Source organism: Heliomarina baculiformis (genome assembly GCF_019966545.1).
Taxonomy (GTDB): domain Bacteria; phylum Pseudomonadota; class Alphaproteobacteria; order Rhodobacterales; family Rhodobacteraceae; genus Heliomarina; species Heliomarina baculiformis.
The window spans coordinates 286,815-746,788 of sequence record NZ_JAIMIC010000001.1; the positions used below are offsets into that span (position 1 = coordinate 286,815).

The 459,974-nt window shown below is 60.5% G+C and carries 434 protein-coding genes, 4 tRNA genes and 2 pseudogenes (2 of these 440 cut by a window edge); 174 read left to right on the forward strand and 266 right to left on the reverse strand.

Annotated features, from left to right (window positions below):
• The 20 genes from nuoH to MF268_RS01465 form a co-directional block, all read right to left on the reverse strand.
• Positions 1–45 carry the 5' portion of an NADH-quinone oxidoreductase subunit NuoH gene (gene nuoH, locus MF268_RS01370; RefSeq protein WP_088635182.1) on the reverse strand. The gene continues 996 nt to the left of window position 1, outside the view, so 45 of the gene's 1,041 nt are visible here — the first part of the coding sequence; its start codon is at positions 43–45; its stop codon lies off the left edge, out of view.
• Positions 46–51: 6 nt separating this feature from the next.
• Positions 52–438, reverse strand: coding sequence for a hypothetical protein (locus tag MF268_RS01375; protein WP_088635183.1), 387 nt, complete (start codon positions 436–438; stop codon positions 52–54).
• Positions 435–2,450 (reverse strand): NADH-quinone oxidoreductase subunit NuoG, encoded by a 2,016-nt coding sequence (gene nuoG, locus MF268_RS01380; RefSeq protein ID WP_238369116.1) that lies wholly within the window; start codon positions 2,448–2,450, stop codon positions 435–437. Before nuoG ends, MF268_RS01375 begins: the two co-directional genes overlap by 4 nt.
• Positions 2,451–2,453: 3 nt before the next feature.
• The gene (locus MF268_RS01385; protein ID WP_238369117.1) at positions 2,454–2,867 is read right to left on the reverse strand and encodes a DUF5333 domain-containing protein; all 414 of its coding nucleotides are present in this window, start codon (positions 2,865–2,867) and stop codon (positions 2,454–2,456) included.
• Positions 2,868–2,964: 97 nt separating this feature from the next.
• Complete coding sequence (locus MF268_RS01390) at positions 2,965–3,324, reverse strand: hypothetical protein (protein ID WP_238369118.1); 360 nt, start codon at positions 3,322–3,324, stop codon at positions 2,965–2,967.
• Positions 3,325–3,378: 54 nt separating this feature from the next.
• Complete coding sequence (locus MF268_RS01395) at positions 3,379–4,086, reverse strand: class I SAM-dependent methyltransferase (protein ID WP_238369119.1); 708 nt, start codon at positions 4,084–4,086, stop codon at positions 3,379–3,381.
• Between the two features lie 60 nt (positions 4,087–4,146).
• The gene (locus MF268_RS01400) at positions 4,147–4,542 is read right to left on the reverse strand and encodes a hypothetical protein (RefSeq protein ID WP_238369120.1); all 396 of its coding nucleotides are present in this window, start codon (positions 4,540–4,542) and stop codon (positions 4,147–4,149) included.
• A gap of 9 nt (positions 4,543–4,551) precedes the next feature.
• A complete protein-coding gene (nuoF, locus tag MF268_RS01405) occupies positions 4,552–5,847 on the reverse strand; it encodes an NADH-quinone oxidoreductase subunit NuoF (protein WP_238369121.1) in 1,296 nt (431 codons plus the stop codon).
• Between the two features lie 4 nt (positions 5,848–5,851).
• Positions 5,852–6,073 carry a DUF5337 domain-containing protein gene (locus MF268_RS01410; RefSeq protein WP_238369122.1) on the reverse strand — a complete coding sequence of 74 codons (222 nt, stop codon included), beginning with the start codon at positions 6,071–6,073 and terminating at the stop codon, positions 5,852–5,854.
• A 28-nt stretch (positions 6,074–6,101) separates the two neighbouring features.
• On the reverse strand, positions 6,102–7,343 hold the full coding sequence (locus MF268_RS01415; protein WP_238369123.1) for an NADH-quinone oxidoreductase subunit E: 1,242 nt from the start codon (positions 7,341–7,343) through the stop codon (positions 6,102–6,104).
• Positions 7,343–7,711, reverse strand: a complete 369-nt coding sequence (locus MF268_RS01420) for a hypothetical protein (protein WP_238369124.1) — start codon at positions 7,709–7,711, stop codon at positions 7,343–7,345. Before MF268_RS01420 ends, MF268_RS01415 begins: the two co-directional genes overlap by 1 nt.
• Positions 7,712–7,714: 3 nt before the next feature.
• The gene (locus MF268_RS01425; protein WP_238369125.1) at positions 7,715–8,929 is read right to left on the reverse strand and encodes an NADH-quinone oxidoreductase subunit D; all 1,215 of its coding nucleotides are present in this window, start codon (positions 8,927–8,929) and stop codon (positions 7,715–7,717) included.
• Positions 8,929–9,534, reverse strand: coding sequence for an NADH-quinone oxidoreductase subunit C (locus MF268_RS01430; RefSeq protein ID WP_238369126.1), 606 nt, complete (start codon positions 9,532–9,534; stop codon positions 8,929–8,931). The genes MF268_RS01425 and MF268_RS01430 overlap by 1 nt, the downstream gene beginning before the upstream one ends.
• On the reverse strand, positions 9,531–10,061 hold the full coding sequence (locus tag MF268_RS01435) for a NuoB/complex I 20 kDa subunit family protein (protein WP_088635266.1): 531 nt from the start codon (positions 10,059–10,061) through the stop codon (positions 9,531–9,533). The genes MF268_RS01430 and MF268_RS01435 overlap by 4 nt, the downstream gene beginning before the upstream one ends.
• A gap of 80 nt (positions 10,062–10,141) precedes the next feature.
• Positions 10,142–10,507, reverse strand: a complete 366-nt coding sequence (locus tag MF268_RS01440) for an NADH-quinone oxidoreductase subunit A (protein WP_238369127.1) — start codon at positions 10,505–10,507, stop codon at positions 10,142–10,144.
• Positions 10,508–10,708: 201 nt separating this feature from the next.
• Positions 10,709–11,494 carry a crotonase/enoyl-CoA hydratase family protein gene (locus tag MF268_RS01445; RefSeq protein ID WP_238369128.1) on the reverse strand — a complete coding sequence of 262 codons (786 nt, stop codon included), beginning with the start codon at positions 11,492–11,494 and terminating at the stop codon, positions 10,709–10,711.
• Positions 11,487–12,356: a hydroxymethylglutaryl-CoA lyase gene (locus MF268_RS01450; RefSeq protein ID WP_238369129.1), complete on the reverse strand. Its 870-nt coding sequence runs from the start codon at positions 12,354–12,356 to the stop codon at positions 11,487–11,489. The genes MF268_RS01445 and MF268_RS01450 overlap by 8 nt, the downstream gene beginning before the upstream one ends.
• 63 nt (positions 12,357–12,419) lie before the next feature.
• Positions 12,420–14,354, reverse strand: coding sequence for an acetyl/propionyl/methylcrotonyl-CoA carboxylase subunit alpha (locus MF268_RS01455; protein WP_238369130.1), 1,935 nt, complete (start codon positions 14,352–14,354; stop codon positions 12,420–12,422).
• 100 nt (positions 14,355–14,454) lie between these two features.
• Positions 14,455–16,059, reverse strand: a complete 1,605-nt coding sequence (locus MF268_RS01460; RefSeq protein ID WP_238369131.1) for a carboxyl transferase domain-containing protein — start codon at positions 16,057–16,059, stop codon at positions 14,455–14,457.
• Positions 16,060–16,139: 80 nt separating this feature from the next.
• Entirely contained in the window at positions 16,140–17,303 is a 1,164-nt protein-coding gene (locus MF268_RS01465) for an isovaleryl-CoA dehydrogenase (RefSeq protein ID WP_238369132.1), read from the reverse strand.
• Between the two features lie 129 nt (positions 17,304–17,432).
• Here MF268_RS01465 and MF268_RS01470 point away from each other — a divergent pair, with 129 nt between their 5' ends.
• Together MF268_RS01470 and MF268_RS01475 are read left to right on the forward strand one after the other, a co-directional pair.
• Positions 17,433–17,903: a pyridoxamine 5'-phosphate oxidase family protein gene (locus MF268_RS01470; protein ID WP_238369133.1), complete on the forward strand. Its 471-nt coding sequence runs from the start codon at positions 17,433–17,435 to the stop codon at positions 17,901–17,903.
• Positions 17,904–17,926: 23 nt separating this feature from the next.
• Positions 17,927–18,379, forward strand: coding sequence for a CreA family protein (locus MF268_RS01475; RefSeq protein WP_238369535.1), 453 nt, complete (start codon positions 17,927–17,929; stop codon positions 18,377–18,379).
• 4 nt (positions 18,380–18,383) lie between these two features.
• Here the strand turns inward: MF268_RS01475 and MF268_RS01480 are convergent, their stop codons facing one another.
• Together MF268_RS01480 and MF268_RS01485 are read right to left on the reverse strand one after the other, a co-directional pair.
• Entirely contained in the window at positions 18,384–19,583 is a 1,200-nt protein-coding gene (locus MF268_RS01480; protein ID WP_238369134.1) for a DegT/DnrJ/EryC1/StrS family aminotransferase, read from the reverse strand.
• 91 nt (positions 19,584–19,674) lie between these two features.
• Entirely contained in the window at positions 19,675–20,367 is a 693-nt protein-coding gene (locus MF268_RS01485; RefSeq protein WP_238369135.1) for an HAD-IA family hydrolase, read from the reverse strand.
• A 133-nt stretch (positions 20,368–20,500) separates the two neighbouring features.
• On the opposite strand from MF268_RS01485, the gene glmU reads away from it, so the two are divergent.
• From glmU to MF268_RS01500, 3 genes are read left to right on the forward strand one after another with little or no spacing between them, the layout of a single operon-like run.
• Positions 20,501–21,853 carry a bifunctional UDP-N-acetylglucosamine diphosphorylase/glucosamine-1-phosphate N-acetyltransferase GlmU gene (gene glmU, locus MF268_RS01490; protein WP_238369136.1) on the forward strand — a complete coding sequence of 451 codons (1,353 nt, stop codon included), beginning with the start codon at positions 20,501–20,503 and terminating at the stop codon, positions 21,851–21,853.
• Between the two features lie 4 nt (positions 21,854–21,857).
• Positions 21,858–23,681, forward strand: a complete 1,824-nt coding sequence (glmS, locus tag MF268_RS01495; protein ID WP_238369137.1) for a glutamine--fructose-6-phosphate transaminase (isomerizing) — start codon at positions 21,858–21,860, stop codon at positions 23,679–23,681.
• 3 nt (positions 23,682–23,684) lie between these two features.
• Complete coding sequence (locus MF268_RS01500) at positions 23,685–24,227, forward strand: pyridoxamine 5'-phosphate oxidase family protein (RefSeq protein WP_238369138.1); 543 nt, start codon at positions 23,685–23,687, stop codon at positions 24,225–24,227.
• Here the strand turns inward: MF268_RS01500 and MF268_RS01505 are convergent, their stop codons facing one another.
• From MF268_RS01505 to MF268_RS01515, 3 genes are read right to left on the reverse strand one after another with little or no spacing between them, the layout of a single operon-like run.
• The gene (locus MF268_RS01505) at positions 24,228–24,596 is read right to left on the reverse strand and encodes an RNA-binding S4 domain-containing protein (protein ID WP_238369139.1); all 369 of its coding nucleotides are present in this window, start codon (positions 24,594–24,596) and stop codon (positions 24,228–24,230) included.
• A gap of 5 nt (positions 24,597–24,601) precedes the next feature.
• Positions 24,602–27,541 (reverse strand): helicase-related protein, encoded by a 2,940-nt coding sequence (locus MF268_RS01510; RefSeq protein WP_238369140.1) that lies wholly within the window; start codon positions 27,539–27,541, stop codon positions 24,602–24,604.
• A gap of 36 nt (positions 27,542–27,577) precedes the next feature.
• Positions 27,578–28,147: a tetratricopeptide repeat protein gene (locus tag MF268_RS01515; RefSeq protein WP_238369141.1), complete on the reverse strand. Its 570-nt coding sequence runs from the start codon at positions 28,145–28,147 to the stop codon at positions 27,578–27,580.
• 75 nt (positions 28,148–28,222) lie between these two features.
• On the opposite strand from MF268_RS01515, the gene MF268_RS01520 reads away from it, so the two are divergent.
• The 6 genes from MF268_RS01520 (at position 28,223) to MF268_RS01545 (ending at position 34,516) form a co-directional block, all read left to right on the forward strand.
• On the forward strand, positions 28,223–28,513 hold the full coding sequence (locus MF268_RS01520; protein ID WP_238369142.1) for an SCP2 sterol-binding domain-containing protein: 291 nt from the start codon (positions 28,223–28,225) through the stop codon (positions 28,511–28,513).
• On the forward strand, positions 28,513–29,484 hold the full coding sequence (locus MF268_RS01525) for an alpha/beta hydrolase (protein WP_238369143.1): 972 nt from the start codon (positions 28,513–28,515) through the stop codon (positions 29,482–29,484). Before MF268_RS01520 ends, MF268_RS01525 begins: the two co-directional genes overlap by 1 nt.
• Before the next feature lie 44 nt (positions 29,485–29,528).
• A complete protein-coding gene (locus tag MF268_RS01530; protein ID WP_238369144.1) occupies positions 29,529–30,542 on the forward strand; it encodes a ligase-associated DNA damage response exonuclease in 1,014 nt (337 codons plus the stop codon).
• The gene (locus MF268_RS01535) at positions 30,539–32,128 is read left to right on the forward strand and encodes an ATP-dependent DNA ligase (protein ID WP_238369145.1); all 1,590 of its coding nucleotides are present in this window, start codon (positions 30,539–30,541) and stop codon (positions 32,126–32,128) included. The genes MF268_RS01530 and MF268_RS01535 overlap by 4 nt, the downstream gene beginning before the upstream one ends.
• Before the next feature lie 91 nt (positions 32,129–32,219).
• On the forward strand, positions 32,220–34,040 hold the full coding sequence (locus MF268_RS01540) for a M3 family oligoendopeptidase (protein ID WP_238369146.1): 1,821 nt from the start codon (positions 32,220–32,222) through the stop codon (positions 34,038–34,040).
• A 2-nt stretch (positions 34,041–34,042) separates the two neighbouring features.
• Entirely contained in the window at positions 34,043–34,516 is a 474-nt protein-coding gene (locus tag MF268_RS01545; RefSeq protein ID WP_238369147.1) for a GNAT family N-acetyltransferase, read from the forward strand.
• Here the strand turns inward: MF268_RS01545 and MF268_RS01550 are convergent.
• The gene (locus MF268_RS01550; RefSeq protein ID WP_238369148.1) at positions 34,513–34,782 is read right to left on the reverse strand and encodes a DksA/TraR family C4-type zinc finger protein; all 270 of its coding nucleotides are present in this window, start codon (positions 34,780–34,782) and stop codon (positions 34,513–34,515) included. The genes MF268_RS01545 and MF268_RS01550 overlap by 4 nt on opposite strands.
• A 55-nt stretch (positions 34,783–34,837) precedes the next feature.
• Positions 34,838–35,809 (reverse strand): Gfo/Idh/MocA family protein, encoded by a 972-nt coding sequence (locus MF268_RS01555; protein WP_238369149.1) that lies wholly within the window; start codon positions 35,807–35,809, stop codon positions 34,838–34,840.
• A 113-nt stretch (positions 35,810–35,922) separates the two neighbouring features.
• On the opposite strand from MF268_RS01555, the gene MF268_RS01560 reads away from it, so the two are divergent.
• Positions 35,923–37,104: a dipeptidase gene (locus MF268_RS01560; RefSeq protein ID WP_238369150.1), complete on the forward strand. Its 1,182-nt coding sequence runs from the start codon at positions 35,923–35,925 to the stop codon at positions 37,102–37,104.
• Positions 37,105–37,112: 8 nt separating this feature from the next.
• Here MF268_RS01560 and pssA read toward each other — a convergent pair whose 3' ends face one another.
• From pssA to MF268_RS01580, 4 genes are all read right to left on the reverse strand, one after another.
• Complete coding sequence (gene pssA / locus MF268_RS01565) at positions 37,113–37,889, reverse strand: CDP-diacylglycerol--serine O-phosphatidyltransferase (RefSeq protein WP_238369151.1); 777 nt, start codon at positions 37,887–37,889, stop codon at positions 37,113–37,115.
• A gap of 1 nt (position 37,890) precedes the next feature.
• The gene (locus MF268_RS01570) at positions 37,891–38,583 is read right to left on the reverse strand and encodes a phosphatidylserine decarboxylase (RefSeq protein ID WP_238369152.1); all 693 of its coding nucleotides are present in this window, start codon (positions 38,581–38,583) and stop codon (positions 37,891–37,893) included.
• Positions 38,584–38,718: 135 nt separating this feature from the next.
• Positions 38,719–39,615 (reverse strand): RNA polymerase sigma factor RpoH, encoded by an 897-nt coding sequence (gene rpoH / locus MF268_RS01575; protein ID WP_238369153.1) that lies wholly within the window; start codon positions 39,613–39,615, stop codon positions 38,719–38,721.
• A 171-nt stretch (positions 39,616–39,786) separates the two neighbouring features.
• Entirely contained in the window at positions 39,787–40,821 is a 1,035-nt protein-coding gene (locus tag MF268_RS01580) for an RluA family pseudouridine synthase (protein ID WP_238369154.1), read from the reverse strand.
• Between MF268_RS01580 and MF268_RS01585 the strand changes: the two genes are divergently transcribed.
• Positions 40,820–41,131 carry a DUF6476 family protein gene (locus tag MF268_RS01585; protein WP_238369155.1) on the forward strand — a complete coding sequence of 104 codons (312 nt, stop codon included), beginning with the start codon at positions 40,820–40,822 and terminating at the stop codon, positions 41,129–41,131. The genes MF268_RS01580 and MF268_RS01585 overlap by 2 nt on opposite strands.
• A gap of 30 nt (positions 41,132–41,161) precedes the next feature.
• On the opposite strand, the gene MF268_RS01590 is transcribed toward MF268_RS01585, so the two are convergent.
• Both MF268_RS01590 and MF268_RS01595 read right to left on the reverse strand, forming a co-directional pair.
• Positions 41,162–41,238 (reverse strand) — tRNA-His (locus tag MF268_RS01590).
• A 61-nt stretch (positions 41,239–41,299) separates the two neighbouring features.
• A complete protein-coding gene (locus MF268_RS01595) occupies positions 41,300–41,782 on the reverse strand; it encodes a GNAT family N-acetyltransferase (protein ID WP_238369156.1) in 483 nt (160 codons plus the stop codon).
• A gap of 80 nt (positions 41,783–41,862) precedes the next feature.
• Between MF268_RS01595 and MF268_RS01600 the strand changes: the two genes are divergently transcribed.
• The gene (locus MF268_RS01600; protein ID WP_238369157.1) at positions 41,863–42,051 is read left to right on the forward strand and encodes a DUF6324 family protein; all 189 of its coding nucleotides are present in this window, start codon (positions 41,863–41,865) and stop codon (positions 42,049–42,051) included.
• Here MF268_RS01600 and MF268_RS01605 read toward each other — a convergent pair.
• The 7 genes from MF268_RS01605 to MF268_RS01635 all read right to left on the reverse strand — a co-directional run bounded on the left by MF268_RS01605 (position 42,041) and on the right by MF268_RS01635 (position 46,811).
• Positions 42,041–42,505 (reverse strand): MmcB family DNA repair protein, encoded by a 465-nt coding sequence (locus MF268_RS01605; protein WP_238369158.1) that lies wholly within the window; start codon positions 42,503–42,505, stop codon positions 42,041–42,043. The two genes, MF268_RS01600 and MF268_RS01605, sit on opposite strands and share 11 nt — an antisense overlap.
• Positions 42,506–42,900: 395 nt before the next feature.
• Positions 42,901–43,212, reverse strand: coding sequence for a hypothetical protein (locus tag MF268_RS01610; RefSeq protein ID WP_238369159.1), 312 nt, complete (start codon positions 43,210–43,212; stop codon positions 42,901–42,903).
• Between the two features lie 157 nt (positions 43,213–43,369).
• Positions 43,370–43,849 carry a transcription antitermination factor NusB gene (gene nusB, locus MF268_RS01615; RefSeq protein ID WP_238369160.1) on the reverse strand — a complete coding sequence of 160 codons (480 nt, stop codon included), beginning with the start codon at positions 43,847–43,849 and terminating at the stop codon, positions 43,370–43,372.
• Complete coding sequence (locus MF268_RS01620; protein ID WP_238369161.1) at positions 43,846–44,397, reverse strand: 6,7-dimethyl-8-ribityllumazine synthase; 552 nt, start codon at positions 44,395–44,397, stop codon at positions 43,846–43,848. The genes nusB and MF268_RS01620 overlap by 4 nt, the downstream gene beginning before the upstream one ends.
• Before the next feature lies 1 nt (position 44,398).
• On the reverse strand, positions 44,399–45,520 hold the full coding sequence (ribB, locus tag MF268_RS01625; RefSeq protein WP_238369162.1) for a 3,4-dihydroxy-2-butanone-4-phosphate synthase: 1,122 nt from the start codon (positions 45,518–45,520) through the stop codon (positions 44,399–44,401).
• A gap of 125 nt (positions 45,521–45,645) precedes the next feature.
• A complete protein-coding gene (locus tag MF268_RS01630) occupies positions 45,646–46,218 on the reverse strand; it encodes a hypothetical protein (protein WP_238369163.1) in 573 nt (190 codons plus the stop codon).
• Positions 46,218–46,811: a riboflavin synthase gene (locus MF268_RS01635; protein WP_238369164.1), complete on the reverse strand. Its 594-nt coding sequence runs from the start codon at positions 46,809–46,811 to the stop codon at positions 46,218–46,220. The genes MF268_RS01630 and MF268_RS01635 overlap by 1 nt, the downstream gene beginning before the upstream one ends.
• A gap of 156 nt (positions 46,812–46,967) precedes the next feature.
• Between MF268_RS01635 and MF268_RS01640 the strand changes: the two genes are divergently transcribed.
• From MF268_RS01640 to MF268_RS01650, 3 genes are all read left to right on the forward strand, one after another.
• Positions 46,968–48,260: a capsule biosynthesis protein gene (locus MF268_RS01640; protein WP_238369165.1), complete on the forward strand. Its 1,293-nt coding sequence runs from the start codon at positions 46,968–46,970 to the stop codon at positions 48,258–48,260.
• Between the two features lie 94 nt (positions 48,261–48,354).
• Positions 48,355–49,485, forward strand: coding sequence for a polysaccharide biosynthesis/export family protein (locus tag MF268_RS01645; RefSeq protein WP_238369166.1), 1,131 nt, complete (start codon positions 48,355–48,357; stop codon positions 49,483–49,485).
• A 10-nt stretch (positions 49,486–49,495) separates the two neighbouring features.
• Complete coding sequence (locus MF268_RS01650; RefSeq protein WP_238369167.1) at positions 49,496–51,493, forward strand: capsular polysaccharide biosynthesis protein; 1,998 nt, start codon at positions 49,496–49,498, stop codon at positions 51,491–51,493.
• Here MF268_RS01650 and ribD read toward each other — a convergent pair.
• From ribD to MF268_RS01715, 13 genes are all read right to left on the reverse strand, one after another.
• Positions 51,490–52,590 carry a bifunctional diaminohydroxyphosphoribosylaminopyrimidine deaminase/5-amino-6-(5-phosphoribosylamino)uracil reductase RibD gene (gene ribD, locus MF268_RS01655; protein ID WP_337926773.1) on the reverse strand — a complete coding sequence of 367 codons (1,101 nt, stop codon included), beginning with the start codon at positions 52,588–52,590 and terminating at the stop codon, positions 51,490–51,492. The genes MF268_RS01650 and ribD overlap by 4 nt on opposite strands.
• Positions 52,587–53,054, reverse strand: a complete 468-nt coding sequence (gene nrdR / locus MF268_RS01660) for a transcriptional regulator NrdR (protein ID WP_088635235.1) — start codon at positions 53,052–53,054, stop codon at positions 52,587–52,589. Before nrdR ends, ribD begins: the two co-directional genes overlap by 4 nt.
• Positions 53,055–53,197: 143 nt before the next feature.
• Positions 53,198–53,617, reverse strand: coding sequence for a secondary thiamine-phosphate synthase enzyme YjbQ (locus MF268_RS01665; protein ID WP_238369537.1), 420 nt, complete (start codon positions 53,615–53,617; stop codon positions 53,198–53,200).
• 34 nt (positions 53,618–53,651) lie between these two features.
• Entirely contained in the window at positions 53,652–54,050 is a 399-nt protein-coding gene (locus MF268_RS01670) for a hypothetical protein (protein WP_238369168.1), read from the reverse strand.
• Between the two features lie 15 nt (positions 54,051–54,065).
• A complete protein-coding gene (locus MF268_RS01675; RefSeq protein ID WP_238369169.1) occupies positions 54,066–54,485 on the reverse strand; it encodes a hypothetical protein in 420 nt (139 codons plus the stop codon).
• Between the two features lie 212 nt (positions 54,486–54,697).
• Positions 54,698–56,689: an RNA polymerase sigma factor RpoD gene (gene rpoD, locus MF268_RS01680; protein WP_238369170.1), complete on the reverse strand. Its 1,992-nt coding sequence runs from the start codon at positions 56,687–56,689 to the stop codon at positions 54,698–54,700.
• Positions 56,690–56,820: 131 nt separating this feature from the next.
• Positions 56,821–58,770 (reverse strand): DNA primase, encoded by a 1,950-nt coding sequence (gene dnaG / locus MF268_RS01685; protein ID WP_238369171.1) that lies wholly within the window; start codon positions 58,768–58,770, stop codon positions 56,821–56,823.
• 36 nt (positions 58,771–58,806) lie between these two features.
• Positions 58,807–59,106: a hypothetical protein gene (locus tag MF268_RS01690; protein ID WP_238369172.1), complete on the reverse strand. Its 300-nt coding sequence runs from the start codon at positions 59,104–59,106 to the stop codon at positions 58,807–58,809.
• Between the two features lie 35 nt (positions 59,107–59,141).
• Positions 59,142–59,687: a sarcosine oxidase subunit gamma gene (locus MF268_RS01695; RefSeq protein ID WP_238369173.1), complete on the reverse strand. Its 546-nt coding sequence runs from the start codon at positions 59,685–59,687 to the stop codon at positions 59,142–59,144.
• Positions 59,680–62,613: a sarcosine oxidase subunit alpha family protein gene (locus MF268_RS01700; RefSeq protein WP_238369174.1), complete on the reverse strand. Its 2,934-nt coding sequence runs from the start codon at positions 62,611–62,613 to the stop codon at positions 59,680–59,682. Before MF268_RS01700 ends, MF268_RS01695 begins: the two co-directional genes overlap by 8 nt.
• Entirely contained in the window at positions 62,610–62,873 is a 264-nt protein-coding gene (locus tag MF268_RS01705; RefSeq protein ID WP_238369175.1) for a sarcosine oxidase subunit delta, read from the reverse strand. The genes MF268_RS01700 and MF268_RS01705 overlap by 4 nt, the downstream gene beginning before the upstream one ends.
• Positions 62,874–62,934: 61 nt before the next feature.
• Positions 62,935–64,188, reverse strand: coding sequence for a sarcosine oxidase subunit beta family protein (locus tag MF268_RS01710; protein ID WP_238369176.1), 1,254 nt, complete (start codon positions 64,186–64,188; stop codon positions 62,935–62,937).
• A gap of 207 nt (positions 64,189–64,395) precedes the next feature.
• Complete coding sequence (locus MF268_RS01715) at positions 64,396–65,829, reverse strand: Glu/Leu/Phe/Val family dehydrogenase (protein WP_238369177.1); 1,434 nt, start codon at positions 65,827–65,829, stop codon at positions 64,396–64,398.
• Positions 65,830–66,266: 437 nt separating this feature from the next.
• On the opposite strand from MF268_RS01715, the gene MF268_RS01720 reads away from it, so the two are divergent.
• From MF268_RS01720 to MF268_RS01730, 3 genes are read left to right on the forward strand one after another with little or no spacing between them, the layout of a single operon-like run.
• Entirely contained in the window at positions 66,267–67,748 is a 1,482-nt protein-coding gene (locus tag MF268_RS01720) for a TadE/TadG family type IV pilus assembly protein (protein WP_238369178.1), read from the forward strand.
• A complete protein-coding gene (locus MF268_RS01725; RefSeq protein ID WP_238369179.1) occupies positions 67,745–68,284 on the forward strand; it encodes a TadE/TadG family type IV pilus assembly protein in 540 nt (179 codons plus the stop codon). Before MF268_RS01720 ends, MF268_RS01725 begins: the two co-directional genes overlap by 4 nt.
• A gap of 3 nt (positions 68,285–68,287) precedes the next feature.
• Entirely contained in the window at positions 68,288–68,881 is a 594-nt protein-coding gene (locus MF268_RS01730) for a TadE/TadG family type IV pilus assembly protein (protein WP_238369180.1), read from the forward strand.
• A gap of 51 nt (positions 68,882–68,932) precedes the next feature.
• On the opposite strand, the gene MF268_RS01735 is transcribed toward MF268_RS01730, so the two are convergent.
• Entirely contained in the window at positions 68,933–69,403 is a 471-nt protein-coding gene (locus MF268_RS01735) for a hypothetical protein (RefSeq protein WP_238369181.1), read from the reverse strand.
• 58 nt (positions 69,404–69,461) lie between these two features.
• On the reverse strand, positions 69,462–70,418 hold the full coding sequence (locus MF268_RS01740) for an NAD(P)-dependent oxidoreductase (protein WP_238369182.1): 957 nt from the start codon (positions 70,416–70,418) through the stop codon (positions 69,462–69,464).
• A gap of 400 nt (positions 70,419–70,818) precedes the next feature.
• Here MF268_RS01740 and MF268_RS01745 point away from each other — a divergent pair, with 400 nt between their 5' ends.
• Together MF268_RS01745 and MF268_RS01750 are read left to right on the forward strand one after the other, a co-directional pair.
• A complete protein-coding gene (locus MF268_RS01745) occupies positions 70,819–71,385 on the forward strand; it encodes a Hint domain-containing protein (RefSeq protein WP_238369183.1) in 567 nt (188 codons plus the stop codon).
• A 106-nt stretch (positions 71,386–71,491) separates the two neighbouring features.
• A complete protein-coding gene (locus MF268_RS01750; protein WP_238369184.1) occupies positions 71,492–72,403 on the forward strand; it encodes a pirin family protein in 912 nt (303 codons plus the stop codon).
• Positions 72,404–72,447: 44 nt separating this feature from the next.
• Here MF268_RS01750 and MF268_RS01755 read toward each other — a convergent pair whose 3' ends face one another.
• Complete coding sequence (locus MF268_RS01755) at positions 72,448–73,038, reverse strand: TetR/AcrR family transcriptional regulator (protein WP_238369185.1); 591 nt, start codon at positions 73,036–73,038, stop codon at positions 72,448–72,450.
• A 106-nt stretch (positions 73,039–73,144) separates the two neighbouring features.
• Between MF268_RS01755 and MF268_RS01760 the strand changes: the two genes are divergently transcribed.
• The 5 genes from MF268_RS01760 (at position 73,145) to MF268_RS01780 (ending at position 77,847) form a co-directional block, all read left to right on the forward strand.
• Complete coding sequence (locus tag MF268_RS01760) at positions 73,145–73,453, forward strand: hypothetical protein (RefSeq protein WP_238369186.1); 309 nt, start codon at positions 73,145–73,147, stop codon at positions 73,451–73,453.
• A gap of 75 nt (positions 73,454–73,528) precedes the next feature.
• Complete coding sequence (locus MF268_RS01765; protein WP_238369187.1) at positions 73,529–74,815, forward strand: homoserine dehydrogenase; 1,287 nt, start codon at positions 73,529–73,531, stop codon at positions 74,813–74,815.
• A gap of 39 nt (positions 74,816–74,854) precedes the next feature.
• Entirely contained in the window at positions 74,855–75,820 is a 966-nt protein-coding gene (glpX, locus tag MF268_RS01770) for a class II fructose-bisphosphatase (RefSeq protein ID WP_238369188.1), read from the forward strand.
• A 111-nt stretch (positions 75,821–75,931) separates the two neighbouring features.
• Positions 75,932–77,683, forward strand: coding sequence for a single-stranded-DNA-specific exonuclease RecJ (gene recJ / locus MF268_RS01775; protein ID WP_238369189.1), 1,752 nt, complete (start codon positions 75,932–75,934; stop codon positions 77,681–77,683).
• A gap of 89 nt (positions 77,684–77,772) precedes the next feature.
• Positions 77,773–77,847: transfer RNA gene (locus tag MF268_RS01780), tRNA-Glu, on the forward strand.
• Here the strand turns inward: MF268_RS01780 and MF268_RS25450 are convergent.
• The 5 genes from MF268_RS25450 to MF268_RS01800 form a co-directional block, all read right to left on the reverse strand.
• The gene (locus MF268_RS25450; protein ID WP_420485409.1) at positions 77,807–79,372 is read right to left on the reverse strand and encodes a recombinase family protein; all 1,566 of its coding nucleotides are present in this window, start codon (positions 79,370–79,372) and stop codon (positions 77,807–77,809) included. The two genes, MF268_RS01780 and MF268_RS25450, sit on opposite strands and share 41 nt — an antisense overlap.
• A 15-nt stretch (positions 79,373–79,387) precedes the next feature.
• Positions 79,388–79,645 (reverse strand): hypothetical protein, encoded by a 258-nt coding sequence (locus tag MF268_RS01785; protein WP_238369190.1) that lies wholly within the window; start codon positions 79,643–79,645, stop codon positions 79,388–79,390.
• Between the two features lie 614 nt (positions 79,646–80,259).
• On the reverse strand, positions 80,260–80,661 hold the full coding sequence (locus tag MF268_RS01790) for a hypothetical protein (RefSeq protein WP_238369191.1): 402 nt from the start codon (positions 80,659–80,661) through the stop codon (positions 80,260–80,262).
• A 29-nt stretch (positions 80,662–80,690) separates the two neighbouring features.
• Positions 80,691–81,755 (reverse strand): nucleoside 2-deoxyribosyltransferase, encoded by a 1,065-nt coding sequence (locus MF268_RS01795; protein ID WP_238369192.1) that lies wholly within the window; start codon positions 81,753–81,755, stop codon positions 80,691–80,693.
• Positions 81,752–82,162, reverse strand: a complete 411-nt coding sequence (locus tag MF268_RS01800) for a hypothetical protein (RefSeq protein WP_238369193.1) — start codon at positions 82,160–82,162, stop codon at positions 81,752–81,754. The genes MF268_RS01795 and MF268_RS01800 overlap by 4 nt, the downstream gene beginning before the upstream one ends.
• 479 nt (positions 82,163–82,641) lie before the next feature.
• Here MF268_RS01800 and MF268_RS01805 point away from each other — a divergent pair, with 479 nt between their 5' ends.
• The gene (locus tag MF268_RS01805) at positions 82,642–83,487 is read left to right on the forward strand and encodes an HNH endonuclease (RefSeq protein WP_238369194.1); all 846 of its coding nucleotides are present in this window, start codon (positions 82,642–82,644) and stop codon (positions 83,485–83,487) included.
• Positions 83,488–83,975: 488 nt separating this feature from the next.
• Here MF268_RS01805 and MF268_RS01810 read toward each other — a convergent pair whose 3' ends face one another.
• The 4 genes from MF268_RS01810 to MF268_RS01825 all read right to left on the reverse strand — a co-directional run bounded on the left by MF268_RS01810 (position 83,976) and on the right by MF268_RS01825 (position 87,176).
• Positions 83,976–84,521 carry a hypothetical protein gene (locus tag MF268_RS01810; RefSeq protein ID WP_238369195.1) on the reverse strand — a complete coding sequence of 182 codons (546 nt, stop codon included), beginning with the start codon at positions 84,519–84,521 and terminating at the stop codon, positions 83,976–83,978.
• 504 nt (positions 84,522–85,025) lie between these two features.
• Positions 85,026–85,217: a hypothetical protein gene (locus MF268_RS01815; protein WP_238369196.1), complete on the reverse strand. Its 192-nt coding sequence runs from the start codon at positions 85,215–85,217 to the stop codon at positions 85,026–85,028.
• Positions 85,218–85,554: 337 nt separating this feature from the next.
• Positions 85,555–86,325, reverse strand: coding sequence for an SDR family NAD(P)-dependent oxidoreductase (locus MF268_RS01820; RefSeq protein WP_238369197.1), 771 nt, complete (start codon positions 86,323–86,325; stop codon positions 85,555–85,557).
• Between the two features lie 68 nt (positions 86,326–86,393).
• Positions 86,394–87,176 (reverse strand): GlxA family transcriptional regulator, encoded by a 783-nt coding sequence (locus tag MF268_RS01825; protein ID WP_238369198.1) that lies wholly within the window; start codon positions 87,174–87,176, stop codon positions 86,394–86,396.
• Between MF268_RS01825 and MF268_RS01830 the strand changes: the two genes are divergently transcribed.
• The 3 genes from MF268_RS01830 (at position 87,138) to MF268_RS01840 (ending at position 90,042) form a co-directional block, all read left to right on the forward strand.
• A complete protein-coding gene (locus MF268_RS01830) occupies positions 87,138–87,977 on the forward strand; it encodes a cysteine hydrolase family protein (protein WP_238369199.1) in 840 nt (279 codons plus the stop codon). The two genes, MF268_RS01825 and MF268_RS01830, sit on opposite strands and share 39 nt — an antisense overlap.
• Positions 87,978–87,992: 15 nt before the next feature.
• On the forward strand, positions 87,993–88,763 hold the full coding sequence (locus MF268_RS01835) for an MBL fold metallo-hydrolase (RefSeq protein WP_238369200.1): 771 nt from the start codon (positions 87,993–87,995) through the stop codon (positions 88,761–88,763).
• Positions 88,764–88,878: 115 nt separating this feature from the next.
• Positions 88,879–90,042, forward strand: a complete 1,164-nt coding sequence (locus tag MF268_RS01840) for an MFS transporter (protein ID WP_238369201.1) — start codon at positions 88,879–88,881, stop codon at positions 90,040–90,042.
• 628 nt (positions 90,043–90,670) lie between these two features.
• Here the strand turns inward: MF268_RS01840 and MF268_RS01845 are convergent.
• The 5 genes from MF268_RS01845 to MF268_RS01865 all read right to left on the reverse strand — a co-directional run bounded on the left by MF268_RS01845 (position 90,671) and on the right by MF268_RS01865 (position 96,547).
• A complete protein-coding gene (locus MF268_RS01845) occupies positions 90,671–91,963 on the reverse strand; it encodes a PQQ-dependent sugar dehydrogenase (protein WP_238369202.1) in 1,293 nt (430 codons plus the stop codon).
• A 266-nt stretch (positions 91,964–92,229) separates the two neighbouring features.
• Positions 92,230–93,591, reverse strand: coding sequence for a sensor histidine kinase (locus MF268_RS01850; protein ID WP_238369203.1), 1,362 nt, complete (start codon positions 93,589–93,591; stop codon positions 92,230–92,232).
• Entirely contained in the window at positions 93,588–94,244 is a 657-nt protein-coding gene (locus tag MF268_RS01855; RefSeq protein ID WP_238369204.1) for a response regulator transcription factor, read from the reverse strand. Before MF268_RS01855 ends, MF268_RS01850 begins: the two co-directional genes overlap by 4 nt.
• A gap of 120 nt (positions 94,245–94,364) precedes the next feature.
• On the reverse strand, positions 94,365–94,772 hold the full coding sequence (locus tag MF268_RS01860) for a diacylglycerol kinase (RefSeq protein ID WP_238369205.1): 408 nt from the start codon (positions 94,770–94,772) through the stop codon (positions 94,365–94,367).
• A complete protein-coding gene (locus MF268_RS01865) occupies positions 94,769–96,547 on the reverse strand; it encodes a phosphoethanolamine transferase (protein WP_238369206.1) in 1,779 nt (592 codons plus the stop codon). The genes MF268_RS01860 and MF268_RS01865 overlap by 4 nt, the downstream gene beginning before the upstream one ends.
• Here MF268_RS01865 and MF268_RS01870 point away from each other — a divergent pair.
• From MF268_RS01870 to ligD, 3 genes and pseudogenes are all read left to right on the forward strand, one after another.
• Positions 96,537–97,020, forward strand: a pseudogene (locus tag MF268_RS01870) (IS3 family transposase); the annotation flags it as partial. The gene MF268_RS01865 and the pseudogene MF268_RS01870 overlap by 11 nt on opposite strands.
• Positions 97,021–97,440: 420 nt before the next feature.
• Entirely contained in the window at positions 97,441–98,265 is an 825-nt protein-coding gene (ku, locus tag MF268_RS01875; protein ID WP_238369207.1) for a non-homologous end joining protein Ku, read from the forward strand.
• A 1-nt stretch (position 98,266) separates the two neighbouring features.
• Positions 98,267–100,732: a DNA ligase D gene (gene ligD, locus MF268_RS01880; protein ID WP_238369208.1), complete on the forward strand. Its 2,466-nt coding sequence runs from the start codon at positions 98,267–98,269 to the stop codon at positions 100,730–100,732.
• A gap of 490 nt (positions 100,733–101,222) precedes the next feature.
• Here the strand turns inward: ligD and MF268_RS25145 are convergent, their stop codons facing one another.
• From MF268_RS25145 to MF268_RS01895, 4 genes and pseudogenes are all read right to left on the reverse strand, one after another.
• Entirely contained in the window at positions 101,223–101,591 is a 369-nt protein-coding gene (locus MF268_RS25145) for an SDR family oxidoreductase (protein WP_337926776.1), read from the reverse strand.
• Positions 101,592–101,616: 25 nt separating this feature from the next.
• Positions 101,617–101,991, reverse strand: a pseudogene (locus MF268_RS25150) (SDR family NAD(P)-dependent oxidoreductase); the annotation flags it as partial.
• Positions 101,988–102,317, reverse strand: coding sequence for a nuclear transport factor 2 family protein (locus tag MF268_RS01890; RefSeq protein ID WP_238369209.1), 330 nt, complete (start codon positions 102,315–102,317; stop codon positions 101,988–101,990). The gene MF268_RS01890 and the pseudogene MF268_RS25150, both read right to left, overlap by 4 nt.
• 38 nt (positions 102,318–102,355) lie before the next feature.
• The gene (locus MF268_RS01895; RefSeq protein ID WP_238369210.1) at positions 102,356–102,544 is read right to left on the reverse strand and encodes a hypothetical protein; all 189 of its coding nucleotides are present in this window, start codon (positions 102,542–102,544) and stop codon (positions 102,356–102,358) included.
• Between the two features lie 358 nt (positions 102,545–102,902).
• On the opposite strand from MF268_RS01895, the gene MF268_RS01900 reads away from it, so the two are divergent.
• Together MF268_RS01900 and MF268_RS01905 are read left to right on the forward strand one after the other, a co-directional pair.
• Positions 102,903–103,796, forward strand: coding sequence for a LysR family transcriptional regulator (locus MF268_RS01900; protein WP_238369211.1), 894 nt, complete (start codon positions 102,903–102,905; stop codon positions 103,794–103,796).
• Between the two features lie 15 nt (positions 103,797–103,811).
• Positions 103,812–104,009, forward strand: a complete 198-nt coding sequence (locus MF268_RS01905) for a type 1 glutamine amidotransferase family protein (RefSeq protein WP_238369212.1) — start codon at positions 103,812–103,814, stop codon at positions 104,007–104,009.
• Between the two features lie 66 nt (positions 104,010–104,075).
• Here the strand turns inward: MF268_RS01905 and MF268_RS01910 are convergent, their stop codons facing one another.
• The gene (locus tag MF268_RS01910) at positions 104,076–104,837 is read right to left on the reverse strand and encodes an SDR family NAD(P)-dependent oxidoreductase (protein ID WP_238369213.1); all 762 of its coding nucleotides are present in this window, start codon (positions 104,835–104,837) and stop codon (positions 104,076–104,078) included.
• Between the two features lie 350 nt (positions 104,838–105,187).
• On the opposite strand from MF268_RS01910, the gene MF268_RS01915 reads away from it, so the two are divergent.
• The 12 genes from MF268_RS01915 to MF268_RS01970 all read left to right on the forward strand — a co-directional run bounded on the left by MF268_RS01915 (position 105,188) and on the right by MF268_RS01970 (position 118,493).
• A complete protein-coding gene (locus MF268_RS01915) occupies positions 105,188–106,213 on the forward strand; it encodes a TRAP transporter substrate-binding protein (protein WP_238369214.1) in 1,026 nt (341 codons plus the stop codon).
• Positions 106,214–106,292: 79 nt separating this feature from the next.
• A complete protein-coding gene (locus MF268_RS01920; protein ID WP_238369215.1) occupies positions 106,293–106,865 on the forward strand; it encodes a TRAP transporter small permease subunit in 573 nt (190 codons plus the stop codon).
• Entirely contained in the window at positions 106,862–108,175 is a 1,314-nt protein-coding gene (locus MF268_RS01925; RefSeq protein WP_238369216.1) for a TRAP transporter large permease, read from the forward strand. The genes MF268_RS01920 and MF268_RS01925 overlap by 4 nt, the downstream gene beginning before the upstream one ends.
• Positions 108,176–108,209: 34 nt before the next feature.
• Positions 108,210–108,929 carry a FadR/GntR family transcriptional regulator gene (locus tag MF268_RS01930; protein ID WP_238369217.1) on the forward strand — a complete coding sequence of 240 codons (720 nt, stop codon included), beginning with the start codon at positions 108,210–108,212 and terminating at the stop codon, positions 108,927–108,929.
• Between the two features lie 72 nt (positions 108,930–109,001).
• Positions 109,002–110,138 (forward strand): sugar ABC transporter substrate-binding protein, encoded by a 1,137-nt coding sequence (locus MF268_RS01935; protein ID WP_238369218.1) that lies wholly within the window; start codon positions 109,002–109,004, stop codon positions 110,136–110,138.
• 59 nt (positions 110,139–110,197) lie between these two features.
• Positions 110,198–111,709 (forward strand): sugar ABC transporter ATP-binding protein, encoded by a 1,512-nt coding sequence (locus MF268_RS01940; RefSeq protein ID WP_238369219.1) that lies wholly within the window; start codon positions 110,198–110,200, stop codon positions 111,707–111,709.
• The gene (locus tag MF268_RS01945) at positions 111,706–112,737 is read left to right on the forward strand and encodes an ABC transporter permease (protein ID WP_238369220.1); all 1,032 of its coding nucleotides are present in this window, start codon (positions 111,706–111,708) and stop codon (positions 112,735–112,737) included. Before MF268_RS01940 ends, MF268_RS01945 begins: the two co-directional genes overlap by 4 nt.
• Positions 112,734–113,690, forward strand: coding sequence for an ABC transporter permease (locus MF268_RS01950; protein WP_238369221.1), 957 nt, complete (start codon positions 112,734–112,736; stop codon positions 113,688–113,690). Before MF268_RS01945 ends, MF268_RS01950 begins: the two co-directional genes overlap by 4 nt.
• Positions 113,687–114,862 (forward strand): fumarylacetoacetate hydrolase family protein, encoded by a 1,176-nt coding sequence (locus MF268_RS01955; RefSeq protein ID WP_238369222.1) that lies wholly within the window; start codon positions 113,687–113,689, stop codon positions 114,860–114,862. The genes MF268_RS01950 and MF268_RS01955 overlap by 4 nt, the downstream gene beginning before the upstream one ends.
• Entirely contained in the window at positions 114,859–116,628 is a 1,770-nt protein-coding gene (locus MF268_RS01960) for an IlvD/Edd family dehydratase (RefSeq protein WP_238369223.1), read from the forward strand. The genes MF268_RS01955 and MF268_RS01960 overlap by 4 nt, the downstream gene beginning before the upstream one ends.
• A gap of 343 nt (positions 116,629–116,971) precedes the next feature.
• The gene (locus MF268_RS01965; protein ID WP_238369538.1) at positions 116,972–117,388 is read left to right on the forward strand and encodes a CopG family transcriptional regulator; all 417 of its coding nucleotides are present in this window, start codon (positions 116,972–116,974) and stop codon (positions 117,386–117,388) included.
• 25 nt (positions 117,389–117,413) lie between these two features.
• Positions 117,414–118,493 carry an extracellular catalytic domain type 1 short-chain-length polyhydroxyalkanoate depolymerase gene (locus MF268_RS01970; RefSeq protein WP_238369224.1) on the forward strand — a complete coding sequence of 360 codons (1,080 nt, stop codon included), beginning with the start codon at positions 117,414–117,416 and terminating at the stop codon, positions 118,491–118,493.
• A gap of 109 nt (positions 118,494–118,602) precedes the next feature.
• Here the strand turns inward: MF268_RS01970 and MF268_RS01975 are convergent, their stop codons facing one another.
• From MF268_RS01975 to MF268_RS02035, 13 genes are all read right to left on the reverse strand, one after another.
• Positions 118,603–119,814, reverse strand: coding sequence for a DUF3618 domain-containing protein (locus MF268_RS01975; protein ID WP_238369225.1), 1,212 nt, complete (start codon positions 119,812–119,814; stop codon positions 118,603–118,605).
• On the reverse strand, positions 119,804–120,202 hold the full coding sequence (locus tag MF268_RS01980; protein WP_238369226.1) for a phage holin family protein: 399 nt from the start codon (positions 120,200–120,202) through the stop codon (positions 119,804–119,806). Before MF268_RS01980 ends, MF268_RS01975 begins: the two co-directional genes overlap by 11 nt.
• Complete coding sequence (locus tag MF268_RS01985; protein WP_238369227.1) at positions 120,199–120,765, reverse strand: hypothetical protein; 567 nt, start codon at positions 120,763–120,765, stop codon at positions 120,199–120,201. The genes MF268_RS01980 and MF268_RS01985 overlap by 4 nt, the downstream gene beginning before the upstream one ends.
• Before the next feature lie 134 nt (positions 120,766–120,899).
• Positions 120,900–121,391, reverse strand: coding sequence for a YciE/YciF ferroxidase family protein (locus tag MF268_RS01990; RefSeq protein WP_238369228.1), 492 nt, complete (start codon positions 121,389–121,391; stop codon positions 120,900–120,902).
• Position 121,392: 1 nt separating this feature from the next.
• The gene (locus MF268_RS01995) at positions 121,393–122,439 is read right to left on the reverse strand and encodes a glycosyltransferase family 2 protein (protein ID WP_238369229.1); all 1,047 of its coding nucleotides are present in this window, start codon (positions 122,437–122,439) and stop codon (positions 121,393–121,395) included.
• Positions 122,436–123,005 (reverse strand): SAM-dependent methyltransferase, encoded by a 570-nt coding sequence (locus MF268_RS02000; RefSeq protein WP_238369230.1) that lies wholly within the window; start codon positions 123,003–123,005, stop codon positions 122,436–122,438. The genes MF268_RS01995 and MF268_RS02000 overlap by 4 nt, the downstream gene beginning before the upstream one ends.
• Entirely contained in the window at positions 123,002–123,685 is a 684-nt protein-coding gene (locus MF268_RS02005; protein WP_238369231.1) for a PIG-L deacetylase family protein, read from the reverse strand. Before MF268_RS02005 ends, MF268_RS02000 begins: the two co-directional genes overlap by 4 nt.
• Entirely contained in the window at positions 123,682–124,758 is a 1,077-nt protein-coding gene (locus tag MF268_RS02010; RefSeq protein WP_238369232.1) for an acyl-CoA dehydrogenase family protein, read from the reverse strand. Before MF268_RS02010 ends, MF268_RS02005 begins: the two co-directional genes overlap by 4 nt.
• A complete protein-coding gene (locus MF268_RS02015; RefSeq protein ID WP_238369233.1) occupies positions 124,755–125,804 on the reverse strand; it encodes a glycosyltransferase family 4 protein in 1,050 nt (349 codons plus the stop codon). Before MF268_RS02015 ends, MF268_RS02010 begins: the two co-directional genes overlap by 4 nt.
• Positions 125,801–126,778, reverse strand: coding sequence for a glycosyltransferase family 2 protein (locus MF268_RS02020; RefSeq protein ID WP_238369234.1), 978 nt, complete (start codon positions 126,776–126,778; stop codon positions 125,801–125,803). The genes MF268_RS02015 and MF268_RS02020 overlap by 4 nt, the downstream gene beginning before the upstream one ends.
• Positions 126,775–128,238 carry a glycosyltransferase family 2 protein gene (locus MF268_RS02025; RefSeq protein WP_273544853.1) on the reverse strand — a complete coding sequence of 488 codons (1,464 nt, stop codon included), beginning with the start codon at positions 128,236–128,238 and terminating at the stop codon, positions 126,775–126,777. The genes MF268_RS02020 and MF268_RS02025 overlap by 4 nt, the downstream gene beginning before the upstream one ends.
• Before the next feature lie 227 nt (positions 128,239–128,465).
• On the reverse strand, positions 128,466–129,203 hold the full coding sequence (locus MF268_RS02030; RefSeq protein ID WP_238369236.1) for a Crp/Fnr family transcriptional regulator: 738 nt from the start codon (positions 129,201–129,203) through the stop codon (positions 128,466–128,468).
• Between the two features lie 124 nt (positions 129,204–129,327).
• Entirely contained in the window at positions 129,328–130,368 is a 1,041-nt protein-coding gene (locus tag MF268_RS02035) for a YeiH family protein (protein WP_238369237.1), read from the reverse strand.
• 100 nt (positions 130,369–130,468) lie between these two features.
• On the opposite strand from MF268_RS02035, the gene MF268_RS02040 reads away from it, so the two are divergent.
• Positions 130,469–131,344, forward strand: coding sequence for a LysR family transcriptional regulator (locus tag MF268_RS02040; protein WP_238369238.1), 876 nt, complete (start codon positions 130,469–130,471; stop codon positions 131,342–131,344).
• A gap of 188 nt (positions 131,345–131,532) precedes the next feature.
• Positions 131,533–132,546, forward strand: coding sequence for a methyltransferase (locus MF268_RS02045; protein WP_238369239.1), 1,014 nt, complete (start codon positions 131,533–131,535; stop codon positions 132,544–132,546).
• Positions 132,547–132,585: 39 nt separating this feature from the next.
• On the opposite strand, the gene putA is transcribed toward MF268_RS02045, so the two are convergent.
• Positions 132,586–136,251 (reverse strand): bifunctional proline dehydrogenase/L-glutamate gamma-semialdehyde dehydrogenase PutA, encoded by a 3,666-nt coding sequence (putA, locus tag MF268_RS02050; RefSeq protein WP_238369240.1) that lies wholly within the window; start codon positions 136,249–136,251, stop codon positions 132,586–132,588.
• A 133-nt stretch (positions 136,252–136,384) separates the two neighbouring features.
• Positions 136,385–136,540 carry a hypothetical protein gene (locus MF268_RS02055; protein ID WP_238369241.1) on the reverse strand — a complete coding sequence of 52 codons (156 nt, stop codon included), beginning with the start codon at positions 136,538–136,540 and terminating at the stop codon, positions 136,385–136,387.
• 216 nt (positions 136,541–136,756) lie between these two features.
• Between MF268_RS02055 and MF268_RS02060 the strand changes: the two genes are divergently transcribed.
• Positions 136,757–137,620 (forward strand): rhodanese-like domain-containing protein, encoded by an 864-nt coding sequence (locus tag MF268_RS02060; RefSeq protein WP_238369242.1) that lies wholly within the window; start codon positions 136,757–136,759, stop codon positions 137,618–137,620.
• A gap of 4 nt (positions 137,621–137,624) precedes the next feature.
• Here MF268_RS02060 and MF268_RS02065 read toward each other — a convergent pair whose 3' ends face one another.
• On the reverse strand, positions 137,625–138,356 hold the full coding sequence (locus MF268_RS02065; RefSeq protein ID WP_238369243.1) for an FkbM family methyltransferase: 732 nt from the start codon (positions 138,354–138,356) through the stop codon (positions 137,625–137,627).
• Between the two features lie 90 nt (positions 138,357–138,446).
• On the opposite strand from MF268_RS02065, the gene MF268_RS02070 reads away from it, so the two are divergent.
• From MF268_RS02070 to MF268_RS02085, 4 genes are all read left to right on the forward strand, one after another.
• Complete coding sequence (locus tag MF268_RS02070; RefSeq protein ID WP_238369244.1) at positions 138,447–139,127, forward strand: DNA alkylation repair protein; 681 nt, start codon at positions 138,447–138,449, stop codon at positions 139,125–139,127.
• A 77-nt stretch (positions 139,128–139,204) separates the two neighbouring features.
• The gene (gene moaA / locus MF268_RS02075; protein WP_238369245.1) at positions 139,205–140,212 is read left to right on the forward strand and encodes a GTP 3',8-cyclase MoaA; all 1,008 of its coding nucleotides are present in this window, start codon (positions 139,205–139,207) and stop codon (positions 140,210–140,212) included.
• Positions 140,212–141,510, forward strand: coding sequence for a 3-deoxy-D-manno-octulosonic acid transferase (locus MF268_RS02080; RefSeq protein WP_238369246.1), 1,299 nt, complete (start codon positions 140,212–140,214; stop codon positions 141,508–141,510). Before moaA ends, MF268_RS02080 begins: the two co-directional genes overlap by 1 nt.
• A 1-nt stretch (position 141,511) precedes the next feature.
• The gene (locus MF268_RS02085; protein WP_238369247.1) at positions 141,512–142,552 is read left to right on the forward strand and encodes a glycosyltransferase family 4 protein; all 1,041 of its coding nucleotides are present in this window, start codon (positions 141,512–141,514) and stop codon (positions 142,550–142,552) included.
• Positions 142,553–142,651: 99 nt separating this feature from the next.
• Here MF268_RS02085 and MF268_RS02090 read toward each other — a convergent pair whose 3' ends face one another.
• From MF268_RS02090 to MF268_RS02110, 5 genes are all read right to left on the reverse strand, one after another.
• Entirely contained in the window at positions 142,652–143,815 is a 1,164-nt protein-coding gene (locus MF268_RS02090; RefSeq protein WP_238369248.1) for a M20 aminoacylase family protein, read from the reverse strand.
• Positions 143,816–143,841: 26 nt separating this feature from the next.
• Positions 143,842–145,005, reverse strand: a complete 1,164-nt coding sequence (locus tag MF268_RS02095; RefSeq protein WP_238369249.1) for a M20 aminoacylase family protein — start codon at positions 145,003–145,005, stop codon at positions 143,842–143,844.
• Positions 145,006–145,088: 83 nt separating this feature from the next.
• Positions 145,089–146,255: a M20 aminoacylase family protein gene (locus MF268_RS02100; protein ID WP_238369250.1), complete on the reverse strand. Its 1,167-nt coding sequence runs from the start codon at positions 146,253–146,255 to the stop codon at positions 145,089–145,091.
• Positions 146,256–146,260: 5 nt separating this feature from the next.
• Positions 146,261–147,427 carry an acetylornithine deacetylase gene (gene argE / locus MF268_RS02105; protein WP_238369251.1) on the reverse strand — a complete coding sequence of 389 codons (1,167 nt, stop codon included), beginning with the start codon at positions 147,425–147,427 and terminating at the stop codon, positions 146,261–146,263.
• Positions 147,428–147,479: 52 nt separating this feature from the next.
• The gene (locus MF268_RS02110; RefSeq protein ID WP_238369252.1) at positions 147,480–149,300 is read right to left on the reverse strand and encodes an ABC transporter ATP-binding protein; all 1,821 of its coding nucleotides are present in this window, start codon (positions 149,298–149,300) and stop codon (positions 147,480–147,482) included.
• 266 nt (positions 149,301–149,566) lie between these two features.
• Here MF268_RS02110 and MF268_RS02115 point away from each other — a divergent pair, with 266 nt between their 5' ends.
• The 4 genes from MF268_RS02115 (at position 149,567) to MF268_RS02130 (ending at position 154,528) form a co-directional block, all read left to right on the forward strand.
• A complete protein-coding gene (locus MF268_RS02115) occupies positions 149,567–151,270 on the forward strand; it encodes a peptide ABC transporter substrate-binding protein (RefSeq protein ID WP_238369253.1) in 1,704 nt (567 codons plus the stop codon).
• 129 nt (positions 151,271–151,399) lie between these two features.
• Positions 151,400–152,407, forward strand: coding sequence for an ABC transporter permease (locus tag MF268_RS02120; protein WP_238369254.1), 1,008 nt, complete (start codon positions 151,400–151,402; stop codon positions 152,405–152,407).
• Positions 152,400–153,371 carry an ABC transporter permease gene (locus MF268_RS02125; protein WP_238369255.1) on the forward strand — a complete coding sequence of 324 codons (972 nt, stop codon included), beginning with the start codon at positions 152,400–152,402 and terminating at the stop codon, positions 153,369–153,371. The genes MF268_RS02120 and MF268_RS02125 overlap by 8 nt, the downstream gene beginning before the upstream one ends.
• Before the next feature lie 119 nt (positions 153,372–153,490).
• Complete coding sequence (locus tag MF268_RS02130; protein WP_238369256.1) at positions 153,491–154,528, forward strand: YeeE/YedE family protein; 1,038 nt, start codon at positions 153,491–153,493, stop codon at positions 154,526–154,528.
• Here the strand turns inward: MF268_RS02130 and MF268_RS02135 are convergent.
• Both MF268_RS02135 and MF268_RS02140 read right to left on the reverse strand, forming a co-directional pair.
• Positions 154,500–155,780: a DUF3422 family protein gene (locus tag MF268_RS02135; RefSeq protein ID WP_238369257.1), complete on the reverse strand. Its 1,281-nt coding sequence runs from the start codon at positions 155,778–155,780 to the stop codon at positions 154,500–154,502. The genes MF268_RS02130 and MF268_RS02135 overlap by 29 nt on opposite strands.
• A gap of 119 nt (positions 155,781–155,899) precedes the next feature.
• Complete coding sequence (locus MF268_RS02140; RefSeq protein ID WP_238369258.1) at positions 155,900–156,484, reverse strand: TetR/AcrR family transcriptional regulator; 585 nt, start codon at positions 156,482–156,484, stop codon at positions 155,900–155,902.
• Positions 156,485–156,595: 111 nt separating this feature from the next.
• On the opposite strand from MF268_RS02140, the gene MF268_RS02145 reads away from it, so the two are divergent.
• Positions 156,596–157,060, forward strand: coding sequence for a (2Fe-2S)-binding protein (locus tag MF268_RS02145; RefSeq protein WP_238369259.1), 465 nt, complete (start codon positions 156,596–156,598; stop codon positions 157,058–157,060).
• Positions 157,061–157,063: 3 nt separating this feature from the next.
• Positions 157,064–159,304 carry a xanthine dehydrogenase family protein molybdopterin-binding subunit gene (locus MF268_RS02150; protein WP_238369260.1) on the forward strand — a complete coding sequence of 747 codons (2,241 nt, stop codon included), beginning with the start codon at positions 157,064–157,066 and terminating at the stop codon, positions 159,302–159,304.
• Between the two features lie 20 nt (positions 159,305–159,324).
• Here MF268_RS02150 and MF268_RS02155 read toward each other — a convergent pair whose 3' ends face one another.
• Positions 159,325–160,161, reverse strand: coding sequence for a GNAT family N-acetyltransferase (locus tag MF268_RS02155; RefSeq protein ID WP_238369261.1), 837 nt, complete (start codon positions 160,159–160,161; stop codon positions 159,325–159,327).
• Complete coding sequence (locus MF268_RS02160) at positions 160,158–160,844, reverse strand: GntR family transcriptional regulator (protein WP_238369262.1); 687 nt, start codon at positions 160,842–160,844, stop codon at positions 160,158–160,160. Before MF268_RS02160 ends, MF268_RS02155 begins: the two co-directional genes overlap by 4 nt.
• Before the next feature lie 239 nt (positions 160,845–161,083).
• Here MF268_RS02160 and MF268_RS02165 point away from each other — a divergent pair, with 239 nt between their 5' ends.
• From MF268_RS02165 to MF268_RS02185, 5 genes are all read left to right on the forward strand, one after another.
• Entirely contained in the window at positions 161,084–162,058 is a 975-nt protein-coding gene (locus MF268_RS02165) for an ABC transporter ATP-binding protein (RefSeq protein WP_238369263.1), read from the forward strand.
• A gap of 28 nt (positions 162,059–162,086) precedes the next feature.
• The gene (locus MF268_RS02170) at positions 162,087–163,352 is read left to right on the forward strand and encodes an ABC transporter substrate-binding protein (protein WP_238369264.1); all 1,266 of its coding nucleotides are present in this window, start codon (positions 162,087–162,089) and stop codon (positions 163,350–163,352) included.
• A 147-nt stretch (positions 163,353–163,499) separates the two neighbouring features.
• Positions 163,500–164,348 (forward strand): ABC transporter permease, encoded by an 849-nt coding sequence (locus MF268_RS02175; protein WP_238369539.1) that lies wholly within the window; start codon positions 163,500–163,502, stop codon positions 164,346–164,348.
• Positions 164,349–164,351: 3 nt separating this feature from the next.
• Entirely contained in the window at positions 164,352–165,188 is an 837-nt protein-coding gene (locus MF268_RS02180) for an ABC transporter permease (protein ID WP_238369265.1), read from the forward strand.
• Positions 165,188–165,844, forward strand: coding sequence for an aspartate/glutamate racemase family protein (locus tag MF268_RS02185; RefSeq protein ID WP_238369266.1), 657 nt, complete (start codon positions 165,188–165,190; stop codon positions 165,842–165,844). The genes MF268_RS02180 and MF268_RS02185 overlap by 1 nt, the downstream gene beginning before the upstream one ends.
• Positions 165,845–165,945: 101 nt before the next feature.
• Here the strand turns inward: MF268_RS02185 and MF268_RS02190 are convergent, their stop codons facing one another.
• The 4 genes from MF268_RS02190 to MF268_RS02205 form a co-directional block, all read right to left on the reverse strand.
• Positions 165,946–166,725 carry a gamma-glutamyl-gamma-aminobutyrate hydrolase family protein gene (locus MF268_RS02190; RefSeq protein ID WP_238369267.1) on the reverse strand — a complete coding sequence of 260 codons (780 nt, stop codon included), beginning with the start codon at positions 166,723–166,725 and terminating at the stop codon, positions 165,946–165,948.
• A 78-nt stretch (positions 166,726–166,803) separates the two neighbouring features.
• Positions 166,804–167,229, reverse strand: a complete 426-nt coding sequence (locus MF268_RS02195) for a GlcG/HbpS family heme-binding protein (RefSeq protein ID WP_238369268.1) — start codon at positions 167,227–167,229, stop codon at positions 166,804–166,806.
• Positions 167,230–167,261: 32 nt separating this feature from the next.
• Positions 167,262–169,415: a malate synthase G gene (locus MF268_RS02200; RefSeq protein WP_238369269.1), complete on the reverse strand. Its 2,154-nt coding sequence runs from the start codon at positions 169,413–169,415 to the stop codon at positions 167,262–167,264.
• 190 nt (positions 169,416–169,605) lie between these two features.
• Positions 169,606–169,839, reverse strand: coding sequence for a hypothetical protein (locus MF268_RS02205; RefSeq protein WP_238369270.1), 234 nt, complete (start codon positions 169,837–169,839; stop codon positions 169,606–169,608).
• Positions 169,840–169,980: 141 nt separating this feature from the next.
• Between MF268_RS02205 and pepN the strand changes: the two genes are divergently transcribed.
• The 8 genes from pepN (at position 169,981) to MF268_RS02245 (ending at position 180,174) form a co-directional block, all read left to right on the forward strand.
• Positions 169,981–172,533 (forward strand): aminopeptidase N, encoded by a 2,553-nt coding sequence (gene pepN, locus MF268_RS02210; protein WP_238369271.1) that lies wholly within the window; start codon positions 169,981–169,983, stop codon positions 172,531–172,533.
• Between the two features lie 3 nt (positions 172,534–172,536).
• On the forward strand, positions 172,537–173,277 hold the full coding sequence (locus MF268_RS02215) for an SDR family oxidoreductase (RefSeq protein ID WP_238369272.1): 741 nt from the start codon (positions 172,537–172,539) through the stop codon (positions 173,275–173,277).
• Positions 173,274–173,705 (forward strand): hypothetical protein, encoded by a 432-nt coding sequence (locus tag MF268_RS02220; protein WP_238369273.1) that lies wholly within the window; start codon positions 173,274–173,276, stop codon positions 173,703–173,705. The genes MF268_RS02215 and MF268_RS02220 overlap by 4 nt, the downstream gene beginning before the upstream one ends.
• A gap of 169 nt (positions 173,706–173,874) precedes the next feature.
• On the forward strand, positions 173,875–175,179 hold the full coding sequence (locus tag MF268_RS02225) for a hypothetical protein (protein WP_238369274.1): 1,305 nt from the start codon (positions 173,875–173,877) through the stop codon (positions 175,177–175,179).
• Between the two features lie 69 nt (positions 175,180–175,248).
• Positions 175,249–176,760 carry an Asp-tRNA(Asn)/Glu-tRNA(Gln) amidotransferase subunit GatB gene (gene gatB / locus MF268_RS02230; RefSeq protein WP_238369275.1) on the forward strand — a complete coding sequence of 504 codons (1,512 nt, stop codon included), beginning with the start codon at positions 175,249–175,251 and terminating at the stop codon, positions 176,758–176,760.
• 239 nt (positions 176,761–176,999) lie between these two features.
• Positions 177,000–179,129 (forward strand): tetratricopeptide repeat protein, encoded by a 2,130-nt coding sequence (locus MF268_RS02235; protein WP_238369276.1) that lies wholly within the window; start codon positions 177,000–177,002, stop codon positions 179,127–179,129.
• On the forward strand, positions 179,126–179,596 hold the full coding sequence (locus tag MF268_RS02240) for a thioesterase family protein (protein WP_238369277.1): 471 nt from the start codon (positions 179,126–179,128) through the stop codon (positions 179,594–179,596). The genes MF268_RS02235 and MF268_RS02240 overlap by 4 nt, the downstream gene beginning before the upstream one ends.
• A 62-nt stretch (positions 179,597–179,658) precedes the next feature.
• Positions 179,659–180,174 carry a DUF4177 domain-containing protein gene (locus MF268_RS02245; RefSeq protein ID WP_238369278.1) on the forward strand — a complete coding sequence of 172 codons (516 nt, stop codon included), beginning with the start codon at positions 179,659–179,661 and terminating at the stop codon, positions 180,172–180,174.
• A 204-nt stretch (positions 180,175–180,378) separates the two neighbouring features.
• On the opposite strand, the gene MF268_RS02250 is transcribed toward MF268_RS02245, so the two are convergent.
• Positions 180,379–180,636, reverse strand: a complete 258-nt coding sequence (locus tag MF268_RS02250) for a BolA family protein (protein WP_238369540.1) — start codon at positions 180,634–180,636, stop codon at positions 180,379–180,381.
• Positions 180,637–180,742: 106 nt separating this feature from the next.
• Between MF268_RS02250 and MF268_RS02255 the strand changes: the two genes are divergently transcribed.
• A complete protein-coding gene (locus MF268_RS02255) occupies positions 180,743–181,372 on the forward strand; it encodes a DnaJ domain-containing protein (protein ID WP_238369279.1) in 630 nt (209 codons plus the stop codon).
• Between the two features lie 85 nt (positions 181,373–181,457).
• Here the strand turns inward: MF268_RS02255 and MF268_RS02260 are convergent, their stop codons facing one another.
• The 3 genes from MF268_RS02260 to MF268_RS02270 all read right to left on the reverse strand — a co-directional run bounded on the left by MF268_RS02260 (position 181,458) and on the right by MF268_RS02270 (position 183,212).
• On the reverse strand, positions 181,458–182,309 hold the full coding sequence (locus MF268_RS02260) for an efflux RND transporter periplasmic adaptor subunit (protein WP_238369280.1): 852 nt from the start codon (positions 182,307–182,309) through the stop codon (positions 181,458–181,460).
• A gap of 117 nt (positions 182,310–182,426) precedes the next feature.
• A complete protein-coding gene (locus MF268_RS02265; RefSeq protein ID WP_238369281.1) occupies positions 182,427–182,753 on the reverse strand; it encodes a hypothetical protein in 327 nt (108 codons plus the stop codon).
• Between the two features lie 165 nt (positions 182,754–182,918).
• Positions 182,919–183,212, reverse strand: a complete 294-nt coding sequence (locus MF268_RS02270; RefSeq protein ID WP_238369282.1) for a DUF2218 domain-containing protein — start codon at positions 183,210–183,212, stop codon at positions 182,919–182,921.
• Positions 183,213–183,343: 131 nt separating this feature from the next.
• Between MF268_RS02270 and MF268_RS02275 the strand changes: the two genes are divergently transcribed.
• From MF268_RS02275 to MF268_RS02295, 5 genes are all read left to right on the forward strand, one after another.
• Positions 183,344–184,249 (forward strand): siderophore ABC transporter substrate-binding protein, encoded by a 906-nt coding sequence (locus MF268_RS02275; protein ID WP_238369283.1) that lies wholly within the window; start codon positions 183,344–183,346, stop codon positions 184,247–184,249.
• A 6-nt stretch (positions 184,250–184,255) separates the two neighbouring features.
• Positions 184,256–185,203: an ABC transporter permease gene (locus MF268_RS02280; RefSeq protein ID WP_238369284.1), complete on the forward strand. Its 948-nt coding sequence runs from the start codon at positions 184,256–184,258 to the stop codon at positions 185,201–185,203.
• Positions 185,196–186,161: an iron chelate uptake ABC transporter family permease subunit gene (locus MF268_RS02285; RefSeq protein ID WP_238369285.1), complete on the forward strand. Its 966-nt coding sequence runs from the start codon at positions 185,196–185,198 to the stop codon at positions 186,159–186,161. Before MF268_RS02280 ends, MF268_RS02285 begins: the two co-directional genes overlap by 8 nt.
• Positions 186,158–186,910, forward strand: coding sequence for an iron ABC transporter ATP-binding protein (locus tag MF268_RS02290; RefSeq protein ID WP_238369286.1), 753 nt, complete (start codon positions 186,158–186,160; stop codon positions 186,908–186,910). The genes MF268_RS02285 and MF268_RS02290 overlap by 4 nt, the downstream gene beginning before the upstream one ends.
• A gap of 317 nt (positions 186,911–187,227) precedes the next feature.
• Positions 187,228–187,764 (forward strand): hypothetical protein, encoded by a 537-nt coding sequence (locus MF268_RS02295; protein WP_238369287.1) that lies wholly within the window; start codon positions 187,228–187,230, stop codon positions 187,762–187,764.
• 97 nt (positions 187,765–187,861) lie between these two features.
• Here MF268_RS02295 and MF268_RS02300 read toward each other — a convergent pair whose 3' ends face one another.
• From MF268_RS02300 to MF268_RS02315, 4 genes are all read right to left on the reverse strand, one after another.
• Positions 187,862–187,960 carry a DUF2474 family protein gene (locus MF268_RS02300; RefSeq protein WP_088633316.1) on the reverse strand — a complete coding sequence of 33 codons (99 nt, stop codon included), beginning with the start codon at positions 187,958–187,960 and terminating at the stop codon, positions 187,862–187,864.
• Positions 187,960–188,991 (reverse strand): cytochrome d ubiquinol oxidase subunit II, encoded by a 1,032-nt coding sequence (gene cydB, locus MF268_RS02305; RefSeq protein ID WP_420485404.1) that lies wholly within the window; start codon positions 188,989–188,991, stop codon positions 187,960–187,962. Before cydB ends, MF268_RS02300 begins: the two co-directional genes overlap by 1 nt.
• A complete protein-coding gene (locus tag MF268_RS02310; RefSeq protein WP_238369288.1) occupies positions 188,988–190,406 on the reverse strand; it encodes a cytochrome ubiquinol oxidase subunit I in 1,419 nt (472 codons plus the stop codon). The genes cydB and MF268_RS02310 overlap by 4 nt, the downstream gene beginning before the upstream one ends.
• A 229-nt stretch (positions 190,407–190,635) precedes the next feature.
• Positions 190,636–191,199 (reverse strand): fasciclin domain-containing protein, encoded by a 564-nt coding sequence (locus tag MF268_RS02315; RefSeq protein ID WP_238369289.1) that lies wholly within the window; start codon positions 191,197–191,199, stop codon positions 190,636–190,638.
• 11 nt (positions 191,200–191,210) lie between these two features.
• On the opposite strand from MF268_RS02315, the gene MF268_RS02320 reads away from it, so the two are divergent.
• From MF268_RS02320 to MF268_RS02350, 7 genes are all read left to right on the forward strand, one after another.
• Positions 191,211–191,453: a hypothetical protein gene (locus MF268_RS02320; protein WP_238369290.1), complete on the forward strand. Its 243-nt coding sequence runs from the start codon at positions 191,211–191,213 to the stop codon at positions 191,451–191,453.
• A gap of 16 nt (positions 191,454–191,469) precedes the next feature.
• Entirely contained in the window at positions 191,470–192,456 is a 987-nt protein-coding gene (gene cobS, locus MF268_RS02325; RefSeq protein WP_238369291.1) for a cobaltochelatase subunit CobS, read from the forward strand.
• 134 nt (positions 192,457–192,590) lie between these two features.
• Positions 192,591–193,016, forward strand: coding sequence for a hypothetical protein (locus tag MF268_RS02330; protein WP_238369292.1), 426 nt, complete (start codon positions 192,591–192,593; stop codon positions 193,014–193,016).
• Between the two features lie 96 nt (positions 193,017–193,112).
• Positions 193,113–193,520, forward strand: coding sequence for a hypothetical protein (locus MF268_RS02335; RefSeq protein WP_238369293.1), 408 nt, complete (start codon positions 193,113–193,115; stop codon positions 193,518–193,520).
• Between the two features lie 93 nt (positions 193,521–193,613).
• A complete protein-coding gene (gene cobT, locus MF268_RS02340; protein WP_238369294.1) occupies positions 193,614–195,491 on the forward strand; it encodes a cobaltochelatase subunit CobT in 1,878 nt (625 codons plus the stop codon).
• 195 nt (positions 195,492–195,686) lie between these two features.
• Positions 195,687–197,477, forward strand: a complete 1,791-nt coding sequence (locus tag MF268_RS02345; RefSeq protein ID WP_238369295.1) for an aminopeptidase P family protein — start codon at positions 195,687–195,689, stop codon at positions 197,475–197,477.
• Between the two features lie 55 nt (positions 197,478–197,532).
• Positions 197,533–197,877 carry a DUF427 domain-containing protein gene (locus MF268_RS02350; protein WP_238369296.1) on the forward strand — a complete coding sequence of 115 codons (345 nt, stop codon included), beginning with the start codon at positions 197,533–197,535 and terminating at the stop codon, positions 197,875–197,877.
• Between the two features lie 7 nt (positions 197,878–197,884).
• Here MF268_RS02350 and MF268_RS02355 read toward each other — a convergent pair whose 3' ends face one another.
• The 16 genes from MF268_RS02355 to ftsW all read right to left on the reverse strand — a co-directional run bounded on the left by MF268_RS02355 (position 197,885) and on the right by ftsW (position 216,882).
• Positions 197,885–199,570: a chloride channel protein gene (locus MF268_RS02355; protein ID WP_238369297.1), complete on the reverse strand. Its 1,686-nt coding sequence runs from the start codon at positions 199,568–199,570 to the stop codon at positions 197,885–197,887.
• Between the two features lie 59 nt (positions 199,571–199,629).
• Positions 199,630–201,096, reverse strand: a complete 1,467-nt coding sequence (locus MF268_RS02360; RefSeq protein ID WP_238369298.1) for a pyridoxal phosphate-dependent decarboxylase family protein — start codon at positions 201,094–201,096, stop codon at positions 199,630–199,632.
• 6 nt (positions 201,097–201,102) lie between these two features.
• A complete protein-coding gene (recN, locus tag MF268_RS02365) occupies positions 201,103–202,752 on the reverse strand; it encodes a DNA repair protein RecN (protein WP_238369299.1) in 1,650 nt (549 codons plus the stop codon).
• A gap of 36 nt (positions 202,753–202,788) precedes the next feature.
• Positions 202,789–203,634 (reverse strand): outer membrane protein assembly factor BamD, encoded by an 846-nt coding sequence (locus tag MF268_RS02370; protein WP_238369300.1) that lies wholly within the window; start codon positions 203,632–203,634, stop codon positions 202,789–202,791.
• A gap of 131 nt (positions 203,635–203,765) precedes the next feature.
• Positions 203,766–204,686, reverse strand: a complete 921-nt coding sequence (gene lpxC, locus MF268_RS02375) for a UDP-3-O-acyl-N-acetylglucosamine deacetylase (RefSeq protein ID WP_238369301.1) — start codon at positions 204,684–204,686, stop codon at positions 203,766–203,768.
• A 217-nt stretch (positions 204,687–204,903) separates the two neighbouring features.
• A complete protein-coding gene (gene ftsZ / locus MF268_RS02380) occupies positions 204,904–206,532 on the reverse strand; it encodes a cell division protein FtsZ (protein WP_238369302.1) in 1,629 nt (542 codons plus the stop codon).
• A 422-nt stretch (positions 206,533–206,954) separates the two neighbouring features.
• Positions 206,955–208,289 carry a cell division protein FtsA gene (ftsA, locus tag MF268_RS02385; RefSeq protein WP_238369303.1) on the reverse strand — a complete coding sequence of 445 codons (1,335 nt, stop codon included), beginning with the start codon at positions 208,287–208,289 and terminating at the stop codon, positions 206,955–206,957.
• A 30-nt stretch (positions 208,290–208,319) separates the two neighbouring features.
• Positions 208,320–209,240: a cell division protein FtsQ/DivIB gene (locus MF268_RS02390; protein WP_238369304.1), complete on the reverse strand. Its 921-nt coding sequence runs from the start codon at positions 209,238–209,240 to the stop codon at positions 208,320–208,322.
• Positions 209,228–210,148: a D-alanine--D-alanine ligase gene (locus MF268_RS02395; RefSeq protein ID WP_238369305.1), complete on the reverse strand. Its 921-nt coding sequence runs from the start codon at positions 210,146–210,148 to the stop codon at positions 209,228–209,230. Before MF268_RS02395 ends, MF268_RS02390 begins: the two co-directional genes overlap by 13 nt.
• Positions 210,149–210,260: 112 nt before the next feature.
• Positions 210,261–211,184, reverse strand: a complete 924-nt coding sequence (gene murB, locus MF268_RS02400) for a UDP-N-acetylmuramate dehydrogenase (RefSeq protein WP_238369306.1) — start codon at positions 211,182–211,184, stop codon at positions 210,261–210,263.
• A gap of 246 nt (positions 211,185–211,430) precedes the next feature.
• Positions 211,431–212,516, reverse strand: coding sequence for a hypothetical protein (locus MF268_RS02405; protein WP_238369307.1), 1,086 nt, complete (start codon positions 212,514–212,516; stop codon positions 211,431–211,433).
• A 63-nt stretch (positions 212,517–212,579) separates the two neighbouring features.
• Positions 212,580–212,840, reverse strand: a complete 261-nt coding sequence (locus MF268_RS02410) for a DUF2484 family protein (protein WP_238369308.1) — start codon at positions 212,838–212,840, stop codon at positions 212,580–212,582.
• Complete coding sequence (locus MF268_RS02415) at positions 212,837–213,091, reverse strand: DUF2484 family protein (protein WP_238369309.1); 255 nt, start codon at positions 213,089–213,091, stop codon at positions 212,837–212,839. The genes MF268_RS02410 and MF268_RS02415 overlap by 4 nt, the downstream gene beginning before the upstream one ends.
• 94 nt (positions 213,092–213,185) lie before the next feature.
• A complete protein-coding gene (murC, locus tag MF268_RS02420; protein ID WP_238369542.1) occupies positions 213,186–214,586 on the reverse strand; it encodes a UDP-N-acetylmuramate--L-alanine ligase in 1,401 nt (466 codons plus the stop codon).
• 17 nt (positions 214,587–214,603) lie between these two features.
• Positions 214,604–215,719: an undecaprenyldiphospho-muramoylpentapeptide beta-N-acetylglucosaminyltransferase gene (murG, locus tag MF268_RS02425; RefSeq protein WP_238369310.1), complete on the reverse strand. Its 1,116-nt coding sequence runs from the start codon at positions 215,717–215,719 to the stop codon at positions 214,604–214,606.
• On the reverse strand, positions 215,716–216,882 hold the full coding sequence (ftsW, locus tag MF268_RS02430; protein ID WP_238369311.1) for a putative lipid II flippase FtsW: 1,167 nt from the start codon (positions 216,880–216,882) through the stop codon (positions 215,716–215,718). Before ftsW ends, murG begins: the two co-directional genes overlap by 4 nt.
• 132 nt (positions 216,883–217,014) lie before the next feature.
• Between ftsW and MF268_RS02435 the strand changes: the two genes are divergently transcribed.
• The gene (locus tag MF268_RS02435; RefSeq protein ID WP_238369312.1) at positions 217,015–218,205 is read left to right on the forward strand and encodes a BaiN/RdsA family NAD(P)/FAD-dependent oxidoreductase; all 1,191 of its coding nucleotides are present in this window, start codon (positions 217,015–217,017) and stop codon (positions 218,203–218,205) included.
• Here MF268_RS02435 and MF268_RS02440 read toward each other — a convergent pair.
• Complete coding sequence (locus MF268_RS02440; RefSeq protein WP_238369313.1) at positions 218,192–220,231, reverse strand: NADH:flavin oxidoreductase; 2,040 nt, start codon at positions 220,229–220,231, stop codon at positions 218,192–218,194. The genes MF268_RS02435 and MF268_RS02440 overlap by 14 nt on opposite strands.
• Positions 220,232–220,347: 116 nt before the next feature.
• Here MF268_RS02440 and MF268_RS02445 point away from each other — a divergent pair, with 116 nt between their 5' ends.
• From MF268_RS02445 to MF268_RS02455, 3 genes are all read left to right on the forward strand, one after another.
• Positions 220,348–220,992 (forward strand): TetR/AcrR family transcriptional regulator, encoded by a 645-nt coding sequence (locus tag MF268_RS02445; protein WP_238369543.1) that lies wholly within the window; start codon positions 220,348–220,350, stop codon positions 220,990–220,992.
• An 84-nt stretch (positions 220,993–221,076) separates the two neighbouring features.
• Positions 221,077–221,289 carry a hypervirulence associated TUDOR domain-containing protein gene (locus MF268_RS02450; RefSeq protein WP_238369314.1) on the forward strand — a complete coding sequence of 71 codons (213 nt, stop codon included), beginning with the start codon at positions 221,077–221,079 and terminating at the stop codon, positions 221,287–221,289.
• A 1-nt stretch (position 221,290) separates the two neighbouring features.
• Complete coding sequence (locus MF268_RS02455; protein WP_238369315.1) at positions 221,291–222,268, forward strand: DNA topoisomerase IB; 978 nt, start codon at positions 221,291–221,293, stop codon at positions 222,266–222,268.
• Here the strand turns inward: MF268_RS02455 and murD are convergent.
• The 8 genes from murD to mraZ all read right to left on the reverse strand — a co-directional run bounded on the left by murD (position 222,248) and on the right by mraZ (position 231,447).
• Positions 222,248–223,648, reverse strand: coding sequence for a UDP-N-acetylmuramoyl-L-alanine--D-glutamate ligase (gene murD / locus MF268_RS02460; RefSeq protein WP_238369316.1), 1,401 nt, complete (start codon positions 223,646–223,648; stop codon positions 222,248–222,250). The two genes, MF268_RS02455 and murD, sit on opposite strands and share 21 nt — an antisense overlap.
• Positions 223,649–223,756: 108 nt before the next feature.
• Positions 223,757–224,839, reverse strand: a complete 1,083-nt coding sequence (gene mraY, locus MF268_RS02465; protein WP_238369317.1) for a phospho-N-acetylmuramoyl-pentapeptide-transferase — start codon at positions 224,837–224,839, stop codon at positions 223,757–223,759.
• Between the two features lie 20 nt (positions 224,840–224,859).
• On the reverse strand, positions 224,860–226,299 hold the full coding sequence (locus tag MF268_RS02470) for a UDP-N-acetylmuramoyl-tripeptide--D-alanyl-D-alanine ligase (RefSeq protein WP_238369318.1): 1,440 nt from the start codon (positions 226,297–226,299) through the stop codon (positions 224,860–224,862).
• The gene (locus MF268_RS02475) at positions 226,296–227,789 is read right to left on the reverse strand and encodes a UDP-N-acetylmuramoyl-L-alanyl-D-glutamate--2,6-diaminopimelate ligase (protein WP_238369319.1); all 1,494 of its coding nucleotides are present in this window, start codon (positions 227,787–227,789) and stop codon (positions 226,296–226,298) included. Before MF268_RS02475 ends, MF268_RS02470 begins: the two co-directional genes overlap by 4 nt.
• 17 nt (positions 227,790–227,806) lie before the next feature.
• Complete coding sequence (locus MF268_RS02480) at positions 227,807–229,591, reverse strand: peptidoglycan D,D-transpeptidase FtsI family protein (RefSeq protein ID WP_238369320.1); 1,785 nt, start codon at positions 229,589–229,591, stop codon at positions 227,807–227,809.
• A complete protein-coding gene (gene ftsL / locus MF268_RS02485; protein ID WP_088633348.1) occupies positions 229,588–229,938 on the reverse strand; it encodes a cell division protein FtsL in 351 nt (116 codons plus the stop codon). The genes MF268_RS02480 and ftsL overlap by 4 nt, the downstream gene beginning before the upstream one ends.
• Positions 229,935–230,930, reverse strand: a complete 996-nt coding sequence (gene rsmH / locus MF268_RS02490) for a 16S rRNA (cytosine(1402)-N(4))-methyltransferase RsmH (protein ID WP_238369321.1) — start codon at positions 230,928–230,930, stop codon at positions 229,935–229,937. Before rsmH ends, ftsL begins: the two co-directional genes overlap by 4 nt.
• Positions 230,931–230,934: 4 nt before the next feature.
• Positions 230,935–231,447: a division/cell wall cluster transcriptional repressor MraZ gene (mraZ, locus tag MF268_RS02495; RefSeq protein WP_238369322.1), complete on the reverse strand. Its 513-nt coding sequence runs from the start codon at positions 231,445–231,447 to the stop codon at positions 230,935–230,937.
• Positions 231,448–233,312: 1,865 nt separating this feature from the next.
• On the opposite strand from mraZ, the gene MF268_RS02500 reads away from it, so the two are divergent.
• Positions 233,313–233,762 carry a hypothetical protein gene (locus MF268_RS02500; protein ID WP_238369323.1) on the forward strand — a complete coding sequence of 150 codons (450 nt, stop codon included), beginning with the start codon at positions 233,313–233,315 and terminating at the stop codon, positions 233,760–233,762.
• Positions 233,763–233,774: 12 nt separating this feature from the next.
• Entirely contained in the window at positions 233,775–238,262 is a 4,488-nt protein-coding gene (locus MF268_RS02505; RefSeq protein WP_238369324.1) for a WD40 repeat domain-containing serine/threonine protein kinase, read from the forward strand.
• Positions 238,263–238,271: 9 nt separating this feature from the next.
• On the opposite strand, the gene MF268_RS02510 is transcribed toward MF268_RS02505, so the two are convergent.
• From MF268_RS02510 to MF268_RS02520, 3 genes are read right to left on the reverse strand one after another with little or no spacing between them, the layout of a single operon-like run.
• On the reverse strand, positions 238,272–238,784 hold the full coding sequence (locus tag MF268_RS02510; protein ID WP_088633354.1) for an Lrp/AsnC family transcriptional regulator: 513 nt from the start codon (positions 238,782–238,784) through the stop codon (positions 238,272–238,274).
• Positions 238,781–239,641, reverse strand: coding sequence for a VOC family protein (locus MF268_RS02515; protein WP_238369325.1), 861 nt, complete (start codon positions 239,639–239,641; stop codon positions 238,781–238,783). The genes MF268_RS02510 and MF268_RS02515 overlap by 4 nt, the downstream gene beginning before the upstream one ends.
• Before the next feature lie 41 nt (positions 239,642–239,682).
• Entirely contained in the window at positions 239,683–240,393 is a 711-nt protein-coding gene (locus MF268_RS02520) for an SDR family oxidoreductase (protein WP_238369326.1), read from the reverse strand.
• A gap of 189 nt (positions 240,394–240,582) precedes the next feature.
• Here MF268_RS02520 and MF268_RS02525 point away from each other — a divergent pair, with 189 nt between their 5' ends.
• Genes MF268_RS02525 through MF268_RS02560 form a run of 8 tightly spaced genes read left to right on the forward strand, consistent with a single transcriptional unit; the run spans position 240,583 to position 250,372 of the window.
• Positions 240,583–242,172, forward strand: coding sequence for an ABC transporter substrate-binding protein (locus MF268_RS02525; RefSeq protein ID WP_238369327.1), 1,590 nt, complete (start codon positions 240,583–240,585; stop codon positions 242,170–242,172).
• A 58-nt stretch (positions 242,173–242,230) separates the two neighbouring features.
• Complete coding sequence (locus MF268_RS02530; RefSeq protein ID WP_238369328.1) at positions 242,231–243,220, forward strand: ABC transporter permease; 990 nt, start codon at positions 242,231–242,233, stop codon at positions 243,218–243,220.
• The gene (locus MF268_RS02535) at positions 243,217–244,092 is read left to right on the forward strand and encodes an ABC transporter permease (protein WP_238369329.1); all 876 of its coding nucleotides are present in this window, start codon (positions 243,217–243,219) and stop codon (positions 244,090–244,092) included. The genes MF268_RS02530 and MF268_RS02535 overlap by 4 nt, the downstream gene beginning before the upstream one ends.
• Positions 244,089–245,732 carry an ABC transporter ATP-binding protein gene (locus MF268_RS02540; protein WP_238369330.1) on the forward strand — a complete coding sequence of 548 codons (1,644 nt, stop codon included), beginning with the start codon at positions 244,089–244,091 and terminating at the stop codon, positions 245,730–245,732. The genes MF268_RS02535 and MF268_RS02540 overlap by 4 nt, the downstream gene beginning before the upstream one ends.
• A 9-nt stretch (positions 245,733–245,741) precedes the next feature.
• Positions 245,742–247,376 carry an aminotransferase class V-fold PLP-dependent enzyme gene (locus tag MF268_RS02545; RefSeq protein WP_238369331.1) on the forward strand — a complete coding sequence of 545 codons (1,635 nt, stop codon included), beginning with the start codon at positions 245,742–245,744 and terminating at the stop codon, positions 247,374–247,376.
• Positions 247,376–248,677, forward strand: coding sequence for an NAD(P)/FAD-dependent oxidoreductase (locus tag MF268_RS02550; RefSeq protein ID WP_238369332.1), 1,302 nt, complete (start codon positions 247,376–247,378; stop codon positions 248,675–248,677). The genes MF268_RS02545 and MF268_RS02550 overlap by 1 nt, the downstream gene beginning before the upstream one ends.
• Before the next feature lie 12 nt (positions 248,678–248,689).
• The gene (locus MF268_RS02555; protein ID WP_238369333.1) at positions 248,690–249,199 is read left to right on the forward strand and encodes an L-2-amino-thiazoline-4-carboxylic acid hydrolase; all 510 of its coding nucleotides are present in this window, start codon (positions 248,690–248,692) and stop codon (positions 249,197–249,199) included.
• 3 nt (positions 249,200–249,202) lie between these two features.
• On the forward strand, positions 249,203–250,372 hold the full coding sequence (locus MF268_RS02560; protein ID WP_238369334.1) for a M20 aminoacylase family protein: 1,170 nt from the start codon (positions 249,203–249,205) through the stop codon (positions 250,370–250,372).
• Positions 250,373–250,460: 88 nt separating this feature from the next.
• Here the strand turns inward: MF268_RS02560 and MF268_RS02565 are convergent, their stop codons facing one another.
• The 7 genes from MF268_RS02565 to MF268_RS02595 form a co-directional block, all read right to left on the reverse strand.
• Positions 250,461–251,210 carry an SDR family oxidoreductase gene (locus tag MF268_RS02565; protein ID WP_238369335.1) on the reverse strand — a complete coding sequence of 250 codons (750 nt, stop codon included), beginning with the start codon at positions 251,208–251,210 and terminating at the stop codon, positions 250,461–250,463.
• Positions 251,211–251,294: 84 nt separating this feature from the next.
• Positions 251,295–252,701, reverse strand: a complete 1,407-nt coding sequence (thrC, locus tag MF268_RS02570) for a threonine synthase (RefSeq protein ID WP_238369336.1) — start codon at positions 252,699–252,701, stop codon at positions 251,295–251,297.
• Positions 252,702–252,726: 25 nt separating this feature from the next.
• A complete protein-coding gene (locus MF268_RS02575; protein ID WP_238369337.1) occupies positions 252,727–254,598 on the reverse strand; it encodes an alpha/beta fold hydrolase in 1,872 nt (623 codons plus the stop codon).
• Position 254,599: 1 nt separating this feature from the next.
• Positions 254,600–255,487, reverse strand: coding sequence for a branched-chain amino acid ABC transporter permease (locus MF268_RS02580; RefSeq protein ID WP_238369338.1), 888 nt, complete (start codon positions 255,485–255,487; stop codon positions 254,600–254,602).
• On the reverse strand, positions 255,487–256,266 hold the full coding sequence (locus MF268_RS02585) for an ABC transporter ATP-binding protein (protein ID WP_238369339.1): 780 nt from the start codon (positions 256,264–256,266) through the stop codon (positions 255,487–255,489). Before MF268_RS02585 ends, MF268_RS02580 begins: the two co-directional genes overlap by 1 nt.
• Entirely contained in the window at positions 256,259–256,996 is a 738-nt protein-coding gene (locus MF268_RS02590) for an ABC transporter ATP-binding protein (protein ID WP_238369340.1), read from the reverse strand. The genes MF268_RS02585 and MF268_RS02590 overlap by 8 nt, the downstream gene beginning before the upstream one ends.
• A gap of 70 nt (positions 256,997–257,066) precedes the next feature.
• Entirely contained in the window at positions 257,067–258,299 is a 1,233-nt protein-coding gene (locus tag MF268_RS02595; RefSeq protein WP_238369341.1) for an ABC transporter substrate-binding protein, read from the reverse strand.
• A gap of 145 nt (positions 258,300–258,444) precedes the next feature.
• On the opposite strand from MF268_RS02595, the gene MF268_RS02600 reads away from it, so the two are divergent.
• Entirely contained in the window at positions 258,445–259,173 is a 729-nt protein-coding gene (locus MF268_RS02600) for a LuxR family transcriptional regulator (RefSeq protein ID WP_238369342.1), read from the forward strand.
• Between the two features lie 300 nt (positions 259,174–259,473).
• Here MF268_RS02600 and MF268_RS02605 read toward each other — a convergent pair whose 3' ends face one another.
• Positions 259,474–260,379, reverse strand: coding sequence for an NAD(P)H-binding protein (locus MF268_RS02605; RefSeq protein ID WP_238369343.1), 906 nt, complete (start codon positions 260,377–260,379; stop codon positions 259,474–259,476).
• Positions 260,372–260,818, reverse strand: coding sequence for a nuclear transport factor 2 family protein (locus MF268_RS02610; protein WP_238369344.1), 447 nt, complete (start codon positions 260,816–260,818; stop codon positions 260,372–260,374). The genes MF268_RS02605 and MF268_RS02610 overlap by 8 nt, the downstream gene beginning before the upstream one ends.
• Positions 260,819–260,874: 56 nt before the next feature.
• Between MF268_RS02610 and MF268_RS02615 the strand changes: the two genes are divergently transcribed.
• A complete protein-coding gene (locus tag MF268_RS02615; RefSeq protein WP_238369345.1) occupies positions 260,875–261,486 on the forward strand; it encodes a TetR-like C-terminal domain-containing protein in 612 nt (203 codons plus the stop codon).
• A gap of 189 nt (positions 261,487–261,675) precedes the next feature.
• Here the strand turns inward: MF268_RS02615 and MF268_RS02620 are convergent, their stop codons facing one another.
• Positions 261,676–262,149, reverse strand: coding sequence for an Lrp/AsnC family transcriptional regulator (locus MF268_RS02620; protein WP_238369346.1), 474 nt, complete (start codon positions 262,147–262,149; stop codon positions 261,676–261,678).
• A 129-nt stretch (positions 262,150–262,278) separates the two neighbouring features.
• Here MF268_RS02620 and MF268_RS02625 point away from each other — a divergent pair, with 129 nt between their 5' ends.
• Complete coding sequence (locus tag MF268_RS02625; RefSeq protein ID WP_238369347.1) at positions 262,279–262,686, forward strand: DUF2000 family protein; 408 nt, start codon at positions 262,279–262,281, stop codon at positions 262,684–262,686.
• A 290-nt stretch (positions 262,687–262,976) separates the two neighbouring features.
• Here the strand turns inward: MF268_RS02625 and MF268_RS25155 are convergent, their stop codons facing one another.
• The 3 genes from MF268_RS25155 to MF268_RS02635 form a co-directional block, all read right to left on the reverse strand.
• A complete protein-coding gene (locus tag MF268_RS25155) occupies positions 262,977–263,099 on the reverse strand; it encodes a hypothetical protein (RefSeq protein ID WP_273544855.1) in 123 nt (40 codons plus the stop codon).
• A gap of 83 nt (positions 263,100–263,182) precedes the next feature.
• Complete coding sequence (locus MF268_RS02630) at positions 263,183–263,602, reverse strand: VOC family protein (protein ID WP_238369348.1); 420 nt, start codon at positions 263,600–263,602, stop codon at positions 263,183–263,185.
• A gap of 142 nt (positions 263,603–263,744) precedes the next feature.
• Positions 263,745–264,608, reverse strand: coding sequence for an NAD(P)H-binding protein (locus tag MF268_RS02635; RefSeq protein ID WP_238369349.1), 864 nt, complete (start codon positions 264,606–264,608; stop codon positions 263,745–263,747).
• Positions 264,609–264,656: 48 nt separating this feature from the next.
• On the opposite strand from MF268_RS02635, the gene MF268_RS02640 reads away from it, so the two are divergent.
• Positions 264,657–265,628: a LysR family transcriptional regulator gene (locus tag MF268_RS02640; protein WP_238369350.1), complete on the forward strand. Its 972-nt coding sequence runs from the start codon at positions 264,657–264,659 to the stop codon at positions 265,626–265,628.
• 523 nt (positions 265,629–266,151) lie between these two features.
• Here MF268_RS02640 and MF268_RS02645 read toward each other — a convergent pair.
• Positions 266,152–266,239: transfer RNA gene (locus tag MF268_RS02645), tRNA-Ser, on the reverse strand.
• 268 nt (positions 266,240–266,507) lie between these two features.
• Between MF268_RS02645 and MF268_RS02650 the strand changes: the two genes are divergently transcribed.
• From MF268_RS02650 to MF268_RS02680, 7 genes are all read left to right on the forward strand, one after another.
• Complete coding sequence (locus tag MF268_RS02650; RefSeq protein ID WP_238369351.1) at positions 266,508–267,527, forward strand: SPOR domain-containing protein; 1,020 nt, start codon at positions 266,508–266,510, stop codon at positions 267,525–267,527.
• A 14-nt stretch (positions 267,528–267,541) separates the two neighbouring features.
• A complete protein-coding gene (locus MF268_RS02655) occupies positions 267,542–268,708 on the forward strand; it encodes a D-alanyl-D-alanine carboxypeptidase family protein (protein WP_238369352.1) in 1,167 nt (388 codons plus the stop codon).
• Complete coding sequence (tmk, locus tag MF268_RS02660) at positions 268,705–269,349, forward strand: dTMP kinase (RefSeq protein WP_238369353.1); 645 nt, start codon at positions 268,705–268,707, stop codon at positions 269,347–269,349. The genes MF268_RS02655 and tmk overlap by 4 nt, the downstream gene beginning before the upstream one ends.
• Positions 269,346–270,467 carry a DNA polymerase III subunit delta' gene (locus MF268_RS02665; RefSeq protein WP_238369354.1) on the forward strand — a complete coding sequence of 374 codons (1,122 nt, stop codon included), beginning with the start codon at positions 269,346–269,348 and terminating at the stop codon, positions 270,465–270,467. Before tmk ends, MF268_RS02665 begins: the two co-directional genes overlap by 4 nt.
• Before the next feature lie 63 nt (positions 270,468–270,530).
• On the forward strand, positions 270,531–271,337 hold the full coding sequence (locus MF268_RS02670; RefSeq protein WP_238369355.1) for a TatD family hydrolase: 807 nt from the start codon (positions 270,531–270,533) through the stop codon (positions 271,335–271,337).
• Complete coding sequence (locus tag MF268_RS02675; protein ID WP_238369356.1) at positions 271,337–272,134, forward strand: MBL fold metallo-hydrolase; 798 nt, start codon at positions 271,337–271,339, stop codon at positions 272,132–272,134. The genes MF268_RS02670 and MF268_RS02675 overlap by 1 nt, the downstream gene beginning before the upstream one ends.
• Positions 272,135–272,152: 18 nt before the next feature.
• On the forward strand, positions 272,153–273,091 hold the full coding sequence (locus MF268_RS02680) for an AEC family transporter (protein WP_238369357.1): 939 nt from the start codon (positions 272,153–272,155) through the stop codon (positions 273,089–273,091).
• Here the strand turns inward: MF268_RS02680 and MF268_RS02685 are convergent.
• From MF268_RS02685 to MF268_RS02695, 3 genes are all read right to left on the reverse strand, one after another.
• On the reverse strand, positions 273,088–273,498 hold the full coding sequence (locus MF268_RS02685) for an acyl-CoA thioesterase (RefSeq protein ID WP_238369358.1): 411 nt from the start codon (positions 273,496–273,498) through the stop codon (positions 273,088–273,090). The two genes, MF268_RS02680 and MF268_RS02685, sit on opposite strands and share 4 nt — an antisense overlap.
• Before the next feature lie 172 nt (positions 273,499–273,670).
• A complete protein-coding gene (locus MF268_RS02690) occupies positions 273,671–274,069 on the reverse strand; it encodes a RidA family protein (protein ID WP_238369359.1) in 399 nt (132 codons plus the stop codon).
• Between the two features lie 132 nt (positions 274,070–274,201).
• A complete protein-coding gene (locus MF268_RS02695) occupies positions 274,202–274,441 on the reverse strand; it encodes an Lrp/AsnC ligand binding domain-containing protein (RefSeq protein WP_238369360.1) in 240 nt (79 codons plus the stop codon).
• Positions 274,442–274,592: 151 nt separating this feature from the next.
• On the opposite strand from MF268_RS02695, the gene hisB reads away from it, so the two are divergent.
• Together hisB and hisH are read left to right on the forward strand one after the other, a co-directional pair.
• Complete coding sequence (hisB, locus tag MF268_RS02700; protein ID WP_238369361.1) at positions 274,593–275,180, forward strand: imidazoleglycerol-phosphate dehydratase HisB; 588 nt, start codon at positions 274,593–274,595, stop codon at positions 275,178–275,180.
• A gap of 116 nt (positions 275,181–275,296) precedes the next feature.
• Positions 275,297–275,935 carry an imidazole glycerol phosphate synthase subunit HisH gene (gene hisH, locus MF268_RS02705; RefSeq protein ID WP_238369362.1) on the forward strand — a complete coding sequence of 213 codons (639 nt, stop codon included), beginning with the start codon at positions 275,297–275,299 and terminating at the stop codon, positions 275,933–275,935.
• 28 nt (positions 275,936–275,963) lie between these two features.
• Here hisH and MF268_RS02710 read toward each other — a convergent pair whose 3' ends face one another.
• Positions 275,964–276,350: a DUF2147 domain-containing protein gene (locus tag MF268_RS02710; protein ID WP_238369363.1), complete on the reverse strand. Its 387-nt coding sequence runs from the start codon at positions 276,348–276,350 to the stop codon at positions 275,964–275,966.
• A 157-nt stretch (positions 276,351–276,507) separates the two neighbouring features.
• Between MF268_RS02710 and hisA the strand changes: the two genes are divergently transcribed.
• Positions 276,508–277,230, forward strand: coding sequence for a 1-(5-phosphoribosyl)-5-[(5-phosphoribosylamino)methylideneamino]imidazole-4-carboxamide isomerase (gene hisA, locus MF268_RS02715; protein WP_238369364.1), 723 nt, complete (start codon positions 276,508–276,510; stop codon positions 277,228–277,230).
• 23 nt (positions 277,231–277,253) lie between these two features.
• On the opposite strand, the gene MF268_RS02720 is transcribed toward hisA, so the two are convergent.
• Positions 277,254–277,625, reverse strand: coding sequence for a hypothetical protein (locus MF268_RS02720; RefSeq protein WP_238369365.1), 372 nt, complete (start codon positions 277,623–277,625; stop codon positions 277,254–277,256).
• Positions 277,626–277,766: 141 nt separating this feature from the next.
• Here MF268_RS02720 and hisF point away from each other — a divergent pair, with 141 nt between their 5' ends.
• Together hisF and MF268_RS02730 are read left to right on the forward strand one after the other, a co-directional pair.
• On the forward strand, positions 277,767–278,528 hold the full coding sequence (gene hisF, locus MF268_RS02725) for an imidazole glycerol phosphate synthase subunit HisF (RefSeq protein ID WP_238369366.1): 762 nt from the start codon (positions 277,767–277,769) through the stop codon (positions 278,526–278,528).
• Positions 278,525–278,860 (forward strand): phosphoribosyl-ATP diphosphatase, encoded by a 336-nt coding sequence (locus tag MF268_RS02730; protein WP_238369367.1) that lies wholly within the window; start codon positions 278,525–278,527, stop codon positions 278,858–278,860. Before hisF ends, MF268_RS02730 begins: the two co-directional genes overlap by 4 nt.
• 38 nt (positions 278,861–278,898) lie before the next feature.
• Here MF268_RS02730 and MF268_RS02735 read toward each other — a convergent pair whose 3' ends face one another.
• The 3 genes from MF268_RS02735 to rlmB all read right to left on the reverse strand — a co-directional run bounded on the left by MF268_RS02735 (position 278,899) and on the right by rlmB (position 280,928).
• Positions 278,899–279,369, reverse strand: coding sequence for a CoA-binding protein (locus MF268_RS02735; RefSeq protein WP_238369544.1), 471 nt, complete (start codon positions 279,367–279,369; stop codon positions 278,899–278,901).
• A 172-nt stretch (positions 279,370–279,541) separates the two neighbouring features.
• Entirely contained in the window at positions 279,542–279,985 is a 444-nt protein-coding gene (locus tag MF268_RS02740) for a YHS domain-containing (seleno)protein (protein ID WP_238369368.1), read from the reverse strand.
• A 172-nt stretch (positions 279,986–280,157) separates the two neighbouring features.
• Complete coding sequence (gene rlmB / locus MF268_RS02745) at positions 280,158–280,928, reverse strand: 23S rRNA (guanosine(2251)-2'-O)-methyltransferase RlmB (RefSeq protein ID WP_238369369.1); 771 nt, start codon at positions 280,926–280,928, stop codon at positions 280,158–280,160.
• Between the two features lie 124 nt (positions 280,929–281,052).
• Here rlmB and MF268_RS02750 point away from each other — a divergent pair.
• Positions 281,053–281,136, forward strand: a tRNA-Tyr gene (locus MF268_RS02750).
• Between the two features lie 172 nt (positions 281,137–281,308).
• Positions 281,309–282,184 carry a hypothetical protein gene (locus MF268_RS02755; RefSeq protein WP_238369370.1) on the forward strand — a complete coding sequence of 292 codons (876 nt, stop codon included), beginning with the start codon at positions 281,309–281,311 and terminating at the stop codon, positions 282,182–282,184.
• Positions 282,185–282,441: 257 nt separating this feature from the next.
• Here the strand turns inward: MF268_RS02755 and MF268_RS02760 are convergent, their stop codons facing one another.
• Entirely contained in the window at positions 282,442–282,693 is a 252-nt protein-coding gene (locus MF268_RS02760) for a DUF2312 domain-containing protein (RefSeq protein ID WP_088633413.1), read from the reverse strand.
• 258 nt (positions 282,694–282,951) lie between these two features.
• Between MF268_RS02760 and MF268_RS02765 the strand changes: the two genes are divergently transcribed.
• Positions 282,952–283,170 (forward strand): hypothetical protein, encoded by a 219-nt coding sequence (locus tag MF268_RS02765; RefSeq protein WP_088633580.1) that lies wholly within the window; start codon positions 282,952–282,954, stop codon positions 283,168–283,170.
• Positions 283,171–283,194: 24 nt separating this feature from the next.
• Here the strand turns inward: MF268_RS02765 and MF268_RS02770 are convergent, their stop codons facing one another.
• Entirely contained in the window at positions 283,195–283,410 is a 216-nt protein-coding gene (locus MF268_RS02770; protein WP_144389767.1) for a hypothetical protein, read from the reverse strand.
• A 286-nt stretch (positions 283,411–283,696) separates the two neighbouring features.
• On the opposite strand from MF268_RS02770, the gene MF268_RS02775 reads away from it, so the two are divergent.
• From MF268_RS02775 to MF268_RS02790, 4 genes are read left to right on the forward strand one after another with little or no spacing between them, the layout of a single operon-like run.
• A complete protein-coding gene (locus tag MF268_RS02775; protein ID WP_238369371.1) occupies positions 283,697–284,560 on the forward strand; it encodes an MBL fold metallo-hydrolase in 864 nt (287 codons plus the stop codon).
• A 25-nt stretch (positions 284,561–284,585) separates the two neighbouring features.
• A complete protein-coding gene (locus MF268_RS02780; RefSeq protein WP_238369372.1) occupies positions 284,586–285,011 on the forward strand; it encodes a YeeE/YedE family protein in 426 nt (141 codons plus the stop codon).
• Positions 285,011–285,442: a DUF6691 family protein gene (locus MF268_RS02785; protein ID WP_238369373.1), complete on the forward strand. Its 432-nt coding sequence runs from the start codon at positions 285,011–285,013 to the stop codon at positions 285,440–285,442. Before MF268_RS02780 ends, MF268_RS02785 begins: the two co-directional genes overlap by 1 nt.
• A gap of 11 nt (positions 285,443–285,453) precedes the next feature.
• Complete coding sequence (locus MF268_RS02790) at positions 285,454–285,885, forward strand: protein tyrosine phosphatase family protein (RefSeq protein WP_088633417.1); 432 nt, start codon at positions 285,454–285,456, stop codon at positions 285,883–285,885.
• A 6-nt stretch (positions 285,886–285,891) separates the two neighbouring features.
• Here the strand turns inward: MF268_RS02790 and MF268_RS02795 are convergent, their stop codons facing one another.
• The 5 genes from MF268_RS02795 to MF268_RS02815 form a co-directional block, all read right to left on the reverse strand.
• A complete protein-coding gene (locus tag MF268_RS02795; protein WP_238369374.1) occupies positions 285,892–287,148 on the reverse strand; it encodes a FliM/FliN family flagellar motor switch protein in 1,257 nt (418 codons plus the stop codon).
• A gap of 80 nt (positions 287,149–287,228) precedes the next feature.
• Complete coding sequence (locus MF268_RS02800) at positions 287,229–289,904, reverse strand: ATP-binding protein (RefSeq protein WP_238369375.1); 2,676 nt, start codon at positions 289,902–289,904, stop codon at positions 287,229–287,231.
• Positions 289,904–290,194 (reverse strand): hypothetical protein, encoded by a 291-nt coding sequence (locus MF268_RS02805; protein ID WP_238369376.1) that lies wholly within the window; start codon positions 290,192–290,194, stop codon positions 289,904–289,906. The genes MF268_RS02800 and MF268_RS02805 overlap by 1 nt, the downstream gene beginning before the upstream one ends.
• Positions 290,191–290,571, reverse strand: coding sequence for a response regulator transcription factor (locus MF268_RS02810; RefSeq protein WP_238369377.1), 381 nt, complete (start codon positions 290,569–290,571; stop codon positions 290,191–290,193). The genes MF268_RS02805 and MF268_RS02810 overlap by 4 nt, the downstream gene beginning before the upstream one ends.
• Before the next feature lie 97 nt (positions 290,572–290,668).
• Positions 290,669–291,976, reverse strand: coding sequence for a helix-turn-helix domain-containing protein (locus MF268_RS02815; RefSeq protein WP_238369378.1), 1,308 nt, complete (start codon positions 291,974–291,976; stop codon positions 290,669–290,671).
• Between the two features lie 230 nt (positions 291,977–292,206).
• Here MF268_RS02815 and MF268_RS02820 point away from each other — a divergent pair, with 230 nt between their 5' ends.
• The 9 genes from MF268_RS02820 (at position 292,207) to aat (ending at position 300,785) form a co-directional block, all read left to right on the forward strand.
• Positions 292,207–293,568: a substrate-binding protein gene (locus tag MF268_RS02820; protein ID WP_238369379.1), complete on the forward strand. Its 1,362-nt coding sequence runs from the start codon at positions 292,207–292,209 to the stop codon at positions 293,566–293,568.
• Positions 293,569–293,686: 118 nt separating this feature from the next.
• The gene (locus tag MF268_RS02825; RefSeq protein WP_238369380.1) at positions 293,687–294,718 is read left to right on the forward strand and encodes a branched-chain amino acid ABC transporter permease; all 1,032 of its coding nucleotides are present in this window, start codon (positions 293,687–293,689) and stop codon (positions 294,716–294,718) included.
• 4 nt (positions 294,719–294,722) lie between these two features.
• A complete protein-coding gene (locus tag MF268_RS02830; RefSeq protein ID WP_238369381.1) occupies positions 294,723–295,916 on the forward strand; it encodes a branched-chain amino acid ABC transporter permease in 1,194 nt (397 codons plus the stop codon).
• A 9-nt stretch (positions 295,917–295,925) separates the two neighbouring features.
• The gene (locus MF268_RS02835; RefSeq protein ID WP_238369382.1) at positions 295,926–296,681 is read left to right on the forward strand and encodes an ABC transporter ATP-binding protein; all 756 of its coding nucleotides are present in this window, start codon (positions 295,926–295,928) and stop codon (positions 296,679–296,681) included.
• Between the two features lie 12 nt (positions 296,682–296,693).
• On the forward strand, positions 296,694–297,449 hold the full coding sequence (locus tag MF268_RS02840) for an ABC transporter ATP-binding protein (RefSeq protein WP_238369383.1): 756 nt from the start codon (positions 296,694–296,696) through the stop codon (positions 297,447–297,449).
• A 153-nt stretch (positions 297,450–297,602) separates the two neighbouring features.
• Positions 297,603–297,839, forward strand: a complete 237-nt coding sequence (locus tag MF268_RS02845; protein WP_238369384.1) for a hypothetical protein — start codon at positions 297,603–297,605, stop codon at positions 297,837–297,839.
• 405 nt (positions 297,840–298,244) lie between these two features.
• A complete protein-coding gene (gene accB / locus MF268_RS02850; RefSeq protein ID WP_238369545.1) occupies positions 298,245–298,745 on the forward strand; it encodes an acetyl-CoA carboxylase biotin carboxyl carrier protein in 501 nt (166 codons plus the stop codon).
• 9 nt (positions 298,746–298,754) lie between these two features.
• Positions 298,755–300,107 (forward strand): acetyl-CoA carboxylase biotin carboxylase subunit, encoded by a 1,353-nt coding sequence (gene accC, locus MF268_RS02855; RefSeq protein ID WP_238369385.1) that lies wholly within the window; start codon positions 298,755–298,757, stop codon positions 300,105–300,107.
• Positions 300,108–300,152: 45 nt separating this feature from the next.
• The gene (gene aat / locus MF268_RS02860) at positions 300,153–300,785 is read left to right on the forward strand and encodes a leucyl/phenylalanyl-tRNA--protein transferase (protein WP_238369386.1); all 633 of its coding nucleotides are present in this window, start codon (positions 300,153–300,155) and stop codon (positions 300,783–300,785) included.
• Here the strand turns inward: aat and MF268_RS02865 are convergent.
• From MF268_RS02865 to MF268_RS02925, 13 genes are all read right to left on the reverse strand, one after another.
• A complete protein-coding gene (locus MF268_RS02865; protein ID WP_420485405.1) occupies positions 300,749–301,120 on the reverse strand; it encodes a DUF2155 domain-containing protein in 372 nt (123 codons plus the stop codon). The genes aat and MF268_RS02865 overlap by 37 nt on opposite strands.
• Positions 301,120–301,578: an outer membrane lipid asymmetry maintenance protein MlaD gene (mlaD, locus tag MF268_RS02870; RefSeq protein ID WP_238369387.1), complete on the reverse strand. Its 459-nt coding sequence runs from the start codon at positions 301,576–301,578 to the stop codon at positions 301,120–301,122. Before mlaD ends, MF268_RS02865 begins: the two co-directional genes overlap by 1 nt.
• A 19-nt stretch (positions 301,579–301,597) precedes the next feature.
• Complete coding sequence (locus tag MF268_RS02875) at positions 301,598–301,981, reverse strand: NADH:ubiquinone oxidoreductase subunit NDUFA12 (RefSeq protein WP_238369388.1); 384 nt, start codon at positions 301,979–301,981, stop codon at positions 301,598–301,600.
• Between the two features lie 168 nt (positions 301,982–302,149).
• Positions 302,150–302,518, reverse strand: coding sequence for a RidA family protein (locus tag MF268_RS02880; RefSeq protein ID WP_238369389.1), 369 nt, complete (start codon positions 302,516–302,518; stop codon positions 302,150–302,152).
• Between the two features lie 3 nt (positions 302,519–302,521).
• A complete protein-coding gene (gene clpX / locus MF268_RS02885; protein WP_238369390.1) occupies positions 302,522–303,790 on the reverse strand; it encodes an ATP-dependent Clp protease ATP-binding subunit ClpX in 1,269 nt (422 codons plus the stop codon).
• Between the two features lie 157 nt (positions 303,791–303,947).
• Complete coding sequence (locus tag MF268_RS02890) at positions 303,948–304,577, reverse strand: ATP-dependent Clp protease proteolytic subunit (RefSeq protein WP_238369391.1); 630 nt, start codon at positions 304,575–304,577, stop codon at positions 303,948–303,950.
• A 253-nt stretch (positions 304,578–304,830) separates the two neighbouring features.
• Positions 304,831–306,528 (reverse strand): thiosulfohydrolase SoxB, encoded by a 1,698-nt coding sequence (gene soxB, locus MF268_RS02895; RefSeq protein WP_238369392.1) that lies wholly within the window; start codon positions 306,526–306,528, stop codon positions 304,831–304,833.
• A 69-nt stretch (positions 306,529–306,597) separates the two neighbouring features.
• Positions 306,598–307,452, reverse strand: a complete 855-nt coding sequence (soxA, locus tag MF268_RS02900; RefSeq protein WP_238369393.1) for a sulfur oxidation c-type cytochrome SoxA — start codon at positions 307,450–307,452, stop codon at positions 306,598–306,600.
• Between the two features lie 30 nt (positions 307,453–307,482).
• Entirely contained in the window at positions 307,483–307,812 is a 330-nt protein-coding gene (soxZ, locus tag MF268_RS02905; protein ID WP_238369394.1) for a thiosulfate oxidation carrier complex protein SoxZ, read from the reverse strand.
• Between the two features lie 30 nt (positions 307,813–307,842).
• Positions 307,843–308,262 carry a thiosulfate oxidation carrier protein SoxY gene (soxY, locus tag MF268_RS02910; protein WP_238369395.1) on the reverse strand — a complete coding sequence of 140 codons (420 nt, stop codon included), beginning with the start codon at positions 308,260–308,262 and terminating at the stop codon, positions 307,843–307,845.
• A gap of 43 nt (positions 308,263–308,305) precedes the next feature.
• Entirely contained in the window at positions 308,306–308,785 is a 480-nt protein-coding gene (gene soxX / locus MF268_RS02915) for a sulfur oxidation c-type cytochrome SoxX (RefSeq protein ID WP_238369396.1), read from the reverse strand.
• Between the two features lie 54 nt (positions 308,786–308,839).
• Positions 308,840–309,418, reverse strand: a complete 579-nt coding sequence (locus tag MF268_RS02920; RefSeq protein WP_238369397.1) for a thioredoxin family protein — start codon at positions 309,416–309,418, stop codon at positions 308,840–308,842.
• Positions 309,419–309,439: 21 nt separating this feature from the next.
• Entirely contained in the window at positions 309,440–310,177 is a 738-nt protein-coding gene (locus tag MF268_RS02925) for a cytochrome c biogenesis CcdA family protein (protein WP_238369398.1), read from the reverse strand.
• 106 nt (positions 310,178–310,283) lie between these two features.
• On the opposite strand from MF268_RS02925, the gene MF268_RS02930 reads away from it, so the two are divergent.
• From MF268_RS02930 to MF268_RS02940, 3 genes are all read left to right on the forward strand, one after another.
• Positions 310,284–310,658 (forward strand): hypothetical protein, encoded by a 375-nt coding sequence (locus tag MF268_RS02930; protein ID WP_420485410.1) that lies wholly within the window; start codon positions 310,284–310,286, stop codon positions 310,656–310,658.
• On the forward strand, positions 310,655–311,155 hold the full coding sequence (locus tag MF268_RS02935; protein WP_238369400.1) for a GlcG/HbpS family heme-binding protein: 501 nt from the start codon (positions 310,655–310,657) through the stop codon (positions 311,153–311,155). The genes MF268_RS02930 and MF268_RS02935 overlap by 4 nt, the downstream gene beginning before the upstream one ends.
• A gap of 279 nt (positions 311,156–311,434) precedes the next feature.
• Positions 311,435–313,465: a PhoX family protein gene (locus MF268_RS02940; RefSeq protein ID WP_238369401.1), complete on the forward strand. Its 2,031-nt coding sequence runs from the start codon at positions 311,435–311,437 to the stop codon at positions 313,463–313,465.
• Positions 313,466–313,536: 71 nt separating this feature from the next.
• On the opposite strand, the gene MF268_RS02945 is transcribed toward MF268_RS02940, so the two are convergent.
• On the reverse strand, positions 313,537–314,601 hold the full coding sequence (locus tag MF268_RS02945; protein ID WP_238369402.1) for a zinc ABC transporter substrate-binding protein: 1,065 nt from the start codon (positions 314,599–314,601) through the stop codon (positions 313,537–313,539).
• 94 nt (positions 314,602–314,695) lie between these two features.
• Here MF268_RS02945 and MF268_RS02950 point away from each other — a divergent pair, with 94 nt between their 5' ends.
• The 3 genes from MF268_RS02950 to MF268_RS02960 are packed head-to-tail and all read left to right on the forward strand — an operon-like array spanning position 314,696 to position 316,763.
• Positions 314,696–315,175 (forward strand): transcriptional repressor, encoded by a 480-nt coding sequence (locus tag MF268_RS02950; protein ID WP_238369403.1) that lies wholly within the window; start codon positions 314,696–314,698, stop codon positions 315,173–315,175.
• Positions 315,172–315,972 (forward strand): ATP-binding cassette domain-containing protein, encoded by an 801-nt coding sequence (locus MF268_RS02955; protein WP_238369404.1) that lies wholly within the window; start codon positions 315,172–315,174, stop codon positions 315,970–315,972. Before MF268_RS02950 ends, MF268_RS02955 begins: the two co-directional genes overlap by 4 nt.
• Entirely contained in the window at positions 315,972–316,763 is a 792-nt protein-coding gene (locus tag MF268_RS02960; protein ID WP_238369405.1) for a metal ABC transporter permease, read from the forward strand. Before MF268_RS02955 ends, MF268_RS02960 begins: the two co-directional genes overlap by 1 nt.
• On the opposite strand, the gene MF268_RS02965 is transcribed toward MF268_RS02960, so the two are convergent.
• From MF268_RS02965 to MF268_RS03050, 18 genes are all read right to left on the reverse strand, one after another.
• Entirely contained in the window at positions 316,760–317,176 is a 417-nt protein-coding gene (locus tag MF268_RS02965) for a DUF2177 family protein (RefSeq protein WP_238369406.1), read from the reverse strand. The two genes, MF268_RS02960 and MF268_RS02965, sit on opposite strands and share 4 nt — an antisense overlap.
• Before the next feature lie 47 nt (positions 317,177–317,223).
• Positions 317,224–317,907, reverse strand: a complete 684-nt coding sequence (locus MF268_RS02970) for an endonuclease/exonuclease/phosphatase family protein (RefSeq protein ID WP_238369407.1) — start codon at positions 317,905–317,907, stop codon at positions 317,224–317,226.
• A 22-nt stretch (positions 317,908–317,929) separates the two neighbouring features.
• A complete protein-coding gene (gene cls / locus MF268_RS02975) occupies positions 317,930–319,345 on the reverse strand; it encodes a cardiolipin synthase (RefSeq protein ID WP_238369408.1) in 1,416 nt (471 codons plus the stop codon).
• Between the two features lie 88 nt (positions 319,346–319,433).
• Complete coding sequence (gene cysG, locus MF268_RS02980; RefSeq protein ID WP_238369409.1) at positions 319,434–320,846, reverse strand: siroheme synthase CysG; 1,413 nt, start codon at positions 320,844–320,846, stop codon at positions 319,434–319,436.
• A gap of 22 nt (positions 320,847–320,868) precedes the next feature.
• The gene (locus MF268_RS02985; RefSeq protein ID WP_238369410.1) at positions 320,869–323,475 is read right to left on the reverse strand and encodes a nitrate reductase; all 2,607 of its coding nucleotides are present in this window, start codon (positions 323,473–323,475) and stop codon (positions 320,869–320,871) included.
• The gene (gene nirD, locus MF268_RS02990; protein WP_238369411.1) at positions 323,472–323,807 is read right to left on the reverse strand and encodes a nitrite reductase small subunit NirD; all 336 of its coding nucleotides are present in this window, start codon (positions 323,805–323,807) and stop codon (positions 323,472–323,474) included. The genes MF268_RS02985 and nirD overlap by 4 nt, the downstream gene beginning before the upstream one ends.
• On the reverse strand, positions 323,804–326,242 hold the full coding sequence (gene nirB / locus MF268_RS02995; protein ID WP_238369412.1) for a nitrite reductase large subunit NirB: 2,439 nt from the start codon (positions 326,240–326,242) through the stop codon (positions 323,804–323,806). Before nirB ends, nirD begins: the two co-directional genes overlap by 4 nt.
• A 49-nt stretch (positions 326,243–326,291) precedes the next feature.
• Positions 326,292–326,696: a globin domain-containing protein gene (locus MF268_RS03000; RefSeq protein ID WP_238369413.1), complete on the reverse strand. Its 405-nt coding sequence runs from the start codon at positions 326,694–326,696 to the stop codon at positions 326,292–326,294.
• A 68-nt stretch (positions 326,697–326,764) separates the two neighbouring features.
• Positions 326,765–328,441 carry an ABC transporter ATP-binding protein gene (locus tag MF268_RS03005; RefSeq protein WP_238369414.1) on the reverse strand — a complete coding sequence of 559 codons (1,677 nt, stop codon included), beginning with the start codon at positions 328,439–328,441 and terminating at the stop codon, positions 326,765–326,767.
• Between the two features lie 5 nt (positions 328,442–328,446).
• Positions 328,447–329,529: an ABC transporter permease gene (locus MF268_RS03010; protein WP_238369415.1), complete on the reverse strand. Its 1,083-nt coding sequence runs from the start codon at positions 329,527–329,529 to the stop codon at positions 328,447–328,449.
• 87 nt (positions 329,530–329,616) lie between these two features.
• Complete coding sequence (locus MF268_RS03015) at positions 329,617–330,987, reverse strand: CmpA/NrtA family ABC transporter substrate-binding protein (RefSeq protein WP_238369416.1); 1,371 nt, start codon at positions 330,985–330,987, stop codon at positions 329,617–329,619.
• A gap of 251 nt (positions 330,988–331,238) precedes the next feature.
• Positions 331,239–332,402 carry a CmpA/NrtA family ABC transporter substrate-binding protein gene (locus tag MF268_RS03020; protein WP_238369417.1) on the reverse strand — a complete coding sequence of 388 codons (1,164 nt, stop codon included), beginning with the start codon at positions 332,400–332,402 and terminating at the stop codon, positions 331,239–331,241.
• Positions 332,399–332,983 carry an ANTAR domain-containing response regulator gene (locus MF268_RS03025; RefSeq protein WP_238369418.1) on the reverse strand — a complete coding sequence of 195 codons (585 nt, stop codon included), beginning with the start codon at positions 332,981–332,983 and terminating at the stop codon, positions 332,399–332,401. The genes MF268_RS03020 and MF268_RS03025 overlap by 4 nt, the downstream gene beginning before the upstream one ends.
• A 143-nt stretch (positions 332,984–333,126) precedes the next feature.
• Positions 333,127–333,696, reverse strand: a complete 570-nt coding sequence (locus MF268_RS03030; protein ID WP_238369419.1) for a PqiC family protein — start codon at positions 333,694–333,696, stop codon at positions 333,127–333,129.
• A gap of 4 nt (positions 333,697–333,700) precedes the next feature.
• Positions 333,701–335,788, reverse strand: coding sequence for an MlaD family protein (locus MF268_RS03035; protein WP_238369420.1), 2,088 nt, complete (start codon positions 335,786–335,788; stop codon positions 333,701–333,703).
• Positions 335,785–336,420, reverse strand: a complete 636-nt coding sequence (locus MF268_RS03040; RefSeq protein ID WP_238369547.1) for a paraquat-inducible protein A — start codon at positions 336,418–336,420, stop codon at positions 335,785–335,787. Before MF268_RS03040 ends, MF268_RS03035 begins: the two co-directional genes overlap by 4 nt.
• On the reverse strand, positions 336,387–337,019 hold the full coding sequence (locus tag MF268_RS03045; protein ID WP_238369421.1) for a paraquat-inducible protein A: 633 nt from the start codon (positions 337,017–337,019) through the stop codon (positions 336,387–336,389). Before MF268_RS03045 ends, MF268_RS03040 begins: the two co-directional genes overlap by 34 nt.
• Positions 337,020–337,133: 114 nt before the next feature.
• On the reverse strand, positions 337,134–337,751 hold the full coding sequence (locus MF268_RS03050; RefSeq protein WP_337926774.1) for an exopolysaccharide biosynthesis protein: 618 nt from the start codon (positions 337,749–337,751) through the stop codon (positions 337,134–337,136).
• 148 nt (positions 337,752–337,899) lie between these two features.
• Here MF268_RS03050 and MF268_RS03055 point away from each other — a divergent pair, with 148 nt between their 5' ends.
• On the forward strand, positions 337,900–340,203 hold the full coding sequence (locus MF268_RS03055) for a molybdopterin guanine dinucleotide-containing S/N-oxide reductase (RefSeq protein ID WP_238369423.1): 2,304 nt from the start codon (positions 337,900–337,902) through the stop codon (positions 340,201–340,203).
• A gap of 3 nt (positions 340,204–340,206) precedes the next feature.
• On the opposite strand, the gene MF268_RS03060 is transcribed toward MF268_RS03055, so the two are convergent.
• Complete coding sequence (locus MF268_RS03060; protein ID WP_238369424.1) at positions 340,207–341,574, reverse strand: sensor histidine kinase; 1,368 nt, start codon at positions 341,572–341,574, stop codon at positions 340,207–340,209.
• Positions 341,571–342,242: a winged helix-turn-helix domain-containing protein gene (locus MF268_RS03065; protein ID WP_238369548.1), complete on the reverse strand. Its 672-nt coding sequence runs from the start codon at positions 342,240–342,242 to the stop codon at positions 341,571–341,573. Before MF268_RS03065 ends, MF268_RS03060 begins: the two co-directional genes overlap by 4 nt.
• Positions 342,243–342,470: 228 nt before the next feature.
• On the opposite strand from MF268_RS03065, the gene MF268_RS03070 reads away from it, so the two are divergent.
• On the forward strand, positions 342,471–343,577 hold the full coding sequence (locus MF268_RS03070) for a Do family serine endopeptidase (RefSeq protein WP_238369425.1): 1,107 nt from the start codon (positions 342,471–342,473) through the stop codon (positions 343,575–343,577).
• 276 nt (positions 343,578–343,853) lie between these two features.
• On the opposite strand, the gene MF268_RS03075 is transcribed toward MF268_RS03070, so the two are convergent.
• The gene (locus MF268_RS03075) at positions 343,854–344,294 is read right to left on the reverse strand and encodes an Lrp/AsnC family transcriptional regulator (RefSeq protein WP_238369426.1); all 441 of its coding nucleotides are present in this window, start codon (positions 344,292–344,294) and stop codon (positions 343,854–343,856) included.
• 150 nt (positions 344,295–344,444) lie between these two features.
• Between MF268_RS03075 and MF268_RS03080 the strand changes: the two genes are divergently transcribed.
• The gene (locus MF268_RS03080) at positions 344,445–347,852 is read left to right on the forward strand and encodes an indolepyruvate ferredoxin oxidoreductase family protein (protein ID WP_238369427.1); all 3,408 of its coding nucleotides are present in this window, start codon (positions 344,445–344,447) and stop codon (positions 347,850–347,852) included.
• A 90-nt stretch (positions 347,853–347,942) separates the two neighbouring features.
• On the opposite strand, the gene MF268_RS03085 is transcribed toward MF268_RS03080, so the two are convergent.
• The 8 genes from MF268_RS03085 to MF268_RS03120 all read right to left on the reverse strand — a co-directional run bounded on the left by MF268_RS03085 (position 347,943) and on the right by MF268_RS03120 (position 355,920).
• Positions 347,943–348,416: a hypothetical protein gene (locus MF268_RS03085; RefSeq protein ID WP_238369428.1), complete on the reverse strand. Its 474-nt coding sequence runs from the start codon at positions 348,414–348,416 to the stop codon at positions 347,943–347,945.
• A 192-nt stretch (positions 348,417–348,608) separates the two neighbouring features.
• Complete coding sequence (locus MF268_RS03090) at positions 348,609–349,586, reverse strand: ornithine cyclodeaminase family protein (protein ID WP_238369429.1); 978 nt, start codon at positions 349,584–349,586, stop codon at positions 348,609–348,611.
• Complete coding sequence (locus MF268_RS03095) at positions 349,583–350,434, reverse strand: alpha/beta fold hydrolase (RefSeq protein ID WP_238369430.1); 852 nt, start codon at positions 350,432–350,434, stop codon at positions 349,583–349,585. The genes MF268_RS03090 and MF268_RS03095 overlap by 4 nt, the downstream gene beginning before the upstream one ends.
• A complete protein-coding gene (locus tag MF268_RS03100; RefSeq protein WP_238369431.1) occupies positions 350,431–351,882 on the reverse strand; it encodes a M81 family metallopeptidase in 1,452 nt (483 codons plus the stop codon). Before MF268_RS03100 ends, MF268_RS03095 begins: the two co-directional genes overlap by 4 nt.
• 3 nt (positions 351,883–351,885) lie before the next feature.
• Positions 351,886–352,440 (reverse strand): TRAP transporter small permease, encoded by a 555-nt coding sequence (locus MF268_RS03105; protein ID WP_238369432.1) that lies wholly within the window; start codon positions 352,438–352,440, stop codon positions 351,886–351,888.
• A 4-nt stretch (positions 352,441–352,444) separates the two neighbouring features.
• Positions 352,445–353,425 carry a TRAP transporter substrate-binding protein gene (locus MF268_RS03110; RefSeq protein WP_238369433.1) on the reverse strand — a complete coding sequence of 327 codons (981 nt, stop codon included), beginning with the start codon at positions 353,423–353,425 and terminating at the stop codon, positions 352,445–352,447.
• Between the two features lie 78 nt (positions 353,426–353,503).
• The gene (locus MF268_RS03115) at positions 353,504–354,790 is read right to left on the reverse strand and encodes a TRAP transporter large permease (protein WP_238369434.1); all 1,287 of its coding nucleotides are present in this window, start codon (positions 354,788–354,790) and stop codon (positions 353,504–353,506) included.
• Positions 354,787–355,920, reverse strand: a complete 1,134-nt coding sequence (locus tag MF268_RS03120) for an NAD(P)/FAD-dependent oxidoreductase (RefSeq protein ID WP_238369435.1) — start codon at positions 355,918–355,920, stop codon at positions 354,787–354,789. The genes MF268_RS03115 and MF268_RS03120 overlap by 4 nt, the downstream gene beginning before the upstream one ends.
• 129 nt (positions 355,921–356,049) lie before the next feature.
• On the opposite strand from MF268_RS03120, the gene MF268_RS03125 reads away from it, so the two are divergent.
• The gene (locus MF268_RS03125; RefSeq protein WP_238369436.1) at positions 356,050–356,643 is read left to right on the forward strand and encodes a helix-turn-helix domain-containing protein; all 594 of its coding nucleotides are present in this window, start codon (positions 356,050–356,052) and stop codon (positions 356,641–356,643) included.
• On the opposite strand, the gene cueR is transcribed toward MF268_RS03125, so the two are convergent.
• The 3 genes from cueR to MF268_RS03140 all read right to left on the reverse strand — a co-directional run bounded on the left by cueR (position 356,644) and on the right by MF268_RS03140 (position 361,345).
• Positions 356,644–357,042: a Cu(I)-responsive transcriptional regulator gene (gene cueR, locus MF268_RS03130; protein WP_238369437.1), complete on the reverse strand. Its 399-nt coding sequence runs from the start codon at positions 357,040–357,042 to the stop codon at positions 356,644–356,646.
• Positions 357,043–357,054: 12 nt separating this feature from the next.
• Positions 357,055–359,550, reverse strand: a complete 2,496-nt coding sequence (locus MF268_RS03135) for a heavy metal translocating P-type ATPase (protein WP_238369438.1) — start codon at positions 359,548–359,550, stop codon at positions 357,055–357,057.
• A 133-nt stretch (positions 359,551–359,683) separates the two neighbouring features.
• A complete protein-coding gene (locus tag MF268_RS03140) occupies positions 359,684–361,345 on the reverse strand; it encodes an amidohydrolase (RefSeq protein WP_238369439.1) in 1,662 nt (553 codons plus the stop codon).
• A 250-nt stretch (positions 361,346–361,595) separates the two neighbouring features.
• Between MF268_RS03140 and MF268_RS03145 the strand changes: the two genes are divergently transcribed.
• The 5 genes from MF268_RS03145 to MF268_RS03165 all read left to right on the forward strand — a co-directional run bounded on the left by MF268_RS03145 (position 361,596) and on the right by MF268_RS03165 (position 366,326).
• Positions 361,596–362,708 carry an ABC transporter ATP-binding protein gene (locus tag MF268_RS03145; RefSeq protein WP_420485406.1) on the forward strand — a complete coding sequence of 371 codons (1,113 nt, stop codon included), beginning with the start codon at positions 361,596–361,598 and terminating at the stop codon, positions 362,706–362,708.
• A 3-nt stretch (positions 362,709–362,711) separates the two neighbouring features.
• Positions 362,712–363,653: an ABC transporter permease gene (locus MF268_RS03150; RefSeq protein ID WP_238369440.1), complete on the forward strand. Its 942-nt coding sequence runs from the start codon at positions 362,712–362,714 to the stop codon at positions 363,651–363,653.
• Positions 363,646–364,518: an ABC transporter permease gene (locus MF268_RS03155; protein WP_238369441.1), complete on the forward strand. Its 873-nt coding sequence runs from the start codon at positions 363,646–363,648 to the stop codon at positions 364,516–364,518. Before MF268_RS03150 ends, MF268_RS03155 begins: the two co-directional genes overlap by 8 nt.
• A 71-nt stretch (positions 364,519–364,589) precedes the next feature.
• Positions 364,590–365,612, forward strand: coding sequence for an extracellular solute-binding protein (locus MF268_RS03160; RefSeq protein WP_238369442.1), 1,023 nt, complete (start codon positions 364,590–364,592; stop codon positions 365,610–365,612).
• Positions 365,613–365,687: 75 nt separating this feature from the next.
• The gene (locus tag MF268_RS03165) at positions 365,688–366,326 is read left to right on the forward strand and encodes a glutathione S-transferase family protein (RefSeq protein WP_238369443.1); all 639 of its coding nucleotides are present in this window, start codon (positions 365,688–365,690) and stop codon (positions 366,324–366,326) included.
• A gap of 4 nt (positions 366,327–366,330) precedes the next feature.
• Here MF268_RS03165 and MF268_RS03170 read toward each other — a convergent pair whose 3' ends face one another.
• From MF268_RS03170 to MF268_RS03180, 3 genes are all read right to left on the reverse strand, one after another.
• On the reverse strand, positions 366,331–367,110 hold the full coding sequence (locus tag MF268_RS03170; RefSeq protein ID WP_238369444.1) for a short-chain dehydrogenase/reductase: 780 nt from the start codon (positions 367,108–367,110) through the stop codon (positions 366,331–366,333).
• Positions 367,111–367,214: 104 nt separating this feature from the next.
• The gene (locus tag MF268_RS03175; RefSeq protein WP_238369445.1) at positions 367,215–368,042 is read right to left on the reverse strand and encodes a metallophosphoesterase family protein; all 828 of its coding nucleotides are present in this window, start codon (positions 368,040–368,042) and stop codon (positions 367,215–367,217) included.
• 15 nt (positions 368,043–368,057) lie between these two features.
• The gene (locus MF268_RS03180) at positions 368,058–368,969 is read right to left on the reverse strand and encodes a diacylglycerol/lipid kinase family protein (protein ID WP_238369446.1); all 912 of its coding nucleotides are present in this window, start codon (positions 368,967–368,969) and stop codon (positions 368,058–368,060) included.
• A 265-nt stretch (positions 368,970–369,234) separates the two neighbouring features.
• Between MF268_RS03180 and MF268_RS03185 the strand changes: the two genes are divergently transcribed.
• The 3 genes from MF268_RS03185 (at position 369,235) to MF268_RS03195 (ending at position 372,111) form a co-directional block, all read left to right on the forward strand.
• Positions 369,235–370,065 carry an IclR family transcriptional regulator gene (locus MF268_RS03185; protein WP_238369447.1) on the forward strand — a complete coding sequence of 277 codons (831 nt, stop codon included), beginning with the start codon at positions 369,235–369,237 and terminating at the stop codon, positions 370,063–370,065.
• A gap of 125 nt (positions 370,066–370,190) precedes the next feature.
• Positions 370,191–371,171, forward strand: a complete 981-nt coding sequence (locus MF268_RS03190; protein WP_238369448.1) for an NAD(P)H-dependent flavin oxidoreductase — start codon at positions 370,191–370,193, stop codon at positions 371,169–371,171.
• Between the two features lie 325 nt (positions 371,172–371,496).
• Entirely contained in the window at positions 371,497–372,111 is a 615-nt protein-coding gene (locus MF268_RS03195) for an outer membrane protein (protein ID WP_238369449.1), read from the forward strand.
• Positions 372,112–372,224: 113 nt separating this feature from the next.
• On the opposite strand, the gene MF268_RS03200 is transcribed toward MF268_RS03195, so the two are convergent.
• The gene (locus MF268_RS03200) at positions 372,225–373,886 is read right to left on the reverse strand and encodes an AMP-binding protein (RefSeq protein ID WP_238369450.1); all 1,662 of its coding nucleotides are present in this window, start codon (positions 373,884–373,886) and stop codon (positions 372,225–372,227) included.
• 204 nt (positions 373,887–374,090) lie between these two features.
• Between MF268_RS03200 and MF268_RS03205 the strand changes: the two genes are divergently transcribed.
• The gene (locus tag MF268_RS03205; RefSeq protein ID WP_238369451.1) at positions 374,091–375,173 is read left to right on the forward strand and encodes an AbrB family transcriptional regulator; all 1,083 of its coding nucleotides are present in this window, start codon (positions 374,091–374,093) and stop codon (positions 375,171–375,173) included.
• On the opposite strand, the gene MF268_RS03210 is transcribed toward MF268_RS03205, so the two are convergent.
• From MF268_RS03210 to phnG, 11 genes are all read right to left on the reverse strand, one after another.
• Positions 375,170–376,483 carry a TRAP transporter large permease gene (locus tag MF268_RS03210; RefSeq protein ID WP_238369452.1) on the reverse strand — a complete coding sequence of 438 codons (1,314 nt, stop codon included), beginning with the start codon at positions 376,481–376,483 and terminating at the stop codon, positions 375,170–375,172. The two genes, MF268_RS03205 and MF268_RS03210, sit on opposite strands and share 4 nt — an antisense overlap.
• A gap of 3 nt (positions 376,484–376,486) precedes the next feature.
• Entirely contained in the window at positions 376,487–377,035 is a 549-nt protein-coding gene (locus MF268_RS03215; RefSeq protein ID WP_238369453.1) for a TRAP transporter small permease subunit, read from the reverse strand.
• A gap of 135 nt (positions 377,036–377,170) precedes the next feature.
• Positions 377,171–378,214, reverse strand: a complete 1,044-nt coding sequence (dctP, locus tag MF268_RS03220; RefSeq protein ID WP_238369454.1) for a TRAP transporter substrate-binding protein DctP — start codon at positions 378,212–378,214, stop codon at positions 377,171–377,173.
• A 157-nt stretch (positions 378,215–378,371) separates the two neighbouring features.
• Positions 378,372–379,526 (reverse strand): alpha-D-ribose 1-methylphosphonate 5-triphosphate diphosphatase, encoded by a 1,155-nt coding sequence (locus MF268_RS03225; protein WP_238369455.1) that lies wholly within the window; start codon positions 379,524–379,526, stop codon positions 378,372–378,374.
• Positions 379,527–379,535: 9 nt separating this feature from the next.
• The gene (phnN, locus tag MF268_RS03230; RefSeq protein ID WP_238369456.1) at positions 379,536–380,078 is read right to left on the reverse strand and encodes a phosphonate metabolism protein/1,5-bisphosphokinase (PRPP-forming) PhnN; all 543 of its coding nucleotides are present in this window, start codon (positions 380,076–380,078) and stop codon (positions 379,536–379,538) included.
• Positions 380,078–380,758, reverse strand: a complete 681-nt coding sequence (gene phnL, locus MF268_RS03235) for a phosphonate C-P lyase system protein PhnL (RefSeq protein WP_238369457.1) — start codon at positions 380,756–380,758, stop codon at positions 380,078–380,080. The genes phnN and phnL overlap by 1 nt, the downstream gene beginning before the upstream one ends.
• Positions 380,759–380,826: 68 nt before the next feature.
• Positions 380,827–381,609 carry a phosphonate C-P lyase system protein PhnK gene (phnK, locus tag MF268_RS03240; protein ID WP_238369458.1) on the reverse strand — a complete coding sequence of 261 codons (783 nt, stop codon included), beginning with the start codon at positions 381,607–381,609 and terminating at the stop codon, positions 380,827–380,829.
• A complete protein-coding gene (locus MF268_RS03245; protein WP_238369459.1) occupies positions 381,606–382,502 on the reverse strand; it encodes an alpha-D-ribose 1-methylphosphonate 5-phosphate C-P-lyase PhnJ in 897 nt (298 codons plus the stop codon). The genes phnK and MF268_RS03245 overlap by 4 nt, the downstream gene beginning before the upstream one ends.
• A gap of 129 nt (positions 382,503–382,631) precedes the next feature.
• Positions 382,632–383,717: a carbon-phosphorus lyase complex subunit gene (locus MF268_RS03250; protein WP_238369460.1), complete on the reverse strand. Its 1,086-nt coding sequence runs from the start codon at positions 383,715–383,717 to the stop codon at positions 382,632–382,634.
• Positions 383,717–384,286, reverse strand: coding sequence for a phosphonate C-P lyase system protein PhnH (gene phnH / locus MF268_RS03255; protein WP_238369461.1), 570 nt, complete (start codon positions 384,284–384,286; stop codon positions 383,717–383,719). Before phnH ends, MF268_RS03250 begins: the two co-directional genes overlap by 1 nt.
• Positions 384,286–384,741 (reverse strand): phosphonate C-P lyase system protein PhnG, encoded by a 456-nt coding sequence (gene phnG, locus MF268_RS03260; protein ID WP_238369462.1) that lies wholly within the window; start codon positions 384,739–384,741, stop codon positions 384,286–384,288. The genes phnH and phnG overlap by 1 nt, the downstream gene beginning before the upstream one ends.
• A 103-nt stretch (positions 384,742–384,844) precedes the next feature.
• Between phnG and phnF the strand changes: the two genes are divergently transcribed.
• On the forward strand, positions 384,845–385,555 hold the full coding sequence (gene phnF, locus MF268_RS03265) for a phosphonate metabolism transcriptional regulator PhnF (protein ID WP_238369463.1): 711 nt from the start codon (positions 384,845–384,847) through the stop codon (positions 385,553–385,555).
• Here phnF and MF268_RS03270 read toward each other — a convergent pair.
• The 5 genes from MF268_RS03270 to phnC form a co-directional block, all read right to left on the reverse strand.
• A complete protein-coding gene (locus tag MF268_RS03270) occupies positions 385,552–386,166 on the reverse strand; it encodes an LbetaH domain-containing protein (RefSeq protein WP_238369464.1) in 615 nt (204 codons plus the stop codon). The two genes, phnF and MF268_RS03270, sit on opposite strands and share 4 nt — an antisense overlap.
• Positions 386,167–386,179: 13 nt before the next feature.
• Positions 386,180–387,487: a phosphonate ABC transporter, permease protein PhnE gene (phnE, locus tag MF268_RS03275; protein WP_238369465.1), complete on the reverse strand. Its 1,308-nt coding sequence runs from the start codon at positions 387,485–387,487 to the stop codon at positions 386,180–386,182.
• Complete coding sequence (phnE, locus tag MF268_RS03280; RefSeq protein WP_238369466.1) at positions 387,487–388,353, reverse strand: phosphonate ABC transporter, permease protein PhnE; 867 nt, start codon at positions 388,351–388,353, stop codon at positions 387,487–387,489. Before phnE (MF268_RS03280) ends, phnE (MF268_RS03275) begins: the two co-directional genes overlap by 1 nt.
• Before the next feature lie 69 nt (positions 388,354–388,422).
• Positions 388,423–389,325: a phosphonate ABC transporter substrate-binding protein gene (phnD, locus tag MF268_RS03285; protein WP_238369467.1), complete on the reverse strand. Its 903-nt coding sequence runs from the start codon at positions 389,323–389,325 to the stop codon at positions 388,423–388,425.
• A 59-nt stretch (positions 389,326–389,384) separates the two neighbouring features.
• On the reverse strand, positions 389,385–390,197 hold the full coding sequence (phnC, locus tag MF268_RS03290) for a phosphonate ABC transporter ATP-binding protein (protein ID WP_238369468.1): 813 nt from the start codon (positions 390,195–390,197) through the stop codon (positions 389,385–389,387).
• A gap of 268 nt (positions 390,198–390,465) precedes the next feature.
• Between phnC and MF268_RS03295 the strand changes: the two genes are divergently transcribed.
• Complete coding sequence (locus tag MF268_RS03295; protein ID WP_238369469.1) at positions 390,466–391,272, forward strand: HAD-IIB family hydrolase; 807 nt, start codon at positions 390,466–390,468, stop codon at positions 391,270–391,272.
• A complete protein-coding gene (locus MF268_RS03300; protein ID WP_238369470.1) occupies positions 391,265–392,488 on the forward strand; it encodes a glycosyltransferase family protein in 1,224 nt (407 codons plus the stop codon). Before MF268_RS03295 ends, MF268_RS03300 begins: the two co-directional genes overlap by 8 nt.
• A gap of 21 nt (positions 392,489–392,509) precedes the next feature.
• Here the strand turns inward: MF268_RS03300 and MF268_RS03305 are convergent, their stop codons facing one another.
• From MF268_RS03305 to MF268_RS03320, 4 genes are all read right to left on the reverse strand, one after another.
• Positions 392,510–393,133 carry a VPLPA-CTERM sorting domain-containing protein gene (locus tag MF268_RS03305; RefSeq protein WP_238369471.1) on the reverse strand — a complete coding sequence of 208 codons (624 nt, stop codon included), beginning with the start codon at positions 393,131–393,133 and terminating at the stop codon, positions 392,510–392,512.
• A gap of 167 nt (positions 393,134–393,300) precedes the next feature.
• Entirely contained in the window at positions 393,301–395,061 is a 1,761-nt protein-coding gene (locus MF268_RS03310) for a sugar phosphorylase (protein WP_238369550.1), read from the reverse strand.
• Between the two features lie 191 nt (positions 395,062–395,252).
• Entirely contained in the window at positions 395,253–396,215 is a 963-nt protein-coding gene (locus MF268_RS03315; RefSeq protein ID WP_238369472.1) for a hypothetical protein, read from the reverse strand.
• Positions 396,216–396,217: 2 nt separating this feature from the next.
• Positions 396,218–396,982, reverse strand: coding sequence for an SDR family NAD(P)-dependent oxidoreductase (locus MF268_RS03320; RefSeq protein WP_238369473.1), 765 nt, complete (start codon positions 396,980–396,982; stop codon positions 396,218–396,220).
• A 168-nt stretch (positions 396,983–397,150) separates the two neighbouring features.
• Between MF268_RS03320 and MF268_RS03325 the strand changes: the two genes are divergently transcribed.
• Positions 397,151–397,978 carry a bifunctional allantoicase/(S)-ureidoglycine aminohydrolase gene (locus MF268_RS03325; RefSeq protein WP_238369474.1) on the forward strand — a complete coding sequence of 276 codons (828 nt, stop codon included), beginning with the start codon at positions 397,151–397,153 and terminating at the stop codon, positions 397,976–397,978.
• A 109-nt stretch (positions 397,979–398,087) separates the two neighbouring features.
• Complete coding sequence (locus MF268_RS03330) at positions 398,088–399,071, forward strand: type I glyceraldehyde-3-phosphate dehydrogenase (protein WP_238369475.1); 984 nt, start codon at positions 398,088–398,090, stop codon at positions 399,069–399,071.
• Between the two features lie 34 nt (positions 399,072–399,105).
• On the opposite strand, the gene MF268_RS03335 is transcribed toward MF268_RS03330, so the two are convergent.
• Genes MF268_RS03335 through puuE form a run of 3 tightly spaced genes read right to left on the reverse strand, consistent with a single transcriptional unit; the run spans position 399,106 to position 402,505 of the window.
• Entirely contained in the window at positions 399,106–400,563 is a 1,458-nt protein-coding gene (locus tag MF268_RS03335) for a uracil-xanthine permease family protein (RefSeq protein WP_238369476.1), read from the reverse strand.
• A 53-nt stretch (positions 400,564–400,616) separates the two neighbouring features.
• Positions 400,617–401,099, reverse strand: coding sequence for an ureidoglycolate lyase (locus MF268_RS03340; RefSeq protein WP_238369477.1), 483 nt, complete (start codon positions 401,097–401,099; stop codon positions 400,617–400,619).
• Positions 401,096–402,505, reverse strand: a complete 1,410-nt coding sequence (gene puuE / locus MF268_RS03345) for an allantoinase PuuE (protein ID WP_238369478.1) — start codon at positions 402,503–402,505, stop codon at positions 401,096–401,098. Before puuE ends, MF268_RS03340 begins: the two co-directional genes overlap by 4 nt.
• A gap of 142 nt (positions 402,506–402,647) precedes the next feature.
• Here puuE and uraH point away from each other — a divergent pair, with 142 nt between their 5' ends.
• Entirely contained in the window at positions 402,648–403,001 is a 354-nt protein-coding gene (uraH, locus tag MF268_RS03350; protein ID WP_238369479.1) for a hydroxyisourate hydrolase, read from the forward strand.
• Here the strand turns inward: uraH and MF268_RS03355 are convergent.
• Positions 402,998–404,083, reverse strand: a complete 1,086-nt coding sequence (locus MF268_RS03355) for a histidine kinase dimerization/phosphoacceptor domain -containing protein (protein WP_238369480.1) — start codon at positions 404,081–404,083, stop codon at positions 402,998–403,000. The genes uraH and MF268_RS03355 overlap by 4 nt on opposite strands.
• A 74-nt stretch (positions 404,084–404,157) precedes the next feature.
• Positions 404,158–405,105 (reverse strand): LysR family transcriptional regulator, encoded by a 948-nt coding sequence (locus MF268_RS03360; protein ID WP_238369481.1) that lies wholly within the window; start codon positions 405,103–405,105, stop codon positions 404,158–404,160.
• Positions 405,106–405,310: 205 nt separating this feature from the next.
• On the opposite strand from MF268_RS03360, the gene MF268_RS03365 reads away from it, so the two are divergent.
• Genes MF268_RS03365 through MF268_RS03375 form a run of 3 tightly spaced genes read left to right on the forward strand, consistent with a single transcriptional unit; the run spans position 405,311 to position 413,583 of the window.
• A complete protein-coding gene (locus MF268_RS03365; protein ID WP_238369482.1) occupies positions 405,311–407,203 on the forward strand; it encodes an autotransporter assembly complex protein TamA in 1,893 nt (630 codons plus the stop codon).
• Complete coding sequence (locus tag MF268_RS03370) at positions 407,203–411,765, forward strand: translocation/assembly module TamB domain-containing protein (protein ID WP_238369483.1); 4,563 nt, start codon at positions 407,203–407,205, stop codon at positions 411,763–411,765. The genes MF268_RS03365 and MF268_RS03370 overlap by 1 nt, the downstream gene beginning before the upstream one ends.
• Before the next feature lie 33 nt (positions 411,766–411,798).
• Complete coding sequence (locus MF268_RS03375; RefSeq protein ID WP_238369484.1) at positions 411,799–413,583, forward strand: gamma-glutamyltransferase family protein; 1,785 nt, start codon at positions 411,799–411,801, stop codon at positions 413,581–413,583.
• Here MF268_RS03375 and MF268_RS03380 read toward each other — a convergent pair.
• The 4 genes from MF268_RS03380 to xylF form a co-directional block, all read right to left on the reverse strand.
• The gene (locus MF268_RS03380; RefSeq protein ID WP_238369485.1) at positions 413,565–414,533 is read right to left on the reverse strand and encodes a glucokinase; all 969 of its coding nucleotides are present in this window, start codon (positions 414,531–414,533) and stop codon (positions 413,565–413,567) included. The two genes, MF268_RS03375 and MF268_RS03380, sit on opposite strands and share 19 nt — an antisense overlap.
• An 8-nt stretch (positions 414,534–414,541) precedes the next feature.
• Entirely contained in the window at positions 414,542–415,315 is a 774-nt protein-coding gene (locus MF268_RS03385; RefSeq protein ID WP_238369486.1) for an ATP-binding cassette domain-containing protein, read from the reverse strand.
• Positions 415,315–416,613, reverse strand: a complete 1,299-nt coding sequence (locus MF268_RS03390; RefSeq protein WP_238369487.1) for a sugar ABC transporter permease — start codon at positions 416,611–416,613, stop codon at positions 415,315–415,317. The genes MF268_RS03385 and MF268_RS03390 overlap by 1 nt, the downstream gene beginning before the upstream one ends.
• 68 nt (positions 416,614–416,681) lie before the next feature.
• Positions 416,682–417,710, reverse strand: coding sequence for a D-xylose ABC transporter substrate-binding protein (gene xylF, locus MF268_RS03395; protein ID WP_420485407.1), 1,029 nt, complete (start codon positions 417,708–417,710; stop codon positions 416,682–416,684).
• Positions 417,711–417,904: 194 nt separating this feature from the next.
• Between xylF and MF268_RS03400 the strand changes: the two genes are divergently transcribed.
• Together MF268_RS03400 and MF268_RS03405 are read left to right on the forward strand one after the other, a co-directional pair.
• Positions 417,905–419,110 (forward strand): ROK family transcriptional regulator, encoded by a 1,206-nt coding sequence (locus MF268_RS03400; protein ID WP_238369488.1) that lies wholly within the window; start codon positions 417,905–417,907, stop codon positions 419,108–419,110.
• Complete coding sequence (locus tag MF268_RS03405) at positions 419,100–420,638, forward strand: CRTAC1 family protein (protein ID WP_238369489.1); 1,539 nt, start codon at positions 419,100–419,102, stop codon at positions 420,636–420,638. Before MF268_RS03400 ends, MF268_RS03405 begins: the two co-directional genes overlap by 11 nt.
• Here the strand turns inward: MF268_RS03405 and MF268_RS03410 are convergent.
• The 8 genes from MF268_RS03410 to MF268_RS03445 form a co-directional block, all read right to left on the reverse strand.
• The gene (locus MF268_RS03410; protein ID WP_238369490.1) at positions 420,621–421,916 is read right to left on the reverse strand and encodes a cytochrome-c peroxidase; all 1,296 of its coding nucleotides are present in this window, start codon (positions 421,914–421,916) and stop codon (positions 420,621–420,623) included. The genes MF268_RS03405 and MF268_RS03410 overlap by 18 nt on opposite strands.
• Positions 421,913–422,875, reverse strand: coding sequence for an aldose epimerase family protein (locus MF268_RS03415; protein WP_238369491.1), 963 nt, complete (start codon positions 422,873–422,875; stop codon positions 421,913–421,915). The genes MF268_RS03410 and MF268_RS03415 overlap by 4 nt, the downstream gene beginning before the upstream one ends.
• An 88-nt stretch (positions 422,876–422,963) precedes the next feature.
• Entirely contained in the window at positions 422,964–424,271 is a 1,308-nt protein-coding gene (gene xylA / locus MF268_RS03420; protein WP_238369492.1) for a xylose isomerase, read from the reverse strand.
• Positions 424,268–425,719 carry a xylulokinase gene (gene xylB / locus MF268_RS03425; protein ID WP_238369552.1) on the reverse strand — a complete coding sequence of 484 codons (1,452 nt, stop codon included), beginning with the start codon at positions 425,717–425,719 and terminating at the stop codon, positions 424,268–424,270. Before xylB ends, xylA begins: the two co-directional genes overlap by 4 nt.
• A 90-nt stretch (positions 425,720–425,809) precedes the next feature.
• The gene (locus MF268_RS03430; protein WP_238369493.1) at positions 425,810–426,835 is read right to left on the reverse strand and encodes a GumC domain-containing protein; all 1,026 of its coding nucleotides are present in this window, start codon (positions 426,833–426,835) and stop codon (positions 425,810–425,812) included.
• Positions 426,836–426,841: 6 nt separating this feature from the next.
• The gene (locus tag MF268_RS03435; RefSeq protein ID WP_238369494.1) at positions 426,842–427,762 is read right to left on the reverse strand and encodes a P-loop NTPase family protein; all 921 of its coding nucleotides are present in this window, start codon (positions 427,760–427,762) and stop codon (positions 426,842–426,844) included.
• A 667-nt stretch (positions 427,763–428,429) separates the two neighbouring features.
• Positions 428,430–429,434 carry a type I glyceraldehyde-3-phosphate dehydrogenase gene (gene gap / locus MF268_RS03440; protein ID WP_238369495.1) on the reverse strand — a complete coding sequence of 335 codons (1,005 nt, stop codon included), beginning with the start codon at positions 429,432–429,434 and terminating at the stop codon, positions 428,430–428,432.
• 126 nt (positions 429,435–429,560) lie between these two features.
• A complete protein-coding gene (locus tag MF268_RS03445) occupies positions 429,561–434,414 on the reverse strand; it encodes a calcium-binding protein (protein WP_238369496.1) in 4,854 nt (1,617 codons plus the stop codon).
• 368 nt (positions 434,415–434,782) lie between these two features.
• Here MF268_RS03445 and MF268_RS03450 point away from each other — a divergent pair, with 368 nt between their 5' ends.
• The 4 genes from MF268_RS03450 (at position 434,783) to MF268_RS03465 (ending at position 441,065) form a co-directional block, all read left to right on the forward strand.
• A complete protein-coding gene (locus MF268_RS03450) occupies positions 434,783–435,724 on the forward strand; it encodes a LysR substrate-binding domain-containing protein (RefSeq protein ID WP_238369497.1) in 942 nt (313 codons plus the stop codon).
• Between the two features lie 117 nt (positions 435,725–435,841).
• Positions 435,842–437,515, forward strand: a complete 1,674-nt coding sequence (locus MF268_RS03455) for a sulfatase-like hydrolase/transferase (protein ID WP_273544856.1) — start codon at positions 435,842–435,844, stop codon at positions 437,513–437,515.
• Positions 437,516–437,574: 59 nt separating this feature from the next.
• Complete coding sequence (locus tag MF268_RS03460; protein WP_238369499.1) at positions 437,575–438,627, forward strand: TAXI family TRAP transporter solute-binding subunit; 1,053 nt, start codon at positions 437,575–437,577, stop codon at positions 438,625–438,627.
• 65 nt (positions 438,628–438,692) lie between these two features.
• Complete coding sequence (locus MF268_RS03465) at positions 438,693–441,065, forward strand: TRAP transporter permease (protein WP_238369500.1); 2,373 nt, start codon at positions 438,693–438,695, stop codon at positions 441,063–441,065.
• On the opposite strand, the gene MF268_RS03470 is transcribed toward MF268_RS03465, so the two are convergent.
• The gene (locus tag MF268_RS03470; protein WP_238369501.1) at positions 441,066–442,223 is read right to left on the reverse strand and encodes a S8 family serine peptidase; all 1,158 of its coding nucleotides are present in this window, start codon (positions 442,221–442,223) and stop codon (positions 441,066–441,068) included.
• Positions 442,224–442,364: 141 nt separating this feature from the next.
• Here MF268_RS03470 and MF268_RS03475 point away from each other — a divergent pair, with 141 nt between their 5' ends.
• A complete protein-coding gene (locus tag MF268_RS03475; protein ID WP_238369502.1) occupies positions 442,365–442,958 on the forward strand; it encodes a hypothetical protein in 594 nt (197 codons plus the stop codon).
• A gap of 8 nt (positions 442,959–442,966) precedes the next feature.
• On the opposite strand, the gene MF268_RS03480 is transcribed toward MF268_RS03475, so the two are convergent.
• The 3 genes from MF268_RS03480 to MF268_RS03495 form a co-directional block, all read right to left on the reverse strand.
• Complete coding sequence (locus MF268_RS03480) at positions 442,967–443,506, reverse strand: RNA polymerase sigma factor (RefSeq protein ID WP_238369503.1); 540 nt, start codon at positions 443,504–443,506, stop codon at positions 442,967–442,969.
• A 131-nt stretch (positions 443,507–443,637) separates the two neighbouring features.
• Positions 443,638–445,278 (reverse strand): calcium-binding protein, encoded by a 1,641-nt coding sequence (locus MF268_RS25160; RefSeq protein ID WP_273544857.1) that lies wholly within the window; start codon positions 445,276–445,278, stop codon positions 443,638–443,640.
• A gap of 153 nt (positions 445,279–445,431) precedes the next feature.
• A complete protein-coding gene (locus tag MF268_RS03495; RefSeq protein WP_238369504.1) occupies positions 445,432–445,788 on the reverse strand; it encodes a COG4315 family predicted lipoprotein in 357 nt (118 codons plus the stop codon).
• Between the two features lie 358 nt (positions 445,789–446,146).
• On the opposite strand from MF268_RS03495, the gene MF268_RS03500 reads away from it, so the two are divergent.
• From MF268_RS03500 to MF268_RS03515, 4 genes are all read left to right on the forward strand, one after another.
• Positions 446,147–447,133, forward strand: coding sequence for a TRAP transporter substrate-binding protein (locus MF268_RS03500; protein WP_238369505.1), 987 nt, complete (start codon positions 446,147–446,149; stop codon positions 447,131–447,133).
• 63 nt (positions 447,134–447,196) lie between these two features.
• Entirely contained in the window at positions 447,197–447,715 is a 519-nt protein-coding gene (locus MF268_RS03505; RefSeq protein WP_238369506.1) for a TRAP transporter small permease, read from the forward strand.
• The gene (locus MF268_RS03510) at positions 447,708–448,991 is read left to right on the forward strand and encodes a TRAP transporter large permease (RefSeq protein ID WP_238369507.1); all 1,284 of its coding nucleotides are present in this window, start codon (positions 447,708–447,710) and stop codon (positions 448,989–448,991) included. Before MF268_RS03505 ends, MF268_RS03510 begins: the two co-directional genes overlap by 8 nt.
• Positions 448,992–449,278: 287 nt before the next feature.
• On the forward strand, positions 449,279–450,682 hold the full coding sequence (locus MF268_RS03515; protein ID WP_238369508.1) for a hypothetical protein: 1,404 nt from the start codon (positions 449,279–449,281) through the stop codon (positions 450,680–450,682).
• Between the two features lie 77 nt (positions 450,683–450,759).
• Here the strand turns inward: MF268_RS03515 and MF268_RS03520 are convergent, their stop codons facing one another.
• From MF268_RS03520 to MF268_RS03545, 6 genes are all read right to left on the reverse strand, one after another.
• On the reverse strand, positions 450,760–452,103 hold the full coding sequence (locus MF268_RS03520) for a TRAP transporter large permease (protein ID WP_238369509.1): 1,344 nt from the start codon (positions 452,101–452,103) through the stop codon (positions 450,760–450,762).
• A 12-nt stretch (positions 452,104–452,115) separates the two neighbouring features.
• The gene (locus MF268_RS03525; RefSeq protein WP_238369510.1) at positions 452,116–452,616 is read right to left on the reverse strand and encodes a TRAP transporter small permease; all 501 of its coding nucleotides are present in this window, start codon (positions 452,614–452,616) and stop codon (positions 452,116–452,118) included.
• 13 nt (positions 452,617–452,629) lie between these two features.
• Positions 452,630–453,661: a C4-dicarboxylate TRAP transporter substrate-binding protein gene (locus MF268_RS03530; RefSeq protein WP_238369511.1), complete on the reverse strand. Its 1,032-nt coding sequence runs from the start codon at positions 453,659–453,661 to the stop codon at positions 452,630–452,632.
• 53 nt (positions 453,662–453,714) lie between these two features.
• Positions 453,715–454,101: a hypothetical protein gene (locus MF268_RS03535; RefSeq protein WP_238369512.1), complete on the reverse strand. Its 387-nt coding sequence runs from the start codon at positions 454,099–454,101 to the stop codon at positions 453,715–453,717.
• Between the two features lie 61 nt (positions 454,102–454,162).
• The gene (locus tag MF268_RS03540; RefSeq protein WP_238369513.1) at positions 454,163–454,888 is read right to left on the reverse strand and encodes a class I SAM-dependent methyltransferase; all 726 of its coding nucleotides are present in this window, start codon (positions 454,886–454,888) and stop codon (positions 454,163–454,165) included.
• Positions 454,888–456,447 carry a hypothetical protein gene (locus MF268_RS03545; RefSeq protein WP_238369514.1) on the reverse strand — a complete coding sequence of 520 codons (1,560 nt, stop codon included), beginning with the start codon at positions 456,445–456,447 and terminating at the stop codon, positions 454,888–454,890. The genes MF268_RS03540 and MF268_RS03545 overlap by 1 nt, the downstream gene beginning before the upstream one ends.
• A 181-nt stretch (positions 456,448–456,628) precedes the next feature.
• On the opposite strand from MF268_RS03545, the gene MF268_RS03550 reads away from it, so the two are divergent.
• On the forward strand, positions 456,629–457,354 hold the full coding sequence (locus MF268_RS03550) for a GntR family transcriptional regulator (RefSeq protein ID WP_238369515.1): 726 nt from the start codon (positions 456,629–456,631) through the stop codon (positions 457,352–457,354).
• A gap of 423 nt (positions 457,355–457,777) precedes the next feature.
• Positions 457,778–459,974 carry the 5' portion of a cache domain-containing protein gene (locus tag MF268_RS03555; protein ID WP_238369516.1) on the forward strand. Its footprint extends 113 nt past the window's final position, so 2,197 of the gene's 2,310 nt are visible here — the first part of the coding sequence; its start codon is at positions 457,778–457,780; its stop codon lies beyond the right edge, outside the window.

Below are 459,974 nucleotides of genomic sequence, written 5' to 3' on the forward strand. Positions count from 1 at the left end.
CAGCAGCGCGATTCCCGTGCCCGTTGTCGTAAAGAATTCAGCCATAAGTCCTCACACCGTCGGTATCCCGTTTTCCGCACAGTTTTCGACCACGACTTCGGCGTCGATGGTTTCCAGTCCGCGCGGCAGCGATGGCGAGATGGTGTAAACAGCATCCGCCGCCCACACGCCACCCTTTTCCTGTACTTTTGTGCGCAAATGACGCGCAAATCCGTATCCGCGGATCAGCGCGTATTGCGCGGCGGCGCATTCCGCGTACCCCGCCACATCATTGTCGTTTCGGGCGCCCTTCATCACGACGCCGAACTGCACCAGATCACCGTCCAGAAGCCGCGTGTCGACACCACCATAGACGGGCCGGTAAGCCGATCCGCCCGACGTCGCCCCCGCATCGCAGCCGGTCAGGACCAGCGCCGATATGATCGCGGTGCGAATCATTCAGCGGCGATCTGCTGGGCGCGTGCTTTGACGCCTGCGGAGAGTTCCGCCATCAACGCGCTGGCCCGTGCGATCGGGTTGGTCAGGTAAAAATCGGTGATGGCAGGACGGAATGTCGCCTTGCCCAGTTCACCGGCCTCGAGCTTTTCAACTGCGTTTTCTGGTACTTCGTCCACCTTCGCGAGATGCGGTACTGCTTTGACAAGTTCCTGACGAAGCTGCGCAATACTGTCGAAAGGCAGCACTTCGCCGATCTCGCCGGAAAGCGCCCGCAGGATCGCCCAGTTTTCCTTGGCTTCACCCGGCGCGAATCCCGCGCGCTGCGCCAGCTGCGGACGACCTTCGGTATTCACGAAGAGGCCGGTTTCCTCGGTATAGGCCGCGCCCGGCAGGATGATGTCGGCGCGATGCGCGCCGCGGTCGCCGTGGCTGCCTTGGTAGATGACAAAAGCGCCTTCGGCGATGTCGACCTCATCCGCGCCAAGGTTATAGATGACCTCGGCCTCGGACACCTCGGCCATGCCGCCGTCGCAGGTAGCACCGATATCCATCGCCCCTACCCGGCTGGCTGCGGTGTGCAGGATGAGAAGACCGCTATTGGTTGCTTCGGCGATGCTTTGCGCCGCGGCAAGAACGGCCGCACCGTCTGCTTCTTGCAAAGCGCCCTGCCCGACGATGACCATCGAGGCTTTCTCCCGGATCTCGTCCGAGCCGCCCATGTCGACGACTTCCTGCAGCGCGGCGCGGTCGTTACCCATATGGGTGTAGTCAAACGTCAAATCCGCCGCATCGCCAACCAGAGCCACATTGGCGCCCCGGCTCCATGCCTTACGGATACGGGCGTTGAGCACCGGCGCTTCGACCGCCGGATTGGTGCCGATCAGCAGGATGCTTTCCGCCATGTCAATGTCTTCGACAGCAGCAGTGCCGACATATGCCCCCCGGTTTCCGGCGGGCAGTTTCGCCCCGTCGGTACGGCATTCGACAATGCCGCCCATGCCTTCGATCAGCTGCTTCAGCGCAAATGCGGGTTCAACAGAAACCAGATCGCCCACGATGCCGGCGACTTTCTTGCCCTTCATAGCGGCGGCAGCGGCGGTCAGCGCCTCGCCCCAGCCCGCTTTGCGCAGCTTGCCGTTTTCGCGGATATAGGGCGTGTCGAGACGCTGGCGGCGCAAACCGTCCCACACAAAGCGCGTCTTGTCGGAGATCCATTCCTCATTCACGCCGTCATGGTTGCGCGGCAGGATCCGCATGACTTCGCGACCCTTGGTATCCACGCGAATGTTCGAGCCGAGCGCGTCCATAACGTCGATGCTTTCGGTCTTGCTGAGCTCCCACGGACGGGCGGTGAACGCGTAGGGTTTCGACACCAGCGCTCCGACCGGGCAGAGGTCAATGATGTTGCCCTGCATGTTGGAATTCAGGGTCTCGCCCAGATAGGACGTAATCTCGGCATCTTCGCCGCGCCCTGTCTGGCCCATCTGGTGAATACCAGCGACCTCGGTTGTGAAGCGAACGCAGCGCGTACAAGAGATGCAGCGTGTCATGTGGGTTTCGACCAGAGGACCAAGATCCAGATCCGTCGAGGCACGCTTGGCTTCGCGGAAACGCGAGAAGTCCACGCCATAGGCCATCGCCTGATCCTGAAGATCGCATTCGCCGCCCTGGTCACAGATCGGGCAGTCGAGCGGGTGGTTGATCAGGAGAAACTCCATCACCCCTTCGCGGGCCTTCTTGACCATTGGCGAGTTCGTCTTGACCTGCGGCGCCTGCCCTTCGGGACCGGGGCGCAGATCGCGGACCTGCATCGCGCAGGAAGCGGCGGGTTTCGGCGGACCGCCCACGACCTCGACCAGACACATGCGGCAGTTACCGGCGATCGACAGGCGTTCGTGGTAGCAGAAACGCGGAATCTCGACCCCGACCTGCTCACAGGCCTGGATCAGGGTCATTGCCCCGTCGACTTCGATTTCGGTTCCGTCAATGTTGATCTTGCGGAGGTCAGACATGGTCTATTTCGCCCTCAGTAGCACACCAATCGCGCTGGATTTGGCAATTTCCGCACGCCCGAAGGTGCAGAAGGTTTCAGGTTTGTCATAGGATACGCCGTTCTGTGCGAGGAATTTCTCGCCCTTTGCGCGCATCCGGGCCTTTTCAGTATCGGATTCGACATAGGCCCTGATTTCTTCGTCGCTGTAGCCCAGATCGTTGGCTTGGGCCTTGATCTTGCGCAGCGTGTTCAGCGCGCGCAGCACACGCGGGCTGATGTCATCGCAGCGGTCGCGGATCGCATCGGCAATCGCCACGGCAAACAGCGTATTTTCGATCTCGGGCACATCGCGCAAAGCTGGACGCGCAGTGGCCGAAACCGGTAGCGCAACAGTACAGGCGAGCGCGGCGGCGATAACGGTATTGGCAAGTCTCATCGGGTCTTCCTTTCGTATGAAAGGCAAACAACGGACGAGAATCGTTCCGATAGGCAATAACAACCGCCTTGGATCCCGGTGATATGCAAATACCTGCTCACGGATTGCATTCTCCGGCTAATGTCAGCGTATCGTTCACAACCGGCAATTGCTGCAGGGGTCTGTCCGGTCCGGCGGACCAGATGATCCGCGATGTACCGTAGTTCGTGATGCAATAGCGGGTCGCCTCGAATTCGCCGGCCTCGATCGCTCCTTGCGGAGCGAGAGACATGTTCTTGACGGAAACGGTGAACCGCTGACGGTTATCGTCGACTTTACTCGCCTTGGTCTTGAAGTAGACCCCCTGGAACGCCAGCCGGGTTTCATCGTCCTGGGCACATGCGGACAGGGTCACGGCAAAGGCCGCTACAGCAAGACCACGGCCGGTCTGCCTGAAAATTTGAGGCAGTGTTTTCATAATCTTCCGCCTTGCACCGCGCTGTTGCGCTCCGGTCGTTTCGATTGCCTGCATCTACTTCACCCGCGAATGCACCGGGCGATGCACCTTTTCCTTTTCGATGACGACCATCGAGTCATGAATGTGAAAGCCCGCGAAAGCGCCCTCCAAGGCAGGGAACCGCAGGCCCTTGCGATGATACCAGTGGTGCATGTCATCCACCATGCGCCGTAGCAAGTTGAAAAAACTGGTTTTTGCCCGGTACCCGCCGCCGTACTTGGGAAAATAGGCGGTGTGAAGATCTTCGATCACATAAGCACCGCCGGGTGAGAGCCGGGGATAGAGGGCCATGAGCGAGGCCTCGATATGTTTCATCCGGTGGCTGCCGTCGTCGAGAATCAGATCGACGCCCCCCATTTCATCGACTACGTCGGACAAGAACTCGGGATCGGCTTGCGAACCGATCCGCACCTGCCCTGACTGTCCGTCGTAGCGAGCGCAATCAGGGTTGATGTCGATGCCGAAGATCTTGGCGTCTTTTCCGAAATATTTGCGCCAGAGCTGCAGCGAGCCGCCGTGATTGACGCCTATTTCGAGAAACCGGACCGCCGTGCCGCGAAACTTTGAGAAATACCGGTCGTAGAGCGGAATATAGTGATGCCACTTGTGGACGCTCGCGCCTTCGTTCGAGGCATAGATCTTGGCCAGATCGCCAGCATAGCCATATTTGTCGAGGATATCCCCGGCAATATCGCCATCTTCTTCAAAGCGGAATTTCCTCATCTCCCCAGAATCTCCGTTCTGCGGATGATCCGGTCAGCGCTTTGAGCCCCGAACACCATCTTAGCCCCGCTTGTACACGAGAACGCTGACAGGCGTCCGCCGTGCCGTTTCATCATCGAGCACGGTACAAGTGTTCAGCCTGCTGTAGCTGGTGCCGTATTTCGCGGCCAGCGACCGGCGTTTGACATCGGTTTCCAGCTCAGCCGCTTCCCGGACCTGCTGCGCGACCAGTTGGCCGTTCTTCACGCGTTCATTGGTGATCGCAGCAGCCAGAACCTCATCATAGGAATACGCGGGGCAGCGTCCGACCATTTCACGCGCGATTGTCCGCACGGCATAATGCTCCGGCGCAGACAGGGCCATCAGTTCGGCCGTGCGCGGGTCATTCAGATTGGCGCTGCCACCGCAACCTGCCAAGAGAACCAGCCCGACCGAAATGAAAAACTGCCTGCGCATGCCCTGCCCTTACTCTGCCGCGACAGCGCTGACGCGCCCGGTGCGTTTGTGTTTGATACGATCTTCGATCTCGTTACGGAAATGCCGGATCAAGCCCTGGATCGGCCAGGCTGCCGCATCGCCGAGCGCACAGATCGTATGACCCTCGACCTGCTTGGTCACGTCGAGCAGCATGTCGATTTCCTCGACCTCGGCATCGCCGGTTACCAGACGATCCATGACCCGCATCATCCAGCCGGTGCCTTCGCGGCAAGGCGTACACTGACCGCAGCTTTCATGTTTGAAGAACTTGGAAAGACGCCAGACGGCTTTGATCACGTCGGTGTTCTGATCCATGACGATCATGCAGCCGGTGCCAAAGGACGACTTGTTTTCGCGCATCCAGTCGAAATCCATGATCGCGTCTTCCAGCGCGTCCTTGGGAAGAACCGGGCAGGACGCACCACCGGGGATGATCGCCTTGAGGTTATCCCAGCCGCCGCGAATACCGCCGCCGTGTTTTTCGATCAGCTCGCGCACGGGAAGCGACATGGCTTCTTCGAATACACATGGATTGTTCACGTGACCGGTCAGCGCGAAGAGCTTGGTGCCCACGTTGTTAGGACGGCCAAAAGAGCTGAACCATTCCGGGCCACGACGCAGGATCGTGGGCACAACAGCAATGGATTCCACGTTGTTAACCGTGGTCGGGCAGCCGTAAAGCCCCGCACCCGCCGGGAACGGCGGCTTCATCCGCGGCATACCCTTTTTGCCTTCGAGGCTTTCGAGCAGCGCGGTTTCCTCGCCACAGATATAGGCCCCGGCCCCATGCGCCAGATACAGGTCGAAATCCCAGCCGGACTTGCAGGCGTTCTTGCCGATCAGACCCGCGTCATAGGCTTCGTCGATGGCCGCCTGAAGCGCCTCGCGCTCGCGGATATATTCACCGCGGATATAGATGTAAGAGGCATGCGCGCCCATCGCGAAAGAGGCAACCAGCGCCCCTTCGATCAGCGTGTGCGGGTCGTGGCGCATAATTTCGCGGTCTTTGCAGGTCGCCGGCTCCGATTCATCCGCGTTGATCACGAGATACGCCGGGCGACCGTCGCTTTCCTTGGGCATGAAAGACCACTTCAGACCGGTCGGGAAGCCCGCGCCGCCGCGTCCGCGCAAGCCGCTGTCCTTCATCTGCTGGATGATCCAGTCGCGACCCTTTTCAAGTATGCCCGCGGTGCCATCCCAGTGGCCCCGCGCCTGCGCGCCTTTCAGCGAGCGGTCATGCATCCCGTAGAGGTTGGTAAAGATCCGGTCCTGGTCTTTCAGCATCTCATTAGCCTTTATCATTCCGGCGTGTGCGCCAGAGATTGTACGTCTGCCAGAGCGCAAAACCGAACCCGGCCAGCGCCATGAGGTCGAACAGGGCTTGGGTCCGGTTGGACCAGCCAAGGATGGACCCGGCGAAATTGGCACAGATCCAGAGCACGCCAATCCCGGCGATCAGCAACGCAAGGCGCTGACCCGTTTTTGTCGTCGATCTGGTTTCCGTGCTCATTCTTGAATTGTGCCCTTACGCAGTTTTCTCAGTCTTCGTAGGTGCCATCTTCTTTGGCGCGGCGCGAGAATTCGGTCTCGCCACCACCCTGCAATTCCTTAGCCTGTGCAACCCAGTCATCGCGGGTCACGCGGCCTTTGAAACCCTGCAAGTTCTGATCGACCCAGGCGATTTCCTTGTCCGTCCAGTTAGCGATCTGGTCGAAATGGTAAAAGCCCATGGAATGCAGCAGGGCTTCGAGTTTCGGGCCGACGCCCTTGATCATTTTCAGATTGTCAGGCTGACCGTCACGTGCGGACTCGAGAGAAGCCGGACGATCCGCGTCATCGGCAACCTGCGTATCGGCTGGTTTCGCCTTGGCCGATTTCGATTGGGTCGCAGAGGCTTCTGATACATCCGTCTCTTTTGCGTCAGGTTCGGCCGATTTAGGCTTTCCCTTCTCGACCGCCTGCGCTTCCTGTTCGGTCACGCCGGTGGCATCTGCCGGCTCGCCTTCTGCCGGTCGGGGTTCATTCCGCGCGACAAGTTCCTCGTTTTCGGCAGCAGCGCCGCCATCCTTTGGATTGTCGCGCCATGGTGTCAGGAGCGGTACCTCGGTACCGTCGATCCGCTTGACCGTGTCGCCGATGTCCACGGCGAGTTGCACCGAGGCGTTATACTGGGTCCGACCGCTGTCATATTCAGTCAGCGTTACCAGCCCCGAAAGCGGTTCGGAGGCATAGCGGCCGTTCTGTGGGCCCGGCACCGGCACCTTGCCAGCCGCCAGTTCGTCGATGATCTCGCCAAGACGCTCGGCGGTCAGGTCCTCGTAATAATCCTTGCCAATCTGGGCCATGGGCGCGTTGGCACAGGACCCGAGGCACTCGACCTCTTCCCAGCTGAACTTGCCGTCATCCGACAGCATATGCGGCTTGGGCGCGATCTTTTCCTTGCAGACGGCCATTAGGTCTTCGGCACCGCAGATCATGCAGGACGTTGTGCCGCAGATCTGGATATTAGCAATGGAGCCAACCGGTTGAAGCTGGAACATGAAGTAGAAAGACGCCACTTCAAGCGCGCGGATATAGGCAAGGCCCAGCATTTCAGCGACATGCTCGATCGCCGGGCGGGTCAGCCAACCTTCTTGTTCCTGCGCGCGCCACAGTAGCGGGATGATCGCCGAAGCCTGACGGCCTTCGGGATACTTGGTCATCTGCGCTTCGGCCCATTTCTGGTTGGCCGGCGTGAAGGCGAAAGAGTCGGGTTGGTCAGGATGAAGACGACGAAGCATTAGAGAGCGGTTCCTGATGTAACCAGTGCAAGGATCGAGATGCCAAAGGCACCAAGGGCCAGCAGCCCGGTTATCGTGTGTTTGAAGTGCGGCAGATTGCGGCTGCGATAGATCCAGCCATCGTAGAGGCCCATAAAGGCGCAGACGGCAAAGAAAAATGCCGAGAACTTGGCGTTGTCCAATAGCAGGACGCCAAAAGCGAATAGGAACATGACGATATATCGACCGGTCATTACATTCGGCAATAGCTCTAACCGGTGCGTTGCACGTACCATGGCCGTTTCAGGATCGCGGATAAAGATGACCGCGTAATAGCCTGTAATGATGACCGTAATGGCCAGCGCGATATATGTGAGTTGCCCCATCATCGTTTAGCGGTCGACCTCGCCGAACACGATATCCATCGTGCCGATGATCGCCGCGACATCTGCAAGCTGGTGCCCGCCGGCAACGTGATCCATCGCCTGCAGATGCAGGAACCCGGGTGCACGCAGCTTGGCGCGGTACGGCTTGTTGGTACCATCGGCAACAAGGTAGACGCCGAATTCGCCTTTGGGGGCCTCAACCGCGCAGTAGACTTCGCCAGCCGGGACGTGGAAGCCTTCGGTATAAAGCTTGAAGTGATGAATCAGAGATTCCATCGAGGTCTTCATATCGGTCCGCGACGGGGGCGTAATCTTACCCCGCGCCAGGACATCGCCTGGCTCTTCGCGCAGCTTTGCGATGGCCTGCTGGATGATCTTTATCGACTGGCGCATCTCTTCCATACGGACGAGGTAACGATCATAGCAGTCGCCGTTCTTGCCGACCGGGATCTTGAAGTCGAATTCATCGTAGCATTCGTAGGGCTGCGAACGCCGCAGGTCCCAAGCGAGGCCCGAGCCGCGCACCATCACGCCGGAGAAGCCGTATTGCTGGATTTCTTCCTCGGTAACGATGCCGATGTCGACGTTACGCTGCTTGAAAATGCGGTTCTCGCTGAGCAACCCGTCAATATCGTCAAGCCGTTTTGGGAACCTGTGCGACCAGGCCTCGATATCGTCGATCAGATCGTCGGGAAGGTCCTGATGGACCCCGCCGGGACGGAAATACGCCGCGTGCAGACGCGCGCCACATGCCCGTTCGTAAAAGATCATCAGGTCTTCGCGTTCCTCAAACCCCCAGAGCGGCGGCGTCAGCGCCCCCACGTCCATCGCCTGCGTAGTCACGTTCAGCAGGTGGTTCAGAATGCGGCCGATCTCGGAGAAAAGCACGCGGATCAGCGAGGCGCGACGCGGAACCTGAACGCCGGTAAGCTTTTCGATGGCCAGACACCAGGCATGTTCCTGGTTCATCGGCGCCACGTAATCGAGCCGGTCGAAGTAAGGCAGGTTTTGCAGATAAGTCCGTGATTCCATCAGCTTTTCGGTGCCACGGTGCAGCAGGCCGATATGCGGGTCGCAGCGTTCGACGATTTCGCCGTCAAGCTCGAGCACAAGCCGAAGAACTCCGTGCGCCGCAGGGTGTTGTGGGCCGAAGTTGATGTTGAAATTGCGGATCTTCTGTTCGCCGGTCAGGGCGTCTTCGAAACCTTTGGAGCCGTCCATCACTTGGCCTCCGTTTTCTCATCGCCGGGCAGGATGTACTCGGCACCCTCCCATGGGCTCATGAAATCGAACTGGCGATATTCCTGCACCAGTGAGACAGGTTCGTATACGACCCGCTTCTGGGTCTCGTCATAGCGAACTTCGGTATATCCCGTAGTCGGGAAATCCTTGCGCAGCGGATGGCCCCGGAACCCGTAATCGGTCAGGATGCGGCGCAAATCCGGATGACCCGAGAAGATGATACCGAACATATCATAAACTTCGCGCTCGAACCAATCCGCAGAGGGGTGAACCTCGGTGATCGAGGGCACGAGATCTTCTTCGCGGATCGAAACACGCAGGCGGATACGGTGGTTCTGGTACATCGACAGGAAGTGATAGACGACGTCGAACCGCTTGGGGCGTTCCGGATAGTCGACACCGGTGATGTCCACCAGCGAACTGAAACGGCAAGTCGCGTCCGTTTTCAGGAACTCGACAAAGCCCTTGATGTTGGCCGGAGTCACATCGACGTTCAGTTCGCCATGGGTCACGTCCCAAGACAGAACACAATCCGGGCGTTTCAATTCGATATGTTCGCCCAGTTCCTTGAGTGCATCGCTCATCGTACGATTGTCCCCGTGCGGCGAATTTTCCGTTGCAGCTGCATCAACCCGTAAAGCAGGGCTTCGGCGGTCGGCGGGCAGCCCGGCACATAGATGTCGACGGGTACGATCCGGTCGCAGCCGCGCACGACGGAATAGGAATAGTGATAGTAACCACCACCGTTGGCGCAGGACCCCATCGAGATCACATAGCGCGGTTCGGGCATCTGGTCGTACACCTTGCGCAGGGCCGGTGCCATCTTGTTGGTCAGCGTGCCCGCCACGATCATGACGTCGGACTGACGCGGAGAGGCGCGTGGCGCGATACCAAAGCGTTCGGCGTCGTAGCGCGGCATCGAGGTGTGCATCATTTCGACCGCGCAGCAGGCGAGACCGAAGGTCATCCAGTGCAGCGAACCAGTCCGCGCCCAGTTGATCAGATCCTCGGTCGAGGTCAGGATAAAGCCCTTGTCCTGAAGATCCTTGTTGAGGCTCTGAACAGCGGTCTCGCCTTCGAATACGGGCGGCTGGTGCTGAACGTCCGCCATGTTGGATGGGCCGGATTTCACGCGCGGGGTCTGATCGCCCTGCCCCTGTGTCCGCGTGACGAGGGCGTCCTGATCGTTATCTACTGCCATTCCAGCGCCCCTTTCTTCCATTCATACGCAAAGCCGATGGTCAGCACGCCAAGGAATACCATCATCGACCAGAAACCGACCATGCTCACATCCTTGAACGACACGGCCCAGGGGAAGAGGAAAGCGATCTCAAGATCGAAAATGATGAAGAGAATCGAGACGAGGTAGAAACGCACGTCGAACTTCATCCGCGCATCGTCGAATGCGTTGAACCCGCATTCGTAGGCAGACACCTTTTCCGGGTCCGGGTTACGGACCGCCAGTACAGCCGCCGCGAGGATCAGGATTGCTCCGAGACCTATTGCGACAGCCAAAAACACCAGAATGGGGAGGTATTCCCGCAACATCTCTTCCACGAGTGGCTCCTTTTGCTACGCACCCCTGAAAGGTTGCGCCGTCAAGTGGCATGTTGACCTTGGCCTTGTGTATCCCTGTGTTCCGGGAGGGTCAACGGGGCCAGACCGCTCTTGATGCGGCTCATATCGCCGCAGAAGCGGAATATGTTCAAATGATTAACACTTTTTGCGCCGCATTGCGGCGAATGCGCGTCTTTACGGCTACGTCACGATCCACGGTGCCTTTTCCTTGCGGAAAAATGCGCCGACTCCCTCGACCGCTTCGGTGGTTTCCCATTGCCGGGCCAGCGCACGAATGGTGCGGTCGATGACCTCTTCGTCGATCGTCAGCCCGAAAGATCGGGCAAGCCGCTTGGATTCGGCCACGGCGCTTGGCGCACAAGATAGATACGGCACGACCTCGGCTTCGACGGCCTGTTCGAGATGATCAGGCGCGACGACTCGTGAGATCAGGCCAAGGCCGACCGCTTCGGTCGCGTCAAAGATACGTGCAGACATGAAGACACGACGCGCCATCGCCTCTCCCATTCGGGTGAGGCAATAGGGGCTGATCGTCGCCGGGATCAGGCCCAGGCGGGTTTCGGTAAAGCCGAGCTTGGCATGATCGACCGCGATTGCAACGTCGCAAACGCTTATCAGACCAAGCCCCCCACCAAAGGCGTTACCCTGAACGGCACCGATCACGGGCTGCGGCAGAGTGTTCATCGCAAAAAGCATATCAGCGAGTTTGCGCGCTTCGCGATAGCGGGTGTCGCCATCTGCCGCCATCTGTTCCTGCATCCATTTCAGGTCGCCACCAGCGCAGAAGGTGTTACCCGCTGCGGTGAGCACAACAACCCGGATCGCGGAATCGGCAGCGATGCTTGCGGCAGCCTCGGTCAGCTCTGCGATCATGCGGGCCGACATGGCATTGTGCTTTTCAGAGCGTTCCAGCGTCAGATGCGCGACGCCTCGGTCATCCGTCGTCAGTGAAATTTCTTCAAACATGCGCTTCCTGCTCTCCGCGCATGGAACGGGCCATCTGGGCAGCTTGGCTGATGACTTCCATGTCGAGACCGGTATCGTAACCGAGCCGCTCAAGATGCGTCGCGACAGCCTCGGTCGCGACATTGCCCGCCGCGCCCGGCGCATAGGGACAGCCGCCGAGCCCGCCAACGGCCGCGTCAAAGACCCTTACGCCAAGGGACAGGGCGGCGTCGATATTGGCGAGCGCGCGGCCGGAGGTGTCGTGGAAATGCCCGGCAAGGCGCCCGACCGGGATGACATCCCGCACTTTCAACAGCATGCGCGCGATACTGTCCGGCGTGGCCTTGCCCAGCGTGTCACCTAGGGAGATCTCGTAACAGCCCACCGCAAAAAGGCGATCCGCAACCGCCGCCACCTGCGACGGTGCGGTGGGACCGTCAAACGGGCAGTCTGTCACGCAGGATACATAACCCCGAACCGGGAGATCGATATGGCGAGCGGCCTCTAGGATCGGCGCAAAGCGATCGAGCGATTCTTCGATGCTGGCATTAATGTTGGCGCGGCTGAACCCCTCACTGGCCGAGGCGAAGACCGCTATTTCATCGGCTTTCGCGGTCAGAGCGTCCTCGTAGCCACGCATATTGGGCGTAAGAGCGGCATATCGCACGCCATCGGCACGCTTGATGCCCAGAAGAACCTCGCCACTGCCTGCCATCTGCGGCACCCACTTGGGGCTCACGAAACTGGCGCATTCGATGCGCTTGAAGCCGGCGTTGCTCAGACAATCGACGAGTTCGATTTTTTCCGAAACCGGAATTTCGCGTTTTTCGTTCTGCAGACCGTCGCGCGGACCGACCTCAAAGATTTCAACATATCCCGTCATGTCAGGTTCTCCCTCTCTGGGCCGGTAGGTCAGATTATCTCCGACCGCGCACCGCCATCTTGATCATTCAAACGCTTCCAGCCGGACCAGCGCTGCACCGCTGTCGACCTGATCGCCCGCCTTGGCCAGCACTTCTGCCACGACGCCATCGCGGGCGGCCAGCAATGAATGCTCCATTTTCATCGCTTCGAGAACCGCCAGCCGATCTCCTTCGCTGACAGAAGCACCTGTCTCTGCATAGATCGCCTTGACGAGTCCCGGCATCGGCGCTTCGATCAGATTGCCGTCGCCATGACTGCCTGCCACGCGATGAAACGGATCGACCGCTTCAAAAGCGAACCCGTGGCCATCAAACACCGTAACCGTCGATCCGGCAATGGCGAAATCCGGCATTGCCCGGTCGCCCACCAGCCACGTGCCCGAGATGCGTTCGGCGATCACTTTGGCACCATCCACGTCCCAGGCCTGACGGTTCTGCCCTTCGGCATCGACTTTCAGGGTCAGGATTTCTCCCTGCCCTAAAAGCCGGACCGTTTGCGACAAGGGTGACCATAGGGAAAAGCCCCTTTCCCAGCTTGAGTCGACCAGATTGGTTACCGCCATGGCTGCCACTACCGCGTGGCGCGGTTCGGGTTCAGGCGCAGAGACGAGTGCGTCGATGTCGCGGCCGATCAAACCGGTATCGACGTCGCCTTTGGCGAATCCCGCGTGCCCCGCGAGCGCGCCCAGAAAGGCGAGGTTGGTGACGGTTCCCCCGACCTTCGTGGTCTCAAGCGCACGGGAAAGGCGTTTCAGCGCGATAGCGCGGGTCGGCCCATGCACGATCACCTTGGCGATCATCGGATCGTACCAAGGGCTGATCACATCCCCTGCCCGCACGCCGCTGTCGGCGCGGGCATCCGTGGGGAATTCCAGATAGGTCAGCTCACCTGTTGCGGGCAGGAATCCTTTTGGGACGTCCTCGGCGTAGAGGCGGGCCTCGAAGGCGTGCCCGTCGATGGCGAGTTCATCCTGTTGTTTCGGGAGATCCTCTCCGGCGGCAACCCGCAACTGCCATTCCACAAGGTCCACGCCTGTAATCGCCTCCGTCACCGGGTGTTCGACCTGTAGGCGGGTATTCATCTCCATGAAATAAAAGCGGTCGCTGCGCAGCCCCTCGGAGGCATCGACAATAAATTCCACCGTGCCTGCGCCCTTGTAACCAATGGCTTCGGCCGCGCGCACGGCGGCCTCGCCCATGGCAGATCGCATTTCCTCGGTCATGCCTGGTGCCGGGGCCTCCTCGATGACTTTCTGGTGGCGGCGCTGCAGGGAACAGTCCCGTTCGAAGAGATGAACCGCGCGCTTGCCATCACCAAAGACCTGAACTTCGATATGCCGGGGCTTGGCGACAAATTTCTCTACCAGGACATCCGTGTTTCCGAAAGCGGTGCGGGCCTCACCACGGGCGCTTTCCAGAGCGGCGGCGAAATCGCCGGGCTTTTCAACCTGCCGCATGCCTTTACCGCCACCGCCAGCGACCGCCTTGATCAGAACCGGATAGCCAATTTCGTCGGCACGCTCAGAAAGAAAGGCGTCACCCTGATCTTTGCCATGATAGCCGGGCACGACCGGGACGCCGGCCTTTTCCATCAGCGCCTTTGCCGCGTCCTTGAGACCCATCGCACGGATCGCTTTCGCCGACGGGCCGATGAAAACCAGCCCCGCCGCTTCGACCGCTTCGACGAAATCGGGGTTTTCGGACAGAAACCCATAGCCGGGATGGATCGCCTGCGCACCGGTTTCCAGGGCCGCGCGAATGATCACCTCGGATTTGAGGTAGCTATCAGACGGAGCTGCGCCGCCGATGTGTACCGCGTGATCGGCCATCTGGACATGGCGCGAACCGGCGTCCGCGTCGGAATAGACCGCCACGCATCTGACGCCCATGCCACGTGCGGTCTCTATTACCCGGCAAGCGATTTCGCCGCGATTGGCAATCAGAATCGTGTCAAACATCGATCTTTCCTTCGAGGCTGCGGGACGGACCGGGGGCTGCCTGCCCCCGGACCCCCGAGAGTATTTCGTGCAAGAGGAAAAGGCGGATCATGAACCGGTCCTACATGCGGAAGACGCCGAAACGCGTCTCTTCGATCGGGGCATTAAGTGTGGCCGACAGAGAAAGCGCGAGGACGTCGCGCGTCTTGCGTGGGTCGATGATGCCATCGTCCCAGAGGCGCGCGCTGGCATAGAGAGGATGCGATTGCCGGGCAAACATCTTGAGCGTGGGGCGCTTGAATTCTGTCTCTTCTGCCTCGGACCACGTTCCGCCTGAGCGTTCGATGGAATCGCGCCTGACGGTTGCGAGGACTCCGGCCGCCTGTTCGCCGCCCATGACCGAGATGCGCGAGTTCGGCCAGGTCCAGAGGAAGCGCGGGTCATAGGCCCGGCCACACATGCCGTAATTGCCGGCACCGTAGGAGCCCCCGACGAGCATCGTAATCTTTGGGACTTTTGTCGTTGCAACGGCGGTCACGAGTTTGGCACCGTGACGAGCGATGCCTTCGGCTTCGTATTTGCGTCCGACCATGAAGCCGGTGATGTTCTGCAGGAAGATCAGCGGGATGCCGCGCTGGCTACAAAGTTCGACGAAATGCGCGCCCTTGGCAGCGCTTTCCGAGAACAGGACACCGTTATTGGCGATGATGCCGATCGGGCAGCCACGGAGGTGGGCGAAACCGCAGACGAGGGTTTCTCCGAACCGGGCCTTGAATTCGTCAAAGCGGGAGCCGTCGACGATCCGGGCAATCACCTCGCGGATGTCATAGGGCGTGCGCAGGTCCTTGGGCACCACACCGAGAATTTCGTCGGGATCAAAGGCGGGTTCTTCGGAGGGTTGCCAAGCGACGCTGCTGATCTGTTTTCGGTTCAGGCCGCCAACGGCGCGCCGGGCCAGCGCAAGGGCGTGGGTATCATCTTCGGCGAGGTAATCCGCGACGCCGGACAGTCGCGTATGGATATCGCCGCCACCAAGGTCTTCGGCAGTGACGACCTCGCCGATTGCGGCTTTTACCAGCGGGGGACCGGCAAGGAAGATCGTGCCCTGTTCCTTGACGATGATCGTGACGTCGGACATGGCCGGAACATAGGCACCGCCCGCCGTGCAGGAGCCCATGACAACAGCAATCTGCGGAATGCCCTTTGCGCTCATGTTCGCCTGGTTGAAGAAGATCCGTCCGAAATGCTCTCGGTCGGGAAATACCTCGTCCTGGTTTGGCAGGTTGGCGCCGCCGGAATCGACAAGGTAAACACAAGGCAGGCAATTTGTTTCCGCTATTTCCTGGGCCCGCAGGTGTTTTTTTACGGACATCGGGTAATAGGTGCCGCCCTTTACCGTCGCGTCATTACAGACAACCATGATATCGCGACCATGAATACGCCCGATGCCGGCAATCAAGCCTGCCGCAGGGGCCGCACCGTCATACATGCCATGCGCCGCCGTTGCCCCGATTTCGAGAAAGGGAGAGCCCGCATCGAGAAGGTTCGCGACCCTCTCGCGCGGTGGCATTTTACCCCTGCTGACATGACGCTCCCGCGCTTTTTCGCCGCCGCCTTCTGCCGCTTTGGCGGCAGCTTCCCGGATCTCGGCCAGCGCCTCCAGATGGGCCGAGACATTGGCCTTGAAGTCATCGGAGGCAGGAAGGGCTTTCGATTGCAGTTTCATGTGATCTCCAGATCGATCCGATCGCTGGCGTCATGGCGCCGCTGTTTCGAGGAGCCGGAAAAGCCGACGCCCATTGCCGTTCAGGCCATCGCCGACATGAGTTCCCGGCCAACAAGCATGCGCCGGATTTCCGACGTGCCCGCCCCGATTTCCATGAGCTTGGCATCCCGGAAGATACGGGCGACCGGCGCGTCGTTTAGGAACCCTGCGCCCCCAAGGGCCTGAACCGCCTGATGGGCCTGTTTCATTGCTTCCTCGGAGGCATAGAGACAACAGGCCGCCGCATCCTGTCGGGTGACATCGCCGCGGTCGCAGGCCTTGGCGACCTCGTAAACATAGGCGCGGGCGGAGTTCATCGCCGTGTACATATCGGCGATTTTGCCCTGCATCAGCTGAAAGTTTCCGATTGGCTGGCCGAATTGCTTGCGGTCGACCATGTAAGGCATGATCTCATCCATACAGGCTGCCATGATCCCGGTTCCGATACCGGCTAGAACGACGCGTTCGTAGTCAAGACCGGACATCAATACCTTTACGCCCTTGCCCTCTTCCCCGAGCACGTTTTCAAACGGAACTTCGCAATCGTCGAAGATCAGCTCGGCCGTGTTCGACCCACGCATGCCCAGCTTGTCGAAATGCGGCGAGGTCGAGAACCCCTTGAAGCTTTTTTCAACGAGGAAGGCGGTTATGCCTTTGGTCCCCGCATCCGGGACCGTCTTGGCATAAACGACCAGCGTATCCGCGTCGGGGCCGTTGGTGATCCAGTATTTATTGCCGTTCAACCTGTAATGATCGTTGCGTTTTTCTGCGTGGAGCTTCATCGACACCACGTCCGATCCGGCGCCGGCCTCGCTCATCGCGAGCGCCCCGACATGTTCGCCGGAAACGAGTTTTGGCAGGTATTTTTCTTTTTGCTCCTGCGAACCGTTCAGCTTGATCTGGTTGACGCAGAGATTCGAATGCGCGCCATAGGACAACGAGACAGACGCGCTGGCGCGTGCGACTTCTTCCACGGCGACGGTATGTGCCAAGTAGGACATGCCCGCGCCGCCGAATTCCTCGGGCACCGTCACGCCCAGCATGCCGAGTTCGCCCATTTCGCGCCACAGCTCGGAAGGGAAATTGTTCGACCGGTCGATTTCGGCGGCCATCGGCTTTACCCGATCCTGCGCCCAGCGGTGCACCATTTCGCGCAGCGCGTTCACGTCCTCGCCAAGATCGAATTGCATAGCTGCTGTGAACATACGCCGCCTCCCCGGTTTATTGAACACTCGTTCATATCCTACGCTTCCGGTTTCCGCCGGTCAAGCAGAAGGAACAAGAGTGCCGTGGCGGCGTTGTCAGGAAAGATCGAAAGCTGAAAGGAATGAATCATGGCAACGGATCTCAAAGCCGACTTCTGGAAACGGATCGATAATGTACAGGCAGGCCTTCTGACCGCTAGCGGAGAGCGCCCCGTTCCAATGGCGCCGCAAGCCGACCCGGACGACAACGCAATCTGGTTCATTACCGCTGCGGGCACGGACCCCGAGAAAGCCGCCCATGGCGGCGCCGAAGCCGCGTTTTATGTGGCCGATCCCAAAGCAGACATTTATGCGAACGTGGAAGGTCGGCTGGAGATATCGAACGACAGCGAAAAGCTGGACGAGGTATGGAACGCCTTTGCCGCCGCGTGGTTTGAAGATGGCCGTGAAGACGAGGATGTTCGCCTGATCAAGTTTACCCCGCACAAGGCAGAAGTCTGGCTGACGGAAAGCTCTGCCGCGTTCCTCTATGAAGTCGCAAAAGCGAATTTAACGGATGACACGCCGGACGGCGGCGACCATGGTCAAATCACGTTTTGATTGAAATGAAAGTCTGACCGATGATGAATATCCGCGCCGTTTTCGCCGCCTTGCTGATCTGTGCCGGGCCCGTCCGGGCTGAGGAGGTCGGAGAAGTCGGCGTGGATTGGGTTGGCAATGACATCATGATCGAAGCCATTGCCGACCCCAAGGTCGAGGGTGTGACCTGCCACATCGCTTATTTCGACCGCGGGCTGTTCGACCGACTGTCCAAGGGGAACTGGTTCGAGGATCCCTCCAACGCGTCTATTTCTTGCAGGCAGACCGGACCGATAAAGATCGGAGACATCGACCGCGACGAGGACGGTGAAGACGTTTTTCGAACGTCCCGCTCGATTATTCTGAAATCCTTGCGCGTCAAACGGATCTTTGACGAAAAGAACCAGACGCTGATTTACCTTGCCCACGCGGCTGAACTGACCGACGGCTCCGCCAAGCTGTCGATGTCGACTGTCCCGCTTTACAACTCGGACTGAGGGCTCAGGCCAGTTCCGACAGGAATACCGTGCTTACCTCTGACCGGATGATCCGAGCGATGAGCGCACAGTCTTCCTCGCTGAATGTCAGCGGTACGCGCATGTCGAGTATTGCGGACAGGACGCGATCACTCTCCGGCATAGGCGCTGAAGGTGCATATCGCCAGCTATCATAGCGCGAGGTGAACGCCTTCGGCTCAGACGCACCGAACCATTTCAGCTCGACACCGCGCTGAGCGCACCCCGAAACAACGTCTTCGACCTTTTCCGCAGGCCAGTCTGACAAAAGAAACTGGATCGAGGAGCCCACAAAATGTTCTTCCGGGGGACGCTCGACGACGGTAAGGCCCGGCGTTTCGCGCAGACCCGCCTCAATGGTCCTGTAGCGCTCGTTCCAGCGTTGGACCTGTGCGGGCAGCGCCGCCAGTTGCGGGCGCAGAAGCGCCGACCTAAGGTTATCCATCCGTCCGGAAACATTCGGCGTTTCGTACTTGATTTGCGCGAATACTTCGGGCGCGGGCGCCGCCAGATGGCGTTCGTAGAGCATGTAGGACCCGGACAGGATGATGGCACGCGCGGCCAGTTCTTCGTCATCGGTAACGAGGAACCCGCCCTCACCCGAATTTATGTGTTTATACGTCTGGCAGGAATATGCTGCGGCTAGGCCGTGACGCCCGGATGGAACGTCGCGCCAATGCGCCCCCATTGTATGAGCGCAATCTTCGATCACGACGATACCGTTTCCTTCGCAGATCGCCATCAGCCGGTCCATGTCACAGATATGGCCACGCATATGCGACAAAAGCAGGTAATCCCCCTGATCCGCCTTGGCCTCAAGGTCGGCAAGATCGATTGTAAGGCTCTCGGACACGCCAACGAATACCGGCACAGCCCCCAGCGAAGCGATCGCGCCGGGCACAGGCGCCAGCGTGAAGGTGTTTGTCAGCACCCTGTCGCCCGGCTTGACACCAGCCGCTCGGAGCGCGGTCGCCATGGCGTAGCCCCCCGAAGCAACGGCCACGCAATACTTGGCACCAGTGAATGCCGCGAACTCCTGCTCCAAAAGCGCTGTCTCGCCAAGCTCGCCATCGGCAACGTTGTATCGATGTAACCTCCCGCTTTGCATGATGCGGACGGCGGCCGCTATGGCCGCTTCGAGGATCGGTTCCTGCTGGGTAAAACTACCCCTGAAAATCTCTTTCATGCCTCTTTCTGCGCTTGGGCCAAACCTGCGTCAAGTGACCTTGCAGGGTTGGTCGGGAACCGCATCGCGAAGGCACGAATTTAGCTCACTTCTATGTCGTTGCTTGATCAGCATCCCCGTTGCGTCCGATCAAATTTCCTACCACGTCGGCAAGGTCGGCAAAGTCGTGGAGCAGCGCTTCGGGTTCCAGCGCAGCCATGTCATCGCCCGCCGGACCAAAGGTCACGAGAACCGAGGGGACCCCGGCGGCGCGCGCCGTATTCCGGTCCGTGTCGCTATCTCCGATCAGAACGCAAAGTGCCGGATCGCCCCCTGCCCGCCGTGCCGCTTCGCGCAGGGGCTCCGGATCGGGTTTGCGCACCGGCAGCGTGTCGGCACCGACCATCGAGGCGAATACATCACGCACACCTAAACTCTGCAACAGCTTCTCAGCCAGAGCTTCGGGCTTGTTCGTACAGATGCCGACCCCATACCCAAGTCTGCGCAGAGTTTCGACTGCATCCATCGCACCGGGATAAAGGGTTGTGTGGCTGGCGATGTCCTGATCATAGGCTTCCAGCAGGATCGGGTAATACTGATCGACCGTAGCCGCATCGAAAAGTGTAAGCCGGTCCAGCCCTTCGCTCAGCATACGGCGGCCGCCCCGCAAGGCAATCGCGGCATCCTTGACCGGATCAAGTATGTCTCCCAGCCCCATTTCGCGAAAACAATAATTGGCCGAGGCGATCAAATCGCGCGACGTATCGGCAAGCGTTCCATCAAGGTCGAAAATGACCGTCCGCATGAAATCCCCTTCTGTCGGCGTGAATCCGCCTCTCCCTGTTGCAACGTGCAACCTAGATTGATCCCGGCGCGGCTTGCGCCGCGCTAATCAGCGGATAAAACGGTCGGAATCGAAATACAAAGAGAAAACACCCATGGACACCGCACTTGTCATCCTGGCCGCCGGAAAAGGGACGCGGATGAACTCAGACTTGCCAAAAGTGCTGCATCCGATTGCACAGGCCCCGATGCTGGCCCATGCGATGCGCGCAGGGGCGGCGATTGACCCGGCGCGGACAGTCATCGTGGCGGGCCATGGCGCGGATCAGGTCCGCGCGGCGGTGGAAGAGATCGACGAAGAGGCGGTTGTGGTACTTCAGCATGAGCAGAATGGCACCGCACACGCGGTGGACCAGGCGCGCGACGCGCTGGCCGGGTTTTCCGGCGATATCATGGTTCTTTACGGCGATACGCCGTTCATCACGGCCCAGACGCTAGGCGCCATGACAGAGGCGCGCGAACATCATGACCTCGTCGTTCTGGGCTTTGACACCGCTGATATTACGGCCCGATACGGCAGGCTTATCCTCGATGATGAAACGCTCCTGAGGATCGTTGAATATAAGGATGCCACGGATCAAGAGCGCGCCATAAGCCTTTGCAATAGCGGCCTATTGGTTTGCAATTCGGATACCCTTTTCGAGCTGATCGCCGAAGTCGGCAATGAAAATGCCTCGGGAGAATACTACCTGACGGATGTTGTCGAACATGCGAACGTACGGGGCTTGAGCGTTACGGCTGTCAAATGTGATGAGGCAGAAACCCTTGGTGTGAATTCCCGCGCGGATCTGGCCGCCGCCGACGCGGTTTTCCAGACGCGGGCGCGTAATGCCTTGCTCGAAGATGGGGTAACCCTGCTTGCACCTGAAACGGTCTACCTTGCTTATGACACTGTCATCGGTCGCGACAGTGTTATCGAGCCGAATGTTGTCTTTGGCCCCGACGTGACAATCGAATCCGGCGTCACGATCCGCGCTTTCTCGCACCTCGAAGGTTGCCACGTCAGCCGTGGGGCAACCATAGGCCCGTTTGCACGGCTCCGCCCCGGCGCGGAACTTGCCGAGAACACTCACATCGGCAACTTTGTCGAAATCAAGCAGGCAAACATTGCCGAGGGCGCCAAGATCAACCATCTGAGCTATATCGGCGATGCCGATATAGGCGAGAAAACAAATATCGGCGCAGGTACGATCACCTGCAACTACGACGGCGTGATGAAGCATCGCACCGTAATCGGCGCGAACGCATTTATCGGTTCGGACACGATGCTGGTCGCACCAGTGACGCTGGGCGACGGTGCAATGACAGCGTCCGGTTCGGTCATAACAAAAGACGTCGAGGCAGAGGCAATGGCGGTCGCTCGCGCCCGTCAGGTGAATAAACCGGGATTTGCGCGTAAATTGTTCGAAATACTAAAGGCGCGTAAAGCTCAGCAGGGAAAAGGGTAAAAAAATGTGCGGAATTGTTGGCGTTCTCGGCAAGCACGAAGCCGCCCCGATCCTCGTGGAGGCCCTGAAACGCCTTGAATATCGAGGATATGACAGTGCCGGTATCGCCACGGTGAATGACGGTGTGCTTGACCGTCGCCGTGCTGTCGGAAAGCTCGTCAATCTGTCCGATCTTCTGGTTCACGAGCCGCTGACAGGTAAGTCCGGCATTGGTCACACCCGCTGGGCTACCCATGGCGCGCCAACAGTTACGAACGCCCACCCCCATCAGGCTGGCAAAGTCGCGGTTGTCCATAACGGCATCATCGAGAACTTTCGCGAATTACGCAGTGAACTGGCCGAAGCCGGGGTGAAATTCGTCACCGAAACGGACACCGAAACCGTCGCGCTACTTGCCGAGCAATATATGCGCAGCGGTGACAGTCCGACTGATGCCGTTTTCAAAACGCTTGACCGGCTGCAGGGTGCGTTTGCGCTCGCCTTTCTGTTCGAAGGTCAGGACGATCTTATCATCGCCGCGCGCAAAGGATCCCCGCTCGCTATTGGGCATGGTGACGGAGAGATGTTCGTGGGCTCGGACGCTATCGCTCTCTCGCCATTGACCGATCGGATCACCTATCTCGAAGAAGGTGACCGTGCCGTGGTGACCCGGAATTCGCTGCAAATCTACGACTTGAATGGCGCAGAGGTCGAACGCGACATTCAGGAAATCCAGATTGCTTCCGCCCGCATCGACAAGGCGGGGCACAAGCATTTCATGGCAAAGGAAATCTCTGAACAACCGCATGTTATCGCCGAAGCACTGGGGCACTATCTGCCCGCTGGCGGAGGATCGGTCGAACTGCCGGACCCCAGCATCGATTTTTCCAAGATCCAGCGGATGACGATGGTCGGCTGCGGTACAGCCTATTACGCCTGCCTCACGGCAAAGTATTGGTTCGAGCAACTCGCGCGCCTCCCCGTCGAGGTCGATATCGCCTCGGAATTCCGTTATCGCGAACCGCCGGTAACCGATGGCACGCTTGCTTTGTTTGTCAGCCAGTCCGGTGAAACCGCCGATACGCTCGCCGCGCTGCGTTACGTTTCCGGCAAGGCAGACAAAATCGTTTCGGTCGTCAACGTGCCGCAGAGTTCAATCGCGCGCGAAAGCGATCTCGTGCTGCCCATTCATGCTGGGGTGGAAATCGGCGTGGCCTCGACCAAGGCGTTCACCTGCCAGCTTACTGTTTTGTTGATGCTGGCACTGAAGGCCGCAGCAGACCGTGGGACGCTAAGCGAGGATGAACTGGCCGATCACGTGGCCGCTTTGCGCGGACTTCCCGCCGTGCTTGGCTCGGCGCTTGATGAAAGCGAAAACATCAGGCGCGCTGCGCAGCAATTGAGCGAAGCGCGTGATGTCCTGTTCCTCGGGCGCGGGCCGATGTACCCTCTTGCTTTGGAAGGCGCTCTGAAACTAAAGGAAATCAGCTACATCCACGCCGAAGCTTATGCCTCCGGAGAATTGAAACACGGCCCGATTGCGCTGATCGACAAGCATATGCCTGTCGTGGTCATGGCCCCTTGCGACGCGCTTTTCGACAAGACCGTTTCGAACATGCAGGAAGTCATGGCGCGCAAGGGACAGGTCGTGCTGATTTCCGACGGTGACGGTATTGCCGAAGCGAGCGATGGTGTTTGGCTGTCGATCAGGATGCCGAAAATTGCACCTGCACTTGCACCAATTCTCTATGCCATCCCGGCCCAATTGCTCGCCTATCACACGGCGGTGGCCAAAGGCACAGACGTGGACCAGCCCCGGAACCTGGCGAAATCCGTGACCGTAGAGTGAACGATGGCCAAGCAATTCCCTGCACTTACCGAAGATCATCGTAGATTCATCAAAGATCAGCACATGTTCTTTTCCGGTTCAGCCGGGCCGAGCGGACGAGTCAATATTTCGCCCAAGGGCACGGATTCATTACGCATCATGGGTAAGAACCGCATATTGTGGATGAACCTTACAGGGTCCGGCAATGAAACGGCGGGTCACCTCAAACAGGATCCGCGGAGGACGCTCATGTGGTGTTCCTTTACGGGCCGTCCCCTCATCCTTCGCTGCTATGGCACCGCAGAGACCTATCACCCAAGAGATGAAGGATGGGACAGCCGCGCCGCTGAATTTCCCGCCCACCGCAGTGCGCGACAAATCTACGACATGACCGTAGACATGGTGCAAACCTCTTGCGGTTATGCCGTGCCGTTCATGGATTTCGTACGGGACCGGGAAACCATGCAATCCTGGGTCGACGGAAAATCCGATGAAGACCTGCGCCAATACTGGCGCGACAAAAACACCAGAACGCTGGACGGGCACGAAACCGGTATCCCGGTTTGATCACTCACCACCCTCTTGCTTGAAAGCGTCCAGAGCGCGCCGATCTTTCTTGGTCGGCCTCTCCCCAACCCGTTCGACAGGCTTGGCTCGTTCCTCGGGTTCGGTAAGATCTTCGTAGAGTGTCTGGGCTTCGGGCGCTGGCCCGCGTCTGTTCCCAATTGCAACTACACGAACGACCCGGACGCGCGCTCCTTGAGTAAAGGTCAGCACATCTTCGGGAGAAACCACCTGCGATGCTTTAGTAACACGCGTGCCATTCAGCCTGAGATTGCCGCTGCCGACTTCCTTCGTCGCCAGCGACCTCGTTTTGAAAAATCGGGCATACCAGAGCCACTTATCAACGCGCAGTTTTTCCGACGCGTCGCTCATGGCGATTACTTCTTGTCCTTAAGCCCCATTAGAGCGGCGGCAAAAGGATTATCCGGGTCTATCTTCTTTTCGTTCTTCGGCGGACGGGCGGAGTAATTGCCACCGGACTGGGGTTTGCCTTTACCCTGCGGTTTCTTCCCGCGCGGCTTGCCTTTACCCTGCGGCGCCTTGCCTGCCCCTGCCCCTCTCGGGCCTTTGGAACGTGCGTTCTGATTGGGCGTCCGGCCCCAGGTGAAGGTAAAGTAGACTTCGGTTTCGGGACCGGCGATCTCTGCATCTGCCGCCGTTCCGGGCGCAACCTCGGTTTCTGACATCTCCGGAATTTCAGCCGGAACTTCGGGCTCTTCGGCCTTTTCCTCGGCGATCGGCGCAACGCCGTCTGCGGGAATGTCTGCGGTTTCTTCGACAATATCTGCCGGCGCCGGTGTTTCCGGTGCTTCGACGACGCCGCCAGCCGGCGCATCATCGCCGCGATCCATAACGGGCGTGTCTTCAGATACCGTTTCGTCTTCTGTTCCGGTGCCTGCGGGTGCTTCTACCGGATCCGGCATGACCTTATCAGCCGGTTTCACCTTTTCCCGCTCGCCCCGTTCTGCGCGGTAACCAAGACCACCCATGAGATCGGCGAACTGTTCCAGCGTCATGCCAGTAATCGACAGCATGTCGGGTTTCGCTTCAAAACCTGCGCGGCTGTTTTCAGCCCGCAGCATGTCGGCAAGACGTTCCAGCATATCGATCCGGATCGCCCGTTCGCCTGCTTCGCGGTAACCGCACATGGTATGATACCCTTCGGGCGCATCCTTGACCGCCGGCACGGTGACCAGCCCCGGTGGCGGCGCTTCGGGAAATTCCTGCAGGTTCTTCGCCAGCGACCAGAGGACAAGCCGAAGGCGTGTCGGCGCGGGTTTGAGCAGCAGCGGCATGAAAATAGTGAACTGACCAAACCGCATGCCGTGCTTGCGCAGCGCGGCCCGTGCATCCTGATCAAGGTCTTTCACTTCCTGCGCCACTTCGGACCGGGGCAGAATGCCGTAGGCTTCGACCATGCGGAACGCAAAGCCCCGTGCGAGGCCGTTCAGAGTTTCATCACGCTGGAGGTTCAGCAGCGGCTCGAACAGCGCAGCGATCTTGCGGTCAATGAAATGCTGAAGGCGGCGCTCGACCTTCTGGATGACTTCCGGTCCGGCAACGTCATCAACAAAGACTTCGATACGCGGCTTCAGAGGCTCAGATCCGGCGACCAGTTTGCCGATGGCACTGTCGCCCCACATAAGGCCACCCTGCTCGGTAAAGTCGATCTCGGTATCGGGGGCATTGTAAAACCGGTCAGCCCGCAGATGGAATTGCGGCGCAAGCGCCTGAAGCGACGCCGATTTCAGCGCCTTTTCTTCTGCACCTGCCGCGCCCTTGTCAGCACGGAAACGGAAACCCTCAAGACGTCCGACAAATTCGCCCTCGACGGTCACATCACCTTTTTCGTTCACCTCGGCCAAAAGGGCCTCCTTTTGTTTGAGCCGGCGCAGAAGTACAGACGTACGCCGGTCCACAAATCTTTGCGTCAAACGCTCATGCAGAGCATCCGACACCCTATCTTCTACAGCGCGTGTCTGAGCGCGCCAATGGCTTTCGTCCCGCGTCCAGCCTTTGCGTTGAGCCACATAAGTCCATGTGCGAATAAATGCCAGACGTTTGCTTAACGCATCGATATCCCCATCGGTTCGATCGATACGTTTGATTTGTCGCGCGATCCAATCATCAGGCACCTGACCGTTCTGATGCAGGTGGTTAAAGATGACCTCAAGCAAGGCGGCGTGTTCGGCATGGCTGATGCCACGGAAATCCGGGATACGGCAGACGTCCCAGAGCAGACGAACGGAGACGGCATCGCTGGCGCGGGCCGCGACCTCGGCGCTGGCAGACAAGGTACGCAGCGCTACCAGATCGTCCGCATCGCGCGCCTTGACGAGATTCTCGTTATCAGGCGAGGCTTCAAGCGACCGGATCAGCGCGTCGCAGGAGCCGAATTGTAGACCCGGGTTGCGCCAGTTTAGCTTTTTCAGAGGCGTGAAACGATGTTCCATGATCGCCTGCGCGACACCGTCATCTAGCGGACGCGCCTCGCCGGTGACGCCGAATGTCCCGTGCGACATGCCCCGCCCTGCCCGGCCCGCAATCTGCGCCAGTTCGTTCGGCGCCAGCGGGCGCATGCGGCGACCATCGAATTTGGTCAGCGAGGAAAATGCCACGTGATCGATATCAAGGTTCAGCCCCATCCCGATCGCATCCGTCGCGACGAGATAATCGACTTCGCCGTTTTGATACAGCGCGACCTGCGCGTTCCTCGTTCGCGGGCTAAGCGCCCCCATCACGACGGCGGCACCGCCTTTCTGACGACGGATCAGTTCGGCAATGGCGTAGACGTTGTCGACGGAGAACCCCACGATGGCACTGCGCGGCGGCATCCGGCTGACCTTTTTCGCGCCGGAATAGACCAGTTGAGACATGCGTTCACGCTGGACGAAACGTGCCTCGGGCACCAATTCGGCAATCGGCCCCCGCATTGTGTCCGACCCAAGGAAAAGGGTCTCATGCAGCCCCCGTGACCGCAGGAGACGGTCGGTAAAAACATGCCCCCGTTCGGGGTCGGCACATAGCTGAATTTCGTCGACCGCAAGGAAATCACACCCCATGCCTTCTGGCATAGCCTCGACCGTACAGACCCAATATTGCGTGCGCGGGGGGACGATACGCTCTTCGCCGGTGACAAGCGCCACGACAGACGGCCCGCGGATCGCCACGATACGGTCGTAAACCTCACGCGCAAGCAGGCGAAGCGGCAGTCCGATCACCCCGGTACGGTGGCCCAGCATACGTTCGATAGCGTAATGTGTCTTGCCGGTATTCGTGGGGCCAAGGACGGCCACGACCCGTGATGATCCTGTCACCATCTGCTTCCTGACATTGAAGTGAATGGATCGCTCTTAGAGAGACGTACCTTCGATACGTCCCTGTAACCGCTCCACCGCGGCAGCAACAGGTTCGCTGTGCGGATTTATCGCCAGGGCACGCACATAGGCATCATAGGCGCGCTGGGGGTAATCAAAGGTTTCCAACATTGCCCCCAATCCGTAGATCGCATCGTAGTTATTCGGGTTCAGCGCCAGCGCCCGTTCGATATCCGCCATGGCAGGCCCGAACAATTCCTTGGCAAAGTAGGCCGACGCACGCGCATGATACCCTTCGGCGAATTCCGGCGCATGATCGGTCAGGGCTGTCAGGTGTTCGATCGCCGCATCCACATCTTCCTGTTCCAGTGCTTCGCGACCACGCTTGAGCAGCAGATCCATCGCCGGAGAGCCGCTCTTGCTCCAGAGCGCCTGAAGCTGCCGGTCAAGGCGTTTTGCTTCGGTCGAATCGGCCTTTTTCAGCTCTTCGAGAAGCGCCGCTTCATCTGTTAAATCAGCGGTTTGACTACTCAAAGGTAAGGAATACATGACTAGAGCGAAAGCTGCCGCCACGGTACGTTTGAGATTGGGATGATGAATGCTCATAACAGGTCACAGTGTAACGTGGCGCGCGGCGAAGGCCAGAGACAAGCGTGTCAATTTTTCAACGAGAGGTAAAATATGAGCGAGTTTATGGAGCAGGCGACGGCGGAACTGAACGCCAAGATGGCGGCAGCTGATTTCGACGGCACTGCAAAACTGAATATTTCCGACATGGGCACCATCATGCTGGACGGCACTGGCGCACGGATCGGCGATGAAGAGGCCGACGTGACGCTGACTGCCGATTCCGACACATTCAAATCGATTTTCGAGGGCGACATGAACCCCACGAGCGCCTTCATGACCGGCAAACTGGCTGTCGATGGCGATATGGGCATGGCGATGAAACTGGCATCGGTGCTGGGCTGATGACACTTGCGCAGGCTCCCTTCTTTGCAGAACTCGCAGACGGTCCCGATGGCGGGGCCGCCTATTGGTGCACTGCCGAGGACGGGGTTCGCCTGCGCGTTGGCTATTGGCCGTGTGAAAATGCGCGGGGGACGGTTCTTTTGTTCCCCGGGCGCACGGAATTCGTCGAGAAATACGGACGTACCGCCGGTGAATTCGCCGAACGTGGTTATGCGACCCTCGCGATCGACTGGCGCGGTCAGGGAATGGCAGACCGGTTGATCGAAGATCGGCGTGTCGGCCATGTCATCGAATTCACCGACTACCAGCGCGATGTACGTGCAGCCCTGAAAGTTGCCGAGGCGCTGGGAGCGCCTAAAGGCTGGCATCTTCTTGGTCATTCGATGGGCGGTGCCATTGGCTTGCGCGCGGCGCTTGAGGGCCTGCCGGTCGAAACCTGCAGTTTCACCGGGCCGATGTGGGGCATCTATATGTCCACGCTTGTTCGTCCTTTCGGCTGGGCACTGCCGCGTATGGCAAACCTCGTCGGCATGGGGACCCGCCTGCCCCCCAGCACCCGCTATGAGAGCTATGTACTGGTCAATCAGTTCGAAGACAACGTGCTGACACGCGACAGCGAGACCTATGAATTCATGCGCAATCAGCTGGTCGACAAGCCGGAACTCGCACTTGGCGGACCAAGCATGATCTGGCTGCGCGAAGGTCTGGAAGAATGCAAATACCTTGCGCGGCAAGCTTCGCCCGATATGCCCTGTCTGACCTTCATCGGTGACAATGAACGTATCATCGACACGGTTGCCGTTCATGACCGGATGCGGCGGTGGCCGAACGGCACGCTGGATGTCGTCCCGAATGCCGAGCACGAGGTCCTGATGGAACGCCCCGAAACCCGCAAACGGATCATGGAGATGCTCCAGGCGCATTTCGACGGCGCATTCGATCACGGCCAGAACAAGGCGCACTGCGCCTAGATCTCCGGGATTGCTCTGCACATGCGGCGACCTAGGTTTGGCGCATGAGCAAGTCGCAAGTTCTTACTTTCACGGATCGCGGGATCTATTGCCCCGCCGGGGATTTCTATATCGATCCCTGGCGACCGGTTGACCGGGCGCTGATCACCCATGGTCACGCGGATCATGCGCGCGACGGTCACAACCGATACCTCGCCACGCAAGCCGCCGCCCCGATCCTGAAACATCGCCTCGGCGGCATTCGGCTCGAAACGATATGCTACGGGGAAACCCGCAACATTGACGGGGCCAAGGTATCTTTTCATCCCGCAGGTCACGTCCCGGGTTCAGCACAGATACGCGTCGAGGTGGACGGCGAGATCTGGGTCGTTTCTGGTGATTACAAGCTCGAACCCGACGGGCTGAGCGAGCCTTTTGAACCCGTCAAGTGCCACAGCTTTGTGACCGAAAGCACCTTTGGCCTGCCGATATTTCATTGGCAGGCGCAGGAAGAGGTCGCGGTTCAGATCAATGATTGGTGGCGCCACGCGATAGCCAACGGGATTACTCCGATGCTGGGCGCCTACTCCCTTGGCAAGGCACAACGCCTTTTGTCGCTGCTTGATTCGGACATAGGCCCTATTCTCAGCCACGGTGCGGTTGAAAACACCACGGCAATCCTGCGCGAACAGGGCTACACGCTACCCGACACGATTCTGGTCCAGCCCGACACGAAGGGCGCGGAATATCCCGACGCGCTTGTCATCGCGCCTCCCGGCGCACTTGGCAGCACATGGGCGCGGCGGTTTGGCAAGGTATCTACAGGATTTGCCAGCGGCTGGATGCAGATGCGCGGTGTGCGCCGTCGCCGTTCGGTGGACCGAGGCTTTGTCATCTCGGATCACGCCGACTGGGACGGGCTTAACCGCGCGGTGACCGAGACCGGCGCCGAGAATGTCTTTGTCACGCATGGCTACACAGACATCTTCGCGCGCTGGCTAAAGGATCGCGGCCTGAACGCAGGTATCGTCAGCACCGAATACGAAGGCGAAGCGGCAGAAGGCGCAGAGGCCGAATGAAACGCTTCGCAAGGCTATTCAGGGAAATAGACGGCAGCACCAAAACAACGGTGAAGGTGGCGGCCCTCGCATCCTATTTTCAGGAAGCTCCGGATGACGACAGGTTGTGGACGATAGCTCTCTTTTCCGGCCGCCGACCGAAGCGGGCGATCACGACCACCCGTCTCAGGGAGTGGGCTGCGGAAAAAGCGGGTTTACCGCTCTGGCTTCTCGAAGAATGTTACCCGGTGGTCGGGGATCTGGCGGAAACCATCGCGCTATTACTACCGGAACCGGATGCGGCGCTCGACCTCAGCCTGACGGAATGGATCAATAGGCTGCGCGATCTGGCGCAACAGCCCGAAGAAACGCGCAAAACCATCATTCTCGACGCCTGGGACAAGCTGGACACGACCGAGCGGTTTCTGTTCAATAAGCTGATAACTGGCGGTTTCCGCATTGGCGTCAGCCAGAAACTAATGACCCGCGCCCTGTCACAGGCAACCGGCAAACCCGAGCCCGAACTTGCGCATCGCCTCATGGGCAACTGGACCCCGGACGACACGAGCTGGCATGACCTGATCGAATCCGAAGACGGCTCGACCGACAACTCCCGGCCCTACCCGTTCTATCTTGCTTACGCACTGGAAGACGAGCCCGACGCGCTGGGATCGCCCGAGGACTGGCATGCGGAATGGAAGTGGGATGGCATTCGCGGCCAGCTGATCCTGCGCGGCGGCGAGCAATATCTATGGTCACGCGGCGAAGAACTGATCACCGACACCTTCCCCGAGTTTTCCCGCGCCAAGGATTTTGTGCCCGAAGGCACGGTATTGGACGGCGAAATTCTCGTCTGGAATGATGGACCCGAACCATTCAACGCCCTGCAGAAAAGGCTCGGTCGGAAATCGGTCTCGCGCAAAATGCTCAGTGAGTTACCCGTAGTGCTTTATGCCTACGATCTGATTGAATTCGCGGGCGAAGACATGCGCCAGCGGCCGCTTGAGGATCGCCGTGCGAAACTGGCCACGATCTTTGATCAGCTGCCGGAGGAAGCGCCCCTTCGCCTTTCCCCGCGACTGCCATTTGCCGCGTGGGACGAGCTTGGCGAAATCCGTGAAACGGCCCGGGACAACCGGGCCGAAGGCCTCATGCTCAAGCGCAACGACAGTCCCTATCTGGCTGGCCGTAAAAAAGGCGACTGGTGGAAATGGAAACTCGCCCCGCTGACCATCGACGCGGTGATGATCTATGCGCAATCGGGAAGCGGACGTCGGGCCAATCTTTTCACCGATTTCACCTTTGCGGTCTGGAACGGCGATGATCTCGTGCCGTTCACGAAAGCCTATTCCGGGCTGAGCGATGAAGAATTCCGCAAAATTACCGCCTGGGTCCGCAAGAATACGCAGGAGCGTTTCGGTCCCGTGCGACAGGTGACACCCGAGCATGTCTTTGAAATCGCTTTCGAAGGCATCCACGCCAGTCCGCGCCACAAGTCCGGCGTCGCATTGCGCTTTCCGCGTATCTCCCGATGGCGTCAGGACAAACCCCTGCAAGAAGCGAATACGCTCGATGACCTCAAGGAAATGCTTGCCATTTACGGTTAACCCTTTCCTTCTATTTAACCCCAAGCCACGCGCCATTGTTATCCGATCCGGTGGCGACTAGATGTTGGACGAACGATGAAAGAGGATTCAGATGTTTCAGCTGCCCTTCCCTGTCCGTGATGCAAATGCCGCCGGTGGTGACAAGAACCTTGGCGACCTGCCCGAATGGGATCTGACCGATCTTTACAGCGACGCCGACGCGCCGGAACTCAAGCGTGATCTCGACTGGCTCGAGCAGGCCTGCGCGTCTTTCGCGACGGATTACGAAGGCAAGCTGGCCGAACTGGATGCCAAGGGCATGCTCGACTGCGTGCTGCGCAATGAGCGTATCAACGCCGTGGCCGGTCGTGTCATGTCCTTTGCAGGTCTGCGCTATTACCAGCTCACGACCGACGCGAGCCGAGCCAAGTTCCTGTCGGACATGCAGGAAAAGATCACCAATTTCACGACGCCGCTGGTGTTCTTCACGCTCGAATTGAACCGTCTTGACGACGGTCACCTCGACAAGCTCTTTGCTGAAAATCAGGACCTCGCGCGCTACAAGCCGGTCTTTGACCGCATCCGCTCGATGAAGCCCTATCAGCTGAGCGACGAGCTGGAAAAATTCCTGCACGATCTCGGCGTGGTCGGCGATGCATGGGAGCGGCTCTTCGACGAAACCATCGCCGGTCTCGAATTCATGGTCGATGGCGAACCGCTTAACATCGAAGGCACCCTGAACCTGCTGACCGACCAGAACCGTGACAAGCGCGAAGCCGCCGCACGCGAGCTGGCCGATGTCTTTGCCGACAACATCAAGACCTTTGCCCGCCTCCACAACACGCAGGCCAAAGAAAAAGAGGTTCTGGACCGCTGGCGTGGCATGCCCACCCCGCAAACCGGTCGGCACCTCTCCAACCATGTCGAACCCGAGGTGGTCGAGGCGCTGCGCACTGCCGTGGTCAACGCCTATCCGAAACTCAGCCACCGCTATTACGAGCTGAAGCGTAAATGGCTGGGTCTCGACAAGATGCAGGTGTGGGACAGAAACGCCCCGCTGCCGATGCAGACCGAACGCACGGTGACGTGGAGCGAGGCCGAAGAAATGGTCATGTCCGCCTATAACGCTTTCGATCCGCGCATGGGCGAGATTGCCGAGCCGTTCTTTCGCAAGGGCTGGATCGATGCGGGTGTAAAACCCGGCAAAGCACCCGGGGCCTTTGCCCATCCGACCGTGACCGAGGTTCATCCCTACGTGATGCTGAACTACCTCGGCAAACCGCGAGATGTGATGACGCTGGCCCATGAACTGGGTCATGGCGTCCATCAGGTTCTGGCCGCTGGTCAGGGCGAGATGCTGTCTTCAACACCTCTGACGCTTGCAGAGACAGCTTCGGTCTTTGGTGAGATGCTGACCTTCCGTAAGATGCTGGACAACGCCAAGACGAATGCCGAGCGCAAGGTCATGCTGGCTGGCAAGGTCGAGGACATGATCAACACGGTCGTGCGCCAGATCGCCTTCTACGATTTCGAATGTAAACTGCATGACGCCCGCCGCAGCGGAGAACTGGTGCCCGAAGACATCAATGCCCTCTGGATGAGCGTGCAGGGTGAAAGCCTTGGGCCAGCGTTCGAGTTCATGGACGGCTACGAAACCTTCTGGTGCTACGTGCCGCATTTTGTCCACTCGCCGTTCTACGTCTATGCCTACGCCTTTGGCGACGGTCTCGTGAATGCGCTCTACTCTGTCTATGCGGAAGGCAACGAAGGCTTCGAAGAAAAGTATTTCGACATGCTTCGCGCGGGCGGCTCCAAGCATCATAAAGAGCTTCTAGCCCCCTTCGGTCTCGATGCCTCGGATCCGAAATTCTGGGACAAGGGACTCGACATGATCTCGGGCTTCATCGACGAACTGGAAGCGATGGAAGACTGAAAATGCAGATCTCGTTCGGCCCGATTGGGCCGGGCGACTATCACAAGGTCGCCCATATCGCGGTCGCACCGGAACAGGTGCGTTTTTCCGGCACGGTCGAAGACGCTTTTGCCTCGCCCAGCCCCACGCTTGATTTCTACGCCATCGAGCTCGATGGAAACCCGGTGGGGTTCTTCAAGATCGACCTCGATTACCGGCGCGAGCACGATTTTGCCCTACCGGGCGAACTGGGACTGCGCACGGTCATGCTTGAAACCGCTCAGCAGGGAAAAGGCGTTGCCAGCCAAAGTTTGCGTGCCCTGCCCGCGTTTCTGAAAAAGCACTATCCCGAGGCCACCAGTCTCGCCCTCACGGTCAATACGGCCAATGCGGGCGCGATCAGGTGCTACATCTCCAGCGGTTTTAGCGACACGGGTGAACTTTACCTCGGCGGTGATCAAGGACCGCAGCATGTCATGCGGTTGGCGCTGACCTAACGCAGCTGGCTGTCCTTGCTGCCGCGCCGATTGATACCGCCTCGCGCCTTGTAAGAGCCATCGCGTTCCTGCTGGCAGTCGATGCACAGCTTCACGCCCGGCAAAGCGATACGACGCTTTTCCGGGATGGGTTCTTCGCATTCGGCGCAATGGGTCAGGCTTTCGCCCGACGGCCCGCGCCGCGATTTCATCCGCGCCAGTTCGTCGTTGATAGAATCTTCGATCTGTTCGCTTACAGCGCCATCGCGCGCCCATCCGCCTGCCATGACCAATCCTCCTGAGAATTGAATGTAAGGCTGACCTTGGATCTTTCCAATACCGTCAGTCCGCACCGGCCTTGGCATACACGGCATCAATCAGCGATTGCGTTGCCTGCGCGTCTTCCAATGACCACGCAAAGGGTTTGCCTTCGGCCACCGATCGGCAAAAGGCCTCGACCTGTAGCACGTAGTGATTGACTCCCGGGAACCGTTCGACGGTAACAACCTTATCACCATGATGCAGTTCGACCTGAGCCTCGTCAAACACGCCCGCATTAAAAGGCGCGCTTAGCCGGATCACCCCCGCTTCGCCCACGAAACTCATCATCTGCGCCGGGTGCATCCGCATCGAATTCACCCAGCTTGCCGAGAATGTCTCAAACCGCGCTTCTACCCGCGCCAGCGTATCGACACCGTTCTCGTAATCGAGATCCGCGTGGGTGATCGTGGTGATTTCCTCACCTGTGGCGAACCTGGTGGATCCATAGGTATAGACGCCGATATCAGGTATCGCTCCACCGCCCGTTTCAGGCGTATTTCGGATGTTCCCGGGCTGATCGGCGTTGTTGTAGCTGAACAAGCCCTGCACATGCACCAGCTTGCCAATGGCTCCGTCCACAATCAGCGCTCTTGTGCGCTGCCACTGTGGATGATGCGCAATCATAAAAGCCTCGGTTGCGAGCAGCCCGGTCCGGTCACGCATCACAATCAGGGCATCAATTTCGGCCGCTTTCATCGCGACCGGTTTTTCACTCAACACGTGCTTGCCCGCCTGCAAAGCCTTCATGGTCCATTCGACATGGAGCGTGTTTGGCAAGGGAATATAGACCGCGTCGATGTCCGAGTCTTCAAGCAATTCCTCGTAAGACCGATGTATGCGCAGGTCCGGGAAATACGCCTGAAAAGCCGATGCCTTATCGCTGGATGACGTCGCCAGAGCGGTTAGACGCGCTCCTTTGGCCGAATGAATTGCCGGCGCCATCTGCGCCAGCGCGAAGGCCGATCCGCCAAGTATTCCCCAGTTCAATGCCATCGCAGCGCTCCATCATTTTACTTGCCGCATAGAGTGAAGCATTTCCCCCCGCGTAACCATTGCCTTTTTCCCAATTCCCAATAGCCTGAGAAAAAAGTTGGGGTGATGTTCGCATGCGCAGTGTTGGGAAATGGCTGGGAAGAATTCTCCTGGTTCTCGTGGTGGCAGTTATTGCGCTGCTCTACTTTGGTCCGGGATATGTCGAGCGGTCGCGAAACTCGGTCATCGAACACGATCCCTACCCGGTCAGCCCAGAGGCCCGCGCGCTTCACGACACTCTGATCGTCGGGGACTGGCACGCGGATAGCCTTTTGTGGAACCGCGACTTGCTTGCCCATGGCAGCTATGGGCAGGTCGATATCCCCCGCCTTCTCGAAGGCGGAGTCGCGATACAGGCTTTCACGGCCGTCACGAAAAGTCCCTCCGGTCAGAACTACGACAGCAACTCTGCCGAAGCTGCCGATAACATCACGCCCTTGGCGATTGCCCAGCTCTGGCCCATTCGGACTTGGGACAGCCTTTTGCAAAGGGCGCTGTACCAGGCTCAAAAGCTTCGCGAATTCGAAAACCGTGCACCGGACCTGCTGAAAATCATCCGCACGCGTAAAGACCTTGAAACGATGCTCGACCTGCGCGAACGCGGCGTCATCATGGTCGGCGGTATCTTGGGGATCGAGGGCGCTCATCCACTCGAAGGCAAGCTTGAGAACCTGGATGCCATTCAGGCGGCCGGCTACCGTATCGTCGGCCTTCAGCATTTCTTTGACAACGAATTGGGAGGCTCATTGCACGGCGAGAGCGATACTGGACTGACCGAATTCGGCCGCTCCGTCGTTGCCGAAGTTGAAAAGCGGAACATGATCCTCGACCTTGCGCATTCAAGCCCACAGGTTGCGCGCGATGTATTGGCAATCACCGACATGCCGCTTGTCGTCAGTCATTCGGGGATACACGGGTTTTGCCCGGCCAAGCGCAACTTTCCCGACGACCTGATGCAAGAGATCGCTGCAACCGGCGGCGTCATCGGCATGGGCTACTGGGCCGAAGTGGCCTGTGGCCGCATCGACCCGGCTGGTATCGCCGCGATGATCGTAAAAGCCATTGAAACCGTCGGCGAAGATCATGTCTCGCTTGGCTCCGATTTCGACGGTTCGGTCGAGACCGCTTTTGACACATCCGAACTGCCGGCCCTGACGAGTGCGCTGCTCGACGCCGGTTTGAACCAGACACAGATCGCCAAGGTCATGGGGGAAAACATGCTGCGCGTCCTGCGGGAACGACTTCCCGCAGAATAATTCGCCGCTCAGGTCTTGGTATCGTCTGTCTCAAGTGCCGGAGGACGAAACGCAAAACGCGCGAGCAGTGCAAGGTAGGCAAGCTCGGTCGCCAATACGACCAGCCAGGGCCAGGTAAAGAACGCCGCAACGAACGCGATCAGCGCTACCATCAGATAGGCCGCCTTGTCGCGGGAAATGCGAAACATCTTCAGCGATGGTGTCGGCACACGCGAAATCATCATCAGCCCGACCGCACAAAGCCAGAAGCCGGTGAACAGGGTAAGGCCCGTGCTCTTCATCTCGGGAAAGATACGCGACAGAACCAGCGGCATCAGAACAAGAAGCGCCCCGCCCGGCGCAGGCACTCCGGAAAAAGTCTTGCGCGGCGTGCCCGGCGCGGCTGCCCGGGACATCACGTTGTACCTAGCCAGACGCAGCGCACAGCAGATGCCAAAGATAAGAACAGCGATCCAGCCGACACTACGGCTCTCCTGCAGCGCCCAGAGATATAGCAACACCCCCGGTGCGACCCCGAAGTTCAGAAAATCCGCAAGGCTGTCCAGCTCGGCACCAATCGCGCTTTCGCTGCTCAAAAGCCTAGCCATCATACCGTCAAGACCGTCCAGCACGGCCGCCAGAACGATCAGCGACATCGACAGGACAACATCCCCGTCAAACGCCGCCCGCATGGATGTCATACCGGCACAGATCGCACCCAGCGTCATCAGGTTCGGCAGCAGATACAGCGGTCCGATGGCACGGTTCCTTTTGGCGGGTTTGTCGGTCAGATTCTCTTCGGTCAAACTATTCGCTCCGTGCCTGTCGCGCAGATTCATCGACAGTCAGATCGGCCAGAACCGTTTCTCCTGCCACCATGGTTTGCCCCAGCGCGACCAGCGGCGACACCCCTTCCGGCAGGTAAACGTCAAGACGCGAGCCGAACCGGATCAGACCGAAACGCTCACCGGTCTGAAGAAATTCGCCTTCGCTGACAAATGGTACGATCCGCCTTGCCACAAGCCCTGCGATCTGCACCACCGGCAAAACACGCCCGTCGTCGAGACGCAGCAACAGGCTGTTGCGTTCATTGTCTTCGCTGGCCTTATCCAGCGATGCATTCAGAAACTTGCCGGGCCTATAGGCCATTTTTTCGAGCGTCGAGGCAATCGGCGTACGGTTCACATGGCAGTTGAATACAGACATGAAAACGCTGACCCGCATCAAAGGCGTATCGTCGAGTCCAAGTTCCGCCGGCGGGACGGCCGGCTCGATCAACGAAACGATCCCATCGGCCGGTGAAACGATCAGGCCATCACGGACTGGCACGCTGCGGTTCGGGTCGCGGAAAAAATAGTAGCACCAGACCGTGAAACCAACGCCAATCCAGCCCAGCGGCTCCCACATTAGGAACAGCGCGAACGTGATCGCCGCGAAAATCGCCACGAAGCGTCGCCCTTCCGGGTGCATCGGCTTGATGAATGTTTCGTGCATTTTCACGGATGGTGTTCCTTTCCTTCGGGTGCCCCTAGCTACAGTTCACTTAGAACGGGATCAACGGATATCGATGTCACAATAAAGAAAGGGCCGGCGACATTGCCGCCAGCCCTTCCATAATTCGATTGATGCCTTGGCTTATGCCTTGGTCAACATGCCTTTTTCACGGGCAAGGTCGCGCATTTCCTTTTGCAGCTTTTCGAACGCCCGCACCTCGATCTGGCGAATGCGCTCACGACTCACACCATATTCAGCGGACAGATCTTCTAGCGTCACGTTTTCCTCGGCCAGACGGCGCTGAGTCAGAATGTCCTTCTCACGATCATTCAGAACACTCATCGCCTGAGCGAGCAGCTCACGGCGCGCGACGAGTTCATCGCGTTCCTCGTAATCCGTGGCTTGATTGGCGTCTTCGTCTTCAAGCCAGTCCTGCCACTCCATCGTGCCTTCGCCCTCAGAGCCGACAGTCGCGTTCAGCGACGCGTCGCCACCCGACATGCGCCGGTTCATCGAGATAACTTCATCCTCGGTCACGCCAAGATCGGTCGCGATCTGCTTTACGTTGTCGGGGTGCAGGTCACCCTCTTCAAGCGCGCCGATACGGGCCTTCGCCTTGCGAAGATTGAAGAAAAGCTTCTTCTGCGCCGAGGTTGTGCCCAGTTTCACAAGGCTCCACGACCGTAGGATGTATTCCTGTATCGATGCCCGGATCCACCACATCGCATAGGTTGCGAGACGGAAACCGCGTTCCGGGTCAAACCGTTTGACAGCCTGCATCAGACCAACATTGGCCTCGGAAATGACTTCGGCCTGGGGCAAGCCATAGCCGCGGTAGCCCATCGCGATTTTTGCCGCGAGCCGCAAGTGCGACGTCACCATCTTGTGCGCAGCCTCGGTGTCCTGCTCTTCGACCCAACGCTTGGCAAGCATGTACTCTTCTTCAGGCTCGAGAAGCGGAAACTTTCTTATTTCCTGCATGTACCGGTTCAGACCGCCTTCGGGGGTCGGGGCCGGGAGATTTGCATAATTAGCCATGAGATTAGTCCCCCTTGCTTATGTTTATTCTCTTAACATCCCATATGGGTGGCCCGCCTAGGCGGTTCAAGAGACAGGCAACATATGTACCTTAATTTCGGGTAAACACACCCGAAACTATGTGCTCTCACACACATGGGAAGTTCATTTCAGACCCGCACAATCCAGTGGTCATTTCTGCACAGTCTCTAGCTGCTCGATCAACTGCGCCATATCGTCGGGTAAGGACGCCTCAAAGCGTAACTCCTCACCCGATACCGGATGTGTAAAGCCAAGCACCGCCGCATGCAGCGCCTGTCTAGAAAACGCCTGTACCGCCGCTGCGGTTTCATCGCTCAGCGCGCCTTTGGGGAGTTTCCGCCGACCGCCATAAACCGGGTCGCCAACCAGCCCGTGCCCGGCATGGGCCATATGAACCCTGATTTGATGCGTCCGTCCTGTTTCAAGCCAGCACTCGATCCGCGCGATTACCGGCGGCGCTCCAAAGCGTTCGACAACGCGCGCCCGCGTCACCGCATGGCGTCCGCCCTGAAACAGGACCGCCTGTCGCTGTCTGTCCGTCTTGTGACGCGCCAGTTGCGTTGTCAGGCAAAGGATGTTTCCGGCTTCAAAGCGCGCGCCTTTGACCCCGCGCAGGCGCGGGTCGTTCGCGTCCGGCACGCCGTGACACAGGGCCTGGTAATATCTCTCAACACTGTGAGCTTCGAATTGCGCCGCAAGCCCGTGATGCGCCGCATCGGTCTTGGCAACGACGAGGAGGCCACTTGTTTCCTTGTCGATCCGGTGAACGATGCCCGGACGTTTGACCCCGCCAACCCCGGACAATTCTCCGCCGAAATGGTGCAGCAACGCATTCACAAGCGTACCCGAAGGCGTCCCGGGCGCCGGATGCACCACCATGCCCGCAGGTTTGTTCACGACAATCATGTCATCATCTTCATGGACCACATCCAGCGGAATATCTTCAGGACCGATGTGGCTTTCCTCCGCCTCTTCCAGCGAGATGGAAATTTCAGCCCCCTCCTCGACCCGCGCTTTCGCGTTCACCACGGCGACGCCGTCTACCTGCACAGATCCCTCTTCGATCAAACGCGCGATACGCGTACGCGACAGGGCTGCCTCGTCTGGCACATCCCGGGAAAGCGCCTTATCAAGGCGGGGTGGCGGGTTGTCCGCGATAACGAAGGTAATCTGACGGGTGGCCATGAGTGATCCTTTGAATACGGAATCCGAACCGGCCAACCTGCGCCTCTTGCGGGTGCTGGTCACGGTACTGACGACGGTAATGATTGGCGGGCTTTTAGTGATAGTCGCGCTGTTTGTCATCCGTTTCTCGGCCAGCGCTCCGGTTGTCCCTCAGTCGATCACCCTGCCCGATGGTGTAACCGCCGAATCCTTTACCATGACACCGTCTTGGTATGCCGTCGTCGTTGAGGGCGGCACGCGTATCCTGATCTTCAACCGCAGCAACGGTGAACTAGCACAAACAGTCAACGTAAACGTCACAGCCGACTGACCGAGTAAAGTACGCTTAGTATTTTGAGGATGGTACCGCCTCCCTGGCTTGAACAGGGGACCTCTGGATCCACAATCCAGCGCTCTAACCAACTGAGCTAAGGCGGCACTGAGGGGCGATGTACTCAAGCCGCAAATCGAATGCAAGTCCCCCAGCGCAAGTTCCTGTTCAAAGATCGGTACGCCAGTGCTGTTCCACAACGTCAACGCCAAAGGAGCGCGCCGGAACGCTCGATATCAGCATCCACCCATTGCGCCTGTATAACGCGCAAGCCGCGCGGTGGCTTTCATGGGTCCACAGCACCATTTCTCTGCACCCGATTTCACGCGCGAACCCCGTGCATTTCTCAAGAAGTCTTTGCGCAAGCCCGCTTCCCCGTACTTCTGGTGTCACGAGAAACAGGCGCAGCTTTGCCGTTTCCTCGCTGAGCGACACGCAAAAAATACTGCCGAGCCGTTCTCCGTCGCGCTCGGCTATCCAGCCCGACTCGCGGTCCGGGTTATGGGTCGCGACGAAATCCTCAAGTATTTCCGCAACCAGATCGCCAAAGCTGTCGTCAAAGCTTTCGTCGCGCGCGTAAAGCTCACGATGCTGCTGAACAAGCCACTCGGCGTCGGATGGCTCAAAGGATCGAATCACGACTGCGGACATGCCGGATGAAACACCCAAGACCGCTTGATTCTCAAGACAACGCGGGATAGCACCCTCGCTTATTCACGCGAGAGGGACTCATGGGTATCAACAGCGAACGCGACGTCGAGGCGAATCTTCAGATCGGACCGACGGACAAAGGCATGGTGCGCATTTTCGTCGAAGCACAGGGTGTCGAGATACCAATGGATTTCGAACCGGACGAAGCCGAGGAAATCGCAGAAGAGATCCGTGCAGCGGCCAAAGCCGCTCAGTCGATCAGGAAGTAAACCCGCCCGTTACGAATACCGGGTCACGCAGCGCCTGCAATCGCCGCGCGGCGTGGGTTGCAAATTTCTGAACGATAACCTTACGGCGGGCCGGTGCGACCTTATCTTCGGGCGCCATGCGGATGATCTCGGCATCGTAGGAGTCCGCGATGATCAGCCCCGTCTCGTCCGGAAGAAGGTCCGTCGGGAAATCCTGATCAACCGCCCAGAAATACCGGTCGCACCATTCCAGATATCCCTGCCACTTGAAATCCGACTGGAAATCAGCGCGCGATGATTTGCATTCGATGACCCAGATTTCACCTTTGGGCCCCAATCCGATCACATCGACGCGCAATCCACGTGCGGGTACGAATTCTTCGACGGAGACAAACCCGTGCCCGTGCAGGAACCGGGCAACGCCACGCGCCAAGAGCTGGCCGGGCTTGATATCGGAGGCGAGTAGATTGCTCATGCGCCAAACATGAACAATACGTGAACAAAATTCAAGTCCAAGCTCGGTTCAATATATGACACGAAGGAACAGCGGCGCGGGATACAGTTTTTTGACTGGCCCCTTGTCCCGCCCGTCGCGTCAGCCTATGTCAAGCGATGGCGGGCTCTGCCCTTCCCGTGAATGGTAGCATTCCGGTGGCCTTAAGCAAATCCGAGGGAACTGGCTCTGTTCGGATCCTGGTCCGTTTACCTGGTGCCCACCTGTATACACAGGTCCTCGGGAATCAAAGCCTAACGGTTGCGGTGGTCCCGCCACATCGCCTTTTCCAAGGCAGATCACCCGAGACGACTGAAAAACAAAAAAGGCGCGATCATCACATCGCGCCTTGTCCTATTTCTATATCGCTCAGGGTCTCAGAACGGCCGACGCTTGTCTTCGACCCGGACGGGAATGGCTACCTCATCCCTGCGCAGACGTAGGCGCATCCCGCCGCGCGGTTCGTTGTTTTCGCTCATCGACATCACGGCCCAGGCGAATTGCACGCCGGCAAAAACGATGCCATTCATGAACCACAAGAGGAAGAGAGCCAGCATACCATCCTGGGACCCAAAGATCAGCGACCGTAGGCTCTGCACATCGAATCCTAGCAGGAGAGCCACGAAACCGCCCGCGATAGCGAACCCGATGGCCGTATGACGCATGTAGAGTTTGACGAGTTCGGGCATGGCAGCCTCCTTTTTCGTAAAATCTTACCTGTCTTGATTACAACCTAATGCGTAGACGGTCCGAAAAAAGGGCAAAATTGTGAAAGCGGCAGAATGCCGCTGCGTTATTTGGATCGACGTGAACCCACTACCTCTCCGCTCCCACATTATCCCGGCTTTAGAAAGCCTCTGGCCGAGCCTCGCGCGCCATGTGGTCAAGAACCGCGTTGACGAATTTCGTTTCCTTGCCGTCGGGGAAAAAAGCGCCGGCGATCTGGACAAATTCAGAGATGACGACACGCGGCGGCGTCTTTGTCTGGGTGATCTCTGCACCGGCAGCCCGGAACAGCCCCCGCAATGTCGGATCGATGCGCCCAATCGGCCATTTGGCGACCAGCGCGCGATCGGTCATTTGGTCGATCAGCGCCTGGTTATTCACTGCATCCTCGACCAACTGCCTGAACAGGCCGATATCCCCATCCAGCATCTCTTCGCCCTCGTAAGTGGCGCCAAAACGGTGGTCGAGAAATTCGCGAATGACGGCTTTTGTCGTCATCCCCGAATGCTCCATCTGGAAAAGCGCCTGCACCGCATAGAAACGGGAAGCGGATTTCATCTTGCGTTTCTGATTGCCCGACAGGGTCTGGTTCGATGTCATGCGCTTTGGCTCCCGTCATTGCTGCCAGCGATGCGGTAGGATTCCGAGGACGGCTTGAAGCCCACGCCCTTCGACTGGCCCCGCCACTTACGGCTCAACGCGATCAGGTGCAATGCTGCCGCTGCGGCGCCACCACCCTTGTTTTGCTGTTCGGGATCGGCACGCACATCGGCCTGTTTCTTGTTTTCGACCGTCAGGATACCGTTGCCGATGCAGAGACCTTGCAGCCCCATCAGTTGCAAAGCCCGGCTCGAGTCATTGCAGACCGTATCGTAATGCGTAGTTTCGCCCCGGATGACACAGCCAAGCGCGACAAATCCGTCAAAGTTCGAGGTGCGATCGGCAATCGCGATTGCAGTCGGCACTTCCAGCGCGCCGGGCACTTCGATTAGCTCGCAACTCGCGCCAACCGCTTCGATTTCGGCTTTTGCCCCGGCGACAAGGTTGTCGGCGATGTCCCTGTAATAAGGCGCGACGACGATCAGAAGCTTTACCTGCTTGTCGAATTCAGGACGCGGCAGGATGTAATGTGTTTCTGTTCCGGCCATTTCAGCTCTCCGACATGATGGGGCGGGTGCCGATGATCGAAAGCCCGTAGGCATCCAATCCGACATACTTGGTTTGCGGGGAATCGGTCAACAGAACCAGCTCGTGCAGCCCCAGCTTGGACAGGATCTGTGCGCCAAGACCGGTCTGCTTGATCGTACGCGGCCCGTCATCCTCGCGGGCATAGAGAGTCTTGCGCGGTTCGCGGAAAAGGCAGACGACGCCCCGCCCCTCGCGCGCGATGATTTCCATCGCCCGTGGCACCTCATGCACCGAACGCGGACCGATGCCCAGAATGTCAGACGCTTCGTGCATCGCATGTGTACGGGTAATGACGGGCTCCGGCGTGGTGATATCGCCCTTGATCAACACCACGTGTTCGATGCCATGGATCTGGTCGGTATAAAGCCGCATATCCCATTCACCGCCGAATTCGGACTGAACCTTTTGTCGGCTGGTTTCGACCACGAGGTTGTCGTTGCGGCTACGAAAGGCGATCAGATCCGAGATCGTCCCGATCTTCAGGCCATGTTCGGCTGCAAAGCCGACAAGCTCAGGCAGCCGCGCCATCGTCCCGTCCGGGTTCATGATCTCGCAGATGACACCGGCGGGTTTCAGCCCGGCAAGGCGCGAGATATCGACAGCGGCCTCGGTATGACCGGCACGAACCAGCACCCCGCCCCTGCGCGCGCGAAGGGGAAAGATATGTCCCGGGGTCGCCAGCGACGCCATCGTATTCTGTTCATTGATCGCCGTGGCCACAGTTAGGGCGCGGTCGGCTGCGGAAATCCCTGTGCTGACACCTTCCCGCGCCTCGATGGACACCGTAAAGGGCGTTTCGTGACGCGAAGAGTTGTTGACCGCCATCATCGGCAATCCAAGGCTGTCGACACGCTCAGCGGTCATCGGCAGGCAGATCAAGCCGCGCCCGTGGGTCGCCATGAAATTGATCGCTGCCGCATCGGCAAACTCTGCGGCAATAACAAGGTCACCTTCATTCTCGCGATCTTCGTGATCAACCAGAATGAACATCCGCCCCTTGCGCGCCTCTTCGATGATCTCCTCGATCGGGCTGATCGAATCGCGAAGATTGGCTTCGACGGGACCGGGGGTTTCAAAACTCATGGCGCAGCCTTTCAGGACAGGGTGCGGCGCAGATAAACCAGCCCCGCAACGATTGCCAGACCTCAGCGGATGATATGCTGTGTTTCAATGCAGACCAAACCAAACGTAATTACACAGCCGCGATGCTATCCCGCGCGCTGGTCAAAGTATTGATCAGCAGAAACATACCCGCCAGCCTTGGCCGCTGCCGTCCAGCTGTCCTCAAGCGGCGCGTCGCCGATCACCAGCACCTGATTGCCCGGCAACCGCCGCGCCCGCATGAAACTCTGTAGCCGCGCCCGCATATCCGACCAGCTGTCGGTAAAGAGAGGTGCCGCTTCGGTCGCGTCGATGACCGGATTGGCGGCAAGCGCATCCTCGGGCCGGACCGGTCGATGCACGAGTGAAAGTTTCTGCGCCGACTTGATCGCTTCGAGCGCACGATTGCGATCTTCTGGCATCTTCGCCCCGTTCGCCATGATCCGCAGCGCGTTCGAAGAGAACAGCAGCCCCATGATGTCCTGCCCCGACGTCTGCCGGATCGACGCATAGGTCTTGTAATCGAGGCCGAGCTCTGCGGCGCGTTTGACCCGCATCCGCACAATCATCAGCGGGATGGTATTGGGCATCAGTTTCTGCTGAGCGCGCCGCCACTGATAGCTGCGCCACGTGTGACCCCGCTCCATTGCCGGACCGTTGTTGTGACCGATACCCGCCATCACTCCATCTCCTTCAGCCGCGCGACATAGCGCGCCAAGGTGTCGATCTCGAGGTTGATCGCGTCGCCGACAGCCACCTCGCCCCATGTCGTCACTTCCTTGGTATGAGGGATGAGATTGACGCCGAAATCGCAATCCGAAACCTCGTTCACGGTCAGCGACGTACCGTTCAACGCCACCGACCCTTTCGGCGCAATGAAACGCGCAAGCTCGCGCGGGGCGCGAAAGGTGAAACGCGTGCTGTCGCCTTCGTCCCGGATATCCAGCACTTCGGCGGTGCCGTCCACATGCCCCGACACCACGTGGCCGCCCAATTCATCACCGACCTTGAGTGCACGTTCGAGGTTGAGCCGTTTGCCGACCTTCCAGCCATTCTTGCCGATATTCGTCTTTGACACGGTCTCGGCACTGATCTGCACATCGTACCAGTCAGGTCCAAGATCAACCACCGTAAGGCAGACGCCATCGCTGGCGATCGATGCCCCCATGTCGATGCGGGAGGTATCGTAAGACGTCGAAATCCGCGCCCGCAGATCGCCCTGCTGATCCAGTTCCGCGACCGTTCCAATATCGGTGACGATACCCGTGAACATGCAAATTACTCCTTAATCTCTGTCCTTCATCACGTAACTACAGGACGCCAAGGCGGCAAGTCTGCATCTTGCCAGAATTTGCCGCAGCGGCCATAGTTTCTTTCAACGGGCACAATAAGTGTCGATAACGAAGAATAAGACGTGAGCAGTCATCAAATGCCAGGCACCAGCCCGCAGGACCGGGTCTTTCTCTTTCTGCAGGGACCCCATGGGCCATTCTTCGACAATCTTGCGCGAATGCTGGAATCCGCCGGCTGCGAAGTCTGGCGCATCGGTTTCAATACGGGTGACCGCGTATTCTGGTCTCGCCGCGACCGCTATATTCCGTTTGATGGCACACCTGATGAATGGGTTCAGGCATTTGCCAAACAAATCGAAGAACACGGCATTACCGATATCGTCCTCTACGGAGATACCCGCCCGATCCACGCTGTCGCCGTGACCGAGGCGAGACGCCGAGGCCTGAACGTGCATGTATTCGAGGAAGGGTACATGCGCCCCTACTGGGTCACCTATGAACGGGACGGCTCGAACGGCAACTCGCGGCTCATTGATATGGACGTGGCCGGGATGCGCGCTGCTCTCGACATGAGCGATATCGATAGCCCGCTGCCGCCGTCGCATTGGGGCGACATGCGCCAGCACGTATTCTACGGCGCTCTCTACCACTTCTTTGTCATGTTCATGAACCGCCGCTACCGTAACTTTGCGCCGCATCGCAGCTTGCCGGTATCTCAGGAATTCAAGCTATACCTGCAACGCCTTCTGCTCATGCCGCTTCACAGTCTGGACAGGCGCATTGCGACCCGGCGCATATGCAATGGCGGCTTCCCCTACCACCTCGCACTTTTGCAGCTGGAACATGACAGCTCGTTCCAGCAGCATTCACCTTTCTCCTCCATGACCGACTTCCTCGAAGAGATCTTCGAAGGTTTCGCGAGCGGCGCACCGCGACACCATCATCTTGTGATTAAAGCCCATCCACTCGAAGACGGCCGCCGCCCCCTCAGGAAAGAAACCGACAGGCTGGCCCGGAAACACGGACTCGCAGGGCGCATTCACTACGTGCGGGGCGGCAAGCTGGCCCGGCTTCTGAACGATGCGCGCAGCGCCGTCACCGTAAATTCCACCGCCGCACAGCAGGTGCTCTGGCGCGGGATTCCGCTCAAGGTTTTCGGACGCGCCGTATACGACAAGCCAGAGTTCGTCTCGAGCCAGCCCCTGCGCGATTTCTTTCGCGGTGCGGCGCGTCCCGATACCCGCGCCTATCGTGATTATCGCCGCTATCTTCTTGAAACCAGTCAGGTTCCCGGCGGTTTCTATTCTTCGCGCGGACGCCGTCAATTACTCCGGTTTGTGGTGGACATGATGCTTGCCGCCGAAGACCCTTACGACGCGTTGAAATCCGGCACAGCGGCCCCGCGGCAACAGTTGCAGGTCGTCAAATGAGCTTTCTCCTCTAGGTGCTGGATTTTTATACATGAATCCGGTATCCACTCGGCAAAAGACTGAGGCAGAAAAAACAGGTCGAGGAGACCGGGCAGTGGCACTCCTTAATAAACGATGGGCTGGACCCGTCGCCATTCTCGTTGTGTTGACGCTTCTGGCCGCTTGCGGCCTGCCTCAGGTCGGCCCGAACAAACGCCAGATTTTCGCGGGCTCCGTTCAGAAAGAGGGCGACGCGTTCATCGTCGCCGTCAATGACAGGGTGACGCGCGCCACCGCGGTCGTCCCTGCCCTTGGCTTTTCGCAATCCCTGATCAGCGCTGGCCAGTTGACATCCGACACCATCCGGCCCGGCGATGTGCTGGGTATGACGATCTGGGAAAACGTCGATGACGGCCTGATTGTCGGGCCCACGGGAAATTCCACCGCGCTCGAAGAGGTTCAGGTCGACAGTTCCGGTTTTATCTTCGTGCCTTACGCAGGCCGCGTGCGCGCTGCCGGGAATACGCCTAACCAACTTCGCGAAATCATCACCTCGAAACTCGAAGACCAGACGCCCGATCCGCAGGTCGAGGTGCGCCGGATGGCCGGTGACGGATCGACAGTTTCGCTTGTTGGCGCCGTTGGCGCGCAGGGCGTCTATCCCATCGAACGCCCGACAAGAACACTCAGCGCGATGCTCGCCAAAGCAGGCGGCGTCACGATCGAACCGGAAATTGCGCAGGTCAAACTGCTTCGCAACGGTCAGACTGGCACGATCTGGTTTCAGGATCTGTACAACAACCCGCAACTCGACGTCGCCTTGCGCGGCGGCGACCGCATTCTGGTTGAGGAAGACACGCGCTCTTTCACAGCCCTTGGTGCGACCAGCCAACAGGCCCGTGTGGGGTTTGAATCGCAGGATCTGTCCGCACTTGAAGCCATCGCACAGGTGGGCGGTCTGGTGCCAAGCGCATCCGATCCGACCGGCGTTTTCGTCTTTCGCAACGAACCGCCGGAAATCGCCAATCAGGTCCTGGGCCGTACCGATCTTCAAGGCGCGCAGCGCATCGTTTATGTCCTTGATCTTACCGAACCAAACGGGCTTTTCCTTGCCCGGGATTTCGTAATCCGCGATGCCGATACGCTCTATGTGACCGAAGCGCCCTATGCTCAGTGGAGCAAGACCATCACCCTGATCACAGGTGCCCTGACCCCCGTCGCCAACGTCGCGACCCTGACCGAATAAAGGTCGAGGCGTGGCCCGACGCCCCGCTGCCAGCAACAAACGGCTTTACGTCTACAACGGAGGATTCCTGGCTCAGAAACGGCTGCGGCGGATGCTGCATCTAGCCGGATATGACATTCGCATCGGCATGCCCTCTGATGGTGACATGATCGGTATCTGGGGCAACAGCCCAACAGCGTACCGCGGACTATCCATCGCAGAAAAAAAACAGGTACCTGTCCTAAGGGTCGAAGACGCGTTCCTGCGCTCTCTTCACCCCGGGCGCAGCGGCGACGCACCACTGGGCCTTCTCCTGGATCGGGCTGGCGTCCATTTCGATCCGAGTGTTCCCTCTGAACTTGAAGATATCCTTGCCAAGAACCCGCTCGACGATTCAGCGCTGCTCGACCGTGCCCGCGATGCAATGTCCCGCATTCAGGAAAGCCATCTGAGCAAATACAACGCCTTTGAACCGGACCAGCCGGTGCCACCGCCGGGTTACGTTCTGGTTGTCGACCAGACGCGCGGCGATGCTTCGGTGACGGCGAGCGGCGCGGATCGGGCCAATTTCATCGAAATGCTTGTCTTCGCGCAGGAAGAAAACCCCGGGGCGAAAATCCTGATCAAGATGCACCCCGAAACAGTTGCAGGCTACCGAGCTGGTTATTTCGATGAAACGGACGCCTCCGACAGCGTAACCCTGTTCACCGAAACCGTCAGCCCGTGGAACCTACTTCAGGGCGCGGTGGGCGTATACACGATGTCATCGCAGCTTGGGTTCGAGGCCATTCTCGCGGGGCACAAACCGCGCGTCTTTGGCCAACCGTTTTATGCGGGCTGGGGTTTGACACAGGACGAAAATCCTGTCCCTCGCCGTGAACGGCGTCTCACCCGGTCGCAGCTCTTCGCGGCAGCGATGATCCTTTACCCGATCTGGTACGACCCGTATCGCGACCGGCTCTGCGAAATCGAAAATGTGCTGGCGACGCTCGAGGCGCAATCGCGAGCATGGCGCGAGGATCATCGCGGCTGGGTCGCCAGCGGCATGCGCCTGTGGAAACGGAACCACCTGCAAAAGATGTTTGGCCGAGAGAAGCGTGTTGTATTCAGCGACGACATCCAGAACCGCCAGCCAGACGGGCGCCGACATATGGCATGGGCCAGCAAACTGTCAGAATCGACAGGCACGATCACCCGCGTCGAAGATGGTTTTCTGCGCTCGCGGGGTCTTGGGGCGGAGCTCGTGCCGCCGCTGTCCCTAATCACGGATGACAAGGGCATCTATTATGATCCCCGCCACCCTAGTCGGCTGGAAGAACTGATTGCCAAACGCAGCACCCTGACCGCCGCGCAGGAACGCCGCACGGAACGGCTGATTTCGTCCTTGGTTTCCCAAAAGCTCAGCAAATACAACCTCGGTGGCGGCCTCCCCGATCTTCCCGAAGGCCGACGCATCCTTGTGCCCGGGCAGGTCGAAGACGATGCCTCGATCCTGACAGGAGCCAGCGCGATACGTGACAACCTCAACTTGTTGCAGGAGGTTCGCGCAGCCGCCCCCGAGGCCATTCTCGTTTACAAGCCGCACCCCGATGTCGAAGCATCGCTACGCACGGGGGCGATAGAGGCCGGTCCTCTGGCTGATGTGATTGCAAGCAACGCGAATGCTGCCGCGCTCTTGGTCATGGTAGACGAAGTCTGGACCATGACCTCGCTTCTGGGGTTCGAAGCGCTCTTGCGGGGCCTGCCAGTCACCACCTTTGGCGCGCCCTTCTATGCAGGTTGGGGGCTGACACGGGATCTGGGCGAAACGCCCGACCGTCGACGCGCCCGGCCAAGCCTCAACGGTCTCGTCCACGCGGCCCTGATCGACTACCCAAGGTACCGGGACCCGGCAACCGGCTTGCCCTGCCCTGTCGAAGTGATCGTTGAACGCCTTGCGAGCGGCGCTGTACCGACGCCCGGACCATTCAACCGCACGGTTTCGAAACTTCAGGGGCTCTTTGCCAGCGCGTCGCCGTGGTGGCGCTAGGTCATCGCGCGCTGCCAGCGATGCATGACGTCGGGACCGACCGCGCGGGTTTCAAGCAGCTCGTACCGCGCCGCCTCCTCAAGCTTGTCCAGCCCAAGCGCGCCAAGCGCGGGCGTCCCCTCGGCGCCGATCGCGAGTCCGGCGGTAAAACCGATGAGTTCATCCACCATGTCCGCCGCCAGAAGAGAGGCTGACAAAGCCGCGCCCCCCTCACAGAAAACCCGTGTAAGTCCGGCTTCACCGAGCTTGCGTAGCATATCCGCAGCGTCGATCTGGGCACCATCCAAGGCACAGGGAATGAGCTTGGCTTTCATCCCCTCCCACGCCCGCATGCGCTCGGGGTCAACCCCTTCGCCATAGCAAAGCCACAGGGGAGTCTCGGCAGCCGTCCGCGCTAGGTTTCCCAGCAACGGCACATCCAGACGCCGCGACACGACGACCCGTACGGGCTGATGTTCGATCCCAAGATCGCGCACAGTCAGCGAAGGATCATCGGCGCGCGCCGTCCCTGCACCGACAAGAACAGCGTCATGCCGGGCGCGCATCGCATGAACCATCCGGCGCGCGGCTGGACCCGTTATCCACTTGCTCTGCCCCGTTGCAGTCGCAATGCGCCCGTCAAGGCTGCCTGCGAATTTGAGCGTCACAAAGGGGCGCGACACCTCGGTACGCAATAGAAACCCGGCGTGATCCCGATAGGCTTCTTCTGACATGACATCCGGCGTAACGTCGATCCCTGCGTCCCGAAGCTTGGCAAAACCACGCCCCGCGACCCGCGTGTCGCTGTCTTCAAACGGAGCCACAACGCGGGACACGCCCGCCGCGATCAGCGCATCCGCGCAGGGAGGCGTCTTGCCGTGATGCGCGCAGGGTTCGAGAGTGACATAGGCGGTGGCACCCTTTGCCGCCGCCCCCGCCTGACGCAGGGCTTCGGTTTCCGCATGCGGACGACCGCCCGGCTGCGTCCAGCCCCGACCGACGATCCGGCCACCGTTGACAATGACGCAACCGACCGCCGGATTGGGCCAGCAACGCCCCATGCCGCGCCGCCCCAGCGTCAGGGCCAGCGCCATGTATCTTTCGTCTTGTCGGCTCACTCTTCCGGCATCACCGGCGGGCGAAGTTCATGCACGAAGTCTTCAAAATCATCCGCCGCCTGGAAATTCTTGTAGACGCTTGCGAAACGCACATAGGCCACGGTATCGATCCGGGCGAGCGCTTCCATGACGATTTCACCAATCTTGCTCGACGGAATATCCGTTTCGCCCATGCTTTCCAGACGTCGTACGATGCCTGAAATCATCTGGTCGATACGCTCGGGTTCAATCGGGCGTTTCTGCATGGAAATCCGGATCGACCGTTCCAGCTTGTCGCGGTCGAAATCCTCGCGTTTGCCGGAGGACTTGATGACGACCAGATCGCGCAGTTGAACGCGTTCATAGGTGGTGAAACGCCCGCCACAGGCGGGGCAAAACCGCCGCCGTCTGATCGAAACATGGTCTTCCGCCGGACGGCTGTCTTTCACCTGAGTATCGATATTGCCGCAAAACGGACAACGCATGCCGGTCCCCTATTGTCTGCTTTTGGGGCCGCGCCCCCTATGCTCCACATCGACTATAGGGCGCAGGTCACGCATTGTGTAGTGCAATTTCTTCCCCACCATATCCTGTGGCGATCTTGCGACTTTTGGGCCAACAACGACCTCTAACCCCCGAGATGCGCGGCAACTTTCCGGTTATGCGGAGCATGGCGATGCTCAAAAAGATAGATGCCCTGCCAAGTTCCGAGCACCATCTTGCCGTCACGGACAGGAATGCTCAGAGAGATCGGCAGCATTGCCGCCTTGATATGGGCGGGCATATCGTCGGGGCCTTCATAGGTGTGGCGCAAGTATGACATCGACGGATCGCTGGATGGCGGCACCAGCCTGTGAAAAAACGCCGCCAGATCGTCGCAGACCACCGGATCGGCATTCTCCTGAATGAGCAGCGAACAGGAGGTATGACGCACGAATAGGGTCAGCAACCCGTCCTGCGCCCCCTGCCCCCTCAGCCATTCCGCGACCGGACGGGTGAACTCATAAAGCGCGGCACCGCGCGTTTCGATGGTGAATTCGGTCTGCATCATCGCGTCGCCGGATAGCCGCTAAAATTGCAGATCAAAATTCGAGGTTCTTGCGGTCATAACAATAGTTGCGCGCGAAGGACGCGTTCAGGTTATCGCCGACCTTTTTCATCGACAGGAAAATCCCGGTCTCGGCTTCCTCTCCCGACGGAAGCGACAGCGAGAACTGGACACTGGATTTCCGATCTGATGTTTGCGGCTCTCCCCTTCCCCGGGTAATGAAAATGCGGTCATTGTTCTGCGCGCCTAGCACGGTCAACGCATAATCCCCCGCCGCGCACCAATAGTCCGATCCGGCGGAGCCGGGCGCCCCGATAACTTCAAAAGATCCATCGGGAAGAGGGTTCACCGTCAGCCGGTTGTCCGCGACCCAGGCCATTGCCAGAGCGGGGAGAAGCGAAAGTGCGATCGCGCATGTGAGGGTTTTCTTCATTTGGTCGCTCCAGTCCTAGGGGTGCCAGATGCCCGGGTCTTCCGGCCCGTTGCCAAAGCAGTATTGCTGCGCCGATCCGGCTCTCATGTTGTCGCCTTCCGCTTTGACCGAGAGCGTATAGCCCGGCTGAGTGCTGAAACCTTCGGGAGGAGTAAGCGAGAACTGGACCGCCTTCTTGCCCGGCCGGTTCACACTGGGGCCGATGCCACGCCAGATATAGACGCGTTGGACGGCTTCGGTTCGCATCTCCCGATAGGCGTAATCACCTGCAGAACACCAGAAATCGGCAGCGCTCGAGGCGACATCGTTCACAACTTCGAACACACCTTCGGACACCGGCAGAACCTCTTGCCGATTGAATGATCGCCACGCCTGCCCGGCTTCGGGTATCAAAATGAGGGATGCGCAGGTCAGGGCAACCAGATGTCGGATCATCGTGAACCTCCTTTGGCGTCGCAGTCAGAACAACCTGAAAGGTAATGGGGTTTCAAGGCAAAGCAACATGATCTGCTTCACTTCTTTGGCAGCCACTTGCGGTTCACGACCATCCGGCACCAACGATTTAACCCACAGCGATAAAGCATTTCCAAAAGAAAACCGCGCCCCGTATGGATACCAGGGCGCGGTTTGCAGATCATTATTTTGACTTACTGGTCGAGGAAGGAGCGCAGCTTGCGCGACCGGCTCGGGTGCTTGAGCTTGCGCAGCGCCTTGGCCTCGATCTGACGGATCCGTTCGCGCGTGACGCTGAACTGCTGACCAACCTCTTCGAGCGTGTGGTCGGTGTTCATGCCGATGCCGAAACGCATCCGCAGAACCCGTTCCTCGCGCGGGGTAAGCGACGCCAGAACGCGGGTCGTCGTTTCCTTGAGGTTCTCCTGGATCGCGGAGTCGAGCGGCAAGACCGCGTTCTTGTCCTCGATGAAATCGCCCAACTGGCTGTCCTCCTCGTCGCCGATCGGCGTTTCGAGCGAGATCGGCTCCTTGGCGATCTTCATCACCTTGCGAACCTTTTCCAGCGGCATCTGCAGCTTTTCCGCCAGTTCTTCCGGCGTCGGCTCGCGTCCGATTTCATGCAGCATCTGGCGACCGGTGCGGACCAGTTTGTTGATCGTCTCGATCATGTGGACCGGGATACGGATAGTCCGTGCCTGGTCCGCGATAGAGCGGGTAATCGCCTGACGGATCCACCACGTCGCGTAGGTCGAGAACTTGTAGCCGCGGCGGTATTCGAACTTGTCCACGGCCTTCATCAGGCCGATGTTGCCTTCCTGAATAAGATCAAGGAACTGCAAGCCACGGTTCGTGTACTTTTTGGCAATCGAGATTACGAGGCGAAGGTTCGCCTCGACCATTTCCTTCTTGGCCTGACGGGCTTCTTTCTCGCCCTTCTGGACCTGCTGGACGATGCGGCGGAATTCGCTGATGTCGAGACCGACATACTGGCCAACCTGCGCCATGTCCGCACGAAGCTCTTCTACCTTGTCGGTCGAGCGTTCGATGAACATCTGCCAGCCGCGACCCGGCTTTTCAGCCATTTCGGCCATCCAGTTCGGATCAAGTTCGCGACCGCGATAGGCGTCCACGAATTCGCGACGGTTGATCCGCGCCTGATCCGCAAGCTTCACCATCGAACTGTCGATCGACATCACGCGGCGGTTGATGCCGTAGAGCTGGTCGATCAACGCTTCGATACGGTTGTTATGCAGGTGCAACCCGTTCACCAGTTCAACGATTTCGGACCGCAGCGACTGGTAAGTCGTCTCATCCGTAGCCGAGAATGTATCGTCTTCGTTCAGCGTGGCCGAGATCCGGCTGTCCTGCATTTCGGACAGCTGGGCATAATCGTTGGCGATGGTTTCGAGCGTCGCAAGGACCTGATCCTTCAGCGCGGCCTCCATCGCGGCCAGCGACATGTTGGCCTGATCGTCCTCGTCCTCATCGTCTTCCTTGGCGATGGGGTTGCCATCGGCGTCAAGCTCGGGGCCGGACTCATCCTTGTCTTCGCTCTTGGCGCTATCGCCTGATCCGGCCGCGACCAGCGGCTCTTCGACGTCGCCGTCTTCATCCAGCTGGTTGCCGAACGTGGTTTCAAGGTCGATCACATCGCGAAGCAGAATGTCCTCGCTCAGAAGTTCGTCACGCCAGATCGTGATAGCCTGAAAGGTCAGAGGACTTTCGCAAAGCCCTGCGATCATGGTGTTGCGACCGGCTTCGATACGCTTGGCGATGGCGATTTCGCCTTCGCGAGACAGCAATTCGACGCTGCCCATTTCGCGCAGGTACATGCGCACAGGATCGTCTGTACGATCCAGCTTCTCATTCGTGCCGGAAGACAGAGTGACCTCGCGGGCATCGCTTTGCGCGACGACCTCGGTCGATCCCTTGTTCTCTTCTTCTTCGGCCTCTTCGTCCTCGATGATGTTGATGCCCATTTCCGAGAGCATCGACATCACGTCTTCGATCTGTTCGGAGCTGACCTGATCGGGCGGCAGCACCTGGTTCAGCTGGTCATAGGTGATGTACCCCTTTTCCCGAGCCTCACCGATCATCTTCTTGACGGCGGCCTGGCTCATATCCAGGGAAATCTCGGCGTCCTGATCTTCGGTTTTGCTATCGTCGTTGTCTTTCGCGGCCATTCATTGCTCCTGCACGGTCTACGGCGACTCGGGTCATTCTCTGATTCGTTGTAGTGCGAATCAATAGCCTGATCTGGTGATTCGGCCACCCGTTTACCGAGTTTTCTTTTGTTTTTCCTTACAAACAAGCGCTACTGTTGCGATTTGGAGTAACCAATTTGCTCGAGAAGTGCCTCAAAGGCGCTGCGTTCGTCGCGACTGATTCGCGCTCCGTTGTCGCCCGTGTCGTATTCAGTCTTGTCCTGATGCTGCGATCGCATCGCCATGTTCTTCGCCTCTGCAGCCTGGCTCAGGCGCCAGGTCAAAGCCTCATCCGCGAAATGCGAAATGTCTTCGACGGCTTCTGCAATCTCTTCGTCCAATCCGCGTCGGGCACGTAGTTTTGCGAGCTCCTCATCAACTGTCATCTCAGCGAGTTCGACGTCGCCCGCCCTTCGTATCGCAGGATTGATTGCGACATGGCGAAGCGCAAAGAGGTTTTCAAGAGCCTCCTCGCCAATCCGCGCGATTAATTCGTCGCGCAGTTCCTGCGGTCTGGACGATCCCACCCGCAGGATCGCCTCTCGCAGATCGGCGTTCAGAGGGTCAGCGCATTCCATCATCTCGACCCCCGCCTCGAATTTCTGGATCACATGCGGCGTCGCGATCAGCGTGGCCAGAATGACGGTTTCGCGCAGGTGGATTTCGGCCTGCTCTCCCGATGCGACCAACGGCGAGCTGCGGGTCGTCAGCCGGGCGGTCGCGATCGGTTTGCGCCCCGGCACCCACGGCTTGCGCGGCCCGGCCTTTTCCTTGCGCGGGTTGAACAGTTCCCAGCGGAGGTTCTTAATTTCCTGTCCGTAATGCGCGCGGATCGACGGGTCGCGGATCAGCTTGATCTTTTCCCGCAGGACCTTGTCGAGCGCGGCCTTGCGTTCGGGACTGTCGAAAACACGCCCTTCGGTTTCGCGCTGCCACAACAGGCGCACCATCGGCATCGCCTCATCCAGAACGGCGCGCACCGCGTCCGGCCCCTTGGCGCGCAGCAGATCGTCCGGATCCTGCCCTTCGGGCATCAGCGCAAAGCGCAGCGACTGCCCGGCCTCAAGCAGCGGCAAGGCAAGGTCGATCAGGCGCATCGCAGCGCGCAGCCCTGCCGTATCGCCATCGAGCGCGATGATAGGTTCAGGCGAAATGCGCCACAACAACTGCAACTGGTTTTCGGTAATCGCGGTGCCCAGCGGCGCGACCGAAGCCCCGAACCCACCGGTGTCGAGCGCAATCACATCCATGTAGCCTTCGGCCACGATCAGCGGCTGGCCCTTACCTGCCGCTTCGCGCGCAGGGCCGTGATTGAAGAGGGTCCGGCCCTTGTCGAAAAGTTCGGTCTCAGGCGAGTTCAGGTATTTCGCGTTGTCGTCCGGGTCCATGGCGCGGCCCCCGAAGGCCACACAACGCCCGCGCGGGTCGCGGATCGGAAACATGATCCGGTTGCGGAACGTATCATAGGGTTTGCCGCCTTTGGACGACGGCTTGGCCAGCCCTGCTCCAAGGATCAGGTCCTCGGCGATGCCTTTGCCGCGCAGGTGATCCCAGAGCACCTGCCAGCCATTCGGCGCGAAACCGATTTCCCAGCGTTGCAGCGCCTCTTCCCCAAGACCGCGACCAGCAAGGTAATCGCGTGCCGGACCCGCGTTCCCGGTATTGAGCTGCAGCCGGAAGAACCGAACCGCTTCTTCCATGACCTCCGCCAGTTCGCTGCGGCGGTCCATCTTCTTCTGCGCCTGCGGATCGCGGGCAGGCATCGGCATGCCGACCTCGCGCGCGAGGATCTCGACCGCCTCCATGAAGCTGACGTTTTCCGTATCCTTGATGAACCCGATCGCGTCGCCCTTGGCGTGACAGCCAAAGCAGTAATAAAAGCCCTTGCGGTCATCGACGTGAAAACTTGCCGTCTTCTCGTGATGAAACGGGCAAGGAGACCACATGTCCCCCTTGCCCTGATTGGACTTGCGCGTATCCCACACGACTTTGCGCCCCACCACCTGCGAAAGGCTGGCGCGGCTGCGCAATTCGTCGAGGAACCCGGGTGGCAGACTCATGCTTTGCTATACCATGGTTACAGGCAGCAGGGTCGATTAGTTGGCGAGACAGACTTCTTTCCACGCCGCGCCAAGGTCTTCATTGCGCACGATGCGCATTTTTTTCTCATAGACCCAGGGCGTAATCAGCGGAATCGCCGCGTTGTAATTAGCGGGCCACGTCGGGTTGGTCTGGGCAATGGCGTCGGGCACTTCGCGCTCCTTGACGCGGTCAAGGCGCGCCTGCTGAATCGCGGCAACCACTTGTGACTGGTAGATGCAGCTCTGCTCCTTGCTATCCTCGGCCATGACTGGCGAGGCAAGAAGGGCAGCGGCAAGTACAAGACGGATATTCATTAGGTCACTCCGGAATCAGTTGAACGTTCGCTACCTTAGCCGCGCGCGCCGACGGCTTCCATCGCCCCTTTCAAATCGTGAACGAGTGTCTGTGCCATCGACCGGAAGACCATGATCTGAAAGCTGTCCGGCCCAAGCCTGGTGATCGACGCCATCATGTGCATCAAGTCCGTCCGGACAGTGGATTTTTCCGGAAAGGCGCTCAGCCGCATATCGACCGGCACCAGCCGCGCCAGAACATCCGCGGCCTTTGCACCCGACAGGCGAACCACCGCCCAGGCATCGCTTTGATCCGTCACGGCGGCAAGATCGGTCAGGTCAGCGTCAGGCGCTGCCCCCCGCAACAGGAATTGCCCCCGCCCGAACCAGAGAACCGATGTCTCGCCATCGATTTCCGCCCTGTTGACCGGCGGCAATGCAAGACCATGCGCCTTTTGCAAGGTGGCACCCACCGCCTCTTCCTTGCCCAAGAAAGGCATGATCACGGACATCGGCAGCATGTGGGTTTCTTCGATCCGCAAGTCCCCGACCGATACCGGCAACAAACCCGCACAGGGTGTTTTCGCGACAAGCTCAACCACGGACTCGACCTCCTTCCGGATCGAACACCACCGGTCCGGTCACTTCGCAAATACATTCGATGCCGCGCAGGTGATCCACCATCTTGATCTTTTCCCCGTGTCTTTCGGCGCCGTTTTTCAGAAAGCCCATTCCCATCATACGGCCCAGCGTCGGCGAATAGGCAACCGAAGTGACATAGCCCTGATCGTTCTCGCGCTTTGGCGCATCTTCGGCGCGGAACAGATGTGCCCCCGCCGTGACCTGCTTAACCTCGCCAACCGGTTTCAACCCGACAAGCTGCTCGCGGCCAAGATCGCACAGCCCCGGACGTTCGGACATGGTCTTGCCGATACAGTCCTTTTTGGCCGAAACCATCCGCCCCATCCCGATGTCAAAGGCCGTCGTGCGCCCGTGAATTTCCGCATGGGTGATAAAGCCCTTTTCAACCCGCAGCACGTTCAGCGCCTCCATTCCGTAGGCACCGCCGCCCATCTCCTCGGCACGTTTCACGAGTTCGCGGAACAGGCTGTCGCCATAGCGCGACGGAACCGCCAGTTCATAGGCATGCTCGCCCGAGAAAGAGATCCGGAAGAGCCGCGCGGCGATACCGCCCAGCGCGACAGGACCACAAGCCATGAAAGGCCAGTCTTCGTCTTTCAGAGGCGCGTCCAGCAACCCGTCGAGCAAGGCGCGCGATTTCGGCCCCGCCACGGCGAACTGCACCCATTGCTCGGTGACCGAGACAAATGCCACGTCAAGCTCGGGCCGAAGTCCCTGATGCAAGAATTCCAGATGACGCATGACCTCGCCGGCCGCCGCCGTCGTGGTGGTCATCAGGAAATGGTTTTCCCCCAGTCGCGCGGTCGTGCCATCGTCCATCACATGCCCGTCCTCGCGCAGCATCAGCCCATAGCGGGTCCGCCCGACTCTGAGCGTCGAGAACATGTTGCAATAGACGAAATCGAGGAATTTGGCCGCATCCGCGCCCTGAATATCGATCTTGCCAAGGGTCGAGACATCGCAGACGCCCACCGACTCGCGCACCATCCCGACTTCGCGATCACAGGATTCCCGCCATGTGCTTTCGCCCGCACGCGGGAAATAGCTCGGCCGATACCAAAGCCCCGCCTCGATCATCGGCGCACCCATTTCGACGCTGGCGGCATGGCTGGTGGTGAATCGCTGCGGCGCGAACCCCTTGCCCTGCGCCCCTGCCCCCATCGCGGCGATGGAAACCGGGCTGTAGGGCGGGCGGAACGTTGTCGTTCCCGTCTCGGGGATCGCACGACCCGTCACATCGGCGAGAACCGCAAGCGCCGCCACGTTGGAATTCTTGCCCTGATCGGTCGCCATGCCCTGCGTCGTGTAACGCTTCATATGTTCGACCGAGCGGAAGTTCTCCACCGCCGCCTGTTTCACGTCCTTGACGGTCACATCGTTCTGGAAATCGAGCCAGGCGCGCCCCTTGCCCGGCACTGCCCAGAGCGGCGCGATGCGATAGGCACCGTCCTCCGCCGCTGGCAGCGCGACATCGGCGGCTTTCACGCCGATCGCGTCCAGCGCGCGTTTTGCCGCCTCAACACCCTCGCGCAGGCAGCCAGTCGTCGAAAAAGCCCCGTTGCAAGCCCCCGCCACATGCATGCCCGGCACCGCATCCGGGCTGGGAACGAAACTCTGGATACTCTCCCGCCATGTCGGCCGCCCGTTCATATGGCAGGTCAGATGCACCGTCGGGTTCCAGCCGCCGGACATGGCAAGGCAATCGGTCTGAATACGATCCTCGCCTCCCACCGAGCGGATCGTGACATGCTCGAGCCCGGTCCGGCCGCCCGAATCCGATACCATCGCGCCTTTAAACATGCGCACGCCCGGCACGGTTTCAGCGTCGTGGCGGCTGTCGATCAGTGCCGCCACATGCACACCCGCCGCAAGCATATCGCGTACAGTCCGATGCCCATCGTCATTGTTGCAGAACACCGTGACACGCCGCCCCGCGCTCACGCCCCAGCGGTTTAGATAGGCCCGCACGGCGCCCGCTGTCATGATCCCCGGCCGGTCATTGTTGCGAAACGCGACCGGTCGTTCAAGAGATCCGGCAGCCAGCACCGACTGTTTCGCGACGATCCGCCAGAAGCATTCCAGCGGCAGCGCATCCCCGCGCCGCTTTCTGTGATGACCAACACGTTCCAGCGCCCCGAATGTGCCCTGATCATAGGCGCCCGTCACGGTGGTCCGCGTCATCAACCGCACATTGTCCATCGCCTCCAGCTCGGCAACGATGTCGCCCGCCCAGACATGGCCCGGCTTGCCGTCGATCTCCTCGACCTCGCCCAGCAGACGCCCGCCCATCTGGCTGTCTTCGTCGGCGAGGATCACATCGGCCCCGGCCCGGCCCGCTTCCAGCGCCGCCATCAACCCGGCAGGCCCCGCACCGATCACCAGAAGATCGCAAAAGGCAAAGGCCCGCTCATAGCGGTCGCCGTTGTTCTCAGCCGACAGGGCCCCAAGACCTGCCGCCCGCCGGATCACCGGCTCATAAAGCTTCTCCCAGAAGCTCTTCGGCCACATGAAGGTCTTGTAGTAGAACCCGGCCCCCAGAAAGGGCGAAACAAGATCGTTCACCCCCATAAGGTCAACGCCAAGGCTCGGCCACCGGTTCTGGCTCGTCGCCGAAAGCCCCGGATAGATCTCCTGAACCGTGGCCCGCACGTTCGGCTCCTGCGCCGCCCCGGACCCGACGGTTACCAGCGCATTCGGCTCCTCGCTCCCGGCCGTCAAAACACCGCGCGGACGGTGATACTTGAACGACCGCCCCATCAGGCGCACATCGTTGGCCAGCAGCGCCGAGGCCAGCGTATCGCCCTTAAACCCGCGATAGCGTGCCCCGTCGAACTGGAACGCGACTTCTTGATCGCGGTCGATCAATCCCTTGCCTTCAACCCTCATGACCTCGCCTCCGAAGCCAGTTCCACGCCGGAAATTTCATGGCTCACCGTATTACGCGTCACCACCAGCCAGCCGTTGCAGCCACTCTCATGATACCAAAGCTCCCGCGTCTCCCCGGCTGGGTTCTCACGCAGGTGCACATATTCGTCCCATGCCGCTTCGCCCGCATCCGGTGCCGGGCGTTCAAGCGCCACCGCTGCGCCCTTGTAATAAAACTCGCGCCGATCCCGTTCGCCACATACCGGACAGTTGATCCTCATCGCACAGGCCCCTGCTTCTTCTCGTCAAAAATACGGAAATTCCGCGCTCACGGCTCCCGGCTCAGTGCAGATTATGCTGCGCGCCGGTGCCTTCCTCGTCCATCAGCCCCACACCGCTCCGGAACCGGTCCAGCCGCAGCTTTGCCGCCGCCGGATGCGGTCGATCCGTCGCGATCAGATGGGCAAGACAATTGCCCGATCCCGGCACCGCCTTGAAACCGCCGTAACACCAGCCACAATCAAGGTAGAGTCCTTCGGTATCGGTCTTGTCGATGATCGGCGATCCATCGGGCGTCATGTCCATGATTCCGCCCCAGGACCGCAGCACCTTCGCCTTGCCGATCATCGGCATCAGCGTCATGCCCGCTTCCATCACATGTTCAACCAGCGGCAGGTTTCCCCGCGCCGCGTAGGACGCATACATGTCGAGATCGCCACCAAAGACCAGCCCGCCCTTGTCGGACTGGCTGATATAGAAATGCCCCATGCCAAAACTCACCACGTGATCGATCACCGGCTTCAGCCCTTCGGAAACGAAAGCCTGCAAAACATGGCTTTCGATCGGCAGCCGCATGCCCGCCATCGCCGCGACCTGCCCTGACCGCCCGGCGACGACGATCGCCACCTTTTTGGCGCGGATCGCCCCGCGCGAGGTCTGGACACCGCGCACCTTGCCGTTATCGATATCGATCCCCGTGACTTCGCAATTCTGGATCAGATCGACACCGCGCTGGTCCGCGCCCCGCGCATAGCCCCAGGCCACGGCATCGTGACGCGCCGTGCCGCCGCGCGGATGCAGCAATCCGCCAAAGACCGGAAAGCGCACATTGTCGAAATCGAGATAGGGCAGATGTTTGCGCACCCCTTCCCGGTCGAGAAGGATCGCATCGTCGCCCTGGTTGATCATCGCGTTGCCGCGCCGGGCAAAGGCATCGCGCTGCCCGTCCGAATGGAACAGGTTGATCAGCCCGCGCTGCGAATGCATCACGTTGTAGTTCAACTCTTCTTCGAGCCCTTCCCAGAGCTTGAGCGAATGCGAATAGAATTCGGAGTTGCCCGGCAGGAAATAGTTGGCCCGCACGATGGTCGTGTTCCGGCCCACATTACCGCCGCCAATATAGCCCTTTTCCAGCACCGCAATGTTTTTCAGCCCATGTTCGGCGGCAAGGTAATACGCCGTCGAAAGCCCATGTCCGCCGCCGCCGATGATCACGATGTCATATTCGGATTTCGGCTCAGGATCGCGCCAGTGAGGTTTCCACCCCTTGTTACCGGTCAGCCCCTCTTTCAGGACCTTCAGGCCGGAAAAACGCATGTCGTACTCCTTGATCGATCGCCGGCGATAGAACCAACTCACACGCCAAGTATCAATGCCTTGCTGTCGCTGCCCTCTGCCTTTTCGACAAATAATTGTCCACCTGCGACCGATAGAGGCGCCGATGGGTTTTCCCGCTATCTGGCCGGAGCCAGCCGGGCCGGGGCACGCCCTCCGACCCCGCACCACAGTACCTTTCCTAGCGCCTTAAAGGCCCTTGGCGCGATAGCTTGCCGCGACCTTGCCGATGCTCACGAGATAAGCCGCCGTGCGCAGATCTTGGACATCCTCCCGCGCATGCCAGACTTCGCGCATCGCCTGATAGGCAACGCGCATCGTATCATCCAAGCCTGAACGCACCAGTTCCAGTTCATCTGCACCGCGCAGGTACTTGGTCTTGAAATCCGGCGATAGGGTCCAGCCCAGTTCCTTGTCCTTGGAGAGCCTCTCGAGTTCCTCGACGATCAGTTGGTGACGGGCCTCTTCCTGACGCCGCCCCATACGACCAAAGCGAATGTGGCTGAGATTCTTGACCCATTCGAAATAGGACACCGTCACACCACCGGCGTTGGCATACATGTCGGGAATGATGACCACGCCCTTGTCGCGCAGGATATCGTCGCCACCCGCCGTGACCGGCCCGTTCGCGGCCTCGATAATCAGGGGTGCCTTGATTCTGTCGGCGTTTCCCATGTTGATCACCCCCTCCAGCGCAGCGGGAATGAGAATGTCGCATGCGGATTCAAGCACCTTGTTTCCCTGCTCAACATAGGAGCCGTCGCCATAGCCTTTCACGCCGCCATGGGTGGCGATCCAGGATCTGATTGCTTCGACATTCAAACCCTTTTCATCGACCAGAGCACCGTCGCGCTCAATAATGCCCGTTATCAGGGCGCCATCCTCCTCCGACAGGAACTTGGCCGCGTGATAGCCGACGTTACCAAGACCCTGCACGATGATGCGCTTGCCCCGCAATCCGCCACTCAGGCCGGTCTTTGCGACATCTTCGGGATGACGGAAGAACTCCTGAAGCGCATATTGCACGCCGCGCCCCGTGGCCTCGACCCGGCCCTGAATACCACCAGCATTGATGGGCTTGCCGGTGACACAGGCGCGCGCGTTGATATCGGTCGTATTCATCCGCGCATATTGGTCCGCAATCCATGCCATCTCGCGCTCGCCAGTACCCATGTCGGGCGCAGGCACGTTCTGGCTTGGATGGATCAGGTCCCGCTTGGCCAGCTCATAGGCGAAACGCCGGGTGATCAGTTCCAGCTCGTGTTCCTCGTATTCCCGAGGATCAATGCACAAGCCCCCCTTTGACCCGCCGAACGGCGCGTCCACCAGCGCGCATTTATAGGTCATCAGCGCAGCCAGCGCCTCGACCTCGTCCTGGTTCACGCCCAGCGAATAGCGGATGCCGCCCTTGACCGGTTCCATATGTTCGGAATGCACCGAGCGATACCCGGTAAAGGTATGGATCTGTCCCCGCAGCCGCACCCCGAAGCGGACCGTATAGGTTGCATTGCAAACACGGATCTTTTCCTCAAGCCCGGCGGGCAGCTTCATCAGGGCGACAGCCCTGTTGAACATGAGATCCACGCTCTCGCGAAAGCTCGGTTCCTTGGAATGCTGCAACATGGTGCCTCCCTTTCATTCTCCTCAGGGTCAAGTTGAGCCCAGATTTGGCAATCAAACAATGACGACTTAGTGAAAATCTGCCGAAATCCGGCAACGATTCGCTGATTTGCGGGCAAAGGGGTGGCCGGGCGACGCCCTCTTTCTGTCGCTGTTGCCGATCCAGAAACAGAGCGGGACCGACCGGCTGATCGTCGCAGCCCGGTCCGTAACCCCCCAGCTTTAGGCAGTCTTCCGCCCAAATTAGGCCATTATCGACCCGCAAAAAGGCTGGGACGGATTGCACCCAAACGACTTGAGCTGCCCGAGGTCGAAAGAGGTAAGTTATGATCACAAAAGATGACTCGAAAACTACCCTGAAGTTTCCGACGCCCGAAAATGCAAAGGGCAGACTGGCCCGCCGACTATGCCGTTTCAAACGGGATGAGAGCGGATCAATCATGATTCTGGCCGTATACATGCTGATCATGCTTTTCATGGTGGCAGGGATCGGCATCGACCTGATGCGATTTGAGCGTGACCGCTCCGCGCTTCAATATACCTTGGACCGCGCGGTTCTTGCCGCGGCCGACCTTGAGCAGACGCTGGATCCGACCGCCGTCGTCGAAGACTATTTCGCCAAATCGGGTTATGCCGAGTACCTGACGGGCGTCTATCCGAAAGAGGGCTTCGGCTACCGCTCGGTTTCCGCAACGGCTACGGCAGATGTCGCCACCCAGTTCATGCACATGACGGGGGTCGACTCGCTCTCTGCCGGCGCAAGAGGCACGGCGGAAGAACGTATCGGGGCCATCGAGATCTCGCTCGTCCTAGACCTCTCCGGCTCGATGAACCGCAACAACCGTCTGAACAACCTAAAAGTATCGGCAAAGCAATTCGTCACCACGCTGCTTGGCGGCGTTGACGAACATGGCGCCTCGTCCATTTCGATCATTCCCTACGCCACACAGGTCAACGTGGGTGAATCCCTGCTAAGCAAGTTCAACGTCTCGCAGGAACACAACTATTCCCACTGCGTGAACTTCATAGCCGAGCAGTTCAAGAAGGCGGATCTGCTGACCACGGACGCCCTTGAACGCACCGCGCATTTCGACCCCTTCACCTATAGCGAAACGCCGATTTCGATGCCGGTCTGCCCGGTTCGCCCCGGCACCGCGATCCTGCCGCTGAACAACAACCTTTCGGAACTGCACGCCTATATCGACAGCATGACCGCCCAGGGGAACACCTCGATCGACATGGGCATGAAGTGGGGCGCTGTGATGCTTGATCCGAGCATCCGTGAACCTGTCGCCGAGCTGATCGACGAAGGCGTGATCGTGAGCGAATTCGCAGGTCGGCCGCTGGCCTATAACAACGGCGAAGTGCTCAAGATCATCGTGCTGATCTCGGACGGTGAGAACACCGACCAGTATTACCTGAACCCGTCGCTGCGCACCGGTGACTCGGATGTCTGGTACAACGCGGATGCCAATCGCTACAGCACCTATCATTCCGAAGGTAACCCCAATTTTTACTGGCCGCATCGCAACAGATGGGAAGACCACCCTTATGGGGACGAGGAATGGGGCGACGCTGTCCGTCTGACCTATCCCGAACTGCTCAACCGTGCCTCGCTTTCCTACATTGCGAACAACATGTACGGCCACACCCACAGCGCTCCGGGCCGGTGGTTCTCGGCGGCCTATGCCAAGCGCGAAGCGTCGGCCAAGAACCAGTTCACCAAGCAGGTTTGCCGCGCCACCAAGGACCAGGGCGTGATCGTCTACACCATCGGTCTCGAAGCGCCCAAGGTCGGCCTCAAGACGCTCAAGGACTGTGCAAGCTCCGACAGTCATTTCTTTGAGGTTCAAGGCCTTGATATTGCTGATGCATTCTCGGCAATCGCGACCTCGATCCGCAAGCTGAGGTTGACCCAATGATCCGCTCCATCTCTGCCAAATTGGGCAAGTTCTGGCGCAAGGAAGACGGTCACGCCGTTGTCGAATTCGCGCTTACCTTCCCCGCCATGCTTGTCCTATTGCTCTCGGGTATCGAACTGGGCATGGTCTCTCTCCAGCACGCCATGCTGGAACGGGCGATGGACCAGACGGTGCGCGACATTCGCCTGAGTACTGGCACCGCGCCGCAGCATGACGAAATAAAGCGCCTGCTCTGCGAGCGCTCGGGTTTCATCTCGAACTGCAACAACAACATGCTGCTCGAAATGGTACAGCTCAATCCGCGCAACTGGACCGGTATCTCGGCCACGGCGAGTTGCACCGACCAGTCTGAAGAGGTTCAGCCGAAGGTCGAATTCAAGAATGACGCGCTGGAAAATGACCTCATGATCCTGCGTGCCTGTGTAAAGGTCGACCCGATTTTCCCGACGACCGGGCTTGGCAAAAACGTAGCCAAGGACGGTGCAGGTCAGTTCGCACTCGTTTCCATCTCTGCTTTCGTTCAGGAGCCCAACTAGGTCATGACACGTTCCATCCTGAAAGCCCGCGCCAAAGCATTTATTGACGATCAGTCCGGCAACATCACCGTTGAATTCGTCCTTGCCATGCCCATCCTATTCTGGGCGTTCATGGCCTGCTATGTCTTCTTCGACGGTTACCGTCAGAGTGCGGCCAACCTCAAGGCGGCCTACACGATCAGCGACCTCGTCTCGCGTGAGACCGAAGGCATCAACGACGCATATGTCGACAGCATGTCCAACGTTCTCCAGCTCATGACGCGCGAAAATGCCAAGGTCGACCTGCGCCTGTCGGTTATCCGCTGGGATGAAGAGGACAACCGCTATTACCTCGACTGGTCCGCGAACCGTGGCTTTGAAAGCGCCCTGACCAACGGGAACATCGCGGAGATCGAAAACCGGCTTCCGACGATGCCCGATAACGAACGGGTGATCCTTGTTGAGACCCACAACCGGTTCATGCCACTGTTCAATATCGGGCTTGGCGAAGTCAATCTCGACAACTTTGTCTTCACCCGCCCCCGCTTCGTTTCACAGCTCGTCTGGGAAACGCCCGACGACTATCTTGAAGACAACGCGACGGACGACCCGATTTAATACCTCAAATCAAGCTCATGATGACACCCGCGCCCATTGGTGCGGGTGTTGTCATTTCCGATCCGCGATCATCGCCGCAAGCAGATCGGCCATGACGCGGGACTGGTGTCCGGGCACTACGCCGCCAATCCCGATGCGGCGACCGAGGCACCACCAGAGGCCGGGTTGCCAGCGCCGCTGACCGGGCGATTTCAGCGTGATCAGAAAGCCGTTCGAAGGTTTGAACGCAAGGAACCCACGGTCGATTGCCTCGATTTGGTCGACCTTCGCTATGACTTCGCCTTCGCTGCTGCGCAGTTCGGTTTCCGTCAGTTCAAGGCTTTGACCGGTCGCGCGCTGCATCTTGCGCGCCGACCAGAACGCCGCCGCACCGATGACGATCAGGGCGAATTGCCATTTCGGCTCGGGCGGCGAGGCAAAGGCGACATAGATCGAGATCATGCCGATCAGGGATTGCATCAGCACCCCCATCCAGCGCCGTACCGGCGACGGTGTCACGACCGCGAGAATTTCCCCGTTCATCCAAGTCTCCTGCCCTGTATCGCCGCGCGTTTAGCCTGAATGGCGCGGAGCGAACAGGCTAATTCGCGGTGCCGCGACGGACCGTGACCTCGGCGCCCTGCTCTTCGGGTTCATCATCGACCATTTCCGCCGGAAAGCCGGGCGCGCGAATGTCGAGCGCGGTCGCGTCCTCGAGACGGCGGATGATGTTCGGCGACAGTTCACGAGGGCCGTAGCGGTCGATCCCGTCCTGAAAGATCGAGATGAGCAGGGGGTTGAGATCAAGCGGCACCCCTGCCCTGTCTGCCACCGACTGGAACAGGCCGATGTCCTTGGCGACAAGATCCATGGTGAAGGATATGTCGCGACTGCCGTTCAGGATCACCTGGCTTTCGGTTTCATGCACAAAGCTGGTGCCCGACGAGATCCGGATCGCCTCGTATGCGGTGGCGAGATCCATGCCTGCGCCCTTGGCGACCGTCAGCGCTTCGGCGCAGCTTACGAGGTTGGCCGTCGCAAGGTAATTGGTGATTACCTTGAGAATGCTGGCGCTGCCGAGCGCGCCGGTGTGCAGCACCCGCCGCCCCATGATTGTCAGAAGCGGTAGCACTCGGTCAAAGGGTTCTCGGTCGCAGCCCGCAAAGATCGAGATATTGCCGGTATCCGCCCTGTGGCAGCCGCCTGAGACAGGACAATCCACCGCCGCGCCGCCCTTTTCGATGACCAAGGCGCCAAGGCGGCGGATCTCGGCCTCATCCGTGGTGGACATTTCGAGCCATGTCTTGCCCTGCGTGACCTCGGGCAGCATTTCCGTCATCACGGCATCCGACGCCGCCGGGCTTGGCAGACAGGTGATGACCACGTCACTGTCGCGCATGATAGCTGCCGCGTTCGCCGCTGTCGTTGCGCCCTTTTCCACTGCCTTGTCGACCAGCGCAGGGTTCAAATCGAAAACGCTGACCTCTACCCCGTTCCTGATGAGGCTGCCTGAAAGCTTGCCCCCGACATTGCCCAACCCGATAAATCCGACCCGCATATTCCGTCTCCTGACCCTGTTTCACGGTTCAGCCTGCGGGGGGCTGTGCAGCGTTTCACCTCTGTTTGCGACTTTTCCTGTCAGCGAACTGAGAATTTTGTCGCTCCGCCCGTCTTATAACCGATCCCAAATTTGGCGGGATTAAGGCAGCGTCCGGTGCGATTGCCGACCAATAAATAAACCATCAAGCGCAATCAGCGATACTGTTTCTGAATACCTCATAAATAACTGGAAAATACGGCCAAATTTGCCATAATCCTCGCAACGAGAACGCTGGCCGCGTAAACAGAGAGCGTGAGTTTTTCACGAGTTTCTTTGTTAATGGCGCGCGGCGGGACGGACATTTACCGGACCCGCCGCACGGTCAGAAAATTTAAGCCGAAACCCTTTGGAGAGCGGTATGATTTCTGTGCACAACCTGTACACCCCCTGTACATCGGCCGAGCAAAATTCCATCCTCAATTCAGTCCTCGCACAGGTTTCGTCCGAAGAGAAAAACACACCCGAGACGCCGCCAGCCGCGAAACCCGTGCAATGGCGCCTGCCCGGTTTCGAGGGCAAATGCCGGGTTGCGACAAATTTTGGCGACCTTCCGATCGAGGCGCTGCGCAAGCGCGACATGGTCAGAACGCTGTCGGGGGCTTATCGCGAGGTGAAATGGGTCGATGCGATCCGGCTTGACGTGGAATTCCTTGAACGCCACCCCGAGGCCGCACCGGTTCAGCTGCAACCGAAATCGCTGGCCGGTGCCTTTCCGCGTGAAACGATGCTGGTGTCGCCCGGTCAGAGCATCTGTGCACCGCGAGACGGGGGCAGCAACAGCGTGATGCGGGCGGGCGATCTGCTGAGCCGTCCCAACATCATGCGCGCCCAGCGGGCCGAGGTGACTTATTACCGGTTCCACTGCGGTCAGAATGAGATCATCAGCATCGGCGGCGGGTGGTTCGCAACCGGTCCCGAAGACTGATCCTACCTGCGCGATTGCGCACAGACGGGGTGAAATCGCGCGGATTGATCTGCGCCATTGCAGCTATATCTTGGCGGCAACTGCACTCTTTGAGAGGTTGACCATCATGTCCCTGAGACCAACGCTAGAGACCCGCAAAGCCGTTCCGACCATGGAAGGCGCGGGTGTGAAACTGCACCGGGCCTTCGGTTTTCAGGACCCGTCCGAACTGGACCCGTTCCTGCTTTTCGACGACTTCCGGAATGAACGCCCCGAGGATTTCCTGCGCGGCTTTCCGTGGCACCCGCATCGCGGGATCGAAACCATCACCTATGTGCTGTCCGGCACGGTGGAACATGGCGATTCACTGGGCAACACCGGCACGCTTGGCGCGGGCGACGTTCAGTGGATGACCGCCGGGTCCGGCATCATGCATCAGGAGATGCCGCAGGGGAACGCACAAGGCCAGATGCACGGCTTCCAGCTTTGGGGAAACCTGCCGGCAGCGCAGAAGATGACTGCGCCGCGCTATCAGGACGTGAAGTCGAAAGAGATTCCCGAGGTCATTGACGATGACGGCACCGTGGTGCGCGTGGTCGTGGGTGAATTCTGGGGCAAGACCGGCCCGGTCGACGGTATCGCTGCCGATCCGCAGTATCTTGATATCTCGATCCCTGCCGGGGTGAAAAAGACATTCAAGATCGACACCTATCGCAGGGCCTTCGCCTATATTTTCGAAGGTGCTGCGGCTTTTGCGGATGCCTCCGATCCGTCGGGCGTCCTGCTTGAAAAGGAAGTCGCGGGCGAAGAGGTGAACATCCGCGACATGTCGGGCAACCGGACTTTGGTGCGGTTTGGCACCGGTGACGAAGTGACGGTTCAGGCCGGTGAGGAAGGCGTGCGCTTTCTGTTGATCTCGGGCGCACCCATTGCCGAACCGGTCGCTTGGCACGGGCCGATCGTGATGAACACGCGCGAAGAGCTGCGTCAGGCGATGGCAGAGCTGCGCAATGGTACGTTTATCCGGCCCGCACACTGATATGACCTGCCGCCGTGCCGGAATGATCCGGTGCGGCGGTTTGGCTACGCATGGCCCATCGCCTGCCGGACCATATTCCAGTAGATCGTTTCGACCTCTTCCAGCGAGAGGCGCCCGCTGTCCCGGTACCATGTGTTGATGCCGTTCAGCATGGCGATCACCGCAAGCGTTGCGATCTTGGTGTCGGGTATGCTGAAAATCCCTTCTTTCACGCCGGTGCGCAGGATGGTTTCAAGCTCCATCTCGTAAGTGCGGCGCAGATCCTCGATGGCGGCAAAGTTCTCTTCTGTCAGGTTGCGCAGCTCCATATAGGCGATGAAGACCGCCTCGGGTCGGGCGAGGTGGAACCGGATGTGGAAACGCACGAAATCCTCAAGCCGGTCGAGCGTATCGGCAGGCTTTTCCCGCGCGGCGCGAGTTTGCAGAAGCTCGCGCAGGTGCTCTTCCATCAGCGAAAACAGAAGCGTCTGCTTATCGGGGATGTAGTTGTATAGCGCGCCCGCCTGCACGCCGACCTCGCCTGCGATCTGGCGCATGGAGACGGCGGCAAACCCGTGTTGCGCAAAAAGGCTGAGCGCCGTCGTGCGGATACGGGGGCCGGTTATGTCGGAATGTGATCCCTGGGTGCGTGCCATGGCGCGACGATAACTGAACATTCGTTCAGAAAGAAGCCTCGCTTGCCTATTGCCGTAGAAAGGTTCAGAAAACGGGTGGTCACCAGTGAATATCAGGGCATGGCATATGCGATTTTCTATCCTTCGCAGGCGGGTCGGTATCCTGTTCCTGACGGGCCTTGCGCTGGCAGGCTGTATCAATGTGCCGGAACTGGGCGAGCGTAACCTTGGCGCACTGCAGGATGCGGATTACCCGGAACTTCGCCCACTGGGACCGCTGCTCGGCTCACAGACCGACCCGAGCGAACAATCGCAGGATCTGAGCAACGATCTTATGGCGCGACGCGCCTCGCTTGAGGCACGGGCGGCAAGTCTGCGTGGCGAAGTTCTGAGCCCCGAAGACCAAGAGCGTCTGAAACAGGGCGTCACCGAATAAACCAAAGCGCTGCCACGTTGCACCCTTACGCCGAACCGGCTAAGGCACGTCGAAACGTGGAAAAGAGGATGAAACATGACGACACCATTGCGCCTGGGTATTGCGGGATTGGGCACGGTTGGTGTTGGCGTGGTGCGGATCGTTCGGACGCATGCGGCGCTGCTGCAGGCGCGGACCGGACGCGACATCCAGATCACGGCCGTTTCGGCCCGCGACCAGTCGCGCGACCGGGGCATCAACCTTAACCATTACGCATGGGAGAGCGATCCCGTGGCGCTGGCCAAGCGTGACGATATCGACATCTATATCGAGTTGATGGGCGGCGCCGACGGCCCTGCGCTGGACTCGGTTCGCGCAGCGCTTGAGAGCGGCAAGGACGTGGTGACGGCGAACAAGGCGATGCTGGCGATGCATGGCTACGAGCTGGCGAAACTGGCCGAGGAAAAAGGTCGAATCATCCGTTTCGAAGCGGCGGTCGCGGGCGGTATCCCGGTGATCAAGGCGCTGAACGAAGGCCTTGCGGGGAACGAGATCACCCGCGTGATGGGCGTGATGAATGGCACCTGCAACTATATCCTGACCCGGATGGAAAGCGCCGGTCTGCCCTATGCGACCGTGTTTCAGGAGGCCAGCGATCTTGGCTATCTCGAAGCAGATCCGACGCTGGACGTGGGCGGGATCGACGCCGGGCACAAGCTGGCGCTCTTGTCGTCCATCGCCTTTGGCACCCGGCCCGATTTCAGCGGCATGGAGCTGGAGGGGATCGAGCGGATTTCAATCGACGACATCCGGCAGGCGGCGGACATGGGCTATCGCATCAAGCTTTTGGGCGTGGCGCAGCGCACGGGGCGCGGGCTGGAGCAGCGGATGCAGCCCTGTCTTGTGCCGATGGAATCGCCGCTGGGTCAGCTTGAGGGCGGCACCAACATGGTGGTCATCGAAGGCGATGCGGTCGAGCAGATCGTGCTGCGCGGCCCCGGCGCCGGTCAGGGACCGACGGCAAGCGCGGTGATGGGCGATGTCTGCGATCTGGCGCGCGGTTTCCGAATGCCGACCTTCGGGCGTCCCGCCGATATGCTTGACGAATTGCCCGCCGCCATGTCGAGTCTGCCCGCGCCTTATTACCTGCGCATGGGTCTGATCGACAAGCCCGGCGCGCTGGCCAAGATCGCGATGATCCTTGGCAATTCCGGCGTCTCTATCGACCGGATGCGGCAATACTCTCATTCCGCGACCTCGGCCCCGGTGCTGATCGTCACCCACAAGACGACACGCTCTGCCTTGGATGAGGCATTGGCAGCGATGGAAAGCACCGATGTCATCGCTTCGGCCCCTGTCGCGTTGCGGATTGAAAGCGTATAGAGATCAATAAGATGATGATTGCCCTTCAGGAGATTGCAAATGACCAGTAATGTCGAATTTCATGACCGCATGTTATCGCTGGGCCTTGCCCGTGTCGCGGAACAGGCGGCGCTGGCCTCGGCCTCGCTTGTCGGGCGCGGCGACGAGAAAGCCGCCGACCAGGCCGCGGTGAACGCGATGCGTGAGCAGTTGAACCTGCTGGACATCAATGGCGTGGTCGTGATCGGCGAAGGCGAGCGTGACGAAGCGCCGATGCTTTACATCGGCGAGGAAGTCGGCACCGGCAAGGGACCGGGCGTGGATATCGCGCTGGATCCGCTGGAAGGCACCACCCTTACCGCAAAGGACATGCCCAACGCGTTGACCGTAATCGCCATGGGTCCGCGCGGGTCGATGCTGCACGCACCGGACGTCTACATGGAGAAACTGGCCATCGGGCCGGGCTATCCGCAGGGGCTGGTCACGCTGGACATGCCGGTGGCAACCCGTATCTCGGCGCTGGCCACGGAAAAAGGCTGCGCACCCAAGGACATCACCGTCTGCATTCTCGAGCGTCCGCGCCACGAGGAGATGATCGCCGAGGTCCGCTCCACCGGGGCGTCGATCCGGCTGATCACCGACGGGGACGTCGCCGGTGTTATGCATTGCGCCGAAAGCGCGACCACAGGCATCGACATGTACATGGGCACCGGTGGCGCGCCCGAGGGCGTGCTGGCGGCCGCTGCGTTGAAGTGCATGGGCGGCCAGATTGAAGGCCGACTATTGTTCCGCAACGACGATGAGAAGGGCCGCGCGGAAAAGGCCGGGATCACCGATCTGAACCGCGTCTACAGCCGCGACGAGATGGTGACCGAAGACGTGATCTTTGCCGCGACCGGTGTGACCAGTGGCACGCTGTTGCCCGGTATCCGGCGCGAGCCCGGCTGGCTGACCACGACGACCCTGCTGATGCGTTCCAAAACCGGGTCGGTCCGGCGCATGGAATACCGCACCCCGGTCGAATAAACCGCGACGGGCACCGCCCGGGGGGCTGTCGGAGCCTCCGGCGGGGATATTTTGAAACCCAAAGAAGGGGGGCTCGATCCGGGCCCCTCCTGTTTTCGGGGAGAGGTTGTCTTGGCCTATCTTGGTGTCGAAACATCCCTGACCGGCCGCCGCTGGGTCGGGCCGACCATCGAGGTTGAACGCGCGGCGGAGGCGCTGGAACAGGCGACCGGCCTGCCGCGTCCGCTCTGCCAGGTGCTGGCGCGGCGCGGGGTGCCGGCCTCGGAAGCCGTTGGTTTCCTTGCACCGAAACTTCAGGATCTGCTGCCGGATCCTCATCTTTTCAAGGACATGGAAAAGGCGGCGGCGCGCTTCCTTGCGGCGGTCAACCGGCGCGAACGGATCGCGATCTTTGCGGACTATGACGTGGATGGGGGGTCTTCGGCGGCGCTACTGCTGGTCTGGCTGCGGGCCGTGGGGATCGAGGCGACGCTTTACGTGCCGGACCGGATCGACGAAGGCTATGGGCCGAATGTCGAGGCGATGCAAATGCTGGCCGCCGGTCATGACCTGATCGTCTGCGTCGATTGCGGGACCCTGTCACATGAGCCCATCGCGGCGGTCCAGGGCGCCGATGTCCTGGTGATCGATCACCACCTTGGGGGCGAGACGCTGCCCCCTGCCCTTGCCGTGGTAAACCCGAACCGTCAGGACGAAAGCGGGGACCTCGGCTATTTCTGCGCCGCCGGTGTCGTGTTCCTGCTGCTGGTCGAGGTGCGGCGGCAGATGCGGGCCGCCGGGTCGGGGACCGGACCGGACCTGATGGCGATGCTGGACCTGGTGGCGCTGGCGACGGTGGCGGATGTGGCACCGCTGATCGGAGCGAACCGGGCCTTGGTCCGGCAGGGGCTGACCGTGATGGCGCGGCGGCAGCGACCGGGGCTGGTGGCGCTGGCGGATGTCGCGCGTATGGATACGGCGCCGGGGACCTATCATCTTGGTTTCATGCTGGGGCCACGGGTTAACGCGGGCGGGCGCATCGGCAAGGCGGATCTTGGCGCGCGGCTGCTGGCCAGTGGCTCGGAGAGCGAAAGCCGCGCCCTTGCGGCGGAGCTGGATGCGCTGAACACTGAGCGGCGCGATATCGAGGCGAGTGTGCGGGCGGCGGCGATGGCGCAGGCGGAAGAGCGCGGACTGGATGCGCCGCTGGTCTGGGCGGCGGGCGAAGGCTGGCACCCCGGCGTGGTCGGGATCGTGGCCTCTCGGCTGAAGGAGGCGACCAACCGGCCTGCCATCGTCATCGGGCTGGAAGACGGAATCGGCAAGGGATCGGGACGCTCGGTCACCGGGGTCGATCTGGGCGCATCAATCCAGCGACTTGCCGCCGAAGACCTGCTGATCAAGGGCGGCGGGCACCGTATGGCGGCCGGTCTGACGGTGCGGGAAGACAGGCTGGAAGCGGCGATGGAGCGGCTGAGCGAGCTGCTGGCGAAACAGGGCGCGGGAGAGGCCGGGCCTTCCGATATCCGGCTTGACGGGATGGTGATGCCCGGTGCCGCGACACCGGCGCTGATTGAACATATCGAGCAGGCGGGCCCCTATGGCGCCTCGGCCCCTGCCCCGCGATTTGCCCTCCCGGATCTAAAGGTGCGCTTTGCCAAGCGGGTCGGCGAAAGTCACCTGAAGCTGTCGCTGAGCGACGGGATCAACGCGGGAATCGATGCCATAGCTTTTGGCGCGTTCGACAGCGCGCTCGGACCCCGGCTGACCGATCACGGCGGCGCGCGGTTCCATTTTGCGGGTCGTCTGGAGATCAATACATGGGGCGGACGCCAGCAGGTTCAGCTGCGTCTGGACGATGCGGCGGAGGCCGAAAACAAATAATCTGCGGAAGGTGAATTTTTCTCACTTTTCTCACCGATTTTGTCTTGCGCCTGTCTGCAGCTTTGCCTAATGAGGCGCTCACCAACAGTGGCCCGTTCGTCTATCGGTTAGGACGCCAGGTTTTCAACCTGGAAAGAGGGGTTCGATTCCCCTACGGGCTGCCACTTGACCCACGTCAGCTGAAAGAACCTTTAACACCTTGAATGGAAAGGTGGTTTTTGGGGTTCTAAACCCCGATCCTCTGCGGTAGGCAATTGGTGCTTGAAAAGTTAGCCTGATCAAAATGAGTTTCGTTTCAAGAGAACCATTCTGCCAATATTTCCAAGGACTTGACAAAAACTCCATTGCGAGTTCGAACACCTTTTCGAAAGCTTCGGTAGACTTCGGCGAAACTTCCACCAGTTTTTCCTTCAGCACGGCTTGCTGCTCTTGAAGGTCTGAAACTCGCTTCTCAAACGCCTTAATAACCTTACGGTTTTCGAGTTCGGAAAGCTGGTCGAGGCTATCGTCGATTCGATGCTCTAACTGTTTGATCGCGCTCTTGATTTCGGTTTCCTCGGCCTTTGATCGCTTGGCTCGTTCCTTCCACGCTCTTTCAAACAAAGCACGAAAAATCTTGATGGTCCTACTGTCCGGCACTAGGCGCTTAAGTATTTGCTCGAACTCCTCTTCCAACTTCGCCTTTGGAACGGCCTTTCCGTAATAAGCGCATGATTTCAAGCGGCACTGGTAATAAGCATATCTCTTCAAGGTGTGGCTTCGGGCCCAGTAGCCAGTAAGCTTCGTCCCGCACTCATCGCAGATGATAAAGCCCCGCAAGGGGAAGTCGCTGCTTATGTCCTTTCTAGCAGCCGCGTAGGACTGCTCCCTGAGCTTATCCCGTATCCGCAAATGAGTTTCATATGTGATAAGAGCTTCGTGCTCCCCGCGATGCCAAGGCACTTCCCATTCCGGCCTGCCAACGTAGCCAGCATACAGCGGATTCAACATCAGCGCCTTCACGTGGTCTTGCTTAAACTTTACTCCCTTACCCTTCCGAAATACCTGGGCTGCATTCAGAAAGCGTGTCACTTCAGCCTGCGATCTAAACCGACCGCTCGCAAATCCACACAATGCTTCGCGTACTATGGAAGCTTTGGGTTCATCGATCATCAAGACTTTTCCGTAACCTCGACGTCTCTCTGCCTTGTAGCCTTTCGGAGCATGAAAAGGCCAATATCCGTTCAACAATCGGCCTCTCATTCGATTGTGGGTCTGCTCGCTATTCTTTTGACGCTGATGCTGCGAAACCGAGGCAAGTAAGTTTTCCACCAAAATCGAATCCGAATCCTCCCCGAACTCGATTGAAGGACTTTCGAGTTCAGCACCAACTCCCTTTATACTAGCTCTTAGCGCCAGATGTGCCTCTAAACCACGCGCCAGCCGCGATATGTCATCAATTATTACAACCACTTGATTTTTCCGGTACTGCGTCAAGTACGTCAGCATGTTCCGCATACCCGGACGCTCCGATTTGCCACCTGAAATGTCATCGACGAAAACCGCTACGACTTCGTAGCTTTTCATTCTGGCGAACTCACGACACCTAACCTCTTGGCTCTTCAGCCCATGACCTTCGACGGTCTGCTTATGAGATGACACCCTGTTGTATATAACAGCCAACTTCGCATTTTTGGTATTTTCCGGCATCCGCACTTCTCCTTCCTACAAATGGTTCGGCAGGCGACACCTACTCGTCCTTGTCCAAAGCCGCTGATCAGAAGCTTTCTGGATTGGGTGGCTGCCGAACTCGAGATCAATTAAATTCATTGCCACGGCCCAAAGAGCGTGAAAAAACTCAGCATTCATTTCGTCATCAAGCCCAAAATCGCACGCCAGAGCCTTGCAAAAATTCAGGTCAATTTTCTCTTGGCTGTTCGTCCTCGCGCCATTTACAGGCCGAAACTGATCGTTTTTTTCCATGTATCAATGCTCCCATGCAGAGGAGAAAGCACTGCTCATTGATGCCCTTAGGGAATTAGTTTGAACCCAATGCGGTCGATTCGCAAGCATTTGTTTTAGAACACTTTTTTTGCCTTTAAGACGGTTTCAGGGTATCTTAACAGTACACCTTCTTGCTACATTCTCTCCGACACAGGGAATTGATAAAACCGTGCGGAGATAAATCAGGCCTTGTCCAAAAGACTAGTGGATGTCCGCAAACCGTGTTGGGCAACTACGTCCTTTCTGGCCGAGCGCGGCGAAGCTCCGCTTCAGAGCCCTATATTACAGTTTGCCGCAAATGCAGCATCTCGCAGGCGCAGCGGTTATCGGCAGTCATTTCCGACCTCAAACAGAAATTCGTCACCTACAGCGCGACCGGTCGAGAAGCGAAGGAACCCGACGAAGGCCGTAAAACTGTAAGAATTGCGTGGGGCCAGTGCAGAGCATTGACAACAACGGCCAGCCCCCTGTGTGATGCCGCAGATATCATCGCCTATGCCCGTCGGGTGGGCGCGAAAGCTGGCGAATGACTGGTCTAAAACTGCGGGCCGATAGATGCTGAGAAACGCCCCAGCCGCCACACGGCACGCAAATCACTTAATTGATATGACCGCTCGCCACTTTCCACGGTACTCATCCAGCATAGCATCTTCGACCTGAAGGTTCAAAGTAGCGAGACTAGCTTTCGCTACATTCACAATCCGATCAAATCTCTCGACGACCATCTGCTTTTCATCCTCGCGACCGGCTATGGCCTCGAAAATCAAAGCCTGTCCCGTGTCAACGCCCCCAGTTTGCGACAAAAACTCGGACAACAGTAAGCCTACCGTTTGATCCGCCAAGTCACCGAACAGCAAATCCGACACTAAATTTCTTTTATCTTTAGAACGCCTAGTGAAAAAACGCCCATCCTTAAGAAATGACCCCTGCCAAGAATAGGCGTCTTCGCGCAATCCAAGGCCAGAGCCCAAATATCTCCACTGAAAATCATTCACGATAGAGCAACCCCATTTCTTAAGTTTCTTTAGTAGCCATCAGGTCGGTCAAATGGCACATCGTTCATAAGCCTCGGGTTATCGTGCCACTGCCCTACCACTTCACTTAACCAAACGAATTGAAGACGACGCAGAGGGAACTTTATCGAACGCAGATCACCCTGAATCGCCATCCAAATTGATTCAACAAACTTTCGTGCCAACCGATCAGTAATTCTATCTCGTTCCTCTAAAGAGAAGTACCCTGCGCTTTTAATCTTTTTGTACTTGGAACTCAATGTTACAGTTAGAATCGTGGATGGTATATCGTAATAGAACTCATCCTTCTGAGAAACAAATTTTCTAACTCTCAAAGTCCTATTTAAAGAGTTTTCTGCCCCTTCATATTCATCGAACGACGTCGACAACGCCCTTACCTGACGATCAATATCAGCGTCAGTCACTTCGAACGTGTCTGGAATAATTATCTTGATATCACGAAAATCATCATCCGAGTCCCTGTCTGCTTCAAGGATATAACTCAAGAAGTTTCGGTAATAACCATCCGCAAGACCACGCATGAACTCAGAATCCGCAGGGAACGCTCCATAGTAGTCAGAGAGTATCGTTTCGCCAGAGACCTGCACGCCTCCCGCTCCAAATCCCAAGAACAAACTGAGGTACCTGTCCAGATGAGGGATCGCCCCTGCAGACATATCGTCCGCATCCACTGCAGGAATTAGAGTGGCGGCGTCGGTTTGGGGCATCAATGTCAGCTTAAAGTAATGACTTATTGATTCAATTGCACTAGTATCGGTCTTTTCGTCCTTAAACCTCAGATAAACGCAAGGAGTTCCTAGAGTATGGGCGAACGCGACCTCGTATACGACATTTGGATTAAAACCCGTCAAATCCGCGACAATCAGATCACAGGTGTCGATTTGGCCAAATATCCAGTCATTAAACCGATCAGCCGTTGGATTATCAACTGGGGTCGCAATTTGCACGTCGCCAGCGTATTCCGTTCGAGACACGTAAGACCGTATATAATCCCGAATCAGCTTGTATCGAGCCTCATCGTGTGGACCGACAACAAAAATCTTCAACTTCTTCATATTAAACCTTCCATCACCAAAAAAATTATGGATATCAACCCGACCATAACGCCGTATATCGCAAGCAGGGAAAACGAAAATGCGGCCTTCCAGAAACCAAATTGCCCAAGTATTGGAGCCACGTCCATTGAGTAGTCTACATCCAAATCTGAGGTGAGCCTCACTTTGTCATAGAGAGCCCTGAATCGCCTTTCAGTCATCAGGTAATAAGCATCTAGCAACCAAAAAGCTGTTATTGGAAGAGCGGCAGTTAGAACGAGAATTGAATCTTGTGCTTGCACGGCTAACGCCAAGATGCCGGTCACGACGGTCACACACCATCCACGAATAAGAAACGAGTTTTGAGCCATTCGACTGATAGTGACAGCTATCAAGTCCAAGTGTTTATGAAGTCTATGCTCGCTCATTTCCTACCCTTATGTTCTCGTGCCAAACTGGCACTATTAAATGGTCAAGTTGCCGGCAAGAAAGCAAAACCTCGAACTGTATAGTCGTGCATAGGAAAGACATACTTGTGACAACAGCACGAAGAAGTCTAGACTAAACTACCCGAATCGACTTGCTGAACGCAGCGGCGGTTTATGAATAGCACCTATTAAGGTAGTGAGATCGCTTCTTTCGATCACGTCTGCTTCGTCTGCTTATCAGTATTTCATACTGTGTGCAGCAGACGTCCGCTCTCCGCCCATGGGCAAGCCCCCTCGCAATCGCGGTACAGGTCGAGCCATTGCGGCGGACGGCAGGAAAGTCCCACATAACCGACCAACAGAATATGCGGACACCCCAAAGACTACAACGTGGCCACAACCAGCCTTGTATAACTGGAAGTATAGTCACACAGTTGTTTTCTAGGTTCTGTAAGTTTTCGACGATAGGTTGCCTTCAAATGGTAGACATTACACTTGGCCGAGCCGACGCATGTATTTATTGCGGCGACACTGGAGAAAATCGCAGCGCAGAGCACGTAATCGCCGCCAGTTTAGGTGGTCGTTTTGTAATCGAAGCAGCTTCATGCAAGACGTGTAGCGATCTCACTTCTTTGCTCGAACTTGGTGTCAGTAGGCGAACTTATCACTTGGCTCGCGCTTATTACAAACTACCTACGCGCCGCCCAAACAAATACCCAAAAACAGCCGAAGTGCGTGTGAAACTTGGCAAATACGGCCCGAAGAAAAAGCTTGAAGTTCCACTCGCTGAAGCCCCAATCAGTCTCGTTATCCCACAATACTTACGGAAAGAAAGCAAGGACGTTGCGGGCCCGGTTTGGTCATTGGCACAACTCAAAGGTGTTGTGGTTGATGAGGGAAACCTGCAGCAAAAGGTGCGTGCCATTCAGAAACGCCACAAGTGTCACGGCGTTAGTTTTCCATCTTTTCCGTTCAGAGTGGACGGCAACTTCGAGCGAACGCTTTGGAAGTCTGCTTATGGTTTTTTTTGGGTAACAAGTCGAGAAAGCCTAGAGTCTTCACAAGCACTAGATTTTATTTTCGGAAAGGCCGAACCCTACAAGAAGATAGATGGAGAGATATTGGTTCAAGATATTTTCTCCATAGACAAATCAAAGCCCTGCGGACACGTAGCCGCGGCTTCAATTTATACTTTGGATGAAGAAGAGCACTCTCACCTATATTGTGAGATGCACTTTTTTGAGATTTTGGGCCTACCGATCTACTGTTGCCGAATACCTAACGCCTCAGGCCAACCGTTGGAACGAATAGATTTCGCCCACTAGGGACCTACATCGTGGCTTCAGCACCCTTACGGAAAACATTGTTATAAAATATTTGAAATCAATGACTTAAATAAAAAGAGATCTGCATTTCCACTTCTTACGCCAAAGGCATGGAAACCATTCTTCGAAGTCGAACTTTGTCGAAGTGGAACTAAGCCGCTGACGGCATCGCTAAACCGGCTTCGAAAACTAGTTACCGAGGGTCAGCAGTGCAGTTGGCAACAGATATTGCAGCACGGAACTATGATTTTACTGGATATCATCTACTGGGTTTGCCTGCTTCAACAATTCCTCCCAACGTTGCATTTCTTCAAAAAGCGAGTTCGAACTTTTCCCCGACAGGCCTGCCACTTATCTCCTGAAAGCTTTATTTTGTTGGCGTCTTGGTCCAAATGTGGACTAGGAATTTCAGGCCATGGTCCACCTTTCATTTCAGCCATGCGCTTGAAAGCCGCCGTCGCGGCACCTCGGCGCGGGAGTTTCTTTGTTTAGTTGCTGGCTGCCTTTGGCTCGGTCCAACCGAACGAAGCCATCATTTCGTTTCCCATCGTACCAAGCTTTACCATAAGAGCAGTGAGATCTATCCGAATTTCATGGTTTGAACGCGCGGCAAACTTGTTTACGACCTCCCGTTTGCCTTTACCCACATCGATTGGGTTCCTCTCCTCATCCTTGGCGTCGATGCAAAGCCCGGTCGCAATGGTCCACTTGCGAACCCGGTTATCACGGCTATCAATTGAGTCGCTGGATGCGGACGGTTTCCCGAGCTCGGTGAGCAGGTAGGTGTCGCGTTCGTCGTGAAGAGCCAATTCCGTAGAAAGAATTTCACCCAAGGGAATCGAAACGACCGCCGAACCCTTTTTCGAAGGTTGCCATTCAAGGTAACGTTCGCCGTCGTGCAATGCCTCGTTGTTTGAGCCGAGGCGATGCATATCGCCAATCCGGCCGTGGCTGTCATAGGCCAGGCAAAACCAAAGCCGCGCCATCGTCCCTGGGCCGTGCCTTGCTAAGAATTTTTCAACGTCTTCCGCCAACCAAGGCTCCGCCCCGCCACCGGACACGTGGACGTTCTCCACCCCGAAGACAGGGCGGCCCTTGGGATAGCCTCGCTTAGCTCCCCATCGATAGACCGCGCGCAGCGCCTTGAGGCATGTGTCAGCGGCGGCCGTGAGGCCTCAGAAAGCATCTTGTATGTGAGTAGAAGCAACGTCCGAGAGATCTGCATCAAAGGCCCCAATGCGGACCCCGTCGGGATCAAGCGTCTCGCAAGCCTGCTTCAATCCAGTCCGACGGCTCGTCAGGGTGCCCTTAGATAAACTTCCAGCGATAACCTGATTTATTACCCATTTAAGGTGCTTATCACACAATTCATCGAGGACGCCCTTTTCAGTTTCTCGAGCTTCTTCGTCTTGAGCTTCTGATCGGCCCGCGCGGCATGGTAGTGCTCGTGGAAGCGGGGTTCTCCCGGCTCCACAGGGATCGGGATTTTTTATCTTGGAGGAGGCCTTTGAATTCGAATTTCATTGCCGTGTCTCTCCTCACTTCTTCGGTGCTTTCCAGCTTGCCGCCATGGGCACCGAGTTCGCAGCATTGTTCAATTGATCCGAGAGGAATTCCAGCCTGAGGCTACCGTCCGGCCGGACAACCATCGCGATAGGTGTGAGGCCAACGGCGGAGGCGGCGGCAATCGCGCTCTTAACGGAAGCTTGAGTAATATTTGGCGCGGGCATTCTGGTTCTCCTGACGAACAATCCGGAGGTCGACCCATATACAGGTATCAGGAGGCGATTTTGATCAGGGTTCGATATCTCGTCTTCTGGCACCTTTGTAAGAAACCTTGGGTCGGTTGCGACCGGTAACCAAGCACTTTGAGGCTTTTCTCGCACCGGCGACGGTCTGTACCGACACAGTAAAAAACCTGCCCACCATGGCGACCAATCGACATCTGCGGCCATTGGCCGGAAGGAACAACGCTGCTGCGCAGTTTCCCCTAACCGTCCGTTCGTGAGACCGCGCAGCGACATACGACAGCAGAACGTCGGCAGTGCGGACAAAGCTGCCCTTCAATCAGGAAAGGCTTAGCTGCGCCATTCGACCGCCATCGACTGTGAAAATCTGGCCGGTGATGAAACTTGCATCTGCTGAGGCAAGGAAGGCAACGAGTGCGGCCACCTCCTCCGGCGACCCCGTGCGCCGCAGTGGATGAATGCGCCCGATCTCTTTGCGAAAGGTTTCGGGGTCCGGCCTGCTATCAATCATGGTCTGGTTGAGATCCGTGTCGATCCATCCTGGGGCAATCGCGTTGCAGCGGATGCCTTCTTGGCGGTGATCTACGGCGACGGCGCGCGTAAGACCATGAAGTCCCGCCTTCGACGCACAATATGCAGCGTGACCGGGATTAGCGGCCAGCCCCTCAATGGAGCCAGTGTTGATGATGCTGCCCCGTGTTGTGCGCAGGTGCGGAAGCGCAGCCTTGATCATGAGGAAAGGGGCCGTCAGATTGACGAAAAGCGTTTTCTGCCAGTCTTCAAGCTTCATCTCCTCAGCGGTGGCTTCCTGCATCACGCCGGCATTATTGACAAGGATATCTAACCGGCCTGCAAGCTTAATGACCGCGTCCACGACGCTGGCCGGAGACTCCGGATCGGTGAAGTCGGCAGGGATGGATTCGAAATCGGAGGCTTCTCCCCGTTGTGCCGTAATCACGGAAGCTCCCTCTTTTTGTAGCCTCATAGCAATAGCGAGCCCCATTCCGGACCGCCCTCCAGTCACGAGTGCAACTTTGCCGACGAGCCGTCCGGGATAAGCATTTTCGGAGGGATCAGTATTTCCTGTCATCAGTCTCCTCATAGGGTTCACGTTCTCAGGAGATTGCCCGGTTTTCATCGAGGATAGCTTGAGCGGTCTCACGAATGGAACCGTTGCCGGTATTCTCCCGGCGTCAGTCCGACAATCCTGTGGAATATCTTGCGGAACGCCCCGGCATCGGAATAGCCAACCTCCCAAGAAACGCGCTCAACCGGCAGGAGGCCGAATTGCAACAGCTCCTGTGCCTTCGCCACCCGCAGCCGCTGCGCGTATTCCGTCGTGGTCAGGCCGGTCGCCTTCTGAAACCGGCGCAACAGCGTTCGCTCTTCCAGACCCGCCTCTGCCGCCAGCGTTGCAAGCCGCGCGTCCTTGCCCTCCTGCCGCTGCAGGAAGTGCTGGACCTTCAGGATCGCTGCGTCGCCATGACTTAGACGGGGCGAGAACCCGCTGTAATACCGCTGTTCCCGTCCCGGAGGGTCGACGAGCATCATCCGCGCCGTCGCGGCCATGACCACCGGGCCCAGGAACCGATCGACCAGCTTGAGTCCGAGATCCGTCCAGGACATCAGCCCCCCCGCCGAGAGGATGTCGCCACCATCGACGATCAGACGATCCGGGTCGAGATCCACATCCGGAAACCTCTCGCGGAAGGCATCGGCATAGGCCCAGTGCGTCGTGGCTGCGCGCCCGTCCAGCAGCCCCGTCTCGGCCAGCAGGAACGCGCCACCGCAGACCGAGGCCAGCACGGCTCCTTCGCCGTGGCGCTCCCGCAGCCAGCCAGCAATCGGCGCGGCGGCACCGGCGCTGATCGGCGGCTCCAGCGAGGGCGGCAGGATCAGGACATGGCAGGGATCATCGGCGGCCCCAGTCAAATCCTGCAATTTGTCTGCGCCTGCCTCGATCATTCTCACCCGAAGCACGGGCGCGCCTGCGTCGACAGCGGGCATCAGGCGTGCCGCGACATGAAAGAGGTCCTCCAGCCCCATGGCGGCCGATCGCTGCGCGCCGGGATAGAGGATAACACCGACCCTGATTTAGGCCATTTGTCGATATCAACCCTGTTTCTGTCGATTACGCCAATGGTGTGCAATCTGGGGATTCACCAAATTGGCGTCAAGTCAAACGTAGGAAGGAACCCCATGTTGAACCGCGCCATCATCGTCATCGACCTGCAGAACGAATACTGGCCCGGCGGCAACCTGCCGCTGGAAAATATCGATAGCGCGGCTGCCAACGCTGCCCGCGTCATCGCCCATGGCCGTCAGGCGGGCGACCTGATCGTCAATGTCCGCCACGAAATGCCCGGCGCACCGGTCTTCGTGCCCGGCTCGGATGGAGTGGAAATTCACGAGATCGTCGCCCCTGCTGAAGGTGAGCCTGTCATCACCAAGAACTTCCCCAATTCCTTCCGCGAAACCGGCCTGAAGGCCCTGCTGGACGAGAAGGGCATCGAGGAGGTCATCGTGGTTGGCGCCATGAGCCACATGTGCATCGACGCCACCGTCCGCGCCGCCAATGACTTCGGCTACACGACCACCACCATCCATGACGCCTGCGCCACCCGCGACCTGGAATTCAAAGGCGCCACTGTTCCGGCCGCCCACGTACACACCGCGATGATGTCCGCGCTGGCCTTCTTCTACGGCGAGGTCGTCTCGACCGACGCTTTCATCGCGCGCTGAGCCGGAGATACTTCCATGAAAATCCACCAGATCCGCAACGCCACCCTGATTGTTACCTTCGGCGGCAAGCGTTTCCTCGTCGATCCCTACTTGGCCGAAAAGGACGCCTACCCGGGCTTTGAAGGGACCGTGAACAGCGAGACCCGCAATCCGCGCGTCGCGCTCTCTACCGCGATGGAGACGATACTGGACTTTGATGCACTGATCCTGACGCACCTGCATCCCGACCACTTTGACGAGGCCGCCGTGAAGCTGCTGCCGCGCGACAAGCCGGTCTTCGTGCAGGATTATTCCGTTGCCGAGCTGATCAAGGCCATGGGCTTTATCGACGTGCGCCCGTTGGGTATCGAGACCCTCTTCGAAGGTATCACCCTGTCGCGCACCCGTGGCCAGCACGGCTCGGACCAGGCCTATGTCTATGGCGCCGAACTGCTGGGCAACGTGATGGGCGTGGTGTTCCGCGCCGAAGGCGAAAAGGCGCTCTACCTTGCCGGAGACACCGTCTGGAACCAGATGGTCGAGACCAACCTCAAGATGTTCAAGCCAGACGTGACCGTGCTGGCCGCCGGCGATGCGCAGGTGCCGGGGCTCGGCTCCATCATCATGGGCACAGCCGACGTCAAGACGGTCCATGACGCGGCCCCCGAGGCGCAGATCGTCGCCAGCCACATGGAAACCGTGAACCATTGCGTTTTGAGCCGCGCCGAACTCGCCTCCTTCGCCGAGGCAAACGGCATGACTGCGCGCCTGTCGATCCCGGCGGACAATGCAGTGCTGGAATTCTGATCTCGTAGGATTGGACCAAGCGGTGGACACCAAAAGAAACTTCGGTGCAGAAGCAGTGTATATCGCAAACGCTGCCGCTTGGGCCTTGTCACCCCGAATTGTCAGGAAGAAATACATGCCGCAAAGATGGCGAGCGCTTCTCATACTTACAGTTGCTCGGTTGAGCCTCGGGTTTCAGGTGCAGTCAATAGCGGCAGTAGGGCCAAGCCTTGAGTCCGATATCGGCCTGTCGCTTGGCGAGATCGGGATGCTAATCGGGCTTTATTACGCTCCAGGTCTCGTGCTCGCCTTTCCCTCGGGCCTTTTGGGGCAGCGGTTCAGCGACAAACGGGTAATCGTTCTCAGCCTCCTTGCCATGACCCTTGGCGCGACCGTTGCCTGTTTCGCCTGGGAGATTAACGGCCTTATTTTGGGAAGAGTATTGTCTGGCGCCGGAGCCGCCGCACTGAATGTAGTCATGACGAAGATGGTCACCGACTGGTTCGCGGATCGTTCAGATATCACTCTTGCCATGGCGGTCTTTATCAACTCGATGCCTGTAGGTATGGGGCTGGCAATGCTGTCGCTTTCGTGGATCGCGGAGGCGGAAAGCTGGAACGCCGCGCTTGGCATGGCGGCAGGGATTTCGCTGGCGGCATTGCTGCTTATCTGCTTTTCCTACCGAAAGCACCCGAACGACGGTCCTGCAGCGGCCAGCATCGGATGGATATCACGACGAGAAATCTTGATGGTCAGCCTTGCGGGAGCCGCTTGGGGGATCTTCAACGGCACGGTTTCCGTCATGACAGGCTTTGCCCCACTGTTCCTTGGATCACACGGACTGTCTGTCGAAGCCGCAGCGCTTTTGGTAGGCTTCTCTATATGGTTTTCTGCGGCATCCGTACAAGTGAGTGGTTTCCTGGCGCAGAAACGGACCCGGTGGGGGCTGCTTGTTGCCGTCGGGACACTGGGGTGGGCCGTGTGTCTACCTTTGCTCGACAATCCCGATCTGGCAATAGCGGGCCTTCTGGCGTCCGGCATGGTGATGGGACTGCCAGTGGCCGTGTTCCTGGTGCTGCCAAGCGTTGCACTGCGGCCGGAAAGCAGGGCCATCGGCATGGGGATCTTCCAGACCTGGCTCTACGTGGGGACCACCTTCATGCCGCCGGTCGCGGGGTGGATGCAGGCGGTCAGCGGATTTCAGGCCGCCCCGTTGACTTTTGCTGCCGTTATGATCGCATCCAACCTGCTATTCTATCGGCTATTCCTTGCCGTCTTGCGCAAGAGGCCAGCCCTCTAGCAAAAATTGACCACCCGCCTCGATGACCGCGCACCGGCATCTGTGTCGGCGGAGAAAACCTTACTTCCGGCCCAAAGCCCTCCCGAAGGGCGAAGAAACCGACGTCGCGTCCCGCAGCATCCTGCAGGTAGAACGAGACATCCTCGAGGTCTCCAAGCCACTTCCTATGCCACTCCATCTCATCGAAGGGCACTTTCGCATTTGGGTTCAGCAATGGGATTTCAGCGTCCGGCAGCATCGATGCCAATGGGGTCAGATCGCGGTCACGGTTTCTAACCAGAGTTAGGATCATAGGGTCTTCCTTCGGCTGGGCCCGACACAAACGCGTCGGGTCTTCATCAAGAAAGTCGACCGGCTGCCATAGATGCCCCATCAGGGTCAACCAATACACCGACGGCTCAAATCTGACTTTGGGCATCGCGCGCGTTTTCTGCAATTGCGGCCCGCGTAGTCAAGATTCGTTTTCATCGTAATTTCAGTATCACTTAATCTTGCAAATCGACGAACAGTTGTGCCGTACCATTCGAATATTGAATGGCGTGCATCTCGTACACTTGCGCTAGAAAATAAAACTTAGTGTGCCCACTTGGCGACTGGTGCCATCTTATGGCTGGCTTCCCGACCGAGCTCAATTGTCTCCGGAAACCCGCCAGACGATGTCACCGACATCATCCGCCATCAGGAGCGATTTCCCATCTGGTCCAACTGTCACGCCAACGGGTCGTCCGTAGGCCAATTTCTCATCCTCGGACAGAAAGCCAGAGAGGATATCCCGCGCCGGTCCACTCGGACGACCGTCTTTGAACGGCACGAATATCAGTTTGTAGCCGCTCAACTTTGAGCGGTTCCACGATCCATGTTGGCCGATCACCATACCGGAACCGAAGCCCGGCAACGTTCCTTCGGGCATCCAGCACAGGCCCAGCGATGCGGTGTGACCGCCAAGCGCATAGTCCGGCGTGATCGCCTTTGCGACCATTTCCGGATCCTGTGGAACGCGATCATCTACGGTCTTACCCCAATAGCAGTATGGCCAGCCGTAAAATCCGCCATCCTCGACGGAGGTCAGGTAGTCGGGCGGTGTTTCATCGCCAAGTCCGTCCCGTTCATTGACCACCGTCCAGAGTTTGCCGGATACCGGCTCCCACGCCATGCCGACGGCATTGCGCAAACCAGACGCAAAGATGCGCGCCTGTCCCGACACCACATCCAGTTCCCAGATGGCCGCGCGACCTTCCTCGGCCTCCATGCCATTATCGCCAATGTTGGAAAGCGAACCGACACCAGCATAGATTTTGCTGCCATCCGGAGAGACAATCAGGCTACGGGTCCAGTGTCCGTGCGGCTTAAACTCTACCAGTTTCTCTCCGTCCCCGGACAGTTTGGTGTCACCCGGCGTGTAATCGAAAACTTTAATCCCGTCGGTATTGCCAAGGTAAAATCGGTTTCCGACCAAGGCCATGCCGAAGGGTTGGTTCTGGTTCTCCACGAATACCTCGCGGATCTCCGCTGTGCCGTCCCCGTCAGCATCGCGCCAAAGGGTGACACGGTTTGCGCTTTCCCCAATTGCCTTGACCCGCCGCATTGTCGCTTGGGCCGCGTGGTCCATCAGCGTCTTTGGCGGCTCGGCCTGCTCCTTGGATTCCGCAATGAGCACATCGCCATTCGGAAGGACCTCGATCCACCGAGGGTGATCCAACCCGGCGGCAAAGGCATTGACCTTCAATCCGGGTGCGCAAGTTGGCAAGCGGCCATCTTTCCAACCTTCTGCAACGGGCATCTTCAGGGTCATGATGCCCTGTTTGCGCGCGTCCGGAATGTCTGGGTCGGAACCGAACGCCTGATGCGCGGGTAGCCCCCTACGGCGCACGTAGGCAATTGTGCCGCCCACCAATGCGGTTGCTTTTGCAATAAGTTCCATGTCCAAACCTCATTTCTCTCAGCAGACTATCGGAGCTCCTGAGCCAGCGATAGGACTTTCGACTTTTCCGCTTGCGACGCTATCGGAAGTTGAACTGGCAAAGTGGGCTTACAGTTAAAATTGGCCCAATATCCTTGGGCAAAACTGAGACTGATCCTGCAACGCGGAATGCTAAAAGCGGGCATACTTGGTCAGATTGCAAAAAAGAGGCCGATAGATGAATATCTGGTCGCATGAGTCAGGTGCATTTCAATCGGTAGCGAAGATCAGAACGGGTCGCCTACTGGAAAAGTCACAACTGCACTGAACCCGCGCGCTTTTCCAGGCACGGGGGAAGTAATTTCAAAAGTGCTGCCAGACTGCTTGCAAAGCCCTTGTACAATGGTAAGGCCGAGGCCAAATCCCTCGGATTTGGTAAGTCCACGCGAAAACCTTTGCTTAAGACTTTCCAGTTCGCTGGCGCTGAGAGGGGCGCAATCGTTGGAAACAATGAGAGTGCCCGTTTTGCTGGCATCGACAGTTAATTGTGGGCTGCCTTGCGCATGTTTAAGTGCGTTGTCAAAGAGGTTGTTAAGAATAATGCCAACGGCATCGGGATCGACTTTACTGTACCAGATCCCGCGGGGTGGAGAGACGACTAACATGTCGGGGGAAGGCATACGTGCGCGCAACTCACTCAGCAACAATGTGACAACAGGTGCAATATCACCGTAATCGCTATTGATCCCAAGCCCTGATTGGGCCCGCGACATTTGTAGCAACCGTTCAATCAGGCGCGTCAGTCGTTTAAGGCCGTTTTCGATCTCCAATGCGCTTTGTTTGGCTTTTGGGTCATCTAATATCGCCCGCAGACGTTGAACGTGAGAAATACTGATCGCTGCGGGCGTGCGAAGCTCATGCGCTGCATTCGTGGCAAATTCGCGCTCTGCCGCGATCGTGGCATCAAGCCGCGCCATCATCTTGTCGATTGTATCTATTGCGGGCTCAATCTCTGCAAACGCGTTTCTGCGGTCGACGGGAGAAAGGTCGTTGGCATCTTTCGTCGCGATCTCGGCGCTTAAACCGGCAATGACTTTCGCTGACCGATTGATCGCGAGATAGGCTGCCAGCGCAACGAAGGCCCCCAGCAGCAAGAAGCCTGCGATGACGCCGACGACGACATCTGTGATCGCTTCGTTTCTCTCTCCCATAGGGGTTGCGGCTACGACCTTAAACGGCGTGTTAGGCGCATTTACCACCACAATGCGGAAGCCTAATGCGGTGACTAACTGTTCTTCGCTTCGTGCGAAGAAAACGTCATCGTCAGCGCGCGGGGACTGCAGGATCACGTTGCCCGACCGGTCAACGAACCAGAACATCGTCAGTTCATCTTCAGGCAGCAGGCTGGGTTCAAAAAACAAGGGATCAATTCTGTTTCCCGCCGTTGAGGGATCAAGACTGTCGTTTTGCGCATTCAGAACCTGCAGAACCAAATATGCCTTGCTGGTCAGCGCGAAGTCTTGAAGTTCATCGTATTCTTCTTTGACCAAGGAATAGACGAGGACCACACCAAGCACAGCGGCGATTATGCCGGGCAACAACAGCGATGTAATAAGCGTGTTTAACAGGCTGGTTGGGCGTCGGCTCATGGAGACAGCATGTATCCGATACCGCGATGCGTAACGATCAGGTCTTTGCCCAGTTTGGCGCGCAGACGGCTGATATGCGCTTCAAGCGCGTTACTCTCCAGTTCCTCGCCGAATGCGTAAACCGCGGCTTCCAGGCTGGCTTTCGGCACGATCTTGGTTTTACGCCTAAACAGCGCTTCGAACACTGACCACTCTTTTGCGGTGAGACGGACGGGTTTTCCTGCACGTTCAATCCTGTGGTCCGAAATGCAAACGGTGAGGTCACGAAGGCGCACCGTCTGGGCAACCTCGTCGGCACTGCGGCGGCACACAGTATGAATGCGGGCCTTCACCTCGTCCAGATCGAACGGCTTTATCACGTAATCATCTGCACCGCGGTTCAACCCGTCGATCCGATCCGAGACTTTATCGCGTGCCGTGAGAATGATGATCGGCGTGCGAACATTCCGGTCGCGCAGCTTACTGAGAAAAGTGAGCCCATCGCCATCAGGTAAGTGCAGGTCCAGCAAAACGATATCATATTCCATGGTGCGGATGGCGCTTTGCGCCTCATCCAGTGTGGTGAACCATTCAACGATGTGGAAATCCGCTTCAAGGTGCTCTCGAAGCGGATGTGCAAGTGCGGCCTCATCTTCAATGAGCAATATGCGCATGGGCGGGAAGTGCCTTTTGGAGGTTTTTCAACGAGGTATAGTTGAAAAAAGTGCAGACGCCAGTTCTGAGCAATCCGCTAATCTCATACCTGAACAAATGGGCCGCAAGTTTAATCAACCTTATCCTCCCCCCGATGTCACTGCGCTAAAGACGACGCTGGCGATAAAAACACCGTTAGCGACGATCAGGCACATCGTTGCCAGTGACCCGAGATCCTTTGCATCACGGGCAAATTCTGCCCAATGGGGGGAAAGGTGGTCGACGATACATTCAATTGCCGTGTTCAGCGCCTCTGCTGCGATCAATGCGAGGAACAGAATAAGCAGGAGGTAGTAATCGCCGATAGTCGCCCCTGCAAGCGCCAGCACCAAAGTGCAAATCGGCAGGGCCAGCAAGATATGGCGAAACGCCGTTTCCTGCCGCAGACGGCGGAGGCCGCCGATGGAGTATCCTGCGGCGGCGAATAGATGTGCGGCGCCGTGAATGGTTTCGGGTTTGCAACGGGGATTGGGATATAGATCGGTCAATTCGAGGCTACTTTCTGATGGTTTCGGCAGGTTTCGAAAATATCAAGTTCGGGGTTTCGCATATCTGTTTCTATGTCCAGCATTCCCAGAAGAGAGTGGAACAGGTTGTCTTGTGACAGGGGCGCATCCGCCTTGGCAGACAGACAGGCGTCGTCTATGGCGAACTGCTGTTTGAATGTCGGCGACATCCAGAGAATCATGGGCACTTTGGTCTGGTACTCCGGTGCCATGAAATAGGGAGCCCCATGCAGGTATAGCCCGCTTTCCCCCAAGGATTCACCGTGGTCCGAGACATAGATCAGCGCCGTCGAAAGCTGGTGCTGCCTTGTCAAAAACTCAATCGTTTCGGCAAGGACGGTGTCGGTATAGGCGATGGTATTGTCGTAGGCATTTGTGATCTGGTCTGACGTACAATTTTTAAACTCGGCCGTGCGGCAGGCGGGCGCGAAACGTTCAGCTTCCTGCGGATAGCGAAGATAATAAGTCGGCCCATGGCTGCCGATCTGGTGCAAAACCAGAACGGTGTCCTGGGTGATCGTTTGGGCGAAATCACTTAACTGCTGTAGAAAGATGCCGTCCATGCATTCACCCGCCGGGCAAAATTCCGCGTTGTCCGTATTGGTAAGCGAACGTTGCGTGACACGGGCTGCGATACCTTTGTCGCCAGTGTTGTTGTCCCACCATTCGACATGCAGCCCGGCATGGTCGATGACGTCCAGCACGTTTTGGTGCGATATGCCTTTCTGGAAAGAGTAATCCTCGCGATTGAACTGCGAGAACATGCAAGGCAATGACGTCGCAGTCGCTGTTCCGCATGACGTCACATCGTGAAAGCTTGTGACAGGCAGTTGTGCCAGCCGAGGATTTGTGTCGACCGCGTAGCCGTTAAGGCTGAAATTCTGAGAGCGTGCCGTTTCGCCCGCGACGACGATAGTCAGCACCGGCTTTCGACCCGGTCCGTAGGACGCGCCTTTGACGGCATCTTCGCCAATAGCAGCAACGGTCACATTGGCCGAACGCATCATCATTTTAGCGTAACGGATCGCCCCGACGATCGGCATCCCGGGCTGGAAACTACTCATGTAATCTTTGCGTTCTCGAACAATGGAGGAATAGGTTTTTAGGTCTGTCATCAGCAAACCGGCGGCCAACGCCAGGCTAAGGGCAGTGGTCAAGATGGGCGTTGCGATGGTTCTAACGGCGCTGAACCGTTTGATCTTAACGCAAGCGACCACAACCGCGGGGAAAAGACCGAAAAGAATGACATGGCTGACAAGGTCGATCGTGAACAGGTGTTTTGATTCCGTGATCGTAGTGACCATCACGTTCTGGATCATGTCGCGATCAACAATCACCCCCAAGCTATCCATGTAATAGGATGTTATCGCACTGAGCAGGATCAAAAAGATCAGGAAGGGTTTGACCGTCCAAGGAAAAGTAAATGGCGCAGAAAGGGTGAGCATCAGAAAGAAGACCGCCGCTACAAACCCGGCAAAGGAGAACGGATGGCCTGAAAAAACATCAGCCCCGATAGACCAGAACGTTTCGTTGCAGGTCAGGAATATATAGGCCAAGGCGAGCACAGTCATCGCGACTGGGGACAACGGATAAAGGTTTATCGGCCGTCCGATGGAGCCCTTCAGTTTTTTGATAGGAAGCATTGTGGGGATTTTTCGCTGTTGTTTCAGCGGCACCCACCACGCCAACCTTACCGAAACCTTACGACCGCCCGTTGATTGAATTTTTTGGGGCGGGGCTCGAAGCGTAGCCGACATCACCTATATCCGAACGCAGCAAGGTTTCGCCTTTCTTGCTGTGGTCATCGATCTCTTCTCGCGTCGTGTCGTCGGCTGGTCAATGCAGATCCGACAGAAGACGGATGTGATGCTGCAACCGCTGCTGATGGCGACGTGGCGAAGAAGGCCCAAGGAAAAGGTTCTGATCCATTCGGAGCATTCCAGCCAATTCACCAGCATGGACTGGGCAGCGTTCCTGCGGGCACACAATCCGGAACACTCGATGAGCCGCCGCGGAAACTGCCATGACAACGCGGTTGCGGAGAGCTTCTTCAACCTGCTGAAGCGTGAGCGCATCAGGTGACAGACCTAACCGAACGCGCGAAGAAGCCAGGCAGGATGTGTTCGACTATATCGAGATTTTCTACAACCCGAAGCGCAAGCACGCCCGGAATGGAATGCCGTCGCCCGTCGACTTCGAGCGGCAGCAGAAACTTAGATACGAAGACGTCCAAGAAACGCGGGGCTATTCAGAGCGAATGCTTTGGAAGTCTGCTTGTGGTTTTTTCTGGGTGACAAGTCGAGACAGCCTAGAAGTTTCACAAGCACGCGATTTTGTTCTGGGAAACGCGGATTACTACAAGAGATATTAGTTCAAGATATCTTCTCCATATACAAATCGAAGCCTAGCGGCCAAGTAGCTGCGGTTTCAATCTATTCTTTGAATGAAGAATAGCACTCTCACCTGTACTGTGAGATGTACTTTCCCGCGATTTTGGACCTGCCGATCTACTGTTGCCGCATACTTAAAATCTCACGCCAACCGTTGGAACGAATAGACTTCACCCACCAGGAAGGCTCGGGCATGCACTGGAACGTATCGGCACCCGACCGCGTTGAATTTCGATTCATGTAAAACAAGGGAGAGCGGAATGGCATCGCGCGCAATCTGGAAGGGGCAATTGCGGTTGTCGCTGGTCTCAATTCCCATAGAAATTCATTCAGCCACCAAGAGGTCTTCTCGCGTGTCTTTCCGCCAGATACACGAACCCAGCGGAAAGCCCGTGAAATACGAAAAGTCGGTGCCCGGCATCGGACCCATAGACGCAAAGGATATCGTTAAGGGCTACGACACCGGCAATGACAAATACATGCTTATCGACCCTGAGGAACTGGACGAGATCAAGCTGGAAACAAAGAAAACTTTCGAACTGGTTCAGTTCGTCGACGCCTGTGAAATCTCTCCTCTTTATTTTGACAAGCCCTATTATGTTGTGCCGACCGACGATCTGGCGCAGGACGCCTACCGCGTCGTTCGCGATGCGCTGCGCTCGGCGGGCAAGGTGGGTTTGGGACAGTTCACCATGCGCGGCAAGGAGTACCTTGGAGCGATCAAGCCCTGCGGTGACGGGCTGCTTCTGGAGACGCTGCATTATGCGGACGAACTGCGCAAAGCCGATCCCTTGTTCGGGGAAATTGCGGATGAAAAGGTAGACAAGGAACTGCTGGAGGTCGCCACCACATTAATCGACCGCAAATCCGGCCCCTTCGATGCCTCGGCCTTTACGGATCATTACGCGGAGGCGCTGCATGAACTGATCGAGGCCAAGCGGAAGAACAAGAAGACGAAGAGCGTTTCGACGGCAGAAAATGATGAACCGTCCGGAGAGAACGTCGTGGATCTGATGGCCGCGCTCAAGGAGAGCGTCAAGAAGAGCAAGGCGTCGGGCAGGAGCACGCGCAAGAAAGCATCCTGACATGGTGCGCGCCGCCGATCCGCTCGCCGATTACAATGCCCGGCGCGATTTCAGCAAGACGAAAGAGCCTGCCGGGAAGAAAGGCGAGAGCCGCAGCGGTAAGTTGCGGTTTCTTGTACAAAAGCACGACGCCACACGGTTGCATTATGATTTCCGGCTGGAGTGGGAAGGTGTGCTGCTGAGCTGGGCCGTGACGCGGGGCCCCAGCGACGATCCGGGCGAAAAACGCCTTGCTGTGCGGACTGAAGACCACCCACTGGACTACGGCACATTCGAGGGGACGATCCCTGCCAAAAACTACGGTGCTGGAACCGTGATGATGTGGGACGAAGGCACTTGGCTGCCGGAGAACGACCCCAACAAGGGTCTTGAGGAAGGCAAGCTGGCTTTTACCTTGATGGGCGCGCGGATGAAGGGCAGCTGGACCTTGGTAAGGATGAAGACCAAGGGCGAAAATCGCGAAAACTGGCTGCTGATCAAGCACCGCGACTCCGTTGCCACTGATGAACCCGACCGGCTGACGGAAAGCTTCGACGTCTCTGTCTCCACGGGCCGTACGATGGAACAGATCGCCAGCGGCGCAAAGGCCAAATCCATCAAGAAGGCCGAGGTCACCACCCAGACCGGCAGGCGCCCGCGCTACCGCGCCCCCCAACTCGCGACACTGGTGTCGGAACCGCCCGAGGGCGATGACTGGATCTTTGAAACCAAATTCGACGGTTACCGTTGCCTCGCGGCTCTCGGCAAGGGCGGCCCCCGGCTCTGGACGCGAAACGGAAAGGACTGGACGGAACAGTTTCACGCGCTTCAAGGTGCCTTCGCCCCCCTGCCCTGCAAATCAGCCCTGATCGACGGCGAGGTGATGGCCCGCAACATTTCCGGCTCTGCGTTTTCCTCATTGCAGTCGGCGTTGAAAGGCGGAAGGCCACTGGTGTTCTTTGCCTTCGACCTGCTGTCGCTCGACGGCACCGAGCTGACGAAAGAGCCCCTTCTCGACCGCAAGGAAAAACTGGCCGCACTGTTGCAGCATCTGCCCGATGACGGCCCGCTGCGCATGAGCACGCATATCAAGGGTGGCGGTCAGAATCTCTTTGCGCGTGCCTGCAAGACCGGTGCGGAGGGTATCATCGCCAAGCGTGCAGAGGCCTTGTATTCCGGACGGCGCACGAAAGACTGGCTCAAGATCAAATGCACAAGGCGGCAGGAGTTCGTTGTGGGCGGCTATTCCCCATCCGACAAGAGGGGGCGGCCGTTTGCCTCGCTACTGGTGGGCGAGAACGGACCGGAAGGATTGCGTTACCGCGGGCGCGTGGGCACCGGCTTTAACGAGGCGGCATTCGACACGCTGACAGCGGCCTTCAGGATGCGCAAGACCAGTCCCTTCGCAGACGTCCCCGCCGACATCGCCGCCGAGGCGAAATGGGTCACGCCTGCCTTGGTGGCGGAAGTGGACTTTGCCGAATTCACCGCAGACGGGCATATCCGACACGGCAGCTACCTCGGCCTGCGCGACGACAAGGACGCAAAGGAGATCAGGATGGAAACGCCAAAGGGCAAACCCGAAAGCGCCGAGACCACCAAGGTTGCGGGCATTGTCATCAGCCACGCAGACCGCGTGATTTTTTCCAAGAAGGATATCACCAAGGGCGACGTAGCGCGTTATTACGACGCCGCCGGTAAACGGCTACTGGAGATCGCGGGCAAACGGCCCCTTTCGCTCTTGCGCCTGCCCGAGGGAATGGAGGGCGAGCAGTTTTTCCAGAAGCATGCCGGGAAAGGCATGCCGAAGGAACTGCACCGTATCGAGATCTCCGAAAGCGACGGCGAAATCGCCACCTACCTCGACGCCACCCGCGCCAGCGCCTTTGTCGCAGGGGCACAGATGGGCACGATCGAATACCACATCTGGGGCGCGCGCTCGGATCGGCTTGACCGACCAGACCGTCTGGTTTTCGACCTCGACCCCGACGAGGGGCTCGGCTGGCCACAGGTCCGTCGTGCTGCCTTCGACGTGGCGGACCGGCTGGACGCGCTCGGCCTTGCGTCCGTCCCGGTGGTCAGCGGCGGCAAGGGGGTGCATGTTTGCGTCTGCCTCAAGCGCCGGCAGGAATGGGAAACGGTCAAGCTGTTTGCCAAGACCTTGGCCCATATCATGGCGCAAGCAGAACCGGACCGTTTCACGGCAGGCATGTCCAAGGCAAAGCGCAAGGGACGCATCTTTATCGACTGGCTGCGCAACGAACGCGGATCGACGGCTATCGCACCCTACTCAATCAGAGCGCGACCAAATGCTAGCGTAGCGATCCCCGTGACTTGGGATGAGTTGAAAAGGCTGAGGGGCCCGGACACTTTCAGCCTGAAAGCGGCAACAGGACGGCTTGATGCGGACTGTCCTTATTTGAAACGCCTCAACGACCCGGAGTCCCTGACATCAGCAACCATCGATGCACTTTCAAATCTACAGTAGGATGGGTCTTTGCTTCAGCGGGAGACCCGATCAAACCTGCCGCCGGCAGTCATCGAAAGCATGAGTTAAAGCACTTTTCATTGGCTGTACCTCTGGACTCGAACGGTCCCTGTGCCATTGGGTCGAAGCAAGACAAAAGGCCGCGTTGGATCAGCTGTTCCCGGCCCTTTGCAGATCGTTGTGCCATGCGCAACGGATGAGCGGTTTCAGCCCAAAGAAACCGGAGGTCGCGGACTAGAAGTGTGACTTGACCGAGCACGCCGGGCAGGTCGTGGTGTTTTGCGACATTAAGCGATGCCGTCCAAGATATGCAGATATAGGATCTTGCCAGCGGTGACCGGTCGAGGCGGAAGCGTTCGCGAGGTCACAATACGCAGCTGATTGCATTGTGCCCCATGGCGGTCCGTTGCCATGCCATGGGGCACTAACCTCGTCCTCGGAAATCTCCATGTCTATGCGGGATCGACGAACTCTCACGCCGCATTAACGCCTAAGCTGTTGGCACGGTACCACCGTCGATCACGTACTCAGTACCCGTGATCGTGCCCGCACGATCCGAAGCGATAAAGGCAATGAGGTTCGCAATCTCTTCCGGCTTCGACGGACGCCCGATCGGTACACCGCCCAGCGAGTCCATGATCATCTGCTTTCCCTGTTCGACGTCCACCCGGTGCTCCGCCGCGAGGCGTTTTGCCAGTTGCACCGAGGATTCCGTTTCGATCCAGCCCGGAGAGACCCGCGCCACTCGGACTCCCATGGGCGACACCTGTTTCGACAGGCTCTTGCTGTAGGTCGAAAGCGCTGCCTTTGCGGCGGCGCGCTTCGGGCAGAGGCAGTTGGCTCTGGATCGAGGTGACATGGATCACCACCCCTGAACCAAGCGCCTCCATCTCCGGTAATAGCGCGCGGTCGAGCCGCACTGCCGGCATCAGGTTCAAATCGATCTCTTTCTGCCACTGGGCGTCATCAAGGGCGCGGTACCCGCCGGCCGGAGCCGAGGAGCCACCCAGCATATGCACGACCACGTCCACACCGCCGAGCCGGTCATGCACCGCCCGGGCCACTGCGGCGCAGCCCTCGGGGGTCATGAGATCGGCCGTAACGAACTGCGCCTCCGGCATCTCGGGCGGCTTGGTGCGGGCTGTGGTCAGCACCCGCGCGCCCAGGTCCTGGAAGAGCTTTACCGTGGCGGCTCCGGCACCGCGTGTGCCGGAGGTGATGAGCGCGCGTTTGCCCTCGAGCGTCACGAAAGGGCTCATGGCACGATCTCCAGTTCCGCGATCAGATCGTCCTTCAGTACAAAAAAGTACCGCAGGTCGACGGGGCTGCCGGGGAAGTCGCCGACGAGGTGACTGGTGACGACGATGCGCCCGCCTTCTTCGGCCAGCGAGAAGGGTTCAACCGTGTAGGTGTACTTGGTCGAGGTGGTCGTCCTCCACTGCCGGATCTCGTCTCGACCGGTATAGGTATTGCCCTCGTCCACGACGGTGGCGTCCGGGGTGAAGCATTCCGAGATGGCCCCGGCGTTGCCCTTCTTGTCCGCCTTGAAATAGGCGTCGATGACGTCGGGAAGGTCGATACTCATGGTCATTTCTCCTGTCTTGGCGGTCTGATTGGGGATGTTCAGGTGCGGGTGCCGATCTCGGCGTTCGAGTTCTTCGTGCGCGAAGGAATCTTTTCCGTGGGAACGGAGGTCAGCGCGGCCACGGCATCGACTTGCTTGGGTGCGGCCTGCTCACCCTGCCCACGGAAAGAGTTATCCAGCAGCAGGCGCAGCGAACGGTTGGTTTCCATCAGCAGGAAGGAGATCATGCAGTCCTGTTCGAGCGAGGTCGCCTCTGCCGTTACGACACGGACGTCCTTGAGACCGGCTCGGCCGTGGGTAATAATGTAGTTGTTGTCCTATCCGCGGGGCAGCAGCCGGGGATGGCGCATGGTGGCGGGCGCGCCACTGTCCTTGAATTTCCAACCGAACTTGGCGGAGATGTCGGGCGATGAGCGCGTCGAGGATACCATAGGCTTGGGCTGTCTGCTCAGTGCTGAAGAAGACCTGGTCGTACTGCATCTTTTAAACTCCATTACCGTTCTGCCTCCCAATCTACGGCTTTGACGCCATGCCGATAACCGGGATAAACTGAGATGTGGAATTGCGGATTTCGGGACAATCATCATGTACAAGCTGACGGATTTCGACGCGGTGCTGGCGATCGGGCGGCGGGGATCGTTCCGGGCGGCGGCGCTCGACCTTGGCATGTCGACCAGCGCCCTGAGCAACGCAATCGCCAAGCTAGAAGAGCAGCTCGGTGTGCGCCTGTTCAACCGCACGACGCGCAGCGTCTCGCTGACCGACGCCGGACGGCGCTTCGTCGAGCAGGTCAGCCCGGCGCTGCGGGACATTCATCAGGCGCTCGACACGGTACGCTCGCAGCAGGAAACTCCGCGCGGCACGCTGCGGATCAACACCTTCGCCACGGCAGGACGCGAGTTTCTCGCGCCGCTCGTGCTGGAGTACCTCCGGCGGTTTCCCGACGTCCGTGTCGATGTCGTCACCGAAGGCAACCTGGTCGATATTGTCGCGGAGGGTTTCGATTTCGGGGTGCGCAGCCAGCCGCTTGTTCCTTCCGACATGATCGCCATCTCGATCGGGCCGCCGCGCCGCTACGCAGTGGTAGGCAGCCCCGCCTATTTCGCGGGGCGGTCGGTACCGCAGGTGCCCTCGGATCTACTCGGCCATGCGTGCATCAGAACCCGCCTGCCGAACGGCGGCATGTTCCGCTGGCAGTTCTTATCCGAGACCGAGCCGGTGCAGGTAGACGTACTCGGCCCGATTACGCTGGACGAGGCCAGCCTTGCCCGGATTGCCGCGCTGGAGGGGGTCGGTATCGGCTACTTCATGGAATCCGACGTACGTGAGGATATCGAGGCGGGCCGGCTGGTGCGCGTACTGGAGGACTGGACCCCGCCGCTGTCGCCCCTGTGCCTCTATTACCCCAGTCGGCGCAACCCGCCTGCGGCCTTCAAGGTCTTCGTCGACCTGGCGCGCGAACTTTCCCGGGCGCGCTAATTTCTCTGGAAGAAAATGGCCGGAAACTTTGAAATTTTCCAACCTCTTCCGAAGAGCGCGCGCGTTGCGGCGGCCGGAAGCGCCTATCACGACGCAGGCCCCAAGGAGGCCTATGTGGACGGCAAGATGGTCTCGCACAAAGGCTGGACGGCGTTGGCGAGTTTCATGCGAGAATGCCTCAAGTTACTCGGGGCTGAGAGCCGCGACATCTGAAATGGCTCATCCAGATTAAGACGTTGGCCGCCGCAAGTGACCTCCGTTTCTTTCGCGGCAGTGTCGCTATGCGGCGCAGGAATATCCTCCGTCCACGGGCAGGCTGATGCCGGTGACAAAATCCGACGCGGAGGAGCACAGGAAGAGCGCGGCTCCGCCCAGGTCCGCCGGTCGGCCCCAACGTCCCGCTGGCGTGCGCGCCAGAACGCGCTCGTTCAGGTCCGATACCTGGTCGCGGGCCATGACCGTCATATCGGTATCGATCCAGCCGGGCAGGATCGCGTTGACTTGGATGTTGTTACTGGCCCAGGCGGTGGCCAGTGACATGGTCAGTTGTACAACGCCTCCCTTAGCCGCGGCGTAGGGCGCGGATTTGGGCGATCCGAAGAGGGACATGAGCGACCCGATATTCACGATCTTTCCGCCTCCGCTCTTCACCATCAGGGAATAGGCCGCCTTCGAGGCGATGAAGGCCGAGGTGAGATTGCTCGCAATCAGGCCATTCCACTCGGCGACCGAATAGTCCTGCGGCAGTTTACGGTCGTTCGTGCCGGCGTTGTTGATCAGGATGTCCAGCCTTCCGAAACCGTCGACGACGCCCGCCATGATCTTCGCGACGCTCTGCTCGTCTGTCATGTCGCCGTTGAACGCCATCGGGGTCGGGAAGCCTTCGCGGGCAAGAGTCGCAGATGCAGCGGCGTTTTTTTCGCCGTTTCGTCCGACAATCGCAATTGTCGCGCCCGCATCGGCGAGCGCCGCCGCCATGGCAAGACCAATGCCGCCATTGCCACCAGTGACCAGCGCCACCTTTCCGGAGAGTTTCATCATGATCGGTATCCTTCTTTCACGGGCGCTTCCCACTTCGGTCCAAGCCCAGATAATCTGGGTGACAAATACAGCGACACAACTAAAGAATCGCGACGCTTGCAGAATCATTTTGTCAGGCCAAAAGCTTCAATAATACCGCCTTTGTTCGGATACATCGGTCAATTATGCTATTTTTGTTGTGGAATCGCCTCTGATTAATAAGACAAAAGGCAAAAACTCCTCGTCCGGATACGAAAGTGAATATTGATATCTTTTTAACCATATGCCTTATTTGCCCAACCAAAGAGGCGCTGAGCCTCTCCCGGCCCGCTGGAGGAGATGGGCCGGGCATCGACCCTAGGGAGGACAACATGACTTTCGTAAACAGGCTTTCAGGACTGGCGGTTCTGACCGCTTCGGCGCTTATCCTAGCCGGAGCGGCCATGGCCGCCGACTACAACTGGACGTTCCAGACGTCGGAAACGGCAGGCGAACCGGGCTTCGTCAACAAGCAAAAATGGGCAGAAGAAGTCGGCAAGCTGTCCGGTGGCCGGATCGAGATCGAGATCCTGCCGATCGGCTCCGTCGTGCCCCATACCGACACGCTCGACGCGGTCGGCGCGGGTATCCTGCAGGGACACCTGACCGACCCCAGCTATTTCACGGGAAAGGACCCGGCCTTCGCGATGATGGGCAACCTCGTCGGCGCGTGGAGCGACCCGTTCGAACTGCTGGGCTTCATGGAGAGCGGCGGCGGCAATGAACTCTACTCCGAACTGGTCGAGCCCTATGGCGTCAAGTTCATCGGCGCGGCAGCAACCGAGCCCGAAGCCTTCGTTTCGCGCGTGCCAATCCGTACGGTAGAGGACCTGAAGGGCGTCAAGATGCGGGCGCCCGAAGGCATGGTCTACGAGATCTTCTCGAAGGCGGGTGCGGCACCCGTGTCGCTTCCGGGATCCGAGATCTTCTCGGCGCTCGACAAGGGTGTGGTGGACGCGGCGGATAACACCGTCTTCGCCACGAACCAGGCACTCGGAATGAACGACATCGCGCATTACCCGCTCTATCCCGGCTTCCACTCGCTACCGATGATCGACGTGTCGATGACCAAGTCGATCTGGGATGAGCTGCCCGAGGATCTGCAGGAAATCCTGACTGCCTCGGTCCAGCAGTTCAGCTTCAACCACATCTTCTCGGTCCGGCAGCTTGATGCTGCGGCGGTGGAGAAGGCCAAGGCGAACCCGGAGATCGAGATCATCAACTGGTCCGGCGACGAGCGCGCGAAGTTCCGTCGCATCGCGCAGGAGGAATGGCAGAACTGGGCGCCCAAAACCGAAATGACCCAGCGCTATTACGATGCGGTGACAAAATACCTTCAGGGCCGCAACCTGCTTTGATCCAAGCATAATCCAATAAAGCAGCGCCTGGCCGACTTGCGCCGGGCGCCGTTCTGACAGGCAGGGAGGCGGTCCGAACATGGCCGACGAGAGCGACATCATCAACAAGGTCGAGAACGAGGATTCGGAGATCCGCACGGGCCTCGACCGGGCGATCGCGGGGTCGTCTAAACTCTTTGCATGGGCGATCTTCATCGCCTTCCTGATCACGGTCATCGAGGTGGTCGCCCGCTATGTCTTTGACAGCCCGACCTTCTGGGCGCACGAGACAACGACCTTCCTGATCGCCGCGATCTTCCTGATCGGCGGCCCGGTGGCACTGGCGCGCGACAAGCACATCCGGGTGCGGATGTTCTACGACGCGATCGGGCCACGGCGGCGGCGCTCGCTGGACATCTTTAACTCTATCGTGGCGCTCGTCTTCTTCGCAGGCCTCGCCTATGCGAGCTGGATCATGGTCGGCAAATCATGGTTTACACCGACGGGAGCCATGCACCTCGAAGGTACGGGGACCTCGTGGAACCCTCCGACGCCGGCCCTTCTGAAGCTGCTGGTGCTCATCTGCGTGGTTGCTATGTTCGTCCAGACAGTGTTACACCTGATCGACGCGCTCCGACGCGACATCTCCTCTGTCACGCGCGGAGGCGAATGATGGGGCTGAGTTCTCTCGGGATCGAATACGGATCCTACCTTCTCGTCGCCGCGATCTTCGTTCTCCTTCTAACCGGCCAGCCGCTGGCATGGGTCACGGGGCTGGTCGCGCTTATCTTCACCTTCGGATGGTTCGGGCCCATGGCGCTGCCGCTGGTGACCGCCCGGATCTTCGGTTTCATCACCGAATACTCGCTCGTCGCCATCCCGATGTTCATCCTGATGGCCGCGCTCCTCGACCGCTCCGGCATCGCGCGCTCCCTCTTCAACGGGATGCGCATCCTTGCCGGCCGCCTACCGGGCGGCGTCGCGGTGCAGACCCTTATCGTGGCGATCCTGATGGCCGCCATGTCGGGCGTCATCGGCGGCGAGATCGTCCTTCTCGGCATCCTCGCCCTGCCCCAGATGCTTCGGCTGGGTTACGACCGGAACCTCTCCATCGGCGTGGTCTGCGCCGGGGGATCGCTCGGGACGATGATGCCGCCCTCGATCGTGCTGATCATCTACGGGCTAGTCGCCAATGCCTCCATCGCCGACCTCTTCATCGCGGCGATCACCCCTGCCTTGCTGCTGCTCGGATTCTACGTGGCCTACGTGCTGTTCCTCTGCTGGCGGAACCCGAATCTCGGCCCGCCGATGTCGCGCGAGGAGGCGGAAAAGGAATCCCTCCTGTCTGCTCTTCGTTCGGTGGCTGCGCCGCTCTTCATCGTCTTCGTCGTGCTCGGCTCGATCTATGGCGGCATCGCCTCGATCACCGAGGCTGCGGCCATGGGGGTCTCTGCTGTCATGATCATCGCGCTGATGCGGCGCGAGCTGACGGTGAAGATGATCCAAGAAAGCCTTGTCCACACGCTCGAGACCTGCGGGATGATCATCTGGATCGGGATCGCAGCCGCCGTGCTCGTGGGCGTCTACAACCTGATGGGCGGCAACCGGTTCGTGGCTCAATCGATCCTCGGCATCGAGGCGGCACCGGTGGTCATTATCATGGTGATGATGCTGATCCTGCTGGTGCTGGGCATGTTCCTCGACTGGATTGGTATCGCGCTTTTGACCCTGCCTATCTTCGTCCCGATCGTGGTCCAGCTCGGCTACGACCCGATCTGGTTCGGCATTCTCTTCGCGGTAAACATGCAGGTCTCCTACCTGACGCCACCCTTCGGCCCCGCCGCCTTCTATCTCAAAAGCGTGGCGCCCAAGGAGATCACGTTGAAGCACATTTACACGGCGCTCCTGCCCTTCATCGCGCTGCAATTGGTGGTTCTCGTGACCATCCTCTTATTCCCGCCAATCGCAACCTGGCTTATATGAAGGCCCTTTGACCATTCGACACGAGGCAAGACAGTTGGACTACACTTTCGAAGAAACCAGTCAGGGATCGGCCGTAGATCAGGTCGTGGCCCAGATACGGGAGCTGATCGAGACCGATGGGCTGACGGTCGGCGACAAGCTCCCGACCGAGCGCGAGCTCTGCGAACGTTTTGTCACCAGTCGCAATACCGTGCGCGAGGCGATGCGGATGTTGAAGGCCTACGGCATAGTCGACGTGCGGCCCAAGGTTGGTGCCACGATCATCGACGAACGGATGAACCGTGCGCTGGACATCTTCTCATTCAACGTGGCCGAGATCTCGCGCCGGACCTTTGACGATATCCAGGGGTTCCGCGAGTTGATCGAGACCGGCACCGCACTCGCCATCTTTGACGCTGTCACGCCGGAGGACCTCGCAGAACTGCGCGACCTCAACCGCCAGATGGTGCAGGCCCGCAGCGTCGTGGAAGCGTCGGAGTTCGATTACCGGTTCCATATCAAGCTGATCTCCCTGACAGGGAACCGGTCGATCCTCGATGTCTACGGTATCATGAAGCCGGTGATCCTGAGGATTATGCAGCGCGGCAAGACGCGGCGCATCATCGAGGGCGAAACCTACCGTGAGCACGAAGGCGTCCTGAACGCCATCGAGGAGGCGGACCACCTCGCCTACCAGTACCTCATGCGGACCCATCTCCGGAAAGGCCTCGCAACCTTTTCCGAACAGACTGGCATTCCGGAAAGCAGAACCTGACGAGCAGAACGAGCGAGAGCCGGCGGTCAGCCGGCCGGACAATGGAAATTTCAAACTCTCTGGGAGGAGAAAATGAAACTGAAGACGTTGTTTGCAACGCTGGTGACAGCGACGTTTCTGAGCGGGGGCGTGCTTTATGCCGGCCCCAATGTTGTTTCGGGCCCTGGCGCCGAGCCCGAGTGCTTCGCCCCTTGGGACAAGGACACGACCTACATGCAATGGTCCGCCAAGGAAGGCCCGTACAAGATCGCCGTGGTCAACGGCTTCGTGGGCAATACGTGGCGCATCCAGATGGTGAAGACGGCCAAGGCCTTCGCCGAGGACCCGAGCATCACGGACAAGATCTCGGCGTTTAAGGTCGTCTCGACCGGCACCGACGCGCCCGCGCAGCTCGGCGCCATCGAGGATTTCATCAACCAAGGCTATGACGCGATCATTACCATCGCCGTGGCGCCGACGGGCTTTGACCGGGTGATCCGCCTGGCCGACAAGAACGACGTCGTGCTTGTGCCCTTTGACAACGTGCTCGACACCGACGCGGTGATGCAGGTGAACGAGGACCAGCTTGCCATGGGCAAGAGATGGGGCGAGTTCATCCTGGGTGAGCTGGACGCCATGGGCGTCGACGGCGGCAAGCTGCTTGAGGTGCGCGGCCTAGCTGGCAATTCGGTGGACCGGGACCGCTCGCAAGCAATCAACGATGCCATCGCGGCGGATGACGGTGACTGGGAGGTGGTCACCGTGGTTGGCAACTGGGACGACGGAACGACGCAGAAAGTTGTGGCCGACGCCATCGCCGTGCACGGCCAGTTCGACGCGGTGATCGGCCAGGGCGGCTCCAACGGGATCGTGCAGGCGCTGAAAGACGCGGGTCACCCGTGGGTGCCTGTCGCAGGCGAGTCGGAGAACGGGTTCCGCAAGGCCATCGCGGAGTATTCCGACGAAGGGCTGAAAGGCATTTCCATCGGCCAGTCGCCGGGCCTCGTCGCTGTTGCGATGAAGGCGGCAGTCTCGGCGCTGGAGGGCAACGTGATGCCGCAGCTCATCTCAGTGCCGCTGCCGGTAGCCACCTACAAGGACCTTGAAGACGGCAAGAACTACTGGTCCGAATTGCCGGACAACTTCTTCACCGTGAACGAATTTCCGCCCTGTAATGTGAACATTTCGGGGCCGGATATCATGGCCGAGAGCGAAGCCGACACGAACTGAGACCAGGTGGGTGACCGGCTACCCGGTCACCCCGCTCCCTATCCTTCAGGATGCGCAGGATGCAAAGACCGATCGTCGAATTGTCTGATGTCTCAATCAGCTTTGCCGGGGTGAAGGCCCTGGAGGGCGTGGATTTCTCATGCCATGCCGGAACTACCCACGGGATTCTTGGCGAGAACGGCGCGGGGAAGTCAACGCTGATCAAAATCATCTCCGGCGTGCTCAAACCCGATTACGGAACCATCGCCCTGAACGGCAAGACAGTCAGCGTCTCCGGCCCCGCCGAAGCTGCGGATGCCGGTATCGTCTGTATGTTCCAGGAGCTTTCGCTGATCCCCGACCTCAGCGTCGCCGACAACATTTCCCTCCAGCGCCCGCCGCGGCGCCTGGGGCTGATCGACAAGCGCGCACAGATCGTCCGCGCGGAGAAGCTTCTGTCTCGCGTGCGCTGCGAGGATGTCGATCCGCGCGCCATGGTCCGCGACCTCTCGCTTTCGCGCCGGCAGATGATCGAGGTCGCCAAAGCGCTTGGTCGCGACCCCAAGGTGCTGATCCTTGACGAGGCGACCTCGGCTCTCACGCAAAGAGACGTCGAAACGATTTATGGATTGCTCGACGAGCTGCGTGATGACGGAGTCTGCAGCCTCTTCATTAGCCACCGAATGCACGAGATCGATGCCCTTTGCGACCGGCTCTCGGTTTTTCGCAACGGCCATCATGTCGAAACTTTTGCCAAGGGTGAACGCTCGGACGCCGAGATTGTACGCCTGATGATCGGGCGCGACGTCACCGCGAAATTCCCACCGAAGCCTGCCCCCAGAGAGCGCGCGCCGGTGGTTCAGCTCGACGATCTCCGCTGGCAGGACCGGCTCAAGGGCATCTCGCTCACCCTTGGCAGGGGAGAGATCCTCGGCATCGGCGGGCTCGACGGTCAGGGCCAGAAGGAACTGCTGCTGGCCCTCTTCGGCGTCCTGAAAGGGGTGGGCGGCACCGTGACGGTCGGGGAGAATAGCGGCCTTCCCCCCTCCCCCCATGCGGCCAAGACCGGCCGGAACCGGATCGCGCTCATCCCCGAGGACCGCAAGACCGAAGGCCTGATGCTTTCGCTCTCCATCGCCGACAACATCATCGCCGCCGCACTGGACAAGGTTTCCTCCGGGGCCGTCATCGACCGCGCGCGCCTCGATGCGGCGGTGCAAGATGGGATGGACCGGCTGAGGATCAAGGCGGGCTCAACCGAAGACGCGGTTAAAACGCTGTCGGGCGGGAACCAGCAGAAGGTCGTGCTGGCCAAGTGGCTGATGATCGCCCCTGACGTGATCCTGATGAACGACCCGACGCGCGGCATCGACGTGGGCACCAAGCAGGAGATTTTCCGCATGATGAGGGCGCTGGCGGACGAGGGTAAATCGATTCTCTTTTATTCGTCCGACTACGCCGAGCTGATCGGCTGCTCCGACCGTGTGATCGTGCTCTACGACGGCCAAGTGGTGAGCGAATTGACCGGGGATGCGATCACCGAAGAGGCCATCGTCGCGGCCTCGCTCAACATGCAGGGAGAGATGGCATGACTCGCTGGATCGGACAGAACCGGGGTTTCGCGGCCGCGCTGGCGCTCTTCCTGGCGCTCTACCTCTCCTATCACCTAATCCATCCCCGTGGTTTCTCGACCGCCGTTCTGGTCCAGAACTCGAACGAACTGGTGGCGATCGGCTTTGTCGCCATGGCCCAGACGGTGCCGGTGCTGCTTGGCGGGCTCGACCTGTCGGTCGGCGCGATCATGACACTGGCCGCCTGCGTGGCCTCTTGGCTGCTGGACGGGAGCCCGGTGCAGATCGCACTGGGCATGATCGCGACACTCGCGGTCGGTGCGGGTTTCGGCCTGATAAACGGTCTGATCGTGGTCTATGGCCGCCTTCAGCCGATCATCGCGACGCTCGCCACGGGGGCCATCGCCATCGGCCTCGCCCTGCTGATCCGCCCGAACCCCGGCGGCACTGTCGACGGCGACCTGAACTGGGCGCTGACCAATTCAATCTACGATTTCGCGGAAACCTACGGGATCGCAAACGGTGGCGAAGCCGCGTGGCTGCAACCGTTCATTAACATCCCTGTCCCGCTAATCCTCCTTTTCGGCACAGCCTGCCTTGTCTGGTTGCCCTTCAAGCGTACCGTCACGGGCCGCACCATCTATGCTGTCGGGTCCGCAGAGGGCGCGGCCTTCGCCTCGGGCTTGCCGATCGACCGGGCCCGGATCGCGGCCTTCACTCTCGCGGGCTTTTTCGCCGCTTGCGGCGGGCTCTACCTCGCAATCCAGACCTCGACCGGCAATGCCGACGTGGTGCAGGCGGGCGCCTATACGCTCAATTCCATTGCCGCGGTCGTCCTTGGCGGCACCGCACTGCTCGGCGGAACCGGCGGCGTGATCGCCTCGATCCTCGGAGCGATGATTCTGCGGGCAGTGTCCTTCTATTTCCGCATCCTCGACATCGACCCGCTTCTGCAACCGCTGATCGAAGGTATCGTGCTGCTGGCGGCTGTAAGCGCGGTGGCCTTCCGAACCTTCCGCGTGAAGAACCAGCTGGAGCTCTTCCGATGACAGCACTAACCCAGATCCGCCCCGCGGACCGCCCGATCCTGATCGCTTTCAGCTTCACGATACTGATCCTGCTGATCGGCACGGCCTACACCATGTCGACGACCGGCACGGTGCCGCTGTTGCAACCCTCTTACCTGATGCAGCAGTTGCAGATTGGCTCTTTCCTCGGGCTCTGCGCTGCGGGGATGATGCTTGTCATCCTGACAGGCCACATCGACCTCTCCGTCCCTTGGACGCTTACCTCCGCTGCAATGATCGCGACCTCGGTTGGCGGCCCCTGGGCGATCCCGGCCGGGCTCTCGGTGGGGCTTTGTGTCGGGCTGGTCAACGGGTTCGGCGTCTCGGTGCTGCGGGTGCCGGCGATGATCTTCACGCTCGGCCTCGACACGGTCCTCCGCGGACTGATGGTCGCCCGGACCGGCGGCTTCGCACCGCAGGACCAGGCCACTCCGGCGATGCTTTACCTCGCCAAGTCAAAGCTCATGGGCGTGCCGGTTGCGCTGTTCGTATGGATCGCGGTCTCCCTGCTTGTGACCTTCATCCTGACGCGTACGACCTTCGGACGTGCCCTCTATGCCATTGGTACCAATGAACGAGCGGCCTGGCTCTCGGGCATCCGTACGCGGGCCGTCGTAACCGGGGCCTTCGTCGGTTCGGGCCTCTGTGCGGCGTTGGCCGGCGTCCTTCTGGCGGGATATTCAGCCAAGGCGTACCAAGGGATGGGCAACAGCTTCCTCCTGCCCGCCATCGCAGCCGTGGTGCTGGGTGGAACGCATATTCTGGGCGGGCGTGGACGCTATGCAGGTACTTTCCTGGGCGTCGTGCTGATCGTCCTGCTAAATTCCGTGCTGTCGATCATGCAGATGCCCGAGGCATTGCGGCAGATCATTTACGGTACGGTCATCATCGGCATGCTGCTTATTTATGGGCGCGGAATGAGGGTTTCGGAATGACACAGAACAAGACACTGGCGCTGAGCGCGCACGAGATCCTGCCGAAGGAAGACGGGGCGCTGCTCGTTGGCCGAGTCTGGTCGAAGACAGCGAGCGGACCCTGCGTCGTGTTGGTGCGCGAAGGGGAGGTGCTGGACCTCACCCGTGCCGCCCCTACGATGGCGGACCTTCTGGAAATCGATGACCTCGTCGGGGTACTGGAAACCAACGGTCCCTCTCTCGGTCCGCTCGACGGTTTCCTGGATCAAGGCGACGGCAAGGGTAACGCCGGAGACCTGCTGGCCCCCTGCGACCTGCAGGCCGTCAAGGCGGCAGGCGTGACCTTCGCAGGCTCGATGATCGAACGCGTGATTGAGGAGCGCGCCAAGGGTGACCCGGCCCAGGCCCAGGCGATCCGCACGGAGCTGGCCGAAATTCTCGGTGGCAACCTTCGCGGTCTGGTCCCGGGCTCGGACAAGGCGGCCGAGGTGAAGGTCCATCTGCAGAAGGCCGGGCTATGGTCGCAATATCTCGAGGTGGGGATCGGCCCGGATGCCGAGATCTTCACCAAGGCACAGCCGATGTCGGCAGTGGGCTGCGGCGCCGAGATCGGTGTGCATCCCGGTTCGCACTGGAACAACCCGGAACCCGAGGTGGTGCTCGCGATCAACTCGCGCGGTGAAATCCGCGGTGCCACCTTGGGCAATGATGTGAATTTGCGCGATTTCGAAGGCCGCTCCGCTCTGCTGCTTGGCAAGGCCAAGGACAACAACGCCGCCGCCGCCATCGGCCCATTCATCCGGCTTTTCGACGGGCGTTTTACACTGGAAGACCTGAGTACCCTACGGGTCGGCCTGGAGATCACGGGGGACGACGGTTTTACACTTTCCGACCATTCCGACATGGCCCAGATCTCACGCCAACCTGCCGATCTCGCGGCGCAGCTTCTGAACGCGACGCACCAGTACCCGGACGGCGCGATGCTCTATCTCGGTACAATGTTCGCACCCACCAAAGATCGAGACGGGACAGGGATGGGCTTCACCCACAAGATGGGCGACGTGGTTTCTGTCTCGTCGCCCCAGCTCGGCCGCCTTGTCAATCGGGTCCGCCCCTGCGATGCCGTCGCAGCCTGGACCTTCGGCACGCGCGCCCTGATGGGCAACCTAACGGCACGGGGGATCTTGCAATGAGCAAACGCCGTCTGCGGAGCCAGGACTGGTTCGACAATCCTGACCATGCCGATTTGACAGCGCTCTATCTCGAGCGCTTCATGAATTACGGGATGACCCCCGAAGAGCTGGCCGAGGGCCGGCCGATCATCGGCATCGCACAATCGGGTAGCGACCTCTCGCCCTGCAACCGCCACCATATCGACCTGGCCAAGCGGGTGCGCGACGGCATCCGCGATGCCGGCGGCATTCCCATCGAATTCCCCACCCACCCGATCTTCGAGAACTGCCGCCGCCCTACGGCGGCGCTCGACCGCAACCTCGCCTATCTCGGGCTGGTCGAGCTGCTGCATGGCTATCCGATTGATGGGGTTGTACTGACCACCGGCTGCGACAAGACGACCCCCGCCGCGATCATGGCCGCGGCGACCGTCGATATCCCGGCCATCGTCCTGTCCGGCGGCGCGATGCTCGATTCCGTACATGAAGGGCGGCTGGCAGGCTCCGGCACCGTGATCTGGCAATCCCGCCGCCGCTATGCGGCGGGAGAAATCGACCGGTCGGAATTTCTGGAGGCCGCGCTCGACTCCGCGCCCTCAATCGGACATTGCAACACGATGGGCACGGCCTCTACAATGAATGCCCTCGCCGAGGCCATGGGCCTCTCGCTCACCGGCTGCGCGTCCATCCCGGCGGCCTACCGCGAACGCGGGCAGATGGCCTATCGTACCGGGAAGCGTGCGGTCGAGCTGGTGGAAGAGGACTTGCGCCCCTCGCAGATCCTCACCCGGGACGCGATGCTGAACGCCGTGCGGGTGAACGCGGCCATCGGGGGCTCGACCAACGCGCAGCCCCACCTCGCCGCAATCGCCGATGCCGCAGGCGTAGAGTTGAGCCAGGATGACTGGCAGACCTACGGCTACGATATCCCCCTGCTGGCCGACGTGCAGCCCGCCGGGCGCTTCCTGTCGGAACGCTTTCACCGCGCTGGCGGCGTGCCCGCGATCATGTGGGAATTGTCGGAGGCCGGGGTGCTTCAGACCGACTGCATGACCGTCACGGGCCGAAGCATCAGCGAGAACCTGAAGGACCGCGAGGCGAAGGACCGCGAAGTCATCCGCCCCTATGCCACGCCGTTGATGGAACGCGCGGGCTTTCGTGTCCTCACAGGCAACCTTTTCGATTTCGCGATCATGAAGACCTCTGTGATTTCCGAGGACTTCCGGCGCCGTTTCCTTTCGGACCCGGGCAACGAGAACTGCTTCGAAGGCCGCGCGGTAGTATTCGACGGGTCCGAGGACTACCACGTCCGGATCAACGACCCGGCGCTGAACATCGACGAACGCTCGATCCTTGTGATCCGAGGCGCCGGTCCGCTCGGCTGGCCCGGATCTGCGGAGGTGGTGAACATGCAGCCGCCCGACCGGCTGATCCGGGCGGGCATCAGGAGCCTGCCGACAATCGGCGACGGGCGGCAATCGGGCACCGCCGACAGCCCCTCAATCGTGCACGCCTCTCCGGAAAGCGCGGAAGGTGGCGGTCTCGCCTGGCTGCGAAGCGGGGACATGATCCGGATCGACCTGAATACCGGTCGATGCGACATGCTGGTCGACGAGGACGAGATCGCGCAGCGGCGGCGGAAGACGCCGCCAGCCATACCCGCCGCACAGACACCATGGCAGAAGATCTACCGGCGAGAGGCGACGCAGCTGAGTGAAGGAGCCACGTTGCGGTCGGCCAAAGGATTTCACCGCATAGGCATGAAGCCGCCGCGACACAATCATTGAGACGTGGCTCTGTGTCCTGAGCGGAAACTCTCACGCTAGGCAGCTCTCGAAGAGATTTTCCGGTTGGGTTACTTACCGGCAGAAGCGGTGCATCGCCGAGGCGACCGAGACGTGGGTCGCCTCGGCAAGGTTTAGATGGATGATATTGCTGCAAGTGTAATTTCCGATTCGGTCGTGCAACCGGTTACCCACAACTCTGAAATTCTGAAGCTCACGGCGCCTGCGCCGCATGGCGCGGCGCTTGCTGCCTATAAACGTCGCTGCGGGCGGATTTAATTGCACCGAGCACTTGCACCGCTCACAATATACGCCATATACCATCCATACAGATGGAGAATGGATGATGGGCAACGTCCGGCAGCTGCGTGACAAGACAGCGGAAAGCGAAAAGATCACTATAAACCTTGGATATGTGGATCTGGGGCGCATCGATCTTCTTGTGCAGGAAGGCTTCTACTCAAACAGAAGCGACCTTATCCGAACTGCCATCCGCAACCAGCTTGCGAGCCACGACGACCCCGTCACCAAAACCATCGAACGGCACAGTATGGAGCTGGGCCTGCGTGACTATACCCGGGCCGATCTGGAAGCGGTGCGGGACGCAGGCGAGATCCTGCATATCAAGGTTGTCGGGCTCGTCCGTATCGCGTCCGACGTTTCTGCTGAACTTGCCTTAGAGACCATCGGGTCGATCAACGTGCTCGGCGCGCTTCAGGCAAGCAATGACATCAAAAAAGCGCTTTCCGAGCGCATCACATAACCGAACTCATTTGAGGACCAAAGAAATGAACGACTTTACCGCCGGTGCCATGCGCCGGGCGACGGAATCCCTGCGCGTCAAGGGGATGTCCTCGGCCAACGATCTGGTGCAGCGTACGCTTGCCCAACACGGGCTGTCGGGCGTCCCTGCCCAGAAGACCGGAGGGTCAGTCTCTTCCCTGCCCGGCTTGGATAGCCTTATGTCCCAGTTCGGTCGGGGCAATGCGGAGGTAGATATTCCTCAGGGTGCTGAATTCCGGGAGGATGTGTTTTCCGGCAGCACCGGTTCGCGGCAGTACCGGACCTATGTGCCCTCCACTTTGGGAGAGAACCCGCCCGAAGGGATCATCTTGATGTTGCATGGATGCACGCAGACCGCCGAGGATTTTGCGATTGGCACCGGCATGAACGATCTTGCCGAGGCACATCGACTGATCGTGATCTACCCCCAGCAGTCCCGGGGCAGCAATGCGCAATCCTGCTGGAACTGGTTCAGCAAGGGCGATCAGAAACGCGACCGGGGAGAACCTGCGATCCTTGCGGGGATCACACGCGAGGCGGTCGTGAAATTCCGAGTTGATGAGAAGCGCGTTTTTGTCGCCGGATTGTCAGCCGGTGCGGCGATGGCAGTTATTCTGGGCATAACCTATCCGGATGTGTTTGCTGCCGTCGGCGCACATTCCGGCCTGCCCTACGGCGTTGCGAGCGACGTGTCATCCGCCTTTTCCGCAATGGCCGGGAATGCTGCCAACGCGCAGCCTCTACCTTCGCATGGCCCGGGGGTGCGCATGATCGTATTCCACGGCGGCGCGGATTCCACCGTACATCCCGGCAACGGCGATAAAATCATGCGCAACGCGATGGACGAAGGCCCGCGCGAAACGCTGGAGACTGAAGAACAGGGCACCATCGGCGGCAAGAGTTTCACGCGCAGAGTGATTTCGACTCTCGACGGATCGCCCACGTTCGAGCAATGGCGTGTCGATGGATTGGGACATGCGTGGTCAGGCGGGTATTCAGGCGGATCCTATACGGATCCCAAGGCGCCGAATGCCAGCGCCGAGATGGTTCGGTTCTTCCTTGCGGTCGATGGCTCGCAGGTCTGATAGGTGTCTCTTACGCGAGATCAGGGTCAGCTCTGACTTCCCTCGCTTCGGCAAGTCCGCAATAGCCCCCTGCCGCCGGTATCCGGCGGCAGGGATTTGATATCAGGGATCAGCTTTTGACGCTGCCCAGGTTCTGCTTTTCAGCCTCGGATTTTGCAGCATCGGTCACGCGGCTACCGGCTTCCTTGGCTTTTTCCGTAATCGCCTCGGCCGCAGAAGGGGCAGCGGCGTCGGATTTAACCTCGCGCGCGACCTTGAGCGCCTCGTTGGTCGCTGCATCGGCAACCTTGGCAACCTTTTGGCTTTCCTCGTGATATATGCGCTCTGCCTCTTCGAAGATATCATCCCGGGCCTTGCCGAAATAGTGGTCTTCGCTCTGGCTGCGCGGGAGGGCCGCTGCCACCGCCGCCCCTGCTGCAACCGCAAGCGCACCCGCGATCAGCGGATATTCGTCAAAAAGGTCTGCCGTTCTTTCGCGGCTGCGCTGGGTGTAATCCCCCATCCCGTGCCAGGCGTCGAGAGCCCTTTCACGCGCGGCGATGACCCGCTCTCGTGCTTCCTCGCTTAGGGCTTCCGTGCCTTGAGCAAGCCGGGTACGCATGTCGGATATGCCATCGGCTGTGGCACCGGCTGCCCGGTTCGCGCCGTCTGCCACGGATCGCGCTGCACCCGAGACGGCCGAAGCCGCCGCCGACGCGCCTGACGCGGCACCCGAAGCTGCACGCTGTCCACCTTCGCTTACAGCCGAAGCCGCACCGGACATCATGCCCTCTTTGTCATCCGAGGATCCGGCAGACGCGCGCGAGGACGCATCGCCAGAATAGTGCGTGGTTCCTTTTGCAAAGCCGGAGCTACCGTAGTCGCCCGGTTCTGTCGCCGCCCGGGCCCATGACGGCATATCGCCGGTGCCATAGGTACTTTCGGCCATACGGCGGTTATCGCCATAATCGCGCGGCTCACGCCGCGACATGAAGCGCTGTTCGCGCGCCTCTTTTCGCTGGCGTTCGAGATTTCGATCCTGCGGGATCGCATCATCACGCCGGTCATAGGACCCACCGCTCGCGATCGGGGATTTATCACCGAAGACCATCCAGGCGATGCCTATGCCGGTCAGCGCAAGCGCAACGGGATTGCGCTTGACCGCATCCGCGACGGAACGGCTGATCTCTCCGCCGTTTTCACGGAACTGGTCGCTGAACTGCCGGGCGATGGATTCGACCGAAAAACGGCCCTGAAGATCGTTGAGCGTATCGGCGAGGCCGCTGCGCTCACGCTCGATCTCGCGTTCGATTTCTGCGGGGCTTCTGGTATCACTTGTCATTGTAAACCTCCTTTACGGTCTGCGCATCGCGCTTGACGTTTTTTGCAGTCCTTGTGGGTGCCAGGCTGCTCATCTTGAGCTCATTGGTGCCCTTGTTCATGAAGAGGTAGGCCGCGATCCCGAAGGCGAGGCCCACAATCACGGCGGACCAGACACCGGGAATTCCAGCCTCGGTGAGCGCGCCGACCAGCGCTGCGCTGAGCACGTTCAAAGCAGTGATGGCGAGAACGACAGCCGCCGCAAGCATGCCAATGGCGACAGCAGCAGAGTTCATGTTTTCGCTGACTTCCGCGCGGGCCAGATCGACTTCACTGCGAACGAGCGAGCTCACGTGGGACAAAGCATCCCCAAGCAGGGTGCCTGCAGATTTTTGTGGATCGACGCTCATACTTTTTCTCCTTCGGTTGCGGACGGGTAGACCGGCCGGGGGTCGGTATTCTGCGCGGTCGTCATGCCGGCTTCAGGCCGAGGAGGTAGCCGGTTTCCCCGGGTCTGGCCGGTTTGATAGGCCGTGCCGGCAGGCTGCGAGCCATGCTCGCTTGCCTTGGCAAAGCGCGTGGCGACAAACCCAAGCAGGGCCGCGCCGCCAAGAAAGACGAGCGGATTGCGACGTGCGAAACCATTGAGGTCGCCGACCATTTCTCCCAGATCCTTATTGCGGATCGCTTCGGAGGCATCGGCGAGGCCATCAGCAATCTGGCTGAAGGTCCGCTCTTGCGGGGAACCGCTGCGCAGATCGTCTGCGGCAGCACGCAGGGCAGATGCCACATCCTTGACCTCGTCCGCCGCGCCTTCCTTGGCTTGGTTTGCGTAAGTCCCGGCCTCGGCGGTGATCTTTTCCTTGGCCTCCTGCGCCGTGGATTTCAGCGACTGCGCCGTATCGGATGCGACTTTCTCGGCGGTCTGCTTGGTATCCATGGCGCCGGGTTCATTTGTTTTGTCGATGGACATAATTGTTACTCCAAATAGAAAGGTTTATGGTTGGTTCGGGAGACACCGTCATAGCGGTGCGGTTGGTCCCTGTTTTGCGCGAGGCTGAGAACGTCGTGAGACTTACCAGACGAGAGGTCTCACGTCTGGCGCTCTCAATCGGCCATCGCGTCGACATTGCGGGACCGTTCCGCCAGTTCCGACATGTAGGAATCGGATTCGTAGATGTCGTCGAGCGCCTGATCGAGTTTGCTCGCGGCTTCGTTCTCGCCCAGCGCTTCGGCAAAGGCCTTGGTGGTGCCGAAACCCGCGATCCCGTAGTGGCACATGCGCTGGTATTGCGCGATGATCGCCACATCCAATGCTGCGCCCGAAAGGTCGCTGTCGATGGCATGTTTGTGCGCCTCTTTCACGAGGCCTTCCATGCCCTTGCAATGGTCTTTCTTCATCTCGCCGCCTATGTCGCTCAGCAGGCTTTTCAAAGTTTGGGTATGCTCGTCGATCCCGGACTTGGAGGCGCTGAGACGGTCGGACAGGGTGCTGTCCGAAGCTGCGTCGGCAAGCTTGGCGACAGTGTCGGCCATCTGGTTGTTCGCGGACCAGAGATCCTGCAGTTCTTCAATATAGAGATCTTTCAGAGTGGTCATGTCAGTACTCCTTGGTTACGTCATTGAGAGACGGATCTGGTGAAATCGGTGATTTGGGCGGCCAAATCGGCAGGGCGCCCGGCGAGGGCGGTGTCACCGGTGACGCCGCCTCTTTTCTGTTCGGCGCTGGCACAGGGCCGGTTGCCGGGCGCAACATTTCCTGCGTCAGCGTCTCGATATGGGCGGGCAATTCGTCTACGCGCAGCGGTGTCCACCCGGTCCCGTCGAAAGGCCAGGCAGGCAGCGCCGTTTGATTCACCGCAAGCCATTCGGCGGGGGGCAGACCTTCGTCTATGGTATAGGGTCGGCCCGAGGTTCTGTGCTGAAGCGCGTTGGCCATCCCGCCGGGCGCGCGTCCGTCCAGCCTGCAGGATACACGCACAATCACGTCGCTTGCGTGGCGCACTTTCAATCCGGCCGTCTTGGCGCGCCGAACGATATCTCGGTCTTCGCCGGTGCGCATTTCAGCAAACCCGCCGATGCGGCAATAGGCCGATTTCCGAAACGCGAGGCTTGCGCCCGAGGCTTCGCCGTGATGGGGCATTGGGTTGCAGTGATCGGGGGCGTGGCGGTCGACATACCTGAGAACCAGATCTCGGTAGGTGCCTTCCAATGTCCCGTATTCAGCGTTCATCCCTGAAAGAGCGGCCGGATTATCACCGAGAGGTATCGGGAAGCCGCAGACGACATCTGCAGTTTGAAGATGCCGGATGCTTTGTTCCAGCCAGTCTCCGGCGACGATGCTGTCGGCATCGCTCGTCAGGATGTATCGCAACGCGGGCATATGGGAGAGCGCATGGTCGGCACCGATCTTGCGGGCCGAGCCGACGCCGCCGTCGCCCGCCAGTCGGCAGTCAATCACCTTTACCGCAAAACGGGTATCGCCTGCGATCCGCGCGGTATCATCGGTCGAGTTATTGACGACAACGACGAGGCGGACACGGCCAGCCAATTGCGGGCCGAGGGCCGCGATACAATCGCCAATGCGATCCGCCTCGTTCCGCGCGGGGATAATGATCGCCGTGTCGTGCAGCGCAAACGAGGTCATGGCGCGATCTCCGACATGCCAACATCGATCCGGTAATCCGTTGTTTGACACCGATTGGTGAAGCGGAACGCCCCTCGACTGGCCTCGATAAAAATATCGAGCGCCTGCTGTCCGCTGAGCCTGTGGGCTGTATCGCCGAGATACGTGACGCATATGATCTCGGCTCGGGGCCAGTTGTCTGCGATCTGCGCCGCGAGGTCGACGATATCCGGTGCATCGAGGAAGTAGAGAAATTCCGAGAGAATGATGAGGTCAAATGGCCCATGCGGCAGGGCACATGGGTAATAGCCCTTGATGAAGTGAGCGTCCGGATTTTTCTCACGCGCCGCTTGCAAAGCTTTTTCGACGGCATCCATGCCGAGGTAGGCTGTGCAGAGTGGCGCGATGTACCGCGCAAGTTCCCCGTTGCCGCAGCCAATTTCCAGCGCCGCAGCATAGGACGACTGGCGGAGCGCATCGCGTGTCGCCTGAAATTTCTCCTGCTCATAAGCGCTTGTGGCAAAAGCCCAAGGATCGTCGCTAGTGGCGTAGATTTCATTAAGTCGGTTCAGGGAGACGGATGTCATTCTTGCCTCCAGTAAATTTCATCCTCGAGGATGAATTTCTCGACAAACTGGGGGTCCAGCTGAAAGCCGAGCGGATCATCATCCACGCATTGGCCCATCTGACTTGCATGGGAAAACACAGCCGCCCGCTTGGACGCACCGTGAAGACCGGGAGAAAAACGGATGGCGCTGCGCATCTCCACAACTTCATCGAAATGCGGATCGTCCCAGCGCGACCATACTGGATATCTGAATTGCAGGACGTCCGGGCACAGGGTGTCCACGTGCGCGGCGATAGCAGCGGTTGCCTTGTGGTCGGCATGGTGATCCTCGACTGCGGTGGCAAAGAGCGCCCCTGCCCCGGTCTGACGGATGATGGCGCAGATCCGGGCGGCGACGGTCAAATGATCGCAATCGCCGAGCGCCGCATCGGGCAGGCCGAGCCAGGTGAGGTCGGACGGCGATCCACCGAGCGCGACAAGCGCCTCTTCCATTTCGGCACGCCGTCGGTTTGCCAGACGTTCGCGCGTCCAGATCCGCGAGCCCGGGTGAGAGGCGGCGCCGTCTGTCATGCAGATCACATGCGCACCGGCGCCCCTGAAGGCATGGGCCAGCAGTGCCCCGCAGCCGAGGCTTTCATCGTCGGGATGAGGTGCCAGAACAACAATTTGGCCGGTGATATCTGCGATCAACTTACTCACAACATCATCTCCCACATGTCGGCTGAGGAGCGGAGGGAGACATCTGCAAATTGCATCAGCATGGCGTCGCGCGCGGCCTGCCGGAGGTAAACCGACAGGTCCCGCGCCTTGCGGTGGCTTTCCGAGTGCGGTTGGAAATGTCCCAGACCGACGCTTTGCTGGACCCCGGCGATGACTGAAAGGGCGATCTCCTCGGTCTTGATCCTTGCGGCAATTGCTTGCGCGACCTGCTGGGCATGGGACTGGAACGGGCCGGACGCGGCCTTGAGAACAAGGGACGTGCCCGAAAGGGTGCTCATCGCGAGCGCACCCAGTCTGATCTTTTGCGCCTCGGCCCCAAGCCTGTCCAAAGCGCGCAGCTCATCGGCGGCAGTGGCAAGCAACCCGATGGCGCCGCCGATCTGCAATGCTGCGATACGCCAGACACCACCCACGAAATGCGGCTCAACCGTGTAGTCGCCCGCGTTGCCGATCCAGCTGATATCCTCGGTGAGAATTCCGGAGAAATCATAGGTTCCGGAAATCGTCGCCCTCATACCCGGCATTTGCCAAGAGGATGGATCCGCGCGAGAAGCATCGCTTACGGCGATAAAGGCCATACGGGACTCTGACCCGGTGCGAACGGGCACCAACGCATGCGAGACTACGCCCAGGCCCGAGGCGAACTTCTTTCTGCCTGACAGGGTATCCGTTGCGTCATCCACGGCCACAGGATCGGTATCGTCGGCCCCCCAGACGCCGCAAAAACCCCCGGCGGCAACCAGTTGGCAGGCGCGGCGATAGGTTTGGGGCGTGCCGTAGGTGTCGATCAATTGAAGGGCGTTTACGTGCCCCTCCAACAGTCGACCCAACGAAAGGTTCGCCCCGCCGATACGCATGAGCAGCCGCGCAAGTTCTTGCGGGGTCAGACGTTCCACTCCGTTCAGCAAACCGTTCTGATGCAGGAGTGCGACGGAAGCGGCGATGCCGCCGCCGGTTTCGTCCTCTAGGCGGGCATTTTCTTCGATTTGGCTTAGCACCCTGTCCAAAGATTGGAATGCATCGTGCCTCCACGGCGTCGACATTGCAGTCATCGCATCGCCCCTTCCCGCATCGGCACGTCTTGCACCGAAAGCGACGACCAGAGGTAGTTTGTCCAGCACCGCGCAACCGAGTGCATTCGGAAAGCCTCCCTCCCCTCGATTTTGGGGAAGTTCGCCTGCCAGTTCTGGATCCGCGCGATGAGACCTTTGACATCGGTTCCGTCAATGCACTGCCCGGCACCGGCGACCTCGTCATTTGCGCCTAGACCGCGCTGCACCAGAACCGGCGTGCCGACGGCGTTGGCCTCGGCAATGACAAGACCGAAGGTTTCGGCAAAGCTTGTCTGCGGGTAGAACAGGCAGAGGGCGCGACGCATGTGACGCAGCAAGGTATTATGCGGCAGTTTGCCGAGGAAATGCACGTTGTCGGGCACCGCACCGCAGGGCCATTTCAGATAGCCGGGGTCCGCGACCATCAGCGTCAGCTCCGGCAGCTCGCGCCGCACTGCATCGAATATCTGCATGACCTCTGCCAGACCTTTGTGGGGCGAACTGGCAAACAAAAGACGGTTAGGGTCGCGCGGCGTGTTGTCCGGCGTCAGATCGTTCGAGATTGGATTATGGATATGAAGGATACGCGGTGTTGGGCCGCCCGCGAGAAATGCTCGCAAACTTGCGGCGTGACTTGCCGAGACGCAGATGACGTCTATGCCCGCCTTATGCAGGGCCGCGCCCATGCGCCGGTTGTGACGTCCGGGAACAACATGCAGCCAAAGCGCGATTGGCACATCGGGCATGGCCGCGCGCAACTTTACTGCCGCTTTCCACGAATTTATGACGATCACCATGTCAGGTTGCCCGGCTTTGCCCAGCCGGTTCATCGGAAGCATGCTGCCGGCCGTCGCGCGTTCGCATGAATGGCGTTCGGCCTGAAAATGGGTGATATCGAAACTCCCGTTCAGCGCGAGACTCGTCCGCAAGATTGTCGCCTCGGTCCCGCCGAGACCGCCTGCCATGAGATCGGAGGGCGCATAGGAACGCGGACTGGACGGATCCACGATCGCAATCTGGGGTCGGCTGTACGGGGACTGTTTCATTGTGCGGCGGTCTCATGTAGGGGCGCACCCTTGCAGGCGGCGTAGATACGAGAGAGTGTCTGGCGGGTTGCCGTGGTCTGGGGCAGATCGCGCAGCGCGAGGGACTGGGGATTGCTGACAAATGCAATTTCCAGATTCGCGAAATCGATAATCTCGGGGGCGATACGCCCCGAACGTCGCCATTCATCGACCCGCGCCCAGACCATCTGGCGATCAGCCTTGCGACGCGTGCTGACATAGCCCGATGCTTGCGATTGGGTCAGACTGTCGGTGGTCTCGATCTTCACCAGCAAAAGCTCGGGGATTACCCTAATAATTTCACCGTTCAGGATCAGACGGTTACGGAACTCGCGATCCTCCTCGATGCAATCGGCAAAGCCCCCGTTTCGTTGCAGTAATTCCTGCCTGAACAACCCCGAATTGATATGTGTCCATTCGCCGGGCACCTGCGACCCCATCTGCAGGTTCGGAAAGACATCGTCACAGAGCGAGAGGTCTTTGCGGATCGCCACGCGGCGCCCGTCGGGCAGGATCAGCTCGTGATGTACCAAGGCCGCAGCAACGCTAAGATCTTCCCCGGCCTGACGGCCTGCCATCTGCCAGTTCAGGCATTCGTCAGCCTTCATGTTCGGTTCGATGAGGGCGCGCACCTGCATCAAAATTTTGTCCCGGTGCGGAAGGTCATCTGAATCGTGGAAGGTTACGGCTTCTCCGTCCGTCAGCAGCAGCCCGGCGTTCTTGGCCCGGGCCGTCCCGCCGTTGCGTCCAAGACGGATGTAGCTAAAGCGGAGCTGGTCAAAATAACCTTCGCAAGCGGCGAAAGTGTCATCGGTGCTGCCATCGTCGATAACCGTAACGCGGGTATTCCACCAAGATTGCCCTAGCGCGGCATCGATGGCATGGCAGATTAAGTGCGCACGGTTAAACGTCGGGATAATGATATCGACACGGGGGGCGAATGGCGCGGATGTCATGCTGTCGCTCCGTTCACTTCGCAGGTCACAACAGACCGGTAATCACGCAACTGGCGACGGGTCAGCAAGGCGGCGGGTAACGGCAGGATCAGGGCAAGAACCGCGCAGAATACCAAGGGTCCCGCCGACCAGGCTGCGGAGAGCGCGAATGTCGCCGCGAGAGCCAAAAACAGTTGGGCAACTGGTTCATCACACAAAGGCGCAAGCAACTCGGTCGATTTGTTAGTGACATTAAAAGGCGTGCGTTTCGCAAGAACGGCATCCATCGTGGCCACGGCCGATACCGGCGCCAGCGCAAGACGGCAGGAGATCGCGCTGAGAATGACCTGGCGCGAGCGGTTGGCCACGGCACCCCGCCGCATGATGCGAGAACAGATTTCCAGAAGGCTGAGTAGGATGATGGCCGCCGACAGCATCAGGAGGGGTTGAGATACCAGATGCGTAAGCAATCCGATCAACAGGACGGTAGCTGGCAGGAAGGAAAGGTTTGCCCATGCGGTCAGTTGCGAGCAGATCGCGATACGCTGATGGCCGCGCAACGGTCCGCCGGGCAGGCAAAGATCCCGGGCATGGAGCATCAGCGTCGCGATATTGCCGCTCGCCCAGCGGTAGCGTTGATGTTCCAGGTCATTCAGCGACAAGGGCAGCAGGCCCTGCCCCACCACCGTGGCAATGAAACGCCCGATGTATCCGTTGCGGCACAGGCGCAGGCCAAGCTCGGCATCCTCGGTTGTGGTCGATCCCGACCAGCCGCCAGACGCAATCAGCGCTTGCCTTGAGAGAACCGAGAGCGTTCCGGTCAACAGCATAGCTTCCGCGCAGTCTGCGGTGGTGATATTCGTGCGGAAGTATTCCTCGAGCTCTGCGTCGACGCCGACGGCATTCTCGGTCGACATCCGGTAAGCCTGAGGAAACTGTATATAGTCCGCGCCCGAGGACGCGAGAGCCTCCCTCGCAAGGGACAGAAATTCGGGGAAGACACAGTAGTCGGCATCGACCGTGACGATATGCGTGGCATCAACCCTGCTGTGTTCAAGCGCGATGTTAAGGGCACCGGCCTTTGCGCCTGACACATTCTCGCGATGAAGAAAGGTGAACCCGTCGCCAAGCTTGGCGCAAAAGTTTTCGATCGGCTTCCAGAGCGCAGGATTCGAGGTGTTGTTGTCTATTACGATTACTTCGAACCGCTCACGCGGCCAATTCTGCGCGGCGAGCGCTCTCAGGGTCTGGATAACCATGTCCGGCGGCTCGTTGTATGTGGCGACATGGACTGAAAAAAAAGGATCCGCGCATTGGCCGAAGGTCGCGGCCGGGCGCTGACTCTGCCGCCACGCCGATATACGTATCGCTATGAGCGCAACCTGAGCGAGCAACAGAAAAGAACAGGCCGCGATCCCGACGAGAGGAAACCATACGAAAATTGTCGTCAGGGCAACACTTGCAATCAGGCAGCGGAACATTGTTCACCCCCAAGGTGTCAAACCATCGCGGAAATTCCGCGGTGTACCGAAAATATTGGAAACTTAAGGATCTGCTTCTTGATCCACGAATACAGAACAAAGTTGGGAGCTTTATAGTTCCCACAAATTTTGGTATTTATTTTAGTGACTTAAAAGAAAATCGAGCAAGTATAATTCAACTTTGAGAGCGCGGCATTAAACTGGTTATATCGACAGCGCGATTAAAGTTAATCTGGCGGAAACCAGCTTACGTCCATGTCGCAATAACGATCCTGAAAATCGGTCTGATCGATCAGATCGTCCTCTCGTAGCAGCCTGATTTCGTTCCCGTTTCTCTGGATGAGTGACTGGTCTTCCATCTTGAGAAGCGTTTTAGAGATATAGACGTTGGTCAACCCGAGGTAGTCAGCGATCTGGCTTTGGGTCAGCGGGAGACGGAATGTGTCCGTCATATCCTTGTTCGTGATCCGTAAACGCGCGGCGATGTCGAGCAACATGTACCCTACCCGTTCGACTGCGCTCATCCGGCCCATCGCCCGAAGCAGATCGATAAAAATCACATGATCGCGCAACGCCAGCGTCAGCAGCAAAGCGGACAGCTTTGGCGACGTTCGGAGGATGACGTCTAGAGCGGACTTGGGAAACGGGCAAAGCACAACATTCTCTGCCGTGCGCAGCGTCGTTGTAAGATGCTTGAGAGCGACGTCTGGAAATCCGATAACATCGCCGGGTTGATGCAGCTTGATGATCTGGCGTCTACCGTCAGGAAGATCCGTGTAACTGAACAGCCAACCGGTCTTGACCACGAACAGTTCCTTGTTCCGGTCGCCGCCTCGATAGACATCCGTACCGTTCTCGTACGACCGCTCGGATTTTTCTATTTCGGCGAGCAGTTCCTTGTCGTGTTCATGAATGTCTACGTAATGGCTGAGCTTTTTTACCAGGCAACTTGCTTCTTTGACCATGACTTCCCTCTTGCCCCGCAACACACTTGAACAGTGCGCTCATACGCAGGCATGAGACTATTGTAGCCGTCGCTGCCCCAAAACCAAGTCGGGCTGCCAAAGGGCGTTGTGCCGAGCGCTGAAATCAGAAGATCAAGAGCGTGAGAGAAAGCGCTGTAGCGGAAATGAATATCCACGCCGCCGCACCAAGCATCAAGGGACGCATCCCCTTGGCGCGGAGCTTGCGTATGTCAGTCTCGAGCCCCATCGCGGCCAGTGCCACGGTCAGCAAGAAGCCGGTCAGCGTGATCAACCAGTCATGAAGTGTGCCTGGCAGGGTGACGACGGAATTCAGCAGGACCATCGCGAGGAATCCGAACACGAACCACGGTGTCGGCGCTCGTCCGGTGCTGCCCTCGCCGTCCCGTGAGATGAATAGACCGATGGCAAGGATCAGCGGTGCGAGCAGGATAACGCGGCTCAGCTTGGCGACGGTGCCGGTCTGACCGGCGATTTCCCCGCCCTGAAAGGCGGCGGCGACGGCCTGCGCGACTTCGTGGATCGCAGCACCGGACCAGAGCCCGTAGCTTTCGCTGGAGAGGTGCAGCCCATTGCCGACAACCGGGAACAGCAGCATCGAGAGCGAGCCGAACACGGTGACGCAGGCAATGGCATAGGCGACGTCTTCGTCAGAGCCGCGGGTAACGGTATTAGTGGCGATCACGGCGGACGCGCCACAGACCGAAGTACCGGCGGCGATCAGTTCGGTCAGTTTGCGTTCGACGCCAAGAACGCGCCCCATCGCCTTGGTGAATAGAAACGTCCCGAGTAGTGTAGTCGCCACGATGGCGAAACCGCGCAGGCCGACCTCGCCCAACTGGGCCAGCGTAAGCTGAAGTCCCAGCAGGATGATTGCGCCGCGCAACAGTTTTTTCAGCGAAAAGGTGATGCCCGGTGCAACCGCAGGAATGGCGCCGAGCGTATTCCGCCACAGCATGCCCAGCACCATCGCCACGACGAGCGGGCTGAGACCCGGAATGTTCGAAAACCTCTGAACACCCGTTGCAATCGCCGCGATCACCACGGCAAGCGCCAGTCCCGGCGCGATGGCACCCGCAGCTTTCACAATCGCTTCTACGCGGTTCGGTTCATCGCCGGTCAGCCGGTCGAGGGTCTGGGTATTCATCTGCGTCTCCGTCTATTCGGAGCGGAATATCCACTTGACGCATCAATCAATCCAGCGAGTTATAATTGTAAAAACGTTCGATTTTACTTATTGATCAACTATGACCCTTGAACAGCTTCGCATCTTTCTGGCCGTGGCGGACCGTCTGCATGTGACCCGTGCGGCGGAGGCATTGAACCTTACGCAATCAGCAGTCAGCGCTTCGATCTCGGCACTGGAGAATCGGCACGATATCAAGCTCTTTGACCGCGTGGGGCGGCGCATCATCCTGACTGAGGCAGGTGATGCGCTGGTGCCCGAGGCACGCAGATTGCTGGCCCGCGCCGAGGCTGTCGAGATGGTTTTGGAGGATTTCGCCCAGAACACACGCGGCCGGTTGCGTCTATACGCGAGCCAGACGGTGGCCAATTACTGGCTGCCGCAACGTATGGTGACCCTGCACCGTCAGCATCCTGGGATTGAACTGGACTTGCGGGTGGGCAACACGGCGCAGGTCGCGCAATCGGTCGAGGATGGCGATGCCGATCTTGGGCTAATCGAAGGCGAGGTCACACAAGGGGAGTTGCACCGTCAGGTGGTGGCGCGGGATTCACTTGTGCTTGTCATGGCGCGCAGCCACCCATGGTCCGCGCTCCGCGAAATACCGGTGACGGATTACGCAACGCAATCATGGGTACTGCGGGAATCTGGATCTGGGACACGCTCGGAATTCGAAAAGGTGCTGGTCAAGGCGGGCCTGACCATCGCCGACTTGAAGATCTCTCTCGAACTGCCGTCGAACGAGGCGGTGCTCGCCGCTGTTGCGGCGGGGGAGTCGCTCAGCGTGATGTCGCGCCGGGCCGCCATAGCCTCGGGCAAGGCGACGCATATGGTTGATGTGCCGGGCGGCGAGAGACCATTTGCGGTGCTGACCCATCCTAAACGCTACCGGACGCGGGCCGTGAGTGCGATGATCGAGATATTGTCCGCACCTTAGCGCTGCGATGAATAGTTCGCCATGCTAAGAAATTGATATGCGCGCTGGAAAGTGTCGGGCAAAGACCGTCCATAAAAAGGGCGTTCCTGGTCGGGAAACTCTCAGAAATCAACTTTCTCTTGCTTAGCGGTTCACATTCCCCCCTGCGGCTGTAGGTTTATCTGCGCAATAGAATTCAAGGAATACAGATGACCCCAGTCACCAATGCCGACGAAATTTCCGAGATCGCTTTTGGGTTCATGGGATCAAAGGCTCTCTTTGCCGCGCTCGAGGTTGGCGTGTTCACGGCGTTAGAAAAATCGGGGGCTGCTGCGGCTGCGGAATTGTCAAAAGATCTCGACGTGCACATCGACCGGATGACGACGCTGCTTACCTCGCTGGTCGGGATCGGACTCATCACGGTTGACGAGGGCAAGTTTTCCAATGCCCCCGCAAGTTCGGCCTTTCTGGTGAAGGGCGCCAAGTATGACTTTGGCGACTACCTGCGCCTGCAGGTAGGACGTCAGATGTATGGCCTGCTCGATCAGATCGAAGGCGTGATTTCCGGCGACATGGATGAGGGCGACACCACGTCCTATGCGCAGTGGTTCTCCGACCCCGAAGAGGCTCGGCTTTATTCCGAAAGCCAACATGCAGGCTCGATGGGCCCGGCGCGGCAGATGGCCAAGGCGCTTGATCTCTCCGACGCCAAGTCGATGCTGGACGTGGGCGGCGGCACCGGAGCCTATTCGATCACATTCTGCAAAAACGCGCCGCATCTATCGTCGACTGTGCTCGATTTCCCGAACGTGGCCAAGCTTGGTCGTGATTTCGTGGAAAAGGCAGGGCTGTCCGACCAGGTTTCCTATGTCCAAGGCAATGCGCTTGAGGCCGAATGGCCAAAGGGGCAGGACATCGTACTGATGTCCTATCTGTTTTCCGGCGTGCCCGGCGATACGCACAAGCGCTTGATCAAACAGGCTTTTGACGTGCTGAACCCCGGCGGCACGCTGCTGATCCATGATTTTGTGGTGAACGAGGACCGCACCGGTCCCAAGCTGGCCGCGCTCTGGCAGTTGCAGCACACGGCGTTTACTCCCGAAGCACGCTCGCTTGACGATGGCTGGCTGAGCGAGGCGCTGAGCGAGGCCGGCTTCGAGGATGTCTCGGTCGGCACGATGATCCCTGAGATGACGATGCTGGCGACCGGGCACAAACCCTGATCGCCAAGATATCGGCCCGCCTTCCGGCAGGCCATTTCTTTATTCGGATTCGGCCAACAGGCTGGCATTTCCCCCTGCCGCTGTCGTGTCGACGCAGAGGTGGCGTTCGACCACGTAACGCTCCGGGCAAATGATCTGCGTTTCCAGCGGTATGATTGCCCCCGGTCGCTCGGCGAGCGCGATGCGCAAGCCCCGCGTCCAGTCCGAAGCACCGGCAGCGGCCACCGCCGCGATCTCCTTGAGTTCAGCCAGATCCCCTGCCCCGACTGTGCCGTCGAATGCGACAATCGGCACGCCCGCGTCCTTGAGCGCACGCGTCGCCTCGAGCGCGCCCCGCGCGGCCACGATGACGCCACAGCCTGCGCCCAGCGCCTGCACGGCCTGCGCCACGGCGATTTCTGCAGTTGGGCCAAGGCAAAGCACCGTGCCCTTGGCATACATGCGCAGCCGGTTGGTTTCGCCCGTCGGCCCGGGCAGTGTCTGCGGCGTCGTGTCGAAGGCCGCCGTTTCCGAGAGCGCCTTGCGGATGATACCGCTGCGACCGCTTAGCGCGTGGCGCAGAACCGAGACCCGGTCGGGACGGGCCGCCCAGTTGCGCGCGTCGAGCCCGTTGATCGCCTTTTGCACATCAGAAGTTTTGACAGGATCGGTATCGGGCGCGGCCAGTTCCTCGACCTTTGCCGTCCGGCGAAAGCGGGTAAGGTAAAGCGGACCGCCCGCTTTGGGGCCGGTGCCCGAAAGGCCCTCGCCGCCAAAGGGTTGCGAGCCGACAATCGCACCGATCTGGTTGCGGTTGACGTAGATGTTGCCGACGTTGAGGCGGTCTGTGATATGCTGCACCCGGTCGTCAATCCGCGTGTGCAGCCCGAAGGTCAGACCGTAACCACGCCCGTTGATCGCCGCGACGACATCGTCGATTTCACGCGATTTGAAGCTGGCGACATGCAGAACCGGTCCAAAAATCTCGCGTTCCAGATCGTCGATTCCGGAGACATCAACAACCGCGGGCGTCACGTAATTCCCCTTGGAAGGAATTTGTATTTTCTTCAGCACCTTGCCGGATTGCTCCTGTGCGGCGAGATAGTCCGAGATATCCGCCTGCGCCTCGCCATCGATGACCGGAGAGACATCGATATCGGTGCGCCAGGGATCGCCAATATGCAGTGCGTCCATCGCGCCGTAAAGCATGTGCAGCAGCCTTTCGCGTGCGTCCTCCTGCACGTAGAGCATACGCAGGGCGGAGCAGCGCTGACCCGCGGACTGGAAGGAAGAGATCAGGATGTCGCGCACCGCCTGTTCAGTCAGCGCGGTGGAATCCACGATCATCGCGTTAAGACCGCCGGTTTCCGCGATCAGCACCGCATTGGGACCGGCGTTTTCCGCCAGAACCTTGTGGATGATCTGCGCCACCTCGGTCGAGCCGGTAAAGCAGACACCGGCGATGTCGGGATCGCTCGTCAGCGGCGCGCCGACCGTCGGGCCATCCCCCGGCAACAGCTGAAGCGCCGCATCCGGGAGCCCTGCCTCGCGCATCATCTGGACGGCGCGGGTGGCAATGATCGGTGTCTGCTCGGCGGGTTTGGCCAGCACCGCATTGCCTGCCGCAAGCGCCGCCGCGATCTGCCCGGTAAAGATCGCTAGCGGGAAGTTCCAAGGGCTGATGCAGACGAAGACACCGCAGGCCTCGCCCGGTTCTTCCTGTTCCAGACGCTCGGCCTCATTCGCGTAATAGCGCAGGAAATCAACTGCTTCTCGGACTTCAGCGATACCATCGAGCAAGGTTTTGCCGGCTTCCCGGGTGGCGATTGCGCAAAGCTCGGCGATATTGTCCTCGTAGAGATCGGCGACCTTGCGTAGGATGTTTGCCCGCTCTTTCGCCGGACGCGCGGACCAGTCGCGATACCCGTCATGGGCCGATTTCAAGGCAGCACTGACTTCCTGAGCCGTAGCCTCCTGCACCTTACCAACCACACGGGCCGGATCGGCGGGAGAGACCGCGTCGCGAGGCGTACCTTGCGGCGTGGAGCTTCCTGCGAGCATCGGCGCCGCGTCCCATGTGGCGTCGGCCCATTTTTCCCGCTCTGCCAGAAGCGGCAGGATCGAGGCCGGTTCGTTGACCCGGTAGCCCCGCGAATTGGCGCGTTCCGGTGCAAAGAGGTCCCCCGGCAAGCGGATGTTCGGATTGGCGATCTTGCCGCCCAGCGCGAGAACCTCGCTGACCGGGTCCTGCGCGATTTCGCTGGCCGGAATGGTCGTATCGACGATCTGATTCACGAAGGAGGAGTTCGCGCCGTTTTCAAGCAGCCGCCGGACGAGATAGGCCAGCAGGTCGCGATGCGCCCCGACCGGCGCGTAGATCCGGCAGCGGGTGCCTTCGGATTCCTTGACGATGCCATGGAGGGATTCTCCCATGCCGTGAAGCCTTTGGAATTCAAAGCTTTGCTTGTCATTACCCGCCATGGCCACGACCGCAGCGCAGGTATGGGCGTTATGCGTCGCGAACTGCGGGTAGATGCGGTCGCGCTTGTCCATCAAAAGCTGGGCGCAGGCCATGTAGCTCACATCCGTGTTGACCTTGCGGGTATAGACAGGGAAGCCATTCACGCCGAGTTCCTGCGCCAGCTTGATTTCCGTGTCCCAATAGGCGCCCTTGACCAGACGGACCATGATCTTGCGATCCAGCCGTTCCGCGAGCGCATAAAGTGTTTCGATCACCGGCGCGGCGCGGCGGCCATAGGCCTGCACCACGACGCCGAACCCGTCCCAACCCGCAAGTTCCGGGTCATCCATCAGCGCCTCTATCACGTCCAACGAGAGATCTAGACGGTCCTGTTCCTCAGCGTCGATGTTGAAACCTATATTGGCGCGGGCGGCTTGCCGGACGAGGTCGCGGGCGCGCGGCACCAGTTCCTCTATTACCTGCGTTTTGTGGGTGGTTTCATAGCGCGGATGCAGCGCCGAGAGCTTCACCGAAATACCGGGGCTGGAGCGTACATCCCCGGTCGCCTGCTTGGCGATGGCCGCGATGGCCTTGGCATAGGCGGCATGATAGCGCTGTGCATCCTCGTCGGTGCGGGCGGCTTCGCCGAGCATGTCATAGGAATATGTATAGCCCTGCTTTTCCAGTTCGCGCGCGTTCTTCATGCCGGATTCGATGGTTTCGCCCAGCACGAACTGACGCCCGAGAATCTTCATCGACTGGCTGACCGCGGTACGCACCACCGGTTCGCCCATTCGCTTGACCAAACCGCGCAGGGCACGGGTCGGTCCCTTTGGGTCGTCCTCGAGCACCTTGCCGGTCAGCATCAGTGCCCATGTCGAGGCATTGACCAGCGATGACGACGAATGGCCAAGATGCGCCCCCCAGTTCGACGGTTCGATCTTGTCGTTGATTAGCTCGTCGATCGTATAGGCATCGGGCACCCGCAAGAGCGCTTCGGCCAGACACATGAGACCCACACCCTCTTCGGTCGAAAGACCGTATTCGGCGAGAAATGCTTCCATCATCGTGGGCGAGGTTTCGCGCCGCACCCGTTCGACATATTGCGCGCCTGCTTCGGCGATAGACTTGCGTTCCGCCTCAGAGAGGCGAATGCGCTGCAGCAGCCCCTCGATCGCGTCCGCTTCGCTGATCTTGTATTGTGCGCGGACGTTCTGGCGCGCGGCGTCGGCGCTGTTGGCAAGTTCGGCTTCAAATTTCGTCATATCTGTTCTCCTTCGGTCACGCGGGCGGCGCTTTGGCAGGGCCAAGCCCACGTTCGACGGGGATCGGATCGATGTCCCACCCCTCAACAATGCGATTTTCGGCCTGCTTCAGAAAGAGGCCTGTTGACTATTGTCAGATCAGAAGGACCGTCGGCGGCCTGTGACGCTTGAGACCGGGCAAAAACAGGGCGCCGGAGGGCGGCAGGAAAGCGCCCTGCGTCAGCAGAACCGCGCCCACCTCGCGAACGGTATTGCCGTCTGATGCCGGAAGGAACATCTGCATGCCCATCGTGAATCCGAATGCCTCAAGCCTGATGCGCATTAGACATGAGACAGGCGTTACTGCAAGTAAAGCTTTCGACGCGCGTGCTGGCACCTCCCGACAGAGGGGTCGTTTCCGCGTGCAACCAGCTGAGAATATTCAGAATTTGCATTTTAGCCGGTCTCGGGTAAGCTGCAGGCCGTATATTGGGCTCAAGCGTACAGGTTTGTCAGGAATTAAGTGATGACCAGAGTTGGCGGTATCGGTCTGGCGTTCTTGTTGCTGTCCATCGGCAGCGTGGCGCCGGCACAGGACTTGTTCGAGGGCGACACGCTGACCGGCGAAAGCGAGGACGCGGGAGAGCTGCTACCGCGCCCCCTACCGGAATTCGACGATCTCTTTACCGATGAGACAGAGTCCGGCTCCGACCCGCTGTTTCCTGTTCCCGAACCGGAAAGCGACGCTGTGGAGCTCCCATCGTTCCCCGGCAACAGCTTTTCCAACGGGCGGACCATTGTGACGGTCGCGCCGTCGCACCCGCCGATGATCATCGATCCGAAGCCCGCGCGCCCGCCGATCACCAATGCGCCGATGGTGCCGGGAAACCAGCTCTCCGAACGCCATATCGGCCCGAGGCTTTATGATTTCGAATTCCGGGATTACGGCATTCCAGTCATCCCTTACCTGTATCCGGGGCCGATGTTCGGGCCCACACCGCTGCGCGTTCCCGGTGCGGAGCTGATTGCGACGAACGATCTTTACGGCGCGCTGGGAGGCGGTCGTCCCGTTCTGCTGATCGACGTGCTGGGGGGCGAGCGTATCATTCCGGGTGCGCGGCGCGCACCGGGGCTGTCGGCCTCTGGCGATTTCGACGACCGGGTGCAGCGTCGGGCGCGACGCTGGCTGGACAGGGCGACCGGCGGGCATCGCGATCTGCCCATCGTCGTCTATTGCACCGATCCGGAATGCTGGCATGGCTATAACGCGGCGCTGCGCGTGGCTGCCGCAGGGTATCGCAATGTTCACTGGTATCGCGGCGGCTTGCGGGCGTGGGAAATGGCAGGGTTCAACACGGTGCGCGCCGATTATCGCGCACGCCAGAACTAGTAACCTAGCCGCCGGTCATGTCGCGCATGTAAAGCACGTCCCCGTGGCGAGGGACCTGAAAATACCTGTGGGAGGCCAGCCGGAAACCGTTCGCCACCATATGCGCGTCGATGTCTTCGAACTTTGCGCCGCCGTCGTAGATCGGCACGCGCGAAACCTCGCATTTGCACATGTCGAAAGCCTGCAGCCCGGCGCCAAGCCCCTGTAGCACCTCGAATTCGTGCCCCTGCACATCGACGACAAGCATGGTTTCTTTGAAGCCCGCAAGAACGATGCCATGCGCCTTGAGGATCTGGGGCAGCGATTGGGCGGCGATTTCGAGGACTTCGCCGCTTTCACCGGCCTCGGGAAAGCGCTGCGACAGAAGGTCGGTCGCCCGGTGAACCGAGGAAGAAGCGCCGTCGCCCTTGAAGCGGTGAAACTGCATGGGATTGCCCGGTTTCGCCGACACCAGCGCGCATTCGGTCAGATGCTGGGTCGTTCCGTCGCGCTTGGCCAATTCGGTGACGAGCCGCTTGTAGGTCTCGGGGTCCGCCTCGACCCAGAGTACGGTCCTGGCGCCGCAGCTTTCGTAAAAGCCTGCGTCTTCGCCCCAGTGCGCGCCCACGTGAACGATAAGATCGACCGGGGCGTTTCGCTGCATCAAAAGCTCGTATTTCGACGCCCGTAAGTATTTACGCCAAGCATCCGGAACCGCACGCTTCGCGGCGCGCTCGATCTTTTTGAGCCCCTGCATCCGTATCTCCAACTTCCTCGCAACTTTCTTACCAGCCTGCTTGCACAGGGAAAAGCCATGCCATAAGCCTTCGGCAGACCGGAGGCTGTCATGACTTTTTCGCAACTCGAAGAGCTGAAATCGCTGGCAAATCCGGACAAGGCGGCCGGTATGGCGTCGTATCACAAGGCGCGACGGACTTACCTTGGCATTTCCGTTCCCCAGATTACCGATCTGTCGAAGAAATGGCGTGCCGAGCTGGATGTCGAGGCGCGCGTCGCGCTCGCCGATGCTCTCTGGCAAAGCGATATTCACGAAGCCCGCATCGCTGCGGCCAAGCTGCTGACACAGGCCCGGCTGCGCCCGGATGAAGGCGCATGGGCGCTGATATGTTCCTGGGTGCCGGATTTCGATGCTTGGGCGATCGCCGATCACGCCTGCGATGCCGGACAGCGGCGTCTGCTGGTCGATCCATCGCGGATCGACACCGTCGAGGCATGGACGACCTCGGAAGCCATGTGGACCCGCCGCGCGTCGCTTGTCATCACCCTGCCCTGGACCAAGCAGAACAACCCCAAACCACAGGAACTAGAGGTGCGTGACCGGGTGCTGGGCTGGGCGGCTGCATATGTGGATGACCAGCAATGGTTCATCCAGAAAGCAATCGCATGGTGGCTGCGCGAGTTGTCCAAACACGACACGCCAAGGGTCATGGCCTTTCTCGACGCCCATGGTGACCGGTTAAAGCCCTTTGCCCGCAAGGAAGCCGGCAAATACTTGGCAAAACAGTAACCTTTCGGCAGACCATCAGAACCTGCCGACCAAGACGGCACTTGCCCGGACCCTTTACGGCGACTACCTATTGAAACATGAACGCTCCCTTGATTGATCCATTCGCCCGCGCGATCACCTATCTGCGCGTTTCGGTCACCGACCGATGTGATTTTCGCTGCGTCTATTGCATGTCCGAGAACATGACCTTTCTGCCCAAGAAAGAATTGCTGACGCTCGAAGAGCTGGACCGGATGTGTTCGACCTTTATCGGGCTTGGTGTCGAAAAGCTGCGGATCACGGGCGGCGAGCCTCTCGTGCGGCGCGGCATCATGACGTTTTTTAATTCCATGACGCGGCACCTCGAAAGCGGCGCGCTGAAAGAACTGACGCTGACCACCAATGGCTCGCAGCTGGAACGATTTGCAGATGATTTATACGCCGCCGGTGTGCGCAGGGTGAATATCTCGCTCGACACGCTGGATGAGGACAAGTTCGCCGCGATCACCCGCTGGGGCCGCCTGCCCCAGGTCATGCGCGGGATCGACGCGGCGCAACGCGCCGGACTGCGGGTCAAGATCAATGCAGTGGCGCTCAAGGGATTCAACGAGCCGGAGCTGCCACAGATCACCGAATGGTGCGCCGAGCGCGATATGGATCTGACATGGATCGAGGTCATGCCGATGGGCGATATCGGCAACGAGGATCGGCTGGACCAGTACTGGTCGCTCAAGGACGTCCGCGCGACCTATGCCGAGAATTACACCGTGACAGATCTCGCCGAACGTTCCGGTGGTCCGGCGCGCTACGTTCGGCTTGAGGAAACCGGGCAGAAAATCGGCTTCATTACCCCGCTCAGCCATAATTTCTGCGAAAGCTGCAACCGGGTGCGCCTGACCTGCACCGGCGAATTGTTCATGTGCCTCGGCCAGGAAGACAATGCCGATCTGCGCGCGCCGCTCAGGGCGCATCCTGACGACGATTCCGCGCTTGAACAGGCGATCCGGACGGCGATTTCGCACAAGCCCAAGGGCCATGATTTCGACTATTCCCGTCAACGGCTCGACGGTCAGATGTCTCGCCACATGAGCCACACGGGCGGCTGATGACCGCGCCTGCCGCATCGACGGCACTGTTCCGCATCTACCGTGGACTGACCCGCGCGGGACTGCCGCTTGCCTTTCGCAACGTGGCACGCAAACTGCGCGGCTTCGGCGTCGACGAAGACCGCATTGCCGAGCGGCTGGGCAAATCAACTGAGCAGCGACCGGAAGGTCCGCTGGTCTGGATCCATGCGGCCAGCGTCGGCGAAAGCCTCGCCGTCCTGACCCTGATCACACGACTTGCCGATCGCCTGCCCGCGCATCATTTCCTGATCACCTCGGGCACCGCTACTTCTGCCGAGTTGATATCCAAGCGGTTACCCCCACGCACGCGACACCAGTTCGCCCCGCTGGATTCCGAAGACCCGATCCGCCGGTTTCTCGGCCACTGGCGCCCCGACGCCGCGATCTTCGTCGAAAGTGAAATCTGGCCGCTGATGCTGGTGCGCACCCGCCAAAGCGGCGCCCGGCTTGCGCTCATCAACGCGCGGCTTTCCGAGAAATCCGTGCAGGGCTGGCAGAAGTTCCCCAAGACGGCAGCCTATGTGCTGCAACAGTTCGACCTGTTCCTGACGCAGAACCCGGAGAATTCAGCAAACCTGCGCGCGATGGGGGCCGCACCTGACCGAATCGAAACCGGGTTCAACCTCAAATCGACCTCGGCCCCGCTGCCGGTCGACGATGAGACGGTTTCCACCTTCCGCGAGGCTTTGGGTCAAAGGCCCGCATGGATCGCGAGTTCCACCCACCCCGGTGAAGAAGAAATCGTGCTGGCCGCACATCGCAAGCTACTGGAGCGGCACCCGGATCTCTGCCTGATCCTGATCCCCCGCCATCCCGAGCGCCGGGCAGAGGTCGGCCGGCTGATCGCCAACGCCGGAATGTCATGCGCCGGCCGGTCGCGCGGAGAATGGCCGCAACCGGACCAAGAGGTATATCTTGCCGACAGCCTCGGCGAGATGGGCACATGGTATGCAACAGCCCCGATTGTCTTCCTCGGCGGTTCTCTCTTGCCCATCGGCGGCCATAACCCCTACGAACCTGCCGATGCAGGCGCTGCCATTCTGACCGGTCCGCATATCGCGAATTTCGCTGAATCCTACGCACCGCTTTTCTCGCTCGGCGCTGCGCGACAGGTCGCCGATGCGGATGAACTCTCTCACGCCGTGGACCGCCTGCTCAGCAACGCCGGAGATCTGGACAAGACGCGAAAAGCCGCCGCCGGTTTCGCCAAGGGCCGGCAGTCGCGTCTCGACGAGGTTGCCGACACGGTTTGCACTGCTCTGAACTTGGCGCCCTGAGATGCCCGAACTCTTCGTCACCAATTTCAATCGTAACTATACCGGCGTCTCGGCCACGGCGGCAAATGTGATCCGCCAGCAGATGAAGAATCGCGATCTCGCGCTCGTCGGCTATCCGCTGCCCGGCTGCCCGGCGCCCATCTCGCTGACCGAGGCCCGTAAACTGTCGAGAAACACCGGCGACAAGCCCTTTGCGATCTGGCATGTCCGGCGCAATCCCGAGATGCGCGCCGGGATCTGGGCGCGAGACGTGCTGCGCCTGCCGATCCGGCTGGTTTTCACCTCCGCTGCCCAGCGTCGCCACTCCGCCTATCCGCGCTGGCTGATCTCCCGCATGGATTCGGTGATCGCGACAACCCCGAAAGCGGCTGAATTTGTGCCACATGTGCGCGCCACCGTCCCGCATGGCGTCGATACGGAACTGTTCCACCCGGCTGAAGATCGGGCAGCCGACTGGCGAAAAACCGGTTTTGCCGGGAAGGCGGGCATTGCTACTATCGGTCGTATCCGGCCCGAAAAAGGCACTGACCGTTTTGTAGACGCAATGCTTCGCCTGCTGCCCGGTCAGCCAGACCTCACCGCCCTCGTCTTGGGGCGGGCTACGCGCGAACATCAGACCTTTTTCGACAGGCTCAAGGACAAGGTCAACGCCGCCGGGCTCTCCGACCGCCTGTTATTCCCCGGCGAAATCGCGCCCGAAAACCTCCCCGCCCTGCTGCGCTCGCTCTCTCTTGTCATGCAACTACCGCGCTACGAAGGCTACGGAATGGCGCCCCTGGAAGGCATGGCAAGCGGCGTGCCCTTCATCGCATCCGACACCGGCTTCTACCGACAGTTCGCTACAGATGAGACCACCGGCATCGTCCTGCCCGACGAGGACTCAGAAAGCGCGGCGCAAACCGCAACCACCCTCCTCAACAACGCCAGCCAGTTGGAAAGCATGGGCCGGATCGCACGACGAATCGCTGTGGAAAAATACAGCGCGCGAGCGGAGGCCGAGGGCATCGAAGCCGTCTACAATACCGTCTGGCAACAAGCCTGACCCCCAGGGCGACACGCCCGCTCGCACCTGCTTTTCCTCTTGCCCAAAATACACCCGCCGGAGGCATCGCGCGCCAGCGCAATCCCCCCGACAGAATGATCAGGCAGCCGGCATGCGGTTTTCGACGATCTCCGCCCACCAGGAACACCCGGCCGGAATCGCTTCGTCGTTAAAATTATACTCCGGGTGGTGCACCGAAGCGGAATCGCCGTTGCCCACAAGGATATAGGCGCCGGGGCGTTCCTCGAGCATAAAGGCGAAATCCTCGCCCCCCATCACAAGCGCAGCATCGTCACAATTGCCCGAAACTTTCCGCGCCACATCGGCGGCGAATTCGGTCTGTTCCTCGGAATTGACCATCACCGGATAGCCACGGATGTAACGTACGTTGACCGTTCCGCCAAAGGTCGTCGCGATCCCTTCACAAATCTCCTTGATCCGGGTTTCGGCAATCTCGCGCATCTCCTTGCTCATGGTGCGCACGGTCCCTTTCAACTGCACCCGCTGCGGGATCACGTTGAATGCCTTGGATGAGGTCTCGAAAGACGTCACCGACACGACGACCTGATCCACCGGATCGGCATTGCGGCTGGCGATGGTCTGAAGCGCCAGAACCGCCTGCGCCGACATCACCGTTGTATCGACGGTCTCATGCGGCTTGGCCGCGTGACCACCGCGGCCCTCGAATTGGATGTCGAACTGATCGGTCGCCGCAAAGAATGCACCCGGGCGGATCGCAAAGCTGCCGACCGGCATCCCGGGCCAGTTATGCATACCATAGACTTCCTGAATGCCCCAGCGTTCCATCAAGCCGTCGTCGCACATTTCCTTGCCGCCGCCGCCGCCTTCTTCGGCGGGCTGAAAAATCACCACGACGGTGCCGTCGAAATTTCGCGTTTCGCTCAGGTATTTCGCCGCGCCCAACAGCATCGCTGTATGCCCGTCATGGCCGCAGGCATGCATGGCATTGGGCGTTTTCGAGGCATATTCAACGCCAGTCTGCTCATTGATCGGCAAGGCATCCATATCCGCGCGCAGACCGATCACCTTGCCTGACCCGTTGCTCTTGCCCTTGATGACACCGACAACGCCGGTGCGACCGATGCCGGTCACGACCTCGTCGCAGCCAAAAGCCTCGAGCCGCTCGGCAACCAGCGCGCTGGTGCGGTGGGTCTCGAACAGAATCTCGGGGTTTTCGTGCAGATCTCGTCGCCACGTTGTGATTTCATCCTGCAACTCGGCAAAACGGTTTTTGACTGGCATTTTCAGCTCCTGGACTTTCGGGTGTTTCAGACGACAGGCAGGCGTTTTTCGACCAGTTCGGCGAACCAGCTGCACCCTGCGAGAATCGTCTCGTCGTTAAAATTGTATTCCGGATGGTGCAGTCCTGCACTATCTCCATTTCCCACGAAAATGAAGGCCCCCGGGCGGGCGTTCAGCATATACGAAAAGTCTTCGCCGCCCATGATCAGGGGCGCCTCCTCGCATCCGCCCGAGACCGAGCGGGCGATCTCGGCGGCAAAGGCTGCCGGTTCATCCGCGTTGATCGTGATCGGCACATGGCGCAGATATCGGGTTTCGACCGTGCCGCCGAATGTCGCGGCGATACCACTGGCAACCTCGGCGATGCGCGTTTCGATCATGTCCTGCATCCCGGGGCTGTGGGTCCGCACGGTTCCACGCAAAGTCACCGATTGCGGGATCACGTTGAAAGCATGGCTTGAGGTATCGAACGCCGTCACCGACAAGACGCCCTGCGCGACCGGATCGGAATTGCGGCTGACGATGGTCTGCAGCGCCACGACGATCTGGCTCGCCATGATCACCGGGTCGATGGTCTCATCGGGATGGGCCGCGTGGCCGCCCCTGCCGATCACGTCGATAAAGAACTCGTCCGTCGCGGCCATCACCGGGCCCGGCCTGATGGCGAACTGGCCGATAGGCATACCAGGCATATTGTGCATCCCATAAACCTCGTCGATGCCGAAACGGTCCATCATGCCGTCATCTATCATCGCCTTGGCACCGCTGCCCAGCTCTTCGGCAGGCTGGAAGATGACCGCGACAGTACCGTCGAAATTCCGTGTCTCGGCCAGATAACGCGCAGCGCCCAGCAACATGGCCGTGTGCCCGTCATGGCCACAGGCATGCATGACGCCCTCGTTCTGCGACAGGTATTCGGCGCCGGATTGTTCAAGGATCGGTAGCGCATCCATGTCGCCGCGCAGTCCGATCACCTTGCCGCTGGTATCGCTGCGCCCCTTGATAAGCGCGACGACCCCGGTACCGCCCAGACCGGGAACAACCTCGTCGCAGCCGTACTCGGCCAGCTTTTCCGCCACCAGCGCGCTGGTGCGGTGGGTTTCAAAGCCAAGCTCGGGATGGGCGTGAATGTCACGGCGGATGGCCGTGATGTCGCCATGCATCTCGGCAAAGCGGTTCTTAATGGGCATTGTGGTACTCCGTTCTTCCGACCACAGGCGATACGCCGGAATTTACTCCGGCGTTGCTGTCGTGACCGATCATGGCTGCTGCCTCAGGCCGCAGGCAGCCGGTCTTCGACTAGTTCAGCGAACCATGAACAGCCCACCGGAATGATCTCGTCATTGAAGTTGTAGGCCGGGTGATGCACGTGTGCGCCGCCGCCATTGCCAAGGAAGATATAGGCACCGGGGCGCTTTTCGAGCATGAAGGAGAAGTCTTCGCCCGCCATGATCGGCGAGGTTTCCCGCTCGACTTTGCCGGTCACCTTTTCTGCGATACCGGCGGCGATCTCGGTCTGGTCCTCGTGGTTCACCGTCACCGGATAGCCGCGCTTATAATCGATATCGGCGGTGCAACCATAGGCCTCGGCGGTCGCGGCGATCAGCTTGGTCACCCGTTCCTGCGCCAGATCCCGAACGCCGTTGTCGAGCGTCCGCACGGTGCCGCGCAGCAGCACCGTGTGGGGCAGCACGTTAAAGCTCTCATTATCGCTGCGGAAGGTACAGACCGAAACCACGACCTGTTTCAGCGGATCGACATTACGCGAGGCGATGGACTGCAACGCGATCAGGCAATGCGCCGCGCCGAGATTCGCATCGATGGCTTCATGCGGGGCCGCCGCATGGCCGCCCTTGCCAGTGATGGTAACTTCGAATTCATCAGTCGAGGCCAGCAAGGGGCCGCTGCGGATATGAAACGTGCCTTCGGGGTTATTGGGCATGTTGTGCATGCCATAGACCTCCTGAATGCCCCATTTCTCCATCAACCCTTCGTCGCACATGATCTTGCCGCCGGCACCGCCCTCTTCGGCGGGTTGAAAGATCAGCACGACCTTGCCATCGAAATTCCGTGTCTCGCTCAGGTATTTGGCTGCACCCAGCAGCATCGCCGTGTGGCCGTCATGGCCGCAGGCATGCATCTTTCCCGGATGGGTCGAGGCATAGTCGAGGCCGGTCGCCTCCTCTATCGGCAGCGCGTCCATGTCGGCACGCAGCCCGATGACCCGACCCGATGTGTCGGATTTGCCTTCGATCACTGCCACAATGCCCGTCTCGGCGACGCCGGTGGTGATGTCGGTGATCCCCATTTCTCGCAGCCGTTCCTCGACAAAGGCAGAGGTCTTGGGCAAGTCGAACATCAACTCGGGGATCGTGTGCAGATGCCGACGCCAGCCGGTGATTTCAGCGTGCATCTCGGCAAGACGGTTCTTGATGGGCATTCCCGTTATCCTTCCTGCAATCGGGCCACCAGACGTTTCATAAAGTCGTGGCCGGCATTGAACTGCTCGATGGTGATGAATTCATTCGGCTGGTGCGCCTGCGCAATATCGCCCGGCCCGCAGATGACCGAGGAATAGCCCGCGTTCTGGAAATGCCCGGCCTCGGTGCCATAGCTGACCACATGGGTCGCATTGTCGCCTGTGATTGAGCGGACAAACTCTTCGGCCAAGCCATTTTCTTCTGGGCGTAGGCCCGGCACGTCGAACAGCGGCTCGAGCACCACCTCGGTTTCGGGCTGTTTCGCTTGCATCGCCGCTTCGACCTTGCGCACGTGGTCGATGAAATGCTGTTTCCAGACCGCCTTGTCCTCGTTTGGCAGGACGCGCATTTCGATGTCGAACCAGCAATCCTTGGCGGTGATGTTACGCGCGGTCCCGCCAGTAATGTTACCTACGTGAAGCGTGGTGAAAGGCGGGTGGAACATCGCGGCCTGATCGGTCGGCGGGGCGTCCTGATTAGCGGTGTTCGTGTCGTTCACCCAGTCGATGATCCGGGCGGCCTCCATGATCGCACTGACGCCATAGGGCAAAAGCGAGCTATGAACTTCGAAGCCTTTGACATGGACGGTAAACCCCTGCCCGCCCTTGTGACCGGTCACCGCCTGCATCATCGAAGGTTCCCCGACGATCACAGCGTTCCCTCGCGGCACCACGGGCTGCATCGCCTCGATCAGCGGGGTCGCACCAGTGCAGCCGACCTCTTCGTCATAGGACAGCGCGATTTGCAGCGGGCGTTTGACCCCCTGCCGATGCGCTTCGACCAGCGCCCAGATCGCCATTGCGTCAAAGCCCTTCATGTCGCAGGTGCCGCGTCCGAAATACTTGCCGTCCTTTTCAACCACCTCGAATGGATCGCTGTCCCAAGCCTGACCGTCGATGGGCACCACGTCGGTGTGGCCAGAGAGAATAACGGCCCCCTCTTCCCAAGGTCCCACATGCGCAAAGAGCGCGGCCTTGGGCTCGTCAGGATGCGGAAAGCGGTGGGCTTCGATGCCGTGGCTCGCGAGGTATTCTTCCACCCAATCGATCAGCGGCAGGTTGCTGTCGCGGCTGATCGTCGGGAATGAGATCAGCTTTTGCATCAGCTCGAATGGCGTCAGATGTTCGGGCATTTCGGTGTCTTTACTATTACGTTCCACCCCGGTGCGCGGGGAGGAAATGGGTTCAGTATCCGCTGTCTGTCGTCAGGACGAAATGCCCGGGTTCGACTTCGCGGTACTCGGACGGGGCCGGTACATAGTCAGTCGGATGAATCGGCGACGGGATCGGTTTGAAATTCAGATCCTTTTCCGTCTTGCGGCGGCGCGGGTCCGCGATTGGCACGGCTTTCATCAGCGCCTGCGTATAGGCGTGCTGTGGGTTCTCGAAGACCCGCGCACGGGGACCGAGTTCCACGATCCGCCCAAGGTACATGACGCCAACCTGGTGGCTGACCCTTTCGACCACCGCCATGTCATGGCTGATGAACAGGAAGGACAGGCCCAGATCGGCCTGAAGCTCCATCATCAGGTTCAACACCTGCGCCTGAACCGACACGTCCAGCGCCGACACGGCCTCGTCCGCGATGATCAGCTTGGGGTTCAGGGCCAATGCGCGCGCGATGGCGATCCGCTGGCGCTGACCGCCCGACATCTCGTGCGGATAGCGGCGCATGAAGCTGCGCGGCAATTCGACCCGGTCAAAGAGCTTGGCAACACGGTCATGAATCTCGGGTCCGCTGGCGATGTTATAGTTACGCATCGGTTCGGCGACCTGATCGATCAGCTGCATCTGAGGATTGAGCGAGGCAAAGGGATCCTGAAATATCATCTGCATATCAAGCCGGGCGCGGCGCAACTTGCCCTGATCGAGCCCCAGCACGTCGACCCCGTCGATATTGATTTCACCGCTCAACGGCTCGACAAGCCGCAAGATCGACCGCCCTGCCGTCGACTTGCCACAGCCGGATTCCCCCACGAGGCTAAGCGTCTGCCCCTTGTTGATCGTAAAGGACACGTCCTCGACAGCGTGCACGTTGGCCACCGTACGCCGAAGGATGCCACCCTTGACCGGGAACCGGGTGGTCAGGTTCCTGACCGTCAGCAGCGTCTTTTCCGTGCCGGGGATCGATTCGATCTTTTGATCGGCAACGCCCATCAGCTTCATCGGCTCGGGCGCCGGTTTGCCGCGCATCTCGCCCAGCTTGGGGACCGCGGCCAGCAGGGCCTTGGTATAATCGTGCTTGGGGTTTTCAAAGATCTCCTCGACGGTCCCTTCTTCGACTTTGTTGCCGCGGAACATTACAACGACGCGGTCGGCCATCTGGGCCACGACCGCCATGTCATGGGTTATGAACATCACCGCCGTACCGGTTTCCCGCTTGAGGCGGTCCATCAATGCGAGGATTTCCGCCTGAATCGTCACGTCGAGAGCGGTCGTCGGCTCATCGGCAATCAGCAGACGCGGACGGCAGGCCATTGCCATCGCGATCACGACCCGCTGGCGCATCCCGCCCGAAAGTTCATGGGGGTATTGCTTGAGACGGCGTTCCGGCTCGGGGATTCGCACTTCGCGCAGCAGTTCCAGCGCGCGGGCCTCGGCCTTCTTCTTGTCCATATCGCGGTGCACGCGCAGGCCTTCGGTCAGCTGCCGACCGACCGTGAAAACCGGGTTCAGCGCGGTCATCGGCTCCTGAAAGATCATGCCGATCTCATTGCCGCGAATATCCCGCATCAGATCCTGTTCGGTCTGTGCCAGATCGATGCTATCGCCTTCCTTACGATTAAAAATTAGGCGGCCGCCAGCAATTTTTCCGCCGCCAAATTCCACCAGCCGCATCAGCGAAAGCGAGGAAACCGACTTGCCCGAACCCGATTCGCCAACGATGCAAACGGTTTCGCCGGGATTTATCGAGAAAGAAACATTTTCAACGCCGACAACGGGACCATCCTTTGTCTGGAATTCCACCCTAAGCTCACTGATTTGCGCAATCGGCTGATCCAGCATCTTCGCCCCGTTGTTTTTGATCTTAGGAACGCTAAGGCGCGGCATTGGCAACTGTCAAACCCTCTCGCCGGGTGACCCAAGGCAAGGCTTGCAATTTTTTCAAACTCTGTTTCGATAGTTTGATATCCGAACGGGGGGCTGGGTAAAATTAGCGATCAAAGGATTGTTTGGTCGTTTTTCAATACATTAGGTCCCGATCGGAGCGTCTGTATCCGCAGGCTAAGCGGAAAAAACGAGGCACGTATGTGTCCAACAAGGAGTGTAAAATGAAAAGAAAAGCCCTTTTGTTAGGAGCAATTGCAAGCATGGGCTTGGCCCAGGGCGCAATTGCCGAACGGGGATCGGACGGCAACGTCAGCATTATCTATTGGCAGGCGCCGTCGATTTTGAACCCGTTCCTGTCGGGTGGCACCAAGGATGTCGAAGCTTCGAGCATCGTTATCGAACCGCTTGCGCGCTATGACGAAAAAGGCACGCTGACCCCTTGGCTGGTCGACGAGATTCCTACCGTTGAAAACGGCGGTGTGAGCGAAGACCTGACGACCATCACCTGGAAGATCACCCCTGGCATTACATGGTCCGACGGTACGCCCTTCACCTCGAAAGACGTGAAGTTCACCGCTGATTACTGCATGCACCCCGAAGGCGGCTGCGCGCAGGTCACGAAATTCGAAAATGTCGAATCCATCGAAGCCGTTGACGATCTGACCGTCAAAGTAACCTTCTCGGGCCCGACGCCATTCCCCTATGGCCCGTTCGTCGGTGGCGAAAGCCCGATCATTCAGGCGGCGCAATTCGCCGACTGCGTTGGCGCGAAAGCCCCAGAGTGCACCGAAGCGAACTTCAACCCGATCGGCACCGGCCCCTTCGTCGTTGACGAATTCCGCCCTAATGACGTGATCACGCTTTCGGCCAACCCGAATTTCCGTCATCCGGACAAGCCCGCCTTTGCAACCGTGACCTTCAAAGGTGGCGGCGATGCGACGGCAGCCGGTCGTGCGGTGATGGAAACCGGCGAATTCGATTATGCCTGGAACCTCCAGCTTGCGCCCGACGTCATCGCGCAGATGGAAGCAGGCGGTAAAGGCGTTCCGGTTGCAGGCTTTGGCCCGCTGATGGAGCGGATCATGCTGAACAACACGAACCCCGACCCGTCGCTCGGGCCGGATGAGCGTTCGGTGATCCGCCCGCACCCGTTCCTGTCGGACCCTGCCGTCTACAAGGCAATGTCGCTGGCAATCGACCGTCCGCTGCTGGTCGAAGTCGGTTACGGTCAGGCAGGCAAGGTGACCTGCAACTGGGTACCGGCACCAGAAGTCTATGCATCGACCACATTCGACTGCTCGACCCAGGACATCGAAGGCGCCAAGAAGATGCTGGATGATGCCGGAATCGTCGATACCGATGGCGACGGCGTTCGTGAAAAGGACGGTGTACCGCTCAAGATCCTCTACCAGACCTCGACCAACGCCGTCCGTCAGGACTTCCAGGCGCTGATCAAGCAGTGGTGGAGCGAGATCGGCATCGAATCCGAACTGCGCAACGTCAACTCCTCGGTCTTCTTCGGCGGTGACCCTGGTTCCCCGGATACCTTCCAGAAGTTCTATGCCGACGTTGAAATGTACGCCAACACCTTCAACGGCACCGATCCGCAGTCGTATCTGGGCAACGCGCTCTGCGACAAGGCCCCGACGCCCGCAAGCCAGTGGCAGGGCGAGAACATCTCGCGCTTCTGCAGCGAAGAATATGACGCGCTGCACAAGAAACTTTCGCAGACGGCAGGCACCGAGGCACGCGCCGAGATCGCCAAGAAGCTCAACGACATCGTGATCGAACAAGGCGGCATGATCCCGCTGGTTCACCGTGGTCGTCTTTCCGCACATGCCAACACACTTGGCGGTGTTGTCCTGAACGTCTGGGACAGCGAGCTTTGGAACGTTGCAGACTGGTATCGCGCAGAAGGCTCCTGATCGCCTGACGCGGGGGCCCCGGCGTTTCATGCGCCGGGGCCACACCCAATATACCGCTCATTTCGGCCCCTGATTTTTCACAGCAGCGGAAAACAGGCTGAAAACCTTACTCTCTCATAGGCGCCGTTGATGCTGACTTTCACCATACGACGTTTGGTACTGGCGATTCCGACTCTGCTGTTCATCAGCCTTGTCATCTTTCTCCTTCTCGAACTTGCACCGGGCGATCCGATGGCCCAGGTGCCCCTGACTGTCCCCCCCGAAGTAAAACAACAGATGCGCGAGGCGCTTGGCCTCGGTGAACCGATACCGGTTCGTTACTGGAAGTGGATCGTCCAGTTCTTCTGGATCGAACCGCAGGTTCTCATAGACAATGTCTTTGGCACCAACCTGACCGAAGGCAAACTCCGCGTGATCTCGTGGCAGACCCGCTCGCCGGTAATGGACATCGTGGTTCAGCGTATCCCTCAGACGCTCTGGGTCGTGGGCACCGCCTATGTGGTCGCCACGCTGATCGCCATTCCGATCGGCATCTATTCCGCCTATCGCCAGTATTCGTGGTTCGATCAGGCAGGGACATTCGTGTCGATGATCGGCTTTTCGGTGCCGCCGTTCTTCTCAGGTGTTCTGGTGATCGTGATCTTCTCGGTCCAGCTTGGCTGGTTCCCGTCGATCTATGACACGACCCATGTGGTGAACAGCTGGGAAAGCTTTGTCGAACAGCTCCGCCAGATGATCATGCCGGTGATGGTACTGGCGCTTCAGATCACCGCCCAGACCAGCCGCTTCATGCGTGCCTCGATGCTCGACAACCTCAATCAGGATTACGTACGCACCGCCCGCGCCAAGGGGCTTGGCGAATACGCGGTAGTGATGGTGCATGTGCTGCGCAACTCGATGATCCCGGTAGTCACCGTCATCGCGCTTGGCGTGCCTGCGATCTTTGGCGGCGCGATCATCACCGAGCAGGTGTTCAAGGTGAATGGGATCGGCCAGCTGCTGATCACCGCAATCCAGGCCAATGACCTGCCGATGGTGCAGACGCTGACCTTCATCTTTGCCGCGCTGATCGTGATCTTCAACCTGATTGCCGATGTACTCTACGGCATCCTTGACCCGAGGATCCGCTATGACTGATCGTGACCGTCTCGTACCTGACGAAGGCCTCACCCCGGCCTCCGAAGCCCTCCCCGGCGCCGCCGGTCCGCTCAAGATCGACAAGCCACCGCGCGGCCAGTGGGCCGATGTCTGGGACCAATTCAAGCATCACAAGGGCGCCATGGCGGGCGGGATCATCTTCCTCGTCATCGTGCTGACGGTGTTCCTCGGGCCGCTTTTCTGGACGCTTGATCCCACCCTTCCAAATATACGGGACCGTAACCAGGGCATGAGTCTCGCGCATCCCTTTGGCACTGACCAGCTGGGCCGCGACATGTTTGCCCGCATGATGGCGGGGGGGCGGACCTCCGTGGCGGTGGGCATTGCCGCCATGCTGCTGGCGCTCTTCCTCGGGTCTTTCGTCGGCGTGGTGGCCGGGTTCTTCAAAAAACTCGACAGCCCGCTGATGCGCCTGACCGACCTATTCCTTGCCCTTCCGCTCTTGCCGCTGCTGCTGGTCATGATGCTGCTGTTCCGCGAGCCGCTGAACGCGACCTTTGGAACGGAACAGGGGATATTCATCCTGATTGTCTGCGCCATCGGCGTGACCAGCTGGATGCCGACGGCGCGGATCGTGCGCGGCGATGTTCTGGCGTTGAAAGAGCGCGAGTTCGTGCTCGCAGCGCGCTCAATCGGGACGACCAATGCCAAGATGATCACGCGGCATATCCTGCCGAACGTGCTGTCGCCGATCATGGTTTCCGCTACGCTCGGCATCGCCAACGCGATCATCACGGAATCGGCCCTGTCCTTCCTTGGTCTCGGCTTTCCGCCCGACTTCCCCACCTGGGGCCGGCTACTGTTCGATGCGACCGACTATCTGCAGCAGTACCCGTCGCGGGTTTTCTGGCCGGGCATGGCGATCTCGCTCACCGTGCTGAGCGTCAACTATCTTGGCGACGGTCTGCGCGACGCGCTCGATCCGCGCATTCGCGGTCGCTGAAAATTGGCTGCGCCGCCGCATTCACCGGCGGCGCGGCCCCTCAATTACCGTCGCGCCCTTGATCATTGCCGGGTTCTGCGCCATCTGAGTGGCCCAACCCCGGATGCGTGAGCTGGCCAATGTTTGAATCTCTTGGTTTCGTCGAAACAACCTCCCGCGAGGCAAGCGTGTGGCTTGGTCTCATGGTGGGTTTTCTCTTTGGCATTCTGGCCGAACGCACCAAGTTCTGCTTTCGCCGCTCTTTGGTCGGCGAAGACCGCCGCGAGGCGATGGGTGTCTGGCTGATGGCGCTGGCCGTTGCCGTGCTTGGAACACAAGCAGCGGTTACCCTTGGCTGGATCAGCTTTGCTGAACATCGGTTTCTCTCGCCATCCCTCCCCGTTCTCGCCATTGCTCTGGGCGGGTTGTTTTTCGGTGCCGGCATGGTGCTGACGCGCGGCTGCATTTCGCGACTGACCGTTCTGACCGGCACGGGCAACCTGCGCGCCATTACCGTGATCCTCGTTTTTGCCATCACCGCCCATGCGACGCTAAAGGGCGTGCTGGCCCCGCTCCGCGTGGGTCTTGGCAGTGTAACATTTGAGCTGGGCGAGATCACATCGCTGGCCGTTCTGCCCGGTGGCGCTCTGCTTTGGGCCGGGTTGATTGCTGTCGTCTGCCTTTTCATCGCGCTCCGATCCGGCAACAGCCCGGTGATGCTTGGCCTCGCCGGGCTGCTTGGCCTGCTGGTTCCGCTGGCATGGGTCGGCACAGGGTTCATCCTGTTCGACGAATTCGAACCCATCGCGATGGAAAGCCTCTCCTTCACCTTACCCTCAGCTGAAACGCTGTTCTATGTGGTAGCCTCCAGCGCCATCTCGGCCAGCTTTGGCCCCGGCCTTGTCGGCGGTGTCCTGATCGGGGCCATCCTGTCGTCGGTTACCTTTGGCAGCTTTCGCTGGCAGAGCTTTGCCACGCCGCGCCAGACAGGCCGCTACCTGACGGGCGGCGCGATGATGGGCTTTGGCGGGGTTCTCGCCGGTGGCTGCACCCTTGGCGCTGGCCTCTCCGGCGTTCCGACGCTCAGCTTTGCGGCGATCCTCGCCATTCTCTCGATCGCGGTTGGGGGCCTGGCAACCAATGCGCTGCTCAGTCGAGCCGCGCCCGCACCCGCCTGACCATCCACCAGACCAGCAATACGACCGGAATCGTTAGCACCGCCGTCAGCATGGGCTTGCTGATCCCCGTCGCATTGGCCAGCGGATACAACGGATAGGACACCAGCGAGACGGCGTAATAGCTGATCGCCACCACCGACAGTCCCTCGACCGTATGCTGCAAGCGCAGCTGCAAATCGGCCCGCCTGTCCATGCTTGCCAACAGCGCCTGGTTCTGGGCACTGCGCTCCACATCGACCCGCGTGCGAAGCAAATCACCGGTGCGGATCGCCCGTTCCGACAGGGCCGAAATCCGGCGTTCGGTCGATTTGACTGTCCGCATCGCCGGCTCATACCGTCGCATCATGAATTCCTGAAAGGTCTGACGCCCGCGAAACCGGGTTTCGCGCAGCGACGCGATCCGCTGGTTCACTAGCGCCTCATAAGCCCCCGTGGCCCCGAACCGAAAAGAGGACGTGGCAGAAAGCGTCTCAACCTCGGCCGAGACCGACAACAGGCTGTGCAGGGTATTCTCCGGCTCGCTTCTTTCCTCTGTCATTGCCACCATAAGCTCCGTCAGGCGCTTTTCCATCTCGCCGATTTTCCCCGACAGGTGACGCGCCCGAGAAAACCCAAGCATCGACATCGACTTGTAGGTTTCGATCTCGCAAAGCCGCTGCACAATCCGACCGATGCGCCGATCGCCCGTTTCCGGGTCGACGAACAGCGCAAATCGCATATGGCCCGAGGGGTCGATCCGGAAGTCACCGGCAATCATGGCCGCGCGTTCCAGCACATATGATGCGGCGAGGCTTTCGGGAACGAACCAGTTGGTCAGCGACGCCTCTATCGCCCGCTCCTCCATCATCGGCATGATATGCATGTTGATCGAGGTGATCCGCTCACCCGGCGCATCGTCGAGCCAGTCCTTGGGAAAGACCGAGAAATCAACCGGATCAAAGGCCCGGTCGCGCGGACCGTCGACCAGAACCGAGTAGGTCACGAACTCGGTGTGCTGCTCCCACTTGAGAACGTGCCGCCCGATCTGGCCGGAATAATGGATCGCACCGGGCTGCGGATGCGCCACCCCGTGCCGGTCGAGGAGGTCGGTCAGATGGGCGAGGTCGGCCGCCCGGTCCCGCGCCACCGCATTTTCGCGCCGCTTGATCGCAAGAAACACCACCGAGGACGGCGCCGACATGATCGGAAAGGGCCGCGCGTGCAGCTCATTGGCCAGTTGATAGCGTAGAGGATGATCGTCGATGGGGGGCATCTTTGCGTCCTTTCCCTGCCACCTTATCCGAGGGCGATCAGAACGCAAACTTAATGTTTTATATCATGTAGTTAATGGAATACAACGGTATACATCGCCGGCGTGAGCGTTCCGCATACTCAACCCCTGCGTGTGAGCCCCGCCCCAAACAGGGCTGCCAGATTGGCAAGGCTCTGCTGGTACGCCGGGTAATCCATCGTCACCATCTTGAGCCCCTTGAGCGCGGCGGTGATCGTTGCGGCAACGCTTTCCGCTTCTGCGGAAAGCTGTACCCGTCCGGCCCGGTCTTCCTTGCGCAGCCATTCGGTATAAATTGATTTCAGCCGCGCTTCCCCGGCAAGGGCAACATCGTTTGATATCGACTTGCCCGATTCCAGCAACTCGCGACCGTGCGGCGAGGTCAGCATGTCTTTAACCAATTGCCCCCCCTGTGCAGCAAAGGCGGCGCTGATCCTTTCGGCGACGCTGCCTTCTTCGGCCAGCGCCGCTTCCAGTTCATGTGCCGTCACCTCATAGAAATGCTCGGTCAGCGAACGGAAGATGTCTTCCTTGTTGCGGTAATGCAGGTAAAGCGCCGGGCGCGACATACCCGCTGCCCGGGCAATATCGTCCATCGAGGTCTTCTTGTACCCATAGGTGGCAAAGGTATTCCATGCGCCAAGCAGGATGTTTGTTTGCCTTTGGTCTGTACCCGTTTCAGTCATGGGAAACTGCCTGACATTTTCGCCCACTTTTGTCAATTGACACCCTGACACTTATAGTCCATTTTGTCAAAAGCGAACGTATCGAAGCCAATGCAAAGGATACAAGCAGCCATGTCCACTTCTCTCAAGATCAACGGTAAGACACATGATGTCGACCTGCCAGAGGATGTTCCCCTGCTCTGGGTCCTGCGCGACGAAATCGGCCTGACCGGCACGAAATACGGCTGCGGCGTCGCGGCCTGCGGTGCCTGCACCGTGCACATCGGCGAAACCGCCGTACGCAGTTGTCAGGTCGCGCTCGGCGATGTCTGGGACGATGTCACCACCATCGAAGGTCTGGGCACGCCTGAAACAATGGCCGTGATCCAAGCCGCGTGGGTCGAAAATCAGGTCGCGCAATGCGGCTACTGCCAATCGGGTCAGATCATGCAGGCCGCCGCTCTTCTCACCGAGAATGACTCACCCTCGGATGAGGACATCGACCTTGCCATGCAGGGCAACCTCTGCCGCTGTGGCACCTATCCCCGCATCCGGGCGGCGATCCACACCGCCTCTGCCAAGATGAAGGAGGTCTAGCCTATGTCGCGCATCGGTAAAATCGCCCGCCGCTCCTTTCTCATCGGGTCTGTGGCTATCGTCGGCGGCGTCGCTTTCGGCGCCTACAAGATCAACCAGCCCGCGCCGAACCCGCTGAAACCCGAATCCGGCCAGACCGCGCTGAACCCGTTCATCCTGATCGATGCCCAGGGCGTCACCCTGATCGCCCCACGGGCCGAGATGGGCCAGGGCGTGCACACCACCTGGGCGGCGCTCATCGCGGAGGAATTGGACGTGGCGCTGGAAGACGTGCGCGTGCTTCACGGCCCGGCGGGCAAGGCCTATTACAACTCGGCAATGCTGGGCGAAGCCCTGCCCGGCAAGGGCTATGACACTTCGGCCTTCCTCCACAGCGTAGGCGGCGCGCTTGGCCGTATCGGCCGTCTGGTCGACCTCCAACTGACCGGTGGTTCAAGCTCCATGAAGGACGGGTTCGTGCGGATGCGTGAAACCGGTGCCGCCGCTCGTGAAACCCTGAAACAGGCCGCCGCGACCCGGCTTGGCCTGTCCCGCGATGAACTAAAGACCGAGAACGGCATTGTGATCGCTCCCGACGGCAGCCGCTTTACCTATAGTGAGCTGGCCGAAGACGCCGCCGGAATTACGCCCCCGGACGTGACCCTGCGTGACCCGAGCGAGTGGCGTTACCTCGGCAAATCGACGCCTCGCATCGATGTGGTCGGCAAATCAACCGGGACGGCGCAGTTCGGCATCGACACCCGCCTTCCGGGGATGAAATTCGCAGCCCTGCGCGCCAATCCACGCCTTGGCGGCGGCATGAAAGGGTTCGACGCCAGCGCCGCCGAAACCATGCCCGGTGTCGAAAAGGTCGTCGACCTCGGCGATGCCGTCGCTGTTGTCGCGAAGAACACGTGGCTCGCGCAGCAGGCGCTCGATATGGTCGAGATCGACTGGGAAGACGCGCCCTACCCGCCCGAGACCGATCAGCTCTTTGACGCCATCGCGCGCAGCTTTGACGAAAAACCCAACTCCGCCATGCGCGATGACGGCGATGCGGAAACTCTGCCCGACGGTGCCAACGAACTGACCGCTGAATACCGCGTGCCCTACCTTGCCCACGCCACGATGGAGCCGATGAACGCGACCGCATTGCATGATGGTATCGCGCTTGACGTCTGGTGCGGCAATCAGGACCCGATTTTTCAGCAGAAGAAATGCGCCGAACTGGCCGGGATCGAACAGGAAAACGTCCGCATCCACACAACCCTAATGGGCGGCGGCTTCGGACGCCGGGCCGAGCTCGACTTTGCCTCCTACGCGACGCTCCTTGCCACGCAGATGAAGGGCACGCCGGTTCAGCTCACATGGTCGCGTGAAGAAGACATGCGTCACGATTTCTATCGCCCCGGTGCCATCGGTCGTTTCCGCGGCGCGGTAAAGGATGGCCGCGCAGTGCTGCTTGACGGTCAGATCGCGGCGCAGTCGGTGATGGGCCAGTCGCTGAAGCGCTATGCGGGCATTTCGCCAATGGGACCGGACAAGGTGCATGTCGAGGGTGCATTCAACCAGCCCTATGGCATCCCGAACTACCGCATTCGCGGCTATCTGACCGATCTCGCCGTACCGGTCGGATCATGGCGCTCGGTCGGGAATTCGCACAACGCCTTTTTCCACGAAACCTTCATCGACGAACTGGCCCATGCCGCCGGTCGCGACCCGCTTGATTTCCGCATCGAGCTGGCACAGGGCGTGCACGCGCCGTCCGTCGGCTGCCTCGAAGCGGTGCGCGAAATGTCGGGCTGGACTGGCAAGACACCCGATGGGGTCGGACGTGGCGTCGCCTTTACCTATAGTTTCGGCACCCCCGTCGCCGAGGTCATCGAAGTCGTGGACGAAGACGGCACCATTCGCATCCGCAAAGCCTGGATCGCTTGTGATGTTGGCACCGCGCTTGATCCGTCGATCATCAAAGCACAGATGGAAAGCGGGCTGATCTACGGTCTCTCCGCCGCCTGCTTTGGTGAGATCACTTTTGCCGGTGGCGAGGTCGAACAGTTCAATTTTCCGGACTACGACGCGCTGCGCCTGCATAACACGCCGGAAATCGAAACCCGCATTCTGGAAACCAACCCCTATCTGGGCGGGGTCGGAGAACCGGGAACGCCCCCGTCGATGCCTGCGCTCGGGAATGCCTTGTTCGACCTTACAGGCAAACGGGCGCGCTCCCTGCCCCTGTCGAAGGAATTCGACCTTCTGGCCTGACACTCGGGCGGGTCTGAAGGTCAGCCCAGTTCCATTGTCGCAATAGCCTGCAGGCTGGCGCCGCTTTGCGGGGCCGTGCCGCGATACATGCGGGCCGTTTCGAATCCGGGTTCGAACCCCAGTTCGACAAGCAGGGCGGCGAATGCCGTACTCTGCGTCGGCAGATCGATGATGACACGTTCCCCGGGCACGGCCACCATCGCCGCGCGCGCAAGAGCAAGGCCGCGCGCCGCGTCAGGGGCGATGATCGGACCAAGCTTGACGCCGTCTCGGCATTTTCTCGCGGTAACAAAGCCGATGTTGCTGTCGCCTTCGCACAGTACAAGCGTTTTCCGAGAACGATCGGGCGCGCACCAGACCGTCAGAAAGGTGTCTCTTGCGTACCCGTTCGCCGCGAAGTCGAGCGCGGCGATTGCTTCGGCATCGTCGGTCCGGGCCGAGCGCACCAGTCTCGAGGCTCTGGCCGTCAACCGCCCCTCGTAGCGCGTCGTTGCACCGCTGCGCTGAAACCCGGACCGGGCATAATTCGCCTCTTGCGCCGCGACGCCATCAAGCCCGACAACACGCTCGCCTGCGTGTATCAGGGCATGTTCCCAGAGCGCGAAAGCGATCCCCTTGCCGCGATGCTCGGGCAAGCAGAGGTACAACCCAAGAAAGGCGAAATCATCCGAATGGTTCACCACTGAAAGCGCAGCGACGGGCCGCCCCTCTTTATCGGCAACAAAGAACCCGTCAGGGTCGGTCGCATAAAATGCTGTCGCATCGCCAAGACCGGGGTTCCAGCCCTCCGCCGCCGCCCAGTTCAATATCTCTGGCATTTCCTCGGCGAATGCGGTGCGCAGGAGGAAACCACTCATTTCGCAAGCGCCTCTTTCAGCGTGCCCGGTATGGAACTGCTGTTGCGCAGGTCCAGCGAGGTCACCAGATCGAGCAGGTGGTTTTTCATCAGCTCTTCGGCAAGTTCCGCGTCGCGATCCACAAAGGCTGAGATCAGCGCATGATGCGCCTGGCTTTCGCAGAGCGCGGCACGACGCTGCCAGTAAAGCGCGATGATCAACGAAGACCGCGACACCAGTTCCGAGATCATCGTTTCTATGGTGGACTGGTCCGCCATGCGGGCGATCTCGATGTGAAACCGTCCCGACAGATAAAGCGCGCGCCCGCTCTCTCCGGCATCCAGCGCCGCATGTTCAGCGTCGATATGCGCCTGAAGCGCGCGGATATTGTCATCGGTCATCCGTTTGCAGGCAGAATGCGCAGTCCGGGGTTCCAAAAGCGAGCGCGCCTCAAAGACCTCCCGCGCTTCACGCACGGTCGGCTGCGCAACAAAGGCGCCCCGGTTGCGCTTGTGCTGTACCAGATGGCGATGACCAAGGCTTTGCAGGGCAGCGCGTACAGTGGTCCGGCTGATGCCATAGACCTCGCCCAGTTCGTCCTCGCCCAGTTTCGTACCTGGCGGCAGACGGTGTTCGTGGATCGCCCGCTCTAGATCCGCCGCCACCGCATCGGCTGTTCCCGGCTTTGATTGCAACTCGTTCATAACAGTCTCCAGTCGAAGATGATTCTGCTCTCACCGCGAAATGAGGGCAACCGCAATAGCGGGAGCAAATGTCGCCATCATAATTGTATACAATAAAGTTTCAAATTTCGTGCACACGATAGGCGAGAACGGTGAATACTTGTGCAGGGGCGGATTCCGCCGCGGTTTCTGCGTAATTCTTCTGACCTCCCTGCCCGTGGCACGACAAGCTGAGCGCACATCGACCGTTGGAGGCGAACATGCGCACGGGATACGATCTTGAACTGGTGCACCTGACCAAACGCTACGGCGACACCGTGGCTGTGCGCGACATCAACCATGTCTTTTCGCCGGGCAGCTATGTCTGTCTGCTGGGGCCTTCGGGCTGCGGCAAATCCTCGACGCTCCGCATGATCGCCGGACATGAAAGCGTGAGCGAGGGGTCAATCGTGCTGGATGGGTCCGACGTCTCTGGCCTATCCCCCGCCCAGCGCGGCACCGCGATGATGTTTCAGAACTACGCACTTTTCCCGCATCTTTCGGTACGCGACAACGTGGCGTTTTCGCTGCGTATGAAAGGTGTCGACCGGGAAACCCGCCATAAAAAGGCCAATGATCTGCTGGATCTCGTGCAAATGTCGGCCTTTGGTGATCGACAGCCCGCGCAGCTTTCGGGCGGCCAGCAGCAGCGCGTGGCCCTTGCCCGCGCCCTGATCACCAAGCCCAAGGTGCTGCTTCTGGACGAACCGCTGTCGGCGCTTGACCCGTTCCTGCGCATCCAGATGCGGACCGAACTGAAAAAGCTCCAGCGCGAACTGGGCATCATCTTTATTCACGTTACCCATGGTCAGGACGAGGCGCTCGCCCTCGCCGACGAGGTCGTTGTGATGAACGATGCGGTCATCGAGCAGGCCGGCACTCCGCGCGACGTTTTCAACGCCCCGCGCACCGAATTCGTGGCCCGCTTCATGGGCGGTCACAACGTCATCTCGCTGAACGGCGGCAAGGTCGCGCTGCGGGCCGACGATGTCCGTATCGGCGAAACCGGGCTGTCGGCAACCGTCACGACGGTCGAATACCAGGGCGCGACGGTCTCGCTTCTGGCCCGGACCGAGGCCGGAGAAGAGGTATTTGCGATCCTTCCGGAAGAGTCCTTTTTCAAGGCACCAAAATCCCCGGGCGATGCGGTGACGCTTGCCTGGGACGAGCGGCGGCTGCACCGCCTCCAAGCATGATATTCAATCCAACAAGGGAAGTATGAAAATGTCCAAAATGAGATACAGCCGTCGCACGATCCTGAAAGGCGGCGTCGCGACCGCTGCCGCCACTGCCTTTCCCGCCCCAATGGTCTGGGCACAGGAAATCAAGGACGTCACCTTGCGCCAGTTCGGCACCGGCGTGTCCAACCTGAACGACGTGGCGCAAAAGGTGAAGGAAGACCTTGGTTTCACATTGGAAATGACCGCGCTCGATTCCGACAGCGTGACCCAGCGCGCGGCGACGCAGCCCGACAGTTTCGACATCGCCGACATCGAGTACTGGATCTGCAAGAAGGTCTGGCCGACCGGCAACCTGCAGGCAATGGATGTCAGCAAGATCAAGAATTACGACAAGATCGTCGGCATTTTCAAATCCGGCAAGCTGACGCCCGAAAGCGAGATCGCCCAGGGCACCGCGCCGCACACCGTGGGCTTCATCCCGGAACCGGGCGCCAAGACCTTTGCGGATGAACAGACGAACTGGATGACCCTCATCCCGACGATCTACAACGCCGACACGCTGGGCATCCGCCCCGACCTGATCGGCCGCCCCATCGATACATGGGCTGAACTGCTGAACCCGGAATTCAAGGGCAAGGCCTCGATCCTCGACATTTCGTCGATCGGGATCATGGACATGGCGATGGTCTGTGAAGCCATGGGTGAAATCCAGTATGGCGATAAGGGCAACATGACCCGCGAAGAGATCGACAAGACATTCGCGATCTTCACCGAGGCCAAGCAGAACGGTCAGTTCCGCGCCTTCTGGAAGACCTTTGACGAATCCGTGAACCTGATGGCAAGCGGCGAAGTCGTGATCCAGTCCATGTGGTCGCCCGCGATAACGGCGGTCAAGTCGCGTGGCATTCCCTGCGTCTACCAGCCGCTGAAAGAAGGCTACCGGAGCTGGGGCGGCGGTATCGGTCTGTCCTCGTCGCTTTCAGGGATCGAACTGGACGCGGCCTATGAATACATCAACTGGTATCTCTCGGGCTGGGTCGGCGGCTACCTGATGCGCCAGGGCTATTACTCGGCCGTGCCGGAAACCTCGAAAGATTTCATGAGCGAGAATGAGTGGGGCTACTGGTTCGAAGGCAAGGAAGCCACCGATATCATCACCTCCCCCACCGGCGACAAGCTGGCGGAAGCCGGCGAGACCCGCGACGGCGGTTCCTTCGAGGAACGCATGGGCGCCGTGGCCTGCTGGAATGCGGTGATGGACGAAAACCAGTACATGGTACGCAAGTGGAACGAATTCATCGCGGCGTGATCGTTTTGTAGAAAAAGCGGGGGGCTGTCGGCCCCCCGCACCCCCCGAGAGTATTTCATGCAAGAGGAAAAGGAGGCCCGTCGAATGACGGAAGTCGTGCGCGAAGTGACTTTGCCGGGACCGGTTGACGCCCCGCGCCGCAAGAGCATGGGTGCCGGCCTTATCGGCTGGCTACAGGCCATGCCGCTGGTGCTGGTGCTGGTTTTCTTTTTGCTGGCCCCCATCGTGATGATCGTCATCGTCAGTTTCTGGGGAGCGACGGAATTCTCGATCTACCCGGATTTCCAGCTCGACAATTACGCCTTCCTGTTCGGGTCGGACGTGACCTACCGGGTGTTTTTCGCCACGTTCAAATATGCCGCAATCACATGGGCGCTGACCCTGGCGATCGGTTTCACCGTGGCCTATTTCCTTGCCTTTCACGTGCGCAGCCAGTCGATGCAGATCGCCCTGTTCCTGCTCTGCACGATCCCGTTCTGGACCTCGAATATCATCCGGATGATTTCATGGATTCCGTTTCTCGGGCGTAATGGCATCGCCAACTCGACGTTGATCGAATGGGGGCTGATCGAGCAGCCGCTGGAATGGCTGCTGTATTCAGATTTTTCGGTTATCCTTGCCTTTGTGCATCTCTATACGCTGTTCATGGTGGTGCCGATCTTTAACACGACGATGCGGATCGACCCGGTCTTGCTGGAAGCGGCGCGCGACAACGGGGCGAGCGGGTTCCAGAGCCTCGTGCATGTGATCCTGCCACTGACCAAGCCCGGTATCATGATCGGCACGATTTTCGTGGTGACTCTGGTGATGGGCGATTTCATCACGGTGCGGTTCATGTCCGGTTCGCAACGGGCCAATGTGGGCCGGTTGATTTCCAACGATATCAGCTTGCTGCAGTACCCGTCGGCGGCGGCCACGGCGGTGATCCTGCTGATCACCGTGCTGATGGTGATCGGGATCCTGCTGCGCTTTGTGAATATCCGGAAGGAGCTTTAGGTCATGGAAAAGCGTCAGCTGAGTTTCTGGTTCCTTGCCGCGTTTTTCGTCCTTTTCGTTCTGTTTCTTTACGGGCCGACGATCACCATTGCGATCCTCAGCTTCCAGGGACCTCAGGGCGGACTGACGTTCCCGATGCGCGGGGTTTCGTTCCACTGGTTCCGCGACCTGTTCCAGGAACAGGCGGTGGGCGATATATGGGGGGCGTTCCGGCGCAGTCTTCTGCTTGGGCTGATGGTCATGGTGACGACGGTGGTCGTGTCGGTGATGGCAGGGCTGGCCTTTCGCAAACGTTTTTACGGCTCGGGGCTGCTGTTCTACGTCGCGATCACCTCGCTGGTGATCCCGTCGATCCTGATTTCGCTCGGGATCGGGCTGATCTTCAACCAGCTAGGGTTGCGCGTGCACTGGGCGACGAGCGGTTTCGGGGCCCAGTTGACATGGACCCTGCCCTTTGGGCTTTTGATCATGTTCGCGGTGTTCAACCGGTTCGACAAGAGTTTCGAGGAAGCGGCCCGGGATCAGGGCGCGACCGCCTGGCAGACGATCCGGCACGTGGTGCTGCCGATCATCGCGCCCTCGCTTATCGGGGTGGCACTGTTCGGGTTCACGCTGTCTTATGATGAATTCGCGCGGACGCTGCTGACGTCGGGGAGCTACAATACCCTGCCGCTGGAAGTTTTCGGCATGACCACAAACGTGACCTCACCGGTGATCTATGCGCTGGGGACGCTGACGACGCTGTTTTCCTTTGCCATCATCGGGATCTTTCTGATCAGCGCCTGGGTGATGGGCAAGCGGCGGGCGCGGTTTGGATCGGACGCGGGCAAGGGTGTCTGATGCGACTGGTGTTCATCAACCCCAATTCGACACAGGCCATGACAGATGCGGTCACTGCCGTGGCGCGCCGGGCTCTGCCGGAAGCGGATATCACCGGGCTGACCAATTGCGGCGCGCCGGAGGCCATCGAGGGGGCGGCCGATGGCGTGCTTGCGCTGCCCGGGGTTCTTTCACTTGTCCGGCAAGCGCGAGAGGCCGATGCAATCGTGATCGCCTGTTTCGATGACACGGGGCTGAGCGAGGCGCGCGATGTGTCGGACTGCCCGGTGCTCGGGATCGGACAGGCGAGTTATCTGATGGCGAAGATCATGGGCCGTCGGTTTTCCGTCGTCACTTCGGTGCCGGTGTCGCTGCCGGTGATCCGCGAGAATATCGAGCGATCGGGGTTCTCCGGCGATTGCGTCTCGATCCGCGCCAGCGGGCTGCCGGTGCTTGAGATTGACCGTGGGCGCGAGGAAACCCGCGCGCGCCTGGCCGAGGAAATCCTGCGCGCCCGCGATGAGGACGGTGCCGAGGCGGTGATACTCGGCTGTGCCGGGATGGCCCCTCTGCGCGCGGATCTCGCGGCGCGCACCGGCATGGTGCTGATCGACGGGGTCGCTGCTGCCGCCGTTTTGGCGCAGGCGGCACATCTGGCGGGACGGGTCGCGGGATAGGCTTGCGATCGAGCATTTAAATGGGGGCGCCTGCCCCCGACGCCCGGTTGGGCGTCTCCCCCGGAGTATTTGTCGCAAGAGGAAAAGAGTATCGGGCAGGCTCAGGCCGATTTCGGCAGGGGATGGCGGTGCTTAGACTCCGCCCAGGCCCGCGCGGCAGCGCCGAAGGCCGTGAAGAGCGGGCGCGAGACCGGGTCGTCCGCGGCGTTCCATTCCGGGTGCCATTGCACGGCGAGGGTGAATCCCGGCGCATCCTTGACATAGATCGCTTCGGGCGTGCCGTCGGGCGCATGGCCATCGATCACGATACGGGAACCGGCAGTCTTTATCCCCTGCCCGTGCAGTGTGTTCGTCATCACCTTGGGCGCGCCGAACAGCCGGTGGAAGGGGCCGTTTTCGGTCAGCGTGACCTCGTGCCGGAGGGCAAATTTTTCCTCGAGCGTGCCATCGGGCGGCATGCGGTGATTGCTGCGGCCCGGGAGTTCGCGGATTTCCGGGTAGAGCGTACCACCCATCGCGACGTTCACTTCCTGAAAGCCCCGACAGATGCCGAGAAAGGGCTGGCCGCGTTCAACGCAGGCCCGCACCAGCGGCAGCACGATCGCATCGCGGGCACGGTCGAAAGCGCCGTGCGCCTCGGTAGGCGGCTCGCCGTATTCCTCGGGGTGGACATTGGCACGGCCCCCAGTCAGGACGAAGCCGTCGCAGCTCTCCATCAGGTCCTCGACTGATACGAGGGCCGGGTCGGCAGGGATAAGCAAGGGCAATCCGTTTGCCACCCGTGCCACGGCAGTCGAGTTCATCTGGCCACCCGCGTGGACCGGGTACTGGTCGTTCAGGAGATGGACATTACCGATGATACCGATGACGGGACGGGACATAGCCTTGCCTGCTTGTGAGTTAGCCTTGCCTATGTATAGGGAGAGCACCGCCCTTGCAACAAGGGGGCGGTGCCGGGATCATGCCTCGCCGGTGAGCCCCGCCGCCTCGATGCCTGCCAATCCGGCAGCCGCATCGTTTTCCGAGGTATCTCCGGTTACGCCCAGCGCGCCGACGACGGCCCCTTTGCGGTCGCGCACCAGAAGGCCGCCCGGCACTGGCACCAGCTGACCGCCGAAGAGCCCGTTGACCGCGCCCATGAAATAGGCCTGCTGCTCGGCCCGGTCCCGCTGGGCAGTGCCCGCCATACCAAGCATCACCGAGCCATATGCCTTGCCATGGGCGATGGCGAAGCGGCCCGGCGACGCGCCGTCTTCGCGCTCGAAAGCGATGACATGGCCGCCCGCATCGAGAACCACCGCAGAGAGCGGTTTCATGTCATTGGCCTTTCCATGCTCGAGAGCTTTGCGGATCATGGTACGCGCCTTGCGCAGCGAGATGGTCATATCTTGTTCCTTCGGAAATTCTGTCAGCGGGTTCAGGCAGACGCCTTGAGCTCAAGGCGTCGCGCATGCAGAACCGGTTCGGTATAACCCGAGGGCTGGATGCGGCCCTTGAAAACCAGATCGCAGGCGGCCTGAAAGGCAATGCCGTCGAAATCGGGCGCCATCGGCTGATAAGCGGGATCGTCCGCGTTCTGACGGTCCACGACGACCGCCATTTTCTGCATTGCCTCCATCACGCGGGTCTTTTCGACCACGCCGTGATGCAGCCAGTTCGCCAGTGCCTGGCTGGAGATGCGGCAGGTGGCGCGGTCTTCCATCAGGCCCACATCATGGATGTCGGGCACCTTGGAGCAGCCGATGCCTTGATCGACCCAGCGCACAACGTAACCGAGGATGCCTTGCGCATTGTTCTCGATCTCCTCGCTGATCTGCTCGTCCGAAAGATTGCGCCCATGCATGACCGGAATGGTTAGCAGATCGGAAAGGCTGCCGCGTGCGCCACCTGCGCGCAGCTCATCCTGACGCGCCATCACATCGACCTTGTGGTAATGGGTGGCATGCAGGGTCGCCGCCGTTGGCGATGGCACCCATGCGCAGGTGGCACCGGATTTCGGGTGGCCGATTTTGGCATCCAGCATCTCGGCCATGCGGTCGGGCATCGCCCACATCCCCTTGCCGATCTGGGCCTTGCCCTGCAAACCGCAGGCGAGACCGATATCGACGTTGCGGTCCTCGTAAGAGGCGATCCATGGGGTGGATTTCATCTCGCCCTTGGGCAGCATCGGCCCGGCCTCCATGGAGGTATGAATCTCGTCCCCGGTACGGTCGAGGAAGCCGGTGTTGATAAAAGCCACCCGCTGGCGCGCAGCGCGGATACATTCCTTGAGATTGACCGAGGTACGGCGTTCCTCATCCATGATGCCGATCTTGACCGTATTGCGCGGCAGGCCAAGGATGTCTTCCACCAGATCAAAAATCTCGACGGAGAAGGCGACCTCTTCCGGCCCGTGCATCTTGGGTTTGACGACATAGACCGACCCCTTGGTGGAATTGCCACCGTCGCGCCCGAGATCATGCATAGCGATCATCACGGTGCAGAGCGCATCCATCAGACCTTCGCCAATTTCACGCCCTTCGCTGTCGATCACCGCCGGGTTGGTCATCAGGTGGCCGACATTGCGCACCAGCATCAGGGAGCGCCCCTTGAGGGTCAGGCTGTCACCGGTCGGGGAGGTGAAGCTCTTGTCGCTGGCCAGCTTGCGGGTGACCGTCTTGCCGCCCTTGTCAAAGCTTTCCTCAAGATCGCCTTTCATCAGGCCGAGCCAGTTGGCATAGGCCAGAACCTTGTCCTCGGCATCGACGCAGGCCACGGAATCCTCGCAGTCCATGATCGTCGAGACGGCAGATTCCAAGGAAATATCAGAGATATGCGCCTTGTCGGTCTTGCTGATCGGATGGTCGGCATCGATTTCGATGACGACATGCAGGCCGTTGTTGCTGAGCAGGACAGAGGTCGGCACATTAGCGTCGCCCGTATAGCCCGCGAATTGGCCGGTATCCTTCAGCGCCTGCGTCTTGTCGCCGGATGCGACCTGCAACTGACCGTCAACCACCGAGAGAGCGGTTATATCGGACCATGACCCATCGGCCAGCGGCACCGCATCGTCAAGAAAGCTCCGCCCCCAGGCGATGACCCTCTCGCCGCGCTCGGCATCGTATCCGCCGGCCTTGGGCAGATCGCCCAGCGCATCGGTGCCGTAGAGCGCGTCATAGAGCGACCCCCAGCGTGCATTCGCCGCGTTCAGCGCGAAACGTGCGTTAGTGATCGGCACCACCAACTGCGGTCCGGGGGTCGTGGCGATTTCCGGATCGGTATTCGTCGTTTCGATGGTGAAATCCTCGCCCTCTGGCAGCAGGTAGCCAATATCTCGCAGGAATGCCTCGTAAGCCTCGGCGTCATGTGGCGCGCCCTGATGTTCGACATGCCAGGCGTCGATCTTTTGCTGGATCACCTCGCGGGTTTGAAGCAGCTCGCGGTTTTTCGGTCCAAGCTCTGCCACCATGCGGGCCAGCCCGGTCCAGAACTGCTCGGCGGAAATGCCGGTTCCCGGCAGCGCCTTGGCTTCGATGAAGTCGACCAGTTCAGCCGCGACATTCAATCCCTGTCGGTTTTCACGTTGGGTCATATTCGTTGAATTCCTTCTGGCGTTTTACGGGGCGGCGGGGCCGTGATGTCGCCAATTAACGCGATAAGTTTCCTATAGGCAACAAGCTCGACCTTTGTCTGGCCAAGCAGCAGTTACAAACGGAACAAGAAAAACCCGGCGTCAGCGTGTAGGCTGAGCCGGGTTTTCCATGATTTCGGTATGTCAGATATCAGTCGTTTGCGGGTGCGGTTGTCGCATCGCCAGCCGGTGCGGTCTGCTCGACCGGTGCCGTCACCTGAGGATTGGTATCAGTGCCGACATCGTCACCGGGTTCCTCATCCCCGTAAAACACTAGCCAACCCACGGTCAGTACGGCCACAAAGACAAAACATAGCATGATGCCCCAAAGTGGGCCCCGGTGGTTGCGGGCTTGCTTTTCGACGTTCGTATTGGGAGCGGTCATGATTGCCTCCTGTCACTTACTCTGTCGCCGGGCAGATCAGCTGCGCCAGCACGGCAGGGCGCGTGCTTGCAGCACCTGCGTTACAGGAATAACTAACGGGACAGGAAACAGTTCCACTGATAACCCCACAGGGAGTTGGATATGAAAGACGCCGCGCCGACCACAGTGTATCTCGAGGATTACAAGCCTTTTGGCTACGTGGTCGACTCCGTGCATCTCACCTTTGACCTGGCGCCCAATGCCACCCGCGTCAAAAGCCGGATCGAATTTTCGCCCAACCCCGAGGCTGCCGACCGCCAGTTCTGGCTGGATGGCGAAAAGCTGAAGCTGATCAGTGCCAAGATCGACGGCAAAGACATCAGCCCGGTTTGCACCGCAGAGGGGCTAAGATGCGACGCGCCGGATGCGCCTTTTATCTGGGAGGCCGAGGTCGAAATCGACCCCGAAGGCAATACCGCGCTGGAAGGGCTTTACATGTCCAACGGCATGTATTGCACCCAGTGCGAGGCACAGGGATTTCGCAAGATTACCTATTACCCAGACCGCCCCGACGTGATGAGCGTCTTCACCGTGCGCATCAACGGCGACCTGCCCGTGCTACTTTCGAACGGCAATCCCGGCAAATCCGGCGACGGCTGGGCCGAATGGCATGATCCCTGGCCCAAGCCCGCCTACCTCTTCGCGCTGGTCGCGGGCGATCTGGTGGCCCATTCCGACAGCTTCACCACCATCGGCGGGCGCGACGTCGCGCTGAACCTCTACGTGCGTCCCGGGGACGAGGGAAAATGCGCCTTTGGTATGGAGGCTCTGAAGAAGTCGATGAAATGGGACGAGGATGTCTATGGCCGTGAATACGACCTCGATATATTCAACATCGTCGCCGTGGACGACTTCAACATGGGCGCGATGGAGAACAAGGGGCTGAACATCTTCAACTCTTCTGCCGTTCTTGCCAGCCCGGAAACCTCGACCGACATGAATTGTGAGCGGATCGAGGCAATCATCGCGCATGAGTATTTCCACAACTGGACCGGCAACCGCATCACCTGCCGCGACTGGTTCCAGCTTTGTCTCAAAGAAGGTCTGACGGTCTATCGCGACAGCCAGTTTACTTCGGACATGCGCTCGGCCCCGGTCAAACGGATCAGCGATACGATCGACCTGCGTGCGCGCCAGTTCCCCGAAGATAACGGCCCCCTCGCCCACCCGGTCCGGCCGGAGAGTTTTCAAGAAATCAACAACTTCTACACCGCGACCGTCTATGAGAAAGGCGCCGAGGTGATCGGCATGCTGAAACGGCTGGTGGGGGACGCCGCCTATGCCGAGGCGCTGGATCTCTACTTTGCGCGCCATGATGGACAGGCCTGCACCATCGAGGACTGGCTCAAGGTGTTCGAGGATGTGACAGGTCGCGATCTGACCCAGTTCAAGCGCTGGTATTCACAGGCAGGCACGCCGCGCGTCAAGGTGACCGAGCACTGGGAGAACGGTACATACCGACTGACCTTCACGCAATCGACCCCGGCCAGCGTGGCCAGCCCTGCACCGCAACCGCAGGTCATCCCGATTGCCGTTGGCCTGATCGGGCCGAATGGCGACGAGGTCGTGGAAACCACGCTTTTGGAGCTGACCGAGGAAACGCAGGCTTTTGAATTCAACGGCCTTGCTGCGAAACCGGTGCCCTCGATACTGCGCGGTTTTTCCTCGCCGGTGATCCTTGACCGCGAAACCACCACCGCTGAGCGCGCCTTTCTGCTGGCCCATGACACCGATCCGTTCAACCGTTGGGAAGCGGGCCGTACACTGGCGCTCGAGACGTTGAACGACATGACGCTTGGCGGGGCCGCGCCAAATGCGGCATATCTTGACGGGATCGTCGCCGTGACGCGGGACAGCAGCCTTGACCCGGCCTATCGCGCGCTGATGCTGGGCCTGCCCAGCCAGTCCGAGCTTGCCGCCGCGCAGGCCGAATCCGGCCGTACGCCCGACCCGATGGCGATCTGGAACGCCTGCGAAACACTGCGTCAGACTCTGGCAGAAAAGCTGCAGGACGATCTGCCGAGCCTGATGGAAGATATGCGCGTGGACGCCCCCTATCGCCCTGATGCCGAGCAATCCGGCAAGCGGTCGCTCGGCGGCGCGCTGCTTTCGCTGCTGACCCGGCTTGACGGGGGCAAGGAAGCCGCGCGTCAATATGCCGAAGCGGACAACATGACGCTGCAGCTTTCCGCCCTCTCCTGCCTCGTGCGGGCGGGCAAGGGAGAGGATGCGCTGCGCCAATTCTACGAACAATGGCAGGACGACCGTTTGGTGATCGACAAATGGTTCATGCTGCAGGTGCTGAACGCCGCGCCGGACCGCGCGGTCGGTGCTGCCAAGGCTTTGACACAGCACAAGGATTTCAACTGGAAGAATCCGAACCGGTTCCGGGCGACGCTGGGCGCGCTGACCGGCAACCATGCGGGCTTCCACGCCGCCGATGGCGCGGGCTATGCGCTGCTGGCGGACTGGCTGATCAAGCTTGACCCGGTCAACCCGCAGACCACGGCGCGCATGTGCACCGCGTTCCAGACATGGAAACGCTATGACGCAGAGCGGCAGGCGCAGATGCGCGCCGCGCTTGAACGTATTGCCGGCCAGCCCGACCTGTCGCGCGACACGACCGAGATGGTCTCGCGCATTCTGGGGGCCTGAGCCATGCGTCCAGTCTGTCTCATCACCGGGGCCAGCGGCGGGATCGGTGCCGCCAGCGCGCGGCTGGCCGCCGCGCGCGGCTATGATCTGGCGCTCAGCTACAATGGCAACAAGGCCACCGCCGAAGCGGTGGCTGCCGATGCCCGCAAGGCCGGATCGCGGGCCGAGATCTACCGGGCCGATGTGGCGAAACCCGAGGATATCGAGGCGCTTTTCACCGCAGTCGACCGCGATTTCGGCCGCATCGACGCGCTGGTGAACAATGCGGGCGTGGTCGATATGGCTGCCCGCGTAACGGACTTTACCCATGACCGTCTGCGCCGCATGTTCGACATCAACGTGATCGGCGCGATGCTGGCCGCGAAAGAGGCAGTGCTGCGTATGCAGGCGCAGGGGTCCGGCGGGTCCATCGTCAATATCTCCTCTGTTGCGGCACGGCTTGGGTCGGCCAATGAATTCGTCGATTACGCTGCTTCCAAGGCTGCCATCGACACCTTTACCAAGGGGCTGGCGAACGAGGTCGCGACCGGCGGCATCCGCGTCAACAGCCTGCGCCCCGGTCTGATCGAAACCGACATCCACGCCAAGGGCGGCGAACCCGACCGGGCCGAACGGCTGGCCGTGAATGTTCCGATGAAACGGGTCGGCACGGCGGAAGAGGTTGCCGACGCCGTGCTTTACCTGCTTTCCGATCAGGCCAGCTATGTGACCGGCGCCTTTCTGGACGTCTCTGGCGGTCGGTGAACGCGTCCTATCGCTTTACCCGCCACGGACGGTCGCGCAGGGCTCTTTTGGCGCTGGCCGCTGTCTATGGCGTGCTTGGCTTGCTGCTCATCGTCTTTGACGCCGCGCCTTGGCTGATCGGTGGTATCGCGCTGTTCACCCCGCCCGCGCTCTGGGATCTCTGGCGCAACCCCGCCGCCGGGATCATCCTGAGCGATGAAAATCTCGAATGGTTCTCCGGCAGGCTGGAGGGAAATGTCGACCTCGCCGAGATCGACCGAATCCGCATGGACACCCGTTGGGACCTATCGGTGCGCGTCACAATTCTGACACGAGATGGCAAATCACTACGGCTCCCGCAGGAGGCGTTGCCGCCCCATCGGCGGATGGCCGCCGAATTGACCCTGCGAAACGTGCAGATCGAACGGCATCATTTTACCGTATTTTGACATCGAATTTTAGTTAACCCCTTTCTTTTCATAGCGTTAACCAACTTTTGGCCTGCCATGCAAAAGGCCCAAAGGAACGCTGCAAACATCTTAGCTCTGCCATTTTTGCGCCTGAAATCACCTGCATAAACCGGGCCAAGTATCGTGTTACCTCGTGTTCGGATTACCCATGTTCAAGCTGTTACTGCCCTGGCTGGATCGCCTCTTTATCTCTGTCACCACGGCGTTCGAGTCGCTGTGGCTGACCTTCCGCTCCAAGCGATCCACGAACATGGCAGAGGATGAACCGGCTCCGATCTATGCCCTGCCCTCGCCCCGTTACGAAGAACATCTGACGATTCCGGTTCGCGACAAGGCGCCGGATGACACCGCGTGGCGGGCGGCACAGGAGCGTGGTCAGTTCCTTGCCCGGCAGGAACGCTGGGAAGATCTGGCGCGCGAAATGCGTCAGGCAGATGAAAAACGCGAATGCACGCCCGGCGGTGTCCCGATTGCCGAGCTTCTCGCCTTTGGTGCGCGCAGCGACGTGGTGTTGGCTGCCGAACATGCGCTGCGCGAGGAACGCGCCCCGCGCGACGGCGCCCTGATCGAAGGCATCAAAGGCCTCGAGATCGCCCGCCGCGAGTTGGGCAACGACCCGCATATGTCCGCGCTGGTGGCGCAGGCGCATCTGGACATTGGCTGGGCATGGCGCGGCGAAACCGGTCAGGACGAGATCGCGCCGCTGAACCGGAAACGCTGCCTTGCGCATTTCGAACGCGCAACAAAGCTGATGGCCCCGTTCAACGGGCTTGAACTGGACAGCCCCATGGTTGCCGCGACGCAATGTGCCCTGCTGGTCGGTCAGGCCGATGCGGGCGCTCGGGTCAGCGACGATTACGAAGACCTGATCGATCTCGACCCGAACAACCACCGCCACATGCGCGCCCTTGGCTGCCACCTGCTGCCGCGCTGGTTCGGCACCTATGACGAGCTTGAGCTTCAGGCGCGCCGCACCGCTGCCCGGACGCAGGATATCTGGGGGGCCGGCGGTTACACTTGGGTCTATTTCGATGCGATGGCGCTGGACGAGGTCGCCTGCGAGCAGGTCGATCTGGATTTCTTCATCGACGGGCTGCACGATATCATCGCGACCCATCCCGAGCAGGAAATGATCAATCTTCTGGCCGCCTTCTGCGCCGTGGCCATCCGGCAGGGTGAAGGCATCAGTGCCCTTGCCGACCAGAACCGCGCCGAAATTGCCGATTGCGCCAATTGGCTGATCCGCGACCACCTCACCGAAGTCCACCCGATGGTCTGGGCCCATGCGCTGACCGGGTTTGACAACAACCTGCGCGTCACCTCGGTCAACAGGTTTGCCGCGCGGGGCAAGCGGTTTGCGCTTCAAGCGATCGGCGAGCTTTTCTGCGAGGAAATAGGGCGCGGCGCGCATATCACCTTTACCCCGCAGGGCCCACGTTATGACGCGACCTGACGCCCCCTTGCTCTGACCCCGTGGCTGGCCTAGAACCCCTGCCAAGCAAGCGGACAAGAGGCCATTCAGATGCTGGACCTGACATACGAGACCCCCAAGCCCAAGGTGATCGCCGGGGCCAAGCACGACTGGGAACTGGTGATCGGCATGGAAGTCCATGCGCAGGTATCCTCCAAGGCGAAACTTTTCTCGGCCGCCTCGACCCAGTTTGGCGCCGAACCGAATTCGAACGTGGCCTTTGTCGACGCGGCGATGCCGGGCATGCTGCCGGTCATCAACGAATTCTGCGTCGAGCAGGCGGTGCGCACGGGTCTTGGCCTGAAAGCCGAGATCAACCTTGTAAGCGCCTTTGACCGCAAGAACTATTTCTACCCCGACCTGCCGCAGGGCTACCAGATTTCACAGCTTTACCATCCTATCGTCGGTGAAGGTGAAGTTCTGGTTGATATGGGGAACGGTATCGCCCGTCTTGTGCGGATCGAACGGATCCACCTTGAGCAGGATGCCGGGAAATCGATCCACGACATGGATCCGAACATGTCCTTTGTCGACCTGAACCGCACCGGTGTCGCGCTGATGGAGATCGTTTCGCGCCCCGATATCCGTGGCCCCGAAGAGGCAGCCGCCTACATCACCAAGCTGCGTCAGATTCTGCGCTACCTCGGCACCTGCGATGGCAACATGCAGAACGGCAACCTGCGGGCTGACGTGAACGTGTCGATCTGCCGCCCGGGCCAGTACGAGAAGTATCAGGAAACGCAGGACTTTTCACATCTCGGCACGCGCTGCGAGATCAAGAACATGAACTCCATGCGGTTCATTCAGGCGGCCATCGAATACGAGGCGCGCCGTCAGATCGCTATTGTCGAGGCCGGCGGCTCGGTCGATCAGGAAACCCGGCTCTACGACCCGGACAAGAACGAAACGCGGTCGATGCGTTCCAAGGAAGAAGCGCATGACTACCGCTATTTCCCCGACCCCGACCTGCTGCCGCTGGAAATCGAACAGGCTTGGGTGGACGATATCGCCAACACCCTGCCCGAGCTGCCCGACCAGAAAAAAGCACGATTCATCAATGACTTCGGCCTGGCCGACTATGACGCCAGCGTGCTGACCGCCGATCTGGAATCGGCTGGTTATTTCGAAAAGGTCGCGCAGGGCGGCGACGGCAAGCTGGCCGCGAACTGGGTTATCAATGAGCTCTTCGGTCGCCTCAAGAAGGACGGGCATGACATCACGACAAGCCCCATCGCGCCCGAGCGTCTGGCCAAGATCGTCGCGCTGATCTCCAAGGGCGATATCAGCGGCAAGATCGCCAAGGATGTGTTTGATATCGCTTACACTTCTGACCGCGATCCGGAAGAGATCGTCGAGACCGAAGGCCTGAAACAGGTGACCGATACCGGCGCTATCGAAGCCGCCGTGGACGAGGTGATCGCCGCCAATCCGGCGCAGGTCGAAAAGGCCAAGGCCAACCCGAAACTGGCGGGCTGGTTCGTCGGTCAGGTGATGAAAGCCACCGGCGGCAAGGCCAACCCCAAGGCCGTCAACGATCTGGTTTCGGCCAAGCTGGGGCTGTGATTTTCGGGGGGTGACATCTGTGCACCCCCTGTACACCCCCCGTGCATCAGCCGTCTGACATTCTCCGGACTCCTGACACTCCCCCCTCTCATGTTGTTAGGGGATGGAAAAGGTGTGTGAACGGGATGTTGCCCGGGCGACCGCTGCGCATTAGCGTCAGGGGTGGGACAGATGGGGCGGCGGGATGAGTCATGCAAAGGATATTGCGCAGCATTGCACGGCCATCGGCGTAGCAGCACATGCAGAAGATTGACCAACTGATACATGGCGCGAACATTCTGGTTTGCGCTCTTGGTGTCGCTCAGGCTGCAACCGCACTAGGTGCTGTAGGCGCAGGTATTTCAGCTACATTGTCGATGCGCGAAATCTCCAAACGACTTCCTAAGGAGGTCATACCTCTTCGCGATCAAATTGTTGAACTCATGCGAATGGAGATTGCTAATAGCCACCTGTCCAAAGCGGACCGACTACTGCTACCCCAAATGCTTGAAGCCAGCATCCCTGATCAACATGCTATTATGGCTGCTGGCCGAGAACGTGAGGCTATCATTGACGACATGGTCGAGCGCCTTACAGACCCGGCCCATGCCTCTTCATTGTTGCGGGACACGTATCGTCAGATGCTGCGGAAGCCTCTCGACTTGTTACTTGCGGACTCGGATCAGGCGCACCGGATGGCAGCAGCGTTTCAGACAGCGGTCATTGCGGAGCTTAATTCAATCTCGAAACGCGTCGAGCTACTTATAGAGCGAGCGAGCAAAAAGGATCGTGAACTCGAACTGACCGAGAAACTCTTTATTGGTCTTGCGCGCCGTACGGCCAGAGACGTCAGCGACATTGATGCCGCCTACGCGGAACTCGAAGCTCGGATCGAGGCGGCGATTGATCTGGAACGGCAAGCGGCCCTTCCCTCGAACGTCGATGAGCAAATTAGCATAGTTCTTAAACGCGTGGCCGACTTGAACGCCCAGGATCGGCTGGACGATGCCGATGAGGAAGTCGATCAGGCCCTCGCGGAGATAGCGCAGGAAGAGCAGCGCCTAGTCGCCATAAAAATGCGGATGCTGGACGTTTCGGTCGAGCAATCGCGTATGCGAGGCGACGCGGCTAAGACGACGCAAAGATTATTAGAAAAACTCGCCCTCGAGCATCCCGATTTTGGACAGCGGTTTGATGCCCTGCGATCTGTCTGGCAAGAATGGTACCAACGCGGGCGTGACAAAGGGTTGAACTTTGACCTCGAGGTATCGATCGAACTGGCGCGGACAAACGTGGAAAAGGCGACTTTCCCCGAACAAACTAGCACTGCCTTGAACGACCTCGGTGTTGCACAGACAACCCTCGGAGAACGCGAAACCGGCACGGAACGGCTCGTTCTGGCCATAAACAATCATCGCACCGCGTTGGAAAAATTCTCACGCAAACGGAATCCGCTCGCTTGGGCTAATACGCAAAACGAGCTTGGCAATTCATTGCGCATCCTTGGACAACGAGAGAGCAACAAAGGTAGCTTGGAGGAAGCTGTCACTCGCTTTAAGTTGGCACTAGAAGAATTGACCCAAGACAATAATCCGAGGGGCTGGGCATCCACTCAGAACAATCTTGGCAGTGCGCTGCAACATCTCGGGGAACGCGAAAGAGGCGGTGAGCGATTAGAACAGGCCATCACCGCCTATCGCGCCGCGCTAAATGTCTACAGCCTCAAAGCTGATCCGAATGCATGGGCCATGGTTCACTCCAACCTCGGCAATGCGCTCTCGACTCTTGGTGAACGTGAACGCAACACATTGCGGCTGGAAGAAGCGGTTGTTTCGTATCGGGCAGCTCTAATAGTTATGACCCGAGACAAAATGCCGATGGATTGGGCCGGGGCAACAAACAATCTCGGGGTGGCACTAAAGACCATTGGGCAGCTTCAGAAAGATGTAAAACTGTTGGAAGAGGCTGTGAACGTTTTCAAAAATGCGCTGGAGGAAAGAACCCGGGAGAAAGTTCCTTCGGAATGGGCTACGACGCAACACAACCTCGGCCATGCTTTCACTTTGCTTGGCAATTTACTGAACCATACGGGGCAGTCAGAAAAAGCCACCGAAACGCTGAACCTTGCCTTCGCCGCGCTTAACGCTGCGTTGGAAGTGCGCACCCAAAACAATTCGCCGTTCGATTGGGCCTCGAGCACGTCTTATCTTGGACTCGCCGAGATCATTTCCTTTAATCGAACTCACGATCCAGAGCATCTGGATCGGGCCGAGGCGCATGTGCGGGCGGCGCGGGAGATATTTGCAGAGGCCGGAGCAACACAGTATCTGGAGGTGGGCAACCGAAAACTCCAATACATCAACCACCTGCGAAACGGACCCTCTGCATGACCCCATTCAAATCCAGCTTTCTCACCGTCAAACCGGAATGGATCGATTATAACGGGCATCTCAACATGGCCTATTACTCGGTGCTGTTCGATCTGGGGGTGGATGATGTCTGGTCGGATTTCGGGCTAGGGCCGGGCTATCGCGAAGAGCGGGGGATGACGACCTTTCTGGCGGAGTTTCACATCCGCTATATCCGCGAGCTGCATGAGGGCGACCGGGTTTACAGCACGTTCCAGCTGCTCGCGCATGACGAAAAGCGCATCCATTCCTATCAGGAACTGTTCCACGAGGACGGGTGGCTGGCGGCGAGCGGAGAGTCGCTGCACCTGTCGATCGACCAGTCGGGGCCGAAGGTGGCGCCCTTCCCCGGCGACGTGCAGGAAAAGATCGCAAAGATGGCGCGGGATCATGCGGGCCTGCCGATGCCCGAGGGCGCGGGGCGCAAGGTGCAGCTCCGGCCGCGTTAGGCTCTTTAGCCCGGTGAGATTTGCGGTTAGGTTGCGCGCGTTATCAGCGTCAGGACGATTTAATGCCCATATACGAATACAAGGTGGTGCCGGCCCCCGACAAGGGAACCAAGGCCAAGGGGGTCAAGACAGCCGAGGGGCGGTTCGCGCTGTCGGTCGAGGCCGAGCTGAACCGGTTGGCGGCGGGCGGATGGGAATACCTGCGCGCGGAACTGCTTCCCAGCGAGGAACGCAGCGGGCTGACCGGATCGGTAACCAACTGGCGCAACGTGCTGGTGTTCCGCCGGGCCAAGGGCGGCGCGGCGGGCAATGCGTCGGGGGAGACGGTAGAGGAACGCGGCGCCTCGGCCTTTGCAGCGGCAGCGGCACCGGTGCCTGAGGCAAGCGTGCCCGTGGGACCTGCAAAGCGTGGTGGGTCGGAGGAAGACGAGGTTCCCTCGGCACGGCCCGTACCCTTTGGCGCGCCCGAGACGCTGGCGGAAGTAGAGGAAGATGCGGCCAAGGAATCGCCGCTGACGAGCATCGAGAAGGTCGTTCGCCGCAGCACGCCCGACGTCAAGAAAGACAAGTCGGAGTAAGCTTCGCGGGATGCTGTGCCGCAGGTCGTTGCGGTTTTTGCGGAAGCTGCTGCGTGCCTGAACCTTGGTCCAGAGGTTAAAAGAAACGGCCCCCGCTGCTTTTGACGGGGACTATTTTTTCCTCCGCTTAGTGCAGGGGCGTTGTTCAAATGTCTTCGGATGCCCGCGCAGCCCCCACGCGCACCGGGACGGTCGATACGGGGCTTAGGCGCCGATATCGAGCGACAGGGCGTGGATGCTGCTCACCAGTTCCGGACCAAGCGCCGCATGGACGGCGCGATGTTGCGCAATGCGGGACTGGCCCTTGAATGCCTCTGCCCGGATCATCACATTGAAGTGGCTCTCGCCCCCCTCACGAAAACCGGCATGCCCGCGATGACTCTCACTGTCATCGACCACTTCGAGAGCATCTGGTGAAAAGGCTGCCTCAAGACGGGTCCGGATTGTTTCAGTCACATTCATTTCACTCTTTTGCGGCAAAAAATTCGCCGCCCCCTCTTCTATCTGACGAGACATACTCTAAACTCCGGTCTCCGAGTCGAAAAGATGCGCCGGGAAGGAAAGCTCCATGACTAAACCTGATCCCTTCGGCTTCGACATGTCCGTGTCGTCGGCCAAGAAAAAGAACCCGCGTGGCCGTCGCGGCATGTCGGGCGCCTCCGAAACCTCGGTGCGCCAGTGCGAACATCCCGGCTGTACCGAGGCCGGCAAGTTCCGCGCCCCCAAGGCGCCCGACGTTCTGGACGACTACTTCTGGTTCTGCCAACAGCACGTGCGCGAATATAACCTCAAATGGAACTTCTTTGACGGAACCACCGAGGCGGAGATCAACGCGCAGCAGACAAAGGACAAGGTCTGGGAACGCGCGACCAAGCCGATCAGCGATCCGGAAGCCCGCGCCTGGGCGCGGTTGGGCATCGAGGACCCGCATCAGGTACTTGGCGCGAATGCGACGCAGAACCCGGGCAAGCGCGGCGGTGTCACCCAGCGCCGTTTGCCCCCCACCGAACGCCGCGCGGTCGAGATCCTCGAGGCGGGCGACAACTGGACCAAGGCCGAGGTGCGCAAGGCCTACAAGTCGCTGATCAAGGTGCTGCACCCGGATATGAACGGCGGCGACCGGTCGCAGGAGGAACAGCTGCAGCAGGTGGTCTGGGCATGGGATCAGATCAAGGTAAGCCGCAACTTCAAGGACTGATCTTTCGGGTCAGCCCCACCGTCGAACAGGCGCGCGCAGGGTACTGCGAGCGCCTTTTTCTTGGGCTCCCGCTTGGTCAACGCCTTTATTCATTGGCGATTGTCTCTGGCCGGGTGGCTTCGGGTCCCAGCGGGCGCAGGGAGACCTGCATGCCGGGGCGCAGCGTATGGGTCGGGTTTGCGACGATCGCCCAAGCGGTCAGGCTACGCGTTTCGCGGGAGACATCGGCAGAGAGATGGGTGGGTTCGGCAAGCGCGGGATGGTCCCAGCCCGGGGCCAGCTGCACGACCAGATCCACGGTGTCGGCATAGGAATCGATGCTGCTCAGATCGGTGACGCCAAGTTCCAACAGTCGCTGGGGATAGGGGATTTCATAAGCGATGCGCACCGGATCAAGCTGGACAATGGTGGCCAGCACCCCTTTCTGTCCGGTTTCCACGAAGCTGCCACGGCTGACGAAGGGTTTGCTGATGATCCCTGAGATCGGTGCGTGGACTTCGGTGCGGCGCATGTCGATCTGGGCGGCTTCGAGCCGGCTGTTGGCCTCGGTTGCGGCCGCCGAGGCAACCGAAAGGGCGACTTTGGATTTGAAATACCGCGTGTCGGATACGTTCCCGCGTTCCTTGAGGATGAGGTTGCGGTCATGTTCATTTTCCGCGTCTTCAAGGATGGCCTCGGCCTTTTGTGCTACAGCGCGGGCCGCGCGCAGACGCTGGGAGAATTCTGCCTTGTCGAAGGTGAACAGAAGCGCGCCTTCGGCGACCGTTTCGCCGGGTTCGAAATGTATCTCGGTCACGACGCCTTCGATCTGGGCGGACACATCCACCCGGTTCAGCGCCTCGACATAACCTGTGTAGAGGGGCTGCTCATCCGCCCATGCAGGAAGCGGGCATGCGAGCATGGCGAGGGAGACAAGGACACTGGCAGCTCTTTTCATGCGAGCCTCCGTCGGGGGACGGGTGACGATGCTTTGCCAACCGGAGCAGCAGGCCCCGGGATCGGGCATGACCTGCCGGTGTTCCGGTTGGCGGGTGTGGACGCAGCCGGGGTTGCGTCAGTTGGTACGCTCGGCGTTGCTGTTTCGAGTCGCCCCGCCCACACCGGTGATGCGCAGGTTGCGACCATTTTCGAGCAGAACGAAATCCGCCTTGGAGAGAGAGCCCTTCCAGCCGTCGTGGGTTCTTTCCATCGCGGTGGTTTCGTCGCTGTCGGCGATCCGGCTCCAGACCAGTTCCGTGCAATCGGCGTTGACGATAAAATCGCCGTAGATGCCGTGATCGCGGAACGAGTATTCGCCGCCCGCCCAAGGGCAGGAATCCTGTGCGAAAGCGGGGGCGGCGGAAAGGCCAAGGAGGAGCGGTACGAAAGTCAGATGTTTCATGAGATGTCCAGTGCAATCGATTCAAGAAAGGTATTGAAACGCTCTGACCATCGTATTCACCTTAAGGTTGTGTCAAGACACCTTAAGTTGAGAAATGTATTTGCGCTATAATCTGCGCCGCCAGAGCGGGCAAAGCACATGTCTTTGGAAAGGGTAATGAGCGGCTCAGGCCGTGGCCGGTGCTTCCCAGTTCAGGTCCGGAGTCTCGCGAAAGGCAAAGCGCGACAGGTGGTCGTCGATGATGAACTTTGCCCGTTCGAGACCCTCTTCATCCTGAGCCGTGACTGTCACCAAAAGCGCCTCGTCATCGGCCTGCATCGTTGCAGGACCGGGCGGAAGGGCCGCTTTTCCGTTGGTATCGTCGTATTCCACGCTGACCTTATGCGCGAAGTGCTTGCAAAGCTGTTTGAGGTACTTGGACGCATTGGGCGTTTCGAAACGTGCTGACGCGGAAAGCATGGTCACTCCGGTGAAATCCGATTCTTTCTGTAAGTTATTTTCTTGACCCTCCCGGCGCAAGCGCCTAACCGACAGTCAATCCGAACCCGGCGACGCTCTGCCGGTTCATGTTCCAGTCCGGAGGCCTGCCTATGATCCCCGCCCTGCTGCGTAACACTCTAGCCGCTCTGGCGCTGTGCGCACCGGCCTGCATGGCCGAGCCGATCACCGTGGAAACCGCCACCGGCCCCGTAGAACTGCCGCAGCGTCCCGAGCGCATTCTTGCGATGGACGTGCCAGCGATCGACACGTTGACGGCGCTGGGGGTGAAACCTGCCGGGATCGTCGCGCCGACACATATGGGCTACCTGTCGGATGTGGAAAATGAGCTGCCTGTGGTTGGGACGCTTTTCGAACCCGATTTCGAGAAGATCGCAGCGCTTGGACCGGATGCGATCATCCTTGGGACGCGGTCCATCGCGCAGGGCAAGAACCTGAGCAATTTCGGGCCGGTTCTGGACATGAGCATCGGTCTTGATGCGGTCGGCGACGGGCTGCAGCGGCTTGAGACCTATGGCAGGCTGACCGGCACCGAAGAAAAAGCCACCGAGATGGCCGGAATCCTGCGCGCCAAGACCGAAACCGCCCGCGCCCTTGTCGAGGGGCGAGGCACCGCGCTGATCGTCATGACCAACGGGCCGAAACTGTCGGTGTTCGGTGCCGAGAGCCGGTTCGGCTGGCTGCACAAGACGCTGGGCTGGCCCGAGGCCGCGGATGACATCGATACCTCGTCCCATGGCGAGGCGATCACGTTTGAATATATCGCCGACAAGAACCCCGATACACTGATCGTGATCGACCGCGGGCAGGCCATCGGCGGCGCGGTCGAAGGCGCGCGGTCGACGCTGGACAATGCGCTGATCCACGGCACGACCGCGTGGCAGAACGATCAGGTCATCTATCTCTCGCCGGGCGAGATTTATATCGCGGGTGGCGGGTATACCGCGCTGAACCGCACGCTCGATCAGTTGATCGCCGCGCTGGGACCTGACTCCTGATCTGATATGCCCGTAGTTTTCATCCTGCTGGCGCTGGCCGCGCTGGCCAGCCTTTCGCTGTTCGTCGGCGCCATCGACATGAGTCCGGCCGATCTCTGGCGCAACCCCGAGGCACTGCGGCTGATGCTGGTAAGCCGCCTGCCCCGGACAATGGCGGCGATGCTGGCGGGGGCCTCGCTGGCGGTGACCGGGCAGATCATGCAGGTGCTGGCGCGCAACCGTTTCGTTGAGCCGATGACCGCAGGGGCGGGTCAGAGCGCGGCGCTTGGCATTCTTGCCGCGACTCTCTTCGTGCCGGGCGCACCGGTCTGGATCAAGATGCTGATCGCCGCCGGGGCGACCCTGGTCGGGAGCGTCGGCCTGTTGCTGATGATCCGTCGCCTGCCACCGACGCAACCATTGCTCGTACCGCTGGTGGCGCTGGTTTACGGCGGGGTGATCGGCGCGGCGGTAACCTTTGTCGCCTACCAGGGCGATATGCTACAATTCGTGCAGATCTGGTTGACCGGAGAGCTTTCCGGCGTTCTGCAGGGCCGGTACGAGCTGCTCTGGATTGCCGGGGGCGTAGCGCTTGCGACGTGGTTCATCGCCGACCGGGTGACGGTACTGGCGCTGGGAGATGCGGCCGGCCGCGCGCTGGGGGTGAACGTGGCTGCGGTGACAGCGGCGGGGCTTGCCGCGATATCGCTGGTGACCGCGCTGACGGTGGTCACGCTCGGCGCGATCCCGTTCATCGGGCTGGTGGTGCCGAACCTCGTGTCGCGGCTGATCGGGGATAACCTGCGCGCCGGGCTGCCGCTGACGGCGAGCCTTGGGGCGCTTTTGGTGCTGGGCGCAGATATGCTGGGCCGGGTGGTTCGCATGCCCTATGAGATCCCCGCCTCGGCCATGACGGGCGTGATCGGCGCTGCCTTGTTCCTTGCCCTGATCCTGCGGGAGCCAAAAAATGGCTAGGGCGCAGATCTGGTTGGGCTTGTGCTTGCTGGTCTCGATCATTGGCTACCTTTTCCTCGACGCGGTGGGGTCATGGGCGTTCATCCTGACCTTTCGCGCCACCAAGCTGGCGGCTATGCTGCTGGTTGGTGTGTCGCTGGCGGTGGCGACGGTGCTGTTCCAGACAATCACGGCGAACCGTATCCTGACGCCATCGGTGATGGGGTTCGATGCGCTTTACGCCTTTGCGTTGAGCAGCATGGTCTTCACCCTAGGTGCGGCGGGTTATGACGCGATCCCGCAGCCGCTTTTGTTCGCCGCCAACCTGACGCTGATGTCGGGACTTGGGCTTTTGCTGTTCATGGCGCTGCTGGCCGGGGGGCGTGGCGATATCCTCAAGATGGTGTTGACGGGGATCGTGCTGGGCATCCTGATCCGGTCGGTCACCGGGTTTATCCAGCGGCTGATCGACCCGAGCGATTTCCAGACCGTGCAGGTCGCGAGTTTCGCGCGGTTCACCTTTGTGGAGCCGGTTCTGCTGGGCATGGCGGCGGCGGTGGTGATCCCGGCGCTGGTGCTGGCGTGGCGAATGAGGTTCCGGCTGGATGTACTGGCGCTGGGACCGGAGGCCGCCACCGGTCTGGGTGAAATGCCGAAGCGCGGGCAGAAACAGGCGCTGCTGTTGATCTGCCTGCTGGTCGGCGCGGCGACGGCGCTGTCGGGGCCGATGTCGTCGGGGTTTTCGGGGCCATCTAATTTCTTTGGCCTGATCGTCACCGCGCTTGCGCATCTTCTGATCAAGAGCGAGCGGCACGCGACCCTGCTGCCGGCGGCGGCGATGATCGCAGGGATCGTGCTGGTCGGTGGTCAGACGGTGATGGAGCGCGTGCTGCACCTTTCCACCCCCCTGCCCGTCGTGATCGAGTTGATCGGCGGCGCGCTGTTTCTATTCCTGCTGTTACGGAGACGGGCCGTATGATTTCGATCCGCAATGTAAGCCATGCCATTCACGGCTCGCCGATCCTGCATGACATATCGCTTGACCTGCCACGCGGCGGAGTGACCGCGCTGATCGGGCCGAACGGGGCCGGGAAATCGACTCTTTTGTCGCTGATTGCGCGGCTGGATAAATTGCAGGCGGGCGCGATCACTGTAGATGAGCTTGAAGTCGGCAAGGCCGCCGACCGGGTGCTCGCGCAGCATCTGGCAATCATGCCGCAAAGCCTGACCGTATCGGCGCGGCTGCGGGTGGGCGAACTGGTGATGATGGGCCGCTACCCGTGGCACCAGGGACGCCCCGGCGCGCAAGACCGCGAGATCATTACCGCCGCGCTGGAAAAATTCGCGCTGGAGCCTTTGCGGGATCGGTTTCTCGATGCGTTGTCGGGCGGGCAACGGCAGCGGGCGCTGGTGGCGATGGCCTATGCGCAGGGGACAGATTACCTGCTACTGGACGAACCGCTTAACAATCTTGATATCGCAGCGTCGCGCCACCTGATGGGATTGCTGCGCGAGATGGCGGAACGCGAAGGCAAGAGCATCGTGATCGTGTTGCATGACATCAACTATGCTGCCGCATTTGCCGACCGGATCGTGGTGATGAGTGGCGGGCGTATCGCGGCAGATGGCGCTCCGGACGAGATCGTGACCGATGGTCTGCTAAGGGAGGTCTTTGACACGAATGCCGAGGTGCGGCTGATCGACGGCAAGCCCGTGGTTCTGGTCTGAGGGATCGACGGTTGAACGTAGGCATCTCTGCGGATGGTGACGGGCTGGGTTGGTGCGAGGAATCGCGTTTATTGCGCTGGTTCCAGCCGCGCGGCGCTGAAAGCCGGCACCGATTTTCGACGATCTCAAACCGTTTGCACAACTTCAAGCACAGCCATTAACCACGCTTTAAGGACAAAAACCGGAATCCTGTCCAACTGATCCGGCAGCGGAATTTAGCCATCAAATTTACCCTAAAGCGATCACAGTTTCGCCCTGATCCTTATGCAGTGGAGCGGGGAAGAAGCCGTTAAGGTTAACTGTATAAGGGTTTTTACATGCTTCTGTCCGGACTATTCGGATCGTCGAATTCGACGCCTCCTGCGTCGAACAACAATAATGCGAATAACAATTTTTCCCCCAACACCGATGCCGAGACCGAGGAAACCTCGGCCGCTTCAGGCGGCACCCAGAACGAGTCCGCAACGCAGACGAGCAACGCCAACAGCGCGCAGGCCGTATCCGTGACCTCTTCGGAGACCGAGACCAGCAACGGCGGATCAGCGCAGGCATCGTCCGGAAACGGAAAACCTGCTGCGTCAACGACCAAGTCGGCAAGCGGCAATGCACAAGCGAAAGCTGCCGAAGACGCCAAGCCGGATGCGCTGGAGCTTGCCCGTCAGGCGGCGCAGCGGGTGGTGGACGAAGCCAGGACGCAGTCGCTTCTAAGCAATATCGCGCCCGTCGCTGCCTCGGCCGGAGAGTCGAGCAAATCTTATGCCGTATCCCTGCTGAGCCCGAGCGGCGTGGCAGAAGCCCAGATCAAATCGCCGACCCCAGCAAACGCCGAGCCCAAGTCGGCCAAGGCGAAATGATCTGAGATCCGTCACGCAGATAAAGCCAGTGCCCCGGCTGCCTCTGCTGACGAAACTGACCGGCGACTGTCCCCTCGGCAGTCGCCGGTTTCTTTGTTTACAGCAGCACCAGCCGGATCGCGTAGGCGACGACCCCGACGCAGGCGACACCGCCAAGCCAGAGCAGCAGGAACCAGCCGGTCCGTTTCCACCACATCAGTGATAGCCCTGTTCCGGGTCGAGCTTGCCGCGAAACACCCAGTAGGCAAAACCGGTATAGGCCAGGATCATCGGGATCAGGACGATTGCGCCAACCAGCATGAACCACTGGCTTTTCTCGGGGGCGGCGGCCTCCCACAGGGTCACGCTGGGCGGGATGATATGCGGCCAGATCGAGATACCGAGCCCGAGGAAGCAGAGACCGAACAGCGCCAGCGCCAGCACGAAAGGCAGCCAGTCGCGGCCATGGCCGATCAGGCTGCGTGCCAGCGCAATGGCGATGACGGCGACGGCGATGGGCACCGGTGCGGTAAAGATGATCTGCGGGAAAGTGAACCATTTCGCCCAGTAGATACCGATCAGGAAGGGCGTCGCGAGGCTGACCAGCACGATGAAACCAACGGTGACCAGCCCGAGGATCCGTGCCATGTTTCGCACCCGGTGCTGAATCTCGCCCTCGAGCTTGAGGTTCAGCCAGCAGGCCCCAAGAAAGGCATAGCCTGCCACCACGGCCAGACCGGTCAGGATGGTGAACGGGGTGAGCCAATCCCACCAACCGCCCGCATAGGCGCGGCCTTCGACCTCGATCCCCTGCAAAAGCGCGCCGAGGATGACGCCCTGCGCCATCGACGCGATGAAGGAACCGCCGATAAAGGCACCGTCCCAGAGTTTGCGCGAGAGACGGGTTTCCGTCCGCCAGCGAAATTCGAACGCCACGCCCCGAAAGATCAGCGCCAGCAGCATGGCAATGATCGGCGGATAGAGCGCAGGCAGGATGATCGCATAGGCCAGCGGAAAGGCCGCCATCAGCCCGCCGCCGCCCATGACCAGCCAGGTCTCGTTGCCGTCCCAGACCGGGGCGACCGAGTTCATCATCAGGTCGCGCTCCTTTTTCTCGCGAAAGAGCGGATAAAGGATGCCAAGCCCGAGGTCGAAGCCGTCAAGCACCACATAGATGTAGATCGCCAGCGCAAGGATCAGCGCCCAGACCACGGTGAGGTCGAAACTGATACCGAGGTTTTCCATCATTTCGCTCCTGTCCGGGGATCAGCGGTACCGGGCACGGTGCCCGCGGCGCGCATGGGGCCGACTTCCTGTTCGACGCCGGTTTCGCCCTGATGCGGCGGATGGGCCATCAGGCGCAGCAGGAAATAGACGCCCGAGCCGAAGACCGCGAAATAGACGAGGATAAAGGCGACCAGTGAAGTCGCGACGGCGGGTGCATCAAGCGGCGCGACGGAATCGGCCGTGCGCAGGATGTTGTAGACAGTGAAGGGCTGGCGCCCGACCTCGGTCGTGATCCAGCCAGCGGTGACGGCGATAAAGCCGGTCGGCCCCATCACCAGTGCGGCGCGGTGCAGCCATGTATCTGTATGCAGGATACCGCGCCAGCGCGAGATCAGCGACCAGACGCCGAGGCCCAGCATCGCAAAACCCAGCGCCACCATCACGCGGAAAGACCAGAAGACCACAGCGACGGGAGGCTGGTTTTCGCGCGGGATCGTATCGAGCCCGGCGAGCGGCGCGTTCAGGTCGTGCTTGAGGATCAGCGAGGATGCCTTGGGGATTTCGATGCTATAGCGCATTTCCTGCGCGTCCTGGTCGGGGATGCCAAAGAGGATCAGCGGCGCGCCATCCGGGTGGCTCTCAAAGTGCCCCTCCATCGCCATGACCTTGGCGGGCTGGTGTTCCAGCGTGTTCAGCCCGTGCTGGTCACCGATAAAGATTTGCAAAGGCGCGACCACCGCGACCATCCACATCGCCATGGAGAACATGATCCGCACGCCCCGGTTATGGCCGTGGCCGCGCAGGTAGTGCCAGCCCGCAACGCCGCCGACCACCAGCGCGGTGGTCAGGTAGGCGGCGGTCAGCGCGTGCGCCAGACGATAGGGGAAGGACGGATTGAAGATGATCGCCCACCAGTCCTCGGGCAGGAACTGGCCGTTTTCACCGATAATATGGCCCTGCGGTGTCTGCATCCACGAGTTCACGGAAAGGATCCACGTGGCCGAGATCGCCGTGCCGACGGCGACCATGAGGCAGGCGAACATGTGCAGGCCCGGGCCCACCCGGTCGCGGCCAAAGAGCATGATACCGAGGAAACCGGCCTCGAGGAAAAAGGCGGTCAGCACCTCGTAAGCCATGAGCGGGCCGATCACCGGCCCCGCCTTGTCGGAGAAGACCGACCAGTTGGTGCCGAACTGGTAGGACATCACGATGCCCGAGACGACGCCCATGGCAAAGGTAATGGCAAAGATCTTGATCCAGTAGCGGAAGAGCCTGAGGAACCGCTCGTTCCCGGTTTTGAGCCAGAGCGCGTTCAGTACCGCGAGGTACGAGGCAAGTCCGATCGTGAAGGCGGGAAAGATAAAGTGAAACGCGACCGTAAAGCCGAATTGAATGCGCGCGAGCAAAAGCGCGTCGAAGCCCAGAACATGCTCCATAAGGTACCCCTTTTTCCACCGCCTCCCTCTTAGATGAGAGTATAGGACGAAGGGGATGCGACCCAAGCGCATGCGACAATGCGCGCGGCAACCGGCGCTTGTCGGTTGACGGGCGAGGCCGACAAAGCGAAAGGCCGCCTGTCAAAGGCGACCTTTCTGTGCTGTCCGGATTCAGAGCTAAGGGGTACTTTCGCGATCCACCGGACAACAATACCGTCAAATGTCTTGCTTATTCCGCGGGCAAAAGCACCCGGTCGATCACGTGGATCACGCCGTTGGACTGGTCGACATCGGCAATCGTCACATTGGCCATGCGGCCACGTTCGTCCTCGATCATGATCTTGTCGCCCTCATAGCGGGCCTGAAGGGTGCAGCCGCCGACGGTCGGGACCGGGTGGACGCCGCCGTCATCGTCGATCATGCCCTTGATGGCGGTCGACATGGCATCGGCGGAAACCACGTGGCAGGCGAGGATCTTGGCAAGCTGGTCCTTGTGCTGCGGTTCAAGCAGGGTTTCGACGGTGCCGGCCTTGAGCATCGCAAATGCGTCATCGGTTGGGGCGAAAACGGTAAAAGGACCGGGACCGGACAGGGTTTCGACCAAACCGGCAGCCTTGACCGCCGCGACCAGCGTTTCGTGATCCGCGGAGTTCACGGCGTTTTCGACGATGTTCTTGTCCGCGTACATGGGCGCGCCGCCGACCATCGGATTTTCAGCGGCCTGGGCCGAGAGGCCAAGGATGGATACACCGGATACCAGCGCGGCGGTTGCAAGAGTTTTAATCGGTTTCATGAATTCCTCCAATGTTTGATCATGCGGCGTTTGCCGGAGATGCTGCTGATACGGAGGAATTCGGCGGAAAGTTTCAGGCGGCTGAAAATTCTTTGCAAAAAAAGAAAAATATCGTGCCGCTGCCGCCAAGCGACGGTCGAACCCGGCCACCGACGCCCGTAAAAAGGCGCATTTCCGCAGGCCTGCCCCCCCTTGCCCTTGCTGTTGATATGGTGCACGAACGCTTCGTTCGGCTTGGGTTGCCGGACAGATGAGACAAGGACTGATTTCATGGCCGACGGTGCAATCGATATCAATGCAAAGCCAACCGAGGATATTTCGGTAAAGGAAGTGTTCGGGATCGACACGAACATGATCGTCAAGGGCTTTGCCGATCGTACCGACCGCGTGCCGGAAATCGACTCGACCTATAAATTCGACCCGGAAACCACGCTGGCGATCCTCGCTGGTTTTTCCCATAACCGCCGCGTGATGGTTCAGGGGTACCACGGTACGGGTAAATCGACCCATATCGAACAGGTTGCCTCGCGTCTGAACTGGCCGACGGTTCGTGTGAACCTCGACAGCCACATCAGCCGGATCGACCTGATCGGCAAGGACGCGATCAAGCTGCGCGACGGCAAGCAGGTGACGGAATTCCACGAAGGCATCCTGCCTTGGGCGCTGCGCAACCCGACTGCCATCGTTTTTGACGAATACGACGCGGGCCGCGCCGACGTGATGTTCGTGATCCAGCGCGTTCTGGAACATGACGGCAAGCTGACCCTGCTGGATCAGAACGAGATCATCACCCCGAACAAGTATTTCCGCCTCTTCGCCACCTCGAACACGGTGGGTCTGGGCGATACGACGGGCCTGTACCACGGGACCCAGCAGATCAACCAGGCGCAGATGGACCGCTGGTCGCTTGTCGCGACGCTGAACTACCTGAGCCACGATGCCGAAGTCGCCATCGTCCTCAGCAAGGCGCCGCATTACAACAACGAGAAGGGCCGCAAGACGGTAAGCCAGATGGTGCATCTTGCCGACCTCACACGCGTGGCCTTTATGAACGGTGACCTTTCGACCGTGATGAGCCCGCGCACCGTGATTACATGGGCGCAGAACGCCGAGATCTTCCGCGATGTCGGCTATTCCTTCCGCCTGTCCTTCCTCAACAAATGCGACGAGTTGGAGCGCCAGACAGTGGCCGAGTTCTACCAGCGCTGCTTTGACGAGGAATTACCGGAAAGCGCGGCAAGCGTCAGCCTGGGCTAAGTTTCAAGGCCGGTTTCGACCGGCTCTTTTCTTTTGGGCCTGCCGGGTCGGTCCGTTCAATTTGAACCGTTCTTGAGGAAATTGCGCCCTACTTGCCGTTTGACCCAACGCGCTTTCGCGCGCAGTCTTTCGGTATGGGCTATATTTCGTTTTCGCGGGCCATGGTTCTTGCGCTGGGCCTGCCTGTCGTTGGTATTTGTGGCGCCCCGCCCGAACGGGACACGTCTCCTGATCTGCAATTCGCGTTCGCAACCTGTGTCGGGCGTTTCACCGCGCTGATGCAGCATCAATGGCTGACCGGTCCGCAGCGCTCGGATGAAACCAAGCGGCAGCAACGTCAGATGATCGCCTTGCTTGATGCGGTTACCCCGCCCGAAGACAAACGGCGCGCCATGTCGCAAAGAATCCAGTCCAAGCACGCCTTTACCAGCCTGTTGACCCGGATCAGGGTCAGCCGGGACCCGGCCTATACGAGATGGGCGCAGAACCGGGTGGAACGAGATATTGGTGCCTGCCGGGGGCTGTTGCTTGGGCCTTCCTCCCTGTCACAATCCGGCTGATCACTGGCGCGGCAGGAATATATCTACAAGAGATATTTTTGATATCTTTTGTATATACTTCATTGACCGGTAGGGTTTTTGTCATAGGCTTGTTACATGAACAGGCTTGCAACGTATCTCACTTACGGGTTGGCCCTTGCCGCGTTCACGGTTTCCGTGGCCAAGGCCCTCCCCTCTCAATCTGTCGAAAGAGCAGAGATTTTTGCGACGTGCTCGGGCCGCCTGTCGGCCCTTGCGACCAGACAACGGGCGATGAACGACCCTTCGGCACCGGAGATCGAGCGGCTCAGCGACCAGTTCAGCATGCTGCTTGATGCGACGCTGCCGGATGCGATCCAGCAGGGCGTCGAGGCCACGCAATCGGATCGCTGGCGCAACTCGGGCTGGAGCGAAATGGCGAACCTGCTGGCCGATGTGGACTATAGCGTCGACCAGCGCCGGGTGGACCGGGCCCGTAGCGTTCTGGAAACGCGGCTGGCCACCTGCCGGGCGCTTTTGCTTTAGGCAGGGTGCAGAATTTTCCCGCGGTCTCTATGGTCAAGGGCGGGGAATGGTCTTAGGTTGTTGCCCTGAAGAGCAGCGACCGAAGGCCCCGACATGGCGCAGAATTCCGACAACCCCGCCGATCCGTTCAAGAAGGCGCTGGCCGAGGCCACCAAGGTCATGGCCAACGACCCCGAGCTGAACGTCAGCTATTCCGTCGATCCATCGGGTCTGTCGGGCGATGCGATGCGCCTGCCGCAGGTCACCCGCCGGATGACCCGCGACGAGGTGTTGCTGGCGCGGGGCACGGCGGATTCGCTGGCGATGAACCGCAAGTATCATAACGGCCAGACCCATGCGCGCTATGCTCCGCCGGGTGACATGGCACGCGAGCTTTACGAGGCGATGGAGACTGCCCGCTGCGAGGCGATGGGCGCGCGGGACATGCCCGGGACCGCAGGCAATATCGACGTCAAGATCGGCCATGACGCTATGCGGCGCGGGTACGATCAGGTGACCTCGACCGCCGAGGCGCCGCTGGCGGCTGCTGCCGGTTACCTTGTGCGCAACCTCGCCACCGGGCGCGATCTGCCCAAGGGCGCGGATAACGTGATGGAGCTGTGGCGCGATCACATCGAAAAGCAGGTCGGCGGGCGCCTTGACGTCATCAACGAGGTTCTCAACGACCAGTCCGCTTTTGCCAAGTTCACCCGCGCGGTGATCAAGGATCTGGGCTATGGCGACCAGCTGGGCGACGACCCGGACGAGCTGGACGACAACCAGGAAGACCAGGCCGAAGAGGATCAGGAAGACGATCAGGAGCCGGAAAGCACCGGCGAGGACGAGAGCGACGATCAGGAAACCGCCGCCGATCCGGAACGCTCGCAGGACGAACAGCAGGACCAGGCGGATGCGCAGGTCAGCATGGACGACCTCGCCGATGAGGAAATGGGCGAGGATGCGGAAATGCCCGAAGGCGATGCGCCCTTCGAGCCGCCTGCCCCGCCGCCGGTCAGCGATGCCGATCCGAATTACAAGGTATACCTGTCGACCCATGATGAAGAAGTCGACGCCGAGGACCTTGCCGAACCGGCCGAGCTGGAGCGGCTTCGTGCCTATCTCGACCAGCAGCTCGACCCGCTGAAGGGCGCGGTGTCACGGCTGGCGAACAAGCTGCAGCGCCGTTTGCAGGCACAGCAGAACCGGAGCTGGGAGTTCGACCGAGAGGAAGGTATCCTTGACGCGGGGCGTCTGGCGCGGGTGGTGGCGAACCCGACGACTCCGCTGTCGTTCAAAGTCGAGAAGGACACCGAGTTCCGCGATACGGTGGTGACGCTACTTCTCGACAATTCCGGTTCGATGCGCGGGCGACCGATTTCCATCGCCGCGATCTGTGCCGACGTGCTGGCGCGGACGTTGGAACGCTGCAACGTAAAGGTCGAGATCCTTGGCTTTACCACGCGGGCGTGGAAGGGCGGACAGGCGCGCGAGGCATGGCTGAACGATGGCCGCCCGCAGCAACCGGGCCGTCTGAATGATCTGCGCCATATCGTCTACAAGGGGGCGGATGCGCCCTGGCGTCGCGCGCGGCCGAACCTTGGTCTGATGATGAAGGAAGGTCTGCTCAAGGAGAACATTGACGGGGAGGCGCTGGAATGGGCGCATCGCCGCATGCTGGCACGGCGCGAGCAGCGCAAGATCCTGATGGTGATTTCCGACGGTGCGCCGGTCGATGATTCGACCCTGTCGGTGAACCCGGCGAATTACCTGGAAAAACACCTGCGCGACGTGATCGCCATGGTCGAGAAACGCAAGATTGTGGAACTGCTGGCGATCGGCATCGGCCATGACGTGACGCGCTATTACGACCGCGCCGTGACGATCACCGATGTGGAGCAGCTGGCCGGGGCGATGACCGAGCAGCTGGCCGCGCTTTTCGACAGCGACCCGCGCGCGCGGGCGCGGGTGATGGGGATCAAAAAGGCGAGCTAGAGCTCGCCTTGCCTTCGGCGACCGTATTTGCACCGAGAAGAAGCAGCGGGGGTTTCGCCGGCGCGTCGTTTCGCGTGGTTGGGCGATATGATTGCATTCGCATTCAGGGCGTCGTGAATGCGGTGAAATCGCGCCTTGCGTCCCGGCCGGGTTCGCGATTGGGTACGGACGAATGACCCAAAGAAAGATCGGCCTATGTTTCAGACATTCGAGTTAACCGCACGACCCGAACAGGGCCCCCCGCGTCTGGCTGCGTTGCGGGATGCGATGGAGAGCGAGGGGCTCGACGGGTTTCTGGTGCCGCGTGCGGATGCGCATCAGGGTGAATATGTCGCCCCGCGCGATGCCCGTCTGGCCTGGCTTTCGGGGTTCACCGGCTCGGCCGGGTTCTGCGCGGCGTTGCGCAACGTCGCCGGGGTATTCATCGACGGGCGCTATCGCACGCAGGTCAAGGCGCAGGTGGCGAATGTGTTCACCCCGGTACCCTGGCCCGATGTGTCGCTGGTCGACTGGCTGAAGGAGCAGCTGCCGGAGGGTGGCAAGGTCGGCTTTGACCCCTGGCTGCATACTGTGGCGCAGGTCGAGGGCTGGCAGTCCGGGCTGAAGGGCAGCGGCATCGAGATGGTGCAGAGTGCCAACCTCGTCGACCGGATCTGGGAAGACCAGCCAGACCCGCCGATGAATCCGGTCAAGCTGCACCCGCTGGAATTTGCCGGGGAGAGCGCGGCGCGCAAATATGACCGACTGGGCAAGGATCTGGCGGAGGCCGGGCAGGATGCGGCGGCGATCACCTTGCCGGATTCGATCATGTGGCTGTTGAACATCCGCGGCTCGGACGTGGAGCGCAATCCCCTGGCGCATGGGTTCGCGGTGCTGCATGCAGATGGCATGGTCGACCTTTACATGGCCTCGGCCAAGCTGGGCGATGTGCGCGAGGAACTGGGCGATCGCGTGCGGCAACACGAGCCGGAGGCGTTTCTGGACGATCTGTCCCGGCTTGAAGGCAAGGTGCGGATCGACAAGGGCACGGCGCCGCAGATCGTGGCGGATGCGCTTGGCGACAGGGCGGTGGCGGGGGACGACCCTTGCGCCCTGCCCAAGGCGCGTAAGAACGAGGCCGAGATCGAGGGATCGGCGGCTGCGCATCTGCGCGATGCGGTGGCGATGGTCGAACTGCTGAGCTGGCTCGATGCGCAGGCGCCGGGCACTTTGACAGAGACCGACGTCGTGACGCAGCTTGAGACCTGCCGCCGCCGGGACAATGCGCTTCAGGACATCAGTTTCGAGACGATTTCCGGCACCGGTCCGAACGGCGCGATCATGCATTACCGCGTGACCGAAGAGACCGATGCGCGTCTTGAGGACGGGCATCTGCTGGTGCTGGACAGCGGCGGGCAATATCTGGACGGCACCACCGATATCACGCGCACCATCGCCATCGGCGAGCCGGGCGAAGAGGAACGCGCCGCCTTTACCCGGGTGTTGCAGGGGATGATCGGCATGTCGCGGCTGCGCTGGCCCAAGGGGCTGGCCGGGCGCGATATCGAAGCGATCGGACGCCTGCCGCTCTGGCTCGCGGGACAGGATTTCAACCACGGGCTTGGCCATGGAGTCGGCGCTTACCTGAGCGTTCACGAGGGCCCGCAACGGCTGAGCCGCGCCAGCACCATACCGCTGGAGCCGGGGATGATCCTGTCGAACGAGCCGGGCTATTACCGTGAGGGGGCCTTTGGCATAAGGATCGAGAACCTCCTCGTGGTACAGGAGGCCGAACCGCTGCCCGGCGGCGATCCGGAACGGGAATTCCTTGACTGGCGGACCCTGACCTTTGTGCCCATCGATCGCCGCCTGATTGCCATCGACATGCTGACGGCGGAAGAGCGGGCTTGGATCAACGCCTATCACCGGCAGGTGGCCGAAAAGATCGGCTCGCGTCTGGGCAAGGAGGCAAAACTGTGGTTGGATGCTGCGATTGCCCCGATCTGACACCTTGGTGTTACGTTCGGCGGGCAGGACGGACGGGTATTCGAGGAGGCATATCATGGCGGATCACATCACGATCGAAAAGGCAGCGGGCAAGTGGAGCGTGCGTTCGGGCGGGGCCGTGCTTGGTGAATCCGTGAATGCCCTGCGGCTGATCGAGAACGGCTATGACCCGGTGATCTATTTCCCGCGCGAAGATATCGCGATGGCTTTCCTTGATCGGTCGGACATGACCACCCATTGCCCGCACAAGGGCGATGCGACCTATTTTTCCATCGTGAACAAATCCTCGACGGTGCCGGACGCGGTCTGGAGCTATGAGACGCCAAAGGATGCCGTGTCGGACATCGGGGGCTATCTGGCCTTTTACGAGAGCGACATGGTGAAGGTCGAACAGCTCTGAGACCCGCTTAGCTGTGTTCCTCGGCGGCGGTGGCCGCGAGGGCGCGGTTATAGGCCTTGAGCGCGTCGATATGGAACAGCGCGCCGATCTGTTCCAGCTCTCCTTCCCTGTTGCGGGTCACGACCGGGAGAAAGGCGACCTCGGCACTGTCAAAAATCGGCATGGCAGCTTCTAGCGAGGCTGATCCTTCGACATAGAGATGTTCCTCGATCATCCGGGCGCAGGTGTCCGGATCAGGCGAGCGCCGGTCGCCCGTGGGGCGCATCACCGAACCGGCGCGGAGCTGTGCCAGCAGGTAGGCTTGCGGGCCGGCAGCAAGGTGGATGCCGCGCCGTTCGAGCTGGGTGAGGAAAAAAGACCTGTCGACGATGCGCGAGGCCAGCGCGGTCGACATGGAGACCGACACCATCACCGCCAGACCGATCTGCCAGTCGCCGGTCAGTTCGAACACGATGAGCGTGGTCGAGATAGGGGCGCCTAACACGGCAGCGGCCACCGCACCCATCCCGGCGAAGGCATAGAGCGTATGCGTGCCGGAGACATCCGGCAGGGTCGCCGTGGCGATCAGGCCAAAGGCGAGGCCGGTCAGCGCGCCGATCATCAGCGAGGGCGAGAAAATACCGCCGCCCATGCGCCCGCCGAATGTGATGGCAAGCGCCGCCGCCTTGAGCATCGCGTAGATGATGGCCTGATCCAGCAGCAGGCTGCCGGAGAGCGCCCGGTAGGTGGTTTCATAGCCGACGCCGATGATATGCGGGAACCAGATCGCCATCACGCCCAGAAGCGCGCCAGAGGCCGCCGGGCGGAGCCAGCGCGGCAGGCTGATGGCTGTCTGGATGCGGGTGCCCACGTCTTCGGCCCAGAACACGGAATGCATCACAAGAACAGCGACAAGGCCACAGATCAGCCCGAGGATCAGGAAGGCGGGCAGTTCCACATAGAATTGCAGAGCCCCGGGGGTGTTGAGTACGAATTCGGTCACATCGCCGAATTCGATCCGGTTGATGACCGTCCCGGCGACCGAGGCGATCACGATTGGCGCAAAGGCATGGACCGCGAAATGGCGCAGCACGACCTCGAGAGCGAAGAGCGCCCCGGCGATGGGGGCGTTGAAGCTGGCTGAAACGGCGGCGGCCACCGCGCAGCCCAAAAGGTCACGCCCGGTAATGCCGTCGGCATGGATATAGCGGCAGACATTCGTCGAAATCACGCCTGCCATGTGCACGACCGGACCTTCGCGTCCCGAGGAGCCGCCGGAACTGAGGGTGATGAGCGAGGCGAACATCGAGGCGACCCCTGCCCTGCGTTCCACCCGCCCGTCGCTGAGCGCGGCACCTTCGATCACGTCGGCCACGCTGCGCACCCGCCCGTCGGGGGTGAAAAAGTGCAGGATCAGTCCAACGACCAGCCCGCCCGCGATGGGCAGGCAGAGGATCCAGTACCACGGCAGGGAAGCGGCAAAGCTGTGCAGGAAGTGCACGTCTTCGGTCCCGTAAAGAGCCGCCTGCAAGCTGTTGATGCCCTTGCGGAAAAAAACGGCGGCGAAACCGGCGGCGATACCGATAGCAAGGGCGATGAACCAGAACTGGATCTGGCTTGGGCCGCGCCGTCTGAGAACCGTCCAGCCTGCCTGGCAGGTCTTGATGACCTGTAAGACCTGCTCGGATACGGGGTTGGGCTTGGGTGCTGCCATTACTGACTCTGGGACGGGTTACCCCCTCTCTAGAATACCCGCAGAGTGTGGGGAACCCGTTATTCCGGCTTGGCTACGCCGCTGTTACCTGAAAGCTCGGCGCCGAGGCGACGAACCTCACGGATCAGCAGGTCGAGATCGGCCCGGGTGGTGCGATGGTTGGTGATATTCACCCGGATCGCCCGCTTGCCATCAAGCGTCGTGGTCGAGGGCGCGGCGATGCCCTGAAGCTGAAGCTGGATCACGATTTCGTCGGTCAGCGCGTTCTGTTCGGACAGATCGCCCTTACCCGTGTACCTGAAACAGCAAATGTTCATCATGACCGGGGCGAGCAATTCGAGGTCGGATGCACCTGTAACCAGATCGCCGAGATAGGCCGCCTGCGCGCAGTTTTGCGAGATCATCTGGCCGAGTTTCTCGGTGCCATGCTCGGCCAGTTGCGCCCAGATCTTGAGCGCGCGGAAGCCACGCGACAATTCGGGGCCGTATTCCACCGGCCAAGGGTTGCCAGCGGCCAGCCCCCGCTCGGCCCCGACCAGATAGGCGGGGCGGTCGGAAAAGGCGCGGCGATGCGCTTCTTCCGAACGGAGAAGGACAAAACCGGCGTCATAAGTCACGTGCAGCCATTTGTGGAAATCAAAGGCAAGGCTGTCGGCGCGGGAAAGCCCCGCGAGCCGGGGGCGCACCGTGTCGGACAGGATGCCCGTCGCCCCGAATGCGCCGTCCACATGGAACCATATGTCTTCGGCGGCGGCGATATCGGCGAGCGCTTCAAGATCGTCCGTCGCGCCGAGATCAACGCTTCCGGCGGTGCCGATCAGCGCGAAAGGGATCAGACCAGCGGTCCGGTCGGTGGCGATGGCTTCGCGCAGGGCGTCGAGGTCGATCTGGTAATTCTTGGTGATCGGGATCTTGCGAAGGGCGTCGCTGCCCAGTCCAAGCACGTCAAAAGCCCGCGCGACGCAGGCGTGGGTCTGGGTCGAGGTATATCCAACCAGTCGGGCCGCGCCGATGCCCTGCGTCCGGCTGGCGAAATCGAGCGCTCGGTCGCGGGCGGCCTTCATCGCGATGATCGTCGCGACCGAGGTGCCCGACACAATCAGGCCACTGGAATCGGCGGGGAAGTCAAAAAGACCGCGCACCCAGTCGACCACCTGTTTTTCCACATGCATCGCGCCGTGGTCGCGCCCGCCGAGGTTGGCGTTCATCGCCACCGCCGCCATTTCCGCGATCACCTGCGATGGTGTGCCCGATCCGTGGACCCAACCGAAAAAGCGGGGATGCGTGTTGCCGACCCCGTAGGGGAGCAGATCGGTCATCTGACCGGCAACCGCGTCGCCTCCCCTGCCCTTTGTCGGCAGTTCGGCCTGAAAAGCCGCCTTCAGCGCGTCATCGGGGGCGCGCCAGACCGGGCCGTCGCGGGTGGTCTGCATGCGATCCAGCGCCGCGTCGAGCATGTCATGGGCCCGCTTGCGAAACGCCTCCCAGTCTTCGGGATCGAGCGACGTTTCATGCGGGTCGGTCATGCGGTCCTATCCTTGCAGCAATGCCTTGGCGGCGGCACGGGCTTCCTTGGTGATTGTGTCGCCCGCCAGCATGCGCGCGATTTCATCGACGCGGTCGGCTTTCGCGACCGGGATGACGGTGGAGAGGGTCACATCCTCGGCCACCTGTTTCATGACGCGCCAGTGATGCGCGCCACGGGCGGCGACCTGCGGCGAGTGGGTCACGACCAGCACCTGCCCCTTGTCAGCCAGCGCGGCGAGACGGCGGCCCACCGCGTCGGCGGTCGCGCCCCCGACGCCCCGGTCGATTTCGTCGAAGATCATCGTCACGCCCGCGTTGGTGCCGGTCAGGCAGACCTTGAGCGCAAGCAGGAAGCGGCTGAGTTCGCCGCCCGATGCGATCTTGTTGAGCGGACCGGAGGGCGCGCCTGGGTTGGTGGCGACGGTAAAGGCCACCGCGTCGGTCCCGTCTGGCCCGGCTTCGCCCGGGGTGATTTCGGTGGCAAAGACTGCGCGCTCCATCTTGAGCGGGGCAAGCTCGGCCATGATCGCTGTATCGAGCCGGCCGGCTGCTTCGCGCCGCGCGTTGGAAAGTTTCTGCGCGGCCTGTGCGTAATCGGCCTCGGCCTGTTTCAGGGCTTTCTTCTGCGTTGCGAGATCGGCATCGCCCGCATCGAGCGCGGCCAGTTTCGCCCGCAGCTTGTCACCGAATTCCGCCAGATCATCCGGTGCTTCGTTATGTTTGCGGGCAAGGGCGCGGATTGCGAACAGGCGTTCTTCGACCTGTTCCAGTTCGGTCGGGTCGAAATCGAGCGTTTCGAGACTGGCCTCGACGCCCGACTGCGCCTCGGAAAGTTCGATCATCGCGCGGTTCAACGCGGCAAGCGGGGCGTCCAGCGTGCCATTGGCATGTTCAGCGACCGCGTCGAGCCAGCGCAGCGCCTCGGAGAGCGCGGCTTCGGCCCCCTGTTCGCCCATCAGGGCATTTGCGCGGGTGATGTCGGTGCGGATCTTCTCGGCCGCCTGCATCTGGCGGCGGCGGGTGTCGAGATCACCGTCTTCGCCCGCCTCGGGTGACAGCGCGTCCAGTTCGGCCACCGCGTGACGGAGGAACTCCTCCTCCTCGCGCACGGCCTGAAGCGCGGCCTCGGTGTCGGCAACGACACGGCGCGCTTCGCGTGCGGCGGCCCATGCCTGACGGGTGGCGCGGCGTTCGTCTTCGACACCGGCGAATTCATCCAGCAGATCACGGTGGCCGCGGGGGTTCAACAGGCCACGGTCGTCGTGCTGACCGTGCAGTTCGACCAGCGTATCGGACAGACGTCGCAGAACCTCGCCCGAGACGCGACGGTCGTTGATCCACGCGGTCTTGCGCCCCTCTGAGGTGTTGACCCGGCGCAGGATCAACTCGTCCTCGACCGGCAGGCCGACATCATGCAGCACATGGCGTGCGGGATGCACCTTGGGCAATTCGAAGACGGCGGTCACCTCGCCCTGCTCCGCCCCTTGCCGGACAAGCTCGGCCCGGCCGCGCCAGCCCAGCACAAAGCCAAGACTGTCGAGCAGAATCGATTTACCCGCGCCGGTTTCACCGGTCAGGACGTTGAGACCCGGCTGGAAAGCGATTTCCAGATGGTCGATGATAAGGATGTCGCGGATATCAAGGGCGCGGAGCATGTAAGAGATCCATCGGGAGGGTCACGTTCCCCCGGTTCAGAGCCATTCGCCCTTGATCGACTGGCGATAGATACTGGCCAGCCAGTTGTCGCCACGCGCTGTCATCTCAAGCCCTCTGCCGGTCAGCAGACGATAGCTTGCCTCGTACCATTCGGTGGACTTGTAGTTATAGCCAAGAATGGCACCGGCGGTCTGTGCCTCGGCATCAAGACCAAGCGAGAGATAAGCCTCGACCAGACGGTGCAGCGCCTCGGCCGTATGCGTCGTGGTCTGGAAATCCTCGACAACCACGCGGAAACGGGTGATCGCAGCCGCATAGTGTTTACGCTTGAGATAGTAACGACCGACTTCCATTTCCTTGCCCGCGAGATGGTCGAAGGCGAGATCGAATTTCAGAACGGCGGCCGTGGCATATTCGCTGTCGGGATACTGCTCGATCACGCCGCGCAGGGCCTGCAGCGCCTGAAAGGTCAGCCCCTGATCGCGGCCAACTTCGTCGATCTGGTCGTAATAGCTGAGGGCGAGGAGATATTGCGCATAGGCGGCATCTTCCTCGGCGGGGTAGAAATCGAGGTAGCGCTGTGCGGCGGCACGGCTTTCGGCGTAGTTGCGGCCCTCATGCAACGCATAGGCCTGCATGATCAGCGCGCGTTCCGCCCAGCTTGAATAGGGGTAGAGGCGTTCGATTTCCGAGAAATAATAGGCCGCGTCACCTGTCCGGTTCTGCGAGAGTTCGTATTCGCCGCGTTCGTAGATCTGATCCGGTGTGAAGGCTTCCAGCGACCGTGTCCGATCTGCCGCCCCTCCGCCGCCGCATCCGGCCAGAAGCAGCGCCATGAGAACCGCGCCTGCTATTCCGGCCCGTGACCTGCCATACTTCATGCAAAACCACCCTTGTACTCACGACCGGCCCACCCGGTGCGGGTTGGGTCTAGCACATTAATTTCCCGTTCAAAACGGGTTATGGTCATCCTGCAGGGAGAGGTCAACACCATCTGCGCGACGGGGCGGCTTCAGGCGACGTTCGGGATCTCTGCCAGAACAAGCCCCTGCCCCGGCAAACGGGCAGATTGTTCTTCGTCACAGAGAACCGTGCGGACAGCGCCGGGCGTCTGGAAAAGCGCGCGCAGCAGCGTGTTGGTCAGCGAATGACCTGCACGTTCGCCAACATAGTGGCCAAAAATCGGACCGCCCGCGAGAGAGAGATCCCCGAGCGCGTCCAGCATCTTGTGACGCACGGCTTCGTCCTCGTAGCGGAAACCGCCCGGGCTGAGCACATCTTCGCCATCGACGACGACAGCGTTGTCGAGCGTGCCGCCGAGGGCCAGACCGTTCGCGTGCATCGCGTCCACATCGGCCTGACGGCAGAAGGTGCGGCTGTCGCAGAGTTCACGGGCAAAGGTGCCATTGTGCATGTCGAGCGTCTTGCTCTGACGGCCGATCGCGGCGTCGGCAAAGTCGATATGGAATTCGATTTCGAAATTGTCGCAAGGCAGCAGCGTCGCCTTGGCGCCATCCTTTTCGACGGTGACTTCCTTGAGGACCTGGAATGCCAGAACCGGCGCGGCAAGGCGGCGGACACCGCGGGCCATGATACCGCGCACGAAGGGAGCGGAGGAACCATCTAGGATCGGCACTTCGGGGCCGTCGATTTCGATCAGGGCGTTATGAATACCGCAGCCAGCCAGCGCGGCCATCACGTGCTCTACGGTGGAAACCGAAACACCGGATTCGTTAACCAGCTTGGTACATAGGGGAGATCGTTCTACCATGTCCCATAGGGCCGGGATCATGACGTTGCCTAGCTGGATGTCGGTGCGGCGGAACCAGATGCCGTGACCTGCGGATGCCGGACGCAGAACCATGCGAATGGTTTCACCGGTGTGCAGTCCCACACCTTCGAAGACTATCGATGTTTTCAACGTATTCTGCACAACAGACCTCGTGAGTGCTTTTTCTTGCCGGAGCTGCTGTCCGGGGTTGTACAATCAACTAAGTGCAGGGCCTGTTGGTCTCAACTCAATCTTTGCAACCGATTGAAACATCTCTGTAACAAACAGGCAAAACACCGCCATAAGTCTGCCAAGTAACTGATTAAAAAAGAAAAAGGCCGCCACATAGGCGACCTTTGATTTATTATATGTTACGAAATTAATTTGCCTGGCGACGCAGGAAAGCCGGAATTTCGATCCGTTCCTGATCATTGTCAGGCTCTTGTTCGGCCCGTGCGGCGGTTTCTCTCGTGTTCATCGAAGGCTGCTGACGCACCGGTTTGATGTTGCGTTCCGGCTGTTGCGGCGTGTCCCCGGCGTGACCGGTCATCCGGTTGATCAGGGAGTTGATACCAAAGCCCTTGCGCTCGGCAGCGGCGGCGACGCGCTCGTTCAGATCGGGTGTACGCTGAGGGGCCTGCTGGTCTGCGGCCGGGCGTTGCGCGGCGGCTGCGGCCTGAAGGCGCTGCAGCGCTTCCGGCGACGGGGTACCGGGGGCCGGTGCGCGGGGCGCGACGAAGGTGTCCGGCGTGCTGTCGTCTTCGTCCATCATGTCATTGCGCGGCTGGAAAGCCGGCATGGCGGGGCGATAGGCCGGCGGCGGCAGACCGTCGTCTTCCTGAGCGGCGACTTCCTGATGCACAGTCTCGGGCGCTTCGACCGGCGCGGGCGCTTCCACGGCACGGGGTGCTTCGAAGAGGGTCGGCTCTTCGACGACCTCGGCTGCGACCTGCGGCTCGGCTTCGACGGGCTCTTCGGTGCTGACGGTCTTTTTCAGCGGCTGCGACATAGAACGGCGCGGCACCGGAACCTCGGAAACCTCGGTCGCGTCGATGCCGGTGGCGACAACGCTGACGCGCATGATGCCTTCCATCGCGGTGTCCAGCGTGGAGCCGACGATGATGTTTGCGTCCGGATCCACCTCTTCGCGGATGCGGTTCGCGGCTTCGTCCAGTTCGAACAGGGTCAGGTCGTGGCTACCGGTGATGTTGATGAGAACACCCTTGGCCCCGCGTAGCGAGATTTCGTCGAGCAGCGGGTTAGCGATGGCCTTTTCGGCGGCCTGGATGGCGCGATCTTCGCCCTCGGCTTCGCCCGTACCCATCATCGCCTTGCCCATTTCGTCCATCACGGCGCGGACGTCGGCAAAGTCGAGGTTGATGAGACCCGGACGGACCATCAGGTCGGTCACGCCCTTGACGCCTTGGTAGAGCACATCATCGGCCATCGAGAAGGCCTCGGTGAAGGTGGTCTTTTCGTTGGCAAGGCGGAACAGGTTCTGGTTCGGGATGATGATCAGCGTGTCGACCATCTTTTGCAGCGCTTCGACGCCGTCTTCGGCCTGACGCATCCGCTTGGCACCTTCGAACTGGAAGGGCTTGGTCACGACACCAACGGTCAGCACGCCCAGTTCACGGGCGGCCTGAGCGATGATCGGCGCGGCCCCCGTTCCGGTGCCACCTCCCATACCAGCCGTGATGAAGCACATATGCGCCCCGGCGAGATGGTCGACGATTTCCTCGATGCTTTCTTCGGCAGCAGCGGCGCCAACGGTGGCACGTGCGCCTGCACCCAGACCTTCGGTGACCTTCACGCCCATCTGGATGCGGGCGGTCGCGGCGCTTTGCTGAAGCGCCTGCGCGTCGGTGTTAGCGACCACGAACTCGACCCCGTCGAGCTGCTTTTCGATCATGTTGTTGACGGCATTGCCTCCCGCGCCGCCCACACCAAAGACGGTAATACGGGGTTTCAGATCTTCCTGTCCGGGCATCGAGAGATTCAAAGTCATATCCTGTTTTCCGCCTGTCATTATCGGTTCAAATCGCGTGCCGCCTCTGCCGGACAGCTATATTTAGAAGAACAATATCGCGAAGCACCCCCGACGTCACCTCAAAAACGGTGAATCATACAAAATATGGGTTACCAGCCGGTTGAGCAGGCGGTATTTTGCCAACACTCCAAGATGTTGCGGGCTGTTACGCAAGCGCCACAACAGGATCAGCGACCCAGCGGGTGCAGATGAAGAATCAGAACACCGTCGCAACGGCGCAACCTATGGATGTCAGGATGACTGCTCGGCCAACCTATTGGTCTCTTTGGACCTTTCGATAAGACTAGCAGATCCCGTTAGGGCGGTCACTGTGATTCGACGGAAAACCGGGTTGTCAGGATGAAAAATTCCGCTTTTCCGCCCACGGCTTAACCCGGCTTTTACCAGTTATCGCGGAACCATTTCACGGCGCGCTTGATTGAGCGCCCGGCATAGCGGTCGACCGGAATCTCGAAATCCCACCATTCGTCCTGCGGATGGGCAGCAAAGAGCGCGAGCCCGACCGCCGAGGCGAACCCCGGCCCCGTGGCCGATTGCGGCAGGCCATGAACGCGAAGCGGACGGCCAAGCCGCACCTGCTGGCCAAGGATGCGGGTCGCTAGGCCATCCAGACCCGGCGTCTGGCTGCCGCCCCCGGTGAGGACGATCTGCTGGCTTGGCAAATGGCTGAAACCGGCCGCATCGAGGCGCGCGCGGACTTCTTCGAGGATCTCTTCGACCCGGGGGCGCATGATGCCGATCAGTTCGGCACGGCTGACACGGCGCCGGTCGTGTTCGTAGTCGCCGGTATCGCCTCCGATCTCGATCATCTCGCGGTCATCCATGCCGGTTGCGTGGACGCCGCCGTAAAAGGTCTTGATGCGCTCGGCATTCGCCATCGGCACGCCCAGCCCCATCGAGATATCCTGCGTAACATGATCGCCGCCCATACGCACGCAATCGGCGTAGATCATATGTTTCTTGAGGAAGATCGACACCGAGGTGGACCCGCCGCCCATATCGACACAGGCCGCACCCAGTTCTTGTTCGTCCTCGACCAGCGCCGAAATCCCAGCGACATAGGCAGAGTTGGCAATTCCCGCCAGTTCGAGGTCGCAGCGTTTGATGCAATGGACGAGGTTCTGGATCGCATCGCCATCCACCGTCAGCATATGCATGTCAACGGTCAACGACTGGCCCAGCTGGCCGCGCGGGTCGTTCAAACCGGTGCGGTTATCGAGCGCGAAATTTACTGGCTGGGCGTGCAGCACTTCCCGCCCTGCCCCGTACTCCGGCACGTCGCAGGCGGCGAGTACGCGGGCGACTTCGTTCTCGGTAACCACATTGCCTTCGAGTTCGACCTCGGCATCCAGACCGTAGGACCGCGGGTTGGCGCCCGAGAAACAGGCGATAACGTGATCGACGCGCAACTCAGCCATTTTCTGGGCGGCCTGAAGCGCCGTACGAATGGCGCGTTCGGTTTCCTGCATCGCGGTGATTTCGCCGAACTGCACCCCGCGCGAGCGTGTCGTCGCCGCCCCCACCACGCGGAATCCCGACTGCCCAGCGAGAGCGCCGATGGAATTGTCGTCCGACAGCTTGCTCGTCCCGTCGAACCGCAGGACCAGGCAGGCGATCTTAGAACTGCCGACGTCGAGAATCGCAATGACACCGCGTTGCAGTGCCTGCTGGCGCATCTGCCGCATCGCCCGTTGGGATTGGTAAAGATCAATCATCGAATACTGCCCGTCTCTTTTATTGGGGTCTTAATGCCCGCCTGTCTCTGCGATCCGCCGTTCACGTTCGCGCCCGTTAATTTCCCTGATATGCCACCAGTCCTTGACCGCCTCGGGTGTCATGCGCAGCGTGGGACGCGCACCGATGCGCATATCCACCACGGCCACGTCACGCGACAGCATGTCCTGTGCCTCGCTGAGCGCGATGACCCGTTGCAGTGCCGAAACCGGCTGTTGCGCGGGCAACATGATGGCCTGATCGCGGTCAAGCGCGACATCCCAGCGTCTTTCCCCGATCCGGACGATCCCGCGCATCCTATCGCCAAGCGGCTTAGCCGCCTGGAACAGGGACAGCGCCTCGGCCACGTTCTGGTTCGCGCCTTTGCCCAGGATCAGCGGCAGGTCGGGCCGCTCAGTACGGCTTGTCAGCGTGTTGATGAAGGTGCCGGTTTCATCCAGCAGAGCCAGCCCCTTGCGTGACCGCCAGATCACCACCGGCTGGCGTTCGACCACGTCCACCTGCAGCACGCCCCCCGGACGGATGCGCACGATGGCCGATTTCACCGGGTCCAGCCCGGCAATCGTGTCGCGCATGGTTTCAATGTCGAGATCGAAGGAAGAGATCGGGAAATCGATAGGGAAAACGGCGCGGATATCGTCAGCCAGCGCCGGCCCTGCCCCGTCAATGGCCATCAGTGAGACCATGAACTCGGGGCGTTCCTCGATGCTGGTGCGGATATCGGCGATGGTGGTCTGGATCGCGGCGCGGCGGTCCGCATCGGCCAGATAAGCGGAAACGATGGCAAAAACGAGCACGAAGGGGATGCCAACGCGCAGCGCCATGCGAATGCCGGGGGTCAGCATCCATCGCTGAATTCGGTAGCTGAGCCGCGAGGGTGCCGGGTCGCTGCGCTGGCGGCGAACCTGTTTCGGACGCATTATCTGTCGCATGAGGCATCCTCGACCAGCCAGCGGCAGAGCGCTCCGAAGGAATGGCCCGCGATTTCGGCCTGTTCGGGGCTGAGCGATGTCGGCGTCATGCCCGGCTGGGTATTCACTTCGAGCAAAATGAGACCTTCGGCACCCCGTGTTTCATCCCAGCGGAAATCGGTTCTAGAAACACCTCGGCACCCCAGCGCCTGATGCGCGCGCAGCGCGTAGTCGAGGCAGAGGTCAAAGATCTTCTGCGGGATCTCGGCAGGCACCACATGGCGCGACCCGCCCGGCTTGTACTTGGCATCGTAATCGTACCAGCCGTCGGTCAAAATATCGGTGACAGTCAGGGCCTGATCGCCCATCACCGTTGTCGTCATCTCGCGCCCCGGCGCATAGGTTTCAACCATCACCTGATCGGGAATGTGATCGTCGAGCTGCGGCGGACCGTTGGCGGCCTCGTGCACGAAATAGATCCCGACCGAGGAGCCTTCGCTGTTCGGCTTTACCACGTAGGGCGGCTCGATCACGTGCCGCTGCATCACGGCGGCCTTTTCCTCGATCACCGAATGGACGACTGGCAGGCCCGCATTGGCGAAAGCCGCCTTGGAGCGCTGCTTGTCCATCGCCAGCGCCGAAGCCAGCACGCCGGAATGGGTATAGGGAATGCGCAGCCACTCGAGTATGCCCTGCACGCAGCCGTCTTCGCCCCAGCGCCCGTGCAGCGCGTTGAAGACGACATCGGGGGCGACCTCGATCAGCCGCGCGGCTAGATCCGGCCCCGCGTCGATCTCGACGACCTCGTATCCTTCGCCCCTAAGTGCGGTAGCGCATTCGCGCCCCGAGGACAGGGACACCTCGCGCTCGGCCGAGTGTCCGCCCATCAATACCGCCACTTTCCGGGGTGTCCTGCTCGACTGACCCAACGTGAAGTGCCTCAATGTTCCGCGGGCCTATATTGACCCTTTCGGTTAGTTTCCTGCTGTGACGCGCCCGGATTTCTGCCTGATTTTATGGACGCGCCGAGGAAGGGAATGCTTACGGATCACCGATCCGCATGATTTCCCACTCTAGCGTTATGCCACTGGACTCGTAAACCTTTTTTCGCACGTCTTCGCCAAGTGATTCGAGATCCGCGGCTGTCGCGTTACCCGTGTTGATCAGGAAATTCGGGTGTTTTTCGCTCATCTGCGCCCCGCCAAGCCGGGCACCGCGCAGACCGGCGTCGTCGATGACCTTCCATGCCTTGAGTTCATGGCTATCATCCGCACGGCCCGTCGAGGAAAAACCGGCCGGGTTGCGAAAGGTTGACCCGGCAGAGCGATCCTTGGTGGGTTGCGAGGCATCACGGCGATCAAGCTGCTCCTGCATCAGCGCGTGTAGTTCTTCGGGTTCACCGGCCTCGCCCCTGAGCTTGGCCGATATCAGCACCGCGCCAGCCGGAAGGGTGGAATGGCGATAGCCAAAGGAGAAGTCCTCGGGCGCCAGGGTCACGATCTGCCCCTCACGGGTGATGGCCGTGGCCGAGACCAGAACATCCGCCATGTAGCGCCCGTAGCAGCCCGCGTTCATGCGCATCGCGCCGCCGATGGAGCCGGGGATGGTGCGAAGAAAGGTCAGATCCACACCCTGATCCGCCGCCTTGCGCGCCACATGCGCATCGAGCGCCGCCGCGCCTGCGGTGACGGTCTGCCCGTCGATCCCGATCCCGTTGAAGCCACGCCCCAGCCGGATCACCACGCCCCGCAAACCGCCGTCCCTCACGATCAGATTGGACCCGACGCCCATCGGGAATACCGGGATCGCGGGATCGAGCTGCGCGAGGAAGTCGGCCAGATCCTCGGCATCGGCGGGCTGGAACAGCCAGTCGACCGGCCCGCCGACGCGCAGCCATGTCAGGTCGGAGAGCGAACGGTTCGAGGTCAGGGTCCCTCGGGGGGCCGGCAGGTCGGGAGCGGACAAGGCGGATCTTTCACTTCGGATCGGTTGAGGCTTCCCTACAACGGATGGGCGCAGAATTGCCAGTGGGAGCTGTGCCATGTCTTGCCGTATGAGGCTGGTGTCGGAAGGGGCTCTGCCCCGCCGCCCTGCGGGCGACTCCCCGGGATATTTTGGACCCAAAGAAGGGCGGGCTAGCAAAGAAGCGTCATAGTCTGCATCAGACTTTGGCTTCTTCTGGAATGTTCGCTTAACACGCGCGATGCAGTTTCAGGATGCGAATTGCAACAGGCGTTCCACCCACGCCAGCAATCGCCTGTTGTTGAGAAAATGATCCAAGGCCAAGGTGCCGCCGCCTGCTCCAATCGCTTTGGCTCCGGCCACAATGGCTTGATCCAGAATTTTACTGGCGTATTGAGTAAGGGCCGAGAAACTTTGCCTGATGGCCAGACCTATCATTCGGAGACGGCGCATATCCGGCTTTGATTTCACAAGTTCCGTTTCCGCATCTTCAATCTGCTCCCAGATGAAAATAATCTCCCGGCGCATCGGTTTTGGCGCGTCGACTAGTCCGGGCGGCATGTTGTGCGAACGGGTTTTAGCATCCGCGAAACTGTACTTCGGCCTTTCATTCTCTTCACGCATGGCGCGGGCTTCATTCAATAGGTCGATCTGTTCTTGGAGGCGTCTGATTTCCTCGGAAACCGCCACTGGCCCCAAATCCCAAACTTTACTATCGATCCGCGCAATTTTCTGTTCTAGCGGCCAGTTCGCCGTGTTTCCAGCTAGGATGTCCTCGTACCATTGAATCCAGTAGGCCCAGATTTCTGGTTGCTCAGAGGCGCCTTTCTTTACCTCCCGCCAAACACACTGGAGAGGATTTTCGGCGTCATGCCATAGCGGCAGGCTCGCAAGCTTTGTCTCAGTTTGGGTTAATGCTAAACAATCAGATCGAACAAATTCAAAAATGGCGGCGATGGGTCTGGCGGCCTTGTCGGCCGCGGCGGCGGCTCTAGCGGCTGGAAAGGCGGCTCTGGCCAAGACTGCGTCGGCGGCGGATTTAGCGGCGGCAGCCGCGGGGGATCTAGCAGCGGCGGCGAAGAAGGCGTCGGCCGCGGGAAAGGCTATCTCGCGGATTGAATATTGACCCGTAATCCTCGAGATAGAAAAGCACCTCAACGCCGCCAGAGTTGCCAGATCATGTGTCTTCGCGGGCTCTGTCAGGCTCCACTCCCAGAACAGAGGTAAAACCCTTAGAGCTGCGCGCGTGGCGATCTGGATACATTCTTCTTTGGAACGGTCTTCCAGCCAATCTTTCAGGCTATCTCTGTCTTTAATATCCGCGATTTCCACCATTCCGCCCAGCTTTGATCGGCAGGGCTTTGATTTCAATCTTTATTCCGGCCGTCCAATCGGTTTTCAAACATCCGACGTCCCGTTCGCGCGGCTCCTGATCCAGCGGGTGAGGTAGATGACGGGCCAGCGCAGGACGCTCATCCCCATGACGAGGATCAGGAGGCCGATGAGCGGGCCGTTCTGCCAGGTGACATAACCGAGGATCGGGATGCCGATGACGATGAGCACATAGGCCGCGCGCCAGTGGTAATCGCGGCTGGGTAGCATGGCGATCAGGTTTGCCGCGAGTGCCCAGAGGGCCGCGAGGATCAGGGAGAGGCTCATTCCGGCACCCCGGTTTCCTGTCCGCGCCATTTGCACCAGAAATAGCGCAGCGGGTGGCGGAACATCGAGAGAAAGCCGGCAAGGGCGGCGATGCCCGCGAGCCACCCGAATTCGAGTGTGATTGCCCCGATCAGGACCGGTGCGGCGATCAGCAGCGCCAGACCGGGGATCATCTGAAGGCGCATCGGGAGGAGCGCGACGGCGGTGGCGGCAAAGACCCAGACGACGGCGAGCAGGATGACGGGGTTCATCGGTCGCACTCCCGCTGCCGAAGCCCCAGCAGCAAGCCGGGTGCGCGGGGCGCACAGCGCAAGATCTGGCGCGAGGGGGGGACCGCCCCCGGCACTAGGCTTCTTTCAGCCGCGCGGGGAGCGCATTGGCCCAGGTGCTGATCGTCCCTGCCCCAAGGCAGACCACCATGTCGCCGGGTTTCGCCTGTTCGCGAACCAGTCGCGTCAGATCTTCCTCGGAGACGATGGCGCGGGCGTGGCGATGGCCGTGGCGGATCAGGCCTGCCACGAGGTCGTCGCGCGAGGCGCCGGGGATCGGGTCTTCGCCTGCTGCGTACACCTCGGCGATGGCGACCACATCCGCCTCGTTGAAGCAGCTGCAGAAATCGTCAAACAGCGAGGAGAGGCGGGAGTAGCGGTGCGGCTGGTGCACGGCAATGACGCGGCCATCGGTCGCTTGGCGCGCGGCCTTCAGCACGGCGGCGATTTCCACCGGGTGGTGGCCGTAGTCGTCGATGATGGTAACGCCATCGACCTCACCCACGCGCGTAAAGCGGCGATTGACGCCTGAGAAAGCGGCCAGAGCGGCGCGGATTTCCTCGGCCTTCATGCCGAGATGGCGTGCCACGGCCACGGCTGAAAGCGCGTTGGAGACGTTGTGATCGCCGGGCATCGGCAGAGAGCAGCCCTCGATCACCATTTCATCGGCCTGAAGCGCGATGTCGAAATGAGCGACGCCATTTTCGTATTTCAGGTTTACCGCGCGCACATCGGCCTGCGCATTGAAACCGTAGGTGACGACGCGGCGGTCGGTGATCCGGCCGACGAGACGCTGAACCTCTTCGTGATCGGTGCAGCAGACCGCCAGACCGTAGAAGGGGATATTCGAGACGAAATCGTAGAACCCGTCGCGCAGGGCATCGAAACTGCCCCAGTGCTCCATGTGCTCGGGGTCGATATTAGTGACGATGGCGATGGTGGCGGGCAGACGGTTGAAGGTGCCGTCGGATTCATCGGCCTCTACGACCATCCATTCGCCCTCGCCCAGCCGCGCGTTCGAGTCATAAGCGTGGATGATGCCGCCGTTGACCACGGTCGGGTCGAAATTGCCCGCGTCGAGCAGGGTCGCTACCATGGTTGTCGTGGTGGTTTTACCGTGGGTTCCGGCCACGGCCACGTTGGACTTGAGCCGCATCAGCTCGGCCAGCATTTCAGCGCGGCGCACGACAGGCAGACCACGGCGGCGGGCCTCGTCCAGCTCGGCATTGCCGGTCTTGATTGCCGAAGAGATCACGACGACCTCAGCGTTTTCGAGGTTCTCGGCATTCTGGCCTTCGAAAATAGTGGCGCCAAGCTGTTCCAGACGCTGGGTGATCCTCGAGGCCTTCAGGTCCGAACCCTGTACGGTGTAGCCATGATCCAATAGCACTTCGGCGATGCCGGACATGCCGATGCCGCCGATGCCGACGAAATGAATCGGGCCGATATCGAGAGGGAGTTTGGTTGCAGCTTGCATGATCAGGCTTCCATCCATCATTTCAAAACCTTCCTTCCGGGCTCAGCGTTCGTAGCAAGGGCGTCGACAAGGGCGACAAGACGTTCCGTTGCATCCGGCGCGCCGACGGAAAGGGCGGCGTTGGCCATCTGCAACGAGGCGGCGGGGTTTTCAAGCAGACTCGTTATCTGCGCGGTAAGGGATTCCGCGTTGAGCAGGCGTTCGGGGATCAGGATCGCGGCGCCCGCATCCACCAGCCCGCGCGCATTGGCGGTCTGATGATCGCCGGCGGCAGCGGCAAAGGGAATCAGGATCGAGGGCCGGCCGATCACCGTTAGGTCCGCGATTGAAGACGCCCCCGCGCGCGAGATCACCAGCTGCGCCTCGGCCATGCGGCTGGGGATATCGTTGAAGAAGGTTTTGACGTCGGCGCGGATGTCGGCCTCGGCATAGGCCTCGGTGACCCGATCCACGTCTTCTGCGCGCGCCTGATGGCTAACGCGCAGGTTACGACGCATCTGCTCTGGCAGTCGGGTGATCGCCTCGGGCACCACGTCGGAGAGGATGCGTGCGCCTTGCGATCCGCCCATGACCAGCAGCGACATCGGGTAGTCGCCGGGCGGGATATAGCTGGCCCCTGCCCGGTCAAGCACGGCGCCGCGCACCGGGTTGCCCGTATGCACACCATGGGCCGTCGGTGGCAGCTTGGTCGGTTTGACGCCACAGGCCACATGGGCCACGCGCGAAGCGAAGACTTCGTTGACGCGACCCAGCACGCCATTCTGTTCATGGATCATGCGGGGCAGCTTCAACAGGGTCGCGGCGGCAAGCGCCGGGATGGACGGGTAGCCGCCAAAGCCCACGACAACCGCAGGCTTGTCACGAAACATCCGCCATGCCGAAGCGATGACGCCCGCAGCGATGCGCGGGGCGACCATGGCGCGTTGCATCGCCCCGCCGCGCGCGAAAGTGGCGCTGGCGACCTCGACGATCTCGGTCTCTTCGGGGAAGGCACCCGTGTAGCGCGCGCCACGAGCATCCGTCGACAGGCGCACGCGCCAGCCGCGTTTCAGCATGGCTTCGGCCAGCGCCTGCGCCGGGAACATGTGCCCGCCGGTGCCGCCTGCGGCGATAATCAGCAAGGGTTGGCTCATCTGCCGCGACCACGCAGGATATCGGCGATTTCGCCCTGCGGGCGCGAGCGGGTAAAGGCGAGCAGCATGCCGAGCGCGATGCCCCCGGCAATCAGGGATGAGCCGCCGTAACTGACGAAAGGAAGGGTCATCCCCTTTGCGGGCAAAAGACGGACGGCAACGCCCATGTTGATCATCGCCTGCACGCCAAAGATGCAGGCCAGCCCGGTGCCGGCCAGCCGGATGAACGGGTCACGCTCGCGCATCAACCGGAACAGCGAGCGGGTGACGATCAGCGCGTAGAGCGAAATGATCACCAGCACGAGGATCAGCCCGTATTCCTCGGCCGCCACGGCAATGATAAAGTCCGTGTGCGCATCGGGGAGCGACCATTTCACCTGCCCCTCTCCCACGCCTACGCCAAAGAGACCGCCTTCGCGGATCGCGTTGGTCGCGTAACCAAGCTGGGTGGTTGGGTCGAGATCGGGCGAAAGGAACCCGTCGATCCGCCGGGCAAAGTGTTCGGAATTGGAATAGGCGATGGTGCCGCCCAGCACCACGAGCCCCGCCATGCCGACCAGCAGAACCATCGGCGCGCCGGCCACGAAATACATCACACCCCAGCCGAACATCACCAAGCAGGCCTGTCCGAAATCGGGCTGCATCGCCAGCATCAGAACAATGGCCACGCAGAGCGAAAAGGACCAGAGCTTGCCCGGAGGGCCGTTGATTTCCTGGCTGGCGGCCAGCATCCATGCGGCGGCCACGATGAAGCCGGGTTTAAGAAATTCCGACGGCTGAACACTTGCAAATCCAAGGCTGTACCAGCGCATTGCGCCCTTGCCGAAATCGGTGCCCAAAAACGGCAGCAACGCCACCGCGACAAACGCGCCGAGGAAGCCGACCACCGCAAGGCGGCGCACCATAACCGGCGACATCATCGAGGTCAGCAGCATCACGATCAGCGCGAGACCGCCGAACATCGCCTGACGTTGTACGTAGTGGAAAGGTTCAAGCCCGTTGCGCGCGGCAAGCGGCGGAGAGGAAGCGAGCCCGAGAAGCAGCCCGATGACAAAAAGTCCAAGCACGCAGGACATCGACCATTTATCGAGCGTCCGCCACCATTTTGGAACAATTGGTTCGCCGCCCCGTTCAGGGACAGCGCCATACACCATCTCAGTCATGGTTCCCGCCGTTTATATCTGCCTCAATCCGCCCCTTTTCGGGGTCTCAACCTTAAGGCTACATCGAAAATTGCGATGCCGCCAGCCTCTTCCTCTTGCCATGCCTATGAAATCGCGCGACAGCGCGGACAGATGAGACGTGAAACGATCATAATCGGTGCAGGTGCCGCCGGGATGATGTGTGCCGCCCATGCCGGGCCGGAAACGCTGGTCGTCGACCATGCCCGAAATCCCGGCGAAAAGATCCGCATTTCCGGCGGCGGGCGCTGCAATTTCACAAATATGTACGCCGCGCCGGAAAACTTTCTGTCGCAGAACCCGCATTTCGCCAAATCTGCGCTGGCGCGCTATACCCAGTGGGATTTCGTCGATCTTGTTACGTGCCACGGGATCGCGTGGCATGAAAAGACGCTGGGGCAGTTGTTTTGCGACGGCAAGGCGACCCAGATCATCCGGATGCTGAGGGATGAGATGGAAAAGACCGGGGCCGAGCTGTGGCTGCACACGGCGATAATCTCGGTTCGTCATGGCACCGAGGGGTTCACGCTCGACCTCGACCGCGACGGAAAGCGCGTTTCTATCACCTGCCGCAACCTTGTTCTGGCCACCGGCGGCAAGTCGATCCCCAAGATGGGCGCATCCGGCCTCGCCTATGATATTGCACGACAATTCGGGCTGGACGTGACCGAGACCCGGCCGGGGCTTGTGCCGCTCACCTTTCCGCCGGAACGGTTCAGCGGCCTTGCGGGCGTCGCCCTCCCCGCGCGGCTGTCCAATGAGCGAGCCGGGTTTGACGAGGCGCTGTTGTTCACCCATCGCGGGCTTTCCGGGCCGTCGGTACTGCAGATTTCGTCCTACTGGCGCGAGGGCGAAGAGATCCGCGTCGATCTCGACCCCGAGGTCAAACTTTTCGACAGCCTGCGGGACACACGCCAGATTTCGGGGCGCAAAGCGCTGACAACCGAGCTTGCCCGTGCCCTGCCCGCCCGGCTTGTCGATCACCTTTCAGGGCTACTGGACTTGTCGGGAAACCTTGCCGACCAGTCCGACGCGGCGCTGCGCGGCATATGCGATGCCCTGCGCGACTGGCGCCTGACCCCGTCGGGCAGCGAAGGGTATCGCACCGCCGAGGTTACGCTGGGCGGCATCGACACGGATGGGCTTTCGTCAAAGACGATGGAGTCCAAATCCGTGCCTGGCCTTTACGCCATAGGTGAAGCGGTAGACGTAACCGGCTGGCTTGGCGGATATAATTTCCAATGGGCATGGTCCTCGGGCTATGCGGCGGGCACGGCGATCCGCGCCCGCGCTACAGCGTCCTGACCAGCCGCAGCGCATCGTAGATGGCCGCGTGGGTGTTGCGGGCTGCCACCGCATCCCCGATCCGGAAGAGCTGAAAGGCCGCGTCCGGCTGGCGTGACACTGCCTGAGGGGCTCCGGCGATCAGCGCGTCATAATCCACCTCGCCCAGGTTGCGCGAGGACTCGCGCAGGTCGAAATAAAGGTCTTCGAGCGGCGCGGTTCCATGGTTGACCACCACCTGATCCACCAGCCTGTCACGGGTCACATCGCTATAATCCGTGCCGATCGTGGCCTTTAACCCGTTGCCCTCACGTGCCACCGACTCGAGCTTCCATGTCACGGTAAAGGTCACGTCCAGCGGTTGCAGCGCCCGCATTGCCGGGGTCAGGGTCATGCCCATGACCTCGGGCGAAAACACCCGGTCGCGCGTCATGATCTCGACCTTGGCACCGGTCGAGGCGATTTTTTCTGCTGCCTGCAAGGCCGCCTGATCACCGGCGTCGTCATAGATAAGCACGTTCGACCCGGGCTGCACGTCGCCTGATAGGATGTCCCATGCGGAGACAACAAGGTCATTGCCCTGCGGCAGGATCTCGGTGTGGGCGATGCCGCCAGTCGCGACGATCACAACGTCGGGGCTTTCATCCATCACCGTGGCCGCATCCGCGAAACTGTTGAAACGAAAGGTGACGCCCAGCTTTTCGCATTCCTCAAAACGCCACTGGATCAGCTGGATCATCTCGGCCCGGCGCGGGGTCTGGGCGGTCAGGCGCACCTGTCCGCCGGGATCGTTGGCTGCCTCATGCAAGATCACCTCATGCCCGCGCAAGGCCGCCACACGGGCGGCTTCCAGCCCGGCCGGACCTGCCCCGACAATCACGAAACGGCGGGTTTTTTCCGCCTTTTCGATCTCATGCGGCTGTTCGAGTTCGCGCCCTGTCGACGGGTTGTGCAAACAAAGCGCCATGCCACCCTGGTAAATCCGGTCGAGGCAGTAATTCGCGCCGACGCAGGGGCGAATGCGGTCCTCCTCGCCGCGCATGATCTTGGACACGATATGCGGGTCGGCCATATGGGCGCGGGTCATGCCGACCATGTCGAGCTTGCCGCTGGCCACTGCATGCCGCGCCGTCGCCACATCCTGTATCTTTGCCGCGTGGAAGGTCGGAAACTTGGTTTCCGCGCGGATTTCGCCTGCGAAATCAAGGTGAGGCGCGCTGGCCATGCCCTGCACCGGAATCACGTTGGTCAGGGCGGCGTCGGTTTCGATATGGCCCCGGATCACGTTCAGGAAATCCACCATCCCGCTGTTCTTGAGACGCCGGGAAATCTCCATCCCTTCGGGCTTGGCAATGCCACCCGCGAGCATCTCGTCCCCGACATAGCGAATGCCGACGATGAATTCATCGCCGACCCGCTTGCGGATCGCGCGCAGCACGTCAAAAGAGAACCGCATCCGGTTATCAAGACTATCCGCGCCATAAGGCCCGTCGAGATCGTTGGTCAGCGGCGACCAGAATGAATCCATCAGGTGGCCATAGGATTCCAGCTCGATCCCGTCGAGACCTGCCGCCTGCATACGCTCGGCAGCATCGGCATAATCCTCGATGATCCGGGCGATGTCCCAGTCCTCGATCCGCTTGGGGAAGGCGCGGTGGGCCGGTTCACGCTCGGGACTGGCCGAAACCACGGGTAACCAGTCGCCCACGTCCCATCGGGTGCGCCGCCCCAGATGGGTTAGCTGGATCATCACCGCCGAGCCGTGATCGTGGCATTCATCGACCAGCTTTTTCATCCAGCCGACGACCTCATCCTTCCACGCGAGGATGTTGTTAAAGGCGGGCGGACTATCCCTTGCGACCGAGGCCGATCCGGCGGTCATCGTAAGCGCGACGCCTGCCTTTGCCCGCTCTGCGTGATAAGCGCGATAGCGATCCTTGGGCAAACCATCCTCGGGATAGGCAGGCTCGTGGCTCGTGATCATCAGCCGGTTTCTGAGGGTCAGGTGTTTCAACTGAAACGGCTGTAGGAGCGGATCGGCAGACATGGGCATCTCCTGTGGCGTTGCGCCGACGATTCCGAAAATGTTCATCTATGTCAAGTTTAAGTTCATCAGTGTTCATTTCTCTTGTCGCCGCCAGACGCGCTGGCTATGACTTGCCCATGCAGGATGCGGTTTCATCAGAGGATGCCAACAGCGGCTGGCGCGGTTCGCGCGAGGTCTGGATGGCCGCCGCCAAATCGGCTCTGCTGGAAAACGGGGTGGATGCGGTCAAGATCCAGCCGCTGGCGAGCACGCTCAAACTCTCCCGAACCAGCTTTTATTGGTTTTTCAAGGACCGGGCCGCTCTGCTCGACGCGCTGCTAGACGACTGGGACAGTTCGAATACCGGCGCCCTGACCGATGCCTGCAAGGCATATGCGGAAACCATTGCCGAGGCGGTCCTGAACGTTACGGCCGCTTTCATCGATGAAAACGCTTTCGACCCCCGGTTCGATTTCGCGATCCGAGGCTGGGCACATCGATCGGACAGGGTCAAGGCGCGGGTCGCTGTGGCGGACGAGGTGCGGCTTGCCGCGCTGCAGGCGATGTTCACGCGCTTTGGCTTTTCCGAGGCCGAGGCGGATGTGCGCGCGCGCACGATCTACCTCGTGCAGATCGGGTATATCTCACTGCAAACCCGCGAGGATCTGGCGACCCGGCTGGCGCGAGTGCCCGCCTATGTCAAAACCTTCTGCGGAGAAAACCCCTCCCCCGGCGAAATGGCGCGGTTCAGCGCAAGGCTGGGAGCGGCGGTATCGGCCTGACACGCTCACGTTCGCGTGGCCTCAGGGAACCCGGAATAAACTCCATACGTTCAGCGAGACATGAACAAAGGGGAGTTTGCCACCATGGGTTTCAAGGTCGATGACAAGGTTGAATGGGACTGGGGCCAAGGCACGGCCGAGGGTCGGGTCAAGGAAACCCATGAGAAAAAGATCACGCGCAAGATCAAGGGCAGCGAGATCACCCGCAATGGTTCTTCCGACGATCCGGCCATCGTGATCGAACAGGAGGATGGCGACGAGGTCCTGAAACTGGCCTCGGAACTGCGCCACAAATGAAATGAGTACCGAGCAAGCTGTCATTCCCAAGGGGTTGGTCTGGTATCCGGATGACCGCCCCGGCATCACCCGCAAGCGACACGGCCGAGGGTTCACCTACAAAGCCGCCGACGGTACGACCATCGCGCGCGGGGCGGAACGTGACAGGATATGCGCCCTCGCGGTGCCGCCTGCTTATGAGGACGTGTGGATTTCGCCACGTGTGAACGGGCACCTTCAGGCAACCGGTTACGACGCGCGCACCCGCAAGCAGTATCGCTATCACCCCAAATGGGGAGAGGCCCGATCCGCCGAGAAGTACGACTACCTGCCGCGTTTCGGTCGCGCCCTGCCTGCAATCCGCCGCCGCGTGAGCCGTGATCTGGCGCTTGAGGCGGGGGACGAACGGTTCGCGCTGGCAGCCGCCGTTCTGCTGATCGACCGGCTGTCGATGCGCGTCGGAAACGAGACCTACGCGCGCGAGAACGGTTCATACGGGGCGCTGACATTGAAGCGCCAACATCTCAAGCTGACCGACGGCGGGCTGAACCTCGTCTACACGGCCAAGGGCGGCAAAAAGGTGCGGCGCCGCCTGTCTGACCGCAAACTGCTGCGCGTCCTGAACGAGATCCGCGATCTGCCCGGCGCAGAATTGCTGAGCTGGACCGAAGAAGACGGCACCGTACGGACCTTGTCGTCCGGGGCGCTGAACGCCTATCTGGCCGAGGCGACGGAAGAACCCTTTACGGCCAAGACATTCCGCACATGGGCCGGCACGCTGGCCGCCTTTGAGGCCGCCGAATCCGGCTCATCGACGATCAAGGCGCTGAGCGAGGCGGCGGCAGAGCGGCTTGCCAACACGCCAACCGTCGCGCGCAACAGCTATATCCACCCGACGGTCATCGACCTTGCCGGGAAGGACATGCCAAAGCTGAAGAGCGCCGGGGTCCCGGGCCTGCGCGCCGCCGAGAACCGGTTGCTAAGCCTTATCGAGCGCTAAGACGCAGGCGGCGAAATCATCGCCGCGCTGCTCGAAATTATCGTATTGGTCAAAGCTCGCCGCCGCCGGGGCGAGCAATACCGTGTCACCTTCCTGTGCATCGGCGGCGGCGCGGGCAACCGCCGTGGCCATGTCGGTGCAGATCTCGGTCGGACAGGTCAATTGCAGGGCGAAGCCCTCGGCATCGCGCCCGATGACATAGGCCTTGGTGACAGCCCCGACGGAGTCCTTGAGCGCGGCGAGCCCCCCCTCTTTTTCCAAGCCTCCGCAAATCCAGCGAATGCTCTTGAACGCCGAAAGCGCCTTGGCCGCGCTATCAAGGTTCGTCGCCTTGCTGTCATTGACAAAGGTGACGCCATTGCGCGTGGCGATAACCTGGCTGCGATGGGGCAGCCCGGGATAGCTGTGCAGCGCGGTTTCTATGACGCGAGGCGCGAGACCAAGCGTGCGGGCCACCGCATAGGCGGCGCAGGCGTTCTGGTGGTTATGCGCGCCGGGAAGCCCCTTGATCTCGCGCAGATCGATGGAAGCGATCTGCTTGCCCTTGCGGTATTCCGACAGGAAGCCCTTGCGGGAAAACACCTGCCAGCCCGGCCCGGTCAGTTTCGAAGCGACCGAGATGCGGATAACTCGGTCATCCGACGGGGCTTCGGCCAATTGCCCGGCAAGGAAAAGGCCTTCGGGTTCATCGACACCGATCACCGCGCGATCAGGGCCGCCTTCGGCAAAGAGGCGGCGCTTGGCCGCGAAATAACCGCCCATGCCTGCGTGGCGATCAAGGTGATCGGGCGAGAGATTGGTGAAAACCGCCACATCCGGCGTCAGCGCCCGAGCCAGATCGGTCTGGTAGCTGGAAAGCTCGAGCACCACGACTTCGCCATCGATCGCCGGATCGAGATCGAGCACGCCGCGCCCGATATTCCCCGCGAGTTGGGTCGGACGGTTCACCGACGTCAGAATGTGATGGATCAGCGCAGACGTGGTGGATTTGCCGTTGGATCCGGTTACCGCCACGACACGGGGCGGCGTGTCGAAGCTTTCCCAGTCCTTGGTGGCAAAAGAACGGAAGAACAGGCCGATGTCATTGTCGACGGGCACGCCCGAAGTCAGCGCTGCCTCGACCACCGGATTTAGAGCGGGGTAGAGATGCGGGATGCCGGGCGAGACGATCAGCGCGGCGACGTCATCGAAGGCCCCCGTCTTGGAAAGATCTGTGCAAGTGAACCCTTCCTCTTCGGCACGGGCCCGCGCGGCGGGATTGTCATCCCAGCAAACCGGCGTGGCACCACCGGCGCGCAGAGCCCGCGCGGCAGAGAGACCGGATCGGCCGAGGCCAAGCACCGCGATTTTCTGGTTCTGGACACCTGTGACGGGGATCAAGACGCGTTCCTTTCCGGTCAGCGGGGCAATTGGGGCTCTGCCCCGCCGCGCGATGCGCGGCCCCCCGGGATATTTTCGACCCAAAGAAGCTGGGGCCGGGTCATGGCATCAGCGGACCTTGAGCGTGGCGAGGCCGATCATGGCAAGGATCAGGGCGATGATCCAGAAGCGGATGACAATGGTCGGCTCGGCCCAGCCCTTTTTTTCATAGTGGTGATGGATCGGCGCCATCAGGAAGACGCGCTTGCCGGTGCGTTTGAAATAGAGCACCTGGATGATCACCGAGAGAGCCTCTACCACGAAGAGGCCACCGACGATGGCCAGCACCAGTTCATGCTTGGTCGCCACTGCGATGGCCCCCAGCGCCCCGCCAAGGGCGAGGCTGCCGGTGTCGCCCATGAAGACGGCCGCCGGTGGCGCGTTGTACCAGAGGAAGCCGAGGCCGCCGCCGAACAACGCGGCGGTGAAGATCAGCAGTTCCCCCGTGCCGGGCACGTAATGCACGTCGAGATAGTCGGTGAAGTCGACCCGGCCCACCGCGTAGGCGATCACCCCGAGGGTTGAGGCGGCGATCATCACCGGCATGATCGCGAGCCCGTCGAGCCCGTCGGTCAGGTTGACCGCGTTGGCGGATCCGACGACGACGCAGACACAGAAGGGGATATAGAGATAGCCGAGGTTGATCAGCGTGTTCTTGAAGACCGGCAGGGCGAGCTGACCCTGCAATTCAACAGGATGGTTCTGCGCCGCCCACCATGAGGCGGCAATCGCGATCAGCATGCCCAGCACGAGGCGCAGCTTGCCCGGCACGCCGGAAGTATTCTGCTTGGAAACCTTGGCGTAATCATCGGCGAACCCGATGGCCGCATAGGCCAGCGTCACGAAGAGAACCAGCTGGACAAAGGCGTTGTCGAGCCTTGCCCAGAGCAGCGTCGATGTCGCCAGCGCGCCGACGATCAGCAGACCGCCCATGGTCGGGGTGCCAGCCTTGACGAAATGCCCCTCGGGGCCATCGTCGCGGATCGGCTGGCCCTTGCCTTGCGTGCGGCGCAGGACGGCGATCAGCGGGCGGCCAAAGATGAATCCGAAGATCAGCGCGGTGAGGAATGCGCCGCCGGCCCGGAAGGTTATGTACCGGAAGAGGTTGAAGAAATCGCCCCCGTCCGACAATGCGGTCAGCCAATAGAGCATTCAGACTGTTCCACTCATGATCATTCTTCCCTGTCGGATATCGGCTGCGCATGACCCATTTTGCGGATCGCGTCAACAATCACCGAGAGCTTCATCGACAGGGAGCCTTTGGCCAGCACGACATCGCCACTGTCGATCCTGTGGCGCAACCCCGGCTCCATCTCCGCACTTGTTTCTGCCCAGGCGCCGCGCTTGTTTTCGGGCAGCGCCGCGTGAAGATTCTGCATCAGTGGCCCGATGCAATGAACGCAGTCAATATGATCCATCGCTTCGAGGCTGGCCAGCCCGGCGTGGAGCGAGGCGGCATCCTCGCCCAGTTCCTTCATGTCACCGAGGAATGCGATGCGCCGCCCGATCTGGACCCGGCCTGTGCCGTCGCGCACCGGCGACGCCGCCAGCACGTCGAGCGCGGCGGCCATCGAGGTCGGGTTTGCGTTATAGGCATCGTCGAGCAGATCGATGGAAAGATCGGCTTCGATCGCGTCGAGATGGATGGTTTCGCGGGTGCCCCTGCCGCGATAGGGCTGCCAGCGCCCCAAGCTGAGCGTCGCCAGCGCGAGATCGGCACCAAGCGCTTCGCAGGACGCCAGTGCCCCAAGCGCATTCATTGCAAAGTGTTTGCCCGGGGTGTTCAGTTTGAACAGGATCGCATCACCCCGGTTCTGGGCCTGAACCACGGTGGCCTCGCCCGAAATCCGCACGTCTTTCAGGATAAAGTCCTGCCCGTTCCGACCAAAGGTCACGACACCTGCGCCGCATTCCGCTGCCTTGTCGGTGAGGATTGCGGCCGTGTCGATATCCGCGTTCAGGATTGCGACACCCTCGGGTTCTAGACCCTCGAGGATAGCGGCTTTTTCCTGAGCGATACCTTCGACATTGTCGAATGCTTCGAGATGGGCGGCGGCGACGGTGGTGATCATGGCCACATGCGGGCGCGCCATGCGCGCCAGCGGCGCTATCTCGCCGGGGTGGTTCATGCCGATCTCGATCACCGCATAGTCGGTGTCGGACGGCATCCGGGCCAGCGTCAACGGCACACCCCAGTGGTTGTTGTAACTCGCAACCGAGGCGTGTGTGCGGCCCTGATCCGAGAGCATTTCAAAGAGCATTTCCTTGGTCGAAGTCTTGCCCACGCTGCCGGTGACTGCAATTAGGCGCGCCCCGGTACGCGCGCGGCCCGCGCGGCCGAGTGCCTCGAGCCCGGCCTGCACGTCATCGACGATGAGGAGCGGTGCGTCGTCGGGCAGGCCGTCGGGCACATGGCTGACCAGTGCGGCCCCTGCCCCTTTCTCTAGGGCCTGCGCCACGAACTCGTGGCCGTCCCGCGCGGCGCTAAGGGCCACGAAGAGATCGCCGGGCGCAAGCGTGCGGGTGTCGATGGAGACACCACTGACTTGCCAGTCGCCCCGCGCCTTTCCGCCGGTGGCGGTTGCGGCCTCGTCTGCTGTCCAGAGGCTCATACCGGGCGGCCGTCCAGCGCGGCCACCGCGACGCTGGCCTGTTCTGTATCGTCAAAGGGCAAGATGTCGTCTCCTACGATCTGGCCGGTTTCATGGCCCTTGCCGGCGATCAGCAGCGCATCGCCCGGTTCGAGCATATCGACGCCGCGCAGAATCGCCTCGGCCCGGTCTGCGACCTCGGTCGCCTGCGGCGCCCCGTTCAGAACGGCGGCTCGGATCAGCGAGGGGTCTTCACTGCGCGGGTTGTCATCCGTGACGATGACGAGATCGGCATTTTCCGCCGCCGCGCGTCCCATTAGCGGGCGCTTTGCCGTGTCGCGGTCGCCGCCCGCGCCGATGATCGCAATGAGCCGACCCATCACGTGCGGGCGCATCGCGGAGAGTGCCGTGGCAATGGCATCCGGCGTATGAGCGAAATCGACAAAGACAGCCGCCCCGTTTTCACGGGTCGCGGCAAGCTGCATACGCCCCCGCACGGTGCGCAGGAAGGGCAACGTTTCAAAGACTTCTTCCGGATCATCGCCCGCCGCGATAGCCAGCCCGCAGGCGAGCAGCACGTTTTCCGCCTGAAAGCCGCCTATCAGACCAAGACGAACCTGATGCGGCCTCCCTTCCCAGGTAAAGCGGATGTTCTGCCCGGTGGCATCGAACTGCTGGTTCAAGAGGCTCAGATCGCCAATCGCGTGCCCTGTGGTGATGACCCGTTGGCCACGCGCGGCGGCGATGGCGCGCAATTCCACCCCGCGCGCATCGTCAAGGTTGATTACCGCGGTGCCGTCCTCGGGCAGAACGCGGCGGAACAATCCCGCCTTGGCGGCGAAATAATCATCAAAGCTCGCGTGGTAGTCGAGGTGGTCCTGCGAGAAATTGGTGAAGCCGGCCGCGACAAGGCTGACCCCGTCAAGGCGACGCTGCTCGAGCCCGTGGCTCGACGCCTCCATCGCCGCATGGGTCACGCCATGCGCGGCTGCCTCGGCCAGCGCGCGGTGAAGCGTGATCGGCTCGGGCGTGGTATGGGCCAGCGGCGCGCTCCATGCGCCCTCGACGCCGGTGGTGCCAAGGTTGATCGCGCTGTGACCAAGTTCGGTCCAGATCTGACGCAGGAAATTGGTGACAGAGGTCTTGCCGTTGGTGCCGGTCACTGCGACCGTCGTGGCCGGTTGTCCCCCGAACCAAAGCGCCGATGTGTAGGCCAGCGTCTGGCGTGGGTCCTCGGCCACAATCAATGCAGCTTCCGACGCGGCCAGTTCCTCGGCGGCGATCCGCGCGCCCACCGCGTCGGTCAGAATCGCATGGGCGCCCATGCGCAGTGCAAACTGGATGAATTCGCCCCCATGCACCTTGGTGCCCGGCAGTGCGGCAAAGAGATGGCCCTCTTTGACATCACGGCTGTCAACGGAAAGTCCTGTGATTTCAGGGTCTCGGCCGCCACGTGCCGCAAGGGCAAGCTGGCTCAGGCGCTTGGCAGGCCTTTGGTCCGTTTTGCCCATGTTCCTGCCCTCTCTGCCTAGTTCGAGGTCAGGGTTATACCAGCCGCCGCGCGGGGTTCAATATCCGGTCTGAGGCCAAGGAGCGGTGCCACGCGGGCGATCATCTCGGCCGCCACGGGAACCGCCGTCCAGCCTGCCGTTCGGCGCGGTTCGGAGCCCGAGTTTTCCGACGGTTCGTCCAGCGTCACAATCAGCACGTAACGCGGATCGTGCGCCGGGAACATGCTGGCAAAGGTTGCGATCACCTTGTCGTCGTAATAGCCGCCGCGCGGCTTGGGCTTGTCTGCCGTACCTGTTTTGCCCGCCACCGCATAGCCCGGCACATCGCCAAAGCTTGCCGTGCCTTCGGAAACCACCAGCCGCAGCATATTGCGCGAGGCGGCAGCGGTCTGGGGCGACATCACCTGCGGCCCTTCCTGTGGCATATCCTGACGCAGCAGCGTGGGCGCGACATAGCGGCCGCCATTCGCAATCGCCGCATAGGCCGAGGCAAGGTGCATCGGGCTGGCCGAAAGGCCGTGACCATAGGAAATCGTCATCGCGGAAAGCTCGGACCAGTTCTTGGGCAAGAGCGGGCTGGCCCCCGAAGCCTCGACAATCTCGAGCGGGGTCGGATCGAGAAAGCCGAGATGCGACAGGAACTCTCTCTGCCGATCCGCACCGATCTGCTGCGCGATGCGCGCCGTCCCGATGTTCGAAGATTTCACAATGATCTTTGTTACCGACAACTCCTTGCCGTAGTTATGAAAATCGCGAATGCGGAACTTACCCCAGCGCAGCGGGCCACGGGTGTCGATCACCGTTTCGGGGCCGACCAGCCCCAGGTCCATCGCCTGTGCAACGGCAAAGATCTTGAAGGTCGAACCCAGTTCATACACCCCCTGAACGGCGCGGTTGAACAGCGGGCTGACCGACGGGTCAAAGCCCGAAGTGGGCGGCGCGGGACGGTCGTTGGGGTCGAAATCCGGCAGGCTCACCAGCGAGATCACCTCGCCCGTATGCACGTCCATCAGGATCGAGGTCGCGCCACGCGCGTTCATCAGCTTCATGCCGCCATAAAGAACGCGCTCGGCCGCCGCCTGCACGGTCAGGTCTAGCGACAGTGTCAGCGGCTTGCCGCCATTGGCCGGATCGCGGAGGTAATTGTCGAACTGCTTTTCGACCCCGGCCACGCCGATCACCTCGGCCGCGTCGACGCCTTCCTTGCCGAATGAGGCCCCGCCCAGCACATGGGCCGCGAGCGAACCATTGGGATAAAGACGCATTTCGCGCGGGCCGAACAACAGCCCCGGATCGCCGATATCATGCACTGCCTGCTTTTGTTCGGGGCTGATTTTCTTCTTGATCCACACGAACTTGCGCTTGCCGGTGAAATCCTTGATCAGCCGGTCGCGATCCAGATCGGGAAAGATTTTGACCAGGCCCTCAGCGGCCGAAAGCGGATCGACCATAAACGGCGGCTGGGCATAGAGCGAATGCGTTTCGAAATTGGTTGCGAGGATGCGGCCTTCGCGGTCGACGATGTCGCCCCGTTGCGCCGCGATCGGCGTGCCGATGGCACTTGCCAATGGTTCCTCGGCCTCGGACACGGAAAGCAGACCCATTCGTCCGCCGATAACCGTAAAGGCGCAGAAAAAGAACATGCCAAGGACCAGCAGACGCCCCTCGGCCCGGCTGCGCGCCTTGTCCTGCATTTCGGCGTGACGGTGACGCAGGTTCTCACGCATGATCGCGTCCGGGTTTTCACCATTGGCGCGGGCGGAAAGGATGCGTGCAAGCGGGCGTAGGGGGGTGCGGATCATGGCTCCTGCTCTCCTGCCATGGTGGAGACATCAATCGGGTTGGTGATTGGCAACAGCGGCTCGGGCGGATAGCTGACCTCGTCCACGCGACCGAACTGGTCGGGGCGCAGGGGCAGCAGGCCGAGACGGTCGAAATTCAGCTCTGCTAACTCCAATAAGCGGTTCGGACGGTTGAGATAGGCCCACTCCGCGCGCAGCACGCTCAGACGCACCTGCGCGGCACCGATCTGGTGCTGAAGCCGCTGCGTATCCTTCAGGACCTGCTGTGTGGCGTAGTTCTCCCGGTAGGCCCAGAATGCCAGCGCAAAAACCAGCAGCACGGTAAAGACGTAGATCAGGCTTTTCATCTGCGGGCCTCCCTGAGTTGCGGCATCCCAAGTTCATTCGCGTCGATTTTCCCCGCCGGCGCATCGGTGCGCACCGCGACCCGCAGCTTGGCAGAGCGGGAACGCGGATTTTCGGCCAGTTCCTCATCGTCGGCCGCGATGGCCTTGCGACTGGTGAGCGTGAATTGCGGGGCATCTTCCTCGGCGGCGGGGGCATAGCGGTTGGCATTCCCTGTCTTGCCCGCGCGCGCGGTCAGAAAGCGTTTCACCATTCGATCCTCGACCGAATGAAAGGACACGACGGCAAGTTTGCCGCCCGGTTTCAACGCCCGCTCGGCGGCCATAAGGCCCTGATACAATTCGCCATATTCATCATTCACCGCGATGCGAAGCGCCTGAAAGCTGCGCGTTGCCGGGTGCGACTGGCCGGGCTTGGCGCGCGGCAGGCAGGATTCAATGAGCTTTGCGAGGCGAAGCGTCGCCGTGATCGGCTCTTCCTCGCGCGCTTTCACGATGGCGCGGGCAATGCGGCGGCTTGCGCGTTCCTCGCCGTAGCGAAACAGGATGTCGGCGATATCCTCTTCGGCCGCGCCGTTCACCAGATCGGCAGCGCTCGGGCCGTCCTGCGACATGCGCATGTCGAGCGGGCCGTCCTTCATGAAGGAAAAGCCCCGTTCAGCCTGATCGAGCTGCATCGAGGAGACGCCTAGATCGAGCACGATACCGTCAAGGTCGCTGGCATATTCATCCATGCGCGAAAACACACCGGGCTGCATCACCAGCCGGTCGCCATACTCGCCCGCCCAGCCCTGGGCCATTTCAAAGGCCAGCGGATCGCGGTCGACGCCGATCACCTTGTCGGCCCCGGCCTCGAGCAATCCGCGCGTATAGCCACCCGCCCCGAACGTGCCATCCAGCCAGACGCCTGTCACCGGCGCCACTGCGGCCAGCAAGGGGCGCAGCAGCACGGGAACGTGGGGTTTGTCAGGATCGTGAGCGTCGTCCTGAGTCATGGCGTCACCCTGCCTCTGGCGCGGCGGGGGCGGCGTCAAGATACATCATGATATCAAAGTCTTCGGGCATCTCGTCGAGAACCGCCTCGGCCTTGGCCTTGTCGGCCTCGTAATCCTCGGGCTTCCAGATCTGAAAGGTGTCGCCTGCGCCTGCAAAGACCGCCATGTCATCAAGACCGATCTTGTTGCGCAGCTTGGCGGGCAGCACCAGACGGCCGGTTTCGTCTACCGTCATCGGGTGGCTCTGGCGATGAAACAGGGTCTCCATCATCCGCCGGGGCACAGAGCCGCGCGGCAGGGCGTCGATCTTGGCATCGACTTCTTCGATGGCTTCCATCGTATAGCATTCAAGATAATTGCGGCGGTGATCGCCATAGACCACGACAAGCTGCGGGTTCTGACCCGACTGCCAGTCAGGATCACCGGCTTCGAGCACACGACGAAACAGGGCGGGGATGGACACCCTACCCTTCGTATCGACCTTGTGCTCGCTTTCGCCTCTGAACCTGCGGCTCACCTGCCCTGTCCTTTACACACGCTCCCGCGTCACATTCCGTTCCCCAGAAATGAGAAACGGCGGGTTGATCCGCTGCCACCGATCAACCCGCCGCCCTCGTCCCGCCTAGCGGGGGGTGTCCAGCTGCGCGCGCCACCTGGGGGGATGTCTGCTCGCCCGCGCGCCGGATCCTTTGGTCTGATGAAGGCGTATGGCCTGTATGAAACCTGCTTATTTTTAGCTTCGGGGTCGTTTGGTGCCCCTATGGGTGTTCGTCTTCATCCGATGACAAAGGGATGCCATGGGAATTCATGGAAATCAACAGTTTTGTTTGGGAAGTGAGACGCAAACAGCACCAACGAGGGGCAAAATTTGCCCTTGAAAACAAGAGATGCTGCTCTTTTGGCACAACATATAGTGGAAACGGAGCAGCAACACGGACTATTGTGTGGAAGAGAGCGAAGTGAAAATTTATCCCGTAATTTCCCAGATTTTTTCAGTTCTCACGTCGAAACGCCCGATGTTCGCAAATTGTTCCTGACCTGCAAAGAAATTTTCCAAAGAAAGGCCGCGAAAAATCCGGAGTGAAGAGAGCGGCATTCCACTTTGCCCAAGCATGTCCCATGGTTTCCCACGGCTCCATCCCATGATTTCCCAAGAGAGCGATCCTTTTCGTCCGCGCCCGCGCGAACGGTGATCTCCTCCGACAGAACCTCACGCGATCCATACGAAAACACTTTCAGGAATCACCCTTAAAGAAAAGAAAGTGATTCCCCTTTTTCGGAGAATTCGAATCGTCCCAGCGATTCCGGCAGATCGCCAGCTCAGAACCTTACCAAATGACTGACGTCACTCAACGCTACGTAAAGATGACTCATCTGCACAATTTTTACGCGCGTAAAGCCGCTTTGACCGGAATATCGGCACCTTCGAAACATCGCTAACAGTGTTGACCGGTCAACACTTAGCCTATCCATGCATTTGCTGCATGGCAGCATTGAAAAAGGGTGCGGTTGTGCAGGCGCAGCAATTTGCTAAATTGGTTTCAAGTTAAGGCGCTAGCAACAACGGCACCTTAAAAAGAAACAACGGATCAGGTCCTCCTCTCCTCCTCCCTGGAGGGTCTGTATTTAGCGGCGGCATCACTCTCCTCCCCGATGTCGCCGCCTTTTATAACCGGCCTTACGGCCAAAAGATGCACCTGCGACCGCTCCTCCCTGTGTCGTAGGTGATGCAAGAGAGCGGCGACATCATCCTCCTCCCCGATGTCGCCGCCTTTTGACCCCAGGTCTCCGGACCTGACCGGAATTCGTCTGTGGCCGCTCCTCCCTGTGCCGCAGATGATGCAAGAGCGCGGCGACATCATCCTCCTCCCCGATGTCGCCGCCTTTTGATCCCCCGGCAAACCCGGACCGAAATTAGGAATTCGTCTGTGACCGCTCCTCCCTGTGTCGCAGATGATGCAAGAGCGCGGCGACATCATCCTCCTCCCGATGTCGCCGCCTTTTTTTTGCGTCCAAGAATATACTTAGCCTTACATGGTCTATCGTTGGTTAGCATGCCGTTTTAGGCGTGATCTTCGCTAACAATCTGCCTGCTCCCTGCCCTTCCCGGCGGCACGATTGCAGGATCGTGGTGTACGCAAAATGGGCCAAAAACGCCGGGCACCTCCTGTGCACCATCTGTACACCCCCTGTACATCGCGGGTGCAGCCGCGAGCATGTTTCCCATACCGTCCCATTACCGGACATACCTTATGAAAAGCCGGTGCTTCAGCCCTGCGTGCTTGCAAGCCGCAATAAACTGGATGTTGAGCGCGTTTCACGCTAGAGTTGTTAACACCACACTCGCGGCACTTGTTCAGACCGATCAAGGATCGAAACAACATGAAGCGAAAGACCTTATTGGCCGTGGCGGCGATCATGGCCCTGCAATCAACCCTGACCATGCCGCGTGCGGCGCTTGCGCAAGAGGCAAATGCCTGCCCGGTGGATGGCTGCCTTGTCCAGATCACCTCGGTATCTGCGGAAGGTGACGAACTGGCGTTGACCTTCGAGGCGAATTTCGCCCCGGACATGTCGAAGAACCATATTCATGTCTGGTGGGGCGACCGTTTCACCGTACGTCAGGTCAGCAATAACGCCGAAACCGAATATGATCAAAAGCAGGGCGACTGGCACCCGACTGACGCCTATCCGGAATACGTGACGACCGGGGCCGCCTCGGTCAGCCAGCGTGCCGAGACCACGATGCTGTGCGTGTCGGCGGCGGATCGAAACCACGATATTCTCGACCCCGAAGCCTTTATGTGTGTCGACACCGCTGCCTTGTTCTGATCGCTCCTCGGAATGGAACTTCCGGAATACATCGGCAGGTATGTCGTCCGCCGGCAGATCGCGCGCGGCGGGTTTGCCGTGGTGGCGCTTGCCTGGGACGAAGAACTGGCGGCGGAAGTTGCAATCAAGATCCTTCACTACGATGACGAAGACCATGACGGGCTGAAGCAGCGTTTTGTCGAGGAAGCGCGGCTGTTGCGGCGCATCAAGTCTTACAGCCTTGTCAACGTTCACGACGTTGGAAGGCTTGGCGACGGACGACCCTATTTCGTCATGGATTATGCGGACCGTGGAACGCTGACCAACCGGGTTTCCGCGCGTCGGTTGGGCCATGAAGAGGCAACGCGCGGGCTGCCGCCGGATCAGGTTTTGCAGCTTGTCGACGCGCTGAGCGCGGGGCTGGCGGCGATCCACCGCGCCGGGGTGGTGCATCGCGATATCAAGCCGGACAACATCCTTTACCAGTCGATCGGTCCAAGGCCGCGCCCCTCGCCCGTCGGTTCCGAGGCGGAAACCATGGTTTTTTCCGAGCCGCCCCCTGCCTTTCAGGGTCAGGGCGAACGGGTAATCATCGGCGATCTCGGGATTGCGACCGACCTTCTGGGCCATGCGCCATCCTCTCTTATCATGGCGGGCACACCGGCCTATATGGCGCCCGAACAGTACGAAGCCGACGGCGGTGCGACCCCGGCGGCGGATGTCTATTCCGCGACTGCCGTACTTTGGCATGCGATATGCGGGGATCGACCGCCGGAACAATTGGATAGCGGAGACGAGCTGGCGGTGCTGCCCCCGGCCTGGCACGATTTCTTTCAGCGCGGCATGGCGGTAAACCCACAGGACAGGTTCGAGGATATCGACAGCTGGGGGCGCGCCGCGCATGACGCGCTGGCGTTGGTCGCGGCGCATAACCCGGTGGACCGGGGCGATTCGCGCGCGGGACACGCCGATCCGGCCACCAGCGCCGAATGCCCCTACCGGGGGCTCAGCGCGTTTCAGCCGGAAGATGCGAACCGGTTCTTTGGCCGCGAGGAGATCGTCGCCGACCTGATCGCCCGGTTGCAGGCGCAGCCCGTGCTGGTGGTTGGCGGACCGTCCGGCAGCGGCAAGAGCTCTCTTGTGCGGGCGGGGTTGATATCCTCGCTGCGACAGGGGGCCATTCCGGGGAGCGAGAACTGGCGGATCGAGCTGTTCACCCCGGGGCGGGATGCTCTGTCGGGCCTGTATTTCCGGCTGCGCGGTGACGATGGTGCGACGCGGGTGCGGCTGGAGGAATTCATCGCGCACCCCGGGCTTGCCCGCGAGGTGCTGACGGCCACGGCAAGCGAGCCGCTTTTGCTGGTCATCGACCAGTTCGAGGAGCTGTTCACGCTGAATACGCCAGAACAGGCCGCCGCCCTTGTCACGGCGCTGGCCGCGATCACCGAGCCGGTCGAGAACCCGGTGCGGGTGGTCATCACGATCCGGGCGGATTTCTACGAAATGTGCGCCACGATCCCGTGGCTGGCCGAGGCGGTAAGCCGCAATCAGGTGCTGGTCGGGCCGATGACCCCTGCCGATCTGCGCCGGGCGGTGCTCGAACCGGCGCGGCGGGCGGGCTATTATATAGAGCAGCATCTGGTCGATGCGATCGTAAATGACGCGGGCAGCGATGCGGGCGCCCTGCCCCTGCTGTCCCATGCGCTGGTCGAGACATGGATGCGGCGCATGGGATCGACACTGACCCTTGAAGGCTATCAGGCCAGCGGTGGCATGGCGGGTGCGGTGCGGCAGACGGCGGATGCGGTGTTCGACACGGTGTTCACGGATGAGGAACGGCGGGTGGCGAAACGGCTGCTGCTTGGGCTGGTAAGTCCCGGCGAAGGCGGGGCGGACACGCGGCGCATCGTGGCGCGGTCCGAACTGGAGAACGACGCCGACGCCGAGGTGCTTGACCGGGTGATCCGCCGTCTGACCGAAGCCCGCCTGCTGACGGTGGATGACGAGACGGTGCAGATCTCGCATGAGGCGCTGCTCCGGTCATGGCCAACACTGCGGCGCTGGATCGAGACCTCGCGCGCGGATCTGCGCACCCGGCTGCGGATCATCCAGTTGGCCGAGGACTGGATCGAGGGGGAGCGTGACCCGGAGCTGCTGCTACGGGGTGCGCGGCTTGACTATCTGCACGAATGGTTCGTGAAGAACCGCGACAAGACCGGCGCGCTGGAGTGCGAGTTCATCGGCGCGTCGGTCGCTCGGCGCGATGTGGAACACGCAGCGCAGACCCAGCGGCGGGCAAGACGCAGACGCTGGCAGGTTGCGTCGGTCAGCGGGCTGGCGTTGCTGGCGATCGGGGCGACGCTGGCCTCGATCATGGCCTATCAGCAATCGCTACAGGCCCGGCATAACGCCGAACTGGCCGAGGCGGCGAGCGAACAGGCGCAGGAGAGTTTCGCCAGCGCGCTTGGCGCGGCGGCCGCGGGCTATACGCAGGACGACCCGCTGCTGGCACTAAACCTGGCAGCGCAGTCGATCACCCGCTCGACCTCGCCACGAACGACTTTTGACGCGCGGGTGGCCTTGCTTCAGGCGCGGCAGGTGCTGGCAAAGGGCGCACCGGTGCCGCTGGGCGCGCCCGTCGCGGCGGGGGATGCGCTGGCCTTGTCGATGTCGCCGGACGGACGGTTCGTGGTGACCGGCGGACGCGACGGGACGATCCGGATTATCGATACACGCAGCCGCCGCCGCATCGGAACCATGTATGACGCGAGCATCGGCGGCATACAGGACATCCATTTCGCGCCGGACGGTCATTCGTTTGGCGCGGTCGGAGACCGGGGAAAGCTGATGGTCTGGCCCTTTGACGCGGGATTGGCAGGAACGCCCATCACCGTTGGGGAAACCAGCGATGTGCTCTGGCGGCTGGCTTTTGATCCTGTGTCAAAGGTGGTGGCGACCTCGGGCGAGGATGGCAATGTGCGGATCTGGCCGCTTGAGGGCGAAACGCTGGGCCAGAGCCGCGTGCTGGCGCGGCGCAGCGGCGGCGATTTCACCTCGGTCGCCTTTGGGCCACGCGGCGATATGGTGGCCGCCGGAAACGGTCTTGGCGAAATTCGCGCATGGTCTTACCCTTCAGGAAAGGAACTGTTTGCGCCGCTTGCCAGCCTGCATTCGAGCGATATCTGGGAGCTGGCCTTTAGCAGCGACGGCAACCTGCTGGCCACGGCAAGCAGCGATGGCAGCGCCTCGGTCGTTTTGCCCGATACCGGCAAACCCTGGGGTCATGCCTTTGAAAGCGAGGACAAGATCGGCGCGGTTGTCTTTCTGCCCGCTGATCGCGCACTGGTGGCGGGCGGGCCGGATGGCAAGCTGTATTTGCGCGACCTTGGATCGGGCGGGACGGAACTGCGCTCGCCCGCCGGGCATACGCGGCCGATCATCGATATCGCCATTTCACCGGAAGTGCCGATGGCCGCGACGCTGGGCATGGATCAGCAGATACGCCTGTGGCGGCTGGGACCGGTGCCGGCATTATCGAGCGATTTCACCGTAGCTTCGGGCGCAAAGGCGCGCGGCGTTGCGCTTGGCGCGGAGCGGCTTGCCTATGCGGATACCGCCGGGATCGTGACGACCGTTGGTCTGGACCGGAGAGCTTCTCCAATCGCCCGACCCATTCATGACAATCAGGTCTGGGCGCTGGCCTATGCACCGGAAGGCGCTCGGATCGCCAGTGCGGACCGCAACGGGCGGGTCGAGATTTGGGATGCCAATGTGGAGGCGGCGCGGATCAGCCTGCCCGCGCGGGAGGTGCCCGTCTGGTCGCTGACCTTTGATGCGGAAGGTGCCCGTTTGGCGGTAGCTTACGAGGATTCAGTTCGGATTTACGATGTCACCACCGGCGAGGTGACCGCCACATTCGAGCCGCCCGAAGGGGATGTGACCCGCGCGGCGCTGGACCGAGGCTTTCACCGGCTGGCGATGGCCACGACGAGTGGCAAGGCCTTTATCTGGGAGTTGGGCAGTGACAAACGGCCCCTGGCACTGGACGTGACGCCGAATATCGTCTGGTCGGTTTCCTTCAGCGCGGACGGGGCGACGCTGGCGACTGCCGACAGCGACGAAGTGATCGCGATCTGGTCGATGCCCGAGGGCATCCGCCGCGCGAATTTCAGCGGCCATGTGCGCGGGGCGACGGATGTGCTGCTGCTGGGCGACGGCTCGACGGTGGTGGCGAGCGACCGTGGCGGCGGGTTGCATTTCTGGGACCTGACCTATGACAAGGGGATCGGTCAGATCGCGGCAGCCCATGACGGAGCCATCTGGCGGCTTGCGGCCCATCCAGACGGGCGGCGGTTTGCCAGCGCGGGAGATGACGGGGTGGTGCGGCTTTGGGACCTGTTCAGCCTGCAAACGGCCTGCGATCTGAGCCGCGAGGCGCTTGGGTCGCAGCGGCGCGCACAGTACCTTGGCGGGCCGGACGCGCCGGACATGTGCCGCGACGACCATGGCAACAATCGCTGAAGCGCCGCGTCAGAGGTATTTCGTCGGGATCGCGGTGGTGAATTTAAGCTCTTCCATCGAGATCATCGAATTAATTTTACTGAACTCCAGCCGTTCGATCATCTTTTTATATACCATGTCATAGGTAGCGATGTCGGGCACCACCACCTTGAGAATGTAATCGACCGAACCGCTGAGCCGGTAGGCTTCGACAACCTCGGGGATTTCGTCCACGAGGTCGCAGAATTTCTTGAGCCATGACATTTCGTGGCGCGGGGTGCTGACGCCAATGAATACGGTCATCGGCACGTTGGCACGCTCCTGATCGACGAGAACCACGCGGCCCTTGATCAGACCCGCTTCCTCCATCCGCTTGATGCGACGCCAGCAGGGCGTCGCGGAAAGACCGACGGACTCGGCGATCGCGCTGATCACCGTGTCGCTGTCGTTCTGGAGGATGTCGAGAATCTGCTGGTCGATCTCGTCAAAGCTGAGACTCTCGACGGGTTTGCTCCCGGTTTTCCTGAGCTTGCCGTTGCTCATGCGGGGATGAACTCGAGGATGACGCCCGAGGTGTATTCCGGCGCGACGGCAAAGCCCGCATCGGTCGTTGAAACGGGAATCGAGGCGCTGGCCATGCAGGCACGGGCCGCGGCCATGTCCGATACCTTGACGCGCAGGCCGGTGAATGCGCCACGGGGCGTCTGGGCAAGGTCAATGGAAGGGTAGAGTTCCGCCATTTTCGCCTCGCTCATCACCATGAGCGGTGCTGAATCGCTGCCGGTGTCGACCGTATATATGTCGTCCTCTTCGGAGACGCTGCCCTCGGCCCAGAGCTTAGCGAAGCCATCGGCATCCTTTTTCGCATCGTCCGAGATCGCGAGGATTGCGCCCAGGCCGCAGGCGGTGTTGGGATGCACGAGCAGTTCGGGAATCCAAACGGTTTCGGGCGTCTTGTGCTGGCACATGAAGACCGAGCCAAGCGGCACGATATCGGCGTCGAACATGACGGTGGAGAAAGCCGCCGTGCCGGTGCCGCCATCGGGGAGCGGCACGGGGCGTTCAAAACTGCCGAGACCGTGGGTGCCAAGACCAAGCTCGGCAAGATCGCTGGCCGCGCCTTCGGCGGTGTCGATACGGCAGGCAACGGCGTGCAGCCCCTGCCCCTGTTCGGCCAGCGCCTTGCCGCGTTCCGCGTTGCCGGGCGTGGGCCGCAGAAGGCCGAGCAGTTCAAAGTAATCGTCGGGGAACATGATGGTGTAATTGGCCGAGCCCTTGGCCTCGGAATGCAGGCCGCGCGGCGAGAGGTTGAAACCAAGCGCCTCGTATTGCTCGGCGGCCTGATCGAGATCGTTCACCAGGACAAAGCAGTGATCGACGCCTTTGACGGGGTGGGACATGTAGGGCTCCTTGTTGCCGGTTCGTCCGGGTTAATGTGGGGTCAACGGCGCACCGGCGCCAGTACGATTTCGTGAACGGCGACCAAAGGGTTCATCCGGGCCACGTAGAGCGCGGTTTCGGCCATATCCTCGGGCTGGATCATCGCCTTCATGGTCGAGACGTCAAACCCGGGGCGGCGGGTGAGCAGCGGCGTCGCGACCTCTGCCGGGCAGAGTGCGGTGGAGCGGATTCCGTTCACGCCCTCCTGATCGTTCAGGCTGGCGGAGATATCCGAGAGCGCGTGTTTCGACGCGCCATAAGCAACGCCGCCATTGGCGGAGTGAAAGCGGCCAGCCCAGCTTGAGGTGTGGATCATGATGCCGTCCTTTTGGGCGCGCATGATCGGCAGGCAGGCGGCAATGACATTGAGCGCGCCGGTCACGTTCACGTCGAGCAGACGATCCCAACTTTCCCAGTCGAGGTCCGCCCAGCGCCGTTTGGGAATGTTCATACCGGCGTTGTTGCACAGGATCTGGATGCCCTCGCCCCAGTCAGAGACTTGCTGTGCGGCGGAGGCCATGCCGGCCCGGTCGGTCACATCGCCGGGTACGATCAGAGAAGGTGCCTCGTCCGGAAGAGAGGCGGCGACCTCTTCAAGAGATTCCCGGTTGCGTGCGGTCAGGGCAACGCGGTACCCGGCCCCGGCAAAGCCGCGCGCCAGCGCCGCGCCGATTCCGGAACCTGCACCCGTGATCCAAACAGTTTGCAGCATCAGCGTGCCTTTCATGTTGTCATTTGCTGAACATCTATACTATGTTTGATGAATATCATAGTATCACATTCTTATCTGGACTAAAAAGTTAGAATGTGAGTTGACGTAGTTGATGAGCTTCCACAAATTAGGCTTACCCCAGCGGAACCTTGCGATTCCGCAGGTAAGCAACCAACAGGGAACTTGGACATGAAGAAGCGACTATCACGTCTCGGCCTCGCCTTTGTTGGCGCTGCGGCGCTTGGAGCGCCCATCGCTACAAATGCGCAGGAGGTAAAAACCGGTGGCACCGCCATCATTCACATGATCTCGGAACAGCGCACGCTCAACCCTGCGCTGCGCGCGTCGACCGGCGTCTACAACATTTCGGGCAAGATCGTCGAACCGCTGATCGACAAGAGCTATGACGGCTATGAGCCTGTTTTGGCGACGGACTGGTCGAGCTCGGAAGACGGGCTGGCGATCACCGTCAACCTGCGCGAGGGCGTGAAATGGCACGACGGTGAGGATTTCACCTGCGAAGACGTGTCTTTCACCGCTATGAACATGTGGAAGGAACTGCTGAACTATTCCTCGGCGCTTCAGTCCAATCTTGAATCGGTCGACTGCCCCGATCCGCATACGGCCGTTTTCAACTATTCCAAGCCGATGCCGCTTGAGTTGTTCGTCGCGGCGATGCCCGACCTTGGCCACCCGATGCCCAAGCACCTTTACGAAGGCACCGATATCCTCAAGAACGAGCTGAACACAGCGCCCATCGGCACCGGCCCGTTCAAGTTCGTCGAATACGAGCGCGGTCAATACGTGATGGCGGTCAAGAACGAGGATTACTGGCGCGAGGGCTATCCCTATCTGGATCGCATCGTCTGGCGGTTCATCAAGGACAAATCCGCCGCTGCTGCCGCGCTGGAAGCGGGCGAAGTGCATGAGTCCGGGTTCATTGGCGTGTCGATGGCGGATGTTGAGCGTCTGTCGGAAGATGACCGTTTCGACGTCGGCACCAAGGGCTATGAGAATAACGTCGCCCACTCGACCGTCGAGTTCAACCATCGCAACCCGATCCTTGCCGATCTGAAGGTACGTCAGGCGATCTATCACGGGCTGGATATCGATTACGCGATCGACACGATCATGCGCGGCTTTGCCAAGCCCGGCCGTGGTCCGGTGCCGTCGGCGGGTGGTGCGAACTATACCGATGACGTCAAGACCTATGACTATGATCCTGAGCTGGCCAAGGAGATGCTGGACGAAGCCGGTTATCCGGTGAAGGATGACGGGTTCCGTTTCAAGCTGCGCCACCGTCCGGCACCCTGGGGCGAGTACACCCAGCTTTGGGCCGAGTATTTCGCGCAGGCGATGAAGGAAATCGACATCGACGTGGAGATCCTGACCAATGACGCGCCGGGCTTCCTGAACGGCGTCTATCGTGACCACGATTTCGACACGGCGAACGGCTGGCACCAATTCCGTTCGGACCCTGCGGTTTCGACGATGGTCTGGCTGCGGTCGGGTCAGCCCAACGGTACGCCCTGGACCAACCAGTTCGGCTGGCAGAGCGACGAGATGGATCAGATGATCGACGATGCGGCCTCCGAGCTTGACCCGGATAAGCGCGCCGAGATGTATCACGAGATCCAGAAGAAGGCGATGGAAGAGCTGCCGGTGATCTTTGCCATCGAGCATCCCTTTATCTCGGTTACCTCCAAGAAGCTGAAGAACCACCACAACACCCCGCGGTGGAATTCCTCGAGCTGGTACGACCTGTGGCTCGACGAGTGATCTGAAAATCGGGCGGGCCGGATGCGGCCTGCCCACCTCCTCTCTCGAAAGAAGATTGATGAAATTGGCCCTTCCCCCGATCCTGATCTATTCGCTGCGCCGTCTGGCGCAGGCCATACCGGTGATCATCCTGATCATGGTCGGCACCTTCCTTTTGCTTAAACTCGCGCCCGGCGACACGGTCGATGCGCTTGTCGGCGACATGGGCGGGGCGGATGCCCAGTTCATCGAACGGCTACGCGTGGAATACGGGCTGGATCAGCCGGTCTGGGTTCAGCTCTGGCGCTATATGGAAAAGCTGGCGACCTTTGATCTGGGCTGGTCTTTCGTTTACGAACAGCCGGTTGCCACCGTTCTGATGGACCGCCTGGGCACCACGCTCTTGCTGATGGCGACCTCGCTCAGCATCGCCTTTACGGTGGGTGTGGCGCTTGGCGCGATTGCCGCGCGGCGGGCCTATTCGCTGACCGACAACGTGATTTCGACGCTTGGTCTAATCTTTTATGCGACGCCGAGCTTTTTCCTGTCGCTGATGATGATGCTGCTGTTCTCGGTGAAACTCGGCTGGCTGCCGGTGGGCGGGATCAAGACCATCGCCGGGTTCTACACCGGATGGGACCATGTCTGGGACGTGGCCCTGCACCTGATCATGCCGACCGCCGCGCTGTCGCTGATCTACCTCTCCTTTTACCTGCGCCTGATGCGCTCGTCTGTACTGCAGGTGGCCGATCTTGATTTCGTACGTACCGCGCGGGCCAAGGGCGCGGGCGAGACGCGGCTGATGTTCCACCACATCATGCGCAATGCGCTGCTGCCGGTGGTCACCCTGTTCGGCCTGCAATTCTCGACGGTGCTGGGCGGTTCGGTGGTGGTTGAGACCATCTTTACCCTGCCCGGGCTTGGCCAGCTGGCCTATCAGTCCGTCATCCAACGCGACATGAACACGCTGATGGGGATCATCTTCCTCTGCTCGATCATCGTGGTCGTCGTGAATTTCCTGACCGACCTGCTTTACGCACGTCTCGACAGCCGGATCGAACTCGCATGACTGTTCTCGATACAGAACTCCGCCCGCCGGAACCTTCCCGCGGCATCGTTTTTTGGCGGCGCTACCGGCGCAACCGCGCGGCGCTGCTGGGGCTTTTCATCTTTGCCGTCGTCGTGCTGATGGCGCTGACCGCCGGGTTTGTCGATCCGGGCGATCCGCTGCGCCGGGCGGGTGATCCGCTGACCGCGCCTTTCGTGGACATGGCGACGCCGTTGGGGACCGACCAGCTTGGCCGCGATATCCTGTCGGGTCTGTTTTACGGTGCGCGGATCTCGCTTTTGGTGGGCGTGGTGGCGACGCTGGTGGCGATTGCCATCGGGGTGATCATCGGGGCGCTTGCCGGGTACTTTGGCGGTTGGGTCGATGACGTGCTGATGCGCGTGACCGAGGCGTTCCAGACCATCCCCAACTTTGTGCTGCTGCTGACGCTGGTCGCGATCCTTGGCTCCAAGATCGAGTGGATTACGCTGGCTATCGGAATTGTGAGCTGGACGGCCCCTGCCCGCATGGTCCGGGCCGAGTTCATGTCGCTGAGAAACCGCGAGTTCGTGGATGCGGCGCGGAACCTTGGCGTGTCCAATACCTCGCTGATCTTTCGCGAAATCCTGCCCAACGCACTGCCGCCGATCATCGTTTACGCGTCGGTTATCATGGCGCTCTCGATCCTGCTGGAAAGCGCGCTGGCTTTTCTTGGCCTTGGCGACCCGAACTATGCAAGCTGGGGCAACATGATCGGACAGGGCCGCGCCGTGCTGCGTACCGCGTGGTACTGCGCCGCCATTCCCGGGATCGCTATCGTTTTGACCGTGCTGTCATTCTCACTCCTCGGCGAAGGCCTGAACGACGCGCTTAACCCAAGGCAGAAGCAATGATCGAGCAATCCCCCATCCTCGAAATCCGCGACCTGAAGATCGCCCTGCCCGAAGGCTCCGACCGCCCCTTTGCGCTGGACGGGCTGAACCTGACCGTGAAACCGGGCGAGATCGTCTGCATGGTTGGTGAATCCGGGTCGGGTAAATCCCTGTCGGCCGGGGCGATCATGCGCCTGCTGCCGGAGCCGCATGTGCATGTGGCGGGCGGGTCGATCAACTTTCTGGGCGAGGATATCCTTGCCAAAACCGACCGCGAGATGAAGCAGATCCGGGGCAACCGGATTTCGATGATCTTTCAGGAACCGATGACGGCACTGAACCCGCAGAAGACCGTTGGCTGGCAGATCGACGAGGTGCTGAAGCTGCATATGGAAGGCAACCGGGCCGCGCGGCGCAAGCACGCCATCGAGATGCTGAACCGGGTGCATATTCCCGATCCGGAGTCGGCCTATAACGCCTATCCGCACCAGATTTCCGGCGGCCAGCGGCAGCGGGTAATGATCGCGATGGCGCTGTCGCTGTCACCCAAGCTGGTGATCGCGGACGAGCCGACCACCGCGCTGGACGTGACGACGCAGTTGCAGATCCTCAAGCTGATCCGCGAGTTGCAGCAAGAGGACGGCGCGGGCGTGCTGTTCATCACCCATGACTTCGGCGTCGTGGCCGAGATCGCCGATCATGTGATCGTGCTGAGGCAGGGCGAGGTTGTCGAACAGGGCGCGGCGGATCAGGTGCTGAACCATCCGCAGCACCCTTATACGCAGGCTCTGATCGCCTCGGTTCCCGATCTGGCACCGCCACCGCCGAAACCGGTGAGCACCCTGCCCGTCGTTCTGAAAGGCACCGGGCTGAAAAAGACCTTTGCTGCCAAGGGCGGATTGCTTTCGGGCAAGCGCAAGGCGGTGATCGCGGTGAAAGACCTGAGCTTTGAGCTGCATCAGGGCGAAACGCTGGGTGTCGTGGGTGAATCCGGGTCGGGCAAGACCACGGTGTCACGGCTGGTGACCCGACTGCTTGAGGCCGACGCGGGGGCTGTCGATGTGGACGGCAAGGACCTGCTGGCCTGTTCGCCCTCGGAGCTGCGGGGGATGCGCAAACATATCCAGATGGTGTTTCAGGACCCGATGGCCTCGCTCAACCCGCGCAAACGGGTGGTCGACCTGATCGCTCAGGGTCCTATCGTGCATGGTGAGGACCCGGAAAAGGCGCGTGCCCGGGCGCGGGAATTGCTTGAGCTGGTGGAACTCTCCCCCGCCGCCGCGAACCGGTTTCCGCATGAATTCTCGGGCGGTCAGCGCCAGCGGATCGGGATTGCCCGGGCGCTTGCGATGGAGCCCAAGGTGATTGTCGCGGATGAACCGGTTTCCGCGCTGGACGTAAGCGTGCAGGCGCAGGTTCTCAAACTGCTGGCCGATCTGCGCGACCGGATGAACCTGTCGCTGTTGTTCGTGACCCATGACCTGCGGGTCGCGGCGCAGCTGTGCGACTGTATCATCGTCATGCAAAAAGGCGAGATCGTCGAAGCGGGCGTGACCGCCGAGGTCTTTGCCGATCCGAAACACCCCTATACCCGCAACCTGCTTTCTTCGATTCCGGGGCGTCACTGGACGCCGCCGGTGCGCAACACCGATGCTGCCTGAGGTTTGAAAATGTCTATCCAGTTCAACGATATCCGCAGCGCCATCATTGGCGAGGGGTCGGTGATCCCCGGCCCCTTCGGGCCACGCTCGCTGCTTTATGCAGATTATGTCGCCTCGGGGCGGTCGCTGTCCTTTATCGAGGATGCGATCCGCCGCCACGTGCTGCCCTATTATGGGAACACCCATACCGAAACCTCTTTTACCGGGCGGCGCTCGACGCAGCTTCGGGAGCTGGCGCGGGAAAGTGTGCGCAAGGCAGTGGACGCGGACGCGGATCACGCGGTGATATTTGTCGGCTCGGGCGCGACCGGTGCCTCGGACAAGCTGATGCGGGCGCTTTCGTTGCGCGGTCTGGGGGCCGAAGCGGTGATATTCGTCGGTCCGTACGAACATCATTCCAACGATCTGCCGTGGCGCGAAAGTGGGGCGAAAGTGGTGCGTGTGCCGCTGAATGCAAAGGGCAGCATTTGCCTTGAGACGCTTGAGGCTGAACTGGCCGCGCATGAGGATGCGCCGGTCAAAGTTGGTGCCTTTTCGGCCGCGTCCAATGTGACGGGGGTGCGCACCGATCTGCGCGCCATCGCCAATCTGCTGCATCGGCACGGTGCCTATTGCGTGGCGGATTTTGCCGCTGCCGCACCCTATCTGCCTGTGCGGCTGGCAGAAACCGCGCCCGGTGCGGGCGACCGGATCGACGCCGCGTTTATCTCGCCCCATAAGTATCCGGGCGGTCCGGGGGCTTCGGGCATCCTGATCGCGGACCGGACCTTGCTCGACACCACGCGCCCCACGGTCGCGGGCGGCGGCACGGTGTCTTATGTGACGGCGACGGATCATAACTATGTTACCAACCCCGAGCGGCGCGAAGAGGCGGGCACACCCTCGATCGTGGAAAACATCCGCGCGGGGATGGTTTTGCAGCTCAAGCGCGACATGGACGAGGCCGAGGTTGAAAAGCGCGAAATGGCGCGGACGGCGCAGCTGAACAAAGCGCTGCGGGCGATACCGGGTGTCGAATTGCTTGGCCCCGAAGACGTGCCGCGGATCGGGATCTTTTCCTTCAACATCCGGGTGCGCGGCAAGCTGTTGCATCACAACTACGTGGTGGCCCTGTTGAACGATTTGTTCGGCATTCAGGCGCGCGGCGGTTGTTCCTGCGCGGGGCCTTATGGGCACGAGTTGCTGCATATCGATGAGATGACCACGCGACGGCACGAAGAGGCGGTGAGCCTTGGCCATTCCGCCTTTCGCCCGGGCTGGGCGCGGCTTGGGGTCAACTGGTTCTTTGCCGAGGAAGACGTGGATCGGATCGCTGCCGCGATCGGCTTTGTCGCGGAACACGGGCTGGCGATGCTGCCCTATTACCGGCTGGATGTGGGCAATGGTGTCTGGCGGGCGCAGCGTCCGATTGACGACGAAGGGCCGGCCTCACTGAGCGAGCTGTGGTCCGGCCCCTGCCCGGATGACACCGAGGCACCAGATTTCGAAACCTGTCTGGCCGAGGCCAAGGCGCTGGCCGCGAAGGGGTGCGAATTGTCCCTGCCCGGCTGCCCGGAACTGCTGGCCGATGAAGAGGCGCTGCGCTGGTTCTGGCTGCCGCATGAGATCGACCGCAACGTGGTTGCACCGGGAAAGGTCGCGTAATGGAAGCCGTGGAATTTCCCCCGTCGCTTTGGGCGGCAACTGCGCCTGAACGAAAACTTGCAGCGCCGCTGACCGGCAGTGCCGAGACCGACATCGCCATTATCGGCGGCGGTTTCACCGGGTTGTCGGCGGCGATTGAGGCCGCGCGTCAGGGCAAGAGCGTTGCCGTGCTTGAAGGCAAGGCCGTCGGCTGGGGCGCGTCGGGGCGCAACAACGGTCAGGTGATCCCGATCCTGACCTCGGCTGAACCGGACGCATGGGTCAAACGCTACGGCGCGGCAGGCGAACGCATGGTCGGGCTGATCGGCAATTCGGCCAATATCCTCTTTGACCTCGTCCGCGAGTTCGACATGCAGGCCGAGGCGGAACAGAGTGGCTGGTTCCAGCCCGCGCACAGCCCCGGTCGGGTCAAACTTTCGCAGATGCGGGTGGATGCGTGGCGGCGCTTCGGGTTTCCGGCCGAGCTGAAATCGGCAGAGGAAACCCGCGAGATACTGGGGACCGATTTCTGGTATGGCGGGATGTATAACCCGACCGGCGGGCATATAAATCCGCTGGCGCTGGCACGCGGCATGGCCAAGGCGGCCGAGGACTTGGGCGCGGTGATCCATGAACTGTCGCCCGTCACGAGCTACAAGCGCGAGGGGTCCCAATGGGTGATCCGCACGCCCGAAGGCACGCTGAAGGCGCGCGCGCTGATCCTGGCCACCAATGCCTATACCGGAGAGCTGATCCCGTCGCTGGCGCCGAGGCTGGCGAAATCGATCGTGCCGGTGCTGAGCTGGCAGATGTCGACGGAACCGCTTGGCGATAACCTGCGATCCAAGATCCTGCCGGGGCGGCAGGCGGTGTCGGATACGCGCGGCGATCTGCGGTTCTTCCGCTATGATGCGCGCAACCGGCTGATCACCGGCGGGGCGGTGATGGGCAGCTATGACATCGCCAACCGCGTGCGCCGCAAGGCCGCGCAGAGCCTTGCCGAAGCCTTTCCCGATCTGGGCGTGCCGGAGATGACCCATGTCTGGTCGGGTTATATCGGCATGAACTGGGACCGCTTCCCCCGCGTGCACCGGCTTGGCCCGGATGGCTGGGCGTGGATCGGCTGCAACGGGCGCGGCGTCGCACTTGGCACCGCGCTGGGTCGGGAACTTGCCCGCGCCGCGAGCGGCATAGACGAGAACGAACTGGCCCTGCCCGTGAGCGAGCCGAAACCCTTTCCGGTCCATACCGCCGTGCGGCGGCTGGCCCCAACCTATCTGGCCTGGCTGAAACGCAAGGACCTGAGCGAACCGAAATTGTGAGGACATGACCCAATGAGCGCGACAGAAACGATTCCCGAAGGCATGGAGATCAACGACCTTCCGATCCTGCTGCGCCGCAAGATCGAGGCGATGATCCTGAAACACGTGCTGGATGTCATCACCGAGCGTACCAGCCGCGAAGAAGGCGAAGCGGTGATCGGCGAGACCTGTTCTCGTTCGGCCATCGAGCAGGGGCAGCAACTGGCCGAGGCTTTGGGCCACGCGCCCGACCTGACCGATTTTGCCGAGATTCAGCCGAACTGGACCCGTGAAGACGCGCTGCGGATTGATATGCTGGAAGCCACCGAAGAAAAGATGGATTTCAACGTCACCCGCTGCCGGTATTCGGAAATGTACAAGGAGATGGGGCTGGGCGATATCGGCCACCTGCTGTCGTGCAACCGCGATGGCGACTTCTGCATCGGCTACAACCCGGACATCGAGCTGACGCGCACGCAGACCATCATGAAGGGCGCGAGCCACTGCGATTTCCGTTACCGCATGAAAAAGAAGGAAGCCTGAAGCATGGCCGTTGAAAACTGGGTTGCGAAAGAACTGGAATCCCTCACCGAATTCCGCCGCGACCTGCACCAGAACCCGGAACTTCTTTATGACGTGACGCGCACTGCCGCGACCGTGGCTGAGGCGCTACGTGCGGCTGGCGTGGACGAGGTGGTCGAAGGGATCGGGCGCACCGGCGTGGTGGGTGTGATCCACGGGCAGAGCAATACATCTGGCCGCACCATTGGCCTGCGCGCCGACATGGATGCGCTGCCGATCCACGAGGATACCGGCAAACCATGGGCCTCGAAGGTCGAGGGCAAGATGCATGCCTGCGGTCACGACGGCCATACCACGATGCTGCTGGGCGCGGCCCGTCAGCTGGTCGAAAGCCGTGCCTTTGACGGGACGGTCATCGTGATTTTCCAGCCCGCCGAAGAAGGTGGCGCAGGGGCCAAGGCGATGATCGATGACGGGTTGTTCACCCGCTGGCCCTGCAACGAAGTCTACGGGATGCACAACCGCCCCAACCTGCCGGTTGGCGAGTTCACCATCGCCTCGGGGCCGATCATGGGGTCGGTGGACGAGGTGCGGATTTCCATCGAGGGGCGTGGCGGCCACGCGGCGCGGCCCGACGAGACAATTGACCCGCTACCGATTGCCTCGGCGATCATTCAGGCGGTGCAGACGATCACCTCGCGGACGGTCGATCCGATGGACAACGCGGTGGTATCGCTCTGCACGATCCACGCGGGCAATGCGTTCAACGTGATCCCGCAGACGCTTGAGATCACCGGCACCGTGCGTACCCTCCGCGAGGAGGTGCGCAGCCATATCGAGGCGCAGCTGTCGGCGATTGTTCCGAATATCGCGGCAGGCTACGGGGCGACGGGAACGCTGGAGTATATCCGCATGTACCCGGTAACGGTGAACCATGAGCGCGAAACCATGCTGGCCGCTGCCGCCGCACAGGAAGTGGCGGGCGAGAGCAAGGTGTCGCTCGACATGCCGCCGGTCTTGGGGGGCGAGGATTTCTCCTTCATGCTCAACGAAGTGCCGGGGGCGATGATCAATGTCGGCAATGGCCCCTCGGCGGGGCTGCACCACCCGAAATACGATTTCAACGACGATGTGATTTCGTGGGGATGTTCCTACTGGACGACGCTTGTGCGACAGCGCCTGCCGCTGGGCTGAGAATGGCGAAAGGCCGGTCCCTGGGGGCCGGCCTTTTTCCTTGGTGTGCCCCGGCGCGAGCCTTTGGCGGCTTTCGTCGATCTGTGGACTAGACCTTGCTGATGGAATTACCGCCATCGGCCAGCATGGCGCTGCCGGTAACGAAAGAGGCGTGATCCGAAAGCAGGAACATGGCGGCCCGCGCGATTTCCTCAGGCTCGGCCATGCGCTTCAGCGCGTGGAGGCCTTTCACGAAATCATGAAACGCCTCGTCGTCGCCTGCCATTGGTGTACGGGTGCCGCCCGGCAGCAGGGCGTTGACGCGGATGTTTTCGGCGCCGTGTTCGGCGGCGAGCACCTGCGTCAGGCCGATCAGCCCGGCCTTGGCGGCGGCATAGGCGGCCATGCCCGGCAGGCCGACAGTGTGCCCGACGAAGGACGAGGTAAAGACGATGGCACCGCCACCCTGCGCCTGCAGGGCTGGGATCTGGGCTTTGGCCGCGTGGAAGGCGCTGGTCAGGTTGACCTCGATAACCTCGTTCCATGTCTCTTCGGTCATCGCGGGGACCGGCCCCATCTCGCCGACGACACCGGCGTTGTTGAAGGCCGCGTCGAGCCCGCCGAACTGCGAATGGGCGAGGTCTACGAGCTCGGCCGCGTAGCCCGCGGTGCGGACATCGCCGGGGAGGTAGGCTGCCCCGCCGCCTGAGGCGCAGATCTCCTTGGTGAGGGATTCGAGAAGATCGCCGCGACGCGCCGCGAGGACCAGGGAGGCGCCGTTGGCCGCGAAGAGCTTTGCTGCGGCCGCTCCGATGCCGCTGCTGGCGCCGGTAATTATGATGGTCTTGTCCGAGAGCATGTGCCGTTCTCCAGTTGTTCTGAACTAGCGGCATTCTGCGTCGCGGCGGCGAGAGCGACGATCCGATCCTTGCTGAAAGCCGATCTAGGCAGGTGTTGGCACCGCGCTGCTGTTGCGACGGATGAAACGGGCGAGCGTTTCCAGATCGTTGGGGAGTTTCGTGACCTGCTCGGGGAGCGTTTCGCGGTCCTGCTGGCCGGGAGGCAGCTTGGCCACCCTGCCTGTCGCCTGCTGCACCGTTTCGGAGAACTTGATCGGATGCGCGGTCGACAGGGTGATCATAGGGGTCAGCCCGTCGTTGAACTGCTCGGCGACATGCAGGGCGACGGCGGTATGGGGATCGCAGAGATAGCCGGTCTCGCTATAGCAAGAAAGGATGCGCGCCGATGCCTCGGCCTGCGTGGCGCGACCTGCGTCGAAGATTTTGCCAATGGTGTCGCGCAGCGCTTGCGGCAGTTCGTAGGCGTGGCCGTCGGCGAGATCAGCCATTAGCCGCGCAACCAGCGTGGCGTCGTGCCCGGAGGCCTCAAACAACAGACGCTCGAAGTTCGAGGAAATCTGGATATCCATCGAGGGCGTATTGGTCGCGACCACGTCGCGCAGCGCGTGATCGCCGGTGCTGAGCGTGCGGGTCAGGATATCGTTTTCGTTGTTTGCGATGACGAGGCGATCAACGGGCAGGCCCATCAGATGCGCGGCATAACCTGCGTAGATATCGCCGAAATTCCCGGTAGGCACACAGAAGCTGACCTTGCGATCCGGCGCTCCGAGAGCCGTCGCAGCGGTGAAGTAATAGACCACCTGCGCCATGATTCGGCCCCAGTTGATCGAGTTCACCGCCGAGAGATTAAACCCCTCGCGCAGGTCGGGGCGGGCAAAGAGCGCTTTCACGAGGTTCTGACAATCGTCAAAGCTCCCATCGAGCGCGATGGCGTGGCAGTTGGGGGCGTTCAGCGTGGTCATCTGGCGGCGCTGAAACTCTGAGACCTTGCCATGGGGATACATGAAGAACACATTGACACGTTTGCTTTCACGAAAGGCGGCAAGCGCCGCACCGCCGGTATCGCCGGAAGTGGCGCCGACGATGGTCAGACGCTCTCTGCGTTCCGCCAGCACGTGGTCGATAAGCCGCGCGAGAATCTGCATGGCAAGATCCTTGAAGGCGAGCGTGGGACCGTAGAACAGTTCGAGCAGCCAGTCGTTCGGGCCAAGCTGCACCAGCGGGGTCACCGCCGGATGGGTAAAACCGGCATAGGCGTCTTCGATCATCTGTTGCAGGTCGTCCCGCGCGATTTCGCCGCCGGTGAACTTTTCCATCACGGCAAGGGCGACCTCGGCATAGGGACGACCGCGAAAACCGGCGATTTCTTCGGGGGTGAAGCGCGGCCAAATGTCGGGGACGTAGAGACCGCCATCGCTGGCCAGCCCGGTCAAAAGGGCCTCTTTGAAGGTGAGATCGCGGGCTTTGCCACGGGTCGAGACGTATTTCATCGGTTTTCCCAATCGAGGCTGAGGGTCAGGCCTGCCGGGCCATGTCCAGCGAGCGGGCGTGTTCGAGGAAGGCAAAGAGCGCGAGATCGAAATGGTCTGGTTGGTTGAAGAACGGAGCGTGACGGCCGTTCGGGATGTCCTGCGGCGCGCCGCGCCAGATATTGCCGTACTTAAGCCGCGCGATGTAGTCGTGGTTGAGGAAGGGGTCGTCGCTGCCGTTCAGAATGGCGAAAGGGATCTTGCCTTCGGACAGGATGCGCATCTGCCGGGGCCAGTCGATCACGCCGAGACGCGACAGGGCGTAAACCCGAGCGCGGCCATCGGTGCGGCGCAGGTTACGGTGGAGAAAGGCGGATTCTTCCGAGATCGGGGCAGTCGCGCTATTGGCGTAGTTCGTGGCCTCGGTGCGCGAGAAATACTGCTTGCCCGAGAGAACGAGATGCGAGTCCGGGTTGTAGCCGCGTCCGAAGTCATCCGGCACCATGTTGAGCGGCGGTGTGCCCGATATGGCGAGCGCCGTAACCGTGACACTGTCGCGCGCGGTCAGTTCCATCGCGACATAGCCGCCAAGTGACCAGCCAAAGATAGAGACCTCGGAGACTCCGCAATCGGCAAGGACCTCTTCGGCAATCTCGGCATAGGCCGAGATGTTGTAGCTTTGCTCGGGGTCGGCATTCGCTGAAACACCGTGGCCCGGATAGTCAAAAGAGATGACGCGATAGCTGTCGGCAAAGCTGCGGAACTGCTTGTGAAACGCTTCTTTGCAGGCGGAGTTTCCGTGGAGCAGAAGCAGGGCCGGTTTGTCGGCATCCCCGGTATCGGCGACAGAGATCAGACCGTGGGACGTTTGCAACATGCGTTCCTGCGCACTGGTCATCGCCTCGCGCGTGGCGGTTTCGCGGCGGCGCAGGCGGGCTATGGCGGAGGAACGCAGGTTGTCCGCGACTTCTCGCAGTTCCTGCAAGGCCGCCCAGAGACCGCCGGGGTAAAAGACCACGACCAGCACGATGGCAAGCGCGATGACGATGTTCTGCCAGGCGCCGAACCCGGCCAGCCATTCCGAGAGGATCGAGACCGCAAAGGCGGCGACGACCGGTCCCCATATCGTGCCGGTGCCGCCGACAAGCAGTATCGACAGCAGGAGCGTCAGGAAGCCCATGCCGAAGGCATCGGGCGAGGCGACGCGCAGGTAGGCGGCATAAAACGCCCCGGCGATCCCGGTGAAGACCGCGCTGGCCATGAGGGTGAGCGCGCGGGTGCGCGCCTCGGATATGCCGCGGGCGATGGCGTAATACTTGTTGTCGCGTAGTGCGACGGCGGCGCGGCCCAGACGCGAACGGGTGACGTAGTAGAGAAAGGCCAGATTGGCAGCGAGCAGGCCCAGTCCGAGGAAGTAATAGCCTATGCGCCCGTCCTTGGAGAGGCGATAGTCGCCGATCTGAAGGGTCGGCAGCGTGACCATACCCGAGGTGCCGCCGGTCACGTCAGACCATGACACCACGACAAGATAGATGAGCTGACCGAAGGCGATGGTGACAAGGATGACGTAAACACCGTCGAGCCTCAGCACCGGGAGGGAGATCAGCAGCGCGACGAATGCTGCTGTGCCCCCGCCCGCGAGGATCGACAGCCAGGGCGAAAAACCGAGCGTCTTGGCGAGTATCGCGTAGGTATAGATCCCCACCGCGAAGAGCGCCACATGGGCAAAGTTGAACAGCCCGCCATAGCCGAGGCTGAGATCCCAGCTTGTCGCGACGATGGCAAAGACAAAGGCGAGGATCAGCACGTGGCGGAAGTAGGTGGCCTCGAAGACGAAGGGGAAGAGGACCAGGACCGCAAAGGCAAGGATCAGCGGCAAGAGGCCTTGGGTCTTGTGAATGGGGGGATCGTAGCGCATGTCAGAGGGTCCTTTGGTATTTGCCGAAAAGCCCTTCGGGCTTGATCAGCAAGACCACGATCATCGTGAAGAACAGAACGGCGGGCGCCCAGTAGAGGCCGACGAAATAGATCGAAAAGGCCTCGAGCAGGCCGATGATGAAGGCGGCGTAGATCGGGCTGGAAAAGCGCGCGACACCGCCGAATATCACCACGATCAGGGCCTTCATCAGGGGTTCGCTACCCATGGCCGGGTTCATGAAACGGATGGTGCCGATGAAGACGCCCGCCAGACCGGCAGTCACGGCAGAGAGGCCAAGGACCAGCGCGAAATACATCGGCACGTTCAGCCCGAGCAATTGCGCGGCTTCGCGGTTCTGCGAGACAGCCCGCATCGCACGGCCCGGACGGGAATAGCGCAGGAAGGCCCCTACCCCGACAAGGATCGCCAGCACCAGCACCAGCAGGATGATTTCGCTGAACGCGAGGTGAAAGCCGCCGATGGCCAGCTCGCCCTCGGCCATTTTCGGGATCTGCTTGGAGCGAGGGCCCCAGATCACCAGAAGCAGGTTTTCGAGGATGGCGGAGCCTGCAAGCGTGGTGATCACGGTGATCAGCACCACATCGGAACGGCGTTCGAACGGTTTCACGAGGGTGAGGTGGAGAAAGGCACCGATGGCGAACATCACCAGCGACGTGGCGATGATACCCAACGCCAGCGGCCAGCCAAAGGCGTCAGTTGCCGAGAATTGCCAAGCGACATAGGCGCCGAGCGCGATAAAGGCGCCGTGGGCGAAATTGAAGATGCCGAGGGTGGTCCAGACCAGCGACAGCCCGGTTGCCATCAGAGCATATAGAGCCCCGAGCACGATGCCGCCCTTGATGATCGAGAAGAGGGTTACAGGATCCATCAGTGTTGATCTCCGAAAAGGATGGCCATCAGACCGTCGTGGTCGGGCATTTCCTCGCGGCTCATGCGACCCGAGATGCGGCCGTGATCGAAGAGGTAAAGCGTGTCGATGATCTGCCCGAGGAAGGCGACGTCCTGATCGATCAGGATGATCGGCAGGCCGGTTTCCTTGACCGTGAGAATGGCCGCGCAAAGCTCGGCGCGGATTTTCGGCGAGAGGCCAAGGGTCGGCTCATCGAGGATCAGCAGGCGCGGTGCGGACATCAGCCCGGCGGCGACCGAGACCATCTGGCGTTCACCGCCCGACAGGAAGCGGATCTTGTGATCGTTGCGTTCAGCGAGGCGCGGGAAGAGCGATTGGACCTCGGTCAGTGACCAGCCCTTGCGGCCCCGCGCGGCGGTGGTCGAGATCGACAGGGTTTCGGCAACCGTCAGTTCGGGAAACAGAAGGTTGCCCTGCTGGACGTGGATCAGACCGGCGCGCGCCACCTGTTTCGGGTCCATCCGGCGGCGGGTGACGGCGTCGTAGTTGAAATTGCGCCATTTCCGGCTGCCGCGTTCGCCGGGGCGGTTGAGCCGCTGGCCGTCAAAGACGATCTCGCCGCTCCACGGGTCGATGAGACCGCTGAGCGTCTTGAGAAAGGTGGTCTTGCCGTGGCCGTTCGGCCCAAAAATACCGATGCTTTCGCCCTTGGCCACGGTGAGGCTGATGTTGCGGAAAATCTTGATCGGGTCATAGCCCGACGAAAGACCGCGAACGGACAGGATAGGATCACTCATGGCTGGCTCCGAGATAGGCGTCGACCACTTCTGCCTGTTTGATCACCTCGGCAGGCAGGCCGTTGGCGATCACCCTGCCCTGATCCAGCACGAGGAGCCGATCCGAGACCTCCATCAGCAGGGAGAGGACATGTTCGATGAGAACGACTGTAATGCCGGTGCCGCGAATGGTCAGGATGATCTCTTTCATTCGTTCGATTTCGGGGCCGGTGAGGCTTGACGCGGGTTCGTCCATCAAGAGAACACGGGGGCGAAGAGCGAGGGCGCTCGCGATCATGAGTTGCTTGCGGTAAAAAATCGGGACGGAATCCGCCGCCATATTCTGCATGGTCGAGGGGAAGCCCACGAGGGTCAGCACCTCATCGGCGCGGGCGAGTTGCTGTTCGAAGCTGAGTTTCGGCGCCTGGCTCTCGACCGCCACCAGCACGTTGTCGATGGCGCTGAGCGATCCGAACACGTTTTCCCGCTGAAAAGTGCGCGCGATGCCGGACAGCGAGATTTCGTGGGCACGGCGGTTATGCGCGGGTTTGCCATCGAGTTCGACGGTTCCGGCGGTCGGACCGAAGGGGACCTTGGTGATGATATTGAAGAGTGTGCTCTTGCCGCTGCCGTTGGGTCCGGCGACACCAAAGATCTGGCCCTGCATGACGTCAAAGCTGACATCGTCGACCGCTTTGAGACCGCCAAAACTCTTGGAGAGGCCGCGCGCCGACAGGATGGGTGTGTTCATGGGATTTTCCAGGCGAAATGACCTGCCGCGCGAATGGGACACGCGCGACAGGCCGGGGTCACGGAGGGAGTTATTCGGCGCTCATCCAGGGCGGCAGGCGGAATTCGCCATTCGCATAAGCGTCGGGTTTGATCATCGTCCGTTCGCCATCCCAGAGCTGCCAGAAGGTGACCGGGACGTGATCAACGTCCTGAAGCGCCACATGGGTTTCCGGATCGAATTCGATGTTGCCCGAGGCGGTCATCTTGTTCGTTTGCCCCAGCGCCTTGCCGATCGCGTCGTGGTCGGTCGGATCGCCGACCTTTTCAAGCGCGTCGAAATAGATGTTGGTCATCTCATAGAGGCCAACCCCGTAGGTGCCGGTCTCCATACCGAAGCGTGCCTTGTAGGCCGAGACCATTTCCTGACCATGGGGCCATTTCGGCGTGTCGAGATTGCCGCCGATGAGGTTGTAGATGACACCGTTGGCCTTGTCGCCGGTCAGTTCGAGGAATTCCGGCACAGACGGCGCATATTGCAGGAAGACCAGGCTGTCGCTGGGGTTTTCGAGGAACTGGTTCAGGAACAGCGCCGAGTTGCCCGGCAGATAATCCGTGTTCACAACGAGGTCGGGGTTGGTTTCGTTGACCTTGGCGAGGATGACCTTCCAGTCGTTGACCTCGCCAAAGGGTACGAGTTCATCCACGACGATATCCCATCCGCCCTCTTCAAAGCTGGTCTTCATGCCGTCGGAGATGGTTTTGGAATAGGGGTTGTCGGAGGAGATGATCGCAACGGTCTTGTCGTCGATGGTGATCTCGCCATCTTCGCCCAGCGCTTCGACCATCGGCAGGACATCGGTTTCATACCCGGTGAAGGACGCGGTGAAGGACCAGCAGCAATTGTAGTATTCCGGGTCCTGGGAGGTGATTGCCATGAACCCCGGGCTGGGGCCGGCCGCGATGTAGGGCATGTTTTCTTCGGCCATCAATTCGACTTCGAACATCGAGAGGCTTGCGTAGCCGGTCACGATGACCTCGACCCCGTCCGTACCCAGAAGACGTTCGACCGCGGAGGAGACGTTTGCAGCCGAGTGATCCTTGACGTCCGCGACTTCGATTTCAAAGGTGTGCCCGGCGACGCCGCCCTTGGCATTCGCTTCTTCGACGGCCCAGGTCACACCCCGGACGAATTCCTCGCCATCCGAGGCAGTGGCCCCGGTCAGCGGGGCAAGAACGCCGATTTTCACCACATCTGCCATAGCCGCACCGGCCAGCAGAGAGGCGGTGCTTGCGCTTGCAAGCAGCTGTACAATTCTTGTCATGTTTTTGTGCATCATTGCCTTTTCCCTGTAATTCAGTGCAGGCTGACGCAGAGCAGCACGCTTCTCAACTGGCAGATCTTGCAAAAACAGGGGGTGTTCTGTTCGCTTTTCGACGGGCGCAGCAGCATTCACGGGCAAGACTCCGATGGCCGCGACATTGGGACAGATCGAATTTTTCGACCGGGCGCAGGCAATGCCCTGGACCGAGATGGCGCGGGAAATCGACGCTTTCCTGGCGCGGGTCGGTCTTGATTTCTACAGCTTCCTGCCGGTCCGAAAAGGCGAATTTCCAAAGGGCGACGTGCTGCGCGGGTTGAAGACGAACTATGAGGACGACTGGGTTCAGCGCTATTGTGAGCGCAGCTACAACCAGGTCGATCCGGTCTGCGAGATGGCTGGTTCTGCCCGCAGCCCCTATCACTGGGGCACGGAGAGTTTCCTCGGCAATTTCGAGAAACGGCAGCGCCGCGTTTTCTACGAGGCGCGGGAATACGGCATCCGTTATGGGTTTTCGCTGCCGATCATCAGCGCGGATGGTGGCGTGGCGCTGGTATCGTTCAGTTCGGACAACCGCAGCACCCTGCGCGACGTGATCAAGACACAGGGCGCGATGCTGCACATGGCATCGCACCAGATCTGCGATAACCTCGTGCGTCCGCGCGAGCCGCGCGAAAGTGAGGCCAATCCGCTGTCGTCGCGCGAACGCGAGGCACTGGCATGGGTGGCACGTGGGATGACCAGCGAGGAACTGGCCGATCGCATGTTCCTGTCGGTTTCAGCGGTGAATTACCATCTTGGCAACGCGAGCCGCAAACTGAACGCGCGCAACCGGCATCACGCCGCGCTGCTGGCCCTTGCGGGCGGTTACATCTGAAGTTCCGTCAGATCGGAGGGAAGCCGAAGAGACCCTGCGGTTTTGTCACCAGCGCTTTGCGCCGGGTCTCCTCACCCAGCCAGCCGAGCACTGTGTCGGACAAGTGACTGTTGTCGGGGAATTCGGTGTCATGCCCGCCCGTGTCGCACACCAGTGGCGGACTTTGACCGGAGGGACGTATGGGACGCGCTTTGCAGCCAATCCGCGCCGCCAACCAACTGATCTTGGCCCCTCGAGGGTGACTAGCTCCAATCCTTGCAGCGCGGTCCGTCGCCGCCGAAGCCGCCGCTCGTTTAACCCTTAGCATCTGGTAAGATGGGCCGGTTCCCGACATTCACTGTCGCGCGCCTGAGCAACGGTGCTGTCTGAGTTCGCTGTCAGAGGAAAAGGGCAACCGATGACAGCGAAGCTTTTAAATGAGCCGGCCGCAGATCCAGTCAGCTGCAATACGCCATCCGTCGTGCGATCTTCGACACCTGTGCGGATCGTTTCGTCCAGAGACGCAAGCATGCGGGCGTAATCGTCCGGCAGACCCTGTGCCTCGAAACGGTCAGACAGCTCCGCGGTGGAGAGCGCGATGTGACGGATCGTCCGGCCCGTCACGTCTGACAGTATCCGGGCGGTATCCTCATAGCTCAGCGCCTCTGGGCCTGTAAGGATACGGTCATCGTTTAGCGGCTCGGCGGAGGTCAGGCAGGCCACGGCGGCGGCCGCGATGTCTTCGGCGTCGATGAAGCCTACGCGAGCCATGCCCGTGGCACTGTAGATTGCATTTTCCTCTCGGACCGTATGGGCGTGGGGCCCGTCCGAGAAATTCTGCATGAACCAGGATGGGCGCAGCACGGCCCATTCCGGGACAGTATCGGCCAGCCAGTCATGAACGCCACCCATCATCGGGCCGCCACGATCCAGCAGGGACGAACTGAGAAGTACGAACCGGCGCACCCCACGCTCGAGCGCTCTTTTGAGGATAGGACGCATGACATCGAGGTGGTCGGTGCGATCCGTCGGTGCCACGAGATAGACTGCAGAGCAGCCTTCGAACGCAGCCGCGGAGGCCGCATCCGCCCAGTCGAAGAAACGGTCCCGCGACCCTGTGGGTGTGCGGGTGCCAACGGCGAGTTCGGCTCCTATGGCCGCAAGACGCTCCACTACCCGCTGGCCTGTCTTACCCCTGCCGCCGATGACGAGAATGCGTTCACCCATTTGCCGTCTCCCCGGCATAGGCCATCGCAGCTGCCTGCGCGCCGCCGAGGGCGGACAGTGCAACCAGCGGGTTCCAGTAATCGCGATAGTGGCTGATGCGCCCGTCACGGAGGGTTACGACAGAAATATAGTCCTGGTCATAGGGCAGTCCGGTGGCAATGCCGGAGCCGTCGCAGGAGAATTCGATGATCATGGTGTCGTCCGATGGGTGAACCGCATGCAGCGTAAACTCACCCAGTCTCAGCATCGGCTGAAGCCGTGTCAGGTGATCAGCAAGGGCGGCCATGCCGTCCAGTCGTCGGGGAAGCCCCTCTGGGGCGTAGGGGAATTCAAAGACAACGTCCGGCGTGAAGAGGTCGGCAATGTCTTGGCTGGCTGTCAGGCGGGACCCGAGGGCACCGCGCAGAAGATCGGAAAAACTGTCAAACTTGTTGTTCATGGGAAAAGCTCCTATGGATGGAACGCTAGCGTATCGACCAAATAGGAGCTTAATGGATGAAACGCAACCGTTCCGACGAAAAATCCCGTCGTGCTCCGTCCGGGGCGGCCGTTCCGCGGGCCGAGTTGACAGAGGCGCTTTACCGCGCCTTCTTCGAAGAATGGGCTGAACGCGGCTTCGCCGCCCTCAGTCTTGAACGGGTTGCTGCACGTGCAGGCGCCGGAAAGGCAGCGATCTATCGACGGTTCTCATCGCGCGTGGCTTTCGCGGATGCGGCAATTTCGACGCTGGGCTTGCGGATCGCTCTGCCCGAGGCAGAGGGAACCACGTTGCAGGAGGACGTCCTCGCCTTGCTTATACTCACGCGCGCGGTGCTTCGGCATCCTCTGGTCCGCAGGATCCTACCGGATCTGCATGCCGAAGCCGCGCGATCGACCGAGATGCGCGCAATCAATGACCGGGTTGCGCAAGCAAGGCGCGAGCGGGCAGAGGATCTTCTGGACCGGTGGACGCACCGAGGCGAACTACCAAAAGACCTTGACCGGGACCTCGCGCTCGATCTGCTTGTCGCGCCGCTGTACTGGAGGATGGTCGTTCGTGGCCTTACACCGACCCAAGCGGAACTGGAGAGGCAGAGCCGCGCAATCGTCGCTGGCCTGACCGTCTGAGGAATGCCAGCCACGAAAAACGGAGGGGGGAGGAACTTCAGCTTGTAGGCAAGTTGGCTAAATCCGGATTTTCAGCGGTAAGGTGTGGCGCCCGTTCGCTTGGCCAAGCTGCCCGGCGCGCCTAGCCAACATAGACATTGGTCCAATGTCGACATTCAGTTTTTTGGAACCTGTTTCGCCTCTCACCAATCACGAATTCAATTGCAACAATGCAGAGAGATCCCGCTGCTCAGCGCCATCAAAAACAATCGATGTCTCAATTCGGTAGACCTCTTCACGTGACGAGAACTTCTCGACCACGACCCGGTGCAAATGCTTCGTATCCTGTGTAACCAATTCGACAATTGCATCGTATCTTCCGCTGATCATCCATGCTGAACGGACCTCGGGGAACTTCAGCACGTCCTGAAGGAAACTATCGAGGTTCGACTTCTCATGTTCTGACAACTGGATGAACAAGAACGCCTTCATGGAAAATCCTAGGTGGCCCAGGTCGATGTCAAGATGTGCGCCCGCGATAACTCCACTGTTGAAGAGCCGCTTGGTTCGTTCATGGACGCTGGATGGCGACAAGTCGACCGCATCAGCCAGCTCTTTGTTTGTTATCCGAGCATTCTTCGACAGGAGCGCGAGGATGCGTCGATCCGTTCGGTCAAATTCCAACTTCACCCCTTTTCACCGTAAATGCTTCGTTTGCAGGCAGGTAAACCTAACAGTATCCTGATGCCCAAGCTTAAAGCCAGATATAATTCGGCAAAGGCGTGAGGTATAAGAATAATGCAAGGAACCAAAATGTTTGAAACGAAGATTGCGATAGTCGTGCGTGATGATTTGCTGGACTGGCAAAAACTGAATGTCACTGCATTTCTGACGAGTGGCGTTCTCGGCGCGGACTCCGATCTTCTCGGCGAGCGTTATGAGGATGCGGATGGGCAGACGTATCGATCTTTGATCGTTCAGCCAATGATCGTGCTCGTGGCGGACGGAGCGGGGCTGAAAAAGATCCATTCGCGCGCACTGACCCGAGGTGTCGATATGTCGATCTATATCGAGGACATGTTCAAGACCGGCCATGACGCCGCCAATCGCGCCGCAGTTCGAGAATACGGAACGGATGAACTGAACCTCGTCGGGCTTGCCTTCCGGGAGGAGAGAAAGACAGTAGACAAGATAACCAAGGGTGCAAAGATGCACCCATGAAGATCCGCACGATGCGGTTTCAATCTGTTATTCGCGCCTCGTTGAAGAATGAGACATTTGGATTCGGATAGGATTTGCAGCGGCTCAGCGCGGCGGGCGCCAAGCAAGTCACGTTGGATGTCGCTTGCGTCCTGAAACGAACGGTCCGAGTTTGCACCGACGCTTTGGCGCGGCGTTTCGTAGTCGTTTCGCCATCGAATACGTTTGAAGTCGGGTGGAACGGCTTTGCCAGCTCGCCCCTGCCGCCATGACAATGAACGGCTTCGGAGCCTTTATTCGCGCCGCGAACCTCAATTACCTTGAACATGCTGTGGATCGTCCGGTTGGCGCATCGGGTCGTTATTCAACCGCCGGGGCGTCACCGCAAGGTTCGATCTGACATGCGCGACCCCCCGCGCGTCGATGATGGACATGCCGCATCCAGACCCATTGGTGCATTGGGTCGGCTGAGGTTTCGCCTTGGTCATATCGAGATCACACTTGAAAGATTCCCCCTTCATCCTTGCTCGAACAACTCCACAAGCATGCCCTCGTTGTCGCGGATGAAAGCGAAGCGCGATCCGCTGCCGTCTGGAACCTCGCGGGGCGGAGCGACGATCTCGACCTGCCGGCCTTGCAGATCATCCACCGCCACGTCGAGGTCGGCCACGCCAAGCGCGAGATGTCCTATCCCGCCGATGCGGAGGTTCGTTTCGGGCTGGCGCCGTTCATCCGACATCGGTGCGGCATCAGCGTTCTGAAAGAGTTCGATCCGGATGTCGCCGCGACCGATGAAGGCGGCCCGCACGCCGGGCCAGCCGTAGCTGGAGAGCAGCTCGAAACCGAGCGTCTCCCGGTACCAGGCGATGCTCGCGTCGAGGTCGCTCACGGTGGCGCCGACATGGTGAAGGCTGGAAAGGGCAATGTGTTGTGGCATATCTTTGATCTCCAATTGCGTTAGCGTGTCGGTCGTTGGAACTGGTGCCCGGGGCCTTTGGATGGGCCGAATGGATGGTCGTATCGAAAGCTCTCACCGAGGCTTCGTGCCCATTCCCGGCATGGGTCGCGCCATATCCATTTCAGATCGACGCTTTCGCCACAACGGTCCGCATCGGTACCGGGTGGCGGCCCAGAAGGCGGGCGAGCGTCGGGTCATTGCGATCAAATTCGCCAGCGCAGGCCGCGCGGAAATAACCCAGCATAATGGCGATTGCGGCATCTGGCACACCGTTCTGCCGCGCGCTGAGCTTCATCTCTTCTTCCGAGACCAACTCGCGCACGATGGTGCGGCCCGTCACCTCCGAGGCGAGCCGGGCGAGAGCCGCAAGGTCGAGTGTCTCGTTTCCGGTCAGCGGAGGCGTGATGCCATCGATCGTCTCCTCCCCTGCGAGCAACCAGGCATCGGCCTCGGCGAGGTCGTCATGGGTCGTCCAGGCGACGTTGCCATCCTCTGGGCCGGTGAGCGTTCCTTGCGCGAAACCGCGGGCGTTCATCCCAAGAGCACTCGACGCATAGAAACCGTGACGTAGTGCGGTCCATGCCAGGCCCGACTGGGCCAGCATCGCCTCGGTGGCCGCGTGATCGCGTCCGGGCGGAAAATGCGATGTCGGCGAGGCGGAGATCTGGCTCGTATAAAGTAGGCGTCCGACGCCGATTTCGCGCGCCACATCGATCGCCTTGCGATGCTGCGTGAGTGGATCGCCCCCGCTGGCCGCGGCGTTCGAGGAGACAAGCAGTACACGTTCCGCCCCCTCCCATGCGTGGCGCAGGCTGTCGGCGTCGTCGTAACTGCCGCGCCGCACGCGGATGCCGGTTGCCGCGAGATCGGCCACCTGCGCGGGGTCGCGGGTGCTGATGCGGATCCGATCGCTCGGCACCAACATTCTGAGGTGATCCAAGACCTTTCGGCCGAGCTGTCCGGTTGCGCCGGTCACGACAAGCATGGCTGTCTCCTTGATGCGAAGCACGAGGCCGGATGATACGGCGACGCCATGACAGGGATTTGGCTGTTCTTTGTGCCGGTGACTACTGGGCGATTATCGAATACGCTGTTCTCCATGAAGAACAGTGAATCTCTCGACGATCTTGCCATCTTCCACGCCGTTGTCCGCGAGGGAGGCTTCCGCGCCGCCTCCCGGCGGCTTGGTCTCGCCCCGTCAAAGGTCAGCAGCACGATCACGCGGATGGAAGCGGCGCTTGGCGTCCCCCTGTTGCGTCGTACAACGCGCAGCATGGCCACCACGGACGCCGGCCAAGCGCTGGCCGAACGGATCGGACCGCTTCTGGCCGGGCTCGATGCGGCCCGTGCCGAGGCGGCGGAGACCGCCAAGCTGGTGCGCGGGCGGCTCAAGCTGAACGTGCCGGGGGCTGTGATGCCCGACGTGCTGCCGCCGCTCCTCGCTGTGTTCCATGCCCGTCACCCGGAGGTGGAGGTCGAGATCGTGGTGGAGAACGGCATCGTCGACATCGTGGAAGCCGGCTGCGACGCCGGCATTCGCTACGACGAGGTGCTGGCGCAGGACATGGTGTCAATTCCGATCGGGCCGCGAAAGCAGCAGGTCGCGCTCGCGGCCTCGCCGAATTACCTCGCCGCGCATGGGACGCCCTCAACGCCTGAGGATCTGATAAAACACCAAGCGATCCGCTACCGCCTGCCGGGCGGCCCGCTCCTGCCCTGGCTGCTGGTGGAAGATGGCCGGACGATCACAATCGAGCCGATCCCGCGCCTGATTCTCGGCGTCAACGCGATCAACTCTGGCCTCAGTTTCGCGCGCGCTAATATCGGCATCATCGCAACCTTCCGGAACTGGTTGGAGGAGGATTTCGCGGCAGGCGCTCTCGTGCCGGTTCTTCCAGAAAGGTGGCCCGACCGCACAGGACCCCGCCTCTATTATCCAAGCCGCCACGCTCCGCGGCCCCTGCGTGCCTTCATCGAGGTATGCCAGGATCACCATGAGGGCTGAGCGACAGTAGAGGCGGACACCCTGCGATACCGGGATCATAGGTATCGAGAGCAGGTCCGTCGAGAAGGTAGAGTGCGAGCGGGTGTGAGCTCACCCGACTGTTCGACCAAACATATCTCTCAATCAATGCCGTGTCTGCCGTGTCCAGTTTGCAGCATGGGATCCTGTCGACAAGATCGTGCAGCGGTGGTCTGCATTGCCATACTCAGGAAAAGCACAGTGACGGCAATAGCGGCCTTCATCTCGGCGGAAAGATCTTGGCATATGAAAGTTCAAGCCTGCTAGTTTTTGTCATCCGCTTTTGACCAACGGTTCCGAAGGCTCTCCTCTCGGTTATTACATCCACAGCTTCGCTATCCGCTCGTTGCAAGTCCTTGCCTGTGTCGAACAGAATGACCTCATAGACGGTAGACTGCTAGAGCTGTGCTGCGAGGAACAGCAATCAATCGCCCTGAAATAGGCGGGTTTTTAAGGCGGGTAAACATTACAGAATTCCAAATTCACCTTTTATCTCAAGGTGGATTGGCGGAAGAGGTGGGATTCGAACCCACGGATGCTTTCACATCGCCGGTTTTCAAGACCGGTGCAATCGACCACTCTGCCACTCTTCCATTGCGACCTTGCAGGCGCAACCAGCACCGGTCCGAGATGATGGCAAGAGCCATACATCGTTCCGGTGCAGATGGCGGTTTATGCGCGAGACTACATTCAGGCAAGCAAAAAACCGGTAAATCTTATCCAGTTTGGATCAGGAGACTTTCAAAGATCGATTTTAGCCGATATGATTTTGGCAATCGGGGATCATTCACCCCCGGAGCAGCAGACCGGAAAACCGGCAGCAGGGCAAAAAAGCCCGAAATCAGGCAAAGGACTTCGATGATGAGCGAAGCAGCATTGGGCAGAAGGCGTGGTATCCGTCTGGCGGGCGCCCTACTTGCCACCGCCGCCCTCGGCGCGTGTTCCGAAGGTGACTCGCTGGCTTTCCTGCAACCAAAATCCGAAGGTGTCGAGGTTGCGCGCAACGAAACTTCGACCACAAAGCTGGTTGAAAGGGACGTAGAGGCGCCGGACGTATTCTCTACGACCGAAGCGGGGTTGTGGGACGGGCGACCATCGCTTGGCGGTGTCTGGGTGGCCCACCCGGATGTTTCGGAACCTGAACGTGTGATCATCCGCAATACCTCGAACGACAAGTTCGTCATCGGTGCTCTTTTCCGGCGAGAGCGGGATATCCCCGGGCCACGCCTTCAGGCAAGTTCGGATGCCGCCGCGGCGCTTGGGATGCTGGCGGGCGCGCCTGTACAACTGAACGTCACCGCCTTGCGCCGCGAAGAAGTTTCGCCAGAGCCCAGTGCAGCACCTGCAGCCGCCGCGCCGGTGGGCGATGAACCGGCTGATGCAGATGCCGAAATCGCAGATATCGCTATTGGCGACACCGCTGCACCGGTCGAAACCGAAGTTCTTGATACCACGACAGCAACGGCCGCTAACACAGAGCCACCGGCTCCGAAAAAAAGCTGGTTTGGAGCCGGGTTGTTTGGCAAGCGCAACAAGGACGTGGGCGAGCCCCTGAACGCGCTTGATCCGCAGCCCATTGCCGCCTCGGCCCCAAGCGTCGAGACCAAACCGCTGGCCAGCTCTTCGCCGCCACCCCAGAAGTCATCTCTGGACAAACCCTATGTGCAGATCGGCATTTTCAGCGTAGAAGAGAACGCAAATAACACTGCCGATCAGATGCGTAACAATGGCATTGTACCAACCGTGTTTGAACAATCCTCGAACGGCAAGGAATTCTGGCGGGTCGTCGTCGGCCCGGCGCAATCCAGTTCCGAACGCGCTTCCCTGCTGAAAAAGATCAAGGGAATTGGCTTTTCGGATGCCTATGCCGTGACCAACTGACAGGAGCCTTTTTGGTGACTATTGCTGCCCGTTTCGTTGCCGCGCCGCTCGCGCTCATTTTCTTTGCCCTGCCCGCCTACGCTTTTGATACCAAGGCGCGGGCTGCCTATGTTCTGGACCAGACCACGGGCACCATCCTTATGGACAAGAATGCGCACGAGCCCCTGCCGCCAGCCTCGATGTCAAAACTGATGACGCTTTACGTGGCTTTCGAGGCCATTCGCGACGGCAGGCTGACGCTTGACGAACGCCTCCCCGTGTCCAGCCACGCCATGAGCTACGGCGGCTCGACCATGTTCCTCGATACGCAGGATCAGGTCCGCGTCGAGGATCTGCTGCGCGGCATCATTGTGCTGTCCGGCAACGATGCGTGCGCCGTCATCGCCGAGGCACTTAGCCCGGATGGCACGGAACCGGGATTTGCCCGCTATATGACACAGCGCGCCGAACAGATGGGGCTTGAGAATTCGACCTTCATGAACTCGAACGGTTGGCCTCAGGCGGGTCACCGCATGTCGGTGCGCGACCTTGCGGTTCTCGCGCGGCATCTGATCGAAGATTTCCCGGAATTCTACCCGCTTTTTGCGGAAACGCAGTTTGAATTCGACGGGCGCGCGCCTTCGAATATCAACAACCGCAACCCGCTCCTGAACATGGGTATCGGCGCGGACGGGCTGAAAACCGGTCACACGAACGAAGCGGGCTATGGTCTTGTGGGATCGGCCAAGCAAGGCGACCGCCGTGTCATCTTTGTAATTTCAGGTCTCGACAGCGAGCGCGCCCGGGCAGAGGAGGCAGGCGCCATCGTTAACTGGTCGTTTCGCCAATTTGCCGAAAAAACCGTCGCCAAGGCCGGTGAACCAATCGCCGAAGCAGAAGTCTGGATGGGACGCGAGCAGACGGTAAGCCTTGTTGCTCCGGACGATCTGGAAATTTTGCTGCCCGTTCTTTCGTCGGGACCGCTTTCGGCGGAAGTGGTCTATCGCGGCCCGATCGAAGCACCGATCGAACAGGGCCAGCAATTGGCAGAGCTTGTCATTACGCCAGAGGAATTGCCCGAAGTTCGGCTGCCGCTGGTCGCCGAACACGCCGTGCCCTACGGCGGCTTTCTGGTTAAAGTCCGCACAGCGGCAGAGCTGTTGCTTGCGCGCTTTACTCAAGGACCGGCGGAACAGACGTGACGGACAAGCCTGCCGCGCGGAACACCGGCTGTTTCATCACATTCGAGGGGATTGACGGATCGGGCAAGTCCACGCAGGCACATTTGCTTGCCGAAACGCTGCGTGAGCAAGGCCTTACCGTTCGCCTGACTCGGGAACCGGGCGGATCGCCCGGAGCTGAGGAAATCCGCGCGCTTGTTCTTGAAGGCGATCCCGAACGCTGGTCGGCGGAATCGGAGATACTTTTGTTCACCGCCGCGCGACGCGATCATATCGAACGGACGATCCTCCCCGCCCTTGAGGCGGGAGAGATCGTGATTTGTGACCGTTTCGCGGACAGCACCCGTATGTATCAGGGTCTGTCCCGGGGTGACCTGCGCCAGATGGTCGATCAGCTTCACGAGCTGATGATCGGTCTGGAGCCAGACCTGACGTTGTTGATCGATATGGACCCCGAAACCGGTCTGGACCGTGCGCTTGCCCGCAAGGGCAGCGAGGAACGTTTCGAGGATTTCGGACCGGCTCTGCAACGCCGCATGCGGCAGGGATTCCTCGATCTCGCTCAGGAGTTCCCGGAAAGATTCCGGATCGTCGATGGGAACCAGAAGGTTGAAACCATAGCTGCACAGCTGGCCGGGATCGTGCTAAAGCACATCGCATGAGTGAAGAGAACGACCGACCGGATCAGGCGCCCGGTGCCCCCCATCCCCGCGATACCGCTCGTCTTATCGGGCAGGAACACGCCGAGAACGCGTTTCTCGAGGCCTTTGCCTCGGAAAGGCTTCACCATGGCTGGCTGATCACCGGTCCGAAAGGCGTTGGCAAAGCGACTCTTGCCTGGCGGATTGCCCGTTTCCTTCTGGGTACCCCAGACGTCGAGGCGGACGGCGGCATGTTCGGCGCGCCCCCTCCTCCGACGACCTTGGACATTTCGCCGGACCACCCGGTGTCGCACCGGATGGCCGCCTGGGCCGAGCCGGGCCTTGCCTGCATCACCCGATCCATCAACGAAGATACGAAAAAACTGCGCAACGAAATTGTGGTTGAAGACATCCGCAAACTCGGGAAGTTTTTTGGACTTTCCGCCGCCGACGGCGGGCGTCGTGTGGTGATTGTCGATAGCGCGGATGAGATGAACACAAGCGCCGCGAACGCCTTGCTGAAAATGCTCGAAGAGCCGCCGGCGCGCACGACACTTTTGCTTGTCTCGCATCAGCCGACGCGCCTGCTGCCGACCATCCGCTCCCGGTGCCGTATCCTCAGGCTGTCGCCTCTTGGCCCGGACGATATGGCCGCCGCGCTGGCCCAAACGGGCATCGAGCTGCCGCAGAACAACGATCATCTTGCCGCCCTAGCATCGGGATCGGTCGGAGCTGCCCTGCGCATCGCAGCCCTTGGAGGCATGGAGATGTACGCCGAGCTGGTCGGATTGCTGGCCAGCATGCCGCGCACTGATCGCGCGCGTGCCCTCGCTCTTGCAGAAGCAGCGGCCCAGAGAAACGCAACAGACAAGTTCGAACTGCTTTTGAACATGTTCGATATCCTGATGTCTCGTCTGGCGCGAACCGGAGCAACGGGCGAAGTTCCCCTGCCAGAAGCCTGCATCAACGAGTCCGAAACGCTTCGCTCGCTTGGTGGAAACGCTCAAAAAGGCCGCGCATGGGCGGAAGTTTCTGCCGAGATCACGGCGCGCACCCGGCATGGCAAGGCGGTGAACCTTGACCCCGCCTCTCTTGTCCTAGATACGGTCTTCAAGATGCAGGAGACCGCTTCCCGCTAGGGCCGTCTCATCGCAACGGCACGCGTCGCGCGACCAAAGCAAGCCAAGAAGACACCAAGGCGTATGACTCAGACACCAGAAATTACCGATAGCCATTGTCATATCGACTTTCCCGATTTTGAGAACCAGGTTGAGCAGATCATTGAAAATGCGGCCGACGCTGGCGTAACCCGCATGGTGACGATCTGCACACGGCTGAAAAACGAACCGAAAGTTCGCAAGCTTGCCGAGGATCATGCCCCCGTTTTCTATGCCGCCGGTACGCATCCAATGAGCGCGGCCGAGGAACCGCTGACCTCGGTGGAGGAACTGGTCAAATTGGCGCAGCATCCCAAGTTCGTTGGGATCGGCGAAACGGGTCTCGATTATCACTACACGGCCGAAAGCGCCGAGATCCAGAAGCAGTCCTTGCGCATTCACATTGCCGCAGCGCGGGAAACGCAGCTGCCGCTGATCATCCATTCGCGCGCGGCCGACGAGGATATGGCGCAGATCCTCACCGAAGAATACAAGGCCGGTGCTTACCCCTGTGTGATGCATTGCTTTTCTTCCGGGCGCGAACTGGCCAAAGCCGCAATCGATCTGGGGTTCTACCTGTCCATGTCAGGCATCGCGACCTTCCCGAAAAGCCAGGAGGTTCGCGACATCTTTGCGGCCGCGCCGGTGGACCGCATCCTTGTCGAAACGGACAGCCCCTATCTGGCGCCGAAGCCATTCAGAGGAAAGCGGAACGAACCTGCCTATACGGTGCACACGGCGAAGGTAGGCGCCGAGCTTTTCGGCATGGATTACCCGAGCTTTGCAGCGCAGACGCAGGAAAATTTTGATCGCCTCTTTGCCAAGGCCGCGAAATACAAGGACGCCGCCTGATGGGAGAAATGCGCTTTACCATCCTCGGGTGCGGCTCTTCCGGCGGGGTTCCAAGACTGGGTGGTCACTGGGGCGACTGCGATCCCACAAACCCCAAGAACACCCGGCGCAGATGTTCGATGCTGATCGAGCGGGACGGACCGGATGGAACGACCACGGTTCTGATCGACACAACTCCTGACCTGCGACAGCAACTCTTGGATGCGAAAATCGGCAAGCTCGACGCAGTCGTCTACACGCATTCCCATGCCGATCACGTGCACGGGATTGATGACCTTCGCATGATCGTCTTCAACATTCGCGCTCGACTTCCCGTCTGGGCGGATGGCGATACGCAGAACGCGCTGTTTTCCCGGTTTGGATATGCCTTCGTACAACCCGAAGGCTCACCCTATCCGCCGATCCTCGAGATGAAGACCATTGACGGCCCTTTCGAAATCGACGGACCCGGCGGCAAGATCGACCTCAGGCCGTTCCGCGTCGCCCACGGCTCTATCGATAGCCTTGGGTTCCGCATCGGCGATCTTGTCTATCTGCCGGATGTGGCAGAAATCTACGACGAATCCTGGAGCGCGCTGGAAGGGCTGGACTACTTCATCGTCGACGCGCTGCGGCGCGACCCGCATCCCACGCACTCTCATCTTGCGCGAACACTTGAATGGATCGAGCGCCTGTCCCCCGCAAATGCGGTCCTCACCAATATGCATATCGATCTCGACTACGAGACGGTGACGCGGGAAACACCATCGAACGTCAGTTGCGCCTATGACGGCATGACGATCCGCATTCCCGTATAAGATCAGGATCGAACCTTAATGTTCCAGAGCCTGATCGACGTCATCCTGCCTGTCTTTCTGGTGATCGGCGCAGGCTATGGATGTACCCGGGCCGGATACCTGAATGCGGAACATATCAACGGTCTGATGAAGTTCACGCAGGGTTTTGCCGTGCCCTGCCTGCTCTTCAATGCGATTTCGCATATCGATCTGGCTTCGGGCTTTGACCCGCGGCTGCTCGCGTCGTTTTACATCTCGGCAGCATTGTGTTTTTCAGTAGGCATCACCGGTGCGCGCCTGCTTTTCAAACGCGACTGGGAAGACTGCGTGGCGATCGGATTCGCCTGCCTGTTCTCGAACTCGGTCCTGCTTGGCCTGCCCATCACCGAGCGCGCATTTGGGCCCGAAGGATTAACCGGCAACTACGCGATCATCGCCTTCCATGCGCCGTTTTGCTACGGCCTTGGCATCACGGCTATGGAGCTGGTGCGGGCGCGCGGCAAATCCAGTGGCGCTTTTGTCGGAGCGGTCTTTTCGGCGATGTTCCGAAATGTGCTCGTGATCGGGATCGCGATGGGCTTCATCGTCAATATCTCTGGTTACACCATCCCGTCCGTCGTGGACGACGCGCTCGCGCTCATCATCCGCTCTGCCCTGCCCTGTGCGCTTTTCGCCCTTGGCGGTGTGCTTGTTCAGTACCGGCCCGAGGGCGATTTCCGTGCCATCGCTTTTGTGTGCACAATTTCCCTGATGTTGCACCCGGCCCTTGTCTGGGCCTTAGGGTCAGCCACGTCGCTCAAGCAGGACCTTTTCCGCTCGGCGATCATGAACTCCTCAATGGCACCCGGCTTCAACGCCTATATCTTCGCCAATATGTACGGTCGCGCCAAACGGGTCGTGGCTTCATCGGTTCTTATCGCCACGGGTACCTCGCTGGTCACCGTATGGTTCTGGCTGATTATGCTGGGGGCGCATTAGGACGCGGGATCGAGGAGCGCCCTCAGAGGTGCCATTTCGCCCGCCCTCATGCGGCCGTCTTTTTGGATGAACAGCCCGCGGATCTCGCTGCCGGATACCACAACCCTGTCACCCACCTTGCCCTCATACCCAAGCGTCAGGGTCTTGTCGCTCCACTTTTCGATGGACAGAACCAGAGACATCTCATCCCCCTCGACCGCCGGGGACGGGAAGTTAGCTTTGACGTCGATCAGGCCGATTCCCTTGGCGCCAAGCTCTGCACAGATCGCCTTGTGGCCCCCTGCCCGTTCGGCGAGAAAAGTATGAAAGCAGCGATCAAACCAGCGGAAATAATTCGGATAGAAGACAATCGCAGCCGGATCGCAATGACCGAAACTGATGCTGATCGGCAGTGTGAATTCGCCCAACTTGATGTCCTTCCGTTTTGCCACTGGTCACGATACGTCCGGTCCTACCCCAAGGCCAGTAAGTTTGAAAACCGAACAGCTGGCGTTTAGCGATTCCAAACGTTGGGTATGCGCGGTGTGTCCCAAAACACGGGACTAAACGAACCGCGCGTGCCTACCCGAAAGAGCAAAATCACTCAGGAAGAACGGCGGTCGCCTCTATTTCCACCAAAGCCTCGTCCTCGACAAGGGCAGCGACAACGACCATGGTCATTGCAGGGAAATGATACCCCATGACTTCACGGTAGGCACGTCCTACGTCAGCCTGCCGCTTCACGTATTCCTGCTTGTCCGTGACATACCATGTCAGCCGAGCGATATCTTCAACGGCTCCGCCTGCAGACGTAACCACATCGCGAATATTCAGCAGCGCCTGGCGCATCTGTCCGATGAAATCGGAGGTCTCGAACACCTGATCAGCGTTCCAGCCGATCTGACCGCCGACGAACAACACGCGACCTTCGGCGAGAATGCCATTTGCATAGCCTTTTGCCGGCTTCCATCCTTCGGGATGTACGGTGATCGCAGCCATTACGGAGTCTCCCTCATCATGCAGGGCGATTTTCCCCGTCTCATCGAGAAACTTCAAGCCTAAAATATATTTTCGGCAGAGTGACTTTCTCGGCGTGCTCTCATGCCACCCGGAAAAGCTTGTAGAAGTTGGTCAGAAAACCTTGAAGGTCATTGTCGTCAAAGACCTTTCGATGCCTTCGATATCAAGCAGATGGTCGTTGATGAACTTGCCGACATCAGCATCCGCAGGGATGTAGAGTTTCATCAGAAGATCGAAATCGCCGCTGGTCGAATAGAGTTCAGAGTGAATTTCACGCAGAGCGATGGCTTCGGCCACCTTGTAGGTTGTGCCCGGTTTGCAACGAATCTGAATGAAGACGCAGGTTGACATGACAAGGCCCCTATATTGGTTTTTCAGGCAACCTGACATGAGGAACTTGGACACGCAATCCCCGCCACGGGGGAGCTGAAGGAAATGCAGAAATCCATTGGATTGGCTCGGCACGCTCCCTATAAGTCCGCAACAGCCAAGGAAATTGACCATGCGACGCGCCGAAATCAGCAGAAAGACCGCAGAGACGGAAATCTCCGTGAAGATCAATCTTGACGGCACCGGTACCTATGACAACCGGACCGGCGTCGGGTTCTTCGATCACATGCTGGATCAGCTGGCGCGCCATTCGCTGATCGACATGGAAATCAGCGCCAAGGGTGATCTGCATATCGACGATCACCACACCGTCGAAGACACAGGAATCGCGCTTGGCCAAGCGTTGTCCGAGGCGCTGGGTAACAAGCGCGGCATTCGACGTTACGGGGAATGCCACTTGCCGATGGACGAGGCACTGGTGCGCTGTGCGCTCGACCTTTCGGGGCGTGCATATCTGAGCTGGGGGGTCGATATGCCGACACCCAAGATCGGTACTTTCGACACGGAGCTTGTCCGTGAGTTCTTTCAGGCATTTGCGGGGAATGGCGGCATAACCTTGCATGTTGACCGAATTCACGGCTTCAACAGCCACCATATTGCCGAAGCAGCCTTTAAATCGGTTGCCCGCGCCCTGCGACTTGCCGTCGAACAGGATCCGAGAAAATCCGACGCCGTGCCCTCGACCAAGGGCACTCTCTGAAACTTTTCCTGCCGAAAATCGCGCTGGCGCGCGATGCCTCCGGCGGGGATATTTTTTGACCCAAAGAAGGAGGCCGATCATCGAGAACGGCGCTCCTGTTGATCGGGAAAACTACGATGCTGACCGCGATAATCGACTATGAAAGTGGAAACCTGCATTCTGCGGAAAAGGCGTTTCAGCGTATGGCGCGCGAAGTGGATGCGGGTGATGTTATCGTAACGGACAAAGCCGACATCGTCGCCAAGGCAGATCGGATCGTTCTGCCCGGTGATGGTGCCTTTCCGGCCTGTGCGTCATCGCTGCGCGGACATTCCGGCGTGTTCGACGCGTTGGTGGAGGCTGTCGAGATCAAAGGCAGGCCGTTCCTTGGCATTTGCGTCGGCATGCAATTGATGGCCACCATCGGGCGCGAGTATGAAGAGACCAAGGGGCTGAACTGGATCGAAGGCGAGGTCATCAAGATCAAGCCGACGAACCCTGATTTGAAAGTGCCGCACATGGGGTGGAATGACCTGGTGATCGACGGGGAACACCCTATTTTCGACGGTATTTCGACTGGCGACCACGCATATTTCGTACATTCCTACCATTTTGTCGTCTGGGACAAGATGCAGCGCCTGGCTCATGTGGATTACGGTGGGGAGGTGACGGCCATCGTGGGGCGTGACACCATGTTGGGCATGCAGTTCCACCCAGAGAAAAGCCAGCAGACCGGATTGCGGTTCATTTCGAACTTCCTGCGCTGGCGCCCCTGACTTGGGGCACCAGTCGAAGAGGCGCGTCCTAATCAACCCGCTTCCATGTCTGTTTTGAGCAGATGAGACCGCCGGCGACACATCCGCGCAACGCTAGACTGTCGCCTTCAAGTGCCATTTTTCCGGTATAGATCTTGTCGTTGGAGGGCCGCCAGACCTTTCCGGCGTAGGTTCCATCGCCATTTGGGACCATGTCTATCACGACAGTTTTTCCAAGATTGGGAGAGGCATATTCTCCTTGCTCGTTGAAGGTCTTAACGAACACGCCGCAGATCGCAGCGCCGCAGGGGGCCATCTCGACGATCGCGTATGCGCCTGCATCGACTTCGGTCTGCCAACGGCCCTCGATCGGGTCGGCCAGAGCAACGCCGGTTCCCGCAAGGAAAGCGAACACGCCGGCAATCAAATGTTTCATTTTTCACTTCTCCCCTTTGCCGCAACATCTCTGAGCTTGGATCCGCGATCAAGTCAGAAGGTGCCACGGCGTTGCAATTCGTGAAGCGGTTGTGCATAGCACGCGGGCCTCGGTCTGCTTTGCGAGGTAACACGATCCGAACCTTCAGGAAGACTACATGATTCTCTATCCAGCGATTGATCTGAAAGATGGCGCAGCAGTTCGGCTTTTGCGCGGAGACATGGAAAAAGCGACGGTTTTCAATACCGATCCTGCGGCGCAGGCGCTCAGCTTTGTAGAGGCCGGGTGTCAGTGGCTACACCTCGTCGACCTGAATGGCGCCTTTGAAGGCAAGCCGGTCAATGCTGGCGCCGTGGAAGCAATTCTCAAGCGCTGTGACGTACCGGCGCAGCTTGGCGGTGGCATCCGGGACATGTCGACCATTGAAAACTGGATCGATTGCGGCCTCGCTCGTGTCATTCTTGGGACCGTTGCCGTCGAGGACCCTTCGCTGGTGAAACAGGCCGCCCGCGAATTCCCCGGTCAAGTGGCTGTGGGGATCGATGCCCGCAATGGCAAGGTCGCCACGCGCGGCTGGGCCGAAGAAACCGATGTGAGCGCCACGGAACTTGCGAGATCCTTTGAGGATGCGGGTGTTGCCGCGATCATTTATACCGACATCAACCGCGATGGCGCCATGCAAGGACCAAATGTGGAAACGACAATGGAACTGGCCAATGCGGTTTCCATCCCTGTCATCGCGTCCGGCGGCGTAAGCTCACTGGCGGATCTGAAAGCTCTTCGCGACTGCGGCGCGAAGCTCGACGGTGCCATCTCGGGAAGGGCCTTGTACGACGGTGCTCTCGACCTCGCGGAAGCCATCAAATTGCTTAACGAGTAAGCCTGCAATCCAGAATGATCCGGTCAAGCGGCCATCGGCAGATCGTCCTCGCCCTGCCGATAGGCCAGATTGAACCGGATCCAGACATCCCCTTTCTCGTCCGGCTCCATAGTGGCGACGATTGTGGGCACCAGGACAAAATCATGAGGCGTTCTGGCGAATCCCGACGGAGCGCCAGCGCGAAAAGCCATTTGAGCCGGCGCTGAAATTTCGGCTGGCGTTTCCGCATGATCTTCAGAAGCTTCTCCAACTATATAAGCTCCTGCGGCAACTACGGATTTATTCAACCGATCCATCGTTTCGGGTACTGAGCCTTTGGCGATGAACACCTCGAGTTCACAACTTTTCGGATTGGCCATGACGGCAAGAACAGTCTCAATCAGGTCGTTTTCCATGTTAGAACAAGCCTCGGATAGTTTCTTGATTGTTTTACTCTTCATGCTCAAAACGACTTGCCTGTGGATATCGTTCCAATGCAGGTGGTTGACATTGCCGTGACAGGACGGTCAACCAAGGCAAAACTCTGAAGGTATAGAATGCTCAAGACACGTATCATCCCCTGTCTCGATGTCGCCGACGGGCGGGTCGTGAAAGGTGTCAATTTTGTCGAATTGCGGGACGCCGGGGATCCGGTAGAATCCGCCAAGGCCTATGACGCGGCCGGGGCAGACGAGCTGTGTTTTCTCGACATTCACGCCACGCATGAAAACCGGGGAACGATGTTCGATGTGGTGCGCCGAACGGCCGAGGAGTGCTATATCCCGCTGACCGTAGGCGGTGGCGTCAGAACCCGTGAAGATGTCCGCGATCTGCTGTTGGCCGGCGCTGACAAGGTGTCTTTCAACTCGGCCGCAGTCGCGCGTCCGGAAGTCATTGCCGAGGCATCGGCCCACTTTGGCAGCCAGTGTATCGTCGTGGCCATCGACGCAAAGACCGTAGCGCCAGGCCGCTGGGAGATTTTCACCCATGGTGGACGTCGGCCCACTGGCATCGACGCCGTGGAATTCGCCCGCTTGGTGGAGGAAAAAGGCGCAGGTGAAATCCTTTTGACCTCCATGGACAGAGACGGCACACGTGCCGGATTTAACCTTCCCCTGACCAAGGCCATTTCAGACGCAGTTGACATCCCGGTCATCGCATCTGGCGGTGTTGGTACACTCGATCACCTCGTCGAAGGCGTCACACTAGGTGGCGCAAGCGCAGTTCTCGCGGCGTCCATTTTCCACTTCGGCGATTTTACAATTGCAGAGGCCAAAAGGCACATGGCCGATGCAGGCATACCGATGAGGCTGACATGAGCGTTCTGGAAGAACTTGGCGCGACAATATCTGAAAGGCGTAACGCCTCGCCGGATAGCAGTTGGACAGCGCGTTTGCTTGCAAGCGGCCCTGAAAAATGTGCCGAAAAGTTCGGAGAGGAGGCTGTAGAAGCCATTATCGAAGCAGTAAAGGGCGACAAAGCGCGCCTGACGGCAGAAGCGGCCGATGTTCTTTACCATCTGCTCGTCATGCTGGCTTCGCGGGATGTGACCCTTGAGGAAGTTCTGGCGGAACTGCAGCGTCGGCAATCGCAAAGTGGCATTTCCGAAAAGGCGTCCCGGGCTACGAAGGAGCCCGACCAAGAAAATTGAAATTTCTTGGGAAATTTCTGAACAGAAACTTCAAACCACTAAAGTTTGGATGAAATGATCCCGGTGGCAAAACCGCCCATGCGTAATTCGCCGAACAGCCGCTGGTACTCGATCTTGGGACAGCGATCCTGGATCACCTTCACACCCCGGTCTTCGGCTTTTTGCGCAGCATCCGGATTCGTAACCCCGATTTGCATCCAGATGGCTTTCAATGTCGGAAATTGGTCGAGGGCTTCGTCGACAATGGGCGGCACAGCTTCGGACCGGCGGAAGATGTCGACCATGTCTACGGGTCGATCAATGTCAGACAGGGATCTGATGACGGTCTTGCCAAACAGCGTCTCTCCCGCGTGCCCGGGGTTTACCGGGATAACGTCGTAGCCTTTGAGCGAGAGGTAGCGTGCCACGTAAAAGCTTGGACGCACCGGATTGGCCGAAACGCCGACAACGGCAATGACGCGCACACTCGTTAAAACGGATTTGAGAAATTCATCGCTGTAATCTGTCATGGTGAAATTGCTACCTCTATCCTTCGCAAGAAAAAAGCGCCCAAAGCGAACTTTGGGCGCGAGGTACGGAACGAGGGACAGTAAAATGATGCGCAGGAGTTCCGGCCTGCGATCAATGGACAAATAAGCAACATATTCGACAAAAAAAGACCGGATCGCGAAACTGTGAGAATCAACGCTTGTACAACGCAGGCCAGTTCAGGTTCGCCTTCTGGATATTGGCCTCCGTCTCCTGCGACCATTCCCGAAGAATACGTTCGTCATGCATGACGTAAAGCCGCCCGCCAACGATCTGCCAACTATGTGGGTCACCTGAAACCAGCAGGCCGCGAGAAACGCCATAGGCGCAATGCCCGCCATAACGCGGAGCATAGGCGCGTGGATTGGCTTCGAATTTTTGCAGATTTTCGGTGCTGGCAAAGTACCAGATCGCGCCTTTCCACATGATCTTCTTGTCCGAATGACCCCGCGTCGCTTCATGCCGGGTGAAATATGCGACCGTGTCATATCCCTGCAGCGCCACGCCATTGGGGGCATGGTACGCCGACTGCTCCGCCAGCCCGGGTCGAACCAGTCCAAACAGGATCACGGTGATCAGTATCGCAAGAACGCGCATGGGCTCTCCCTTTGGCTTTGGCTACAAGATGCTCTCTTGCGCGCGCGCTGGGAAGGTCGGTTACGCCGATGTGACCCTGGCACAAAGCTCTTGTGAACTTTGTTACACGGTCGAGCTTCGCCCAACTATCATGTGAAAGCCACTGCAGTCTTACGGCATCTGACCGCTCGCTTCAGTGCAGCGTGGCATAGAGCGCCACCGCAGCGGCATTGGAAACGTTGAGGGAACCGAACGCCCCGGCTGCGGGAATGCGGACAAGCATATCCACCGTTTCCTTTGTCTTTTGCCGCAACCCCGGCCCTTCCGCCCCAAGCACAAGCGCAACCGGCCTTTCCTTGTTGCCTGCGAGCGCCTCACCGACCGTGTGTTCCGCTTCGCCATCAAGACCGAGAACCAGATACCCGGCGCCCTGCAGTTCGATTATGGCGTCGGCGAGATTCCGCACTTTCAGATACGGCTGTCTCTCAAGGGCCCCGCTGGCCGTTTTGGCCAGAGCGCCCGTTTCCGGTGCAGAATGATGCCGCGTGCCGATCACGGCGCTGGCCCCTAGCACTTCCGCGCTTCTCAGAACTGCCCCGACGTTATGCGGGTCCGTTACCCGATCGAGAAGAATCAGCCGCGGCACCTCTGCGCCGATCGCCACATCCATCAGGCTGCCCCAGTTCAGCGGTTTCACTTCAAGTGCCGCCCCCTGATGCACGGAACCGGGATCTATCGGTGCGGAGAACTTCCGAGGGTCTGCCTGTTCCACGGTGACACCAGACTGGGCAATCGCATCCTCAAGCTTGTCCTGCGCGTTCTTGGTGACGATCAGGCGAAGCTTTTCCCGCTTGGGGTTCAGCAAGGCATCGCGCACCGCATGCAGACCGAACAGCCACACAGTGTCGGCCGCCGCCGCCTTTTTGGCCTGCTCCTTTTCGACCACCCACTTAGGTTTTTTCATAGCTATTCTCCCTGCGTTCCAGGCTTTTTTCAGGATACGTCATTTGGCCGGATTTTCCTGTTGACGCCTCTAGAGTGCGCTTGTAATCACGCCCCCACGTCGGAAGCAATGCGCATCCGACAGTGGGCGACAGGCCGCAAGGTGTGGCAGGGGACTGTAACTCCCTCGCGGAGACGCACGCCTGGTTCGATTCCAGGGTCGCCCACCATTTTCTCAGATATTCTAACCTTCAAAACAACACTGCCCCGCGGCAACCTGCTTATTTGCCACAGATAATTTCGGCAATTGGCAAAGACGCCGGAAATCAAAGTCAAAAATTGACGGGACCCCGACGGTTCAGTATCGCAAGCAGACCGCTATCGACAGTTCTGGAGGTGGTCATGAAGGTTATTCTTCACGCTGGCGCACATCACACGGACAGCGACCGGCTGCTCAAGTGCCTGTTGAAAAACAAGCAGGAGTTTTCCCGGAACGGAATCGCGGTGCCGGGTCCGGGCAAATATCGTACACTGATCAAGGAATCCTTCATCGCTCTGGATTCGGCCGCCCCTGCCGATGACGCGAGGGATGTGATTGTCGATGCCATCCTCGACGAAGAAAAAGCCGACCGCCTGATTCTATCCAATACACATTTCTTCGGATCACCCCGGTTCGCTCTGGGTGACGGCAAGCTCTACCCACTGGCCACCCGGAGACTGCGACAAGCCCAGCAGTTGTTTGCGGGGGACAGCCTTGAGTTGTTCCTGGCGATATGCAATCCTGCGACCTTTCTGCCAAACGTGATGAGCAACGCCTCCAAGCGACAGCAGCAGGATCTGCTTCTTAATAATCCGGCAAGAGAAATCCGGTGGAGCGATATGCTCACGCAGGTCCGCTCTATTCTCCCGGATCTTCAGATGACGGTCTGGTGTTACGAGGACTCGCCTTTTATCTGGTCCGAAATCCTTAAGAGCTTTGCAGGCTTGGCGACCGCCAAGAACCTGAAAGGCCGGTTCGATCTGCTGGATGACATCATGTCCGAAGCGGGACTCAAACGGCTTCGCGACTACCTTGCGTCCAAGCCCGAACTCACCGACCGCCAGATTACCAAGGTGATTGCTGCCTTCCTCGAAAAATACGCCATTCCGGAAGCCATCGAAGAAGAACTGGACCTGCCCGGCTGGACTGACGAGTTGGTCGATGAGTTGACGTTTCTATATGACCACGACGTCTCAAAGATCGCCCAGATTGACGGAATCCGTTTTCTCGCACCTTGATTTTCTTCTGCGCATGCTCGCGGCACGAATGAAAAGCCCCCGGGGCAAGAATACGCCCAGACATCCGCTTCGGCTGCCATATCAGACGGAATGAACAAGAAAGTTCACGACCAGTGATGGCAGGTCAAACCGTCACCGGCAGGCACAGCTCCCACTGGTTCACTAAAGAAACCTCTGCATAAGAAAAACGGGCCCCGTTTCCGAGACCCGTTGTCAGCGGTACGCGCCAAGGAAAACGCGCCCCGATGGCACAAGCCTTAGCTCATGCCCAGCGCTTCCTTGTACATCTCGATAACCGCCTCTTCTTCGGCGATATCATCCTTGTCGCGCTTTCTTAGCGCGATGATCTTACGGAGCGCCTTGACGTCGTAGCCACGACCTTTTGCCTCGGCGAAAACTTCCTTGATCTGCTCGGCAATATCTTTCTTTTCCTGCTCCAGACGTTCGGCGCGTTCCACGAACTGCCTTAATTCACCTGCGGTTACGGAATAGGTAGTATCTTCGCTCATGCTGGTCCTCTGCCTCTAAGGGTCCAATTTATTTCGGGCGTTCCCCACCCGCTGCGACTGTCGAATACGAAAGACTGCGCTTGGTGCCGCCCCTGTTCTCACCCGGACCTAAGAATATAGGCCCGCCGCATCGCCAATTTCACCGTTTCGGATACCGGCAGCGATGACGTTTCGCAAGTCAGGATCAGCAGTTGCGACAAGCTTGCGCCAAACGCCTCGATCCGCTAGGCGAACGCTGGATACATGAAGGAGTTCGTCATGTTTGAGATCATGATCTGGGGCGGTGCGGCTCTTTCGCTGGCAGGGTTGGCCGGACTGATCTGGTGTATCTTCCGGGTCGCACGCGCCCGCCGGGCGGGGCTCAGCGAAACCGAACTCCGCGCAGCCGTAGCAGCGGTTCTGCCCCTCAACCTCGGGGCACTATGTCTTTCCGTCATCGGTTTGATGCTTGTCGTGGTTGGCGTGATCCTGAGCTGATCACGCCGGGGCCGCTCAAGTTAATCAGAGCGGCATATTGTCAAAGCGGCTTTCAATCGCCTCGTCCAGCAGGACCGCATTGAGATTGCGAAGACGTGCCGGAACATGCTGTCCGCTACGATCGAGACGTTCCAGCACGCGGCTGAGCTGCGGCTGCAACTCAAGCCGTTTGGCCCCTCTTGATGCGACGATGGTCGCTTCCAGTTGCCGCGCGGTCTGAGATAGTTCCTGATCGGTCATGTCTTCCTCCCCTTTTAACATTTGCCTTGCCCCTCCTCCGGCAAACCTCATGTCTCATGCACTTTAGCATAGCCGTTTGAGATTTCTCGCCTTGATTTGTGACTCGCTGCACATCGGCGAAATCCCGGCTATAAGGCGATATACTACAAAGTGTTTACAGACGCTTAATCCGAACTCGCGAGGTGACGCCACCCCGCGTCAGCCGTTAAATTTTCACCACGCGCCGAATCATGGTTGAAACATATTCACAAAATAATATATGTTTGACGAAAGATGGAGATCGCTCATGAAACCTGACGTTACCGCCTTTTTTGACGAAGCAACAAACACAGTATCTTACGTGGTTCGCGACCCGAGTGGCAGCGCCTGTGCGATCATCGACAGCGTGCTCGATTTCGACAATGCGGCGGCCCGGACGGACACCAGCTCGGCTGACAAGATTATCGAATTCGTGCGCAGTAACGGTCTGTCGACTGAATGGATTCTCGAAAGCCATGTTCACGCCGACCACCTGTCCGCCGCCCCCTATCTCCAGGAAAAGCTCGGCGGCAAGATTGGTATCGGCGCCAACATCACCACGGTTCAGGAAACCTTTGGCAAGGTTTTCAACGAAGGCACCGAATTCCAGCGTGACGGTTCGCAATTCGACAAGCTGTTCGAAGATGGCGACAGTTTCCATATTGGCCAGATGCGGGGCGATGTGCTCCATACGCCCGGCCATACCCCCGCCTGCCTGACCTATGTGATCGGTGACGCCGCCTTTGTCGGCGATACCCTGTTCATGCCCGATTTCGGAACGGCGCGATGCGACTTTCCGGGCGGCTCTTCGGAAACGCTTTACAATTCGATCCAGAAGATCCTCGCTCTTCCGGATGAAACCCGGATCTTCGTGGGCCATGACTACAAGGCGCAGGGACGGGATCACTATGCCTGGGAAACCACGGTGGGTGAGCAGAAAGAGCTGAATATCCACATCGGGCATGGCCGCAAATTGGAAGATTTCAGGAAACTGCGCGACGACCGGGATGCGACGCTTGGCATGCCCCGCCTGATCCTGCCTTCGATTCAGGTCAACATGCGGGCGGGCAACATGCCAGAGCCCGAACCGAATGGCGACATCATGCTAAAACTGCCCCTGAACAAGCTTTGAGCGCGATAAACTGGAAAATGCGATCATGATTATGGACTGGATCTGGGGCCTTTTGGGCGGCCTGATGATAGGCGCTGCTGGCGCTGTTTACCTCTTGGGCAACGGCCGCATCATGGGTGCCAGCGGCATCATCGGCAGAATTGTCGATGCAAAGGGATCTCAGGCATTTGAGGCCGCCGCCTTTGTCGCGGCAATGATCGCAGTTCCCGCCGTGATCGCCCTGATCTGGCTTCCCGGGACTGAGACGCATCTCACGAGTGACTGGCTGATCATCGCCGTGGCCGGACTTCTGGTGGGACTCGGCACAAGAATCGCGAACGGGTGCACTTCCGGGCACGGCGTCTGCGGCATGTCGCGTCTCTCCCCCCGCGGCATCGTCGCCACCTTGGTGTTCATGGCCTCCGGCATCGTGAGCGTCGCCCTCTTCCGTCATGTTCTGGAGATCATCTGATGCGAATTTTTTTCGCAATACTCTCGGGCGGGCTGTTCGGTGCCGGCCTCTTGCTTTCCGGCATGACCAACACGAACAAGGTGCAGGGCTTTCTCGACCTGTTTGGCAACTGGGACCCCACGCTCGCCTTCGTGATGGGCGGCGCGATGATCCCTATGGCGATTGCATGGCAAATGACCAAATCCCGCACGCCGGTTATCGGCGGGTCTTTTCCGGAAATGCCTGCGGCAGAATTTGACCGTCGCCTGATCACCGGTTCCATTCTTTTCGGACTTGGCTGGGGTCTTGCGGGCCTGTGCCCCGGCCCGGCCATCGCTTCCCTCTCCTATGGCGGCACAGGCGGGTTCGTGTTTCTGGCAGCGATGCTGATCGGGATGCGTCTGGCCCCCACCGCGTCTCGGTATCTGGACAGCCGTTCTGCTGCAGCGTAAGGATCAACCTCATGGATGCACGTAAAATCACCGACCGCTATCACGTTTCCCCGCAGATCGATCCAGAGGATGCTCAGGCAATCGCGGACGCGGGGTACAGCACGATCATCTGCAACCGGCCGGATGGCGAAGTGCCTCCGTCGCATCAATCCGCTGCGGTAAAAGCGGCGGCCGAAGCGGCAGGGCTCAAGTTCGAGGTACTCGAACTGACCCACCAGACGATGACCCCCGAAAACGTGGCGCGGCAACGCGCCATGATCGAAGCATCGGAAGGTCCCGTTCTGGCCTATTGCGCGTCCGGGACCAGATGCTCGGTGATTTGGGCGCTCAGTCAGGCAGGCACCCGCCCGACGGACGAAATCCTGTCGGCGACGAGCAACGCTGGCTACCAGCTTGATCATCTGCGGCCCATGCTTGATCAGATCGCCCAGAGCAAGGCCTAGGCCAATCTAGGTCTCGGGGAATTTGATCTCGGGCAGACCGTCTTCCTCGTCCAGAGGCAGCCCCGCGAGCGCTGATATTTCGGCGGCGGCATCCTCGGTGCTCATATCGGGCAAATCCGCGTCATCATCGAAACCCGCCATTGGCGGAAAATCCATCTCTTCGGGTATTGGCGGCGGGCTGCCCGGCTCGGGCAGGTTCCCTATCGTCGGCATGTCGGGCATGGACGGCATCGCATCAGTTTCCGGCAGGTCCGCCAGACCGCCAAATCCGCCCTCTTCGACTCTGCCCGGAAAATCCGGCAGCGCCGGCATGTCCAGCGTTACCCCAAGATCGTCCCCACCGGCCATCAGGTTGTCGGTTTCAAAACCGGGACCCTCTTCGACATGGCGCAACTGCTGCTGTGACGGACAGTTGAGCCGGACAGCTTTCCACCCGCCGGCCTGCCCCAGATGAGCCGTCGCAACCTTTTTGCCTTCGATACTTAGCAATTCCACCGCTTCCATGCGCGGATCGACCAACGGAATGACATCGTCCGGCTTGAGCTCGTTCAGTTCCTTGAGCGAAAGTTTGAGGCGGGCGATCACCACCTTCAATTCTGCGGTCGCGGCTCCTACTGCGCGCTCCATCTTTGCCGACACGGCAGGTTCGGACGTTACGTCTTTCTGCACTGTTTCAACTTCGTCCGGCAGTATCAGGGTCATCGCGCCCTGGCGCACACCGGCAGCAAAGTCGAGCTGGAGTTCGAAAATGCGGAATTTTTCGGCATCAACGGCCAAGGTGAGGGAGCGGAGATTGGCTGTCATCGCGCCAAATCTAAAACCCTCCAGGCACTTTTTGTCGGGTTCAAAATCACAAAGATCTGCGGAACGCTTGATCAGCGCGTCTACCAGCGGTGCCATCATGGCCGCGTCGGTGCCGGTAAAGGGTCGCTCACCCGGATCCGCATCCGTCACCCTGCCCATGGTCTGTTGCTGGGTCAATGCGGCAAGACTGCTCCGGTCGACGCAGATGGCACCGGTCGCCCCCATCGGCCCGTCAAGAAGCAGCAACATGCGTTCTTCATCCACATGATCGCCAAGATGCTCCTGCGCGGCACGGGCCTGTGTCGCGCCGATGATGGCGATGGGCAACCCGAACTCATCCCGCGCCGCCCGCGCAAGCCCAAGCCGCAGGGCTCGTAAAGCGGTGCGCCCCTCAACCTTGGGATCGTCGCGACCTGCGGCCACTTTACGATGAATGACTGACTCCGGTGTGGCTGTCATTGCCTCCGACCTGCCGATTGCCGTTACCCCGCCACCGGGTCTAAGCAGGTATCGTTACCATTAACTTTACAACGCCCTCTTCATCCTTTGATTTCTCCCTTTGTCGGCAAAGTCACCCGAAAGCCTGCCCCCGACTGTCCCGCCAAATATACGACATCCCCGCCGAGGCGCTGCATGATCTCCCGGCAAATGGCGAGCCCTAAACCCGCGCCGCCCGCTTTCTCCGCACTCACCCGGGCGAATTTCTCAAATACCATCGCCTGCGCTTCGGTCGGGATGCCCGATCCGTTGTCAACCATGTCCACGACCACATTGTCCCCTGCCGTCCTTGCCGTGATCCTCAACTGCGGCTGACCGGCATCGCAGTATTTCAGGGCATTCGTGATGAGGTTGATGAAAACCTGCGCCAAACGGTCCAGATCCGAATAAAGCGGAATACGCTCAGACGCTTCATCGCGTATGACGTCAAGGCTGCCGTCCGCCCCGGCGAGGGCCGAAACGATGGAATGGTCGAGAACATCCTTCACGTTCCCCGGTCGCATATTAAGGCTGACCTGCCCGCTTTCCAGAACGCTGAGATCAAGCAGATCGTTCAGCAGCCGGGTCAGTCGCAGTGCTTCGTCATGGATGATCGTTGCGTATTTCCGTTTGTCCGCCTCGTCGAGATCGGACGCGTCTCGCAGAATTTCCGAAAAGGCCCTGATCGACGTCATCGGCGTGCGCAGCTCGTGGCTCACTTGGCTCAGGAATGTGTCCTTCTGAAGCGATATCTGCGTGAGCTTTTCATTCGCTTCTCTCAACTTTCGGGCTGTACGGCTCAACTCCTCGGACTGCGCTTCGAGCTGTGATGAATACTCAAGCATCTGCGCGGATTCATCCGCCACAGCCAGAAGATCCTGCACCGAGACCGAGCTTCCCCCGACAATCTGGCCGATCATCGCGTGGGCAGTTGCCGCACCGACCGATCCGGCCAGCTGTCGCTCAAGCCGTTCAAGAAATTCCGGGGTCGGTTCAGGTAGTTGCCCGTACTCCCCCTGAAGGGCAGCTTCGCGTTGAAACAGATCGCGCGCATCCTGTGTGCCCAGAATACGCTGTGTCATGACCATCAGATCCTCACTCTGCGCGACGGACCCGGTCCAGCCCCGGGGACCGGCAGAGTGTTCAAAGACGTTCACAAACTGTGCACCCTGAAGGCGCTCAACCGGGTTCGGGAAACTCGCGACCGACACTATGAAAAATGCCAGCGTGTTCAGCGTCAAGCTCCAGAGCACGCAATGCTCGATTGGATCCATTCCCGTAATCGAAAACAGCGCATGAGGCCGCAGGGCCGCGATGCCGAACAGCCCTTGCTCCATCACATGCTGCGGAATGAGCCCCGATCCGAGCCCCGGCAAGAGCAGAGAGAACATCCAGATGCCGAACCCGACGCTCAGCCCAGCAATAGCGCCAAGCCGGGTTGCACCGCGCCAGAACAGACCGCCCACCAATGCCGGCAATATCTGCGCGATCCCGGCAAAAGAAATCAGCCCGATCGACGCCAGTGCCGCGCCGCCGCCCGACATCTCGTAATAGGCAACGCCCAGCACCATGATCGCGCCAATGGAAATCCGGCGGGACAAGAGCACGATCTTGCGCACGTCGCCGGACTGGGACGCCTGCTGGGTCTGTGACGACAGCCAGATCGGCATGACGATCTGGTTCGACACCATCGTCGACAGCGCCATCGCCGCCACGATCACCATCGATGTGGCCGAAGAAAACCCGCCGAGGAAGGACAACATGGCAAGACCTTCCCTGCCCTGGCTCAGCGGAATGGTCAGCACAAACAGGTCCGGGTTAGACCCGGCCGGCATCAGCTCAAGCCCGATGGCCGCAATCGGTACGACAAAAAGGCTCATCAACAACAGGTAGAGCGGAAAAGCCCAAGCCGCCGTTCTCAGATGCCTTTCGTCATCGTTTTCGACCACCATGACCTGGAACATGCGCGGCAGGCAGACAAAGGCTGCCGCCGCGAGAAAGGTGATCGACGCCCAGCGCCCACCGTCCACCTGCCACCGGCCAATCTCCGAGGCATCGATGCGCGCCATGGTCGCCTCTATCCCGCCGGACACTTGCCAGACGACAAAAACACCGACCGCAAGCAGGGCCACCAGCTTGACCACCGCTTCGATGGCGATTGCCATGACGACGCCATGGTGGCGTTCATTTGCGTCCAGATTGCGCGTACCGAACAGGATTGCAAAAACCGCCAGTCCCGCAGCCACCCAGATGACGGTAGCCCCGACCCTGTCATCCGAGCCCGGATCAGCATCTGCAAAAATCGAAAACGACAGGGTAATTGATTGTAATTGAAGCGAAATATACGGCGTCACCCCGATCACGGCGAGGATCGTAACCCCAATGGCAAGCGTGTTTGACTTGCCATACCGTGACGACAAAAGGTCAGCGATGGACGTCACCCGGTGGCTACGCCCGATCCGGACCAATTTACGCAGCCCCCACCACCATCCGATCATCACCAACGTGGGACCAAGATAGATCGTGACGAATTCCAACCCGGACCGGGCGGCATATCCAACCGCTCCGTAAAACGTCCAGGCGGTACAATATATCGACAGCGACAGGGTGTAGATCAAGGGCGACCGCAGCCAAGTGCTGCGCCCGCGCGCGGCCAGCCGGTCGGCCACGAAGGCCACGAGAAAAAGCAGGATTACGTAGCAAAAGCAGACCGATAGCAGCAGGTTCAGCGATGCCATCAGTCGATCTCACGTTGGTCCGACTTCGCCCAGCTCCTTGTCACAAGACCAAACAGCGCGATGGCAAGGATCAAGCCGCCCCAGACGCCGAACAGGTAGAGTATCGCGCTCGAGGTCTGGACCTTTTCGCTCTCGTCCCCCACCGGCCAGAGCAACGGCACCATGAATAACCCGGCCCCGAATATCGGCATCAGCCGCGCGACTTCGCTTAGGCGGCGGCGGCGGTAGCTCTGCCGTTCGAGAAACAACGTCGGACCACGGGGTGTCTCGCCTCCCCGCCGCTCACTCATGAACGAGAAGCCTGCGCCACGAGATCGCGAACCGCCGTCAGGACTTCGGTATTCGAAAAGGGTTTTGTCATGAAACGACTGACCCCTGCCTTTTCAGCCATGTCCCGATCCCGCGATTGACCCCGCGCCGTCAGCATAAGCACAGGCAGACCGGCCAGTTCGACGATCTCGCGCAGGTCCCGCAGAATATCCATGCCGCTTCTGCCGGGCAGCATCATGTCAAGGATGACAAGATCAGGTTTGGCTTCTTGCACCACTTTTACAGCATCTGTTCCGTCGGAATGCGTGTTCACGTTCCATCCATCCCGCGTCAGCAGGAAACGTATCGCTTCGATGATGTTTGGCTCATCCTCGATCAGCAAAACTCTTCGGCTCATTGATCGTCACTCCTCCCCAAGTGCTGCGCAGATCTGCGCCGATCAAGCAATAAATTGCCGTTTTTCCTGCAACTCTAGGCAAGCTTCCTCGGGCTTGTCAAAAGTCTTGACGCAAAACCGAAGGTTCACGTCGCGCAATGCAGCGCTGTCTCGGGCAGACGCGGCATGTACTTCCCAGTCGAACCGTACCGCTTGCCGGCTCCTCATCGCCGGGCTTTGGCAAGATGAGCATGACAGAATGGTACAAGGGGTTTTCGGTCAGGTCCGGCGTGTTCACAGGCCAGGACTGGGCGTAGCAGGTAAATCCGGCTCCGCCTCTTCCTGCCTGAACCACATCGCGCCGCAAGGCGACCAAGGGGCGGTTCAGCGCAAGAAACAATGGCCAAAGCGGGCAAGGCACGCCGAAACGCGGCATGGCGAACCCTTCGACGTTCTTGCGCAGCAACATGCCGCCCGAGCTGTCACAAATCACCAGCCCCGCCCCCTGTGGCACAACCGTTTCGGGCATTGCAGCGATGCGCCGCAAGACTTCGGGTATGCCCGCCCCGAATTCACCCGCCAGTTGCGCCGGATCGGGTCCAAACTTTGCGCAGGCTTCGGAAAACGGCTCCAGCGGCAAGGCAAGCGCGTCCGAGCGGTATTGCCTCAGGAAATCCACCGCAATCCGTCGCGACGCGCGCGAGGCCAGTTCAGATCGCCCCTCGACCAATTCTTCCGGCGTCTTGAGCCCTTCCTCCAGTTCCGGAAAGTGATAGCCCTGTGCTGCACAGAACGCTTCGGCCTCTTCGCGGGGGATACTGCCGGGGTTCTCGCTCCGGTCGCTTTCATCCAGATAGGACACCAAGGTCTTGCTGCTTTCAGCAAGCCGCAGGCTGTCTTCGTTCAGGTTGCGGTGAAAACGGTCGCGCCATTTCGGCTCAAGATCGCCTGTTTCGGCAAGGATCGAGGCGGTCGAGCGGATCGACGCCGCGGTTGAGAGTACCTCGTGCAACGAAGCGGCAAGATCCGGGTCGTGGGACAACCGATCCGACAGGATATCAACGGTGCGCTCAAGCGAGGCAATCCTGCGGTGCGATTGTGCTAGAACCTGCGCCCAGCCCGGAAACCGGCCCGCGAATTCATCAACCCTTTCGGTTTCCGCCTGCACCTTGTCCGCATCCGCGGCCGCCTCGCGCAGGGTCGAGATCAGCGCCGCCTCCGCCCCTTCCGAGAGCATGGAGGGCTCGACCCCCAGTACATGGGCTATATTGACAAGTAGTTTGCCACCGATTCTGCGGCGGTTGTGTTCGATGAGATTGAGATATGAGGCCGAAATCCCGGCCTCTCGCGCCAGTTCGGCCTGACGCATCCCCGCGATCAGCCGCCGCTCGCGGATACGTCCGCCCGTCAGGGTGTCTCTTGCCACACTCGCTCCCCCGCTTTGTCAGGCAATTTCAAAGGGTTTCTGCATCGCAACATAATTAATTTTACAAGAAACGTACCGCCTATGTACATTTATTGACAAAATTATCTTTCGGAACAAGGGGTTTATTGCGAAGTTTTCGGAACTGTCCTCTTATTTGATTTGCACATACGTGCCTGTGTCGCGTTCGTTGAGGAGCGTCGCGATGCGTTTTTCGAAAAGGGAGGATATTCATGTCCAAATATGATGTCACACGTCGGGGCGTGCTGAGAACCGGCGCTATAGCCGGCGCTGGCTTTGCTCTGCCGACATACCTGCGCGCTCAGGAAAGCGGTTATTTGAACGCCCCTACGGGCAGCACGGTTACACTTGGTTTCAACGTACCCCAGACCGGCCCCTATGCCGACGAGGGCGCTGACGAACTGCGCGCCTTTGAACTGGCGGTCGAGCATCTCAACGGCGAAGGCGACGGCGGCATGCTGAATACCTTCAGCTCCAAGTCGCTCAGCGGCAGCGGCATCCTCGGCAAAAAAGTCGAATTCGTCACCGGCGATACGCAAACGAAATCGGACGCAGCCCGAGCATCCGCCAAGTCGATGATCGAAAAAGACGGTGCGATCATGATTTCCGGCGGCTCGTCTTCGGGTGTGGCCGTCGCGGTTCAGGGTCTCTGCCAAGAGGCAGGCGTCATCTTCATGGCTGGCCTGACCCACTCGAACGACACCACCGGCAAGGATAAGAAGGCCAACGGTTTCCGTCACTTCTTCAACGCTTACATGTCGGCCGCCGCGCTGGCGCCGGTTCTCAAGAACCTCTACGGCGACGACCGTCGCGCCTATCACCTGACGGCGGATTACACTTGGGGCTGGACCCAGCAGGAATCCATCGCGGCCGCGACCGAGGCAATGGGCTGGGAAACCGTCAACAACGTGCTGACACCGCTGGCTTCGACGGACTTCTCGTCCTACATCGCGCCGGTGCTGAACTCTGGCGCAGACGTGCTGGTTCTCAACCACTACGGCGGCAACATGGTCAACTCGCTCACCAACGCCGTCCAGTTCGGTCTGCGTGAAAAGCAGGCCAACGGCAAGAATTTCGAGATCGTCGTTCCGCTCTACTCCGAGCTCATGGCGAAAGGTGCCGGCAAGAACATCGCGGGCATCGTCGGCTCCCAGAACTGGGACTGGAAACTCGAAAACGAAATGGGCGACAAATACGCTGGCACCAACGCCTTCGTGAAGTCCTTTGGCGAGAAATACGGCTTCCCGCCGTCGCAGGCCGCCCAGACCTGCTATGCGCAGACGCTGCTCTACGCAGACGCAGCCGAGCGTGCAGGCACCTTCAATCCTTGCGCAATCGTGGAAGCGCTCGAGGGATACGAATTCGACGGCCTCGGCAACGGTCCGACCTCCTATCGTGCTGAAGACCACCAGTGCTTCAAGGACGTTGTTGTCGTGAAGGGTGCGGCCGATCCTGAGGACGAATTCAACCTCGTGGAAATCGTCGAAGTCACTCCGGTCGAGCAGGTCACCTACGAGCCCGATCACCCGATGTTCGCCGGCGGCGAACTCGGTCAGTGCAACCCCGGCGCATAAGAACCGGATCGCATTGTTCAGGGCGGGTTTCAGCCCGCCCTGACGCGCTGACTGGCGGGCTGTGCGCGAAAGCCGCCTTCCGCGCGATCAATGATAAGTAACCATTGGGGGCAACGTCATGGACGCCATCATCCTTCAACTACTCAACGGGTTGGACAAAGGGTCCGCCTATGCGCTGATTGCGCTTGGCCTGACCCTGATTTTCGGCACGTTGGGGGTCGTCAACTTCGCTCATGGCGCGATCTTCATGATCGGCGCATTCTGCGCCGTTACGCTGAGCAAACTCTTCAACCTCAGCCATAAGTCTTCTGAACCGTCGGGCACCGATTTCCTCGGCAACCCGAAATACGAAGACATCCTCTACGTGAAAGACTGGTTCGGCGAAAGTTTCGGCGCCTGGATGATCGACTGGTCAGTACCGCTGGCCGTCATCTTTGCGATTCCGATCATGGTCGGTCTTGGCTTTCTGATGGAGCGCGGACTTATCAAGCATTTTTACAAACGCCCCCACGCCGATCAGATCCTCGTGACCTTCGGTCTTGCCATCGTGCTTCAGGAGATCATCAAGTATTTCTACGGTGCCAACCCGATCCCGACAACCGCCCCCGAAGCATTTCGTGGCAGCTTCGATTTCGGCGTCCTGCTCGGGTTCGACCAGAACGCCATCATCTACCCCTACTGGCGACTGGTCTATTTCGGCTTCTCAGCCCTGATCATCGGCGCGGTCTTTGCCTTCCTGCAATTCACCACGTTTGGCATGGTTGTGCGCGCGGGCATGGCAGATCGTGAAACGGTCGGCCTGCTCGGCATCAACATCAACCGCCGCTTTACCATCATGTTCGGCATCGCCGCTGCTGTCGCAGGACTCGCGGGCGTCATGTACGCGCCGATCAACTCCCCCAACTATCACATGGGGATGGACTTCCTCGTGCTAAGCTTCGTTGTGGTCGTGGTCGGCGGCATGGGATCCCTGCCCGGTGCCGTGCTGGCGGGTTTCCTGCTTGGTATTCTCGAAAGCTTCGCCTCGATGAACGAGGTCAAGAACGTCCTGCCCGGCATCGACCAGATCATCATCTACCTCGTTGCCATCATTATCTTGCTGACACGTCCGCGTGGCCTGATGGGTCGCCGTGGCGTGATGGAGGAATAAGCCCATGCTCGGTCTCACCCCCAAGGATACGACGCTGCTGATCATCGTGGCCATCCTGACCTTGTTCGCACCGTTCATCCTGAACCCGTTTCCCACCGACAGCGCGATGGCACAGTTCAACGCGGGCTATCCCGACCTGATGCAGCGTTTCGTGATCTTCGGGATCTTTGCCATCGGCTTCAACATCCTCTTCGGCCTGACTGGCTATCTCAGCTTCGGTCACGCCGCCTTCCTCGGGGTCGGCAGCTATTCCGCCGTCTGGATGATGAAACTGCTGACCATGAACGTGATCCCCGCGATCGTCCTTTCGGTCATAGTCGCAGGCCTGTTCTCGGTCGTCATCGGCTATATCTCCCTGCGCCGTTCAGGCATCTACTTCTCGATCCTGACACTCGCCTTTGCGCAGATGTCCTATAACCTCGCCTACTCGGTGCTCACGCCGGTCACCAACGGTGAAACCGGCCTCCAGATCGCCCTCGACGATCCGCGCATCCTCGACGGCGCAAACGCGCCGCAATACCCGAACCTGTTCGGGACCGAGATGAACGACGCGGTGACCATGACCCTTGGTCCCTGGGCCTTTACCTTCTCGGTCGGTTACTACGTCTGCGCGATCATCATGATGCTGGCCTTCTATCTTTCGATCCGCATTTTCCGCTCGCCTTTCGGCATGATGCTGCGCGCGGTCAAATCCAACCAGCAGCGGATGAACTACACCGGCCTCAATACCCGCCCCTACACGCTGGCCGCCTTTGTCATCTCGGGCATGTACGCCGGTCTCGCCGGTGGGCTCATGGCCTCGATGGATCCGCTGGCAGGGGCTGAACGGATGCAATGGACGGCAAGTGGTGAAGTCGTGCTGATGACGATTCTCGGCGGTGCGGGCACCCTGATCGGTCCGGTCGTGGGCGCTGGTTTCATCAAGTATTTCGAGAACATCTTCTCGAAGATCAACGACTCCATCCTGCACCAATGGTTCTCTTTCATGCCGGAAGGGCTTGAAGATCTGCTCGTCTTCCTCGTCCACCCGTTCATTGGCAAGGGATGGCACCTGACGCTTGGTCTCTTGTTCATGCTGGTCGTGATCTTCCTGCCCGGCGGTCTTGTCGAAGGCGGTCAGCGCCTAAGCAAGATGTTCCGTCGCAAGGCCAAGACCTCGGACGAAAAGACCGACGGCAAAACCTCTCCCGCCGAATAGGAGCGCATCATGGGTATTCTTGAAATCAAGAACGTCAACAAGCGCTTCGGCGGTTTGCAGGCACTTGGCAATGTCAATCTCTCGGTCGCAGAAAACACGGTTCACGCGATCATCGGCCCGAACGGGGCAGGTAAATCGACCCTGCTCAACTGCCTCGTCGGCAAGCTGATCCCGGATACCGGGTCGGTCATGTTCGACGGACAGTCGGTGCTGGGCCGCGCCCCCTACGAGATCAACCAGATGGGGATCAGCCGCGTGTTCCAGACGCCCGAGATCTTTGGCGATCTGACGGTGATGGAAAATATGCTCATCCCCTGCTTTGCCAAACGCGACGGGTCGTTTGAGATGAACGCGCTGGCATCCATGTCAAAACAACGCGACATAATGGAAAAGGCCGAACAGATGCTGGTCGACATGAACATGGCCGACAAGCGGCACATGCACGCGGCTTCCATGTCGCGCGGCGACAAGCGTCGGCTTGAAATCGGCATGTGTCTCAGTCAGGAACCGCGCCTCCTCTTGCTCGACGAACCGACTGCGGGCATGGCGCGCGCAGACACCAACAACACCATCGACCTGCTCAAACAGATCAGTGCCGAACGCGACATTACCATCGCCATCATTGAACATGACATGCATGTGGTTTTCAGCCTCGCGCAGCGGATCACGGTTTTGGCGCAGGGCACACCGCTGGTCGAAGACACACCGGAAAAAATCAAGGGCCACCCCAAGGTACGCGAAGCTTACCTCGGCGAGAGCGCATAAGGAGAAGACCTCATGAACGTCAAACCGGACTTTTCCAAACACGCCAATCAGGCAGAAACCGCCCCCGCCTTCCTCTCGGTCTGGGACGTGCACGCCTATTACGGCGAGAGCTACATCGTCCAAGGCGTCAACTTCAACGTTCACGAAGGCGAGATCCTCGCTCTTCTGGGCCGGAACGGTGCAGGCAAGACATCAACGCTGCGGGCGATTGCCCGGCTTGGCGATCCTGAAATCAAAAAGGGCGAGATCTGGCTGGACCACCAGCCGCTGCACAGCATGTCCAGCTATCAGGCGGCCACTGCCGGACTAGGTCTCGTACCCGAGGATCGCCGGATCATCCCCGGCCTCACGGTCGAGGAAAACCTGCAATTAGCGCAGATTGCACCGCCGATCGGCTGGTCGATAGAACGGGTCTATGACCTGTTTCCCCGTCTCGGCGAACGTCGCCGACAGGAAGGTGTGACGCTTTCGGGCGGCGAACAACAGATGCTCGCAATCGCCCGGGCGCTTTGTCGCGACATCAAAGTCCTGCTTCTCGACGAACCCTACGAAGGTCTCGCCCCGGTGATCGTGGATGAAATCGAGAAAACCCTGATCACTATCAAGGAACTCGGCATCACCACGGTGATCGTCGAACAGAACGCCGTGCGGGCGCTGGAACTGGCTGACCGATCCGTTATCCTTGACACAGGCAGCGTCGTTTTCGACGGTTCCGCCGCCGAGGTTCTTCAGAACAAGGAACTGCGCGAGGAATATCTTGCCATCTGAATTTGGTCATTCCTGCAGTGGCAGCAGGTTCGATTAATAATCAAATCCATCTCATTTCGGCGTCCCTGGCGGGGCGCCATTTTCGTTTCGTTAACTCCCTGCGGTCAAAGTAACAAACGGGTGAGGGCTCCAAACCGATGATGGAGCAATGAAATGCAAATATCGTATGGCGTTCCTATCGTGGCCCCGCAGATTACGGGCCATCCCGCAGGCTTACCGGCTGACGCGCCACCGCCGGACACCGACAAGAAAGTGACTGAGGCTTCTGCCAAGTCAGAAAGCGACAGTGCCAGCTCGCGCGACACCTCCAGCGAGGAAAGCACGCCTCCAACCGCGATGCAGCGGAAAATCATGGAGATACTGGAACAGCAGGCCGAAGAACTCACCTAGCGAATCTTTTCTATTTCTCTGTCATATTGCGGCCGAATGGCGACCCGGGCGTCACCCGTTTCCTTTATCACGCGCACAGGAACGGTGCCCCGGGTAGAATACATTAACCACTTAAGACGCCCAGGCTGACACCCTTGGCCGTCACACGCATGTCTCGGATCTCGACCGGGACGAATGGTTAACACGCCCGCCCGCAAGGAAATTCTCGCCCGAACTGTCCCGACGCCACAGGCGCGAGCGGGCCTTTTCCGGCTGGAAACCCCCTGCCCTGAAATGCGCGAATTCATGGTTGCGCAAACTTATTCCGGGCCAAGGACGCTTTTCACCCCTTTGGTCATGCCCTATAAGCGGGCATCAGTGAAAGGCCCGCGCCAGACAGGCCGTGCAGAACCGGTCGAGGAAACCATGACAGAACAGAAACACGACTCGGACGTGGCGTTTATCAAAGCCCTCGCGGAATTGCTCCGTGAAAACGATCTGACCGAGCTACAAGTAAAACGCGAATACGGCGAAGACGATGCCCTGAACGTGCGCGTCAGCCGTATGCAACCGGCTCCCGCCGCCGTTGCCGCTCCTGCGCCGGCACCCATCGCGGCTCCGGCCAGTGCATCCGCTGCTGCACCGGCTGCAGCTCCTGCCGCCCCCGAAGCAAGCGAAGATCCCGCAAGCCATCCGGGCGCGGTAACCTCGCCCATGGTCGGTACGGTCTACATGCAGCCCGAACCCGGTGCGCCCGCATTCATCAGCGTCGGCGCAAGCGTTTCCGAAGGCGACACCCTGCTGATCGTCGAAGCCATGAAAACGATGAATCATATCCCCGCGCCCCGCGCCGGTACGATCAAGCGCATCCTCGTCGAGGACGGCGCCGCGATCGAATATGGAACCCCCCTTGTGATTATCGAATAAGGCATTCAGATGTTTGATAAAATCCTGATTGCCAACCGCGGAGAAATCGCCCTTCGCGTGGTACGTGCCGCCCGCGAAATGGGGATTGCCACCGTCGCGGTGCATTCGACCGCCGACAGCGACGCGATGCATGTGCGCATGGCCGATGAATCGATCTGCATCGGCCCCCCGCCCAGCCCGCAAAGTTATCTCTCGATCCCGGCGATCATGTCTGCCTGCGAAATCACGGGCGCCCAGGCGATCCACCCCGGCTATGGGTTTCTCTCCGAGAACGCCAATTTCGTGCAGATCGTCGAAGACCACGACATCGCTTTTATCGGCCCGACCGCCGAGCATATCCGCATCATGGGCGACAAGATCACCGCCAAGGACACGATGAAGGCGCTCGGCGTGCCTTGCGTACCCGGCAGTGAGGGCGGCGTTCCCGATCTTGCGACCGCCAAGAAGATCGGCGACGAAATCGGTTACCCGGTTATTATCAAGGCGACAGCCGGTGGCGGCGGCAAGGGCATGAAAGTGGCACAAAGCGCCGCTGACATGGAACGCGCTTTTCAGACCGCCCGCGCCGAAGGCAAATCGAACTTCGGCAATGACGAAGTTTACATCGAGAAATACCTGACGACACCGCGCCACATCGAAATTCAGGTTTTCGGCGACGGCAAGGGCAAGGCTGTGCACCTTGGCGAACGTGACTGTTCGCTGCAGCGTCGCCACCAAAAGGTTTTCGAAGAAGCCCCTGGTCCCACTATCACCGCCGAAGAACGCGCGCGCATCGGCAAGGTCTGCGCCGATGCGGTGGCCAAGATCAACTATGCCGGCGCGGGCACAATCGAATTCCTCTATGAGAACGGTGAATTCTACTTCATCGAAATGAATACCAGGCTTCAGGTCGAACACCCGGTGACCGAGGCGATCTTTGGGGTCGACCTTGTACGCGAACAGATCCGCGTGGCCGCCGGACTGCCGATGTCCTTCACGCAGGACGACCTCAAGATCAACGGCCATGCGATCGAAGTGCGTATCAACGCCGAGCGGCTTCCGAACTTTTCGCCCTGCCCGGGCAAGATCACCCAGTATCACTCGCCGGGTGGCCTTGGGGTCCGGATCGATTCAGCGCTCTACGATGGCTATTCGATCCCGCCCTATTACGATAGCCTGATCGGCAAGCTGATCGTGCATGGTCGTGACCGTCCCGAGGCGCTGGCCCGTCTGAACCGTGCCCTGTCCGAGCTTATCGTGGATGGCGTCGACACGACGATCCCGCTGTTCAATGCCCTTCTCGAGGACGCAGACATCCACAAGGGCAGCTACAACATCCACTGGCTGGAACATTGGCTGGAGACGAAACTCGCCGACGGGTAATCACGATATCACCCGTATTGGGCTGCATCTGGTACCTGTCCAACCATGAGACTGACTCCGGAACTCCTTCTTGAAGGCTATTCCATCGGTATCTTCCCCATGGCCGAGCATAGGGAAGATACCGACGTCTTCTGGGTCGACCCCAAACGTCGCGGCATCATCCCGCTTGACGGCTTCCGGATTTCCCGCTCGCTCGCACGCAAGATGCGCCGCACCCCTTTTCGGATCTCGACGGATGAGGATTTCGCCGGGGTGGTCGATGGCTGCGCGGATCGGGCTGAAACATGGATAAATGCCGACATCCGAGAGCAATATCTCACCCTTCACCGCAACAACAACGCGCATTCAGTTGAAGTATGGGAAGATCAGGAGCTTGTCGGAGGAGTCTACGGGGTGGTTCTTGGCTCAGCCTTCTTTGGCGAAAGCATGTTTTCCCGACGAACAGACGCATCAAAGATCGCGCTTGCCTATCTCGTGGACCGGTTGCGCGAGGGGGGGTTCACGCTGTTCGATACGCAGTTCAGCACCGCGCATCTTGCGTCGCTTGGCGGGCAGGAAATCAGCCGCGCCGCCTATCACCGGATGCTAAGAGACGCTGTGCGCCGCGAGGCGGATTTCACCGCCCCCCAAACTCCGTCCGCTCAGGACGTGATACAGCGCAATACCCAGATGTCGTAACGGCTGTGATCCAGCGCATTCAGCGCCGGCGCAGATGCAATCATCCAGCCCCGAAACGCGACGCTGGCTTTTTCGGGCTCGTGGATCGTCAGATAGGCATAGGCATCGCCGGTCGGGTTATCCGTCGGGTAACGACAATCAGAAAGCTCGACTTCCAACCCGAAAACGGCGCGACCGCCCCCGGAATAGATTTCGACATCGACCGTCTGGCCATTGACCTTGTCGAGCCCGCGCAGAACGGCCCCTTGCCCCGAGGTGACCTGAACCCGATCCTGAAGATGGGCCTCGCCCGGCAGCACAAATGCCAGAAGCGCAGCGGCGATAAGTCGGGTCACTATTCCGAGTCCCCTCCGCTGCCGGCAACGAACTGCACGAGCAGCGAGATCAGGCTTACAGCACCCTGAGTATCCTCAATTTCATCACCCGGCGCGAAATAGTCGAGCGAACCGCCCGGATTGATCTCGACGAAATTGCCGCCCAGCAGCCCCTCTGAGGCAACAATGGCCGCGCTGTCATCGGGGATTTCAATACCTTCCCGCACAGAGATGGTCGTCACGGCGCGGTAGGTCTGCGTATCCAGTTCGACGCCGGACACGGCTCCGATCTTCACCCCGGCAAGACGCACATCGGTTCCGACCGAAACGCCTTCGAGCGAACGGAACGAAGCGGTGAGATCATAGCCGGAAGTGGACGTGCCAAGACCGGTTGTCTGGGTCGCATAAAGCGCGAATGCGGCAGCAGCCGCGAGAACGACGCCGCCCGTCACGACTTCGGTGATGTTGTAGCTTGCCATGTTATGCTCCGTCAGGGCGTTATTCGGGGCTCCAGGCCTCGTAGTCCTTGCGCTCTACCGGGTTCATGCGGCGGATCGAACCAGCAGGCGCATAGGCCAGATCGGTGCCGGTCAGGTTTTCCTGGTGCGGCTTTTCCCAGACCTTGTGAACAAGGGGTTTATCGGTCGGTGGCTGCTTCCACGTCCGGTGCAGCCATCCATGCCAGTCCGGATCAACCCGGCTGGCTTCGATCTCACCATTGAAGATGACCCAGCGCTTGGTGTCGTCGACGTTACGGTAGAACACGTTCCCCTGCGAATCTTCGCCCACCTTGACGCCCTTGCGCCAGGTAAAGATCTGGGTGTTGAGTGTCTGTCCGTTCCACCAGGTCACGGCCCGCAGCAAAGTATTCAGGATTCCCATAGGCATCTCCGTAGGTCTTTCCGTGATATGGCTCAATTTACCGCCGAGGTCCAGAGAATAGCCCCGTTCCAGCCAAGAGGACGCACCCTGTGGCAAGGCTTGGCCCAAGCAAGGTAAGCAAACGTTAAAGCTTCTTCGCTGCTGTCGTTTTCGACTCGCAAAAGCAGCCTAGCTTTCCCCCGGCAAAAGTGCGGTCACCTCGATTTCGATCCGGTATTTCGGATCGATCAACCCGCATTCGATCATGGTCGCCACGGGCGGATTGTCTCCGAATACTTCGCGCAGCACGGGCCAGCAGGGTTCGAATTCTTCGCGATCCGGCAACATGTATGTAACACGCAGCACGTCGGCAAAAGAAGCACCCGCTTCGGCCAAGGCGCGCTCAATGATGTTCAGCGCATCGCGACACTGGGCAACGACGTCATCTCCCTGCCCCACCGTGCCCGCGACATGAACAAGGCCGCCAGCGACGACGGCCCTGCAATATCCGACTTTGGATTCAAATGCCCCGCCAGAATGTATCCGCCGGATGGACATTTCTTAACCCGCCGAGGCCGAGTCTTTCTCGGTATCCGCGTGGATCATCAAAGGTGCGGCGTCGGATGTGACGGCCTCTTCGTTGACAACCACCTCGGTCACGCTGTCGAGCCCGGGAAGGTCGAACATGGTATCGAGCAGGATGTCCTCGAGGATCGAGCGAAGCCCACGCGCGCCAGTCTTGCGTTCGATGGCACGCTTGGCGATGGCGGTCAGCGCATCGTCGGTAAAGGTCAGCTCGGTATCTTCCAGTTCGAAAAGACGCTGGTACTGCTTGACCAGAGCGTTCTTGGGCTGGGTCAGGATCGTGACAAGCGCATCTTCATCCAGATCTTCGAGCGTCGCGAGAACCGGCAGACGACCAACGAATTCCGGGATCAGGCCGAATTTGAGCAGATCTTCGGGTTCGAGGTCCTTGAACACTTCACCAACGCCACGGTCGTCATTATCACGCACATCGGCACCAAAGCCCATTGCGCTTCCTTTGCCACGCTGAGCGATGATCTTGTCCAGTCCGGCAAAGGCGCCGCCGCAGATGAACAGGATGTTCGTGGTGTCCACCTGCAGGAACTCCTGCTGCGGATGCTTGCGCCCGCCCTGCGGCGGAACGGAAGCCACGGTGCCTTCCATCAGCTTGAGCAACGCCTGCTGCACGCCCTCGCCCGAAACGTCGCGGGTGATCGAGGGGTTCTCGGACTTGCGGGTGATCTTGTCGACCTCGTCGATATAGACGATGCCGCGCTGCGCGCGTTCGACATTGTATTCGCTCGACTGAAGCAGCTTGAGAATGATGTTCTCGACATCTTCACCCACGTACCCGGCTTCGGTAAGCGTGGTTGCATCCGCCATGGTGAACGGCACGTCCAGAATCCGCGCCAGCGTCTGCGCCAGCAGGGTCTTGCCGCAGCCCGTCGGGCCAATCAGCAAAATGTTGGACTTTGCCAGCTCGATATCGCTGCCAGCTTTCTGGGCATGGTTCAGTCGCTTGTAGTGGTTGTGAACGGCCACGGAGAGCACCCGCTTGGCCGTCGCCTGACCGATCACGTAATCATCGAGAACATCGCAGATATCCTTCGGGGTCGGGACCCCGTCGGTGGACTTGAGCCCCGATGCCTTGGTTTCTTCGCGGATGATGTCCATGCAGAGTTCGACGCATTCATCACAGATGAACACGGTCGGACCCGCAATCAGCTTGCGCACCTCGTGCTGGCTTTTGCCGCAAAAACTACAGTAAAGTGTGTTCTTGCTGTCGCCGCCTGAATTCGTTGCCATACTATACCTTTCGGCTTCGATAGATCATCGTCGCGCCCCGAGTTCGGGACAGGTCCACCCACTTCGCATCCAGCTTAGGACAGCCAACCGGGCACCACAATCGCAAATTATGTCGCTCGCGGGCCGGTGTTTCCGAGTGCGTCAAAAAGCGACGATATTAACTTTTGGCCTCTGCGGCCTCTTCCCGGCTCTCCACGATCTCATCGATATGTCCCCATTCCTTGGCTTCTTCAGGGGACATGAAATTGTCGCGGTCGAGCGCCTTTTCCACTGCTTTCTTGGTCTGACCCGTATGCTTGACGTAGATGTCGTACAACCGATCCTTTAGTTTCTGTGTCTCGGCCGCGTGGATCATGATATCCGATGCCTGGCCCTGATAGCCGCCCGACGGCTGGTGCACCATGATACGGCTGTTGGGCAGCGAGAAGCGCATACCCGGCGCACCACCGGCAAGAAGAACGGATCCCATCGAGGCTGCCTGACCGATGCAAAGGGTTGAAACCTTTGGCTTAATGTATTGCATCGTATCGTAAATCGACAGGCCTGAGGTCACCACACCGCCCGGTGAGTTAATGTATAGGCTGATTTCCTTCGACGGGTTCTCTGCCTCGAGATGCAGCAGCTGCGCAACGACCAGATGGCTCATCCCGTCGTGGATAGGCCCGTTGATAAAGATGATCCGCTCCTTCAGCAGGCGCGAAAAAATATCATAGGCACGTTCGCCGCGGCTGGTCTGCTCAACCACCATCGGGACGAGGTTCATGTAGGTGTTAACGGGATCGAACATTTCGGTCTGCCTCTATTTATGGATCAAGCGGGAGGATACCCGACGAAGCGTCACACGAGTCTTATGCTCGCCCTGAGGGGCCTGCAAGGGGGCGCGCGTTTTCTGTTCTCCTGCGTTCGGATCAACGCATAGCTGTATGACTGCATGGTTAATTAGGTTCACGCAGAGGACACAATTATATTACTTACGCGAAATTGTGCCGCCTGAACGGTCGCAAGACGGGCCAATCGCGCAGAATCGCCCTCCTGTCGGTCTATCCGCCCGTGACTTTCACATTGTCCCTGTCAGCGACATGGACCGTACCTTGCCCGGCGATATGATTTTCGACCACATTCCAGATCGGTGGACCTTCGGTGCCCTCGTTCACGCTGGCCCATCCTGCGACCACATAGGATTTCTCCGGGTCGATCGCCTCACCGGTGCTCAACAGGGTGAGGTCGGAGATCCGCTCTCCCTGTGGTTTGGAAATATCGATGGCATAGGACAGCCCCCCGGTCCGCACCATGTCACCGCCCTGCTGGTAATACGGATCTGGGTTAAAGATGTTGTCGGCCACATCCTCGAGCACGACCTTCAGGAATTCGCCGGTCATCTCGCTGCGATAGGCCTCGGGATAGCTCATCGAGGTGACGTTCCAGATATCTTCCCGCGTGATGTCCTGCCCGGGGATCAGGCTTGGCCCCCAGCGTACGCCGGGGCTCAGCGCGATCTGGGCATCGCGCTCGGACAGAAGCGCGTCACAGATCAGATCGTCCCACGAGCCGTTGAAGTTGCCTCTCCGGTACAGCAGCGAGTCGGTTTGCCCGATCACTTCGCGCAACTCGGGTTCAAAAGGCGCACGCTGTTCATCGATCAGCCGCGCCATCTCTGGATCGGGCGTAACGACGTCGGAAAAGATAGGGATCAACTTGTGGCGAAATCCCATCATCTGGCCGTCGCGCACGTTGAGATCAACGCGGCTTACGAATTTCCCGTTAGAACCGGAGGCGATCAGGATGGTGTCGCCCACCAGCACCGGTTCGGGTAACGCATCATGAGTATGACCGGTCAGGATCACGTCGATCCCCTTCACGATGCCGGCCATTTTCTTGTCCACGTCAAAGCCGTTGTGCGACAGGCAAACCACAAGTCCCGCCCCTTGCGCCCGTACCTCGTCGACGATTTCCTGCATGTGTTCGTCACGAATGCCAAACGAATACTCGGGGAACATCCAGCCCGGATTGGCAATTGGCGTGTAAGGAAAGGCCTGCCCGATCACGGCAATCTTGATGCCGCCGCGCTCGAAAAATTCGTAAGGTTTGAACAGTTCGGCCGGTTCGTCCCATTCCGCATCGAAAATGTTCTGGCCCAGCGCCGCGAAAGGCAGGCCGCTGACCAGTTCCTGAATGCGGTCGCTGCCCAGCGTGAATTCCCAATGAAAGGTCATCGCGTCAGGCCGCAGGGCGTTCATCACGTTGACCATGTCCTGGCCCGCCGTGTGATGGCAGGTGTAGGACCCGTGCCAGGTATCGCCTCCGTCCAGCAGCAGGGCCTCGGGACGGTCGGCACGGATGCTGTTGGTTACGGTCGCCACCCGGTCCAGCCCCCCCATCCGGCCATAGCCTTTGGCCAGCGCGGTAAAGTCATCATAGGTCAGGGCGTAGTTCGAGGGGCTGCCATCCACGATACCGTAAAGCGCGCGAAAAGCGGCACCCGTCACATGCGGCACCTCGCCCCGGTTCGGGCCGACACCGATGTTCACCTCGGGTTCGCGGAAATAGATCGGCTTTAGCTGGGCATGGATATCGGTCACATGGATCAGCGTGACATTGCCGAAGCTGTCGAAATCCAGCAATTGATCCTGCGTCAGCGCCTGCTGCGCGGACAGCCGCGACCAGTTGCCAAAGCCCGAGCCGCCGATCAACGCCGAAGCAGCCATCGACGCCTGCAGGAAATCTCGTCGTGAAATCATAAAATTACTCCCGTCGCGCCCGCTCAGGGCGGCACAAAACCGCCCCGCCGCGTCACGACGGGGACGTGATCAGTTACGCACCGAAGGCGCTTCGACCGACAGACCGTTGCCGCGGCTCGCCACGTAAAGCTCGAGAGCGATGAACTCTTCGCTGCCGGGGTTGAAGGTCTCGGCCCGCGTGTCGCGCACGCAGCCCTTGAACCGCGCATGTGCCGTGTTCAGCTTGGTATTCTTGAGCCGATACACGGGGAAGCCGTTGACCTGCCCCTGGCTCAGATGGTCGGCACGGATCATGTTGCCATAATTATCTTCGTGGCAATTGGCGCAGCTCAGTTCCAACTGGCCAAAGCGCGTGTAGTACAGCTCTTTACCCTTGGCCCACATGGACTGGGCCGGCCCGTCAATGGCCACATCCACCGGCATCCCGCGCGACGGCACGCTGATCAGCGCCTCCATCGATGCCATCTTGCCGCTGGTATAGCCCCAGGGTTCGGCGCCCATCTGCTCGGTCCGGCAGGCGTTGATCTGCGTGACCAACGTGCGCACTTCGCCCGCTTCCTCGTTCCACTTGGGATAGACCGCCCGCACGCCCTTCATCGACTCCATCACGTCGCCATGACAGGAAGAGCAGGATTTTTCCGCCGAGCCTTCGACCTTGTCCCAGGCATCCATCGCCTGATCGACAAAGACAAAAGCCGGGTTGTCGAAATCGTCCATCTGAAGGGACTGGGTTTCATCGGTGCGAAATGTCCACCCCGAATAGATCGTATCTAGGCCTTCCAGATGCGACGGCGCGGCTGTCTCGGTGACCATCTCGATCTCGTCGTTGACCACCAGCTTGGCGTCTTCATCCGCCTTGGCAGGTGCACTCAGCGCGATCAAAAAAGACGATGCAATCGCCGTCAGTGGATAAATATTCTTCATCTTGCCCTCCCGCCGGACCGGTGAACCGGATCAGCCAATAGTGACGGATTTCTTCTCTTCGTAAACCGACCCGTCATCGTCGTACCACGTGAATACAAACTCGCCCGCTTCGGGCACTTTCGCCTCAAACTGGAAATATGGGTTGGTCGAGATCGCCGGTTCCATCGTCACGTCGATCACCGTCTCGCCGTTGAAGGTGCAGGTAAACCGGTTGATGATCGAGCGCGGAATGGTGTTGCCGTCATCGTCCTTGCGCTGACCGCTTTCCATCTTGTGGCTGATCAGGGTCTTGATCTCGATGACCTCGCCCGCCGAAACGCTCGAGGGAACCTTGACGCGGGGTTTTACACCGGATGCCATGATTTTATCCTTTCTACTGGGGTGCGCGGATCAACCGCCACAGCCGCCGATTGTAACTTTGATCAGCTTGGTCGACTGGGCAAAGCTGCCGTCTTCCAGCTTGGCCACGGCCACGACATTCTGCGTCTCTGCCAGACGGATCCGGGTCGAGGCCGCGCGGCTGCCAGCCAGCGGGCCAAAGGCGAATGCCGCAACCGGCGGTGTCGGGTTGCCCGTGGCATAGACCCGGATCTCGCTGGCGCCCGGGGCCGAAACCTCGATCGGCACGGTATTGCCGTTTTCGGCGATCTCGGGCGCGGTCAGCGTTACCCCGTCCTGCGCCAGATCGGCGCCACCGGTGAACTCGGCGATCATTTCATCGGCCGTCGCGGCAAAGCTCCGCAGCGGCAGCATGCTCAGAGCGGCGGCTCCTGCCCCGAGGGCGAGCGTTTCGCGTCGTGAGAATTCCATTTTGTGACTCCTTGCAAACAGGTGACCGGCGCTGGCGCGCGGTCTACTCATCCTTCATCGTCATGAGAAAGGCGACGACATCCTCGATCTCTTCCGCGCTCAGCATCGGCGGAAGCGGTTCCGATGCGGCCTTGCCGGTAAACTCATCCCCGGGCCGGATGTAGCCCGAGGTTTTGTAGAACGACGGCATCATCGATTCATAGAACATTTCCTTGGCATTGGCGACGATCCCGCGCAGCTGCGCCTCGCTCCAACGGCTGCCGGCACCGTCAAGCGACGGGCCGACCGTGCCCTGAAACGGCAGATCGGAAAGCGCCGAGACCTCGTGGCAGGCGATGCAATTGCCCGCGCCCTTGTTCATGATATCGGGCCCGTTGGCGGCGTTGCCAGGCGCACCGGTCAGGGACTTTTCGACGGCCCCGTCCTCAAAGACCACGTCGGCGGGGGCCACGACGCCATCGGCGGCGGCCATCGTTGCAATCAGGCCAAGTGCCGCTGCGGCGGCCAGGTTCAGCGTTTTCATTGGTGTCCCCTCAGTCGCATCAGGATCCGGCTGTTCTGCCTTGTGATCCATGTCTCAATCCGTGCGCCCATCGTCGCGCTCTTTGACGCGCCGCGCATGGTAGCGCTGGAAATCCTCTCCATCGTCAAGTTCATAACGTTTTTCGTTCACCCAAGTAAACATGTCGATCGTGGTGCCGGGCCCAAAGGCACCGGGCATCACCGCAACCGCCGCCTGCGCCGCTGTCTCGCCTTCGGGCACCTCTTCGGGCATGAACATGATGGTCGGCGTGAACATCACGTTCCAGCGCCGGGCCATGTCCTTCTCGCTCATCGCCTCGCCGTCGAAATCCGTCACTTCCGTTTCGCCGTGCAGGTTAAGCTGCACCACGAAGTAGTTCTCGCGGATATAGCTGTCGATCTCGGGTCTCGGGAAAACCTCGGTGTGCATCTTGGTGCAATAGATGCAGCCGCGCTGTTCGAAGAAAAGCACCAGTCGCTTGCCTTCTTCGTTTGCCTCGGCCAGATCCTCGCGCAGGTCCTTGAAGGTGTCGCGCATCCAGTCGGTCTTGTGCAGACCGTCATCGCCCATCTCGACCGCATGGGCCGGTGTCATCAGCAAAAGGGCAAGAGTGGCTGCAAGCAGATGTTTCATGTGGCTCCTCCTTCGCCGGGCCTATCCTAAGCTGAGAAAGCCCGGAAACCAACGGATCATTGCATCGGCGATCACGTTTACGCTCCCGGTCGCGATCAGCACGGCAAAGACGATCAGCATCACGCCCATGCCTTTTTCGACCCAAGCAAAGGCCGCGCGGTGGCGTTGCACCCAGGCAAGAAAGGGTTTCGCGAATAGGGCCGCCACCACGAAAGGTGCCGTCATTCCAATCCCATAGACCAAGAGCAGCAGCCCGCCGCGCCAGATATCACCCATGCCGCTGGCGATCATCAGGATCGAGGCCAGCGCCGGGCCGACGCAGGGCGTCCAGCCAAATCCAAAGGCCAGCCCCATCAGGTAGGCGCCGATCACCGTGCTGGGTTCCGCGCTACTCTCCAGCCGGGCCTCGCGGTAAAGAAGCGGCACGCGGATCACCCCGAGGAAATGCAGGCCAAAGACCACAAGAATCGCGGCTGCCACGTAGGAAAGCGGCGTAAGGTACTGGCCGAAAAGCGATCCCAGCGCTGTCGCTCCCATGCCCAAGAGCACGAAAACTGTCGTCACGCCAAGCGCGAACAGCACCGAGGACAGCAGAAGACGCCGCTGCGCCCCGGGCGCGATCTCTCCATCGCCGCGCAATTCGGCCATCGACAGCCCGCCCATGTAGGACAGGTAGAACGGCACCATCGGCAGCACGCAGGGCGTGAAAAAGCTGAGCAGACCCGCGAAAAGCGCGCCGAAATAGGATATGTCCAGCATTGCCCGCCTCTCCGCCCGGCATCGCAGGCAGCTTGAATTCATGAGCCTCCGGAAATATGTTTACCTGTCCGTCGACGCAAGCACCATCGGCGGGATGGAGGCCTTGATGCATGCACGGATAACCCGACTTGGGATCGCGATTGTCGCCCTCCTGACCTTTCCCTTTGCTGCCGTCGCGGCCGAGCTTGTCATGGTCGAGGAAAAAGGCTGTATCTGGTGCGCACGCTGGAACACCGAAATCGCGCCTGCCTATTCCAAAACCGACGAGGGCCGCTTTGCGCCGCTGCGCCGCGTGGACATCAACGACATGCCGGAAGATCTGGAAATCGACCGCCGTGTTGCCTTCACGCCGACCTTTCTGCTGGTGGAAGACGGCGAGGAACTGGCCCGTATAGAAGGCTATCCGGGTGCCGATTTCTTCTGGCCAATGCTGACGAAGATATTGACGCAAAATACTGAATTCGCAAGGGAAAAATCATGAGAACGCTTATCGCGGCGACGCTGGTCGCCCTTGGCCATGTCCCGTTTTCCGCAGCCGACGACAGCCCATTTATCAGCGAGGAAGTGCTGAAGCCCGAACTTGCGATCGAGATGGCCGAGGCGGCCATGAACACGTGCCGCGATCAGGGATACCAGGTGGGCGTGACGGTCGTGGACCGCTCGGGCATTCCGCAGGTTTTCCTGCGCGACCGCTTTGCCGGGCTTCATGTCTACGAAACCTCCCGCCGCAAGGCCTGGACCGCTGTCAGCTTTCGCACCTCGACCTCCGAACTCGCGGTAGCGACCGAGCCGGGTAAACCTTCGGCCGGGATACGTCAGTTGAGCGAGGCTCTGCCGCTAGGCGGCGGGCTGGTGGTGTACCAGGGCAATGGAAGCATCGTCGGCGGCATCGGTGTATCGGGCGCGCCGGGCCCCGAACTTGACGATGTCTGCGCGCAGGCCGGGATCGATGCGATCGCTGACCGGATCGCTTTCTGACGCGCCAAACCGCGGCGGAGTTTCCCCCAAAATCACCGAAAAAGCGATGCACAAGGCGTACACCCCCTGTACACCCCCTGTATGACATGCGTCAGACATTCCGGCTGAAAACGCGCCCAGCAACGCCGGAATGGCCTTTGGGCCTGCGTCACATTTCCGCCTGTCGGGGAGAGAAAACAGAGTTCATCATCATGGCGTTACCGACTGACGAACAGAATACTCCGGGGATTCTCTGCCCAACATGAGAGTCCAATCGCAGCCAAGTGACGGAGCCAGCGTATGGATCGCAAAACCTTTATCACAGACCCGAAATTCGGCAACAAAGCGGAAGCTTTCGAAGCCTATGATGACGTGCCCACCAACCCGAACCTGAGCCGCACCATCGGCGATGTCATCAACGCACGTTATGGCCGTCGCGATCTGCTGCGCGGAGCGCTGGCGGTTACCGCCACGACCGCGCTCTTTGGTACCTCGGCCATCGTCGCGCCGCGTCAGGCAGCCGCCAAACCGCATGGGTCACGCTATGATTTCGAAGAGCTGACATTGGGCAACGACGAACACCACCATATCGCCAAGGGCTACGATGCCGATGTGCTGCTGCGCTGGGGCGATCCGATCACCGCGGACGCGCCGGCCTTTGACGTGATGAACCAGAGCGCCGAGGCGCAGTTGAAGCAGTTCGGCTACAACAACGATTACGTGGGCTTTACCCCGCTGGACGAAGACGGCGCGCGCGGGTTGCTTTGCGTTAACCACGAATACACCAATGAGGAGGTTATGTTCCCCGGGATCGGACGGCAGGACAAGGTGGCCTATGCCGATATGACGAAAGAGTTGGTCGATATCGAGATGGCCGCTCATGGTGGCACGGTTGTCGAAATCGCGCGCGGCGGTGATGGCAAATGGGCGCTGGTGCGCGACAGTCGCTACAACCGCCGCATTACCCCGCTGAACACCGAAATGATGCTGGACGGTCCCGCTGCCGGGCACGCGCGGTTGCAGACCAACGATGACCCGACCGGCACGCGAGTCATAGGGACGCTCAACAACTGCGCGGGCGGCATGACGCCTTGGGGCACCTACCTGATGGCAGAAGAGAATTTCCACGGGTATTTCTGGACCGACAGGTTCGATGCCGCAGGCAATCTGGCGCTGGATGAAACCCTGCCGGAAGCCGCATCCTATGACCGCTATGGCGTTCCGGGCATGTGGTTCAACTGGGGACAGTATTACGACCGGTTCAACATCGACAAGGAACCAAACATGCCGAACAAGTTCGGCTGGGTGGTCGAGGTCGATCCGCGCGACCCCGACGCGATGCCTGTCAAGCACACGGCGCTGGGCCGGTTCCGCCACGAGGGCTGCGAAACCACCGTCTCTGCCGAAGGTCGGCTGGTTGTCTATTCCGGTGACGACAACCGGTTCGACTATATCTACAAATATGTCTCGACCGGCACCGTTTCGGACGACCCTGCCGCCAATTCCGCCCTGCTGAGCGATGGCGTGCTTTATGTCGCGCGGTTTGACGAGGATGGCAGCATCGTCTGGATACCGCTGGTTCATGGCAAGGGCCCGCTGACCGCCGAGAACGGGTTCAACGATCAGGGCGACGTACTAATCGACGCGCGCCGGGCGGGGGATGTTCTCGGCGCGACACCGATGGATCGCCCCGAGGATGTGCAGCCGCGCGGCGATGGCACTGCCTTTGTCATGCTGACGAATAATTCACGGCGCAAGGCCGGGCAGATCGACGCGGCGAACCCGCGCCGCAAGTCGCGCTTTGGTCATATCATCGAAATCAAGGAAGCGGGTGGCGACCATGCGGCCGAAAGCGGCACATGGTCGATCGTCGTCAAATGCGGTGATCCCACGCTGGCCGAGGTGGGCGCGGAATGGCACCCCGAGACCTCGGCGAATGGCTGGTTCGGCGGCCCCGACAATTGCGCCATCGATGCGGACGGGCGGCTTTGGATTGCGACCGATCAGGGAGACGACTGGGCGAAGACCGGCAAGTCGGACGGGCTTTACGCGCTTGAAACCGAAGGCGAGCAGCGCGGGCTGTCGCGGCTATTCTTCCGCTGCCCGGTGGGCGGCGAGATCTGCGGGCCGTACTTCACCGGCGATGGCGAGACGCTTTTCCTGTCGGTGCAGCACCCGGGCACCGACGGCACCAAAGATTTCAAAGGCTTCGAGCGGGAATCGACATTCGAGGACCCGGCCACCCGCTGGCCCGATTTCGACCCGAACATGCCGCCGCGCCCGTCGGTCGTTGTCGTGACCAGACAGGGCGGCGGCAAGATTGCGGTCTGACAGGCTGTGACGCATGCGAACAGGCCCCCGCGACTGGGGGCCTTTCTATTGCTGTAGGTGTGCGCCTCGGTTCAGGACTTGGCGCAGGACACGATGGTGTCGGCCATCTCTTCCAAAAGCTGCGGGTAAAGCGCTGGTCCCGGTTGCAGCGCGCTGCCAAGCGGATCGAGCGTCTTGATCTCGATCCCCTGCCCGTCCAGCATGGCGTCGAGCAGACGGGTGTCGAACTGCGGTTCGGCAAAGGCGCAGGACAGCCCGCCCGCCGTTACCCTTTCCCTAAACTGCGTGAGGCGTGCCGGACCGGGGTCGGCCGCATCGCCAAGGCTGACCGCGCCGGTCGAGTGGACGTCAAAGCGGTGTTCGAAATACTGGAAGGCATCGTGAAGCGTCACGAACTCGATTGATCCAAGGCTTTCAAGCTCGCCGGTCATGCGGCTTTCAAGCTCTTCAAGCGCCTTATCTGCACTGGCGGCATTGGTCGCGTAGGTGTCGGCATTATCGGGGTCAAGCTCGGCAAGTTCCGCAGCAATCGCAGCAAGCCAGGCGCGGGCAATTTCCGGATCGAGCCAGGCGTGCGGATCGGTGCCTTCGTGGTGGTGCCCGCCCTGTGCATGGTCGTGCTCGGCATGCTCATCGTGATTATGTTCTTCATGATCATGTTCATCGTGATCATGGTCAGCATGGTCGTGATCGTCATGGTCGTGATCTGCGTGATCGTGCCCGTCATGTTCATGCTCTTCGTGGTCATGGGCATCGTGCCCGTGATCCGCCTCACCCTCTGCACCTTCGAAGTGATCTCGGAACTCGAGCAATTCGAGCCCATCCACCTTCAGTAGGGCCAGTTCGCTGGCGCTGTCGGAAAGGGAGGCGAGCGGTTTCGACAGCCACGGCGTCAGCTCGGGCCCGACCCAGACAACGAGATCCGCGTTCTGAAGCGCCCGCGCCTGAGACGGACGCAGCGCGTAGGTATGCGGGGAAGCGCCCGGCGTCACGATCAGATCCGGCGTGCCCAGATCGCCCATGACCATTGCGACAAGCGAATGGACCGGAGCGATGTCGGTTGCGACCTGCGGCGTTTCGGCGATTGCCGGTGCGGCTGCAATGGCACATGCAAGCGCGAGCGGTTTGCGGATCATCCTGAGTCTCCTTATTCTACGACAGGACCGCTTGATAACCGTGATGTTATAACATATCAATACGTGAAATTGACCCGGAGAGGAGATTCCGACCATGAAGACCATCGGATTCGATTCACACAACCACGACGCCTGTATTTCCGACGCGCTTGGCATGGCGACGGATATCTGCGCGCAGCAAAAATTGCAGTTCACCCCGGTGCGCCGGCGGGTGCTTGAGATCCTGTTGCACGAACACCGGGCGATGGGCGCCTATGACATCCTCGAAGTGCTGTCCTCCGAAGGGTTGGGGTCACAGCCGCCGGTCGTTTACCGGGCGCTGGATTTCCTTGTGAAACATGGGCTTGCGCATCGCATCGAGGGCCTGAACGCCTATACCGCCTGCGCGCATCTGGATCACGAGCATGTCCCGGCCTTTCTGATCTGCCGGACCTGCAAGGCGGTGGCCGAGACCGATACGGGTATCGCACAGGGCCGGCTTGGACAGGCGGCGGCCAGCGCCGGGTTCACGATAGAAAAGGTCGTGGTCGAAGCGGAGGGCCTCTGCCCGAACTGCACCGGGGCCGCCGCATGAACGCTGCCGCATCGCCGGTAATCGAAGCGCAGCATGTCTCGATCCGGCTGGACGGGCGGATGGTGTTGCAGGATGTATCGGTGGCGATCCAGCCGGGCGAGATCGTAACGATTGTCGGGCCGAACGGATCGGGGAAGTCCTCGTTTCTCAAGGCCCTGATCGGGGCGGTGGCGCTTGAGCGCGGCGAAATCCGGCGCGCGCCGGGGCTGCGCATCGGCTATGTGCCGCAAAAGCTGGCGATTGATGCGAGCCTGCCGCTGACCGTGCTGCGTTTCCTTGCCCTGCCCCGCAATCCGGGCCGCGCGCGCCTGCAGGAAGCGCTGGAGGCGGCCGAGGTGGCGGATCTGGGCAACCGGCAGATGACCGACCTCTCGGGCGGGCAGTTGCAGCGCGTTCTGCTGGCCCGGGCGCTGCTTGAGCGGCCCCAGCTCTTGCTGTTGGACGAAGCGACGCAGGGGCTGGACCAGCCCGGTTCCGCCGCGTTCTACCAGCGGATCGCGGATGTCCGCGAGGAGCTGGGCTGTGCGGTGGTGATGGTAAGCCATGACCTGCACGTGGTCATGGCGGCATCCGACCGGGTGCTTTGCATGAACGGGCATATCTGTTGCCAGGGCGCGCCCGAGATCGTCGCCAGCGCGCCGGAATACCGGGCCCTGTTCGGCACCGGTACGCAAGGGGCGCTGGCGCTTTACCGCCACCAGCACAGTCACAGCCACGATCATGTCCACGAAAATGGGCATCACGGTCATGACCACCCGCATGATCACGACCATCACCACCACGAAAGCAAACGCTGATGCTGGACGATTTCCTTGTGCGCGCGGCGCTGGCCGGGCTGGGCGTCGCGATTGCCGCCGCGCCGCTGGGTTGTTTCGTGATCTGGCGACGGATGGCCTATTTCGGTGAGGCAACGGCCCATGCGGCGGTGCTTGGGGTGGCGCTGGCGCTGGCCCTGTCCCTGCCGCTTGTGCCGATGATCCTGCTGGCGGCGCTGGCGATGGCAAGCTGTGTGACGCTTTTGACCGGGCGCGGCTATGCGGTCGATACGGTGCTTGGCGTAACCGCCCATACCGCGCTGGCCGCCGGGCTGGTGGCGGTGTCGTTGCTGGCGGATGTTCGGCTTGACCTGATGTCATTCCTGTTCGGGGATATCCTTGCGGTGGGCCGGATGGACCTGCTGACCATCTGGGGCGGCGTTCTGATGGTTCTGGGGCTGACCTTCTGGCGCTGGTCGCCGCTTTTGATGGCGACGCTGAACCCCGACCTGGCGCGGGCCAGCGGGATCGACCCGCGACGCGAAGAGCTTGGCCTGACGCTGGCGCTGGCTCTGGTGGTGGCGGTGGCGATCAAGGTGGTTGGCGTTCTGCTGATCACCGCGCTGCTGGTGATCCCTGCGGCGGCAGCCCGTCCGCTTGTGCGCACGCCCGAAGCAATGGCCGTGGTGGCTGGCCTGATCGGGGCCTGTTCGGCGCTTGGCGGGCTTTGGGCGGCCTTCATTCTGGACGCCCCCACCGGCCCGAGCATCGTCTGCGCGGCGGCGGTGATCTTTTCCATCACCACCGTCTTTGGCGCGCTGACCCGGCGTTAGCCTGCCTGCGACGCGGTGATGGCTCGGGTGGCCAGCACGCCGATGGTTGCCGAAGTCCCTGTCAGCAAGGTGCCCCATGTCAGGTCTGTCGCGACCATACGCCAGCTCCACCCCTGCAGGGTCGCAAGGTTTGTAAATTCGTAGGTCCCGTAGCCAAGCGCGCCGATCAGCGCCGCTGAACCGAACACCCAGAGGAGCGGCTTGTCCTGCGTGATGCCGGGCCAGCTGACGAACCAGAGCAGGCAGGCCACGTAGAAGGCGTAAAACACGACGGCCGGTCCGAAACGCGGGCTGTCGAGCAGCATCTCGCCGATGTCACGTTCAAAAGTCGGCTTTACGATGTAGCGAAGCCCCAGCATATCGAGCCCGAGGAAGACGGCGAAGGTGATGATGTAAAGAATGATGACGGTCATGAATGGCTCCTGCTTTCAGAATGATACGCAGAGGCCGGGCTTGTGGTTCACTCTTTAACGGCATCAACCGTTTCGACCTGCGCCCAGACCGGCAGGTGATCCGAAGCAAGCCGCGCCGCACCGTCGCGCACGACGCCCATCTTCGCGATGCGGAGGGACGGACCATGGGCAAAGCGGTCGAGCCGGGCGATCGGTCGCGCGCTGTGAAAGCTGAAACCGGGAGAGACCACGTTCAGCCGCCCCTCCCACGGTTCGAAACCGGCGGAGCCGGACCATTCGTTGAAATCGCCTGCGACCAGCGCATGATCCCGGTGATCGCCAAGATGTTGCAGGATGGCGTTCATCTGCCGCTGGCGCCAGACGCGCAGCAGGCCGAGATGCGCGCCCACCAGCACGAGGCCCGCGACCGAGACCATCACCGCACCGCGCGGTTCCAGCCCCGGCAGCTCGAACTGCTCGGTCGCCTCGATGGGCAGGTCGCGTCGCACCAGCACCGCATTCCCGTGCCAGCCAAGACTTACATCCGTGCCAAGTTCGGCCACGATATAATCCGTCTCACGCTCGATCAGGTTGCGCGGCAGGGCCGAGGGGCGTGCGCCAAGGCGCAAATCGGCCTCTTGCAGGATCACCACGTCGCCTGCGATGTCGTTCAGCACCTGAAGAATGCGCGCCGGGCGGCGACGGCGGTCGCGCCCGATGGCCTTGCGAATGTTGTAACTGACGATCTTCATGCCTCTGACCTTGTGTTTGCGATCAGAGGATCGGGCTGAGCAGCCGCGCCATCGGCGCACCGATCCGGATATAGAGTTTCTGAGCGGAAAGGTTCTTTTCCAGCAGGTAGCTGTCTTGCATGTCATCCTCCAGCATCCGGGCCACATCCTGCGAGAACTCGGGAGAATGGACCAGAATCATGGATTCAAAATTAAGCCGGAAAGAGCGATTGTCGAAATTTGCGCTGCCGATTGCAGCAACATCGTCGTCGATAAGCACGACTTTCTGATGCAGGAAGCCCTTGGTGTAGCGATAGACCTTGACCCCGACGGCGCGGATTTCGTCGAAGAAGGAAAAGGCCGCGAGCCAAGTGAGATAGTGATCGGGCGTATTAGGCACCATGATCCGCACGTCGCAGCCGCGCAGCGCCGCCGCCTTGAGCGCCGAGAGGGAATCGATATCCGGCACGAAATAGGGCGACGCGATCCAGACCCGGCTTTGCGCGGCATTGATGGCCGAGAAATAGAACAATGCACCTGTGTCGATTTCGTCGCTGGGCCCCATCAGCAGGGTCAGCGCCTCGATATTGGCGGGTTCGGCCTCGGGTGCCCACATGAGATCGTCGGTGATGTGATCGCCCGAGGCCCAGTGCCAGTCCTCGGCATAGCCAAGCTGGAGCTGGCTGACGACAGGGCCGCGCAGGGCGAGATGGGTGTCGCGCCAGTGCCCGTAATGCGAATCTGCGCCGACATAAGTGTCCGACACGTTGTGGCCGCCGATGAATCCGATGCTGCCGTCGATCACCACGGTCTTGCGGTGATTGCGAAAATTGATGTGCCGACGCGAGCTGGGGCCGCGGTTCTCGCTGGGGTCGAGAAAACGCACACCGTTTTCGACCAACCTTTGCTGGTAGCTTCGGGGCAGCCCGTAGCTGCCGACCCCGTCGCAGATGACACGCACATTTACACCACGCTCGGCCGCTGCAATCAGCCGGTCGGCCAGCGCGTTGCCAAGATCGTCGTCGGCGATGGTATAGAATTGAATGAGGACATAGGTCTTAGCCGCGTCGATCGCGGCAAAGATCGCATTGAAGGTCTCTTCCCCGTCGATCAGCAGGCGCACGTCATTACCGGCGACCGCTGGCATGCGCACCAGCCGTTCAAACCGGAACAGCCGCGAGTCAGGGTTCGCTGAATCGGGCGAGACAGGTTCGGCCGAGAGGCGTTCGCTGATCAATCGGCGCGAGCGCCGGCGGGATTCGGTATAGGAATGCAGCTTGTGGTGGCCAAAGACCATATAGGCAGGCACGCCGAACCACGGGGCGGCCAACAGGAAGATCACCCATGCCACCGCGCCCTGAGGTGTCCGGGCCGAGCTGATCGCGCGCCAGACACAGAGGCCGACGATGATGACGGCGAGGACACCGAGAAAGGCGGACCAGATGACTGTCAGCGACAAAGTGCGGATCCATTCTTGCGCATGTCCTTTGCCTAGCGCGAAAAAAGCGGATCCGCCACCGGAAAGCGCGGGGGCGGTGCCGGGTCTGTCAGGCCACGACCGAGAGATCCGGTGCCGTCCGCATCGGCAAGGTGAGCCTTGCGTGCATAGCCGGACGATCCTGCGTCAGGAAGATGATGGCGGGGTTGGCCACATTCTCGCGCGTGATCGTGTCCGCCAGCCTATCGGCGCGGCAGGTCACGATCTGCTGGTTGGCGCGCTGCGCGTTGCTGACGATCCGGACCGCGACCGCATCGGCCAGACCGGCCTCTTCCAGTGTCGACTGGATTTCGGGCGCGGCCTGCACGCCCATATAGACGGCGACGGTGCTTCCCTGCCGGATATGGGAAAGCCAGTCGGCGCCTTCATCCCCCTCGCGCCGCCGCGCGGTGGTGAGGACGAGCGAATCCGTGCGTCCGCGTTCAGTGAGGAACCGACCCAGCGCCGCAGCGGCAGCACTGGCCGAGGTGACGCCGGGGACGATTTCATAGTCGATGCCGGCCACGCGCAGGGCGTCGGCCTCTTCAGCCCCGCGGGCAAACACACCGGGATCGCCGCATTTCAGGCGCACGACGCGCTTTCCCTGACGGGCGGCGGAGACCAGCACACTGTTGATACGGTCCTGCGGCCATGAATGGCAGCCCGGTGCCTTGCCTACATAAACACGTTCGGCATCGCGGCGGGCGAGTTCGAGTATTTCCGGGTCGATCAGACGGTCGTAGAAAATGATATCGGCCTCTTGCAGGCGTTTGACGCCGCGCAGGGTGATGAGGTCGCTCGTTCCCGGGCCTGCCCCGACCAGTGCCACCGGGGCTTTGCATTCGGTCGGGATCTCACCGGTTTCGATGGCGTGTTTGATCTTGACGGCGGCATGGGCTTCCTGTCCCCGGGCGTGGGTGCGGCGGACCTCGCCCCCGAAGACCCATGCCCAGAGATCGCGGCGCGCGCGAGGCGAGAGGCGCGTTGCCGCGAGGTCGCGGAGCCGGCCTGCAAGCGCCGCAAGATCTCCCAGACGGGGTTCGAGCATCTCCTCCAGCCGGGTCTTGATCTGGCGGGCCAGAACCGGTGCGGTACCTTCGGTGCCGATGGCAACAACCACCGGGTCGCGGTCGACGATGGAGGGGGTGATCGCCTCGCAGAGGTCCGGGCGGTCGACCACGTTGACCAGCACACCGGCCGCGCGGGCCAAAGCGTGCAGCGCGGCATCGGTTCCAGCGCATTCGGTGCAGATAAAGGCAAGCGCGGCGCCTCTGAAGCTGTGTTCGGTGATGGGGCTGGCATCCCATTCGACGCGGCCCGCGCGATGCAGGGCGCCGAGTTCTGGATCGAGCGCCGGAGCCAGAAGGCGAATGGTCGCCTCGGTCTTGAGAATCAGGCGGCATTTCTGCGCGGCCTGCTCACCGCCACCGGCAATCACGACCGTCCGGCCGTTCATGCGCAGGAACATCGGGAATGTCTTCATGTCGGCTTCCTTTCCGATGGGGCTATTCGGCCGCGAGCGGGGTTTTCGACGCGAGGATCAGCGCCGCGAGTTCGGGTTTGCAGGAGCCGCAATTGGTCCCTGCGCAGGTAATCTTGCCGAGGGTTTCGACGTCATGCGCCCCGGCGACGATGGCGTCGCGAAGCGTGTTGATGCCGACCGACATGCACGAACAGATAATCGCGCCGGGGTCAGGCATATCCGCCGAGGGACGCCCGGTAAGCGCCTGAAGCGGCGGCGTTTTCGTGCCGATCAGCTCAATGGCATGGGAGCGTGCCAGCGCCACCGGTTCGTCGCTCACAAAGAGCAGTGCCCGCAGGACGCCGGTTTCGCTGATCGCCACGCGGGTCTGGCCCGTGGCCGTATCGCGAAACTGACTGGCGGTCCCGCCGGTGATCCCGGTCACGGCGCGCAGCACGGATTCCGCGTCGTCCGAAATATCCGTGGTCCCTGCGAGTTCGGCGCGGAAGCCGGTGCGGGTCGGCGACGAAGCAAAATAGGCGAAACCGGGGATCAGGTCGGTATCGGCGGCGACAAAGGCGTACCATCTGGCGTCGAACCGCGCGACATCCACTCGCGCGCCCTTGAGTGCGGGCTGGCCCGAGACCGGATCGCAGACCGCGCCGACCGAGCTGTTGACCCATGCCGCCGAGCTGCGCTGCCGGGTCCAGTGCATCGGGGCAAAAATCTCGTTCCGGCGCACCTTGGGGGTGACAAGCGCGCGAAACAGGCCGCAGCCGCCGTTGGTGGCGCTGATCCGGATGATCTCGGCGGGTTTTACGCCGATCTGTGCCGCCTCTTTTGGGTGGATTTCGACAAAGGGTTCCGCCAGATGCGCGGCGAGTCGCGGCGATTTCCCGGTGCGGGTCATGGTGTGCCATTGATCGCGGATGCGCCCGGTGTTGAGGCGAAAACCGTCGCGGCTGTCAGGTTCGGGCGGAGTGATCGCCAGCATGCGGGCCTTACCGTCCGCGTGGTAGAATCCGCCTTTTGCAAAGAAACGCTCGGCCCCCTGCCCGTTTGCCGGGACCGGCCATTGCACGGGGGATAGCGTTTCGTAGCCTGCCTCGCCCAGCCCGGCGAGGCCGGTAAGGTCAAGGTCACGCCCAAAATGCGGGCCCAGCGCGGAAAGCCGGACGTATTCGTCAAAGATTTCGGCGGGGGACCGGTAGGCGAAAGCATCGGCCCAGCCCATGCGGGCAGCCACATCGCAAATGATCTGCCAGTCGGGGCGCGCCTGTCCCGGCACAGGCAGAAAGGCCCGCTGGCGCGAGATGCGGCGTTCGGAATTGGTAACCGTGCCGTCCTTTTCTCCCCAGCCAGCGGCAGGCAGCAGCACATCGGCCAGATCGCCGGTGTCGGTGCGTGCCATGATGTCGGTCACGACGGTAAAGGGCACGCGGGCGATGGCCCGCGCCACCCGGTCAGCATCAGGCAGGCTGACGGCCGGGTTGGTCGACATGATCCAGAGCGCCTTGATCTGCCCGCTTTCGCAGGCCTCAAACAGGTCGACCGCCTTGAGACCAGGTGTCGCGCAGATGGTCGGGCTGTTCCATGCCTGTTGCACGGCGGCGCGGTGATCCGGGTTTTCGATGTCGAGATGATTGGCGAGCATATTCGCCAGCCCGCCAACCTCGCGCCCGCCCATCGCGTTGGGCTGCCCGGTGACCGAGAACGGCCCCATGCCGGGACGGCCGATGCGGCCCGTCGCAAGGTGGCAGTTGATGATCGCGTTGACCTTGTCGGTGCCGCAGCCGGACTGGTTCACCCCTTGCGAAAAGATCGTGACGGTCTTTTCCGTACTAGCCCAGAGAGTATAGAATTCCGCGAGTTCGTCGGCGCCAAGGCCGGTGGCGGTGGTATCCGTGGCCCGGGCGGCGGCGAGGGCCGCATCGAAACCGGTCACATGGTCGGCGAGATAGGTGTGGTCTAGGTGGCCGGTCTTGGCGAGGTGGGCGAGCAACCCATTGAACAGGGCGGCGTCACCGTCAGGCGCGATTTGCAGGTGCAAGTCAGCGAGATCCGAGCTGGCCGTGCGGCGCGGATCGATATTGACGACGCGCATGTTGGGACGTGCTGCCTTGGCCGCCGAGATACGCTGGTGCAGGACCGGGTGGCACCAGGCGAGGTTGGAGCCGACCAGTACGATCAGATCGGCCTGTTCGAGATCTTCATAGGTGCCGGGGACGGTGTCCGTGCCAAAGGCGCGTTTGTGTCCGGCGACCGAAGAGGCCATGCAAAGTCTTGAATTCGTGTCGATATTCGCCGAGCCGATATAACCTTTCATCAGTTTGTTGGCGACGTAGTAATCCTCGGTCAGTAACTGGCCTGAGACATAGAAGGCAATCGAGTCCGGCCCGTAGGCGCGGATCGCGGCGCTGAACTGGTCTGCAACGAGGTCAAGCGCCGTATCCCAGCTTGTCTCCGTACCGGCGATGCGGGGGGCGAGAAGACGTCCTTTTAGATCAATCGTCTCGCCCAGCGCCGCGCCTTTGGAGCAGAGCCGGCCGAGATTGGCCGGATGTTCAGGGTCGCCCTTGATCGTGCCGTCGGGCGCGGCCAGCACCCCGCAGCCGACACCGCAATAGGGGCATGTGGTGCGCGTGCTCATGCCGCCGAACGGGCGCGCAAAAAGGCACCGTCCAGCAAAATGCGGCCGTTTTCGACGCGCGCGGGATAGGTGGTCACCTGCCCTTCGTCCGGGGCCTTGACCCGCCCGGTTTCAAGCGAGATGACCCAGTTGTGCAACGGACAGGTGACGGCGGCGCCGTGCACGATGCCCTCGGCCAGCGGGCCCTTCTTGTGCGGGCAGGTGTTGTCGAGCGCAAAGACCGAGTCATCGGCTGTGCGGAACACCGCAACGCAGCCCGCGCGGGTCTTGACCACCCTTGCACCGCGCCGGGGCACGTCGTTGAGCGGAGCAATATCGATCCAGTCGCTCATTCTGCGGCCTCCAGCGTAAGATTGGCAAGCGGTTGATAAGTTTCCGCTTTTGTCTGGGCATGTTCGGCCCACGGGTCGATCTGGTAGACGCTTTGCGAGACCCCGAAGCGTTCAACCAAAGCGGCACGTTCGGAAAGATCATCGACGATGCGTTCCTTGATCCAGTCGAGCCCGACCTTGGCGATGAACTTGTAGGGCCGGTCGAGATACTTGGCGTTCTCGCGGTAGAGCTGAACAAAGGCGATGGTGAGCGCCATCACCTCTTCCTCGGTTGCGACCTGCGCCAGCGGCTGGATTTCCTTGAGGTCCATGCCTGCCGCGCCGCCGACGCCGATCTGGTAGCCGCTGTCGACACAGACGATGCCGACATCCTTGCAGGTCGCCTCGGCGCAGTTCCGGGGGCAGCCCGAAACGCCCATCTTGACCTTGTGCGGTGTCCATGACCCCCAAAGCGCCTTTTCCAGCTTGATGCCAAGCCCGGTGCTGTCCTGCGTGCCAAATCGGCAGTGATCGGTGCCGACACAGGTTTTCACCGTGCGCAACCCCTTGGAATAGGCGTGGCCGGAGACCATGCCCGCCGCGTTCAGATCGGCCCACATGGCGGGCAGGTCCTCTCCCCTGACACCCAGAAGATCGATGCGCTGACCGCCGGTGACCTTGACGGTCGGCACGTTGTACTTGTCCGCCGCATCGGCGATGGCACGCAACTCGCGGGCGTTGGTGATGCCGCCCCACATGCGCGGCACAACCGAAAACGTGCCGTCCTTCTGGATGTTGGCGTGTTTGCGTTCATTGATGAACCGGCTTTGCGGATCGTCCTTGTATTCAATCGGCCAGTCCGCGAGCAGGTAATAGTTCAGCGCCGGGCGGCAGACATGGCAACCATCCACGGTTTTCCACGCGCATTCCTGCCAGACCGCGGCCATGGACTTCAGCGCTTGGCTCTTGATCATGCGGCGTACGTCCTCGTGGGTGAGATCGGTGCAGCCACAGATCGGCTGGGCCGTGGGCAGGACGAAATCGTCGCCCAGCGTCACGGCCAGCACCTGTTCGACGAGACCGGTGCAGGTGCCGCAAGAGTTGCTTGCCTTGGTGACCGCCCGGACCGCGCCAAGATCGGTCGCGCCGCCCTCGATCGCTTCGACGATCTTGCCCTTGCAGATGCCGTTGCAGCCGCAGATTTCCGCCTCAGGCGGTAAGGCTGCAACGGCCGCCAAAGGGTCCAGCGGGGCACCTCCCTGATAGGCGGGGCCAAAGATCACCGTTTCGCGCATCTCGGCGATATCCGTCTTGTCCCGGATCAGGCCGAAGAACCAGTTGCTGTCGGCCGTGTCGCCATACATGACCGCGCCGACGATGCGGTTTTCCTCGACTACGAGGCGGCGATAGACGCCCCGGCCGGGATCGCGGAACACGATGTCTTCGCGCCCCTCGCCTTCGGCGAAATCGCCCGCCGAGAAGAGATCGCAGCCGGTCACCTTGAGCTTGGTCGAAAGCTCTTTCTGCTCAAAGGCGGCGGCTTCGTTCAGCAGGGTGGCAGCGGCCACCTTGGCCTGATCGTAAAGCGGCGCGACGAGGCCGAAGATCGCGCCGTTGTGCTCAACGCATTCGCCAACGGCGAGGATATCTTTATCCGAGGTCACCATCTGGTCATCCACGTGTATGCCGCGGCCGACGGCCAGTCCGCTATCGGCGGCGAGCTTGGTGTTGGGACGGATGCCGACGGCCATGACCAGCAGGTCGCAGGGCAGTTCGGTGCCATCGTCGAGCAAGAGCGCGCGGACATGGCCGTTTTCGCCAAGGATCTCCTTGGAGTTTGCGCTACAGCGCACAGTGATGCCCTTGTCTACCAGCGCTTTGCGCAGCAGATAGCCCGCCGCCTCGTCAAGCTGGCGTTCCATGAGGTGACCCATGATATGAACCACGGTCACATCGGCACCCCGCGCGGCCATGCCGGCGGCAGCCTCGAGCCCAAGCAGCCCGCCGCCGATCACGACGACCTTGTTGCCGGAGGTCATGGACATCATGCGCTGGGTATCTTCGAGATCGCGATACGCGATCACGCCTTGCAGATCATGGCCCGGCAGCGGGATGATAAAGGGGTTGGAGCCGGTGCCAAAGACCAGCTTGTCATACGGCAGCACGTCGCCATTGGCGGCAGTGACGGTTTTCGCTGCGCGGTCGATATGATCGACACGCTCTCCGAGACGGCAGGTCACTCCATGCGCGGCATACCATGCGTCGTCATGGGTGACGATTTCCTCATAAGTCTTTTCACCGGAAAGCACCGGGCTGAGCATGATGCGGTTGTAGTTGCCGCGCGGCTCGGCGTTGAAAAGGGTGATGTCATAGGCATCGGGGTTGGTTTCGACCAAATGTTCGATCATCCGGCCCGAGGCCATCCCGGCGCCAATCACGATGAGTTTCTGTCTCATGCCGCACCTCCCAGCCCCAGAGAGCGACGGATGCGGATCGTATCAGCTACTAGGGCAGTTCCGCGACCATCAGATCCGAGATGTTCTGATAGGCCTTGGCCCAGGCATCGTGTTCCTTGCGCGTCATTTTCCCGGCGGATTGCTCCTCGAGCGCGTAGAGAAGTGCCGCGCCAACCACAGGCAGATGCACGGAAACCGCACCGTAGCCGACGTGCCGTCGCGCCATGCTGGCCACGGCCAGTTCCAGTTTGTCCGGCTGGTTCAGGTGCTTGACGATAAACGCCAGCGTATCCGCCAGTTTTTCCCGCTGCGCGCGCATATCCTCGGGAAAGAGATCCCGCACTTCGGGCGCCAGGTCGAAAAGCTTGTCGTAAAAGGATTTGGCGACGCTGTGCTTGACCGGGTAGACGCGCGCAAAATTCGCTTGCAAAGCCTTGATCTCGTCGGGGGTCATGTGCGCGCTCCAGCCGTGACGGCGCGAGCAAACACCCAAATTGTTGAGAAAGCGTTAGGGTCATCAACTTACTCCGCTGCAATCGAAGCCGGTTTCGGCTTTGGCTTGGCGCCATGTTCATATTCCTCAAGGAAATCGAGCACTTCCTTGCGGTAACGGTAGTAATCCGGGTGCGCGAGCAGGGCACTGCGGGTCCGGGGGCGCGGCAGATCGACATCGACGATCCGTCCGATGGTGGCCTGCGGGCCGTTGGTCATCATCACCACGCGGTCGGCCAGCAGGATCGCTTCGTCCACGTCATGGGTCACGCAGATCGCGGTGACCTTGGTGCGGGACCAGACCTCCATCAGCACCTCCTGCAGCTCCCAGCGGGTGAGGCTGTCGAGCATGCCGAAGGGTTCATCGAGTAGGAGCAGTTTCGGCGAGAGCGCAAAGGCCCGCGCGATGCCGACGCGCTGTTTCATACCATTCGACATCGAGGCCGCATTGGCGTCCATCGCATCACCCAGCCCCACCCGTTCGAGGTAGTATTCAACCACGTCCTGACGTTCAGCCTGGCTCGCCTTTGGATAGACCTTGTCCACGCCGATGGCGACGTTCTCCTTGGCGGTGAGCCATGGAAAAAGGTTCGGCGACTGGAAGACCACGGCGCGTTCGGGATCGGCGCCTTCGACATGTCGGCCATCAAGCTTGATCGCGCCTTTCGAGATCGCGTTCAGACCGGCGGCCATGGTCAGCACGGTGGACTTGCCGCAGCCGGAATGGCCGATCAGCGAGATGAATTCGCCGCGATTGACCTTGAGATCGAAATTCTCGACCACGGTGAGCGGTCCCTTGGGGGTCGGGTAGACCTTGTGAAGCTGCGAGAAGTCGACGAAGCGGTCTTCGATCAGACCTTCCTGCGCCTCTGCTACCGCCGCCGGAATTCCGTGTATCGGGGTGACATTCGGCAGTTGCCGCGTACCTTCGACCTTGGCCTCGATGCCCACGTCCATCAGGTATTTCGTGACCCGGGCGCGCAGCGCCTTGAAGGTGGCGTCGTCATTCATGTCATGACGGTCACGGGGGCGCGGGATTTTCACCTCGACCGGCTCGGCAAGCGTGCCATCGGGATTGAGCGGCACGATACGGTCGGCAAGCAAGATCGCCTCGTCCACGTCATTGGTGATCAGGATGCAGGTCTTCTTGTCCTGTTCCCAGATGTGCAGGATCTCGTCCGCGAGATTGGCGCGGGTCAGCGCATCAAGCGCCGAAAGCGGTTCGTCGAGCAGCAGAACCTCTGGGTTCATGGCCAGCGCCCGGGCCACCGCGACACGCTGGCGCATACCACCCGACAGTTCGGACGGGCGGCGGTGCATCGCGTGGCTGAGTCCGACCATCTGCACGTAATGGGCCACCTTGTCGGCGCGTTCTTTTTTCGAAAGCTTGGGAAACACCGCGTTGACCGCCAGAGCGACGTTGCCCGCCACCGTCAGCCAAGGCATCAGCGAGTAGCTTTGAAAGACTAGCCCGCGTTCCGGCCCCGGTTCGGCAATCGGCTTGCCCTTGAAGGTGACAGTTCCGCTATCGGGTTTTTGCAGGCCTGCGATCATGTTCATCAGGGTGGACTTTCCGGTGCCGGAAAACCCTAGGATTGCAAGGAATTCGCCCTCACGGACATCGAGGTTGATGTCGCGCAGAACTTCGACACGATTGGTGCCTTCGCCGAAGCCCTTGGAGACATTGTTGAAGCTGAGGATGCTCATACCGCTCACCGTTGCGCCGAATAAGTAAAGGCGGACTGGATCGCGTACATGACCCGGTCGAGCAGGAAGCCGATGATGCCGATGGTTAAGACGGCGACCATGATCTTAGCGAGCGACTGCGACGACCCGTTCTGGAATTCATCCCAGACGAATTTGCCAAGGCCGGGGTTCTGGGCGAGCATCTCGGCCGCGATGAGGACCATCCAGCCCACACCGAGCGACAGGCGCAGCCCGGTAAAGATAAGCGGCAGGGCCGAGGGCAGAACCAGCTTGGTGATCTTGGTCCAGGTGTTCATCTTGAGCACCTTGGAGACGTTGACCAGATCCTTGTCGATCGAGGCCACGCCCAGCGCGGTGTTGATCAGCGTCGGCCAGAGCGAGCAGAGCGTCACGGTGATGGCCGAGACCAGAAAGGATTTCGTGAACCAGCCGTCATTGGTGACATAGACCGCCGAGACGACCATCGTCACGATGGGCAGCCATGCCAGCGGCGAGACCGGCTTGAAAATCTGGATCAGCGGGTTGATGGCCGCGTTGGCGGTCGCGCTGAGACCAGCGAGGATGCCAAGCGGGATGGCGATGAGAGCGGCGATCAGGAAGCCGAAGAACACGGTTTTGATCGAGGTCCAGATCTGCTGATAATAGGTCGGGTTGCCGGTGTAGGTGCGGAACTTGACGCGATCTTCCTTGCCCGCCTCGATCAGGTTGGCGTTGCGTTCGTCCTGACGGGTGTAGAAAGCGGCCTCTTTCTTACGCTCCCGGATCGCGTCCTCGTTCAGGTTCACTGCCTGCTCCCAGACTTGGGCTGGGCCGGGAATGGCACCAAGCGAGGTTTGGACAGTGGGCGCGAGGGCCGACCATGCAGCGAGGAAAAGCACGATGGCCAGAAGCGGTACACCAAGCAGGCGCCAGACTTCGGCGGCCTGGGCCCGCGGGTTGTCACCGGCGGCGGCCTTGAGGATCGGCGTCATCCAGGAAAGACCAAGCACCTGGAACCAGGTATCGGCCTTGTTGATGCGGGTGAAGGTGCGGGCCCGGCGGGCCTCGCGTGCTTCGTCATGCAATGGTTGCGGGTCAATGGCGGTCATGGATCCAAGTCCTTGTGGGTCGGAGACAAGCGGGATTGGCGGGCTGGCGGTGGCCCCTGCATGATGCGCGCAGGGGCCGTGTCGGGCTTAGCCTTCGACCTGGTTGCCGACGACTTTCTGGTCGCCCTTCAGGCCGATCGGCAGGCTATCGAGATAGGCGTTGGGCTGACGACCGTCATAGGGGATACCATCGATCACGTCCTCGGCCGGGGTCGGTGCCTTGAAGCCATCGCTGTCCCAAGGGAAGTCGGCCTCGTCCGCGAGCCCTTCGTCTACCAGCATCCGAGCCGCTTCGAGATAGATCGCGGGCTTGTAGACGCTGGCGGCGGTGTCGAAATACCACTGGTCGGATTTCGCTTCGGAGATCTGGCCCCAGCGGCGCATCTGGGTGAGGTACCAGATCGCGTCCGAATAGAAGGGATAGGTCGCGTTGTAGCGGAAGAACACGTTGAAATCGGGGACTTCGCGCTTGTCGCCCTTTTCGTATTCAAAGGTGCCGGTCATCGAGTTCGCGATCACCTCTTCATCCGCGCCGACATATTCCGAGCGTGACAGGATCTCGACCGCTTCCTCGCGGTTGGCGTTGTCGTTTTCATCCAGCCAGATCGCGGCGCGGATCAGCGCCTTGGTCACGGCAAGTGCGGTCTGCGGGTTTTCCTCGACAAAGTCGGCGGACATGCCGAAGACCTTTTCGGGGTTGTTCTTCCAGAGTTCGTAATCGGTGATGACCGGCACGCCGATGCCCTTAAATATGGCCTGCTGGTTCCACGGCTCGCCCACGCAGTAGCCATAGATCGTGCCGGCCTCCATCGTGGCGGGCATCTGCGGCGGCGGCGTCACCGACAGCATCACGTCGGCGCCGATCTGGCCGGTAATGTTGTCATCCGAATAATAGCCGGGCTCCAGACCGCCCGCTGCCAGCCAGTAGCGGAGTTCGTAATTGTGGGTCGAAACCGGGAAAACCATGCCCATGTTGAAGGGCTTGCCCTGATCCTTGTAGCTTTCGACCACCGGCTTGAGCGCGGCGGCGGAGATCGGGTGCTGCGGGCGGCCATCTTCCATGGTCGGGACGTTCGGCTTCATCTGGTCCCAGATTTCGTTGGAAACGGTGATGCCGTTGCCATTCAGATCCATGGAAAACGGCGTTACGATATGCGCCTCGGTGCCATAACCGATGGTGGCGGCGAGCGGCTGACCGGCGAGCATATGCGCCCCGTCGAGCGTGCCGTCGATCACCCCGTCGAGAAGTACTTTCCAGTTGGCCTGAGCGACCAGCGTTACGAACAGCCCCTCGTCCTCGAAGTAGCCGTTTTCATAGGCCACGGCGAGCGGCGCCATGTCGGTCAATTTGATAAAGCCAAATGTGAGTTCGTCCTTTTCGACGTCCAGCATCTCGGCCGAGGCACTGCCCGCGATCACGAAGCTCGCTGCGACGGCCATTCCAAAAACGTTTTTCATGCGGATCATCCCATTGATAGAAAACAAAAAAAGCCGGACGATTTGATCACGCGCAGATGCGGTGAAATTCAAATCGAGCGGCTTTGCTCTTATTTTGGTGAGACCCCCATCATCGGGGGAAGGTCAGAAGCAGCGGTGCTTCGTTGAACTTAATTTGAAGAGTCCGGTTCAAAACGCAACAGGTTTTTGAGAAATCCGCAAAAAGGGTGCTGCGGCGCAGCTTTCTGCACGTTTTCTAGACAAAAAGTTGTTTAAAAGTCGAAAATCTGTCCATCGAAAAACGCATCTGCCGCCAGAATCATATGGCCGTGGCGCGAGGCGACGGCGGTGCGATTCCGCATTGCACCTTCTACTTTGGCCGACGCGCCGGGCAGGTCGACCCCTGCCCCGCCGAGGTGCTGGCGATAGAGATCGGGGCGGAAAACCGACTGGCCCTCGGCGATGGTTTGCTTCGGAACAAGCCCATGAATGCGGGCGATTTGGGCGGAGATCCACGCCGCCTGGCTGCGCCAGGGAAAGGTCGCGGCACCGCGCTGGAACTTGAGAAAACCGGGCACCGGTTGCGCGGGCGCGCCTGGTCGGGTCACGATATTGCCGGAGAGGGCGCGGTCGATGGCCTCGTGCGGCAGGTCGAGATGCTCGCTGCGCGACAGGATTTCGCAAGCCAGCGGCTGGTTGTCCGGCGTGTCGAGCCAGTCGGCAGCGCGATAGATCGCCCGCATCAGCCGCCCGGTCACCTCGGGGTTTTCCTCGACCCAATCGTGGCGCAGGCCCAGCACTTTTTCCGGCGAAACAGCCCAGATCGCACGGCCCGGCAGGATCAACTCTCCGGCACCGCGGTCGACGGCGACCGAGCCCCAGGGTTCGCCGACCACGAACATGTCGAGTTCCCCCTGCCCGACCTTGTCGGCCATCAGCGGTGGCGGGGTGGTGATGATCTCAAACTCGGGCACGCCGGTGTCGATGCCCGCGAACCAGTATTCGAACAGCAGCCGGTGCATCGAAAAGGGAAACGGCACGCCGACCCTAAGCGGTCCCGTAGCGGCGGACATCAAATGCGCGGCGGTGCCGAGCGGGTCCTGAAAGGCACCAGACCAGCCATTGGCCCGCATCCGCGCCGAAAGATCGGATGACACGCCGAAAACATCGCCATTGACCGACAACACCATCGGCGCATCGATCCGGCATTTCACGCCGCTGAGGCCCAGCGTCATGGCTATCGGCATGGGCGAGAGCATGTGCGCCGCATCCAGATGCCCAAGCGCCAGCAGATCGCGCAGCGCCGCCCATGAGGGCTGGCGCAGCAGGTTCAATTCAAGCCCTTCGTCCGAGGCGAATTTCAGCTCGCGCGCGATGATCAGCGGCGCTGAATCCACCAGTGGCACGTAGCCGCAATTCAGATGACGCTTGCTCATTCCAGCATGTCCGCCGCAGTGACCAGCGCCTCGGCCACGTCGATCAGCTTGCGGCCCTTGTCCATCGCCGTCTTGCGCAAGAGGTTGTAGGCGTCTTCCTCGTTCAGACCGCGCGCGCGCATCAGCACACCCTTGGCCCGGTCGATGGTCTTGCGGTCTGCCAGCGCCTGTTTCGCCGCGTCAAGTTCCGTGCGCATCTGGCTCATGACCTGAAAACGCGCGATGGCGGTCTTGAGCACCGGCTTGATCCGGTCGGCCTGCATGTTGCCCACCACATAGGCGCTGAGCCCGGCGGCCATCGCGGCCTTGGTCATGTCATCGTCGGATTGATCCACGAACATAGCCACCGGCCGCCGCTTTGCATCCGACGCGGCGCTGACCTGTTCCAGCAAGTCACGGCTGGGATTGGCAAGGTCGATGAGAACCAGATCGGGATCGGTTTCCGACAGGCCCTGGCTGAGCCCGCCGGTATTGGCCAGCACGGTGACATTGGCCCAGCCGCCTTCCCGCAATGCCTGCGAGATTTCCTCTGCGCGGGACGCATCCGGTTCTACGACCAGAATCTTGAGGTTCATGTTCATGGTATCGTTTTAGATGCCGCAGCGCGGCAAGAATAGCTGGCTCACACAGGGAATGCGCGGCCCGGGGCAGAAACCGGAACTGCATCGCAGCGCAAGCCGAATTTTTGAGCGAAACAGCAGCAGTTCATCAAAGCCAGCGCGGATCAGCCCCCCATGCGGCGCAGGATCTGCATGGACAGGGTTTGCAGGGCCCGACCGGTGGCATCGGCGATGGCGCCTGCCCCAGTGCCGCTGATCGGCTGGACGATGTCGAACCGGCTGATGCGCTCACGCACGACGAGATCGGGCGAGCCAATAGCGAATTGTCCGGTGAGCCGGAAAGTCCCGTCGATCTGGGCCACCATCTGTTCGACGCGGACCTCGACGCGGGCATGGGGCGGTTCGGTGAGCGGCCATGGTTCAGTCATCGCCGCCGCGTTCGACCCTGTATCGAGATTGCGCGCGAGCATCAGGGTAAAGCCGCGTACCGGGTTATCGGCCCAGATCGCGTTGGCGACGGGGCGCAGCGCGCCATCCTCGGATTGCACCATGATCTCGGCCGAAGACACGTAATCCGGCAACGTCACATCGCGCACCTCGATCGTCGAAAGCGGCACCCGCACCTGCTGCGTCGGGGCCGGTGTGTCGATCAGGTAGCGCCCCGATGTCGCGCCGCAGCCTGCTAGGACGGCGATGGCGGCTAGGGAGACGAGGCTTTTTCTGAAACGGGTCATCAGGTCACTTTCCGAACAAAAGGGAATTGGGGCTGCGCTCAATTTCGCGGGCGAGCGAATTGACGGTGCGCGCGGCGGCGCTGATTTCGCGCAGCATGGTCAGGGTTTCGCGGTTGAAATCCGACCGATCGCCATAGGCGGCGATCAGGCGTTCCGAGCGTGCCAGAAGCGCATCGAGCCGCTGGGTGAGTGCCGGCAGATCGGCAGTGGCTGTTTCCAGCGACTCTGCCGCCCCTTGTGCGGAGGCGAGCGCCGAATTGGCGTTTTCGACCGCACCGCCTTCGCGCAGGTCGGCAAGGATTGTGCGCACCTCATCAAGCGCGGCGCTGACCGAGCTGGGCAGATTGCGCGCCTGTTCCGTGTCGATCAGGCGGTCGGCACTGTCGAGAAAATCGGTGGCGGCATTCATGACCTCGTCGGCAGGAAGCCCCTGCACCTTGGCACTGAGCGCGCGCAGATCCTCGATCAGCAGTGGCAGGCTGTCCGAGGTGGCGGTGACGCTGGCCAGCGTGGCATCCGCGTTTTCCAGCGTCTGTACAAGCTGGGCAATCGCCCCCTGTCGGTTGATTTCTGCAACGGTGCTGCGCAGTTCTTCGATGGTGCCGCGCAGCTCGCCCGGGATCGCCTGCGTATCCTCGCCACCTATGAAATTACGCGCATCGCCCAAGAGCGCCGTGATCTGTTCCGGCACCGCGCGGGTGGCCTCATCGCTTGCGACCGCCTGAATACTGGCAAGGGTGTTGGTGGCCTGCGCAATCAGCTCTTCGATCTTGAGGCTGTTGACCCGCTTCATCACCCCTTCGAGGGTGGCGTTGATATCCTGGAAATCCGTCGGGACACTGGGGATTTTCGGAAAAGGCTCAGCGTCAAGATCCAGCGCCGCTTCCCCCACATCCTCGATTTCAACAAGTTCGACGATCAGCGATGAGGAAAGCAGGTTGGCCCGTTGCAAGCGGGCACGAACCCCGTTCGCGACGGCGGAACCGATAAAGTCATAAACGTCGTCGGCCGTAGCTTCGGCATCAAGCCCCATTAGCTGCGGATCGATCCGAAGCGTCACCATCTGCTGCACCTGAAGATCACGCCCGGTGTCGTTCATAAAGGCGGCGATGGTTTCGATTTCACCGATCTTGAGACCTTCGTAGAGCACCGATGCACCGGGGGCGAGGCCCGAGACCCCGTCCTCAAATACGGTCGACATGCGCACCGTGTTGGTCGAAACGCGGGCAAAAGCGTTTTCACGGGCCGTTGCCTCATCGGGGTAGAGTTCGTAATCCTGCCCGGGTTCAATCGCCTCGCCGCCCGAAAAGAAGGTGTTGAAGGCAATACCCCCGCTGATCAGTGCCGCAAAGCTGCCCACGTCGAGTTTCAGCCCATCGGCGCCGAAAGAGACCTGAAAACCGGAGGTGTCCCAGAAGCGGGTCGCGGTGGTCAGGTATCTGTCATGGGGCGACTCGATAAAGGCATCCACCGTCACCACCGAACCGTTCTCGCTAAGCTGCGGGCTTTCGGTGCGCCCGACCTGCACACCGCGATAGAAGACGGGCGATCCTGCGGACATGATGTTTCCATCCGCCGTGCGCAGGGTCACGCGGGTGCCTTTTTCGTTATTGTCGATCAAGGGGCGACTTTCGAGACCGGTGAACCGGGTCTGCTTTTCGCCGGGTGTACCGTCCCAGTTGCCCTCGATGTAAACGCCCGACAACACGGTCGACAGACCGCTGACCCCTTCGGCGGTGACTTCGGGGCGGACCACCCAGAATTGAGATTCGGCATCCATGAACGGAGCGACGGCCTTTTCGACCCGGGCCGAAACGATCACCTTCGACAGGTCGGAAGAGAAGTTGACCGCATCGACCGTGCCGATAACCACGTCGCGGTAACGCAGGGTGGTTTCACCCGCCGCGACGCCGGAGGCGTTTTCGAATTCGATATGAATCAGCTCGCCCTGATCGCTGTAGCTGCGCCAAGCGATGAAGAGCGTGACGGCAAGCGCTAGCAGAGGAAATAGCCAGACCATGGAAATATTCCGCCAAGGCGGCGGCTTGCCGTGGTTGACCTTCATCGTTGCGGGGCTTGGGGTATCGGTCATTCAGTTGCGGCCTCTTCCGCGTCCCATATCATTCTGGGGTCAAAGCTTTGGGCAGATAGCATGGTAAAGACAACCGACAAAGCGAAGGAGATCGCCGCGATGCCCGGATGGATGTTGGCGACAAAGTTGAACTGCACCAGCGAAGACAGGATAGCCACCACAAAGACGTCGATCATCGACCATCGGCCGATGAATTCGACCACTTCGTAAAGAACCTGGCGGCCATGGTCGGACATGGTCGCACGGTGGCGCACACTGTAGGCGAGATAGGCGATGGCGATAAACTTGCCGACCGGGATCATGATCGAGGCGAAGAACACAACCCCCGCAACGAAATAGGAATGATGGTCGATCAGTTCGATCACGCCGCCGAGGATCGTGTTCTTGTACTCCGTACCCAGCGTATTGGTGATGAGCATCGGGTAGAGGTTCGCCGGGAAATAGATGATCAACCCGGCAATCCACCACGCCCAGACCCGTTGCAGGCTGGTCGTGTCGCGGCTTGAAAGATGCGCACCGCAACGTTCGCAGCGCTCGACGCCCTGCAAATGCACACGACCGCAGCCGGTGCAGGCGACAAGCCCGGCCTGTCGGGCGGTCAGGAGCGGCGTTGGGTTTCCAGCGTTTTCCAAATCGTCAACTTGCACATGAATGTATCTTTGATGGTGGTCACCAGCACCAGCGCCACCAGCGCCCAGAAGGCAGGGCCAACCGAGACTGTCGCCATCCCGGCGATCTTGACCAGCGCTACGGCGACACCGACGATAAAGATCTCGGCCATGGACCATGGCCGCAGGGTCTGGGCGAGCCGAAAGGCGCGTGCCGCGTGGGGACGCGCCGGACGGTCGAATATCAACGGGCCAATGGCATAGATGATCGCCATGAGCCGCACCGCAGGTAGCACCACGACAAAAGCGGCGACCGCGAAGGTCAGCGGCAGCAGCATGCCGTCGGAAAAGGCCATGATCGCATCAAGCACCGAGCTGTGCTGTTCAAGCCCAGAGGCGCTCAGGTCGAGAAAGGGAAAGAAGACCACGGCGATCATAAGGATAAGCGCGGTCACCGCCAGTACCACGATCCGCGTCATCGCCCCGCCCTTCGGAGCCATAAGGATCTCGTTGCAGCGCATACACCTTGCGCGCGCACCTTCAGGCACGTCCTGCATGTGATGCAGCGTGTCACAGTTCGGGCAGGCAACAAGTTCGGACGGATCGAGCCGCGTCTCGGTCACGGGGTGTCTCTCATGCAGGCAGTTTATCCTTGGATCGAACCGGTTACCAGCCGACATAGGGCGCCGCCGCAGTTGGGAAAGCCGTCCTTCTCGATTGAGGGCACTGGGACCGATCTACATGACAACAAAGCACCCGATCGAACCGACTGTGCCGAGAAACACAAAAGCGAGAAGACAATAAAGGCCATCCCGAACCAGCAGGCCCAGTGCAAAGAGAACCACGGCCGAGCCAAGCAGCGAGGAACTGAACGGCACGAGTTCCAGCAGAGGCATCACCGCACCGCAAATAAGGCAGGCGGTTTCGGTTACCCAACGCGCGGGACGACGCACCAAAAGACGTAATCTCTTGCGTGAATGGCGGTCGAGAAAGGCAGCCGGCCGCTCCATTTTTTCGGTGGCCGTGCGCAACTTATCTGAAGGGATGCGCTGTTTCATCAGCCATTGTGGCAGCCACAGATGGTCCCGGTTGAACAGCATCTGGATCGAGACGATCGCGATCAGCAGGCCGCAAATACTCGAGAACAGCGGTATGCCGGAGAGCGGGGTAACCACCGCCAGCGCGGGCGCCATCAGCACCGGCACGAACGACGCTTCGCCCAGCGACTTTATCGCTTCCTGCAGCGATGTCTTTTCGCCCGTGGCCGCATTGCGCAGCGAATCCACGATATCGCTCACCGAACCTGGCCCAGTTGCCTCTGGCATCGCGCCTGTCTGATCAAAACTTGTTGACATGCGTAGATAACGCCGCCTTTTTCATCTGGTTCCCGTCGTATGCGGGGTATTCGGGCCGACGGCGTCAATTCCCGGCTGCGCCCCATTCAAGCTGTGCCGGTCCGATGATAGAGATGCTTAAAGCCGCCAGAATTCAAGGATCAAGAGCGTGAACGACCTGAAACGCGACCTGCTGACCACCAGCCATTGGGGCGCCTACCGTATCGACCGCGAGGGCGGGCGAGTCACCGGCTTGCGCGCTTTCGAGGAAGACAGCGATCCCTCGCCCATCGGGCAGGGAATCGTCGACGTGCTGGATGCGCCAACCCGGATTTCGCAGCCGATGATCCGGAAAAGCTGGCTAGAGGGCGGACCGGGCACTGCCGGAGACCAACGTGGCAAGGAAGCCTTTGTGCCGGTCAGCTGGGCCGAGGCAAGCCGTCTGGTCGCGGGAGAGCTTGACCGGGTGCGCCACGAACACGGCAATCAAGCGATCTATGCCGGATCCTATGGCTGGGCCAGCGCCGGACGGTTCCACCATGCGCAAAGCCAGATGAAACGCTTCCTGAACTGCATCGGTGGGTTCACCCGCTCGGTGAACACATACAGTTATGCCGCCGCCGAAGTGATTGTGCCGCATGTGCTGGGCAGCTTCTTTGACCATCCGGCCCGGACCACAAGCTGGGAGTCCATCGCCGAGAACTGCGAGCTGTTCGTGGCCTTTGGCGGCGTGCCGTTGAAGAACGGGCAGATCTCCCAAGGTGGTCTGGGCAATCACGTCCAGAAAGCTGGCGTTCTGAAAGCGCATGAGAACGGCGTTGCCTTCGTGAATATCTCGCCGCTGCGCTCGGACATAATGGAGGATGCGGACGCGGAGTGGCTGACGGCCCGCCCCTCGACCGATGCCGCGCTGATGCTGGGGCTTGCGGGTGTGCTGCTTGAGGAAGGCCTGCACGACGCGGGCTTCCTCGACCGCTACACGGTCGGGTTTAAGCAGCTTGCCGATTACCTGCGCGGCAAAGAGGACGGCATCGTCAAGAATGCCGACTGGGCTGCCGGTATCTGCGACCTGCCCGCTGACAAAATCCGAGAACTTGCCCGGAGGATGGCCGCGAAACGCACGATGATCTCGGTGAGCTGGTCGCTGACCCGACAGGATCACGGCGAACAACCCTATTGGGCGTCCATCGCGCTGGCGTCGATGCTGGGTCAGATGGGCCAGCCCGGCACCGGTATCGGTTTTGGCTATTCGGCGATGAACTATCTCGGCGCGACCCGGCGCGAGGTCGACTATGCTGCTTTGCCGCAGGGTCAGAACGGGGTGATTGATTTCATCCCCGTCGCACGGGTGACCGATATGCTGGAAAACCCCGGCGCAGCTTACGACTACAACGGCCAGCGCCGCACCTATCCGGATATCAAGCTGGTCTGGTGGTCGGGCGGCAACCCGTTCCACCACCATCAGGACCTGAACAGGATGCGGCGCGCCTGGGCGGGGCCAGACACCATCATCGCCAACGAATGGTGTTGGAACGCGCTGGCGAAACACGCAGATATCGTGCTGCCCTGCACCACAACGATGGAACGCTCGGACATCGCGCTGACTTCGCGAGATCCCTACCAGATGGTGATGGACCAAGTGATGGAACCGGTCGGACAGGCCCGCGACGATCACGACATCTTTCGCGGTATCGCGGCGGAGATGGGCGTCGAGGAGGCCTTTACCGAGAACCGCAACCCCGAGGAATGGCAGCGCTGGATCTACGACGTGTCGCGCCAGCAAGCAGCGCGCAGCGGGGTCGAGATGCCAAGCTGGGATACTTTCCAACGCGACGGCTGGTTCCGAGTCCCGCCGCCAGAAAAGCCAACGGTGATGATGGATGAATTTTACGCCGATCCCGAGGCGCATCCGCTGAAGACGCCCAGCGGCAAGATCGAACTGTTTTCTGATAGGATCGCCGGTTTCGCCTATGACGACTGCCCCGGCCACCCGGCGTGGATGGAGCCGCGCGAATGGCTGGGGGCCGCGCCCGAGGGAGCGTTGCACATGATTTCGAACCAGCCGCGCACCAAGCTGCATTCGCAGCTGGATCACGGCTCGGTCAGCCGCGCGGATCGTATCCAGGGGCGCGAGCCGCTGTTGATGAACCCCGAGGACGCGAAAGCGCGGGGGTTAAGCGACGGTCAGATCCTGCGGGTCTATAACGCGCGGGGCGCCTGCCTTGCGGGGCTACGGATCAGCGACGAGATCATGCCCGGTGTCATCCAAATCAGCACCGGCGCGTGGTACGACCCCGATGGGGATACCTGCCGTCATGGCAACCCGAATGCGGTGACGCTCGACAAGGGCACATCGCGCCTTGCGCAGGGGCCGACCGCGCATTCCTGCCTTGTCATGGTCGAAGCCTTCAACGGCCCCCTGCCCGAAACGCAGGCCCATAATCCACCGGAAATCCTGCCCGCGCGGCGGTGAGGCTCAGCTTTCCGCCGCGACCTGCGCGGGGAACCGGATCGACACGCAGAGGCCGGGCGCATTGTCAGACAGTTGCATGCTGGCCTCGTGCAGTTGCGCCACGACCGAGACAAAGCTGAGGCCAAGCCCGCTGCCCGGGGTGTTGCGGCTGCGGTCGAGGCGGTAGAGGCGCTGCACGACCTTTTCCGCCTCCGCCTCGGGGATACCGGGGCCGGTATCGGCCACGTCTAACACGACCTCACTGGCTTCTTGGCGCAATCGCACGGATATCTCAGAGCCTGCGGGCGTATGGCGGATCGCGTTTTCGATCAGGTTCGCCATGAGTTGCAGCAGCAGGTTCCGTTCTCCAAGGACCGGCGCGACGTTGGGTTCGCATTCGACCGTCAGCTTGTGGCCGCTGTCGCTGACCATCGGTTCGTAGAGTTCGACACAGGTTTCTACAAGCGCGCCCATATCGAGCCGGGAGAATTGCGATTTGGGTGAGCCGGATTCGATCTGGGCGATCTGCAGCAGCGCGTGAAAGATCGACACGATGCGTTCCAGTTCCTCATTCGCCGCATCGACCAGCGCGCGCGACTCGCCATCGAGATGCGGGTCGCGGGACAGGTCATCCAGATGCACGGCGACGCGCTGGATCGGCGTTTTCAGGTCATGCGCGATGTCCGAAGACACCTGCCGCAGCGAATTAACGGAGCTTTCCTGAGCCCGTGCCATCTGGTCGATCTTGGCACCGATTTCGGCAAGGTCGTCAGTCCACCCCTCGCCCGGCCGCACCCGCGCCGCAAGGTTACCAGAGGTCAGTTGATCGAGCGTGTTCCCGACCTGCTGGACATGCCGCGCCCCGCGCCGGGCAAGATAATAGCCACCGCTCAGCGCGATCAGAATGGTCGGAAGCAGGCTGAGCACGAGGATGTTGAAAAACACGCCACGCAGGGCTGTGATCTCGCTGCGCGATCGCGCCACCGTCAGCTGCCCGCCATAAAGACGGGTTGTCAGCGCGAGGTACTGGCCATGCAGCTGCGGGCTGTTTTCGTCAAAGGATACCACGTGATAGCCTTCGCTGTCGCGCTTGATCGCGGCGTTGCCAAAACGGCGTCGGGTTGGAGAAACATAGCTGAGGATCATGCGTTCGGGGTCGGTTTCTGCGGCCTCGGCCTGCACCAATCTGGCGAGCGCATTGGCGCTTGGCGCGGCGCGAAACCCGGCGAGGTCCTGCGTCAGATCAGCCCGCATCGCCTGTTCCATAGAACGCTGGGTGAAGACATAGCTGGCTCCAAGGCTCAGCAGGCTGACGGCGGCAAAAACAAGGACCAGCCCAAAGGCCAGCCGCAGCGGCATGGAACGCAGCAGGGAAGGTCTGCGCACGCTCATGCGTCGATCCGGTAACCCGCGCCACGCACGGTCTTGATCAGCTCGGTCTCGAATGGCTTGTCCACCTTGGCGCGCAACCGACTGATATGGGTTTCAACCACATTCGTGCCCGGATCGAAGCTGATGTCCCAGATCGCTTCGAGCAGCATGGTGCGCGTCTGCACCCGCCCCTTGCGGCGCAGCAGGTGCTCCAAAATGGCGAATTCGCGCGGCAGCAGGTCGATCTCTGTCCCGCTGCGGGTAACACGCCGCGAGATCAGATCCATTTCCAGATCCCCCGCCCGCAGGACGCTTTCCCGGTCGATGGATTGCGGTCGGCGCGACAGGGCAGCAACGCGCGCGGAGAGCTCCCCGAAAGCGAAGGGTTTGACGAGGTAATCGTCACCCCCCGCGTTCAGCCCCTCGATCCGGTCATCGACGCTGCCGAGCGAGGTCAGGAACAGGACCGGCGTCAGGTTGCCCGCGCCGCGCAGGGTCTTGACCAGCGTCATGCCGTCGATTTCGGGCAGCATTCGGTCGACGATCATCACGTCATAGGTACCCGAAGTCGCCTGTATCAGCCCCTCGCGCCCGTCTGCGACGAGATCCACGCTCGCCCCTTCCTCGCGCAGGCCGCGGGCGATGTATTCTCCGGTTGTCACGTCGTCTTCCACGACAAGCAGTTTCATCATCCACCTCGCAGTCCGGTCCCGCATCACGGGTGCCCGTGATCATCAGGTAGGCGCTGTCGCGCTTTCTATCCAGTCACATGCGCCGATCGGGTGCCCGTTTGGAAATTACAAATAGTCAATCCTGCCGGAAAATCCGCAGCTAACATATTTGTATAGTTCCGCGAAGATGGCTGTGAGGATCGGGGGCCAGATAGGGTGAAGAGTTTTTGAGGAACGGAGTATCCCATGATCACTACGAAAAGCACACGTCTGGCCGGGGTCGTCCTGAGCGCCGCGCTGGCCTCTACCAGCCTTGTCGCGGTATCGGCCCAGCCAGCCCTGGCCGTTCCGGCAGGCGGCTACGGCGATCTGGTCGAGCAGGTCTCTCCCAGCGTCGTCTTTATCGAGGTCACCGAAAAGGCCGGAGAAGCTACAACCCCGCAACTGCCCGAGAACATGCCCGAAGAGCTGCGCAAGCAATTCGAAAAGATGATGCCGCAAGGCGGCGAGCGCGCTCCGATGCACGGTGTCGGTTCCGGGTTCATCATTTCCAGCGACGGTCTGGTTGTCACCAATCACCACGTCGTCAGCGGCGCTGACAGCGTCAAGGTCAAACTATCGGACGGGCGCAGCCTGTCTGCCGAAGTGATCGGCAGCGATCCACTCACGGATGTCGCTCTGCTGCGGATCACCGCCGACGCGGATCTCCCCGCAGTTGCCTTTGGTGACTCGGATGAGATGCGCGTCGGTGACGAAGTCGTCGCGGTCGGGAACCCGTTCGGCCTTGGCGGCACCGTCACCTCGGGGATCATCTCGGCCAAATCGCGTAACATTAACGCGGGCCCCTACGATGACTTCATCCAGACCGATGCCGCGATCAACCGGGGCAACTCGGGCGGGCCGCTGTTCAACAACGATGGTGAGGTTATCGGCATGAATACCGCGATCTTCTCGCCCGATGGCGGGTCGGTAGGCATCGGTTTCGCCGTACCGTCCGACCTTGTACGCGACATCGTGGCCGACCTTGAAGACGACGGGAATATCACCCGCGGCTGGCTCGGTGTGCAGATCAAGCCGATGTCGCAAGAGATCGCTTCGGTGCTCGGCTACGACATGCCGAAAGGCGCCGTGATCGAAAAAATCAGCGATGACAGTCCTGCGGACAAGGGAGGGTTGAAAAACGGCGACATCATCCTTTCATTCAATGGCACGGACATCACCGAATTGCGCGACCTCACCCGCGCGGTGGCGGGAACCACGCCGGACCAGAAAGCCCAAGTTGTGGTCCTGCGCAAAGGCAAGGAAGTCACCGAAGAGGTGACGGTGGGCACGCTGGGAGAAGAGAACGCCTGAGCGAAACCATCGTAGCGTCCGACCCGGTATTACTCCATCGGGCCGGGCGCAAAATTCGGGGGTGATACCCGTACACCGTCTGTGCACCCCCTGTGCATCGGCGATACGACAAAAGTAACGAGTTTCTTAAGGGCCAGCCAAAGCGGGCTGTTAATTTCGGCGCAAAAATCGCAGCGACCTTGTCCCATTCCGTCCTGCGAGAAATTGACCGCTCCGTCCCGCCAGCCCTGTTAGAAGCAGGCCGCGCCTCCCCTCGGGGCGCGGCCTTTAACTTTTTCAGACCTTGAGTTCGCGCAGGATGACGTTGGTCTGGGCGCTGCTGACGGCAGGCAGGCGAAACAGCACCTCTTCGAGAAACGCGTTATAGGCGGTAATGTCGGCGCAACGCACGCGGATGTGGTAATCGGCCTGACCGGTGGTCGCGTAACATTCCTGAACCTCGCCGCGCTGAATAATCGCACGGTTGAAGGCGCGGACACCTTCGGGATCGTGGCGCACAAGCTGCACGTGGATGATCGCGTGAAAGCTTTCGCCCATCCGGCCGCGATCGAGCACCGCGCCGTAGCGGGTGATGATACCGGCCTCTTCGAACGCGCGGACACGGCGCCAGCAGGCCGAGGTGGACATGCCGAGTTTCTCGGCCAGTTCGGCGTTGGTCAGGCGGCTGTCCTGCTCCAGCAGTGCCAGCAGCTGACGGTCTTTGAGATCCAAGTTCATGCGAACTTCTATACCGAAAATTCCCCACTGATCGACAGGAAAAATCATAAACCGAGCAAAACCCGCAAATCCTGGCAGGAAATTCCATCCCCGACCGGGTATCATACCCTGATATGCGGGCGGGAGCACCCAGCCAAAGGAGGAGCCAGCATGTCCGAGCCACGCCCCACGTTTCGATCTTATCAACTGTCCGACCGCTATGACCTCGAGACCGGCCGCGTATTCCTCACCGGTACGCAGGCTCTGGTGCGGATCATGTTCGATCAGGCACGGCGCGACCGGGCGGCCGGGCTGAACACCGGCGGATTCGTTTCAGGCTATCGCGGCTCGCCACTGGGCGGTCTGGACCTTGAGATGTGGCGCGAGCGCAAGCGGCTCGAGACGGAAAAGATCACCTTCCTGCCTGCGGTGAACGAAGACCTTGGCGCGACGGCAGTACTCGGGGCGCAGCAGGCGCCGCTCAGCCCGGATTGCGAGGTCGATGGGCTGTTTTCCATGTGGTACGGCAAGGGGCCGGGCGTGGACCGCTCGGGCGACGCGCTGCGACACGGCAACGCCTATGGCTCGTCTCCCAAAGGCGGCGTGCTGGTGGTGGCGGGCGATGACCATGGTTGTGTGTCCTCGTCCATGCCGCACCAGTCGGACGTGGCATTCATGTCTTGGTTCATGCCGACGCTGAACCCGGCGAGCATCGAGGAATACCTGAGTTTTGGGGAATACGGCATTGCCCTGTCGCGCTATTCCGGCACATGGGTCGGGTTCAAGGCGATCTCGGAAACCGTGGAATCCGGGCGGTCTGTCGAAATACCCGCCGACCGGGAATTCACCCTGCCCGAGATCGACCTGCCGCCGGGGGGCCTGCATATCCGCGGCTCTGACCTGCCATCAGCCGAAATCGAAACCCGGATCGGCCACAAGCTGCGCGCGGTCGAGGCCTTTGTCGAGGCAAACCCGATTGACCACGCGATCTATGATCTGCCCGAGGCGCATTACGGGTTCGTCACCACCGGCAAGGGGCACCTCGACCTGATGGAGGCGCTGCGCCTATTGGGGCTGGACGAGAACGCCTGCCGCCGTCTGGGGATCGACATCTACAAGGTTGGCATGGTCTGGCCGCTGGCACGGCGCGATGCGCTGGCCTTTGTGAAGGGCAAGCAGGAAGTGCTGGTTGTCGAGGAAAAGCGCGGCATCATCGAAAGCCAGTTCAAGGAGTATTTCTATGACTGGCCGGGCGACAAGCCGCAGAAGATGGTCGGCAAGCACGATGCCGCCGCGACGCGCGACCTGATCCCGTGGACGGGCGAGCTGACCCCGCTGGCGCTGGTGCCGATTGTCGCCGAACGTCTTGATGCGTTCTTTCCGGATGAAAACCTGCCCGCCCGCGCCGCCGCGCTGACCGAGGAAAAGCCTCCGGTGCTGAACGTGTCCGGCGCGACGCGTACGCCCTACTTCTGCTCGGGCTGCCCGCATAACACCTCGACCAAGATGCCCGAGGGCAGCAGCGCGATGAGCGGGATCGGCTGTCACGTGATGGCAAGCTGGATGAACCGCTCGACCGGCGGTTTTGCGCAGATGGGCGGCGAAGGCGTGCCGGTGGCCGTCGCGCAAAAATTCAACGGAAACAAGCACGTGTTCCAGAACCTCGGTGAAGGGACATGGTATCACTCGGGCTCCATGGCGATCCGTCAGGCGGTCGCGACCAAGGCGAACATCACCTACAAGATCCTCTACAACGACGCCGTTGCGATGACGGGGGGACAGCCTGTCGATGGTCCGGTGAGCGTGGATGGTATCGCATGGAACGCGCGGGCCGAAGGCGTCGACCGGATCGCGCTGGTCAGTGATGCGATTGAAAAATTCACCAAGGGCGATTTCCCGCCGGGTACGTCTTTTCATAGCCGCGAAGACCTCGACACGGTCCAGCGCGAGCTTCGTGACATCAAGGGCGTGACGGTCCTGATTTACGAGCAGACCTGCGCCACGGAGAAACGCCGCCGGCGCAAGCGCGGCACGATGGAAGATCCGGACAAGTTCGTGATGATCAACGATCTGGTCTGCGAAGGCTGCGGCGATTGCTCGGTCCAGTCGAATTGTCTGAGCGTCGAGCCGGTGGAAACCGAATTCGGGCGCAAGCGGCAGATCAACCAGAACACCTGCAACAAGGATTTCTCTTGCGTGCAGGGCTTCTGCCCCAGTTTCGTGACTGTTTCGGGCGTGAAGCGGCGCAAGAAAAGCGGCGCGGATGTTGATCTGGCCGCCTTGCTGGCCGAGGTCGACGCCCCTTCCCTGCCCGCTCTGGACGAACCGTTCGATCTGCTGGTGACAGGCGTTGGCGGCACCGGGGTGGTGACGGTTGGCGCTCTGGTGACAATGGCCGCGCATCTTGAAGGGATGGGGTCGAGCGTGCTGGATTTCACCGGTTTCGCACAGAAATTCGGCACGGTGCTGAGCTATATCCGGCTGGGCCGCAGCCCCGATGATATTCATCAGGTGCGGATCGAAAACGCGGGCGCGGACGCGGTGATCGGCTGCGACGTGGTGGTGTCCTCGGCGCCCAAGGCCTCGGCCCATTACCGCCGGGGCAGCCGGATGGTGCTGAACACGGCGGCAATGCCTACGGGTGATCTGGTGTTGAACCGCGATGCGGACCTGAAGATCGGGCAGCGCGAAAAGGTGATCGCGGCGACCGTGGGAGAGGAGAACCTTTCGGCGCTGAACGCCAACCGTCTGGCGGAAAAGCTGATGGGCGACAGCGTGTTCGCGAACGTGATGATGCTGGGCTTTGCCTGGCAAAAGGGTCTGGTGCCGGTCAGCGAAGGCGCGTTGAAACAGGCGATCCTGCTGAACGGGGTGGCGGTGGAAAAGAACGCGCGCGCCTTTGATCTGGGCCGGGTGATGGCGGCCAACCCGGAGGCGCTTGAGCGAGACGAGGAAAAGCCCGTCGAGACGGTGGATGACCTGATCGCGCGGCGCGTCTCCTTCCTGACCGGCTATCAGAACGCGGCCTATGCAGAACGCTACCGGGCGCGGCTTGAGAAACTGCGCGTGGCGATGCCGGGCGACGAGGTTGCGCTGCGCGCGGCGGCGGTGTCGCTGTTCCGGCTGATGGCCTACAAGGACGAATACGAGGTCGCGCGGCTGATGACCGAGACCGGGTTCGAAGACCGTCTGGCGGCGGAATTCGAGGGTGACATGAAGGTCAGCTATCACATGGCGCCGCCCTTCCTGCCCTCGGCCCGCGACACGCGGGGTCGCCCGAAGAAAAAGAGCTTTGGCGGCTGGATGACCCCGCTTCTGCGCGGCCTCTCGGGGATGAAAAGCCTGCGCGGTACGGCGCTTGATCCGTTCGGCTATACGGCAGATCGCAAGCTGGACCGCGCGCTGATCGACTGGTTCGAGGGGGTGATGGCCTATGCCGCGCAGGCGGATGTGCCGGAAGAGGTCCGCCGCGAACTGCTCGCCGCGCCGCAGGAGATCCGTGGCTATGGCCCGGTGCGCGAGAAGGCCGCGGAAGAGGTGCAGGAGAAGGTGGCCGGGTTGATGGGGCGCACCGCGTAGCCTTGACTGGTAAGTGGCCTTTGGCAGGAGCAGCGAAGTCCCTGCCAAAGGCGAACTTCCCGTGCAAGTCGGCAGATCATCCGGCCACGGTCACTGCCGCTGCATCGCACGCTCTAAACTGCCTTTTCCAGTCAACACGCATCTGTGGCCGAGCAGTTTCGCGCTGTCCTCTGGAACAATCATTCCGCGGATTTTTGTTCCACGAACCCGCACGCGAATAACATTGCACTGATACTGCGGGATACCTTCGATACTCAAATCGGGACGGGCTTTTTCTGACACCCTCGCGGTGATCTGAAGCGCCTTTAAGGCTAAAACACGCATGTCCGCGTCCAGAGACAGCGGCAAGCAGGTCAATGCAGTGCCTTGTTTAGTCGCAACAACGAACGGCGCAAGGGTCTCTAGCTTTTTGCGATCCAGCCCGATGAGTTCGAGATAGATCGCAACGGATTTCGGGCAATCGGAACCTGCCTGCTCGGAGAGCACCTCTGCGCTAGCGTGTGCCTGCGCTGCGGACAAGAGAAACCAAACTGCGCACGGTATAAAAATCAAACGGCCGCGCAATTGATTTCTCCAAAGTTTTTTTGTCGCTCATCGCCAAGCTGACAAATGCTGGGCATGCACTGCAGGCAATATATTGATTACTCTACGTAAACCGTTGCATTCGCCGCTCGCTTTGAATGTAGGCAACCGATGGGAACAAATCACCGGGCCTGCGCACATCAAGCCCGGACACAATCTACCGAGATTTCGTCCTCAGAAATCCACGCTCTGCCCTGCTCCGGTGTCTTTCGCGCGGTCCAGAACGTGTTGCGCGGCGGCGAGGTCTTGGGCGGCGACGCCGAGGGAGCGGTAGGCAGTGAGCTGGTCCGCATCGGCGCGGCCTTTGATCTGGTTTTGCAGCAGCGCGCCGATTTCGCCTTTCAGCTGGTCGGCGCTGAACTTGCCAGCGGCGATCATCTCGACGACCTCGCCCGCTTGCGCGAGGGTCGAGGGCGTGTAATCCACCCAGATCGAGGCCTTGAGAACAAAGTCGTCGTCGACTTCCCGCATGGAGGGGATCGAGGAGCCGACGACGTTGACATGGCAGCCTTTCGGCAGCCAATCCGCATTCAGGATCGGGGTGGGCGACGCAGTGACCGTGCAGACGATATCAGCCTCGGCCACGGCGGCCTGCATGTCGTCACCGCTGGTAAAGGTGATGCTCGGGTATTTCGCCTTCGCCGCCTTGCAGAACGGGGCGGCTTTTTCGGCGGAGCGGCCTGCAACAGCGACCTGCGTGATCGGGCGCACGGCGCAGATCGCGTCGAGGTGATGTTCGGCCTGTTCGCCGTTGCCGAGGATGGCAAGACGGGTCGCATCCTCACGGGCGAGGGCGCGGGTGGCCACGCCGCTTGCGGCGGCGGTGCGGATCGCGGTCAGCAGGCTCGCGTCCATCATCGCCACGGGCGCGCCGGTTTCCGGTTCGAACAGCAGATAGGCGCCGCGATGCGAGGACAGACCCCGCGCCGGGTTGCCGGGAAACAGGCTGATGAGCTTGATGCCGAAACAGGCCGGATCATTCATCGCGCCGGGCATGATGCCCATCTTGTTATTGCCGCCGACCGGCATGATGGACCGTAGCGGCAGTTCCGCGCCACCATTGGAGACCGTGCGCATGGCACGGTCGACAACCTCGATCGCCTCGGTCATCGGTAGCAGTTTCGCCACCTCGTCATGGGAGAGAATGATCACAGGCTGCGCTCCTGTTCCTGTCCCCAGTCGGGGCCGGTTACGTCAAGGCCCATCACCTGTTCAAGCAGGGCGGTATAGGTGTCGGGCCGCGCGATATAGGGAAAATGGCCGCCCGAGAGATAGCGATAGGCGACGGAGGGCGAGAGCCGCGCGCGCACCCCGGCACGCATGTCCGGCGGGATCAGCGGATCGTCATCGGCCTCAATGGTCACGATGTCGCTGGCCGGAATGGCGGGCGGGGGCAGTTCCGGGCCGGTCTTTGTCGCGTTGAGACGGGCGCGAAGCTCGGCCTCGGGGATGCGGCCTCCGACCTCCATCATCAGAAGCTCAACCACGTCGGATTGCTCGGGATGCGCCTCGCGCCACTGGCCGAGACCATTGCCGAACCCGGCGCGGATATCTTCGATGGGGGCATTCATGAGGTCGAGCGCATAGGGCATGCGCGTCGAGATTCCGACAACCGTATCTAGCGTGTTCGCGGCGAGCAGTTTCGTCATCCGGTCGGGCGCGGCACCGGCCAGATACTGGGCAACATAGCCGCCGAGCGACGATCCGAGCACCGCCGCCTTGTCGATGTTCAAATGATCCATCAGCGAGACGAGATCGCCCGCCCAGTCGACAATGCCTCCGGTCGCAGGATAGGTGGCGGCGACAATGCGCAACCGGCCCTTGAGTGCCTCGATCTGTTGCCAGAACACGTCGCAGCGGCCTAGCGTGCCCGGGATCAACAGCAGGACAGGTCCCTGCCCCGCATCGATATAGCCCCATTCGCGCCCGTTCAGGGTGATCCGCTGTTCGGGATGTTCAGCGGCGAAGGCGTCGCGCGACTGGATAAGGGGGTTGCTCATGCAAAGGGCTCCTCGACAGCCGGCCAGTAATCGCGGGCGCGGCGGGTATAGGGTATATTGGCATAGTCCGGCGTGATCGCGCCGGGCGTGGCCACGGGTATGACCTTGGCCGCGATGGGGTTGAACCCGGCCTGATAGTGGTTCGAGGATTTCACACAGACATAACGGCGCTGCGAGAGGTCGATGCCCAGTTGCTCGAAGGCTTCGGGGTGGAAGGTCTGGCTGCGCACGTCATTCAGCACGATGTCGATGCCATTGTATTCCACCCAGACCGCATTGCCAATCGGCGCGGGCAGTTTGCCGAAACGCTGGGTGAGTCCCGAAGTGCATTTCCTGACCGTCACGGTGAGGTCGAGCGGGTCGCCGGACATGGGGCCGAACTTGCCGCCGATGCGCAGATCGAGTGTCGCGCCCTCACCCACTTCCTGACAGATGCGAACCGCACCGGGATCGTAGAACAGGCCGGTGGCAATCGACGTCATGCCGCGTTCGATCATCGCGCGGAGCAGGAAAGTGGCATCCGAGGGCGCACCGCCGCCGGCGTTGTCCGATACATCGGCCAGCACGATAGGGCCTTTCGGTGCAGCCTCGGCAATGTCGAGCGCGCGGTCGATATCGGGCGTGTCGATCCGCAGGCTTTCCCGCATGTCAAAGAGCTTTTGCCCCAGCTGCTGGGCGACGGTCGCCGCCTGATTGGTGTCGCCGTCGCAGATGGCCAGTGCACGGGCGCCAACTCGGGGGTGATCGCCCCAAGGAAAGCTATGGGCCAGCGATAGGGAGAGGATGCCATCCTTGCCCTCGCGTTCGCTCATCTCGTCGACGTAGGTGCGCATCGGGCCCGAGGGCGTCGGCATGGCGAGGATCATCTTGCAGTCGTAATCGCTCATGACCGGGTTGGTTTTGCCCTCGGCGGCGTCACGGGAAAGGCGGAACAGGTCCTCGGCGCGTTCCGGCACGTCCACGTGCGGGTATTCCTTGAAGGCCACCAGCAGCGTGGCTTTTTCCATCATCAGATCGGTGAGAAAGCAATGCGGGTCGAGCAGCCCGCCGATCACCGCATCGGGCGCGACTTCTCGCAGATGGGCGATCAGGTCGCCTTCGCAATCGTCATAGCCATCGGCGATCATCGCCCCGTGCAGGGCGAGCAGGATCACGTCGGCACCGCCTGCCTTTTTCAGATCCTCGACGATTTCATCGCGGAACCCTTCGTAAACGGATTTCACCGTCAGGCCGGAGGGCTGCGCATGAGCAGAGAGGCTTTCCACCACCTCCCAGCCCAGTTCCTCGGCCCGCTCGCGCCAGATGAACATCGGGCCGGTCCAGTAGTGCTGGACGTCCTGCGTCGCGTCGCCGTGATGGATCGAGCCTTCGACAAAGCTCGCCATGCCGGTCGGGATCGGGGAAAAGGAATTGGTCTCGGTGCTGAGACCGGCGATGAAGAGTTTCATGTCTTAAACCTTGGTTGCGGGGGTCGCCTGGACGGCGGGCGCGGCAGCCGTATCGGTCAGCCGCATAAGTGTAAGCGCGAGGCAGTGGATCACGATCAGAACGAAAGCGAGCGGCACGGCCATAGTGAACCAGATCATCGACACGTCGAGCATCTCGGCGCTTCGGTTCAGGGACCGGCCAAGGAAACCGCGCAACGGGTTCATGCGACCGTCGAAGATCGAAAACCAGATGACCGGGATCGCGAAGAGCAGCACGCCGACCATCCGGATCAGGGTGAGCACCACGCCGAAAGCGCCCGTCTTGAGCTGCATGTCGGGAAACAGCGTCGGGTCCGCCTTGGCGCGAAAGGCGCAGGACGCGCCGAGCATACCGGCCCAGACCATCGCCCGGCGGGCAAGTTCCTCGGTCCAGATCGGCGGGGAGTCGAGTACGTAGCGGGCAATGACCTGCCAGCCTGCGGCATAGATCATGACCAGCACAGCCAGGACCGCGCCCCAAAGCGCGATCCTGTTCAGGGCTGCGGACAGCCGGTCGAGGGAAAGGGCCAGCGTCCGCAACGGATTATTTACCCATCGCCTTTTCCCATTCAGCGATCTGCTCTTTGCTCAGCAGTTCGCTTTCATAGGCGGGGCCTGAGGCCGCGCGGAATTCTTCGCGTGCGGCCTGATCGAGGGTTTCGACCTGAACACCTGCTTCCTTGAGCTGGTCGATCACCTTGTCCTGCGTGCTCAGCCAATCGCGGTTGGCCTTGTTTGCAGCGGCGACAGCGTCATCGACGATGGCCCGGTCCTCGTCCGAGAGACCCTGATACCAGTCCTCGGAGGCAATCGCGATCCGCAGCGAGGGCGTGACAGCAGCGTCGGTGAAGAACTTGATGAAGTCGGTGTGGCCGAACAGGAGCGGCACGAAAGCGGGGTTCATGTAGCCATCGGCAACGCCGGTCTGCAGCGCGTTCGGCACTTCGGCCCAGCTGACGATGGTGCCATCCGCGCCCCATGCCTTGTAGAGGTCGATCTGGGATTCATCGAGGGCGCGCATCCGCAGGCCTTCCATGTCCGCGACCGATTTCACCGGCTTCTTGGTGTTGAAGATGCCCGATGACTGGCCGACCGTATCGACAGCCAGAACGCGGACGCCTTCGGGGGTTGTCGCCTCGTTGATCTTGGCGAGCATGCCGCCTTCTTCCAGGGCCTTGTCCACCTGTGCCATGTCTTCGAAGAAATAGGGCAGACGCAGGCCGTAGATGGTGTTGTCGATCGAGCCGACGATGTTCAGCGGGGACATGGAAACTTCGAGCAGGCCCTGGCTGATCTGGTCGAAGAGTTCGTCGTCGCCGCCCAGCGCGCCGCGCTGGTATTCTTCGGCCTCAAGCCCGTGTTCCTTGAGGTATTCGCCAAAGGTATGGGCCCAGACATAGCTGCCCGAACCCTCGAGATCCGGCGGGCTGTCGAGGGCGATCTTGATTTCGGCCTGCGATGCCTGAGCGGCAAAGGCCATCGCGGCGGCCATGACCGTGGTCTTTAGAAACGTGCGCTTTTTCATTGCGTTGAACTCCTCTGTTGATACGTTTTTCGCTTTGTTGATTTTATTATCGTGAGTGGTGAATTCGATTTATGATTTTTATCCTCCAGCCAAACCAAAGGCTTGCGGCAACCAGAGACTGATTTTCGGGAAGGCGATCAGCAGCCCGAGCACCAGCAGTTCGGCAAAGACAAAGGGCAAGGTGGCGCGGGCAAGCTTCCAGTAGTTCACGCCTGTGACGGTCGAGACCACCAGCAGGCAGCCACCCATCGGCGGCGAGATCAACCCGATGCAGAGATTGAAGCAGATGACGATGCCAAGGTGGACCGGATCGGCGCCCTGCGCCAGTGCGACGGGGGCAAGCAGTGGCACAAGCAGCGCCAGCGCGACGGGGATGTCCATCACCATGCCCGCGACGATGAAGATCAGGTTCATCAGCAGCAGATACCCCACCGGGCCGAGGCCGAGCGAGGTGACGGTGTCCGAAATCGCCTCTGGAATGCGTTCAAGCGCTCCGAGATGGCCCAGCGCCGAGACCGCGCTGATGATGATGAAGATCGAGCCCGAGAGCATCGCCGTGCGCTGCAGCCCCTCGACGATCGAGGCGCGGGTAAGGCCATCATAGAACCAGCCCGCGAAAAGCGCGACCACAACGGCAACGGCGGCGGCCTCGGTCGGGGTCATCCAGCCAAGCACGATGCCGCCAAGGATGATCACCGGCAGCGCGAGGGCGGGCAAGGATTTGATCAGCGTCGGCAGCAACGGCGGCATGTCCTCGCGCGCGACGCGGGGGTGATCATGTGCCGAGGCATAGCCCGCATTCATCACGATCAGCACGGCGGCGAGCAGCAGGCCCGGTATGATCCCGGCAAGGAACAGCGCGGTAACAGAAGTGCCCATCAGGGCGCCGTAAAAGATCAGGATGATGGAGGGCGGCACGATGGGGCCGATAATCGAGGATGCAGCGGTGACCGCGCTGGCATAGGTCAGCGAATAGCCCCGCTTGGTCATTTCCGGGACCAGCGTATTCGACAGCGCCGCCGCATCGGCAACGGCCGAGCCAGAAATACCGGCAAAGAAGACGCTGGTGAGGATGTTCACATGTCCCAGCCCGCCCCGCAGACGCCCGACCAGTGCCATGGAGAAATTGATCAGCGCGCTGGTGATGCCGCCCCGGTTCATCAGCTCTCCGGCAAGAATGAAGAGCGGCATGGACATAAGCGCGAAGACGTCGATCTTGGAGAAGATCTGCTGCGGCAGGATGGCGAGGTAGCGGGAATGATCGGTCGCGAAATAGGCCAGAACCGTGGCACCGCCGATCACATAGGCGATGGCCAGCCCCGAAGCGAGCAAGACGAGAGCAGCGACGGGGACAAGGGCGATCATGCGGCCATTCCTGCACGGGAGCGGGTGAGGCTCTGCTCGGTCACACCCTCGCGCGCGATGTCTTCGGGGATCGGCTGCCCCATCACAAGCGCGGCGGCGGTGCGGCCCAGCGCGGGGGCCGACTGGATGCCGTATCCGCCCTGCCCCGCGAGCCAGAAAAAGCCCGGGGCCGCCGGGTCGTAGCAGGCCATCGGGTCGCCATCGGGCAGGAAGCTGCGCAGCCCGGCCCATTTCGACTCGATACGGCGGATCTGCAGGTCAAAGGCGGTTTCGATACGGTCGATGCAAATGGCAACGTCCATTTCGTCCGGTTGCGCATCGCAGGGCGCCGAGGGCGTAGCATCGGCGGGCGAGATCAGAAGCTTGCCCGCATCGGGTTTGACATAAAATTCCTCGTCCACATCCACGGTCATCGGCCAGGGATCCGGGTTGATGCCCGAGGGCGCCGAGACGATCAGCGCGGTACGGCGTTTCGGCACCAGCCCCGCGGGGGAAATTCCGGCGAGCCTGGCGATTTCATCGGCCCATGCCCCGGCGGCATTCACGACGACGGGCGCGTGGAAGCTGCCCTTTGTGGTCGAAACCTCCCAGTCGGGACCGCCGGACAGGCCCAGCACCTCGGCACGGGTTTCGACGGTACCACCGGCGGCGCGAAAGGACTTGAGATAGTGTTGATGCAACCCGTTCACGTCAATGTCGGCCGCGCTCTTGTCCAGCAGGCCAGCGCTTGCATAGCCGGGACGGATCAGTGGCAGGGCATCGGCGACGGCCTGTGCGGACAGGCGGGAGACGGCATCGCCGAGTTCTTCCTGCATATGCGCAAGGCTGTCGCCCTGATCGTCGCGCGCGATAAAGATCACGTCGCGCGGGTGCAGCAGCGGATGGTCGAGAAAAGCGCTTTGCGGATCATGGAAGAACCGGGCCGAAGCGCGCGACAGGGCGCGGATCACAGGCGGGCCGTAAGTTTCGGTGAAGAGTGCGGCGGAGCGCCCAGTGGTATGGTATCCCGGCTGGCTTTCGCGTTCGAGCAGCAGCACCTTTTGATGTGGGGCAAGCTCGGCGGCCACGGAAGCCCCGGCAATACCGGCACCGATCACGATGCAATCAAATCGAGTCTCTGCCTGCGCCATCGGTCCCCCAGCGGATTTAGTTCGACTCGGAGGCTAGTACCCGTTTTCCAATTGGAAAAGAGTAAATTTTCTCATTGGAAAATCGCGCTTGGCGCGGCGGGCGTTCGGACTTATCATGTGTCCATGACAATGACCGCGCAACCTTCGAGCGATGCTCAGGAAATTGGCGAACGCGAAGCTTTTGGGCATCGCGCGCGGCAGCTCCGTATAGAAAAAGGCTGGACTTTGGCCGAACTGGCCGAGCGTTCGGGCCTTGCGATTTCGACGATTTCCAAGGCGGAACGGGGGGTTATCGCCCTGACCTATGACCGGCTGTCTTCGCTGGCCGCCGGCTTGGGGGTCGACATGTCGGCGTTCTTTTCCGATTCCGGCGAGAGCTTTGCCAAGGGCAGCTTTGCCGTTGCCCGAAAGGGCGAGTTCGAACGGCAGGAAACGACGCATTACGTCTATGAGATGCTGTTCCCCGAGGTCTGGAACAAGTCGATGCTGCCGATGATGGGCACGCTCAAGGCGCGCGAGCTGCACGAATTCGAGGAGTTTGTGCGCCATCCCGGTCAGGAATTCCTGACGGTGATGGAAGGTGCGGTGACGGTGCATCTGGAAGGGCGCGAGCCTGTGCGGCTAGAAGCCGGGGACAGCATCTATTTCGACAGCGCGCGTGGCCATCTTTATGCGTCGAACGGCGATGAGGATGCGCGCATTCTGGTGGTCTGCACCGCCTGATTACTTTGTCTCCGGCTCCGAGCCGAGCGATTCAAGGATGGGGCAATCGGGCCGGTCGTCACCCGCGCAGCATCGCACCAGATCGGACAGGGTATCGCGCATCTCGCGCAGGTTGGCGATTTTCGCGTCGATCTCGTCAAGATGGTGCTGGGCGATGTCCTTGACCTCGGCGCTGGTGCGGGTTTCGTCTTCGTATAGGTGCAGCAGGTTGCGGCAATCCTCGATAGAGAACCCCAAGCCACGCGCCCGGCCCAGAAAGGCCAGCTTGTGCAGGTCCTGTTCGCGGAAGGCGCGGTAGCCGTTCGGGTCACGCTGCGGACGGACGAGGCCGATATCCTCGTAATAGCGGATGGTTTTGGCCGGAAGGCCGGACCGGGCGGCGACGTCTCCGATATTCATGAGCTTTCTCCTTTATTCACCGGGAACCGGGATCATCCGGTCTGCCACACTCGTGTCGTCTTCTCGCAGCACCGGCTGAATGCGGTGCAGGCGCAGGGCGTTGCTCACCACGAAAACCGAGGACAGGGCCATCGCGCCCGAGGCGAGCATCGGCGAAAGCAGGCTGCCCCATACCGGGTAAAAGACGCCTGCGGCCACCGGGATCAGCGCCGCGTTATAGGCAAAGGCCCAGAACAGGTTCTGGCTGATATTGCGCATGGTCGACTGGCTGACTGTTACCGCGTTGACAAGACCGGCCAGGTCGCCGGACATCAGCACCACGTCCGCGGCTTCAATAGCAACATCCGTTCCGGTGCCGATGGCGAGGCCGGTATCCGCCTCGGCCAGCACTGGGGCGTCGTTGATCCCGTCGCCGACAAAGGCGACCGGCCCATGTTCCTCGCGCAGGGATTTCACAGCGGCGACCTTGGTTTCCGGGGTGGTTTCGCTGATGACCTCGTCGATGCCGAGCTGGTTGGCGATGGCGCGGGCGGTCATGGCGTTGTCGCCGGTGATCATCGCGATTTCAAAGCCTTTCGCGCGCAGCGCGTCGAGCGCGGCAGGCGTGCCGGGTTTGATCGGGTCAGAAACGCCGATGGCCGCGACTGCCCAGCCATCGATGGCAACAAAAAGCGGGGTCGCCCCGGCAGAGGCGAGTTTTGCCCCCTGCCCGGCCAGATCGCCGAGGTCGATCTTTTGCGCGCTCATGAAGCGGTCGGCACCGACGAGGACACGCTGGCCGTCGATCATGGACTCGGCACCCATACCGGTGTGGGACAGGAAGCTTGCGGGGTCGGGCAAGGTCAGGCCGCGGGACCTGGCCGCGCGCAGGATCGCGCCCGCAATCGGGTGCTCCGAGCGGGATTCGACGGCGGCCGCAAGGGCCAGCACCTTGTCTTCGTCCCAGCCCTGCACGGTGTGCAGCGTGGTCAGCTCTGGACGGCCCCGGGTCAGCGTGCCGGTCTTGTCGAGCGCAATCACGCGGGCCTCGCGCAGGGTTTGCAAGGCCTCACCCTTGCGGAACAAAACGCCGAGTTCGGCGGCGCGGCCAGTGCCGACCATGATCGAAGTCGGCGTCGCCAGACCCATCGCGCAGGGACAGGCGATGATCAGTACGGAAACAGCGGAGACCAGCGCGAGGTTAAGCGCGGGATCCGGACCGAAGAAGAACCAGACAGCAGCGGTGATCGCCGCGAGAGCCATCACGATGGGCACGAAGATGCCGGTGACCTTGTCGACAAGGCTCTGGATCGGCAGTTTCGCTCCTTGAGCGTTTTCCACCATCTGCACGATCCGGGCGAGGACAGTATCGGCACCGACCGCGCTGGCCCGGAAACTGAAAGCGCCGCTGCCATTCAGTGTGCCGCCAACCACATCGGAGCCGGCGGTCTTTTCCACCGGAACCGGTTCGCCGGTGATCATGCTTTCATCGACAAAGGAGCGGCCCTCGCTCACCGTGCCGTCGACCGCGATCCTTTCACCGGGACGCACGAGAATGAGGTCACCCTTGCGGAGCTCGGCGAGCGGGAGTTCGACCTGCGCGCCGTCGCGTTCGACAGTGGCGTGCTGCGGTTGCAGCCCGATCAGGCGTTCGACCGCTTCGCCGGTGCGGCCCTTGGCGCGGGCTTCGAGTGTACGGCCGAGCAGAATCAGGGTGACGATGACGGCGGCGGCCTCGAAATAGACGGCGCGCGTGCCCATGGGAAAAAGCTGAGGAGCAAAGAGCGCGAGGGTCGAATAGCCCCATGCAGCAGAGGTGCCGAGCGCGACAAGCGCGTTCATTTCCGGCGCGCCGCGTAGGAGAGCCGGTACGCCGTGGCGGAAAAAGCGCCGTCCCGGTCCGATCAGAACGGCGGTGGTCAGAACGAACTGGATGATCCAGCTGATGTCGCGGGCCGTGCCCTGCCCCAGCCAGTGGTGCAGCGCAGGGATGACATGCGGCCCCATGCCCAGAACGAAAACAGGCGCGGTGAGAATGGCCGCGATAAGGGTATCGCGGCGCAGATCGCGGTATTCATCCTGTTTCCTGTCAGTTTTGTGCGGCTGGTCCGGAGCGATGACAAATCCGGGATAGCCCGCGCCGGTGGCGGCGCTTGCCAGAGCTTCGGGGATTCCCGCGCTGTCGATATGGGTGACCTCGGCCTGCGCGGTCACGAGGTTGACCTTGGCCGACGTAACACCCGGCACAGCGGCCAGCGCCTTTTCGACCCGCCCGACGCAGGAGGCGCAGGACATGTTCGCAATCTCGAGCCGGGTTCGAGCCGTCGCCGCCGGGTATCCGGCCTTTTCCAGCGCTTCGGTGACGGGCGTCAGGCTGGCATTGTCATCCAGTTCAACATTCGCCCGCGCATTGGCAAGGTTAACCGAGGCACCGGTGACGCCCGGAGCGCTGCTGATGGCCTTTTCCGCCCGCCCCACGCAGGAGGCGCAACTCAGATTGCTGACCGGAAAAGAGATGGTGCGGGACATGGAACCCCCAGTGATTTGCCGTTACAGCAGGTCACATAAGGGTTCCAGCAACTGGAAGGTCAAGGGATGCCGGATAAATCAGTACGATTTTATCTGGCATCCCGTATTTCAAAGCGCAGCGGGCCGAGAGCGATCATGCCTCCCAAGTGATCTCGCCGCCGCAGAGCGTCAGCGCGGCGCGTGCGGTGCCGATCTGCTCGGCAGCAAGACTTTCGAGATCGGCGTCCATCACGACCACATCGGCGAGCATTCCGGGGGCAAGCTTGCCCAGACGGTGTTCATCGAATCCGGCGTAGGCCCCGCCCATCGTGTAATCGAACAGCGACTGCATCAGGTTAGAGGCATGGCTTGGGTGATCGGGATGCCATGGCTTGCGGGTGACAGCGGCCTGAACGCCGCGCATCGGGTCGATATCGGCGACAGGCCAGTCCGAGGCAAAGGCGATCGGCACGCCTTCGTCGCGCAGGTATTGGACCGGGAAAGACCACGGCCAGCGCTCTTTGCCGACCTTGCTGGTCCAGGGTTCCAGCGGGAAGTCGAGCGCGCCCGGCGGGTGTTGGGGTTGCATCGAGGCGATCACGCCGAGTTCGGCAAACCGGTGAAGATCGTCGGGATGCAGCACCTCGATATGTTCGATCCGGTGACGTGAGTCGCGTTTGCCGTTGGCCTTTTGCGCGGCCTCGTAACCGTCAAGCACCCGGCGCACCGCCGCGTCACCGATGGCGTGGACGGCGATTTGCAGCCCGTGCTTGTCGGCTTCGGTCGCGGCCTCGTTGAAACGCTCCACACTATGCAGCGGGTCGCCGCGCCAGCCGGGCTGATCCGCGTAATCCTCGACCATGACAGCGGTGCCACTGTCGATGACACCATCCATGAACATCTTGACGCGGCCCGAGCGCAGCCGGTCGCTTTTGTAATCCGCGGTCATCTGGCGCGCGGTTTCGAGCGAAGAAATGGGTTTGGAGGGCGTCAGGTGGAACGGAATTTCGGTCCGGCACAGCAGTTCGCCGCGCTTTTCCAGCGCATCCAGCAATTCTAGCTGGTAGATATTGCCATCCATATTGTGCAGCGAAGTGAACCCGTAGGAGGCGCAGTATTTCAGCCCTTCAAGCATCACGGCCTCATCCTCGGCCCGCTCGGCTGCCGTCACGTTTTCGGGTTCATCGCCGGTCAGGCCAAGATTTTCGCGCCCGCCCGACGTGCGCAGGACCATGACATGCCTGTAGGCCTCAAATTCGCGCAGCTCACCGGTGGCGGTGCCGTCGCTGCCCATCACGACCTCGTTGCCAAGGGGCACGTCTCGGCCATTGATCAGCCCGGCCTTTTCCATCGCGATGGTATTGGCGAAGGCGGTATGATGGTCGGCAGCGATCACGACCAGCGGGCGATCTGAAATGACTTGGTCCAGCTTTTGGCGGGTGATCGACTCTTTGTCGCCGAAAAGGGTATACATCGCCCCCTTGCAGATCAGCAGGCCTTCATCCGGGTTCGCCTTGGCAAAGGGCAACACTTTTTCGCGCAGCGCATCGAGACCTTGAACGCGGTCGAGCTGGCACAGACGCAGACCATATGCACCACTGAACAGATGCAGGTGCGCCTCGACCATGCCCGGCATGACCGTCTTGCCCTGCGCGTCGAAACGGCGGGTGTTCGGCCCGGCGAAAACCTCCATCTCGGCCTTTTCCCCGACGCCCAGAATAAGGGCACCGCCGAGCGCGATGGCATCGGCACGGGGTTTCGCGGGGTCCATCGTCAGGACTTTCGCGTTTTCTATTATGAGGCTGGCCTCGGTCATGTTCGGCTCCTTAATGTTTTCGCCGGAACGCTAGCACGCGATCTTTTCAATTGAGAAGCTGAAGCGCGTTTGAACGAGCGCACAAAAAAGCGCAGGCGCGGCGCCTGACTTTGGGGCAGGAGAAGAAAAGCCAAGTATATTGCTTGATCAATGAGGAAACAGGCGCTTAGATTTGATCAAAACCGGACGCAAAAATTTTGATCAAATTCGAAATCAAAGACGGTTCGGAACAACTGGGAGTATCAATATCGTGCCAGAAACCGCACTCAAGACCCGTCCCGCCACAACCGAATCGGAGACCGCCGTCGATGTGATCGGCATCTCGAAACTGTTCGGAAGCAATCAGGAAATCCGCGCGCTGGACGATGTGTCTGTTGCGATCCGCAAGAACGAGTTCTTTACGCTGCTGGGACCATCGGGCTGCGGAAAAACAACGCTGCTGCGGGTGATCGCCGGGTTCGAACCGCCCACGAGAGGGTCTCTGCACCTTGGCGGACGCGATATTTCGCGGCTTGCGCCGAACCAGCGCCCGATCAACACGGTGTTCCAGAATTACGCGCTGTTCCCGCATATGAGCGTGGCCAATAACATCGCTTTTGGCCTTGAGATGCTGGGCAAACCCAAGAATGACATCCGCGACAAGGTCACGGAAATGCTGCAGCTTGTGCGCATGGAAGAGCTCCGTTCGCGACGGACCTCGGAAATCTCCGGCGGTCAGCAACAGCGTGTGGCGCTGGCCCGGGCGCTGGCACCGCAGCCCGAAGTTCTGTTGCTTGACGAACCACTCAGCGCGCTTGATCTCAAGCTACGCAAGGAAATGCAGATCGAGCTGAAACGTCTTCAGAGCGAGACTGGCCTGACATTCATCTTCGTGACCCACGATCAGGAAGAAGCGCTGACCATGTCGGACCGGATCGCGGTGATGAACGCGGGCAAGATCCTTCAGGTCGGCTCGCCGCGCGAGATCTACGCCCATCCCTCGGAACGGTTCGTGGCGAATTTCATTGGCGAGTCGAACTTCCTCAACGCGCATCTGTCCGGCAATCGCGTCACGCTGGAAGCGGGCGGCGGAACCTATGAAGCCGTCGCGCCCGAAGGCGTGGCGGATGGCAAGGTCAGCGTGCTGGTACGCCCCGAACATGCAAGCGCCCGCCCTGGTGAGGCCGCAGGCGAAGAGCTGGCGGCGACGGTCGAAACGGTGGTGTACTCGGGCGACGCCACATCGCTGCACCTGCGGCTGAAGACCGGCGAGACGCTCAAGACCAAGATGCCTAACGGCCCCGAGCAGAGCACCGCCTTTGGCGAAGGCGACGCGGCGGCCGTGACCATCGCGCCCGGCGCCGTCACCATTCTGAAGGACTGAGCGATGAGCGATATGGCCCTCAACACACCGCCCGAACCCGGCGCGCTGGAACTGGAAGAAGCGCGGCAGGACAATCGCTCGCGCTGGCTCTTGGCGCTGCCCGCCCTTTTGATTATCGGCTGTTTCGCGACGCTGCCCCTGCTGGTGATGCTGGTCTACGCGTTTCTGACGCCCGGCGATTACGGCAACGTGGTCTGGAAATTCTCGACCGACGGCTGGGTTGCGGTGCTGCTGCAACGCGACATCTTTGACGACACGCTGATGTGGGCCGATGCGCATCTGTCGATTTTCTGGCGCAGTTTGCGGCTGTCGCTGATCACCACGGTTCTGACACTCGTCTTTGGCGTGCCGACCGCGTGGTTCATCGCCACACGTCCGCGCGAAAAACGACAGTTCTGGCTGTTTCTTGTCACTGTACCGTTCTGGACCAATCTGCTGGTGCGCACGATTGCCATTCAGGAATTGATCCGTTCCGAAGGGGTGATCAACCTGATCCTGCTGAAAATCGGAATCATCGACGAACCGATCCAGATGATGTTCACCGATTTCGCCATCGGGTTCGGCATGACCTATGTCTACCTGCCGCTGATGGTGCTGCCGGTCTATGCCGCCGTGGACAAGCTGGATTTCCGGCTGGTCGAGGCGGCGCATGATCTTTACGCCGGGCGCTGGACCGCGTTCCGCCGGGTAATCCTGCCGCTGATCAAGCCGGGGATCATCGCCGGATCGATCCTTGTCTTTATCCCCTGCCTTGGGGCCTATGTGACGCCGCGCGTGCTGGGCGGCGGCAAGAACCTGATGTTCGGCAACCTGATCGAGCTGCAATTCGGTGCGGGCCGCAACTGGCCGCTGGGCGCGGCGCTGTCGCTGACCCTGATGGCCATCGTGATGGTCGCCCTGATCTATTATGTGCGGGTAACCTCGCGGGAGCGCGAAGATGTCTGATACCACCCTGAGCGGCAGCAAGATCGAAACCGAAACCGTTGTCCCCGCCGCAAGCGGAAAGAAAGCGCCGAAGGGATATAGCGTCAGCACCCTGCCCGGTTTCTCGATCATCGCGATCTTTACCTTTTTCGCGCTTTATGCGCCGATCATGATCCTTGTGCTTTATTCCTTTAACGCAGGCACCTCGCTTGCGATCTGGGAAGGATTCTCGCTGCGCTGGTACGCGCAGGCGGCGGGCAATGAGCGGGTGATCGACGCGGCGATCCGGTCGCTGATCCTTGCCGGGTCGGCGGCGACGATTGCCAGCATCAGTGCGACCATGGCCGCGCTGGCGACCACGCGGACGCGGCGGTTCAAGGGGCGTACGATGATCTATGCGCTGATCAACCAGCCTCTGATGGTGCCCGAGATCGTGACCGCCGTGGCGCTGCTGATCGTTTTTGCCTGGATCAAGGTGATGACCGGTTACACCAGCCTGCTCTACCTGGTCGCCGCGCATACGGCGTTCTGCATCCCCTTTGCCTACTTGCCAATCCGGGCGCGTCTTGAAACGATGGATGACACGCTGGAGGTGGCCGCGCGCGATCTTTATGCCTCGCCCATGCAGGTTTTCCGCCGCGTGACGCTACCGCTGATGTGGCCGGGGATCATTGCCGGGTTCATGCTCGCCTTTGTGATTTCGCTCGATGACGTAGTGATTACAGAATTCGTGAAATCGGCCGGACAGGAAACCATTCCGACCTATATGCTGGGCCAGCTGCGCCGCGTGGTCACGCCCGAAGTCAACGCGATTTCGACCATCATCCTTGTGGCGGGTGCTGTTCTGGTATCGCTGTTTTTCTGGGTCAGCCGCGAACGCCGCTGACCTTTCCCCATACCGGCCGAAAAGAGCCGGGACATAACAAAAACAACCAACTCAACATGGAGTGTTACTTGATGAAAAAACTGTTTGCAGCCGCTTCCGTTCTGGCGCTGGGCGCGACCGGCGCCATTGCGCAGGAACTGAACATCTATAACTGGGGCAACTACACGAACCCCAAGTTGATCGAGAAATTCGAGGCTGAAACCGGCATCGACGTCACCATCACCGATTACGACAGCAACGACACCGCGCTGGCCAAGGTCAAGGCGGGCGGCCACGGTTTTGATATCGTCGTGCCCTCGGCCACCTATGTGCCGATCTGGGTTTCCGAAGGCCTGCTTGAAGAAACCCGCCCCGATCAGATGGAAAATTTTTCCAACATGGATCCGGTCTGGATCGACGTGCCGTGGGATGAAGGCCGTCACTATACCGTGCCATGGCAGTGGGGTACGACCGGCATCGCGGTCAACACCAAGTATTACGATGGCGACATCGATACCTCGGCGATCTTCATGGATCCGCCGGAAGAGCTGAAGGGCAAGATCAACGTTGTGCCGGAAATGGGCGACGTGATGGGCCTTGCGATCATGTATTACGGTGGCGAGCCCTGTACCAACGACAAGGAAATCCTCAAGCAGGTGCGTGACGGTCTGGTGGAAGCCAAGAAAAGCTGGCTTGGCATGGATTACGGCAACATCGAGAAATTCGCCAAGGAAGATGTCTGGGCCGGTGTGAACTGGAACGGGTCGACCTTCCGTATGCGTCTGGCGAATGAAAACATCGCCTATGGCTATCCGAAAGAGGGCTACGTCGTCTGGATGGACTCCGTCGCGGTTCTGAAGGACGCACAGAACATGGAAGAGGCCAAGACTTTCCAGAACTTTATCATGAAGCCGGAAAACGCCGCGCTGATTTCGGAATTCGCGCGTTATGCCAACGGCATCAAAGGATCTGAGGAATTCATGCCCGAGGACATGAAGACGGCGCGTGAGATCAACATCCCGGAAGAGTTGAAGGACAAAGGCACCTTCCTGCCGACCTGTGACCCCGACACGCAGGCGCTTTACACCCGCATCTGGACCGACTTGCAGAAGTAAAGTTCGAAGCGGAGGTTATGACGGCGGGCGGTCCTTGGGCCGCCCGTTTTGCTTGGGGTGAGTGGAGATAAGGTGATGCTGGAAGTCTGGGGGCGCAAGACATCGTCCAACGTGCAGGCGGTGATGTGGTGCATTGGCGAACTTGGCCTGCCTTATCGTCGTCATGACATCGGTCACCGGTTTGGTGGCACAGACACCGACGCCTTTGGCGCACTGAACCCGAACCGCACCGTGCCGGTCTTGCAGGACGGGACAGATCCGCCGTTGTGGGAAACCGGCGCGATCCTGCGTTATCTCGCCAATCGTTATGGCTCGGGCGAGTTCTGGCCCGAAGAGCCTATCGCGCGAACGGATGTGGATCGCTGGGCGGAATGGGCGAAAATCAATGTCGCGCTGGCGTTCACGGCGCCGGTTTTCTGGCGCGTGGTGCGCACGCCGGAAGCGGAGCGAGATCCGAAAGCGATCAGGGACGCTATCATGAGGCTCGAAAAGACACTGCGGATCGCCGATGCCAGGTTGGCCGAACAGGCGTTTCTGGTCGGGGATGACTTTACGCTGGCCGATATCCAATTCGGCCATGTGCTGTTTCGCTACTTTGACGTCGACATTGACCGGGCGGATATGCCCGGTCTTGCCGGATATTACGAAAGGCTATGTGCCCGGCCCGCGTTTCGGGAACATGTCATGGTGTCATATGAAGAACTGCGCCTTTGAGGCGCTACTTGGCCCAGCGTCCCCCGCCGTCGATATCGACAACCGTGCCAGAGAGGTAGTGCACCTGAGGCGAGGCCAGCATGACCGCGAGGGCTGCGACTTCTTCGGCTGACTTCGGGCGGCCAAAAGGGTAATTCGCTGGGTCGACAAGCTCTTCCCAGCGGTCCGGGTCACCCCATTTCTGATCTGCGGTCTGTTTCAGGCGGTCGATCATACGATCGGTCTTGGTGACTGCAGGGTTGATCCCGAAGACACGCACGTTATCCGCCGGGGTGGCCGCGCCGAGTGCGCTGGTGAACCCGATCAGCCCGGCATTTGCCGCCGCGCCGATGATATAGGACGGTCGCACCGCCCTGCCCCCCATGCCGATGATGTTGATAATCGTGCCGGACTTGCGGGCGCGCATCTGTTCGGAGAACAGCTTGCACAGGTGGACGTAGCCCCAGAACTTGAGATCCATACCCTCGCGCCAGTCATCCATCCCAAGCGCTTCGATCGGGCCGGATTTGATGGCCCCGGCATTGTTGACAAGAATATCGACGGCGGCGGCCTCGCCGAAAAGCGCAAGCCGGCCTGCGTCTTCGGACAGGTCGGCGGCAATAAAGCCCGCTTCGCTCCCGGTTTCGGCGCGGATCTGTTCCGCCGCCTTGGCAAGCGCGGGCTTGCTGCGCGACACCAACGTTACGCGCGCGCCTTCGCGGGCGAAGGCCATCGCCGTCGCGAAACCGATCCCTTTGGAGCCGCCCGTCACGAGAACGTGCTTTTCGGTAAGTTTAAGATCCATGTCTGTCCCGTTCTTTGCTGACCGGGTTCGTCCGGCAGGTCTAAGTCACGACGACCCTGCCAGCTTTGCGAGGGTGAGTGCAACGTGTCGTCGGCCCTGCCCTGTTAGTTCGCCACGGAATAGGTCTTGCCGCCGGTGCGTTGCCAGCCCGTTTCGCCAAGGGTGAAGTCGGTGGTCAGACGGTGCACGAAGCGTTCGGTCTCAGGCAGTGCGACCCAACGCTCTACCCGAAGGTCGCGGCCGTCAATGTCGAGAATGGCAAAATCATTGTCCTGATCGCGCAACCTTGTGGAAAGCCCCGTCCCGGCGTGGATCTGGAGAATATTGGAATGGCCCGAATTGGTCTTATAAGGTTCGGTCCACCACGAATGGAGATGGCCCGATAGCAGGATATGCGCCCCGCATTCGGACAGTTTTTCAAGAGCGTTCTCCGCGCCGATCATGCCATCCTTGGAGGATCCGGGCGGGTGGCGGAACGGGTGATGGGCGACGATCACGTTGATTCTATCCTCATCGCCATCGCCGAACACACGGCAGAGGCGACGGGTGGCGTGTCCGGTCATGCGACCGCGTTGCCAACTCCACCGCGTGACGGTGTTGAGTCCGAAGATTCCGACGTGGTCAGTTACGATCTGGGGTTCGAGATCCCGATCGATCCAGTGCCGGTAGCGCGAGAACGGCTTGAACATGCGCAGGAAAGGCCGGTGCAGGGGGATGTCATGATTACCCGGTACCACGATTATCGGCAGCTCGATCCTGTCGATAAAGGCGCGCGCGGCACGGAACTGGCTATGGCGCGCGCGCTGGGTCAGATCGCCCGAAAGAGCGACCACATCGGCTTTCGACCCGTTGATCGTGTCGATCAGCGGAGCAAGAAGCTCTGGCCGGTCCCGACCGAAATGAAGGTCGGAAAGATGCAGTATCCGTTTCATACCTACCAGTCTGGCTCAGGGTACGATCACGTTCAACGCGTCATGGAGAACACGCAGGCGGAATGGCGAGAGCATCCGCTCTTTTTCGCCATCGCGGGCGACAAGCCTGTGGGCTTGCAGCGTTTCTATCAGGATTTCCTCACCGCATATCAGGGTAAAGTCCCGATCCGCCTGAAGCGTGCGACGGGCCAGTTTGAATGCGAACTTGACCATTTCGAACCGCCCGCAGTCCTTTGCGAGATAGAGGGCAAACTGGCCGTTGCGGACGGCATCGGCACCTTCAAGGCGGAATTCTTCGAGCTGGTAGGCGCTGTTGGCCGCAAAGGCCAGCGGCGTCTTCATGCGGTAGACGGTGCCATCCACGGTCACGCGCATCGACTGCGGCTTGTTCACGGTCAGCAGCGCCTTGATGACGGACCAGTGCGCCGCGATCCGGCTTCGGCCCCAACGGCGGTACACATCTTCGCGCTGGTCAAGGATGGCCGGATAGGCGCCAAGACTTGCGTTGTTCAGAAAGACCCGGTCATTGATCGTGCCGACGTTCACGGCCTTACTCCGGCCGACTTCGATCAGGCGCAGGGCGTCTTCGAGTTCATCCGGAATATCGAGGCTACGGCTAAAGTAGTTGAATGTGCCTGACGGGATCACGCCCATGACCTTGTCCGTGCCAGCGAGTGCGCCCGCAACGGTAGAGATTGTGCCATCCCCGCCAGCCACGACCACCGTTTCAAAAGGGCCAGCAGCAACTCGCTGCGCGATCTCCTGAATATCCGAGCCCTTGCTGACCCGTTCGAACCGTGTCTTGCCGGGCTGACGCTTTAGCCATTCCTCGAGCTGGCCGACCTGCTCTGAGGCCTTCCCTTTGCCTGACTTGTCATTCGCGATCAGACAGATTGACGATTCCTTTTGCCGTGTGTCGTGGTACAAAAGCTTTACTCCGAAAATGCTCCGCGCCGGTTCTGCCGACAAGTCGATAGAGCGTTGCGATCACAACACGGCAGGGCCTTGACTGGTTCCGCCACAGCGCGATTTGCCAAACTCTGCTGGCATATGCGCTTTGTGCTGTTTATCGCTGTTTGACGGGATAAAATGGCGACGACCTGAGAAACGGGCAGCAAAATGGGGCGTTCGGCCTTTGCGCTGCGTCCGGTACGGGTCAAAACGCCGGGGCGGAACAGGCTGGGATCAAAGGTTGAGAAAACGCACGCATATCGAGGATGACACCCTGTCGGCAGAGGCCGGGCGGAACGAGCGGCAATTCATCACCTCGCTTTACCGGGGCCTCGAAGTCCTGCGGGCCTTTCGTGCCGATGACCGGTCAGGGCTTTCGAACGGCGATCTGGCCGAGCGGACAGGTCTGCCCAATTCCACGGTATCCCGGCTGACCTATACCCTGCTGCAAACCGGCTATCTGACATACGATGCCGAAACCGGGCGTTACCGCATGGGCGTCCCGGTGCTGAGCCTTGGATATGCCTGCCTGAGCGGGATGCCGATCAGGGAAGCCGCCCAAGGGTATATGCAGACTCTGGCCGACAGTTGCGGCGAAGGCGTGATGGTGGCGCTAGGCGGGCGCGACGCGCTTACGATGACCTATGTCGCCTGCGCGCGATCGCGCAGCGTGGTGTCGCTTCAGCTTGGGGTGGGATCGCGAATTTCGCTGGCGCGGTCCGCGATGGGACGCGCCTATCTTGCAGCCTGTTCCGAGGAGGAGCGGGCCGAGGCGCTGGAAGACCTTGAACGACACGCCGACCCGGATCTCTGGCCGTCGATCCGGGCGGGGATCGATGATGCCCGTGCCCAGATCGAGGATCGCGGTTTCTATGCGAACCTCGAAAAATGGCATACCGGTGTTAACGCCGTAGCCGTGCCCTTTCGCAGCCAAAGCGACGAGCCGCTGATGGCCTTTAACCTTGGCGGGCCTGCAAGCTTTCTGCCGCAGGACCGGCTCATCGGCGAATTCGGACCGCGGCTCGTGGCGCTGGCCGAAACCATGAGCCACAGAGTGCCAAGGGCACGATAAAGCTCTACCCGAGAGTTTGCCCCGAACGTTAGTGTCGGGCATTGCGGAACGGCGTTCCACTGAGTAGCTTGCCGTCAAATTGACGGCAGCGGTACACCCGGCCGTTCCAGGAGGAGAGATACAAGATGACCATGCCCGACGCCCTGAAACACCTGCGCCTGCCCGTAATCGGCGCACCGCTTTTCATCATTTCCAATCCGGATCTGGTGATCGCCCAGTGCAAGGCAGGTGTGGTCGGCTCTTTCCCTGCGCTGAATGCCCGCGAGAAGGAAGGCGAGCCGATCGAGCTGGAACGCTGGCTCGCGCGCATTACCGAAGAGCTTGACCGCTATAATCAGGCCAACCCGGACACCCCTGCCGCCCCCTTTGCCGTCAACCAGATCGTTCACCGGTCGAACACTCGGCTGGAGCGCGACGTCGAAATCTGCGCAAAGTTCAAGGTGCCGGTCTGGATCACCTCGCTTGGGGCGCAGGAATGGGTGAACGAGGCGGCGCATGGGGCGGGCGGCATCACCATGCATGATGTGATCAACAACAAGTTTGCCAAGAAGGCGATTGAAAAAGGCGCCGACGGTCTGATCGCGGTGGCAGCGGGCGCCGGTGGCCACGCCGGAGCGCTTTCGCCTTTTGCACTGGTGCAAGAAATCCGGTCGTGGTTCGACGGACCGTTGTTCCTTTCGGGGTCGATTGCGCGCGGCGACAGCATCCTTGCGGCGCAGGCGATGGGCGCGGATGGCGGCTATGTCGGTTCGGCCTTTATCGCGACCGAAGAAGCCAACGCGGTTGAAGGCTACAAGCAGATGGTTGTCGAGGGCAGTGCGAATGACATCGTCTATTCCGATCTCTTCACCGGCGTCTGGGGCAATTATCTAAAGCCTTCGATCTCGGCGGCGGGGATGGATCCGGAGAACCTTGAACGGTCCGACCCCTCGGCGATGAACTTTGGGGACGGCAGTGCCAAGCCGAAAAGCTGGAAGGAAATCTGGGGATCGGGACAAGGGATCGGCGCGGTCGACAAGGTCGTGCCGGCTGCCGAATTGATCACCCGGCTGAGCCGCGAATACGAGGCGGCAAAGGCCCGTTTGACCAATATAACGGCGGCCTGAGCGCCGGGCGAAAGGTCCGGAGCCACTCACATTTCCGTTCAGTCACGGTTAATTTACTGTAACCCCTGATCAAAAACGACGATCAGGGGTTAACTGTTTCAAAGACCTCGAAAATTGAATTTCAAGGGCTAGCGCTCAAATGTTTCAATTTATACGCGAATTTCAGCCTATCGATTCAACCTATCGGCCAGTTTCAGCCGGGGGTTAAAGACCGGGCTGGATTAGTCGTGTCTGAGTAACAAATTGTAAACCTAACGCCCCTTGGGAACCAATCCCCGAGCAGAGAGTTGGGCGTGTCCGGATGAAAAATACTAGGAGTAGATAAATGATCCGCACTTTTACGATTGCACTTCTTTGCAGCACCGCTGCATCAGCAGCGTTTGCCGGCAACGCTGATCCGGCACCGGCAGAACCGGTTGTGTACACCCCGCCGCCGGTTGTTAAACCGTTCTGGGAAGGTGGCTATGTCGGTGCACAGCTGGGTTATGCCTATGGTGAATTCGACCTTGGCGGCAGCTTTGACAACGACAGCGTCATCGGCGGTCTGACCGCAGGTTACCTGTGGAGCCTTGGCAACAACTGGTACCTCGGGCCGGAATTCCAGTACGACTGGGCCGACGTTTCGATCACCGACCCCGGCACCGGTCAGACGGCGTCCTTCGACAGCATGGCGCGCCTCAAGCTGATCGCCGGTTACGAGATGGGCAACGGCCTGCTCTACGGTTCGCTCGGTTATGCATATTCCGACTTTGACGGCGTCGGTAACTTCTTCAACGACAGCGGCGACAGCTATGTTGTTGGTCTAGGTTACGACTGGCGTGTCGGTGAGAACTGGACGGTCGGTGCAGAATACATGTACCACTCGTTCGACAGCATCGGTAACGGCGGCGGCGACGTGGACGTGAACACGCTCCACATCAAAACCTCGTACCGCTTCTGATCGGTTTTCCGGCAGGCCTCCCCGCTTTAATTACCTCGTAAGCGGGTGGGTCTGCCGGGACTTGCCGAAAGCAATCAAGGGCCGCCGCGCATTCGCGGGCGGCCCTTGTTGTATCATGCCACCGTCTCGAGCTCCCGCCGCAGCGCTTTGCGGTCGGGTTTGCCGACGGGCGTATGGGGCAGTTCATCGCGGAATTCGAGGTGGCGCGGGATTTCGTGACGCCCGAGCTTGTCCTTGAGGAATTCTTGCAGCTCTTCGAGCGCAAAGGGTTTGGCACCGTTGTTAAGCTGCACGAACACCTTGGCGCTTTCGCCGCGATAATCGTCCGGCACGCCTATGGCGATCGCTTCGGACACATCGGGATGCTGATGAACGGCGTTTTCGATCATCAGAGGGTAGACGTTGAAGCCGCCGGACAGGATCATGTCCTTCTTGCGGTCGACGAGGTAGAAATACCCGTCTTCGTCCATGTAGCCGATGTCGCCCGTAAGGAACCATCCGTTGGAGAAAGAGTCGGCGGTTTCCTTTGGTTTGCCCCAGTATTCGGCAGTGACGTTGGGTCCTTTCACCACCATTTCGCCGGTCATGTTCGGGCCGAGATCCTTGGTCGGATCTTCGACATCGACAATTTTCAGGTCGATCCCTGGCAGCGGCACCCCGATTGTGCCCAGTTTTTCGTCGGGCATGTCGCGCGGAACAGCGGTGCCGGCGGGCGAGGTTTCGGTCATGCCCCATCCGCCCAGCAGTTTCAGACCGGTCAGCTTCTTGATGCGGTTGTAGACTTCGACCGGCAGCGGCGCCCCACCCGATCCGACATATTCCAGTGAACTGAGATCGCGCTTTTCGATATCGGGAAGTTGCAGGATCGCGATCCATGTCGTCGGCACACCGCCGAAGGAAGCGATCCGCTTTTCCTCGATCTCCTTGACCGCCTGTGCCGCGTCATAGCGCAGGCGGAGATGGATGGTGCCGCCTTCATGTACGCGTTTCAAAAGCCCAACCGTCAGCCCCATAATGTGGAACAGCGGCGAATAGACGAGCGAGGATTTACCCGGCTCGGCGGAGCTGTCGTTCTTTGTGTTCTCGGAATAGATCTGAACCGCCGCGGTCAGGTTAGCGTGGGTAAGCACCGCTGCCTTGGGCACCCCTGTTGTGCCACCGGTATATTGCAGCAAGGCCATATCCTGCGGGGTCACGGGCACGGGATCATAGGCCGCATTCTCATGGCCGGCGAGAAATTCCTGTATGCCCATCGCGCCATCGAACACCGGGCAGTCGCGGCCCATGGCCGATACCGGATCGGGACACTGGACCAAAAGCGGGGTCTCGCCGCTGGCGAGCAGCGGCTTGAAATGGCTCGCCAGTTCCGGCGTGGTCAGCGTGACCGCGACCTTGGCACCGCTGTCCTTGAGCTTGTGTGCAATCTCGCGGTCGGCATCGAGCGGGCTGATATGGGTCACCGCCGCCCCAGCCGCGATGACGCCAAAGAAGAAAATCGGGTGCCAGGGGCAATTCGGCAGGTGCAATGCGACGCGGTCCCCCTTGCCCACGCCCTTGGCCTTGAGCGCCGAGGCCACCTGCCCCGCCAGACGGCGCATCTCGGCAAAGGTGTAGGATTTGCCGTAATATTCGATCAGGACGGTGTCGGCATAGGTGTCGAAAGCCCGGCTCATCATCTCGGTCCAGGTTGTCACTTCCGGCTGGAAGTTCGTGGACACGCCAGCCTCATAGTGTTTGTGCCAAGCGCGCTCGCCCGGCTGCGAAATATTACTCATGATTTCCTCCCGCGGTGCGGAATTATGTTTCGCACCTGCTGAGAGGCTAAAAGCTAGAATCGCTTCGGGCAAGCATCCTATTAAAGGAATTCCGACAAATTTCCGCCGGTTGGCCTACATCTGCCTGAGATTGCCCCACAGTGGCAGAATTCTTATGACTAGCAGGCCGCAAGTTGAGCGGCATCAAGAACGCGAGGCCGCAGTGTGACGGTAACGATTGCAGGCGAAGAGATCCACCTCAGGACAACACTGGTCTCCTTTCTGACCGGGATCGCCGGGGGTTTCGCGGCCAAAGAGATGGGATTTCCGCTGCCAATGTTGCTTGGCTCGGTTGTTGCGGTTGGCGCGATTTCGATTTTCGGATTCAAGGTGGGCGGTCATCCACCGCGCATTCCCTTCTGGCTGCGGCTGTTCTTTATCCCGATCATCGGTTTGTCGATTGGCGCGTCCTTTACGCCGGACATATTCGAGCAGACGCGCAGTTGGTGGCCGTCGCTGCTGGCGCTGGTGATCTATATACCGCTGGCGCATTTCGTCGGCTATCAGGGGTTTCGCCGTATCGGCAAGTTGTCGGGGACCACAGCCTATTATGCGGCGGTGCCCGGCGGGCTGATGGAATCCATCGCCATGGGCGAAGAGAATGGCGCGGATGTGCAGGTGCTGACGGCCCTGCAGTTCATGCGGCTGATCCTGACCGTGATGCTGGTGCCGCTGGCCTTCACCATCCTGAGCGGCGATGCGGTCGGCTCTGCCGCCGGCGCCGTCATTGGCGGGTCGCGTGGCGTGCTGGATGCGCCCGAGTTGTTCTGGCAGGCGATTGTCGGGCTTATCGGCTATTTCGGAGGGCGGCGGTTGCGCCTGCCCGCCTTTGTCATCACCGGGCCGGTTCTGGCCTCGGGCCTTGCACATCTAAGCGGGCTGCTAACCGCCGCGCCGCCCGGCTGGCTGATACAGGTCACGCAGCTTATTATCGGTGTGGCGCTGGGCACCCGGTTCGTCGGGATGCGGCCAAAGACCTTTGGCCGCGCCCTGTTGCTTGCGTTTCAGAACATGGTTTTCACCATGTGCCTTGCGATGCTTTTTGCCGTCGTGCTCCACGAGATCGTGGACGAGGATATCAATGCAGTCGTGTTGTCCTTTGCCCCAGGCGGTCTCGCCGAGATGTCGCTTGTCGCGCTCTCGCTGCACGTTTCGGTTCTGTTTGTCACCGCGCATCACGTGCTGCGCATCGTGCTGTCGGTCACGGTGGCCAAGACTTTTGCCCACCGTGTACCGCCTGACCGCTAGTTGTAGAAGTAATCCGGCAACCAGAGGGCAATGCCCGGGATCACGATGATCAGGAACAACCCGACCAGCGTCACGAGCACGTAGGGAATGACCGAGCGATAGATATCGCCCATAGTCACATCCGGTGGCGCCACCCCTTTCAGGTAGAAGAGGTTGAAGCCAAAGGGCGGCGTCATGTAGCCGACCTCCATCATGATGATGAAGAGGATACCGAACCAGACCGGGTCAAACCCGGCCGCCTGAACGACAGGCAGGAATACCGGCAGGGTGATCAGCATGATCCCGACCGGGTCCAGCACCATACCGAACAGGAACAGCACGAAGAGCATGAAGGCCAGCGCGCCCCATTTACCACCCGGAATAAACTCCATCAGGTGCTGGATCAGGCTCTGCGCCCCCAGCGCCGTATAGGCGGTCGAGAAGGCGTGTGCTGCAAACAGGATCCACATCACCAGCGCGGTCAGCTTCAGCGTGGAGATGGACGCCTCGTGGATGACTTTCCACGAAAGCTGGCGGTTGATCAAAGTCGCGACCATCGCACCGAAGACGCCGATGGCTGCCGCTTCGGTTGGCGTTGCGAAACCGCCGAAGATCGCGCCCAGAACGATCACCACGATCAGGATCGGCAGGATCACCGATTTCAGGGAGGCGAATTTCTGGCGCCAGTTCGCACGCTCTTCAGGTGGCAGCGAGGGCCCAAGCTCTGGCTGTATCCAGCAGCGGACGCCGATGTAGATCGACACAAGCACGAAGAGCAGGATGCCCGGACCGACGCCCGCCGCAAAGAGACGTCCGACGGAGACCTCGCTTAGCAGCGAGTAGAGAACCATAAGGATCGACGGCGGGATTAAAATACCCCAGCCGCCGCCCGCGTTGATCGCCCCGAGCGCCAGTTTCTTGTCATACCCACGTTCAAGCATCTTGGGCAGCGCGATGGTGCCCATGGTCACCACGGCGGCTCCCGAGATGCCGGACATGGCCGCGAAGATCACGCAGATCAGCACCGTACCGATGGCCAGACCGCCGCGCAGGCCGCCCCACCACTGGTGCATCATGTCGTATAGATCGTTCGCCACCCCCGATTTTTCCAGCAGGATTGCCATGTAGACAAACAGCGGGATGGCCATGAGCGTCGGGTTCGACATGGTCTCCCACATTTTCGAGGCCAGCAGGTAAAACCCGATGGTGCCCATTTCGAAATAGAGGAAGACAACCGAGATCCCGCCCAGCACAAAGGCGAGCGGCGTGCCCAGCAGGACAAAGAAAAGAAGGGAGCCGAAGAACAGCAGTGTAAGGATTTCAACGCTCATTTATTATACCTCGCCGCCGGTTTCGCTATCGGCCAGCTTGCCAAAGGTTTCTTCATCGACGGGCAAGCCCATCAACACGCGCACATCCGCCCAGAGACGGACAAAGCCCTGCAACAACAGCAGGATGGCGGCCACGGGGATCAGCGATTTCGTGGGCCAGAGCGGCGCTTTCCAGGTAGAGTTCGACCGTTCCATATCGGCAATTGCCTCGGAGGCGATGTCATAGCCCTGCCAGAGCAGCACCCCGACAAAAAGCAGGAACAGCGGCCACGTGATGATATCGATCAACGCCTTGCGCTTGGTCGAGAACGAGCCGTAGAGGATGTCGACGCTGACGTGTCCGCGTTCGGCCAGCAGGTAGCCGCCGCCGATGATCGCGTAGACGCCAAAGATCAGCGTTGCCAGTTCTGCGGTCCAGATGGCGGGCTGCCCCACCAGATAGCGCATCACCACATCCGCCAGTAGCAGTGCAAAGATGATCAGCACCGCCAGCGATACCCATTTGCCGATCAGCCTGTTGAACCGCGTTATACTCCGAGCAAGCGCCTGCATCGCCCTGCCTCCCCTTGGTCGTGAATGTCATGCCAGCTCTCCCGGCCCGGTGATCATACCGGCATTTCGGGGGATCGGCCAAAGAAACGGGGCGGCACGCTGCACCGCCCCATCCGAAGGAACTGTCAGATCCGTTTAGATGTAGCCGAAATCCGTCATCAGCTCGCGATAGATATCCGCGGCCTTGGCGGCGCGTTCGCCCTTTTCGGCCTCTTTAGCCATGATGTCCTTGGAGGCACCCGACAGCATTTCCAGCACGTCGTCCGGCAGGGTGATAACCTCGATACCATTCTCTTCGATACCAGACGCAAGCGCGATGGCTTCCTTGTGCTGGTATTCCTGCGAGCGCAGGAAGAAGCGGTTCTGCATCGTGTCGATCAGCGCGGTGCGCATATCGTCATCCAGCGAGTCCAGCTGATCCATGTTCACCGCGTAGGCATCCGTGGTCATGCCGAGACCCGGCTTGCAATGGAATTTGCAGACTTCCCAGAGCGACATGGACTTGGCACCGATCGCCGCGCCCCAGTGCGCGCCATCGACAACACCCGAGCTGAGCGCCTGATAGAGTTCGGAACCCGGCACATATTGCGGCGCGGCCCCGGCGGCGGCAAGGTAGTCGATCATCGTGCCCGACGACCGGATCTTGAGACCGCGGAAATCGTCGGCGGATTCGATGCGCTTGGAGACGACCATCTCGACCGGCAGCACCTTTTCCGCCATCAGCATGACGCCTTCTTTGTTCAGGTCTTCGTTGACCAGATCCTCGAGCCCGAGGTTCTTGATCGCATGCTGCAACTGCCAGCTTTCACGGAACGTGCCCGGAATGCCGTAAACAAAAGATGCGGCCTGTGCTTGGTCCTGGATATAGGACGGCGACAGCGTCGCCATCGGCACCACGCCCTTGCGCAGGATGTTGTAGATATCCGGCCCCTTGGCGAATTCACCAGCACCAAGCGGTTCGAGCTTGAACGCGCCGTCTGTGCGCTCTTCGAGCACGGTGGCCAGAACGCCAAGGCTGTCGGTGAACGAGCTGGACGCCTTGGGCCAGTGCGACTGAACGCGCCAGGTAACCTTGCCCTGTGCGATCCCCTTGCCGACGAGTGCCGGCGTGGCGATTGCGCCCAGTGCGGCCCCCCGCAACATGCTCCGGCGATTCAGCATTGATGATGAAGCGGTCATAATGTCCTCCCTTGGCTAACCGAGTGGAACTATTTTCCGCATTGCGAGAAATGTAAACACCGGTAACGCATTAGACCGCCCGAACCTGCATAAAAAATTCGTGCTTGGGCTGCCCGAGGTGGGCGATCGACGGGCTATTTCCGCAGTGCGGGACGCTTTAGCCGACCTGCCGCCCATGCGACCAGACTCCGCGCAGCGAAGCGACGCCTTCGACAGGCCTGACACGGACCAGATCCGCACGCAAGCCTTCGGCAATCCGCCCCCGGTCGGTCAGCCCGGTCGCGCGCGCCGGCGCCGAGGTGACGGTGGCCATCGCACGCGGCAGATCATCCCAGAGGTCTGCAAGTCGCAGAGCTGCGCTCATCAGTGCCGAGGGCACGTAGTCCGACGAGAAGATATCAAGCAGATCGAGCCGCGCCAGTTCTTCCGCCGCCACATTGCCGGAATGCGAGCCGCCGCGGATCAAGTTGGGCGCGCCCATCATGACGGCGATACCATTATCCTTGCAGGCCTGCGCCGCCTCGACGGTCGTCGGGAACTCGGCCAGCCGGATTCCGTGGGCCGCGCTGGTGGTGACGTGACCGGTGTCGGTGTCGTCATGGCTTGCCAGCACGGCCCCGAAACGCACCGCCGCCGCAACGGCCGCTGCCTCATGCGCCTCGCCCAGCCTTTCACGGGTGGCCACCTGATGCGCCACGTGTTCCTCGAACTGGTCATCGGAAAGCCCGTGCTTGCCGCAGACATAGGCCCGCAGTTTTTCCAGATCGCGGAACTGACGCTGCCCCGGCGTATGATCCATGATCGACACGATCCCGACCCGGTCATCGGCACCGAACTTGCCCAGCTCTTCGGTCAGGGTTTCCGAACAGACTTCGGCCCGCAGGTGGAGAAAGTGGCTGATACGCAGCAGGCCGCGCGCGCGCATGTCCAGCAACTCGCTGGCAAGCGGTCGCGCATATTCGCGATAGTTCGTTCGATTGTTCGACACGACCGAACCAACCCTCAGCGCATCGAAAACGGTCGTGATGCCGGTGCTGGCCAGTTCCCCGTCATGGGCGATGATCGCCGCCGCGTGGGGCCAGTCGACCTTGGGTCGGGGCTGGATATGCCGTTCGAGATTGTCCGTATGCAATTCGATCAGGCCGGGGATCAGCAGGTCGCCGTCGCAATCCACCGCCCCTGCCCGCGCACTGCGCCCGGTATCGACGGCGGTGATCATCCCGTCACCAAAACAGACCGTGCCGCGCACGACCTCGTTCTCAAGCACCAGATCCGCGTTGGTGAGGATCATCTCGCTGGTTTCATATCTCATCTGCATCATTCATGCCTTTACGGGTGACAGCAGCGCCAGAACCGCCGTGACGGCGTTTTCCAGCGGGCCGGAATTATCGATTTCCACAAGCGGCAGCGTGGCACTCAGGGGCATGGCGGCCCGTGCCAGTCGCTGGTCAATATCTTCGGGAGTTTCACGGCCACGCCCCGCGAGACGCTTGGCAAGAACCGCCGCATCCGCCGTGACATGCAACACCGTGAGACCGGGAATTTTCTGCGCGGCCTCCTCAAGAACCGCCCGCGAGGCATTGAACATCACGTCCCGCCCCCGCTGCGCCGCGGCCAGCTCGCTCACCGGAATGCCGTATTTCAACCCATGCGCCTGCCAGTGCAGAAGAAAGTCGCCCTGCGCCAAACGGCGGTCGAATTCCTGCGCCGTGACGGGCTCGAAATCTTCGCCGCCTGCATCCGCCCGCCGGGTAATGACGCGTCGCACAAGATGCAGATTCGGCTGCGACGCCAGCACAGCCGCCATCAGGCTGTCCTTGCCCACGCCGGAGGGGCCAACGACAGCAAAGACGCGCCCGGCCATTACGCGGCCCTTGGGGTGAAACGCGATACATCGATCTCGCGGTCGGCGACCCGGGCGCGGGCCTCCTCGTCGTGAAAGATACCGATAATCGCCGCACCCCGCGCCTTGGCCTCGTGGATCAGGTCCAGCACCGTCGCACGATTGGCGGCATCGAGGCTCGCGGTCGGCTCGTCGAGCAACATGGCCGGAAACACATGTGCAAATCCGCGCGCAATGTTCACCCGCTGCTGCTCGCCACCGGAAAAGGTGGTCGGCGACAGCTCCCACAGGGTTTCGGGTATCCGCAGCCGGTTCAACAATTCCCGCGCGCGCGCCTCTGCCGCAACGCGCTCCATGCCAACAGCCAGCATCGGTTCGGCCACCACGTTCAGCGTCGCGACCCGGGGAACCACCCGGAGAAACTGGCTCACATATCCCAGCGTCTCGCGCCGCAGTTTCAGGATCTCGCGAGGTTCAGCCGTCGCAACGTCGACATCGCCCACGATGATCGATCCGGATGCCGCAAGGTAATTGCCATAGATCATTCGCATCAGGGTCGATTTGCCCGCGCCCGACGATCCTGTCAGCGCCACGCATTCACCGGGTGCGACTTCCAGATCGGCCCCCGCCATCACCGGAATCACCGCTCCGCCCTGATTGTGCAGCGTGAATGTCTTCGCAACGTTTCTGACCGATATCATTTTCTTCTTGCTCCAAATACTCCGGGGGAGTCCGCGCCTCCGCGCGGACGGGGGCAGCGCCCCCTTTTTCAAACCTGCAGAACCGAACTGACCAAAAGCTGCGTATAGCCATGCTGCGGATCGTCCAGCACCTGGTCCGTCAGCCCAGCTTCCACCACATGCCCGGATTTCATCACCATCAGCCGGTCCGCCAGCAGGCGCACCACGGCCAGATCATGGGTCACGATGATCGCCGAAAGCCCCATCTCGCGTACAAGCCCACGCAGCAGGTCCAAAAGCCGCGCCTGCACGCTCACATCCAGTCCGCCGGTCGGCTCATCCATGAAAACCAGCCGCGGCCCGGTCACAAGGTTGCGCGCGATCTGCAAGCGCTGCTGCATACCGCCGGAAAATGCGCCGGGGCGATCGTCCACCCGGTCCTCGGCAATTTCCACGCGGTCGAGCCAGTCGATCGCCTGCTCGCGAATGTTCCCGTAGTGCCGCGCGCCCACGGCCATCAGCCGCTCACCCACATTGCCCCCGGCCGAGACACCCATGCGCAGCCCGTCGCGGGCGTTCTGATGGACAAAAGCCCAGTCGGTCCGCCCCAGCATACGCCGTTCGGGTTCCGACATTTTCAGCGTATCCTTCAAACCATCGGCGCGCGTGTTGAACAGGATCTCGCCTGCGTCCGGGGCAAGGTGTCCGGCCAGACAGTTCAGCAGGGTCGACTTGCCCGAGCCGGATTCGCCAACGATCCCGATCACCTCACCGGGATAGAGGTCGAAATTCACATCCGTACAGCCGATCCGCGCCCCATAGGTCTTGCGGATGTCGCGCACTTGCAAAAGCGGTGTAGCGGGCGTGCTCATTCTGCGGCCTCCGTGAATGGTGCGGATTGCGCGCCACGATGGCCTTCGGCCTGGCGCGTTGCGCAGTAGTCGGTGTCGGAGCAGACGAACATGCGCCCGCCCGCGTCATCCATGATCACCTCGTCGAGATAGGTGTTCTCGGCCCCGCACAGCGCACAGGGATGATCCGCCTTGGAGGGGTCAAACGGATGATCCTCGAAATCGAGACTGACGACCTTGGAATAAGGCGGCACCGCATAGATTCGTTGTTCGCGTCCGGCGCCGAACAATTGCAAGGCCGGGCTTTCCAGTCTCGGGTTGTCGAATTTCGGGATCGGGGACGGGTCCATGACATAGCGCCCCTCGACCTTGACCGGATAGGCATAGGCGGTTGCGATCTCGCCATGACGCGCGATGTCCTCGTAAAGCTTCACGTGCATCAGCCCGTATTCCTCAAGCCCGTGCATCTTGCGGGTCTCTGTCTCGCGCGGTTCCAGAAAGCGCAGGGGTTCCGGAATCGGCACCTGATAGACAAGGATCTGGTCCTCGGTCATCGGGGTTTCCGGAATCCGGTGGCGGGTCTGGATCACCGTGGCCTCGGTCGTGTGTTCCGTGGTCTCCACGCCCGCCGTACGCTCAAAGAACTTGCGGATCGAGACGGCGTTGGTCGTGTCATCCGCACCCTGATCGATCACCTTGAGCCGGTCCTCGGGCGTCAGACAGGCAGCTGTTACCTGAACACCACCTGTGCCCCATCCGTAGGGCATCGGCATCTCGCGGCTTGCAAAAGGCACCTGATAGCCGGGAATGGCCACGCCTTTGAGAATGGCCCGACGGATCATCCGCTTGGTCTGCTCGTCGAGATATGCAAAGTTATAGGCATCAGTTTCGACGCCCGGCCGCTCCTCAGTCATGGGTCGCGCTCCTTTTGAAAGGATATCCGATGGATCCGGTGAGTTTCTGTTCCGGTCTGGCCGTTGGCCTTGCGTTTCTTGGCGTGGCCTTTGTCGCCGGGCAGCGCAGCATCGGCAAAGAAAAATAGCTCATTCCGCCGCCTCCTTGTAACTCGCCTGCGCCTCGGCGCGCATCCGCCGCACCAGTTCCAGTTCCGACTGGAAATCGACGTAATGGGGCAGCTTGATGTGCTCAAGAAAACCCGTTGCCTGAATATTGTCCGAATGGGACAGTACAAATTCCTCGTCCTGTGCGGGTGCGCCGACATTGTCCTCGCCCAGTTCTTCCCAGCGCAGGGACCGGTCCACCAGCGCCATTGAAATCGCCTTGCGCTCGGTCTGGCCAAAGACCAGCCCGTAGCCGCGGGTGAATTGCGGCGGCTCGGTCTTGGATCCGGCGAACTGGTTGACCGTTTCGCATTCGGTCAGGTCGATTTCGCCGATCTCGACCGAGAAACCCAGCTCGGCGATCTCCATTTCGACCGGCACCTTGCCGATGCGCAACTCGCCCACGAAAGGGTGGTTGCGCCCGTATCCGCGCTGCGTCGAATAGGCCATGCCAAGCACAAAACCTTCGTCGCCCCTTGTCAGCGCCTGAAGCCGCAGCGCCCGGTTGGCGGGATATTCCATTGGCGCGCGGGTCATGTCGGGCGGAGTCTCGTCGCTGGGTGTCTCTTCCTGGATCAGCCCATCGCGATTAAGGAATTCCGTTATGCGCGGGGTTTCCTTGCGCTCGGCATCGACCTCTTGCGCACGCGGCGTTTCACCTTCGGCGGCCAGTTTGAAATCCAGCAGACGGTGCGTGTAGTCGAAGGTCGGCCCAAGCACCTGTCCGCCCGGGGCATCCTTGAACGTGGCAGAAACCCGGCGGTCGCAGATCATCGCGCCGGTATCGACCGGTTCGGAATGGCCGATGCGGGGCAGTGTGGTGCGATAGGCGCGGATCAGAAAAATCGCCTCGATCAGGTCGCCGCGCGACTGTTTGATCGCCAGCGCGGCGAGGTCGGGATCGTAAAGCGAGCCTTCGGCCATGACCCGGTTCACCGCTAGTTTCATCTGTTCACGGATCTGGGTCACCGAAAGTTCCGGCACGGCGGGATCACCGCGCCGTTCCTCGGCCAGCCATTCATGCGCGTTGTCGATGGCGCGCTCGCCCCCTTTGACGGCAACATACATCAGGCAGCCTCCACCTTGGTCGAGCGCGGCAGGGCGGCCAGCCGCTCCCCCGCGCAGAAATAGAAATCGAGCCCAAGGGGGAACAGGGCGCGGTTGGCGCGGAAAATTTCAACCTCGGGGAGCGAAAGCTGGGCCGTGGTTTCAATGCCCGGGCCGGAGAGGATGGCCCCATTGTTCGAGAGGTCCGGCATTTCGACGATCAGGGTGGCCGAACGGTCGGGATATTCGGCATTGCCAATCCGGAAACGCTCAAGCGGTGAAAGTGCGGCCCAGTCTCCAAGCGCGAATTGCGCCTCTTCCGCCTTGACCAGCGGCGCGCCGATGTGGAAAGCGCCCCAGTCGCGCATAGCCGGACTATCAACGCCCGGTGCGAGGTACAGCGGTGTTTCCGCATCGCAAAGCGTGAGCAAAAGAACAGCCGCAGCGGCAGAGACCGGCGCGGGTGCGGTTCCGCCGCTGACGGTTTCGATCTTGCCGGGCCGGGCCATCGCGTTCAATGCCGCGCGAAATCCGGCGGCGGAGTCGATTGGCGGGTTGGCAAACCCGCCGGTAAGCGCCTCTGTCTGCATCAGTCTTCTCCCCTGACCATGGTAAAGAAATCGACCTTGGTGGCGGCGGCTTTGGCTGCGCGGGTCGCGATCTGCGCCTCGCGTTCCGCTTCCAGCGGGTCGAGCACGCTGGCGCGCAAATCGGATGCGCGATCCGTCTGCATCATCGCATCGACCAGCGCTGCGCGCTGGGCGTGCGCCTTGTCGCGGCCCTGCACGTAGGCATGACCAACCTCGCCACTTTCCAGCCGCAAGGCACAGCGCGTCACTGTCATCTCGCCCAGATTGAAGGGCGCACCGGTGCCGCCCATGCGACCGCGTACCATGACGCCGCCCGCCTCGGGCACACGAAGCCAGGTGAAATCCGGCACGTCGCTGGCCTTGTCCATCAGGGCCGCAAGCCGCGCGGGGCTGGATTTGGCCAGAAGCCCCATCCACGCCTGACGCTCGGTTTTTTCTTGTTCAGCTTTCGCCATCTAGACACCTTGCAGATTTGTCTAAGAAACTATACAACTAGACAAATCATACGCTCTCCCCTTTGCCGGGGCAAGCCCGGTTAGATGAAGATTTGGTAACAAGATGACCCGAACACCCGTCTGGAAATCCATCGCCGCCGCTCTTGAGGCGGATATCGCCGCCGGGCACTACGGCGCGGGCGACAAGCTGCCAACCGAAGCAGCGCTGGCCAGCCGGTTTGGCGTCAACCGGCATACTGTCCGGCGCGCTCTCGGCGATATGAGCGAGCGCGGCATCCTGCGATCGCGCCGGGGCGCCGGCGTTTTCGTCGAAGCGCCGCCAACCGAATACCCGATTGGCAAGCGAGTGCGATTCCACCAAAGCATCCGCGCCACCGGGCGATTGCCACAACGTCGCGTGCTGCGGCTTGAGAGCAGGCCCGGCGATGCGGGCGAGACAAAGGCGCTTGAGCTTAACGCCGGGTCCATGGTGACCGTCTGCGAAGGGCTGTCGCTGGCGGGTGAGACGCCCATTGCGCATTTCATCTCGGTCTTTCCGCAGGATCGGCTTCCCGGCATGTTGCACACGCTGGAAGAGGTCACTTCGGTCACCGAAGCGCTGAAACTGAACGGTGTGGCAGATTACGTGCGGCGCGAAACGCGGGTCACGGCGGAAATGCCAAGCGCGACGCAGGCGCTGCATCTGCGGCTGCGCGAGAGCGATCCGCTGGTCAAGACGGTTGGCATCAACGAGGATATGGAAGGCAACCCCGTCGAATACGGGCAAACGTGGTTCGCGGGCGACAGGGTGACCCTGACCTTCAGCAACGACTAGGCGTCTTCATAGCGATCAAGGAATTCCTCGGCCTTGAGGCTGCGGAAATGGTCGAGCCGATCGCGCAAGGTCTGATGATCCCAGTCCCACCATGCCAGCGCGATCAGGCGCTCGGCGATTTCGGGCGGCTGGCGCAGGCGCAGCGGCTTGGCCGGAATGCCGGTCACGATGGTATAGGGTGCGACATCCTTGGTGACGATGGCTCCCGAGCTGACAACCGCGCCATGGCCGATGGTGATCTCTGGCTTGATCTGGGCGTTATGACCGATCCAGGTATCGTGCCCGATGACCGTCCGACGCGCGCGGCGATGCTCGAAAAACGCGGTATCGTCCTCGGCGTCTTCCCAGAGATCGGAGGAACGATACATGAAATGATGCAGGCTGGCCCGGTCGAGCGGATGATCGGTGGCCCCGATCCGCACGAAACTCGCGATATTGGCGAACTTGCCGATGGTTGCATTGGCGATGTCGCAGTAGCGGTCGCAATATGAATAGTCGCCGAATGTCGAATAGGCGACGCGACCGCCTTTCTTGACTTCGCAATACCGGCCGAATTCCGAGCCGGTGATATCGCAATCCGCCTCGATGCGGGGGGTATCCTTGCTGAGCATTTCCGTCCTGATCTTACTTGTCGCCCTGGATCAGCCGCTTGCGCAGCCAGCCCGACAGGCTGTCCATCGCCATGACCATAAGCACGACCAGCACGATGTAATAGGTGACTTCTTCCCAGTCCTTCTGGGTAATCATCGCCTGCGTCAGCAAAAGCCCGATACCGCCCCCGGTGATCGCGCCGATGATCGTCGCGCTGCGAGTGTTGGATTCGAAATAGTAGAGCACCTGGCTGAGCAGCACCGGCGTGACCTGCGGAATGACCCCAAAGCGATATCGCTGAAGCGTCGAGGCGCCGGTCGAAGAAATGCCCTCGATCTGTTTGTTATCCACGTTTTCCAGCGCTTCGGAGAACATCTTGCCAAAGCTTCCCGTGTCGGTGAGCAGGATGGCGAGCGAGCCCGTAAGCGGCCCGGGGCCCAACGCGCGGGACAGAAGAATCGTCCAGATCAACCCGTCAACGCCACGCAGGAAATCGAAAACCCGACGTGTGACAAAGCGCAGCGACCTGAGCGGTGCAAAGTTCTTGGCCGCGATGAAGGCGACAGGCAGGGCGACGATGGCCGCACCGAACGTACCGAGAAAGGCCATGAGAACGGTTTCGAACAGCGCCCAGGCCACATCGGAATGCCGCCACATGGCATTGTGCCAGAAATCCTGCCACGCACCAACAATGTTGGACCGGGCCGGATCGATCTGCGGGCCAAAGAAGATCTCTGAAACGCTGTGGCCATGATACGGACTGTCGAGCGTGAAAAAGAACAGCTCCCACCCGGTGAAATAGCGGAACACCTCGGTCCGGTTACGGGTCAGCGAGACGCGTCCGGCCTCCGTCGTAATGTTGAGCCTTGTGCGCGAGACAGAGATCCAGTCCGGCGCATTGTCACCAAGGTTCGTCACGATGTCGCGCCCGTCGACACGCGCTTCGATCAGGCCGAAACCCGGCACGTCATAGCTGAGCGCGTTTTCAGGCAGGAAGGTCACGACATGTCCATCGCCAAGGTCGATCACCTGCGCAGCGCCCCGCATTGCAACCCAGTCGGGTTCCTGACCGGGCGCATATTCGCCCTTGCGTTCACCTTCGATGGCGACAGTCACTTCGCCGCTGCGGTTGTCGCGAGAGACATGGGTCTTGTAGCTGACCATATCCGCGACAAGAGTGCGGGCGTTGTCGAGACGCGCGCGTTCGGCCAGTCCCGGCACGTCGAAGGCAAAGAAGACATAGACCAGATAGGCGATGATGACGGCGGGCAGCGCCAGCGCCATGAGCTTCTTGCGCTGGAACAGGTTGTCGGCGCGGGCGTAGAGGGCAGCGTCGGCCATCAATGTGCCTCCTGATGGATCAGGCGTTGACGGACGTAACCGGACAGCTGATCGAAGATGACGATAGTGAGGAAGAGAAGGATGAAGATCGCGGCGGCTTCGTCGAACTTGCCCTTGCCCCAGGACATGGCATTGCGCAGCTCGTAGCCGATGCCCCCTGCCCCGACAAAACCAAGAATCGCCGAGGCGCGGATGTTAATTTCAAAGCGCAGCAGCGCATAGCTGAAGTAGTTGGGCGACACCTGCGGCACCACGCCGAACCACATGCGCTGAAACCATGTGGCCCCGACGGAATGAAGCCCTTCGACCGGTTTCAGATCGGCGTTTTCGTTCACTTCGGAAAACAGCTTGCCCAGCGCGCCGGCGGTGTGAAAGGCGATGGCGATCATCGCGGGCACCGGCCCGCCGCCGAGGATAAAGATCAGCACCAGCGCAATGACGATTTCCGGCACTGCGCGCATGATGTCCATGACACGGCGAAACAGCGGAATGGCGCGCGGCCAGAGCGCCAGCCCCCGGGTCGAGAGCAGCGACAGGATGATCGCGAAAAGCGCCCCGATCAGCGTCGAGGCCGCCGCGATATTGATGGTTTCCAGCAGCGCCGGGAAGAATTTCACCAGATGCGCGGGCAAAAGGTGCAGCTTGGTCGAGGCATCCGCGACCACGTCGGCGGGAAAATCGAGAAGTTGCGGCAGACCGGCCCAGAAACCGCCCGCGTTGCGTTCATCCGCAAGCATGAACCCGGAAATCAGCATCAGCACGAAGACCGCCAGCATGATGCCGCCATAGAGTCGTTTTCGCTGGATCATCGCCACATAGCTGTCGCGGGGATGAGAATGGGCCGTGCTCTCGGTCAGGTTCGCCATACGGTGCTCGCAGAAATTGAAATGACCGGGCCCCGAGGGAGGCGCCCGGTCTGGAAAAAAGCCGTTTGCTTAGTTGCTCTTGGCTTTGCGTGCTTCGATGATCGACAGGTAGGCGTCGTGGGTGATGGGGTCAAAACCCAGCGACTCACCGGCAGCAACGCCATAGGCGCATTCCGGATCGGTTTCGTGCAGACCGTCAACCAGAGCGACCATCTTTTCCTTGACGTCAGCAGGCAGCGAGCTGCGCAGCACGACCGGGCCTTCCGGGATCGGCTTGGAGCGCCAGATTTCGACCAGATCATTCATGTCCACGAGACCGGCATCAACCGCCTTGCGCAGCGCGCCAGAGTTGTAGCCGTCTTCCCATGCGCCCTGACCATCGGCCCAGGTCACACCGCCGTCGACATCGCCATTGTTCACGGCAACGATGGTCTGCTCGTGACCGCCGGTGAACTTGACTTCGCCAAAGTAATCGCCGCTTTCCATCGAGGCACCGGTTTCGGCGGGGATTTCGATCGAGGGGATCAGGTAACCCGAGGTCGAGTTGGGATCGCCAAAGCCAAAGACCTTGCCCTTCATGTCTTCGAGCGAGGTGATGCCGCTGTCCTTACGGGCAAAACCGATGGAGTGATAGCCGTAGGAGCCGTCGAGGTTGATCTTGACGAGAACCGGCTCGACCACTTCGGGGTCAGACAGGTAAACAGCCGCGTAACCCGAAGCACCCAGCCATGCCATGTCGAGCGTGCCGCCGAGCAGGCCCTGGATCACGCCGTTATAGTCGGCGGGGGCGAAGAGTTTGGTGGGAACGCCCAGCGTTTCTTCGGCATAGGTGGCAAGGCATTCGTTCGAGGCCAGACGGTCCTGGGCGTTTTCGCCGCCCAGCAGACCGATGCGGAATTCGGTAATTTCCTGAGCTGCAACCGAGCCTGCAAGGGCGGTGGTCGCAAGCGCTGCTGCGATGAGTTTTTTCATAGGTCTTCTCCGTTGGTTACCGCCCCGTCCCGGGGTCGGATCAGTTGAAAGGGTAAGCGTCAGACCGCCACTTCCGCCGCGCGGATTTCGGGCGTGTGGTCGCGGATTTCGGTGGATGTGGCCGCTTCGGAAAAATCGGCGCCAGCACCATAGATGTCGCGCGCGACACCGGTGGTCAGCTGTTCGGGCGTGCCGTCGAAAACGATGCGGCCGTCGCGCATCCCGATAACCCGGTCACAATAGCGCCGCGCCGTATCCAGCGTATGAAGGTTGGCGATCACCATGCGGCCGTCCTCGTCATGGATGCGACGCAGGGATTCCATGACCACCTGTGCATTCATCGGGTCGAGCGAGGCGATAGGTTCGTCCGCAAGGATGATCTTGGGATCCTGCATGAGGGCGCGCGCAATGGCGACGCGCTGCTGCTGACCGCCGGAAAGCGCCTCGGCCCGCTTGGCCGCGTGATCGACGATGCCAAGCCGCTCGAGGATATCGATGGCGCGGTGGATGTCGTCGCGCGGGAACAGGTTGAACATCGAAGTGAAATTCGAACGCCGGTTCAGCGTGCCGTGCAGCACGTTTGACACCACGTCCATGCGCGGCACCAGATTGAACTGCTGGAAGATCATCGCGCATTCGGCCTGCCAGGCTCGCTTGGCCTTGCCGGTCAGCGAAAGGACATTGCGCCCCTCAAAGTTCAGCTCGCCCGAACTTGCATCTGTCAGCCGGTTCATCATGCGAAGGAAGGTGGACTTGCCTGCCCCGGAGCGTCCGATGATTCCCAGCATCATGGACCGGTCCACGGTAAAGGACGCTTCATCGACGGCGGTATTCGCCCCGAAGCGTTTGGTCAGTTTTTCGACAGACAGCATTCAGCACCCCATTCGTTCCGGCGCCACCGCTAGGGCGTTTGGGTCACTGCTTTGTGTCGGTTCTGCTAAAGTTTCGTGACATGGAGCGTCTAGCCTGTGGACAAGTCGGTGCAGCACGCGAGCGCGCCCAGAAAGAGGTCAGTTTCCGGCTTGCTGCTTGATAAAAGGCATTTTTGCAGATGCGCTCTTGGGAAGTGCCATGGCCTGCGCTAGGCTTTCCGGGAACGGCCCGGAAACAGGAACGGTGCCGCGCAGGAATGACAGAAATATGAAGCAACCTCTTCCGATTCTCGTCTTTACGGATCTGGACGGAACCTTGCTTGACCATCACGGCTACAGCTACGCCCCTGCCCTGCCCGCGCTTGACGCGATTGCCGCACTTTCCGGAGGCGTGGTGCTGGCGAGTTCGAAAACGGCCGCCGAAATCGCCCCGTTGCGCGACGAACTTGGCCTGTCGGGCTGGCCCGCCATCGTGGAGAACGGCGCAGGCTTGCTCGAAGCCGGAACCCATGCCGGAGACGACGCAGGGGATTATGCGGAGATAAGGTCGATCCTTGCCTCCTTGCCTCAAAACCTTCGATCCCCATTCCGCGGGTTCGGAGATATGAGCGCAAATGAAGTCTCCGACGCGACCGGCCTATCCGAAGCGCAAGCAGCCCTTGCGAGAGAGCGGCGCTATTCGGAACCGGGCATGTGGTCCGGATCCGAAGCAGATCGCGAAAGCTTCATCGCCGCCCTTTCCGATAAAGGCATTTCCGCCCGGATGGGCGGCCGGTTCCTGACCCTGTCGCTTGGCCACACGAAAGCCGACCGGATGGATGCCATCATCGACAGGTCCCGGCCCGCGCACAGCGTGGCGCTTGGTGACGCGCCAAACGATGTCGAAATGCTGGACCGGGCTGATTTCGGCTATATCGTCGCCAATCCCGATGCCGCACCCCTGCCTCGGCTCAAGGGCGAGGACGAAGGCCGCATCCGGCGCACCGAATTGCCGGGACCGGCAGGGTGGAATGCCGCGATCCTTGGTCTACTATCAGAACTGCAGTTGCTTACGGAGATCGGGCGACATGTCTGACTTTCATCAAAACGGCAATGTCGCCACGCTCCACAATCTGCGCACGCAATCGCTTGCGGAACTCAGCTATGAACTCGAGATTTTTTCCCAGTCCCGCAAAATCACCCTAATCCTGCCCTGCCTTTTCTCGGAACTTGAGGGCGAGGCGATGCCCCATATCCTGGAAGAGTTGAAGAAAGTCCCCTACCTGCACCGGATCATCATCGGGCTGGACCGGGCGGACGCCGCGCAATATCGCTATGCCTGCGAATTTTTCTCTGCCCTGCCTCAGAACCATATCGTACTTTGGAACGACAGCCCGCGCATGCGCGAACTCGAGCAGCGACTCGCGGACATCGGGCTTGCGCCGAATGAACCCGGCAAGGGCAAGAACGTCTGGAGCTGCCTTGGTTACCTGATTTCCTGTGCCGACAGTTCCGTCATGGCGATCCACGACTGCGATATCCTGACTTACACGAATGAAATGCTCGCGAGGCTGGTGTATCCGGTCGCCAATCCGACTTTTCCCTATCAGGTCGCCAAGGGATTCTATCCGCGCATCGGCGAAGGCAAGCTGAACGGGCGGGTCACACGGCTCTTGGTGAGCCCGCTCCTGATGGCGCTGAAACGGGTGATCGGGGATCGCGATTACCTCGATTACCTGCGCTCGTTCCGCTATCCGCTATCCGGGGAATTCGCGATGCGGACAGGAATCCTGCCAGATCTGCGCATTCCCTCAGACTGGGGGCTGGAAATCGGCATCCTGTCCGAAGCATGGCGCAACCTTGCGCCGCAGGCGGTCTGTCAGGTGGAGATCGCCGATGCCTATGATCACAAGCACCAGACGCTAAGCGAAGAAGACGCCTCGACCGGGCTGTCGCGCATGTCCACGGATATCTGCAAATCGATCTTTCGCAAGCTCGCGGCGGATGGAACGGTCTTTACCTTCCACGTCTTCCGCACGCTGAAGGCCACCTATTACCGCTGCGCGCTCGACCATCTGGATGCTTACTATAACGACGCCCAGATGAACGGGCTAAAGCTCGATCGCCACCGCGAGGAACAGACGATCGAACTCTTCGCGGAAAACCTGATGCGGGCGGGTCAGATTTTTCTGGAAAACCCGCATGAAACGCCGTTCATCTCTACGTGGAACCGGGTTCATTCGGCCGACCCGAGTTTCCTGCATGACCTGAAAGCGGCGGCAGCTGCGGATTTGGCCGAGTTCAGCACCTAAACGCTGCACCCGGCATTCTTCTTACTTGGCTTGGCGACGGCGGCGCGCACCCAGACCGATCAGCCCGGCAAGCCCCGCGATCATAAGGGGCGCCGTACCGGGAAGCGGGACAGCCGCCATGTCCGGCGTGTCGGGAACCACAATCGCTGAGTCATTCGCAGCGGTCAGGATATTATAGCCCAAGACGCCGTTGGTGCCGTAAAGCTGTAGGTAGAGGTCACCAGTAAAGGCATCGTCCAGCTCGAGCGTGAACGTCTGGTCGTTGCTCTGGTTGTAATAGTTGAAATCGACGGTCCCGAGGGTCTTGCCTTCCCACGCGCTATACTTGAGCGGCGTCGTCGACCACATGATCTTGCCGCCGGCGGAAAAGCTGTAGTCCTGCTTACCAAGCGTGCTGAAGGTGAGTTTGATTTCCTGAGCGCCGGACCCGAGGCCGGAAAACGCGAGGAAATCGTAATCGTTGGTGCCAGACCATGTGCCAGAAACCGAACCGGTGCCGGCCGCGATTGCGCTGAAGTTCCTCCAGTCACCGGAGAAATCGCCGCCCGCTACATCCGTTTCGGAAACGGTGCTGGCCGTTGCAGGGAGCATGGAGAAGGAAAGAAGTGCAGCTGAAACAAGGCTGCGGAAGAGTACGCGAGACATGGGGACCACTCGGAAACAGGTGTTGAGCACTTGCGCTAACGCACCCCGGAGGTTGAAGCAACCCAACCGTTCTTCGCGCTCTAAATCAGGAAACAATTCCGCTTTTTGCCCAGAATTGCCTTAGGAAAAAAACACAATACAGCCAGAACACGTTGCCCCGGCGCTGCTCAGTCACTGTCTTGGCGTCGATTCGTAATCCAGCGGCACTGATAGGGGGCCATGATGACCTGCTCGCTCAGCGGATCGATCACGTCGCCCGACAGGATATCGACCCAGTCCTCTCCATCGATCAGGTTGATGGACGCCGGGGATATCTCGACGGTCTCACCACTTGCATTATGCAGTGCAAAGATCGACTGGTCACGGTCAAGGCTCTGCCGCCAGAGGCCAAACAGCCGATCATCATCCAGTTTCAGCGTAAACTGCGTGGCGTTGGGATGAAAACCCGGCTGTTTCGCGCGCAGTTTCAGACGGTTCGACATAGCGGTCAGCACACGGGCCTGCGGCGAATCCGGCGCGTTGAGCAAGGCCAGCAGCGAAGGGTAGTCCCAGCGATGACGGTTGATTGCCCGGTTCATGCCGCGCCGCTCGACTTGTTCGTGATCGTTCGGCGTTGCCAGCAGAGAGTGGATGTAAAACGCCGGTATCCCCTCCATCGACATCACGATTGTCTGCGAGCATATGAACCTTTCGAAATGCAGATCGTCCGCGCCTTCAAAGGTCGAGGCGAGCGCGTCGTAAAAGGTAGTGTTCAACTCATAGGGAGATTGCCCGCCATCGGGCAGCGCGCGCATGGAGACAAGGCCGCCGTTGGCAACAACCGTATCGATCATGCGCTGTTTTTCATCCTCGGGCAGAACACCTTCGGCCGGGCGCATCCCAATCCCGTCATGGCTGGCAGTAAAGTTGAGATAGGCACAGCCAAGCTGGGCCGGGGGCATCGCGGTGGCCCATCGGTGCAGGTAGCGCGCGGTGCCCGACATCATCGCGTGAAGGATCAGCGGCGGCAGCGGGAAGTTGTAAACCGCATGCGCTTCGTTGCGATTGCCGAAATAGCTGAGGTTCTCCGTACGCGGCACGTTGGTTTCGGTCAGCAGAACCACCGGCTCGACCGTGAAATCACAGAGCAGCCGCAGCAGTCGGATGATCGCATGCGTCTGCGGCAGATGGATCGACGGTGTGCCTACCTCTTTCCAGATAAAGGCTACCGCATCCAGCCGGATGATCCGCACACCATTATCCAGATGCAGCCGGATGATGCGAAGAAATTCAAGCAGCACCTCCGGATTGCGGAAATCCACGTCGATCTGGTCATGGCTGAATGTGCACCAGACGTAGCGGGTGCCGTGTACCGTTTCGACCTCTTGCAAGAGCGGCGTCGTCCGCGGGCGGACCACGTCCGAGAGATCATCCTCGGGCGAGGCCTCGAAAAAGAACTTGTCATAGGGCGCGATGCCCTGCCGGTAGGAATTGAACCACGGCCCTTGGCTCGAGACATGGTTCAGAACCAGATCGGACATCAGGTGGAATTCGCTGCCGATCCGGTTGATATCGGCCCAGTCGCCAAGCTGCGGATTGACGCTCCTGAAATCGGTCACGGCAAAGCCGTCATCCGAAGTAAAGGGAAAGAACGGCAGGATGTGAACACCGTTAACGACGCCCTTCAGCCGGGTGCGCAGGAAGTCATAAAGCAGATCGAGCGGCTTGTGTTTCCCGTCCAGCAGCGAATTGCCATAGGTGATGAGCAGTGCATCTTTCTCGGACCAGAGATTGTTCCCCGGCGTGCGTGATCGTTTGCGCTGATGCGTACCCTCGGGCCAAAAGGCGGCTACCATCTGTCGCGCCAACATCACGGTGTCCTGATCGGGATAGATACTGTCGAGAAGACCCTTGATCTTCTGGTCGAAGGAATGCGGCGGGCTAATCATCAATCAGCGGGTCCGATCTGTTGAATGCCCTGCACCCCGGGTCGAAAAAGGGACGGGCCATTCGTTCAGCATAAAAATCCACGACTGGCGATCAATCACTCTCCCACGCAGTTGCGTCATTTTGCGTCACCGGCGCGTTAGCCTGATGTTTTTTCAATCGAAATCCGGACATTCACGCGTTTGCGCTGGGATCATGGTGCCAGAGCGAGATCCGACCCATCCCAGTAAAACAAGTATTCACAGGGCTTGCGCCCATCAGCGTTGCACTGTCCCATCGAACCACCGGTGATGATGCCGGTATTGCCATTGTTCAACGGGATCAGCTTTACGCCCAGCGCCAGCAGGTTCTTGGGCTGCCCGGTGGCCGGGTAGTCCGAGCTGATGAAGACGTCCGCCGAGCACATCGAGGCACCGCAGAAAGGCCGCGCCGGGGCGTTGACGCATTCAACCTCACGCCAGTCGAGCACCACGTCCTCGATGCCGTCGCCATCGATATCGCCACTGAGCAAGTAGTTCTCGCCCGTGGTAGCATCGCCGTTGCACCCCTCGACCATCGTTCCCTCGGCCACCCGGCGCATATCCACGCCACCATCTGACTGTTCCCGCGGCTCCGGGGGCGTGCCATCCCAGGATATACCGCTGCTTTCGAACATCGATTGGCAGTACCCGAGCAACTGGTCGTATCCGGTGGCAAAACCCGCTGCCGGTATAGGTTGACGGCCCTCGTTGGTGATGATTTCGAACCCGGGGCTTGCGGCCATGGATTGCAAAAGCGCGTCCTGCGCCGCGACCCGTGCCTCCCACGTCCCGAACAGCTCGTTCCAGATCAACTCGGGTATGCGGTAGCCCTGCGCCCCGGTGCTTATGATGACATCTTGCCGTTTGAATTCGCTTTGCGGCGCCGGAATATGTCCCATGCCGATGTAAAGTATCAGGGTGTTGGGCGCGGAGATATCAGGCTCCATATTCCCGGTTTCCTGTGGCGACAGGCCTCGTGGGGACCGTTCGCCGCAGACAAGGCTGATCTCGACCCCGGCGGGTGCGTTCAGGAAACCCGCAAAATAGGACCCATCATCACTTGTCTGCAATTGCCATCCCTGTGCGGCCAGCGCGCCAGGAAAAAGCAAGAGCAGTGAAATCAGCAGTCTCTTCATGTTCAATCCGCCGTCCATCCGCCGTCGATAAGCATCGAAGTTCCCGTCACCATGGCCGAAGCATCGCTCGCAAGGTAAAGCGCCGCACCCATGATATCCGACACTTCGCCCACCCGGCCAAGTTTGATCTTGTCCTCGATCCAGGCCACCTGTTCGGGGCGCGCAAAGGTCGGCGCGGTCAGCGGTGTGCGGATGAAGGTCGGCGCAATCGTATTCACGCGGATATCGTAGTCGGCCCACTCCAGCGCCATCGCCCGGACCATGCCTTCGAGACCCCATTTCGAAGCACAGTAAAGCGTGCGTTCGCGGCCACCCACGTGACCCATCTGGCTCGAGATATGGATGATCGAGCCCGGCTTGCCCGCGTCACGCAGCGCGGTCGCGCAGGTGGTCGAAAGAAAATAGGCCGCCCGCAGGTTCAACGAGATGACCCGGTCGAATTCCGCAGGCGAGGTGTCGAAAGCAAGACCCGGAAAGGTGGTCCCGGCGGCATTGACCACCACGTCAAAGACCTGCCCATCAAGCGCGGTTTCCATGGCATTTAGATCCGCCAGATCGAGCGGCAGCGCCTCAGCAGACCAGCCCCTTTGGGTCATCGCCTCGACGGTTTCGTTCAGCCGTTCAGCCCGGCGCGCGGCACAGACCACATGCGCCCCGGCATCGGCAAGCGCGACGGCACAGCCCTGCCCAATGCCCGAGGAAGCACCGGTGACAAGCGCGATCCTACCATCCATTCGTTGCGAGGGCGGCGTGGGCAGATCTGTCATGAAAGGGTTTTCCTGTTGCAATCACGCAATCTTTTGCCCAAGCCGCGTGACGTTGCAACCGAGCGTTGCCGCGATCTTCAAAAATACCGGACGAATGCTATCGGCGGCCCATGGCTTTCCTCGACGCGGCGTTTGGCGGATAAGGAAGCAGATCCGAAGGAGAGCATCATGACCGGCAGAACCTATTATGCACCTCAGGGCGGTCACCCCGGTCAGGAGCAGCTTCTGACCGACCGCGCGATGTTCACCGAAGCCTACGCGGTCATTCCCAAGGGCACCCTGCGCGATATCACCACCAGCCGGTTGCCGCACTGGGAGGACACCCGGCTTTGGGTGATCGCGCGCCCTTTAAGCGGTTTTGCCGAAACCTTTTCCCATTACGTGATGGAAGTCGCGCCGGGCGGGGGCAGTTCACGCCCCGAACCGAACAGGCAGGCCGAGGCGGTGCTGTTTGTCGTCGAAGGCAATATGCATCTGACGATTTCCGGTGACGAACATGCGATGGAGGCAGGCGGCTATGCCTTTCTGCCAGCAGGCGCGGACTGGAGTTTGCGCAATGCATCCCAAGCGCCGGTCCGGTTCCATTGGATCCGAAAGGCCTATGAGGCGGCCGAAGGTATCGAGCCACCCGAAGCCTTTGTCACCAGCGACGCGGCGGTGGACCCCATCGCCATGTCCGGCACCGAAGGGCGCTGGGCCACGACCCGGTTCGTGTCGCCCGAGGACATGCGGCACGACATGCATGTGACCATCGTGACGTTTCAGCCCGGCGGGGTCATTCCCTTTCCTGAAACACACGTGATGGAGCACGGTCTGTATGTTCTGGAAGGCAAGGCGGTCTACCGGCTCAACCAGGACTGGGTCGAGGTTGAGGCCGGCGACTACATGTGGCTGCGCGCCTTTTGCCCGCAGGCCTGCTATGCAGGCGGTCCGGGACCGTTTCGCTATCTTCTCTACAAGGACGTGAACCGGCACATGCGGTTTGGATCGCGCTGACGCGCGATGCCTCCGGCGGGGATATTTTTAAACCCAAAGAAGGGGATGGGCTCTGATAAGCGACAGGTTGCCCATTGAGGCCCGCCTCGCTTGGTGACATGAGAGGCGCATGCGTATCGCGATCAATGGATTCGGCCGTATCGGCCGCACGATTCTGCGCCAGGTTCTGAGCGAGCCGGCGCGCGGGATCGAGGTTGCGCGGATCAATGATATCGCCACGCCCGAGATGTGCGCCTACCTGTTCCAGTTTGACAGCACCTTTGGTCCTTATCCCGGGACCGTCGAGGCACGGGACGGCATGCTGATTGTGGACGGGCGCGGGATGACGCTGAGCCGGGCGGATAATCTGTCACAGATCGACCTGTCCGGTGTTGACGTGGTGCTTGAATGCACCGGCATTGCCCGGACATCGGATGTGGCGCGGCGCGGACTGGCCGCGGGCGCGCGGTCGGTGCTAATTTCCGGACCTTCTCCGGCAGCCGAGTTGACGCTGGTGCGCGGCGCCAATGACGCTTTGCTGGGGGACGAACGGGTTGTCTCCAACGCCTCCTGCACAACCAATGCGCTGGCGCCGCTGGTTCGGGTGCTGGATGAGATTGGCGGCGTCGAACGCGGTCATATGACGACCATCCACTGCTATACCAACAGCCAGCCGATGGTGGATGCGCCGCGCGACGACTTCGCACGTAGCCGTGGCGGCGCGCAGTCAATGGTGCCCACCACGAGCAGCGCCACGCACCTGATCGACGAGGTCCTGCCTGAACTTGAGGGGCGTCTTACGGGATCGGCCCTCCGCGTGCCGGTGGCGAGCGTGTCGGCCATCGATCTAGTGGTGCAACTGCGTGACGCGATGAGCGCAGATGGCTTCGATGAAGCCCTTCGTGAGGCTGTCACGGCTTCGCCGGTGCTTGGCTGGACTAATCAGCCGCTTGTCTCATCGGACCTGCGGGCGCGCCCCGAGTCGCTGGTGGTGGCCGGGCCGGAGACCCGTTTCGTTGACGGGCAGGCGCGGGTTTTTGGCTGGTATGACAACGAGTGGGGTTTTTCGGCCCGCATGCTTGACGTGGCGGCGATGATGGCCGCGCGGGGGTAGCAACGCGCGGGACCTTTTGCCCGGCGCGTTTGGCTTAGTTTTTCGAGAACCGACCGGTGGCCTGACCTGACATGCCGCCCGAAACTTCCTCGGTCGATTCCTCGTAGAGTTCTTCGGGCAGCAGCAGGTTCAGCACGATGGCAATCAGGGCAGCTGGCAGGATGCCCGACGCGCCGAGGATGCGCAGAGAATCCGGCAGGTGCTGCAGGGCGTTTGGCGCGCCGGGCGCAAGGTTCATCACCTCGAGCTGCAGCCCAAGCCCGACGGAGAGCGCCACGGCGAAGACCACCATGTTGCGTCGGTTCCAGTTTACATCCGACAGCATTGAGACACCCGAAGCCACCACCATCCCGAACATGACGATCACGCCACCGCCCAGAACTTCGATCGGGACGGTGCGGATCAGGCCGCCGACCTTGGGCACCAGCCCGCAGAAGATCAGGAAGAGCGCGCCGATGGTGACCACATGGCGGCTCATGACGCCGGTCATCGCGATCAGACCGACGTTCTGGGAAAAGGAAGTATTGGGCAAACCGCCAAAGACACCGGCAAGCGCACTGCCGATCCCATCGGCAAAGGTGGCACCACGGATTTCGCCATCGGTGGCTTCGCGCCCTGCCCCGCCCTTGGTGATGCCCGAGACGTCTCCGACGGTTTCCACGGCCGAGACAAAGGCCATCAGGCAGAAACCGATGACCGCGGCCAGCGAAAATTCGAAACCGTATTTCAGCGGCATGGGGAGCGCGAAGGCCGCGGCCCGCTGCCAGCTTGTCGCAATTCCATCGAATGTGATCATGCCGATGCCCAGCGCATAGAGATAGCCGACGATGATGCCCACAAGCACGGCTGACACAGACAGGATGCCGCGGGTAAAGAATTTCACCCCGAGCGTCACGAAGATCACGACCAGCGCGGCGGACCAGCTGCGCAGGCTGCCGTAACTTTCGGCGCCCGAAGCCTTGGCCGGCACACCGCCAGCCGCGTATTCGATGCCGACCTTGACCAGCGCAAGACCGATCATCGTGACAACCAGACCTGTCACCAGCGGCGGCAGGGCAAAGCGGATCTTGCCGATCACCGTGCCAAGCAGCGCATGGAACAGACCGCCAAGGATCACCCCGCCAAAAAGCGCGGCAAGACCGTCGACACCTTTACCCGCGACCAGCGGGATCATGATCGGAATGAAGGCAAAAGAGGTGCCCTGCACGATGGGCAGCGCCGCCCCGACCGGGCCTATGGTGATGGTCTGTAGCAGGGTCGCGACCCCGGCAAAGAGCATCGACATCTGGATCAGGTAAAGCAGCTCCGGGAAATCCGGCGAGTTCGAGCCGAAACCGAAACCGGCGGCACCGGCAACGATTATGGCCGGCGTGACGTTCGAGACGAACATTGCCAGCACATGCTGGATGCCAAGCGGCACGGCCTTATACAGCGCGGGCGTGTAGTTCGGATCGCGTAGCTGTTCTGCGGTCCCCAGAGAAGTATCAGCCATTTCATGTCCCTTTTGTTGGTTTGCCTGCCGCCTCTTGCCGGGCGGTCGCGGCTTCATTCGATCATGTACGGTTCCTCGAACCAGTGTTCTTCCAGATTGCTGCCGGGGCCGATCCGGTCGACCACGGCGAAAAGACCCGGCGCGTGCAGTGGCGTCAGCACGCCATGCCAGGTGCCCCGATGAAAATTGATCACCTGCCCCGGTTCGGTTCGAAACGCTTGCGGCTGGCCAGGCACGCCGCCCGCGTCCGGCGCGACCACCACCAGAAAGGAATGTTCGCTCATCGGGATGAAGGTCTGGCTACCATCCGGGTGACGTTCGACCATCTCGAGCTTCAGCGGCAGGGTTCGCGGCTCGGCCTTGAACAGGCTGAGCCCGGCTCTGCCATCGGAAAAATCAAACCGGGCGCGGTCATGGTAGCGGCCGCAAAGCCCCTGATTGATGATCTTGTCCGCGTCGCCTTTTGCCTCGATCAGGTCCCCGAAATCGGCAAACGCCCCGGCTTGCATCGGATTGATCGAAACGCTCCGGCTCATCGCAGCATGTCTCGCAGGCGGATTTCCGCGATGCGTTCGACCTGTTTGCAGGCGGTGGCCAGCTCCTCAGCGGGGGTATTATCGAGACGTTCGCGGAAGGCGGCCATGATGCTGGCCTTTGTATTGTCCCGCACCGCGATGATGAAGGGAAAGCCGAACTTGGCTGTATAGGCATCGTTCATCTCGGTGAAGGCGGCACGCTCTTCGTCAGTCAGTGCATCAAGGCCCGCCGAGGCCTGTTCCGCCGTGGATTCCACCGTCAACCGTTTGGCCGCGGCCAGTTTCCCGGCAAGATCGGGATGCGCCTTGAGCACGCCGAGGCGTTCTGCATCGCTTGCAACGCGAAAAACACGGGCCAGCGCGTTATGCACGCCGGTCGCGCTATCATGGGCCGGACCAAGCTCAAGCGCCCAAGCACGTTCTGCGATCCATGGCGAATGCTCGAAAACGCCGCCGTAGGTGGCAACGAACTGTTCCTTGTCCATCTGATGCGGACGGGTCTGCTCAACCGGGGGATGGGTCGCCGCCCAATGCTCGGCAATCTGCAGCCGCGTGGCAAACCAGACCTTTGAATGGCTCTTGGCATGTTCAAGAAACCGCGCCAGCGCGCGGATACGCCCCGGTCGCCCGACAAGACGGCAATGCAAGCCGATAGACATCATTTTCGGCTGGCCAGCCTCGCCTTCCTCGTAAAGCGTATCAAACGTATCGCGCAGATAGGCAAAGAACTGGTCGCCGGAATTGAAACCCTGCGGCGTCGCGAAACGCATGTCGTTGCAATCAAGCGTATAAGGCACGATCAGCTGGTCGCGATCCCCCACCTTCATCCAGTAGGGCAGATCATCATCATAGGTATCGGCCACGTAATCGAACTGACCCGTCTCAGATGCCAGCCGCACGGTGTTGATCGAAGTCCGCCCCGCGTACCAGCCGCGCGGGGCCTCGCCGGTGACCTCGGTGTGCAGACGGATCGCCTCGGCAATGGCCGCGCGTTCCTCGTCTTCGGGCATATCCTTGTGTTCGATCCATTTCAGCCCGTGGCTGGCGATCTCCCAACCCGAGGCCTGCATCGCTGCGACCTGTTCGGGCGCACGGGCCAGCGCCGTGGCCACGCCGTAAACGGTAATCGGCAAATCGCCCAAAAGACGGTGCAAACGCCAGAACCCGGCGCGTGCCCCGTATTCATAGATCGATTCCATATTCCAGTGACGCTGGCCGGGCCACTGCGCCGCACCGACGATCTCGGACAGGAAAGCTTCGGAGGCGGAATCCCCGTGGAGGATGTTGTTCTCGCCGCCTTCTTCGTAGTTTAAAACGATCTGCACGGCGATACGCGCGTCGCCGGGCCATTTCGGATCCGGCGGGGTTGCCCCATAGCCGATCATGTCACGTGGATATCTGTTCATAAGTCCCCTCGGGTATGGGCCGTTTCTAAGCCATTTTCCCGACTGCGGTTTCAAAAATGTGCAATAACACTGTCAAAAACTTCGCATTTGCACAAAGCTGCGACCTGCGTCACACAAAACCCGTGGCTCTGGAGGCAATCATTTGACCGGCTATCTGACAACCCATGTTCTCGACACCGCCCGTGGCTGCCCGGCGCAGGGAATCCGTATCGAACTTTACCGGATCAACGGCAACGATGCCGCGCATATCGCCACTGTTTCAACCAATGACGACGGGCGCACCGACACGCCGATCCTGCCGAAAAAGGATTTCGCCACCGGCACTTACGAGCTGCGTTTTCACGTGGGCGACTACCTGGACCAGCACCCGGTCAAGGATGGCACGCCACGCTTTCTCGACATGATCCCGATCCGCTTCGGCATGTCCGAAGCGGCGCATTACCACGTGCCGCTGCTGCTCTCCGCTTTTGGCTATTCGACCTATCGCGGCAGCTAAACCGGGAAGGTCAGTACAAGACTGCTGCCGTTTTCATCCAACGAGGACTCCAAGGTGCCGTCCAGTTGCGACGCAGCGGCTTCAAGAAGGCTTCGGCCCAGCCCGGAAACGCCGGACTCGTCTTTGACCCGCACCGCATTGCCAACCCCGTCATCACGGCATTCCAGTTGCAGGCCCCCGTCTGCCTGACGTGACAGGCGCACATGAATGACGCCCGCACGATCATCCGGAAAGCCATGTTTGACCGAATTCGCAATAGCTTCGCTGACGATCACGCCAAGCGACGCGGCCTTCTCGGCGTCGAACTCTACCGGTTCGGACGAGAGTTCAATTGTAACATTCGCAGGCACCGACAGACGCAGATGCCCGACGATCCGGTCGAGATAGCTATCCAGCGACATGAATTTATCAGAACTGGATACCTGCATTTCAGTATGAAGCGCGGAAATCGCCTGAAGCCGACGCTGGATCGCGTCGATCGCTTCGGTCGCAACCGGATCGGTGATCTGGCGCGCATAAAGCCGCATCACCGAAGAAACGGATTGCAGAGAATTCTTGAGGCGATGATCCATTTCCTTGCGCAGGACTTGCTGCTCCCGCAGCGCCTTGCGCAATTCCAGTTCCTTCATCGCCTGCCGCGCCAGCACCCGAAGAGTATCGCGCTGCATCTCGTCCAGCACACGCGGTTTTTCATCAAGCACGCAAAGTGTACCGACAGGGTGGCCGTCCGCCGTCACCAACGGCGCTCCCGCGTAGAAACGCATGGATCCCTCGCCGATACACAGCGGGTTCTGCGAGGTGCGCTCGTCGAGCCAGGTATCCTCGATCTCGATAACGCCGTCGTCATACATAACCCGCGAACAGATCGAGGAATTCAGATCCGTCTGGTCCTTGTCAAAGCCGGTCTTGGCCTTGAACCACTGGCGGTCCTCATCGACAAAGCTGACCAGCGACACCGGCGCTCCGCAGATGCGTGAAGCGAGCATAACCAGATCATCGAACTCAGCCTCGCGAGGGGTGTCCAGCACATCGAGGCTGCGCAAAGCCTCAAGCCGTTCAATTTCCGAGTTTGTAAAGTCCATTTTCCGATGCCCGTACCCAGTCGCCCTACGAATTCATATCTTCTAATCATTTAGGCTTAAAGCCTGCTTTCGCCCTATGACACAGAGGTTATAGAATGGTCCGTGACGCGTTTCTCGGCCTCTTTAACAATCTTTCCGATACGGTCCACCGTGTAATCCATGAACAGACGCGTCTTCGGGTCCTGATGGCGGCGATGCGTGTAAAGGCAGGCCATCTGCACCGGGGTCGGTGGTGTGTCGCCCCCCACCACGACCAGCGCGCCCGACAGCAGATGTTCGGCGATCTCGAACACCGGTTTCATGACTACGCCGCGCCCGTTCAGCGCCCAGTCGGTCAGCACGTCACCGTCATCGCATTCGCATCGTCCGGTAATCGCAAATTTCTGCGGCCCGTCCGGCGTCAGCAGCTTCCACTGAAATTCAGTCGCGCCGGGAAAGCGAAGGTTCAGGCATTCATGCCGGTCGCTGATAAGGTCCTGCCCCGTAGCGGGGTGGCCGCGTCGGTCGATGTATTCGGGCGACGCGCAAAGCACGCGCCGACAGTCCGCGATCTTGCGGATGCGCAGCGTGCTATCCGCCGGTTCTCCTAGAAAGAACGCAAGATCGAGACCTTCGGTGGTCAAATCGACAACCCGGTCACTCAGCCGCAACCGTATATCAATCTCGGGATAGCTATCGAGAAAAGGCCCGACCTGCGGCGCGATCAAACGCCTGCCCATGCCCAGCGGCGCCGCGACATAAAGCGATCCGCGCGGATTGTCGGTCAGGCTCATGACCTCGGCCTCGGCCTGTTCGACCTTTTCCAGAACGCCACAGGCCCCACCGTAAAAGGCTCGTCCCTGTTCCGTCGGGGTCAGGTTGCGCGTTGTCCGCTGGAACAGCCTGACGTTCAGGTGATTCTCCAGCTGCGAAATCCGCGCCGAGGTCACGGCGGGCGAAATCCGCAGATCGCGTCCGGCGGCGGACATGCTTCCCAGCTCATAGACCCGCACGAAGGTCCGGATGTTATCGAGGTATGACATCTTTTCGATATTTTTGAGAGTTTTCAGAACTACCCCGGATTAGCGAATAATATCGGCGGTGACCAGCTTTCGCTGCGTGTCACGATGCCGTGATCCTGCAACCCTGAATTCCGTGCTCTGCGATTAGGCGGCACGGACTCTCGTTTAAGTTGATTTCATCGGCTGGACGGCCTGTCAATCCGTGCTAACCTACCTTGAAGGTTTCATGCCCCTAGGTAATCTTGGGGTCGGCGACTGGTGGCCATGGAACAGGTTGGGTGGTGCATTGCATAAGAAAATTAACTTTCAGAATCCGGGTTTTATCCGTCGTTTTTCTGGATCAATCGGCTCTTTTGCCACGATCGCCGCCCTAAGCCTGCCCTTGCCGTTGCACGCACTCGAAACCGACTTTTCCGCGCCCGGCGCGCCCGACGAACTTGCCGAGGCGCTCGAGAACAGTTCCGCCGCGCTCTCGGCCGATGAAACCGGCCTGACCAGCCCGCAGGAAATCCTTGCCGCCGCGCTGGCCGACTATCGCACCATGGTTCAGATCCTATACGACAGTGGCTATTTCAGCCCCGAGGTCAGCATCCGCGTCGACGGGCGCGAAGCTGCCGACATCCCTCGTGTCACTGTACCCAAAAGCATCAACCGTGTTGAAATCCGCGTAAAAACCGGGCCGGAGTTCCGGTTTGGTAAGGCACGGGTCGCGCCTCTCGCCCCGGAGACCGAGCTGCCCGAGGATTTCGCGCCGGGCAAACCCGCCGGAACTGGCATCATCCGCGAAGCGACATACGAAGGGCGCGACGGCTGGCGCGACATTGGCTACGCCAAGACCGAAATCGGCAATCGGAGCATCGTCGCGAACCACCAGCGGTCGACGCTGGATGCTGATATCGAACTTATCCCCGGCCCCAAGCTGAGGTTTGGACAGCTCAGCGTTCGCGGCAACCAGCGCATGCGCGCCGAAGCGATCCAGCGTATCGCTGGCCTTCCCTGGGACGAAACCTACAGCCCCGACATGGTGCGCAAGGTCGGTGACCGGCTGCAGCGCACCGGCACCTTCAAATCCGTGCAGATCATCGAAGACGAAACACCCAATCCGGACGGCACGCTTGATTTCACCGCCGAGGTGACGGAACAGCCCCTGCGTCGCATTTCGCTGGGTGGCGAGATCCAGTCGACCACCGGCGTCGATCTGTCGGCGACCTGGATTCATCGTAACCTTTTCGGCGCGGCCGAGCGGCTGCGGCTCGAAGCCGAGATCCGCAACATCGGTGGCGACGAAGAGATCGACGGGCGTCTGGGTTTCCGGCTCGACAATCCGGCGCGGCTGGGGCCGGACAACAACCTCTTCTACCTCGGCTCTCTCGAACGGTTCGAACGCGAACATTACCGGCTCGACCAGTTCGAGCTTGGTGTCGGGGTTAGGCGCGTCTTTTCCGACGAGCTGGTCGCCGAAGCCACCCTGCTTGCCAGCGTTGGCCGGTCCAACGACGCCTACGGCGACGACCGGCAGTTCAACATGATCAAGCTGCCCTTCTGGGCCGAATACGACCGGCGCGACAACCCCACCGATGCCACTAGGGGCTATTACGTCAACGGCACCGTGACCCCGTTTGCGGGCTTTGGCGGCAGCACTTCGGGCATCGCTGCCAAGATCGACGGGCGAGCCTATTACAGCCTGACCGAAACCGGTTCAATCGTGCTGGCCGGGCGGCTGCAGCTTGGCAGCGTCGCGGGTGGCGCACCGGCGACGATCTCTCCCGACCTTTTGTTCTTTTCCGGCGGGTCGGGCACGGTTCGCGGCCAACCCTATGAATCGCTTGGCATTCCTGTCGGCAACGAAGTGGCGGGCGGACGCTCTTTCCTCAACGCCAGCGCCGAGGTGCGCGCCCGCGTTACGGCCAAAATATCTGTCGTCGGCTTTTTCGACTACGGCGCGGTCGACAGTTCAAGCTTCATCAGTAGCGATGCGTTTTCTCACTCCGGCGCGGGCCTCGGTGTCCGCTACGACCTTGGCGGCTTTGGCCCGATCCGGCTTGACCTCGCCCTGCCCGTCGACGGCCCGACAGATGACGGGCTGCAATTCTACATCGGCATAGGACAGGCATTCTGATGCGTATCTCCGCCCTCGCCCGCTCATTCCTGCTGCCCATTTGCCTGACATGGGCTCCGCTGCCCGTCGCTGCACAGGTCGAAAATACCGATACCGGCGGCTTCATCGACGGGCTCATCGAAAACGCTCTCTCCGGCGATAACCGCAGCGTGCAGGTCATTGGTCTGAACGGGGCGCTCAGCTCCACCGCGACCATCGAGCAGATCATCATCTCCGACGACGACGGCGTCTGGCTGACCCTGACCGGAGCTGAACTCGACTGGACCCGCTCCGCGCTTTTGCGCGGGCGGCTCTCGATCCAGAAGCTGTCGGCGGAAAGCATCGAGGTGACACGCCGCCCCGGACCCACGACCGCTGTGGATGAAGATCTGCCTACCGCTGAGGCGCAGCCGTTCCAGATCCCGGAACTGCCGGTCGCGGTAAACATCGAAAGCCTGCGCGTTGACCGCATCAGCCTCGCCGAACCTGTTGCCGGCACAGCGGCGGAACTGTCGGTCGAAGGCAATCTGACGCTGGCCGATGGCGCGCTCGATACCGATCTGGCCGTCAACCGGCTTGACCGCGATAATGACCGGATCACGCTTACCGCCGGTTTCGCCAATGAAACCAACGAGATCGTGCTCGACCTCGACATCTCCGAGGAAGAAAACGGCCTGATTTCCGGCCTGCTTGGAATTCCCGGCAGACCCTCGGTCGAACTGACCGCCGCCGGACGCGGCCCGGTCAGCGACTTTACCGCCGATCTCAGCCTAGCCACCGACGGCACCCAAAGAGTGACCGGTCAGGTAACCCTGAACGAAGCCAGCGGCGACGGCACCGCTTTCGGCGCGACGATAGAGGGCGACCTGACCCCGATGCTCGATCCGAAGTTCCACGAATTCTTCGGCGAAAACGCCCGTATCGCCGTGACGGGCGAAACCGGCGCCGACGGCAGCCTGAGCATCCCGCAGTTCTCTGTCGCATCCAGCGCACTCGACCTGAGCGGTGAATTCGGTCTCGCCCCCGGCGGCACCATCTCTCGCGTCATGTTGCAGGGTGAAATCGCCCCGGCGGAAGGCGCCACGGTAACCCTCCCGACCGGCGAACCGGCAACCAGCATCCAGCGCCTCGATATCGCGGGCGGCTTTGACGCGGACGAGGGCAATCAGTGGGATCTGGTGGCCCGTGTTGTCGGCCTCTCGCGCCCCGATGTCGAGATCGGCAATTTGACACTCACCGGCAGCGGTACCTTGGAACAGGGCGATGCAACATCGCTCTCCGGTGAGATCGATGCCCGCGCGCAAGAGCTTTTGTTTACCGATGGCAAGCTGCAACAGGCCGTAGGCGAGGCGATCCAGCTTGTCGGCCAGTTCGGTTGGCAATCCGGCGGTGCGCTCGACCTTACCGAGGTCACCCTCACCGGCACAGATTACAGCGCCCTCGTGACCACCCGGATCGACGGGTTGAACAGCGGCTTCCGGCTTGACGGCTCCGCCGAGGTCAATGCCGAGGATATGTCGCGCTTTTCCGGCCTTGCCGGTCGCTCCCTCGGCGGCGCGATATCCGCGCAGGTCGAAGGACAAGGCTCACCGCTTGGCGGATCGTTCGATGTCCGGCTCAGCGGCAATGCCCGCGATCTGGAAACCGGGATCGAACAGGCCGATGCGGTGATCGGCGGCGAAACCACCATCCTTCTGAATGCGGCCCGTGGTACTGACGGGATCACCCTGCGGGAATTCGAGCTGAACGGCGAAGCCCTGACCGCGAACGCAAATGGCAGCGTAAGCTCGACCAACAGCAGCTTTACCTTCGAGGCCGCGCTTGACGACCTTGGCCGTGTTCTGCCCGAAGCCCCCGGCCCTGTCACGCTGAACGGCGACGTCACCCACCAGAACCAGACGATTTCCGGGCAAGTCAGTCTCCGCGCCCCTCAAGATACCAGCCTCGATCTGGATGGCTCCTACACTGCCGACGGTGTCGTGGACACGACCTATCAGCTCGTCGTTGGCGAGTTGCAAGCCTTTATCCCGCAGATCCAGGGCTCGCTGAGCGCCGAGGGCGAAGCCGAGCGAAACGAACAGTCGAACTGGACAGTAACCAGCACAATGGGCGGCACGGCCGGTCTCGACAGCAGGCTCGAAGCCAGTTTCGATGAAACCACCGGCACTGCCGAGATCGATTTCAACGCAGGCTTGGAACGTCTTGAGCGGCTTGTGCCGCAACTCGTCGGCGATATCACCGCACGCGGTCAGGCCGAACGCACCGCCGCCCGCGAATGGCGCGTGACGGCCAATACCGGTGGTACGGTCGGGATCAACGGCGATTTCGACGGCACCTACGAGGAAGAAACCGGTATAGCCGACCTGAACTTTGATGCGGCCTTTGAACGGCTCGAACGGCTCGTTCCGCAACTTGTCGGTACCGTCACCGCGCGGGGCACCGCCAGTCGCTCGGAAGAGTCCGTGTGGCAGGCTTCGGTCGAAACCGGCGGTACGGCGGGCGTGCAAGGTCAGTTCGATGGTAGTTTCGATCAGGTTTCGGGCGCGGCTGAACTTGACCTTGACGCGGTATTCGAACGCCTCGAACGTTTCGTGCCGCAGCTTCAAGGCAACGTCTCGGCGCGTGGCCGGGTGGAACGATCCGAAGAACTGACATGGACCGCCAACCTTGAAACCGGCGGCAGCGCCGGGATCAGCGGCAATTTCGACGGCAGGTTCGAAGAGCCGACAGGCGCCGCATCGCTTGACCTCGACGCCAATTTCGAAAGACTGCAACGGCTGGTGCCGCAACTCCAAGGCAATATCTCGGCACGCGGCAATGTCGAAAGATCCGAAGACCTGACATGGACCGCCAGCCTTGAAACCGGCGGCAGCGCCGGGATCGGCGGCAGTTTCGACGGCAGTTTCGAGGAACCGACCGGTGTCGCCGCGCTCGATTTCGACGCGACATTTGAACGTCTGCAACGCTTTGTGCCCCAGCTTGCGGGCGATGTCTCGGCCCGTGGACAAGCCAGCCGGTCCGCCGAGCAGCGATGGAACGTCAATTTCATCACCGATGGCTCGGCGGGCATCGCGGCCACGTTAGACGGGGATTTCGACGAAACCAGCGGCGACGCTTCGGCAACCTTCGACGCGACCGTGGAACGCATCCAGCGGCTTGTGCCGGAATTCGCGGGCACCCTTACCGCCTCGGGGGAGGCCAGCAAATCCGGTAGCGTCTACAGCATCACCACCTCTGCATCCGGCCCCGGAGGCATCGTTGCGGATGTGGATGGCTCCTATGACCAGGCCAGCAACCAAGCCGATATCGATGCGACCGGGCAGGCCCAGCTTGGCCTCGCCAATGCGTTCATCAGCCCCAATTCCTTGCGCGGATTGCTTAGCTTCGACCTCTCGGTCAACGGCCCGCCAGCGGTTGAATCGGTCAGTGGCACGGTCAGCACCTCGGGTGCGACCGCCGTTGTCGCCTCGGTCGGCAAAACGCTCACCGGCATCGATACAACCGTGAACCTCTCAGGCGGCTCGGCCCAGATCTCCACCACAGGCGCGCTTAGCGACGGCGGCCAGTTCCGTGTCTCTGGGCCGGTCAGCCTCGCCGCGCCCTACAATGCCGGTATCGACATTCAGCTGCTCAACCTCATCATCAAGGACAACATCAGCTTTGAGACGGTGGCGAACGGGAACGTCAATATTAACGGCGCGCTGCTCGGTGGCGCCACTATCGGAGGGCAGATCAACTTTGGCGAAACCCGCATCAATATCGCGGCCGCTTCCGGGTCTGTCAGCGCGGCGCCGATCCCCGAAATCCGCCACGTCGGCGAAAGTAGCGCCCAACGCGCCACCCGCGCCCGCGCCGGCCTGATCAAAACCGGAAATGGCAGCTCGGGACCGGTCTATACCCTTGACCTCACGATGAACGCCCCGAACCGGATCTTCGTGCGAGGCCGAGGTCTGAACGCGGAACTGGGCGGTCAGGTGCTGGTGCGCGGAACCACCGCCAATGTCGTGCCATCGGGTGGCATTTCGTTGATCCGGGGGTATTTCGACATTCTCGGAAGGCGGCTGGAACTGGACGAAGGTCAGGTCCAGCTTGCCGGCTCGCTGGAACCGTTCCTGAATTTCGTCGCCTCCACCTCAACCTCCGAAGGCGAAGCCACGCTGACCATCAGCGGCCCCGCCAGCCAGCCCGCGATCGAGGTCACCTCCTCACCGGAACGCCCCACCGAAGAGGCGCTGGCGCTTTTGCTGTTCGGGGACAAGTTCGAAGATCTCTCGCCCCTTAAGATCGCGCAACTGGGCGCCCAACTGGCACAACTCGGCGGCGCGGGCGGCGGTCTGGTAAACTCAGTGCAAGAAGGGCTTGGCGTGGATTCATTCGATGTGGGTACCGATGACGACGGCAACGCACAGGTCGGCGTCGGCGGCTACATCTCTGACAACATCTACTCCGACGTCTCGGTGAATGCCAAAGGCGATACCGAAGTGAACCTGAACCTCGACATCACCGACAGCCTCACCGCCAAGGGTTCGGTCGACAGCGAGGGCGAAACCGGGCTGGGTCTGTTCTTTGAAAAGGACTACTGATCCAGAAATGCGCGGCAACGTCGAGAGTAAGTAATGGATTTCACCACCCGCCCCGAGATTACCGGCACCTTCGGCATGGCCACGTCGACCCACTGGATCGCCTCGGCTGTCGGTATGGCGATGCTGGAAAAAGGCGGCACCGCCATTGATGCAGCTGTCGCGATGGGTTTTGTGCTGAACGTGGTGGAACCGCATCTGAACGGGCCGCTGGGCGATCTGCCCGCCCTGATCTGGCCCGCGGGCGACGCCACACCAACGGTGATCTGCGGACAAGGGGTTGCGCCCGCCGGTGCCACAATTGCTCATTACCGCGCCGAAGGGCTCGATATGATCCCCGGCTCGGGCCTGCTGGCAACGGTCGTTCCCGGCGCTTTCGATGCATGGATGTTGATGCTGCGCGATCACGGCCACCTGTCACTTCGCGAGGTGCTCGAACCTGCGATCCACTACGCGCGTCAGGGCCATCCGGTTCTAGCGAGGGTCTCAGCAACCATCTCCGGCCTCAGCCAGTTCTTCCGCGAGGAATGGCCCACCAGCCACGCCACGTGGCTTCCCGGCGGCAAGGCTCCTGCCCCCGGCAACCTGTTCTGCAACCCGGATCTTGCCGCGACATGGGAACGGCTCGTATCCGAGGCTGAAAACACCTCCGGTCGCGAGGCACAGATCAACGCGGCGCGCCGTGTCTTCTCGCAGGGATTCATCGCCGAAACCATCGACGACTGGATGCGTGAGGCCTGCGTGATGGATGCCGCCGGTGGACGCCGCAAGGGAGTTCTGACCGGGCAGGATATGGCGAATTGGCAGGCCAGCTACGACACCCCGCTCAGCACCGATTACCACGGCTGGGAGGTCTTCAAGCCCGGCTATTGGACACAAGGCCCGTCGCTCCTGCAATCGCTGGCCACCCTGCGCGGCGTGGACCTTCAGACCGCGTCACCTGCCGAGTTCGTGCACCAGATCACCGAAGCGATGAAGCTGAGCTTTGCCGACCGTGAGGCCTATTACGGCGACAGCATGGACATGGGCACCGCCCGCGACGCGCTGCTCAGTGAGGATTACGCCGCCGCCCGCCGTGCCATGATCGGCGAACAGGCATCGCTCGATCAGCGCCCCGGTATCCTGTCCGGCTACGAAGAGTTGGCCAAGGCCGCAATCGCCCGCGCGGCGCGCAAGCCAGAGGTTCCCGCAGGCACCGGCGCGGGTGAGCCGACTATGGCGCATCTCTCGGAAAAACGTGGCGACACAGTGCATCTCGACGTGATCGACCGCTGGGGTAACATGGTTTCGGCCACGCCCTCGGGGGGCTGGCTGCAATCTTCTCCGGTGGTACCCGGCCTTGGCATGCCGCTCAACTCTCGCGCGCAGATGTTCTGGCTGGACAAAGGTCTGCCAACCTCGCTTGTGCCAGGCAAGCGCCCACGCACGACGCTGTCGCCCTCTATGGCGCGGGACCCGGAGGGTGGTCAGATCGCTTTTGGCACGCCCGGCGGCGATCAGCAGGATCAATGGCAACTCATCTTCCTGTTGCGGCTGGCGCACCAGACCGCCAACCTTCAGGAAGCCATCGACGCGCCGCTCTTCCACACCGCACATTTCACGGCCTCCTTCTACCCGCGCGTCGCGGAACCCGGCCACCTGATGATCGAGCCCGGTTTTGGCAATGACGTTCTCGACGATCTCGCGTCTCGCGGTCACCGGCTCGACATTGCCGCGCCATGGACCGTCGGTCGCCTGACCGCAGCCGCGCGCGATAAGGATGGAATGATGCGGGCGGGGGCAACGCCGCGCCTGATGCAGGCCTACGCGATCGGGCGCTGAGTGATCGCCAGCCCCAGCCGCGCCATTCCGGTCAGGGCCGCCGCATCATCGGTGATCAGACGCACCGGCACGCGGGCGACCAGCTCATCAAAGCGTCCCTCGAATGCCATCGCGTTCAGGAAAGTCTCGCGCGCTGGCGTCTCCAGCACGGCTCGCGAAACACTCCCGGCGATGTAAATTCCGTCAAGCGGCAGAAACTGGAACACCATCTGCCGCGCCAGCAGACCCAGCGCATGCGCCATCAGCTCTACCGTCTTGCCAGCAGACGCGTCGCCGTCCCCGGCCCGGTCCACGATCAACCGTGCATCGGGCCGAGAACCGCCAAGCGCCTCGTAAAGCTGTTCGAACCCGCGCCCGGAAAACAGATGTTCAACGGTCGGGAACCGGGCGACCTCGGCCCCGATCTGCTTTTCCAGCTCGAGGTAGATCTGCGCGGGCAGGCTAGCATGCCCCAGCTCGGCCTCTACGATGGTTTCCTCGCCATCCACCGTCTTGGCAAGACAGCCATTGAACCCGGTCCCCAGCCCGAAAACCAGCGCCTGACCGTTGCTTTCGCCGCCCTGTTCGCCCGGCCGGATCATCGACAACTGGCTCTCGCCAAGACCCGACAAGGCATGACCCAGCGCGACCAGATCGTTGATCAGCCGCACCCGTACTTCGTCGCCTGGCAGCACTTCCGCCATTTCGGCTGGCACGAATGTCCAGTCGCGATTGGTCAGCCGCGCGGTCCCCGAGGTGACAGGCCCCGCTACTGCGACGCAGCAGGTGTCGACCGTCGCAAGCGAATGGTCCGCGCAGAACCGGCGCAGCACATCGTTGAACGATCGGAATTCGTCGTTGGCATAGCGCGACTGGGCGTGAAACCCGCCCTTGTGGTCCACCAGCGCCAGTCGCGCATTCGTACCGCCCACGTCGGCGACGAGTATTCCGGGTAAAGGCGTTTCTTGCATCTTCAACTTCAGTCGGCAGCGACACCGGGTTTCTTGCCAAGGATGATCATGCCAAGCAGATCGTCATCTGTCACGTCATCCACATCCACCGTGCCCACCAACTGGCCGTTTTTCATCACGCTTGCCCGGTCGCACAGCTTCATCACGTCATGGATGTCATGGCTGATGAGGAAAATCCCGATGCCCTGCGCCTTGAGCTGTTCGATCAGTTCCGACACCATCTGCGTCTCATGCGGGCCAAGCGCCGCCGTCGGTTCATCCATGATCAGGATCTGCGCATCAAAATAGACGGCGCGCGCGATCGCCACCGACTGCCGCTGACCACCGGAAAGCGCCGAAACCGGATCGTTGAACTTTTTAAAGTTCGGGTTCAGCTTGGCCATGATCTTGCGTGTCTCGGCCTCCATCGCGTCATCGTCGACCAGCCCCAGCGGCGTAACCAGTTCACGCCCCAGAAACAGGTTCGACGCCGCGTCTAGGTTATCCGCCAGCGCCAGCGTCTGATAAATCGTTTCGATCTTCAAAGCGCGCGCATCGCGCGGATTCGTGATCGTCGCCTTTTTACCGCGCACATGGATCTCGCCAGAATCCGCCTGATAGGCACCCGAGAGGATCTTGATCAGCGTGGATTTACCGGCCCCGTTGTGGCCCAGTAGGCCAACGACCTCACCGGGGTACAGATCGACGCTGACGTGGTCGACCGCGTGCACACCCCCAAAGCTGATGCAGATGTCGCGCATTTCGACGAGCGGGGTCACGCCCTGTTTTTGCACCTGCGCCATCATGCGCCTCCTGTCCGTTTGCGATAGACGATGTCGATGAGCACCGCGAGAACCAGCACGCTGCCGACAACGATATTCTGAAGCGGCGCGTCGACGCCCACCATGGCCATGCCCGATTGCAACGACTGCATGATCAGCGCGCCAAGGATGGCACCATGGATCGTCCCGATCCCACCGGCCAGCGCGGTACCGCCAATGACGGCCGCCGCGATCACGCGTAGCTCGTCCAGCGTCCCGATGTCGTTGGAATGGTTCGTCAGACGGGCCGAGGCCACCACCGCCGACAGCGCACAAAGCGCCCCCATCAGCGCAAAGATCTTGACCGTCAGCCAGCGCGTATTGATACCGGAAAGCTCCGCCGCGTCCGGGTTGCCGCCCGTGGCAAAGACGTAGCGCCCGAACCGGGTCCGCCGCGCCACGATGGTCATCGCGATGGCCAGAAAGATCAGAAGCAACACGGAAATCGGGATGCCGTAGGATTGCGTATAACCCTCGGGCATCTCCAGACCGGCCCTCTCAAAGGTACGCTGCAATACGCGGGTCGGCACTTCATAGGCGTTCAGGATCGCGACAAAGCCAAGGATCGCGGCACCGATGATCGTGGCCAGCAGAAACTCGGCCCAGACCGGTTTCACCGGAAAGCCATGCTTCACCTTGTTGCGGCGCGCGGCATATAGCCCGTAAAGCGCGCCCAGCAGCGCCAGTCCGCCGACGATCCACGATCCCGTCGCGCCCAGCGTGCCGTTGATGCCGCCGAATTTCTGAAAGGTTTCGTCAAGCGGACCGATAGTCTTGCCGCTGGTGATATACCACGCGACGTTACGCCAGACGAGCAGCCCGCCCAGCGTCACGATAAAGGCCGGGATGGCAAGATAGCCGACGAGATAGCCGTGAAACGCGCCGATCACCAAGCCGGAAAGCAGCCCGACACCGATGGCGATCCAGGGGATCAGCGGGTGGCCGAACTCCAACCCCAGCGCATTAGGGAGCCACTCCGTCTGTGTCATCGCCATCACCGCCGAACAGGTCGCCAGCAGCGCGCCCACCGACAGGTCGATATGGCGGGTGACGATGATAAACACCATGCCGGTCGCCATGATCGCGACGCTCACGGTCTGGATCGTCAGGTTGAAAATGTTGCGCGGGGTCAGGAAACGCCCGTCGGTCAGCACATTGAAAACCAGACAGACGGCGATGAAGGCACCGATCATGCCCAGCAGGCGCAGGTCGATTTCCAGCGTATGAAAGATGTTCTTGCGCGCCGGAGCCCGGCCGCTGTTAGTGTCTGTCTGAGCCATGGGTCTGGTCCTGAGAAAAGAAATGGCCTCACCCCAGCTTACAGGGATGAGGCCGCATAGTACATTGATCAGTTACAGGGAGCGGGGCCGGCGCTGACACCCTGGCACAGCGCGTCCGTTTCGATCCAGCCCGCATCGACAACTGCTGTCAGGTTATCCTTGGTGATCGGCAGCGGCTCAAGGAACTGCGCCCAGAGCATGGTGCCACCCGGGGATTCCCATTCCTCAGCACCTTCGATCTCGCTCATCTCGGTGCCTTCGGCCATCGCAACGGCGATTTCAGCCGCCCGCTTGCCCAGCTCGCGCGCGTCTTTCCAGACGCTGACGGTCTGGGTGCCCTTGGCCACCCGGTTCAGCGCCGCGTGGTCGCCGTCCTGACCGGAAACCGGGATGCCGTCCATGCCCTGCGCCGTCAGAGCGGCAACCGCGCCGCCGGCGGTGCCGTCGTTCGAGGCGACGACCGCGTCGACCTGGTTGTCCTGAGCGGTCAGAATCTGCTCCATGTTACGCTGCGCATTCGCCGGAAGCCACGCATCGGTATAGGCCTCGCCCACGATGTTGATCTTGCCCGCATCGATGGCTTCCTGAAGCACTTCCTGCTGACCGCCACGAAGGAAATCCGCGTTCGGGTCAGTGGGCGAGCCCTTGATCATCACGTAATTGCCTTCGGGCATCTGCTCGAGCACCGCACGCGCCTGCATCCGACCGACTTCCACGTTGTCGAAGGTCAGGTAAAAGGCACGGTCATCCTCGATAAGACGGTCATAGCCGACAACCGGGATACCTTCGCGCGCCGCCGCAGCGACAGCCGGGCCAATTGCCTGCGAATCCTGCGCGAGGATAATCAGCGCATCCGCGCCCTGCGCGATCAGGCTTTCAACATCAGATAGCTGCTTGGACGACGAGCTTTGCGCGTCGGACGAGATATAGCCCGCCCCCGCCGCGTCGAGCGCGGACTTGATCGCTGCCTCATCCGTCTTCCAGCGCTCTTCCTGAAAGTTGGACCAGCTCACGCCGATGGTCAGGTCCTGAGCCAGCGCCGCAGTTCCGACAAATGCGCCGACCATGACGGCCGTCGCGGTTGCAAATAATTTCATGATCTCCCTCCAAATTGGTTACCCCCCGAGCCTGTTGCGATCCTCCGTCGGGGCGAGTCCGGAAATGTTGGTCCATTTTAATTTGAAAATCAAATTAAATCGTCTAAGCTTGCAAAAATTGCCGTCGGGTTATCGGATCATCCCCTGAGGAGAGGGGCCGAACCTACCTCAATTGCAACGGGAGGCAGCCTCGCATGGCAGTACAGCAAAGAGAATACGGACGCCGGAGGCTCCTGAACCAGATCCGCCGGTCCGGCCAGATCCCGCGCATCGAACTGGCCGACCTGACCGGGATCAGCCGGGCGACCGTCACGACCATCACGGCCGAGCTGCTGGAACACGGGCTGATCGAGGAAGTCGCCCGTGGCGAGGGCCTGCCTGACGCCCGGCGCGGCAGACCCCGTGTCGATCTCAAGATCCGAGGCGCCGCGCATCTGGTGGCGGGCATCAAGGTTTCTGACCGTCGGCTCTCGCTCGTGCTGCTGGATTTCGAAGGTAAACAGCTCGCCGAGCTGGAAACCGAGATGACGCGCAGCAAGAATTCCCCCGAGGGGTTGGCCGACGAACTCTGCGCGGCTCTCGCCCGGCTCGCGGAAAACGCCGGTCGAGACATCAGCGATATTTCAGGCGTCGGGGTCGGCATCGCCGGTATCGTCTCCGCAGAACAGGGGGTCGTCTACTGGTCCCCTGCCCTGTCCCAGCGCAACGTCACCTTCACCCGCGTCCTCAGCGAAAAGCTGAACCGTCCCACCTTTGTCGACAACGACGCCAATCTGGTTGCGGTGGCGGAAAAAAACTTTGGCCTCGGCCAGGCGCATTCCGATTTCATCGTCGTGACGATCGAGGCCGGTGTCGGTATGGGCCTGATCATCAACGGCAATCTCTACCGGGGCACGCGCGGCTGTGGCGCGGAGTTCGGCCATACCAAGGTGCATCTGGATGGTGCGCTCTGCCGCTGCGGCCAGCGCGGCTGTCTCGAGGCCTATGTCGCCGATTACGCCCTCCTGCGCGAAGCCCGCACACTCTCCGATCTCGACCCCGCCGTGAACGACGTGGCCCAGATCGAAAACCTGCTGAATGCCGCCCGTGTCGAAGACGGCCCCGAACGCCGCATCGTCGAACGGGCGGGCCGGATCTTTGCCCTCGGCCTTGCCAACCTCGTCAATATCTTCGACCCGGAACTGATCATCATGGCGGGAGAGCGGATGCAGTTCGATCACCTCTATGCCGAGAACGTGCTGCGAGAGATGCGCAAATCCATCGTGCAGGTCGACAAGACCCCGCCCGAGGTCGTCATACACAAATGGGGCAACCTGATGTGGGCGCGCGGTGCCGCCGCCTATGCGCTCGACAATATTTCGGAACTCGCACTTGAGGGGCTGGGCGAGAATGCGGCGTGACCTGACCCTCCTCGCCACGCTCCTCGCGCTGCCTGCGGAGGCCGAACCCCTGTTCCATCCCGTCGCCATCCCCGATCACGTCTACGGCGGCGGGTGGGAGCATTTCGTCGGCGGCGGCCTCGCGGTCTTCGACTGTTCCGGCGATGGCCTGCCAGAACTCTACGCCGCAGGCGGAGAAAACCCCGGCACGCTTCTGCGCAACACTTCCGACGCCAAGCAGATCGCCTTTCGCAAGGACACGCCCGACGCGCTGGCCCTTAGCCACGTCACTGGCGCCTACCCGCTGGACCTCGACAGCGACGGCATCCTCGACCTGATCCTTCTGCGCGCCGGCACAAACGCGATCATGAAAGGCGGTCCGGAGTGCAGCTTTTCCCCCTTCCCCGATCTCGGCATCGTCGAAGCGGACGACTGGACAACCGCCTTTTCCGCAACATGGGAGGGCAACAATAGCCTCCCCACCCTCGCCTTCGGCAATTACGTCGACCGCAAAGATCCAAACGGCCCGTTCCGCGCCTGCGATACCAGCTATCTCTACCGCCCTGACGGCGACACCTACACCGCGCCCATCCCGCTCGACCCCGGTTTCTGCACCCTGTCGATGCTCTTCTCCGACTGGGGCAATACCGGCCGCGCCGATCTGCGTGTCAGCAATGACCGGCATTACTATGTCTCCGGCGGGGCTGAGCAGATGTGGGCGATGGAAGACACCCCGCGCCTGCTGGGCGAGGACGACGGCTGGCAGACCCACCGGCTCTGGGGCATGGGCATCGCCGCGCGCGATATCGACCGCGACGGCGATCAGGAAGTATTCCTCACCTCCATGGGCGACCAGCGGTTGCAATTCCTGCGCGACGGCGCTTCCGGCCCGGATTTCACCGATGCGCCCTATGCCCTAGGGTCGACGGCAACCTCGCCCTATACCGGAGGTGACGGACGGCCCTCAACCGGCTGGCATGTCGCCTTTGGCGATGTGACCAATGACGGCAGGGATGACGTTTTCATCACCAAGGGCAATGTCGACCAGATGCCCGACAGCGCCTGGAAAGACCCCAACAACCTGCTGATCCAGAACTCCGATGGCAGTTTCACCGAAGCGGGCGAAAGCGCCGGCTTGCTTAGCCTGCACCGTGGACGCGGCGGCGCGCTTTCCGATCTGAACGGCGACGGTCTGCTCGACGTCGCTGTCATCAACCGTCGCGCGGCGATGGAGATCTGGCAGAACGTCTCGACCGAAACCGGCCACTGGCTCAGCGTCGACCTCCGCCAGCCCGCCCCCAATACCCGCGCCATCGGCGGCTGGATCGAACTGGATGACGGCACCACCCTGCAACGGCGCGAAATCACTTCCGGCGGCGGTCATGCAGGCGGCAGCGCCATTGCAGAGCATTTCGGTCTTGGCCCCGCGCCATCCGTCCGCCTGCGTGTGATCTGGCCCGATGGCACCGCCTCGGACTGGATCGAACAACCCGCCGACCAGCACCTGACCCTGACCCGTCAGGGCGACAGCCTATCGCTCAACAACTAACCCGCTTGGCACCGTCTTTGGTACCCCCAGCCGCCCGGCGATACTGGCCTCATCTGTCAGAGCGCCAAGAAACGCCAGCAACTGCCGTATCTCCGCGTCGCTCAGCTCTTGCGGCGCCAGCGTATTGGCGGCGGCAATCGCCTCGACCTCGGCGGCATCCGTCATGACCTCGTAATCCTCGACCTCAAGATCGGGCAAAACCACCTGCGCCGGATCATAGGATTTTAACGCCGCGACCGGATCAAGGTGATGGCGTACCACCGCCTCAAGCGTCGCATAGGCCCCGCTATGCCCATAGGGCGCGGTTGCCGTCACATTGCGCAGCGACGGGGTGCGGAACGCATAGGCATCCGCCGGATCGCCCGTCACCCGCATCCGCCCCACATCCCGCGCATGACGTTCAAACCGCGCCGCCTTGCCGGGGCCGATCTGCGGCATCGCGATCGCATGGAATTCATGATCTGTCTGGAATTGACCGGCATGACAGGTTGAACAGCCGGCCTCGCCATAGAACAGCGCCATCCCCGCCGCCGCATCGCCGGTCAGCTTGGCCTCGCCCAGCAGATGGCGATCAAAGGCACTGTCATCCGCGCGCCATTCAAAAACGATGAAATCCGCGATCACGTTGGCGATGTCGGCGAATGTCACGTCGCGTTCGCCAATAACCTTGTCAAAAGCCGCCCGATACGCCGGGATCGCCTCGACCCTATCGGCAAGGATCGACCACGCCCCGCCCTCGCCCGTCAGGATACCCTGCCGCACCGCCGCTGAAACATCGCTTTCGGAGTAATGCCCGGCCATCTCATCGGGCGAGAGCACCGGGAACATCGCTTGCGCCGCCAGCGCGGAATCGAACCCCTGCTCCATATCATCGCCAAGCGGCGTGCGGATTCCATCGGGCTGCGCGGCATCGTCCTCAAGCCGCCCGTCATGAAAGAAATGCGTGAACTCCGCCGCGCCAAGGTTGAACAGCGCGGGCGAATTGCGTGGCACCCGTTCCTCCGGCATGTTTTCTGGCGAAGCCCGTCGGTCCGGCCCAAGTCCTGTAGCCCCATCTCCCAGCCCCAGCGGCAACCCGTCCGACGTGGCAAAGCGTGGATGATGACAACTGGCGCAGGACACGCCCTTCCCGCCCGACAGGATCGGGTCGTAGAACAGCAACTGGCCAAGCGCGATCTCTTCCCGGCTGGCCGTCGAAAACTGCGCATCCGCCTTGGGCAGCGGCCCTGCACCCGCCGCCGTCGCAATCAGAACCGCCAAGGCCGCCAACCGTTTCATGTCTCCGACGCTATCCGAATGCGTGTACGCTGGCGATAGGGCTGCCCGGGGGCCGCCAGCGACAAGGGGAACCCGGCGTTCATTGCGTTCGGATAGCCATGTGGTTCCAGACACATCCCGCGCTCGCGACAGTGATCCGCCCCGTGCCGCGCGATCAACTTGCCGGAGGTATAGAATTGCAGGCAAGGTTGGTCACTGATCATTTCAAGCATCAGCCCGTTCGGCGCGCGCAGCCGCACCGGGTGGTCGGCCTGTGCGTCCAGCCCGGCAAATGTCATGTCCATCCCCTGACCCACCGGATCGATCTCGGCAATCCTCCGCTCCGCGCGGCAATCGAACGCCATGCCCGCGACACTGCGTACCTCGCCGCTTGTAACGAGATCCGGCCCAACCGGCAGGTACTCCGTTGCCGGAACGATCAGGCGGTGATCGCGGATCGTGCCCTCTCCGGCCAGATTGTAATAGGAATGCTGCGCAAGGCTCACCGGAGTCGGACGGTCCGCCTCGGCCATCATGTCATAACACAGCCAACCGTCTTCGAGCGAAATCACCACCGTCAGATCAAGCTGGCCGGGATAGCCCTGCTCACCATGCGGCGAGCGCAGCTTCAACTCTACCGCGCGCGCGCCATCCACCGACATGTCCCATTGCCGGGTATGCAGGCCCCGCGCGCCGCCATGCAGGTGATTTGGCGCCTCGTTCACGTCCAGCGCCCAGCGTGCGCCATCCATCTCGAACGCCGCGCCACCGATCCGGCCCGCCATCCGCCCGACAATAAAGCCAAGGAAATCAGGATTGTCGCGGTAACTTTCGGGGTCATCGAACCCAAGCACGACAGGCACGTCACGCCCCTGATGATGCACAAGCCACGACTGGGTCGCGCAGCCAAGATCAAGGACAGTGACAGATTGCCTGCCGTCTCTCAGCACGTGGCTTTCGACTTTTCTCTCTCCCCGCATCCCGATCTCCTCCTCCGGGCGGCCAGCCTTTCACGAAACGATGGCCGGGCAAGAAAAAGGGCTGGCGTCACCGCCAGCCCCAACCGTCTCAGACGAACCTGTTGACGTAGTTTTCCAGCTTTTCCTGACGACCCGAGCGCGGCTCGGGCGCGATGCCGCCCGCTTTGACCTTGTCGAAGATCGTACCGAGATCGCTGTCGAGCATCGCCTTGGCCTCATCCGAGCCCCAGCCCGCATAGCGTTCGTCCAGCGCCGCCTGCAAACCGCCGTCCTCGATCATCGCGGCCGCCGCCTTGAAGCCGCGCGCGCAGACATCCATCGCGCCGGCGTGACCCGCGATCAGGTCTTCGGCATCCAGCGACTGACGGCGCAGCTTGGCGTCAAAGTTCGTGCCGCCCGTGGTGAACCCGCCGCCCTTGAGCACGTGGTAATAGGCCAGCGCAACCTCGGGCACGTTGTTCGGAAACTGGTCGGTGTCCCAGCCCGACTGGTAGTCGTTCCGGTTCATGTCAATGGACCCCAGCAGGCCCTCCGAAACCGCCAGCGCCAGCTCGTGCTCGAACGAATGCCCGGCCAGAATGGCATGGCCCTGTTCGATGTTCAGCTTGACCTCGTTTTCCAGACCGTACTTGCGCAGGAACCCGGCACAGGTCGCCACGTCGTAATCGTACTGGTGCTTTGACGGCTCCTGCGGTTTCGGCTCCACAAGGATCTGACCCTCGAAACCGATCTTGTGCTTGTACTCGACCACCATGTTCAGGAAGCGGCCCATGTGGTCCAGCTCCTGGCTCAGGTCGGTGTTCAGCAGCGTCTCATACCCTTCGCGACCGCCCCAGAGCACATAGTTCTGACCGCCAAGCCGCTTGGTCGCGTCCATACAGGTTTTGACCGTGGCTGCCGCATAGGCGAATACGTCCGGATCGGGGTTGGTCGACGCACCCGACATCCAGCGCCGGTGCGAGAACATGTTGGCCGTCCCCCAGAGCAACCCTATCTTGCGGGTCGACATTTTCTCTTCGAAATAGTCGATGATCTCCTGAAAGCGGTCATAGCTCTCGGCAAAGCTGTCGCCTTCAGGGCGAATATCCACGTCGTGCCAGCAGAAGTAGGGCTGGCCGAGAATGTCGAACATATCAAAGGCGCAATCGGCCTTGATCTTGGCATTTGCCATCACGTCCTGAGGATACCAAGGGCGCTCGAATGTCTGCCCGCCGAACGGGTCGCCGCCTTCCCATGCAAAGGAATGCCAGTAGGCGACGGCAAAGCGCAGATGCTCTTCCATGCGCTTGCCCATGACCATTTCGTCCGGGTTGTAGTGGCGGAACGCAAGCGGGTTGTCGCTTTCGGGCCCCTCGAATTTGATCGGGGCAATATCGGCAAAAAACGGATGTGTCATGGCATGGCCTTCAGGGTTGGATAGGACTGTGCGAACGCTTCATAGGCGGCCTCATAGGCGCCCTGCAGATCCGCACGGGGTTCAATGGTTTGCGAGACCGGCGGTTTGGTCATCACTGTCTCGGGGGCGGCACCGGTGATGCCGCAAATGGCCAGCCGCGCCGCGCCCAGCGCCGCGCCGAACTCGCCGCGTTCGGGCAGATCGACCGGCATGTTCAGCACCGTGGCCAGCAGTTCAATCCAGTAGCGCGATTGCGCCCCGCCGCCGATGGCCAGTACGCGATCCAGCCGCGCCCCGGTGGATTTCAACGCTTCAAGGTTATCGCGCAGCGCAAAGCTCACGCCCTCCAGCACCGCCCGCGCCAGATCGCTGCGCTTGGTCCCGATCGAGAGGTTGATGAAAGAGCCGCGCACCGCGCTGTCATTATGCGGCGTCCGCTCGCCCGAGAGGTAGGGCAAAAAGCGGACCGCGCCGGGTTCGGTGATGGTATCGCCCAGCTCTGCGGTCAGCTCGGCGGGTTTCACACCCGTCACGCTTGCCAGCCAGTTCAGGCAATCCGTCGCCGCCAAAATCACGCCCATCTGGTACCACGTACCGGGGATGGCGTGACAGAACGTATGCACCGCGCTTTCCGGGCTGGGCGCGAACCCGTCCCGCGCCGCCAGCAACACGCCCGAGGTGCCGAGCGACACGAACCCGTCGCCCTCGCCCAGCGCCCCGACACCACAGGCCGAGGCCGCGTTATCGCCGCCACCCGCCACGACCTGCACATCCGCTGGCAACCCCAGCGCCTTGGCCAGTTCAGGGCGGATCGTGCCGACAATATCCGTGCCTTCGATCAAGTCGGGCATCTGGTCGGCCCGCATACCCGAGCCCTTCAGCAAGTCCTCGGACCAGGCCCGCGCGCCCACGTCCATCCATGACGTACCGGCGCTGTCCGACATGTCCGACGCCGCGCGCCCGGTCAGCCAGTAGGAAAGATAATCCTTGGGCAGCAGCACCTTGGCCACCTGCGCGAAAATCTCCGGCTCGTTCTCGGCCACCCACATCACCTTGGGCGCGGTAAAGCCGGGAAAGACGATATTGCCGCTGATCTTAGGGAAATCCGGGTTCGCATCCAGTTTCGCCGCCTGCGCATGGCTGCGCGTATCGTTCCACAGCATACAGGGCCGCAGCACCGCGCCCTCTGTATCCAGAAGCGTCGCGCCATGCATCTGCCCCGAAAGGCCGATACCGCGCAGCTGCGCCATCGCTTCGGGGGCCTGCGCGACCAGCGCGGCCAGCGCCTGCTCGCTCGCGGCGATCCAGTCTGCCGGATCCTGCTCGCTCCAGCCGGGATGCGGATGCGACACGCTCAAGCCCGCATCAGCCACCGCAACGGCGACCCCATCAGCATCTACCAATAACGCACGAACACCCGAAGTGCCCAGATCCAGACCGACAAACATCACGAAATTCTCCCTGTGGCGGGAACTCTTTCGCGATTTAATTCCGGTGTCAAATTAAAAAGAGTGAAGGCGGCGGGATTCCGACCTCTTTCACACTTGGCCTTCGCCGCTCCCCGGAGTTCCCTCCGCTGCTCTGGCCCCATGCACATTGGCCGCAAGCGCCCCACAAGGGACCGTGATGATGGGGGAAATCCCTGTCAGACGATACATCTGCCCGGCTGAGCGAAGCACCGGATGACGCCCTTCCGCGATCAACGCGACAATAAAGGCGAGAATCGTGCTGATCGCCCCGCCAATCGCGATACTCAGCCCGCGAATGTCCGTGACGGGCCGTTCCGGCCTCTGCGCCGGCTCCAGCACGACCAGCCGCTCCGACTGCCGCTGTACCTCAAGATCGACCCCGATCTGGGCCTGCCCCCGCCGCTGCGCTGCCAGCGCGAGCTCCTGCCGCAGCCGCTGCTGTTCACGCTCCAGTTCGCGAGTTTCCGCCCGGCTGGCTGTCGCCGAGACGGCCCATTGCGCCTCCATCGCGGCCAGCTCTGCACGCAGCGCAGTTTCAGCCTGCGTCAGGAAATGCAGCGTCGCGCGCGCCTCACCGATGCGCATGGCGACGCTCTGCCCGATCAGCCGGTGCGAAAATTCCTGCGCCATCAGCCGTGCCAGTTCCGGATGATCCATCCGAGCCTCGACAACCACCACCGCCGACGCGCCCGACGCGGCGGTCAGCCTGATGTCGACCCGCTCACGCAGACGCTCGGTCAGCGCCGACATCGAGGTTTCGTCATCTCTGGCGAATAACCCGTAGGCATTAATGATTTCCGCCAGTGAGGTTTCGCTTTGCACCTCGCGCGCAAGCTGCGGCACATGCCGGACCAAGGGCTCGCCCACCGTGGTCGCGGCCAGTTCCTGCGCCACTTTCGGCGGCACGATCTGCAACACCTCGCGCGCGTGATACACAGGTCTCTGCCCCAGCCCGAACCCGATAGAGAGCGCCAGCCCAAAGATCATCACCGCCAGCATCAGCACCCAGCGACGCGCAACCATGTCCAGCATGTCATCAAGCGTTGAAAGCTGCCCCAACACCCCGTCGCGCTCCCTGTCCCTATCGTTCAGCATTCACGATCACGCATAGGCTGGTGCGGGGCCGGTCTGGCGCGCGCGGTTGAGGATTACCCCAAGGATCCGGGCCTGCCCCTCAAGACGGCGTTCGCATTCGGCGATGTGCTGCGGCAGCGTCCGCGTACCATCCGCGACCAGCAGCACCCCGTCGACCTGCGGCAGAAAGGCCGAGAGATCGTCGCTTTCCAGAACCGGCGGCATGTCGCAGATCAGGACGTCCGGCGTCAGGTCATCCATCAGCTTTCCGATGGCCAGCGCGCAGTTTTCACCATGCAGCAGGTGCGATGCCTGCGGCGCCGGCCCCGCTGCCGCCGCGACGGCAAAGGCATCGTCGGCACGTTTCACATGCGCAATCGCACCGGATGCGCCGCTCAGAAATCCTTCCATATCCGTCCCCGGCATGCCCAGCGCAGCGGCCAGCCCGGGCCGGTAGAGGTTGAGATCAAGCAGGACCGTGCGGCTGCCCGGCACCCCGGACAGGCTCAACCCCAGTTGCAGGGCCGAGAAGGTCGCGCCGCAGCCCCGCGTCGGCGCGGCAATAGCGACCCGGTTCCAAGCATTGCTGCGCAGCGTTTTCAACAGGCTGGTGCGCAGGTGGTTGAACGACAGGCGCACCGGGTCGTTTTCGCTGGTGTTCCGCGCTTCATCCACGATGCGTCGCGTTACTGACGGCACGCCCGGCAGCCCGCGCCACGCATCCGCTTGCACAAGGCTTGAAGACAGGTGCGAAAAGGCCTGCATCAAGGGTTTTTCGTTTGATCCCTTACGGGATGCTCCCGCACCGCGCCCCGATCCCTCGATCAGGCGCAACTGAGCCTTGCCGCGCTTTGCGCCGAACAACCCGTGCGATTTCGGCTCGGGCAGGTCCCGATACAAACCGTCCAGACGGGAATCGACCCCGTCGCGGTCCTCGTCATCACTCATTTCAGCCCCTCTTCAAACCCGCGAACCCATCGCCCCGAATGCCTGGCGTCCGCTCAACAAGAATAATTTCGTTCAATTTCTTGCAACTCGACTGGCAATCGCTGCGCCGGGGGAAACAGGCGGCCAGCGGCGTCCGTCCGGCAATGCCAGACCGGCGATGGACCGGGCGGGATAAAAACTCATCCCCACCCATTCGGACGTCGAGACACCGATACCTGAAGAGGTACCAATAAACACACCTCGCCGTCCCTTACCCATATCCACCGCCAAACGCTCCTGACCGCCCGCCCAGACAATGCCTGGCACCCTGGCTGCCCCCAGACAGGTTTACTCGTTACTCTCACACATGGCGCAGGCCCAAAAACACGAACCCTTGCCGCGACAGACCGGCCCCGACCGCGAAACTAGGAAACACCGCATTTGGCAATTTGCATCACCACGCCCGGGTATCCGATCTGTCACGAATGACTTTACTCCCGCTGCTGCCGAGGACCGAATAAAACAGATTGTTTCCAAATGGCCTTTGTTGATTTCATTGGATTTTCCGATTTTCGACGGAACCAATCGCAATGTGTGGGCCGCATTGTTCACGAACAAGCAAAAACGGCGCCCCAATGGGACGCCGCTGAACCGGATCTAGCCCGGCTGATTCCGGTAGAATCGCCTGTCAGGCCGCGCGATGCATCGCCAGAGCCGTATCGAACATGCGGTTCGAAAAACCCCATTCATTGTCATACCAGCTAAGCACGCGCACCAGCCCGCCATCGCTCACGCTCGTCTGATCCGTGGCAAGGATCGAGGAATGCGGGTTGTGATTGAAATCCGACGAGACCAGCGGCAGGTCCGTGGTCGTCAGGATTCCTTTTAGAGGCCCGCTCTGCGCCGCCTCGCGTACTGCGCCGTTGATCGTCTCGACAGTCGCGGCCTTGCTCGGCACGAAACAAAGGTCGACGACCGATACATTCGGCGTCGGCACCCGGATCGCGGATCCATCGAGCTTGCCTTTCAGATGCGGCAGAACAAGGCCCACCGCCCGCGCCGCCCCGGTCGAAGTCGGGATCATGCTCAGCGCCGCCGCCCGTGCGCGGTAAAGATCCTTATGCGCTGTATCCAATGTCGGCTGATCACCGGTATAGGAATGGATCGTGGTCATATACCCGGTTTCGATCCCGAAAACGTCGTCCAGCACCTTGGCCACCGGCGCTAGGCAGTTCGTCGTACAGGAGGCATTCGACACGATGGTATCCGCCGCCGTCAGTGTGTCGTGGTTCACGCCGTAAACGATGGTCTTGTCCGCATCGCTTGCCGGGGCCGAACAGAGCACCTTGGCGCTGCCGTTCTCAAGATGCGCGCTGGCCTTTTCCTTGCTATTGAAAATGCCGGTGCATTCGAGCGCCACGTCGACGCCTTCCCACGGCAGATCAGCCGGGTTGCGATGTGCGGTGACGCGGATCGGGTGGCCATCGACAACCAGATGGTCGCCCTGCACCGAGACCTCGACATTCAGATGCCCATGCACTGAATCGAATTGAAGCAAATGTGCATTGGTCTCAATCGGCGCCAGATCGTTGATCGCAACAATCTCCACATCGTCACGCCCGGACTCGATCCAGGCGCGCAGGACGCAGCGGCCGATGCGTCCGAATCCGTTTATGGCAAGTTTCACGGACATTTAAACCTCCAGGCGTGTGTCTCTGCGTAAAGCGCCCTGATAGCGCTAACGACGCCATAGCACGAAGCTGTCCGGAAATCCAACCTGCCGTGCCCGCGAATTGTCGCAAGGGGCGAAATCGGCGACTTAAAGCAGATCGTCGATGGAAATCGCACCAGTGAAATCGGCAAGCTCGATGGTATCGCCGCCCCCGTATTCGATCAGCGTCGAACCTGACAGCGTGGTGATCCGCACCTCCCCGGCCGATACACCCAGCAGCTTTATCCGGTCCACGCCGCCCTCGAAATCATGGATCACGTCTTGCCCGTCGCGCTTGGCAAAGACGAACCGGTCCGGGCCGCCGTCACCGTAAAGATCATCGTTGCCGCGCCCACCGAGGATGACATCCCGGCCTCCGCCGCCGTGGATCTCGTCATCGCCGGATCCGCCGTCGATCCGGTCGCGCCCGCCACCGCCATTGATGCGGTCATCGCCGGCGTTGCCTTTCAGATCGTCCTTGCCGCCGTCACCGTCGATCCGGTCATTACCCTTGTCACCCTTGATCGTATCGCTTTGCTTGCCGCCCGCGATGGTATCGTCACCGCCGCCACCGCGCATGACATCAAGCCCCTTGCCACCATCCATCCGGTCATTGCCGCCGCCACCTTTCATGGTGTCATTGCCGCCGCCGCCGCTCATGTCGTCATTGCCACCGTTGCCGACCAGCGTATCCTTGCCCTTCTGTCCAAAGACCGTGTCCTTGCCGCCACCGCCGCGCAGCACATCGGCACCCTGACCACCGTCAAGCTCGTCCTTGTTGCCGCCACCTTTCATGACGTCGTTGCCACCTCCGCCGGTGAACATGTTGGCGTTGCGGTCCCCGATAAAGGTATCGTTCTGCGACCCACCCCAAAGACCCTCGATGCCCGTCACGTCGTCGCCGACCAGCAGCTTGATATCATTTTCGCCGGTACGCAGATTATAGGTCATCGCAACCGAACTGCTGGTCAGGTCGATCACATCCTGCTTGGAAACACGCCCATCGAAACGGTTCACCGCGTCGGTCAGGATGATGTTGGACCCGCTCGACCCGCCAATCACCTTTTCGATGCCCGAAAACGTCCCAACGGCGCCCTGATCGACCTTGACGAAATCGATCTGGAAATCGTCAAACTCGTCATCGTTGATACCCGGCAGCACCCGCGCCAGATCTTCAGCACCATTGGCAAAGCTCGCCTGCGCCTCGAGCACGTCCTGCGGAGTCATCGCAACGCCGCTGAACATCCGCGCTTCGGTGCCGTCGCTTTCCTCGATCCCGTCGCTGTCCTGATCCCGCTCAAGCCAGCGCGGCACCTCGTCGATAAAGGTCGCGTCATAGGTGCCGGTGCCGAAATCGATAGTCACGACACCGTCGACCGTCCCGAAGTCGAGCGTGTCGAAATCCGCCCCACCCAAAAGCGACTTGTTGCCAAGCCCCACAACGATGGTGTCATCCCCCGCCCCACCAGAGGCAAGATCGTTGCCCCGACCGGTGACCAGCACATCGTCCCCATCGTTGCCGTAAATCTCGTCGTCGCCGTCACCACCGGACAAGAGGTTGTTGCCACTGCCACCCTGAAGAATGTCATCCGCGCCGGTCCCGATCACGTTCTCGATGGATTTAAGCGTATCGCTCCCGAAGGCCCCCGTCGCCGTGCCCGCGCTCAGATTAACTTCGACGCCGGTGAACACATCGGCGATCAGCTCGCCCTCCATGCCACCCGGCCGCGCCCATGCGTATGAGGCCGTATCGCTACCACCGCCCCCATCGAGGTTGTCGTTGCCCGCGCCACCATGCAATAGGTCGTCGCCGTCACCGCCCTTCAACGCGTCATTGCCGGTGCCGCCATAGATCTTGTCGTTGCCGCCAGCCCCGTCCATATCATCTGCGCCGCCGCGCCCGATCAACTGCTCGTCACGCTCGCTGCCGGTGATCGCGTCATTGTAATCCGTCGCGATCACCTCTTCGAAATTCTCCAGAGTCATGCCCACCTGGTCGGAATTATTCGTCACGACGCCTTTGAAAGAGTTGACCGTCCCGGCCCCAAGATCGGCAACGATATAGGACTGGAAACTCGGATCGAAGGAAATCCGGTCATAACCACCTCCCCCGTCCGCATGGCCCCTGAACCGAAGGATCTGAAGGAAATCGCTATCCGCTCCCATGAAGGCACGGTTTTCTTTCGAGGAATCCCCAAAGATCGCGTAATCCTCCCCGGCCATGCCGCGGAAAACTCCGCCGCCCTTGCGGAAATTCCCCACATCATTGCCATCACCCGCCGATACATCGGCAAAGCCGTTTTCCCCGTCGAACCGATCATCCCCGCCCATCAGATCGAAATAGGCAGTCTGGCCTCCGCCCGGCGCGTAAATCGCATGGTCCGCGAAATTCCCAAGCGAGATGGTTTCGACACTGTAAGGCTTGATCGAGAAGAACGCGTTGCCCGTGTTTCGCAGGTCATCACCCTCGACCGAGGTGCTGAACGCCTTGAGCGTCAGCGCGATGGCGCTTTCCACCTTGTAGAACCAGCGCGCCTCGCCCACCGCGTCCAGCGACATGGTGTCAGAGCCGCCCCCGCCATAGACCTGAAGCGCGGTCGAGCCGCCCTCGACATTCTCCACGAGGATAAGGTCGTCATCGTCGCCGCCATAGATATTCTGCGTCCCGCCGGTATGGATCGTGTCATTGCCCCCGGCCCCGTGCAGCATCCGCGCGCCCGGATCGCCGTAAAGCACATCGTCCTCGTCCGAGCCCATGAACCCCTCGACCTCGACGGTGTAATCGCTCGTGATTTCCTTGCCCGCGTCATCGATCCGGATAATCCTGTGCTCGCCCGCGCGGATCTCCACCGGGCCGCTGTCCTCAATATCGCTCATGTAATCCTTGAGCGTCTGAAGGATGCGCGGGTCGTCACTCTGATCGCTGACGTCGAACTTGATGGTGTTGGAGCTGCTCGTGTAGGACACCACGTCATAGCCGTTCCCCCCAAGGTACAGATCGCTGACCCCGGCCTTTGCCGCGCTGCCCGAAATCATCACGTCGATATTGCCGCCGCCCGCCATGATCACGTCACGACCGGCGCCGCCGACGATGTAGTCGTCCTCGCCGCCCGCATCGATCATGTCATCTCCACCCCGGCCCGAGATCACGTCGATCCCGTCGCCGGTATAGATTGCGTTGGCGTCATCGTTGCCTTCGACCTCGTGATTCTGACCGGCGGTCACGATCACGTTCTCGATTGAGGTCAGCGTATCGTTCCCCTGCCCGAAAGCGGTGCCAGCCAGCAGGCTGACCACCATCTCGCGGTTTGCCCCCGCCAGCACCTGAAAGGTATCGCTGCCCGCGCCGCCATTGGCCTGGTCATCGCCAAGACCGGGCAGCAGCAGATCATCGCCATCGCCACCGTTCAACTGATCATCTTCGGTCGACCCGAAAATCTGGTCATCGCCACCGAACCCGTTCGCTACGTTCAACCCGTTGACCGGCGTGCCATCGGAATTGAGGAACATCAGATTGTCCTTGTCATCACCGTCCAAGGTCGACCCGCCGATAATCGCTTCCTTCAGCTGCTTGCCGGTAAAGGAAATGTCCGTGAAAACAACGTGATCCCCGTCATCCATCGCAACCAGTTCGTCCACGCCGGTGCTGTTTTCCGCATCCGAGGGCTTTACGTGGCTGACGATGATAGTGCCGCTGTCAGGATCACGCGACAGCTCGTATTCGGTGAAGCTCGCCGCGAAATAGAACATGTCATTGCCCGTGCCGCCGTTCAGAATGTCCGAACCGGCCCCGGCAATCAGGATGTCATTGCCGCCATGGCCGAATATCTCATCCCGGTCACCCAGCGCGTCGAGAATATCGTCGCCGTCATCGCCTTCCAGCAGATTTGCGACATCATTACCCCAACCCGTCGGACCCTTGTCGGGCGTGCCGACCACATCGCCGAAAAACGCGTTCTCGGCCACGTCGAGGAAGGGGATCGCCCCCAGCGCGTCTATCGCATATTCCAGCAGGAAGTCCTTCAACGGCTGGAGCAGGCTGTCCATCTTTTCCAGCAGGTCAAAGGACGGGATCAAGGCATCGAACAGCTCCTGCGCCTTGTCCAGCACCGTGTCGAGCTTCAGGGTCTCCATGATAAAATCGATGACCGGATCGACGATCAGCCCCACCAGCGCGTCGACCGCATTCAAGAGCGGCATGATCGGGTCGATCAGAACGGCCGCCGCATCCAGCGGTTTCTTGAGCACCTCCAGGGCCTTGTAGATCGCTTCCATGTCAATGAACTGGCCAAGGATCTTTTCAAAATTGATATCCTCGAAAATCGCGACAAAATCGTCGATCTCCGCCATCATGTCGTCGAATACGGTTTTCAGACCTGCGATCAGCTCATTGCGCGCCTGCAATTGTTTTTCGACCGCCGTGTTCAGCGCGGTGAACTCACCCTTCCACGCGACGTTGTCGGTAACCGTCGCAACCGCCAGCGCAACCTTGAAGTTATTCAGCGCCTCCATCGCGATTTCCACCTGCCGCGTCTGCAAGGTGATGCTGTCGCGGGCAGCCTTTACAACAACCGAGGCGTCTTTCAGGCCCGTCTCGACATTCTCGTAAAGCTTCTTGTTTCCGCCCGGCGTAAGGTCGGACGTATCTTCTTTCTCGCTGATCGCATCCATTTTCTTGTCGACTTCCTTGACCGGCTTTTCGACCCGGTCAAGAACGCGCTGCAAGGCCTTGGTCGGCGTTTTCAGCGGAGAGATAAATCCGACAACCGTCAGCACTTTGTCGATGTAATAGATTGAGTTCTTTGTGTATTCGACTGACTTCTCGGTCTTCTTGTAATGCCCCGCGACCGTCGATCCCACCGTCATACCGCGATCAAGGTATTTGGTTGCGGTCCCCAGCGTATCGAGCCTGTCCAGATGCGCGGCAGAGTTCTTCAGATAGAGATCAAGCTGGGTGCCCATGGTAATATTCCTCGATAAAATGCGCTAAAACCGCGACTGGAAATGCAGAAAATTGCGAATTCGATACAATTGGACGCCGGGAAAATTCACCATGGACCGCGACGATATTAGCCCCCTAATATTCCGACATGCGGCGGTCACAAACGACTTCGGCCCGGGCTCAAAAACCTCGCAGCATGCCGAAATATGGCGCCTGTTTAGAAGGCTAAGGGACAAGGGTCTGTGAAACGTATCACAGTCGCTCCGCATGCAAACAATTTTTTGCTCAAAACTGCTGAAATCCCGGCCTGCACGCCCGGTACGCTCTTGCAGAGGGGCCGAAAGGCTATAACGAAAAGACTGCCGCCCAGCCCCCGAAAGGCCCTCACATGACAACGAACCGAATAAGAATGCGCCACTTGCGCTGTTTCCTCGCGGTCGCGCAGCACGGCACAGTGACGGGCGCGGCCAATGCGCTCGCGACGGTTCAGCCGAGCGTCTCGCGCTCGATCCGCGAATTCGAGGATGAAATGGGCATGGTGCTTTTCGACCGTACCCCCACCGGACTATCCCTGAACGCCGCCGGCAAAACGCTCTTTGCCTATGTCGCCAACGGTATGAGCCAGCTTGACCGGGGCGTCGAAGCATTGCAGCAGCGCATGTCGGAAAAACGCGTCACCGCCTATGTGCTGCCCAATGTGGTGCGCGTGGTGATGCCCGGCGCGGTGCGCCGCTTCAAGGAACTTCACCCCGAGGTCGATCTGCGCTTTCTCCCGAACACCGGCGGGGGCTTGCAACAATATCTCGCCCGGGGTGACGTGGATTTCGGCTTTGGCCGGTTGCTGGCCGCCAAGCATATGGAGGGGATGCATTTCGAGCATCTCTTCTCTGAACCGCTCTGCTTTTTCGTGCGCGAAGGCCACCCGCTTGCCACCAGCAAATCCCTGACAATACAGGATATTGACCGGCATGAGGTCATCCTGCCCAACGCCGAAACCATCATCCGAGAGGAAATCGACCGCTTTATAATTGCCGAAGGAATCAGCCGCTTCAGCAACCTGATCGAGACGATTTCCTTCGAATTCGCCCGCGCCTATCTCGCTCAGAGCAATGCGATCGTCTTCCAGCCGCTCGGCGCAATGCGGCGCGAGCTGCACGACGGCAGCGTGGTCCGGCTCGACTTTGCGCGCGGTGAACTCGAAGGATCGGTCGGCATCACCACCCCGGCGGGCCGACAGCTTTCATCCCCTGCGCAGCTCCTGATCGCGTCGATCCGCGAAGAAGTTCGCGATCAACTGCATAACGAAACCGATATACCAAAAACCAAATGATTATTTCGCAAAAGCCCCTCCCTTCCGTAGATTGAACAGGGAATCGCAGCGGAGGGAGGACCGGCGCGTTCAACCATTGCCTATCGGGCAAGATGAACCGCGCCGGCGCAGAGCAGCTTGGCAAAAGCAAAAAACATACTTTTCATCATGTTCGATCAGCTCCGGTGGGATTACCTGAGCTGCTATGGCCATGAACATCTTCACACGCCCAATATCGACTGGCTGGCCTCACGCGGAGTGCGCTTTACCCGCGCCTATATCCAGTCGCCGATCTGCGGCAGCTCTCGCATGTCCACCTATACCGGGCGCTATGTGCACTCGCATGGCGCAAGCTGGAATGGCATCCCGCTGAAAGTCGGCGAGATGACGATGGGCGACCATCTGCGCAAGGCGGGCATGGATTGCTGGCTGGTCGGCAAGACCCATATGCGCGCGGACGAAGAAGGCATGGCAAGGCTTGGCCTCGCCCCCGACAGCATCATTGGCGCAAGGGTCGCGGAATGCGGTTTCGACGTCTTTGAACGCGACGATGGTATGTTGCCCGAGGGGCCCGACGGGTCATACGATCCCGACGGTGCAAAAGAGTACAACAAGTGGCTCACTGCCAAGGGCTATGAAAGCGACAACCCTTGGCATGACTTCGCGAATTCCGGGCTGGACGCGGATGGTAACGTGCTTTCGGGCTGGTTCCTGAAGAACTCCCCCGAACCCGCCAATATCGCCGAGGAGGACAGCGAAACCCCCTATCTCACCGGGCGCGGGATCGAATTCATGACCGATCGCGACAAGCCATGGTGCTGCCACCTGTCCTATATCAAACCGCACTGGCCCTATATCGTCCCCGAACCCTATGCGAGCATGTATGGCCCTGAACATATCCGCCCCGTCGTGCGCTCGGATGCGGAACGCCAAAATGCCCATCCGATCTTCAAGGCCTTCATGGACTCGAAAGTCGGCGAGACTTTTTCGCGGCAGGACGTGCGCGAGGCGGTGATCCCCGCCTACATGGGACTTATCAAGCAGGCCGACGATCAGATGGGTCGCTTGCTGGAATGGATGAAGCAATCCGGCCGCATGGAGGACACGATGATCGTGCTCACCTCGGATCATGGCGATTTCCTTGGCGATCACTGGATGGGAGAAAAGACCTTTTTCCATGACAGCTCGACCCGCGTGCCCCTGATCATCTACGACCCCTCTGATGAGGCAGATGCCACTCGCGGCACCACCTGCGATGCGCTGGTCGAATGTATCGACCTCGCTCCGACATTCGTCGATGTCACCGGCGAAAAACCAGCCATGCACATCCTCGAAGGCGAAAGCCTCCTGCCGATCCTGCACGGCACCAGCGATGACACGCTGCGCGATTACGTGATCTGCGAATACGATTTCTCGGCCACGCCCATCGCGCATCTGAACAATATCGGCGTGCGCGATGCGGTGATGTTCATGGTCGCCAACAAGAAATGGAAGCTCATCCATTTCGAAGGCGGCCATCGCCCAATGCTCTTCGACCTCGAAAAAGACCCCGATGAGCTGACCGATCTCGGCGACAGCGAGGATCATGCCGAGGTCATTGCCACCATGTATGATAAGCTCTTCGCGTGGACGCGCCGCCAGTCGCAGCGCACCACCCGCAGCGAAGAGCAGCTGATCGAAATGCGCACCAAGACGCGCCGACGCGGCGTGGTTATCGGCGTCTATGACGAAAATGACACCCCGCTGGAACTGACCACGAAATACCGGGGCCGCAAAGCGCCGGATATGAAGAGCGGGCCGAAAAGCCCATAGGACACGACACAAGACCGTGGGGAGCGGTCGTTGACGCCTATCTCATGAGGGAGGAAAAAATGACGAAACTGACCAGAGGGCTGGCCGCGCTTGGCCTGTCCGGCGTGCTCGCGGTCTCCGCCGCCCATGCCCAAAGCAACCTGACCGCCGAAACCTCAAGCCCGGGCAACAGCCCGCATGCCTCGATCCTGCACCTGGCCGAAGTCGCCAGCGCCGCCGGGATCGCGGATCTTCAGGTGCAGGACGGCCAGACGCTAACCAATTCGGTGCTGAACGTTGCCGAGGGACGCACCGACATTTCCGCCATGCCGCTGATCCTTGGCTTCCTGATGTCCAAGGGGCGCGGCCCCTATTCCAAACTGGGCGAGGCGGGGGCCGAAAAGGCCGCCAACCTGCGCGCGCTTTACCCCTACAACGCCGGGGCTTACGGGCTGATCGCATTGGAAAGCGAAGGCATCGACAGCTGGGACAAGCTCAAGGGCAAGAACGTCTGGAACGGCCCGCCGCGCGGCGCCGCGCTGGTCAACGCGCGGCAGGCGATCTTCTTGGCCGCCGGGCTCAAGGATGGCGAGGATTACACCGGCCATCAGGCGAACTGGGGGCAATTGCCGACCCTGCTGGTCGATGGCTCGATGGATGCGTTTGTCTTTCCGCTCACCTTCCCCTCGGCCCGCGCAGTCACGATGCAGGCGGCGGGGAACGTGGTGATGGTCTCCACGCCCAAGGATGTGTTCGAAAGCGACGCCTATCAAAAAATCTTCAACGCACCGGGCAACGTGCCAATCGTGATCGGCTGGGATGAGATGGGCTATGAGGATGGCAAGGGCATCCGCCTCCAGTCCGAGGACAACTCCTTTCGCGGGTTGGGCACGGCCTTTGCCGATGTCGTGCACAAGGACATGTCCGACGACATGGCCAAGGCGCTGACCGCCGAATACATCCGCACCATTCCGCAGTTGAAAGAAAAGACCGCCTACATGAAAAACGTCGGCGTCGGCATCCTTGATCCCAAGCTGTCCGGCTTTTGCGGCATCAACCCGGTCAAGTATCACCCCGGCGCAATCGCCGCATGGGAAGAGGCCGGCGTGACCGTGCCCGACTGCGCCAAGTAGGCATCAGCCCCCGACCGGGCGGCATCCCCGCCCGGCACATACCCGTTTCGGCAAGGAGCCCGCCCATGTCATCCGAGCTGCTTTCCCCCCGACGCACCGGCCTGCGCAAATTCGCCTTTCTGCTCGGGTTCCTGCTGGTGCTTACCGGGCTGCTGAACACAATGCCCGCCTTTCCCGGCCTTGACGGCTGGGTCACCGCCACCTTTGGCGATGGCGTGGCAATCCGGCGGTTTCCCTACGAATACCTCTTTCCCATCGTCTTCGTGGTGATGATGACCATCGTCGCCATCGAGAACTCTTTTGCCCGCAATTTCCGCGAAAATGGCAAGTCCGATGTACAGGTGGTGTACGGTTTGTGCATGGATGCTGCACTGGTGGTGACGGCTATTCTGGTCGCCCTCGCCTATCTCATCGAAATAGACTCGGTCTGCCTGATCGACCAGTTCACCGGCGAGCGCGCCGAGCTGATCGCCCGCGCACTCCAAGAGGAAATCGAGTTCGCCGAGACGATGGGCCTGCCGCCCCCGAACTCGGTCGACGATCCAAGCTGCATCAACACGCTGGGGATCTGGATCTTCCCGCTCATGGCCTGCGCCATCGGTGTCTTTCTGGGCTATAACGTCAAGGTCTGGGGCTTTCCGCTGGTGGCCGTGGCCATCCTGATTGCCAGCTATACGCTGATTACGGTTATGGTTTGGTATTTCCTCGGCGCGGACGACATCAACAAGTACCTCGTCACCAAGCTGGGCGGCGAGCCGCGCCAGCTGATCGACGGCCGCCCGAACATGCAGGACATCCTAGTGAACAATGCCCAAGGCCTGCTTGGCCGGTTCATGGGCATCCTGATGAACACGGTCTTTCCCTATATCGTGCTGGGCTCTCTCTTTGGCGTCTCCGCCGGGGGGCGGTCGCTGATCAAAATCGCCTTTCTCTGGACCCGTCGCCTGCGCGGCGGTCCCGCCCATGCGGCCATTGTCAGCTCGGCCCTCTTTGGCACCATCTCCGGCGGTCCGGTCGTGAACGTGCTCTCGACCGGCGTTCTCACCATTCCGATGATGCTGCGGCGCGGGTTCAATCGTACCTTTGCAGGCGGGATCGAGGCGGCGGCCTCATCCGGCGGGCAGATCATGCCGCCGGTGATGGGCGTCGCGGCCTTCGTGCTCTCGGCCATGACCATCGTGCCCTATCGGGAGGTTATCATCGCGGCCTCCCTCCCCGCCCTTGCCTATTTCGGCTGCCTGTTCCTGACGGTCGTATTTCAAGCGCGAAAACAAGGGATTGAAGCTGTGGGCGAGGCCACCGACGACATGCGCCTCACACGTGAAGACACCATTCACCTGCTGATGATCTTCCTGCCGATCATGCTGATCCTCGCCCTTCTCCTGACCCCGAAAGAGGCCGTGGGCTGCGGCCCCTTCTCGGCCCTCTGGGGCGTGACGAAGATCATCACCGAAAACGGCTGCCGGGCGGAAAACCTGCCTTGGCTGCTCGAGCTGATCCAGAATTCCGCAGGCGACGCGGGCTCGGCGGGATGGTGGGCCGCCGCCCTGCTTCTGATCCTGTTCTTTCTCGACCGCGAAATTCGCCGCGCGCCGGGTCAGATCGTCTCGGCGCTGGCCGACGCGGGTATCTTGGTCAGCCGCCTCTACCTGATGTTCCTTGCCGTCTCGGTGATCGACTTCTGCCTGAATTTCACCGGCCTTTCCAACTACATAGCGGTCGACATTCTTGGCTGGCTGCGCAGCTCCGGCGGCATCATCGGGGACAGCCCGCTGTTCCTGTTCGTCGCGCTTTTCGCGACGATGGTGATGGCGATCATCCTTGGCATGGGCATGCCCACTGTCCCCGCTTACATCAACGTGGCGCTGTTGATGGGGCCGATGCTGGTGGGGTTGGGCATCGCGGATTTCACCGCCAACATGTTCATCTTCTATTTTGCCGTGGCCTCGGCCATCACCCCGCCTGTTGCCGTCGCCGCCTTTGCCGCGTCATCCATCACCGGGGCGGATCCGCTGCGCACCGGTTTTGCGGCGGTTAAGGCCGGGGTGGTCATCTTTGTCATCCCCTTCATCTTTGCCTTCTACCCCGAGCTTTTGCTGATCGAGGCAGCGCAGCTCAACCCGATCTCGGGCGCGTCACGGTATCTCGACGGGCTCGACGGTCAGGTACATCCCGTTCACCTTGCATGGATATCGCTAAAGATCGCTATCGCGCTCTATCTGCTGGCCACCGTTCTCGCTCGGTTCGAGACGCGGGGGATCAGCCGGGGCGAGGCCCTTCTCCGCTTGGCTTTGGCCCTAATGGTGATCCAGAAAGACCCCTTGTTCAGCGGGGCTGGCATCGCTCTCACGCTTCTGGTTCTGGTCTGGCACCGCTGGAACGCGGCTGCGCCCGGACGCGGCGAGGAACATGGGGCGGTCAGCGCAAAAGAGGTCTGATCACATTTTCCGGCAGGCGCTTCCCGGCTGGGCCAGCCCCGTGCCAAACACCGGATCGGGGCCGGAAACCCCGAGATCACGCGCGCCGTCGCTGAGCCAGTCGCGTAGTTCGGCCGCATCCCCGAGCCCCGAGGCGACCGGGTCGGCGGCGATGATGGATGTCACGAAGGGCGCGGCAATCGAAGTGCCAGACAGGTACTTGCCCTCGCCCTGCGGCACAAAGACGTCGACACCCGGTGCCGCGATATCGATATGCCCGCCTTCGGGGGCCTTTTCATACGGTTTCAGCGCCGCATCGACCGCCGTTACCGCGATGGTCTGCTTGAACGCTGCCGGATAGCGCGGCGGCCCTTCACGCCCTGTATTGCCAGCGGCGGCGACAATAACCATCCCGCGCGTGGCGGCAGCCTGCAGAGCACGGTCGAGGATCTTGTTATAGGGACCAGCAAGGCTCACGTTCACAAGACGCACGTCATTGGAACGGAGCCAGTCGATGGCCCGAACCAGCGTATCAACACCGGCAGCGGGTGATTTCCCGTCCACCCGCCCGACGACCGACGCGTGGAAGATATTGGCGTCCGTCAATCGCCCCGGACCCCCAATCAGTTCAGCGATGGCGGTGCCGTGACCGCTGTCCCCGCCGTCACTCACGAATTGCTTGCGCGTGATATTCGCGAGGGCGAGCCCTGCCTCATCGGCGGCAATGTCGGTATCGATGATCCCGACCGGCACCTGCGCGGCGCAGCCCTGCTGCGGCCAGCCGATCAGCCCGTTTGCATATTCACGACCCGTCGGCAGTTCGGCGGGCGGCGGCGCCCGGTAGGCATGGTTGACGCCTGCCGTGACCCCCGGCTCGAGCGTTTCCATTTCTCCAATCGCCTCTTTGCCGGTGACACCTTCGGGCAGGCGAAAAACCAGCATTTCCTCACCGATGCCGGTCAGGTTTTCGCGGCTGAGCAGCTCATAGGCCGGAGTCGCCGCGATCAGGCGGTCCGCCGTTGCGGCGTCACCGGCCAGAACCACAAGGGTTGTCGTGTTGTAAAGATCTCCTGCATCCGCCGCGATGAATTCGGGCGCGGGAGGGTCTAGAACGAAGGTTTGCGCAATGACCGGGGCGGCCAGAAAAAGGGAGAAAGTAAAAAGGGAAGAACGGATCATATCTCAATCCTTTGCTGAAATCAGTGAAGCATTTCACATAATCGGAATTTTTTTGCCCTCGCAGATGAACCGATCTGGCCTATTATGCGACCAAGGAACAAGGGCGGCGGTTTCGCCCCTGCTCAGACAAGGACACAGCCAATGGCCACGCATCAGCCGAGACCCAGCGACGAAGACCTGCTCGACTATATTGCGGGGCGCAGCTCTGCGGAGCAGACGCAGGAAATCGAAGCGGCGGCCAAGGCGGATGATGAACTTGCGGCCGATATCGCCCTGATGCAGGCGGCCCGGCGTGTTCTTGGCGAGGCCACGCAGGAGAACGCGCCCGGCCCGCTGGGATGGGCACGGCTGGAACGCCAGATCGACGCCGAGGGCAAAACCGCGCCCATAGCGTCGACGCGCCCGGTCTGGCAGATCGCCGCGGCCAGTGCGGTGGCGGCGATTGCGCTGTGGCAGTTCGTGGCCGCGCCGCTGGTGATGCCGGGCGGCGACGCGCGATACGAAACCGCAACCGGAAACACGGCGGATGGCCCTGCCCTGACCGTGGCCTTTACCGCAAGCGCGACCGAGGCCCAGATTCGCGCCCTGCTCGTCGAGACCGGCGGCCAGATCATCAGCGGGCCCAGCGCGCTGGGGCTGTGGCGTATCGGGTTCGCGGATGAAGCCGCCCGTGATGCCGCGACCGAGCGGTTTTCGCAAAGCGCCGGGATCGTCGAGAGCACACAGGCAGACTGAGTTCGACCTCATGATGTTTCGCCTTTCGTAAGGCAGTGCATCAGGAGCTTTTTTGCGTGGTGGATACGGGTCTTGACGGTCCCGACCGGCACGCCTTCGACTTCGGCGGCCTCGGGATAGGTCAGGTCCTCGAAGAACGTCAGCCGAACCACAGATTTCTGCGCCGCCGTCAGCTTTTCCAGACAGGCACGCAGCCGCGCTGCATCGCTGGTCGCCTCGATTACCGCCAGCGCTGAGGGGGTTTCATCCGGCAAGGTATCATCCGGCGTTTCGCGCAGGGTCGTACGGGTCGACCGGCGGATCCGGTCCACCGCCTTGTTGCGCGCAATGCCATAGATCCAGGTCTTGACCGATGACTGGCCTTTGAAACGGTCGGCGCGGCGCCAGACCTCCATAAAGGCGTCCTGCATCACGTCCGACGCCTCGAACGCATCACCCAGCTTCATGCGGACAAAGTGATACAGCCCGGCCTGATGCCGTTCATAGAGGTCCTTCATTGCGATCCTGTCTCCGCGACCGATCCGCGCCACCAGGTCTACATCTGTCACCGGAATCTCCCGCAGGTCTGGGTTTCGCGTCACAAGCGCAACCACCCATTAACGAAAATGACCCCGTCGGCATAGCATGCCGGCGGGATCTGCGTCGCCCCGAAATCTTTGGGGCGACAGGGGGCTCTCTATCAGGCGAGGAAGCTGAAATCATCCGCGCCGAAATGATCGAGGCTCTGGTTTTCGAAGATCATCGTGCCGCTATCCAGTTCGAACACGACATCGTCGCCAACCTGACTCAGGTGTTCCTGAAGTTCCGCGAAGTTCGCCGCATCCCCGCCGATCTGGACGTTATCGACGCTTTGTTCGAAATCCGTGACGCGGTTGATACCCGCGCTGAAGACAAAGACATCTTCGCCTTCGCCACCGATCAGGGCATCTTCACCGCTGCCGCCGTTCAGGACGTCATTGCCTGAGCCGCCAACCAGACGGTCATTGGTGTTTCCGCCCGTGATGATGTCGTCGCCCTCGCCACCGTCGAGGTACAGCCTGGCCTTTTCCCACAGGTCCTCGGTTGCGGTGATGGTGTCGTTACCGGCACCGCCGTTGATCTCGATCTTTTCGGTCTTGGAGATATCGAGCGTGAACTGACCGAAATTGTTGCGGGCGAAGTCAAAGGACTTGCCATCACCGGAGAGCTCAAAAATATCGTCGATGCCCGAGCCGTTGACGACGGCGGTGTCCTTGCCACTACCACCGTTCATGATGTCCGAGCCGTCGCCGTTGTTCCAGATCATGGTGTCACGGCCACCGCCGCCCTTCATGACATCGGCACCCTTGAAGCCGACAAGAACGTCATTGCCGCCATTGCCTTTCAGCACGTCATTGCCATCGCCGCCGGTGATCTGATCATTCCCGGAGCCGCCAAAGAGTTTCAGGTCGATGAGGTCCTGAAGCCCTTCGCCGCCGGTGATGACGTCATCGCCACCCTGACCGCGCACTACCAGTTTTTCAGTGTTCGAGATATCGAGGGTGAACTGGCCGAAATTGGTACGTGCGAAATCAACCGTGCCGTCTTCGCCGGCCCTGATCTCAAAAACATCGCCACCGCCATCGGAACCGTTGACCACGGCTTTGTCCTTGCCATTGCCACCATCCATGATGTCCGAACCATCGCCGTTGTTCCAGACCATCGTGTCGCGACCGGCGCCGCCAAGCATGGTGTCATTGCCACGGAAGCCGACCAGAACGTCATTGCCGTCACCGCCATCAAGCACGTCGTCGCCGTCGCCGCCGATGATCCTGTCATTGCCTGCGCCGCCGTTCAATTCGAGCTTGATCAAATCGGCAAGGCCTTCGCCACCGGTGATGATGTCGTCTCCACCGCCGCCGTTGACTTTCATTACCTCGGTGGTGCCGATATCCAAAGAGAACGGCCCAAAGTTCACACGTTCAAAGCTGACGCGGCCGTCTTCGCCTGCGGTGATTTCGAATTCGTCGGCTGCGGTATCCGCCCCATTGGCTTCGGCGGTGTCATAGCCTTCGCCGCCTTCCATGATGTCGGAGCCGTCGCCATTGTTCCAGATCATCCGGTCATCGCCAGCGCCGCCTGCCATGGTGTCGTTGCCCCGGTCACCGATCAGGACATCATCGCCCTCTTCGCCAAGCAGCGTGTCTTCGCCTTCGCCGCCACTCAACTTGTCATCGCCGCCACCGGCCAGAACGAGGTCATCCCCTTCGAGCGCGTAGATGGCTTCGGGCAGTTCGTTGCCGAGGATCAGATCGTCACCGTCGGTGGCGCCTTCGGGATTTGTCACATTAAAATCGGTCATCTCTAAATCTCCATTTCGAGGCTGCACTACGCCTTTCTGACGTCGCTAATCCTCGGTCGTTTGGGTCAGACCTTTGGTTCAAAAAAACTTTGCCGGATGAAAATCATTTGCCTGAAAGAGCGGGCGCGCCGCGACATGGGCGCGCCCTGTCAATCACTTGACCACGTGCCAGACGCCGCCGACACCGTCGCCGGTCATGTCACCGGGCTTGGCATCGCCCGCCCATGTGTAAAGCGGCATACCCTTGTAGGCCCATTGGGCCGAGCCATCGCGGCGGTTGACGATGGTAAAGTCATCGCTGGCTTCTGACCCGTCCTTGGCGACAACCGGCGGCCAACTAGCGGCGCAACCGTCGTAGCAATTGCTGGTGCCGTTCGTATCCTTGTCGAAGGTATAGACGGTCATGCCGCTGTCATCGACAAGCACATCCGCTTCGGACATAGCCGGGGCCGCAAGAGAAGTCTGGGCGAGCAAAACGAAAAGCGCGCCCGAAGTGAAAACCTTGAACATTATTGAACTCCTAGATCACGTGACCGGTCCTCGACCGGTTTCTGGCATCTGCTGGCATCAAGGAGGTCTCATCCAATTTCGCCGTCCTACCGGATGCGGGGCGACTGATCTTTACCATGCGTTGTACCAAGCGTTGTCGCCCGCGTTGTAGTCGGCTCGCGCAAGCGTTGTTTTATTGATTGGCATGACACCGGAAAGCGTTCGGCGTGCCAATCCAATGCAATTCAAGAGCGCCCGATTGCACTGTCTCTTCTGCCTCTCGCAGAACTGATCGATCCCCTGAAATTACCGTTGATCGCCTCTTGGTTCTCCCCGCATGGTAGGACATAAGGGCAACGTGTTAACCGGAGGAGTACACATGAGTTTCTTCAAATTTCGGACCATCGCCCTGACAGCCGCCTTCGCTGGTATCGCGGGCACGGCTGCGTTTGCGCAGACCGAGGTCAAGATCGGCTATGCCCTGGCACCGACATCGCATTACGGCGTCGCGGCCCAGAAATGGCAGGAAGTCGTCGAAGCCGAAACAGATGGCAAATTCGCATTCCGCCACTTTCCCTCCTCGGGTCTGGGTGGCGAACGGGAAGTCGTCGAAGGCCTTCAGATCGGTACGGTCGAGGCAACGATCGTTTCGACGGGCACCCTGTCGAACTTTGTGCCTGAAACGGGCGTGACCGACATTCCCTTCCTGTTCCGCGATCTCGGCCACGCTCGCCGCGTTCTGGACGGCCCGATCGGGCAGGACATCCTGTCGAAATTCGACGATGCAGGACTGGTTGCGCTGGCATGGGGCGAACAGGGTTTCCGCCATATCACCAATAACCGCAACGCGATCCACACCCCCGAAGACGTCGCGGGCATGAAGCTGCGCACGATGGAAAACCCCGTCCACCTCGCCGCTTTCAACGCGCTTGGTGCCGCTCCGACCCCGATGGCATGGCCCGAAGTGATCAGCTCGCTTCAGCAGGGAACCATCGACGGACAGGAAAATCCGCTTTCGGTGATCGTTTCCGTCAAGCTGGACGAAGTGCAAAAGTATCTGACGCTCTCCGGTCACGTCTATTCGCCGGCGATGCTGCTCGTCTCCAAGCCGTTCTGGGAAGGACTGAGCGACGAGGACAAGGCAGCGTTTGAAAAAGGCGCAACCGAAGCGGTTGTCGCCATGCGCGCCTTTGTCGACGATGTCGAGCAAAGCGGTGTCGAAACGCTGAAAGAGCGTGGAATGGAAGTGAATGAGCTTTCCGCCGACGAAAAGGCTGCGTTCCGCGCATCAGTCGAGGAAGCCTATGAAGGGTATTACGACCAGTACGGCCAGGAGCTGATCGACAGCATCGCCGCTACCGAGTAATCGAGACGTCCCGAAGCGGACCGGTGTTTCCGACACCGGTCCGTCTTTTTCACGAGAGGGATCATGCATAGAGCTGAACGTGTTTTCGTGGCGGTGAATGCCACCGTGGTCATAGGTTGCCTTGCCGCGATGGCGCTGATCGTCGGCGCGAATATCGCCCTGCGCTACACCACGAACCATTCGCTTTCATGGTCCGACGAAGCCGCCCGCTACCTCATGATCTGGATGACGTTCCTTGGCGCCGGGCTGGCCCTTCGCACTGGCGGCCATGTCGCGATTTCGAACCTTCAGGATCTGGTAAGCTCCCGCAAGCAGATGATCCTGCGCAGCGTCATCCTTTTGATCCTGCTAGTCTTTTTCGCCTACATGGTACAGGTCGGCTGGGAATACATGCAGCGGAGCCAGTACCAGAAGACACCGGCGCTGCGGCTGTCATTTCAATACATTTATGCCGCGATGCCCGTCGGCTTTGCCCTCATGATCGTGCATCTTCTGCTGATGGCACGGGCTTTTATCACGGCTGGCACCTATCGCGGCATTGACGGAAGCGCGGATGCGCAGCCGGGGGCCGCCAATGGTTGAGATCCTCTTTATCGCCCTGTTCGGCCTCATGGTGCTGGGCGTTCCGGTCGCCTTTGCGATGGCCATTTCCGTCTTTCTGGCCCTGAGCCTTGGCAGCAGTTACCCGAACATCGTCGTGGTTAAAGAGATGTTCGCCGGGCTCGACAGCTTTCCGCTGCTTGCCGTCCCGTTCTTTATCCTCGCCGCCGAAATCATGACCGGCGGCGCGATCACTGCGACACTTCTGCGGTTTGCCTCGCAGTTTGTCGGCCACCTTCGCGGCGGGCTTGGCTATGCCAACGTAATCTCCTCGACCATGTTCGCCGGGATTTCCGGTTCTGCCCTTGCCGATGCGGCCGGTCCGGGCGCGATGATGGTCCGGATGATGGAAAAAGGCGGCTATGACAAATCCTATGCAGGTGCCCTGACCATTTCGAGCGCGGTCATCGGGCCGATCATCCCGCCCTCGATCGTGATGATCATCTACGCGCTGCAGGACGAAGAAGTCTCGGTCGGCTCGTTGTTCATGGCGGGCGTCATCCCGGGGCTACTGCTTGCCATCGGGAACCTTGCGGCGAACTGGTACGTCAGCCGCAAGCGCGACTACCGAAGCGTCGCCCCGCGCCCATCGGGCCGCGAGATGGTGAAAACAAGCATTATCGCCATGCCCGCGATTGGATTGATTGTTTTGATCATCGGCGGCATCCGTGGCGGTATCTTCACCCCGACCGAAGCCTCGGTGATCGCGGTGTTCTATGCCCTTTTCTGCGGGATGGTGATCTACCGGTCACTCCGGCTTCGCGACCTGCCCGCGATCATCCTGCGTGCCGCGCTTGTAAGCTGTGCCGTTCTCCTGATCCTTGGCGCGGCCCGTGCCTTTGCCTGGGTTCTGATCATCGAAGGTATTCCACAGTTCCTTGCCGAGACGATCATCAGCTGGGATCTGGCCCCGCTGGCATTTCTGCTGGCGGTCAACGTATTACTTCTAGCTTTTGGCCTGTTCATGGACCCCCTGCCCGGCGTGATGATCCTTGTCCCGATTCTTGCACCTATCAGCCATGCACTTGGCATCGCACCGGACCAGTTTGCCATCGTGGTCATCGTCAACCTTACGCTTGGGCTGATTACGCCCCCGGTTGGCAGCCTGATCTTTGTGGTATCCTCAACCGTCGGTTTGAAACCCTCGGTCCTCATCAAACAGATGCCGCCATTCTTCCTTGCCAATTTCATCGTCCTGATGATGCTTACCTTCCTTCCTGCCCTGTCGACATGGCTGCCCCGGATCAGCGGTTTCTAGGAATCGATTGCCTTGACCGGCACCTTCCCGCCGCTTGAGGGCGCGGATTGGCACAATTTAAGAGCAGTTGCGCTGTCGGCATTTGAGGGCCCGGCGAAAAATGCTGAAATCTGGGCGGCAAGCTGCTACGTATTGCAACGTAAGAGCGAATACCCCCTTCAAGACAATGACTTGCAGCCTGCTCATGACAATTCAGTACTAGTATCAAGACCAATTTTACGACCTGTTTCCGCAAAGCGGAAACCAATTAGACAAATAAGTGGCTTATCGAATTATGGAGTAAGAGCATGCGCCTGCGTCTCGACATTGCCGTATTATTCGCCGTTTCCGCAGCCGCCTTCATTGTTTATATCCAGATATGGAATTTTTCGACGACGGGCGCTGATACTCTTTCTCTTCTCGGTGTGCGCGAGGAATTGTCCGATCTGAAATCGCTGCTCTCTGCAAAGATACTCGCCACAACACCCGAATTCCTTGCGGGCCCCTATTGGCGGCCCCTTTCCAACGTTTTCTACTGGGTGGCCGGCAGTGTGCGAGAAACCTGGGGGCTCACTCCGATTTTCGTTTTCGGCTTCCTGATGCACTGCCTGTTCGTTCTGCTGGGCACGAGGCTATTGACGCGCCTTGTCCCCGAAATGCCTTGGCCGGTTTTCGCAAGCCTGATCTTTGTTCATCCGATAGCCGCTGACATACTGGTTGCTATTGCCCGCTATCAGGACATTCTCGGCGCTATTCTGGCCATTGCCGCCGGATGCATCCTTTTCACGAGACAACGCATATGGCTTGCAATCGTTCTCGCTGCCGGTGCGCCGTTCTTCAAGGAGCTCTACCTTGTTGCGCCGCTTGCCATCGCGGCGGCGATATTTGTCGACGACCTACTTGCACGCCGCCCGATCCGCTTTGCGTATGTCCTTGCCGGAATTGCGCTGGCGATGCTTGCGCTTTCCTTGCGCTTTGTCGCCGGGGTCGAGTTGCCGGGTGACGGGTCGATGGGCGGCACGCTTGGGTTTCCAGCAAAGAAACTAGCCAAGATGATCCTGGTGCTGTTTGTGCCGACACCCTATTCCTACGTTTCGGGCATCATCGCCATCTGCGCCTTCGCTGCCGCGATCTATGCCTATATCCGCAGGCGACCAAGCGCCGATAATCTGATCACGCCAACCGGCCGCCTTGCTGCGCTGTACCTCGGGTTTCTTTTCGTGGGCATGTTCGCTGTCATGATCATCGTCCAGCAACTGCCGTTGCGCTCGGCCTATCTGCTGATCATTCCCGCCATCTATCTCATAGCCTTGATGCTGAAATGGCTTTTTCCTACTTCGGCTGTACGGAATTCGATCACGATCGTGCTGGCATTCCTGTTTACCGCCAATTCCGCGTTCGTGCTTCATGACTGGAAAACATGCGACGATGTTTGGAAAGATCTCCGTTCGACAATCGAAAAGGCGGGGCCGGAACCGCTGAAGATCCAACGCACCAACATTTATTACGAGAGAGATTATCTTTCGACGGATCCGTCGTGTTTCATGCCCTATACGATAAACCCGCTGGAGCGGGATTATTCCAACGTAGACGTATCAAGCGATATGACCGGCCATGTGGAAATCAACGACGCGGTGGTTCAATGGGATCCGGAACAACGGTTGATCAGCTTTACCTCGCGGCAACGGCTTACTGCCAGTAGCACCGACTGAAATACATCCTCCATGACCACGAACCGGCGGTGTTTCCCGCCGGTCCTGAAACTTCGTCGTATCCCCCGAACGTTGGCCTACCCGAATGCCGATTGCGGCAACCAGAGCGACAGGGCGGGCACCAAGAGCAAGAGGATCAGCACCAGCAGGTCAAGCGTCAGAAAAGCCGCCGCGCCCTTGAAGACTTCGGAAAGGGTGACGGATCGTGGCGTCACGCTCTTGATGACAAAGATGTTCAGCCCGATAGGCGGTGTGATCAGACCGATCTCGAGCAGCTTGATGACGATCACGCCGAACCAGATCAAATCGACCCCGTAGTTCGACATGATCGGCACCGTGAAAGGCAGCGTCAGAACGAGGATACCGATTGAATCGAGGAACATGCCGATCACGAGGTAAAAAACCACAATGGCGATCATCACGAGGTAAAACGGCGGGTCGAGGCTCTCGAGCCAGTCGAGTGCCAGCGGGGTGATGCGGGTCAACGAAATGAACGCCGTGAACAGCTTGGCCGCAAGTGCCACCATGAAGATCATTGCCGTCTGGCGGACCGTCTCGGCCCCGGAGTCGATCAGCGCGCTCCAGTTCAGCTTTTTGCGCGCGAGGCCAATCAGAATTGCCACGACAAGGCTGACAGCTGCGGCTTCGGTCGGGGTGAATATGCCCCAGTAGATGCCGCCGACCACGATCAGGAATAAAACGCAGGCAGGCCAAAGCCCGCGGATCGCAGCCGCGCGGTCAACCACCTCGTCGAACTGCTGTCGCGGCGCGTGCTGCGGCTTAAGCATACACCAGATCAAGATCGTCAGTAGAAAGCCGACCAGCGACAGGAGACCGGGAATGACCCCCGCGAGGAAAAGTCCGTTTACGGACTGTTCGGTAAAGATCGCATAGATCACAAAAAGCAGGCTTGGCGGGATCAGCGAACCGAGCGTGCCTCCAGCGGCGACCGATCCCGCCGCGAGCCTCGGGTGATAGCCATATTGCAGCATTTCGGGCACCGCGATCCGGCCCATCGCAGCGGCGCAGGCGACGCTCGACCCGGTGATGGCCGAAAAGCCCGCACAGCCCGAGACCGACGCCATTGCAAGCCCGCCCGGAAGCTTCCTCAACAGGATGCGCAGCGACCGATAGAGGTCCGTCGTGATCTCGGCATGATAAGCGACATGGCCCAGACCGATGAACAGGGGGATCATGCTGAGCGGATAATTGTGCACGAAGGCGAATGTATTCGAACCGATCAATCGCAGGGCCGGACGCATGCCGCCCAACAGGTTCAGATCGCCGCCCGGTCGCCAGGAAAAGAACAACAGCAGCCCGGCGGCAGCACAGGCACCGATGGCATAGGCGATAGGCACCCGCAGGGCGAGCAGGATCAGAACGGCAGCCACGACGCAGCCGGCGAGTAGTGTCGGTTCCATTGGGACCTCCGGTCAGAAACTGCGGCGCAGATCGATAATGAACATTACGAGAAGTCGGATCAGAAACACCGCCATGCCGAAGAGAAACACGAAATGGCCAAGCCACATGGGAATGTTCAGAACACCGGAGTAATAGTCCTGGCTTGCCCAGGCGCCCAGAGCATCGCGATAAGCCGCATAGGACACCAGCGAAACGAAAGCTATCCCGACCAGCTGTTCCAGAACGGCAAGCCGATGCCGGCCGCGTTTTGCCATCCACTCTGTAAAGAGGTCGACGCTGATGTGATTGCGCGTAGCGGTCACCACACCCAGCGGCAGCAGGATAACCACCACCATCAGCTCTTTAACAAGCTGGATATCATCGGGGATGATTGCCCTTCCGATCCATCGGCTGATCACGTTGAGCGTAATCAGCGCCGCCATCAGAAAAAGCCCGACGACGGCTATCTGGCCCAATGCCCGCTCCGCGCGTGTTGGCGGAGCGGGGGCAAGCTCGTTCTCTGGTTGGGACACCAATTAGTCTCCCCTACTGCTTGGCTTTATAGTCTTCTATCAGCTTTTGGTATTCCGCCAAGAGAGCCTCACCGTCGCCACCATTCTCGCTGACGCGAGCGGTCCAGTCGTCGATGGATTGCGCGCTGGCCTCGTTCAGCCGGTCTCGATCTTCTTCCGAAAGCTCGGCGACGGTAATGCCCGCACCCTCGCCCCCTGACACCATCGACGCCAGCGCCTCTTCGTCGGTCTGCTCCATCTGTTCGGCGAGGTGATCGATGAAGTCACGCGAGAGCTTGTCAAAAACCTCTTTGTTCTCATCCGAAAAACCCGAATAGGTCATTTCGTTGATCGCGATGCCAAAGGACATGTTCTGGCCCCAGTCCAACGCCAGCACGTAAGGCGCGACCTCATACTGCCGATAGGCCTGCATGGCGTAGTAATAGTTCTGGTTACAGTCGAGCAGACCGGAATCCAGCGCCTGATACACATCTGCCTGGCTCATGCGGACGATTTCGGCGCCCAGCCGTTCAAGCGTATCGCCATATGGTCCTGACGCCCGGATCTTGAGACCGTTCAGATCGTCCAGCGTGTTGACCTCGGAGCGACAGATAAGCTGTACCGGCCCTGTCGTATAATTGGTGACATACTTGACGCCTGCCTTGCTGAACTCCTCGGCAATCATCTCGCTGTTTGAGAGGTCGTAAATGGCATTCAGACCGACCCACATATCGCTGTTTTCGACCGGCAGGTCACCAATGTTGTAAAGCTGCAATTCCTTGGGTGTGAAGAAGCCGATGATTGTGCCCAAGTCGGCCACACCATCCCCGACCCCAGAGAGCGTATCGCGCCCGCCAAGCAGGGAACCACCCCAGAAGAATTCTATCTTGAGGTCACCGTCGGTTCGTTTGTCCAATTCGGCGGCAAACCACTCGAGCGCTTCGGCGCGCGTTCCCCGGTTCGGTCCGTAATCGGAAAATCGAAGAACCGTTTCGGCACTGGCTGACACGCTGCCCGCTATCAAAAGTGCGGCAACAGCTGTTGTACGACTAAGTATGGAATTCATGATGCTCCTCCCAAGCATTTCGTTCTGCAATATTATGCATGCATAACTCACATTTACAAGCCGATAACTTGCGATTCATGCGGTATATTGCCAAGTTTTGCACGCAAAAGTGAGGGTAGCCGTCCTATGACGGCCAGCGCGGCCAGCACATGCATCGATGCCAGCATGGCCGCGAACTGCAGCGGCCAGAGCGTGGGGAACACGATGGCGGCCCAATACATCGCGACAAGTCCCGCCACGAATCCCGTGAGCCCTCGCAATGCGGTAGCGGCCTTAGGCGACGTACCCAGTTCCAGCAGCGAAGCGACCAACATGCCGCAGATCATGCCCGGGCAATCCGTCAATACGCGCAGGAAAAGCCCGATGTCGAAATGCGGGTCTGTTACGCAGAGCATTTCTTTGCCGCGAACCGCAAGATCGTAGGCGAACCCAAGGGCCATTGCCGCGGCGTGCGTCGGCACCGGCCAATATGCCAAAACCCTTGCCCGCGTCTTCACCATTTCAATTGCGCCGCAGCAGGTAATAAACAGACGGCTGGATCATGACGTGGCCACCATCAGCGGCCTCCATCCCCATTTCGTCGAACCGTTTTCGCGTTTCCTGACGAATGTCATCGCGCGCGGCCTGCTCGGCTCTTTTCTTGTCGACGTTCACGATTGCGGTGAGAAACGTATCGAAATCCGCAAAAACGCGCTGCAGCTCATACTCTCCTGACGCAATGCTTTCGAAAGGTGCCGGAGGATTATCCAGTCGCGCCTGAGCAGTGGTGCGAACCTCGGTTTCGTCCTCGATCAGCTTGATCACCTCGGTCATCATGCCGAAAGGACGCGGCTCAAAAGCAACCAGATGACCGCCGGGTCGCAGTACGCGGGCCGTTTCGCCGAGCATCGCCTCATGCACGTCGGCAGGCACATGATGAAAGCTGAAAACAAAGGAAACGAGGTCGAACGCGCCATCGTCGAACGGCAGGGACATGCCATCGCCAAGTGACAGCCGGGCCGGGTCGCAGCCTGCGGCGATAGCACGCTGTATGGTATCCCGATCAACCTCGAGACCATAGGCATCAGCGCCCTGCGTCAAGGCGAGACGCATGAAATCGCCCGTGCCGCAGCCGATATCCAGCAGGGTTTTCCCGGCTATCGGAAAATGGCTCTCCAGCTTTGCAAGATGCTGAGCAGCACCGGATGGCACCGCCCCTGCATTAGTGCTGCCTGTTGCGTCTTCCATCAGCCGCAACAGTTGCTTTTGAAACTGGCCGGCTGGACACCGCTGTGCCCGCAGCAACCGCCTGCCCAGAATTCGGCGCCCTTGCCGTGGCAGTATTTACCGTCGGCCTCGACCATCTCCATGAACCGCGGGTGGTCGTTGCGGCAGATATCGAGCTCATGCTTGACCCATGCAAGCGGGTCGGCCCCGTAGTCGTTCCAGTAGTCGCCCGGCATGTTGAGCCCCGGTACTGCAGGGTTCCAGGATTCATCCAGCCACAGGTCGGCATCGCCATATTGGGATGCCAGTTTGCGGATCTTGGGATCGTCCAGCGCAAGCAGACGCCCGTTCTCGATCAGCAGCTCGTTATCACCTTCCATTTCCAGATGGTAGGTCGGGAAATAGAGGTGCAGGTGCCAGTGCCCCACCGGCAGCCCCTGACGCGCCGCGTTGCGTTCGTCCATCGAAGAGATGATCGTGCCAAAGCCCATATGGATCACGCCGGACCGCACCCGCTCATAGAGGCAGTTCACGAAACCGGACGGGAAGTCCTTGCGCGGGCGGTGAATATGCGGGTTGGTGCCGATGGACGCCTCCCACCAATGCATCAGGCCCTTACCGTTGAACCCGGGATACTGGAGGTCTTCGGTCTGCGCCATGATTGCACGCAATTGATCTCCAAAGTCGCCACCTGCGTTGATCTGCGTGATCTTTGAATTCTCGACGATCAGCTGGGTCCAGTCGCAGGGCGCGATATGGTTGGTCGTGCCAGCAATGACGCCGCAGCCATCTTCCTTGCCCTTCAGATACATCCAAGGGCGACCGGTGATATGGCCCGGCAGATAGGTTGCTCCGAACTTCGGGTTCCCTTCCCACGTGCTGTTTACGAGGTCGGGGTTATACATCTCGCGGCGGCTGTCCCAGTAGCCATCATGGTTGGTGAATTCGATATCGGTGCCTTCGGGGTCGGTGATGCGTGCACGCTTCGAGGCGCGGATGCGATCCCATGTCCACTGATCCATCGCGTTAAGAACTTCGATCGGCATCGCATGGGCCGGAGAGGCAAGGATCTCAGGAGTGATAAAGGGCATGCGCTGAATTTTGACGAACTTGTCGGTCAGCACCGGACCGCCATACCCCATGAAAATCTTGTCGTATTCCTGCTTTCTGGACGCTTCTTCCCATTCGTCCATCCATTGGGCCAGTTCCTTGGTACGGAAGAGATAGTAATCAACCTCGTCCGCGCCGACCCACTCCTTGACCGGCCCGCGATCAATCTCGCCAATCGTGTATTTGACGCCGTATTTTTCAAGAATCTTCTTGCAGGCTTCGATCACCATCGGGCTGTGCCAGTTATCAACCCGCAGCAGCACACGCTCGCCCGGCTTGAGATCCCAGCAGGCGTTGAGACCGTGGTTATAAGGCCGCTTCGCCACATGCTCGAGATAGGGCAAGAGCTGGTCCGGATGGGTCACATCCACATAGGGCGGGCAACGCGGCGGGCGTGTTCCGGACAGCGGGGGTTGCCCGAAAGAAGGTGCAAGCGATTTGGCTTTTTCCGTGTTGGAGACGTAGTTCATGGCATCCTCTTCAGGCAAATATCATTTTTGCATGCATAATTGCGTTTTTGATTCAGATCAACCCACTCACATGGGGCAATTGCATGCAAATAAACGCCTCCCCAGTCCAATCCGCTCGACATTTGCTTTTGCCGCAAATAATCTCTCTTCGGAATATATACTTAGATGGACCAGCCACCGAATGAGCATCGCTCTCGAAGACGCAACCGAGGCCCTGCGGCACGAGGTCATGGAAGGCCGGTTCCCCCCGGGGAACAAATTGCGCGAAGTCACCGTGGCCAAGGCCCTTGGCGTGTCACGCACCATCGCGCGCCTCGCGATGAGCCAGCTTGAACACGAAGGCCTTCTAGTCCGGGAACCCAACCGGGGCTCCAGAGTGCGTGCATTTTCCATCGAACAGATCGCGGATGCGATCGAGGTCAGGGGCGAGCTTGAGGGCATGGCCGTTCGCCTCGCCGCTGAAAAGGGTCTCGACAAGGCGCTGAACGATCGGCTCGAAGCGTTGCTTGAAGAATCCGAAAGCCTGCTTGCCTCCGTCGTCGACGATGACGACAAGCGTGCCCGGTGGATCGGCATAAACGAGGAATTTCACGCGCTCCTGATCGGGGCCAGCGGGAATTGGGCTCTGGCGATTTCGATCCCGCAGGTTTCAGCCCTTCCGCTTGTGTCCTCCAGCATTATCATTTTCGACAGGAGGGACATCGGGCGCAGCCAGGAACAACTGAAAGCGGCCCATGAAGATCACAGGCGTATCCTTATGGCGGTGCAACTACGTCAGGGACACAGGGCCGAAGCGCAGATGCGCGAGCACGCATTCAAGAACGCGCAGAACAAAAGGTCGAACCTGACCGATCCCGAGGCGCTTTCATTGGTGAGATCGCTGCCAGGCGGACGTCTGATCGTCTGACGCCTGCCCTGAACAAAACATTTCCAACGCTGCTCTGGCGGCATCCGGTAGAGGCAACCGAAGCTCTCGGGGTCCCGCTTACGGCAAACTACCCCCCCAGAATAAATTGCAGCCGGGACGGGATGGGGGCCCGACACCGGCTACAAAACAAAAGAAATTGCTATGGGCGCGCACTCACAAACGCCACGGAAATAAATTTACTACAAACAACGTTCCACGCTTACACGCCAGGGATGGATGGGCAGACGCGGCGACGTAAGCAAACACTGGCATGAAACAATTGCATAGGAAATGCGTGTGATTGCCTGCGTAATATTGCCTATAAGCAATTGGCCCTGCCGCAGTTGCCTCACGCAGAATTTTGTGGAACTCAAATATAGCGGGTGAAGCATTGCTGGCCGGCATCCTGGGAGAAACACGGCCATGCGGAATTCACTTGGAGCCATGCTCGCCATTGGTCTGGCCGGGTTGCAGTTCATTGCGATCCTCGCCGTGGTGTTTTCCTCTTTCGTCACTTCGGAACGTGCATTGCTGGACCACGCACGTGATCTGCTCAGCGATATCGGCACCAATGCCATCGAACATTCGCGCGGATTTCTGAACCCGGCCCGCGGTGCGGCGGAACTTTCGGCGCGGCTGGCTCAGGATCGGGTGATCGCCAGCGACGTGCCGGAACAGCTTGAACGGCTGCTTTTTCAGCAATTGCAGCTCGCGCCGCAATTCGCCGGTCTCTATCACGGGACGGAAAACGGTGAATTCGTCTATGTGATGCGCAGTGAAGAGCCGGGACCATTTCGCACCAAGATCATTCGTACCGAGGGCGAGCAACGCACGACCGAACTGATCTGGCGGGACGACGATTTCAACGTCGTCGAACGCCGGTTGGACCCGGAAGACGTGTATGATCCCCGCACCCGCCCCTGGTACATATTGGCGCGGGAACAACTGACGACGATCTGGACCGACCCCTATATTTTCTTTTCCTCGCAGCGCCCCGGGATCACGCTTGCCTCGCCGGTACTGGAAGAAACCGGCAGCGTGCGCGGTATTGTCGGTGTCGACATCGAGATCAGCGACATTTCGGATTTTCTTGCGCGGCTTAGGATCGGCACGTCCGGACGCGCGCTGATCATTCACAGCAATGGCGACGTGATCGCGCATCCGGACAAGAACTTGCTTAAAACGCAGAACGCCGATGGCACCCTGCGTTTCGTCGATATCCAGAATTTCGAAGACCCCATCGCCCGCGCCGCATTTGGCTATTTGATGGAAGACGGCACGGTTTCGGTTGAAAAGGAAACGCTGTCGCAGTTCACCTATGGTGGCGAGACCTATGTTTCCGTCGTCATGCCACCGATCAATGACAACCTGTCATGGATCACGGCGGCCTATGCGCCCGAAAGCGATTTCACCTCCGTCATCAAGCATAACCGGCGCATGAACATCTGGATCGCGGCACTGGTTGCCGTCATCACCGGGTTGTGCGGACTTGGCCTTGCGAATTACATCTACAAGCCGGTTCGTGCCTTTGCGGTTCGATCCGCCCTCATATCACAGGGCGAACTCGACCCGGCCGAACCGCTTCCGAAGACATACCAAGAACTCGAAAATGCGAACCGCACGATGATGCAGCAGATTGCTGCACGGCGCGCGACCGAGATCGAATATGGCAAGACCTTCGATCTGACCTCGCGCGGAATGGCGCAGATCGACGCGGGCACGGGTCGGCTGGTGCGGGTCAATGAGAGGTTTTCCAAGATCACCGGTTACTCGGCAGACGCCTTGCGCGAAATGGCGTTTTCCGATCTCGTCCATCCGGACGATCCGCCGTTCCTCCTTTTTGATGCAGGACAGGGCAGCGTCCCCCATGAGATCAACTCGGAACTTCGCTGCCAGCGCAAAGACGGCGAAACGATCTGGATCGCCGTGAATGCCATCATGATCTTCAACCATGACGGAAAGCCCTTGCATTACGTCCTGACCATAGACGACATCACCCAGACGAAACAGACCGAGGAACAGATTGCCGAACTGAACCGGGAACTGTCCAACCTGTCCCGCGACAATACGATGGGTCAGGTTGCGGCCGGTCTCGCGCATGAGCTTAACCAGCCTCTCACCGCGATAACGCAGAATGCGGACAGTGCTCTTTTTGCCGTCGATCAGCTTGCTGGCTCGGACAGTGACTTGCACACGATGCTTGAGGAGATTGCAACCCAGTCCATGCGGGCGGGCGAGATCATCAAGGCGCTGCGGGCCTTTATCCGCCGCGACGAAGGTATCCGCAAACCGTTTGATCTTGCCGAACTGGTCCACCAGACGCGCCACCTTGTCATTGCCGAAGCCCGCGCGGCAAATGTCACAATCGACGCCGACATCGCCGAACTGCCTCTTGTCTACGCCAACCGGCTCCAGATTGCACAGGTTCTGGTGAACCTGATTCGCAACGCCATCGAAGCCATCAGTGACTGCCCGCGGCAAGAGCGCGTTGTTTCAGTAAGGGCTCATACTCAGGGATCTCAGGTGCTTGTCGTCGTTTCGGATACAGGCCCCGGTGTCGATCCGTCGATCAGCCTTTTCACCGACTTCGAAACGACCAAATCCACTGGCATGGGACTTG

Coding starts and splice junctions, on each gene's coding strand:
- MF268_RS02985 (WP_238369410.1), bottom strand. CDS start 323,475: ATGAGCACGCGCACCACATGCCCCTATTGCGGTGTCGGCTGCGGGGTG.
- MF268_RS02835 (WP_238369382.1), top strand. CDS start 295,926: ATGGGTATTCTTGAAATCAAGAACGTCAACAAGCGCTTCGGCGGTTTG.
- MF268_RS02810 (WP_238369377.1), bottom strand. CDS start 290,571: ATGAGCCGAAGAGTTTTGCTGATCGAGGATGAGCCAAACATCATCGAA.
- MF268_RS02315 (WP_238369289.1), bottom strand. CDS start 191,199: ATGAAACCGATTAAAACTCTTGCAACCGCCGCGCTGGTATCCGGTGTA.
- MF268_RS01620 (WP_238369161.1), bottom strand. CDS start 44,397: ATGGCCGGAACAGAAACACATTACATCCTGCCGCGTCCTGAATTCGAC.
- MF268_RS02320 (WP_238369290.1), top strand. CDS start 191,211: ATGTTTGATCATGCGGCGTTTGCCGGAGATGCTGCTGATACGGAGGAA.
- cobS (WP_238369291.1), top strand. CDS start 191,470: ATGGCCGACGGTGCAATCGATATCAATGCAAAGCCAACCGAGGATATT.
- MF268_RS02955 (WP_238369404.1), top strand. CDS start 315,172: ATGAACGCTGCCGCATCGCCGGTAATCGAAGCGCAGCATGTCTCGATC.
- MF268_RS02245 (WP_238369278.1), top strand. CDS start 179,659: ATGCCCATATACGAATACAAGGTGGTGCCGGCCCCCGACAAGGGAACC.
- MF268_RS02205 (WP_238369270.1), bottom strand. CDS start 169,839: ATGACCGCTCCCAATACGAACGTCGAAAAGCAAGCCCGCAACCACCGG.
- MF268_RS02145 (WP_238369259.1), top strand. CDS start 156,596: ATGTCCACTTCTCTCAAGATCAACGGTAAGACACATGATGTCGACCTG.
- MF268_RS02345 (WP_238369295.1), top strand. CDS start 195,687: ATGTTTCAGACATTCGAGTTAACCGCACGACCCGAACAGGGCCCCCCG.
- MF268_RS02630 (WP_238369348.1), bottom strand. CDS start 263,602: ATGCCACAACACATTGCCCTTTCCAGCCTTCACCATGTCGGCGCCACC.
- MF268_RS02010 (WP_238369232.1), bottom strand. CDS start 124,758: ATGACTGCAATGTCGACGCCGTGGAGGCACGATGCATTCCAATCTTTG.
- MF268_RS02840 (WP_238369383.1), top strand. CDS start 296,694: ATGAACGTCAAACCGGACTTTTCCAAACACGCCAATCAGGCAGAAACC.
- MF268_RS02550 (WP_238369332.1), top strand. CDS start 247,376: ATGGAAGCCGTGGAATTTCCCCCGTCGCTTTGGGCGGCAACTGCGCCT.
- MF268_RS02920 (WP_238369397.1), bottom strand. CDS start 309,418: ATGAAACATCTGCTTGCAGCCACTCTTGCCCTTTTGCTGATGACACCG.
- MF268_RS02820 (WP_238369379.1), top strand. CDS start 292,207: ATGTCCAAATATGATGTCACACGTCGGGGCGTGCTGAGAACCGGCGCT.
- MF268_RS02410 (WP_238369308.1), bottom strand. CDS start 212,840: ATGAGCCTCTCCCTGATCCTCGCGGCCCTCTGGGCACTCGCGGCAAAC.
- MF268_RS02515 (WP_238369325.1), bottom strand. CDS start 239,641: ATGTCCCACCCCGTCAAAGGCGTCGATCACTGCTTTGTCCTGGTGAAC.
- MF268_RS02040 (WP_238369238.1), top strand. CDS start 130,469: ATGACCCTTGAACAGCTTCGCATCTTTCTGGCCGTGGCGGACCGTCTG.
- MF268_RS03075 (WP_238369426.1), bottom strand. CDS start 344,294: ATGAACTTGGATCTCAAAGACCGTCAGCTGCTGGCACTGCTGGAGCAG.
- MF268_RS01710 (WP_238369176.1), bottom strand. CDS start 64,188: ATGCGTTTTTCCGGCCTGAAGGTCCTGAAAGAGGGGCTGACCGGTAAC.
- cysG (WP_238369409.1), bottom strand. CDS start 320,846: ATGAAGACATTCCCGATGTTCCTGCGCATGAACGGCCGGACGGTCGTG.
- MF268_RS03010 (WP_238369415.1), bottom strand. CDS start 329,529: ATGACCGCCATTGACCCGCAACCATTGCATGACGAAGCACGCGAGGCC.
- MF268_RS01905 (WP_238369212.1), top strand. CDS start 103,812: ATGGCCGGAAACTTTGAAATTTTCCAACCTCTTCCGAAGAGCGCGCGC.
- MF268_RS02475 (WP_238369319.1), bottom strand. CDS start 227,789: ATGGGCAAAACGGACCAAAGGCCTGCCAAGCGCCTGAGCCAGCTTGCC.
- MF268_RS01915 (WP_238369214.1), top strand. CDS start 105,188: ATGACTTTCGTAAACAGGCTTTCAGGACTGGCGGTTCTGACCGCTTCG.
- MF268_RS03175 (WP_238369445.1), bottom strand. CDS start 368,042: ATGAAACGGATACTGCATCTTTCCGACCTTCATTTCGGTCGGGACCGG.
- MF268_RS02270 (WP_238369282.1), bottom strand. CDS start 183,212: ATGCTTTCCGCGTCAGCACGTTTCGAAACGCCCAATGCGTCCAAGTAC.
- MF268_RS02200 (WP_238369269.1), bottom strand. CDS start 169,415: ATGACCCAACGTGAAAACCGACAGGGATTGAATGTCGCGGCTGAACTG.
- MF268_RS02000 (WP_238369230.1), bottom strand. CDS start 123,005: ATGACATCCGTCTCCCTGAACCGACTTAATGAAATCTACGCCACTAGC.
- MF268_RS01385 (WP_238369117.1), bottom strand. CDS start 2,867: ATGAGACTTGCCAATACCGTTATCGCCGCCGCGCTCGCCTGTACTGTT.
- MF268_RS03520 (WP_238369509.1), bottom strand. CDS start 452,103: ATGGAACCGACACTACTCGCCGGCTGCGTCGTGGCTGCCGTTCTGATC.
- MF268_RS03445 (WP_238369496.1), bottom strand. CDS start 434,414: ATGGGCACCCAGCTTGATCTCTATCTGAAGAACTCTGCCGCGCATCTG.
- rlmB (WP_238369369.1), bottom strand. CDS start 280,928: ATGAAAAAACCTAAGTGGGTGGTCGAAAAGGAGCAGGCCAAAAAGGCG.
- MF268_RS02735 (WP_238369544.1), bottom strand. CDS start 279,369: ATGACAGATTACAGCGATGAATTTCTCAAATCCGTTTTAACGAGTGTG.
- MF268_RS01720 (WP_238369178.1), top strand. CDS start 66,267: ATGATTCTGGCCGTATACATGCTGATCATGCTTTTCATGGTGGCAGGG.
- MF268_RS03060 (WP_238369424.1), bottom strand. CDS start 341,574: ATGAGCGTGCGCAGACCTTCCCTGCTGCGTTCCATGCCGCTGCGGCTG.
- MF268_RS03065 (WP_238369548.1), bottom strand. CDS start 342,242: ATGAAACTGCTTGTCGTGGAAGACGACGTGACAACCGGAGAATACATC.
- MF268_RS02125 (WP_238369255.1), top strand. CDS start 152,400: ATGACTGATCGTGACCGTCTCGTACCTGACGAAGGCCTCACCCCGGCC.
- MF268_RS01715 (WP_238369177.1), bottom strand. CDS start 65,829: ATGTTGCAGCATTCCAAGGAACCGAGCTTTCGCGAGAGCGTGGATCTC.
- MF268_RS02070 (WP_238369244.1), top strand. CDS start 138,447: ATGACTTTTTCGCAACTCGAAGAGCTGAAATCGCTGGCAAATCCGGAC.
- rpoD (WP_238369170.1), bottom strand. CDS start 56,689: ATGGCCGCGAAAGACAACGACGATAGCAAAACCGAAGATCAGGACGCC.
- MF268_RS01960 (WP_238369223.1), top strand. CDS start 114,859: ATGAGCAAACGCCGTCTGCGGAGCCAGGACTGGTTCGACAATCCTGAC.
- MF268_RS02555 (WP_238369333.1), top strand. CDS start 248,690: ATGAGCGCGACAGAAACGATTCCCGAAGGCATGGAGATCAACGACCTT.
- MF268_RS02335 (WP_238369293.1), top strand. CDS start 193,113: ATGAACAGGCTTGCAACGTATCTCACTTACGGGTTGGCCCTTGCCGCG.
- MF268_RS02580 (WP_238369338.1), bottom strand. CDS start 255,487: ATGGATCCTGTAACCCTCTTCTCGATCATCAAGGGCGGCATCGTGCTC.
- MF268_RS01630 (WP_238369163.1), bottom strand. CDS start 46,218: ATGGCGGGTATCGGTCACAACAACGGTCCGGCAATGGAGCGGGGTCAC.
- MF268_RS02100 (WP_238369250.1), bottom strand. CDS start 146,255: ATGCCCATCAAGAACCGTCTTGCCGAGATGCACGCTGAAATCACCGGC.
- MF268_RS02435 (WP_238369312.1), top strand. CDS start 217,015: ATGAGACGTGAAACGATCATAATCGGTGCAGGTGCCGCCGGGATGATG.
- MF268_RS01635 (WP_238369164.1), bottom strand. CDS start 46,811: ATGTTCACGGGTATCGTCACCGATATTGGAACGGTCGCGGAACTGGAT.
- MF268_RS01955 (WP_238369222.1), top strand. CDS start 113,687: ATGACACAGAACAAGACACTGGCGCTGAGCGCGCACGAGATCCTGCCG.
- MF268_RS03370 (WP_238369483.1), top strand. CDS start 407,203: ATGCGTATCTCCGCCCTCGCCCGCTCATTCCTGCTGCCCATTTGCCTG.
- MF268_RS02965 (WP_238369406.1), bottom strand. CDS start 317,176: ATGACCGTCATCATTCTTTACATCATCACCTTCGCCGTCTTCCTCGGG.
- MF268_RS01785 (WP_238369190.1), bottom strand. CDS start 79,645: ATGGAAAAAAACGATCAGTTTCGGCCTGTAAATGGCGCGAGGACGAAC.
- MF268_RS03015 (WP_238369416.1), bottom strand. CDS start 330,987: ATGAAAAACGTTTTTGGAATGGCCGTCGCAGCGAGCTTCGTGATCGCG.
- MF268_RS01550 (WP_238369148.1), bottom strand. CDS start 34,782: ATGGCAGGCGGATGGGCGCGCGATGGCGCTGTAAGCGAACAGATCGAA.
- MF268_RS02615 (WP_238369345.1), top strand. CDS start 260,875: ATGAAACGCAACCGTTCCGACGAAAAATCCCGTCGTGCTCCGTCCGGG.
- MF268_RS01525 (WP_238369143.1), top strand. CDS start 28,513: ATGACACTTGCGCAGGCTCCCTTCTTTGCAGAACTCGCAGACGGTCCC.
- MF268_RS01500 (WP_238369138.1), top strand. CDS start 23,685: ATGGCCAAGCAATTCCCTGCACTTACCGAAGATCATCGTAGATTCATC.
- MF268_RS02950 (WP_238369403.1), top strand. CDS start 314,696: ATGAAGACCATCGGATTCGATTCACACAACCACGACGCCTGTATTTCC.
- MF268_RS02930 (WP_420485410.1), top strand. CDS start 310,284: ATGCATGCACGGATAACCCGACTTGGGATCGCGATTGTCGCCCTCCTG.
- MF268_RS01950 (WP_238369221.1), top strand. CDS start 112,734: ATGACAGCACTAACCCAGATCCGCCCCGCGGACCGCCCGATCCTGATC.
- MF268_RS02160 (WP_238369262.1), bottom strand. CDS start 160,844: ATGAACGAGTTGCAATCAAAGCCGGGAACAGCCGATGCGGTGGCGGCG.
- MF268_RS03505 (WP_238369506.1), top strand. CDS start 447,197: ATGCATAGAGCTGAACGTGTTTTCGTGGCGGTGAATGCCACCGTGGTC.
- MF268_RS02765 (WP_088633580.1), top strand. CDS start 282,952: ATGTTTGAGATCATGATCTGGGGCGGTGCGGCTCTTTCGCTGGCAGGG.
- MF268_RS01415 (WP_238369123.1), bottom strand. CDS start 7,343: ATGCTTCGTCGTCTTCATCCTGACCAACCCGACTCTTTCGCCTTCACG.
- phnE (WP_238369465.1), bottom strand. CDS start 387,487: ATGGCCGACGCTGCCCTCTACGCCCGCGCCGACAACCTGTTCCAGCGC.
- MF268_RS03005 (WP_238369414.1), bottom strand. CDS start 328,441: ATGAGCATCCTCAGCTTCAACAATGTCTCCAAGGGCTTCGGCGAAGGC.
- MF268_RS01640 (WP_238369165.1), top strand. CDS start 46,968: ATGCCAGGCACCAGCCCGCAGGACCGGGTCTTTCTCTTTCTGCAGGGA.
- MF268_RS03355 (WP_238369480.1), bottom strand. CDS start 404,083: ATGGACTTTACAAACTCGGAAATTGAACGGCTTGAGGCTTTGCGCAGC.
- MF268_RS02875 (WP_238369388.1), bottom strand. CDS start 301,981: ATGGGAATCCTGAATACTTTGCTGCGGGCCGTGACCTGGTGGAACGGA.
- MF268_RS01805 (WP_238369194.1), top strand. CDS start 82,642: ATGGTAGACATTACACTTGGCCGAGCCGACGCATGTATTTATTGCGGC.
- mlaD (WP_238369387.1), bottom strand. CDS start 301,578: ATGGCAAGCTACAACATCACCGAAGTCGTGACGGGCGGCGTCGTTCTC.
- MF268_RS02755 (WP_238369370.1), top strand. CDS start 281,309: ATGAAGGTTATTCTTCACGCTGGCGCACATCACACGGACAGCGACCGG.
- MF268_RS02310 (WP_238369288.1), bottom strand. CDS start 190,406: ATGGAGCATGTTCTGGGCTTCGACGCGCTTTTGCTCGCGCGCATTCAA.
- MF268_RS03495 (WP_238369504.1), bottom strand. CDS start 445,788: ATGTTCAAGGTTTTCACTTCGGGCGCGCTTTTCGTTTTGCTCGCCCAG.
- nuoG (WP_238369116.1), bottom strand. CDS start 2,450: ATGTCTGACCTCCGCAAGATCAACATTGACGGAACCGAAATCGAAGTC.
- MF268_RS02530 (WP_238369328.1), top strand. CDS start 242,231: ATGAAATTGGCCCTTCCCCCGATCCTGATCTATTCGCTGCGCCGTCTG.
- MF268_RS01430 (WP_238369126.1), bottom strand. CDS start 9,534: ATGAGCGATGCACTCAAGGAACTGGGCGAACATATCGAATTGAAACGC.
- MF268_RS02350 (WP_238369296.1), top strand. CDS start 197,533: ATGGCGGATCACATCACGATCGAAAAGGCAGCGGGCAAGTGGAGCGTG.
- MF268_RS01395 (WP_238369119.1), bottom strand. CDS start 4,086: ATGAGGAAATTCCGCTTTGAAGAAGATGGCGATATTGCCGGGGATATC.
- MF268_RS25145 (WP_337926776.1), bottom strand. CDS start 101,591: ATGTCACCTCGATCCAGAGCCAACTGCCTCTGCCCGAAGCGCGCCGCC.
- accC (WP_238369385.1), top strand. CDS start 298,755: ATGTTTGATAAAATCCTGATTGCCAACCGCGGAGAAATCGCCCTTCGC.
- glmS (WP_238369137.1), top strand. CDS start 21,858: ATGTGCGGAATTGTTGGCGTTCTCGGCAAGCACGAAGCCGCCCCGATC.
- MF268_RS02415 (WP_238369309.1), bottom strand. CDS start 213,091: ATGAACCCCGTCATCCTGCTCGCCGTCGTCTGGGTCTTTGCCGCCACC.
- MF268_RS01820 (WP_238369197.1), bottom strand. CDS start 86,325: ATGACAGGAAATACTGATCCCTCCGAAAATGCTTATCCCGGACGGCTC.
- MF268_RS01995 (WP_238369229.1), bottom strand. CDS start 122,439: ATGACCTCGTTTGCGCTGCACGACACGGCGATCATTATCCCCGCGCGG.
- MF268_RS01700 (WP_238369174.1), bottom strand. CDS start 62,613: ATGAGGGTTGAAGGCAAGGGATTGATCGACCGCGATCAAGAAGTCGCG.
- puuE (WP_238369478.1), bottom strand. CDS start 402,505: ATGAACAGATATCCACGTGACATGATCGGCTATGGGGCAACCCCGCCG.
- phnL (WP_238369457.1), bottom strand. CDS start 380,758: ATGATATCGGTCAGAAACGTTGCGAAGACATTCACGCTGCACAATCAG.
- MF268_RS03095 (WP_238369430.1), bottom strand. CDS start 350,434: ATGAGCAACCCCCTTATCCAGTCGCGCGACGCCTTCGCCGCTGAACAT.
- MF268_RS03245 (WP_238369459.1), bottom strand. CDS start 382,502: ATGACTGAGGAGCGGCCGGGCGTCGAAACTGATGCCTATAACTTTGCA.
- dctP (WP_238369454.1), bottom strand. CDS start 378,214: ATGACCGCTTCATCATCAATGCTGAATCGCCGGAGCATGTTGCGGGGG.
- MF268_RS01925 (WP_238369216.1), top strand. CDS start 106,862: ATGATGGGGCTGAGTTCTCTCGGGATCGAATACGGATCCTACCTTCTC.
- nuoF (WP_238369121.1), bottom strand. CDS start 5,847: ATGCTGAAAGACCAGGACCGGATCTTTACCAACCTCTACGGGATGCAT.
- moaA (WP_238369245.1), top strand. CDS start 139,205: ATGAACGCTCCCTTGATTGATCCATTCGCCCGCGCGATCACCTATCTG.
- MF268_RS02800 (WP_238369375.1), bottom strand. CDS start 289,904: ATGGCATCGCTGAACCTGCTGCTATCGGTCTGCTTTTGCTACGTAATC.
- MF268_RS02265 (WP_238369281.1), bottom strand. CDS start 182,753: ATGAAACATCTGACTTTCGTACCGCTCCTCCTTGGCCTTTCCGCCGCC.
- MF268_RS01910 (WP_238369213.1), bottom strand. CDS start 104,837: ATGATGAAACTCTCCGGAAAGGTGGCGCTGGTCACTGGTGGCAATGGC.
- MF268_RS02790 (WP_088633417.1), top strand. CDS start 285,454: ATGGATGCACGTAAAATCACCGACCGCTATCACGTTTCCCCGCAGATC.
- clpX (WP_238369390.1), bottom strand. CDS start 303,790: ATGGCAACGAATTCAGGCGGCGACAGCAAGAACACACTTTACTGTAGT.
- MF268_RS02695 (WP_238369360.1), bottom strand. CDS start 274,441: ATGTCAACCTGCGTCTTCATTCAGATTCGTTGCAAACCGGGCACAACC.
- ku (WP_238369207.1), top strand. CDS start 97,441: ATGGCATCGCGCGCAATCTGGAAGGGGCAATTGCGGTTGTCGCTGGTC.
- MF268_RS01705 (WP_238369175.1), bottom strand. CDS start 62,873: ATGAGGATCAACTGTCCGGTATGTGGCGAACGGGATCGGCGCGAGTTT.
- MF268_RS01390 (WP_238369118.1), bottom strand. CDS start 3,324: ATGAAAACACTGCCTCAAATTTTCAGGCAGACCGGCCGTGGTCTTGCT.
- MF268_RS02710 (WP_238369363.1), bottom strand. CDS start 276,350: ATGAAACATTTGATTGCCGGCGTGTTCGCTTTCCTTGCGGGAACCGGC.
- MF268_RS03430 (WP_238369493.1), bottom strand. CDS start 426,835: ATGCTGAACGATAGGGACAGGGAGCGCGACGGGGTGTTGGGGCAGCTT.
- MF268_RS01375 (WP_088635183.1), bottom strand. CDS start 438: ATGATTCGCACCGCGATCATATCGGCGCTGGTCCTGACCGGCTGCGAT.
- putA (WP_238369240.1), bottom strand. CDS start 136,251: ATGACGAAATTTGAAGCCGAACTTGCCAACAGCGCCGACGCCGCGCGC.
- MF268_RS02285 (WP_238369285.1), top strand. CDS start 185,196: ATGGCTAGGGCGCAGATCTGGTTGGGCTTGTGCTTGCTGGTCTCGATC.
- MF268_RS02175 (WP_238369539.1), top strand. CDS start 163,500: ATGGGTGCCGGCCTTATCGGCTGGCTACAGGCCATGCCGCTGGTGCTG.
- MF268_RS02065 (WP_238369243.1), bottom strand. CDS start 138,356: ATGCAGGGGCTCAAAAAGATCGAGCGCGCCGCGAAGCGTGCGGTTCCG.
- MF268_RS01465 (WP_238369132.1), bottom strand. CDS start 17,303: ATGTTCACAGCAGCTATGCAATTCGATCTTGGCGAGGACGTGAACGCG.
- MF268_RS01450 (WP_238369129.1), bottom strand. CDS start 12,356: ATGACGGGATATGTTGAAATCTTTGAGGTCGGTCCGCGCGACGGTCTG.
- MF268_RS01535 (WP_238369145.1), top strand. CDS start 30,539: ATGAAACGCTTCGCAAGGCTATTCAGGGAAATAGACGGCAGCACCAAA.
- soxX (WP_238369396.1), bottom strand. CDS start 308,785: ATGAAAACGCTGAACCTGGCCGCCGCAGCGGCACTTGGCCTGATTGCA.
- MF268_RS02510 (WP_088633354.1), bottom strand. CDS start 238,784: ATGAGCAACGGCAAGCTCAGGAAAACCGGGAGCAAACCCGTCGAGAGT.
- MF268_RS01470 (WP_238369133.1), top strand. CDS start 17,433: ATGGCAACGGATCTCAAAGCCGACTTCTGGAAACGGATCGATAATGTA.
- murG (WP_238369310.1), bottom strand. CDS start 215,719: ATGAGCCAACCCTTGCTGATTATCGCCGCAGGCGGCACCGGCGGGCAC.
- MF268_RS02690 (WP_238369359.1), bottom strand. CDS start 274,069: ATGGCTGCGATCACCGTACATCCCGAAGGATGGAAGCCGGCAAAAGGC.
- ligD (WP_238369208.1), top strand. CDS start 98,267: ATGGTGCGCGCCGCCGATCCGCTCGCCGATTACAATGCCCGGCGCGAT.
- argE (WP_238369251.1), bottom strand. CDS start 147,427: ATGCCCGAACATCTGACGCCATTCGAGCTGATGCAAAAGCTGATCTCA.
- MF268_RS01985 (WP_238369227.1), bottom strand. CDS start 120,765: ATGTCCATCGACAAAACAAATGAACCCGGCGCCATGGATACCAAGCAG.
- phnG (WP_238369462.1), bottom strand. CDS start 384,741: ATGGCGAAAGCTGAACAAGAAAAAACCGAGCGTCAGGCGTGGATGGGG.
- ftsL (WP_088633348.1), bottom strand. CDS start 229,938: ATGAAAAGCCTGATCTACGTCTTTACCGTGCTGCTGGTTTTTGCGCTG.
- MF268_RS02925 (WP_238369398.1), bottom strand. CDS start 310,177: ATGCTGGACATATCCTATTTCGGCGCGCTTTTCGCGGGTCTGCTCAGC.
- MF268_RS02575 (WP_238369337.1), bottom strand. CDS start 254,598: ATGCGCTACGATCCCCCCATTCACAAGACCCAAGGCCTCTTGCCGCTG.
- MF268_RS02260 (WP_238369280.1), bottom strand. CDS start 182,309: ATGAAAAGAGCTGCCAGTGTCCTTGTCTCCCTCGCCATGCTCGCATGC.
- mraY (WP_238369317.1), bottom strand. CDS start 224,839: ATGCTCTATTGGCTGACCGCATTGTCGGACGGGGGCGATTTCTTCAAC.
- phnH (WP_238369461.1), bottom strand. CDS start 384,286: ATGCAGACAGAGGCGCTTACCGGCGGGTTTGCCAACCCGCCAATCGAC.
- MF268_RS01740 (WP_238369182.1), bottom strand. CDS start 70,418: ATGCGGGTCGGATTTATCGGGTTGGGCAATGTCGGGGGCAAGCTTTCA.
- MF268_RS02590 (WP_238369340.1), bottom strand. CDS start 256,996: ATGAACACACCCATCCTGTCGGCGCGCGGCCTCTCCAAGAGTTTTGGC.
- MF268_RS02355 (WP_238369297.1), bottom strand. CDS start 199,570: ATGGCAGCACCCAAGCCCAACCCCGTATCCGAGCAGGTCTTACAGGTC.
- MF268_RS03530 (WP_238369511.1), bottom strand. CDS start 453,661: ATGAATTCCATACTTAGTCGTACAACAGCTGTTGCCGCACTTTTGATA.
- MF268_RS01890 (WP_238369209.1), bottom strand. CDS start 102,317: ATGAGTATCGACCTTCCCGACGTCATCGACGCCTATTTCAAGGCGGAC.
- MF268_RS02020 (WP_238369234.1), bottom strand. CDS start 126,778: ATGACATCCGCGCCATTCGCCCCCCGTGTCGATATCATTATCCCGACG.
- MF268_RS01990 (WP_238369228.1), bottom strand. CDS start 121,391: ATGACCACTCTGAAAGATCTCTATATTGAAGAACTGCAGGATCTCTGG.
- MF268_RS01830 (WP_238369199.1), top strand. CDS start 87,138: ATGGCAGGGATCATCGGCGGCCCCAGTCAAATCCTGCAATTTGTCTGC.
- hisH (WP_238369362.1), top strand. CDS start 275,297: ATGCTGACCGCGATAATCGACTATGAAAGTGGAAACCTGCATTCTGCG.
- MF268_RS02155 (WP_238369261.1), bottom strand. CDS start 160,161: ATGAGTGGTTTCCTCCTGCGCACCGCATTCGCCGAGGAAATGCCAGAG.
- MF268_RS25155 (WP_273544855.1), bottom strand. CDS start 263,099: ATGTCCATCATCGACGCGCGGGGGGTCGCGCATGTCAGATCGAACCTT.
- MF268_RS03500 (WP_238369505.1), top strand. CDS start 446,147: ATGAGTTTCTTCAAATTTCGGACCATCGCCCTGACAGCCGCCTTCGCT.
- MF268_RS03385 (WP_238369486.1), bottom strand. CDS start 415,315: ATGGCGCAGGTGCAAAAACAGGGCGTGACCCCGCTCGTCGAAATGCGC.
- MF268_RS03415 (WP_238369491.1), bottom strand. CDS start 422,875: ATGCGGGGAGAGAGAAAAGTCGAAAGCCACGTGCTGAGAGACGGCAGG.
- MF268_RS01795 (WP_238369192.1), bottom strand. CDS start 81,755: ATGAAGAAGTTGAAGATTTTTGTTGTCGGTCCACACGATGAGGCTCGA.
- ftsA (WP_238369303.1), bottom strand. CDS start 208,289: ATGATTGATCTTTACCAATCCCAACGGGCGATGCGGCAGATGCGCCAG.
- MF268_RS01420 (WP_238369124.1), bottom strand. CDS start 7,711: ATGATGGGGCAACTCACATATATCGCGCTGGCCATTACGGTCATCATT.
- MF268_RS03080 (WP_238369427.1), top strand. CDS start 344,445: ATGTCCGAGCCACGCCCCACGTTTCGATCTTATCAACTGTCCGACCGC.
- MF268_RS02130 (WP_238369256.1), top strand. CDS start 153,491: ATGTTTGAATCTCTTGGTTTCGTCGAAACAACCTCCCGCGAGGCAAGC.
- MF268_RS01515 (WP_238369141.1), bottom strand. CDS start 28,147: ATGAGCATTCATCATCCCAATCTCAAACGTACCGTGGCGGCAGCTTTC.
- MF268_RS02165 (WP_238369263.1), top strand. CDS start 161,084: ATGCGCACGGGATACGATCTTGAACTGGTGCACCTGACCAAACGCTAC.
- MF268_RS02300 (WP_088633316.1), bottom strand. CDS start 187,960: ATGTGGTGGAAACGGACCGGCTGGTTCCTGCTGCTCTGGCTTGGCGGT.
- MF268_RS01435 (WP_088635266.1), bottom strand. CDS start 10,061: ATGGCGGACGTTCAGCACCAGCCGCCCGTATTCGAAGGCGAGACCGCT.
- xylB (WP_238369552.1), bottom strand. CDS start 425,719: ATGTTTGTCGGTCTGGATCTGGGCACTTCGGGTGTTCGTGCGTTATTG.
- accB (WP_238369545.1), top strand. CDS start 298,245: ATGACAGAACAGAAACACGACTCGGACGTGGCGTTTATCAAAGCCCTC.
- gap (WP_238369495.1), bottom strand. CDS start 429,434: ATGTCCGTGAAACTTGCCATAAACGGATTCGGACGCATCGGCCGCTGC.
- MF268_RS02045 (WP_238369239.1), top strand. CDS start 131,533: ATGACCCCAGTCACCAATGCCGACGAAATTTCCGAGATCGCTTTTGGG.
- MF268_RS02845 (WP_238369384.1), top strand. CDS start 297,603: ATGCAAATATCGTATGGCGTTCCTATCGTGGCCCCGCAGATTACGGGC.
- MF268_RS02090 (WP_238369248.1), bottom strand. CDS start 143,815: ATGCCAGTCAAAAACCGTTTTGCCGAGTTGCAGGATGAAATCACAACG.
- MF268_RS02275 (WP_238369283.1), top strand. CDS start 183,344: ATGATCCCCGCCCTGCTGCGTAACACTCTAGCCGCTCTGGCGCTGTGC.
- dnaG (WP_238369171.1), bottom strand. CDS start 58,770: ATGAGTCTGCCACCCGGGTTCCTCGACGAATTGCGCAGCCGCGCCAGC.
- phnD (WP_238369467.1), bottom strand. CDS start 389,325: ATGAAAAAACTCATCGCAGCAGCGCTTGCGACCACCGCCCTTGCAGGC.
- MF268_RS01750 (WP_238369184.1), top strand. CDS start 71,492: ATGTCCCTGAGACCAACGCTAGAGACCCGCAAAGCCGTTCCGACCATG.
- MF268_RS01585 (WP_238369155.1), top strand. CDS start 40,820: ATGAGTGATCCTTTGAATACGGAATCCGAACCGGCCAACCTGCGCCTC.
- MF268_RS02795 (WP_238369374.1), bottom strand. CDS start 287,148: ATGACAGCCACACCGGAGTCAGTCATTCATCGTAAAGTGGCCGCAGGT.
- hisF (WP_238369366.1), top strand. CDS start 277,767: ATGCTCAAGACACGTATCATCCCCTGTCTCGATGTCGCCGACGGGCGG.
- recN (WP_238369299.1), bottom strand. CDS start 202,752: ATGCTCCGCGCCCTTGATATCCGCGACATCCTTATCATCGACCATCTG.
- MF268_RS02970 (WP_238369407.1), bottom strand. CDS start 317,907: ATGAAGATCGTCAGTTACAACATTCGCAAGGCCATCGGGCGCGACCGC.
- MF268_RS02480 (WP_238369320.1), bottom strand. CDS start 229,591: ATGATCCGCACCCCCCTACGCCCGCTTGCACGCATCCTTTCCGCCCGC.
- MF268_RS03025 (WP_238369418.1), bottom strand. CDS start 332,983: ATGAACATGAACCTCAAGATTCTGGTCGTAGAACCGGATGCGTCCCGC.
- MF268_RS02110 (WP_238369252.1), bottom strand. CDS start 149,300: ATGCTGGATCAGCCGATTGCGCAAATCAGTGAGCTTAGGGTGGAATTC.
- MF268_RS02605 (WP_238369343.1), bottom strand. CDS start 260,379: ATGGGTGAACGCATTCTCGTCATCGGCGGCAGGGGTAAGACAGGCCAG.
- soxB (WP_238369392.1), bottom strand. CDS start 306,528: ATGATTTCACGACGAGATTTCCTGCAGGCGTCGATGGCTGCTTCGGCG.
- MF268_RS02055 (WP_238369241.1), bottom strand. CDS start 136,540: ATGGGCATGCAGATGTTCCTTCCGGCATCAGACGGCAATACCGTTCGC.
- MF268_RS02135 (WP_238369257.1), bottom strand. CDS start 155,780: ATGCCCCCCATCGACGATCATCCTCTACGCTATCAACTGGCCAATGAG.
- MF268_RS03215 (WP_238369453.1), bottom strand. CDS start 377,035: ATGCAGGCGCTTGCTCGGAGTATAACGCGGTTCAACAGGCTGATCGGC.
- MF268_RS25450 (WP_420485409.1), bottom strand. CDS start 79,372: ATGCCGGAAAATACCAAAAATGCGAAGTTGGCTGTTATATACAACAGG.
- phnN (WP_238369456.1), bottom strand. CDS start 380,078: ATGGCCGGGCGCGTCTTTGCTGTCGTTGGCCCCTCCGGCGTGGGCAAG.
- MF268_RS02665 (WP_238369354.1), top strand. CDS start 269,346: ATGAGTGAAGAGAACGACCGACCGGATCAGGCGCCCGGTGCCCCCCAT.
- MF268_RS03020 (WP_238369417.1), bottom strand. CDS start 332,402: ATGAGCAAGCGTCATCTGAATTGCGGCTACGTGCCACTGGTGGATTCA.
- MF268_RS01920 (WP_238369215.1), top strand. CDS start 106,293: ATGGCCGACGAGAGCGACATCATCAACAAGGTCGAGAACGAGGATTCG.
- MF268_RS02190 (WP_238369267.1), bottom strand. CDS start 166,725: ATGTCCCGTCCCGTCATCGGTATCATCGGTAATGTCCATCTCCTGAAC.
- MF268_RS02675 (WP_238369356.1), top strand. CDS start 271,337: ATGGGAGAAATGCGCTTTACCATCCTCGGGTGCGGCTCTTCCGGCGGG.
- MF268_RS03125 (WP_238369436.1), top strand. CDS start 356,050: ATGACCGCGCAACCTTCGAGCGATGCTCAGGAAATTGGCGAACGCGAA.
- MF268_RS01530 (WP_238369144.1), top strand. CDS start 29,529: ATGAGCAAGTCGCAAGTTCTTACTTTCACGGATCGCGGGATCTATTGC.
- murC (WP_238369542.1), bottom strand. CDS start 214,586: ATGCAAGCTGCAACCAAACTCCCTCTCGATATCGGCCCGATTCATTTC.
- MF268_RS02830 (WP_238369381.1), top strand. CDS start 294,723: ATGCTCGGTCTCACCCCCAAGGATACGACGCTGCTGATCATCGTGGCC.
- soxA (WP_238369393.1), bottom strand. CDS start 307,452: ATGAAGAATATTTATCCACTGACGGCGATTGCATCGTCTTTTTTGATC.
- MF268_RS03540 (WP_238369513.1), bottom strand. CDS start 454,888: ATGGAAGACGCAACAGGCAGCACTAATGCAGGGGCGGTGCCATCCGGT.
- MF268_RS02405 (WP_238369307.1), bottom strand. CDS start 212,516: ATGGTGGAAATCGCGGATATTAAAGACAGAGATAGCCTGAAAGATTGG.
- MF268_RS01755 (WP_238369185.1), bottom strand. CDS start 73,038: ATGGCACGCACCCAGGGATCACATTCCGACATAACCGGCCCCCGTATC.
- nirB (WP_238369412.1), bottom strand. CDS start 326,242: ATGAGACAGAAACTCATCGTGATTGGCGCCGGGATGGCCTCGGGCCGG.
- MF268_RS02240 (WP_238369277.1), top strand. CDS start 179,126: ATGACCCCATTCAAATCCAGCTTTCTCACCGTCAAACCGGAATGGATC.
- MF268_RS02095 (WP_238369249.1), bottom strand. CDS start 145,005: ATGCCCATTAAGAACCGCTTTGCCGAGATGCATGGCGACATCACGGCC.
- MF268_RS02585 (WP_238369339.1), bottom strand. CDS start 256,266: ATGAGTGATCCTATCCTGTCCGTTCGCGGTCTTTCGTCGGGCTATGAC.
- MF268_RS02600 (WP_238369342.1), top strand. CDS start 258,445: ATGGCCGCGACATTGGGACAGATCGAATTTTTCGACCGGGCGCAGGCA.
- gatB (WP_238369275.1), top strand. CDS start 175,249: ATGCTGGACCTGACATACGAGACCCCCAAGCCCAAGGTGATCGCCGGG.
- phnF (WP_238369463.1), top strand. CDS start 384,845: ATGACCCGAACACCCGTCTGGAAATCCATCGCCGCCGCTCTTGAGGCG.
- MF268_RS03035 (WP_238369420.1), bottom strand. CDS start 335,788: ATGACCGATACCCCAAGCCCCGCAACGATGAAGGTCAACCACGGCAAG.
- MF268_RS02115 (WP_238369253.1), top strand. CDS start 149,567: ATGAAAAGAAAAGCCCTTTTGTTAGGAGCAATTGCAAGCATGGGCTTG.
- MF268_RS02945 (WP_238369402.1), bottom strand. CDS start 314,601: ATGATCCGCAAACCGCTCGCGCTTGCATGTGCCATTGCAGCCGCACCG.
- MF268_RS02640 (WP_238369350.1), top strand. CDS start 264,657: ATGACAGGGATTTGGCTGTTCTTTGTGCCGGTGACTACTGGGCGATTA.
- phnE (WP_238369466.1), bottom strand. CDS start 388,353: ATGGCGAACCTGACCGAGAGCACGGCCCATTCTCATCCCCGCGACAGC.
- MF268_RS02545 (WP_238369331.1), top strand. CDS start 245,742: ATGTCTATCCAGTTCAACGATATCCGCAGCGCCATCATTGGCGAGGGG.
- ribB (WP_238369162.1), bottom strand. CDS start 45,520: ATGAGTTTTGAAACCCCCGGTCCCGTCGAAGCCAATCTTCGCGATTCG.
- MF268_RS01425 (WP_238369125.1), bottom strand. CDS start 8,929: ATGGACGGCTCCAAAGGTTTCGAAGACGCCCTGACCGGCGAACAGAAG.
- soxY (WP_238369395.1), bottom strand. CDS start 308,262: ATGGAATTCTCACGACGCGAAACGCTCGCCCTCGGGGCAGGAGCCGCC.
- MF268_RS02505 (WP_238369324.1), top strand. CDS start 233,775: ATGGAACTTCCGGAATACATCGGCAGGTATGTCGTCCGCCGGCAGATC.
- MF268_RS01845 (WP_238369202.1), bottom strand. CDS start 91,963: ATGGAACTTATTGCAAAAGCAACCGCATTGGTGGGCGGCACAATTGCC.
- MF268_RS03195 (WP_238369449.1), top strand. CDS start 371,497: ATGATCCGCACTTTTACGATTGCACTTCTTTGCAGCACCGCTGCATCA.
- MF268_RS01545 (WP_238369147.1), top strand. CDS start 34,043: ATGCAGATCTCGTTCGGCCCGATTGGGCCGGGCGACTATCACAAGGTC.
- MF268_RS02775 (WP_238369371.1), top strand. CDS start 283,697: ATGAAACCTGACGTTACCGCCTTTTTTGACGAAGCAACAAACACAGTA.
- MF268_RS03330 (WP_238369475.1), top strand. CDS start 398,088: ATGCGTATCGCGATCAATGGATTCGGCCGTATCGGCCGCACGATTCTG.
- MF268_RS02740 (WP_238369368.1), bottom strand. CDS start 279,985: ATGCGCGTTCTTGCGATACTGATCACCGTGATCCTGTTTGGACTGGTT.
- MF268_RS03110 (WP_238369433.1), bottom strand. CDS start 353,425: ATGAAAAAGCGCACGTTTCTAAAGACCACGGTCATGGCCGCCGCGATG.
- MF268_RS03300 (WP_238369470.1), top strand. CDS start 391,265: ATGTCTGACTTTCATCAAAACGGCAATGTCGCCACGCTCCACAATCTG.
- MF268_RS01840 (WP_238369201.1), top strand. CDS start 88,879: ATGCCGCAAAGATGGCGAGCGCTTCTCATACTTACAGTTGCTCGGTTG.
- MF268_RS01475 (WP_238369535.1), top strand. CDS start 17,927: ATGAATATCCGCGCCGTTTTCGCCGCCTTGCTGATCTGTGCCGGGCCC.
- MF268_RS02330 (WP_238369292.1), top strand. CDS start 192,591: ATGGGCTATATTTCGTTTTCGCGGGCCATGGTTCTTGCGCTGGGCCTG.
- MF268_RS01760 (WP_238369186.1), top strand. CDS start 73,145: ATGCGATTTTCTATCCTTCGCAGGCGGGTCGGTATCCTGTTCCTGACG.
- ftsW (WP_238369311.1), bottom strand. CDS start 216,882: ATGACTGAGATGGTGTATGGCGCTGTCCCTGAACGGGGCGGCGAACCA.
- MF268_RS02560 (WP_238369334.1), top strand. CDS start 249,203: ATGGCCGTTGAAAACTGGGTTGCGAAAGAACTGGAATCCCTCACCGAA.
- MF268_RS02780 (WP_238369372.1), top strand. CDS start 284,586: ATGATTATGGACTGGATCTGGGGCCTTTTGGGCGGCCTGATGATAGGC.
- MF268_RS01800 (WP_238369193.1), bottom strand. CDS start 82,162: ATGAGCGAGCATAGACTTCATAAACACTTGGACTTGATAGCTGTCACT.
- MF268_RS03545 (WP_238369514.1), bottom strand. CDS start 456,447: ATGAACTACGTCTCCAACACGGAAAAAGCCAAATCGCTTGCACCTTCT.
- MF268_RS03435 (WP_238369494.1), bottom strand. CDS start 427,762: ATGAGTGATGACGAGGACCGCGACGGGGTCGATTCCCGTCTGGACGGT.
- MF268_RS01460 (WP_238369131.1), bottom strand. CDS start 16,059: ATGAAACTGCAATCGAAAGCCCTTCCTGCCTCCGATGACTTCAAGGCC.
- MF268_RS03515 (WP_238369508.1), top strand. CDS start 449,279: ATGCGCCTGCGTCTCGACATTGCCGTATTATTCGCCGTTTCCGCAGCC.
- MF268_RS03340 (WP_238369477.1), bottom strand. CDS start 401,099: ATGAGCCGGAGCGTTTCGATCAATCCGATGCAAGCCGGGGCGTTTGCC.
- MF268_RS02085 (WP_238369247.1), top strand. CDS start 141,512: ATGCCCGAACTCTTCGTCACCAATTTCAATCGTAACTATACCGGCGTC.
- MF268_RS01745 (WP_238369183.1), top strand. CDS start 70,819: ATGATTTCTGTGCACAACCTGTACACCCCCTGTACATCGGCCGAGCAA.
- MF268_RS02120 (WP_238369254.1), top strand. CDS start 151,400: ATGCTGACTTTCACCATACGACGTTTGGTACTGGCGATTCCGACTCTG.
- MF268_RS03320 (WP_238369473.1), bottom strand. CDS start 396,982: ATGACAGATCTGCCCACGCCGCCCTCGCAACGAATGGATGGTAGGATC.
- MF268_RS02525 (WP_238369327.1), top strand. CDS start 240,583: ATGAAGAAGCGACTATCACGTCTCGGCCTCGCCTTTGTTGGCGCTGCG.
- MF268_RS01940 (WP_238369219.1), top strand. CDS start 110,198: ATGCAAAGACCGATCGTCGAATTGTCTGATGTCTCAATCAGCTTTGCC.
- MF268_RS02035 (WP_238369237.1), bottom strand. CDS start 130,368: ATGAATACCCAGACCCTCGACCGGCTGACCGGCGATGAACCGAACCGC.
- MF268_RS02940 (WP_238369401.1), top strand. CDS start 311,435: ATGGATCGCAAAACCTTTATCACAGACCCGAAATTCGGCAACAAAGCG.
- MF268_RS03400 (WP_238369488.1), top strand. CDS start 417,905: ATGGCAGTACAGCAAAGAGAATACGGACGCCGGAGGCTCCTGAACCAG.
- MF268_RS01665 (WP_238369537.1), bottom strand. CDS start 53,617: ATGCAGACCGAATTCACCATCGAAACGCGCGGTGCCGCGCTTTATGAG.
- phnK (WP_238369458.1), bottom strand. CDS start 381,609: ATGAGCACGCCCGCTACACCGCTTTTGCAAGTGCGCGACATCCGCAAG.
- MF268_RS02535 (WP_238369329.1), top strand. CDS start 243,217: ATGACTGTTCTCGATACAGAACTCCGCCCGCCGGAACCTTCCCGCGGC.
- ftsZ (WP_238369302.1), bottom strand. CDS start 206,532: ATGACTTTGAATCTCTCGATGCCCGGACAGGAAGATCTGAAACCCCGT.
- MF268_RS01540 (WP_238369146.1), top strand. CDS start 32,220: ATGTTTCAGCTGCCCTTCCCTGTCCGTGATGCAAATGCCGCCGGTGGT.
- MF268_RS02595 (WP_238369341.1), bottom strand. CDS start 258,299: ATGACAAGAATTGTACAGCTGCTTGCAAGCGCAAGCACCGCCTCTCTG.
- MF268_RS03360 (WP_238369481.1), bottom strand. CDS start 405,105: ATGTCATACCTCGATAACATCCGGACCTTCGTGCGGGTCTATGAGCTG.
- MF268_RS03325 (WP_238369474.1), top strand. CDS start 397,151: ATGACCGGCAGAACCTATTATGCACCTCAGGGCGGTCACCCCGGTCAG.
- MF268_RS02960 (WP_238369405.1), top strand. CDS start 315,972: ATGCTGGACGATTTCCTTGTGCGCGCGGCGCTGGCCGGGCTGGGCGTC.
- MF268_RS03470 (WP_238369501.1), bottom strand. CDS start 442,223: ATGATCCGTTCTTCCCTTTTTACTTTCTCCCTTTTTCTGGCCGCCCCG.
- MF268_RS02450 (WP_238369314.1), top strand. CDS start 221,077: ATGGGTTTCAAGGTCGATGACAAGGTTGAATGGGACTGGGGCCAAGGC.
- MF268_RS03115 (WP_238369434.1), bottom strand. CDS start 354,790: ATGATCGCCCTTGTCCCCGTCGCTGCTCTCGTCTTGCTCGCTTCGGGG.
- MF268_RS03070 (WP_238369425.1), top strand. CDS start 342,471: ATGATCACTACGAAAAGCACACGTCTGGCCGGGGTCGTCCTGAGCGCC.
- MF268_RS02150 (WP_238369260.1), top strand. CDS start 157,064: ATGTCGCGCATCGGTAAAATCGCCCGCCGCTCCTTTCTCATCGGGTCT.
- thrC (WP_238369336.1), bottom strand. CDS start 252,701: ATGAAATACGTCTCGACCCGTGGCAAAGCCCGCGATCTCACCTTCAAA.
- MF268_RS03170 (WP_238369444.1), bottom strand. CDS start 367,110: ATGGATCTTAAACTTACCGAAAAGCACGTTCTCGTGACGGGCGGCTCC.
- MF268_RS03510 (WP_238369507.1), top strand. CDS start 447,708: ATGGTTGAGATCCTCTTTATCGCCCTGTTCGGCCTCATGGTGCTGGGC.
- MF268_RS02470 (WP_238369318.1), bottom strand. CDS start 226,299: ATGAGCCTCTGGACAGCAGACGAGGCCGCAACCGCCACCGGCGGAAAG.
- MF268_RS02225 (WP_238369274.1), top strand. CDS start 173,875: ATGTTCAAGCTGTTACTGCCCTGGCTGGATCGCCTCTTTATCTCTGTC.
- xylA (WP_238369492.1), bottom strand. CDS start 424,271: ATGACACATCCGTTTTTTGCCGATATTGCCCCGATCAAATTCGAGGGG.
- MF268_RS02680 (WP_238369357.1), top strand. CDS start 272,153: ATGTTCCAGAGCCTGATCGACGTCATCCTGCCTGTCTTTCTGGTGATC.
- MF268_RS03535 (WP_238369512.1), bottom strand. CDS start 454,101: ATGGCCCTTGGGTTCGCCTACGATCTTGCGGTTCGCGGCAAAGAAATG.
- phnC (WP_238369468.1), bottom strand. CDS start 390,197: ATGCTGTCTGTCGAAAAACTGACCAAACGCTTCGGGGCGAATACCGCC.
- MF268_RS02295 (WP_238369287.1), top strand. CDS start 187,228: ATGCTTCTGTCCGGACTATTCGGATCGTCGAATTCGACGCCTCCTGCG.
- MF268_RS02390 (WP_238369304.1), bottom strand. CDS start 209,240: ATGCGACAGATAATGCGTCCGAAACAGGTTCGCCGCCAGCGCAGCGAC.
- MF268_RS02255 (WP_238369279.1), top strand. CDS start 180,743: ATGACTAAACCTGATCCCTTCGGCTTCGACATGTCCGTGTCGTCGGCC.
- MF268_RS02015 (WP_238369233.1), bottom strand. CDS start 125,804: ATGAAACAGTCCCCGTACAGCCGACCCCAGATTGCGATCGTGGATCCG.
- rpoH (WP_238369153.1), bottom strand. CDS start 39,615: ATGGCTAATTATGCAAATCTCCCGGCCCCGACCCCCGAAGGCGGTCTG.
- cobT (WP_238369294.1), top strand. CDS start 193,614: ATGGCGCAGAATTCCGACAACCCCGCCGATCCGTTCAAGAAGGCGCTG.
- MF268_RS02140 (WP_238369258.1), bottom strand. CDS start 156,484: ATGACTGAAACGGGTACAGACCAAAGGCAAACAAACATCCTGCTTGGC.
- MF268_RS02565 (WP_238369335.1), bottom strand. CDS start 251,210: ATGCTCTCGGACAAGACCATCATAATTACCGGCGCCAGCAGCGGCATC.
- MF268_RS01730 (WP_238369180.1), top strand. CDS start 68,288: ATGACACGTTCCATCCTGAAAGCCCGCGCCAAAGCATTTATTGACGAT.
- MF268_RS03390 (WP_238369487.1), bottom strand. CDS start 416,613: ATGGCTCAGACAGACACTAACAGCGGCCGGGCTCCGGCGCGCAAGAAC.
- MF268_RS03460 (WP_238369499.1), top strand. CDS start 437,575: ATGACGAAACTGACCAGAGGGCTGGCCGCGCTTGGCCTGTCCGGCGTG.
- MF268_RS01725 (WP_238369179.1), top strand. CDS start 67,745: ATGATCCGCTCCATCTCTGCCAAATTGGGCAAGTTCTGGCGCAAGGAA.
- MF268_RS01560 (WP_238369150.1), top strand. CDS start 35,923: ATGCGCAGTGTTGGGAAATGGCTGGGAAGAATTCTCCTGGTTCTCGTG.
- MF268_RS03165 (WP_238369443.1), top strand. CDS start 365,688: ATGCTGGAAGTCTGGGGGCGCAAGACATCGTCCAACGTGCAGGCGGTG.
- MF268_RS01505 (WP_238369139.1), bottom strand. CDS start 24,596: ATGAGCGACGCGTCGGAAAAACTGCGCGTTGATAAGTGGCTCTGGTAT.
- MF268_RS02625 (WP_238369347.1), top strand. CDS start 262,279: ATGTTTGAAACGAAGATTGCGATAGTCGTGCGTGATGATTTGCTGGAC.
- MF268_RS03100 (WP_238369431.1), bottom strand. CDS start 351,882: ATGAAACTCTTCATCGCCGGTCTCAGCACCGAGACCAATTCCTTTTCC.
- MF268_RS03030 (WP_238369419.1), bottom strand. CDS start 333,696: ATGACCCGTTTCAGAAAAAGCCTCGTCTCCCTAGCCGCCATCGCCGTC.
- MF268_RS03315 (WP_238369472.1), bottom strand. CDS start 396,215: ATGAAGAGACTGCTGATTTCACTGCTCTTGCTTTTTCCTGGCGCGCTG.
- MF268_RS03305 (WP_238369471.1), bottom strand. CDS start 393,133: ATGTCTCGCGTACTCTTCCGCAGCCTTGTTTCAGCTGCACTTCTTTCC.
- MF268_RS02445 (WP_238369543.1), top strand. CDS start 220,348: ATGCAGGATGCGGTTTCATCAGAGGATGCCAACAGCGGCTGGCGCGGT.
- glpX (WP_238369188.1), top strand. CDS start 74,855: ATGACCAGTAATGTCGAATTTCATGACCGCATGTTATCGCTGGGCCTT.
- MF268_RS01895 (WP_238369210.1), bottom strand. CDS start 102,544: ATGATCTCCTTCCTGCTGATGGAAACCAACCGTTCGCTGCGCCTGCTG.
- MF268_RS02890 (WP_238369391.1), bottom strand. CDS start 304,577: ATGTTCGATCCCGTTAACACCTACATGAACCTCGTCCCGATGGTGGTT.
- nrdR (WP_088635235.1), bottom strand. CDS start 53,054: ATGCGTTGTCCGTTTTGCGGCAATATCGATACTCAGGTGAAAGACAGC.
- MF268_RS01555 (WP_238369149.1), bottom strand. CDS start 35,809: ATGGCATTGAACTGGGGAATACTTGGCGGATCGGCCTTCGCGCTGGCG.
- MF268_RS03550 (WP_238369515.1), top strand. CDS start 456,629: ATGAGCATCGCTCTCGAAGACGCAACCGAGGCCCTGCGGCACGAGGTC.
- nirD (WP_238369411.1), bottom strand. CDS start 323,807: ATGAGCGACTGGATCGATATTGCTCCGCTCAACGACGTGCCCCGGCGC.
- cydB (WP_420485404.1), bottom strand. CDS start 188,991: ATGATGGAAAACCTCGGTATCAGTTTCGACCTCACCGTGGTCTGGGCG.
- MF268_RS03135 (WP_238369438.1), bottom strand. CDS start 359,550: ATGTCCCGCACCATCTCTTTTCCGGTCAGCAATCTGAGTTGCGCCTCC.
- MF268_RS01835 (WP_238369200.1), top strand. CDS start 87,993: ATGAAAATCCACCAGATCCGCAACGCCACCCTGATTGTTACCTTCGGC.
- MF268_RS01690 (WP_238369172.1), bottom strand. CDS start 59,106: ATGAATATCCGTCTTGTACTTGCCGCTGCCCTTCTTGCCTCGCCAGTC.
- MF268_RS03380 (WP_238369485.1), bottom strand. CDS start 414,533: ATGCAAGAAACGCCTTTACCCGGAATACTCGTCGCCGACGTGGGCGGT.
- MF268_RS03150 (WP_238369440.1), top strand. CDS start 362,712: ATGAGCGATATGGCCCTCAACACACCGCCCGAACCCGGCGCGCTGGAA.
- nusB (WP_238369160.1), bottom strand. CDS start 43,849: ATGACATCGAACCAGACCCTGTCGGGCAATCAGAAACGCAAGATGAAA.
- rsmH (WP_238369321.1), bottom strand. CDS start 230,930: ATGACTCAGGACGACGCTCACGATCCTGACAAACCCCACGTTCCCGTG.
- MF268_RS01600 (WP_238369157.1), top strand. CDS start 41,863: ATGGGTATCAACAGCGAACGCGACGTCGAGGCGAATCTTCAGATCGGA.
- MF268_RS01455 (WP_238369130.1), bottom strand. CDS start 14,354: ATGTTTGACACGATTCTGATTGCCAATCGCGGCGAAATCGCTTGCCGG.
- MF268_RS02235 (WP_238369276.1), top strand. CDS start 177,000: ATGCAGAAGATTGACCAACTGATACATGGCGCGAACATTCTGGTTTGC.
- MF268_RS01850 (WP_238369203.1), bottom strand. CDS start 93,591: ATGAGCCGACGCCCAACCAGCCTGTTAAACACGCTTATTACATCGCTG.
- MF268_RS03295 (WP_238369469.1), top strand. CDS start 390,466: ATGAAGCAACCTCTTCCGATTCTCGTCTTTACGGATCTGGACGGAACC.
- MF268_RS02500 (WP_238369323.1), top strand. CDS start 233,313: ATGAAGCGAAAGACCTTATTGGCCGTGGCGGCGATCATGGCCCTGCAA.
- MF268_RS03120 (WP_238369435.1), bottom strand. CDS start 355,920: ATGGCGCAGGCAGAGACTCGATTTGATTGCATCGTGATCGGTGCCGGT.
- MF268_RS01900 (WP_238369211.1), top strand. CDS start 102,903: ATGTACAAGCTGACGGATTTCGACGCGGTGCTGGCGATCGGGCGGCGG.
- glmU (WP_238369136.1), top strand. CDS start 20,501: ATGGACACCGCACTTGTCATCCTGGCCGCCGGAAAAGGGACGCGGATG.
- MF268_RS03375 (WP_238369484.1), top strand. CDS start 411,799: ATGGATTTCACCACCCGCCCCGAGATTACCGGCACCTTCGGCATGGCC.
- aat (WP_238369386.1), top strand. CDS start 300,153: ATGAGACTGACTCCGGAACTCCTTCTTGAAGGCTATTCCATCGGTATC.
- MF268_RS02670 (WP_238369355.1), top strand. CDS start 270,531: ATGACTCAGACACCAGAAATTACCGATAGCCATTGTCATATCGACTTT.
- MF268_RS01485 (WP_238369135.1), bottom strand. CDS start 20,367: ATGCGGACGGTCATTTTCGACCTTGATGGAACGCTTGCCGATACGTCG.
- MF268_RS01975 (WP_238369225.1), bottom strand. CDS start 119,814: ATGACAAGTGATACCAGAAGCCCCGCAGAAATCGAACGCGAGATCGAG.
- MF268_RS01675 (WP_238369169.1), bottom strand. CDS start 54,485: ATGATCCGACATCTGGTTGCCCTGACCTGCGCATCCCTCATTTTGATA.
- MF268_RS02215 (WP_238369272.1), top strand. CDS start 172,537: ATGCGTCCAGTCTGTCTCATCACCGGGGCCAGCGGCGGGATCGGTGCC.
- MF268_RS03210 (WP_238369452.1), bottom strand. CDS start 376,483: ATGAGCGTTGAAATCCTTACACTGCTGTTCTTCGGCTCCCTTCTTTTC.
- MF268_RS02025 (WP_273544853.1), bottom strand. CDS start 128,238: ATGTTCCGCTGCCTGATTGCAAGTGTTGCCCTGACGACAATTTTCGTA.
- hisA (WP_238369364.1), top strand. CDS start 276,508: ATGATTCTCTATCCAGCGATTGATCTGAAAGATGGCGCAGCAGTTCGG.
- MF268_RS03225 (WP_238369455.1), bottom strand. CDS start 379,526: ATGAGATATGAAACCAGCGAGATGATCCTCACCAACGCGGATCTGGTG.
- MF268_RS01735 (WP_238369181.1), bottom strand. CDS start 69,403: ATGAACGGGGAAATTCTCGCGGTCGTGACACCGTCGCCGGTACGGCGC.
- MF268_RS03000 (WP_238369413.1), bottom strand. CDS start 326,696: ATGACCCCCGACGAGATCAAGGCTTTGCAAGCGAATTTTGCGCGCGTC.
- MF268_RS02730 (WP_238369367.1), top strand. CDS start 278,525: ATGAGCGTTCTGGAAGAACTTGGCGCGACAATATCTGAAAGGCGTAAC.
- MF268_RS03450 (WP_238369497.1), top strand. CDS start 434,783: ATGACAACGAACCGAATAAGAATGCGCCACTTGCGCTGTTTCCTCGCG.
- MF268_RS01980 (WP_238369226.1), bottom strand. CDS start 120,202: ATGAGCGTCGATCCACAAAAATCTGCAGGCACCCTGCTTGGGGATGCT.
- MF268_RS01855 (WP_238369204.1), bottom strand. CDS start 94,244: ATGCGCATATTGCTCATTGAAGATGAGGCCGCACTTGCACATCCGCTT.
- MF268_RS03160 (WP_238369442.1), top strand. CDS start 364,590: ATGAAAAAACTGTTTGCAGCCGCTTCCGTTCTGGCGCTGGGCGCGACC.
- MF268_RS02935 (WP_238369400.1), top strand. CDS start 310,655: ATGAGAACGCTTATCGCGGCGACGCTGGTCGCCCTTGGCCATGTCCCG.
- MF268_RS02170 (WP_238369264.1), top strand. CDS start 162,087: ATGTCCAAAATGAGATACAGCCGTCGCACGATCCTGAAAGGCGGCGTC.
- MF268_RS02290 (WP_238369286.1), top strand. CDS start 186,158: ATGATTTCGATCCGCAATGTAAGCCATGCCATTCACGGCTCGCCGATC.
- MF268_RS02770 (WP_144389767.1), bottom strand. CDS start 283,410: ATGACCGATCAGGAACTATCTCAGACCGCGCGGCAACTGGAAGCGACC.
- MF268_RS02880 (WP_238369389.1), bottom strand. CDS start 302,518: ATGTCCATCCGGCGGATACATTCTGGCGGGGCATTTGAATCCAAAGTC.
- MF268_RS02370 (WP_238369300.1), bottom strand. CDS start 203,634: ATGAAGTATGGCAGGTCACGGGCCGGAATAGCAGGCGCGGTTCTCATG.
- MF268_RS03270 (WP_238369464.1), bottom strand. CDS start 386,166: ATGCTCAGCAAGGATACCCCCCGCATCGAGGCGGATTGCGATATCACC.
- MF268_RS02360 (WP_238369298.1), bottom strand. CDS start 201,096: ATGACCGACCCGCATGAAACGTCGCTCGATCCCGAAGACTGGGAGGCG.
- MF268_RS01815 (WP_238369196.1), bottom strand. CDS start 85,217: ATGCCCGCGCCAAATATTACTCAAGCTTCCGTTAAGAGCGCGATTGCC.
- MF268_RS03155 (WP_238369441.1), top strand. CDS start 363,646: ATGTCTGATACCACCCTGAGCGGCAGCAAGATCGAAACCGAAACCGTT.
- MF268_RS03410 (WP_238369490.1), bottom strand. CDS start 421,916: ATGAAACGGTTGGCGGCCTTGGCGGTTCTGATTGCGACGGCGGCGGGT.
- MF268_RS02635 (WP_238369349.1), bottom strand. CDS start 264,608: ATGCTTGTCGTGACCGGCGCAACCGGACAGCTCGGCCGAAAGGTCTTG.
- MF268_RS03475 (WP_238369502.1), top strand. CDS start 442,365: ATGGCCACGCATCAGCCGAGACCCAGCGACGAAGACCTGCTCGACTAT.
- MF268_RS03250 (WP_238369460.1), bottom strand. CDS start 383,717: ATGTATGTTGCCGTCAAAGGGGGCGAGCGCGCCATCGACAACGCGCAT.
- soxZ (WP_238369394.1), bottom strand. CDS start 307,812: ATGGCATCCGGTGTAAAACCCCGCGTCAAGGTTCCCTCGAGCGTTTCG.
- hisB (WP_238369361.1), top strand. CDS start 274,593: ATGCGACGCGCCGAAATCAGCAGAAAGACCGCAGAGACGGAAATCTCC.
- MF268_RS02440 (WP_238369313.1), bottom strand. CDS start 220,231: ATGTCTGCCGATCCGCTCCTACAGCCGTTTCAGTTGAAACACCTGACC.
- MF268_RS01935 (WP_238369218.1), top strand. CDS start 109,002: ATGAAACTGAAGACGTTGTTTGCAACGCTGGTGACAGCGACGTTTCTG.
- MF268_RS03050 (WP_337926774.1), bottom strand. CDS start 337,751: ATGTCAACAAGTTTTGATCAGACAGGCGCGATGCCAGAGGCAACTGGG.
- MF268_RS01605 (WP_238369158.1), bottom strand. CDS start 42,505: ATGAGCAATCTACTCGCCTCCGATATCAAGCCCGGCCAGCTCTTGGCG.
- MF268_RS02250 (WP_238369540.1), bottom strand. CDS start 180,636: ATGAATGTGACTGAAACAATCCGGACCCGTCTTGAGGCAGCCTTTTCA.
- MF268_RS03140 (WP_238369439.1), bottom strand. CDS start 361,345: ATGACCGAGGCCAGCCTCATAATAGAAAACGCGAAAGTCCTGACGATG.
- pepN (WP_238369271.1), top strand. CDS start 169,981: ATGAAAGACGCCGCGCCGACCACAGTGTATCTCGAGGATTACAAGCCT.
- MF268_RS01765 (WP_238369187.1), top strand. CDS start 73,529: ATGACGACACCATTGCGCCTGGGTATTGCGGGATTGGGCACGGTTGGT.
- MF268_RS03310 (WP_238369550.1), bottom strand. CDS start 395,061: ATGATTAGCCCGCCGCATTCCTTCGACCAGAAGATCAAGGGTCTTCTC.
- MF268_RS03200 (WP_238369450.1), bottom strand. CDS start 373,886: ATGAGTAATATTTCGCAGCCGGGCGAGCGCGCTTGGCACAAACACTAT.
- MF268_RS02650 (WP_238369351.1), top strand. CDS start 266,508: ATGAGCGAAGCAGCATTGGGCAGAAGGCGTGGTATCCGTCTGGCGGGC.
- xylF (WP_420485407.1), bottom strand. CDS start 417,710: ATGAAATTATTTGCAACCGCGACGGCCGTCATGGTCGGCGCATTTGTC.
- MF268_RS02185 (WP_238369266.1), top strand. CDS start 165,188: ATGCGACTGGTGTTCATCAACCCCAATTCGACACAGGCCATGACAGAT.
- MF268_RS02785 (WP_238369373.1), top strand. CDS start 285,011: ATGCGAATTTTTTTCGCAATACTCTCGGGCGGGCTGTTCGGTGCCGGC.
- MF268_RS02455 (WP_238369315.1), top strand. CDS start 221,291: ATGAGTACCGAGCAAGCTGTCATTCCCAAGGGGTTGGTCTGGTATCCG.
- MF268_RS02060 (WP_238369242.1), top strand. CDS start 136,757: ATGACCAGAGTTGGCGGTATCGGTCTGGCGTTCTTGTTGCTGTCCATC.
- MF268_RS02805 (WP_238369376.1), bottom strand. CDS start 290,194: ATGAGTGAGCGGCGGGGAGGCGAGACACCCCGTGGTCCGACGTTGTTT.
- MF268_RS01610 (WP_238369159.1), bottom strand. CDS start 43,212: ATGCCCGAACTCGTCAAACTCTACATGCGTCATACGGCCATCGGGTTC.
- MF268_RS02540 (WP_238369330.1), top strand. CDS start 244,089: ATGATCGAGCAATCCCCCATCCTCGAAATCCGCGACCTGAAGATCGCC.
- MF268_RS03190 (WP_238369448.1), top strand. CDS start 370,191: ATGACCATGCCCGACGCCCTGAAACACCTGCGCCTGCCCGTAATCGGC.
- MF268_RS03365 (WP_238369482.1), top strand. CDS start 405,311: ATGCCCCTAGGTAATCTTGGGGTCGGCGACTGGTGGCCATGGAACAGG.
- MF268_RS02720 (WP_238369365.1), bottom strand. CDS start 277,625: ATGGAAAACGACCTGATTGAGACTGTTCTTGCCGTCATGGCCAATCCG.
- MF268_RS01670 (WP_238369168.1), bottom strand. CDS start 54,050: ATGAAGAAAACCCTCACATGCGCGATCGCACTTTCGCTTCTCCCCGCT.
- MF268_RS01400 (WP_238369120.1), bottom strand. CDS start 4,542: ATGCGCAGGCAGTTTTTCATTTCGGTCGGGCTGGTTCTCTTGGCAGGT.
- MF268_RS01580 (WP_238369154.1), bottom strand. CDS start 40,821: ATGGCCACCCGTCAGATTACCTTCGTTATCGCGGACAACCCGCCACCC.
- MF268_RS03465 (WP_238369500.1), top strand. CDS start 438,693: ATGTCATCCGAGCTGCTTTCCCCCCGACGCACCGGCCTGCGCAAATTC.
- MF268_RS01970 (WP_238369224.1), top strand. CDS start 117,414: ATGAACGACTTTACCGCCGGTGCCATGCGCCGGGCGACGGAATCCCTG.
- MF268_RS01520 (WP_238369142.1), top strand. CDS start 28,223: ATGAGCGAGTTTATGGAGCAGGCGACGGCGGAACTGAACGCCAAGATG.
- MF268_RS03405 (WP_238369489.1), top strand. CDS start 419,100: ATGCGGCGTGACCTGACCCTCCTCGCCACGCTCCTCGCGCTGCCTGCG.
- MF268_RS01945 (WP_238369220.1), top strand. CDS start 111,706: ATGACTCGCTGGATCGGACAGAACCGGGGTTTCGCGGCCGCGCTGGCG.
- MF268_RS02610 (WP_238369344.1), bottom strand. CDS start 260,818: ATGAACAACAAGTTTGACAGTTTTTCCGATCTTCTGCGCGGTGCCCTC.
- MF268_RS01480 (WP_238369134.1), bottom strand. CDS start 19,583: ATGAAAGAGATTTTCAGGGGTAGTTTTACCCAGCAGGAACCGATCCTC.
- MF268_RS02080 (WP_238369246.1), top strand. CDS start 140,212: ATGACCGCGCCTGCCGCATCGACGGCACTGTTCCGCATCTACCGTGGA.
- MF268_RS02520 (WP_238369326.1), bottom strand. CDS start 240,393: ATGCTGCAAACTGTTTGGATCACGGGTGCAGGTTCCGGAATCGGCGCG.
- MF268_RS01410 (WP_238369122.1), bottom strand. CDS start 6,073: ATGAGCACGGAAACCAGATCGACGACAAAAACGGGTCAGCGCCTTGCG.
- MF268_RS02760 (WP_088633413.1), bottom strand. CDS start 282,693: ATGAGCGAAGATACTACCTATTCCGTAACCGCAGGTGAATTAAGGCAG.
- MF268_RS02195 (WP_238369268.1), bottom strand. CDS start 167,229: ATGACCATCTCGCTGCGCAAGGCGCGTACCATGATCCGCAAAGCTCTC.
- MF268_RS01865 (WP_238369206.1), bottom strand. CDS start 96,547: ATGTCGGCTACGCTTCGAGCCCCGCCCCAAAAAATTCAATCAACGGGC.
- MF268_RS01445 (WP_238369128.1), bottom strand. CDS start 11,494: ATGTTTGAAGAAATTTCACTGACGACGGATGACCGAGGCGTCGCGCAT.
- MF268_RS25160 (WP_273544857.1), bottom strand. CDS start 445,278: ATGACCGATTTTAATGTGACAAATCCCGAAGGCGCCACCGACGGTGAC.
- MF268_RS02825 (WP_238369380.1), top strand. CDS start 293,687: ATGGACGCCATCATCCTTCAACTACTCAACGGGTTGGACAAAGGGTCC.
- MF268_RS01965 (WP_238369538.1), top strand. CDS start 116,972: ATGGGCAACGTCCGGCAGCTGCGTGACAAGACAGCGGAAAGCGAAAAG.
- MF268_RS03335 (WP_238369476.1), bottom strand. CDS start 400,563: ATGGCTGATACTTCTCTGGGGACCGCAGAACAGCTACGCGATCCGAAC.
- MF268_RS02180 (WP_238369265.1), top strand. CDS start 164,352: ATGGAAAAGCGTCAGCTGAGTTTCTGGTTCCTTGCCGCGTTTTTCGTC.
- MF268_RS02280 (WP_238369284.1), top strand. CDS start 184,256: ATGCCCGTAGTTTTCATCCTGCTGGCGCTGGCCGCGCTGGCCAGCCTT.
- MF268_RS02030 (WP_238369236.1), bottom strand. CDS start 129,203: ATGGTCAAAGAAGCAAGTTGCCTGGTAAAAAAGCTCAGCCATTACGTA.
- cueR (WP_238369437.1), bottom strand. CDS start 357,042: ATGAATATCGGAGACGTCGCCGCCCGGTCCGGCCTTCCGGCCAAAACC.
- MF268_RS01595 (WP_238369156.1), bottom strand. CDS start 41,782: ATGTCCGCAGTCGTGATTCGATCCTTTGAGCCATCCGACGCCGAGTGG.